The 461373-nt window shown below is 73.2% G+C and carries 343 protein-coding genes, 5 tRNA genes and 7 pseudogenes (2 of these 355 running past the window's edge); 215 read left to right on the top strand and 140 right to left on the bottom strand.

Going from position 1 to position 461373, the window contains the following annotated elements; genetic code table 11:
* Together ACQYWQ_RS09950 and ACQYWQ_RS09945 are read left to right on the top strand one after the other, a co-directional pair.
* On the top strand, nt 1–3161 hold the 3' portion of the coding sequence (locus ACQYWQ_RS09950) for a CARDB domain-containing protein (protein WP_431033878.1). It extends 271 nt beyond the left edge of the window; 3161 of the gene's 3432 nt are visible here — the last part of the coding sequence; the start codon falls outside the window, past its left edge; the stop codon is at nt 3159–3161.
* A 207-nt stretch (nt 3162–3368) separates the two neighbouring features.
* Nucleotides 3369–4331, top strand: coding sequence for a hydrogen peroxide-inducible genes activator (locus tag ACQYWQ_RS09945; RefSeq protein ID WP_431033876.1), 963 nt, complete (start codon nt 3369–3371; stop codon nt 4329–4331).
* 49 nt (nt 4332–4380) lie between these two features.
* On the opposite strand, the gene ACQYWQ_RS09940 is transcribed toward ACQYWQ_RS09945, so the two are convergent.
* The 6 genes from ACQYWQ_RS09940 to ACQYWQ_RS09915 form a co-directional block, all read right to left on the bottom strand.
* Nucleotides 4381–5418: an SPFH domain-containing protein gene (locus ACQYWQ_RS09940; RefSeq protein WP_431033875.1), complete on the bottom strand. Its 1038-nt coding sequence runs from the start codon at nt 5416–5418 to the stop codon at nt 4381–4383.
* Between the two features lie 111 nt (nt 5419–5529).
* On the bottom strand, nt 5530–7980 hold the full coding sequence (locus ACQYWQ_RS09935; protein ID WP_431033873.1) for an FtsX-like permease family protein: 2451 nt from the start codon (nt 7978–7980) through the stop codon (nt 5530–5532).
* Entirely contained in the window at nt 7977–8663 is a 687-nt protein-coding gene (locus tag ACQYWQ_RS09930) for an ABC transporter ATP-binding protein (RefSeq protein ID WP_431033871.1), read from the bottom strand. Before ACQYWQ_RS09930 ends, ACQYWQ_RS09935 begins: the two co-directional genes overlap by 4 nt.
* Complete coding sequence (locus ACQYWQ_RS09925; RefSeq protein WP_431033869.1) at nt 8660–9184, bottom strand: PadR family transcriptional regulator; 525 nt, start codon at nt 9182–9184, stop codon at nt 8660–8662. The genes ACQYWQ_RS09930 and ACQYWQ_RS09925 overlap by 4 nt, the downstream gene beginning before the upstream one ends.
* 102 nt (nt 9185–9286) lie before the next feature.
* The gene (locus ACQYWQ_RS09920; RefSeq protein WP_431033867.1) at nt 9287–9580 is read right to left on the bottom strand and encodes a hypothetical protein; all 294 of its coding nucleotides are present in this window, start codon (nt 9578–9580) and stop codon (nt 9287–9289) included.
* A gap of 39 nt (nt 9581–9619) precedes the next feature.
* Nucleotides 9620–10576, bottom strand: a complete 957-nt coding sequence (locus ACQYWQ_RS09915) for an SPFH domain-containing protein (RefSeq protein ID WP_010277433.1) — start codon at nt 10574–10576, stop codon at nt 9620–9622.
* A gap of 421 nt (nt 10577–10997) precedes the next feature.
* On the opposite strand from ACQYWQ_RS09915, the gene ACQYWQ_RS09910 reads away from it, so the two are divergent.
* Entirely contained in the window at nt 10998–13295 is a 2298-nt protein-coding gene (locus ACQYWQ_RS09910) for a transglycosylase domain-containing protein (RefSeq protein ID WP_431033864.1), read from the top strand.
* 178 nt (nt 13296–13473) lie between these two features.
* Here the strand turns inward: ACQYWQ_RS09910 and ACQYWQ_RS09905 are convergent, their stop codons facing one another.
* From ACQYWQ_RS09905 to ACQYWQ_RS09885, 5 genes are all read right to left on the bottom strand, one after another.
* On the bottom strand, nt 13474–15489 hold the full coding sequence (locus ACQYWQ_RS09905) for a SpoIIE family protein phosphatase (protein ID WP_431033862.1): 2016 nt from the start codon (nt 15487–15489) through the stop codon (nt 13474–13476).
* 38 nt (nt 15490–15527) lie between these two features.
* Nucleotides 15528–16199, bottom strand: coding sequence for a class I SAM-dependent methyltransferase (locus ACQYWQ_RS09900; RefSeq protein ID WP_431033860.1), 672 nt, complete (start codon nt 16197–16199; stop codon nt 15528–15530).
* A gap of 146 nt (nt 16200–16345) precedes the next feature.
* Nucleotides 16346–17020, bottom strand: a complete 675-nt coding sequence (fomD, locus tag ACQYWQ_RS09895) for a cytidylyl-2-hydroxypropylphosphonate hydrolase (protein WP_431033859.1) — start codon at nt 17018–17020, stop codon at nt 16346–16348.
* A gap of 55 nt (nt 17021–17075) precedes the next feature.
* The gene (locus ACQYWQ_RS09890) at nt 17076–18521 is read right to left on the bottom strand and encodes a class II fumarate hydratase (RefSeq protein WP_431033857.1); all 1446 of its coding nucleotides are present in this window, start codon (nt 18519–18521) and stop codon (nt 17076–17078) included.
* Nucleotides 18522–18848: 327 nt separating this feature from the next.
* A complete protein-coding gene (locus ACQYWQ_RS09885) occupies nt 18849–20528 on the bottom strand; it encodes a fumarate hydratase (RefSeq protein ID WP_431033854.1) in 1680 nt (559 codons plus the stop codon).
* Between the two features lie 399 nt (nt 20529–20927).
* On the opposite strand from ACQYWQ_RS09885, the gene ACQYWQ_RS09880 reads away from it, so the two are divergent.
* The 7 genes from ACQYWQ_RS09880 (at nt 20928) to ACQYWQ_RS09850 (ending at nt 26965) form a co-directional block, all read left to right on the top strand.
* Nucleotides 20928–21608: a DUF1707 SHOCT-like domain-containing protein gene (locus ACQYWQ_RS09880; RefSeq protein ID WP_431033853.1), complete on the top strand. Its 681-nt coding sequence runs from the start codon at nt 20928–20930 to the stop codon at nt 21606–21608.
* 805 nt (nt 21609–22413) lie between these two features.
* Nucleotides 22414–22782, top strand: a complete 369-nt coding sequence (locus ACQYWQ_RS09875; RefSeq protein WP_431033851.1) for a WhiB family transcriptional regulator — start codon at nt 22414–22416, stop codon at nt 22780–22782.
* A gap of 384 nt (nt 22783–23166) precedes the next feature.
* Nucleotides 23167–23775 (top strand): molybdopterin-dependent oxidoreductase, encoded by a 609-nt coding sequence (locus tag ACQYWQ_RS09870; RefSeq protein WP_431033850.1) that lies wholly within the window; start codon nt 23167–23169, stop codon nt 23773–23775.
* A 1-nt stretch (nt 23776) separates the two neighbouring features.
* Nucleotides 23777–24625, top strand: coding sequence for an FAD-binding oxidoreductase (locus tag ACQYWQ_RS09865; RefSeq protein ID WP_431033848.1), 849 nt, complete (start codon nt 23777–23779; stop codon nt 24623–24625).
* Between the two features lie 30 nt (nt 24626–24655).
* Complete coding sequence (locus ACQYWQ_RS09860) at nt 24656–24922, top strand: DUF6510 family protein (RefSeq protein ID WP_431033847.1); 267 nt, start codon at nt 24656–24658, stop codon at nt 24920–24922.
* Nucleotides 24923–25043: 121 nt separating this feature from the next.
* Complete coding sequence (locus ACQYWQ_RS09855) at nt 25044–25646, top strand: winged helix-turn-helix domain-containing protein (protein WP_431033846.1); 603 nt, start codon at nt 25044–25046, stop codon at nt 25644–25646.
* Nucleotides 25643–26965, top strand: coding sequence for an MFS transporter (locus tag ACQYWQ_RS09850; RefSeq protein ID WP_431033845.1), 1323 nt, complete (start codon nt 25643–25645; stop codon nt 26963–26965). Before ACQYWQ_RS09855 ends, ACQYWQ_RS09850 begins: the two co-directional genes overlap by 4 nt.
* 162 nt (nt 26966–27127) lie before the next feature.
* Here ACQYWQ_RS09850 and glpX read toward each other — a convergent pair whose 3' ends face one another.
* A complete protein-coding gene (gene glpX, locus ACQYWQ_RS09845; RefSeq protein ID WP_431033843.1) occupies nt 27128–28171 on the bottom strand; it encodes a class II fructose-bisphosphatase in 1044 nt (347 codons plus the stop codon).
* A 241-nt stretch (nt 28172–28412) separates the two neighbouring features.
* Between glpX and ACQYWQ_RS09840 the strand changes: the two genes are divergently transcribed.
* Nucleotides 28413–28973: a DUF4245 domain-containing protein gene (locus ACQYWQ_RS09840; RefSeq protein ID WP_431033842.1), complete on the top strand. Its 561-nt coding sequence runs from the start codon at nt 28413–28415 to the stop codon at nt 28971–28973.
* 182 nt (nt 28974–29155) lie between these two features.
* On the opposite strand, the gene ACQYWQ_RS09835 is transcribed toward ACQYWQ_RS09840, so the two are convergent.
* The 5 genes from ACQYWQ_RS09835 to ACQYWQ_RS09815 all read right to left on the bottom strand — a co-directional run bounded on the left by ACQYWQ_RS09835 (nt 29156) and on the right by ACQYWQ_RS09815 (nt 33661).
* Nucleotides 29156–29749 (bottom strand): malonic semialdehyde reductase, encoded by a 594-nt coding sequence (locus ACQYWQ_RS09835; protein WP_431033841.1) that lies wholly within the window; start codon nt 29747–29749, stop codon nt 29156–29158.
* 206 nt (nt 29750–29955) lie between these two features.
* Nucleotides 29956–30420 (bottom strand): GNAT family N-acetyltransferase, encoded by a 465-nt coding sequence (locus ACQYWQ_RS09830; RefSeq protein WP_431033838.1) that lies wholly within the window; start codon nt 30418–30420, stop codon nt 29956–29958.
* A 176-nt stretch (nt 30421–30596) separates the two neighbouring features.
* Nucleotides 30597–30872, bottom strand: coding sequence for an exodeoxyribonuclease VII small subunit (locus ACQYWQ_RS09825; protein ID WP_431039131.1), 276 nt, complete (start codon nt 30870–30872; stop codon nt 30597–30599).
* A gap of 5 nt (nt 30873–30877) precedes the next feature.
* Entirely contained in the window at nt 30878–32110 is a 1233-nt protein-coding gene (gene xseA, locus ACQYWQ_RS09820; RefSeq protein ID WP_431033836.1) for an exodeoxyribonuclease VII large subunit, read from the bottom strand.
* 141 nt (nt 32111–32251) lie between these two features.
* Nucleotides 32252–33661 carry an APC family permease gene (locus tag ACQYWQ_RS09815; RefSeq protein ID WP_431033835.1) on the bottom strand — a complete coding sequence of 470 codons (1410 nt, stop codon included), beginning with the start codon at nt 33659–33661 and terminating at the stop codon, nt 32252–32254.
* A 126-nt stretch (nt 33662–33787) separates the two neighbouring features.
* Between ACQYWQ_RS09815 and ACQYWQ_RS09810 the strand changes: the two genes are divergently transcribed.
* Together ACQYWQ_RS09810 and ppgK are read left to right on the top strand one after the other, a co-directional pair.
* On the top strand, nt 33788–34840 hold the full coding sequence (locus ACQYWQ_RS09810) for a 4-hydroxy-3-methylbut-2-enyl diphosphate reductase (RefSeq protein WP_431033834.1): 1053 nt from the start codon (nt 33788–33790) through the stop codon (nt 34838–34840).
* Between the two features lie 156 nt (nt 34841–34996).
* Nucleotides 34997–35743, top strand: a complete 747-nt coding sequence (gene ppgK, locus ACQYWQ_RS09805; protein ID WP_431033832.1) for a polyphosphate--glucose phosphotransferase — start codon at nt 34997–34999, stop codon at nt 35741–35743.
* Between the two features lie 97 nt (nt 35744–35840).
* Here ppgK and ACQYWQ_RS09800 read toward each other — a convergent pair whose 3' ends face one another.
* Nucleotides 35841–36434 (bottom strand): DUF6542 domain-containing protein, encoded by a 594-nt coding sequence (locus tag ACQYWQ_RS09800; protein ID WP_431033830.1) that lies wholly within the window; start codon nt 36432–36434, stop codon nt 35841–35843.
* A gap of 247 nt (nt 36435–36681) precedes the next feature.
* On the opposite strand from ACQYWQ_RS09800, the gene ychF reads away from it, so the two are divergent.
* From ychF to ACQYWQ_RS09780, 4 genes are all read left to right on the top strand, one after another.
* Nucleotides 36682–37788 (top strand): redox-regulated ATPase YchF, encoded by a 1107-nt coding sequence (gene ychF, locus ACQYWQ_RS09795; RefSeq protein ID WP_431033828.1) that lies wholly within the window; start codon nt 36682–36684, stop codon nt 37786–37788.
* Nucleotides 37785–39086 (top strand): DNA methyltransferase, encoded by a 1302-nt coding sequence (locus ACQYWQ_RS09790; protein WP_431033827.1) that lies wholly within the window; start codon nt 37785–37787, stop codon nt 39084–39086. The genes ychF and ACQYWQ_RS09790 overlap by 4 nt, the downstream gene beginning before the upstream one ends.
* 2 nt (nt 39087–39088) lie before the next feature.
* A complete protein-coding gene (locus tag ACQYWQ_RS09785) occupies nt 39089–39970 on the top strand; it encodes a hypothetical protein (RefSeq protein WP_431033825.1) in 882 nt (293 codons plus the stop codon).
* A gap of 232 nt (nt 39971–40202) precedes the next feature.
* The gene (locus ACQYWQ_RS09780) at nt 40203–40403 is read left to right on the top strand and encodes a hypothetical protein (protein ID WP_431033823.1); all 201 of its coding nucleotides are present in this window, start codon (nt 40203–40205) and stop codon (nt 40401–40403) included.
* Nucleotides 40404–40653: 250 nt separating this feature from the next.
* Here the strand turns inward: ACQYWQ_RS09780 and ACQYWQ_RS09775 are convergent, their stop codons facing one another.
* The 3 genes from ACQYWQ_RS09775 to ACQYWQ_RS09765 all read right to left on the bottom strand — a co-directional run bounded on the left by ACQYWQ_RS09775 (nt 40654) and on the right by ACQYWQ_RS09765 (nt 44106).
* The gene (locus ACQYWQ_RS09775) at nt 40654–41808 is read right to left on the bottom strand and encodes a glycoside hydrolase family 88 protein (RefSeq protein ID WP_431033822.1); all 1155 of its coding nucleotides are present in this window, start codon (nt 41806–41808) and stop codon (nt 40654–40656) included.
* A 166-nt stretch (nt 41809–41974) separates the two neighbouring features.
* Complete coding sequence (locus tag ACQYWQ_RS09770) at nt 41975–43195, bottom strand: alginate lyase family protein (RefSeq protein WP_431033820.1); 1221 nt, start codon at nt 43193–43195, stop codon at nt 41975–41977.
* A 515-nt stretch (nt 43196–43710) separates the two neighbouring features.
* Nucleotides 43711–44106, bottom strand: coding sequence for a DUF5997 family protein (locus ACQYWQ_RS09765; protein ID WP_431033818.1), 396 nt, complete (start codon nt 44104–44106; stop codon nt 43711–43713).
* Nucleotides 44107–44166: 60 nt separating this feature from the next.
* On the opposite strand from ACQYWQ_RS09765, the gene ACQYWQ_RS09760 reads away from it, so the two are divergent.
* Nucleotides 44167–44964, top strand: a complete 798-nt coding sequence (locus ACQYWQ_RS09760) for a LysR family transcriptional regulator substrate-binding protein (protein WP_431033816.1) — start codon at nt 44167–44169, stop codon at nt 44962–44964.
* A 168-nt stretch (nt 44965–45132) separates the two neighbouring features.
* On the opposite strand, the gene ACQYWQ_RS09755 is transcribed toward ACQYWQ_RS09760, so the two are convergent.
* The 3 genes from ACQYWQ_RS09755 to ACQYWQ_RS09745 form a co-directional block, all read right to left on the bottom strand.
* Complete coding sequence (locus tag ACQYWQ_RS09755) at nt 45133–46176, bottom strand: WxL protein peptidoglycan domain-containing protein (protein ID WP_431033815.1); 1044 nt, start codon at nt 46174–46176, stop codon at nt 45133–45135.
* A gap of 132 nt (nt 46177–46308) precedes the next feature.
* The gene (locus ACQYWQ_RS09750; RefSeq protein WP_431033813.1) at nt 46309–48288 is read right to left on the bottom strand and encodes a fibronectin type III domain-containing protein; all 1980 of its coding nucleotides are present in this window, start codon (nt 48286–48288) and stop codon (nt 46309–46311) included.
* A gap of 280 nt (nt 48289–48568) precedes the next feature.
* Nucleotides 48569–49771, bottom strand: coding sequence for a HupE/UreJ family protein (locus ACQYWQ_RS09745; RefSeq protein WP_431033812.1), 1203 nt, complete (start codon nt 49769–49771; stop codon nt 48569–48571).
* 315 nt (nt 49772–50086) lie between these two features.
* On the opposite strand from ACQYWQ_RS09745, the gene ACQYWQ_RS09740 reads away from it, so the two are divergent.
* Nucleotides 50087–50770 (top strand): hypothetical protein, encoded by a 684-nt coding sequence (locus ACQYWQ_RS09740; protein WP_431033811.1) that lies wholly within the window; start codon nt 50087–50089, stop codon nt 50768–50770.
* Nucleotides 50771–50852: 82 nt separating this feature from the next.
* On the opposite strand, the gene ACQYWQ_RS09735 is transcribed toward ACQYWQ_RS09740, so the two are convergent.
* Nucleotides 50853–51431 carry a hypothetical protein gene (locus tag ACQYWQ_RS09735; protein ID WP_431033809.1) on the bottom strand — a complete coding sequence of 193 codons (579 nt, stop codon included), beginning with the start codon at nt 51429–51431 and terminating at the stop codon, nt 50853–50855.
* Between the two features lie 155 nt (nt 51432–51586).
* Here ACQYWQ_RS09735 and ACQYWQ_RS09730 point away from each other — a divergent pair, with 155 nt between their 5' ends.
* Nucleotides 51587–52192 carry a TetR/AcrR family transcriptional regulator gene (locus tag ACQYWQ_RS09730; protein WP_431033807.1) on the top strand — a complete coding sequence of 202 codons (606 nt, stop codon included), beginning with the start codon at nt 51587–51589 and terminating at the stop codon, nt 52190–52192.
* A gap of 354 nt (nt 52193–52546) precedes the next feature.
* Here the strand turns inward: ACQYWQ_RS09730 and ACQYWQ_RS09725 are convergent, their stop codons facing one another.
* Nucleotides 52547–52990, bottom strand: a complete 444-nt coding sequence (locus tag ACQYWQ_RS09725) for a MarR family winged helix-turn-helix transcriptional regulator (protein ID WP_431033804.1) — start codon at nt 52988–52990, stop codon at nt 52547–52549.
* Nucleotides 52991–53195: 205 nt separating this feature from the next.
* Between ACQYWQ_RS09725 and ACQYWQ_RS09720 the strand changes: the two genes are divergently transcribed.
* Together ACQYWQ_RS09720 and ACQYWQ_RS09715 are read left to right on the top strand one after the other, a co-directional pair.
* On the top strand, nt 53196–54686 hold the full coding sequence (locus ACQYWQ_RS09720) for an MATE family efflux transporter (protein ID WP_431033802.1): 1491 nt from the start codon (nt 53196–53198) through the stop codon (nt 54684–54686).
* 125 nt (nt 54687–54811) lie between these two features.
* The gene (locus ACQYWQ_RS09715; RefSeq protein ID WP_431033800.1) at nt 54812–56812 is read left to right on the top strand and encodes a serine hydrolase domain-containing protein; all 2001 of its coding nucleotides are present in this window, start codon (nt 54812–54814) and stop codon (nt 56810–56812) included.
* Nucleotides 56813–56881: 69 nt separating this feature from the next.
* On the opposite strand, the gene sbnB is transcribed toward ACQYWQ_RS09715, so the two are convergent.
* Nucleotides 56882–57889, bottom strand: a complete 1008-nt coding sequence (sbnB, locus tag ACQYWQ_RS09710) for a 2,3-diaminopropionate biosynthesis protein SbnB (RefSeq protein WP_431033799.1) — start codon at nt 57887–57889, stop codon at nt 56882–56884.
* Nucleotides 57890–58002: 113 nt separating this feature from the next.
* Nucleotides 58003–60354, bottom strand: a complete 2352-nt coding sequence (locus tag ACQYWQ_RS09705; RefSeq protein ID WP_431033798.1) for an MMPL family transporter — start codon at nt 60352–60354, stop codon at nt 58003–58005.
* A gap of 329 nt (nt 60355–60683) precedes the next feature.
* Between ACQYWQ_RS09705 and ACQYWQ_RS09700 the strand changes: the two genes are divergently transcribed.
* From ACQYWQ_RS09700 to ACQYWQ_RS09645, 12 genes and pseudogenes are all read left to right on the top strand, one after another.
* Nucleotides 60684–61658: an ATP-binding cassette domain-containing protein gene (locus tag ACQYWQ_RS09700; RefSeq protein WP_431033796.1), complete on the top strand. Its 975-nt coding sequence runs from the start codon at nt 60684–60686 to the stop codon at nt 61656–61658.
* Complete coding sequence (locus tag ACQYWQ_RS09695; protein ID WP_431033794.1) at nt 61655–62677, top strand: ABC transporter permease; 1023 nt, start codon at nt 61655–61657, stop codon at nt 62675–62677. Before ACQYWQ_RS09700 ends, ACQYWQ_RS09695 begins: the two co-directional genes overlap by 4 nt.
* Nucleotides 62678–62698: 21 nt before the next feature.
* A complete protein-coding gene (gene sbnA, locus ACQYWQ_RS09690) occupies nt 62699–63769 on the top strand; it encodes a 2,3-diaminopropionate biosynthesis protein SbnA (RefSeq protein WP_431033793.1) in 1071 nt (356 codons plus the stop codon).
* The gene (locus tag ACQYWQ_RS09685; protein WP_431033791.1) at nt 63766–71556 is read left to right on the top strand and encodes an amino acid adenylation domain-containing protein; all 7791 of its coding nucleotides are present in this window, start codon (nt 63766–63768) and stop codon (nt 71554–71556) included. Before sbnA ends, ACQYWQ_RS09685 begins: the two co-directional genes overlap by 4 nt.
* On the top strand, nt 71553–80300 hold the full coding sequence (locus ACQYWQ_RS09680; RefSeq protein ID WP_431033790.1) for an amino acid adenylation domain-containing protein: 8748 nt from the start codon (nt 71553–71555) through the stop codon (nt 80298–80300). The genes ACQYWQ_RS09685 and ACQYWQ_RS09680 overlap by 4 nt, the downstream gene beginning before the upstream one ends.
* A gap of 50 nt (nt 80301–80350) precedes the next feature.
* Nucleotides 80351–80560: an MbtH family protein gene (locus tag ACQYWQ_RS09675; RefSeq protein ID WP_431033788.1), complete on the top strand. Its 210-nt coding sequence runs from the start codon at nt 80351–80353 to the stop codon at nt 80558–80560.
* A gap of 108 nt (nt 80561–80668) precedes the next feature.
* A complete protein-coding gene (locus tag ACQYWQ_RS09670) occupies nt 80669–80926 on the top strand; it encodes an acyl carrier protein (protein ID WP_431033787.1) in 258 nt (85 codons plus the stop codon).
* The gene (locus ACQYWQ_RS09665) at nt 80923–82188 is read left to right on the top strand and encodes a beta-ketoacyl-[acyl-carrier-protein] synthase family protein (protein ID WP_431033786.1); all 1266 of its coding nucleotides are present in this window, start codon (nt 80923–80925) and stop codon (nt 82186–82188) included. The genes ACQYWQ_RS09670 and ACQYWQ_RS09665 overlap by 4 nt, the downstream gene beginning before the upstream one ends.
* On the top strand, nt 82185–83375 hold the full coding sequence (locus ACQYWQ_RS09660) for a beta-ketoacyl synthase N-terminal-like domain-containing protein (RefSeq protein ID WP_431033783.1): 1191 nt from the start codon (nt 82185–82187) through the stop codon (nt 83373–83375). The genes ACQYWQ_RS09665 and ACQYWQ_RS09660 overlap by 4 nt, the downstream gene beginning before the upstream one ends.
* A complete protein-coding gene (gene fabG / locus ACQYWQ_RS09655) occupies nt 83372–84166 on the top strand; it encodes a 3-oxoacyl-ACP reductase FabG (protein WP_431033782.1) in 795 nt (264 codons plus the stop codon). Before ACQYWQ_RS09660 ends, fabG begins: the two co-directional genes overlap by 4 nt.
* Nucleotides 84163–84987 (top strand): 4'-phosphopantetheinyl transferase family protein, encoded by an 825-nt coding sequence (locus tag ACQYWQ_RS09650; protein WP_431033780.1) that lies wholly within the window; start codon nt 84163–84165, stop codon nt 84985–84987. Before fabG ends, ACQYWQ_RS09650 begins: the two co-directional genes overlap by 4 nt.
* Nucleotides 84966–85910: pseudogene (locus ACQYWQ_RS09645) on the top strand (hydroxyacid dehydrogenase); the annotation flags it as partial. The gene ACQYWQ_RS09650 and the pseudogene ACQYWQ_RS09645, both read left to right, overlap by 22 nt.
* A 95-nt stretch (nt 85911–86005) precedes the next feature.
* Here ACQYWQ_RS09645 and ACQYWQ_RS09640 read toward each other — a convergent pair.
* Nucleotides 86006–87025, bottom strand: a complete 1020-nt coding sequence (locus ACQYWQ_RS09640; RefSeq protein WP_431033779.1) for a helix-turn-helix domain-containing protein — start codon at nt 87023–87025, stop codon at nt 86006–86008.
* A gap of 151 nt (nt 87026–87176) precedes the next feature.
* Between ACQYWQ_RS09640 and ACQYWQ_RS09635 the strand changes: the two genes are divergently transcribed.
* The 3 genes from ACQYWQ_RS09635 to ACQYWQ_RS09625 all read left to right on the top strand — a co-directional run bounded on the left by ACQYWQ_RS09635 (nt 87177) and on the right by ACQYWQ_RS09625 (nt 88145).
* Entirely contained in the window at nt 87177–87515 is a 339-nt protein-coding gene (locus ACQYWQ_RS09635; RefSeq protein ID WP_431033778.1) for a hypothetical protein, read from the top strand.
* 91 nt (nt 87516–87606) lie between these two features.
* Entirely contained in the window at nt 87607–87825 is a 219-nt protein-coding gene (locus tag ACQYWQ_RS09630; protein ID WP_431033777.1) for a hypothetical protein, read from the top strand.
* On the top strand, nt 87825–88145 hold the full coding sequence (locus tag ACQYWQ_RS09625) for a chorismate mutase (RefSeq protein WP_431033775.1): 321 nt from the start codon (nt 87825–87827) through the stop codon (nt 88143–88145). Before ACQYWQ_RS09630 ends, ACQYWQ_RS09625 begins: the two co-directional genes overlap by 1 nt.
* A 255-nt stretch (nt 88146–88400) precedes the next feature.
* On the opposite strand, the gene ACQYWQ_RS09620 is transcribed toward ACQYWQ_RS09625, so the two are convergent.
* Together ACQYWQ_RS09620 and ACQYWQ_RS09615 are read right to left on the bottom strand one after the other, a co-directional pair.
* Nucleotides 88401–89702 carry a M14 family zinc carboxypeptidase gene (locus ACQYWQ_RS09620; RefSeq protein WP_431039130.1) on the bottom strand — a complete coding sequence of 434 codons (1302 nt, stop codon included), beginning with the start codon at nt 89700–89702 and terminating at the stop codon, nt 88401–88403.
* Between the two features lie 9 nt (nt 89703–89711).
* A complete protein-coding gene (locus tag ACQYWQ_RS09615) occupies nt 89712–89852 on the bottom strand; it encodes a hypothetical protein (protein WP_431039413.1) in 141 nt (46 codons plus the stop codon).
* Nucleotides 89853–89921: 69 nt separating this feature from the next.
* Between ACQYWQ_RS09615 and ACQYWQ_RS09610 the strand changes: the two genes are divergently transcribed.
* Together ACQYWQ_RS09610 and ACQYWQ_RS09605 are read left to right on the top strand one after the other, a co-directional pair.
* Nucleotides 89922–91118: a HesA/MoeB/ThiF family protein gene (locus ACQYWQ_RS09610; RefSeq protein WP_431033773.1), complete on the top strand. Its 1197-nt coding sequence runs from the start codon at nt 89922–89924 to the stop codon at nt 91116–91118.
* A 41-nt stretch (nt 91119–91159) separates the two neighbouring features.
* Nucleotides 91160–92347: a hypothetical protein gene (locus ACQYWQ_RS09605; RefSeq protein ID WP_431039129.1), complete on the top strand. Its 1188-nt coding sequence runs from the start codon at nt 91160–91162 to the stop codon at nt 92345–92347.
* Between the two features lie 451 nt (nt 92348–92798).
* On the opposite strand, the gene ACQYWQ_RS09600 is transcribed toward ACQYWQ_RS09605, so the two are convergent.
* Nucleotides 92799–93596 (bottom strand): phosphatase, encoded by a 798-nt coding sequence (locus ACQYWQ_RS09600; RefSeq protein WP_431033771.1) that lies wholly within the window; start codon nt 93594–93596, stop codon nt 92799–92801.
* A gap of 469 nt (nt 93597–94065) precedes the next feature.
* Between ACQYWQ_RS09600 and ACQYWQ_RS09595 the strand changes: the two genes are divergently transcribed.
* Together ACQYWQ_RS09595 and ACQYWQ_RS09590 are read left to right on the top strand one after the other, a co-directional pair.
* Entirely contained in the window at nt 94066–95652 is a 1587-nt protein-coding gene (locus ACQYWQ_RS09595; RefSeq protein WP_431033770.1) for a GH39 family glycosyl hydrolase, read from the top strand.
* Nucleotides 95653–95911: 259 nt separating this feature from the next.
* Nucleotides 95912–97123 carry an ROK family transcriptional regulator gene (locus ACQYWQ_RS09590; protein WP_431033767.1) on the top strand — a complete coding sequence of 404 codons (1212 nt, stop codon included), beginning with the start codon at nt 95912–95914 and terminating at the stop codon, nt 97121–97123.
* A gap of 613 nt (nt 97124–97736) precedes the next feature.
* Here the strand turns inward: ACQYWQ_RS09590 and ACQYWQ_RS09585 are convergent.
* Entirely contained in the window at nt 97737–99053 is a 1317-nt protein-coding gene (locus tag ACQYWQ_RS09585; RefSeq protein ID WP_431033765.1) for an enolase C-terminal domain-like protein, read from the bottom strand.
* A 171-nt stretch (nt 99054–99224) separates the two neighbouring features.
* On the opposite strand from ACQYWQ_RS09585, the gene ACQYWQ_RS09580 reads away from it, so the two are divergent.
* The 4 genes from ACQYWQ_RS09580 (at nt 99225) to ACQYWQ_RS09565 (ending at nt 103500) form a co-directional block, all read left to right on the top strand.
* A complete protein-coding gene (locus tag ACQYWQ_RS09580) occupies nt 99225–100607 on the top strand; it encodes an ABC transporter substrate-binding protein (protein WP_431033764.1) in 1383 nt (460 codons plus the stop codon).
* The gene (locus tag ACQYWQ_RS09575) at nt 100607–101590 is read left to right on the top strand and encodes a carbohydrate ABC transporter permease (protein ID WP_431033763.1); all 984 of its coding nucleotides are present in this window, start codon (nt 100607–100609) and stop codon (nt 101588–101590) included. The genes ACQYWQ_RS09580 and ACQYWQ_RS09575 overlap by 1 nt, the downstream gene beginning before the upstream one ends.
* Nucleotides 101587–102489, top strand: coding sequence for a carbohydrate ABC transporter permease (locus tag ACQYWQ_RS09570; RefSeq protein WP_431033761.1), 903 nt, complete (start codon nt 101587–101589; stop codon nt 102487–102489). Before ACQYWQ_RS09575 ends, ACQYWQ_RS09570 begins: the two co-directional genes overlap by 4 nt.
* Before the next feature lie 117 nt (nt 102490–102606).
* On the top strand, nt 102607–103500 hold the full coding sequence (locus ACQYWQ_RS09565; RefSeq protein ID WP_431033760.1) for an NAD-dependent epimerase/dehydratase family protein: 894 nt from the start codon (nt 102607–102609) through the stop codon (nt 103498–103500).
* Between the two features lie 70 nt (nt 103501–103570).
* Here the strand turns inward: ACQYWQ_RS09565 and ACQYWQ_RS09560 are convergent, their stop codons facing one another.
* The gene (locus ACQYWQ_RS09560) at nt 103571–106774 is read right to left on the bottom strand and encodes a prealbumin-like fold domain-containing protein (RefSeq protein ID WP_431033758.1); all 3204 of its coding nucleotides are present in this window, start codon (nt 106772–106774) and stop codon (nt 103571–103573) included.
* Between the two features lie 156 nt (nt 106775–106930).
* Here ACQYWQ_RS09560 and speB point away from each other — a divergent pair, with 156 nt between their 5' ends.
* The 7 genes and pseudogenes from speB to ACQYWQ_RS09525 form a co-directional block, all read left to right on the top strand.
* Nucleotides 106931–107926, top strand: coding sequence for an agmatinase (gene speB, locus ACQYWQ_RS09555; protein WP_431033756.1), 996 nt, complete (start codon nt 106931–106933; stop codon nt 107924–107926).
* A 190-nt stretch (nt 107927–108116) separates the two neighbouring features.
* On the top strand, nt 108117–109793 hold the full coding sequence (locus ACQYWQ_RS09550) for a thiamine pyrophosphate-binding protein (RefSeq protein WP_431033755.1): 1677 nt from the start codon (nt 108117–108119) through the stop codon (nt 109791–109793).
* Between the two features lie 169 nt (nt 109794–109962).
* Nucleotides 109963–110715, top strand: a complete 753-nt coding sequence (locus tag ACQYWQ_RS09545; RefSeq protein ID WP_431033754.1) for a VOC family protein — start codon at nt 109963–109965, stop codon at nt 110713–110715.
* Between the two features lie 330 nt (nt 110716–111045).
* Nucleotides 111046–112455 (top strand): S53 family peptidase, encoded by a 1410-nt coding sequence (locus tag ACQYWQ_RS09540; protein WP_431033753.1) that lies wholly within the window; start codon nt 111046–111048, stop codon nt 112453–112455.
* 115 nt (nt 112456–112570) lie between these two features.
* Entirely contained in the window at nt 112571–116464 is a 3894-nt protein-coding gene (locus ACQYWQ_RS09535) for an ABC transporter ATP-binding protein (protein WP_431033751.1), read from the top strand.
* 67 nt (nt 116465–116531) lie between these two features.
* Entirely contained in the window at nt 116532–116696 is a 165-nt protein-coding gene (locus tag ACQYWQ_RS09530) for a hypothetical protein (RefSeq protein WP_431033749.1), read from the top strand.
* Nucleotides 116697–116799: 103 nt separating this feature from the next.
* Nucleotides 116800–117060, top strand: a pseudogene (locus ACQYWQ_RS09525) (helix-turn-helix domain-containing protein); the annotation flags it as partial.
* 102 nt (nt 117061–117162) lie between these two features.
* On the opposite strand, the gene ACQYWQ_RS09520 reads toward ACQYWQ_RS09525, so the two are convergent.
* On the bottom strand, nt 117163–117870 hold the full coding sequence (locus ACQYWQ_RS09520) for an MBL fold metallo-hydrolase (RefSeq protein ID WP_431033748.1): 708 nt from the start codon (nt 117868–117870) through the stop codon (nt 117163–117165).
* Between the two features lie 122 nt (nt 117871–117992).
* Between ACQYWQ_RS09520 and ACQYWQ_RS09515 the strand changes: the two genes are divergently transcribed.
* Entirely contained in the window at nt 117993–118520 is a 528-nt protein-coding gene (locus tag ACQYWQ_RS09515; RefSeq protein ID WP_431033746.1) for a TetR/AcrR family transcriptional regulator, read from the top strand.
* A 355-nt stretch (nt 118521–118875) separates the two neighbouring features.
* On the opposite strand, the gene ACQYWQ_RS09510 is transcribed toward ACQYWQ_RS09515, so the two are convergent.
* Nucleotides 118876–120480, bottom strand: coding sequence for a hypothetical protein (locus tag ACQYWQ_RS09510; RefSeq protein WP_431033745.1), 1605 nt, complete (start codon nt 120478–120480; stop codon nt 118876–118878).
* Nucleotides 120481–120710: 230 nt separating this feature from the next.
* Here ACQYWQ_RS09510 and ACQYWQ_RS09505 point away from each other — a divergent pair, with 230 nt between their 5' ends.
* Nucleotides 120711–122156 carry an aminopeptidase gene (locus ACQYWQ_RS09505; RefSeq protein ID WP_431039128.1) on the top strand — a complete coding sequence of 482 codons (1446 nt, stop codon included), beginning with the start codon at nt 120711–120713 and terminating at the stop codon, nt 122154–122156.
* Nucleotides 122157–122206: 50 nt separating this feature from the next.
* Here the strand turns inward: ACQYWQ_RS09505 and ACQYWQ_RS09500 are convergent, their stop codons facing one another.
* Together ACQYWQ_RS09500 and ACQYWQ_RS09495 are read right to left on the bottom strand one after the other, a co-directional pair.
* On the bottom strand, nt 122207–122896 hold the full coding sequence (locus ACQYWQ_RS09500; protein WP_431033744.1) for a hypothetical protein: 690 nt from the start codon (nt 122894–122896) through the stop codon (nt 122207–122209).
* 229 nt (nt 122897–123125) lie between these two features.
* A complete protein-coding gene (locus tag ACQYWQ_RS09495) occupies nt 123126–125009 on the bottom strand; it encodes a glycoside hydrolase family 3 protein (protein ID WP_431033742.1) in 1884 nt (627 codons plus the stop codon).
* 328 nt (nt 125010–125337) lie between these two features.
* On the opposite strand from ACQYWQ_RS09495, the gene ACQYWQ_RS09490 reads away from it, so the two are divergent.
* The gene (locus ACQYWQ_RS09490) at nt 125338–125880 is read left to right on the top strand and encodes a hypothetical protein (RefSeq protein ID WP_431033741.1); all 543 of its coding nucleotides are present in this window, start codon (nt 125338–125340) and stop codon (nt 125878–125880) included.
* 176 nt (nt 125881–126056) lie between these two features.
* On the opposite strand, the gene ACQYWQ_RS09485 is transcribed toward ACQYWQ_RS09490, so the two are convergent.
* Nucleotides 126057–126857 carry a sugar phosphate isomerase/epimerase family protein gene (locus ACQYWQ_RS09485; RefSeq protein ID WP_431033739.1) on the bottom strand — a complete coding sequence of 267 codons (801 nt, stop codon included), beginning with the start codon at nt 126855–126857 and terminating at the stop codon, nt 126057–126059.
* A 295-nt stretch (nt 126858–127152) separates the two neighbouring features.
* On the bottom strand, nt 127153–128202 hold the full coding sequence (locus ACQYWQ_RS09480) for a LacI family DNA-binding transcriptional regulator (RefSeq protein WP_431033738.1): 1050 nt from the start codon (nt 128200–128202) through the stop codon (nt 127153–127155).
* 142 nt (nt 128203–128344) lie between these two features.
* Here ACQYWQ_RS09480 and ACQYWQ_RS09475 point away from each other — a divergent pair, with 142 nt between their 5' ends.
* From ACQYWQ_RS09475 to ACQYWQ_RS09465, 3 genes are read left to right on the top strand one after another with little or no spacing between them, the layout of a single operon-like run.
* Nucleotides 128345–129496 (top strand): Gfo/Idh/MocA family protein, encoded by a 1152-nt coding sequence (locus ACQYWQ_RS09475; RefSeq protein WP_431033736.1) that lies wholly within the window; start codon nt 128345–128347, stop codon nt 129494–129496.
* Nucleotides 129493–130653, top strand: coding sequence for a dihydrodipicolinate synthase family protein (locus ACQYWQ_RS09470; RefSeq protein ID WP_431033734.1), 1161 nt, complete (start codon nt 129493–129495; stop codon nt 130651–130653). Before ACQYWQ_RS09475 ends, ACQYWQ_RS09470 begins: the two co-directional genes overlap by 4 nt.
* Before the next feature lie 5 nt (nt 130654–130658).
* The gene (locus ACQYWQ_RS09465; RefSeq protein WP_431039127.1) at nt 130659–131486 is read left to right on the top strand and encodes a sugar phosphate isomerase/epimerase family protein; all 828 of its coding nucleotides are present in this window, start codon (nt 130659–130661) and stop codon (nt 131484–131486) included.
* A gap of 277 nt (nt 131487–131763) precedes the next feature.
* On the opposite strand, the gene ACQYWQ_RS09460 is transcribed toward ACQYWQ_RS09465, so the two are convergent.
* Nucleotides 131764–132222: a hypothetical protein gene (locus tag ACQYWQ_RS09460; RefSeq protein WP_431033732.1), complete on the bottom strand. Its 459-nt coding sequence runs from the start codon at nt 132220–132222 to the stop codon at nt 131764–131766.
* Nucleotides 132223–132654: 432 nt separating this feature from the next.
* On the opposite strand from ACQYWQ_RS09460, the gene recD2 reads away from it, so the two are divergent.
* Together recD2 and ACQYWQ_RS09450 are read left to right on the top strand one after the other, a co-directional pair.
* The gene (gene recD2, locus ACQYWQ_RS09455; protein WP_431033731.1) at nt 132655–134967 is read left to right on the top strand and encodes an SF1B family DNA helicase RecD2; all 2313 of its coding nucleotides are present in this window, start codon (nt 132655–132657) and stop codon (nt 134965–134967) included.
* Nucleotides 134968–135308: 341 nt separating this feature from the next.
* Complete coding sequence (locus ACQYWQ_RS09450; protein WP_431033729.1) at nt 135309–136607, top strand: citrate synthase; 1299 nt, start codon at nt 135309–135311, stop codon at nt 136605–136607.
* A 563-nt stretch (nt 136608–137170) separates the two neighbouring features.
* On the opposite strand, the gene ACQYWQ_RS09445 is transcribed toward ACQYWQ_RS09450, so the two are convergent.
* From ACQYWQ_RS09445 to ACQYWQ_RS09425, 5 genes are all read right to left on the bottom strand, one after another.
* On the bottom strand, nt 137171–139492 hold the full coding sequence (locus ACQYWQ_RS09445; protein WP_431033727.1) for a heavy metal translocating P-type ATPase: 2322 nt from the start codon (nt 139490–139492) through the stop codon (nt 137171–137173).
* A gap of 151 nt (nt 139493–139643) precedes the next feature.
* Entirely contained in the window at nt 139644–139871 is a 228-nt protein-coding gene (locus tag ACQYWQ_RS09440; RefSeq protein ID WP_431033725.1) for a heavy-metal-associated domain-containing protein, read from the bottom strand.
* 129 nt (nt 139872–140000) lie between these two features.
* Nucleotides 140001–140939, bottom strand: coding sequence for a PrsW family intramembrane metalloprotease (locus ACQYWQ_RS09435; RefSeq protein ID WP_431033723.1), 939 nt, complete (start codon nt 140937–140939; stop codon nt 140001–140003).
* Between the two features lie 351 nt (nt 140940–141290).
* Entirely contained in the window at nt 141291–142190 is a 900-nt protein-coding gene (locus ACQYWQ_RS09430) for a helix-turn-helix domain-containing protein (protein WP_431033722.1), read from the bottom strand.
* A gap of 3 nt (nt 142191–142193) precedes the next feature.
* A complete protein-coding gene (locus tag ACQYWQ_RS09425) occupies nt 142194–143117 on the bottom strand; it encodes a sugar phosphate isomerase/epimerase family protein (RefSeq protein WP_431033720.1) in 924 nt (307 codons plus the stop codon).
* Between the two features lie 172 nt (nt 143118–143289).
* Between ACQYWQ_RS09425 and iolC the strand changes: the two genes are divergently transcribed.
* The 6 genes from iolC to ACQYWQ_RS09395 all read left to right on the top strand — a co-directional run bounded on the left by iolC (nt 143290) and on the right by ACQYWQ_RS09395 (nt 154207).
* Nucleotides 143290–144348: a 5-dehydro-2-deoxygluconokinase gene (iolC, locus tag ACQYWQ_RS09420; RefSeq protein ID WP_431033718.1), complete on the top strand. Its 1059-nt coding sequence runs from the start codon at nt 143290–143292 to the stop codon at nt 144346–144348.
* A gap of 116 nt (nt 144349–144464) precedes the next feature.
* A complete protein-coding gene (gene iolB / locus ACQYWQ_RS09415; RefSeq protein WP_431033716.1) occupies nt 144465–145430 on the top strand; it encodes a 5-deoxy-glucuronate isomerase in 966 nt (321 codons plus the stop codon).
* Entirely contained in the window at nt 145427–147550 is a 2124-nt protein-coding gene (gene iolD / locus ACQYWQ_RS09410; protein ID WP_431033714.1) for a 3D-(3,5/4)-trihydroxycyclohexane-1,2-dione acylhydrolase (decyclizing), read from the top strand. The genes iolB and iolD overlap by 4 nt, the downstream gene beginning before the upstream one ends.
* A 203-nt stretch (nt 147551–147753) precedes the next feature.
* Entirely contained in the window at nt 147754–149253 is a 1500-nt protein-coding gene (mmsA, locus tag ACQYWQ_RS09405) for a CoA-acylating methylmalonate-semialdehyde dehydrogenase (RefSeq protein ID WP_431033713.1), read from the top strand.
* A gap of 153 nt (nt 149254–149406) precedes the next feature.
* Nucleotides 149407–152361, top strand: coding sequence for an alpha/beta fold hydrolase (locus ACQYWQ_RS09400; protein WP_431039126.1), 2955 nt, complete (start codon nt 149407–149409; stop codon nt 152359–152361).
* 928 nt (nt 152362–153289) lie between these two features.
* The gene (locus ACQYWQ_RS09395; RefSeq protein WP_431033711.1) at nt 153290–154207 is read left to right on the top strand and encodes an ABC transporter permease; all 918 of its coding nucleotides are present in this window, start codon (nt 153290–153292) and stop codon (nt 154205–154207) included.
* Between the two features lie 1662 nt (nt 154208–155869).
* On the opposite strand, the gene ACQYWQ_RS09390 is transcribed toward ACQYWQ_RS09395, so the two are convergent.
* The 4 genes from ACQYWQ_RS09390 to ACQYWQ_RS09375 all read right to left on the bottom strand — a co-directional run bounded on the left by ACQYWQ_RS09390 (nt 155870) and on the right by ACQYWQ_RS09375 (nt 159295).
* Entirely contained in the window at nt 155870–156286 is a 417-nt protein-coding gene (locus tag ACQYWQ_RS09390) for an NUDIX hydrolase (RefSeq protein WP_431039125.1), read from the bottom strand.
* Between the two features lie 237 nt (nt 156287–156523).
* Nucleotides 156524–158032, bottom strand: a complete 1509-nt coding sequence (locus ACQYWQ_RS09385) for an NAD(P)/FAD-dependent oxidoreductase (protein WP_431033709.1) — start codon at nt 158030–158032, stop codon at nt 156524–156526.
* Between the two features lie 58 nt (nt 158033–158090).
* Nucleotides 158091–158663: a hypothetical protein gene (locus ACQYWQ_RS09380; RefSeq protein WP_431033708.1), complete on the bottom strand. Its 573-nt coding sequence runs from the start codon at nt 158661–158663 to the stop codon at nt 158091–158093.
* A gap of 167 nt (nt 158664–158830) precedes the next feature.
* A complete protein-coding gene (locus ACQYWQ_RS09375; protein WP_431033707.1) occupies nt 158831–159295 on the bottom strand; it encodes a hypothetical protein in 465 nt (154 codons plus the stop codon).
* 378 nt (nt 159296–159673) lie between these two features.
* On the opposite strand from ACQYWQ_RS09375, the gene ACQYWQ_RS09370 reads away from it, so the two are divergent.
* On the top strand, nt 159674–160477 hold the full coding sequence (locus ACQYWQ_RS09370; protein ID WP_431033705.1) for an SAM-dependent methyltransferase: 804 nt from the start codon (nt 159674–159676) through the stop codon (nt 160475–160477).
* A 102-nt stretch (nt 160478–160579) separates the two neighbouring features.
* Here ACQYWQ_RS09370 and ACQYWQ_RS09365 read toward each other — a convergent pair whose 3' ends face one another.
* Together ACQYWQ_RS09365 and ACQYWQ_RS09360 are read right to left on the bottom strand one after the other, a co-directional pair.
* Entirely contained in the window at nt 160580–160801 is a 222-nt protein-coding gene (locus tag ACQYWQ_RS09365) for a DUF397 domain-containing protein (protein ID WP_431033704.1), read from the bottom strand.
* The gene (locus ACQYWQ_RS09360; RefSeq protein ID WP_431039124.1) at nt 160798–161646 is read right to left on the bottom strand and encodes a helix-turn-helix domain-containing protein; all 849 of its coding nucleotides are present in this window, start codon (nt 161644–161646) and stop codon (nt 160798–160800) included. The genes ACQYWQ_RS09365 and ACQYWQ_RS09360 overlap by 4 nt, the downstream gene beginning before the upstream one ends.
* Before the next feature lie 1328 nt (nt 161647–162974).
* Between ACQYWQ_RS09360 and ACQYWQ_RS09355 the strand changes: the two are divergent.
* The 3 genes and pseudogenes from ACQYWQ_RS09355 to ACQYWQ_RS09345 all read left to right on the top strand — a co-directional run bounded on the left by ACQYWQ_RS09355 (nt 162975) and on the right by ACQYWQ_RS09345 (nt 169320).
* Nucleotides 162975–164224: pseudogene (locus tag ACQYWQ_RS09355) on the top strand (IS256 family transposase).
* 418 nt (nt 164225–164642) lie between these two features.
* Entirely contained in the window at nt 164643–168722 is a 4080-nt protein-coding gene (locus ACQYWQ_RS09350; RefSeq protein WP_431033703.1) for an RHS repeat domain-containing protein, read from the top strand.
* 139 nt (nt 168723–168861) lie between these two features.
* The gene (locus ACQYWQ_RS09345; protein WP_431033702.1) at nt 168862–169320 is read left to right on the top strand and encodes a hypothetical protein; all 459 of its coding nucleotides are present in this window, start codon (nt 168862–168864) and stop codon (nt 169318–169320) included.
* Nucleotides 169321–170145: 825 nt separating this feature from the next.
* Here the strand turns inward: ACQYWQ_RS09345 and ACQYWQ_RS09340 are convergent.
* The 7 genes and pseudogenes from ACQYWQ_RS09340 to ACQYWQ_RS09310 all read right to left on the bottom strand — a co-directional run bounded on the left by ACQYWQ_RS09340 (nt 170146) and on the right by ACQYWQ_RS09310 (nt 177500).
* On the bottom strand, nt 170146–170496 hold the full coding sequence (locus tag ACQYWQ_RS09340) for a protein-tyrosine phosphatase family protein (protein ID WP_431039123.1): 351 nt from the start codon (nt 170494–170496) through the stop codon (nt 170146–170148).
* Between the two features lie 100 nt (nt 170497–170596).
* Nucleotides 170597–171413, bottom strand: a pseudogene (locus ACQYWQ_RS09335) (IS5 family transposase).
* Between the two features lie 233 nt (nt 171414–171646).
* Complete coding sequence (locus tag ACQYWQ_RS09330; protein ID WP_431033701.1) at nt 171647–173143, bottom strand: amino acid permease; 1497 nt, start codon at nt 173141–173143, stop codon at nt 171647–171649.
* Nucleotides 173144–173407: 264 nt separating this feature from the next.
* The gene (locus tag ACQYWQ_RS09325; protein WP_431033699.1) at nt 173408–174754 is read right to left on the bottom strand and encodes a diaminopimelate decarboxylase; all 1347 of its coding nucleotides are present in this window, start codon (nt 174752–174754) and stop codon (nt 173408–173410) included.
* Nucleotides 174755–174979: 225 nt separating this feature from the next.
* Nucleotides 174980–176818, bottom strand: a complete 1839-nt coding sequence (locus ACQYWQ_RS09320; protein WP_431033698.1) for a helix-turn-helix domain-containing protein — start codon at nt 176816–176818, stop codon at nt 174980–174982.
* 71 nt (nt 176819–176889) lie between these two features.
* Nucleotides 176890–177238, bottom strand: a pseudogene (locus ACQYWQ_RS09315) (hypothetical protein).
* Nucleotides 177239–177254: 16 nt separating this feature from the next.
* A complete protein-coding gene (locus ACQYWQ_RS09310) occupies nt 177255–177500 on the bottom strand; it encodes a hypothetical protein (protein WP_431033696.1) in 246 nt (81 codons plus the stop codon).
* A 578-nt stretch (nt 177501–178078) separates the two neighbouring features.
* Here ACQYWQ_RS09310 and ACQYWQ_RS09305 point away from each other — a divergent pair.
* Nucleotides 178079–178756 carry a response regulator gene (locus ACQYWQ_RS09305; protein ID WP_431039122.1) on the top strand — a complete coding sequence of 226 codons (678 nt, stop codon included), beginning with the start codon at nt 178079–178081 and terminating at the stop codon, nt 178754–178756.
* A 135-nt stretch (nt 178757–178891) separates the two neighbouring features.
* Here ACQYWQ_RS09305 and ACQYWQ_RS09300 read toward each other — a convergent pair whose 3' ends face one another.
* Entirely contained in the window at nt 178892–179647 is a 756-nt protein-coding gene (locus ACQYWQ_RS09300; protein WP_431033694.1) for an SDR family NAD(P)-dependent oxidoreductase, read from the bottom strand.
* A gap of 102 nt (nt 179648–179749) precedes the next feature.
* Here ACQYWQ_RS09300 and ACQYWQ_RS09295 point away from each other — a divergent pair, with 102 nt between their 5' ends.
* Nucleotides 179750–180241 carry a winged helix-turn-helix transcriptional regulator gene (locus tag ACQYWQ_RS09295; RefSeq protein ID WP_431033693.1) on the top strand — a complete coding sequence of 164 codons (492 nt, stop codon included), beginning with the start codon at nt 179750–179752 and terminating at the stop codon, nt 180239–180241.
* Between the two features lie 248 nt (nt 180242–180489).
* Here the strand turns inward: ACQYWQ_RS09295 and ACQYWQ_RS09290 are convergent, their stop codons facing one another.
* Nucleotides 180490–182118 carry a GAF domain-containing protein gene (locus ACQYWQ_RS09290; protein WP_431039121.1) on the bottom strand — a complete coding sequence of 543 codons (1629 nt, stop codon included), beginning with the start codon at nt 182116–182118 and terminating at the stop codon, nt 180490–180492.
* A gap of 920 nt (nt 182119–183038) precedes the next feature.
* Here ACQYWQ_RS09290 and ctaD point away from each other — a divergent pair.
* Together ctaD and ACQYWQ_RS09280 are read left to right on the top strand one after the other, a co-directional pair.
* Complete coding sequence (gene ctaD, locus ACQYWQ_RS09285; RefSeq protein WP_431039120.1) at nt 183039–184784, top strand: aa3-type cytochrome oxidase subunit I; 1746 nt, start codon at nt 183039–183041, stop codon at nt 184782–184784.
* A complete protein-coding gene (locus tag ACQYWQ_RS09280; protein WP_431033691.1) occupies nt 184781–185476 on the top strand; it encodes a hypothetical protein in 696 nt (231 codons plus the stop codon). The genes ctaD and ACQYWQ_RS09280 overlap by 4 nt, the downstream gene beginning before the upstream one ends.
* Nucleotides 185477–185602: 126 nt before the next feature.
* On the opposite strand, the gene ACQYWQ_RS09275 is transcribed toward ACQYWQ_RS09280, so the two are convergent.
* Nucleotides 185603–186433, bottom strand: a complete 831-nt coding sequence (locus ACQYWQ_RS09275) for a winged helix-turn-helix transcriptional regulator (protein WP_431033690.1) — start codon at nt 186431–186433, stop codon at nt 185603–185605.
* 314 nt (nt 186434–186747) lie between these two features.
* On the opposite strand from ACQYWQ_RS09275, the gene ACQYWQ_RS09270 reads away from it, so the two are divergent.
* From ACQYWQ_RS09270 to ACQYWQ_RS09250, 5 genes are all read left to right on the top strand, one after another.
* Nucleotides 186748–188994, top strand: a complete 2247-nt coding sequence (locus ACQYWQ_RS09270) for an ABC transporter permease (protein WP_431033688.1) — start codon at nt 186748–186750, stop codon at nt 188992–188994.
* 315 nt (nt 188995–189309) lie between these two features.
* Nucleotides 189310–190092, top strand: coding sequence for a TetR/AcrR family transcriptional regulator (locus tag ACQYWQ_RS09265; protein WP_431033686.1), 783 nt, complete (start codon nt 189310–189312; stop codon nt 190090–190092).
* Nucleotides 190093–190174: 82 nt separating this feature from the next.
* The gene (locus ACQYWQ_RS09260) at nt 190175–190927 is read left to right on the top strand and encodes an RNA polymerase sigma factor (RefSeq protein WP_431033685.1); all 753 of its coding nucleotides are present in this window, start codon (nt 190175–190177) and stop codon (nt 190925–190927) included.
* On the top strand, nt 190924–192021 hold the full coding sequence (locus ACQYWQ_RS09255; RefSeq protein WP_431033684.1) for a CU044_5270 family protein: 1098 nt from the start codon (nt 190924–190926) through the stop codon (nt 192019–192021). The genes ACQYWQ_RS09260 and ACQYWQ_RS09255 overlap by 4 nt, the downstream gene beginning before the upstream one ends.
* Nucleotides 192022–192222: 201 nt before the next feature.
* Nucleotides 192223–192846 carry an HdeD family acid-resistance protein gene (locus tag ACQYWQ_RS09250; RefSeq protein ID WP_431033682.1) on the top strand — a complete coding sequence of 208 codons (624 nt, stop codon included), beginning with the start codon at nt 192223–192225 and terminating at the stop codon, nt 192844–192846.
* 223 nt (nt 192847–193069) lie between these two features.
* Here the strand turns inward: ACQYWQ_RS09250 and ACQYWQ_RS09245 are convergent.
* Both ACQYWQ_RS09245 and ACQYWQ_RS09240 read right to left on the bottom strand, forming a co-directional pair.
* Nucleotides 193070–194184 (bottom strand): annotated as a pseudogene (locus ACQYWQ_RS09245) (cobalamin B12-binding domain-containing protein).
* Nucleotides 194185–194459: 275 nt separating this feature from the next.
* Nucleotides 194460–195935 carry a PP2C family protein-serine/threonine phosphatase gene (locus ACQYWQ_RS09240; protein ID WP_431033680.1) on the bottom strand — a complete coding sequence of 492 codons (1476 nt, stop codon included), beginning with the start codon at nt 195933–195935 and terminating at the stop codon, nt 194460–194462.
* Between the two features lie 414 nt (nt 195936–196349).
* On the opposite strand from ACQYWQ_RS09240, the gene ACQYWQ_RS09235 reads away from it, so the two are divergent.
* Entirely contained in the window at nt 196350–196967 is a 618-nt protein-coding gene (locus ACQYWQ_RS09235) for an HAD-IA family hydrolase (protein WP_431033679.1), read from the top strand.
* 331 nt (nt 196968–197298) lie between these two features.
* Nucleotides 197299–198132, top strand: a complete 834-nt coding sequence (locus tag ACQYWQ_RS09230; RefSeq protein ID WP_431033677.1) for a tyrosine-protein phosphatase — start codon at nt 197299–197301, stop codon at nt 198130–198132.
* A 560-nt stretch (nt 198133–198692) separates the two neighbouring features.
* On the opposite strand, the gene ACQYWQ_RS09225 is transcribed toward ACQYWQ_RS09230, so the two are convergent.
* Nucleotides 198693–198768 (bottom strand) — tRNA-Arg (locus ACQYWQ_RS09225).
* A 312-nt stretch (nt 198769–199080) separates the two neighbouring features.
* Here ACQYWQ_RS09225 and ACQYWQ_RS09220 point away from each other — a divergent pair.
* Nucleotides 199081–200979: a dynamin family protein gene (locus ACQYWQ_RS09220; RefSeq protein WP_431033676.1), complete on the top strand. Its 1899-nt coding sequence runs from the start codon at nt 199081–199083 to the stop codon at nt 200977–200979.
* Nucleotides 200980–201308: 329 nt separating this feature from the next.
* Nucleotides 201309–203315 carry a GTPase gene (locus ACQYWQ_RS09215; RefSeq protein ID WP_431039119.1) on the top strand — a complete coding sequence of 669 codons (2007 nt, stop codon included), beginning with the start codon at nt 201309–201311 and terminating at the stop codon, nt 203313–203315.
* Between the two features lie 29 nt (nt 203316–203344).
* Here the strand turns inward: ACQYWQ_RS09215 and ACQYWQ_RS09210 are convergent, their stop codons facing one another.
* Entirely contained in the window at nt 203345–204283 is a 939-nt protein-coding gene (locus ACQYWQ_RS09210; protein WP_431033674.1) for a LysR substrate-binding domain-containing protein, read from the bottom strand.
* 167 nt (nt 204284–204450) lie between these two features.
* On the opposite strand from ACQYWQ_RS09210, the gene ACQYWQ_RS09205 reads away from it, so the two are divergent.
* The 3 genes from ACQYWQ_RS09205 (at nt 204451) to ACQYWQ_RS09195 (ending at nt 208120) form a co-directional block, all read left to right on the top strand.
* Nucleotides 204451–204813 (top strand): DoxX family protein, encoded by a 363-nt coding sequence (locus ACQYWQ_RS09205; protein ID WP_431033673.1) that lies wholly within the window; start codon nt 204451–204453, stop codon nt 204811–204813.
* 422 nt (nt 204814–205235) lie between these two features.
* The gene (locus ACQYWQ_RS09200; RefSeq protein WP_431033670.1) at nt 205236–206396 is read left to right on the top strand and encodes a single-stranded DNA-binding protein; all 1161 of its coding nucleotides are present in this window, start codon (nt 205236–205238) and stop codon (nt 206394–206396) included.
* Between the two features lie 314 nt (nt 206397–206710).
* Nucleotides 206711–208120, top strand: coding sequence for a Cys-Gln thioester bond-forming surface protein (locus ACQYWQ_RS09195; RefSeq protein ID WP_431033668.1), 1410 nt, complete (start codon nt 206711–206713; stop codon nt 208118–208120).
* A 535-nt stretch (nt 208121–208655) separates the two neighbouring features.
* Here ACQYWQ_RS09195 and ACQYWQ_RS09190 read toward each other — a convergent pair.
* On the bottom strand, nt 208656–209258 hold the full coding sequence (locus tag ACQYWQ_RS09190) for a hypothetical protein (protein WP_431033666.1): 603 nt from the start codon (nt 209256–209258) through the stop codon (nt 208656–208658).
* A gap of 394 nt (nt 209259–209652) precedes the next feature.
* On the opposite strand from ACQYWQ_RS09190, the gene ettA reads away from it, so the two are divergent.
* From ettA to ACQYWQ_RS09175, 3 genes are read left to right on the top strand one after another with little or no spacing between them, the layout of a single operon-like run.
* A complete protein-coding gene (gene ettA, locus ACQYWQ_RS09185; protein ID WP_431033664.1) occupies nt 209653–211317 on the top strand; it encodes an energy-dependent translational throttle protein EttA in 1665 nt (554 codons plus the stop codon).
* Between the two features lie 6 nt (nt 211318–211323).
* Nucleotides 211324–211773, top strand: a complete 450-nt coding sequence (locus ACQYWQ_RS09180; RefSeq protein WP_431033663.1) for an acyl-CoA thioesterase — start codon at nt 211324–211326, stop codon at nt 211771–211773.
* Between the two features lie 19 nt (nt 211774–211792).
* A complete protein-coding gene (locus ACQYWQ_RS09175) occupies nt 211793–212542 on the top strand; it encodes a hypothetical protein (RefSeq protein ID WP_431033661.1) in 750 nt (249 codons plus the stop codon).
* Here the strand turns inward: ACQYWQ_RS09175 and ACQYWQ_RS09170 are convergent.
* On the bottom strand, nt 212526–213278 hold the full coding sequence (locus ACQYWQ_RS09170; protein WP_431033660.1) for an ArsR/SmtB family transcription factor: 753 nt from the start codon (nt 213276–213278) through the stop codon (nt 212526–212528). The genes ACQYWQ_RS09175 and ACQYWQ_RS09170 overlap by 17 nt on opposite strands.
* A 65-nt stretch (nt 213279–213343) precedes the next feature.
* Between ACQYWQ_RS09170 and ACQYWQ_RS09165 the strand changes: the two genes are divergently transcribed.
* Complete coding sequence (locus tag ACQYWQ_RS09165; RefSeq protein ID WP_431033657.1) at nt 213344–213817, top strand: OsmC family protein; 474 nt, start codon at nt 213344–213346, stop codon at nt 213815–213817.
* Here the strand turns inward: ACQYWQ_RS09165 and ACQYWQ_RS09160 are convergent.
* Nucleotides 213801–214205: a globin gene (locus ACQYWQ_RS09160; protein WP_164287319.1), complete on the bottom strand. Its 405-nt coding sequence runs from the start codon at nt 214203–214205 to the stop codon at nt 213801–213803. The two genes, ACQYWQ_RS09165 and ACQYWQ_RS09160, sit on opposite strands and share 17 nt — an antisense overlap.
* A gap of 163 nt (nt 214206–214368) precedes the next feature.
* On the opposite strand from ACQYWQ_RS09160, the gene ACQYWQ_RS09155 reads away from it, so the two are divergent.
* Nucleotides 214369–215379, top strand: coding sequence for a methyltransferase domain-containing protein (locus ACQYWQ_RS09155; protein WP_431033656.1), 1011 nt, complete (start codon nt 214369–214371; stop codon nt 215377–215379).
* A gap of 90 nt (nt 215380–215469) precedes the next feature.
* On the opposite strand, the gene ACQYWQ_RS09150 is transcribed toward ACQYWQ_RS09155, so the two are convergent.
* The 13 genes from ACQYWQ_RS09150 to ACQYWQ_RS09090 form a co-directional block, all read right to left on the bottom strand.
* A complete protein-coding gene (locus ACQYWQ_RS09150; protein ID WP_431033654.1) occupies nt 215470–216783 on the bottom strand; it encodes an FHA domain-containing protein in 1314 nt (437 codons plus the stop codon).
* Between the two features lie 130 nt (nt 216784–216913).
* Nucleotides 216914–218236 carry a vWA domain-containing protein gene (locus ACQYWQ_RS09145; RefSeq protein WP_431033652.1) on the bottom strand — a complete coding sequence of 441 codons (1323 nt, stop codon included), beginning with the start codon at nt 218234–218236 and terminating at the stop codon, nt 216914–216916.
* Between the two features lie 179 nt (nt 218237–218415).
* Nucleotides 218416–219954, bottom strand: a complete 1539-nt coding sequence (locus tag ACQYWQ_RS09140) for a PP2C family protein-serine/threonine phosphatase (protein ID WP_431033650.1) — start codon at nt 219952–219954, stop codon at nt 218416–218418.
* 3 nt (nt 219955–219957) lie between these two features.
* Complete coding sequence (locus ACQYWQ_RS09135) at nt 219958–222738, bottom strand: tetratricopeptide repeat protein (protein WP_431033649.1); 2781 nt, start codon at nt 222736–222738, stop codon at nt 219958–219960.
* Between the two features lie 49 nt (nt 222739–222787).
* Entirely contained in the window at nt 222788–224110 is a 1323-nt protein-coding gene (locus ACQYWQ_RS09130) for a hypothetical protein (protein ID WP_431033647.1), read from the bottom strand.
* Nucleotides 224111–224248: 138 nt separating this feature from the next.
* On the bottom strand, nt 224249–225382 hold the full coding sequence (locus ACQYWQ_RS09125) for a glutamate ABC transporter substrate-binding protein (protein WP_431033646.1): 1134 nt from the start codon (nt 225380–225382) through the stop codon (nt 224249–224251).
* A gap of 62 nt (nt 225383–225444) precedes the next feature.
* The gene (locus ACQYWQ_RS09120) at nt 225445–226995 is read right to left on the bottom strand and encodes a hypothetical protein (RefSeq protein WP_431033644.1); all 1551 of its coding nucleotides are present in this window, start codon (nt 226993–226995) and stop codon (nt 225445–225447) included.
* Nucleotides 226996–227327: 332 nt separating this feature from the next.
* Nucleotides 227328–228386: an N-acetylglucosamine kinase gene (locus tag ACQYWQ_RS09115; protein WP_431033642.1), complete on the bottom strand. Its 1059-nt coding sequence runs from the start codon at nt 228384–228386 to the stop codon at nt 227328–227330.
* Nucleotides 228377–229663, bottom strand: a complete 1287-nt coding sequence (locus tag ACQYWQ_RS09110; protein WP_431033641.1) for a 6-phospho-beta-glucosidase — start codon at nt 229661–229663, stop codon at nt 228377–228379. Before ACQYWQ_RS09110 ends, ACQYWQ_RS09115 begins: the two co-directional genes overlap by 10 nt.
* Nucleotides 229664–229692: 29 nt before the next feature.
* Nucleotides 229693–230598: a carbohydrate ABC transporter permease gene (locus tag ACQYWQ_RS09105; protein WP_431033639.1), complete on the bottom strand. Its 906-nt coding sequence runs from the start codon at nt 230596–230598 to the stop codon at nt 229693–229695.
* 3 nt (nt 230599–230601) lie between these two features.
* Complete coding sequence (locus ACQYWQ_RS09100) at nt 230602–231609, bottom strand: carbohydrate ABC transporter permease (RefSeq protein ID WP_431033637.1); 1008 nt, start codon at nt 231607–231609, stop codon at nt 230602–230604.
* Nucleotides 231610–231620: 11 nt separating this feature from the next.
* Nucleotides 231621–232940 (bottom strand): extracellular solute-binding protein, encoded by a 1320-nt coding sequence (locus tag ACQYWQ_RS09095; RefSeq protein WP_431039118.1) that lies wholly within the window; start codon nt 232938–232940, stop codon nt 231621–231623.
* Nucleotides 232941–233372: 432 nt separating this feature from the next.
* Entirely contained in the window at nt 233373–234557 is a 1185-nt protein-coding gene (locus tag ACQYWQ_RS09090) for an ROK family transcriptional regulator (protein WP_431033635.1), read from the bottom strand.
* 206 nt (nt 234558–234763) lie between these two features.
* Here ACQYWQ_RS09090 and ACQYWQ_RS09085 point away from each other — a divergent pair, with 206 nt between their 5' ends.
* Nucleotides 234764–235177 carry an NUDIX hydrolase gene (locus ACQYWQ_RS09085; RefSeq protein ID WP_431033634.1) on the top strand — a complete coding sequence of 138 codons (414 nt, stop codon included), beginning with the start codon at nt 234764–234766 and terminating at the stop codon, nt 235175–235177.
* Between the two features lie 177 nt (nt 235178–235354).
* Here the strand turns inward: ACQYWQ_RS09085 and ACQYWQ_RS09080 are convergent, their stop codons facing one another.
* On the bottom strand, nt 235355–236119 hold the full coding sequence (locus tag ACQYWQ_RS09080) for a TetR/AcrR family transcriptional regulator (protein ID WP_431033633.1): 765 nt from the start codon (nt 236117–236119) through the stop codon (nt 235355–235357).
* Between the two features lie 216 nt (nt 236120–236335).
* Here ACQYWQ_RS09080 and ACQYWQ_RS09075 point away from each other — a divergent pair, with 216 nt between their 5' ends.
* Complete coding sequence (locus ACQYWQ_RS09075) at nt 236336–237886, top strand: MFS transporter (RefSeq protein WP_431033632.1); 1551 nt, start codon at nt 236336–236338, stop codon at nt 237884–237886.
* Nucleotides 237887–238213: 327 nt separating this feature from the next.
* On the opposite strand, the gene ACQYWQ_RS09070 is transcribed toward ACQYWQ_RS09075, so the two are convergent.
* Nucleotides 238214–239287 (bottom strand): mechanosensitive ion channel family protein, encoded by a 1074-nt coding sequence (locus tag ACQYWQ_RS09070; protein WP_431033631.1) that lies wholly within the window; start codon nt 239285–239287, stop codon nt 238214–238216.
* Nucleotides 239288–239514: 227 nt separating this feature from the next.
* Here ACQYWQ_RS09070 and ACQYWQ_RS09065 point away from each other — a divergent pair, with 227 nt between their 5' ends.
* Nucleotides 239515–240156, top strand: coding sequence for an HNH endonuclease (locus tag ACQYWQ_RS09065; RefSeq protein WP_431033629.1), 642 nt, complete (start codon nt 239515–239517; stop codon nt 240154–240156).
* Nucleotides 240157–240300: 144 nt separating this feature from the next.
* Here the strand turns inward: ACQYWQ_RS09065 and ACQYWQ_RS09060 are convergent, their stop codons facing one another.
* The gene (locus tag ACQYWQ_RS09060; protein WP_431033628.1) at nt 240301–241329 is read right to left on the bottom strand and encodes an LLM class flavin-dependent oxidoreductase; all 1029 of its coding nucleotides are present in this window, start codon (nt 241327–241329) and stop codon (nt 240301–240303) included.
* A gap of 99 nt (nt 241330–241428) precedes the next feature.
* Nucleotides 241429–243384: a serine/threonine-protein kinase gene (locus ACQYWQ_RS09055; protein ID WP_431033626.1), complete on the bottom strand. Its 1956-nt coding sequence runs from the start codon at nt 243382–243384 to the stop codon at nt 241429–241431.
* Nucleotides 243385–243709: 325 nt separating this feature from the next.
* Between ACQYWQ_RS09055 and ACQYWQ_RS09050 the strand changes: the two genes are divergently transcribed.
* From ACQYWQ_RS09050 to ACQYWQ_RS09015, 8 genes are all read left to right on the top strand, one after another.
* Nucleotides 243710–244243 carry an EF-hand domain-containing protein gene (locus ACQYWQ_RS09050; RefSeq protein ID WP_431033625.1) on the top strand — a complete coding sequence of 178 codons (534 nt, stop codon included), beginning with the start codon at nt 243710–243712 and terminating at the stop codon, nt 244241–244243.
* Between the two features lie 22 nt (nt 244244–244265).
* The gene (locus ACQYWQ_RS09045; protein ID WP_431033623.1) at nt 244266–245519 is read left to right on the top strand and encodes an isocitrate/isopropylmalate family dehydrogenase; all 1254 of its coding nucleotides are present in this window, start codon (nt 244266–244268) and stop codon (nt 245517–245519) included.
* On the top strand, nt 245516–246163 hold the full coding sequence (locus tag ACQYWQ_RS09040; RefSeq protein WP_431033620.1) for a cysteine hydrolase family protein: 648 nt from the start codon (nt 245516–245518) through the stop codon (nt 246161–246163). Before ACQYWQ_RS09045 ends, ACQYWQ_RS09040 begins: the two co-directional genes overlap by 4 nt.
* A complete protein-coding gene (locus ACQYWQ_RS09035; protein ID WP_431033619.1) occupies nt 246160–247122 on the top strand; it encodes an SAM-dependent methyltransferase in 963 nt (320 codons plus the stop codon). Before ACQYWQ_RS09040 ends, ACQYWQ_RS09035 begins: the two co-directional genes overlap by 4 nt.
* 233 nt (nt 247123–247355) lie before the next feature.
* Entirely contained in the window at nt 247356–247706 is a 351-nt protein-coding gene (locus ACQYWQ_RS09030) for a hypothetical protein (protein WP_431033618.1), read from the top strand.
* A gap of 36 nt (nt 247707–247742) precedes the next feature.
* Nucleotides 247743–249845 (top strand): 4-alpha-glucanotransferase, encoded by a 2103-nt coding sequence (gene malQ / locus ACQYWQ_RS09025; RefSeq protein ID WP_431033617.1) that lies wholly within the window; start codon nt 247743–247745, stop codon nt 249843–249845.
* Between the two features lie 153 nt (nt 249846–249998).
* Nucleotides 249999–250241: a hypothetical protein gene (locus ACQYWQ_RS09020; protein WP_431039117.1), complete on the top strand. Its 243-nt coding sequence runs from the start codon at nt 249999–250001 to the stop codon at nt 250239–250241.
* Between the two features lie 140 nt (nt 250242–250381).
* Entirely contained in the window at nt 250382–250789 is a 408-nt protein-coding gene (locus ACQYWQ_RS09015; protein WP_431033615.1) for a PPOX class F420-dependent oxidoreductase, read from the top strand.
* A 93-nt stretch (nt 250790–250882) separates the two neighbouring features.
* Here ACQYWQ_RS09015 and pssA read toward each other — a convergent pair whose 3' ends face one another.
* Both pssA and pepN (ACQYWQ_RS09005) read right to left on the bottom strand, forming a co-directional pair.
* Nucleotides 250883–251890, bottom strand: a complete 1008-nt coding sequence (pssA, locus tag ACQYWQ_RS09010) for a CDP-diacylglycerol--serine O-phosphatidyltransferase (RefSeq protein WP_431033614.1) — start codon at nt 251888–251890, stop codon at nt 250883–250885.
* A gap of 837 nt (nt 251891–252727) precedes the next feature.
* On the bottom strand, nt 252728–255301 hold the full coding sequence (gene pepN / locus ACQYWQ_RS09005) for an aminopeptidase N (RefSeq protein WP_431033613.1): 2574 nt from the start codon (nt 255299–255301) through the stop codon (nt 252728–252730).
* A gap of 529 nt (nt 255302–255830) precedes the next feature.
* Here pepN (ACQYWQ_RS09005) and ACQYWQ_RS09000 point away from each other — a divergent pair.
* On the top strand, nt 255831–257162 hold the full coding sequence (locus tag ACQYWQ_RS09000; protein ID WP_431033611.1) for an FAD-dependent monooxygenase: 1332 nt from the start codon (nt 255831–255833) through the stop codon (nt 257160–257162).
* Between the two features lie 124 nt (nt 257163–257286).
* On the opposite strand, the gene ACQYWQ_RS08995 is transcribed toward ACQYWQ_RS09000, so the two are convergent.
* Entirely contained in the window at nt 257287–258315 is a 1029-nt protein-coding gene (locus ACQYWQ_RS08995; RefSeq protein WP_431033609.1) for an aspartate-semialdehyde dehydrogenase, read from the bottom strand.
* Nucleotides 258316–258793: 478 nt separating this feature from the next.
* Between ACQYWQ_RS08995 and ACQYWQ_RS08990 the strand changes: the two genes are divergently transcribed.
* Nucleotides 258794–259264, top strand: a complete 471-nt coding sequence (locus tag ACQYWQ_RS08990; protein WP_431033607.1) for an NUDIX hydrolase — start codon at nt 258794–258796, stop codon at nt 259262–259264.
* A gap of 369 nt (nt 259265–259633) precedes the next feature.
* Entirely contained in the window at nt 259634–261433 is a 1800-nt protein-coding gene (locus tag ACQYWQ_RS08985; RefSeq protein WP_431033605.1) for a TIGR03767 family metallophosphoesterase, read from the top strand.
* 337 nt (nt 261434–261770) lie between these two features.
* Here the strand turns inward: ACQYWQ_RS08985 and ACQYWQ_RS08980 are convergent, their stop codons facing one another.
* On the bottom strand, nt 261771–262853 hold the full coding sequence (locus tag ACQYWQ_RS08980) for a hypothetical protein (RefSeq protein ID WP_431033604.1): 1083 nt from the start codon (nt 262851–262853) through the stop codon (nt 261771–261773).
* Between the two features lie 261 nt (nt 262854–263114).
* Nucleotides 263115–265685 (bottom strand): aminopeptidase N, encoded by a 2571-nt coding sequence (gene pepN / locus ACQYWQ_RS08975; RefSeq protein WP_431033602.1) that lies wholly within the window; start codon nt 265683–265685, stop codon nt 263115–263117.
* A gap of 293 nt (nt 265686–265978) precedes the next feature.
* Between pepN (ACQYWQ_RS08975) and ACQYWQ_RS08970 the strand changes: the two genes are divergently transcribed.
* The gene (locus ACQYWQ_RS08970; protein ID WP_431033601.1) at nt 265979–266626 is read left to right on the top strand and encodes a DsbA family protein; all 648 of its coding nucleotides are present in this window, start codon (nt 265979–265981) and stop codon (nt 266624–266626) included.
* A 164-nt stretch (nt 266627–266790) separates the two neighbouring features.
* Here ACQYWQ_RS08970 and ACQYWQ_RS08965 read toward each other — a convergent pair whose 3' ends face one another.
* The 3 genes from ACQYWQ_RS08965 to ACQYWQ_RS08955 all read right to left on the bottom strand — a co-directional run bounded on the left by ACQYWQ_RS08965 (nt 266791) and on the right by ACQYWQ_RS08955 (nt 269858).
* The gene (locus ACQYWQ_RS08965) at nt 266791–267012 is read right to left on the bottom strand and encodes a hypothetical protein (RefSeq protein WP_431033599.1); all 222 of its coding nucleotides are present in this window, start codon (nt 267010–267012) and stop codon (nt 266791–266793) included.
* 251 nt (nt 267013–267263) lie between these two features.
* The gene (locus ACQYWQ_RS08960; protein ID WP_431033597.1) at nt 267264–267905 is read right to left on the bottom strand and encodes a superoxide dismutase; all 642 of its coding nucleotides are present in this window, start codon (nt 267903–267905) and stop codon (nt 267264–267266) included.
* 267 nt (nt 267906–268172) lie between these two features.
* Nucleotides 268173–269858: an amino acid permease gene (locus tag ACQYWQ_RS08955; RefSeq protein ID WP_431033596.1), complete on the bottom strand. Its 1686-nt coding sequence runs from the start codon at nt 269856–269858 to the stop codon at nt 268173–268175.
* Nucleotides 269859–270301: 443 nt separating this feature from the next.
* On the opposite strand from ACQYWQ_RS08955, the gene ACQYWQ_RS08950 reads away from it, so the two are divergent.
* Both ACQYWQ_RS08950 and ACQYWQ_RS08945 read left to right on the top strand, forming a co-directional pair.
* Nucleotides 270302–270889, top strand: a complete 588-nt coding sequence (locus ACQYWQ_RS08950) for a biotin transporter BioY (protein WP_431033594.1) — start codon at nt 270302–270304, stop codon at nt 270887–270889.
* Between the two features lie 309 nt (nt 270890–271198).
* The gene (locus tag ACQYWQ_RS08945; RefSeq protein WP_431033592.1) at nt 271199–272152 is read left to right on the top strand and encodes a quinone oxidoreductase family protein; all 954 of its coding nucleotides are present in this window, start codon (nt 271199–271201) and stop codon (nt 272150–272152) included.
* Between the two features lie 71 nt (nt 272153–272223).
* Here the strand turns inward: ACQYWQ_RS08945 and ACQYWQ_RS08940 are convergent, their stop codons facing one another.
* Nucleotides 272224–273834, bottom strand: coding sequence for an amino acid permease (locus ACQYWQ_RS08940; protein ID WP_431033590.1), 1611 nt, complete (start codon nt 273832–273834; stop codon nt 272224–272226).
* A gap of 207 nt (nt 273835–274041) precedes the next feature.
* Here ACQYWQ_RS08940 and ACQYWQ_RS08935 point away from each other — a divergent pair, with 207 nt between their 5' ends.
* Together ACQYWQ_RS08935 and ACQYWQ_RS08930 are read left to right on the top strand one after the other, a co-directional pair.
* On the top strand, nt 274042–274533 hold the full coding sequence (locus tag ACQYWQ_RS08935; protein ID WP_431033588.1) for a ribose-5-phosphate isomerase: 492 nt from the start codon (nt 274042–274044) through the stop codon (nt 274531–274533).
* A gap of 2 nt (nt 274534–274535) precedes the next feature.
* Nucleotides 274536–275351 (top strand): Fpg/Nei family DNA glycosylase, encoded by an 816-nt coding sequence (locus ACQYWQ_RS08930; protein WP_431033587.1) that lies wholly within the window; start codon nt 274536–274538, stop codon nt 275349–275351.
* 387 nt (nt 275352–275738) lie between these two features.
* Here ACQYWQ_RS08930 and ACQYWQ_RS08925 read toward each other — a convergent pair whose 3' ends face one another.
* Nucleotides 275739–276971, bottom strand: a complete 1233-nt coding sequence (locus ACQYWQ_RS08925; RefSeq protein WP_431033584.1) for a GNAT family N-acetyltransferase — start codon at nt 276969–276971, stop codon at nt 275739–275741.
* A 241-nt stretch (nt 276972–277212) separates the two neighbouring features.
* Here ACQYWQ_RS08925 and ACQYWQ_RS08920 point away from each other — a divergent pair, with 241 nt between their 5' ends.
* Nucleotides 277213–278322: a PP2C family protein-serine/threonine phosphatase gene (locus tag ACQYWQ_RS08920; RefSeq protein ID WP_431033582.1), complete on the top strand. Its 1110-nt coding sequence runs from the start codon at nt 277213–277215 to the stop codon at nt 278320–278322.
* Between the two features lie 428 nt (nt 278323–278750).
* Here ACQYWQ_RS08920 and ACQYWQ_RS08915 read toward each other — a convergent pair whose 3' ends face one another.
* On the bottom strand, nt 278751–279962 hold the full coding sequence (locus ACQYWQ_RS08915) for a cation:proton antiporter (RefSeq protein WP_431033580.1): 1212 nt from the start codon (nt 279960–279962) through the stop codon (nt 278751–278753).
* A gap of 304 nt (nt 279963–280266) precedes the next feature.
* A complete protein-coding gene (locus tag ACQYWQ_RS08910) occupies nt 280267–281421 on the bottom strand; it encodes an acyltransferase family protein (RefSeq protein ID WP_431033578.1) in 1155 nt (384 codons plus the stop codon).
* A gap of 596 nt (nt 281422–282017) precedes the next feature.
* Between ACQYWQ_RS08910 and ACQYWQ_RS08905 the strand changes: the two genes are divergently transcribed.
* The 3 genes from ACQYWQ_RS08905 to ACQYWQ_RS08895 all read left to right on the top strand — a co-directional run bounded on the left by ACQYWQ_RS08905 (nt 282018) and on the right by ACQYWQ_RS08895 (nt 282924).
* A complete protein-coding gene (locus ACQYWQ_RS08905; RefSeq protein ID WP_009065301.1) occupies nt 282018–282212 on the top strand; it encodes a hypothetical protein in 195 nt (64 codons plus the stop codon).
* A gap of 70 nt (nt 282213–282282) precedes the next feature.
* Nucleotides 282283–282726 (top strand): cytidine deaminase, encoded by a 444-nt coding sequence (locus tag ACQYWQ_RS08900; RefSeq protein WP_431033576.1) that lies wholly within the window; start codon nt 282283–282285, stop codon nt 282724–282726.
* A 9-nt stretch (nt 282727–282735) separates the two neighbouring features.
* Nucleotides 282736–282924 (top strand): hypothetical protein, encoded by a 189-nt coding sequence (locus ACQYWQ_RS08895; protein ID WP_431033574.1) that lies wholly within the window; start codon nt 282736–282738, stop codon nt 282922–282924.
* Nucleotides 282925–283139: 215 nt separating this feature from the next.
* Here ACQYWQ_RS08895 and ACQYWQ_RS08890 read toward each other — a convergent pair.
* A tRNA-Gly gene (locus ACQYWQ_RS08890) sits at nt 283140–283213 on the bottom strand.
* A gap of 338 nt (nt 283214–283551) precedes the next feature.
* Between ACQYWQ_RS08890 and ACQYWQ_RS08885 the strand changes: the two genes are divergently transcribed.
* The 5 genes from ACQYWQ_RS08885 (at nt 283552) to clpX (ending at nt 288568) form a co-directional block, all read left to right on the top strand.
* Nucleotides 283552–283628 (top strand) — tRNA-Pro (locus ACQYWQ_RS08885).
* A gap of 221 nt (nt 283629–283849) precedes the next feature.
* Nucleotides 283850–285238, top strand: a complete 1389-nt coding sequence (tig, locus tag ACQYWQ_RS08880) for a trigger factor (RefSeq protein WP_431033572.1) — start codon at nt 283850–283852, stop codon at nt 285236–285238.
* A 476-nt stretch (nt 285239–285714) separates the two neighbouring features.
* Entirely contained in the window at nt 285715–286320 is a 606-nt protein-coding gene (locus tag ACQYWQ_RS08875; RefSeq protein ID WP_010271700.1) for an ATP-dependent Clp protease proteolytic subunit, read from the top strand.
* A gap of 95 nt (nt 286321–286415) precedes the next feature.
* Nucleotides 286416–287087, top strand: a complete 672-nt coding sequence (locus ACQYWQ_RS08870; protein ID WP_431033570.1) for an ATP-dependent Clp protease proteolytic subunit — start codon at nt 286416–286418, stop codon at nt 287085–287087.
* 194 nt (nt 287088–287281) lie between these two features.
* On the top strand, nt 287282–288568 hold the full coding sequence (gene clpX / locus ACQYWQ_RS08865) for an ATP-dependent Clp protease ATP-binding subunit ClpX (protein WP_431033568.1): 1287 nt from the start codon (nt 287282–287284) through the stop codon (nt 288566–288568).
* A 217-nt stretch (nt 288569–288785) separates the two neighbouring features.
* Here the strand turns inward: clpX and ACQYWQ_RS08860 are convergent, their stop codons facing one another.
* Entirely contained in the window at nt 288786–289853 is a 1068-nt protein-coding gene (locus tag ACQYWQ_RS08860; RefSeq protein WP_431033566.1) for a hypothetical protein, read from the bottom strand.
* Nucleotides 289854–290052: 199 nt separating this feature from the next.
* Here ACQYWQ_RS08860 and ACQYWQ_RS08855 point away from each other — a divergent pair, with 199 nt between their 5' ends.
* Nucleotides 290053–292674, top strand: coding sequence for a valine--tRNA ligase (locus ACQYWQ_RS08855; protein WP_431033564.1), 2622 nt, complete (start codon nt 290053–290055; stop codon nt 292672–292674).
* Nucleotides 292675–292772: 98 nt separating this feature from the next.
* Here the strand turns inward: ACQYWQ_RS08855 and ACQYWQ_RS08850 are convergent, their stop codons facing one another.
* Entirely contained in the window at nt 292773–293318 is a 546-nt protein-coding gene (locus ACQYWQ_RS08850; RefSeq protein ID WP_431033562.1) for a hypothetical protein, read from the bottom strand.
* A 103-nt stretch (nt 293319–293421) separates the two neighbouring features.
* On the bottom strand, nt 293422–294441 hold the full coding sequence (locus ACQYWQ_RS08845; protein ID WP_431033560.1) for a rod shape-determining protein: 1020 nt from the start codon (nt 294439–294441) through the stop codon (nt 293422–293424).
* A gap of 99 nt (nt 294442–294540) precedes the next feature.
* Here ACQYWQ_RS08845 and folC point away from each other — a divergent pair, with 99 nt between their 5' ends.
* From folC to ACQYWQ_RS08765, 16 genes are all read left to right on the top strand, one after another.
* Complete coding sequence (folC, locus tag ACQYWQ_RS08840; protein WP_431033558.1) at nt 294541–296061, top strand: bifunctional tetrahydrofolate synthase/dihydrofolate synthase; 1521 nt, start codon at nt 294541–294543, stop codon at nt 296059–296061.
* 3 nt (nt 296062–296064) lie between these two features.
* A complete protein-coding gene (locus ACQYWQ_RS08835) occupies nt 296065–296421 on the top strand; it encodes a DUF4233 domain-containing protein (RefSeq protein ID WP_431033556.1) in 357 nt (118 codons plus the stop codon).
* A 95-nt stretch (nt 296422–296516) separates the two neighbouring features.
* Nucleotides 296517–296930 carry a nucleoside-diphosphate kinase gene (gene ndk, locus ACQYWQ_RS08830; protein ID WP_431033554.1) on the top strand — a complete coding sequence of 138 codons (414 nt, stop codon included), beginning with the start codon at nt 296517–296519 and terminating at the stop codon, nt 296928–296930.
* Between the two features lie 392 nt (nt 296931–297322).
* On the top strand, nt 297323–298342 hold the full coding sequence (locus ACQYWQ_RS08825; protein WP_029397024.1) for a rod shape-determining protein: 1020 nt from the start codon (nt 297323–297325) through the stop codon (nt 298340–298342).
* A 280-nt stretch (nt 298343–298622) separates the two neighbouring features.
* Complete coding sequence (gene mreC, locus ACQYWQ_RS08820; RefSeq protein WP_431033552.1) at nt 298623–299603, top strand: rod shape-determining protein MreC; 981 nt, start codon at nt 298623–298625, stop codon at nt 299601–299603.
* Nucleotides 299604–299610: 7 nt separating this feature from the next.
* Nucleotides 299611–300306, top strand: a complete 696-nt coding sequence (gene mreD / locus ACQYWQ_RS08815; protein WP_431033550.1) for a rod shape-determining protein MreD — start codon at nt 299611–299613, stop codon at nt 300304–300306.
* A 274-nt stretch (nt 300307–300580) separates the two neighbouring features.
* Complete coding sequence (mrdA, locus tag ACQYWQ_RS08810) at nt 300581–302815, top strand: penicillin-binding protein 2 (RefSeq protein ID WP_431033548.1); 2235 nt, start codon at nt 300581–300583, stop codon at nt 302813–302815.
* Nucleotides 302815–304011: a rod shape-determining protein RodA gene (gene rodA, locus ACQYWQ_RS08805; RefSeq protein WP_431033546.1), complete on the top strand. Its 1197-nt coding sequence runs from the start codon at nt 302815–302817 to the stop codon at nt 304009–304011. Before mrdA ends, rodA begins: the two co-directional genes overlap by 1 nt.
* 98 nt (nt 304012–304109) lie before the next feature.
* A complete protein-coding gene (locus ACQYWQ_RS08800; RefSeq protein ID WP_431033544.1) occupies nt 304110–305729 on the top strand; it encodes a CHAD domain-containing protein in 1620 nt (539 codons plus the stop codon).
* Nucleotides 305730–305992: 263 nt separating this feature from the next.
* The gene (locus tag ACQYWQ_RS08795; RefSeq protein WP_431039116.1) at nt 305993–307930 is read left to right on the top strand and encodes a TIGR03960 family B12-binding radical SAM protein; all 1938 of its coding nucleotides are present in this window, start codon (nt 305993–305995) and stop codon (nt 307928–307930) included.
* 135 nt (nt 307931–308065) lie between these two features.
* A complete protein-coding gene (locus tag ACQYWQ_RS08790) occupies nt 308066–308980 on the top strand; it encodes a TIGR03936 family radical SAM-associated protein (protein WP_431033542.1) in 915 nt (304 codons plus the stop codon).
* Between the two features lie 361 nt (nt 308981–309341).
* Nucleotides 309342–313484, top strand: a complete 4143-nt coding sequence (locus tag ACQYWQ_RS08785; RefSeq protein ID WP_431033540.1) for an Rne/Rng family ribonuclease — start codon at nt 309342–309344, stop codon at nt 313482–313484.
* A 396-nt stretch (nt 313485–313880) separates the two neighbouring features.
* Nucleotides 313881–314201, top strand: coding sequence for a 50S ribosomal protein L21 (rplU, locus tag ACQYWQ_RS08780; RefSeq protein WP_401572665.1), 321 nt, complete (start codon nt 313881–313883; stop codon nt 314199–314201).
* 14 nt (nt 314202–314215) lie between these two features.
* Entirely contained in the window at nt 314216–314470 is a 255-nt protein-coding gene (rpmA, locus tag ACQYWQ_RS08775) for a 50S ribosomal protein L27 (protein WP_007827117.1), read from the top strand.
* Between the two features lie 195 nt (nt 314471–314665).
* On the top strand, nt 314666–316111 hold the full coding sequence (obgE, locus tag ACQYWQ_RS08770) for a GTPase ObgE (RefSeq protein WP_431033537.1): 1446 nt from the start codon (nt 314666–314668) through the stop codon (nt 316109–316111).
* A gap of 237 nt (nt 316112–316348) precedes the next feature.
* Complete coding sequence (locus ACQYWQ_RS08765) at nt 316349–320110, top strand: bifunctional glycosyltransferase/CDP-glycerol:glycerophosphate glycerophosphotransferase (protein ID WP_431033535.1); 3762 nt, start codon at nt 316349–316351, stop codon at nt 320108–320110.
* A 78-nt stretch (nt 320111–320188) separates the two neighbouring features.
* On the opposite strand, the gene ACQYWQ_RS08760 is transcribed toward ACQYWQ_RS08765, so the two are convergent.
* Both ACQYWQ_RS08760 and ACQYWQ_RS08755 read right to left on the bottom strand, forming a co-directional pair.
* Nucleotides 320189–323779: a bifunctional glycosyltransferase/CDP-glycerol:glycerophosphate glycerophosphotransferase gene (locus ACQYWQ_RS08760; RefSeq protein ID WP_431033533.1), complete on the bottom strand. Its 3591-nt coding sequence runs from the start codon at nt 323777–323779 to the stop codon at nt 320189–320191.
* A 42-nt stretch (nt 323780–323821) separates the two neighbouring features.
* On the bottom strand, nt 323822–326833 hold the full coding sequence (locus tag ACQYWQ_RS08755; RefSeq protein ID WP_431033531.1) for a bifunctional glycosyltransferase/CDP-glycerol:glycerophosphate glycerophosphotransferase: 3012 nt from the start codon (nt 326831–326833) through the stop codon (nt 323822–323824).
* A 284-nt stretch (nt 326834–327117) separates the two neighbouring features.
* Here ACQYWQ_RS08755 and galE point away from each other — a divergent pair, with 284 nt between their 5' ends.
* Nucleotides 327118–328089 carry a UDP-glucose 4-epimerase GalE gene (galE, locus tag ACQYWQ_RS08750; protein WP_431033528.1) on the top strand — a complete coding sequence of 324 codons (972 nt, stop codon included), beginning with the start codon at nt 327118–327120 and terminating at the stop codon, nt 328087–328089.
* Between the two features lie 88 nt (nt 328090–328177).
* Here the strand turns inward: galE and ACQYWQ_RS08745 are convergent, their stop codons facing one another.
* Complete coding sequence (locus ACQYWQ_RS08745) at nt 328178–330307, bottom strand: hypothetical protein (protein WP_431033526.1); 2130 nt, start codon at nt 330305–330307, stop codon at nt 328178–328180.
* 666 nt (nt 330308–330973) lie between these two features.
* Between ACQYWQ_RS08745 and proB the strand changes: the two genes are divergently transcribed.
* The 25 genes from proB to ACQYWQ_RS08620 all read left to right on the top strand — a co-directional run bounded on the left by proB (nt 330974) and on the right by ACQYWQ_RS08620 (nt 356469).
* Complete coding sequence (proB, locus tag ACQYWQ_RS08740; RefSeq protein ID WP_431039115.1) at nt 330974–332083, top strand: glutamate 5-kinase; 1110 nt, start codon at nt 330974–330976, stop codon at nt 332081–332083.
* Nucleotides 332084–332316: 233 nt separating this feature from the next.
* Nucleotides 332317–332766, top strand: a complete 450-nt coding sequence (locus tag ACQYWQ_RS08735; RefSeq protein WP_431033524.1) for a hypothetical protein — start codon at nt 332317–332319, stop codon at nt 332764–332766.
* Nucleotides 332767–332905: 139 nt separating this feature from the next.
* A complete protein-coding gene (locus ACQYWQ_RS08730) occupies nt 332906–334189 on the top strand; it encodes a glutamate-5-semialdehyde dehydrogenase (RefSeq protein ID WP_431033522.1) in 1284 nt (427 codons plus the stop codon).
* Nucleotides 334190–334353: 164 nt separating this feature from the next.
* Nucleotides 334354–334914 carry a hypothetical protein gene (locus ACQYWQ_RS08725; RefSeq protein ID WP_431033520.1) on the top strand — a complete coding sequence of 187 codons (561 nt, stop codon included), beginning with the start codon at nt 334354–334356 and terminating at the stop codon, nt 334912–334914.
* Between the two features lie 105 nt (nt 334915–335019).
* Nucleotides 335020–336102: a hypothetical protein gene (locus ACQYWQ_RS08720; protein WP_431033518.1), complete on the top strand. Its 1083-nt coding sequence runs from the start codon at nt 335020–335022 to the stop codon at nt 336100–336102.
* 198 nt (nt 336103–336300) lie between these two features.
* Nucleotides 336301–336795 carry a hypothetical protein gene (locus ACQYWQ_RS08715; RefSeq protein ID WP_431033516.1) on the top strand — a complete coding sequence of 165 codons (495 nt, stop codon included), beginning with the start codon at nt 336301–336303 and terminating at the stop codon, nt 336793–336795.
* 185 nt (nt 336796–336980) lie between these two features.
* A complete protein-coding gene (locus tag ACQYWQ_RS08710) occupies nt 336981–337139 on the top strand; it encodes a hypothetical protein (protein ID WP_431033514.1) in 159 nt (52 codons plus the stop codon).
* A gap of 47 nt (nt 337140–337186) precedes the next feature.
* A complete protein-coding gene (gene nadD, locus ACQYWQ_RS08705) occupies nt 337187–337837 on the top strand; it encodes a nicotinate-nucleotide adenylyltransferase (RefSeq protein WP_431033512.1) in 651 nt (216 codons plus the stop codon).
* A gap of 15 nt (nt 337838–337852) precedes the next feature.
* On the top strand, nt 337853–339661 hold the full coding sequence (locus ACQYWQ_RS08700; RefSeq protein WP_431033510.1) for a LytR C-terminal domain-containing protein: 1809 nt from the start codon (nt 337853–337855) through the stop codon (nt 339659–339661).
* A 747-nt stretch (nt 339662–340408) separates the two neighbouring features.
* Nucleotides 340409–340876, top strand: coding sequence for a ribosome silencing factor (rsfS, locus tag ACQYWQ_RS08695; RefSeq protein ID WP_007827137.1), 468 nt, complete (start codon nt 340409–340411; stop codon nt 340874–340876).
* Nucleotides 340877–340878: 2 nt separating this feature from the next.
* Nucleotides 340879–341532: a histidine phosphatase family protein gene (locus tag ACQYWQ_RS08690; protein WP_431033508.1), complete on the top strand. Its 654-nt coding sequence runs from the start codon at nt 340879–340881 to the stop codon at nt 341530–341532.
* A gap of 546 nt (nt 341533–342078) precedes the next feature.
* Nucleotides 342079–342151: transfer RNA gene (locus tag ACQYWQ_RS08685), tRNA-Ala, on the top strand.
* Nucleotides 342152–342439: 288 nt separating this feature from the next.
* Nucleotides 342440–342673, top strand: a complete 234-nt coding sequence (locus ACQYWQ_RS08680; RefSeq protein ID WP_009065228.1) for a hypothetical protein — start codon at nt 342440–342442, stop codon at nt 342671–342673.
* Nucleotides 342674–342856: 183 nt separating this feature from the next.
* Nucleotides 342857–342929, top strand: a tRNA-Ala gene (locus ACQYWQ_RS08675).
* 370 nt (nt 342930–343299) lie between these two features.
* Nucleotides 343300–346200, top strand: a complete 2901-nt coding sequence (leuS, locus tag ACQYWQ_RS08670) for a leucine--tRNA ligase (protein WP_431033505.1) — start codon at nt 343300–343302, stop codon at nt 346198–346200.
* Between the two features lie 221 nt (nt 346201–346421).
* On the top strand, nt 346422–347171 hold the full coding sequence (locus ACQYWQ_RS08665; protein WP_431033503.1) for a hypothetical protein: 750 nt from the start codon (nt 346422–346424) through the stop codon (nt 347169–347171).
* A gap of 147 nt (nt 347172–347318) precedes the next feature.
* On the top strand, nt 347319–348164 hold the full coding sequence (locus tag ACQYWQ_RS08660; RefSeq protein WP_431033500.1) for a DegV family protein: 846 nt from the start codon (nt 347319–347321) through the stop codon (nt 348162–348164).
* Between the two features lie 178 nt (nt 348165–348342).
* The gene (locus ACQYWQ_RS08655; RefSeq protein WP_431033497.1) at nt 348343–349263 is read left to right on the top strand and encodes a helix-hairpin-helix domain-containing protein; all 921 of its coding nucleotides are present in this window, start codon (nt 348343–348345) and stop codon (nt 349261–349263) included.
* Nucleotides 349264–349487: 224 nt separating this feature from the next.
* Complete coding sequence (locus tag ACQYWQ_RS08650; RefSeq protein ID WP_431039114.1) at nt 349488–351962, top strand: ComEC/Rec2 family competence protein; 2475 nt, start codon at nt 349488–349490, stop codon at nt 351960–351962.
* A 75-nt stretch (nt 351963–352037) separates the two neighbouring features.
* A complete protein-coding gene (locus ACQYWQ_RS08645; RefSeq protein ID WP_431033495.1) occupies nt 352038–352823 on the top strand; it encodes an SDR family oxidoreductase in 786 nt (261 codons plus the stop codon).
* 254 nt (nt 352824–353077) lie between these two features.
* Nucleotides 353078–353962 carry a YceI family protein gene (locus ACQYWQ_RS08640; RefSeq protein ID WP_431033493.1) on the top strand — a complete coding sequence of 295 codons (885 nt, stop codon included), beginning with the start codon at nt 353078–353080 and terminating at the stop codon, nt 353960–353962.
* Between the two features lie 40 nt (nt 353963–354002).
* Nucleotides 354003–354281: a hypothetical protein gene (locus ACQYWQ_RS08635; RefSeq protein ID WP_431033491.1), complete on the top strand. Its 279-nt coding sequence runs from the start codon at nt 354003–354005 to the stop codon at nt 354279–354281.
* Nucleotides 354282–354369: 88 nt separating this feature from the next.
* Nucleotides 354370–355353: a DNA polymerase III subunit delta gene (holA, locus tag ACQYWQ_RS08630; RefSeq protein WP_431033489.1), complete on the top strand. Its 984-nt coding sequence runs from the start codon at nt 354370–354372 to the stop codon at nt 355351–355353.
* Nucleotides 355354–355450: 97 nt separating this feature from the next.
* The gene (locus ACQYWQ_RS08625; RefSeq protein WP_431033487.1) at nt 355451–356251 is read left to right on the top strand and encodes a hypothetical protein; all 801 of its coding nucleotides are present in this window, start codon (nt 355451–355453) and stop codon (nt 356249–356251) included.
* On the top strand, nt 356248–356469 hold the full coding sequence (locus ACQYWQ_RS08620) for a hypothetical protein (RefSeq protein WP_431033485.1): 222 nt from the start codon (nt 356248–356250) through the stop codon (nt 356467–356469). Before ACQYWQ_RS08625 ends, ACQYWQ_RS08620 begins: the two co-directional genes overlap by 4 nt.
* A gap of 419 nt (nt 356470–356888) precedes the next feature.
* Here ACQYWQ_RS08620 and rpsT read toward each other — a convergent pair whose 3' ends face one another.
* Nucleotides 356889–357155, bottom strand: a complete 267-nt coding sequence (gene rpsT / locus ACQYWQ_RS08615) for a 30S ribosomal protein S20 (protein WP_431033483.1) — start codon at nt 357153–357155, stop codon at nt 356889–356891.
* Between the two features lie 257 nt (nt 357156–357412).
* On the opposite strand from rpsT, the gene lepA reads away from it, so the two are divergent.
* From lepA to hemW, 4 genes are all read left to right on the top strand, one after another.
* Entirely contained in the window at nt 357413–359278 is a 1866-nt protein-coding gene (gene lepA / locus ACQYWQ_RS08610; RefSeq protein WP_431033481.1) for a translation elongation factor 4, read from the top strand.
* 423 nt (nt 359279–359701) lie between these two features.
* Nucleotides 359702–361591 (top strand): AMP-dependent synthetase/ligase, encoded by a 1890-nt coding sequence (locus ACQYWQ_RS08605; RefSeq protein ID WP_431033478.1) that lies wholly within the window; start codon nt 359702–359704, stop codon nt 361589–361591.
* Between the two features lie 201 nt (nt 361592–361792).
* Nucleotides 361793–362011 carry a hypothetical protein gene (locus ACQYWQ_RS08600; RefSeq protein ID WP_431033476.1) on the top strand — a complete coding sequence of 73 codons (219 nt, stop codon included), beginning with the start codon at nt 361793–361795 and terminating at the stop codon, nt 362009–362011.
* Between the two features lie 62 nt (nt 362012–362073).
* A complete protein-coding gene (gene hemW, locus ACQYWQ_RS08595; protein ID WP_431033474.1) occupies nt 362074–363306 on the top strand; it encodes a radical SAM family heme chaperone HemW in 1233 nt (410 codons plus the stop codon).
* A 77-nt stretch (nt 363307–363383) separates the two neighbouring features.
* Here hemW and ACQYWQ_RS08590 read toward each other — a convergent pair whose 3' ends face one another.
* The 3 genes from ACQYWQ_RS08590 to ACQYWQ_RS08580 all read right to left on the bottom strand — a co-directional run bounded on the left by ACQYWQ_RS08590 (nt 363384) and on the right by ACQYWQ_RS08580 (nt 366080).
* Entirely contained in the window at nt 363384–363989 is a 606-nt protein-coding gene (locus ACQYWQ_RS08590; protein WP_431033471.1) for an HAD family hydrolase, read from the bottom strand.
* A 416-nt stretch (nt 363990–364405) separates the two neighbouring features.
* The gene (locus tag ACQYWQ_RS08585) at nt 364406–365230 is read right to left on the bottom strand and encodes a DUF3097 domain-containing protein (RefSeq protein ID WP_431033469.1); all 825 of its coding nucleotides are present in this window, start codon (nt 365228–365230) and stop codon (nt 364406–364408) included.
* A 106-nt stretch (nt 365231–365336) separates the two neighbouring features.
* Complete coding sequence (locus ACQYWQ_RS08580; protein ID WP_431033467.1) at nt 365337–366080, bottom strand: MBL fold metallo-hydrolase; 744 nt, start codon at nt 366078–366080, stop codon at nt 365337–365339.
* A gap of 439 nt (nt 366081–366519) precedes the next feature.
* Here ACQYWQ_RS08580 and hrcA point away from each other — a divergent pair, with 439 nt between their 5' ends.
* From hrcA to ACQYWQ_RS08555, 5 genes are all read left to right on the top strand, one after another.
* Nucleotides 366520–367536, top strand: coding sequence for a heat-inducible transcriptional repressor HrcA (hrcA, locus tag ACQYWQ_RS08575; RefSeq protein WP_431033465.1), 1017 nt, complete (start codon nt 366520–366522; stop codon nt 367534–367536).
* A complete protein-coding gene (gene dnaJ / locus ACQYWQ_RS08570; protein WP_431033463.1) occupies nt 367537–368682 on the top strand; it encodes a molecular chaperone DnaJ in 1146 nt (381 codons plus the stop codon). It begins immediately after the preceding gene.
* A gap of 164 nt (nt 368683–368846) precedes the next feature.
* Complete coding sequence (locus tag ACQYWQ_RS08565) at nt 368847–369908, top strand: nitronate monooxygenase (RefSeq protein ID WP_431033461.1); 1062 nt, start codon at nt 368847–368849, stop codon at nt 369906–369908.
* Nucleotides 369909–369991: 83 nt separating this feature from the next.
* Complete coding sequence (locus ACQYWQ_RS08560) at nt 369992–370747, top strand: 16S rRNA (uracil(1498)-N(3))-methyltransferase (protein WP_431033459.1); 756 nt, start codon at nt 369992–369994, stop codon at nt 370745–370747.
* 368 nt (nt 370748–371115) lie between these two features.
* Entirely contained in the window at nt 371116–371865 is a 750-nt protein-coding gene (locus ACQYWQ_RS08555; protein ID WP_431033457.1) for a class I SAM-dependent methyltransferase, read from the top strand.
* A gap of 31 nt (nt 371866–371896) precedes the next feature.
* Here ACQYWQ_RS08555 and ACQYWQ_RS08550 read toward each other — a convergent pair whose 3' ends face one another.
* Nucleotides 371897–372289, bottom strand: coding sequence for a pyridoxamine 5'-phosphate oxidase family protein (locus ACQYWQ_RS08550; RefSeq protein WP_431033455.1), 393 nt, complete (start codon nt 372287–372289; stop codon nt 371897–371899).
* Between the two features lie 185 nt (nt 372290–372474).
* On the opposite strand from ACQYWQ_RS08550, the gene ACQYWQ_RS08545 reads away from it, so the two are divergent.
* The 4 genes from ACQYWQ_RS08545 to ACQYWQ_RS08530 all read left to right on the top strand — a co-directional run bounded on the left by ACQYWQ_RS08545 (nt 372475) and on the right by ACQYWQ_RS08530 (nt 378387).
* The gene (locus ACQYWQ_RS08545) at nt 372475–375699 is read left to right on the top strand and encodes a S41 family peptidase (RefSeq protein WP_431033453.1); all 3225 of its coding nucleotides are present in this window, start codon (nt 372475–372477) and stop codon (nt 375697–375699) included.
* 287 nt (nt 375700–375986) lie between these two features.
* Nucleotides 375987–376343: a histidine triad nucleotide-binding protein gene (locus tag ACQYWQ_RS08540; protein ID WP_431033451.1), complete on the top strand. Its 357-nt coding sequence runs from the start codon at nt 375987–375989 to the stop codon at nt 376341–376343.
* Between the two features lie 9 nt (nt 376344–376352).
* Nucleotides 376353–377258, top strand: a complete 906-nt coding sequence (locus ACQYWQ_RS08535) for a ribonuclease Z (RefSeq protein WP_431033449.1) — start codon at nt 376353–376355, stop codon at nt 377256–377258.
* A 121-nt stretch (nt 377259–377379) separates the two neighbouring features.
* Nucleotides 377380–378387: an adenosine deaminase gene (locus ACQYWQ_RS08530; RefSeq protein WP_431033447.1), complete on the top strand. Its 1008-nt coding sequence runs from the start codon at nt 377380–377382 to the stop codon at nt 378385–378387.
* Between the two features lie 139 nt (nt 378388–378526).
* On the opposite strand, the gene ACQYWQ_RS08525 is transcribed toward ACQYWQ_RS08530, so the two are convergent.
* Nucleotides 378527–379840: an MFS transporter gene (locus ACQYWQ_RS08525; RefSeq protein WP_431033444.1), complete on the bottom strand. Its 1314-nt coding sequence runs from the start codon at nt 379838–379840 to the stop codon at nt 378527–378529.
* Between the two features lie 435 nt (nt 379841–380275).
* The gene (locus tag ACQYWQ_RS08520) at nt 380276–381577 is read right to left on the bottom strand and encodes a 6-phospho-beta-glucosidase (RefSeq protein WP_431033442.1); all 1302 of its coding nucleotides are present in this window, start codon (nt 381575–381577) and stop codon (nt 380276–380278) included.
* Between the two features lie 91 nt (nt 381578–381668).
* Here ACQYWQ_RS08520 and ACQYWQ_RS08515 point away from each other — a divergent pair, with 91 nt between their 5' ends.
* From ACQYWQ_RS08515 to ACQYWQ_RS08495, 5 genes are all read left to right on the top strand, one after another.
* Entirely contained in the window at nt 381669–382838 is a 1170-nt protein-coding gene (locus ACQYWQ_RS08515) for a carbohydrate kinase family protein (protein WP_431033440.1), read from the top strand.
* 358 nt (nt 382839–383196) lie between these two features.
* Nucleotides 383197–384273: a PhoH family protein gene (locus ACQYWQ_RS08510; RefSeq protein ID WP_431033438.1), complete on the top strand. Its 1077-nt coding sequence runs from the start codon at nt 383197–383199 to the stop codon at nt 384271–384273.
* Nucleotides 384274–384287: 14 nt separating this feature from the next.
* Nucleotides 384288–384785 carry an rRNA maturation RNase YbeY gene (gene ybeY, locus ACQYWQ_RS08505; RefSeq protein ID WP_431033436.1) on the top strand — a complete coding sequence of 166 codons (498 nt, stop codon included), beginning with the start codon at nt 384288–384290 and terminating at the stop codon, nt 384783–384785.
* Nucleotides 384786–384843: 58 nt separating this feature from the next.
* On the top strand, nt 384844–386166 hold the full coding sequence (locus ACQYWQ_RS08500) for a hemolysin family protein (RefSeq protein ID WP_431033434.1): 1323 nt from the start codon (nt 384844–384846) through the stop codon (nt 386164–386166).
* Nucleotides 386163–386519: an MmcQ/YjbR family DNA-binding protein gene (locus tag ACQYWQ_RS08495; protein WP_431033431.1), complete on the top strand. Its 357-nt coding sequence runs from the start codon at nt 386163–386165 to the stop codon at nt 386517–386519. The genes ACQYWQ_RS08500 and ACQYWQ_RS08495 overlap by 4 nt, the downstream gene beginning before the upstream one ends.
* An 88-nt stretch (nt 386520–386607) precedes the next feature.
* Here the strand turns inward: ACQYWQ_RS08495 and ACQYWQ_RS08490 are convergent, their stop codons facing one another.
* Nucleotides 386608–388137 carry an MFS transporter gene (locus tag ACQYWQ_RS08490; RefSeq protein ID WP_431033429.1) on the bottom strand — a complete coding sequence of 510 codons (1530 nt, stop codon included), beginning with the start codon at nt 388135–388137 and terminating at the stop codon, nt 386608–386610.
* 90 nt (nt 388138–388227) lie between these two features.
* Between ACQYWQ_RS08490 and ACQYWQ_RS08485 the strand changes: the two genes are divergently transcribed.
* The 3 genes from ACQYWQ_RS08485 to era all read left to right on the top strand — a co-directional run bounded on the left by ACQYWQ_RS08485 (nt 388228) and on the right by era (nt 390928).
* The gene (locus ACQYWQ_RS08485) at nt 388228–389109 is read left to right on the top strand and encodes a helix-turn-helix transcriptional regulator (RefSeq protein ID WP_431033427.1); all 882 of its coding nucleotides are present in this window, start codon (nt 388228–388230) and stop codon (nt 389107–389109) included.
* A gap of 270 nt (nt 389110–389379) precedes the next feature.
* Nucleotides 389380–389733, top strand: coding sequence for a cytidine deaminase (locus ACQYWQ_RS08480; RefSeq protein ID WP_431033424.1), 354 nt, complete (start codon nt 389380–389382; stop codon nt 389731–389733).
* 244 nt (nt 389734–389977) lie between these two features.
* The gene (gene era / locus ACQYWQ_RS08475) at nt 389978–390928 is read left to right on the top strand and encodes a GTPase Era (protein ID WP_431033422.1); all 951 of its coding nucleotides are present in this window, start codon (nt 389978–389980) and stop codon (nt 390926–390928) included.
* Between the two features lie 754 nt (nt 390929–391682).
* Here era and ACQYWQ_RS08470 read toward each other — a convergent pair.
* From ACQYWQ_RS08470 to ACQYWQ_RS08460, 3 genes are all read right to left on the bottom strand, one after another.
* A complete protein-coding gene (locus ACQYWQ_RS08470) occupies nt 391683–392600 on the bottom strand; it encodes a GNAT family N-acetyltransferase (RefSeq protein WP_431033420.1) in 918 nt (305 codons plus the stop codon).
* 208 nt (nt 392601–392808) lie between these two features.
* On the bottom strand, nt 392809–393084 hold the full coding sequence (locus ACQYWQ_RS08465; RefSeq protein WP_431033418.1) for a protealysin inhibitor emfourin: 276 nt from the start codon (nt 393082–393084) through the stop codon (nt 392809–392811).
* Between the two features lie 44 nt (nt 393085–393128).
* Entirely contained in the window at nt 393129–394178 is a 1050-nt protein-coding gene (locus ACQYWQ_RS08460) for a M4 family metallopeptidase (RefSeq protein WP_431033416.1), read from the bottom strand.
* Between the two features lie 551 nt (nt 394179–394729).
* Between ACQYWQ_RS08460 and leuA the strand changes: the two genes are divergently transcribed.
* The 5 genes from leuA to ACQYWQ_RS08435 all read left to right on the top strand — a co-directional run bounded on the left by leuA (nt 394730) and on the right by ACQYWQ_RS08435 (nt 402815).
* Complete coding sequence (gene leuA / locus ACQYWQ_RS08455) at nt 394730–396427, top strand: 2-isopropylmalate synthase (RefSeq protein ID WP_431039113.1); 1698 nt, start codon at nt 394730–394732, stop codon at nt 396425–396427.
* A gap of 532 nt (nt 396428–396959) precedes the next feature.
* On the top strand, nt 396960–397721 hold the full coding sequence (locus tag ACQYWQ_RS08450; protein ID WP_431033414.1) for a TerB family tellurite resistance protein: 762 nt from the start codon (nt 396960–396962) through the stop codon (nt 397719–397721).
* Between the two features lie 247 nt (nt 397722–397968).
* Entirely contained in the window at nt 397969–399870 is a 1902-nt protein-coding gene (locus ACQYWQ_RS08445; protein WP_431033412.1) for an FG-GAP-like repeat-containing protein, read from the top strand.
* Between the two features lie 181 nt (nt 399871–400051).
* Nucleotides 400052–401026 carry an SDR family oxidoreductase gene (locus ACQYWQ_RS08440; RefSeq protein WP_431033410.1) on the top strand — a complete coding sequence of 325 codons (975 nt, stop codon included), beginning with the start codon at nt 400052–400054 and terminating at the stop codon, nt 401024–401026.
* A gap of 166 nt (nt 401027–401192) precedes the next feature.
* Nucleotides 401193–402815 carry a phosphodiester glycosidase family protein gene (locus tag ACQYWQ_RS08435; protein ID WP_431033408.1) on the top strand — a complete coding sequence of 541 codons (1623 nt, stop codon included), beginning with the start codon at nt 401193–401195 and terminating at the stop codon, nt 402813–402815.
* Nucleotides 402816–403014: 199 nt separating this feature from the next.
* Here ACQYWQ_RS08435 and ACQYWQ_RS08430 read toward each other — a convergent pair.
* A pseudogene (locus ACQYWQ_RS08430) lies at nt 403015–403682 on the bottom strand (NUDIX domain-containing protein).
* 81 nt (nt 403683–403763) lie between these two features.
* Here ACQYWQ_RS08430 and ACQYWQ_RS08425 point away from each other — a divergent pair.
* Both ACQYWQ_RS08425 and ACQYWQ_RS08420 read left to right on the top strand, forming a co-directional pair.
* Nucleotides 403764–404522 (top strand): DeoR/GlpR family DNA-binding transcription regulator, encoded by a 759-nt coding sequence (locus ACQYWQ_RS08425; protein ID WP_431033406.1) that lies wholly within the window; start codon nt 403764–403766, stop codon nt 404520–404522.
* A 415-nt stretch (nt 404523–404937) separates the two neighbouring features.
* Nucleotides 404938–405552, top strand: a complete 615-nt coding sequence (locus ACQYWQ_RS08420) for a histidine phosphatase family protein (RefSeq protein WP_431033404.1) — start codon at nt 404938–404940, stop codon at nt 405550–405552.
* A gap of 9 nt (nt 405553–405561) precedes the next feature.
* Here ACQYWQ_RS08420 and ACQYWQ_RS08415 read toward each other — a convergent pair whose 3' ends face one another.
* Together ACQYWQ_RS08415 and ACQYWQ_RS08410 are read right to left on the bottom strand one after the other, a co-directional pair.
* Nucleotides 405562–405957, bottom strand: a complete 396-nt coding sequence (locus ACQYWQ_RS08415) for a hypothetical protein (protein ID WP_431033402.1) — start codon at nt 405955–405957, stop codon at nt 405562–405564.
* A gap of 99 nt (nt 405958–406056) precedes the next feature.
* Nucleotides 406057–406548 carry a DinB family protein gene (locus tag ACQYWQ_RS08410; RefSeq protein WP_431033400.1) on the bottom strand — a complete coding sequence of 164 codons (492 nt, stop codon included), beginning with the start codon at nt 406546–406548 and terminating at the stop codon, nt 406057–406059.
* Nucleotides 406549–406846: 298 nt separating this feature from the next.
* Here ACQYWQ_RS08410 and ACQYWQ_RS08405 point away from each other — a divergent pair, with 298 nt between their 5' ends.
* Both ACQYWQ_RS08405 and ACQYWQ_RS08400 read left to right on the top strand, forming a co-directional pair.
* Nucleotides 406847–407947, top strand: coding sequence for a hypothetical protein (locus tag ACQYWQ_RS08405; protein WP_431033398.1), 1101 nt, complete (start codon nt 406847–406849; stop codon nt 407945–407947).
* A 104-nt stretch (nt 407948–408051) separates the two neighbouring features.
* Nucleotides 408052–409596, top strand: coding sequence for a DUF4157 domain-containing protein (locus tag ACQYWQ_RS08400; protein WP_431033396.1), 1545 nt, complete (start codon nt 408052–408054; stop codon nt 409594–409596).
* A gap of 97 nt (nt 409597–409693) precedes the next feature.
* Here ACQYWQ_RS08400 and ACQYWQ_RS08395 read toward each other — a convergent pair whose 3' ends face one another.
* The 4 genes from ACQYWQ_RS08395 to ACQYWQ_RS08380 form a co-directional block, all read right to left on the bottom strand.
* Entirely contained in the window at nt 409694–410929 is a 1236-nt protein-coding gene (locus ACQYWQ_RS08395; RefSeq protein ID WP_431033394.1) for a M23 family metallopeptidase, read from the bottom strand.
* Nucleotides 410930–411429: 500 nt separating this feature from the next.
* Nucleotides 411430–412089 (bottom strand): NADPH-dependent F420 reductase, encoded by a 660-nt coding sequence (locus tag ACQYWQ_RS08390; protein ID WP_431039112.1) that lies wholly within the window; start codon nt 412087–412089, stop codon nt 411430–411432.
* A 78-nt stretch (nt 412090–412167) separates the two neighbouring features.
* Nucleotides 412168–413103, bottom strand: coding sequence for an SDR family oxidoreductase (locus tag ACQYWQ_RS08385; protein ID WP_431033392.1), 936 nt, complete (start codon nt 413101–413103; stop codon nt 412168–412170).
* A 91-nt stretch (nt 413104–413194) separates the two neighbouring features.
* The gene (locus ACQYWQ_RS08380; RefSeq protein WP_431033389.1) at nt 413195–413827 is read right to left on the bottom strand and encodes an NADPH-dependent F420 reductase; all 633 of its coding nucleotides are present in this window, start codon (nt 413825–413827) and stop codon (nt 413195–413197) included.
* Between the two features lie 269 nt (nt 413828–414096).
* Here ACQYWQ_RS08380 and ACQYWQ_RS08375 point away from each other — a divergent pair, with 269 nt between their 5' ends.
* Nucleotides 414097–415014, top strand: a complete 918-nt coding sequence (locus ACQYWQ_RS08375; protein ID WP_431033387.1) for a LysR family transcriptional regulator — start codon at nt 414097–414099, stop codon at nt 415012–415014.
* Nucleotides 415015–415181: 167 nt separating this feature from the next.
* Here the strand turns inward: ACQYWQ_RS08375 and ACQYWQ_RS08370 are convergent, their stop codons facing one another.
* From ACQYWQ_RS08370 to ACQYWQ_RS08355, 4 genes are all read right to left on the bottom strand, one after another.
* On the bottom strand, nt 415182–415694 hold the full coding sequence (locus ACQYWQ_RS08370; protein WP_431033385.1) for a hypothetical protein: 513 nt from the start codon (nt 415692–415694) through the stop codon (nt 415182–415184).
* Nucleotides 415695–415846: 152 nt separating this feature from the next.
* Nucleotides 415847–416965 (bottom strand): tyrosine-type recombinase/integrase, encoded by a 1119-nt coding sequence (locus ACQYWQ_RS08365; RefSeq protein WP_431033383.1) that lies wholly within the window; start codon nt 416963–416965, stop codon nt 415847–415849.
* 1471 nt (nt 416966–418436) lie between these two features.
* Complete coding sequence (locus tag ACQYWQ_RS08360; protein ID WP_431033381.1) at nt 418437–419591, bottom strand: tyrosine-type recombinase/integrase; 1155 nt, start codon at nt 419589–419591, stop codon at nt 418437–418439.
* A gap of 419 nt (nt 419592–420010) precedes the next feature.
* Nucleotides 420011–422764, bottom strand: a complete 2754-nt coding sequence (locus ACQYWQ_RS08355; protein WP_431033379.1) for an AAA family ATPase — start codon at nt 422762–422764, stop codon at nt 420011–420013.
* Between the two features lie 356 nt (nt 422765–423120).
* On the opposite strand from ACQYWQ_RS08355, the gene ACQYWQ_RS08350 reads away from it, so the two are divergent.
* From ACQYWQ_RS08350 to ACQYWQ_RS08340, 3 genes are all read left to right on the top strand, one after another.
* Nucleotides 423121–423774 carry a LuxR C-terminal-related transcriptional regulator gene (locus tag ACQYWQ_RS08350; protein WP_431039111.1) on the top strand — a complete coding sequence of 218 codons (654 nt, stop codon included), beginning with the start codon at nt 423121–423123 and terminating at the stop codon, nt 423772–423774.
* Between the two features lie 107 nt (nt 423775–423881).
* Entirely contained in the window at nt 423882–424556 is a 675-nt protein-coding gene (locus ACQYWQ_RS08345; protein ID WP_431033376.1) for a DUF4255 domain-containing protein, read from the top strand.
* Nucleotides 424553–426574 carry an ATP-binding protein gene (locus ACQYWQ_RS08340; protein ID WP_431033374.1) on the top strand — a complete coding sequence of 674 codons (2022 nt, stop codon included), beginning with the start codon at nt 424553–424555 and terminating at the stop codon, nt 426572–426574. The genes ACQYWQ_RS08345 and ACQYWQ_RS08340 overlap by 4 nt, the downstream gene beginning before the upstream one ends.
* A 165-nt stretch (nt 426575–426739) precedes the next feature.
* Here ACQYWQ_RS08340 and ACQYWQ_RS08335 read toward each other — a convergent pair whose 3' ends face one another.
* Nucleotides 426740–428182, bottom strand: coding sequence for a hydrolase (locus ACQYWQ_RS08335; RefSeq protein ID WP_431033372.1), 1443 nt, complete (start codon nt 428180–428182; stop codon nt 426740–426742).
* Nucleotides 428183–428256: 74 nt separating this feature from the next.
* Nucleotides 428257–429669 (bottom strand): hydrolase, encoded by a 1413-nt coding sequence (locus ACQYWQ_RS08330; protein WP_431033370.1) that lies wholly within the window; start codon nt 429667–429669, stop codon nt 428257–428259.
* Between the two features lie 291 nt (nt 429670–429960).
* Between ACQYWQ_RS08330 and ACQYWQ_RS08325 the strand changes: the two genes are divergently transcribed.
* From ACQYWQ_RS08325 to ACQYWQ_RS08270, 12 genes are all read left to right on the top strand, one after another.
* Complete coding sequence (locus ACQYWQ_RS08325) at nt 429961–431541, top strand: phage tail sheath family protein (protein WP_431033368.1); 1581 nt, start codon at nt 429961–429963, stop codon at nt 431539–431541.
* 87 nt (nt 431542–431628) lie between these two features.
* The gene (locus ACQYWQ_RS08320) at nt 431629–432072 is read left to right on the top strand and encodes a phage tail protein (RefSeq protein ID WP_431033366.1); all 444 of its coding nucleotides are present in this window, start codon (nt 431629–431631) and stop codon (nt 432070–432072) included.
* Nucleotides 432072–432563, top strand: coding sequence for a hypothetical protein (locus ACQYWQ_RS08315; RefSeq protein WP_431033364.1), 492 nt, complete (start codon nt 432072–432074; stop codon nt 432561–432563). The genes ACQYWQ_RS08320 and ACQYWQ_RS08315 overlap by 1 nt, the downstream gene beginning before the upstream one ends.
* A complete protein-coding gene (locus tag ACQYWQ_RS08310; RefSeq protein WP_239096479.1) occupies nt 432560–432715 on the top strand; it encodes a DUF6760 family protein in 156 nt (51 codons plus the stop codon). Before ACQYWQ_RS08315 ends, ACQYWQ_RS08310 begins: the two co-directional genes overlap by 4 nt.
* A gap of 2938 nt (nt 432716–435653) precedes the next feature.
* Nucleotides 435654–436163 carry an extensin gene (locus ACQYWQ_RS08305; RefSeq protein ID WP_431033362.1) on the top strand — a complete coding sequence of 170 codons (510 nt, stop codon included), beginning with the start codon at nt 435654–435656 and terminating at the stop codon, nt 436161–436163.
* A gap of 106 nt (nt 436164–436269) precedes the next feature.
* Nucleotides 436270–436695 (top strand): phage tail protein, encoded by a 426-nt coding sequence (locus ACQYWQ_RS08300; protein WP_431033359.1) that lies wholly within the window; start codon nt 436270–436272, stop codon nt 436693–436695.
* Between the two features lie 22 nt (nt 436696–436717).
* Entirely contained in the window at nt 436718–437437 is a 720-nt protein-coding gene (locus tag ACQYWQ_RS08295; RefSeq protein WP_431033357.1) for a LysM peptidoglycan-binding domain-containing protein, read from the top strand.
* Nucleotides 437437–439341, top strand: coding sequence for a VgrG-related protein (locus ACQYWQ_RS08290; protein ID WP_431033355.1), 1905 nt, complete (start codon nt 437437–437439; stop codon nt 439339–439341). Before ACQYWQ_RS08295 ends, ACQYWQ_RS08290 begins: the two co-directional genes overlap by 1 nt.
* Nucleotides 439342–439481: 140 nt before the next feature.
* Nucleotides 439482–439916 carry a GPW/gp25 family protein gene (locus tag ACQYWQ_RS08285; protein WP_431033353.1) on the top strand — a complete coding sequence of 145 codons (435 nt, stop codon included), beginning with the start codon at nt 439482–439484 and terminating at the stop codon, nt 439914–439916.
* Complete coding sequence (locus tag ACQYWQ_RS08280; protein ID WP_431033351.1) at nt 439916–441874, top strand: putative baseplate assembly protein; 1959 nt, start codon at nt 439916–439918, stop codon at nt 441872–441874. Before ACQYWQ_RS08285 ends, ACQYWQ_RS08280 begins: the two co-directional genes overlap by 1 nt.
* Nucleotides 441875–441902: 28 nt before the next feature.
* Complete coding sequence (locus ACQYWQ_RS08275) at nt 441903–442475, top strand: phage tail protein (RefSeq protein ID WP_431033349.1); 573 nt, start codon at nt 441903–441905, stop codon at nt 442473–442475.
* Nucleotides 442472–444037 carry an NADase-type glycan-binding domain-containing protein gene (locus ACQYWQ_RS08270; RefSeq protein ID WP_431033347.1) on the top strand — a complete coding sequence of 522 codons (1566 nt, stop codon included), beginning with the start codon at nt 442472–442474 and terminating at the stop codon, nt 444035–444037. Before ACQYWQ_RS08275 ends, ACQYWQ_RS08270 begins: the two co-directional genes overlap by 4 nt.
* A gap of 67 nt (nt 444038–444104) precedes the next feature.
* On the opposite strand, the gene ACQYWQ_RS08265 is transcribed toward ACQYWQ_RS08270, so the two are convergent.
* From ACQYWQ_RS08265 to ACQYWQ_RS08255, 3 genes are all read right to left on the bottom strand, one after another.
* The gene (locus ACQYWQ_RS08265; protein ID WP_431033345.1) at nt 444105–445346 is read right to left on the bottom strand and encodes an MFS transporter; all 1242 of its coding nucleotides are present in this window, start codon (nt 445344–445346) and stop codon (nt 444105–444107) included.
* Between the two features lie 120 nt (nt 445347–445466).
* The gene (locus ACQYWQ_RS08260) at nt 445467–446582 is read right to left on the bottom strand and encodes a DNA polymerase III subunit beta (protein WP_431033343.1); all 1116 of its coding nucleotides are present in this window, start codon (nt 446580–446582) and stop codon (nt 445467–445469) included.
* 102 nt (nt 446583–446684) lie between these two features.
* A complete protein-coding gene (locus ACQYWQ_RS08255) occupies nt 446685–447329 on the bottom strand; it encodes a TetR/AcrR family transcriptional regulator (protein ID WP_431039110.1) in 645 nt (214 codons plus the stop codon).
* A gap of 150 nt (nt 447330–447479) precedes the next feature.
* Here ACQYWQ_RS08255 and ACQYWQ_RS08250 point away from each other — a divergent pair, with 150 nt between their 5' ends.
* Together ACQYWQ_RS08250 and ACQYWQ_RS08245 are read left to right on the top strand one after the other, a co-directional pair.
* Nucleotides 447480–448166: an SDR family NAD(P)-dependent oxidoreductase gene (locus ACQYWQ_RS08250; protein ID WP_431033340.1), complete on the top strand. Its 687-nt coding sequence runs from the start codon at nt 447480–447482 to the stop codon at nt 448164–448166.
* Nucleotides 448167–448210: 44 nt separating this feature from the next.
* Nucleotides 448211–449122: a LysR family transcriptional regulator gene (locus ACQYWQ_RS08245; protein ID WP_431033338.1), complete on the top strand. Its 912-nt coding sequence runs from the start codon at nt 448211–448213 to the stop codon at nt 449120–449122.
* Between the two features lie 177 nt (nt 449123–449299).
* Here the strand turns inward: ACQYWQ_RS08245 and ACQYWQ_RS08240 are convergent, their stop codons facing one another.
* The 3 genes from ACQYWQ_RS08240 to ACQYWQ_RS08230 form a co-directional block, all read right to left on the bottom strand.
* Complete coding sequence (locus ACQYWQ_RS08240; RefSeq protein ID WP_431033336.1) at nt 449300–451273, bottom strand: caspase, EACC1-associated type; 1974 nt, start codon at nt 451271–451273, stop codon at nt 449300–449302.
* Nucleotides 451270–451713 (bottom strand): effector-associated constant component EACC1, encoded by a 444-nt coding sequence (locus ACQYWQ_RS08235; RefSeq protein WP_431033334.1) that lies wholly within the window; start codon nt 451711–451713, stop codon nt 451270–451272. The genes ACQYWQ_RS08240 and ACQYWQ_RS08235 overlap by 4 nt, the downstream gene beginning before the upstream one ends.
* A 184-nt stretch (nt 451714–451897) precedes the next feature.
* Nucleotides 451898–452809: an aldo/keto reductase gene (locus ACQYWQ_RS08230; RefSeq protein ID WP_431033331.1), complete on the bottom strand. Its 912-nt coding sequence runs from the start codon at nt 452807–452809 to the stop codon at nt 451898–451900.
* A gap of 116 nt (nt 452810–452925) precedes the next feature.
* Here ACQYWQ_RS08230 and ACQYWQ_RS08225 point away from each other — a divergent pair, with 116 nt between their 5' ends.
* From ACQYWQ_RS08225 to ACQYWQ_RS08210, 4 genes are all read left to right on the top strand, one after another.
* The gene (locus ACQYWQ_RS08225; protein ID WP_431033329.1) at nt 452926–453540 is read left to right on the top strand and encodes a TetR/AcrR family transcriptional regulator; all 615 of its coding nucleotides are present in this window, start codon (nt 452926–452928) and stop codon (nt 453538–453540) included.
* Nucleotides 453541–453553: 13 nt separating this feature from the next.
* Nucleotides 453554–454036 (top strand): hypothetical protein, encoded by a 483-nt coding sequence (locus ACQYWQ_RS08220; protein WP_431033327.1) that lies wholly within the window; start codon nt 453554–453556, stop codon nt 454034–454036.
* A complete protein-coding gene (gene recO / locus ACQYWQ_RS08215) occupies nt 453984–454733 on the top strand; it encodes a DNA repair protein RecO (protein ID WP_431033324.1) in 750 nt (249 codons plus the stop codon). The genes ACQYWQ_RS08220 and recO overlap by 53 nt, the downstream gene beginning before the upstream one ends.
* A gap of 66 nt (nt 454734–454799) precedes the next feature.
* On the top strand, nt 454800–455642 hold the full coding sequence (locus tag ACQYWQ_RS08210) for an isoprenyl transferase (protein WP_431033322.1): 843 nt from the start codon (nt 454800–454802) through the stop codon (nt 455640–455642).
* A gap of 217 nt (nt 455643–455859) precedes the next feature.
* Here ACQYWQ_RS08210 and ACQYWQ_RS08205 read toward each other — a convergent pair whose 3' ends face one another.
* From ACQYWQ_RS08205 to ACQYWQ_RS08185, 5 genes are all read right to left on the bottom strand, one after another.
* On the bottom strand, nt 455860–456633 hold the full coding sequence (locus tag ACQYWQ_RS08205; protein WP_431033320.1) for a VOC family protein: 774 nt from the start codon (nt 456631–456633) through the stop codon (nt 455860–455862).
* An 87-nt stretch (nt 456634–456720) separates the two neighbouring features.
* Nucleotides 456721–457146 carry a Fur family transcriptional regulator gene (locus ACQYWQ_RS08200; RefSeq protein ID WP_431033318.1) on the bottom strand — a complete coding sequence of 142 codons (426 nt, stop codon included), beginning with the start codon at nt 457144–457146 and terminating at the stop codon, nt 456721–456723.
* Nucleotides 457147–457157: 11 nt separating this feature from the next.
* Nucleotides 457158–458108, bottom strand: a complete 951-nt coding sequence (locus ACQYWQ_RS08195) for a metal ABC transporter permease (protein ID WP_431033316.1) — start codon at nt 458106–458108, stop codon at nt 457158–457160.
* A gap of 25 nt (nt 458109–458133) precedes the next feature.
* Nucleotides 458134–458994 carry a metal ABC transporter ATP-binding protein gene (locus ACQYWQ_RS08190; RefSeq protein ID WP_431033314.1) on the bottom strand — a complete coding sequence of 287 codons (861 nt, stop codon included), beginning with the start codon at nt 458992–458994 and terminating at the stop codon, nt 458134–458136.
* 151 nt (nt 458995–459145) lie between these two features.
* Nucleotides 459146–460123 carry a metal ABC transporter substrate-binding protein gene (locus ACQYWQ_RS08185; RefSeq protein WP_431033312.1) on the bottom strand — a complete coding sequence of 326 codons (978 nt, stop codon included), beginning with the start codon at nt 460121–460123 and terminating at the stop codon, nt 459146–459148.
* 244 nt (nt 460124–460367) lie between these two features.
* Here ACQYWQ_RS08185 and ACQYWQ_RS08180 point away from each other — a divergent pair, with 244 nt between their 5' ends.
* Nucleotides 460368–461373, top strand: the 5' portion of a protein-coding gene (locus ACQYWQ_RS08180; RefSeq protein ID WP_431033309.1) for a glycine--tRNA ligase. It continues 377 nt past the right edge of the window; only the first 1006 of its 1383 coding nucleotides appear in the window; its start codon is at nt 460368–460370; its stop codon lies off the right edge, out of view.

Here is a 461373-nt window from a genome sequence, read left to right as displayed (position 1 = left end):
TCGACGAAGTGACCCTGAAGCTCCCCACCACGTGGGAGGCGCGCGACGAGACGCTGACCATCCAGGGCAGCACGGACGGCGACACGTGGAGCACGCTGTCCGCGTCCGCGCGGCGCACCTTCACGCCGGACTCGGCGAACGCCGTCAGCGTCGGCTTCTCCGCCGCCGAGGTCCGGTACGTACGCGTGCAGGTGAGCGCCAACAGCGGCTGGCAGGCCGCGCAGCTCAGCGAGGTGGAGATCCGCGGCGAGAGCGACGACGGGGGCACGGAGCCCGGCGGTCCCGGCGACCCCGGTACGCCCGTCACCGGCACCAACCTCGCCAGGGGCAAGCCCGTCGAGGCCAACGGCCACGTCAACGACTTCGTCCCCGCGAACGCCAACGACGGTGACACGAAGACCTACTGGGAGTCCTCCGGCCTCCCCGGCCGCCTCACCGTGAAGCTCGGCGCCGACGCCGACCTCAGCGGCGTCGTCGTCAAGCTCAACCCCGACTCCGCCTGGGGCGCCCGCACGCAGGCGATCGAGGTGCAGGGCAGGGGCCAGGACGCGAGCGGCTTCTCGACGCTCAAGGCCCGCGCCGACTACGGCTTCAGCCCGGCGGGCAACCAGAACACCGTGACCATCCCCGTCACCGGTCGCGCCGCCGACGTACGGCTCGACATCGCCACCAACTCCGGGGCCCCCGGCGGCCAGATCGCCGAGGTCGAGGTCATCGGCACCGCCGCGCCCAACCCGGACCTCACCCTCACGGACCTGACCTGGACGCCCGCCACGCCGTCCGAGAAGGACGCCGTGACGGTCAGGACGACCGTCCGCAACGCCGGTACGGCCGCGTCCCCCGCCACCACCGTCGACGTGAGCGTCGACGGCACCGTGGCGGGCAGCGCCCCGGTCGGCGCGCTCGCCGCCGGTGCCGAGCAGTCCGTCTCTGTCGACGTCGGCACGCACCCGCAGGGCTCGTACACGGTCTCGGCCGTCGTCGACCCGGATGACACCGTCGTCGAGCAGGACGACAGCAACAACAGCCGCTCCGGTACGAGCAAGCTCGTCGTCTCGCAGAGCCCGGGCCCCGACCTCCAGGTCACCGGCATCGCGACCAACCCGGACAGCCCGGCGGCCGGCGCGAACGTCAGCTTCACCGTCGCCGTCAGGAACCGCGGCACGACCGGCGTCCCCGCCGGGACCGTCACGCGGCTCACCGCCGGTACGACGACGCTGAACGGCACGACCCCCGCCGTCCCCGCCGGGGAGACCGTGCAGGTCCCGATCTCCGGTACGTGGAAGGCCACCGACGGCGGCGCGACGCTCACCGCGACCGCCGACGCGACCGACACGGTCACCGAGACCGACGAGAACAACAACACCTTCGCCCGCTCGATCGTCGTGGGGCGCGGCGCCGCGGTCCCGTACACCGAGTACGAGGCCGAGGACGGCACGTACACGGGCACGCTCCTGACCACGGACGCGAAGCGCACCTTCGGCCACACCAACTTCGCCACGGAGTCGAGCGGCCGCGAGTCCGTCCGGCTCGACGCCACCGGTGAGTACGTGGAGTTCACCTCGACGGCGCCCACCAACTCGATCGTCGTGCGCAACTCCATCCCGGACGCGGCCAACGGCGGCGGACGGGACGCGACCCTGAGCCTGTACGCGGACGGCCAGTTCGTCCGCAAGCTCGACCTCAGCTCGAAGCACTCGTGGCTCTACGGCTCCACCGACGACCCCGAGGGCCTGACCAACACCCCGGGCGGTGACGCCCGCCGGCTCTTCGACGAGGCGAACGCGCTGCTCGCGCAGACGTACCCGGAGGGCACGACGTTCCGCCTCCAGCGCGACGCGGGGGACGACGCGAGCTTCTACATCGTCGACCTGATCGACCTGGAGCAGGTCGCGCCGCCCAAGCCCAAGCCCGCCGAGTGCACGTCGATCACCGAGTACGGTGCCGTGCCCAACGACGGCATCGACGACACCGACGCCATCCAGCGCGCCGTCATGGCCGACCAGAACGGGCAGATCGCCTGCGTCTGGATTCCGGCCGGGCAGTGGCGCCAGGAGCAGAAGATCCTCACCCCCGACCCGCAGCACCGGGGCCAGTACAACCAGGTCGGCATCAGCGACGTGAAGATCGTGGGCGCCGGGATGTGGCACTCGCAGCTCTACACGCTCACCGAGCCGCAGGACGCGGGCGGCATCAACCACCCGCACGAGGGCAACTTCGGCTTCGACATCGACGACAACACGCAGATCTCCGACCTCGCCATCTTCGGCTCCGGGCGCATCAGGGGCGGCGACGGCAACGACGAGGGCGGCGTCGGCATCAACGGCCGCCTCGGCAAGAACACGAAGATCTCCAACGTGTGGATCGAGCACGCCAACGTCGGCGTCTGGGTCGGCCGCGACTACTCCAACATCCCGGAGCTGTGGAACCCGGGCGACGGCCTGCAGTTCAGCGGGATGCGCATCCGCGACACGTACGCGGACGGCATCAACTTCACCAACGGCACGCACGATTCCAGCGTCTACAACTCGTCCTTCCGCAACACGGGCGACGACTCGCTCGCCGTCTGGGCGAGCAAGTACGTCAAGGACACCTCCACCGACGTCGGCGCCGACAACCACTTCCGCAACAACACGATCCAGCTGCCCTGGCGGGCCAACGGCATCGCGGTGTACGGCGGTCACGGGAACACCATCGAGAACAACGTGGTCTCCGACACGATGAACTACCCGGGCATCATGCTCGCCACCGACCACGACCCCATCCCGTTCAGCGGCGAGACACTCATCTCGGGCAACACGCTCCACCGCACGGGCGGGGCCTTCTGGAACGAGGACCAGGAGTTCGGCGCCATCACGCTCTTCGCCCAGGGCGCGAGCATCCCCGGCGTCACGATCAAGGACACGGACATCCTCGACTCGACGTACGACGGCATCCAGTTCAAGACGGGTGGCGGCACGTACAGCGGCGTGAAGATCTCCGACGTCCGCATCGACAAGTCGAACAACGGCTCCGGCATCCTCGCGATGAGCGGCGCCCGCGGCGACGCGACCCTCACGAACGTGACCATCAGCGGCTCGCGGGACGGCGACGTACTCGTCGAGCCGGGCTCCCAGTTCACGATCACGGGCGCTCCGGCGCGGGCGGCGGCCATGCGCTGACCCGCAGGCGCCGACGTCCCCGGCCCCGCCCGCTCCCTCCCCCGAGGGGGCGGGCGGGGCCCTTCGTGGTGATACGGGTCTCTTTTCACGTTTTCCGGCTGATCGGAGCGGCTCGTTAGGATCGGGGCACAGTGATCGGGCGAGCCGATCAATCACCGCAGCCAGCAGTACGGGTCCTTTTCCACGTGAGCCCTTCGTGAGTCCTTCGTGAGTACGGAACATGTCCTCGCCGCCGACAGCCGCGCGCGGCAGCCCACACTTGCCCAGCTCAGGGCCTTCGCCGCCGTCGCCGAGCACCTGCACTTCCGGCAGGCGGCCGCCGTGCTCGGCATGAGCCAGCCCGCGCTCTCCGGGGCCGTCTCCGCCCTGGAGGAGGTCCTCGGGGTCACGCTCGTCGAGCGGACCACGCGCAAGGTGCTGCTCTCGCCCGAGGGGGAACGGCTCGCCGCACGCGCCAGGGCGGTGCTCGCCGAGGTCGCCGGGCTCCTGGAGGAGGCCGAGACGCTGCGGGCGCCCTTCACGGGGACCCTGCGGCTCGGGGTGATCCCGACGGTGGCCCCGTACCTGCTTCCGGCCGTCCTCGACGTGTGCGCGCGGCGCTACCCGGACCTCGCGCTCGAAGTGCACGAGGAGCAGACCGCCACGCTCAGCGACGGGCTCGCGGCAGGGCGGCTCGACCTGCTGCTGCTCGCGCTGCCCCTGTCGACGCCCGGCTTCACCGAGATCCCCCTCTTCGACGAGGACTTCGTGCTCGTCACCCCGCTCGGGCACTGGCTCGGGGGACGTGAGGGGCTGCCCCGCGACGTACTCACCGAGCTGCCCCTCCTGCTCCTCGCCGAGGGGCACTGCCTGCGGGACCAGGCGCTCGACGTGTGCAGGGACGCGGGACGCGGGGACACGGCGGCCGTGACGACGACGGCCGCGGGGCTGTCGACGCTCGTGCAGCTCGTGGCGGGCGGGCTCGGCGTGACCCTGCTGCCGAGGACGGCCGTGCCCCTGGAGACAGGGCGGAATCCGCGCCTGGACACGGGGTACTTCGCGGAACCCGCGCCCTGCCGTCGGATCGGCCTCGTGCTGCGCGAGGGCTCCGCGAGGGCGGGACAGATGGCGGAGCTGGGGGAGGAACTGCGGCGGGCGTTCGCCCGCCTGCCCGTGCGCGCGGCGGCGTGAGGCGCGAGAAGGGCCGCGGTCCGCCGGGTCCGGGGGCCCTTCGACGGCGTCAGACCACCGGGCCGCTCGTCACGGGGATGTCCGGCCACGTCTCGCGTTCCAGGCGCCTGCGCTCCGCCCTCGTGCGGGCGGCGGCCTGCTGATCGGCCATGTCCCCGTCGAGAGCGGGGGCCGCGTGGACCGCACGGGAGCGGGCCGCCCGCGTGCGCGTGCGCTCCGTACGGGTGCGCTCCGCCCGCGTGCGCTCCGTGCCGGACGAGGACGCCGCGGGCGAGGGCCCCGCGTCCAGCGGGACGGAGTCGCCGCCGCTCGCGGGGACGCCCGCGCGGTCCGCGCCCTGCTGGAAGAAGCGCAGCAGCTCCACGGGGAACGGCATGACCAGCGTGCTGTTCTTCTCCGAGGCCACGTCCACCACCGTTTGCAGCAGCCTCAGCTGGAGCGCGCCCGGGGTGTCGGCCATCGTGCTCGCCGCCGAGGTGAGCTTGCGGGCCGCCTGCGCCTCGCCGTCGGCGGCGATGACCCGCGCGCGCCGCTCGCGTTCCGCCTCGGCCTGCTTCGACATGGACCGCATCATGTCCTGCGGCAACGCGATGTCCTTGATCTCGACGCGCTCGACCCGTACGCCCCAGGGGTCCTCGGTCGGCTGGTCCATCACGGTGCGCAGTTCCGCGTTGATGCGGTCCCGGTCCGAGAGGAGCGTGTCGAGGTCGGCGCGGCCGATGACGGAACGCAGCGAGGTCTGCGCGATCTGCGAGATCGCCGAGGGGTAGTCGTGCACGTTGACGAGGGCCTTGACCGGGTCGATGACGCGGAAGTAGACGACCGCGTCGACCGTGACGGTCACGTTGTCGTTGGTGATCGCGCCCTGCGGCGAGACACCGAGCACCTCGGTCTGGATGGAGACCCGCTCCATGTGGTCGCCGACCGGCCGGATGAGGCGCAGTCCCGGCTGTCTGAGGTGCGGCAGCAGGCGCCCGAAGCGGAAGACGACCCCGCGCTGGTACTGCTGCACGTTGCGCACGCTCAGCCCCAGCAGGATCACCAGGAGAAGCGCCACCACGACGACGGCGACGATGAGTGCGGTCATGAGAACCAACCCCAGGACACGAGACATGGGTGTGCCCGCTCCTCCCACGGTAGGCCCGTTCCGGTACGGGCGCGAACCACCGCGTGTACCGGAACGGACCACCGGTGCGCCCTACTCCGTGCGCAGCCCCGCAGCCCGCATCGTGCGGTGCAGCGCCGGGAGCGTCAGGAGCGTCACGAGGAGCATCGTCCCCGCCCCCGCCGCGACGAGCGGCAGGAAGACGAACCAGTCCACGACGTGCTTGTTGATGAGCCGCACCAGCGTCCAGCCCAGCGCGAGCCCGCCCGCCGTCGCGACGCACAGCCCGAGCACGACCGGGATCGCCGTCTGCCACAGCAGCGACCACGCGAGCGAGGAGCGCTTCGTGCCGAAGGCGGCGAGCGCGGCGAGCAGCCGCTTGCGCTCGCGCAGTTGCTCCAGGAGCGAGACGAGCAGCGAGGCGCCGATGAGGAGCGTCGTGAGGATCGCGCCCGCCGCGAGCCCGTGCCGCACGCTCGTGTACGTCGAGTCGCGCTGCGAGCTGGTGTACGTCCACATCCGCAGGGTCGGGTCGATGGCCATGACCGCGTTGCGCGCCTGGTCGGTCGCGTACGCGTCGGCGCGGTCGGTCTTGATCCTGAGGTTGGTCGAACCGCCGCCCTTGCCGAGCATGCGCGCGTCGATCGCGCCCGGGGTGATGAGCAGGCCGGAGCCTTCGTCGCCCTCGGGGGTGCGGATGCCCTTGACGTCGACGAGGCCGCGCGGGACCCGCCACAGCCGTTCGTGCCGCGTGTCGGGGGCGACGTCGATGTCCTGTCCGGGGCGGGCCACCTGCCGCGTCTCGGCGTTGGCCTGCCTGTCCCACTCCTCGCGGACGGTCTGACGGGCCCGGAAGACGTCCCCGTCCTCGCAGGAGGGGAGCTTCGCCTTCTCGCGCAGCGTCCGGCAGTCGCCGACCGTGATCCACACCGTGAGCGCGTTGCCGTCCTTGTCCAGCTTCCGCTGGGAGCGCGGCATCTGCGCGTAGCCGGTGATCTCCGCCGTCACGCGGCTCACGCCGGGGGCCTTCACCGCCGCCGCGCGCAGCCGCTGTGCGAGCTGCCAGTCGGTGAGGTTGCTGGAGACGCCGAGCGTCGCACGGGCCGGGTCCTGCCCGGTCACCTTGTCGAAGTCGTCGCCGACCGCGCTGACCATCATCTGGAGCGCGATCGCCCCCGCGACGGCCACCGTGATCCCGCCGACCGCGCGAGCCGCCGTACCGCCGCTGAGCTGGAGCCTGCGCACGGCGAGCTGCCACGACACGGAACCGCCGCGCAGCCGCCGTACGACGAACTCGACGAGCCACGGCAGCAGCGTCGCGAGCCCGATGAGCGCGAGCGAGGCACCGCCCGCGAGACGGTAGGGGTCGATGCTCTGCGCCGCACGCTCGGCGGGCGTCGCGCGCAGCCGCTCGTCGGACAGGAGCAGCGCGAGTCCCACGAGCGTGATGAGCAGCCGCCACCACACCCGGCGCCTGCGCGGCGCGGACTCCCGGAAGACGCCCAGCGGTTCGATGCTCACCGCGCGCAGCGAGAAGAGCGTCACGGCGACCGCGCACACGGGCACGGCGAGCACGACGAGCGCGGCGATCCCCGGCACGGGCGTGATGTCGCCGGGGAAGGCGCTGGTGCGCGTGATGCTCACGTACGGGGCGAACTGCCGCCCCACGAGGAGGAACACCACCCCCAGCACGATCCCGAGCACGGCGGCGGCGAGCGCCTCGCCGGCCGCGATCCTGCGCGTGCCGGCCGCGTCCGAGCCGACCAGGCGCAGCGCGGCGAGCCTGCGGTCGCGCCGCTCGCCGCCGAAGCGCACGGCGGTCCCGATGAAGAGCACGACGGGAATGAGCAGGACGACGCAGATCATGACGATCAGGGCGACGAGCAGCGGGTCCATCTCGTCGTGCAGATTGAGCCGCTTGCCCCAGCCGTTCCCGTACTGGAGGTCGCTGTGCGGCTTCGTCGCGAGGTCGCCCGGGTTCCCGTAGAAGTACAGCTCGCTCGGCTCGTCGATGCCGCTCCCGCCGATCGTCCCGACTTCCTTGTACGGGGCGAAGCGGGCCTTCAGCAGGGCGTCGCCCGAGCCGTGGAGCCGGTCGTGCAGCCGGGGCGAGACGAACATCTCGCCGGCCTTCGGGAAGCGGTCGAGCCCGGGCGGCGGGCTCGCCTCCTTGCCCTGCGCCGCGACCAGGAAGCCGCCGATCGTGACGTCCTGGTACTCGCTGGAGCCGTCCGAGATCAGGAAGGCGCGCGGCGACTTCTTCGCCGCGGCCGCCGAGAGCTTCGTCGGGCGGCGGTCGTCGAGGCGCTGGTCCTTGTTGGCCAGGAAGGTCGGCACCGAGGCGGCGACGAGGAGGAGCAGCACGCCGAGGCCGATGCCGACCGCCGTCAGCGTCGTGCGCGTCCAGCCCTCGCGGCCGCCCGAGAGGGCGAAGCGCACGCCGAGCCAGAGGTCGCGCGCCCAGGTCGCGAGGCGGCCCGTGGCGGTGGGCTCGGGCGGGGGAGCGGGGAGCGTGGGGGCGCTCGTCGTGGCGGGGCTGGTCATACGAGGCGCTCCATGTCCCGGGAGCGGCCGTCCCGTACGACGACCTCGCGGTCCGAGTACGCGGCGACGCGGGCCTCGTGCGTGACGAGGACGACGGCGGCGTTGGTGCCGCGCGCGGCCTCGGTGAGCAGTTCCATGACGCGCTCGCCGTTGAGCGAGTCGAGCGCCCCCGTCGGCTCGTCGGCGAAGACGACGCGCGGCCCGGTGACGAGCGCGCGGGCGACGGCGACGCGCTGCCCCTGCCCGCCCGAGACCTCGCCGGGCCGCTTCGCGGCGAGGTCCTCGACCTCCAGGCGCTCCATCCAGGCGTACGCGGCCTTCTCGGCCTCCTTGCGCCTGACGCCGTTGAGGCGCAGCGGCAGCGCCACGTTCTCGACGCAGCTCAGCTCGGGCACGAGCTGGCCGAACTGGAAGACGAAGCCGAAGTCGCTGCGGCGCAGGGCGCTGCGGCGGCTCTCGGGCAGCGCGCTCAGCTCGGTGCCGTGGTACTGGATCGTGCCCGCGTCGGGCGGCACGATGCCCGCGAGGCAGTGCAGGAGCGTGGACTTGCCGGAGCCCGAGGGGCCCATGATGGCGACGACCTCCCCCGCGTGGATGGAGAACTCGGCCCCGTCGAGCGCGTTCGTGGCGCCGTAGGACTTGCGCAGTCCCTCGGCGGAGAGCAGGGAGCCCGAGGGGATCATCCGTTCACTTCCTTGGCGAGCTTGCCGAGCCTGGCGGTCGCCAGTTCCAGCCAGCGCAGATCGGCTTCGAGGTGGAAAAGGGCGTGGTCGCAGATGAGCTGATCGGCGAAGTCGCCCTTCCGTTTGCGTTCGGTGAGCGAGCGCATCAGGCGCAGGTGCTCGGCGCGCTGCACGTCCATGACGTCGTGCGCGTCGCGCCCGGTGAGGAGCGCGAGGACGACCTTCGTGTACAGCGTCGACTGGAGGTACGGCTCGGGCTTCTCGGGTGTCGCGAGCCACTGGACGACGTCCGTGACACCGGCGTCGGTGATCGCGTACCGCTTGCGCTCGGGGCCCTCGCCCGCCTCTATCCCGTCGACCTCGACGAGGCCGTTCTTCAGGAGGCGGGACATGGTCGAGTAGACCTGCCCGTAGTGCAGCGGCTTGTCGTGCCCGAACTTCTCGTCGAAGGCGCGCTTGAGGTCGTACCCGTGGCGTGGCCCCGTTTCGAGGAGGCCGAGGAGTGTGTGACCGATGGACATGGCGAGGACTATACATGGCGGGTATACGCGGAGTGTATAGCCGTCCGGAGGAGAGGCCGGGCAGCCTGGGGCAGCCCGGCCCATGTCCCTGCTGACCTGCGGTTACGCCTCAGTCCTGCGCTCCGGCGTCCCGCCCTCGCCCCTGGGCGGGCGGCCGCGGCGGGGTATCGGGGCCGCCGATGACGGCAGGCGGCCAGCCTCGGCGAGTGCGCGGCGGAGGAGGTACTCGATCTGCGCGTTGCTGCTGCGCAGCTCGTCGGCCGCCCAGCGGGTGAGCGCGTCGTGCACCTTCGGGTCGAGGCGCAGGAGCACCTGTTTGCGGGCTCGCCGTGCCGCCCGCCGCGTACCCTCCCGCTCCCCGGAAGCGGACCCCTCGTCCGCCGCGCTGTCGTTCATCGCCGCCTCGCCCCTTGGCCGTGCTCGTCGAGCTGTGCGTCAGTAGAGGGTGCCCGCGTTCACGACCGGCTGAGTCGCCCGGTCCCCGCACAGCACGACGAGCAGGTTGCTCACCATCGCCGCCTTGCGCTCCTCGTCCAGCTCCACGATGTCCTGCTGCTGGATGCGGGCGAGCGCCTGCTCGACCATGCCGACCGCGCCCTCGACGATGAGGCGGCGCGCGTCCACGACCGCGCCCGCCTGCTGGCGCTGGAGCATCGCGGAGGCGATCTCGGGGGCGTACGCGAGGTGCGTGAAGCGGGACTCGACGATCTCGACGCCCGCCGCCTCGACGCGGGCGTGCAGTTCGAGCGCGAGCTTCTCGGTGATCTCCTCGGCGTTCCCGCGCAGCGAGAGGCCCTCGCCCTCGTGGGCGTCGTAGGGGTACTCGATGGCGATGTGCCGCACGGCGGCCTCGGTCTGCGTCGCGACGAACTCCAGGAAGTCGTCGACCTCGAAGCTCGCCTGCGCGGTGTCCTCGACGCGCCACACGACCACGGCCGCCAGCTCGATCGGGTTCCCGTAGGCGTCGTTGACCTTGAGGACGGCCGTCTCGTGGTTGCGCACCCGGGTGGAGATCTTCGTGCGGCTCGTGAGCGGGTTGACCCAGCGCAGTCCGTCGATGCGGATCGTGCCCCGGTAGCGGCCGAAGAGCTGGACCACGCGGGCCTCGCCGGGCGCCACCATGTTGAGCCCGGACATCGCGAAGATCGAGGCGATCGCGAGCAGGATGCCGACGACGATGAGTACCGCCTTGGCGCCGTTCGAGTCGACGGCGCTCGCGAGCACCGCGAGCGCGATGCCGATGACGAGGCCGAGCAGTCCGAGGAGCAGGGCGAGCCCGCCGCCGATGCTCTTCGCGGTGAACTCCGTCACGCGGGGCTTCGGCATCTCGGCGAGCTGGCCGGGCGCGAGTTCGTCCCCGTGCGGGGTCTCGGGCGTGGGGTGGGTGGACATGGTGGTTTCCCCGTTCTGGTGCGGATGGGACGGCAGCGACGGTCGTGCCTGCCGGGGCGCACCGTCCCTGACCTGGGACGGTGCGCCCGCGCACGGGGGCCTCGGGGGCTCCCGCACCGTCGCCGCTGTGCTGTCAAAGTGATATCAGATTACCCCGGGTGGCAACCATCCACACCTCCGCGGAGTCGGTTTCAGTACGGGACGGTGCTGATTGTCACGTCCGGAAAAGACAGGATCGGGAGCTGTTTGTCCAAGAGCGCGGTGTTAGCTTTCAGAGCTGATCGGGTGACGGCAGGAGCCGGCGCTGACCACGCCGCACACCACTGAGCCACTGAGCTGAGTCATCGAGTCACCGAGCACGAGCCACGCAGCACGTGTGGCCACCGAGCCACCGAGCCACTGAGAAGGAGCGGCCGTCGACATGGGGCGAGCGGACGAAAGGCGGGCACGTCGCGGGGGCGGCGACTCGCGCGGGCGTGTGCGCCGCCTGTTCACCTGGAAGAAGCTGCTCGGCACCTTCTTCGGCCTGTGCCTGCTCGGCATAGCCGGGTTCGTCGGCCTCTACCTGTACGTCGACGTCCCCGAAGGCAACCCCGACGCGACCCAGCAGTCGAACGTCTACAAGTTCAAGGACGGCACCGTCCTCGCCCGCACCGGCGAGCGCAACCGCGAGATCGTGAGCCTCGACCGCGTCCCGAAGGCCGTCCAGCACACCTTCGTCGCCGCTGAGAACAAGAGCTTCTACAAGGACAAGGGCGTCGACCTCAAGGGCACCGCGCGCGGCCTGCTCAACACCGTCACGGGCAAGGGCAAGCAGGGCGGCTCGACGATCACCCAGCAGTACGTGAAGAACTACTACCTCACCGCCGACCAGACCGTGAGCCGCAAGCTCAAGGAACTGGTGATCTCGCTCAAGGTCGACCAGAAGTACTCCAAGGACGACATCCTCGCCGGGTACATCAACACGAGCTACTACGGGCGCGGCGCCTACGGCATCCAGGCGGCGGCGCAGGCGTACTACGGCGTCGACGCCGAGGACCTGAACGTCGCCCAGGGCGCGTACCTCGCCGCGCTCCTCCAGGCGCCCAGCCAGTACGACTGGGCCGTCGCGACCCCCACGGGCAAGACCCTCGTCACGAAGCGCTGGAACTACGTGCTCGACAACATGGTCGACCAGCACTGGCTCGGCGCCTCCGCGCGCGCGAAGCTCACGTTCCCCGTGCCGCACAAGGAACAGCGCGACGCCGGGCTCACCGGGCAGAAGGGCTACCTCCAGAAGGAGGCCGAGAACGAGCTGATACGCACCGTCGCCAGGAACGAGGACCTCTCGCTCGACGACGCGCGGGCCAAGGTCGCCGCGGGCGGCTACACCGTCACGCTCACCGTCGACCCGAAGAAGCAGGCCCGCCTGGAGAAGTCGGTCAAGAACCAGCTGACGTCGAAGCTCGACCCCAAGAACCGCACCGTCGACGCGAACGTCCAGGCGGGCGCCGCCTCCGTCGACCCGAAGAACGGCAAGGTCCTCGCGCTCTACGGCGGCGCGGGCTGGCCCGACCACTACACCGACAACGCGACCCGCACCGACTACCAGGTCGCCTCCACGTTCAAGCCGCTCATCCTGGCCGCGGCCCTGGAGAACGGCGCGACGACGCAGGACGGCAAGCCCATCACGGCGTCGACGATCTACGACGGCACGAGCAAGCGCCCCGTGCGGGGCAGCGACGTCGCCTTCGCGCCGCCCAACGAGGACGGCGTCAGCTACGGGCCGATCAACGTCCAGACCGCGATGAACAAGTCCGTGAACTCCGTCTTCGCGCAGATGGGCGTCGACGTCGGCATGGACGAGGTCATGAAGACCGCGGGGAAGCTCGGCATGGACGTCACGCACGAGGAGGCCGTGCCCGCGCAGACCCTCGGCTCGATGGGCGCGAGCCCCCTCCAGATGGCCGGCGTGTACGCGACGCTCGACCACCACGGCCGCAAGGTCACCCCGCAGATCCTCAAGTCCGTCACGTACGGCGGCGGAGACGTCAAGCTGCCGAGCGCGATCGGCGACCAGGTCGTGAGCCGCCAGACCGCCGACTCGGTCACCTCGGTCCTCACCGGCGTCGTCGACGACGGCACCGGCAGCGCGGTGCGCAACAGCGTCCAGCCGGTCGCGGGCAAGACCGGTACGTCCGACGACAACAAGTCGGCGTGGTTCACCGGCTTCACCCCGGACCTCGTCACCTCGGTCGGCGTCTTCGGCGAGGCGGCCAAGCCGGGGACGACGGCCGACGGCACGAAGTACAAGAAGGGCGCGCAGGTCTCGCTGAGCGGCGCGGCCGGCGGTGGCCGCGTCAACGGCGGCGGCTTCCCCGCGCAGATCTGGGCCGACTACTCCTTCGCCGTCATGGGCGCGCCCGAGAAGTTCGACCTCGACACCGACATGGGCGCGGCCACGACCCCGACCGCCGACCCCACGCCCTCGGACACACCGACGCCCTCGGACACCCCGAGCCCGTCCACCTCGGCCACCGGGGAACCGAGCCCGGACCCGACCACCGAGTCCCCGAGCCCGGACCCGACGATCCCGGACCCCGACCCGACGGACACGGGCGGCGGCGACCTCCCCACGCACACGCCGGACCCCGGCGACCCGGGGCAGACCGACCCCTCCTTCCCGCCCCTGCCCGACCAGGGCCAGCAGGGCCAGCGGCCGGACGACACCGGCTTCTGAGCGCGGGAGTGCCCCCGGCCACGGACCAGATCCGGACCGGGGGCACCACCCGTACGCAAACCCGCCCCACGTCACCCCGCACGTACGCCTGCGCCCACGCCTGTCCGTACGCCTGCGCCTGTCCGTACGCCTGCGCCTGTCCGTACGCCTGCGCCTGTTCGTACGCCCGCACCTGCGTCTAGGCGTCCAGCTCGAACCACACGACCTTCCCGTTCCCCAGCCGCGTCGCGTCCCACCGCCGCGCGAGCCGCTTCACCAGGAAGAGCCCGCGTCCGCCCTCGTCCGTCGTCCGCGCGTTGCGCACCCTGGGCAGCTGCGGCACGTCGTCCCCGACCTCCACCCGCAGCACGTCCGTCCGCAGCAGCCGCAGCGTGACCGGCCGCGTCGCGTACCTGATCGCGTTCGTCACGACCTCGCTCACCAGGAGCTGCACCGTGTCGATGTGGCGCTCGAGCCCCCACCGCTCCAGCGCCTCGGTCGCCAGCCGCCGGGCGCGCGAGACGGCACGCGGCTCGGCGTCGAGGAACCAGAACGCGACGTCCTCCGGCGCGATCCCCTCGAAGCGCGCCGCGAGCAGCGCGATGTCGTCGTCGCGGTCGCTCGGCCCGAGCACGTCGAGCACCGAGTCGCACAGCGCCTCCAGCGGCGGCGCGTGGTCGGCGCCCGTGAGCCGCGCGGTCTCGACCAGCTTCTCGGTGAGCTGCTCGATCCCCGTCCACACGTCCCGCAGGCGCGACTCCACGAGCCCGTCCGTGTAGAGCAGCAGCGTCGCCCCCGACGGCGCGTCCAGCTCGACGGCCTCGAAGTCCACGCCGCCGACCCCGATCGGCGCCCCGGGCGGCACGCTCAGCACCTCGGCGCGCCCGTCCATGTGGAGCAGGAGGGGCGGCGGGTGCCCCGCGTTGGCGACCGTGATGCGGTGCGAGACGGGGTCGTAGACGACGTACACGCACGTCGCCATGCGGTCGCTGCCGAGCCGCTGCGCCTGCTCGTCGAGGTGGTGCAGGACCTCGGTCGGCGGCAGGTCGAGCCCGGCCAGGGTCTGTGCGGTGGTCCGCAGCTGGCCCATGATCGCCGCCGACGTCATCGAGTGGCCCATGACATCGCCCACGACGAGCGCGACGCGCGAGCCGGGCAGCGGGATCGCGTCGTACCAGTCCCCGCCGACGCGCGCGGTCTCCGCGGCGGGCAGATAGCGGCTCGCGAGCCGCACCCCGGTCGCGTTGGGCAGCGTCTCGGGGAGCATCATGCGCTGCAACTCGTCGGCGATGTACGCCTCGCGCCCGTACAGCACCGCCTTGTCGACGCCGAGCGCCGAGTGCGTCGCGAGCTGGGCCGCCACGAGGAGGTCGTCGGGCGCGAAGGGCACGCGCTCGGGGGCGCGCAGGAAGACCGCGGCGCCGATCACGCGGCGGCGCCCGCGCAGCGGGGCGAGGATCGCGCGCCGCCCGTCGACCCCTTCGAGCGGCGGTACGGCGTCGGCGCCGAGCAGCTCGGGCAGCGCGGCCCGCGCCGCCTTCGAGCCGCCGAAGAGCGGCCTGACCCCGCGCAGCACCTCGGCGAGCGCGCCGCCCGGCTCGACCTCGCACGTCTGCGCCCCGCGCACCGAGCCGTCCGGCAGCGGCGTCGCGGGCAGGAGCGCTCCCGAGAGCGTGTACTGCCCGGTGAGCATGTGCGGGTCGGGGATGCGGTCGGTGCGGCGCAGGCGCAGCACGAGCGGCCCCGTGGGGCGCTCGTCGCCGACGGGGAGCGGGTCGCGCAGGTAGACGAGGATCGCGTCGGCGAAGACGGGCACGCTCGCCCGGCACAGGCCCATGACGATCTCGTCGAGATCGATCCCGCGCGCGATGCGCCGGGTCGCCGCGCCCACGAAACGCAGCCGCTCGCCCTCGGCGCGTTCGCGCTCCTGTTCGCTCGGGTGCGCGGAGGTCTCCTCGTTGAAGGCGCGCGGTGCCGAGGTGCCGCCCGCGGGCGCGGGGACGGCCTCGGCGCGCGGCCGCGCGGGCTCGGCGGCGGTGGGAGCCCCGCTCCTGGAGTCCCGGGCGTGGCCACCGCCCTCGGCGCGCTCGCGCTCCTGGCCGGCCGGCGCCGCGTGCGCGGCGGGGACCTGCGGCACGGCCTGCCCCGCCGCGCCGGGCGCGGCGTGCAGCAGGCCGCCCGGCGGCTGCGAGTGGGGGGTGGGTTGCTCGGTCACGCGTGTCGAATCCGTCCGTCCGGCTGAGCGGCCCGCGCTCAGACGCGCCGGCAGTTCAGGAAGAGCTGGAACTCGGGAGGGGTGTCGGTGCTGGCGGGGGCGTACGAGTACGAGTCCTCGCCGGCGATCTCGAACCCGGCATCCCGCACGGTACGGCGCAACTCCTCGCGGAGGTAGCCCGATACCCGGATCTCGTGCCCGAGGAAGGGGATCGCCGCGTCGTCGAGATCGGCCTCGACCATCGAGAGCGCGAGCAGCCCGCCGGGCTTGAGAAGAGTGTGCAGCGAACGCAGGGCGTGCGGGATCTCCGGGCGCGGCAGCATCAGCAGCGTGAAGAAGCACGTGATGCCGTCGAAGTGGCCGAGCCCTTCGGGTCCTTCGGCGCGCAGCGAGGCGAGATCCCGGTGCAGGAACCGCGCCCCCGGCACGTGCGTCGTGGCCAGCTCGACCATCCCGGGCGACAGATCGACCCCGGTGACGTCGAACCCGGCCTCGACGAGACCCCTGGCGGTCGGCAGCCCCGTACCGCTGCCCACGTCCAGGACCCGCGCCCCCGCGGGCAGCTCCTTCGCGAGCCACTCACCGGCCGCGAGCTGGCCCTCCTTGTGCGGGAACGCCTCGTCGTAGCGCCGGCCGATCGCGTCGAAGGCCGCCGCCTGCCCCGTGCGGTCCGGTGTCCCGGCCCCGTATCCCTCGTACCCCACGCTCACGTACTGTCCGCCCCTCGTTGACTCTCCGTCAACCTCCGTGCACGCCACGGTGGTTGCGCCCCCACATCGGGCCGTCTCGCGGAGCTAGATCCTACGTTTGCCCCTCCGGGGGGCGGCAAGAGTCTCATGCGTCCGGCCTGGTGGCCTCATGCCGTCAGCTCGGCGGGAAGCCGGTCCCAGTCGGCGGGCAGCCGCGGCACGGGCCAGGAGGGTTCGGGGCGCCACTCGTCCCACGGCTCGCCGAACGGGGCGCCCCAGGACTCGATGAGCGCGACGGCCGCGCGCCCCGCCTCCCTCACCCCCGCGGCCGTCTCCGCGCTCATCAGCCCGTCCGCGCACGCCTGCGCGAACTCGTCCTCGTCCCGCCAGGACCAGGAGCGGTCCGGCTGGACGTCGATGTCGAGGAAATGATCCACGGAGTCCACGCCCGCCGGGTGGCGGCGCAGCGGCTGCTCCAGGTTCACGTACCAGCTCCTGAAGTTCCACTCCTCGTCCCACCACAGCCACACGGACCACGGTTCACCGGCACGAGCGAGCTTGAGCACGCCGTTCCCCCACCAGGGCTCACGCCCGGTGGTACGGGGGCGCGTGTACCGGCTCGCGAGGGGTTCGGCGTGCACCGGGGTCCCATCGGCGAAGACGGGCCGCACGCACTCCGTGCCCGGCGCCAGCCAGGCCACGAGCCGGTCCCCGGTGTCCTCGACGACCGTCATGGGGCGGCAGATGTGGATGCCCTCGTCGCCACGGGTCCCGTTGGCGCGGTAGCGCCAGAGGATGGGGGTCCCTGGGGACCAGCGGGGGGCGGCGGTTTCGTGGGGCATGCGCGGATTTTACGCCCGTGCCCCACGACCCCCCGCCCCCCGCCCTGCGGCAGGGTCACGGCCGCGTCATCCGCAGTACGTCGAGCGCCGCGTCCAGCTGCTCGACCGTCAGCTCGCCCCGCTCCACGTACCCGGACTCGATCACGACCTCGCGGATCGTCTTCCGCTCGGCGAGCGACTTCTTCGCGACCTTCGCCGCCTCCTCGTACCCGAGGTACTTGTTGAGCGGCGTCACGACGGACGGCGAGGACTCCGCGTACTCGCGCGCCCGCTCCACGTTCGCGGTGATCCCGTCGATCGTGCGGTCGGCGAGGAGCCGCGCGACGTTGGCGAGCAGCCGCACCGACTCCAGGAGGTTCTTCGCGATGACCGGGAGCATGACGTTCAGCTCGAAGTTCCCCGCGGCGCCCGCCGCGCCCACGGTCGCGTCGTTGCCGACGACCTGCACGGCGACCTGGAGCACGGCTTCGGGCAGGACCGGGTTGACCTTCCCCGGCATGATCGAGGAACCGGGCTGGAGGTCGGGCAGATTGATCTCCGCGAGGCCCGTACGCGGCCCCGAGGACATCCACCGCAGGTCGTTGGCGATCTTCGTGAGCGAGCCGGCGACCGTACGGAGCTGCCCGGACGTCTCGACGAGCCCGTCCCGCGCGCCCTGCGCCTCGAAGTGGTCGCGCGCCTCGGTGAGCGGAAGCCCGGTGACCCGGGCGACCTCGGCGATGACGGCGGCCGAGAAGCCGGGCGGCGTGTTGATCCCCGTACCGACCGCCGTACCGCCGAGCGGCAGTTCGGCGAGCCGGGGCAGCGAGGCGCGCAGCCGCTCGATCCCGTACCGCACCTGCGCCGCGTAGCCGCCGAACTCCTGGCCGAGCGTGACGGGCGTGGCGTCCATGAGGTGGGTGCGGCCCGACTTCACGACGGCGGCGAACTCCTCGCTCTTGCGGCTCAGGGCCGCGGCGAGGTGGTCGAGCGCGGGCACGAGGTCGTGCGTGACGGCGGCGGTCGCCGCGATGTGGATCGAGGAGGGGAAGACGTCGTTGGACGACTGCGAGGCGTTGACGTGGTCGTTCGGGTGCACGTCGGCGCCGAGGCGCTCGGTCGCGAGCGTGGCGATGACCTCGTTCGCATTCATGTTCGAAGAGGTGCCCGAGCCGGTCTGGAAGACGTCGACGGGGAAGTGCGCGTCCCACGCGCCGTCCGCCACTTCGTCGGCGGCCGCGCGGATCGCCTCGGCCCGCTCCGCGTCGAGCACCCCCAGCTCGGCGTTGACCTTGGCGGCGGCGGCCTTGATCTGCGCGAGGGCGCGGATGTGCGCGCGCTCCAGGTGCTGGCCCGAGATCGGGAAGTTCTCGACGGCGCGCTGGGTCTGGGCCCGGTACTTCGCGTGCGCGGGCACCTGGACCTCGCCCATCGAGTCGTGCTCGGTACGGAACTCGGGCGCGGCGGACTCGGGGTGCTCGGGGTGCTCGGGGGTCGCTGACCTCGCGGACCTTTCGGACATGGAACGGCGCTCCTCTCCATCGGGGACCCGCGCGGGGGTGGTGCGCGGGGGCTCTATGGAGGGAGCGGCGGGGCGGGGGCGGATATTCCGGGGGGCGGGGAACGGGGGGCGTTCGGTGGGGCGGGCGTAGGGCGGTGCGGGGCTGGGGCGGGTGTACGGCGGTGCGGTGCTGGGGGGCGGAGCGCAGTGCGGGGCCGGGGCGGGTGTTCGGGCGGTGCGGTGCTGGGCCGGGCGGGCGGTGCGGTGCTGGGCCGGGCGGGCGGTGCGAGGCCGGGGGCGGGCGGTAGGGGCCGGGGCGCCCCCGTGCCCGTACCGCCCGCCCTTCGCTCAGCCGAGGCCCGGGCCGCGGACCGGGATGCTCGTGAAGGTCGGCGCGGGGGCCGGCTCGGTGAAGAAGTCGTTGCCCTTGTCGTCGACGACGATGAAGGCGGGGAAGTCCTCGACCTCGATGCGCCAGACGGCCTCCATGCCCAGCTCCTCGTACTCGACGACCTCGACCTTCTTGATGCAGTCCTGCGCGAGGCGCGCGGCCGGGCCGCCGATGGAACCGAGGTAGAAGCCGCCGTGCGTGGCGCAGGCGTCGGTGACCTGCTGCGAGCGGTTGCCCTTGGCGAGCATGACCTTGGAGCCGCCCGCCGCCTGGAACTGCTCGACGTAGGAGTCCATGCGCCCTGCGGTCGTCGGGCCGAAGGAGCCGGAGGCGTAGCCCTCGGGGGTCTTGGCGGGGCCCGCGTAGTAGACCGGGTGGTCCTTGAGGTACTGCGGGATGCCCTCGCCCGCGTCCAGGCGCTCCTTGATCTTCGCGTGGGCGATGTCGCGCGCCACGACGAGCGGACCGTTCAGCGAGAGACGGGTCTTGACGGGGTACTTGGTCAGCTCGGCGAGGATGTCGTCCATCGGCTGGTTGAGGTCGACGCGTACGACCTCGTCGGTGCCCTCCCCGGACTCGGAGAGGTGCTCGTCGGTCGTGTCCGGCAGGAAGCGGGCCGGGTCGGTCTCCAGCTGCTCCAGGAAGACGCCCTCCGCGGTGATCTTCGCGACGGCCTGGCGGTCGGCGGAGCAGGAGACGGCGATGGCGACGGGGCAGGAGGCGCCGTGCCGGGGCAGGCGCACGACCCGTACGTCGTGGCAGAAGTACTTGCCGCCGAACTGCGCGCCGATGCCGATCTTCTGCGTCAGCTCGAAGACCTTCTCCTCCAGCTCCTTGTCCCGGAAGCCGTGCCCGAGCGGGGAGCCCTCCTCGGGCAGCTCGTCGAGGTAGTGCGCGGACGCGTACTTCGCGGTCTTGAGCGCGAACTCCGCGCTCGTACCGCCGACGACGATCGCGAGGTGGTACGGCGGGCAGGCGGCCGTGCCGAGGGAGCGGATCTTCTGCTCCAGGAACTTCATCATGGAGGACTCGTTGAGGACGGCCTTCGTCTCCTGGTAGAGGAAGGACTTGTTGGCGCTGCCGCCGCCCTTGGCCATGAAGAGGAACTTGTAGGCGCCGCCGTCGGTCGCGTACAGCTCGATCTGCGCGGGGAGGTTGGAGCCGGTGTTCTTCTCCTCCCACATGGTCAGCGGGGCCATCTGCGAGTACCGCAGGTTGAGCTTCGTGTAGGCGTCGTAGATGCCGTGCGCGAGGGCCTTCTCGTCCTCGCCCGAGGTGAGCACCTGCTGGCCCCGCTTGCCCATGACGATCGCGGTGCCGGTGTCCTGGCACATGGGCAGGACACCCGCGGCGGCGATGTTCGCGTTCTTGAGCAGGTCGAGGGCGACGAACTTGTCGTTCGAGCTGGCCTCGGGGTCGTCGACGATGCGGCGGAGCTGGGCGAGGTGGGCGGGGCGCAGGTAGTGCTGGATGTCGTGGATCGCCTCGGCAGCGAGCGTGCGCAGCGCCTCAGGATCGACCTTGAGGAAGGTCCGCCCGTCCGCCTGGAAGGTGGAAACCCCCTCCGAGGTCACCAGCCGGTACGGCGTGGTGTCCTCTCCGGTGGGCAGCAGATCGGTGTACGCGAACTCCGGCATCGTGACGCTTCCTCGTGTGGGTCCCCCGGACCGCGGACGGCCGGGGTCTGCCTGACTCGGCAGCGCCATTCAGGTTAGAACCTCGGGCGTGGGGGGCGGCTGTGAGGTAGGGCTCAGTAGCGGGGGAGGGGAGGGGAGGGGCGGGAGGGAGGTGGGACCGGGCCGCGAACGGGAGGCGGGCCGGGCTCGGGAGCGGGGGAGGGGCCGGGGGCGGGGGAGGGGCCGGGGGCCGGGGCGTCGGCGGGGTGGCGACGGGGGGAGGGGCCGGGAGCCGGGGAGGCCGGGGGCCGGGGAGAGGCCGGGGGCGACGGGGGGAGGAGGAGCGTCGCGCGTGGAAGGGCTGGAAAGGGGCTGTCGCGTGGGGTGTCGCGATCTATCGCGTTTCGGTACTCTGCGGCCGTGGACCTCGACAAGCGCCCCCAGACCGCCCAGCGCCCCACGACGACCGCCGGGGACGGTGCGGGAGGCGGTCCCGCCCTGCGTGCCTCGGACGCCGATCGCGACCACTACGCGGCGATCCTCCGCGAGGCGCTCGCTGAGGGCCGCCTGACCGCCGAGGAGCACGCGGAGCGGGTGGAGGCGGTCTACGCCTCGCGTACGCACGCGGCGCTCGAACCCCTCGTCGCCGACCTCCCGCACCCCGGCGCGACGATTCCGCAGGCCGCGCCCGCGCAGGCGCCGCCCCCGCAGGCCGGTCCGGAGGACAACCTGTACGCGGTCTTCTCGGAGGCCGTGCGCCGGGGCCAGTGGCGCCCGGCGGCCCGTATCCGCGCGTACGCGATCCTCGGGAGCGTCGAGATCGACCTGAGCCAGGCGATCTTCGAGCACCGGCACGTCACGATCCGCGCCTTCTCGGTCCTGGGCAGCGTCGAGATCCGCGTCCCGGAGAACGTGACGCTGGTGGGCGGCGGCAGCGGAGTACTCGGCGAGTTCAAGGTCGACGGCCTCCAGGCCGTCGACCCCGAGGCCCCGTCCGTCCACGTCGAGGGCTTCGCGGTCCTGGGCAGCGTGGAGGCGGTGCCGAAGCGGGGCAAGCTGATCCGGGAACTCTCACGACACTTGCGGAAGCGGTTGGGGTGAGGGGGCGGGGGCGTCGGGGGTGTCGGGGGGGGGGGATCGGGTGGTCGGGGGCGGGTGAAGGTGACGGGTCCATCGGGTGACGGAGGCGTCGGGTGGGGGTGACGGGGCCGTCGGGTGACCGGGGCGTCGGGTGAGGGTGAGGGTGGCGTCGGGTGGGGGTGACGGGGCCGTCGGGTGACGGGTGACGGGCCGTCGGGTGACGGGGGCGCGGGGCGCAGGGGCAGTGCGGGGGGGGGGGGGCTCTATGGGGCCGCGCCTCATGTCGGCCCCTCGCCTCAGGAGGGCTCCCGGCCTCATGTCGGCTCCGTTTCAGGACGGCCCTGTCTCAAGCGGGCCCTGTCTCAAGCGGGCCCTGTCTCAAGCGGGCCCTGCCTCATGTCGGCCCCGCCTCAAGACAGACCTGCCTCAAGACAGCCCCCGCCCTCCCAGGGGGGCGCCCCACAACAAGTCTTTCGCACCCGCGCGCCTCCACCACCCCCCTTTCGCCCTCTCCGCCCGAATCTGTGGACAACTTCCCGGAACTCGTCACGCTCCTCACCTGAACGAGTGAGACGTTTTCCGTTTCGACGCCGAAATCCACGGTTATCCACAGGCGAGACCACACGAAGAGTCACCTTCTGCGGAAGAGTGAGTACTCACTCACTCGCTGGGCACCCCCTCGCTCCGTGCCCCGTACGCCGCCCCACCCCCTCCCCTCCCGACGCCGTGCCCCCACGCAGTGCATAGGCGCGCGCACAGCGGGTAGAGCTTGCTCCATCGCTCGTCGCTCGCTCGCGAAGCCGTTAGCCGTCGTCAGGAGTAGACCGTGCTGTACTCGCCGCGTCAGTCCCTCCCGATCAGCGCCATCCCCCAGCAGCGGTCCCCCGAGCCGGAGCGCCAGCGCGATACGAGCACCCCACCCCGCGACAAGGACACCCCCTGGCACGCCGAGGCCGTCTGCCGCCGCGACGAGGCGGGCCTCTTCTTCGCCCCCTCCAAGGAGCCCACCGCCGCGCGCCTCTCCCGCGAGGACGCCGCCAAGCGCGTCTGCGCCGGTTGTCCGGTACGGGTCGAGTGCCGCGAGCACGCGCTGGTCCAGCCGGAACCGTACGGGGTCTGGGGCGGTCTCACGGCGGCCGAGCGCCGCGTCCTCCTCGCCCGCCGTCGACGCCGCCAGGTCGCGACCGCCCGCTGACGGCGGTACGTCCGGCACGGTACGTCCGCGCGGGACGCCCGGCACCGAACGCCCGGCACCGACCCGCCCGACGACAGCGCCCGCCGTCGGGCCCGTCCCGCGACCCTTCCCGCCGAGCGGCGACGCGGGCTGTCCGCTACGGGTCGAAGGCCGGGATGCGGTACCGACCCGGCCCGCGCCCGTACCGACCCGGAGCGGGTGATACGTCCGACCCCCCGACACGCCCGAACCGCCCCCGCCAAGTCCCGCCGCCGAGCCCCCGCCCCACCCTGCTGCCTCACCCCCGCGAGGCCCGCCCCGCGAGGCCCGCCCCCGACCGCCCCGCGAGGCCCGCCCCCCCCCGCCCCGAGTTGCGCCCCCCGCCACCCGTACGAGCCTGGAAGGGTGAACGCACTCTCCCCCGGCTTCCACGGAAAGCCCCGGCAGCTCACCGACCGGCTGCCCCCTGGCCAGTACCCGACGGAGATGTTCCCCGTCCTCTCCGCCGGGCCGACCCCGCGCCTGCGCACCGAGGCGTACACCTTCACGCTCACCTCCGAGACCGGCGAACAGCACACCTGGGACTGGGACGGTCTCCTCGCGCTGCCGCAGGAGGACGTGACCACCGACATCCACTGTGTGACGCGGTGGTCGAAGTTCGGTACGCGGTGGAGGGGCATCGGCCTCGACACCCTGCTCGAAGCGGCGGGCGGCGCGGGGCCGCGCGCCCGGTACGTCGTCGCCGCGTCGCACGGCGGCTACACGACGAACATCCCGCTCGCCGAGGTCACCGGCGGCCGCGCCTGGATCGTCCACGAGTACGACGGCTTCCCCGTCTCGCCCGAGCACGGCGGCCCGCTGCGGCTGCTCGTCCCGCGCCTGTACTTCTGGAAGTCCGCGAAGTGGCTCAAGGACATCCGCCTCACGGTCGAGGACGAGCCGGGGTTCTGGGAGAACGCCGGTTACCACAACCACGGCGACCCCTGGCGCGAAGAGCGCACCTGGAGCGACTGACATGCCGACTGACATGCCGACCGATCTTCCGACCGATCTTCCGACCGACCTCCCGACCGACCTGTCGGCCGGACCGCCGGGCGACCTGCCCACGGACGGGCCCGCCCCCTCGGCCGCCCGCCGCTCCGGCTCCCCGTACCAGCGCTGGGCCCGCGCGACCCTCGTCTCCCGCCACCACGAGACCGGCACCGCGCGCACCCTCGTGCTCCGCGCCCCGGGGTGGCCCGGCCATCTGCCGGGCCAGCACATCGACATCCGCCTCACCGCCGACGACGGCTACCGGGCCGCCCGCAGCTACTCGCTCGCCGCGCCCGGCAAGGGCGCGCACCTGGAGGTCGGCGTCCAGCCCGTCGACGGCGGCGAGGTCTCCCCGTACCTCGCGGACGAACTGCCGGTCGGCGCCGACGTCGAGGTACGGGGACCGCTCGGCGGCTGGTTCGTGTGGCGTCCCGAACGGGCCACGGCGCCTCTGCTTCTCCTCGCGGGCGGCTCGGGCGTCGTCCCGCTGATGGCGATGCTCCGCGGCCACCGCACTTCGGGGGCACGCGTCCCCGCGCGCCTCGTCTACTCCGTACGCGACCCCGCACAGGTCTGGTACGGGGCCGAACTCGCCGCGTTCGCCCCGCCCGTGTCCGTACGGCTCCTGCACACCAGGGTCGCGCCGCCCGGCGACCCGCGCCCCGCTGGGCGGCTCGCGAGCGCGGATCTCCCCGGCGCCGACGGCCCCTTCGCCCCCGGCGTCCCCGACGTCTTCGTCTGCGGCCCGACGGGCTTCGTCGAGTACGCGGCCGATCTGCTCCTGCTCGCCGGCCACCCCGCGGAGCGCATCCGCACCGAACGCTTCGGCTGAACACACGTACAAGAGGCGGGAGTTGACCCCATGAACAGCGAACACCTCGACGGCAACGCCCTTGCGGGACCCCTCTCCCCGATCCTCGCCGCCGACCCGACGACGGCCTGGCGCCACTGTCCGGACTGCGGGGTGCGGGGGCCGCTCGCGGGGCTGCGCGTGTACGGGCCGGAGCCGGGGCTCACCGCGCGCTGTCCCGGCTGCGAGGCGATTGCCCTGCGCGTCATGACCGAAGGGCCCTTCACGTGGCTCTCGCTCGGCGGCCCCGACGGCGCCTTCCGCTTCCGCACGGGGTGACGCTCCGCAACCTCCTTTGACGAAGCACTAGTTGCCGGGTGTCGCTTGCGAAGGGTCATGTGCAGAGACTTCTATGCAGAGAACTCTATGCAGAGAGGTCTCTGTAATCTACGCTGCCCGTATGGCCGACCCCGCGGAAACGCCCGCACCCACCAAGCCCACCCGCCGCATCGACGCCCGCAGCCTGCGCGGTCTCGCGCACCCCTTGCGGATGAGCCTGCTCGAAGCGCTCGGTCTCGACGGACCCGCCACCGCCACCGTGCTCGCCGCCCGCCTCGGCGAGAACACCGGCACCGTGAGCTGGCACCTGCGCCAGCTCGCCGAACACGGCTTCATCGAGGAGGAGACCGGGCGCGGAACGAAACGCGAGCGCTGGTGGCGGCAGGCCGAGGTCACGAACAACCTGCGCACGGCCGACTTTCGCGAGGACCCGGAGAGCCGGGGCGCGCTCTCCGTCTACCTGCATGAACTCACGCGGCAGTACTTCCAGCGCGTGTCCGCCTACGTGACCGAGGACTGGGGCGAGACCTGGCGAGCGGCGGGTACGGTCTCCGACTGGGCGGGAATGCGGATGACCCCGGCGCAACTCGCGGCACTGAACGCAGAGTTGATGGCCGTCATCGCGCGGCACACCCCGGCCGGGGACGTCGAGCCCGATCCGGAGGCCCTGCCGGTCGTCGTACAGCTCCAGTCCTTCCCCCGCGCGCCCAGGGACCCGCGGTGAGCGGCAGGGGGCCCGCAGGGGGCGGCAGGGGCCCCGCGGCGCGCGGCAGGGGCGGACTCCTGCGCAGGCACCGGGACTTCCGGCTGCTGTGGTGCGGCGAGACGGCGGGAAAGTTCGGCGCGTCCGTCACCAGCGTGTCCATGCCGCTCGTCGCCGTCGCGATCCTGCACGCGGGCCCCTTCGCCGTCGGTCTGCTCACCGCCGCTTCCTGGGCCCCCTGGCTGCTCATCGGGCTGCCGGTCGGTGCCTGGGTGGACCGGCTGCCGCGCCGCCCGGTCATGCTCATCGCGGCCGCCGTCTCGCTCGTGCTCTTCGCCGCCGTCCCGCTCGCCGCCCGGGCGGGCTGGCTGACTATCCAACTCCTGCTGGTCGTCGCGCTCTTGACGGGCGCGGCCGCGGTCTTCTTCCAGACCGCCTACACCGCCTACCTCCCCACCCTCCTCGCCCCCGACGACCGGGCCGAGGGCAACTCCAAGCTCCAGGGCAGCGCCTCCGCCGCACAGATCGCCGGACTCGGCACCGGCGGGCTGATCGCCCAACTCGCGGGCGCGGTCAACGGGATGTACGTGAACGCCACGACCTTCCTGGTCTCGCTGCTGTGTCTGCGGCGCATCCGGCACCGCGAGCCGCGCGCGACGGCGAGGACCGCCCGCACGACCTCGCTCGCCGGCGAAGTCGCCGACGGGCTGCGCCTGGTGGCCCACGATCCCTGGCTGCGCCCGCTCACGCTGTTCGGCGCCGCCTCCAACCTCGCCCTCATGGGCTACCAGTCGATCCAGGTCGTCTTCCTGGTCCGGGGAGTCGGCGTGGACCCCGGCGGGGTCGGGGGCCTCGTCGCGGCCACGAGCGTGGGTGGCGTCGCCGGGGCCTTCCTCGCCCGCCGGGCGGCCGACAGGATCGGCACGGCCCGTGCGCTCCTGCTCTTCGAACTGGGCTTCGCCGTACCGGCGTTGCTCATGCCGCTGGCCTTCGGCGGGGTCGGGCTCGTGCTCTTCGTCGCGGGCGGTTTCTGTGTCACTGCGGGGGTGGTGGCGGGCAACGTCGTCGCCTCGGGCTTCCGGCAGCGCTACTGCCCGCCGGAGCTGCGCGGCCGCCTCGCGGCGAGCGCGGCCTTCCTCGCGTACGGGACGATCCCGCTCGGCGCCCTGCTCGGCGGCACCCTCGGCAGCGTGCTCGGCCCGCGCGCGGCGCTCGCGGTCACGACCGCGGGTGTACCGCTCGCCGCGCTGATCCTGTACTTCTCGCCGATCGGCCGCACCCGCGACCTCCCGCTGAGCCGCCCCCGGGCGGAGGGGGAGCCCGCCCCGGCACGGGCCTAGCTCTCCAGACCCGCGGCCCGGGCCCGAGGCGGGCGGCCCGGGCCGCGAGGCGAGGGGCCCGGGCCCGAGGCGGGGGGCCCGGGTCCTCAGGCCGGTGGGGGGTGCGGGGTGCCCTGAGTCCCCGTACCCCCCACCGTCGTCCCGACTGCCCTCTACGGGGCGTCAGTTGGCCCGGTCGAAGTCCACGCTCGCGTACGCGCGCAGCTTCGAGAGCCGGTGCGTCGAGTCGATCTGCCGGATCGTGCCCGACTTCGAGCGCATCACGAGGGACTGCGTCGTCGCCGTCTCGGCGCGGTAGCGGACGCCGCGCAGGAGTTCGCCGTCCGTGATGCCGGTCGCGACGAAGAAGACGTTCTCGCCCGAGACGAGGTCGTCCGTGGACAGGACGCGGTCGAGGTCGTGGCCCGCGTCGACGGCGCGCTGCCGCTCGGCGTCGTCCTTCGGCCACAGCTTGCCCTGGATCACGCCGCCGAGGCACTTGATCGCGCAGGCGCTGATGATGCCCTCGGGGGTGCCGCCGATGCCCATGAGCAGGTCGACGCCCGTGCCCTCCCGTACCGCCATGACCGAACCGGCCACGTCGCCGTCCGAGATGAACTTGATCCGGGCGCCCGTCTCGCGGATCTCGCGCACGATGCCCTCGTGCCTCGGCCGGTCGAGCACGACGACGGTGACGTCCTCGGGCGTCGAGTTCTTCGCCTTGGCCACCCGGCGGATGTTCACCGCGACGGGCGCGTTGATGTCGACGAAGTCGGCGGCCTCGGGGCCCGTCACGAGCTTGTCCATGTAGAAGACGGCCGAGGGGTCGAACATCGTGCCCCGGTCGGCGGCGGCGAGCACGGCGATCGCGTTCGGCATGCCCTTCGCACACAGGGTCGTGCCGTCGATCGGGTCGACCGCGATATCGCACTCGGGCCCGGTCCCGTCGCCGATCCGCTCCCCGTTGAAGAGCATCGGCGCCTCGTCCTTCTCGCCCTCGCCGATCACCACGACACCGCTCATGGAGACCGTCGAGACCAGCGAACGCATCGCCCGCACGGCGGCACCGTCCGCGCCGTTCTTCTCGCCGCGCCCCACCCAGCGCCCGGCGGACATGGCCGCGGCCTCGGTGACCCGGACGAGTTCGAGTGCCAGGTTGCGGTCCGGGGCCTCCGGCGATACGTCGAGGGGGGCCGGCAGGTGGTGTTCGGGGTGCTCAGAGCTCATCGGGGCTGCACCTTCCTGATGCGAGCGGCGGTCCCGCGCGAGCGCCCGAGGGGACGGGGCGGTGGGCGGGGACCGGAATCGAGGGTTGCGATCAATTTTATCCGCCAGTACGACAAAATGAGCAGTGGGCCCCACGGATGAGCGTCCGGGTGCCACGCGCGAGGGCGGGTACGGGGCCGCCGCGCGTGCCCGCGCGGGGCCCGGCGCACGGGGACCCGGGCGGGTCTGGGACGATGGGCGCGTGGCAGGCAAGAGGGGCAAGCAGACGGTTCGGGACATGATCCTGTCGCTCGGCGTGATCGTCGCCATAGCGGCCGGTATCTGGATCTTCGTCCCGCACGACGATTCCAAGGACCCGGTCAAGCGGGTCGACTACCGCGTCGAGCTGGCGACGGCGCAGCGCGCGGCCTCCTACCCGGTGGCGGCACCCGAGGGCCTGCCGAAGACGTGGAAGCCGACCTCGGTCAGGTATCGCGCGCAGGACGGCGACGCCTGGCACCTCGGGTACCTCGACCCGCACGAGAAGTACGTGGCGGTCGAGCAGTCCACGAAGGACCCGGCCGAGTTCATCGAGAACGTGACGCAGGAGGCCCGCGAGTCGGGTGCGGCGACGCGTATCAACGGCCGCGACTGGCAGCCGTACAAGGGCGACCGCTACGACGCGCTCGTCCTCCGCGAGGGCAAGTCGACGACGGTCGTGACGGGGTCGGCCGGCCTCGCGCAGCTCAGGGCCTTCGCCGCCGCCCTGCGCACCCCCGACCCGGCCGCCGCGTCCGCGTCGCCGAGCCCGCGCGGCGCCTGAGTCGCGCCCCGCGCCCCGCATGCCCCGCATATCCCGTACGCCCCGCACACCCCGTCACGGCGCGTACGGCCGGCTGCGGCCCCCCGCGTGCGGAGGATCGCGGGCGCGCGCCCAGCGCAAAGCCCCGGGAACGCCCTTGTTCCCGGGGCTCGTCGTATTCCGCCCGTCGCCGGGCGCACCGCTCAGACGATGGTGACGACCTCGTCGAAGGCCAGACGCGGCAGGCGCGGGAACGGCGCGGCGTCGGGGCCCGGCTTGCCGATGTTGATGATCATCAGCGGGGTGTGGTCGTCGTCCAGGAACTCCTTCTGGACGCCGGGGAAGTCGAAGCCGGTCATCGGCCCCGCGGCGAGCCCGGCGGCGCGGATGCCGACGATGAAGTAACCGGCCTGGAGGGTCGCGTTGATCGGGGCGACCTGCTCGCGGACGGCGCGGGCCGAGAAGAAGGTCTCGGCGATGCCGGGGGCGTGCGGGACGAGCTTGGGCAGCTCGGCGTGGAACTCGTTGTCCGTCGACAGGATCGCGACGAGCGGCGCCGACGCGGTCTTCGCCTGGTTGCCCTCGGCCATGAGCGGCACGAGGCGCTCGCGGGCCTCGGGGGAGCGGACCAGGGTGATGCGCAGCGGCGACTGGTTGAACGCGGTGGGGCCGAACTTGACCAGGTCGTAGATGGCCTGGATCTGCTCGTCGGTCACCGGCTCGTCGGTGAAGGTGTTCGCCGTGCGGGCCTCGCGGAAGAGGAGGTCCTGGGTGGCTGCGTCGAGAACGAGCGACATGCGGTGGTACCTCGAAAAAGGGAAGGAGCCCCGGTGGGGCCTGAACGCCTCCCACGCTACGTCGCCCGACGTTGAAAGTTCAACCAAAACCGGAGCGACGTGATCCGCCTAACAGCGCCGGTCGCGCGCGGCGGCCGGGTCCGCCCGCCGGCGGGTCTCGCGCGCCCCCGTTCCGAGCGCCCCGTCTCGCGTGCCCCCCGTTCCGCTCAGTCCCTCCGGAAGACCTGCCGTGAGCCGCCCTCGGGCCCCGGTTCCGCCCCCTCGGCCGGGACGAAGCCGAGCCGCAGGTAGAAGGCGCGGGCGCCGCTCTCCTCGGCCCCCGGATGGTCGGCCCCGAAGGTCACGACCTCGACGCTCCCCGCCCCGAACCCGCGCAGCGCCTCCGCCATGAGCGCCCGCCCCACCCCCGCGCCCCGCGCGCGGGCGGCCACGACGAGCCAGTGCACGTGATGCGGCCCGCCCGCGTCCCCGGGCCCGAGCAGGATGCCGCCGAGCGGCCCGTCGGTGTCCTCCACGAGCAGCGCGGCCCCCTCGGCGATGTGGGAGCGCAGGGCCGCGTGGAACCCGGCTTCGCCGGTCATCGGCCCGAACCAGTGCTCGACCTCGGCGGCGAGCGCGAGGAAGGCGGGGACGTCGGCGGGCGTCGCGGGACGCGGGGACGAGGTGAGCACGAGCGGATTCTGCCGTAGCCGTGCCCGTAGCCGTAGCCGTAGCCGTAGCCGTAGCCGTGCCTGTGGTCCCGCCGCGTGCGCCCTGCCCGTAGCCGTGGTCCCGCCGCGTACGCCCTGCCCGGCCCGTACGCCCCGCCCCGTGGGCCTCGTACGCCCCCCTCCGTCCCTCCGCCCCCTCAGTCCTCCTCGTCCGTGTCCGTGTCCGCGTCCGCCCCCGCCGTCTCGCCGTCCCCCTCGTCCTCGCGCTCGGCGAGCGCCGCGTCGAGCCGGGCCCGCGCGCCCTCCAGCCACGTACGGCAGACGCGGGCCAGTTCCTCGCCGCGCTCCCACAGCGCGAGCGACTCCTCCAGCGTCGCGCCGCCCGATTCGAGCCGCCGCACGACGTCCACCAGCTCGGCCCGCGCCTCCTCGTACCCGAGCGCGGGGCCCTCGGCGGTCTTCGTCGCACCCATGTCGTTCACCCTTCCTCCTCGTCCGTGCGGCGCTCCGTGCGCCGTACCGTGAATGCGCCCTCGGCGACCCGCGCCCGCAGCTCCTCGTCCTCGGCCACCTCGTCGGGCGTGCGCACCACGGCGCCGTCCGCGCGCTGGAGCACCGCGTACCCGCGCCGCAGCGTCGCCGCCGGGGAGAGGGCGACGACGCGCGCGAGAGTGTGGGCGAGATCGGAGTCGGCCCGGTCGAGCAGATGGCCCACCGTGCGGCGCGCGCGGCCGATCTCGGCGCCGATCTCCTCGTCGCGCCCGGCCACGAGCCGGTACGGGTCGCGCAGCGCCGAGTGCGTGAGCGCCTGCTCCAGGCCGTGCGCCTCGCGGTCGACGAGCGCGCGGATCGCGTGCCGTGCCCGGTCGCGCGTCTGCCGCACCCGCTCCAGTTCCTCGCCGACATCGGGCACGACACGCTTGGCGGCGTCGGTCGGCGTCGACGCGCGCAGGTCGGCGACGAGGTCGAGGAGCGGCGTGTCCGGCTCGTGGCCGATGGCCGAGACGACGGGGGTGCGGCAGGCCGCGACCGTACGGATCAGCTCGGCGTCCGAGAAGGGCAGCAGGTCCTCCACGCTGCCGCCGCCGCGCGCGACCACGATGACGTCGACGTCGGCGATGGCGTCGAGTTCCCTGACGGCCCCGACGACCTGCGGGACCGCGTGGACCCCCTGGACCGCCACGTTCCTCACCTCGAAGAGGACGGCGGGCCAGCGGTTCCGCGCGTTCTCCAGGACGTCCCGCTCGGCCGCCGACGCCCGGCCCGTGACGAGGCCGACGCGGCGCGGCAGGAAGGGCAGGGGCCGCTTGCGGTCCGCGGCGAACAGTCCCTCCGCGGTCAGCTCCCTCTTGAGCCGTTCCAGCTTGACGAGCAGCTCACCGATGCCGACGGGACGGATCTCGGCGGCGCGCAGCGAGAGCGAGCCGCGCCCCTGGTACCACTCCGGCTTCGCCCGTACGACGATCCGCGAGCCCTCCGTGACGACATCGGCGACGGCGTCGAAGACGGGCCGGAAGCACGTGAGCGAGATCGAGACGTCGTGGGAGGAGTCGCGGAAGGTGAGGAAGACGACGCGGGCACCCGGGCGTCGCGAGATCTGCGTCAGCTGCCCCTCGACCCACACCTCACCCAGCCGCGAGACCCAGTCCCCGATGAGCCGCGAGACCTCCCGGACGGGAAGGGCGGATTCGGGCGTGGTCTGCACAGGCATGCCACGAGCCTAACGGCCGTCACTGACACGCCGAGCGATCAATCCAGCCCCTCCGGGGGCACCTCCCGGCCGAAGGCTGGGGGAGTTCGAGGAGCGGGGTCTGGGGCGGAGCCCCAGAACACCCGCGCCGGGGAAACCTCCCTACCGCGGCACCCGCCACTGCGTCACCAGCACCACCAGCCCGGCGGCCAGCCAGATCGCCCCCACCACCTGCGCCGAGTGCGTCGCCTCCACGATCACCGCCACCGTGATCGCCGCCCCCACCACCGGAATCAGCACGTGCCGCCACCAGTTCGGCCTCCCGCCGCCCCGCTGGACCGCGAACCAGCCGACCACGCTCGCGTGCAGCAGCGTGAAGGCGCTCAGGGCGCCCACGTTCACGACCGAGCTGAGGTCGTCCAGGCCCGTATCGCGATTCGCCGCCCACAGGGCAGCCGCGCACGTGATGACGGCGGAGACGAGCAGCGCCACTCGGGGGACGCCGTCCCACGTACGGGCCAGGACGCGCGGCAGACGCCGGTCGCGGCCCATCGCGAAGAGCAGCCTCCCCGCAGCGGCCTGCCCCGCGAGCGCGGCGAACGCCGCCCCGATCGCCTTGCTCACCGCGACGAGGTCGTGCAGCCAGCCCCCGACCCCGGCGTCCACCGCGTCGTAGAAGGCCGAGCCCTGCTCCTCCGGGTGCGAGGCGAGGTGCGCGGACGAGACCGGTTCGAGGAGCGCCACCAGGTACGTCTGGAGGATGAAGAGCACCCCCGCGAGCGCGAGGCAGAACAGCAGCGCCCGCGCCACCTTCGCCGAGCCGCCCGTCGTCTCCTCGGCGAACGTGGCGATCGCGTCGAAGCCGAGGTACGAGAGCACAGCGACCGACACCGCGCCGACGACCGCCGAGACCGCGAACGTGCTCGTGTCCCCCGTGAACGGCGACCACCAGTCCCGCGTCGCCCCGTCCCGTACGAGGATCACGAGTGCCGAGACGCAGAAGACGAGCAGCACCACGATCTCCATCGCGAGCACGGCGAAGCCGACCCGCGCCGCCGCCCGTACGCCCCACAGGTTGAGCGCCGTCGTGATGACGACGGCCGCCGCCGTCCACACCCAGCGCGAGACGTCGGGCACGAGCGAGTTCATCGCGATGCCAGAGAAGAGGTACGCGACGGCGGGGATGAGGAGGTAGTCGAGCATCACCATCCACCCCGCGACGAACCCCGCCTGCCGCCCGAGCCCGGCGCGCGCGTAGGCGAAGACGGACCCCGCGTGCGGCACGACCCGCACCATGAGGGAGTAGCTGTACGCCGTGAAGGCCATCGCGACCGTCGCGACGACGTAGACGAGCGCGACCGCGCCGTGCGACCTCGCGTCGAGCGTGCCGTAGATGCCGACCGGGGCCATCGGGGCGATGAAGAGGAGCCCGTACACGACGAGGTCGCGGAATCCCAGCTCACGGTGGAGGCGCCCCGAGCCCGCCACAGGGGGCGGCGCCCCCGGATCGACCACCGGGCTCGCCCCCTCGGACGGGTCCTGTCCCTCGTGCCTCGCGCGCTCGTCGCTCACCCGTGCTCCTCCTGCCTCGCCCGGCCGTCCACGTCACCTGCGTACGCCGCGGAGCGCACGCTCCGGTCGCGTACCCGCCAGTCTGTGCGAGGTGCGCCCCGTGGTCCCGCCCGACACGGCCGTACGATGGGCGGCATGACTGCTACGCCCAGCCCGACGCCCGACCGGACCCCCGGAACGCAGGCGGCGCCGCGCGCAGGCAAACGCGTGCTGCTCGCCGCTCCGCGCGGCTACTGCGCCGGCGTGGACCGTGCCGTGATCGCCGTGGAGAAGGCCCTGGAGCAGTACGGTGCCCCGGTCTACGTCCGCCACGAGATCGTCCACAACAAGTACGTCGTGAAGACCCTGGAGAAGAAGGGCGCGATCTTCGTCGAGCAGACCGACGAGGTCCCCGAGGGCTCCATCGTCATGTTCTCGGCGCACGGCGTCGCCCCGACCGTGCACGAGGAGGCCGCCGCGCGGAACCTCGCCACGATCGACGCGACCTGCCCGCTCGTCACCAAGGTGCACCGCGAGGCCGTGCGGTACGCGAACGAGGACTACGACATCCTCCTCATCGGCCACGAGGGGCACGAGGAGGTCATCGGCACCTCCGGCGAGGCCCCCGAGCACATCACGCTCGTCGACGGCCCCGACGACGTCGCCAACGTCGAGGTCCGCGACGAGAAGAAGGTCGTGTGGCTCTCGCAGACGACCCTCTCCGTCGACGAGACGATGGAGACCGTCGACGCGCTCAAGACCAAGTTCCCCGGGCTCGTCTCGCCGCCCAGCGACGACATCTGCTACGCGACGCAGAACCGCCAGACGGCCGTCAAGCAGATGGGTGCCGAGGCCGACCTCGTCATCGTCGTCGGCTCGAAGAACTCGTCGAACTCGGTCCGCCTCGTCGAGGTCGCCAAGGGCGCGGGCGCGCGCGACGCGCACCTCGTGGACGAGGCCGCCGAGATCGACGCCTCCTGGTTCGACGGCGTCGAGACGGTCGGCGTGACCTCCGGCGCCTCGGTCCCCGAGGTCCTCGTCGACGGCGTCCTCGCGCACCTCGCCGAGCGCGGGTACGCGGATGTCGAGATCGTCAAGGCCGCGGAGGAGTCGATCACCTTCTCGCTGCCGAAGGAGCTGCGCCGCGACCTGCGCGCGGAGGCCGCCGCACTGGCCGCCGGAGCGCGGACGGCGGGCTGAGCGCTCCGTCCGGGTCCGGGCGTATGTGTCCGGGCGTACGGGTCCGGGCGTACGGGTCCGGACCGAGGCCCCCGGGATTGACGTCCCGTCAACAGGACCCCCCGGCCGCCGCGTAACGCGGGTCAGGCGCGGGGGGTCCGTCGTACGGTGGTGCCCATGCAGATCTTCGGCGTGGACATCGGCGGCTCCGGCATCAAGGGCGCGCCCGTGGACCTGGACCTCGGCGACCTGGCGCAGCCGCGCCACAAGGTCCTCACCCCGCACCCGGCGACCCCCGAGGGCGTCGCGGAGAAGGTGAAGGAGGTCGTGGACCACTTCGGCTGGCAGGGCCCGGTCGGGGTCACCTTCCCCGGCGTGATCACGGACGGCACGGTGCGTACCGCGGCGAACGTGGACAAGAGCTGGATCGGCACGCACATCGAGGGCCTTCTCGGCGACCGCCTCGGCGCCGCCTGCCCGGTCACCGCGCTCAACGACGCGGACGCGGCGGGCCTCGCCGAGATGCGTTTCGGCGCGGGCAAGGGCCGCACGGGCACGGTCATCGTGCTGACCTTCGGCACCGGCATCGGCTCCGGGCTCTTCACGAACGGCGTGCTCGTGCCGAACACGGAGCTGGGACACCTGGAGCTGGACGGGCACGACGCCGAGAAGCGGGCCTCGTCGAAGGTCAAGGACGACCACGACATGAGCTACCCGCACTGGGCGAAGCGGGTCGAGAAGTACCTCGCCCACGTCGAGATGCTCTTCTCGCCCGAACTCCTCGTCATCGGCGGCGGGGTGAGCCGCAAGTCCGAGAAGTTCCTCCCGCACATTCACGGCATCCGCGCCGACCTGGTCCCCGCCCAGCTCCAGAACAACGCGGGGATCGTGGGAGCGGCGATGCGGGCGGCGGAACGGGGCTGACGGATGGCGGAACGGGGCTGACGGGCGGCGGTACGGGGCCGAGGGGCGGACGCCACGGAGCCGCCGGGCGGACGCTACGGGGCCGGCCGGGCGGCACCTACCTCGGCGTCCGCCCCTTCCCCCGTACCGCGGCGGCGCGCCTGCGCGCCATCCGCACCTTCCGCCACCCCACGAGGGCCACCGCCGCCGCCGTCCCCCCGTACAGCCACCCCGCGTGGAGCGCGAGCGCTGTCACGACACCCACCGCGTGCCCCGCGAGCCCGCCCTCGCTCTCGGCGAGCGGTGCGAGGCCCACGGCGAAGGCGATGGGCGCGGCGACGGGTGCCGCGAGGAGGTCGGCGGGCCGCACCCACAGCGCGGCGAGCACGCTCACGGGCAGGAAGAGCAGCCCGTACAGGAGCACGGACGAGCCGGCGGCGAGCGCGAGGCCGGAGGCGAGCAGCATCGCGGCAGCGGCGAAGAGCCCGGTACCGAGCCCGGTGAGCCGGGGCCCTGGCACGCGCGACGGGGTACGGGTCGCGCCCGAGGCCGTACGGGTCGCGCCCTGGCCCGTACGGGGACGGCGCTGCGGACGGGGACGGCCCGCGCCTCCCTGCGCGCCCTGCGGGGGCAGCGGGCGGCGGACGGGGCGGTCGGCGGGGGGACGGGGGGACGGCCTGTCGGGCGGCCTGCGCGTACTCGGTTGCTCCACCGCACCAACGTAGGCGCCGGGCCCCGTGCCCTCCGGTCCGGGACACGCGCTTTTGCCCAGGGCGCCCCTGCTGCCGTACGGTGCCGGGTCGGCCCCGTACCGCCTCCCTGTACCGTGAGAGGCGCACCGGCACCGGCCGGAGGGGCGGGCGGTCACGGTCACAGGGAGCGAAGCGCCACGACTCCGCGGTCCCCGCCGTACCCACCTTCGTACCCACCTTCGGATTCGCGAGCGGACTTAGAGAGTCATGAGCACAAGCATCGGTATCGTCGGCCTGCCCAACGTCGGCAAGTCCACCCTCTTCAACGCCCTGACGAAGAACGACGTGCTGGCGGCGAACTACCCCTTCGCCACGATCGAGCCGAACGTGGGCGTCGTGGGCGTGCCCGACCCGCGGCTGCCGAAGCTCGCGGAGCTGTTCGGCTCGTCCCGCATCCTCCCCGCGACGGTGGACTTCGTGGACATCGCGGGCATCGTGCGCGGCGCGAGCGAGGGCGAGGGCCTGGGCAACAAGTTCCTCGCGAACATCCGCGAGACCGACGCGATCTGCCAGGTGATCCGCGCCTTCAAGGACGACAACGTCGTGCACGTCGACGGCAAGGTCTCCCCGAAGGACGACATCGAGACGATCAACACCGAGCTGATCCTCGCCGACCTCCAGACGGTCGAGAAGGTCCTCCCGCGCCTCGCGAAGGAGGCCAGGATCAAGAAGGACGTGGCCCCCAAGCTCGCGGCGGTCGAGGAGGCGAAGGCCATCCTGGAGGCGGGCGACACGCTCTTCTCGAAGGGCGTCGCGCAGGGCACGGAGAAGGCGGCGCCCCTCCACGACCTGCACCTGCTCACCACCAAGCCCTTCCTCTACGTCTTCAACGTGGACGAGGACGAGCTGACGGACGACACCTTCAAGGCAGAGCAGCGCGCGCTCGTCGCCCCGGCCGAGGCGATCTTCCTCAACGCGAAGCTGGAGGCGGACCTCGCCGAACTCGACGACGAGGAGGCACTCGAACTCCTCCAGTCCGTCGGCCAGGACGAACCGGGCCTCGCGACCCTCGCCCGCGTCGGCTTCGAGACCCTGGGCCTCCAGACCTACCTGACCGCAGGCCCCAAGGAAACCCGCGCCTGGACCATCGACAAGGGCGCCACGGCCCCCCAGGCGGCCGGGGTCATCCACACCGACTTCGAACGCGGCTTCATCAAGGCCGAGATCATCTCCTTCGACGACCTCGTCGCCACCGGCTCCGTGGCCGAGGCCCGCGCGGCGGGCAAGGCCCGCATGGAGGGCAAGGACTACGTGATGCGCGACGGGGACGTGGTGGAGTTCCGCAGCGGACTCGCCTCCGGCGGCAAGAAGTGAGCACGCTCATGGTGCCCTCGTTCACCGAGGCCACTGAGCGTCATCTCCTCGGAGCCGCCGAAGGCGGGTCGAGGAACACCACGACTTTCGCCGACAACATGAAGCTCCCCGTGCACCGGTGGTTCCGCTACAGCGCGGGGTACTCCGCGGAGTGGGCCGGCAGCCTCATGCGGCACTGGGGCGTCGAGCGGGTACTCGACCCGTTCGGCGGCTCGGGTACGACGTGCCTCGCGGCGCAGGAGCAGAAAGTCGAGTCCACCGGCACCGAGGTGCACCCGATGGTCGCACGCATCGCACGGACGAAGCTCCTGTGGACGGAGGACCCTGACGAGCTGCGCGATCGGGTGGGCGATGTGCTGCGCGTCGCGGCGCTGGGTCGCGCGGTCGAGGTGCCGACAGCCCCTCTCATCGCCAAATGCTTCCCGGACACCGAGGCCCTGCACGACCTCCTCCGGATCAGAGACGCCGTGCTGGAGCAGGAGGGGCGTGACAACATCGCGGAACTTCTGTGGCTGGCCTTCGTGTCGATCATCCGGGCTTGCTCCCCGGCGGGTACCGCCCAGTGGCAGTACGTGCTGCCGAACAGGACCAAGAGCCGGGTGGCGGAGCCGAGGAGCGCCTTCGAGGCCGCTGGTGAGCTGTTCGCCTCCGACATGGAGATGCGTCGTTTCCTTGTGGGGGACGAGCCGGCGAGGACCACGGTCCTCCACACCGACGCCCGCACACTCCGTGATGTGGCCGACGAGTGGGCCGACGCCGTGATCACGTCGCCTCCGTACGCCAACAACTACGACTACGCCGACACCCTGCGCCTGGAGCAGATTCTGCTCGGTGAGATCGAGGGCTGGAAGGACCTGAGGCCGCTGCGCGAGGTGCTGCTGCGCTCGGCGACCCAGAACATGGGGCGCTGGAAGGCGGAGGAGGCGCTTGATTCGCCCTTGCTCTCCCCGATCATCGATGAGCTGCGGCCCGTGTACGACGAGCTGGCCGAGGTCCGCAAGGGGCGTGCGGGGAACAAGGCGTACAACGTCATGCTCGCCGGCTACTTCTACGACAACGCCCAGGTCTTCCGGGCCTTGCGGCAGAAGACCAAGCCCGGGGCGAAGGTCTGCTACGTCGTGGGGGACTCCGCGCCGTACGGCGTCCACGCCCCCGTCGAGAAGTGGCTCGGGAAGCTCGCGGTGGACTCGGGCTTCGCCTCGTGGTCCTTCTCGAAGGTGCGGGACCGCAACACCAAGTGGAAAAACCGGAAGCACAGTCACCCTCTGCACGAGGGCTACCTCTGGATCGAAGGCTGAGAATGGCGGATTCCCCGGCCCACGCTCTCGGGCAGATCGCCGGCTACATGATGGAGCAGGCGTTCTTCGAGATGATCCTCCCGGTCGCCAACGAGTTCGACCTGTTCGTCGATCGCCAAGGGCTCCGGCCCGCTCGCGGAAAGAGGAAGAAGGTCACCTGGGTCGACGACCACGACAACAAGCACGACCTGGACTTCGTGCTGGAGCGGGGCGGCTCGCCGGGCACGCTCGGGAGGCCGGCGGCTTTCATCGAGAGCGCGTGGCGGCGCTACACGAAGCACTCGGTCAACAAGGCCGGTGAGATCGCGAACGCGCTCGTCCCCCTGCGCCGGACCTTTCGCTTCGATCGGCCCTTCCTGGGCGCGCTGGTCGCCGGGGAGTGGACGCAGGGCGGCGTCACCCACATGGAGTCTCAGGGCATCAACGTCCTGCACCTGCCGGTGAAGACACTCGTCGACGCGTTCAAGACCGAGGGCATCGACTTCTGGTTCGAGGAGACCACCCCCGCCGCGCACATGGCCGCTCAGGTGGAGCGCTGGTCGTCCATCGGTCCGGCGGGCCAGGAGAACGTCATCAAGGCGCTTCGCGAAAACGCCGGGACGCAGTTCGACGCCTTTGCCACGCGCCTGCGGGACCACCTCTCCCGCAAGGTCCAGAGCGTGATGGTCCTGCCGCTTCACGGTGTCGCGCGAACTGCCGCGAGCGTCGCCGAGGCCCTGACGCTCCTGTCCGGGATGCGGACCGCCAAGCCCTCCCCTGAGGACCTTGAGCTGCTTCGTATCGAGATCCAGGTCCGGTACTCCAACACGGACCGCATCGAAGCATCCTTCAGCTCGCTCGCGGACGCGATCGTGTGGCTGGAGCAGAACTACCTCGGCCAGTAGCCAGACTGGCGCACTCGTCAACGTGCCTTCGCCGGCTTGTTCGTGGTGTCCACCACGTGGTCGAGTTCCGGTTCACCGTGTGGAGGTGGCACACCGTCACATCGCCGGTCCCAGCCGAGTTGGTCGATGGACGCGCGAGCCGCACGTGCGGGCCGGGTGGGGTCCGGCTCCTCGGTGAACTGGGCTGTGCCGCACTCCTGTTGGCAAAGGCGGGCCGTTTGACGCTCCCCGGGTGAGCGCTTGTCACCCGGGGACGCGGGTGCGACCGTACGGCCCCCGGGCGGCGCTGCCGCGCTGCCCGGGGGCCTCCGCCCGCACCCGCGTCCTCAACGCCGACACCTTCACCGCCGCCGCCCTCGCCGCCGTCCTCGTCGACCACGCCCTCCCCACCGCGGCCCGCGACGACCGGCGAAGGGAAGAAGCGCCAAACTGACGTAGCGTTCCGTGACCGGACTCGACGAGCTGCCGGTCGCGCGGCCCCCGCAGGTACGCGACATCGGCCACCCGGCACCTGGCCCGGTCCGGCCGGCTTCCGCGGCGCCGGCCGCACGCCTGCTGAAGGCCGCGGCAGCAGCCACCGGAAGAGACCGGCGACCCCCGAAGGGCGGACGTGGTCGGCCTGGCAGCTCCTGGCGCCTGCCCGCTCGCCTCGCCCACGTACCCCGCTCCCCTCCTCGTTGCGGTCACCTCGTCAGTGATGCCAGTTCCGTGCCTGCCAGGAGGAAGCCGCCCACCGCGAAGTCCGCTGTCGTGTCGTAGGTGACCGGCTGGCTGGAGTCCGGGCGGTCGCCCACGCGCTGGACGTAGCCGAGGGTGCCGTCAGGGTGGACGGCGGTGGAGACGAGGCCGTTCCAGGCGCGGGCTGCCATCGGGAGGTAGGCCGAACGGTCCACCAGACCGCTCGCCACGGCGTATGCCGTGCCGTAGGCGAAGAACGACGTGCCGCTCGACTCGGGGCCGGGGAAGTGGGCCGTGTCCGCGAGGTTCACGTTCCAGAAGCCGTCCGTGCGCTGGAGCGGGGCGAGCGCCGTGATCAGGCGGCGCAGGGTGTCGCGGTACTCGGCGGCGTCCGGGTGGTCGGCCGGGAGTGCTTTGAGCGTCTTGGCGTGTGCGGCGGCCACCCAGCCGTTGCCCCGCGACCACACGACGGGCTTGCCGGAGGGCGAGACGATGCGGCCGGGCAGGAAGTTCTTGTCCCGGTACCACAGGCCTGTGGCCGGAACGTAGAGGCCGGGACCGCCCTCCGCCGTCTTCGTGTGGTGGTAGAGGGCGTGCAGCTTGCGGTGGTAGGCCGCGTCGTCGCGCAGCACCCCGAGGCGCGCGAAGGGCGGCATCGCCATGTGCAGCGCGTCGTCCCACCACCAGTCGTCGTCCTTGCCGACCTGGTCCGTGTACGTCATGCGGTGCAGCGAGTCCTCGATGGCCTGGATCTTCGCCTGCTCGGGTTCCAGCGCGTACAGGTCCAGGTACGCCTGCCCGGCGTTGTGGTCGTCGGCGTGGCGGGTGCTCGTCCCGCCGTTGAGACCGTAGCCGTGCCGCTCCGCCCAGGCGCGCGCGTACGAGAGGTAGCGGGCGTCCTGGGTGAGGGAGTGCAGGGCGAGCAGGCCGGAGTAGAAGGTCGCGTTGGCCCACAGGTTGTCACCCGGGTCGGTGTGCGCGCCGATCCAGTGGTCGGCGACGCGGCGCAGGTCGTCCGTGATCTCTGCGCGGGACGGCAGCACCGGTGAGGGGGCGGCGGCCGGGCGGGCCTGTGCCGGGGCGGCGAAGGTGCCGAGTGCCGTCGCGGCGAGGGCGCCGGCCCCTGCCGAGGTGAGGAAACGTCGTCGGTCCATGCTCATGGGGGTCTCCCGTGCGGTCGGGGTGCGAGTGCCCTGCCGCGCCGGCCCGGGGGAGGAGGGAACCGGCGCGGCAGGGAGGGGGAGCGGGGGCGGGGTGGTGGGGCGCCTCGCCCGGTGGTTGTCGCCCGTCGCCTGGCGGGATGAGGGCCCGGCGCGAACGCCCGGCTCAGTTGGGGTTCTTGGCGTTGGTGAGGGTCTCCCAGGCCACGAAGAGGTTGTTGGAGCCGGCCGGGCGGTTCGCCTCGGTCAGCGCCTGCGTGTTGGCCATCGCCACGCCGTGCAGGGTGTTGAGCGTGTTGAAGCCGACCTCGGTGATCGGGCCGAGCCCGCGCTGGACGGAGCCACCGCACACGTTGCCGGGGACGGCCGCGCCGCGCTCGTACGTCGACTGGAAGCCGAGCGCCTGCCGCAGTCGCTCGCCGACCTGCGGGTACAGGTCCTGGCCCTGGATGCGGGAGGTTTCGAGGACGTGCGAGATCGAGGAGATGCCGTAGCCGGTGTGGGTGAAGTCGCGGCAGGTCTCCTGCGTCATGCCCTCGACGAAGTTGTCGGCGCCGAACCAGAAGTCGACGATCTTGTCCCGGGTGTCGAGGTGCTGGCTCGCGACGGTCTTCGGCAGCGCGCCGTCCGAGGCGAGGTAGACGAAGGCGGGGACGCGCTCCAGGTAGTGGCCGATCGCGCGGTCGTAGCTCGCGTGGTCGTCGAGGAAGACGGAGATGCTGACGGCCGCCTCCAGCATCGTCAGATCCCAGTTGCCCGTGCGGTTGGAGCCGTTGACGACCTGGGGGAGGTAGACGGTGCGGAGCATCGTCGCGAAGCGGCCGGAGTTCGCCCAGTCGCCGTGGACGGTCTTGATGATCTCGGCGGCCTTCGGCCACGAGGAGCCGGACCAGCCCGTCTGGAGGGGCGCGTTGTCGTTGGTGTGGTTCTTGATCGTCGCTGACCAGGCGTCCATGAGCTGGATGGACTTCTGCGCGTAGCGCTCGTCGCCGCTGATGTACCAGGCGAGGGCGTCGGTGTAGGCGGCGATCGCGTCCTCGCGCTCGTCGGTGCAGCCGTTGTTCGGGTTCGACACGGGGCCGCATTCGACGGTGGCGCGCGGCTTCGCGGTACGACTCAGGCTCGCGTAGTCGCTCGCCATCATCTGGTCGTAGGCGCTCTTCCAGGGCTGCGCGCCCGCTTTGACCTTGTCGCGGACGAAGGAGAGCTGGGCGGAGTCGAGGTTGACGCCGGGGTGGGTGAAGACGGCGGGGGACGCGGCGACGGCGGAAGCGGCGTCCGGAGCGGCCGCGGGGGCGGCCGCGGCGGGGGACAGGAGGCTGGCGGCGCTCAGCGCGCCGAGCGCTGCGGCGAGGCCGGCGAAGCGGGAGACGGCTCCGATGCGCATGGGGGTGCCTTTCGGGCTGCGCGATCCTCCGTGCATTCATATACATGAACGTTGGACCGGGTTGTGAACATCTCGGCTCCCGGAACGTAGGACCCGGGTCATGGACGCGTCAAGACTTGTACCGGCAGCGATCGCGACGGAAGTACGGGGCGGGGCGGCGCCTCGGGGAGTACGGGCAACTCCGCGCAGGTCGGCGGAGTGTGACGAGGCCTTGTCGCGGCCGTACCCGGTCGCGGTTCCCGTACGGGACCGGAAGGCGGCGCGGGAGGGGGGAAGGGGGAGCCGTTCAGGAGGTGGTGCACGGCGCCTCGGGGCCGGGCTGCTCCTTTTGCCGCGTCGGGCGCCTGCCCCGGGGGGGGGCTTCCTCCACCGCCCCTTGTCCGCGCGTCGGGCGGGGAGCTGAGGGAGCCCGGGGAACTCACCACCGCGTGTGGGCCTCTCGGCCGTGTACGGAACAGGCGAAGGGCCCGGCCTGCTGGGGCCGGGCCCTTCGGTGGTACGCGGAGCCGAGGGGGCTACGAAGCCTCGCGGGACGCGCGTTCCGCGTTGCGGGTCTTGATGCGGGTGGCTTCGGCGCGGGTTTCGGTGTGGGTGGCGCGTTCGCGGCGGAGCCAGTCGGGGCACTCCTGCTTGAGGGCCTCGATCTGCTCCGTGGTGAGGGGGTCCGTGATGCCGCCGCGGGCGAGGCCGGCGATCGAGATCTCCAGGCGGGCGGCGATCACCGGGCGGGGGTGCGGGCCGTTGCGGCGCAGGGTGCGCAGCCACTCGGGCGGGTCGGCCTGGAGTGCGTTCAGCTCGTCGCGTGAGACGGGGCCCTCCCGGAACTCGGCGGGGGTGGCTTCCAGGTACACACCCAGCTTCTTCGCCGCGGTCGCGGGCTTCATGGTCTGGGTGGTCTTGTGCGACGTCATGCCTCCAGCGTAACGACTGCCCGGCGCGTACGGAGCCACGGCCGCCGGTAGCCTGGGGGCGTGACTGGCTCGGACGCTTCCTCTTCGTTCACGCTCGCCTACGTTCCCGGCGTGACCCCCACGAAGTGGGTGCGGGTCTGGAACGAGCGGTTTCCCGGTGTTCCCCTGAGCCTGACGGCCGTCCCCGCGGGCGAGGCCGAGGGGCTGCTGCGCGCGCGGGGGGCCGACGCCGGGTTCCTCCGGCTGCCCGTGGACCGTACGGACATGAGCGCCATCCCGCTCTACACCGAGGCCACCGTCGTCGTGATCCCGAAGGACCACCTCGTCGCCGTCGCGGACGAGATCACGACCGCGGACCTCGCCGACGAGATCGTGCTGCACCCGCTCGACGACGTACTGGAGTGGGCGGAGCTGCCCGGGCGTCCCGCGCACGAGCGGCCCGCCACGACGGCGGACGCCGTGGAACTCGTGGCGGCGGGGATCGGCGTGCTCGTCGTGCCGCAGTCGCTGGCCCGCCTGCACCACCGCCGCGACCTCACCTACCGCACGGTGACGGACGCGCCCGTCTCGCGGGTGGCGCTCTCCTGGCCCGAGGACGCGACCACCGATCTCGTCGAGCACTTCATCGGCGTCGTCCGCGGCCGTACGGCGAACAGCAGCCGGGGCCCGAAGCCGGCCACCGCGGAGCGGCGGGCGGCGGGCGGGGGCGGCGGCGGCAAGGCCGCCGCCGGCGGCTCCCGTACGGGCAGGAGCGGTACGGCGAAGGGCAAGGGGGCCGCGAAAGGCGGGACCAGGGGCTCGGCGAAGGGCGGCCCGCGCACGGGCGCCAAGCGCGGGAAGCCGCGCAAGCGGACGTAGCCCGCGCAAGCGGACGAGGTGGCTCAAGCGGACGCGGTGCTCAGGCGGCCGCGGTGCTCAGGCGGCCGCGGTGCTCAGGCGGCCGCGGTGCTCAAGCGGACGTGGCGGCTCAGGCACGCGTCGCCCGGGCTGACCGGCGGGCCTGGCGGGCGAGTGGGCCCGTCCCCGTCAGGCCACCTTTTCTCCCCGCTCCCGCAGTTCCCTCTCCACCGCTTCCCTGAGGCGCTGGTCCGCCGTGCGCTTGCGGCGGCGGCGGAGGACGAAGGCGGCCGTGGCGCAGGCCACGACGAGCAGGAGGAGGACGAGGAGGGTCCAGGGGATGGCCGGGGCATGGGTCGTCGCCGTGGTCGGGGGGAGGGGTGCCGTCGAGCCGGAGGCGTCGGTGAGGAGCGGGGTCAGGGTCACCTTCGCCGTGAGGGCGAAGGACGGGGTCACTCCCGTCGCGGGGACCGTGACCTTCCAGCGTTCGCCGGGGAGGAGTTCGGGGGTGGGCTTCGGGGACGCCACGTGCGCGGTGAACCAGCCGAAGGGGCCGTGCAGTGCGATCGCCTGACGCGCCGCGAGGGTCGCGTTGCCCGTGTTGTGGATCGTGTAGGTGACCGTCGCGCCGCCCTTCGCGAAGGGGTCGGCCGTGCCGTCGTACGAGACGTGCGCGTCCTCGACGGCGAGCGCGGGCTTGAGGGCGCCGCTCACCCGGAGTTTCACCTTGATGCCCAGGCGGCGGTCCACGTTGATGCCCTCGGCGTCGTCCGGCTGCTTCAGCGAGGTGAGCAGGCCGCCCACGTAGTCGCCGGGGGTCGCCTCGCGCGGGACCGTCACGGTGAAGGGGATCTCGGCCTTCTTGCCGGGGCGGACGGTGATCTTCGCGGAGTCCGTACGGAGCCAGGCGCCGACGCCCACCGACTTCTTCCCCGCGGGGAGCAGGTCGAGCGTGCCCGTGTCCGTCGTGAAGCCGTCGGACGCGTACACCGTGAGCGTCAGCGGCTTCTTGCCGCGGTTCGCGACGACCATCGCGTCCTCGACGTGGCCGCCGGGGTTCACGCCGTAGCTGTAGCTGGAGCGGTCCGCGCCGTAGGAGTTGGGGGCCGTGCGGACCGTCCAGGTCACGTCCTCGCCCGCCGCGTGCGCGGGGGTCGACACCAGCGCGACGGCGAGGAGGAGGAAGGCGGTGAGGAGGAGGCGGAAGGGGGTGCTGCGCGTCGCGGTGTGCATGTCGGGTCCTGGGGAGGGGTGGAGGAGGAGGGGCGGGCGCCTGGCGGGCGCCCGCCCCGTGGGCGTACGGACTCGGCCGCGTACGTGCGGACTCGGCCGCCTGCGTACGGGCTCAGCCGGTCACGTACGGGCTCAGCTGCTCAGCGCCGTGATCGTCAGCGTCGCGCGGTACGAGCCCTTCGCGGCCGAACCCGGGATCTTGAGGTCCAGGTCGGCGCCGAGCTTGGCCTTGCCCTTGGCGTGGCCCTGCGCGGCGGAGCCGAGGCCGCGCGAGACGGACAGGCCCTTGCCGTTGGTGTCGAAGCCGGAGCCGATCGCGGCACCGGCCTTGGCGCCCGCGCCCTCCTGGAGCACCTTCGGCGTCCAGCCGAGGTTGGAGCCCGAGAAGGTCTTGTCCGCGTCCTTGAAGTCGCCGACGCTCGCGGAGACCGACCAGGGCGCCAGGGTGCGGCGGCTGTCGGTCACGGCGATGGGGTTGATCGTCCCCGCCGCCTCGAAGTGGTCGCCGTCCTTGTCCTTGGCCGTGCCGAGGTCGACGAGGCCGTTGTAGCCGTCGATCGTCCAGCCGAACTCACCGGGCGCCGCCTCGGGCACGTCGACCTGGAGGTCCTGGCCGCCGCCGTGGTGCGGGTGGACGGTGACCTTGTCGACGATCGAGCCGACCGGCTCGCCCTCGCTCGTGTTGGCGCAGGGGACCTGCTTCAGCTCGACGGCCGCGTTGGGCGCCGCGCACGTACCGCTGCGCAGGTTCTCGACGACGAGCTTGTCCTTGCGGACGCCGACCTTGACGTAGCTGCGCACGTGCTCCTGGTTCTGCACGGAGTTGTACCAGTAGCTGTCGGGGTTGAGCGGGTCGGCGCCGTTGCCCGCACCGCTCGTGCCGCTGTTGTCGGGCGCGGTGATGTCGTAGTACTTCGAGCCCGAGGCCGAGTTGGCGGTCACGTAGAGGACGCCGCCGGGGCCCGGGTAGACCTCGTTCTGGCCCGGCTGCTCCTCCGGGTCCGCCTTCTGACCGTTCTTGATCAGGTAGCTGCGGGAGTAGCTGTGGTCGTGGCCCTGGAGGACCAGGTCCACGCCGAGCTTCGAGAAGGCCGTCGGGAAGTCGGTCCTGCGGACCTTGTTGTCGCTGTCCTTGGCGTGCGAGGCGGGCGAGTAGATGGCGTGGTGGTAGACCAGCACCTTCCACTTCGCCTCGGAGCCGTGCTTGTTGATGATGTCGTTGACGTAGGAGAGGTGCGCCTCGTCACCGCCGCCGCCCTGCGAGGTGGCGTAGCTGTTGCTGTTCAGGTCGATGAACAGCGTGTCCTTGTAGACGTACCAGTAGTCGCCGCCCGAGGTGTCGGAGGACGGATTCCCGTTGGAGTAGTACGGGGCCGAGCGGTCCGTGTTCGGCGTGTACAGGTGCTGCTCGTACGCCTTGCCGCCGACGTCGTGGTTGCCGATCGTCGCCGCCCAGGGGTACTGGCGCAGCTTGTCGGGGGCGAGGAAGGCGTTCCACTGCGACTCGTTGTTCGCGCTCTCGACCTGGTCGCCGCCGGAGACGAGGAGTTCCGCGTCCGGGTTGGCGGCGAGGGACACGTTGACGGTGTCCTCCCAGCCGGCCTGGTCCTTGGCGGTGTCGCCCGACGAGCCGATCTGCGGGTCCCCGTAGAAGAGGAAGTCGTAGTCGCCCTCGAAGTCCTGCGTCTTGAAGGAGTACGTGGGCGACCACGAGCCCGCGCTGCCGACGCGGTACGAGTACGCGGTGTGCTCCTGGAGCCCGGTGAGCGTCGCGTGCCGGTTGAAACCGCCGCTCGTCGCGATGTTCGCGGAGCCGCTCGCGTCGAAGACGGCCGCGTCGGCGGGGAACTCGCCGTTCGCGAGCCGCGCGGTCGGGACGAGCTGCACCTGCTGGGCGCTGTCCGTGGTGGTGTACCAGGACACGGTGCGCTGGGTCTCGTTGGCGCCGACGCCCAGGATGATCCCGGTGGGCGAGGCGGCGTCGGCCGCGACGGCGGGCGAGGCGAGCGCGCCGCCGAGCGCCATCGACATGCCCAGGATCGCCGCGGCGGTCCCGGTGGCCACGCGACGCCGCGCAGGCCGGCGGGCCTGCGAGGAGGGTCTGGTGTTCATGGTGTCCGTTTCTCGTGTGGGACGAGTGAAGGTCAACAGCGTCTCGGGGGTGGGTAAATGGGACGCAAACGGAAGGGCGGATGCGGTTGAACCTCGTACAGCTGTACGGGGTGGTTTTTGGCCAGGGGGTGGCTCGGACGTGGCGTGAGGGGCCGTTCGGTCTGCCACGGTCCTGGGCTCGTACGGCCCGCGAGGCCCGTGGCCGGTACGGCTCGTACGGGCCGCAAGGTCCTGGCCGGTACGGCTCGTACGGGCCCCGCCCCCGGTCCCGACGCCCCGCTCAGCCTTCAAGGAGCCGCTGCACGCACCACACGAGGCCCATCGCGGCGACCCCCGCCGAGACCGCGCCCGTCACCCACAGCGCGGCGCGCGGGGCGCGGCGGCGGAGCAGGAGGAGCAGCGGGAAGACGACGGCGATGAGGCCGAGCTGGACCGCCTCGATGCCGACGTTGAAGACGAGCAGCGACCACAGGAGCGTCCACGACCACGCCTCGTGGATGCCGAGCGCGCCGGCGAAACCGAGGCCGTGCACGAGACCGAAGCAGAAGACGACGCCGAGCCGGGTCCAGCCCGTCCTGTCGAGGCCGAGCGGCCCGTCCCCGACGACCTCCTCGTCCCGTGCGGTCCCGCGCGCGAGGCGCCACAGCCAGCCCCCGGCGACGACCGCGATCGACAGCGCGATGACCGGCTCGACGACCCGCGCGGGCACGTCCACCGCGCCGAGCGCGGCGAGCAGGAACGTCACGGAGTGGGCGAGCGTGAAGCTCGTCGCCGCGAGGACGATCTCGCGCGGGCGGCGCGAGCCGACGATGAGCGCGAGCAGGAAGAGGATGTGGTCGATCCCGCCGAGCAGGTGCTCGGCGCCGAGCCTGAAGAACTCCCAGAACCTCTCGTACCAGGCCTGTTCGACGGAGAACGAGGGGTGCGCCGCGTCGAGCGCGGCGCTGCCCGAACGCCCGGCGACGTCGTAGGTCGCGATCGTCTTCGTGCCCTTGACGTAGCCCTCGGCGTCGGGGAAGAGCGTGCCGCGGACCGCGAGCGTGCCTTCGCGGTCCGCGCAGTCCCAGTCGAGCAGGAGGTGCGTGTACGGGACGCCTTCCTGGCGGTCCATCGTGAAGCCGCCGACGCGCGCGGGCGTGCACGCGTCGCCGCCCGACGTGACGGCGAAGCGCCCCGTGACGTAGGCGAGCGCGGTCTTCGCGTGCGCGTCGAGCGCCGCTGCCTGCTCCTTCGCGTCGCCGTCGTCGAAGGCGGCGGTGCCCGCGCGGAAGAGCGCGTCGTCACGGCCGGCGTCGGCGGCGGAGACGACGAACAGGTCGTATTCGAGGGCGAGATCGGTACGTATCCGGCCCTCCTCCTCGCCGCTGACGTGCAGGAAGACGGTGGAGCTGAAGCCGTGCGCGGACGCGGGGCGCGCGGTGGCGAGGAGGGCCAGCACCAGGACCGCGAACGCGGTGAGGGTGCGGCGGATGTGCGGGGACATGGGTCTCCTTCGGTGTCGTCACCGCACGTTTCAGGCCACGTGTGAACGGGTGCCGCCGCGACGGCGAACCTTGGAAGAACAACCGCCCGGGCGAGGCCGCCGGGGCTCCCGCGCGGGGTCCGGGGCGTACGAGGATGAGGGCGCCCCGGGGCGCGTACGGGTCGCGTACGGGGTGGACCGGGGCGAGCCCGGCGGGCGGGGGAGCCCGGCGCGGGTCCGGCGTGGGTCCGGTGCGCCGGGTGCGCCGGGGGAAGTCCGGCGTGGTCCGTGTGGTGCCCCGCCCCGTCTCGTACGTACCTCAGGAGGACGATCGCCGTGCGCCGCACGTCACTTCGCGCACCCCGGGCCGCCGCCGGGCTCGCGCTGCTCGCCGTACTGGCCGCCGGGTGCGGCTCGGGGGACGACTGGTCGGGCCCGCGTGCCGCGCCCACGCCGATGGGCGCGCTCGGCGCCGGGTTCGCGGGGCCCTCGCCCACGCCGACCCCCGAGGCGACCATCACGCCGGAGCCGGGCTCGTGGAAAGCCGTGCGCCCGCCGCGCGGCTACCGCGTCGTGCTGCTCACCGCGGGGGACGACAAGCCCACGAAGACGCTCGTGCGCGCGGTACGGGAGTGGGCGGAGGCGGAGCACGTGTCGCTGCGCACCGTACGGGCCGAGGGGGAGCCCGACCTGCTGCCCGCGATCGGGCGGGCGATGGACCTCGGTCCCGATCTCGTCCTCGCGGTCGGCAACACGCTCGTCGACCCGCTCGCCACCGTGACGCCCCACCACCTCGACCGCCGCTTCCTCGTCGTGGGCGCCGAGTTGGCGGAGCCCACCGAGAACGTGACGGCGGTCGACTGGAGCGGGGCCTCCTTCCGGGGCGAGGGGCTGGGGATGTCCTCGACGTACGACGCGGCCACGTTCACGCCCGCCCGCAGCGCCGCGGCCGTGCGGGCGGGCGTGGCGGCGGTGCTGCACGGGCTGACGGGGATCGTGGTGTGGCTGGACAAGTACTGAGCGGTCGGGGCGGGGCCGACGAGGGGCGGGACCCCGGCGGCGCGGGCGCGGCCGAGGGCCCGGGGTGTGCGCGGGGGGCCGGTCAGGCGCGGGTGGTGGGCCGCTTGATGCGCAGCGCCGAGACGAGGAAGAAGATGCCGCCGAGGAGGGCGTAGCCGGCGAGATTGCCGATCTCCGCGCCGTCCTTGCCCGCCATCGCGAAGAAGGAGGCGCCCGCGAGCGTGGAGATCGCGCCGCTCGCGATCATCGCCCACTGCCCGCCGATACGGCGCCGGAGCGCACCGACGACGAGCTGCACGAGGCCGGCGGTGACGGCCCACGCGCCCCACACCCGCAGAACCGCGGGAATCCCGGACGCCGCCCCGATCGCGAGGCCGATCGCGGTGAGCGTGCTCAGCGCGATGTTCGCGTACAGGCCCCGTACCGGGCCGTTCCCCGCCCGCGCCGAGCGGACGTCGACGACGGCGCACGCCACGTCGAACAGGGGATAGATCACGAGGAGCGTCGCGCTCAGCGGGCCCAGCGAGCTGCCGGCCGAGGCGAAGACGACGGCGGCCCACACGACGGCGAAGGCGAAGCGGACGAGGTAGAGCTTGCGGAGGGCGGCGGGGGCGGTGGCGGGAGCGGGGGCGGGGAGGGTGTGCGTGGCATGCGTGTTCATGGCGTGGGGTGCCTTTCGGGGCGGGGTGGCGGTCGGACCGGGTCGGGCGGATCGACGGTGAGGGAGAACGTTCGGTCTCTTTCTATCCAAGGGGGTCTGGCGCTGAGCTGTCAAGACCGAACGTTCTCCCTCACCCTTTTGGTACGCTCGACCGCATGAGCAGGGGCACAGTGAGCAGGCGGGACGGCGGCGGCACGGCGGGCGGTGCCTCGGAGGCGCGGGCCCGGCTGCTCGACACGGCGACGGGGATCTTCTACGCGGAAGGCATTCACTCGGTCGGTGTGGACCGGATCGTCGCGGAGGCCCGCGTGACCCGGGCGACGCTCTACCGGCATTTCGCGGGCAAGGAGGAACTCGTTCTCGCCTATCTCGCCGGGGCCGACCGGGGGATCAGGGCGCAGGTCGCCGCGGCGAGTGCCGGGGCGGGGAATCCTGTCGAGCGGGTACGGGCCGTCGCCGGGTCGATCGCGGAGAGCATCCGGATGCCGGGTTTCCGCGGGTGCGCCTTTCTCAACGCGGTGGCCGAGTACCCGGACCCCGCGCATCCCATCCACCAGGCGGTGCTGGCGCACCGGCGGTGGTTCCTGGACACCGTCACGGAGCTGCTGGCCGAGGCGGGGTGCCTGCCGGCCGACGAGGCGGGCCGGCACCTCGTGATGCTGCGCGACGGCGCCATGACCGCGGGGTGTCTCGGCGACCCGGAGCGCGTGACGGAGACGTTTCTCCGCGGCGTGGAAGGGCTTCTGCGCGGCGACCTGTGAGGGGTGTCCACGCGGCGGGGGGTCCTTGGCGGGCCGCCGCGTGAGGTGAGGGGCCTGCCGGCCCTGTACTCCACCGCTCTTCACGCCCCGCGCCTGTGGGCTCGCGCCCTGTGGGATCGCGCCCTGCCCTGCGTCTTGGCGCTCCGCCGCCTCTCGTCCCGTCCCCTCTCGTCCCGTCCCCTCTCGTCCCGTCCCCTCTCGTCCCGTCCCCTCTCGTCCCGTCCCCTCTCGTCCCGTCCCCTCGTGGCCTGCGTCTTCGCGTCTCGCGCCTTCGCGCCCCGGCCCCCGCGCCCCGGGCCCCTGTGCCCCGCGCCTTCAGGGCCTCCACTCCCGCCCGCCCCCGCCCCTCTCGCGTCAGCGTGACGGTGGGGGCAGGTGCTCCGTGATGGTCGTGAGGAGGGCGTGGAGGGTCTCGCGCTGCTCCTCGGTCAGGGGGGACAGGACGTCCTCGGCCACGGCGCGCATCGTGGTGTCGAAGCCCGCGATCTGCTCGGTCGCTTCCGGTGTCGCGTAGACGCGTTTGCTGCGCTCGTCGCCCGGTTCCGTACGGCGTTCCACGAGGCCCCGGCGTTCGAGGCCCTTGAGGAGGCTGGAGACGCTCGCCGCGCTCGTGCGGCTCGCCTCGGCGATGTCGCGCTGCATCGCGCCCGGGTGCTGGACCAGGTAGCCGAGGGTGAACGCCTGCTCGTGGCTCAGCTCGCGCTCCCTCATCCAGTCCTCGCCGCCCTTGCGCAGGGCCCAGACGATCCAGCGCATGAGGTCGAGGCTGCCCGTGGGGCCGATGTCCGGTGTCGCCATGACCAGAACCCTAACCGCGAGGATTCGGTTTGGGCTTTGACTGTTAATACTCTAACTGTTAGCTTCCTTGGTGAGGCGTCCGGTGCGTGGCGCCGTGTGCGCCGCAGGTGCCGCACCGCCCCGCGCACCTCTCCCGCGCCCTCCCTCCCGAGCAGCCCCGGCGTCCGCCGCCGCGCGCTCGAAGCTGCCCGAAAGGAGCACCGCCATGACCGCCACCCCCACGGAACCGCCCCCCGCAGAGGCGTTCCCTGCGGAACCGCCCCCCGCGGAAGCTTCCGCCCCGTCCGCGGACGACGCCGTGGGCACCAATCGCTGGTACCTCTCCCGCGCCCCTCTCCTGCGCGCCCTCGTCCACCTCTGCGTGCCGATGGCGGCGGGGACGGCCGTCAGCGCCGTCTACAACGTGATCAACTCCGGCTTCGTCGGCTCCCTGCACAGCACGGCGATGCTCGCCGCGATCACCTTCGGCACTCCGATGCTCGCCCTCGTGCTGGCCTTCGGCGGCGTCTTCGGCGTCGGCGGCGGCGCGCTCGTGTCGCGTCTGCTCGGGGCGGCCGAGCGGGAGCCCGCGAAGGCGGGCGAGATCAGGCACGTCTCCTCGTTCGCGGTGTGGGGCTCGGTGATCGCCGGGGCCGTGATCGGCGGCATCGGGCTCCTGCTCACCGGCCCGATCGTGTCGGTGCTCGGCGCGGACGGGGCCGCGGCGGGGCCGACGAGGCACTACGTCATCGTGATGCTGGCCTTCGTGCCGGTGCTCGCCGCCTCGCTGTGCCTGGAGAACCTCGTACGGGCCGAGGGCGCCGCGCGCCAGGCGATGACGGGGCTGATCCTCTCGACCGTCGGGAACCTGGTCTTCGACGTCCTCTTCATCCTCGTGCTCGACTGGAACGTGGCGGGGGCCGCCGCGGCCGTCGGGCTCGGCAACGCCGTGAGCCTCGCCTACTGGGCCTTCTGGCTCCACCGCAACAGCGAGCACATGAGTCTCTCGCCGCGCTGGTTCACGCTGCGTGCCACCGTGCTCAAGCCGGTCTTCGGCGTCGGCGGCGGACAGCTCCTCCAGGCCGGATTCATGGTCGTCACGAGCCTGCTGCTCAACAACTACGCAGCCCACTACGGCGACGGCCCGCTCGCGGCGATGGGGGTCGCCGTCCGTATCGCGCAGGTGCCCGAGTTCCTGCTCATGGGCGTGACGATCGGGGTGCTCCCGCTGCTCGCCTACGTGTACGGAAAGGGTGACCGCGCCCGCCTGAACGCCTCGCTGCGGGCCTCCGCCACGGCGGTCGGCGTCGTCGGGCTGCTCTTCTTCGCGGCGATCATCGGCTTCCGTGAGCAGGTGCTCAAAATCTTCTCCTCCGATGACTCGGTCCTCGCCTTCGGCACGACGGTGCTGCTCGCCCAGCTCGTCGGCATGATCGGCAACGGCTTCACCGGCCTGCTCACGACGCTCTTCCAGGCGGCGGGCCGTGCGCGCCCTTCCCTGGTGATGGCCTCGGCGCCCGGGGTGCTCTTCATCCCGACCGTGATCCTGGGCAACCACTGGTTCGGCCTGGACGGCGTGATCTGGTCCCTGACGGCGACGGAGGTGATCGTGCTCTTCATCGGCCTGGGCATGTGGCTCGCCTCGCGCGGCGCGATCGACAAGGGCCTGGCGGAGGGGAGCCCCGAGCGGGCGGAGGAGGTCCTGGAGGAGGTCTGAGGTACGGGGTCCCGGGCGGGCGCGCCACCGCGGGCCCGCCCCCCGGGCGGGGGTGTACTCAGGTGCACCCCAAGACGCCTTTCAGGGCCATGTGACCTGCGGGCGCAGCGGAGTTGACTTGCCGTATGACGAATCGACGCAGGTCCGGCCGCATCCTCGCCCTCCTCTCCGCTCCCCTTCTCGGCGCCCTCCTGGTGCTCGGCGGCGGCCCCGCGCAGGCGGCGGCCGGGCACGGGGCCCCCACGGAGGCCGGGGCGCGGAAGGCGGAAGCCCCCGCCGGGGCCGGGGTCCCCGCGAAGGCCGGAGCCCCCGCCGCGGGTGGCTCGCTCGCCGCCGACGTGGACACCCTCGTACGGGGCCAGCTCGCCGCGTACCGCATCCCGGGGGCCGCCGTCGTGATCGTCCAGGACGGGCGGCAGGTGTTCGCGAAGGGGTACGGCTACGCGGACGTCGCCGCGCGGACGCCCGTCGACCCGGAGCGCACCGGCTTCTTCCTCGCCTCGGACGCCAAGCTCCTCACCGCGATCGCCGTGCTCCAGCAGGTCGAGAAGGGGCGGCTCGACCTGGACACCGACGTCAACCGCTACCTGAAGTCCTTCACGATCGCCGACACGTACCCCGGACGCCCCGTCACCCTCCGCGCGTTACTCACGCACACCGCCGGGTTCGACCCCGACATCCTGGGCCAGGCGGTGACCGAGCCCGGCGCCGCACGCCCCCTCGGGGAGAGCCTCGCCGCCCACCAGCCCCGCCGCGTACGCCCGCCCGGCACTGTCGCCAGCTACGACAACTACGGCGTCGCCCTGGCCGGTTACCTCGTCGAGACCGTCACGGGAACGCCCTTCGCGCAGTACGTGGACCGCTCGGTCCTGCGCCCGCTCGGGATGCGGAGCACGAGTTTCGCGCAGCCGCACCCCGCCGCCCTGGACGCGCGCCTCGCGCACGGCTACCGGCCCGGCGGCGACGAGGGGCAGACCGGCGAGAACGGCCAGTACGGCTCCTGGAGCCCCACCGGCGCGGGCACCGTCGGCACCGCCGCCGACATGGGACGGCTGCTGCGCGCCCTGCTCGCCGACGACGGCCGCGTCCTCTCGCCCGCCTCCGTGCGCGCCCTGACGCACCGCCAGTTCGGCAACGACCCGCGCCTGCCCGGCCTCGGCTACCTCCTGGAGGAGCGCGAGCGCGGCGGGCAGCGGATGCTCGTCAAGGACGGCGATCTGCCCGGCTTCCACGGGAACCTCGCGCTGCTCCCCGAGCGCTCCGTGGGCGTGTACGTCGTCTACAACGGCGACGGCACGGACGGCAGCGCCGCCTGGGCCGGTCAGGAAGTGGCCGACCGCGTCGCCGACCACTTCGGCACGGCCCGTACGGTGCGGCAGTCCCGCTCCCACGCGGACGTCGGCCGCTACGCGGGCACGTACCGCTCCACGCGCACCAGTTCCCACGAGCTGACCCGCCTCACCGCGCTGACGGGCGCGGTCACCGTACGGGCGGGGGCGGGCGCCACGCTCGTCACGAGCGGGCCGCTGACCAGGGACCCGGACGCAGGCGAGCTGCGCTGGGTGCAGCTGAGCCCCGGGCTCTTCCAGGAGGAGGGCGGCCAGGACCGTATCGCCTTCAGGGACGGCAGGCTCCTCGTCGCGACGGACGCCTCGGTCGCCTACGAGCGCCTGTCCTGGTACGCGTCGCCCGCGCTGCACACCTGGGCGCTCGTCGCCGCCCTCGCGGTCCTCGTCCTCGCGGTGCTCGCCCTGCCGGTGGGCGCGCTGGTCAGGGGCGTGCGCGGGCGCTCCGCCGGGCGGCCGGCCGGGGCGCGTGTCGCCGGGGCGCTGCTGTGGACGACGGCCGCGCTGTGCACGGCGGCCGCGGCCTGCTTCCTCTTCCTGTCCACCGACTCCAACGCGCTCAACCGGGCCGTGATGGTGAATGACTCGCCGCTCCTGACCGCCGTGCCCCGGCTCCTGACGCTGGCACTCGCGGGTGCCTGCGCCACGGCGGTCTGCGCGGTGCTCGCCTGGCGCAAGGGCTGGTGGCGGCCCGTCGGCAGGATCGGCTACACCCTCGCCGCGCTCGCCGCGCCGGTCTTCGTCGGGGTGTGCGCCGTGTACCGGGTGCTCGGCTGGTAGGGGGCGTACGTGCGAGGGCCCGGACGGGATGCCGTCCGGGCCCTCACACGGTGTGCGGCGCCGCCGCCGTCACCAGCGGGTCGTCTCGCCGAAGAAGTCCGGGATCTCCACGGCCTCGCCCGCCGCGCGGGCCGCGCGCAGCACGTGCAGGCCGACCGCGAGGTCGAGCACGCCGAGCCCGAACGGCGAGAAGATCACCGGCTTGTCCCGCCCCGCGGCCACCTCGCCGTTGATGACCTGGGCGAGCGTGCCGGTCACGAAGTGGCGGTCGCCGTACTTCTGTTCCGCGAGGTGCGGCGACGTATTGGCCTTCAGGCAGTGGTCGACGTCGTCGAGCACGTTGTACGCGCCTTCGATCAGCTCGGGGCCGATGTCCCGCAGCGAGATGTTGAGGACCACCTGCCCGGGCGCGAAGGTGTCCGGGTCGGTGAGGTACGGCTCCGGCGCCGTGGTCGCGAGGACCACGACGTCGGCGCCGGAGAGCGCGGCGTCCAGGGCGGGACCGGTGGTGGCGGCGAGCCCCAGGGCGTCCGTGGCGTGGGCGGCGAGCGCGGCCGCGTACTCCTCGTTCCTGTCGTGCACGCACAGGGAGCCGATGTCCCAGCCGCGGGCCGTGAAGAACTCGACGATGTTGCGCGCGATGATCCCCGCGCCGACGACGGTCAGCTTTCCCGCCGTGCGCCCGCCGGTGAGCGTCTCGGCGGCGAGGACGGCGGACGCCGCGGTGCGGGCCGCGCTGATCTGCGAGGCCTCCAGGCACGCGAAGGGCTGCCCGGTCGTGTAGTCGTTGAGCAGCAGCGCGGCGGAGGCACGCGGGATGCCGCGCTCGATGTTGGCGGGGAAGCTGCTGATCCACTTGATCCCGGAGACGTCCGTGCCGCCGCCGATGTGGGCGGGGAGCGCGATGATGCGCGCGTCGGGCTTGTCGGGGAAGCGCAGGAAGTAGCTGTCGGGATTCACCGTGTCCCCGGCCTCGTGCGTGAGGTAGGTGTCGCGGACGAGGTCCACGATGGCCTGCCGGGAAGAGGCGATCACGGCGCGGGCGGTGGTGCCTCCGATGACGCTGAACTCGTGCATGGCGTGCGGTCCTTGGGGTCGTGAAGGGCGGAAGGGGTACGGGGAGGGGCAGGCGGTGCGCCGCGCCGCGCCCGGCCGGGTGGGGTGCGGGTCCCGGCCGGGTGGCGGCGCGGTCAGCGCCCGGCGCTGACGCGGTCCTCGGGCGCGGCGGTACGGGCGTGGGCACCCCGCCCCGTCGCACCGGCCCCCGTCGCACCGGCCCCCGTCGCACCGGCCCCCGTCGTGCTCGCCCCGGGGGCGGCGGGAGGTGCCGCCTGGGGGAGGGGGGTGCCCTGCGCCGGGAGCGGCGTGGCGGTCTCCTCGCCGTGGCCGAGCTGCGGCAGCCACCTCAGCCAGCGCGGCAGCCACCAGTTGGCGCGGCCGAGCAGCACCATCACGGAGGGCAGCAGCGCGGCCCGTACGAGCGTCGCGTCGAGCAGGACGGCGACGGCGAGGCCCACGCCGAGCTGCTTGAAGTCCTGCATGGACAGCGTCCCGAAGACCGCGAAGACGGCGACCATGATGAGCCCCGCGCTCGTGACGACGCCCGCGGTGGAGCGGATGCCGTGCGCGACGGCCGCGCGGTTGTCGAGACCGCGGCCGTGCGCCTCCTGGATACGCGAGACGACGAAGACGTGGTAGTCCATCGACAGGCCGAAGAGCACCACGAAGACGAAGAGCGGCATCCACGACTCGACCGCGCCGACGGCGGTCGTGCCCACGAGGCCGTCGCCCCAGCCCTTCTGGAAGACGGCGGTCATGACGCCGTAGGCGGCGCCCACGGAGAGCAGGTTGAGGACGATCGAGGTGAGCGCGATGACCAGGGAGCGGAAGCAGAGCAGCATCAGCAGGAAGCTGACGCCCATCACGAAGGCGAAGACGGGCACGATCGACGAGGTGAGCTGGTCGTTGTAGTCGGTCGAGAAGGCCAGGTCGCCGCCGACCGGTGCGGTCGCGCCGGGCGCCTTCGCGAGCGTCGCGGGCACGATGTCGTTCCGCAGCGTCTTGAGGGCGTCCACCGAGGCGGCGTCGCGGCCGTCACCGGCGAGCGGGGCGTTGATGACCGCGATGTTCGCGGCCTTGTGGACGGTCACGTCGATGGGCTTGCGCACCTCGCCCGAGGCCAGGGCGCGCTGCTCGAAGGCGGCGATCGCCGCGGTCGCCTCGGGGGAGGTGATGTCGTCGGTCGTGAAGACGACCTGCGCCGGGGCGGGGGCGCCGGGGAAGACCTTCTCGATGCGCTTCGCGGTCTGCGCCGTGACGTTGTCGGCGGGCAGCAGCTGGTCGGGGCCGAGCTTCTCGGTCTTGATGGAGAGCGCGGGCGAGGCGAGCAGGAGCATCGCGGCGATACCGACGACGGCGAAGAGCGCGGGGGCCTTGAGGACCGCGCCGAGCAGCCTGCCCGGCTTGTCGGAGGCCGTGCGCACGCGGGCCTTGCGGCGCAGCCCGGGGATGCGTCCCGCGCCCACGCGGTCGCCGAGCACCGACATGATGGCGGGAAGCACGGTCATCGAGCCGAGCACCGCGATGAGGACGACCTCGATGGTGGCGATGGCGAAGCCCTCGAAGACGGTGAGCCCGGAGAAGAACATCCCGGCCATCGCGACGGCGACGGTGAGCCCCGAGATGAGCACCGAGCGGCCCGAGGTCGCAGCGGCGACGCGCAGCGCCGTCTCCTTGTCCTGCCCGGCGGCCCGCTCCTCGCGCTCGCGCCGGATGTAGAAGAGGCAGTAGTCGACGCCGACGGCGAGGCCCATGAGCAGCAGCACCGAGTTGGTCATCCCGTCCACGGGGACGAGCTGGCTGGTCAGCGAGAGCAGGCCCATCGCGGCGACGCAGGCGGTCAGCGCGAGCACGAGCGGCAGCACGGCGGCGAGCAGCGCGCCGAAGACGACGAGCAGGATGCCGAGGGCGACGGGGACGGCGGTGAACTCGGCCCGGCTGAAGTCCTCGCCGAGCGAGTCGTTGATGCCCTTGAGGCCGCTCGCGGCGCCGTACTGGCCGTACGTGACGTCCGGGTGGCCCTTGCCGGCCTTGTCGAGCGCGTCGATGACGGGCTGGACGCGGTCGGCGGCGGTGTCCGGGTCGCCCTTGACGGCGAACTGGACGAGCGCGTCGTGCTTGTCCTCGCCGAGCGCGCCGGTCTTGTAGGGATCACCGATGTCCCGCGTGATGCCGGTGTCCCTGACCGCGGTGACCGCGTCGGCGACGGCCCCGCGGAAGGCGGCGCTGTCGGTGGTGAGCGTGTCGCTGTGGACCAGGACCATCTCGGGCGCCGGGGTCTTGATCCCCGCGTCGACGAGGACGCGCGCGGCGCGGCCCGATTCCCCCGTCCCGTAATCGGCCTCGGTCAGGCTTTTCTGACCGGCCATGTTCCCGAGCACCGTGAGCGCGATGACGGCAAGGAGCCATCCGAAAATCGCGGTTTTACGGTGCTGGGCGCTCCATACGCCTAGTGAAGCCGCCAGATTTCGTCGACGTGCCATTGCCTCTCCCGGTGGGAAGTACTTTCTGCATCTTCGGTCGGTGACACCTCGACGGTAAGGGCCGGAGGCGGCCAACGCGGCGCCCCGAGCTGTCAATTGAGTGCCGCTGCAAGGTCCTGCCACCGCCCCTCCAGGGCCACGTCACGGCCTCGCGGTTGCAGCATCCTGCACCGACAGCCTGCGGACATCGCGGGGGCGTCGATTCGGCCCGGGAGCGGGCTAAATTCCTTCAGCACCGGCCACCGTGGCGCAATACAGCGCCTTGCCGAAGCGAAGAATTCACCCACCGAAGATCCTCATCGAAAGCGAAGAAAAAGAAAGGGGGAACCGTGAAGTACTCCATAGAGGCCGAGGGACTGACGAAGAATTACGGCGAGCACAAGGCGCTCGACCACGTGAGCCTCTCCGTCGAGGCCGGCTCGGTGCTCGGCCTGCTCGGCCCCAACGGGGCGGGCAAGACCACCACGGTCCGCACCCTCGCCACGCTCCTCGAACCCGACGGCGGCAGCGCGCGCGTCGCGGGCTACGACATCGTGCGCCGGCGGCGGCAGGTACGGGCCCGTATCGGCCTCGCGGGGCAGTACGCGGCCGTCGACGAACTCCTCACGGGCCGCGAGAACCTGATCCTGCTCGGCAGGCTCCTGCGCCTGGGCCGGGCGGCCGCGACGGCGCGCGCCACCGAACTCCTCACCGACTTCGAGCTGGAGGGCGCCGCCGACAAGCAGGCCAAGGACTACTCGGGCGGGATGCGCCGCCGCCTCGACCTCGCCGTGAGCCTCATCGCCTCGCCCGAAGTCCTCTTCCTCGACGAGCCCACCACCGGCCTCGACCCCGCGAGCAGGGCGACGCTGTGGCGCATGGTCCGCACGCAGGTAGACCAGGGCGTCACCGTGCTGCTCACCACGCAGTACCTGGAGGAGGCCGACGTCCTCGCCGACCGCATCATGGTCGTCGACCGGGGCCGCGTCATCGCCGAGGGCACGTCGGACGAACTCAAGCGCAAGGTCGGCGGCGAACGCCTGGAGGTGAGCTTCGCCGACGACGACGCGCTCGACCGGGCGGGCCGCGTCCTCGCCCCGCTCGCCGTGACCGCGCCGCAACTGGACCAGCGGCAGCGCACCGTCCACGTGCAGCTCCCCGACGGCATGGGCGCGCTCGCCGCCGCCGCGAGCGCCCTGGACAGCGCCGGGGTCAGGGCCGAGGAGTTCGCCCTGCGCCGCCCCTCGCTCGACGACGTCTTCTTCCACCTGACCGGCGACTCCGCCGGCCGGCAGCCCGCGCGGACAGCGGAGGTCTCGCGATGAGTACCGCACTCGACCCGGCCAGGGCCGACCACACGGGCCCCGGCCCCGACGACACCCGCACCACCGACACCGACCCCACAGGCACCGACACCGACCCCACAGGCACCGACACCGACCCCACAGGCACCGGCACCGGCACCCAGAGCCCTGAGCCCGGCAGGAAAGGCTCCGCCCGCCCCGCCGCAGCGACCCAGGACCCCGCCCGCCCCGGCCGTGCGCGCGCCGCCCTCGGCCACATCGGGGACGTCGCCGCGCTCACCGGCCGGCACCTGCGCCACCTGCGCCGTACCCCCGAGAAGATCATCGGTGTCGCGCTCACGCCCGTCGCGATGGTCGTCATCCTCGGCTACCTCTTCGCGACGGTCGTCCAGATCAAGGACTCCGGCAACAGCTACCGCGAATACATCATGGCGGGCGTCTTCGCGCAGGTCGGGCTCTCCTGCATCGGCATCACCGCCATCGGTGTCGCCGGAGACCTCGGCAAGGGCCTCATGGACCGCTTCCGCTCGCTGCCGATGGGGCGCGCCACCGTCCTCGCCAGCCACACCCTCGCCGACCTCGGCGCCGCCGCGCTCAGCATGCTCCTGGTCGCCGTCACCGGGCTCGCCGTCGGCTGGCGCGTGCACGGCTCCTTCGGGGAGGTCCTGCTCGGCTTCGTCCTCCAGCTCGCCTTCGCCTACGCCATGCTCTGGCTCGGCGCGCTGCTCGGCATGATGATGCGCAACGCCGAGGCCATCAGCGGGGTCGCCGCCCTGATGCTCGTCCTCCTCTCGTTCCTGTCCAGCTCCTTCATGCCGCTCACCGGGCTCCCCGGCTGGCTGCGGACGCTCGCCGAGTGGAACCCCGTCAGCGCGGTGTCGGAGGCCTGCCGCCGGCTGTGGGGAAACACCGGAGCCGTCACCTCGGGGAGCTTCCCCGTCACCCACCCGGTGACCGTCTCGCTGATCAGCGTCGGGCTGGTCATCGCCGTTCTCGTACCGCTGAGCCTGCGCGCGTACCGCACGTCGGCCACCCGGTGACTGTGTGCTTCAGGGGGAAACATGCCAGTCATATCGGCACCACACGAATTCAACACCGAAGACCTGTACGTGGATCTGCGGGAGATGTACGGGTATCCCCTGCACCTCAAGTGCGAGGGCTTCAACTTCGCCGGGTCCATCAAGCTCAAGGCCGCGGCGAGCATGATCGAGGCGGCCGAGCGCAGCGGGACCCTCACCAGGGAATCGACGCTCGTGGAGTCCTCGTCGGGGAACCTCGGCGTCGCCCTCAGCGTGATCGCGGCGGCCAAGGGCTACCGCTTCGTCTGCGTCGTCGACGCCCGTACGAACCTCGCGACGCGCAAGGTCATCGAGTCGCTCGGCGGTGAGGTGCACACCATCACGCGCCCCGCCGCCGAGGGCGGATTCCTCGCCGCGCGCCTCGACCACGTACGGGACCTGCTGCGCCGCGACCCGCGCTGCGTCTGGCTCAACCAGCACGCCAACCCCGACAACTGGCGGGCGCACTACCGCACCACGGGGCCGCAGATCGAGAAGCAGTTCCCCGATCTGGAACTGCTCTTCATCGGTGCAGGCACGACCGGCACCCTCATGGGCTGCGCCCGCTACTTCAAGGAGCGGCCGCGCCCGGTCACGGTCGTCGCCGTGGACAGCGTCGGCTCCGTGACCTTCGGCGGGCCCGCGGGAGCGCGCATGATCCCCGGGCTCGGCACCGGGGTGCGCCCCGCGCTCCTGGACACCTCGTACATCGACGACGTCGTGCACGTGCCCGAGGCCGAGACGGTACGGGCCTGCCACACGCTGGCCCGCGGCGGATTCCTCTTCGGCGGCTCCACAGGGACGGTCGTCAGCGGCGCCCTGAGCTGGCTCGCCGAGCACCGCCCCGGCCGGAACACGACCGCCGTCGCCATCGCGCCCGACCTCGGCGAGCGCTACCTGGACACCGTCTACCAGTCGAGCTGGGTCAGGGACGTCTACGGCATCGGCACGGACGACGCCGCACCCGCGGCCCCGCAGGGAGCCCGCGGCGCGCACGGCCCGCACGGCCCGCACGCGCCCGCGCTCGACAGCCATGAACTCACCGGACTTCCCACGGGAGCAATGCAGTCATGAACGCCACAGCCACCGCGCGACTCCTGCCGCTCTCCGCCGCGCAGCGGGAGATGTGGTACGGCCAGCAGGCGGACCCGGGCAACCCCGTCTTCACGATGGGCGACTACCTGGACCTGCGCGGCCCGCTCGACACGGGCCGGTTCGTGGCCGCCTGGCAGCGCCTGCTCACGGAGGCGGGCGCGCTGCGCGCCCGTTTCACCGAACGCGACGGGGAACCGCGCCAGGAACTCCTGCCCGTGACGGACTTCCCCGTCGAGACCGTGGACCTCTCGCGCGAGCCCGCGCCGCGCGAGGCCGCCGAGGCGTTCATGCGCCAGGACCTGCTGACCCCGCCCGACCTGACCGAGGGCACGCTCCGCGCGGTGCTGCTGCGGCTCGGCCCCGGGCACGTGCTCTTCTCGCTGCGGGTCAACCACATCCTCGTCGACGGCTTCAGCCGCGTCCTGATCTACCGCAGGCTCGCCGAGCTGTACGCGGACCCGGAATCGGGCGAGCCCTTCCCCGCGCCGCACACGCTCACCGACGACGAGGCGGCGTACGTGCGCGGCGAACGGTACGCGAAGGAGCGTGACTTCTGGCGTACGCGCTTCCCCCGCGCCCCCGAGCCCGTGAGCCTGTCCGTGCGCCCGGCCGCCCACGCGCGCGCCTCGCTGCGTCGCGAGGCGGTGCTGCCCGCGCCGGTCGTCGCGCGGCTGCGCGCGCTCGCCTGGGACGCGCGCGTCACCTGGCAGACCCTGCTCATCGCGGCGACCGGCGCCTACGTGCGGCGTGTCGCAGGTGTCGAGCGCGCGCTGCTGACCCTCGCGGTCCCCGCGCGAGCCACGGCCGCCGCGCGCGCCGTGCCCGGGATGCGCGCGAACTTCGTGCCCCACCCGGTCCAGGTGGGACGGGGCCGTACCGTCGCCGCGTTCCTGCGCGACAGCGCGGGCGAGCTGCGCGCGACCCTGCGCCACCAGAACTACCGCGGCGACGACATCCGCCGCGACCTCGGCTTCACCGGGGACGCGGGACGCTCGCTCGGGCCCACCGTCAACGTCCTGGAGTCCGGCACCGACTACACCTTCGGCGCGTGCGCGGGACGGCTGCACAACCTGTCCACAGGGCCCGTCGACGACATGCAGATCATCTATCTCGACGCGGCGGACGGCGGCTACGCGGTACGGCTCGACGCCAACCCCGAGCGCTACACGGCCGAGGAGCTGGAACAGCACCAACTCCGCCTGTTCGCCTGGCTGGAAACCTTCGCCGAGGCGGGCCCCGACGCCGTCGTGGACCAGCTCGACGTGGTGCTCCCCGGCGAGTGGGAGCAGTGGCGCGAGGGCTGGGCCTCGGTGACCGTGGACGAGCCGTACGCGGGCGTGGTGGAGCGGGTGCGCGCGAGCGCGGTCGCGCGTCCGGGGGCCGTCGCGGTGCGCGACGGGTCCGGGGACGTGACGTACGGGGAGCTGGCGGGGCGCGCGGCGGCCGTGACGCGCCGCCTGGTGGCCGCGGGGGCCGGGCCGGGCTCGCTCGTGGCGGTCCTGTGCGAGCCGGGCGCGGTCCTGGTGACCGGGATTCTGGGGGTCCTGGGGGCAGGCGCCGCGTGGGTGCCGCTGGACCCCGGTGCCCCGGTGGGCAGGAGCGCGCGCGTGGTCGAGGACTGCGCGCCACGCGTGGTGTTCGTGGGCCCGGGCCTCGGCGCGGTGGCCGCGGAGGTGCTGGCGGCGGCAGGGCTCGACGCCGGGAACGGCCCCGTGGTGTTGGAGTGGGACGGCGAGAGGGATGGCGAGTGGGGTGAACTTGCTGGTGGGCCGGATGATGTGGCGTATGTGATCTTCACGTCGGGTTCGACGGGGCGTCCCAAGGGGGCGATGGTGCACCGGGGTGGGATGGTCAATCACCTGCTCGCGAAGGTGGAGGACCTGGACCTCGGCGAGGGGGACGTGGTGGTGCACAACGCGCCTGTGACGTTCGACATCAGTGTGTGGCAGATGCTGGCGCCGTTGATCGTGGGTGGGCGGCTGGTGGTGGTGGACCGGGCGAGTGCTGCCGATCCGCAGGAGTTGTTCGGCCTTGTGGCTCGTGAGGGTGTGACGGTCCTGGAAGTGGTGCCTTCGTTGCTCCGGGCCGCGGTTGATTCGTGGCAGGCGGGGCTTCCGCGGCCGGAGTTGGCGTCGCTTTCGTGTCTGGTGGTGACGGGGGAGGCGCTTCCCGCTGACTTGGCGCGCGAGTGGTTCGCGACTGTGGCGGGTGTTCCGCTGGTGAACGCGTACGGGCCCACGGAGTGCTCGGACGATGTGACGCACGCGGTGCTGCGTGCCGGGGATGTGGGGGGTGTGCGGGCGCCTGTGGGTTCGGCGGTGCGCAACACCCGTTTGTATGTGCTGGATTCGCGGTTGGGGATGGTTCCGCCGGGTTCGGTCGGTGAGTTGTATGTGGCGGGTGCGGGGGTGGGGCGCGGGTACGTGGGTGATCCGGCGCGTACGAGTGCGACGTTCGTCGCTGATCCGTTCGGGGAGCCCGGTGGGCGGATGTACCGGACGGGGGACCGGGTGCGTGAACGCGCGGATGGTCAGCTGGAGTTCCTGGAGCGCTTGGACCACCAGGTGAAGATCAGGGGTCACCGGGTCGAGCTGGGCGAGGTCGAGGCCGCGCTGCGCGGACTGCCCGGGGTGCGGGACGCCGCCGCGGCGGTGCACGAAGGACGCCTGACCGGCTACCTCGTGGGCGAGGTCGACGATCCCCGCGCCTGGCTGGCCGAGCGGCTGCCCGACTACATGATCCCGAGTGCCTTCCTCGTGCTCCCGGTGCTGCCGCTGACGGGGAACGGGAAGCTGGACCGCAAGGCGCTTCCCGTGCCCGACCCCGCCACGCGCGCGGGTTCAGGGGCGCAGGCCGCCCCGCCCCGTACGCCCGTCGAGCGGGCCCTCGCGGAGATCTTCGCCGAGGTCCTTCAGCTGCCCTCCGTCGGCGTCCATGAGAGCTTCTTCGCGCTGGGCGGGCATTCGCTGCTCGCCACCCGCGTCGCCTCCAGGGTCCGCGCCCGCCTCGGTTTCGAGGTGCAGGTCCGCACCCTCTTCCTCGCCCCGACCGTCGCCGCGCTCGCCGCCTACCTGGAGGACGACGCCGCGGCCGGGGACGTCCCCGTGCGCCCCGCACTCGTCGCCGCCGACGAGGAAGCCGCCGGGTCACCGCTCTCGCCCGCGCAGCAACGGCTGTGGTTCCTCAACCAGTTGGGCGACGGGGCAGCCGCCTACCACCTTCCCTTCGCGGTGCGGCTCAGCGGCGACCTGGACGTCGCCGCGCTGCGCGCGGCGCTCGACGACGTCCTGGCGCGGCACGAGAGCCTGCGGACCGTCTTCCCGGACGAGGGCGGCAGGCCCCGCCAGCGGATCGTGCCGCTCACGCGGGCACGTGTGGACCTGCCCGTCGTGCCCGTCACCGCGCCCGGCGGCGGGGAGCTGGACGAGGAGCTGGTCCGTGCCGCCGTCCGCCCCTTCGACCTGGCCACCGAACTGCCGTTGCGTGCCACGCTCTTCAGCCGCGGATCGCACGAGAACGTCCTGCTGCTCGTCCTGCACCACATCGCGTCCGACGGCTGGTCCGTGGCCCCGCTCGCCCGCGACCTGGCGCGCGCCTACGAGGCCCGCAAGGCGGGCGCCGCCCCCGCGTGGGAGCCGCTGCCGGTGCGGTACACCGACTACACGCGCTGGCAGGGCGAGCTGCTCGAAGCGGTCGGCGACGAACAACTGGCCTACTGGCGCGAGACTTTGGCCGGGCTGCCCGAGGAGATCGAGCTGCCGGCCGACAGGGCGCGCCCCGCCGTGCCGAGCCACCGGGGCGGGAGCGTCGTCTTCCGGATCGGGGCCGCCCCGCACGCGGCGGCGGCCGCGCTCGCGCGCACCGAGGGCGCCAGCACCTTCATGGTCCTGCAAGCAGCGCTCGCGACCCTGCTGTCCACCGTCGGCGCGGGCGAGGACATCCCGCTCGGCACCGCCGTGGCGGGGCGCACCGACCCCGCGCTCGACGACCTCGTCGGCTTCTTCGTCAACACCCTCGTGCTGCGTACGGACGTGTCGGGCAACCCGAGCTTCAGGGAACTCGTGGACCGCGTGCGCACGGCCGACCTCGCGGCGTACGCGCACCAGGACCTCCCCTTCGACGCCGTGGTCGACGCACTCGCGCCCAGCCGCTCGCTCGCCAGGCAGCCGCTCTTCCAGACCATGCTGGTGCTCCAGAACAACGCGAGCGCCGCGCTGGAGCTGTCGGGCGTCGACGTCGACGTGATCCCGGTGCGCACCCCCACCGCCAAGCTCGACCTCACCTTCGAGCTGACCGAGCGGCACCTGCCCGACGGCACTCCCGACGGCATCGAAGCGGTCCTGGAGTACAGCACCGACCTCTTCGACGCGGAGACCGCGCACTCCCTGGCCGAGCGCTACGCGCGGCTCGTCGCCGTGCTCTCCGGGGCGCCCGACGTACCGCTCGGCCGCGTCGACGCGCTGCTGCCCGCCGAGGCCGACCGCATCCTGAACGTGTGGGCGGGGCCGACGCGGGACGTCGAACCCGCCCCCGTGCACGAGCTGTTCGCGGCCAAGGCCGCCGCACAGCCCGGTCACCCCGCGCTCGTCTCCGGCACCCAGGAGGTGACGTACGCGGAGCTGGACGCGCGCGCGAACCGGCTCGCGCGCGAACTCGCCGCGCGCGGCACGGGCCCCGGGGACCTCGTGGCGCTGCTGCTGCCGCGCTCGCCCGAGATGGTCGTCGCGCTGCTCGCCGTGCTCAAGGCGGGCGCCGCCTACCTGCCCATCGACGCCGCCTACCCGCGCGAGCGCATCGCCTACATGCTGGAGGACGCCAGGCCCGCGCTCGCCCTCACGGCCGCCGCCGAGTCCGGGGCGCTCGACGGCACGGGCGTCCCCGTGCTGCGCCTGGACGAGCCCGCCGTACGGGCGGCGACGGCCGCGCGCGCGGACGGCCCGCTCGGCGACGCGGAGCGCACCGCGCCGCTCTCGGTGCGCGACCCCGCGTACGTCATCTACACCTCGGGCTCCACCGGGCGCCCCAAGGGCGTCGTCGTGGAGCACCGCACGGTCGCCGTCATGGTCGCCGACCAGGGGCCCCGCATGGGGATCGGGCCGGGCACGCGCTGGCTCCAGTTCGCCTCGTACAGCTTCGACGCGGCGACCTGGGAACTCGCCATCGGCCTGCTCTCGGGCGCGACGATGATCCTGTCGACGGCCGAGGAGCGCGGCCCGGGACTCCCGCTCGCCGACCTCGTCGAGCGGACCGGCACCACGATGGTGTGCCTGCCCCCGACGGTGCTCTCCGCGTGGCCGGCCGAGCGGCCGATGCCCGCGCGCGTCCAGCTCGTCGTGGCGGGCGAGGCGTGCTCGCCCGAGCTGGTGGAGCGCTTCTCGCGCGGCAGGGTCATGCGCAACGCGTACGGGCCCACCGAGGCCACCGTGTGCGCGAGCATCAGCGAACCGCTCTCCGGCGCCGTCCGCCCCGACATCGGCTTCCCGCTGCACAACACCCGCCTGTACGTGCTCGATGCGTGGCTGCGCCCGGTGCCGCAGGGCGTGACGGGTGAGCTGTACATCGGCGGCGCGCAGCTCGCCAGGGGCTACCTGCGGCGGCCCGCGCTCACCGCGAACCGCTTCGTCGCCGACCCGTACGCTCCCGGGCCGGGGGCACGCATGTACCGCTCGGGCGACCTCGTGCGCTGGAACCCGGACGGCAGCCTCGACTACGTCGGGCGCGTCGACGACCAGGTGAAGCTGCGCGGTTTCCGCATCGAGCCGGGCGAGATCGAGGGCGCGCTCCTCGCGCTCGAAGGGATCACGCAGGCCGCCGTGCTGGTGCGCGAGGACAGGCCGGGGGACAAGCGCCTCGTGGCGTACGTCGTCGGGGCGCCCGCCGAAGGGGCCTCGGCCGGGGCCGTACAGGGTGACGCCGCCGCCGTGCGCTCCGCGCTCGCCGCGCGCCTGCCCGCGCACATGGTGCCGCACGCCGTCGTCTTCCTGGACGCGCTGCCGCTCACGGGGAACGGCAAGCTCGACCGCCGTGCCCTGCCCGCTCCCGTGCCCGTCGCCGCCGCGGCGGGGCGCGCCCCCGCGAACGAGCGGGAGACCGCGCTGTGCGAGGCGTTCGCCGCCGTGCTCGGCCTGGAACAGGCGGGCGCCGACGCGAGCTTCTTCGACCTCGGCGGGGACAGCATCAGCTCCATCCAGCTCGTCAGCAGGGCCAGGGACGCCGGGCTCGCGATCACCGCGCAGGACGTCTTCACGCACCGCACCCCCGAAGCGCTCGCCCGCGCGGCGGTCACCACGGGGCGCCCCGAGACGGTCGGCGCGGGCGAGGGCACGGGCCCGGTGGCGGCGACGCCGATCACGGCGTGGTTCGACGCGATCGAAGGACCCACCGACGGCTTCCACCAGGCGGCCGTCGTGCGCACCCCCGCGGGGGCCACCCTCGACAGGCTCGCCGCCGCGCTCCAGAAGCTCGTCGACCACCACGACGTCCTGCGCTGGTCGGGCGAGGGCATCCGCGCGCGGGGCACGGTCCCCGCCCGCGGGCTGCTGCGCCGCGTCCCGGCCGGCGCGGGGGAGGACCCCGTGGCGCTGGTACGTGCCGAAGCCGCCCGCGCCCAGCGGGAACTGGCGCCGCGCGCGGGCCGGGTGCTGCGCGCGGTCTGGATCGACGAGGGGCCGGATCGCCCCGGCAGGCTGCTCCTGAGCCTCCACCACCTCGTCGTGGACGGTGTCTCCTGGCGCATCCTGCTCCCGGACCTGGTCCGCGCCTACGCGCACCCGGAGCAGCCGCTCGCCCCGGTGGGCACCTCCTTCCGGCAGTGGGCGCGCCTGCTCAACGAGGAGGCGGCGCGCGAGGAGTGCCGTGCCGAACTGCCGCTGTGGGAGGAGATCCTGTCCGGCGGGGACGTCCCGCTCGGGACCCGCGCCACCGACCCGCGCAGGGACACGGTGGCCACCGCGCACCGGCTGCGCGCGGAACTGCCCGCCGAGGAGACGGCCGCGCTGCTCACCACCGTGCCCGCCGCCTTCCACGCCGAGATCAACGACGTGCTGCTCACCGCGCTGACCCTGGCCGTCGCCGAGCGGCGGCACGCGCGGGGCCAGGCGGAGGACGTCCTCGTCGAGCTGGAGGGCCACGGGCGCGAGGCGCTCGTCCCCGGCGTCGACCTGTCGCGGACCGTGGGCTGGTTCACCAGCACGCACCCCGTACGGCTCGACGCCGGGCCCTGCCGCACGGCGGACATCGAGGAGGGCGGGCCCGCGCTCGGGCAGGCGCTCAAGCGGGTCAAGGAACAGCTGCGGCGCGTGCCGCGGCACGGCATCGGGCACGGCGTGCTGCGCAGGCTCGGCGGCGCGGACACGCTCGCCGCGTACCCGGCCCCGCAGCTCGGCTTCAACTACCTGGGCCGCATGGCGCTCCCCGAGCCCGCCGACTGGCAGCTCACGCCCGAGGCCCTTGACCTCGCGGCGGGCACCGACCCGGATATGCCGCTGCCGCACGCGCTCGGCGTCAACGCGCGGACCGAGGACCGTGCGGACGGGCCGCACCTGGTCGCGGAGTGGGCGTGGGCCGGGCTCGTGGTGCCCGACGCCGAAGCGGAGGCCGTCGCGCACGGCTGGTTCAGGGCCCTGCGCGCCCTGGCCCGGCACGCGGCACGGCCCGAAGCCGGGGGCTTCACGCCCTCGGACCTGGGACTCGTCGACGACCTGGACCAGGCCGAGATCGACGAGTTCGAGAACGAGTTCACGGATGACTGGGGGACCGAGGCATGAGGACGAGTACACCGGAGACCGGACAGAGAACGCAGGCGCCCGCGGGCGGCCACGGGCCGGACGGCGCGGGGCGCGGAACCGGCGACGCCGGGCGCGGGCCGGGCGGCGCGGGGCAGGGGCCGGGCGGCGCGGGGCGCGGGGCGCGCGAGGCCGGGGGCGGCCTCAGCGACGTACTGCCGCTGACCCCCCTCCAGGAGGGCCTGCTCTTCCACGCCGTCTACGACCGTGCCGAGGTGGACGTGTACGCCGTCCAGCTCGTCATCGACCTGGAGGGCCCGCTCGACAAGGCCGCGCTCAGGGCGGCGGCCGCCGGGCTCCTCGCCCGCCACCCCCACCTGCGCGCCGGGTTCCGCCACCGCAAGAACGGCACCCCGGTGCAGCTCGTCCCGCGCCGGGTCCCGCTGCCCTGGCGGGAGCTGACCGCTCACGGGGACCTCGACGAGCTGACCGACGAGGACCGCGTCGCGCCCTTCGACGTCGGCAGGCCCCCGCTCCTGCGCTTCACGCTGATCGACACCACGGCGGACACGCACGGGGCGCACGGGGCACCCGCGCACCGCCTGCTGCTCACGTGCCACCACATCCTGCTCGACGGCTGGTCCATGCCGATCCTGCTCAAGGAGCTGTTCGCCGCGTACACGGCGGGGGGCGACACCGGCGGCCTGCCCGCGGTGACCTCGTTCAAGAGCCACCTCGCGTGGCTCGCCGCGCAGGACACCGAGGCGGCGGCCGACGCCTTCGCCGAACTCCTCGCCGGTCTCGACGAGCCGACACGGCTCGTCGCCGCGCCGCCGGACCGCGCGCCCGTGCTCCCCGCCCAGCACCTCGCGCGGCTCGACGCGCGGGCCACCGCGCGGCTCACCGCGTGGGCCCGCGCCCGGGGTGTCACGCTCTCCAGCGTGCTCCAGGGCGTGTGGGCCGTGACCCTCGGCGCCCTGACCGGGCGCGACGACGTCGTGTTCGGCACCACGACGTCGGGGCGGCCGCCCGAGCTGCCCGGCGTCGAGTCCATGATCGGGCTCTTCATCAACACGCTCCCCGTACGGCTCGCCGCTCCCGCCGGGGCCACCCTCGCCGACGTCGTCACCGAGGCGCAGCGCCGGCACACCGCGCTGCTCCCGCACCAGCACGTGGGCCTCTCGCGCGTCCAGCGGGACGCCGGGCACGGCGAACTCTTCGACACCGTCCTGATCTTCGAGAACTACCCGCTCGACCCCGAGGCCCTGCGCGAGGCGGCGCCCGGCCTGACGGTCACGGGGATACGGGGCCGCGACGCCACCCACTACCCGCTCTCGCTCCTCGTACTGCCCGGCGAAGAACTCACGCTGCGCCTGGACTACGCGCCCGACCTGATCGGCGCCGAACGGGCCGCCGGTATCGCCGCTCGCGTGCTGCGGCTCCTTGCCACGCTCCCCGAGTGCGCCGAACGTCCCCTCGCACAGCTGGAGTTGCTGGGGGAGGCGGAGCGTGACGAGCTGCTCGGCACGTACAACGACACGGCTCGTACCTACCCGGAACCGCCCCTGCGCGAGCAGCTCGCCGCGCGCGCCGCCGAGCAGCCCGGGGCGCCGGCGCTGCGCTGCGGCACCGAGCGGCTGAGCTTCGCCGCGCTGCACGCGCGCGCCGACCGGCTCGCCCACGTGCTCGCCGAACGCGGCGCGCGCCCCGGCTCCCTCGTCGCGCTCGCGCTGCCCCGGTCGGCGGACCTCGTCGTCGCGACGCTCGCCGTCATCAAGACCGGCGCCGCCTACCTGCCGCTCGACCCCGCCTACCCGGCCGAGCGCATCGGCCACATGCTCGACGACGCGGCCCCCGCCCTCCTCCTGACCACGACGGAGGTGGCGGCGGCGCGGCCCACCGTGACCGCGTACCCGCACGTGTGCCTGGACACCGCGCACGCGCTTCTCGCCGGGCGGCCCGCCGGGCCCGTGCCCACCGGGGCCCCGCACCCGGCGGACGCCGCGTACACGATCTACACCTCGGGCTCCACGGGACGCCCCAAGGGCGTCGTCGTCCCGCAGGGCGCGCTCGTCAACCTGCTGCACGACATGGCGGAGCGCTTCCGCATCACGCCGGAGGACCGCTTCCTCTCGGTCACGACCTTCGGTTTCGACATCTCCAATCTGGAACTGCTCGTCCCGCTGCTCACCGGGGCCGAACTCGTGCTCGCCGAGCACGACACGGTGCGGGACCCGGCCGCGCTCGCCGCGCTCGTCACCGGCTCGGCGGCCACCGTCATGCAGGCGACGCCCACGCTGTGGCAGGCCCTCGTCGCCGAGCACCCCGGCAGCCTCGCCGGGCTGCGGGTCCTCATCGGCGGCGAGGCCGTCGGCGAGCCGCTCGCCGCGGCCCTGCGCGCCCACGCCGCCGAGGTCACCAACGTCTACGGCCCCACCGAGACCACCATCTGGTCCACCACGGCGCTCCTGGACGGGAGCCGCCCGGGGGTGCCGCCGATCGGCCGCCCGCTCGCCAACACCCGCGTGTACGTGCTCGACGACGCCCTGCGCCTCGTGCCGCGGGGCACGGCAGGGGAGCTGTACATCGCGGGCGACGGCGTGGCGCGCGGCTATCACGGCCGCCCCGGCCTCACCGCGACACGCTTCGTCGCCGATCCCTTCGGCCCCGCGGGCAGCAGGATGTACCGCACGGGGGACGTCGTGCGCTGGGGCGACGACGGGCAGATCGAGTACATCGGGCGCGCGGACCACCAGGTGAAGATCCGGGGCTTCCGGATCGAGCTGGGCGAGATCGAGTCCGCGCTCACCGCCCACCCCGAGGTGCGCGGCGCCGCCGTACTCGCGCGCGATGACCGGCCCGGCGGCCCGAGGCTCGTCGCGTACACGGCGGGCACGGCGTCGCCCGCCGCGCTCCGCGCGCACCTCGCGGCCTCCCTGCCCGCGCACATGGTGCCCGCCACGTACGTCGCGCTCGACGCGCTGCCGCTGACCGCCAACGGCAAGATCGACCGCAAGCTGCTCCCGGCGCCCGCGCCCGGGAGCCGCACGGGCGGGCGTGCCCCGCGCTCGCCGCGCGAACAGCTCATGTGCGAGGTGTACGGCGAGGTCCTGGGGCTGCCGGGACCCGCGGGCCCCGAGGACTCCTTCTTCGAGCTGGGCGGGCACTCGCTGCTCGCGAACCGGCTCACGGGCCGCATCAGGGCCGCCTTCGGCGTCGAACTCCCGGTGCGCGCCGTCTTCGCCGCGCCCACGCCCGCGCTGCTCGTGGCCTCGCTCACCGAAGCGGGCGAGGCGGGCGAGGCGGGCGGTGCGGGCGGCGCGGGCGGTGCGGGTGGTGCGAGGCGGGCCCCCGCCCCGGTCGAGCTGCCCGACGTCCTGCCGCTCTCGCCCGCGCAGCGGCGCCTGTGGTTCCTCGGCGAGCTGGAGAGCGGCAGCCCGGCGTACCACATCCCCGTCGCCGTCCGGCTGCGCGGACCGCTCGACACGGGCGCCCTTGAGGCGGCGGTGCGCGATGTCGTCGCACGCCACGAAGCGCTCCGTACCCGCTTCCCCGACACCGAGGGGCGCCCGCGCCAGGAGGTCGTGCCCGCCGAGGAGGTGCGCGTCGACCTGCCCGTGCGGCGGCTGGAGGACTTCGCCGCCACGGCGGGCCCCGTCCACGACGAGGCGCGCGCCCCCTTCGACCTGGCGCGCGAGATCCCCTTCCGTGCCCGCCTGTTCGCGCTCGGCGACGAGGAGCACATCCTGCTGCTCGTCGTCCACCACATCGCGGCGGACGGCTGGTCGGTCGGCGTCATGGGACGCGACCTGGCCCGCGCGTACGAGGCCCGTACGGCCGGCGCCGCGCCCGCCTGGGAGCCGCTGCCGCTGCGGTACGCGGACTACACGCTCTGGCAGCGCGCGCTGCTCGCCGAGGCCGGTGAAGGTCAACTTGCCTACTGGCGCGAGGCGTTGGCAGGACTGCCCGAGGAGGTCGAGCTGCCCGCCGACAGGCCGCGCCCCGCCCTGCCGAGCCACCGGGGCGAGAGCGTCGCCTTCCGCGTCGAGGGGCCGCTCCACGCGGCGGCGGCCGCCTTCGCGCGCGCCGAGGGCGCCAGCACCTTCATGGTGCTCCAGGCCGCGCTTGCCGCGCTGCTCTCGAAGCTGGGGGCGGGCGAGGACATCCCGCTCGGCACCCCGGTCGCGGGCCGCGCGGACCCCGTGCTCGACGACCTCGTCGGGCTCTTCGTCAACACCCTGGTGCTGCGTACGGACGTGTCGGGCGACCCGAGCTTCAGGGAACTCGTGGACCGCGTGCGCACGGCCGACCTCGCGGCGTACGCGCACCAGGACCTCCCCTTCGAGGCCGTGGTCGACGCGCTCGCGCCCAGCCGCTCGCTCGCCAGGCACCCCCTGTTCCAGACGATGCTGACCCTGCACAACACCCCGGAGTCCGCCGTACGGCTGCCGGGACTCGACGCGGAACCGCTGCTCATCGGCACGGGCACGGCGAAGGCCGACCTCTCCTTCGAACTCGTCGAGCGGTGGACCGACAGAGGCGCTCCCGACGGTATCGACGCGGTCCTGGAGTACAGCGCCGACCTCTTCGACGAGACGACGGCCCGCACGCTCACCGCGCGCCTGACCCACCTCCTGGAGACGCTGCTCGCGGCCCCCGACCGCTCGCTCGGCGCGACGGACGCCCTGCTCCCCGCCGAGTGGGAGGAACGGCGCCGCGGCTGGGAGTCGGTGGCGGTGGACGACCCGTACACGGGAGTCGTGGAGCTGGTGCGCACGTGCGCGGTCGCGCGCCCGGGGGCCGTCGCGGTGCGCGACGGCTCGGGCGACGTCACGTACGGGGAGCTGGCGGGCCACGCGTCCGCGGTGACGCGCCGCCTGGTGGCCGCGGGCGCGGGGCCGGGCTCCGTGGTGGCGGTCCTGTGCGAGCCGGGGGCCCCGCTGGTCGCCGGGATGCTGGGCGTGCTCGGGGCGGGGGCGGCGTGGGTGCCGCTCGACCCGGGTGCCCCGGTGGCACGCGGCGCGCGCGTCCTGGCGGACTGCGGGCCGCGGGTGGTCTACACGGGGCCCGGGCTGCGCGACAAGGCGTCCGAGGTCCTGGCGGCCGCCGGCCTCGATTCCGTGGTGTTGGAGTGGGACGGCGAGAGGGATGGCGAGTGGGGTGAACTTGCTGGTGGGCCGGATGATGTGGCGTATGTGATCTTCACGTCGGGTTCGACGGGGCGTCCCAAGGGGGCGATGGTGCACCGGGGTGGGATGGTCAATCACCTGCTCGCGAAGGTGGAGGACCTGGACCTCGGCGAGGGGGACGTGGTGGTGCACAACGCGCCTGTGACGTTCGACATCAGTGTGTGGCAGATGCTGGCGCCGTTGATCGTGGGTGGGCGGCTGGTGGTGGTGGACCGGGCGAGTGCTGCCGATCCGCAGGAGTTGTTCGGCCTTGTGGCTCGTGAGGGTGTGACGGTCCTGGAAGTGGTGCCTTCGTTGCTCCGGGCCGCGGTTGATTCGTGGCAGGCGGGGCTTCCGCGGCCGGAGTTGGCGTCGCTTTCGTGTCTGGTGGTGACGGGGGAGGCGCTTCCCGCTGACTTGGCGCGCGAGTGGTTCGCGACTGTGGCGGGTGTTCCGCTGGTGAACGCGTACGGGCCCACGGAGTGCTCGGACGATGTGACGCACGCGGTGCTGCGTGCCGGGGATGTGGGGGGTGTGCGGGCGCCTGTGGGTTCGGCGGTGCGCAACACCCGTTTGTATGTGCTGGATTCGCGGTTGGGGATGGTTCCGCCGGGTTCGGTCGGTGAGTTGTATGTGGCGGGTGCGGGGGTGGGGCACGGGTACGTGGGTGATCCGGCGCGTACGAGTGCGACGTTCGTCGCTGATCCGTTCGGGGAGCCCGGTGGGCGGATGTACCGGACGGGGGACCGGGTGCGTGAACGCGCGGATGGTCAGCTGGAGTTCCTGGAGCGCTTGGACCACCAGGTGAAGATCAGGGGTCACCGGGTCGAGCTGGGGGAAGTGGAGGCCGCGCTGCGCGGACTGCCGGGGGTGCGGGACGCCGCCGCGGCGGTGCACGCGGGCCGGCTCACGGGGTACCTCGTGGGTGAAGTCCACGACCCCCGCGCCTTGTTGGCGGAACGGCTCCCGGACTACATGATCCCGAGTGCCTTCCTCGTGCTCCCGGTGCTGCCGCTGACGGGGAACGGGAAGCTGGACCGCAAGGCGCTTCCCGTGCCCGACCCCGCCACGCGTGCGGGTTCAGGGGCGCAGGCCGCCCCGCCCCGTACGCCCGTCGAGCGGGCCCTCGCGGAGATCTTCGCGGAGGTCCTTCAGCTGCCCTCCGTCGGTGTCCATGAGAGCTTCTTCGCGCTGGGCGGCGACAGCATCCGCTCGATCGAGGTGGTGGCCAGGGCCCGGCGGGCCGGGCTGCGCCTCACGGCCGCCGACGTGTTCACGCACAAGACGGTCGCCGCGCTCGGGCAGGTGGCAGGGGGCGGCGATGAGGTGCGGACCGTCGGCACCGACGACGGCGTGGGCGCGCTGGAGCCGACCCCCGTCGTGCTGCGGCTGCTCGAAGAGGGCGGCGCTGTCGACGGGTTCAACCAGTCGGTCGTCCTGAGCACACCCCCCGGTCTCGACCAGGACCGGCTCACCGCCGCGCTCCGCAGGCTCGTCGACCACCACGACGCGCTGCGGCTGCGCCTGGAGGGCGAGGGCCCCGGGGACTGGCGGCTCGTGATCGCGGAGCCGACGGGGAGCCGGGCCGGGGAAGCGGGGCGCGGACAGGCGGTGCCGCTGCTCGCCCGTATCGACGCGACGCACCACGCCTACGCGGACCCCGCGCTGCTCCGGCAGGCGGTGGCGGCCCAGTCGCAGGCGGCCAGGGACCGGCTCGCGCCGCGCGAGGGCGTCGTCGCGCAGGCCGTCTGGATCGACCGGGGCCCCGAGGCACCCGGCAGGCTCGTCCTGATGCTGCACCACCTCGTCGTGGACGGCGTCTCCTGGCGCATCCTCCTGCCCGACCTGCTCTCCGCGTACGAGCACCCGGAGCGCGACCTCGCGCCCGTCGGCACCTCGCTGCGCCACTGGGCGGGCCTCCTGCGCGAGCAGGCCGCGCGCCGCGCGGGGGAACTCCCCGCCTGGCGGGCCCTGACCGGGCGGCGCGAACCGCTCCTCGGGAGCCGCGCGCTCGACCCGGCGAAGGACACCGCGGCGACCGCCGGGCACCTGCGCCTGAGCCTGCCCGCCGCGTACACGGCCCCGCTCCTCGCCCACGGCCCCGCCGCGTTCCGGGCGCGGATCAACGACGTGCTCCTGGCCGGTCTCGACAGGGCCGTCGCGACGTGGCGCGGGACGAGCCTGCTCGTGGAGGTCGAGACGCACGGCCGCGAACAACCGCACGCCGGTGTCGACCTCTCGCGCACCGTCGGCTGGTTCACCAGCACCCACCCCGTCCTCCTGCGCGCCGCGGCGCTCGGCCCCGACGAAGCGGTCAAGGAGATGCGCGAGCAGCTCGCCGCCCTCCCCGACCACGGCATCGGGTACGGCATCCTGCGCCACCTCGCCCCCGAGGGCGCGCGGCTGCCGGGCGTCAACCCGCAGCTCGGCTTCAACTACCTCGGCAGGTTCGCGGGGCAGGAGTCGTACGAGGGCGGCTGGACCACGGCCCCCGAGTCGCGCGACGCCTTCGCCGCGACCTCGCGGGGGATGCCGCTCGGGCACACGCTCGCCGTGGACGCCCTCGTCGAGGACGGCCCCGAAGGACCCGAACTCGTCGCCAACTGGACGTGGGCGGGCGAAGTCCTGGAGCGCGCGGACGCCGAACGGCTCGCGCACGGCTGGTTCGACGCGCTGCGCGCGCTCGCCGAGCGGGCCGCCCAGCTCACGGCGCTCCCCGGGGAGCACGCCGAAGGACGGCCCGCGCTGCTCGCCGAGGCATTCGAGACGGTGCTGCCGATCCGGCCGGGGGGAAGCCGCCCGCCGCTGTTCTTCCTGCACGGCGGTGTCGGGCTCAGCTGGCCCTACCTCGGACTGACCGAACACCTCGACGCGGAATTCCCCGTGTACGGGTTCCAGGCGGATGGAATCGTGACCGAAGCCCCGCTTCCGGGCTCCGTGGCGGAAATGGCGGAAGGTTATGTGAACAGAATTCTGGAAATCCAGCCCGAGGGGCCTTATTATATTCTCGGCTGGTCTTTCGGGGGGCTCCTCGCCCACGCGGTGGCCACGCGCCTGGAAGCGCTCGGACACCGGGTCGCGCTCCTCGCGAACCTGGACGGCTACCCCGTCGCCGAGCCCGGCGGCATCCCCGACGACCGGGCGCTGCTCGCCAAGATCCTGGAGTACTGCGGCTACGACGCCGAGGCGCTCGCGGACGGCGAACCCTCGCTCGGCGACGTCCTCAGGCTCTTCCGCAGGGACGCCAACCCGCTGGCGGGGCTGGACGAGGAACAGTTGGGCCGGCTCCTGCGGATCGTGCGCAACCACGCGGTGCTCAGCGCCGAGTTCGCCCCCGACCGCTTCGGCGGGGACGTCCTCTTCCTCTCCGCCGCGCACGGCAGGGACGCGCAGTCGCCCACGCCCGACGTGTGGGAGCCGCACATCGGCGGCACCCTCGTCCACCACACCATCGCATCGGACCACGACGGAATGATGCGGCCCGAACCGCAGCGGGAGATCGGCCGGATTCTCGCAGGCCACCTCGCACGGATCCGAACGCGCGAAACTCCCCGCACAGCACCGCCTAATTCCCGCACCGGGAAAATTCCGGCACCGGCGAATTCGCGGCACCACTGAATTCCGCACAGTCGCATTCTCTGCACCCCAGGCACGGAGGAAATCCGCACATGAAGAACAACCCCTTCGACGACGAGAACGGCACCTTCCTGGTCCTGGTCAACGACGAGGGACAGCACTGCGTCTGGCCCGAGTTCGCCGCCGTGCCCGAGGGCTGGCACACGGCCCTGCCGGCCGGCAGCCGTGCGGCGGCACTCGACCACGTCGAGCGCTCCTGGACCGACATGCGCCCCGCGTCGCTCATCGCGCGGGCGGCCTGAGCCTCCTGCCGGGCGGGCGGCCCGAGCCGCGCACGCGACGGCCGCCCGCCCCCCGCACCCACCCCGCGCACCCACCCGATGCGCAGCAAGCGAAAGGCAGTCACACCCATGACCGTCAACACGACCGTGGACATCCCCGCCGTCCGGGCCATCATCGTCGACGTCCTGGAGCTGGAGGACGAGGAACTGACCGGCACGAGCCTGTTCATCGAGGACCACGGGGCCGACTCCCTCGGCGCCATCGAGATCCTCTCGCGCGTCGAGAACGAACTGGGCGTCGTCATCGACCAGGACGACCTCGTCAAGCTCGTCCACCTGGACGCGGTGCTCGCCGTGCTCGCCGACACCGCACGGCGGCAGCCGTGAGCGCCGCCAGGACGCCGCGCGGACCGGCCCACGGGCCGCGCAGGGTCGTCCTCACCGGCTGCGGGACCCTCTCCAGCGTGGGCAACGGGGTCGCCGCCTTCACCGCGGCCCTGCGCGAGGGCCGCGTCGGGACCGGCGAGATCACCGCGTTCGACTCGACCGGGTTCCCCAGCCGCCGCGGCCACCAGGTGCGCGGCGTCGAGGAGTCGGCCTGGCTGCGCCGTACCCGTACGGAGACCACGGGCCGGGCGACCCGCTTCGCCGCCGTGGCGGCCCGGATGGCGCTGGAGGACGCCGGGCTCACCGAGGAGTGGCTGCGCGAGCGGCGCGGCGCCGTCGTCATCGGCACCACCGACGGCGAGACCGGCGAACTGGACCTGCTCACGCGGTCCGCGCTCTCGCTCGGCCTCGCCGCCTTCACCGGCTCCTCGCTCACCACCACGGCGACCGGGAGCCTCGCGCTCGGGATCGTCCGCGAACTCGGCCTCTCCGACGTCGAGGCGTCGACCATCGCGACGGCGTGCGCGGCGGGGAACTACGCCATCGGCAACGGCTTCGACGCCGTGCGCGACGGCACCGCCGACTGGGCGCTCGTCGGGGGCGCGGACGCGCTCAACCGCAAGACCTTCGCCGGGTTCTCGCGCCTCGGCCTCGTCGCCGCCGACGAGTGCAGGCCCTTCGACACCGGGCGCACCGGGCTGCTCACCGGCGAGGGAGCGGGACTGCTCCTCCTGGAGTCCGAGGAATCGGCGCGCGCACGCGGCGCGCACATCTACGCCGAAGTGCTCGGCTACGCGCTCAACTGCGACGCCGCGCACCCCACGGCGCCCGAGGAGGACAGCGTGGCCCGCTGCATGCGCCTCGCCCTGGCAAACGCCGCCGTCAAACCCGAAGAGGTCGACCTGATCTCCGCGCACGGCACAGGGACCGCCGTCAACGACGCGACCGAGGCGGCCGCCATCCGCCAGGTCTACGGCGACACCCCGCCGCGCACCGTCGGCATCAAGTCGATGATCGGGCACACGATGGGCGCGGCCAGCGCGCTCGGCGCCGTCGCCGCCGCGCTCGCGATCCGCCACGGCTTCGTCCCCCCGACCGCCAACCACCGCGAGACCGACCCGGACTGCCCGCTCGACGTCGTGCCCAACACGTCCGTCGCCGCGCCCGTCCGTGTGGTGCAGAACAACGGGCTCGCCTTCGGCGGCAACAACGCCGTCGTCGTCCTCGGCCTGCACGAGACCCGAGAGAGGGGCGCCGCATGAGCGCCGTCGTCATCACCGCCTGGTCGGCGGTCTCGCCCTACGGGACGGGAGGGGCGGCCCTCGCCGAGGGCCTGCGGACCCGTACCGCCGCCCCCGAGGGCGCGGTGCCCGCCGAGTGGACCGCCGAGTGGGCCGCGGGTCCCGCGCCGACCGCGCGTGTCGTCCCCGGCTTCGACGTGCGCGAAGCACTCGGCCGCCGGGGCACCCGCGGCCTCGACCGGCTGACCGGGCTCACCGCGCTGACCGTGCGCGACCTGCTCGCCGCGCACGACGGCGCGCCGGTCCCCGGGGGCGGCGAAGGGCCCGCGCCGGTCCCCGGGGGCGGCGATGCGCCCGCGCCCGGGGAACCGCCCGGCACCGGACTGGTCCTCGGCACGACGGCGGGGAGCGTGCAGGGGTTCATGGAGTTCACCAAAGCCTCGCTCGAAGGGCCCCGCCCCCTCGCCGTACCCGCGGCCAAAGTGCCCAACATGGCCATGAACAGGGCTGCTTCGGCGACCGCGATCCGGCAGGTGCTCAAGGGCCCCAACAGCACGGTCGCGGCCGGCAGGCTCTCCGCGCTCATCGCCCTCGACCACGGCCGCAGGCTGCTCGCCGACGGGCACGCGACGCGGGTCCTCGCCGGTTCCGCCGAGGAGTACTCGGCGACGCGCGCCCACCTCACGCACGCGGCGCACGGCACGGACGTCGTGCTCGGCGAGGGCTGCGTCATGGTCCTGCTCGAAAGGGCGGACCACGCGGCGGGTACACCACTCGCCGACGTCCTCGCGGTGCACCACCGCGTCGCCCCGCCGGGCGACTTCACCGCCACGCTCACCGCGACCGTCGCCACCGCGCTCGACGCCGCGGGAGTGACCGCGCGGGACGTGTGGGCCGCGCTGCCGGGCAACGCGCCCGGCGTCGCGGGGGAGCAGGAGGCGGACGTGCACCGCTCCCTCTTCGACGCCGGAGTACGCGAGCGCGCCGCGCCCGCCGCGCTGCTCGGCGAGACGGCGGCGGCGACCGGCGCCTTCCAGCTCGCCGCCCTGCTCGCCGAACCGGGGGAGCCCGGCCGGATCGCCCTGGCCACCACGACGGACCCGGACGGACGCGTGGGCTGCCTGGTGCTGCGCCTGCTCACCGACGGCACGGCACCGGGCGGGCACGAGGCCGCGGAGCCCGCGCGCCGAGAGGAGGCGGCCCGATGAGCACCACCGCACCCCGCACGGCCCCGACCCGCACGGCCACCCCGCTGGGGAGCGAGGCCCCGGCCAGGCCCGTCGCGCTGCTCAGCGGAGGCTCGCGCGGCATCGGGCGGGCGGTCGCCCTGCGGCTCGCCGACGAGGGGTACGACATCTCCTTCTGCTTCCGCGGCGAGGAACGCGCGGCCACCGAGGTGGAGAAGGAGCTGGCGGGACGCGGTGCCGCCGCCCTCGCGGTCCGCGTCGACGTCACGGACGCCGGGGCCGTACGCGGCTGGGTGCGCCGTACCGAGGAGGAGTTCGGGCCCGTCGCCGTGGCCGTCACCTCCGCCGGGATCACGCGCGACAAACCGCTCCTGATGATGGCCGACCACGAGTGGCACGACGTCGTCGCCACCAACCTCGACGGCGTCTACCACGTGTGCCGCAACGTCGTGTACCCCATGCTCAAGCGGCGCGCTGGCAGCATCGTCACGCTCGCCTCCGTCTCGGGACTGCACGGCAACGCGGGCCAGACGAACTACGCCGCGTCCAAGGCCGGGATCATCGCCTTCTCGCGCTCGCTCGCCAAGGAGGTGGGCCGCCGCGGCATCCGCGTCAACACGGTGGCCCCCGGCCTGGTCACCACCGACATGTCGGCGGCACTCGACGAGGAGACCCGCGCGGGCGTCGAGCGGCGCACCGCGCTCGGCCGGGCAGGACGCGCCCCCGAGGTCGCCGACGCCGTCGCCTACCTCGCCTCGCCCCGCGCCTCGTACATCACGGGCGCGGTCCTGCCGGTGGACGGTGGCCTGTGACGCACCCCGGTGAGCACGACGTGCCCGCACTGCGGTACGGGGACTGCCAGGTGTGGTGGGGCAGGGCCCGCGACGACGCCTGGGCGCGCGCCCTCCTCGCGCCGCGCGAACGCGTGCGTGCCGAGCGGCTGCGCAAGGCGGGCGCCCGCGCCCTCTACGTCGGCGCGCGCGCCCTGGCCAGGACCGTCGTCGCCCGCCACCTCGGCGTGCCCGTGCGCGAGGTGGACCTCGTCGCCGTGTGCAAGCACTGCGGCGGCCCGCACGGCAAGCCCCAGCCGCCCGCCCCGCTGCGGCTCTCGCTCTCGCACTCGGGCGACCGCGTACTCGTCGCGCTCGCCCACACCACCGAGATCGGCGCCGACGTCGAACGGATCGCCCCGCAGGCACCCGAGACGGTCGACAGGACCCTCGCGCCGCCCGAACGGGCCCTGCTCGCGGGGCTCCCCGCCGAGCTGCGCGCCGCGGGCTTCATCCGCTACTGGACGCGCAAGGAGGCCCTGCTCAAGGCGACGGGCGACGGACTGCTCGTCGCGCCCGACCTGCTGCACGTCAGCGCCCCCGACGAGCCCCCGCGCCTGCTGTCCTGGCAGGGCACCGAACAGCCCGCGCGGCCGCTGCTCCTGTACGACCTCGACGCCGGCCGGGAGCACAGGGCCGCGCTCGCCTCGCTCGGCGCCCCGCTGCGCCTCAGCCACCACGACGGCGGGGCACTCCTCGCCGCCCCGGGCCCGGCCCCCGCGCCCGCCTCCCCGACCCGTGTCCCTGTCCCCGTCACCGCTCCCGAAAGGCAGCAGGAACCATGCCCCAGCACATCGCACTGATCGCCGACGCCCTCAGCCCGGAGGCGAGGGCCGTCCTCACCAGGGACGGCGAGGTGGAGGTACGCCACGTCGACGGCACGGACAGGCCCGCGCTGCTCGCCGCGCTCGCCGACGCCGACGCCGTCCTCGTGCGCTCGGCGACGCGCATCGACGCCGAGGCCCTGGCCGCGGCGCCCCGGCTCAAGGCCATCGCGCGCGCCGGGGTCGGGCTCGACAACGTGGACGTCGCCGCCGCCACGGCCAGGGGGGTGCTCGTCGCGAACGCGCCCGCTTCGAACGTGGTCAGCGCGGCGGAACACGCCGTCGCCCTGCTCCTCGCGCTCGCCCGCGAGGTGCCGCGCGCGCACGCCTCGCTCAGGGAGGGGCGCTGGGACCGCGCCGGGCTCGGGGGCGTCGAGCTGGCGGGCAAGACGCTCGGCGTGCTCGGCATCGGGCGGATCGGCTCGCTCGTGGCCCGCCGCCTCGCCGCCTTCGACATGGAGGTCATCGCCCACGACCCGCACGTGGACCCCGCGCGGGCCGCGGCCACCGGCGCCCGCCTCACGAGCCTCGACGAACTGCTCGCGCGGTCCCAGTTCCTCACCGTGCACCTGCCGCTCACCGAGGCGACCAGGGGCCTGATCGGCACCGAGGCGCTCCGCAGGGTCCGCCCCGACCTGCGCCTCGTGAACGCGGCGCGCGGCGGGATCGTCGACGAGGACGCGCTGTACGCGGCGCTCACCGAGGGAAGGATCGCGGGCGCGGCGCTCGACGTGTACAGCGGCGAACCCTGCACCGATTCCCCGCTGTTCGCGTGCGACAACGTCGTCGCGACGCCGCACCTGGGCGCGAGCACCCCCGAGGCGCAACGGCGCGCGGGCACCCAGGCGGCCGAGTCGGTCCTCCTCGCCCTCGCGGGACTCCCGGTGCCCGACGCGGTGAACACGCCGCGCGAGGCCCCCGCACGAGCGGCCTGAACGGAATGCCCAGGGAGAAAGAGGTGCGCGGGGCGGGTGGCCCGGAGCCGGGGAGCGCGCGGTCAGTCCTCCGCGGGCTCCGGCGCCGTACGTACCGTGCCGGGGCCCAGCCAGCCGCGCTCCATCGCCAGCGCCCCCGCCTGGAAGCGGCTGCGGGCACCGAGCCGGGCGAGGAGTTCGGCCGTGATCCGGCGCCCCGTACGCACCGACACACCGAGCTTGCGGGCCACGACGTCGTCCGTGTGGCCGTCGAAGAGCAGGTCGAGGACGGCCTGTTCCTGCGGAGCGAGCCCTTCCGGGGCCGGCTCCCTGACCACGCCGATCGGCTGCGCCTGCTCCCAGATCTGCTGGAAGAGCGAGACCAGCGCGGTGACGATCCCCGCCCCCTGGAGGACCAGTACGCCGGTCTGGGCGGACTCGGGATCGATGGGCACGATCGCCGCCCTGCGGTCGTAGATGATCATGCGCAGCGGCAGTTGCGGCAGGACCCGCACCTCGCCGCCGAGGTCCTGGAGCCAGCGGGCGTAGTGGAGGGTCGGCGGGTCGTTGCGGATCGAGTCCAGGTAGACGTACCGCAGCGCGAGGCCGCGCGCGACCGCGTCCTGGTCGAGCGGCCGGGCGGCCTTCAGCGCCGAGACCGGCTGCGCGCCGCGCGGCGCGAAGACCTCGATGCTGCTCTCGGCCGTGTGCGCGAGACGCTCGATCTGCGAGTTGATGGCGTCCAGACCGGTGTAGCTGCGCACCGCGTCCGAACGGGTCGTCGGGTTGTTCTCGTACTCGCTGAGCATCTGCGTGATGGCGAGCCGCGAGGAGGCGACGGCCTGCTGGTGCCTGGCCAGCTCCTGCTCCTGCCGGTGGAGCAGCCCGGAGAGCCCGAACTCCGGGTTGACGAGGCGCACTTTGTCGGGGTCCTCGGAGGAGTTCCGTACGAGGGTGAGGGCGGCGAGCGCGTCGAGCGTGGCCTGTACGCGCGAGATGTCCCAGCCGAGTGCGGCGGCGATCTCCGAGACGCCTGCTTTCGGCAGTGTCAACAGCACGCGATAAACGGATTCAGCATCGGAATCAAGGCCGAGCTGTCCCATGCCGGCACTCCTCCCCCCAGAGGCGACTGACTGCCCCGACAACCGAAGTCGCAGGACGGGCCCGACTATTTCAGGACAGCCGGACCGCCTGCAAGCCTACTGGGGGGTAGGCGGATCTGTTCACAGGAAAGCAAGGGGAAGGCTCAAAACCATGTTCCTCGTGACGGCGACCCTGCCGACCGGGCCCGTACCCGGTGAAGAGGCCCTCGATCAGCTCGTCAGGCGGCTCGCCGTGCCCGAGGACCTCCTGGAGCACGTCCACGTGGCACCGCTGCCGGGCGGCGGCAGCCGCCTGACCCTCTTCCTGGGTCACGCGCAGAGCGCGGGCGCCGAGGAATCGGCGGTCCGCCTCGTGGCCCGCGCGCTGCCCCCCGCGGTCGGCGCGGCCGCGACCTGGACGCCGGCCACCGGGCTCAGGGCGGCGCTGGAACAGCTCGGACTCCGGTCCCCTGACAAGGAGTTGCCATCACAGGAGGCTGACACTCAGTGATGCTGACGGCTCGGATCGTGAGTGCCAAACTCATCACGTCAAGCAGAGAACGCCGCAATACAGCGGATTTGACGTAGGGGGACCACCCACCATGAACACGAGCATTCGTCACCGCAGAACCGCCGTCAGCACGCCCTTCGCGCGCCGCCTCGCCGTCGTGACCCTGGTCGTCCTGGGCGCGGCGGGTGTCGCGACGCCCGCCGCCCTCGCCGTGTCCGCCCGTGGGGGAGCGGACATCGTGAGCGTGAGCCCGGCCGACGATTCGGCCCAGCCGACGGTGAGCCCCGACGGCAACACCTGGGGCCCGTGATGAGTGTCCGCGAAGAGACCACCGTGCGCGAGGACGAGGAGACCACGGCGATGGTGATCGCCGGGCTCCGCGAGCGCATCGACCACGTCGACGCCGAGATCCGCGCGCTCATCGCCCGCCGCCGCTCGCTGTCGCGGCAGGTGCAGCGGGCCAGGATCGCCGGAGGCGGCAGGCGCACCGACTTCTCGCGCGAGATGCGGGTCACCTCGCCCTACACGGAGGCTTTCGGCCGCCAGGGCACGACGATCGCGCTCGCACTCCTGGAGATCGGCCGCGGCGCGGGAACCGGCCAGGGCCCCGGCCTCGACGAGGCCGCCTGAGCGGAGCGCCTTCCGGTACGGACCCACCCGGCCCGTACCCCCGCACGGGGCCGCGGGGGCACGGCCACGGGGCTGTGGGGTCACAGGGCCGCGGGGCCGCAGGGGCCGCGGGGACCACGAGGAACACAGGGATACGAGGTGTCGGGGCCCGGCTCGCAGCAGCCGCGTCCCGGCGCCTCGCACGCGTGACGAGGCCCGCACGGGCCGTCGTCCGGCGCCCGTCCGGCGCCCGTCCGTCGTCCGGCGCCCCGCCGTTCAGCGCCTGCCCGCTGCCCTCTCCTCCTCCAGCACCGCTTCCGCCGCCGCCAGCATCGTCGCCGCCTGGTGGCCTGCCTGGTCGCGCGGGGGGACCGGCCGCAGGCCCAGGTGCCTGGCGAAGTCCGCGCTCCACGTGGTCAGGAGGGCGCCGACGCGGGCGCTCAGGGCGGGGGCTCCGGGCGCCCCGGCCCGGGTGAGGAGGTGGTGCAGGAGTCCCGCCGCGCGCAGGGGCTGGCGGCGCGCCGCGATGCCGAGCGCGTCGACGTCGGCCACCGAGAGCGGCGGGCCATCGGCGAGCGACCGCCAGGAGGCGGCGACCAGTTCGTAGAGCCCTTCGCCCATCCACGTCAGGACGCGCAGGCGGGGGTCGCCTGCGGGCAGCAGGTGTCGTGCCTCGGTGACCAGGGCCGTGATCTCGCGCCCGCCGCTGAGGGTCAGTTCGCTCAACGCGCGCAGGGCGGCGCCCGGTTCGGGGTGCGGCGTCGCGTCGTCGGCCGCGCGGCTCGCCCACAGCGGCACCTCGATGATCGCGGTCGTACCGCCGTAAGCGGCCGGAGCGCACCACGTCGAGCGGCCGATCCCCGCCGAGCCCGCCGCGAGCCGGTGGCGCAGCGCGGCCGGGGGCAGGACGTGGACGGCGGGCGCCGGGTGCTCCCAGTGCAGGGCGTCGAAGGTCCCGTACTGGAGCGGGATGCCGTGGTGTGCCGCCGCGCGGGCGAACGGCTTCTCGACGCCGGGGAGCCCCGCGGTGAGCTGGAGGAAGGTGCCGCCCGCCTCGACGTTGTGCAGGGAGCATTGCAGGACGGGACGCAGCGAGGCGACGAGGTCGACGAGCACGTCGGTCTCGGGCAGGCGGTGCCCCTCGATCGGTGCCCACTCCGGTTGTTCGGCGGCGAGCGGGCGGTAGGAGGCCCGGAAGTAGTCGGCGACGGCGCGCGCGGCCGGCGCCGACGACGCGGCCCCGAACGCCTCGGCCGTACCGCTGAGAGCCGCCGCGTCCGGATCGAGGCAGAGGAGGAAGTCCCATGTCACGCGGGTGAGTTCGGCGGCAGGTGACGCGATCTCGCCGCGCAGGAGGTGGCGCGCGAGCGCGAGCGCCGTCGTCGGCCCCGTCGGCTCGTCCGCATGCGCCCCCGCCACGACGAGTACGTGCCGCGGTCCCCGTCCCACCGACAGCAGGAGCAGCGGCCGCCCCTCGCGCGAGGTACCGGCCCGCCGCAGGCGGCCGGCCCCCGCGTGCGCGGAGACCAGCCGCCGTGCCGCCACCGGGACCTCGGCGGCGGTGAGCAAGCGGTTCACCAACGGGGCTCAGCCTCCGCCGTTGCCGCCGGACTCGCCCGTGGTCTCCTTCTTGTCGAGCGGCCGGATCTGGATCTTCTTCGCCATGTCGTCTCCTTCCGATCGGTGGTGCCGCGGGTGCGGCAAGGTGCCCTTGTCATGTTTCGGCACCCCCGTCATCGTTGTCAACGGCGCTTTCAGGCAAGGAAGTTGTGACGGAAGGGGAGCAAGTTGCGGGTGATGCGACGGCCGCGGATCAAGCCGGAGCACCGGGCCTACCGGACGGTGGAGGGGAACGTCAGGATCGGCAGCGTCGTGCACGGCATCGGCTCCGAGGTCGCCGACCCGCAGGGGTGGGTGTGGACCCTCGTCGAGGCGATGGACGGCACACGGGACCGCGGTGAGATCGTCGCCGATGTGCTGCGCGCGCACCCCGGCGCGGACCTGGGCGAGGCGGATCTCCTGGCGGCCGTGGACGACCTCACGCAGGCCGGTTTCGTCGAGGACGCGGGCGCCCCCGAGCCCGTCGCGCTCTCGGCCGCCGAACGCGAGCGGTACGGGCGCGGCATGACGCTCCAGCGCTGGATGGACCTGACCCCCCGCGCCAGCCCCTGGGACCCGCAACTCGCCCTGCGCGCCTCGCGCGTGCTCCTCGTCGGGGTCGGCGGTACGGGGGGCGCGGCGGCCCGCGACCTCGTGGCATCGGGCGTGGGACACCTGCACTGCGTGGAACCCGACACCGTCGAGCTGTCCAACCTCAACCGGCAGACCCTCTTCGCCGAGGCCGATATCGGCCGGCCCAAGCTCGACGCCGCGCTGCGCACCCTGCGCGCCCTCAACGGGGACGTCGCACTCAGCGGCGAGCGCAGGGAGGTACGCGGCCCCGACGATCTCGCCGAGCTGCTCGCGGCCGCCCCGTACGACGCCCTCCTGCTCGCCGCCGACCGGCCCCCTGTCGTACGCCGCTGGGCCAATGAGGTGTGCCTCGCGACGGGCACGCCGTGGGCGGAGGCCGGATACCGGGGGCCGCTCGTGAGCGTCGCGTTGTTCCGGCCAGGTACGGGGGCGTGCTGGGTGTGCCTGCGGGACACCGAGGTCGAGCGGCGGGAGCTGAGCCTGCCGCCGGGCGAGGACGAGGAGATCGCGTCCCCGCGCATGGACTGGAACCCGGTCAACGCCGTGACGGCCCAGCTCTCGGGGAGCCTCCTCGCGCACGCGGGACTCGCCCTGCTCAGCGGCGTTCCGCACATCGAGCCCGGCTGCCGCTTCGGCTTCAACCTCATGCGCCCCGGCGACAACGTCCTCGCCCGTGCCCCCCGCCGCTCCGGCTGCCCGGCCTGCGGAAAGACTGCGGGGGAGGACACGGGGAAGACGACCGAGGGGGCCGCGACGGCGGGCGCGGGGGCGGGGGCGACGGGCGGGGAGCCGGGCCGGTGACGGCGGTGCGCGAGGAGGCGCCGGTGCCTCCCGACGCCCGGGTGCGCCTGCGCGACCTCGTCGTCAGGGAGGACCGCGAGGGCGAGTGGATCGTGGGCCGCATGGCGAGCCGTACCTTCGTCGCGATGCCCGCCGAGGGTGTCCGGGCCCTCGCGCTGCTGCGGGCGGGCACGCCCGTGGACGAGGCCGCGCGGGTGCTGCGCGAGGAGACCGGCGAGGACTTCGATGTGGCGGACTTCGTCACGGACCTCACCGCCCTCGGTTTCGTCGCGCGCGTCGGGAACCGCGAGCTGCCGGACGTCGCGGCCCCTCGCGCGAGCCTGCCCCGGCTGCGCCCCGCACACGTGCGCCTCGCGCTGCACCCCGCGCTCCCGCTCCTGGTCGCCGCCCTCGTCGCCGCGGCGCTCGTCGTCCTCGTACGGCGGCCCGAGCTGCTGCCCGGCTACCGCGACCTGCTGTGGACCCCGCGCGGCAGCCTCGTCCTGCTCACCGGGGCCGCCGCCGGGTGGACACTGCTCTACGCGCACGAGCTGGCCCACCTCGTCACGGCACGCGCGGCCGGGGTGCCCGGACACATCAGGCTCGGCACGCGCCTGCAATTCCTCGTCATGCAGACCGACATCAGCGGCATCGAACTCGCCCCGCGCCGCCACCGCCTGACCGCCTACCTCGCGGGCATCGCCCTCAACCTCTCCTGCGCGTCGGCGGCGCTCCTCGCCCTCGCCACGACCACGCCCGGCTCCGGGCCCCACCGCTTCCTGTCGGCCGCGCTGCTCATCGCGCTGCTGCCGCTCCCGTTCCAGCTCATGGTCTTCACGCGCACGGACGTGTACTTCGTCCTCCAGGACCTGACCGGCTGCCGGAACCTGTACGGGGACGGGCTCGCCCACGCCCGCCACCTCCTGCGGCGCCTGCGGCCCGGCGGGGAGCGGGCCCCGGGTCCGAGCGCGCGGCTGCCCGCGCGCGAGCGCCGTGCGGTCCGCGTCTACAGCGTGGTCCTCGTCCTCGGCACGGCGGTCTGCCTGTCCTTCCTGGCGGCCGTCACGCTCCCCGCCGACGTCACACTCCTCGCCCACGCGGTACGCGACCTGGGCCGGGGCGGCGACCCCGCACGGATCGCCGACGCGGTGCTCGTCCTGGTCATCCTGGGCGGGGTCAACGTGCTGTGGGCGGTGACCTGGTGGCGGGGCCACCGCGCCCGTGCCCGCGCCCGGGCGCCACGCCCCTGACCGGCCACCTCGCGGCGGGGGCACCGCGGCACCGGCGACGGCCGGGGGGCTTCGGCGATCCTCGGGACGGGTGGCGGGCACGGAACACCGCACGCCGTTCGCCCGACGCCCGACGTCGATGTCCGGCCCCCGATGTCCGGTGTCCGGCGCCCGAGCCGTCGGTTCGCCGGGGGCCGTCCCCTCCCGAAGGTGGCTGATCCCCCGGCACGTGGGGGCGCCCCGGACAAGGACGCGTGACCGCGCCGCCCGTGAGCCCCCGTGTGCGCCCCGCCCTTCCCGATGCGCCGTGCCGCGCGGGACTGCGGAGCCGTGGCCGGTGTCGTGGTGCCGTGGGGCGGGCGGCCGCAAGGCGTGGTGGTGGGTGGGGGCTTGAAGCCTGGGCGCCTGGTGCGGTGGGCCGGGCTCCGGCAGGTCGCGTTCCGGGGCTGCCCCCACCTCCCCCGGGTGGCCGTCAGCGGAGTGGGTCGGCGCCCGGCAGGCCTGCCGTGGCGAGGAGGTAGGCGGTCATCGGCTCGTAGAAGCGCGGGTCCACCACGTGGTCGTCCAGGGGGACGGTGACCTGCATCGTTCCTTCCAGCTCGCCGATGAAGAGCGCCGGGTCGTTGCAGTCCGCGTAGCCGATCGCGTCGATGCGGCGCTGGCCCGCGCGGCCCGCCCAGCCGTGGTCGGCGACGACGAGGTCGGGGAGCGCCTCGCCCTCGCGCTCCAGGCCGTCGAGTATCGCGTCCATCGGGGCGGGGGAGTGCGTGTGCCACAGGCTCGCCCCGGCCTCGTACACCGCGACGTCCGCGAACTGCACCACGCAGCCGTCGTCCGCGCGCAGACCGCCCGGGATGCGCACGATGTCGCAGCCCGCCTCGCGCAGCGCCTGCGCGGTACGGCGGTGCAGATCGAGCAGGGCGCCGGGGTGACCGGTCGCGACGAGGACGCGCTGCCCGGCATCGGCGGCCTCGCGCAGGCGGGCCGCCATGCGGTCCAGGCCCGCGAGGGTCAGCTCGGGGTCGATCGTGTCCTGGCCCTGGCGGTGCTCGGGATCGTCGTTCACGCCGCAGCGCTCCGCCATCACGGCGAGCACGTCCTGCTCGTCCGTCCAGCGGTCGCCCAGCTCCAGGCCCAGCCACCAGTTGCGCTTGCCGTTGGCGAGGTGGCGGTAGTGGGCGAGGTTGTTCTCGCGGGGTGTGGCGACGTCCCCGCTGATACGGGTCTCCACGAGGTGCTGGCGAAGGGCGGCGCGGCTCGGTATGGACATGAGGCCCATTGTGCCGTGACCTTGGACGCCTGGCCTGGGCCACGGAAATTCGACCCCTCCGGCCCGCACCTGTGAGCGTGCGAGGAACGGATTACCGGAACGAAGCCCCAGGTGCCCGCGCACCGAAGGGCCCCACCTCCGCCCTGTCCCGGCGACCCCGGCGTCTCGCGTCCGCCTCGGCCTCTGCGGGCCCGGCGTCCCGTATGCGTTCCTGCCCTCCGAGACCCCGGCCTCCCGTGTCCGCCCCACCGGGCCCGGCGTTCCCCCCCGGGCGGGCCTCCGCGGCCCGCCCCCGGCCTCCGCGCCCCTCCCGCCCCACGCCCCCCGCACCCGCCGTCACCGCCCCCCACGCCCCGCCTCCGCCTTCGCCCCCCGCCTTCGCCCCCGCGAGGCCTTGGCTTATGTCTATCATTTTGATTTAATGAGTCCCGCCAGGCCCTCACGCGGGCACCACGAGGGAAGGACCACCATGCCGGGCGACATCTCCGTCAGCGGACACGCGAGCGCCGCCGCGACTCCGCTGCCTCACTACTGGAGCCGTGTCGTCGGCGCGGGCCGCGCCAACGAGGGCCTGCGGGCCGACTGGCAGCGCCAGCTCGCCGAGGCCAAGCGCGAGGCCGGGTTCGAGTACATCCGCTTCCACGGGCTCTTCCACGACGACATGTTCGTCTACACGGAGCGCGAGGACGGCACCCCCGTCTACAACTTCCAGTACGTCGACGCGCTCTTCGACTTCCTCCTCGACCTCGGTGTCCGCCCCTTCGTCGAGTTCGGCTTCAGCCCCCGCGCCCTCGCCCGCGAGACCAACACCGTCTTCTGGTGGGGCGCCCACGGCGCGCCGCCCGTCGACCACGCCAAGTGGGGCGAGCTGATCAGCCGCATCACGAAGCACTGGATCACCCGCTACGGCATCGACGAGGTCCGCACCTGGTACTTCGAGGTGTGGAACGAGGCCAACCTGTGGGGCTTCTTCCACGGCACCCGCTCCGAGTACTTCGAGCTGTACAGGACGACGGCCCGCGCGGTGAAGGCCGTCGACGCGGAGCTGCGCGTCGGCGGGCCCGCGACCTCGAACTTCGTTCCCGACGCCCGCTTCGACAGCGAGAACGAGAACGTCGACGCGCGTGTCGTCGTGGGTGACGAGAACATCGACACGTACGACTGGCGCCCGGTCTGGTTCGACTCCTTCCTCGCCTACTGCGCCGAGGAGAACCTTCCCGTCGACTTCGTCTCGACCCACCCGTACCCCACGGACTGGGCGCTCGACGAGCACGGCCAGGGCCAGAAACTCACCCGCGGCAAGGACGCGACCCCCGTCGACCTCGCCCTCCTGCGCGACCTCGTCGCCAAGAGCGCGTACCCGGATGCCGAGATCCACCTCACCGAGTGGTCCTCGTCCTCCTCGCCGCGCGACCACACGCACGACACGCTCCCTGCCGCGACGTACGTGACCCGCTCGATCCTCCACTCGCTGGACACCGTGCACTCCCTCTCGTACTGGACGTTCACGGACGTCTTCGAGGAGGGCGGCGCGGGCGACGAGCTGTTCCACGGCGGCTTCGGCATGATCACGCTGCCCGGTATCCCCAAGCCGACCTTCCACGCCTACCGGATGCTCCACCGCCTCGGCGACGAGCTGATCGGCAGCGGCGAGGACCACGTCCTCACCCGCGAAGCCGCGAGCGGCCGCCTCACCGCGCTCGCGTACCACTACCCGGTGGAGGAACCGCGCTCGGTCCCCGCCTCCTTCGACAGCCGCGACCTCGCCGACGCCACGGAGGCGAAGGGCACACCGCGCACCCTCACCGTCCAGCTCGAAGGGGTCGCCCCCGGCACCCCCTTCCACATCGAGATCCTCGACACCGAACACGGCAACGCGCTCGGCGCCTGGCGCGCCCTCGGCTCCCCCGAGGCCCCGACCCGCGAGCAACTCGCCCACATCGACCGCCTCGCGCGCGCCACCGACGTGCGCACGGTGCGGGCCGGGGCGGACGGCGTGCTCAGGTACGAGGTCACGCTGGCCCCCTGGTCGCTGGCACTGGTCCAGCAGCTCTAGGGAGGCGCGCGCACAGTCCCCTCGCGGGACTCACAGACTGGCGCGGGGGTGGTGGTACGTAACGGGACGGCGGCACCGGCTCGTGACGCCACCCCCGCGCCGCGGCGTCTCCCGCCGGGCGGTGCTTATGTCAGGCACCGTCCGAGCCGGTAGCATTTCTTCAAATCGACGCACTGGAGGGGCGGGACACACCCCCTCAGGGTCCGGCGCCCGCGCCGCTCCCCTCCGGGGCCGGTAACCGTCCAGGAGAGACCCGAGCGTGACGACAAAAAGGGCGAGTGCCACGAAGACGTCGATCCGGCGCGGGACCAATCTGCCCCGCATGGGGGACTTCAACGAGTCCGTCGTGCTCGACGCGATCCGCCGCCACAAAGCGGGGCTGAGCCGCGTCGAACTCGCCGAGGCCACGGGCCTGTCGGCGCAGACCGTCTCCAACATCACGCGCCGCCTGCTCGATCAGGGGGTAGCCCGCGAGTCGGGCAAGCAGTCCACGGGCAGCGGCAAGCCGCGCACCCTGCTCCAGGTCACGCCGGGGGCGCGGTACGCGATCGGGGTCCACCTCGACCCGGCCGTCATCACGTACGTCCTGCTCGATCTCCTCGGCACGGTCGTCGCGCGGCGCAGCGAGCCGACGCCGCGCGGCGTGCACACGGAGGCGCTCCTCGCCGGGATGGCGGCCTCCGTCGGCGCGCTCGTCGAGGACTCGGGCGTGGACCAGGAGCGGGTGCTCGGGCTCGGCATCGCGGCGCCGGGGCCCGTCGACCCGGTCGCGGGGCTCGTCATCGACCCGCCCGAACTCCCGGGCTGGGGCAGCGTTCCGCTGCGCGAGCGACTGGAGGCCGACACCGGTTTCCCCGCGCTGCTCGACAAGGACGTGGTCGCCGCGGCCGTCGCGGAGCGCTGGTCGGGCGCGGCGACCGACAGCCGCAACTTCCTCTTCTTCTACCTCGGTACGGGCTCGGGCATGGGCCTCGTCGTCGACGACACCGTGCTGCGCGGCTCCTCGGGGAACGTCGGTGAGGTCGGCGGCCTGGGCGCGGCCTGCTCCAGCCGGGCGCTCGTCGAGGAGGCCATCGAACTGGGCGCGCTGGGCCATGAGTTCACGCCCACCGACCCGCAGGACGCGCAGCGCAGCCTGGAGCACCTGGCCCGGATCGCGGCGGACGGCGAGCCGCGCGCGGCCGGCATCATCGACCGCTGGGGCGTACGGATCGGCCGTGGCGTCACGGCCGCCGCGACCCTCCTCGACTCCGACACGATCGTCTTCGGCGGCCCCCTCTGGCCCCTCCTCGCCCCCCGCCTCCTTCCGCTCATCGAGCCGATGGTGGCCGAGTCGCCCTTTGTCAAGCCCGTCCACGCGACGACGGTGACGACGACGGCGATAGGGGAGGACGTGGCAGCGGTCGGCGCGGCCTGCCTGGTCCTGGACCGCACGCTCTCGGCCCAGCCGAGATCCCTGCTGCTGGCCTGAGGAGGCCGCCGGACGCGGGGTCGCGCGGCCGGCCGAAAGCCACCGCTCAGCGGGCGACCTGCCCGCTCGGGCGGCCGGTCGCCGCCCTGCCGGAGCACGGGGCCGGGGCGGGTCCCGCGATCTCCCGCAGGACCGGCGCCCGCCACCGTACGTACGCGGCACCGCCCCGGCCCCGGCGAAAACCCCCGACGCACCGGCCGGAGGGTCCCGTACCCGCGCCGGACCCAGCGGAAATCCGCACCCCCGCCACCGCCCGCGCGGGAAGCCCCGCCCCCAGGCCTGACCCGGAGGACGGCCCCTCCGCGACGCCTGGGCACCGTTCCCCGCCCGGCCCGAAGGCGCCCCCGTACACGCCGAGTCCCGACGGCAAACCGCCCCCGCCGGACCCGAAGGTCGCCCCCGCGCGCGTCGGGTCCCACCGGGAAACCATTCCCCCGTCGGCTCTCGTCGCCCTCCGGTTCGCCGCCCCCCCCGCGGTGCTCCGGTCCCGTCCGCTCGGCGCCCCGCGCCCCGTCCTGGGCCCGGCGGAAGCCCCGATGCGGAGGCCCGGAGTACGCCGGGGCCCGGCGGGAAACCGCCCCCGCCGGGCCCCGGTGGCCTCCGACGGCGCCCGTTAGGGCCGCTGCACGCTGCCGTCCGTGTTGCGGAGCAGGGCCCAGCGGTCGTGGCGCAGCGGCTCGGGGACCGGGTGCTTGCGGGCCGCCGTCTCGTCGAAGTCGACGCCCAGGCCCGGGCGGTCGGTGCCGTGGAAGCGGCCGCGCTCGGGGACGGGGGTGCCGGGGAAGACCTCGCGCGTCGCCTCCTTGAAGGTGGCCGCCTCCTGCACGCCGAAGGCGGGGGAGCTGAGGTCGAGGCCCAGGTTCGCCGCCATGCCGACCGGGCTCACGTCGCCGGGCCCGTGCGGAGCCGTCCGCGCGCCGAAGAGCTCGACGGCGGCGACGAGCTTGCGGGTCGGTGTGAGGCCGCCCAGGGTGGGGATGCGGATGCGGGCGAAGTCGATGACCTGACGCTGGAGCAGGGGCAGGTACATCATCACGTCGTGGTACAGCTCGCCGACCGCGAGCGGCACCGAGCCGGCCGCGCGGAGCTGGTCGAAGTGGGCCGCGTCCTCGGGCGCGAGCGCGTCCTCCAGGAAGAAGAGCCGCGCGTCCTCGACCTCGTGCACCAGCTCGCGGGCCTGGGACGGCGTCAGCCGCTCGTGCGCGTCGTGCAGCAACTCCACGCCCGTGCCGACCCGTTCGCGGATCTCGCGCAGCACGGGCGGTACGTGCCGCAGGTACGCGAGCGAGTCCCAGCTCCCGGCGCGCAGCTCGCGGCGGCGTGCCTCCGCGGCGTCGCGCGGCGCGGTCCCGTACGTGTCCGTGCCGGGCACCGAGACCTGCACGCGTACGTGCCGGTACCCGCGTTCGTGCGCGGCGAGCACCTTCTCGGCGATCTCGCCCGCGTTGTCCCCGTCCACGTGCGTATAGGCGTCGGCGGCCTCGCGCGCCCGCCCGCCGAGAAGCTGGTGCAGGGGGAGCCCCGCGACCTTCCCCTTGATGTCCCACAGCGCGACATCGACGCCCGCGAGCGCGTTCTGTCCGATCGAGCCGCCCCGCCAGTACCCGCTGTTGAAGAGGAGGCGGTGCAGGTCCTCGATGTCCGAGGGGTCGCGCCCGATGAGCATCGGCGCGTAGTAGTCGTCGACGACGGAGCGGATGGCGAGGGTGCGCTGCGGGTCGGAGGCGCAGCCGAGCCCGTACAGGCCCGGCTGGTTGGTCTCGACGCGCACGATGACGTACGGGCAGCCCTGCGGCGCGGTGAGGAAGGTGCGTACCGCCGTGATGCGCAGGTGCTCGGAGCCGTCGGCGGGCGCGCTCCAGGGAGCCGCGGCCAGGATCTCGGCGGAGGCGTCGGGCGAGGCGGAGTCGGAGTGGGCGGACGAAGCCATGAGAGCCCTCCGGGAAGGCTGTGTCGGTGCGGTGGCGGAAGGTTTTTCCGCGGTTTTTCCGTGCGGTTACGACTGTTGACACCGTACATCAAGTCGATTTAGATTCCAGGAGCTGCTTCGAGAGAAGCCGAAGGGGCTGAACGGACAGCTCTGAAGAAAGGCGCTGGGAACGTGAAAAGACTTCTCCCAGTCGCGCGCCGTACTTCCCTCCTTGCCACGGTCGCCGCGCTGAGCGTCCTGGCCACGGGGTGCGGTGCGAGCGGCGGCGGGACGGGTTCCAAGCAGGGCGAACTGTCGATGTGGACGTTCAAACAGTCCCACGTGGCCGCTTTCCAGGCGGCCGCGGAGAAGTTCACCGCTGAGACCGGGACCAAGGTGCACATTCAGGCGTACACGCCTGACGACGCCTTCTCGACCAAGATCCAGGCCGCGGCGCGGACCAACGACCTGCCCGATGTCATGGAGGTCCACGCCAAGGGCGAGGACTTCGGCCTCGGGGGCGCCGGGCTCATCGACGACCTCTCGGACGACATGGACAAGGAGTGGCTCGACCGCTTCATCCCGCAGGTCAGGGAGGACGGCACGATCACGGAGGCGGACTACGAGAACTCCCTCGCGGAGGGCTCGAAGACGCTCGGGGTCGAGGAGGGCGACCGCTACAGCGTCCCGATCACGGTCGGTACGCAGGGCATGGTCTACCTCAACAAGGACCGCGCCGCGCAGGCCGGCATCACCGAGGCCCCCGCCACCTGGGAGGACTTCATCGCCGACCTGGGCAAGCTGAAGAAGGAGTTCGGCGGCAAGGGCGGCCTCACGATCGGCCTCAAGTCCCCGTCCACCGCGCTGGAGTGGATCATGCAGCCGATGGCCTACGGGCTGCTCGGCAAGGAGCGCTTCCAGGAGCTGTTCGGCAAGGACCCGTCCAAGGGCTGGTCGAGCGCCGAGGGCCAGAAGGTCCTCGACACCTACATGCAGGTCCAGCCCTACTGGATGCCCGGCAGCCAGACGAAGACCATCGACGAGGCCGACCTCGCCTTCGCGCAGGGCAAGGCCAGCGTCGACGTCGGCGGTACGTACACCCTCGCCTTTCTCGCCGACAACGGCTACGACGTCGGCAACCTCATGACGTTCCCCGTGCCGCCCCCCGCCGCGGCGAAGACGCCCGACCTCCAGATGGCGCCCTTCTCGCTCACCGGCCTCGCGCTGACGAAGAAGACGCGGAACAAGGAGGAGGCCCTGGAGTGGATGAAGTTCCTCTCCAGGCCCGATATCGCCGCGCTCTTCGGCAAGAAGGCCAACGACGTCCCGCCGAACAAGTTCACCGACGCCCAGGCGAAGAAGCTCGGGCCCACGCTGAACTCGATGCAGGCGAGCTTCGGCACCGACCCCGACGGTTACAACCCCACCATCACCACGTACCGTCCCGCTATCTACGACGCCGGCAAGGTCGGCGCCGTCCTCGCTCAAATGACCCCGCTCAAGACGCTCTCGCCGAAGAGCACAGGGTCCCGGATGAGTTCAATGATGAAGTCCTACTGGGCGGAGCAGGGCTAATGGCCACTGACATCGACGCGGCCCCGGCGGCCGTGCCCCCTCAGCCGAGAATCCAGGCGCCGAAGAAGCCGCGCGCCCGGTTCAGGGAAAGGCGGAACGAAGCCGCCTGGGGATACCTCTTCGTCGCGCCGGCCGTGATCCTCTTCCTGATCATGGGTGCCTACACCGTGGTCTACGGATTCGGCCTGAGTTTCGCGCAGTGGAATGGCTTCTGGCCCGAGTGGCATTGGCGCGGGTTCAAGAACTACTCCGACCTGCTCGGTGGTTCCCCGACGTACTGGCCCATCGTGAAGAAGGCCGCCACCAATACGCTGTGGGTGGTCATCGGGGTCCCCGCCCTCACGGTGCTCATCGCCTTCCCGCTCGCCATCGTGCTCAATTCGGTGAAGCGCTTCCAGGGAATTCTGCGGTCCGTCTACTTCATTCCTTATGTCACGACCGGTATCGCCGTCTATTTCGCCTGGAACTACATTCTTGAGCCCGGAGGGGCGATCAACCTGCTCCTCAAGGCGGTCGGCCTCGGCAGCCTCCAGGAGCCGCAGGGCTGGCTCGGCAACCCGGACACCGCCCTCCCCACGATGATCGTCGTCATGGTGTGGTCGGCCGTCCCCGTCGCCATGCTGCTCTACCTGACCTCGCTCCAGTCCCTGGACTCCTCGCTCATCGAGGCCGCCCAGATCGACGGCGCGGGCTGGCTGCGCACCACGACCTCCGTGATCTGGCCGCTCATGAAGCCCATCACCGTCGTCGTGATCCTGCTCAACGTCCGCGACTCGCTCCAGGGCTTCCAGTCCTTCCTGATCATGACCAACGGCGGGCCCGGCGACTCCACGAGCGTCCTCGGCCTGGAGACGTACCGCCTCGCCTTCCTCAACGAGATGTCCCCGACCCTCGGCCTCGCCAGCGCCCTGGGCTGGCTCCTCTTCCTCGCGGCCCTCGTCGTCGCCTTCATCAACCAGCGCGCCATGAGGAGGATGGGATGAGCACCACGCTCAGCGCCCCCCGCGCCGCCGCGCCGGGCGCGGTCACCGGCAGGCGGACCACGAAGAAGGGCACGCCGGTCACGAAGGTCGTCGTGCGCACCGTCGTCGGGCTGCTCCTCGCCGCCTACGCGGCCGTGAGCCTCTACCCCTTCCTGTGGATGGTCTCCGCCGCCTTCAAGACCAACTCCGAGGTGCAGGAGGGCGGGCACCTCATCCCGCACCACCCGACCCTGCACACCCTGACCGACACGTGGAACCGGCTCGACTTCTTCGACTACTTCCTCAACAGCGTCAAGGTCACCGTGCTCACGACGGTGCTCGTCGTGGTCATCTACTCGGCCGCGTCCTACGCCTTCGCCACGCTGGACTTCCCGGGCAAGAAGTGGCTCTACCGCCTCTTCCTCGTGCTCCTCTTCGTGCCGGGCGTCGTGACCCTGCTGCCCGTCGTGCTCCTGGAGTCCAAGATGGACATCCTCGGCACGCACTGGGGCCTCATCCTCCCCGGCGTCAACGGCAGCGCCCCGCTCGCGATCCTCATGCTCACCAACAGCTTCAACGCGGTCCCCGGTGAGCTGCGCGAGGCGGCCCGCATGGACGGCGCGGGCGAACTGCGGATCTTCGCGCGCATCTACCTGCCGCTGACCCGCCCCGCGCTCATCACGATCGCGCTGCTCACCGCCATCCCGACGTGGAACGAGTACCAGCTCGCCAGGATCTCCCTCAACGATCCGGGCAAGTACACGCTGCCGATCGCGCTCCAGCAGCTCCAGTCGTCGAACGTCGTGCAGTACAACTCGCTCATGGCGGCGGCCCTGATCATGGTGATACCCGTGATCATCCTCTTCCTCTGCGCCCAGCGATACTTCGTCAACGGGCTCGTGGGGGCGGTCAAGGGGTAGCGCCCCGCCGGTTTCCCCCCGGGGAGACGCACGAGGCCCGGCGGTCAGCCCCGCCGGGCCTCGTGGTGCCCCCGCGCAGCCCCACCGCACCACCCCGCACAACTCAGGAGTACCAAGGTGACCCAAGAACACGAGGCCCCGCACGGCCGTACGGTGCTGGTGACCGGCGCCACCGGGGACATCGGCCGCGCCGTCGTCGCCGACCTGCTCGCCCACGGGTACCGCGTCGTCGGCGCCGATCTGCGCGCCCCCGGGGCGGAGACCGGCTGCGCGGCCTTCGTCGCGGGCGACCTCGCGGACGCGGCGACGGTGAGCGGGGTCTACGACGCGCTCGAAGCGACTGCCGGTGAGCACGGCGTCGCGGGCGTCGTCCACCTCGCCGCGTACCCGGCGCCCGGCATCGTCTCCGAGGACGAGACGTTGCGCAGCAACGTCCTCGCCGCGTACCTCGTCCTCCAGGAGGCGGGGCGGCGCGGCATCGGGCGCGTCGTCGCAGCCTCCAGCCTCTCGGCGGTCGGGCTCGCGTGGGCGGGCCGCGATCTGCACCCGGTGTACGTGCCGGTCGACGAGGAGCACCCCAACGTCACGGTCGACTCCTACGGCCTCTCGAAGGTCATGTCCGAGGAGGCCGCCGCCTTCACGACGCGCCGCTTCGGCACCGCGACCGTCATGCTCCGCTTCCCGTTCGTCGGCATGGGCGAGCGCCTGGAGAAGCGCCTCGCGGGCACGCACCAGGACCCGGGCCCCATGCGGCGCGAGCTGTGGGGCTGGCTCCACACCGAGGACGCCGCCGCCTCCGTACGGGCCGCGCTCACCGCGCCGCTCACCGGGCACCACGTCGTCAACGTCACGGCGCCCGACACCGAGGCCCTGGAGCCGAGCCGCGAACTGCTCGCCGCCTACCACCCCGACGCGGAGATCCGCGGCGATTTCGGCGGGCACGACTCGTTCTTCGCCACCCGCCGGATGCGCGAGGTCCTGGGCTTCACACCCCGGCACACCTGGCGCTGAGCCCAGGAAGCCGGGGCCCAGGAAGCCGGGGCCTACGAGGCCGGGGCCCCTCGTCGTGCCGTGACGCGGATCAGCCGCTACGGCGCCTCAGCCGCGCCCGCAGCGCGGCGTACGTCCCGACGAGGACGGCCGCCGTGCCGATCGCGGCGGCCCACAGCACCCCGTTGCCGGTGCTGGGGAGGGTGCCGCCGCGGTGCGGCCCAGGGGCCGGGGTGTGGCTGCTCGGCTCGGGGCTCGGGTGCGGCGTGGGGGTCGGGGTCGGGGTCGGCGTGGGGGTGGGGGACGGGGTCGGCTTCGGGGGCAGGTCGTGGTTCGTGATGCGGCACCGTACGTCGGCCTCGCGTCCGAGCCGTACCGTGCCGTCCGTCACGGGCACCGTCCTGCCTTCCGCGTCGCGGCAGTCCCACGCCGAGGCCACGTAGCGCCCCGGCCCCCCGGCCTCGCGCAGCCGGTATGTGCCGGGGACGACCTCGGCGCCGGTGATCTCCTCGTCGCCCGCGCGCCCGCTGAGCGTGCCCGTGGGCCCGGTGGCGCTCAGTACCCAGTCGCGCGGCACCGCCTCGCCGCCGTGCGCGTTGACGACCTGCTTCGTGAGCGTGAGGGAGGCCGAGCGGTAGGTGTTGGTGTACGTGCAGACGCCGCGCTGCCCGGAGGGGACGGCCAGCGTGCCGGTGGCGGGGACGTTGCCCGGCTGCTCCGGGCCGGGCCCGCACCGCAGGCTCGTGAGCGCGTATCCGGCGGGCCCGTCGGTCTCGGTCATGCGGTACGTCGTGCCGGGCCGTACGAGGACGGTCGCGCCGTCCTCGCTGCCGGTCACCGTGCGCGCGGGCAGGCCCTCGGGGCCGTCGGCCGGTGTGGCGGTGAGCTTCCAGTCGCCGGGCTCCGCCGTCCCGCCCCCGACCTTCTTGACCAGCTGGAGCGGGACCGCCTCGTTCGTCGCCGTGCACGTCGCGTGCAGGCCGAGCGAGACGTTGACGCCGCCGTTGATGCCGTCGTTGAAGCCGAGGTAGGGGGTGCCGCTCCTGCCCGTCGCCACGCAGTTCATCGAGCCGGTGGAGCGCGGGTTCGACTGGTAGTCCGTACGGTCGTCGACCTGCTTGTAGACGAGCAGTTCGGGGTCGTCGGACGTGAGCCGCTCGGCGAGCTGGTAGCGGGCGCCCGGGGTGACGGGCACGCGGGTCGCGGTCGGGGAGCCGCTCACGCCGTGCGGCCCGGGGAGGTCGCCCTCGCTCCCGTACGTGCGCAGGTCCCAGTTGCCGGTGGAGGGGCCGGGCGGCGGGACGACGTCCTTGGCGAGGGTGAGGGTCGTGTCGCACGTGACGTGGTTGGTGATCCGGTGGCGGTTCGGGCCGCCGTCGAGCGTGAGGGACGTGCTCGGGGCGGAGGGGTCGGGCAGCGGGGTGCCGTCGAAGTCGACGCCGGTCAGGGTGCAGTCGATGTCCTCGCCGAAGGTGACCCGCTCGCCGACGGTGGCGTGCCCGCCCTCCTCGTAACCCGTACGGGGCTGCGACCAGCCCCACGGCGAGCTGCCGGTGCCGACCGGGTCGCTGAGCGAGAGCGCGGCCTGGAGGTCGGAGGGCTGCTCGCCGTCGGGGTGGACCACGGGGGCCGTGCCGGTCGTCGTGACCGACCACTCCTTGTCGACCTGGAGGGTGGCCGGGACGCGGCTGTCGGGCGCCTTGTTGATGACCGTGCAGCTCAGCGAGGAGTTCTCGGGAATCGTGACGGTGAAGCCCGGGCCCGTGGGGGCGTCGGTCACGTCGACGGGTCTCTCGGCCACCTTGTCGTAGCAGGAGGCGTTCTTGCCGTCCTGCTGGACGAGGGAGTAGCCGGGCTGCCGGCTCTCGCCGACGTCGAAGGCGGCGGTCGCGGTGCCGCTCGTGTACGTGAGCGGGAAGTTCACCGCGCCCGTGCCGTCACCGGTCGTCGTCTGCGGCGAGACGGCGGAGGCGCCGGGTGTCGTCGCCGCGGCGGTGAAGGTCCAGCCCTCGGGGGCGTTGCTGAGCGAGCCGTCCGGGTTCTGGATCTGCTTGACGACGGAGAGCGAGGGGGTGCAGTTCTCCAGCGCGAGGCTGCGCAGGGCCGTGCCCACCGCGGCGAAGTCCTGCTCCTGGAAGTAGTCGGCGGTCGCGATGTTCGCGCCGTCGTACCTGGTCCGCCCGGAGAGCGAGGCGAGGTTGAGGCTCGCGTTCCCCTGCACGCCCCCGCCGACGCCGACCGCGAGCACGCGGGTGCCCTCGGCCTTGAGGGCGTTCGCGGAGAAGATCCCGTTCTCCAGCTCGCGGAAGCGGGTGAGCGTGCCGTTGCCGCCGGGGCCGCTCGGCGTCCCGTACCTGGTCGGCATGCCGTCCGTGAGGACGACGGCGAGGTCGTACTCCTCGGAGGCGAGCGCGGGGACGTAGAGGGCGCGGTCCCAGTTGGTGGCGCCCTCCGCCGTGGAGTTGTTCCAGCGCGCGTAGCCGTTCTTGAAGGCGGCGGCGTCGGCGGTGGTCGACACGGAGGCGAGCTGAGGGGCGTTGGGGCCGCCCCGGTCGGCGGGCGAGAAGCTGGAGAAGGTGAAGCGCGCCATGCTCGACGGGGTGCCCTGGAGGGCGTCGACGAAGGTGTCGGCGGCCGTCTTGAGCGCGGTGACGCTGCCGTCCATCGAGCCGGACAGGTCCATGACGAGCGCGACTCTGAGGCCGCACTTGCGGGGCAGCGGCGGGTTGGTCCGCGACTGCTGCCACGTACCCGCCGACGCCGACTGGTTGTTCGCGCCGCTGCTCACCATGAAGCCGTTGACGCCGTTGTCCGTCGAGCTGTACGTCGTGTTCGCGTACAGCGCCGGGGTCTGGAAGCGGTACGGGGCCGTGTTCGTGCCGCCGGTACGCAGCTCGGTGTTCGTGTACCAGCCGGAGGGCGCGGCGATCTGCCGCACCCACGGGCGGGCGCCCGCGTTGGCTCCGCCGGTGTGCGTGCCGGGGACGACGAAGGAGCAGTCCCCGTCCCCGTCCGATGTGCACTCCCCGATGAGGGTGCCGCCCGTCGCGGCGGAGTAGAGACCGAGCCGCACCCCGGCGAGCGGCGTGACGGACTGGTCGCCGTTGCGGTCGCCGCCGGTCTTGACGGTGACGACGGAGGTCGTGGCGGAGGGCGAGGGGACCGTGCGTGGCGCGGGCTTCGCCGCGGCGGGGGGTTCGGCGACCGCGTGCGCTCCCGCGCCGCCGACGAGGAGAGCGGGCAGGGCGAGGAGGGCGGCGAGGCGCGTGGCCCGGGTACGGGGCGGTGAGGACACGGCGGGACCCTTCGGTCGCGATTCACGCAGACGACATAACGTCGGATTGTCACACTGAAGCGGGCGAATGCCGCGGAAGGTGCCCGAGTGTGTCGTCGTCCCCCCGGTTACAGTCGAAGGCGCGTCCGCCGACCCCTGACCAGCGACGAGGCACCCATGACCGAGCAGCACGCGCACCCCGCGTCCCCCGCCGAGGCCCCCCGCGGCCCCGTCGACTCCTCCCGCGTCCCGCGCTACGCGGGCCCCGCGACCTTCGCGCGCCTGCCCCGCACCGACGAGGTCGCCCGCACCGACGTCGCCGTCGTCGGCGTCCCCTTCGACACGGGCGTCTCGTACCGCCCCGGCGCCCGCTTCGGCGGCAACGCGGTCCGCGAGGCCTCGCGCCTGCTGCGCCCGTACAACCCGGCGCAGGACGCCTCGCCCTTCGCGCTCGCGCAGGTCGCCGACGCGGGCGACATAGCGGTGAACCCCTTCGACATCAACGAGGCCGTCGAGACCGTGCGGCACGAGGCGGGCCGTCTCCTCGACTCCGGCGCGCGCCTCATGACCCTCGGCGGCGACCACACGATCGCGCTCCCGCTCCTGCGCGCCGTCGCCGAGCGCCACGGCCCCGTGGCCCTCCTCCACTTCGACGCGCACCTCGACACGTGGGACACCTACTTCGGCGCCGCCTACACGCACGGCACCCCCTTCCGCCGCGCCGTCGAGGAGGGCATCCTCGACACGTCCGCGCTCTCGCACGTCGGCACGCGCGGTCCCCTCTACGGCAAGCAGGACCTGACCGACGACGCCAAGATGGGCTTCGGCATCGTCACCGCCGCCGACGTCATGCGCCGCGGCGTCGACGAGGTGAGCGACCAGCTCAGGCAGCGCATCGGCGACCGCCCGCTCTACGTCTCGGTCGACATCGACGTACTCGACCCCGCGCACGCGCCCGGCACGGGCACCCCCGAGGCCGGCGGGCTCACCTCGCGCGAGCTTCTGGAGATCCTGCGCGGCCTCGCCGGCTGCCGCGTCGTCTCGGCCGACGTCGTCGAGGTCGCGCCCGCGTACGACCACGCCGAGATCACCGCCGTCGCGGCCTCGCACACCGCCTACGAACTGACCACCCTCATGACCCGCGGGATCGCGGCGGAGCGGGAAGCGGGCTGAGGCGGCGACCGGCGGTACGGGGGCGGGGCGGCCCGTGGCCGTACGGGGGTGCCCCCGGGCGCACGGCCGTGACCGCGCCCGTGCCCGTACGCGGGCCGCCCGCGCCCGCCCCGTACCGCCGCCCCGCCCCGTACCGCCGCCCCGCCCCACCCGGCCGCCGCCCCCGCACCCCCCACCGGAAGGACCCGCGTTGAGCCACGACCACGACATCGCACTGCGCCCCACCGAGGCCCAGACGCGCGCGGCGCTCGACCCGCCCGCCGGGCGGACCGGCGGGGACCTCGTCGTGGAGACCCTGCACGGGCTCGGCGCGACGACCGTCTTCGGCCTTCCGGGGCAGCACGCGCTCGCGCTCTTCGACGCGGTGCGCCGCTCGCCGCTCGCCTACGTCGGGCTCCGCGTCGAGAACAACGCGGCCTTCGCCGCCGACGGCTACGGGCGGATCACGGGCGAGGCGGCTCCCCTGCTGCTGTCCACCGGGCCCGGCGCGCTCACCTCGCTCTCCGCGCTCCAGGAGGCCGCCGCCTCCAGCTCGCCCGTCCTCGCGATCTGTTCGCAGATCCCGGCCGCGGGCCTCGGCGGCGGCCGCCACGGCTATCTCCACGAACTGCGCGACCAGCAGGCCTCGGTACGGGACCTCGTGAAGTCCGTGCACGTCGTGCGCGCCGCCTCGCAGATCCCCTCCGCGATCGCCGCGGCGTGGGAGTCGGCGCTGAGCGCCCCGCACGGCCCCGTATGGGTCGAGATCCCGCAGGACGTCCTCGCGGCGCCGACCCTGCTCCCCGAGGTCAACGCCCCCGACGCGCTGCCCGAACCCCTCGTGCCGCGCCCCGAGCTGACCGCGCTCGCGGCCGACTGGCTCGCGCACGCCGAGCGCCCGGCCGTGCTCGCGGGCGGCGGGGTCGTACGCGCCGACGCGGCGGGCAAACTCCGGGCGCTCGCCGAGCACTTGGACCTGCCGGTCGTGACGACGTACGGCGGCAAGGGAGCCTTCCCCTGGGAACACCCGCTGTCGGGGCAGTCCTGGATGGAGGACCGCCACACGACCGACTTCCTCGCGGACGCGGACGTACTCCTCGTCGTCGGTTCGGGCCTGGGTGAACTCTCCTCGCATTACCACTCGTTGGCGCCGCGCGGCCGGATCATCCAGATCGAGGCCGACCTCGGCAAGCTGGAGGCCAACCACCGCGCTCTCGGCATCCACGCGGACGCCCGCCTCGCCCTCCAGGCCCTCCTGGAAACGGCCCCGCCGCGCGAGGACCCGGGGGCGCGGGAGCGCGTGGCGGAACTCCTCGGCAAGGTGCGGGCCCGCCTGGACACCCAGGACCTGGCCTTGGAACGCGAGTTGCTCACCGTGATCCGCGCGGCCCTCCCCGACGCTTCGCCGAGCTTCTGGGACATGACCATCCTCGGCTACTGGGCCTGGGCGGGCTTCGACCCCCGCCGTCCCGGCACGATGCACACCGCGCAGGGCGCGGGCGGCCTCGGCTTCGCCTACCCGGCGGCGCTCGGCGCCGCGGTCGCCGACCCCACCCGCCCGGTCCTCGCGGTGACGGGCGACGGCGGCGCGATGTACTCGCTCGCGGAACTCGCGACGGCCCGGCAGCACCAACTGCCCGTCACCTGGCTCGTGGTGGACGACGGCGGCTACGGCATCCTGCGCGAGTACCTGACGGGCGCGTACGGCGAATCGGCGGGCACGGAGCTGGCCCGCCCGGACTTCGCCGCCCTGGCGGAGTCCTTCGGGGTCCACGCGGTGACGACCACGGCGGACCGCCTGGGCGCGGACCTGGCGGAGGCGCTGGGGAGCGGGGAGCCGCGGGTGGTGCTGCTGCGGGAGCGGGTGCGGATGTTCGGCGAGAGCTGAGGGACGGGGCGGGTCCGCCGGTACGGGCCGGGCGGTGCGGTACGGGCGGTGCGGTACGGGCCGGGCGGTGCACGGGACGGGACGGGGCGTGACGGGACGTGACGGGCGCGGTGCCGGACGCGCCGTAAAGCCGTGGGACCGCGGGGCCCGGACGCCTAGGCTGCCGGGCATGGCGCTTCGACTCGTACAGGTGAACCTCAAGGCCCGCGATGACGTGGCGCTCGGCCGCTTCTGGGCGGCGGCGCTCGGCTGGGAGACCGGCAGCGAGGGCCCGGGGATCACGAACCTCGAACCCGTGGGCTTCGACTGGCCCGCCCCTTCGGCCCTGTGCATCGACCTCGTCTCCGTACCGGACCCGGAGACGGTCGCTTACCGCGCCCACCTGGATCTCGCGACGAACTCGCCCGCGCACCAGGAGGAGCTGGTCGCCCGCCTGACGGAACTCGGCGCGAAGCGGGCGGACATCGGCCAGGGCGAGGTGCCGTGGACGGTGATGGAGGACCCCGAGGGCAACCTCTTCTGCGTCCTGGAACCCCGCGAGATCTACCGCGACACGGGGCCGATCGCCGCCGTCGTGGTGGACTGCGCCGACCCGCAGGCGATGACGGCGTTCTGGGGCGAGGCGGTGGGCTGGGAGGTCCGCGAGACGAGCGAGCACCTGGTCCGCCTCCGCGCCCCCGAAAACGTGGGCCCCTACCTGGAGTTCTTCCGTCGGCCGCCCGGCACGACCCCCCTCCGCCACCGCGTCCACCTCGACGTCCTCCCGCCCCGCGGCGACGACCAGCGGACCGAGATCAGCCGCCTCGAACGCCTCGGCGCCCGCACGGTGGACGTGGGCCAGGGCAAGGTCTCCTGGCAGCCGATGGCGGACGTGGAGGGCAACGAGTTCTGCGTCCTCTCCCCGGAGGCCGGGGCGGAGTGAGCGGTGGCGCGGGCCCCGTGCGGCTCCCGCGAGGGGAGCCGGGGCGGGCCCGCAGAGTGATCGGGAGCGCCGGGTGCCACCCCGCCACCCCGCCACCCGGCCGGGGCGCGACGGCCACCCGGGACCCGGGCCCAGGCCCCGGGCAGCCGGTTCCCGCTCCGCCACGCCGTCTCACCCCGGCGGAGTCCCCCGGGTGGCGCAATGCCCGGGGCCGGGGGAGTGTGATTCCGCGCTCCGGTTCCGCTCGGTGCCGTCCTCTCCGGGCGGTGCGGCCCGGCGCGCCCCCGTGACGGGGTTCGCCGGTTGCCGTACGTCAGGGAGGACCGCCCCGTGCCCCGTACGACCCGCAGCGCCGCCGCCCGTACGCACGCCCCCGCGCCCCCGCCCCGCCGTCCCCGCGCCCCCCTCCGGCTCGCCGCGGCCCTCCTCGCCCCGCTCCTCGCCCTCACCGGCTGCCAGACCGTCGCGGGGAGCGAGGCGGCGAAACGGGCCAGGGCCGCGATAGCCGCCACGCCCGAGCCGGGGGCCACCGCCCCCGCCGAGGCCCGCAAGGCGTGCGTGCGCGCGACCGGGAGCGGGTGCTACACCTTCACGCAGCTCAGGGCGCTCTACGGCACGAAGGCGCTCAACGACGGCGGCAACGACGGGGCAGGGACGACCGTCGCCGCGCTCGGCGTCGTCGGGGCCCCGCACCTCGCCGCCGACCTGCGCCACTTCAGCCGCGCGCTGGGGCTCCCCGCGCCCCACCTCAAGGTCGTACGGCACAAGCCCGCGAACGGCGCGAGGACCGCCCCCTTCGACGAGGACAACGCCGGGATGCTCGCCACCGCGCGCGAGGCCACGCTCGACATGGAGGCCCTGCACGCCGCTGCCCCGCGCGCCCGGCTCGTCTACCACCAGGTGGACCTGCCGGAGGTCGACGCGGACGGCGTGCTCGGCGCGCAGGCCGCCGACGCACTCGCCGCGGCGATGCGCACCGTACTGACCGAGCAGCGCCCCGACGTCCTCTCGCTCAGCTTCGTCATGAACGAGCGCGGCGACAGCGCGGAGCAGGTCGCAGGTCTCGCGCGCGAGCTGCGGCCCGTGTTCGCCGCCGCCGCACGCGCCGGGACGACCGTCGTCGCGGCGAGCGGCGACGACGGGGCCGCGCCCGGCGCGGCCCAGGCCGCCCAGCTCGGCGCCAAGGCCGCACGGGGCGTCGCCTGGCCCGCCTCCGATCCCTCCGTGACCGCCGTCGGGGGCACCCGCGTCACGCTCGACGAGGCGGGGCACCGCCGCAGCGAGGACACCGTGTGGAACGACAAGGGCGGCGCGCCCGGGGGCGGCACATCCGTGCTCATGCGCAGGCCGCGCTACCAGGACGGGGTACGGGACGTGACCGGGGACAGGCGCGGCGTCCCCGACGTCTCGCTCACCGCCTCCGCCGCCGGGTCCACCATGATCTGGTTCACGCACGCCGGGCGCGGCACCTGGGTCCCGATGCTCGGCACGAGCCTCGCGGCGCCCCTCTTCGGCGGCATCGTCGCGCTCGCCGCGCAGCGCGCGGGCCACGGCATCGGCGCGGTCAACCCCGCCCTGTACCGCCTGGGCGGCGAGGCCGGCATCCGCGACATCACGACCGGCGACAACGCCACCGAGGGCACGACCGGCTACCGGGCCGGGCGCGGCTACGACCTCGCGAGCGGCCTCGGCACGGTCGACGCCGAAAAGCTCGTCCCCGCACTCGCCGAGCCGGAATGAGCCCCGCACGCCCCCTCCACACGCCCCCCGCTACATTGCGCCACGTAACGCCGGGATGAAATCCGCAGCTCCGGGTGTTGGCGCCAGCGGCGAGACGGATCAACAGGAGGCATGAGTGGCGGCAGGAGCACAGGCCCGGAACCCCGAGCGGGAACCGGACGGGGAACGGGACCACGCGCGCGACCCCCGTACCGGCAGGGGCGCGGCGACACGTACCCCCGAGCCGGTGCGCCCAGGCCCCGCCCAGGAGGGCCCCGGCTGGGCGGGCCGCCTCGCGCGCTACGCCTGGCGCTACCGCAAGGACGTGATCCTCTCCCTCGGCGCCTCGCTCGCGGGAATGGCCGTCATGGCGCTCATCCCGCTGCTCACCAAGGTCATCATCGACGACGTGATCGGCGGCTCCCGCTCGATGGCCACGTGGGGCGGGCTGCTCCTCGGCGCCGCCGGGGCCGTCTACGTCACCGCGTACCTGCGCCGCTTCTACGGCGGCCGCCTCGCGCTCGACGTGCAGTTCGACCTGCGCCGCGACATGTACCGCACGCTGACCCGCCTCGACGGCCGCCGCCAGGACGAGCTGTCCACCGGGCAGGTCGTGGGCCGCGCCACGAGCGACCTCCAGCTGATCCAGGGCCTGCTGTTCATGCTGCCCATGACGATCGGGAACGTCCTCCTCTTCGTCATGTCGCTGATCATCATGGCGACACTCTCGATCCCGCTCACGCTCGTCGCCCTCGCCGTCGCCCCCGCGATCTACTTCATCGCCCGTCGCTCCCGCAGCCGCCTGCACCCCGCGACCTGGTACGCGCAGGCGCAGGCCGCCGCCGTCGCCGGGGTCGTGGACGGCGCGGTCTCCGGGGTCCGCGTCGTCAAGGGCTTCGGGCAGGAGGAGCAGGAGACCGGCAAGCTGCGCGAGGTCGGCCGCCGCCTCTTCGCCGGGCGGCTGCGCACGATCCGCCTCAACGCGAAGTACACGCCCGCGCTCCAGGCCGTGCCCGCGCTCGGGCAGGTCGCGATGCTCGCGCTCGGCGGCTGGCTCGCCGTACGCGGGCACATCACGCTCGGCACCTTCGTCGCCTTCTCCTCGTACCTCGCCCAGCTCGTCGGCCCCGTCCGGATGCTCGCCGTCGTCCTCACCGTCGGGCAGCAGGCCCGCGCGGGCGTCGAGCGCGTCCTCCAGCTCATCGACACCGAGCCGACGCTGACCGACGGCACGCGCGAGCTGTCCACCGACGCGCCCGCGACCGTCGAGTTCGACGACGTCCGCTTCGGGTACGACGACGAGCGGCCCGTCCTGGACGGCTTCTCGCTCACCGTCGCGGAGGGCGAGACGGTCGCCCTCGTCGGTTCCTCGGGCTCCGGCAAGTCGACGGTCTCGCTCCTGCTCCCGCGCTTCTACGACGTGAGCCACGGCGCCGTCCTCGTCGGCGGCCACGACGTGCGCGAGCTGCGCACCGCCTCGCTGCGCGCCGCGATCGGGCTCGTGCCCGAGGACTCGTTCCTCTTCTCCGACACGATCGCGTCGAACATCGCGTACGGGCACGCCGACGCGAGCCGCGAGCAGATCGAGACCGCCGCGCGCGCCGCGCAGGCCCACGGCTTCATCACGGACCTCCCGGACGGCTACGAGACCGTCGTCGGCGAACAGGGACTCACCCTTTCGGGCGGCCAGCGGCAGCGCGTCGCGCTCGCCCGCGCGATCCTCGCCGACCCCCGCCTCCTCGTGCTCGACGACGCCACATCGGCGATCGACGCGCGTGTCGAGCACGAGATCTTCGCCGCCCTGCGCGGCGTCATGGCGGGCCGTACGACCCTGCTCATCGCCCACCGCCGCTCCACGCTCGCCCTCGCCGACCGCATCGCCGTCCTGGACGGCGGGCGGATCGCGGCCTTCGGCACCTACGAGGAGCTGGAACGGGACTCGGCGCTCTTCCGCCGCCTCCTCACCGACCCCGACGCGCTGGGCGGCGTCTCACCCGGGCACGTGCTCCCCGCCGACCGGCCCGAGGACGAGTCCGTACGCGCCGAACTCGACGCCGAGTACGACGCCGAGCGCGGCATCACCCCGCAGCTGTGGACCGGCGACCGCACCCCGCGCGACACCGCGCTCGACGGGATGCCCGCGACGCCCGAACTCCTCGCGCAGGTCGAGGCGCTGCCCCCGGCGCAGGACATCCCCGACATCGACGAGGCACGCGCCGTCGCGCCCGAGGACGCCTACGGGCTGCGCCGCCTCCTGCGCGGCTTCGGCCGCCCGCTCGCGCTGAGCCTCCTCCTCGTCGCCGTCGACGCGGGCCTCGGCCTCGCGCTGCCCGTCCTCATCCGGCACGGCATCGACGACGGCGTCAACCGCATGGCGCTCGGCGCCGTGTGGCTCTCCGCGCTCCTCGGCCTCGGCGCCGTCCTGCTCCAGTGGGGCGCGCAGTTCGGCGAGAACCGCATGACCGGCCGCACCGGTGAGCGGATGCTCTACTCGCTGCGCCTGAAGATCTTCGCGCACCTCCAGCGGCTCGGTCTCGACTACTACGAGCGCGAGCTGACCGGCCGCATCATGACCCGCATGACGACGGACGTCGACGCCCTGTCGTCCTTCCTCCAGACCGGCCTGGTCACCGCCTTCGTCTCCGTCGTCACCTTCTTCGGGATCATGGCGGCTCTCCTCGTCATCGACGTCGAACTGGCCCTCCTCGTCTTCGCGACGCTCCCGGTCCTGATCGTCTCGACGTACTTCTTCCGCAAGCGCAGCGTGCGCGCCTACAAGCTCGCCCGCGAGCGGATCTCGACCGTCAACTCCGAGCTTCAGGAGATGGTCGCGGGGCTGCGCATCGTGCAGGCCTTCCGCCGCGAGGAGTCGGGGTACGCGAAGTTCTCGCGCGATGCGCGGGCCTACCGCGAGGCGCGGGTACGGGGCCAGTGGCTCATCTCCGTCTACTTCCCCTTCGTCCAGCTCCTCTCCACGGCGGCGACCGTCCTCGTCCTCGCCGTCGGCGCCCACCGCGTCGACGCAGGGACCCTCACGACCGGCGCGCTCGTCGCGTACCTCCTCTACATCGACCTCTTCTTCGCGCCCATCCAGCAGCTCTCGCAGGTCTTCGACGGCTACCAGCAGGCGAGCGTGTCGCTCGGCCGCGTGCAGGAACTCCTCGTCGAGCCCACCTCGACGCGCCAGTCCGCGCGCCCGCACCCGGTCGGGGAGCGGCTGCGGGGCGAGATCAGCTTCCGGGACGTCGACTTCGCGTACGGGGACGAGACGGCCCTCCACGGCGTGGACCTCACCATCCCGGCGGGCCAGACCGTCGCCTTCGTCGGCGAGACGGGCGCGGGCAAGTCGACGCTCGTCAAGCTCGTGGCGCGCTTCTACGACCCGACCTCGGGCCGCGTCACGGTCGACGGCACCGACCTGCGCGACCTCGACCTCGCCCAGTACCGGCACCGGCTCGGCGTGGTCCCGCAGGAGGCGTACCTCTTCGCCGGCACGATCCGCGAAGCCATCGCCTACGGGCGGCCCGAGGCGAGCGACGCCGAGGTCGAGGCGGCGGCCCGCGCGGTCGGCGCGCACGACATGATCGCGAGCCTGGACGGCGGCTACCTCCACGAGGTGGCCGAGCGCGGCCGCAACCTCTCGGCGGGCCAGCGGCAGCTGATCGCCCTGGCGCGCGCGGAACTCGTGGACCCGGACATCCTGCTCCTGGACGAGGCCACGGCCGCGCTCGACCTCGCGAGCGAGGCCCAGGTCACCCGCGCCACGGAACGCCTCGCGGGCCGCCGCACGACGCTGGTGGTCGCCCACCGCCTGACGACGGCCGCCCGCGCGGACCGCGTCGTGGTGATGGACCAGGGCCGCGTCGCCGAGGACGGCACCCACGCGGACCTGCTGGCCCTGAACGGCAAGTACGCGAGGCTGTGGCGGACGTTCCTGGGCGAGACGGTCCCGGCGACGGGGGACTCGGGGGCTTCGCGGGACGGCTTCGGGGACGGGGGGACGGAGACGGTGGGGGCGCGGGTGGTCTGATGTTCGGTTCATCCGCGAGGGTGACGGAAGCTGCGACGCGATATATGAACTTTCCTATGTTCGCCGTGTGCCTGACATCTGGGTGATCGAGATCGAACCGGAGGTCCGGCAGTGGCTGGAGCTTCTGTCCGATCGGCAGTACGTCGAAGTGGAACGGACGGCGGATTCGCTGACGGCCTATCCCACGACCTTGGGTGAGCCCTGCTCGCGCCACCTGGGCGGAGAAGTGTGAGGGCTGCGTTTCGGCCCGCTGGGTGAGGCGGGTCGACTCACCCAGTGGCTCGCGCCCGAGCGGCGGATCGTATGCCTCACGGTCTTCCGCGAGACGCGGCAGCGTGAGTCGTGGGAGGTGCGTCGGGCGCAACCGGTACGCCCTCGCGCGGGGGCAGGCGGTCTACGACCGGCGTACCGAACGGGGTCCCACACAAGTGGAGTCGGCTGGGCGAGCGGGCATGGCGCAGCCGCAGATCTCCGTCATTGAGGGTGGGGACTCCGTGCCGACCCTGTCTCTTCTCACACGGCTCGCGAAGGCGCTCGACGCCTCTTTGACGATCGCGCTGGACGGGGACGAGTCCTCGTTCGTCTTCAGGGCGCGTGACTCGGCATCCGCGACCGAGGGGGGCGCGGCGGTCGCCCGAGCCGGGCGGGGTGGGGCGCGGATCGTTCTCCGCCCCACCGACTCCCATGTTCCCCGGCCCTTATGCCTTCTCGATCCGCTCCACCAGCTCCGCCGGGCTCGCGTGCCAGGGGGTGCCGTGGCCCGGGAGGACCCAGGAGGCGGGGAGGGGGGCGAGGCGGGAGAGGGAGGCGTGGGCCTCGGCGGGGTCGTCGGTGAAGGGGGCGGGCTGAGGACCCTTGCGGCCGGTGAGGACGTGGCGGGTGGTGAGGGCGTCGCCGACGAAGACCGCGTCCGCGACGGGGACGTGGACGGCGACACTGCCGGGGGAGTGGCCCGGCATGCCGACGATCACGGGGCTGCCCGGGAGGTCGAGGACATCGCCGTCGTGGATCTCGGTGACCTCGGAGACGTACGTGGTGCGCAGGCCGTTCTTGCGGAGCGAGTAGCCGAGGAAACCGAGCGTCGCGCCGGGGCGCATCGGGCCCGCCGGGGTCTTCGGCTTCTCGCCGGTACGGGCGCGGTGGGCGTCCGCCTCGTGCACGTACACGGGGACGCCGTGCTCGGCCCGCAGCCGCTCGGCGAAACCGATGTGGTCGGAGTCGCCGTGCGTGAGGACGAGGCCCCGGATGTCCTCGGCGGTCTTGCCGAGCGCGCGCAGCTCCTCCTGGAGGTCGTTCCAGTGGCCGGGGAGTCCGGCGTCCACGAGTGTGATGCCTTCGGGGGTGTCGATGAGGTAGGAGGCGACGATGTCGTTGCCGAGGCGGTGGAGGTGCGGGGCGAGCTTCATGGGGTGCTCCCTGGCCGGTCGATGGCTAAGCGATTTAGCTTTCGTGGCTAACGTACATAGCTATGATGGCTACAGTCAATAGCCTTCGATGTCCCTTCGAAGCCGTTCCCGAGAGGTGGACCATGCCGACCCCCGAGAAGACCTCCTTCGCCGCCATCGTCGCCGCGGGCCGTGAACTCCTGGAATCGGAGGGCCCCCAGGGCCTCACGATGCAGAAGGTCGCGACCCGCGTCGGCGTCCGCGCCCCGTCCCTCTACAAGCACGTGGCCAACCGCGCGGCACTCCTGGACGCCGTGGCCGAGGCGACGGTCGAGGACCTGACCGACCGCATCACAGCCACCGACGGCACCCTCCCCGCCATCGCCCGCTGCTACCGCGACTTCTCGCTGGCCCACCCGGAAGGCTTCCGCCTCGTGATCCACTCGGTTCACGCCCCCCAGCCCGCCCTCGCCCGTGCCGCGCGGCCCCTCCTCGATGCGACCCGCGTCCTCGTGGGCCCCGAGGAGTCCCTGGACGCGGCCCGCTTCGTCACCGCCTGGCTCACGGGCTTCATCGGCATGGAACTGAGCGGTTCCTTCCGCCTGGGCGGCGACGTGGAGGGGGCGTTCGCGTACGGACTGGACGCGATGTACCGGGGGCTGGCGCGGTGAGCGGTGGAAGGGGCGGCCCACGGGGGGAGGGCCGACCCGGCCGGGCGACGCACGGGCCCGGCCCGGAGCCGCCGGAGCCGCCGGAGCCGAAAAGGGGACTGGCCGACGGCGGGCCGGCGCCCCTGTCCACGGCACGGGGCCGTGCGCCGCTGTCCACGGCACGGGGCCGTGCGCCGCTGTCCACGGCACGGGGCCGTGCGCCGCTGTCCACGGCACGGGGCCGTGCGCCGCTGTCCACGGCACGGGGCCGTGCGCCGCTGTCCACGGCACGGGGCCGTGCGCCGCTGTCCACGGCACGGGGCCGTGCGCCGCTGTCCACGGCACGGGGCCGTGCGCCCCTTTCCGCGGGAACTCCTCAGTCCCGTCCCGCGACCCACGCCCGCAGCCCCGTCCCCGGCAGCGGCATCGGTCGCCACCCGCGGGCGTAGGCCGGGGGGCCGGCGTCGGCGGCGGTGATGGCCGCGACCGGGATGCGGGAGGTGTGGGTGCGCAGGGTGGTGGGGGTGAGGTTCTTGTTGTTGCCCGCGAGGTTGCCCGAGGCGCAGCCCGCCGCGTAGGCGATCGGGGGGACCTGGGCGCCTGTGAGGAGGCACGGGGGCCGGATTCCGGCCTTGTTGAGGCGGGCCGCGACCGTTTCGTAGCGGTGGGTCGTGTGCCGGGCGCCCATGAGGGTGCGCCAGAAACCGGTGACCTGGCTCGCGCCGTACAGGGCGAGTACCGCGCACAGCGCCAGGACGTACGGGCGGCGGCCGCGCGCCACGTCGAGGGCTGTCGCCGCGAGGGGCAGGGCGAGGAGCGCGTACGTGGGGAGGAAGAAGCGCGGGGCCGAGTAACCGAGGGCCAGGAGGTACGGGAGGCTCAGCGCGACCGCGCAGGCGAGGGGAAGCCACATGACGGCCCCCCGCCCGCGCCGCGCCCGTACCGCGCACGCCAGCGCGAGCACCGGCAGGAGCAGCCACCACCACGTCAGCCACGGCTGGTACGGGTCGATGTCGCACGGACGGCACAGGAGCGGCCCGTTGACGCTGCGCCAGGCGTCGCCGCCCGCCCAGCGCAAACCCATCTCGCCCTGCACGTCGCTGGAGACCCGCAGGCGCGCGCCGATCCCGCCCCAGCGCCCGTACGCCTCCGCGATCCACGGCACCGCGCCCGCCACGAGCCCCCCGGCGAGCGCCGCCATCGGCGCGGGCCGCCGCAGCGGCCGGTGCGCGAGGCACGCGAGCCCGAGCGGCAGGGCGAGCCAGCACCCGTCGGGGAAGCGGAGCAGGGTCACCCCGGCGACCGCGAGGGCCACCCCGCACCAGGCCCACCGCGCCGAAGCGGTGAGCGGTCCCCGCAGGGCGAGGGCCCCGCCCCGTACCCCTGCGTCCCGCCCGGCCCCGCCCCGTACCCGTACCGCCGGGGCGCCACCCGGACCGCTCCGCCCGCCGCTCGCCCGCCCGCCGCCCCCTCGGCCGCTCGCCGCCGCGCCCCGCAGCAGCCATCCCGTCGCCGTCACCGTTCCCAGCGCCACCCACAGGTTCGGCATCGCCTGGGGCCCGTAGAGCAGCGCCGTCCACAGCGAGGCGAACAGCGCCGCCGCCAGGGCGCAGCGGGCCGTGCCCAGCAGGGGGCGCCACACCGCGAAGGCCGCGTACAGGGCGGCTGCCGACAGCAGCGCCAGCCAGAGGTGGACCGCGTGCGGGTCGTTCGTCAGCCAGGTCACGGGTGCCGTCAGGTAGCTCACGCCGCGCGAGCGCGGGGCGGAGAAGTAGGCGGCGGGGTGGCGGGGGTCGGTCTGCGACACGTAGACGGACTCGTCCCAGCCGAGGCCCAGCCAGGGGACGACGGCGGCCACTTGGACGAGACCGTACGCCAGGGACACGCACGCGAGCGCCGAGGCGCGGCGGCGCGCGGCGGCGCGCGCCGACGAGGCGGCGGCCGGGACGGTGGGGGCTGCGGGGGCGGCGGGGGTGGTCATCGCCGCCACCTTCACCCACGACGGTAATCGTACGAAACGCGACGCGCCGGGCATTTCGCGCCGCCTGTGCCCCGCCCTCGCCCGGCCGCGACCATCTGGCCGCCCGTCACCTCATCCGCTACGTTCCAGCACACGAGCCGACAACCCGTCACCCGGTACCCGGGCGCCCCGGTCATCCCCCGGAGCCCCCGCCCCTCCCGGACAAAAGGAGCCCCGTGCGCGCACAGACGCTGAGAGCCCTTCTCGCGAGCCTCGTGGCAGGCACCCTCACCGCCGGCATAGCAGGCACGGCCACGGCGGCACCCGGGCCCGCCGCCCCCGTGGCTTCCGTGGCCCCCGTGACCCCCCGGAGCGCGAGCCCCCTCGCCGCCCCCGACACCCGCGACATCAAGGAACGCCTGCTCTCGATCCCCGGCATGAGCCTGATCGAGGAGAAGCCCGTGGCCGGGTACCGGTACTTCGTGCTCGCCTACCGCCAGCCCGTCGACCACAGGCACCCCTCGCGCGGCAGCTTCACGCAGCGCCTCACCGTCCTGCACAAGGACACGAGCCGCCCCACCGTCATGTACACCAGCGGCTACGGCGTCTCGACGAGCGCGAGCCGCGCCGAGCCGACCCGCCTCGTCGACGGCAACCAGGTCTCCGTCGAGTACCGGTACTTCACCCCCTCGCGGCCACGGCCCGCCGACTGGTCCAAGCTCGACATCTGGCAGGCCGCGAGCGACCAGCACCGCATCTACCGGGCCCTCAAGAAGGTCTACGGGCAGAACTGGCTCGCCACCGGCGGCTCGAAGGGCGGCATGACCGCCACGTACTACGCGCGCTACTACCCGCACGACATGGACGGCGTCGTCGCCTACGTCGCCCCCAACGACGTCGACAACGCCGAGGACTCCGCCTACGACCGCTTCTTCGAGCGGGTCGGCACGAAGGAGTGCCGCGACGCGCTCGCCGCCGTCCAGCGCGAGGCCCTGATCCGCCGCGAGCCGCTGGAGAAGAAGTACGCGGACCAGGCGAAGGCCGAGGGCTGGTCCTTCGGCACCGTCGGCACGCTCGACAAGGCGTACGAGGCCGTCGTCCTCGATCTCGTGTGGGGCTTCTGGCAGTACTCGGGCGAGGCCGACTGCGCCGACGTGCCCGAGGCGCGGACGGTGAGCGACGAGGAGCTGTACACGTACGTCGACGAAATCTCCGGCTGGTCCTTCTACACCGACCAGGGCCTCGACCCGTACACGCCGTACTACTACCAGGCGGGTACGCAGCTCGGCGCCCCCACCCTCTCGCTCCCGCACCTCAAGGGCCTGAGCCGCTACGGCTACCAGCCGCCGCGCAACTTCGTGCCCCGCGAGATCCCGATGCGCTTCGACAGGCGCGCGATCCCCGACGTCGACAGCTGGGTGCGCCACCACGCACGGCACATGCTCTTCGTGTACGGCGAGAACGACCCCTGGGGCGCGGAGCGCTTCCGGGTCGGGCAGGGTTCCCTGGACGCGTACGTGATGACGGCGCCGGGCGCCAACCACGGCGCGAACATCGACGGCCTCGTCCCCGCCGAACGCGCACTCGCCACGCAGCGCGTGCTCGCCTGGGCGGGCGTCGACGCGGGCACCCGGGCGGCGGCCCCGCTCGCGCGGCTCGACAAGGCACCGGCGGAGGAGCCGAGGCTACGGCCGTAGGACGAAGCGGTACGGGGAGGGGCGCGCCCGGGCACCGGCGCCCCGCGCGCTCACGCGCCCCCGCCCCGTACCGGCACCCCGCACCCCACCGGCCGCTTCCCGCCCACCGTCACGTACAGCTCCGTCCCCTCCGGGCACCGCGCCCGCTCCCGCACCGTCGTGACGACCCGGTGTTCGGGCCGTTCCGCGCCGCGCGCCGCGCACGCCGTCTCGCGCACCTCGCCCTCGCCGATCGCCCGCACGCAGTCGCCGGCGACCGTGCGCGGGCCGCCCCCCTGCCCCGGGTCGCCCGGGTGCGGTGCCTCCAGGTTCCGCATGCAGGCGTAGCCGCGCGCCACCGAGCCGTCGCCGTCCTCGTCGAGACCGGGGTCGCCGCCGCTGAGCTGGAGGACGAAGTCCGTACGGCCCGGGCACAACGGGCCGTCGGCGCGGCGCTCCTCGTGCCGCGTCAGGACGCGCGCGACGGCGGACTCGCTGCGGCAGGACACCTCGCGGACGGTGGCCTTCCGGCCGTCCGCGCGCTCGCCGCCGCTGCACGTGCCCGGCTCCAGGAAGCGGTACGGGCTCGCGCTCACCTCGGCGGCGACGGGCTGCGGGGCGGGCGCGCCCGCGCACCCCGTGACCCCGGCGCCCACGAGCCCCGCGCCCGCGAGCAGCGCGAGCCACCGGCGCGCGCGGGTACGCGCCCGCTCCGGTACGCCGTCCCCCGAACTCGCCCGCGTCGTCCGCGTCGTGCGCATGGCCCACCCCCGTTCGCTGTGCTCAGCGTGAACCGCGCGGCGCCGCCCACGCCAGCGGACCCCGGCGCTTTGCGCTCGATGGGGTCACGAGGAATCGAGGCACGGCGTAGAGCGCGTACGCCGGGGGCGGTGCGCGGGGAGCGGACGCGGGACGGGCGCGCGCTCCCCTGCGCCGAAGCGGCTTCCGCCGGCGAAGCGCACGCACGTCAGGCCGTACGGGAGCGGTCCCTCACCCGTACGAGAGCCCCCGCCCCACCGGATACAGCGTCCGCTCCGGCGCGTCGGCCCGTGCCACGGGCACGGGGAGCCGCCCGAGCGGCCGCGCGCGCCCCGTCAGGACCCGCGCGGCCGCGCGGACCTCCACGTCGCTCCACCCGTACGCCGCGAGCAGCGCGCGCACGCCCTCGGGCAGGTGCGCGGCGTCGTACGGGTTGCGCAGCGCGACGGCGACGACGGGGACCCCCGTCGCGACGAGCGCGGCGAGCAGCGTGCGCTGCTCGGGGTCGGTGTCGAGGCCGTACGTGGCGACGACGACGGTGTGCGCGCGGCGCGCGGCGGCGACGGCCGCGTCACGCGTCGCGGCGTCGGGCGCGGGGCCCGTCGTACGGCGCGTGACGCGGAAGCCCTCCGCTTCGAGCGCGCGGGCGAGGACGCGCGTCGCGGGGCCGTCGCTGCCCGAGGCCGAGGCGGGGTCGACGCCGAGGACGAGGAGGTGGCCCGCGTCGGCGCGCAGCGGCAGCGTGCCGTCGTTGAGCACGAGGGTCGTGCCGCGCTCGGCGAGCCGGTCGGCGAGGGCGCGGTGCGCCGGTGTCCCGACGTTCCGCGCGACGGCCGCCTCGTCCACGTACGGCTTCGCGAGCAGCCCGCGCCGCCGCTTCAGCGCGAGGACGCGCAGGACCGAGGCGTCGACACGGGCCTCGGTCAGCTCGCCCGCGCGCAGCGCGGCGAGCACGGAGCGGTGCGCGAGGCCGAGGTCGGGCGGGTCGAGGAGGAGGTCGACGCCCGCGAGCAGCGCGAGGACCGGCACGCGGTCGTCGCCGTACTTCGCCCGTACGCCCTCCATGCGCAGCGAGTCGGTCGTGACGACGCCCTCGTAGCCGAGTCGAGCGCGCAGGACACCTGTGACGACGGGGTGCGAGAGCGTGGCGGGGTCGCCGGTCGGGTCGAGCGCGGGGAAGGCGAGGTGACCCGTCATCACGACATCCGTTCCGGCGGCGATCGCCGCGCGGAAGGGGGGTGCGTCGAGCGTGTCCCACTCCTCGCGCGTGTGCGAGATGACGGGGAAGCCGACGTGCGAGTCGGTCGCGGTGTCGCCGTGCCCGGGGAAGTGCTTGACGGCGGCGGAGATCCCGGCGTCGTCCTGGTAGCCGCGCACCTGCGCGGCGGCGAGGCGCGCGACGGCTTCGGGGTCGGCGCCGAAGGAACGCACCCCGATGACGGGGTTCGCCGGATTGACGTTGACGTCCGCGTCCGGCGCCCAGTCCTGCCGTACCCCGAGCGCCGCCAGCTCACGGCCCGCGAGCGCGGCCGCCTCGCGCGCCCCCGCGCTCGTGCCGCCCGCGCCGAGCGAGGCGGAGCCGAGGCCCATCGCGCCGGGCAACTGCGTGGCGGGCGGCCCGATCCGCTGCACGGCGCCGTGCTCCTGGTCGATCGAGACGAGCAGCGGCAGGGGCACGCGCAGCCCGAGCCCGGCGCGCTGCACCTCGTTCGAGAGCGCGGCGACCTGCCGGGGCGAGCGGATGTTGCCCGCCCAGCCGAAGTAGATGACGCCGCCGAGGTGGTAACGCGCGATCATCTCGGCGGCGGTCGCGACCCCGATGTCCTCGCGGTTCGCCTGCGCGTCGGCAGCCGATGGCGCGGTCGCCGAGTCCCCGTGGAAGCGCATCACGAAGAGCTGCCCGACCTTCTCCTCGGGGGTCATGCGCGAGAGGAGCCGCCGGTCGGCGAGAGGATCGGGCGGGTACGCGGCCGCCCCGGGGGTGCGGGGCCCGGCGGGGCCCTCGGCGGCCCGCGCCGTACCGGCCCCGAGCGCCCCCGCCGCCGTCCCGAACACCCCGGCGGCGAGCACGGCCCGCCGCCGGGGCCGCCCCCCACCCGTCGTCTCCTGCGCCATGCCGCCACTCCTGTCCTCGGGACCGGCGCGCACGGCCGGTCCGCAGGGGCGCCCGTCCGATGATCCGAAGAGCGCTGTGCTCAGTCGGGCATAGCGAGCGGCGGGGGAGGGGGGCAAGGCGCCGGGCGGGGGTGGGGCCGGACGGGGGAGGGGGCGTGCCCTGAGCGGGGGCAGGGAAGGGGCGTGCGGGCGTGCGGAGCGCGGGTCGGGGCCACCCGCGTACGGCCGGTCCGTGGGCCCGGGTCCGCGCCCGCATGACCGCGCCCCCGCCCGGACAACCTTCCCCTCTTCGTGCGGCTTCGCACAGTCGTGCGGGAGAGGGGCCGTCGTGGAGGCCGAGACCGTCATCGCCTTCGCCGCCACCGTCGTCGCGGTCGGCTCCCTGTGGGTGAGCTGGACCCAGACCGCCGCGACCCGCGAGCACAACCGTCTCTCGGTGCGGCCGGTGCTCCAGTTCCGGCGCTTCCGCGACAGCGGTCAGGACCACGCCGGGGTACGGCTCAGCAACGCTGGACTCGGACCCGCCGTCATCACGCGCCGCGAGGTGCGGATCGACGGCGAGGACTTCGGCGGCTGGAGTCCGCGCGCGGGGGCCCGGGTGTCGGAGCCGGCGGGACGCAAGCCCCTGCTCTACTCGCTCCACCCGGGCACCGTGCTGCTCGCCGGGGAGCGGGTCTTCCCCACCCGGCTCGTGCCTTTCGACCGGGAGGCCGACGCGGAGTACTGGCGGGTTGTCGACCAGCGCCTCGAAATGATCGTGCACTACGAGGCGGTGTACGGCGGCGAGGGCCTGAGGGCCCCACCTGCGCCCGAACGCCCCGTCCACGCACGGGGAGCCCCGGCCACCGCCCCCTCAGCCCCCGGCCCCTGAGCCCCCGGACCCCGAGCGCGCGGGCCCCCAGCCCCCGGACCCCGAGCGCGCGGGCGGCTGCGCGTGGCTGACTCCGGGCCCGGTACGGGGCCTGACCCCGGGCCCGGCACCGCGCCCGACCCCGGGCCCGGCACCGCGCCCGCTACCGCACCCGCCCCCTCCCCGCGCGCCCCGCCTCACGCCGCCTCGTTCAGCAGCCTCCGCAGGTACTCCGCGCCCGGTCCGAGCAGCGGGGCGAGGTCGGCGGCGTCCGCGTACCACCGCTTCTCGTACTCCCAGCACAGCCAGCCGTCCCAGCCCTCGCGGGTGAGCACGTCCACGACCTCGCCGAGCGGCAGCACCCCGGCGCCGAGCGGCAGCGGCGTCGTGTCCTCGCGCGAGGCGATGTCCTTGACCTGCACGTATCCGAGGTAGGGGGCGAGCGCGAGGTAGGACTCATCGGGCTGCTCGCCGCCGAGCCACGTGTGCATGGTGTCCCACAGGGCGCCGGTGGACTTGTGCCCCACCGTGCCGAGGACGCGGGTCGCCGCCGCGCCCGTGCGGTGCGAGTCGTGGGTCTCCAGGAGGATGCGGACGCCGCGCGCGGCCGCGTGCTCGGCGGCGAGCCCGAGCCGCCGCTCGGCGGTCGCGTCGGCCTCCACCTCGCCCTGCTCCGTACCCCCGCCGGGGAAGACGCGGACGTGGCCCGCGCCGAGGTCGTGGGCGAGGTCGATGAGCGCGCGCGTCTCGGTGAGGTACGGCTCGTCGTCGCCGGGCTCGGCGACCTTCACGTACCCGGCGACCCCCAGCACCTCGACCCCCGCGTCGGCGAACCGCTGCCGCGCGGCGGCGCGTTCGGGTGCCGTACTGGTCAGGTTGAGCGGCTCCTCGGGGTGGGCGCGCAGCTCCACGCCGTGGTAGCCGTGCGTGGCGGCGAGCCGTACGACCTCGGGGACGGGCAGCCCGGGGACACCGAGGGTGGAGAACGCCAGTTTCATGCCTATTGCTCCTTCGTCGCTTCTGCCGTGGCCCCGGCGGGCCGTCTGTCGCACAGCCTGACCGCAGGCGGCACGCCTATTCCCGCTGGCGCGCCGGGACCGAGGACCGAGGCGGCTCCGGTCACGGCCACGGGACTGCGGTACGGGGGCGGGGTGCGGGGCCGGGGTACGGGTGCGGGGCCGGGGTCGTGCTGCCGGTGCGGGGCTGCGGTGCGGGTGCGGGGCCGGGGTCGTGCTGCCGGTGCGGGGCTGCGGTGCGGGTGCGGGGCGGGCCGTTTCCGCTTCGTCCGCCCCGCTACCTCGCCGCTCCCGTCGACCCCCGCACCACCAGCTTCCCCGCCACCAGTTCCTCGCCCCCCTCGGGCGCCTCGTCCCGCCCCGTCGCGATCCGCCCGGCCCGTGCCCCCGTCTCGTGCAGCGGCAGCCGGACCGTCGTGAGCGCGGGCAGCGCGTCCGCGCTGAAGGGCAGGTCGTCGAAGCCCGCCACGGACACGTCGTCAGGCACCCGGAGGCCCCGCTCCCGCAGCGCCGCGCAGGCGCCCAGCGCCACGGTGTCGTTCGCCGCGACGATCGCGGTCAAGTCCGGTACGCGGCCGAGGAGTTCACCGACCGCGCGGAAGCCGGACGCTCTGTCGTACGCCCCGTGCACGGTCGCCCCCGGCACGTCGTCGACCCCCGCTTCGGCGAGCGCCGCCCGGTGGCCTTCGAGCCGGTGCCGGGTCGTCGTGCGCTCGGGCGGGCCCGCCACGCAGCCGATGCGGCGGTGGCCGAGCGCGAGGAGATGGGCGGTCAGCTCCCGTGCTCCCGCCCGGTTGTCGAAGGTCAGCGCGGTGACCCCGGGTCCGGCTTCGGGCAGCGGGGGCCGCCCCAGGAGGATCGCGCGTGTCCCTGCGGCGACGAGTTTGCGCAGCTTGTCCGCGACGGCCGCGCTGTGCGCCGCGTCCTCGACGGCGCCCCCCGTGAGCACGACGGCCGCCGCGCGCTGCCGCTGGAGCAGCGTCAGGTAGGTGAGTTCGCGCTCGGGGGCGCCGCCCGTCCCGCACACGACCGCGAGCCGTTCGCCGCCCGCGCGCCCCCCGGGCCCGCCGATCTGCGACTGCACCGCGCTCGCGATGATCCCGAAGAAGGGGTCGGCGATGTCGTTGACGAGCACCCCGACGAGGTCCGAGGTCGCGGCGGCGAGCGAACTCGCCGGGCCGTTCAGCACGTAGTCCAGCTCGTCCACGGCCCGCAGCACCCGCTCGCGGGTGCCCTCGGCCACCGGGTAGTTGCCGTTGAGCACCCGGGAGACGGTCGCGGGTGAAACCCCCGCACGGGAAGCCACATCCGAGAGCGTCACGGTCATCTCGTCCTCCGGGACCGGTCGGGCCGGCACGGAAGCCGGCGGGCGGGGGTCTTGTCGTCCCCGTTGCGCAGAGGCTAGCGTCTCCCCTCGTAGAAAGCGCTTACTGGGCGCGTCTGCCGACCCCCCGTGAGAAGGGACCCCCGTGGAACGCAAGACGGTGCACATCGCCATGAACGGTGTGACAGGGCGGATGGGCCACCGCCAGCACCTCGTTCGCTCGATCCTCGCGCTGCGCGAGCAGGGCGGACTCGACCTCGGCGACGGGACGGTCCTGTGGCCCGAACCCGTCCTCGTGGGCCGCCGCGAGCACGCCCTGCGCGCCCTCGCCGAGCAGCACGGCCTGACCCGCTGGTCGACCGACATCGACGCGGTACTCGCCGACCCCGCGATCGACATCTACTTCGACGCGCAGGTCACGTCCGCGCGCGAGGAGGCGCTCAAGAAGGCCATCGCGGCCGGCAAGCACATCTACACCGAGAAGCCCACGGCGACCGGGCTCGAAGGGGCGCTCGACCTCGCCCGCCGCGCCGACGCGGCCGGGATCAAGCACGGCGTCGTGCAGGACAAGCTCTTCCTCCCGGGCCTGCTCAAGCTCAAGCGCCTCATCGACGGGGGCTTCTTCGGCCGCGTCCTGTCCGTGCGGGGCGAGTTCGGGTACTGGGTCTTCGAGGGCGACTGGCAGGAGGCGCAGCGCCCCAGCTGGAACTACCGCACCGAGGACGGCGGCGGCATCGTCACGGACATGTTCCCGCACTGGGAGTACGTGCTGCACGAGCTGTTCGGCCGGGTGACGAGCGTCCAGGCGCTCACCGCGACGCACCTGCCGCAGCGCTGGGACGAGGAGGGCAAACCGTACGAGGCGACGGCCGACGACGCGGCGTACGGGATCTTCCAGCTCGAAGGCGGCGCGGTCGCGCAGATCAACTCCTCGTGGGCGGTACGCGTCAACCGCGACGAACTCGTCGAGTTCCAGGTCGACGGGACCGAGGGCTCGGCGGTCGCGGGGCTGCGCAAGTGCCGTGTCCAGCACCGCTCTTCGACCCCCAAGCCGGTCTGGAACCCGGACCTGCCCGCGACGGAGGTCTTCCGCGAGCAGTGGCAGGAGGTCCCGGACAACGGCGAGTTCGACAACGGCTTCAAGGCGCAGTGGGAGCTGTTCCTGCGCCACGTCTACGCGGACGCCCCCTACCACTGGGACCTCCTCGCGGGCGCGCGCGGCGTCCAGCTCGCCGAACTGGGCCTCAAGTCCTCGGCGGAAGGCCGCCGCTTCGACGTACCGGAGATCACGCTGTGAGTCTCCGTCTCCCCGCCCCCGACGGCTCGTTGTACGCGTACGAGCCCAAGTCCCGGCCCGCGCGCGAGGTTTCCCCCGGCGGCCCGCTCACCTCCCGTACCGTCTTCTCGGCCGCGCACGTCGTCGCCGACCCGTACGCGGACATCAGCGCCGACGACCCGGCGGCCGTCGACTGGGACGCGACGCTCGCCTTCCGCCGCCACCTGTGGGAGCAGGGGCTCGGCGTCGCCGAGGCGATGGACACGGCACAGCGCGGCATGGGTCTGGACTGGCCCAACGCGGCCGAGCTGATCCGCCGTTCGGCCGCCGAGGCGCGCGCGACCGGTGGCCGGATCGCCGCAGGGGCGGGTACCGACCAGCTCGCGGCGGGCACGCCCGCCCTCGCCGAGATCCGCGCGGCGTACGAGGAGCAGCTGGCGCTCGTCGAGGACGCGGGCGCGCAGGCGATCCTGATGGCCTCCCGCGCCCTCGCCGCCGCCGCGCGCGGCCCCGAGGACTACCTCGCGCTGTACGGGCACCTGCTCCGGCAGGCCCGCGAGCCGGTGATCCTGCACTGGCTCGGTCCCATGTTCGACCCGGCGCTCACGGGGTACTGGGGCTCGGCGGACCTCGACGCGGCGACCGAGACGTTCCTCCAGGTCATCGCGGCGCACCCGGACAAGGTCGACGGCATCAAGATCTCGCTGCTCGACGCGGAGCGCGAGATCGCCGTGCGCCGCCGCCTCCCGGCGGGCGTGCGCTGCTACACGGGTGACGACTTCCACTACCCGGAACTCATCGCGGGCGACGAACAGGGCTTCAGCCACGCCCTGCTGGGCATCTTCGACCCCCTCGCCCCGCTCGCCTCGCGCGCGGTCGGCGTCCTCGACACGGGCGACGTGCGCGGTTTCCGTGAAGTCCTGGACCCGACGGTGGAGTTGTCGCGCCACCTCTTCCGGAAGCCGACGCGCTTCTACAAGACGGGCGTCGTGTTCCTCGCCTGGCTCGCCGGCCACCAGGAGCACTTCGCGATGGTCGGCGGCCACCAGTCCTCGCGCTCCCTGCCGCACCTCGCGCGCGCCTACGCGCTCGCCGACGGGCTCGGCCTGTTCCCCGACCCCGAGCGCGCGGCCCAGCGGATGCGTGCCCTCCTCGACGTGTACGGAGTCCCCCGGTGACAGCGGTGAAGGCGCACGCGCGCTTCAGCATCAACCAGCAGACGGTGAAACAACTCTCCCTCCCCGAACTCGTCGAGGCATGCGGGGACGTGGGCGTGCGGAACGTCGGCCTGTGGCGTGAGCCCGTGCAGGCGTACGGGCTGGAGGCGAGCGCGGTGCTCATGCGCGACGCGGGCCTCACGGTCACGACGCTGTGCCGGGGCGGCTTTCTCACGGCGAGCGAACCGGCCGCGCGCCGGGCCGCGGTGGCGGACAACCGCAGGGCGATCGACGAGGCGGCGGCGCTCGGCACGCGGGTCCTGGTCCTGGTCTCGGGCGGACTCCCCGACGGCAGGGGGGACCTGGGTGCGGCCCGCGAACGCGTGGCGGACGCGCTCGCCGAACTCGCCCCGTACGCGGCGGAATCGGGCATCCGGCTCGCGATCGAGCCGCTGCACCCGATGTTCGCGTCCGACCGCTGCGTCGTCTCGACCCTGACGCAGGCCCTGGACCTCGCCGCACGCTTCCCCGCCGAGCAGGTCGGCGTCTGCGTCGACACGTACCACGTCTGGTGGGACGACCAGGCCCCCGCGGCTCTCGCCCGCGCGGGCGCGACAGGCCGCATCGCGGCCTTCCAGCTCGCCGACTGGATCACCCCCCTGCCCGCCGGGGTCCTCAACGGCAGGGGTCAGCTCGGCGACGGAGCGATCGACCTCCGGTGGTGGCGCGAACAAGCCGACGCGAGCGGCTACACGGCCCCGATCGAGGTGGAACTCTTCAACGACGCGCTGTGGTCGGGCGACGGCAGGAAGCTCCTGGCGACGACGGCGGAACGGTTCGCGCGGTACGTGTGAAGCGGGGCGCGGGGGCCGACGCCGGGGCGCGGACACCGGTCCCCGGGGCCCGGCGTCCGCGTCCCGGGGCCCGCGAAGTTTCTTTCAGAGGTCGTACAACCCTCGGCCCACCTGGCCTGTCATACGTGGTGTCGCCAGGCATGGGGGGGAAATCCGGGGGGGGATTCCCGAGGGGGGAAGCCTGTGCGACGGGGGGAAACCGGAAGGGCCCGACCGCTGAGGCGGACGGGCCCCTTCGCGTGGTGCCCGCGCGGCGTCCCGGCGGCGTGCCCGCCGCTCAGCTGCTGGAGGACGAGGCCGCGGCGGCGCGCTGACGTCGCTGGAGGGTGAGCACCACGACCCCGGTGAAGACCTGGACGGGCAGCGGCACATCGCGGAGGTCGGCCGTGAGGCCGCCGCGAAAACCGGTGTTCCTGAACTCGCCCAGGACCCGCCCGCCCGAGACGAGCTGCCGCTTCCCGCGCCAGAACGACGGCCGCCCCAGTTCGTACGTGCCGCCCTCCCCGGTGATGGTCCAGCGCCCGCCCGAGCGGTGCGCCTCGACGTGCACCGCGCCGCCCGCGAGCATCTCGAAGGAGCGCCCCCAGCCCCCCGACCTGAACGCGAAGGTCTCCCCGGCCATTTCGACCTCCCCGCCGTCACTCCAGATACGGGAGGACCACCGCGCGACGGGTATCCCGTCCACCAGCACCTCGTAGCCACGCCCGAAGGCACTCTCCGGCCTGATCTCCAGCATCCTGCGCTCCTTGACCGGCTCACGGACGGACGGCCGCCCGGACCCTGGACTCCCTGTACAGGCCCCATCCTGCCCGGAAAGACCTGCCCCATACAGCTGTTCCGCGCCCGGCCGCTCAAGGCGCCACGTACCGTACCCCCACCGCGCGTAGCCCCTCCCTCGTGGCCGTCTCCGCGCCCAAGCGGCCTCTCCCCGCCTGCTCCCGTGGTGCGGTGGGGGAGGGCGAAGCGCGTACCCGCCGGCCGATACGGGCGGTTCCGGACGGGTCACGCGTCTCGCGGACGAAGTCGAGGAGGCGCAGCCCGGTATGGCCGAAGAACTGCTCGGTCATGCCCGGGACCCGTGGTCCGACGAGGCCGTCACCGGCCCCCGACTCCACTTCCTCTTTCACCGGCCCGTCCCACCGTCACCCCGCAGCGATACCGTCCCCTCATGGCCCCCAGCACCCCCGCCGGCCAGCGCCCCGGCCCCGCCTCGCCGCTCGCCGTTCTCGAAGCCACCCTCGAACGCGTCACCTACGCCGACGACGAGAGCGGCTTCACCGTCGCCCGTGTCGACACGGGGCGCGGGGGCGGGGATCTGCTCACCGTTGTCGGGGCGCTGCTCGGGGCGCAGCCGGGGGAGGCGCTGCGGATGCGGGGGCGGTGGGGCTCGCACCCGAAGCACGGGAAGCAGTTCGTCGTCGAGAACTACACGACCGTGCTGCCCGCCACCATCCAGGGCATCAGGCGGTACCTCGGCTCGGGGCTCGTGAAGGGCATCGGGCCCGTCTTCGCCGACCGGATCACGCGGCACTTCGGGACGGACACGCTCGACGTCATCGAGAGCGAGCCGAAGCGCCTCATCGAGGTGCAGGGGCTCGGGCCCAAGCGCGTCGCGAAGATCATCGCGGCGTGGGAGGAGCAGAAGGCGATCAAGGAGGTCATGGTCTTCCTCCAGAGCGTGGAGGTGTCCACGTCGATCGCGGTGCGCATCTACAAGAAGTACGGGGACGACTCGATCGAGGTCGTGAAGGCGGAGCCGTACCGGCTCGCCGCCGACGTCTGGGGCATCGGCTTCCTCACCGCCGACCGCATCGCCCGCGCGGTCGGCATCCCCGAGGACAGCCCGGAGCGCGTCAAGGCGGGGCTCCAGTACGCGCTGTCGCAGGCGACGGACCAGGGCCACTGCTACCTCCCCGAGGAGCGCCTCATCAGCGACGCCGTGAAGCTGCTCGGCGTGGACACGGGGCTCGTGATCGAGTGCCTGGGGGAGCTGGCCGATGACCCGGAGGGGGTCGTGCGGGAGGGGCTCACGGACCCCGACGGGCAGCCGGTCACGGGCGTGTACCTCGTGCCCTTCCACCGCGCGGAACTCTCGCTCGCGGGGCAGGTGCGCCGCCTGCTCACGGCCCGCGAGGACCGGCTCCGGAGCTTCCAGGACGTGGACTGGGGCGCGGCCCTGGGGTGGCTCGCGCGAAGGACGGGGACCACGCTCGCCCCCGAGCAGGAGGCCGCCGTGCGGCTCGCGCTGACCCGCAAGGTCGCTGTCCTCACCGGGGGCCCCGGCTGCGGGAAGTCGTTCACGGTGCGGTCCGTGGTCGAACTCGCCCGCGCGCGCCGTGCGAAGGTCGTCCTGGCGGCGCCGACGGGCCGCGCGGCGAAGCGGCTCGCGGAGCTGACGGGTGCGGAGGCGTCCACGGTGCACCGCTTGCTGGAGCTGAAGCCGGGCGGGGACGCGGCGTACGACAGGGACCGGCCGCTCGACGCGGACCTCGTCGTGGTGGACGAGGCGTCGATGCTCGACCTGCTGCTCGCGAACAAGCTGGTCAAGGCGGTCGCGCCCGGCGCGCACCTGCTCCTCGTGGGCGACGTGGACCAGCTGCCGTCGGTCGGCGCGGGGGAGGTGCTGCGGGACCTGCTGAGCGAGGGCGGGCCCGTCCCGGCCGTACGCCTGACGCGGATCTTCCGGCAGGCGCAGGAGTCGGGCGTCGTGACGAACGCGCACCGCATCAACGAGGGTCAGCACCCGCTCACGCAGGGGCTGAAGGATTTCTTCCTGTTCGTCGAGGAGGACACGGAGGCGGCGGGGCGGCTGACGGTCGACGTCGTGGCGCGCCGCATCCCCGCGCGCTTCGGCCTCGACCCCCGTACGGACGTGCAGGTCCTCGCCCCGATGCACCGAGGACCTGCGGGCGCGGGCACGCTCAACGCGCTGCTCCAGCAGGCCCTGACGCCCCCGGGCCCGCGCACGGAGGAGAAGCGCTTCGGCGGCCGCGTCTTCCGCGTCGGCGACAAGGTCACGCAGATCCGCAACAACTACGAGAAGGGCGAGAACGGCGTCTTCAACGGCACGGTCGGCGTCGTGACGGGACTCGACACGGTGGAGCAGCGCCTGACGGTCCGTACGGACGAGGACGAGGACGTGACGTACGAGTTCGACGAGCTGGACGAACTCGCGCACGCCTACGCGATGACGATCCACCGCTCGCAGGGCAGCGAGTACCCGGCGGTCGTCGTCCCGGTCACGACGAGCGCGTGGACGATGCTCCAGCGCAACCTTCTGTATACGGCCGTCACGCGGGCGAAACGCCTCGTGGTCCTCGTCGGCTCCCGCCGCGCCCTCGGCCAGGCGGTCCGCACGGTCTCGGCGGGCCGCCGCCACACGGGTCTCGCGGGCCGCCTGCGCGCCCCGGACATCCCCGGGCCGCGCGGACAGGCAGCGGCGAGGACCGCCGAATCTCCCGCGCCTCACTCTTCCCGGTGAATTTCTTACGGAGCGCACCCCCGCCCACCGTACGTACCCGTGAAGCCCGGCAGGTCCTCACCCGATGACGTCACCCGGACACGTGTCGTACTCGCCGGTACCCCCGGTGTGTCTCCGGCGGATGACGTAGGGAAAAATGATCGATCAAAACGGTGGGAAAGGTCACCCTGCCCTTCCGGAACCGGGGGAGAGGCGGCAGGATGGCAAGGCTGTTCGACGGCACTCAGTGCCGCCAATAGGGCCAATGGTCGGCCCCGAGTGCACTTTCCTCGTCCAAATGGGGGAAGGTAGACACAGTCAGGGCACCTCGAAGAAGAGGCACTACGTCGGTGAGGGATGACGTGAGCGAGAAACGCGACAACGCGGTAGTACTGCGGTACGGCGATGGCGAGTACACCTACCCGGTGGTCGACAGCACCGTCGGCGACAACGGCTTCGACATCGGCAAGCTGCGCGCCCAGACCGGTCTGGTGACCCTGGACAGCGGCTACGGGAACACCGCCGCGTACAAGTCCGCCGTCACCTACCTCGACGGTGAGCAGGGGATTCTCCGCTATCGCGGGTACCCCATCGAGCAGCTGGCCGAGAGCAGCAGCTTCCTGGAGGTCGCGTACCTCCTCATCAACGGCGAGCTGCCCAAGGTCGACGAGCTGGCGACCTTCAAGAACGACGTCACGCAGCACACGCTGCTGCACGAGGACGTCAAGCGGTTCTTCGACGGCTTCCCGCGCGACGCCCACCCGATGGCCATGCTGTCCTCGGTCGTCAGCGCGCTGTCCACGTTCTACCAGGACAGCCACAACCCCTTCGACGAGGAGCAGCGGAACCTCTCCACGATCCGCCTCCTCGCCAAGCTTCCGACGATCGCCGCCTACGCGTACAAGAAGTCCGTGGGCCAGCCGTTCGTCTACCCGCGCAACGACCTCGGCTACGTCGAGAACTTCCTGCGCATGACCTTCTCGGTCCCCGCGCAGGACTACGAGCTGGACCCGGTCGTCGTCTCCGCGCTCGACAAGCTGCTCATCCTGCACGCCGACCACGAGCAGAACTGCTCGACCTCGACGGTCCGCCTCGTCGGCTCCTCGCAGGCCAACATGTTCGCCTCGATCTCGGCGGGCATCAACGCGCTGTGGGGCCCGCTGCACGGCGGCGCCAACCAGAGCGTCCTGGAGATGCTGGAAGGCATCCAGGCGAACGGCTCCGACGTCGACACCTTCATCCGCAAGGTGAAGAACAAGGAAGACGGCGTGAAGCTCATGGGCTTCGGGCACCGCGTCTACAAGAACTTCGACCCGCGGGCGAAGATCATCAAGGCGGCGGCGCACGACGTCCTCTCGGCGCTCGGCAAGAGCGACGAACTGCTCGACATCGCGCTCAAGCTCGAAGAGCACGCGCTCGCCGACGACTACTTCGTCGAGCGGAAGCTCTACCCGAACGTGGACTTCTACACCGGTCTGATCTACCGGGCGATGGGCTTCCCCACCGAGATGTTCACCGTCCTCTTCGCGCTCGGCCGGCTCCCCGGCTGGATCGCCCAGTGGACCGAGATGATCAAGGAGCCCGGCAGCCGCATCGGCCGCCCGCGCCAGATCTACACGGGCTACGTGAACCGCGACTTCGTCCCGGTCGAGGGCCGCTGACCCTCCCGTAGTCGTGATGCCAGGGCCCCGTCCGAAAGGGCGGGGCCCTGCTCAGCCCGAAAAAACTAGCCCGTCTGGGGGTCCCCCCGGCCGAAGGCTGGGGGAGGTTGAGGACACCGCGCGAAGCGCGGAAAGGCCCGCGCGGCCAGGCGCACCCCCTCCAGCCGCCCGCGCCAAGCGAAAGGCGCCCCCCCGCCAGTCCCCCCACGGGCTGACGGTCGGGGCGCCTTCCTGTGCCCCGGGATCGGATTCCCCCCACGGGATCCGGCCGGGCGTTCAGGTGGTGCCGCGGTCAACCGGGACGCGTACGCGCGGGAGGGCCGCTCAAGCTCCCCGGCCGCACGTCGTCCCGGTCCTCGCTTCAGGGAACATCCCCCAAGACGTTCCCTGCCGCCGGTCGACGCCCCCCAAGACGTCTCCCGGCATGGTGTGAGACCTCCGAACCAGGCACATGGTTACCCACGAAACGATGTGATCCGCGCCACAGCGCCCTGGCCTGCGCGTCCTGAACCGCGCTGAGCCCGGACGGAGTGTCCGGGCTCAGCGTAAGGGGCTTGCGGGGGCTATGTGAAGGTCTTGAGGCGAAGACTGTTCGTCACGACGAAGACCGAGGAGAAGGCCATCGCCGCACCCGCGATCATCGGGTTGAGGAGCCCGGCCGCGGCGAGCGGGATCGCCGCCACGTTGTACCCGAACGCCCAGAAGAGATTGCCCTTGATGATCCCGAGCGTGCGCCGCGAGAGCCTGATCGCGTCGCCGGCGACCCGCAGGTCGCCGCGCACGAGCGTGAGATCCCCCGCCTCGATGGCCGCGTCCGTCCCCGTACCCATCGCGAGCCCGAGATCGGCCGTCGCGAGCGCCGCGGCGTCGTTGACGCCGTCCCCGACCATCGCGACCGTGCGCCCCTCCTGCTGGAGCCTGCGCACCTCGGCCGCCTTGTCCTGCGGCAGGACACCGGCGACGACCTCGTCGATGCCGACCTCGCGGGCGACGGCCTCGGCGACCGCCCTGTTGTCCCCGGTGAGCAGGACGGGCCGCAGGCCCAGGCCGCGCAGCTCCCTCACCGCCTCGGCGCTCGACTCCTTCACCGCGTCCGCGACGGCGAGCAGTCCCCGTACCCGCCCGTCCCACGCGACGAGCACCGCCGTCGCCCCGTCCGCCTCGGCCGCCGCCTTCGCGCGCCCCAGCTCCTGCGGTACGGGGAGCCCGGCGAGCAGCGCGCCGCGGCCGACCCGTACCTCCAGGCCCTCGACCGTGCCCCGTACCCCCAGCCCCGCCTCGTTCGCGAAGGCGGTCACCTGCGGAAGCGTCCCGACGCGCTCGGCCGCGCCCTCGGCGAGCGCGCGGGCCACCGGGTGCTCCGAGGCGTGCTCGACCGCGCCCGCGAGCCGCAGGACGTCCTTCTCGTCCGTGCCCCCGGCGGCGAGGACGGTACGGAGCTTCATGCGGCCCGTCGTGACCGTGCCCGTCTTGTCGAGCACGACCGTGTCCACGCGCCGCGTCGACTCCAGGACCTCGGGGCCCTTGATGAGGATGCCGAGCTGGGCGCCCCTGCCCGTACCGACGAGGAGTGCCGTCGGGGTCGCGAGTCCGAGCGCGCACGGGCAGGCGATGATCAGGACGGCGACCGCCGCGGTGAACGCGGCCGTCACGTCGTCGCTCGCGAGCAGCCGGCCCACGAGCGTCCCGAGCGCGATGACCAGGACGACGGGCACGAAGATGCCGGAGACGCGGTCCGCGAGCCGCTGGACCTGCGCCTTGCCGTTCTGCGCGTCCTCCACGAGGCGCGCCATGCGCGCGAGCCGGGTGTCCGCGCCGACGCGCGTCGCCTCGACCACGAGCCGGCCCGAGACGTTGACCGTCGCCCCGGTGACGGTGTCGCCCGGGCCGACGTCCACGGGCACCGACTCGCCCGTGAGCATGGAGGCGTCCAGCGCCGAGGTCCCCTCCGCCACGGTGCCGTCCGTCGCGACCTTCTCGCCCGGCCGCACCACGAAGCGGTCCCCGACACGCAGCGAGCCGGCAGGGACCCGCACCTCGCGACCGTCCCGCAGGACGCCCACGTCCTTCGCGCCCAGTTCGAGCAGGGCCCGCAGGGCCGCCCCCGCGCTGCGCTTGGAGCGCGCCTCCAGGTAGCGCCCCAGGAGCAGGAAGCCGATGACGCCCGCGGCCACTTCCAGGTAGATCGTGGACGTGCCCTGATCCGGGTCCACCGTCAGGTCGAAGCCGTGCCGCATGTGCGGCATCCCCGCGTCGCCGAGGAAGAGCGCCCACAGCGACCAGCCGAAGGCGGCGAGCGTGCCGATCGAGACGAGCGTGTCCATCGTCGCGGCGCCGTGCCGCAGATTCGTCCACGTGGCGCGGTGGAAGGGCCAGCCGCCCCAGACCACGACGGGCGCGGCGAGCGTCAGCGAGAGCCACTGCCAGTTGTCGAACTGGAGCGCAGGGACCATCGCGAGCACGACGACGGGGAGCGCGAGGGCGGCGGAGACGAGGAGGCGGTGGCGGAGACCGGCGAGGCGGGAGTCCGCGGCGGGGTGCTCCCGGGGGTTCTCGCCGGGGGCGGCGCCGGGCTCGGGCTCCGGTTCCGGCTCGGGGGGCAGGATCGGTTCCGCCGTGTACCCGGTCCTCACGACCGTCGCGACGAGGTCGTCGACACCCACCCCTTCGGGGTAGCTGACCTTCGCCTTCTCGGTCGCGTAGTTGACGGAGGCGGTCACGCCCTCCATCCGGTTGAGCTTCTTCTCGATCCTGGCCGCGCAGGCGGCGCACGTCATCCCGCCCACGGCCAGCTCGATCTCGGCGGGCGCGGCGCCACCGGCGGCCCCGGGGCCGGTCCCGGTCGCTGTGCCCGCCTCCTGTTCGTCCTGGAGCGGCGTGCTCATGTCGGGGGCCTCCGTCATTCGTACGGGTACGGGGTAGGGGTATGTGCGTCCGCCCGGTCGCGGCGCGGGGCGACCCGCGCCGCGACCGGGCAGGCGCCCCGGGCGGTGCCGTGGTCGCGGGCGGTGCGAGGTCGTGGGCGGAGCCGGGGTCTCAGACGGTGCCGGTCAGCTCGTACCCCGCCTCGTCCACGGCGGCGCGGACGGCCGCCTCGTCGAGCGGGGCGGTCGAGACGACGGTGACCTCGCCGTTCGCCGCCGAGGCGCGGACCTCGGTGACCTCGGGAAGCTCGGTCAGCTCGGCGCTCACCGCGCCCTCGCAGTGACCGCAGGACATGCCGGTGACCTTGTACGTCGTGGTGACGGCGGTGTCGGTCGTCATGGCGTTCTCCTCTTCGTGGGCCGCGTTCCAGGGGGGGGGCGCGGGGACGGTGGGGGTCCTCCGGTACGCCGGGCGTACCGTGACGGGAGGGTCCCGAGGGATTCCCGGCAGGATGACCACTGTATACCCCTAGGGGGTATGATTCCAAGTGGGGTCGCGACGGGTCATCGCCCGCCCCCAGGTGAGCGCGAGGACCGTGATCAGGGCGAGCCCGGCGACCGTGAAGAGCGTGTAGTAGTGGCGCTGCTGGCTCGTCGCGCCGACCAGGAAGTCACGCGTCGACTCCGAGACCCGCACCGGCTTCCCCGTCACCTTCTCCGTGAGCCACAGCGCGATCCCGTGCATCGAGTCCCACAGCGCGTGCAGCGCCGAGACGCCGAGGTACGCGACGAGCACGGCGAGGCTCGGCCGGTACCTGCCGTCGGGCCTGCGGTGCGCGAGGAGCACCGCACCCGCGAGCGCGGTCCACAGGCCGTGCCCGAAGGGGGCGAGCACGGCGCGCAGGATCTCCGTCTGGAGCAGCGCGCGCAGGTCGATGCCGTGGAACGAGAGCGCGGCGTTGAACGCGTACCCCGAGGTCTCGAAGGCGGCGAAGCCGAAGCCGACGGCGCCCCCGAGCACCGCCCCCGCGCGGGCCCCGTACAGCCAGTGCGATTTCCGTACGAGCCAGGCGAGGAGCAGCAGCTTCACGGCCTCCTCGATGAGCCCGACCGCCGTGTACACGCGCACCGACGGGTGCAGCAGGAAGTACTCGGCGAGCGAGGAGCCGAGCACCCCGAGCACCCCGCCGGAGACGAAACAGCTCAGGAGCGGGTGCAGTCCTAGCCCCGCGCCGTGCCGCTCGTACGCCCACAGCGCGAAGGTCACGGGGATGAGGAAGCTGCCGAGCAGGATCAGCGTCGGCAGCAGCGTCGTGTTCTTCGTCAGGTACGTGACCCCGGCCGTCAGCGCCCACAGCACGGCCCCGATCCACAGCCAGTGGCGCCACAGCCCCGGCGTGATGCCCGTCTCCGGTCCCCCGGCGCCGACGGGAGCGGGGCCGGGCGGGGGCGTGGACGGGGTCGACACGGTGCGGGCTCCGGCGGGGTACGGGAGGGAAGCGGCCGTTCACCTTAAAACCGCCCCGACACCCGCGAAGCGGACGCCGCGCCGTGCCCCCCGCGACATGGCCCGGCCCGGACCGCCCCCCAGCGGCCCGGGCCCGGCGTGATCCTCCCCGGCGTTCCCCGGCCGGGGAGCGGATCGCTCGCGGGGCACGACGCTGTCATGCCGGCCGGGCGGCGGTCTTGGAAAAACCCGCACCGCGCTCCCGATGCGCCCCGCGCGCCCCCGGACCACGCAGCCCCGCCCGTAGGGACGGGACGCCGCGCGTACCCCCCCGTACGGAGCCGGTACAGGGCCCGCACGGAAGGCGCCCCGTCACAGCAGCAGACTCGTCACCGCCCCGCCCAGCCGGTCGCCGACGTGTTCCCCGCCACCCGTGTCCCCCGCGGCCACCGCGGCCCGCGCCGCCGTGAAGGCGCCGGGGGTCCGGCCCGTCATCGCCCGGAACTCGCCGCTCAGGTGGGCCTGGTCGTAGAAGCCGCACAGCGCCGCCGTCTCGGCCTGGCTCAGCCCCGACGTCAGCAGCCGCACCGCGCGCTGGAGGCGCACGATCCGCGCCGCCGCCTTCGGCGCGAGCCCGATCTGCTCGCGGAAACGGCTCTGCACCTGCCGCTCGCTCCACCCCACCTCCTCGGCGAGCCGCCGCACGGGCACCCGGCCCCCGCTCCGCTCCAGGAGCCGCCACGCGTACTCGACCCGCGGCGACCACGCGGGCCCCGCGTCGAGCCACGCCGAGAGCGCCCGGTCGAGCAGCGCGAACCGCGCCCGCCAGCCGGGCAGCTCCTCCAGCGCCTCGGCGAGCCGCAGCCACCGCTCACCCCCCGGCAGCGAGCCGGGGTCCGTGCAGCGCCGCGCCAGCGCGTGCTGCTCGACGCCGAGCAGCCGGAACGCCGCCCACGGCGTGACCAGGATCTCCATCCCCGCCGCTGCGCCCAGGTGCTCGCCCACGGCGGGCAGCGTCGTGAGCCCCCCGATCAGCGAGACGAGCGTCGTCGTCTCCTGCCCGGGCCCGCTGACCCGTACCGGCGTCCCGAAACCCAGCACCAGCGTCACCGCGCCCACCGGCACCTCCAGGCGCGGGCGCGGGACGGTCAGCCGGTAGCCGTGGTAGCGCAGGACGCCGGGGCGCAGACGCGGGTGCGGGAGCGCGGCCGCGCCGGAGCGCGGGGCGGCCGCCGCACCGGACCGCGCGCCCGCCGCCGCACCGGACCCCACCGCTCAGGCCCCGCAGGAGCGCAGGAAGGACCGCGTACGCGCGGCGACGGGGAGCGGGCGCTCCGGCGCGCACGGGTACATGTCCTGCTCGACGATCGCGAAGAGGTCCACGCCGAGACCCTGCGCCGCCGCGAGCACCGGTTCCAGCGCGGGAATCCCGGCCGGGGGCTCGCACATGACGCCGCGCGCGACCGCGGGGCCGAACGGCAGGTCCTCCGCGCGCACCGCGGCGAGCACGTCGGGGTCGACCTGCTTGAGGTGCAGGTAGCCGATGCGGTCCCCGTACGTCTCGACGAGCTTGACGCTGTCGCCGCCGCAGTACGCGTAGTGCCCCGTGTCCAGGCACAGCGAGACGAGGTCGGGGTCGGTCGCGTCGAGGAGCCGCGCGACATCCGCCTCGCCCGCGACGTGGGTGTCCGCGTGCGGGTGGACGACGACGCGGAGCCCGTACCGCTCCCGCACCTCGTGCGCGAGCCGCTCCGTCTGCCGCGCGAGGTCGTGCCACTGCGCCGCCGTCAGCTCCCTGTCCTCCAGGACCTCGCCCGTCTTGTCGTCGCGCCAGAAGGCCGGGATCACGACGAGGTGCCCCGCGCCGCTCGCCTGCGCGAGCGAGGCGACCCGCGCGACCTGCCGCCACGTGTCCTCCCACACGGCGGGCCCCCGGTGCAGCCCGGTGAAGACGGTGCCCGCCGAGACCTTGAGCCCGCGCCGCGCGGTCTCCTCGGCGAGCCGGAGCGGGTCGGTCGGCAGGTACCCGTACGGGCCCAGCTCGATCCACTCGTACCCGGCCCGCGCCACCTCGTCGAGAAAACGCCGCCAGGGCACCTGGAGCGGGTCGTCGGGAAACCAGACCCCCCAGGAGTCCGGCGCGGAACCGACGCGGATGCGGGAGAGCGGGGACACCGGGGGCTGCGGGACCGGGGGCATCACTCCACGATCAGGAAGGGGCGACGGGGTGTCAACCTGGCGGTGTCGGCCGAGCCGAAGGCGCCGCGGCACCGGCACGCCCGCGGGCGGGGCCGACGCGGGAGAAGGGGCCGTGTTGACAGAGGTGTGGGGGGCTTTCAGGCTGAGATCCCGTACCGCCCCGGAGGCCCGCATGGCCGCAGGACCGCACCCGTACGAGCCCGCCACCGACCGGCAGCACCCCCGCGAGCCCGCCACCGGCTCGCCGCACCCCCGCGAGCCCGCCACCGAGCCCTCAGCGCCCTTCGACGTCCTCACCATCGGCCGCACCGGCGTCGACCTCTATCCCCTCGAATCGGGCGTGCCGCTCGCGCGTGTGGAGCGGTTCGGGAGGTTCCTCGGCGGCTCGGCGACCAATGTCGCCGTCGCCGCGGCCAGGCTCGGGCTGCGGGCCGCCGTCATCACCCGTACCGGTGCCGACCCCTTCGGGACCTTCGTACGGGACGAACTGCGCGCCCTCGGCGTCTCCACCGCGTTCCTCGCCGAGGTCCCCGGGCTCCTCACCCCCGTCACCTTCTGCGCACTGCACCCGCCCGACGACTTCCCGCTCCTCTTCTACCGCCGCCCCAAGGCCCCCGACCTCGAAATCCGCGCCGGGGAGCTGGACCGGGCGGCGATCCGGGACGCGCGCGTCTTCTGGACGACGGGTACCGGGCTGTGCGCCGAGCCGAGCCGTACGGCGACGCTCGGGGCGCTCGCCGAGCGGCACGCGGCGGCACCCGGCGCGCTCACCGTCTTCGACCTCGACTGGCGGCCCATGTTCTGGGAGAGCCGCGCGGAGGCCCGCCCCGCCTACGCGCAGGCGCTGCGGCACGCGAGCGTCGCCGTCGGGAACCTGACGGAGTGCGAGGTCGCGACGGGCGCGAAGAGCCCGCGCGCGTGCGCGGACGCGCTCCTCGCCGCGGGCGTCACACTCGCGGTCGTCAAGCAGGGCCCGGCCGGGGTCCTCGCCGCGCACAGCGACGGCACGGTCGTCGAGGTCGCGCCGCTCCCCGTGAAGGTCGTCAACGGGCTCGGCGCGGGCGACGCCTTCGGCGGGGCGCTGTGCGAGGGGCTCCTCGCGGGCCGCCCGCTCGCCGAGACGATCCGCTTCGCGAACGCGGCGGGGGCGATCGTGGCGGGCCGCCTGGAGTGCTCCACAGCGATGCCCTTCCCGCACGAGGTACGGGCCGCGCTCGCGGCGGCGGGGTGACACCACGGCCGCACCGCTCACCGATGCGCGCCACGGGGTAGGGGAGCAGAGTGGGAGAAGCGGCGCACGCAGGGACGAAGGGACGGCCGATGCGGCGGGGAGAGGGAGCGAGCGGGATGGATGGCAGTGACAGCCGTACGGGGACACCCCGGCGTGCGGGCGGGAGCGCAGGCGTACCCGCGCCGCCCCCGCCGCGCCCCCTCCTGACGGCCCCGCACGTCCGCGCGGGCACGGCCGTCACGCCCCCTTACGCCCTCGACGTCTCGCCCGAGCGCACCCCGCTCCTGCGGCACACGGCGCTGCGCGTCATCGAGCTGCCGCCCGGGGCGCGGCACGTCCTGGTCACGGGTGAGTTCGAGTGGCTCGTCGTGCCGCTCGCCGGCGGCGGTACCGTCGCTGTGGACGGGGAGGAGTTCGCGCTGCGCGGGCGCTCCTCCGTCTTCGGCGCGGTGAGTGACTTCGCGTACCTCCCGAGGGACGCGCGCGCCGAGATCTCCTCCGGCGCGGGCTGCCGTTTCGCTTTGGCAGGAGCGACCTGCGGGCGCAGACTCCCCGCCCGCTACGGCCCCGCGCCGGAGGTCCCGGTCGAGCTGCGCGGCGCCGGGCGCGCCGGACGCCAGGTCAACAACCTCGCGCAGACCGGGGGCTTCGGCTGCGACAAGCTCATGGTCGTCGAGGTCCTGACCCCGGCGGGCAACTGGTCCTCGTACCCGCCGCACAAGCACGACGAGGCGGTCCCGGGGCGCGAGAGCGACCTGGAGGAGATCTACTACTTCGAGCTGTCGGACCCGCACGGGCCGGGCGAGGCGTACGGCCTCCAGCGCGTCAGCGCCTCGCGCGCGGGCGGCACGGAGGTCTTCGCCGAGGTGCGGCCGGGGGACGCCGTGCTCATCCCCGACGGCTGGCACGGCCCCTCGGTCGCGCCGCCCGAGCGCGACCTCTACTACCTCAACGTCATGGCGGGCCCGGCACGCGAGTGGCTGATCACGGATCACCCGGCGCACGAGGGCGTACGGGACACGTGGGCCGGGCTCGCGCAGGACCCGCGCCTGCCCCTGACCACAGCGGAGGAGCGCGCATGAACGACGAGCCCGAGGCGGCGTCCGCGAAGCCCGCGTCTGCGAAGCCCGCGCCTGCGAAGCCCGCGTCTGCGAAGCCCGCTCCTGCGAAGCCCGCTCCTGCGAAGCCCGCGCCTGCGAAGCCCGCGGCCGCCTCCGCCTCCGCCTCCGCGCCGCCCGCCCCCGAGGGGCCCGCGCCCGCCTCCTCGCTCGCCCCGCAGCCACCCCAGAAGACCCGCCGTCTCACCGTCGCCCAGGCCCTCCTCGTCTTCCTCAGCCGTCAGTACACCGAGCGCGACGGGGCGCGGCAGCGCTTCGTGCAGGGGCTGTGGGGCATCTTCGGGCACGGGAACGTGGCCGGGCTCGGGCAGGCGGTCGTCGAGTACGGGGCCGTGGACGGGCCGTACGCGATGCCCTTCCACCAGGGGCGCAACGAGCAGGCGATGGTGCACGCGGCGAGCGGCTTCGCGCGCCACAAGCGGCGCCTCGCGACGCACGCCGTCACGACCTCGATCGGCCCGGGCGCGACCAACCTCGTCACGGGCGCCGCGCTCGCGACCGTCAACCGGCTGCCCGTCCTCCTCCTCCCGGGCGACTACTTCGCGACGCACCCGGCCGACCCCGTGCTCCAGCAGCTCGAACACCCCGCGTCGGCCGACATCACGGTCAACGACGCGCTCCGCCCCGTGTCCCGCTACTTCGCGCGCGTCCACCGCCCCGAGGCCCTGATCCCCGCGGCCCTTGAGGCCCTGCGTGTCCTCACCGACCCGGCCGAGACCGGCGCGGTGACGCTCGCGCTGCCGCAGGACGTCCAGGCGGAGGCGTACGACTGGCCCGAGGAGTTCCTCGCCGAGCGCACATGGCACATCCGCAGGCCCCCGCCCGATCCGGCCGCGCTCGACGAGGCCGCCGCCGCGATCCGCGCCGCGCGCCGCCCGCTGCTCGTCGCGGGCGGCGGCGTCCGCTACAGCGCCGCGGAGGACGCGTTGCGCGCGCTCGCCGACGCGACAGGGATTCCCGTCGCTTCCACGCAGGCGGGCAAGGGCGCGCTGCGCCACGACCACCCCGCCGACGTCGGCGGCATCGGCCACACGGGCACGGCGACCGCCGACGAACTCGCCCGCGCCGCCGACCTCGTCCTCGGCGTCGGCACCCGCTGGAGCGACTTCACGACCGCGTCGGCGACGCTCTTCGAGGGCGGCGCGCGCACGGGCGGCGACGGGGTCCGCTTCGTCAACCTCAACATCACGTCGTTCGACAGCCACAAACAAGGCGCGATCCCGCTCGTCGCGGACGCGCGCGCGGGTCTCGAAGCGCTCACGGAGCGGCTCAAGGGCTGGCGCGTCGACGAGGCCGAGGTCGCGCAGTACACGCTCGACAAGGCGCTGTGGGAGGAGCGTGTCGAGGGCTACACGCAGCCCGAGGACGGCGTCGCCGACCTCGTGCGCCCCGATCAGGCGCAGGTCGTCGGCGCGCTGCAAGCCGTGGTCGGCGACGACGACGTGGTCATCAACGCGGCCGGTTCGCTCCCCGGTGACCTGCACAAACTGTGGCGCACGCGGGGCCCGCTCCAGTACCACGTCGAGTACGGCTACTCCTGCATGGGCTACGAGATCCCCGCCGCGCTCGGCGTGTGCCTCGCGCAGCCGGGGGTGCCCGTGTGGGCGCTCGTCGGCGACGGCACGTACCTCATGCTGCCCGGCGAACTCGTCACCGCCGTGCAGGAGAACCTGCCGCTCACGCTCGTGATCCTCCAGAACCACGGCTACGCCTCGATCGGCGGCCTCTCGCGCACGGTCGGCGCCGACGGCTTCGCGACCGCGTACCGCTACCGCACGGCGGACGGCGCCTACGCGGGCGCGCCGCTCCCCGTCGACCTCGCGGCGAACGCGGCGAGCCTCGGGTTGCGCGTACTGCGCGCGCGTACGGTCCGCGAGGTGCGCGAAGCGCTCGCCGAGGCGCGCGAGGCGGACCGCCCCACATGTGTCTACGTCGAGACCGAAACGACCGACACAGTGTCCGGCGCGCCCCCGGCGCAGGCGTGGTGGGATGTGCCCGTGGCCGAGACGACGACCCACCCGTCGACGGTACGGGCCCGCAAGGAGTACGAGCGGCACAGCGCGGAACGACGGCGGCACCTGTAGCGCCGCCGTACGGGGCCTGTAGCGGCGCCGTACGGGGCGGGTCCTGCGTGCGGCGGCGCGGGTTGGCCCGTACGGGGCGGGTCCGCGTACGGGGCGGGTCCGCGTACGGGGCGGGTCCGCGCGGGTGTGCGGGGGCCCCGGGACGGGGAGCGTCCCCCCGGGTACGGCCACGGATGACCGCGTACGCGCAGAAGGGTGACCGCATGAAGACCGTCCACCACTGGATAGCGGGGAAGACCGTCGAGGGCACCTCGGGCCGGAGCGGGCCCGTCACCGATCCCGCGACCGGGGCCGTCACCACGCGCGTCGACTTCGCCTCGGTCGCCGACGTGGACGCGGCCGTCGCCGCCGCGCGCGCCGCCTGGGCGACGTGGGGCACCTCCTCGCTCGCGCGGCGCACGGGCATCCTCTTCCGCTACCGCGCCCTGCTCGACGCGCACCGCGAGGAGATCGCGCGCCTCATCACCGCCGAGCACGGCAAGGTCCACGACGACGCGCTCGGCGAGGTCGCGCGCGGCCTGGAGATCGTCGACCTGGCCTGCGGCATCACGACCCAGCTCAAGGGCGAACTGTCCACGCAGGTGGCGAACCGCGTCGACGTCTCGGCGATCCGCCAGCCCCTCGGCGTCGTCGCGGGCATCACGCCGTTCAACTTCCCCGCGATGGTGCCGATGTGGATGTTCCCGCTCGCGATCGCGTGCGGCAACACCTTCGTCCTGAAGCCCTCCGAGAAGGACCCGTCGGCCGCCGTGCGTCTCGCGGAACTCTTCGCGGAGGCCGGGCTCCCCGAAGGCGTCCTGAACGTCGTCCACGGGGACAAGGTCGCTGTCGACCGCCTCCTCGCGCACCCGGACGTCGCGGCCGTCTCGTTCGTCGGCTCGACGCCGATCGCGCGCTCCATCCACGCGACGGCGAGCGCCAACGGCAAGCGGGTCCAGGCCCTCGGCGGCGCCAAGAACCACATGCTGGTCCTGCCCGACGCGGACCTCGACGCCGCCGCCGACGCAGCCGTCTCGGCCGCGTACGGCTCGGCGGGGGAGCGGTGCATGGCGGTCTCGGCCGTCGTCGCCGTCGGCGCGACCGGCGACGCGCTCGTGGAGCGCATCAAGGAACGCGCCGCGAAGATCGTCATCGGCCCCGGCGAGGACCCGGCGTCCGAGATGGGCCCGCTCATCACCAAGGCGCACCGCGACAAGGTCGCCTCGTACGTGAAGGGCGCGGCGGCGCAGGGCTGCGAAGTCGTCCTCGACGGCACGGACTTCACGGTGAAGGGCTACGAGGAGGGCCACTGGATCGGCCTCTCCCTGCTGGACCGCGTCCCCGTCGACGCCGACGCCTACCGCGACGAGATCTTCGGCCCGGTCCTGTGCGTGCTGCGCGCCGAGACGTACGAGGAGGGCCTGGCCCTCATCAACGCCTCCCCCTTCGGCAACGGCACGGCGATCTTCACCCGCGACGGGGGCGCGGCCCGCCGCTTCCAGCTCGAAGTCCAGGCGGGCATGGTCGGCGTCAACGTCCCGATCCCCGTCCCTGTCGGCTACCACTCCTTCGGCGGCTGGAAGGACTCGCTCTTCGGCGACCACCACATGTACGGCAACGACGGCGTCCACTTCTACACGCGCGGCAAGGTCGTGACGACACGGTGGCCCGATCCCTCGGAGGCGGCGGCGGGCGTGGACCTGGGGTTCCCGAGCAACGGGTGACGGCGGTCGGGACCCGGCGGCGGGCGTGGGTGCCGTCGGGTCCTGGCGGGCGTGGGTGCCTGGCGGGCGTGGGTGCCGCCGGGCCTGGCGGCCTCTGTGTGGAATCTTTCCCTCCGGGTACGGGAGGGCGTGCAGAAACGATCCTTCGACGGCGTGCCGTGCATCTCGTACGACGAGTCCCCCCGCCTGTGGATAACTTCCGCGGCCCGCCTTGCGGAAGCCCGTACGGTGTGGGTCATGGATCTCCGCACGTCATCGCGACGCACGTCACGGCGGTCCGGCGGCCTTCCGCGAGGACCCGGTGCCGGACCGCGGGCGGTGCGCGCCCCGTTCCGCATCGGCGCCGTCCTCGCGACGGTCCTGCTGCTCCTCGCGAGCGCCTCGCTGCCGGGCCTCGCGCCCCCGGCGGCCGCCGCGTCGGGCGGCGGCGCGCTCCGTGCGGGGAGCGAGGGCGTCCACCGTGCGGAGAGCGGCGGCGTCCACCGCATGGACGCCTTCCGGCGCATGCCGGACGGCACCCGCATCGACACGAGCTACTTCACGGCGGGCGACCCGCAGACGAAGCGCCCCGCCGTCCTCCTGGCCCACGGCTTCGGCGGCAGCAAGACCGAACTGCGCTCCCAGGCGGAGTCCTACGCCCGCCAGGGCTACGCCGTCCTCACCTGGTCCGCGCGCGGTTTCGGCCGCTCCGGCGGCGAGATCGGCCTCAACGACCCGGCGCACGAGGTCGAGGACGTCTCCCGGCTCGTCGACTGGCTCGCCGGCCGCCCCGAGGTCCTGCTCGACAAGAAGGGCGACCCGCGCGTCGGCGCGACGGGCGCCTCGTACGGCGGTGCGATCTCGCTGCTCGCCGCGGGACACGACCCCCGGATCGACGCGATCGCCCCGGAGATCACGTACTGGGACCTGGCTCAGGCCCTGTTCCCCGACGGCGTGTTCAAGAAGCTGTGGGCCGGGATCTTCTTCACCTCGGGCAGCGCCGACATCGGCTCACGCGTCGCCGGTGTCGGGGTCGGCTGCGGCCGCTTCACCCCCGAGCTGTGCGCGATGTACCGCCGCGTCGCCGAGCGCGGCGCCCCCGACGCGGCCGCGACGAAGCTGCTCCACGACCGCAGCCCCGCGGCCGTGGGCGACCGCGTCAAGGTCCCCGCCCTCGTGATCCAGGGCCAGTCGGACTCGCTCTTCCCGCTCGCGCAGGCCGACGAGACGGCCAAGCACATCCGTGCCAACGGCGCCCCCGTCGCCGTCGACTGGATCGCGGGCGGCCACGACGGCGGCGACATGGAGATCCCCCGCCTGACCCGCCGCATCACGACCTGGTTCGACCGCTACCTGAAGAAGGACCGCTCGGTGGACACCGGCCCGGCCTTCCGCATCTCGCGCACAGGCTCCGTGGGCGCCACCGACGACACCGCCCGCCTCACCGGCGCCGGCCTCTCCTCGTACCCGGGACTGACCGGCGGTGTCCCCGGCCGCACGGGCGCCTCCGGGCCCGCCGCGGCCCCGGGCAGCGGCGACTCCCGCGTCCGCTACACCGAGCACCGCTACGCCCTGCCGCGCGAGCGCCAGGTCTTCGCCAACCCGCCAGGCGGCTCGCCGCCCTCGCTCTCCGCCGTGCCGGGCCTCGGCGACGGACTCGCCCAGCTCGCCGAGCGTACGGGCCAGGGCTTCGCCGTCGACTTCCCGGGCCAGTTCGCCCGCTTCGACACCAAGCCGCTCGCGAAGGCCGTCCGCGTCACGGGCAGCCCGACCGTCCCGGTCGAGGTGCGCTCGTCGACGGGCACGGCGGTGCTCTTCGCGAAGGTCTACGACGTGAGCGCGGACGGCAAGAAGCAGGTGCTGCCCGCTCAACTGGTCAGTCCGGTACGGGTCACGGGCGCGCGCGAGGGCCGTACGGTCACCGTGACGCTCCCCGCCGTCGACCACCAGGTCGCCCAGGGCCACCGCCTCCGCCTCGTCCTCTCCGCGACCGACCTCGGCTACGCGTCCCCCGCGTCCCCGGCCACGTACTCCGTCACCCCTGCGGGAGCGCTGACGGTGCCGAGCCTCCCGCAGGCGGCGAGCGGCCCCGCGCCACTCCCCGTCTGGGTGTGGGCGCTCCCCGCGGCCGGGGCGATTCTCGCCCTGCTCCTCCTCCTGGTCCGCAGGCGCTCCGACACGCCCCCGCCACCCGACCCGGACCTCGCGGAGGTCCCGCTGCGGATCACGGGCCTGGGCAAGAAGTACGCGCGCGGGGCCGACCGCTGGGCGGTGCGGGACCTGTCGTTCACGGTGGGGCGCGGCCAGGTCCTCGGCCTGCTCGGCCCGAACGGGGCGGGGAAGACGACGACGTTGCGGATGCTGCTCGGCCTCGTGACCCCGGACGAGGGCGGCATCCGCGTCTTCGGCCACGCGATCCGCCCGGGCGCGCCCGTCCTGTCCCGGGTGGGCGCCTTCGTGGAGGGCCCGGGCTTCCTGCCCCACCTCAGCGGCCGCCGCAACCTGGACCTGTACTGGAAGGCGACGGGCCGCCCCGAGGCGGACGCCCACCGCGAAGAGGTCCTGGAGATCGCCGGCTTGGGCGAGGCCCTGGACCGCCCGGTGCGCACCTACTCCCAGGGAATGCGCCAACGGCTCGCCCTGGCACAGGCGATGCTCGGACTCCCCGACCTCCTCCTGCTCGACGAACCGACGAACGGCCTCGACCCGCCCCAGATCCGCGAGATGCGCGAGGTCATGATCGCGTACGCGGCCTCCGGCCGCACAGTCGTCGTCTCCAGCCACCTCCTCTCGGAGGTCGAACAGTCCTGCACCCACCTGGTGGTGATGGACCGGGGCCGCCTGGTCGCCGCAGGCCCTGTGGAGGAGATCACCGGCGGCACGGGCGCGGTGACGATCGGCCTGGCCCACCCGGTCCCCGACCCGCTCCTCGCGAAGGCGGCGGCACTCCCGGGAGTGGCGGACCTGACGAGCGACGACGACCGGACCCTCCTCCTCCACCTGAAGGAGGGCACCACGACGACGGACCTCCTCGCCCCCCTCCTCTCCCTGGGCCTCCCCATCACGACCCTGGCCCCCCAACGCCGCCTGGAGGACGCCTTCCTCCACCTGATCGGAGGCCCGTCATGACGCCCGCGCAGGCCACGGGCGCCGACCACCCGGGCCTCGGTGCCGAGCGCCAGGGCACGGGCGCGGTGCGCACCGGTAGCCCGGGCACGGAGGCACGCGTGCCCGCCCGCGGCGCGGGGGGCCGACCGGCAGTGGCAGCTGGCGCTGTCGCCGGGGAGGTGCCCAGCTCCTACGGGGGCGCGGCCCGCGGCTCCGGCCGGGGGCCAGCCCTCGCCCGCCGTGCGGGTGCGGCGCGACGGGCCGATGCGGGCGGGGCGGGCCCCGGGGTGCCGTGTGCGGGGGGCTGGTCGCACGGCGCTCTCCGCAAGGCCCAGGCGTTCGTCTCGCCCCGTGCTCTCCGCAAGGCCCTGGCGTTCGTCTCGCCCCGTGCTCTCCGCAAGGCCCTGGCGTTCGCCTCGCCCCGTGCTCTCCGCAAGGCTCTGGCGTTCGCCTCGTGCCGTGCTCTCCGCAGGGCTCTGGCGTTCGCCTCGTGCCGCGCTCTCCGCAGGGCTCTGGCGTTCGCCTCGTGCCGGGCGTCCGCTCGCCGTGCGGTCGGGGTTCCCGCGAGTGAGGCGACGGCGGGGCGGGGTTGGCGGCCGGGCCGTGGGGCGGGGAGCGCGCCGCGCCTAGGACGCGTGCGGGAGGTCCGCGCCCGCCCGGGTGCGATGCGTGCTGCGGACCGCGGTCTCGCCGCCCTCGCCTGCCGGGGTGCCGCCCGCTCAGCGGGAGCGGGCCGCCTGCCCGGTTCCCGCCCGTCCTCGGGCCTCGCGCCCGCCACCCGCCCGGGCCCCACGCCGTCCCGCCGCCTGCGCGCGGGTTCGGGCCCCGTCCCGCTTCGCAGCCGGCGCCCGCTCCCGCCCCTGGTCTCGCCCCCACACCCGCACGCGCTCCCACATCCGCATCCGCTCCCGACCTCGCTCCCCCTCCCGAGCCCGACCGGAGGTTCCGCATGACGCATCTCGGTGGTGGCTGGCCTCCGCCCCTGCCCGGTACGGGGGCCGATCCCGCGCCCGCCTCGCCCCGCGCGGACGGGTACCGGCCGGGACGGACCTTGCCCGTGCGCGTTGAGTTGCGACGGCAGCTGACGCGGCGGCGGACCGCGGTGATGGGGGCGGCGCTGTTCCTGTTGCCGTTCGTGCTCGCGGTGGCCTTCGCCGTCGGCGGGACGCCCGGCGGGGACAGGGCGGGCGGACAGCGCGGGACGCTCATGGACGTGGCGACGCGCTCGGGCGCGGACTTCGCGGCGGTGTGCCTCTTCGTCTCGGCGGGCTTCCTGCTCGTCGTCCCCGTGGCCCTGTTCTGCGGGGACACGGTGGCGGCCGAGGCGAACTGGTCGACGCTCCGCTACCTCCTCGCCGCGCCCGTCTCACGGAGCCGCCTCCTCGCGAGCAAACTCGCCGTCGCCCTGGCCTGTTCACTCGCCGCGATGGTCCTCCTGCCCCTCGTCGGGCTCCTCCTCGGCACCGCGCTCTACGGCTGGGGCCCACTCGAACTCCCCACCGGCGACTCCGTCTCCGCCGAGGCGGCCGTCCCGCGCCTCGCGCTCGCCGTCGCCTACCTCTTCGTGTCACAGCTCGTCACCGCCGCCCTCGCCTTCTGGCTCTCGACCCGCACGGACGCGCCCCTCGGCGCGGTCGGAGGCGCGGTCGGCCTCACGATCATCGGCAACGTCCTCGACGCCGTCACCGCCCTCGGTCACTGGCGCGACTTCCTCCCCGCGCACTGGCAATTCGCCTGGACCGACCTCCTCACGCCCGACCTCGCCTGGCAGGGCGCGGCGAAGGGAGCGGCGATCTCGGTGACCTACGCCCTGGTCCTCTTCGCCCTCGCCTTCCGGGGCTTCGCGCGGAAGGACGTCGTGTCATGAGGGGGATACCCGAGACGACGGACGCACGGCGGGCCCGGGCCCGGGCCACGGCGCGGCTCGCGCCACTGGCCCCGACACCTGCGCCCGTCCCGGCGGCCCGGGGGACGAGGCGGCGGAGGGGGCGGGCTCGGGCCTCGTGCTGCCGGGGTGCCGGGAGGTGTCGTCCCGGGAAGCGGGCTTCCCCTCGGTCCGGGGACATCGAGCGGGCACAGTCCCGCCTGAGGCCGCCGGGGAGAGCGGGCCGCCGTGGGAGAGGGAACGGGTTCCGTTCGCCCCGCGACAGGACGGCGGCTTCGGGACGCTTCCGGCCACTCGCACGGCGACGGTGGGTGTCTGGATCACGCGCAAGACCACGGAACACGAGACACACCCGTCGCCGGGGTTCTTCCTCACGTATGCGGCGAACGACCTCCGAGATCTCCCCGGCCAACTCGCCGCGACAGGGCGCCGGGCCCGCGCGCGGGGCACGCACGTCAACGATCGCGGCCGCGTCTCCACCGCCGTCCGCGAGCCGTCCCGGGCAGAGCGGTGAGTCCCCCACCGCCCGCCGCACGCTTCGTCCTGCCCCGGGGCACCCTCGACGTGTACACGACGCAAGCCGCCGTCCCCCTTCACCGCGCCCGACGGCGAAGGCTCTCATCGGCCTGGACACCCCCGGCTGCCGCTCCGCGCTCCTCCGCTCCGCCAGGCGGCCGGACCGACCCCTCCCGTACGTGGCCGCCTGGCCACGGCCCGCACCGGCACCGCCCGCCTCCCCACCACAGAGGCTCGCGCGCCCGGACCCCGGCCCGCCCGCGCTCAACGGCGTGGTGCCCGCGGAGATCCACACGCTGATGTGCCACGCCTGCACGGCACCCGTGGAGGCGGCCCACCCCGAGTCCGGCCTCCCCTTCTTCGGCGGCAACCTGTCGGCCCCTCACCTGATCAGGACCTGCCCCCCCCCTGCCCCGCGATCTCCGCATCCCGCATCAACGCCCCGGCCCTCCTCCCGGACGATCACCGTCGCCGTCGCGGCTGACCACGTCGGGTCCGGGCCCCGTGCTCCCGTGTCCCAGTCGGACGACAGGCGAAGCCGTCACCCACCAGCGGCAACAGGTCCCGCTGTCAGGCCCCGTCGGCTGGTGAGGCTCCTGCGGGGATGGCTGCGGCTGACGTGCGGACACCGTTGTCCCGGCTCGTTCGGCTTCTCGGCCTCGTACACAAGCGGAACGCAGCATCGCGCCCAGCCTTCGTCCGGTCCGTCACCCCGTCCGGTCCGTCACCCCGTCCGGTCCGTCACCCCCTCCCGCCCGTCACGTCGTGCGGTCCTTCAGCTCGGCCTGGAGCCGGTCGCTGAAGCGGGTGTGGCTCCACGGGCGTGTCGCCCGGGGTGCTTCGCGATTGGCGCGGCTCCCTCCCGCCACGGTGGCGCGTGGACGATCACGCCGTGTCTCGCGGACCTCCGCACCGGAGAGCCCCCGCACCTGATCCGCGGAGGCAGTGGCGCCTTCGGCGACCGCCGCGATCAGCGTGCCGCCCTGGTCCCCTTACGAGTCCTCGCGCGACTTCCCCCGGTCGCGGGTCTCGGGGGCCTTCCCGGCCCGTCACCCCCGCGCCGGCTCGCTCGACGACGCCCCACCCCGCCCCACCTCGCCGCGCGACGTCACGCCATGCCCCTGTCCCTCACCCCACCCCCCGTACGGAATCCGCGTCCGTCTCGCCCCGGATCAGTCGCCCGTGGAGGTCGGGCAGGCCCTCGGGCAGGTCGTCGGGGGCGCACCAGCGGGCCTCCAGGATCTCCAGGGGGTCGATGCGCAGGGTGCCGCCGGTGAGGCGGGCCTCGTAGGCGACTTCGATGCGGAGGCGGTAGCCGCTGCGGAGGCGGACGAGGGGGCCGGGGACGACGTCGAGGCCCGTCTCCTCCTTGACCTCGCGGACGACGGTCTGCCCGAACTCCTCGCCCTTCGCGGCGAATCCGCTCGGCAGCCCCCAGGGCCGCCGCGGCGACCACAGCCGGTGCCGCAGCAGGAGCACGCGTCCCTCGTCGTCACGTACGACCCCGGTGACACCGACGTTGTACTTGGCGTGCGCGCACCACAACAGCCGCCACTGAAAGGGCCGAAGCAGCCGCCACACACGGGCAATCAGCGCGTGGGGACGGATCATGCCCCCATTGTCACCCGCCCCCACCGAGCCGGGCCGCTCGCCCGCCCGCCCGGCCAGTTCACCCGGCCCCCGGCCCGTACGTACCTCGCCGGGGACCGGTCATCCGCCGCCGCTCGCTGCCCCGGCCGGTCACCCCGGCCTCACCCCCTCACCCAGCCCGCGCACCTCGCCTCACCCCGCCACGTGCTCCGCTCCCCGCCACCCCTCCACCACCAGCGGCGGCTCCAGCGGCGTCGCCCTCGGCGCGCGGAAGAGTGCCGGGAGGGCCACCCGGGGGTGGAAGAGACGGGCCGGCGGTGCGGTGAGGGAGAGCACCGAACGGTAGTGGCGCCCCGCGCCCGGGTCGCCGGGGACGATCGCGGCGACGCGGCGCAGGTAGCGGCCTGTGAGGCGGTCGAGCGCGTTCGGGCCGGGCCCCGTGGACTCCACACCGGGAATCGCGCGGTCGGCCCCCGCCGAGATCGCCCACGGCGTGGAGACCACACCGGCGAGCGCCCGCTGCACCGCACGCGTACTCGCCCCGCCCCGCCCGCCGCCGCGCAGAAACCCGCCACCTCGCACGAACCCGCCACCCCGTGCAGGCGATCCGCCACCTCGTGCAGCCGATCCGCCACCCCGTGCAGGCAATCCGCCGCCCCGCCCCAGCACTTCCCGCAACGCCACTGCCTGCTGCGCCGCCACCGTCATCCCCTGCCCGTAGATCGGGTTGAAGGCGCACAACGCGTCGCCGATCGCGAGGAATCCCGCCGGACGGTGTCCCGAACGCTCGTAATAGTGACGGATGTTGGCGGTACTGCGATTGCTGTGGACGTTGCCGACGGGTTCCATCGTGCTGAGCCAGTCGCGCAGGTACGGGTGCGGGTACTGGCGCGCGAAGTCCAGGAATCCCGCGGGGTCCGTGGGCGGCTCGCTGCCGCGCGGCCCCGACAGGCTCGCGACCCACAGGCCGCCCTCCACGCGCAACACCACGCCGGTGAGCGGCTGTTCGGCATCCGGGAGGAAGTACAGGCAGTGGTAACCGGGCTCCTCGGCACCGGGTCGTGGCCGGTAGAGCTGGGTCGCGTACCCCTGCCCCGTGTCGATCGTCTCCTCGTCGGGCGCGTCCGCGCCGATCTCGCGCAGCCACGACGGCATCCGCGAGGTACGCCCCGAGGCGTCCACGACGAGGTCGGCCCCGATCTCGTACGGGTCCTCGGCGGCCCCCCGCTTCCGTACACGCACCCCGCGCACTCGCGCGGCGTCCCCGACGAGCCCCGTCACCTCGGTCCCGGCGAGCAGGTCCACACCCCCTTCGGCGAGCACCCGTTCCCGTACCACCGCGTCGAGCAACCTCCGTGTACAGGACAGGAATCGGGTACTCGCCTCGAAGCGCTCGTACCAGCGCCCCGACTGGTGCTGCACGAGGTCGTACGGCATCCCGACCGGCAGCGCGCCGCGCGCGGACAGCTCGGCGAGGATGCCGGGCAGCAGCTTCTCCAGCGCCAACTGCCCGCCCTCCACGAAGACATGGGTGTGCCGCGCCTGCGGAATCCCGGGCCGCGGACCGCCCGCGCCCGCCTCGTCGAGCCGGTCGCGCTCCACGACGGTCACCCGCGCGTGCGCGCTCAGCACCCGCGCCGTGAGCATCCCCGCGAGGCTGCCGCCGACCACGACGGCATGGCGTTCACCGGTACCGGTCATGAGAATCCTCCCGTGGTGCGTCCGTCTCGTCCGTCTCGTCCCGCGACTCACGGTGAGTTTAACTGCCCTCTGCGTGACCGGAGTTGTTGTCGAGCAGGTGTCGCAGGGACGCGTCGGGGTGCGGCACGTCCGAGGGGTCGCCGTACTCGGGATCGACGGCGGGGACCTGCGGCAGCCGGTTCACGAGGCTCTCCAGCGCGGCGGGCAGTGAGGGTGTACGACGCGCGTGGCACTGCGCGAGCAGCCGGTGCCGCACGGCGGCCGACAGCGGTGGCGGCGCACCGCCGGCCCGGCCCCCGGCCGTCCCCGGCTTCGGCGTCCGCCGCCCCCGCGCCCGCCACCGCTCCGCGTCCCTGAACTCCCCGCGCGCACTGTGCAGCAGGAACAGCAGGAACGCGGCCGTCCTGTTCCCGCCCTCCGCCGCCCGCCGCCACCACCACCTCGCCGCCTCCTCGGCGCGCGTCAGGTGCAGCAACGCCCCGAAGACCAGGGCCCCGTGGGGATCGCCCCCGCCCTCGTCGACGGGCTCCGCGACGAGCCGCGCGAGACTCGCCGCAGCGGGCGGCGCGTCCACGACGAGCGCCACGGCCAGATCCAGATCCCGCGCCGCCTGCTCGTGCGGAGGCGGCACAGGCGGCAACCGCGGTGCGTGCGGCGGTGGTACGTGCGGCGGTGGTGCGTGTGGCGGTGGTGCGTGTGGCGTCGGTACGTCTGTCGGCGGCGACACGTGCGGCGTCTGTACGTGCGTCGGCGCCGGTACGTGCGGCAACCGCGGTGGATGCGGGGACGGTACGTGCCTCACTCGCCCTCTCCCGTGAACCCGCCCGCCTCCGCCGTCCCCGACAAGGCCTCCACGCGCCCCCGCGCGTACCGCGCCTGCGCCCCCACCGCCGCCTGCTCGATCCCCAGATAGTCCGCGATCTCCGCGTCACCGACCCCGAGTTCGTACCGCAGCACCACCAAGTCGTAAAGCCTCTCCGGAAGTTCCGCCAGCGCCGCACCCGGCATCTCGCTCACGGGCCGCACCCCCCGCTCCCTCGCGCACGCGTGCACCTCCGCCTTCAGCACCCGCCACGCGTACCGCGCCACCGAGTCCGAGCCCAGCGCCCGCGCCCAGTTCCCGCGCAGCCACCCGCACACCCGCGCCACGACCTCGTCCCTGTGCGCCGCGCCGACCTGCGTCTCCGCGTACCGCTCCCACAGCTTCACGTGCGAGTCCGCGAAGGCGTCGAAGGTCAGGTCGGGCCGGCGGGGCGCGATCAACGAAGGATCGAGCACGGCCCGTACGCCCCCGCCGGACCCCGTCGTCCCGGCACCCGCCCCCGCCCCCGCACCCGTATCCGTCCCGTTCGCCGCACCCCGACCCCCCTCGTCCCCCGCCCCTCGCTCGCACCGCACAGGCGCCGCTCCTTAAGCCCCGATCAGCCCGCATCGCCGGGAGCCACCGCACGCGTCCCCGCGCGACCCCCGGCAACCCCGCAACCTTGGCCCCCCCTTTGTCTCGCGCCCACCTCCCCTCCGTAACCCCTTCGTCTGCGAACGGACGACACCTCGGATTTCTGTTCGCACACCTGATCCAGGGTGTGTATGGCCCCGGGAATCCGGGGCAGACAAGCTCGCGAGGGAAGGGGCTGAGGGGCGATGGACGAGTACGCGGTGGATCTCGAACTGGACCGTGCGCACTCCGCCCGCATGTACGACTGGTTCCTCGGCGGCACGACCAACTTCCCCGCCGACCGCGAAGCCGCCGCCGCCGCCCTGACGGCCTACCCCGTCATCCTCACCACCGCTCGCGTCAACCGCGCCTTCATGCACCGCTCCGTCCGCCTCCTCGCCCGCGCCGGACTCGACCAGTTCCTCGACATCGGTACGGGCATCCCGACGAGCCCCAACCTCCACGAGGTCGCCCAGTCCGTCCGCCCCGCCGCGCGCGTCGTCTACGCCGACCACGACCCGATCGTCCTGGCCCACGCCCGCGCGCTCCTGCGCAGCAGCCCGCAGGGCCGTACGGCATACGTGCAGGCCGAGGCCCGCGACCCCGCCGCCCTCCTCGCCGCGCCCGACCTCCTCGCGACGCTCGACCTCTCCCGTCCCGTCGCCCTCTCGCTCAACGCCCTCCTCCACTTCGTCCCCGACGACGAGGAGGCGTACGGTCTCGTCGCCGCCCTCAGGTCGGCCCTGGCGCCCGGCAGCACACTCGCGATCAGCCACGTCACGCCGGAGTTCGACCCGGAGGGCATCGCCCGCCTCACCCAGGCGTACGCGTCCTCCGGCACCCCCGGCAAGGCCCGTACCCGCGAGGCGATCACCCGCTTCTTCGACGGCTGGGACCTCCTGGACCCCGGCCTCGTCCCGAGCCACGCGTGGCGCCCGGAGGGCCCGGACCCCACGACGGCCGCCGAGTCCGCGTGCTACGCGGCGGTGGCCCGCAAGCCCGCTCCCTGACACGGCTGTGGACAGCGGGACCGGGCGGCCCGGAAAAGGCGGCCCGGGGACGGCGGCGGAAACGACCGCCCGGGGACCCGTGTCGCCGATCGCGCCGCGAGGCTACGGCAGCAGGTCGGACTGTCCGGCCCGCACGGACCGCGTGAACAGCTCGTAGTCCTTGCCGCTGATCACGAGGACCTGGGCCTCGGGGTCACCGGCATCCGCCGAGTCGCGCAGGGCGACCACACCGTCGACGAAGGCGACTTCGAGACAGTTGTTCCCGCCGTCGCTCAGCTCGCTCTTGTGCCACTGGGCGGCGGAGACGTCGATCTTCCTGTTCATGCGCGGTCCTTGAGCAACTGCCGAATGAGCCGCCTGCTTCCGTCGGTGTCCAGGGCCTCGCTGCGCAAGTACTGGAAGGCGGCTTCGTAGCGACCGATGTTCGCCTCCTCCTCCAGGTAGAGCGTCGTCGTCATGCTCTCGACCAGAGCCACCGGGGACCCCGCGGGGAAGTGGAGGAGGCTGAACGCCCCATCGATCCCCGCGTGCGCCCCGTACGAGAAGGGGAGGACCTGAAGCCCCACGTGGGGGCGGTCCCCGGTCAGTTCGAGCAGGCGACCGAGCTGCTCGCGCATGACCCGCCTGTCGCCCACCTGCCGGTGCAGGGCCGCTTCGTCGAGGACGCACCAGAAGCCGAGAGGCTCCTTCGCACGCGAGATGCGCTCCTGCCGTGCCATGCGCAACGCGACGAAGTTGTCGATCTCGCGACGCGTGCTCCAGCTCCGGCTGCGCTCCACGACTGATCGTGCGTACTCCCGGGTTTGCAGGAGTCCCGGCACGACACACGTGTACCGCTCCTCCCGCACGGCCAGCTCCGAGAGATTCAGGTACTCCGCGAAACTGTCCCCCTCCTTCACGACCCCCGTGAACTGGTCCAGCAGGTTGCTGCGTTTGCCGGAGGAGGCGAGCGTCGCGAGTGCCCTGATCTTCGCCTTCTGCTCCTCGGGGACCGGCTCGTAGATCTCGAAGTATCCGGCCAACGAGACGATCGGCACGCGCTGTTTGCCGTTCTCGACGCGCGAGAGCGTCGGCGCCTGCATGCCGAGCTTCGCCGCGGCTTCCGCGAGTGTCATGCCCGCCGCGGCACGCAGGGACCTGAGTGACGCTCCCAGCCGTCGGCGATGCATGTTCGGCTTTGCCTCTGTCACGACCCCACCTCCGTCGCAGAGCGTACTAGCGGTCCGGAGAGCTGAAATATGCCAATTTTTTGTTCGGGTCGCATTTCGAAGAGAGCGAATTGCGGGCACTGTTGGCCCTCCGGAACGTGAAGACGTCCGATTCGCGTGTCCCGTGCCCAACCGGCATGCGGCGTAACGGGCTTGAAGGCCGCGCCCGGATGTCCGCGAGCGAGGTCCCGGCGGTGTACCAGGCGGCTTCGGCGCTGCCGGGTCGCAGGGCGAGGCGCGGACACGTGACGGCGCGGCGCGGGCGCGGGGGCGCGGCGGCTGTACGCGGGGACGGCGCCGCCGGGGGCGACAAGGGAGCGGGTCCGCCGCGGAAGGGTATGGGCCAACCCCGTTACGTCGTACATCTGTTGAGGTACGAGGTGCGGGAGATGCCCGAGGGGGTGGGCTGCGGTACGTCTCGGGGTGGTGAGGAGGCGGGGAAGGCGTCGTGAGGTGGGCGGCGGAGGCGGTGCGCACGACCGGCCACGTACACCAGGGGCCGCGTGCGGGTGGGGCGCGGGGGCGTCCGGAGGCGGGAGGGGGCCAGGTGGTGGCGGACGGGGGAAAACGTCCGCCGCACGTGCAGATGCTCGGTCGGGCCCCGGGACCGCGCCGCGATCACCACACGATCGTGGGAACGGACGACGTACGGCTTGACCCGCGGGACGGGACACCGGGGGCGGGGAACGCACGGGTCCCGGCCTCGGACCGTACGGGCGACGGGGGCCCGGCGGGGCCCGGCGGGGTGCTCGCCATCGTGCGGGGACGGCGCCGGGGTACCTCTTCCGGCCGCACGACGATTTGGCGGCGCGAGGCCCGGCGGGCATGATCTGGATGCCGCTACGGGAAGCGGCCGCGCGGAAGCGTGGCACCGACGCCCTCCCGTACGGGCGGGACCTGAGTCCCGTACGGGCAAGACGCGCTCCCGCGCGTCCACTTCGGGGCCGTACGGGGCGAAGGACTGCCCCCCCCGCGCACCGCTTGGACGAGCCCCCCCGCGTGCCTCCCGAGCGTGGCGTGGGACACGCGGCGACGGTCCGAGCAGGCCGTCTCCCGGTGTACCGCTTACCGCTATGCCGCGGACGGCGACCGGCTCCTCCACACCTCCAGCGACCACGGCCCGGCGACGTACGCGGACGCGAGCGGCCGGTGGCTGGATGACGGCACGGGACACAGCTGGCCCCGTGACGCCTCGCACTACACACCGGACTGCGCCCACGGCCCGGCGAGGGGGGCCGCAAGGTCTCCGAGTAGGCCCGCGTTGCAGCGCGGGTCGGGAAGGTACGCCCGTGCTCAGCGTAGTCACCGAGGACGGCTCCACCCAGTCCGGCTCCTTGATCGACGAGATCGTTCGGGAAGGCGCCCGCAGGATGCTGGCCGCCGCGCTGGAAGCGGAGGTCAACCAGTACATAGCCGAGTTGTCGGCCGGGACCGACGAGTACGGCCGGCGTCTCGTGGTCCGCAACGGCCGCCACAAGGCGGGGACCGTGGTTACCGCCGCCGGACCGGTCGAGGTCAAGGCCCCGCGGATCAACGACCGCCGCGTTGACGATGAGACCGGCGGGCGCAAGCGGTTCTCCTCGAAGATCCTTCCGTCGTGGTGCCGCAAGTCCCCGAAGATCTCCGAGGTCCTGCCACTGCTCTACCTGCACGGCCTGTCTTCCGGTGACTTCGTCCCGGCGCTGGAGCAGTTCCTCGGGGGCACGGCCGGTCTGTCGCCCGCGACCGTCACCAGGCTGACGAAGCAGTGGAGCGACGGCCGCGCCGCCTTCCAGGACCGGGACCTGTCCGACCGCGACTTCGTCTACGTCTGGGCGGACGGCGTGCACCCCAAGGTCCGCCTGGGCCAGGCCCACTCGTGCGTCCTGGTCCTGCTCGGGGTCCGGCTGGACGGCACGAAGGAGCTGATAGCCCTGGCCGAGGGCCTGCGCGAGTCCACCGCGTCGTGGGCCGACCTGCTGCGGGACTGCCGCCGCCGCGGCATGCGCGACCCCGATCTGGTCATCGGCGACGGTGTCAGGCCTGTGGCGAGCGCTCGCCGAGGTGTTCCCGGCAGCCAGGCCGCAAAGGTGCTGGGTTCACACATCCCGCAACGTCACCAACTGCCTGCCCAAGTCTGGGCAGCCCGGCGCGACGAAGGCGATGCGGGAAATTTACAACGCCGAGGACCGCACCCACGCCGAGAAGGCGATCGAGGCGTTCGCGAAGACCTACGGCGCCAAGTTCCCCAAGGGCCGTCGCGAAGATCACCGAGGACCGGGACGAACTGCTCGCGTTCTACGACTTCCCCGCCGAGCACTGGATCCACCTGCGGACCACCAACCCCATCGAGTCGACCATCTCCACGGTCAAGCTCCGCACCAAGGTCACACGAGGCGCGGGCAGCCAGACCGCGGCGCTCGCGAGGGTGTTCAGGCTGGTCGAATCCGCACAGGCGCGATGGCGCGCGATCACCGGAGCCCACCTGGTGTCCCTGGTCCGTGCCGGCGCACGATTCGAGAACGGCGTCCTGGTCGAGCGTGGGGAGCAGGTCGCATGAACGCCGACGACATCCTGCGACATCCTGCAGAACCCAGGCGAGCACGTCCGCTTCGCGGCCTACCTCGACGAGCCGCAGCAGGTCTCCGACGCGGACGAGGTCGACCTGGTCAGCCGCGTGCTCACTGATCCGGATAGGACGATGGCCCAGTCCGCTTCGTTGCGGCACCTGGATCGTCGAGCCGCCGGTCTCTACCCCGGTCCCGCTTACGAGGGGTGGGTGCAGGCGATGACCCGGGCCACGATCGACCGCCCCTTCCTGGTTCAGCGTCTGCGGGAGTGGTCACCGTTCCGCGCCATCACGCTGAGGCTGCCCTGGCAGTCGGACGACCTACTCACGTCCTCCAACTGGCTCCAGCTCGTGGCCGGATTCCCCGGGCGCGGAGTACGAGCCGTACCTGGACTGGTTCCACTCCTATGTGGTCACCCAGGTCTTGGAGAGCGACAACACCGGTGGCGCTCCGGTCAAGGAGACGGACTACAGCTACCTCGACGGGCTCGCGTGGGCGAAGGAGGAGGCCGACGAGTTCACGAAGGCCAAGTACCTCACCTACGGCGACCGCAAGGGCTACGGCCGCGTCCAGGTCCGTACCGGCGCCCCGGCCGAGGGCAAGCAGACCCTGACCGAGTACCGCTACTTCCGCGGCATCAAGGACGCCAAGGTCACCGACCACGAAGGCACCTCGGTCACCGACCACCCGGCCTTCGCCGGCATGACCCGTGAGGAAGCCACCTACAGCCAGGACGGCGGCACCCTCGAATCCACCACGAGCTACACCCCGTGGCACTCGGCGGCCACCTCCACCCACAAGCGTGACGGGCTGCCCACGCAGTACGCCTACGCGACCGGCGGCGCCACCGAGATCTCCCGCACCTCGCTGGGCGAGGACAAGTGGCGCACGACGCGCACCGAGCGGACCTTCGACGACAACGGCCAGCCGCTGACCGAGTCGGAGCTCGGCGACACCGCCAAGAGCGGCGACGAGGAGTGCACCACGACCTCGTACGCCAAGAACACGGACGCGAACATCCTGACCCTCGTCAAGGAGATCAGGACCACCGCGACGGCATGCGGCGAGTCCACCTCTCTGCCCGACGACCTCATATCCGTCGAACGGCACTACTACGACGGCGCCACCAGCCTCGACACCGCACCCACCAAGGGTGACGTGACGCGCCTGGACGAGCAGGACGACAAGGGCACCGGCTACCTCACCACAGCGACGCACACCTACGACCAGCACGGCCGTGAGCTGACCGAGACCGACGCGGACGGCAAGACCAGCAAGACCGCCTACACCCCGGCCACGATCGCCGCCCCGACCGAGGTCGTCGAGACGAACGCGCTCGGCCACGCCACCACGACCGAGTACGACCCCGCCCGAGGCCTGGCCACCGGCATCGTGGACCCCAACGGCAAGCGCGCCGACGCCGAGTACGACGGCCTCGGCCGCACCCTGCGCACCTGGACCCCGGCCTGGCCCAAGAGCGCCCACGCCACCCAGCCGGCCCAGGAATTCGCGTACACCGTCTCCGCCACGGCCGCGAACACGGTCGCGACCAAGTCGCTCCAGTACGACGGCTCCTATGTCACCACCTACGAGATCCTCGACGGTCTGCTCCGCAGCCGCGAGACCCAAGTTCCCGCGTACGGGACGAAGAACCGACTGATCACCGAGACGCTCTACGACACCCGCGGCAACGCGTACAAGACCTACGACTCCTACTACGCGGACGGTGTCCCCTCGGCCACGCTGACCACCACGTCGGACAACAAGGTCCGGTCCATGACGGAGAACCTGTACGACGGGCAGAACCGCGTCACCGACTCCATCTCGCGCAAGTACGGCGACGAGACCTGGCGCGCCCGCACCGAGTACGCCGGCGACCGCACAACGGTCATCCCGCCGGCGGGCGGCAAGGCGACCACGACGGTCACCGACGCGCTGGGGCGCACGAGTGAGCTGTACGAGTACACGAACGCGGCCCGTACGGCCTCGCAGAAGACCTCGTACACGTACGGCAAGTGGGACGAGCCGCTCAAGGTCACCGACCCGGCGGGCAACACCTGGACCCACACCTTCGACGCGCGCGGCCAGGAGATCCGCACCGACGACCCCGACAAGGGCACGACGACGACCGGCTACGACAAGCTCGGCCGCGCCACGACGGTCACCGACGCCCGCGGCGTCACACTGACCACCAGCTACGACGCCCTCGGCCGCGAGACATCGGTCAAGAAGGGCTCCACGACCCTGACCAGCCGCGTGTGGGACACAGTCGCCAAGGGCCAGCCCACCTCCAGCACCCGCTGGGTGGACGGCCAGGAGTACACGAGCGCGACGACCGCGTACAACGACGACTACCAGCCGACCGCCAGCACCGTCACCATCCCCGCCGCGGCGGGAGCGGTCGCGGGCACCTACGACTGGACGTTCGGGTACAACAAGTACACCGGTCAGCAGGAATGGGTGAAGCAGCCGGCCGTCGGCAACCTGCCCAGCGAACGTGTCACCAGCGTCTACGGGGAGGGCAACCTGCCCTTCAAGACGACGGCGGGTTCCCTCGTTCTGGTCAACGACACCACCCGCGACGCGTGGGCCCGCCCGACCCGGCTCGAATTCGGGCCACTGGGCAAGAAGCTGTACCGCACCCGGGTCTACGACGAGCAGACCGGCCGCCTCACCCGTCAGATCACCGACCGCGACCTCGCCCCGCAGCGCGTGGACGATTCCACCTGGACGTACGACGACGCGGGCAACATCACCTCGCTCACGACCGCGTCCGGGCAGGACACCGCTCGCACGGTCGACACGCAGTGCTACACCCAGGACGCCCTCGGCCAACTCACCGAGGCGTGGACGGCGGCGAAGGACTGCACCGCCAAGCCCTCCTCGACCACGGTCGGCGGCCCCGCCGCGTACTGGCAGAGCTTCACGTACGACGCAGTGGGCAACCGCACCGAGCAGACCGACCACCAGAGCGGAGCCACCACCACCTACACCCAGCCCGAGCCGGGCAAGGCCCTGCCGCACGCCGTCCAGACCGCCACCGTCAAGGGCGGCACGGACGACGGCCACAAGGACACCTTCGGCTACGACAAGGCGGGCAACACCACCACCCGCAACCTCGGCACCCGCTCACAGTCCCTCGTCTGGGACGACGAACAGCACCTGAAGTCCTTGACCGAGAACGGCAAGAACACCGACTACATCTACGACGCCGACGGCTCACGCCTGATCGCCCACCAAGCGGACGGCAGCACGACCCTGAGCCTGCCCGCAGGCAACGAACTCACCGTCACCGCGAGCGGCGCCAAGGACGCCACCCGCTACTACACCCACGACGGTGAGACCATCGCCGTGCGGACCGGCAAGGGCTTCAGCTACCTCATCAACGACCACCAGGGCACCGCGCTGACCGCCGTCACCGCCGGAACCCTCCTCATCACCCGCCGCAAACAACTCCCCTTCGGCCAGACCCGCTCCGAGGACTCCGAAACCATCCCCGGCACCCGCGGCTTCGTCGGCGGCACCGACGACCCCACAGGACTCGTCCACCTCGGCGCCCGCGAATACGACCCCACCCTCGGCCGCTTCCTCTCCGTCGACCCCGTCATCGACGAAACCGACCCGGCCCAGATGAACGCCTACTCCTACGCCCACAACAACCCCATCACCCAATCCGACCCCACCGGCCTGCGCCCCGACGGCCCCGCAGGCGGCGCCACCTACAACGACGACCGCTGGGCAGCCGACCGCGGCATGACCGCCGGCTACACCCAGAAGAACGGCAAGTGGGTCTGGAACCAGACCCCCAAAAAGGACAAGGAATCCCGGCAGAAGTACGCCGCCTACAAGGCCAGCCCCAGCACCTACAAGGTCTTCCACTACAACAAGAAGAAGGCGGACGCGGCGGCGGCCAGCGCAAAGAAGCGCGCCGACAAGAGAAAGGAGGATGCCAAGAGGAAGGCCGATGCGGAACGCCGTGAGAAGCATGGAATCCTCGGCAACATCGTGAGGGGCAACTGGGGAGATGCCTGGACGCAGACCAAATCAGGGCTCCACGACACCTTCGGCACCTGGCATGGCTGGAGGGATAGAGTCATACCCATTGCGGGCTTCACGGCCTGCGTCGTCGTTTCGGCAGGAGCTTGCATGGGAATCGGGGCTGTCGGAGTTCTCGCGACGTTTGGCGGAGACGGGCTCACTACGGACAAATGGGACTACGGCAAAGCAGGGAAGTCGCTTATTTGGGTCGCTGTGGGCGGGGGTGTCGCGCGAGGAGTTGCAGGCAGTTGGCGTGGCTCCGCTTTTGTGACCCGGAATCGCGTTGACAGGATCGTATTCGATTCAAGCCATCGCCCCCTGCACTACGGCTATACGAAAACGCTCGATGTGGGTCGCACGCAGGCGAACGTGAGTCTCAACATCGCGAACGCGGGTACCTTCTGTGGAGCGGGGGCCGCTAGCCCTGGTAACGCGGCCGGCTGGTGCTGACGGTAGTATTTTCTCCTGAGGTGAATGCATGAGCCGGGATCGTGATGTGGGAATGTCGAAAATGGACTCTCGAAAAATCCTTCGTAGGCGCTCCTGGCCTATCCTCTTCGGTAGCGGAATCATCGGGATAGGAATCCTGATGATTTTCGCGGTGCATGCTGTGGATAATCGAACCAGCTGGCAAGGAATTCCGGTGTACCTGCTATTCGTGGGCTTCGTCGGGAGAATTGCCAGCTCGAAGATCGAGTTGCGGCGTGGCGAGATCGTAGTGGTCAACCCGTTGCGAAGTCACTCGATTCCGGCAGCGGCAGTGCGGGCAGTGGAGGTGAGTGATGACGGAACGCTCGAAGTGCACTACGGCAAGGAGGAGCAGGTTGCCGCGTTTGCGTACGGTGGGTCAGTCATTGACCTACTGAAAAGGACCAGTGATGGAGCGGCACGGGAAATTCGTGAGTGGATACGAGCGAATCGTGCAGACGGCGATCGGTACTCTGTTTCAGTCCGCTGGACGCGCTGCCGCTTCCCCGACATGGCGGTCGTCGCCAGCGTGGTGACCGCGGCGGTCGGTGCGCTGGTCATGGTGCTGACCAGTAGCTGACGGTTTCGGTAGGCCTCGGTCATAAGTGAGGCACCGACCAGGTGGCAGGTGCTGGCCGGAGCGTTTACTCCGGCCAGCACGTTCGTCGGGATGGGGTCCGCTGATCGGCGCCAACGTTCCGAGGCTGCCGGGTGTCTACTTGGTTCGGCAGGGTGAGAGCGGCCCGCTGGTATACGCAGGCCTGGGCCGGGGAGCGCCAGGGCGAGGGCGTGCGCGGTCGCCTGCGGCGACACAGCAGTGGCAAAGCGCTGGCCTCCGGGCTCGGCGCCGCGCTGCATCACCCGGTCCTCGGCGCACCGGGCGAGGATCGCCTCTCCCAGCTCGGCGGCGGCGGCGAGGAGCACGGCTGCGTGCGCCGCGTGGTCGCTCGCGCGCAGCCCGGCGCGGAAAGCCGGGTGACGCCGCGCATCGTCGATGAATTCGGTTACTTCGGGCGGCAGTTGGCTGGTCTCGGCGGGCATCGGTATCTCCTCGGGCAGTGCGACTCTCCGCCTGGCTTTGTCCACGAGTGCGGGCCACGTCAGGTCCTTCGCCAAGATGCTCACCGAACGCCAAGGGCGACGACTCCCCGAATGGCTCGACGCCGTCGGCCGGGACGACCTGCCCAGCCTCCACACCCTCGCCGCAGGAATCGACCGCGACCGCGACGCCTTCATCGCCGGCCTCACTCTGCCCTGGAACTCAGGCGTGGTCGAGGCACGTCAACCGGATCATTATGTGGAATCTGAATTGTCAAGATCGTGGAGCTTTGCGCAGTTGCATCGTCCACTCGCGCTGCTCAGTGGTGTCGGGGACGGCGAGCCCGCGAGCGCGTTCGATCAGGTTTCAGGAGATGTCAGGTCCGATGCCGCCGAGAATGAGGAGTGCGGCGGCAAGGAGGGACGAGCGTCCGATGCCGGCCCGGCAGTGGGCGACGATATGCGCGCCTTCGCGGAGTTGTTCGACGAGCATGTCCAGGGTGGGAAGGACCGTGGCGAGCTCGGGGACCGTGCGGTCGGTGATGGGGACGGCCACGAACCGCAGCTCGGCCGCGGCAGCTGCCTGCGGCTCCTCGGCGAGGCCGGGGTCTTGGAGTTCGGGCCTGGTGAGTGCGCAGACCAAGATGTCGACGCCAGAGCGTCTCAGCGCAGTCATCTCGTCTTCGAAGCCAGTCGCCGCCACGGGGTCGGGCCACATGGTGCTCACCCGTCCGGGGCCGGGGAAGTCGATGGTGAACAGGTTTGGCCGCATGTCAGCAGTGCTTACGGTCGGTGGGGTCGGGTACTGAGACCGTGTCCTATGTGGTGAGTCGAGCGAGGCGTTTGTAGCAGCAGAGGGCGGCGGCGAGGCCGAGGAAGGCCACGTAGTTGCGGGGATGGCGTTCGTAGCGGTGGTTCAGTCCGCGGTAGCCGGTCAGCCAGGACATGGTCCGCTCGATGACCCATCTGCGGCGTCCCAAGCGTTCGCTGGACTCGACTCCCGTGCGGGCGATGCGTACGCCGATGTGCTTGCCCCATAACCATTTCCGCAGGTGAGGAACGTCGTAGGCTTTGTCCGCATGCAGGCGCTGAGGCTTGAAGTACCGGCCGCGGTGGGGGTCGTGTCTCGTTTGGTGACCCTCGACCATCGGCTTCAGCGCGAGGCTGTCGTGGGTGTTGGCCGCGGAGAGGCCGACGAGGAGGGGCAGTCCGTTCGCGTCCGACAGGACGTGCATCTTGGAGCCCGGCTTGCCCCGGTCAACGGGGCTCGGACCCGTGAGTTCGCCCCCTTTTTAGCCCTCACGTGGGCGGAGCCGAGCACGGCCCGGGACAGGTCGAGCAGGCCTGCGTCGTTCGGCCGGTGCAGGATCTCCTCGTGCAGTCGGCCCCACACGCCGGCTCTTGACCAGATCAGGAACCTCCGGTGGGCCGTCGACTTCGATATCCCGAAGCACGGCGGCAAGGCCCGCCCGGCGCATCCGCTGACCAGGACGTAGATGATCGCGGCGAACAGAGTCTCGTCAGGCGTGTCCTGAGTCCCGCCGCCCTGCGGCCGCACCTTTGACGGTGGGATCAGCGGCTCCGCGATCTCCCACAGCCCGTCCGGAAAATCCAACTCCACGTACCCCGCCCCATGACGAGTCCAACGAGCCAGCCCCACATAGGACACGGTCTAAGTACCAGGCGGTGAATTGGTCGGCCGCAGGGCCGAGGATGCGCCCGGGGTGTCGAGGGCTTGGCGCTTGTTTCGGAGCCGGACGTGGGCGTGGACGGTGGCGGTGACACCGTGAGATCGGCTCCCGGCCGGTCGGGCCGGGGAGCCCCCCGCCGAGCGGGGTTCTGGCGAGGGGGGCTCTCCGTGTGTTCGCTCAGCCTCCGGCCTCCTCGCGCTGACTCGGCATCCCCGCCGGAACGCGTTCCCGCGCCAGGGCGTTGACCCGGCCCCGTACCACGTACCAGCCGCCCCACAGGCCCAGGGCGATCAGGGGGGTGCAGGAGACCGTCCAGGTGCCGATGTCTCCGTCGCAGGCCATCAGGATGATGACCAGGAGGAGGAAGGCCAGGGTCAGGTAGGAGGTGAAGGGGGCGCCGGGGAGGTGGAAGCCGGGGTCGGCGGCGTGGCCGGTGCGGACGCGGCGACGGAGGGCGAGCTGGCAGAGCATGATCATGGCCCACGTGCCGATCATCGTGATCGCCGAGAAGTTCAGGACGATCGAGAAGGCGCGGTCGGGGACCAGGTAGTTGAGGACGATTCCGGCCAGGTAGCACGAGGCCGTGAGGAGGATGCCGCCGAAGGGGACGTGGCGGCGGTTCATCTTCGTCGTGAAGCGCGGGGCCGAGCCCGCGAGGCCCATCGAGCGCATCGTGCGGCCCGTCGAGTACAGGCCCGAGTTGCAGGACGACAGCGCCGCCGTCAGGACGACGAAGTTCATGATGCCGTCCGCGCCCGGGATGCCGACCTTGCTCATCAGCGTCACGAACGGCGACTCCGCGCCGCTGTACGCCGTCCACGGCAGCAGCAGGACGAGCAGCAGGACCGAGCACACGTAGAAGACCACGATCCGCCAGGAGACGGAGTTGATCGCCTTCGGGATGACCTTGCGCGGATCGTGCGTCTCTCCCGCCGTGATGCCGACCATCTCGATCGCCGCGTACGAGAAGACGACGCCCTGCGTGATGACGATCGCCGCGACGAAGCCGTGCGGCAGCATCCCGCCGTGGTCCGTGATGAGCTGCGGGCCCCCGGCCTGGCCCTGGATCGGGTGGCGGCTCGCGAGCAGCCAGCAGCCGATCGCGAGGAACGCGATGATCGCGGCGACCTTGATCACGGCGAACCAGAACTCGAACTCCCCGAACCACCGCACCGAGATCATGTTCGCGCCCAGGACGACAAGGAGCGCCACCAGCGCGAGCGTCCACTGCGGGATGTCGCGGAACGCGCTCCAGTAGTGCAGGTACACGGCCACCGCCGTGATTTCCGCGATGCCCGAGCAGATCCAGTGCAGGAAGTAGATCCAGCCCGCCAGGTACGCCGCCTTCTCGCCGCCGAGCAGCTCGCGCGAGTACGAGACGAACGAGCCCGAGCTGGGCCGGTGCATGACCAGCTCGCCCATCGCCCGCGCGATGAAGAACGCGAAGAGTCCCGTCACCGCGAAGACGATGACGAGCGAGGGGCCCGCCTTGTGCAGGCGCTCGCCCGCGCCGAGGAAGAGGCCCGTACCGATCGCGCCGCCCACGGCGATCATCTGCACCTGGCGGCGGCGCAGGCCGGGCGCGTAGCCCTCCTCGTGGACGACCGTCGTGGCGGAGGGCGGGGGCAGGGTCGCGCCGGGGGACGCGCTCCCTTGGGGACTGCCTTGCTGCATGTGGTTTCGCTCCGTACTGCCAAGAGGCACCGCCGAAGAGGCGTCGCCGCTCGCCTTCCCGCGCGGCGCGACGCCTCGTAGGGGGATGGCGTGACGGCGGCGGGGGGCGGGGGACAGCGGCGGGTGGGTGCCTGTCGTTCTCTGGGTGGGGGGCGGGTCCGGGGCGCGGGGGCGCGTACCGGACCCGCAGCACCCTACCGATTGGTAGGTGCGGAATACACTCGTATGGTATCGGTGCAGGTCAGTGACGTGTGAGGGGTGCGCTCAGCGCCGTGCGAGCGGCGGTTCGCCCACGCCCTTCAGGCCACCGGACTCCGCCGCGCCGCTCTCCGCGAGGACTTCCGCGAGGGACTGCCCCCTACGGATCGTGGCGAAGCGCGTACGCCCGTCCTCGTCGGTCCAGAAGCCGTGGACCGCCGGGCGCGGCAGGCTGTTGTACGCGAAGTGCGTCGAGAAGTAGTAGGCGCCCGTGTCCCACAGCGCGATCAGGTCGCCGGGGGACAGCTCGGGGAGGGTACGGCCGCGCGCCACCAGATCGCCCGCGAAGCAGCACGGGCCCGCCACGTCCTGGACCAGGCCCAGGGACTCCTTCGGCGTGCCGTCCGCCGCGAAGGCGGCGACGCGCAGCGGCCACGCGTCGGGGACGAAGACGGTACGGGTCGCGACCTGCGCGCCCGCGAGCGTCACCGCGATACGGCGGCCGCCCGACGTCTTCGTGTACTCGACGAGCGCGGCCACGAAACCCTGCTTCGCGAGCAGCGAGCGCCCGAACTCCGTGACGATCGTGTAGCGCCCGTCGAAGAGCCCCGGCACGGTCGCGCGCAGCAGCTTCGCGTAGTTCGCGAAACGCGGGGTGATCTCCTCGCCCCCGAAGTTGACGGGGAGGCCGCCACCGATGTCGATCGTGTCGACCTGCTGCCCGCCCACCTCGCGATTGATGCGCTCGGCCAGCTCGTACACGATCCGTACCGACTCCGCCATCAGCTCAAGGGCCACGCCCTGCGAGCCCGTGTGCGTGTGCAGGCGCGTGAGCCAGGGGCGCTCCACGTACTGCCGCACGAGCCAGTCCTCCGCGCCCGGGTCGCGCAGCGCCACGCCGAACTTCGACGTCGCCGTGGCCGTCGACATGGCCCCGATCGAGCCCGTACCGACCTGCGGGTTGACGCGCACGCCGAGCGGCGCGTCCGTGGGGCCCTCGGCGACGAGCGCGTCGATACGGGCCAGCTCCTGCGGATTGTCCGCGTTCACCGCGATGCCGTGCGCGAGCGCGTCGCGCAGCTCGGCGACCGTCTTGGCGGGCGAGTCGAAGACCGTACGGGACGCGGGGACACCGGCGGCGCGGGCGAGTTCCAGCTCGCCGGGGCTCGCGACCTCGCAGCCCACGCCCTCCTCGTTCAGCACTTCGAGCACCGGCACGAGCGAGGCGGCCTTCACGGCGAACGTGTGCAGGACGGGCGCGGGCCCCGCGAAGGCGGCGCGCAGCTCACGTACCGCCTCGCGCACCCCCGTCACGTCGACGAAACCCGCGACCGGGGCATCGGGGCCGACAAGCCCCCCGCGCGCGGCCTCGCGCAGCGCGGCGTGCCTGCGGGCCAGGGAGTCGTGTTCCATCGTCGGGTCTCCTCGCCGAGAGCCGGTCCGTCCAGCGGTCCGTCCAGTGGTACGGGCACCACTCTCGGGCACCCGCGCGCGCCCCGTCTGCGGCGAATCGGCCCACGTCGCGGTCCCCGCTCTCGTACGGGCGGACAAGAGGGGCGGGAGGAGGGCGCGAGGGGTTGTGCGGAAGTGAGAGGGAGCGGCCCCCGTTTCGTGCGGGAGGCCAAAGCGGGGCCCGGCTCAGCCGCGCCGCCAGGGCAGCAGGCCCGCCGCGCGCAGGCCCAGCTCCGCGAGCAGGCGCGTGTCGGGGTCGGCGAGGTCGATCGCGAAGAGGTCGTGCAGGCGGCGGAGGCGGTAGCGGAGGGTGTTGGGGTGGACGGCGAGGAGCTTCGCCGTCGCGGGGACGTCGCCGAAGCGGTCGAGATACGCGGCGAGGGTACGGGCGAGGTCCGTACGGTGCTCCTCGTCGTACGCGAGGAGCGCGCGGACCGGGGCGTCGGGCGGCGGGGCCAGCGCGGCGACCGCGTCCGTGACGCGGAGGGCGTCGAGCGCGGCACGCACGTCGTCCTCGGCGGCCACCTCGGGAAAGCCGGGCGCGGGGACGCCCGGCCCGTCCGCGCCGCCGTCGCCCGCCGGACCCGCGTCCGACGCCGGAGTCCCGCGCTCGGTCAGGACCCGCAGCACGAGGTGCGCGGCACGGCGGGACGCGGCGGCGTGGGCCAGGTCCTCGTGTACGGCGCCGATCGCGACGAGGGGCCGCGCGCCCGCGCCCCGTACCGCCGACGCCAGCTCCCTGCCGAGGCGCTTCGCCGTACGCGCCCGGTCCTCGGCGCCCAGCGGGAGCAGGACGTCGAGGCGGTGGCGGTCCTCCTCGCGCAGGGCGAGCCCCGCGGGATGGTGCGCGGTGGCCTGGAGCGCGGCGAGGTGGAGGGCGCGGGCCGGGTCGGACTGCCCGGTTCCCGGCAGGGCGAGGACGCTCAGGACGGCGCACGGGGTGTGCGGGGCGAGGCCGAGGGTCGCGGCGGCGGAGGGCACGTCGTCGGTGCCGTCGAGCAGGGCCCGTACCGCCTGCACGCGGCGCGTCGCGCCCGTACGGGTGCGCAGGCGGTGGTGGAGCAGGTGCGGGGCCGCCGTGCGCGCCGCCTCGCGCAGCGCCTGGCGCGCCCCCGCGCCGAGCGGCGCGCCGTCCGCCGCGACCCACAGCGAGCCGAGTACCTCCTCGCCCGCGCGCACCGCGATCGCGAGCCGCTCGGGGAAGCGCGCGTCGGCGGGGCGGTGCACGACGTCGTCGCTCGTCCAGAGCGTGCGCAGGAAGCCGCTCGCGCCCAGCTCGGCGAGGCGCCAGCGCGGGACCCGCTGGCCGAGGATCGTGAGGCGGCGCAGCGGGTCGGCGCCGTTCTCCGTACGGGAGTAGGCGAGGACGCGGGACTCGGGGTCCTCGATCGTGACGGCGCCGCCGACGAGCGCGGCGAAGGCGTTCGCGAGCGCGGGAAGGTCGCCCAGCGGTACCTCCGCGTGCGGGCCCTCCGCGCCGCCGGTCTGCGCGAGACCTGCCCGGAGCAGGGCGATCAGCTCGGTCCACTCGACCCAGGGGGCGCGCGTGAGGAGCGCGGTGGGGACGTGGCGGGCCACGTCGAGCAGGCGCGGGGCGGGGCCCGTGGCGCCGCGCCGCAGGACGAGCGCGGCGGCCCTCGTACGGGCGGCGGCCCTGAGCACGTCGGCGGCGGCGGGCGAGGAGGCGTCGACACCGATCGCGACGAGGACGTGGTCGCGCGCGGCGAAGGTCTCGCCGGGGTCGTAGACGCCGATGCCGCGTACGGGGACGGCGTGCCCGCCCGGCACGGTCACGACCTCGACGGCCTCCCCTGCCCCGGCCGCGAGGACGGTGGCGAGGGTGGGGGTGTCCTCGGCGCCCTCGGTGTCCTCCGGGGCGGTGGCGTCCCCGGGGGCGGCGATGTCCTCCGGGGCGGTGGCGGCCTCGGGCCCGGGGACGCTCTGCGGCGCGGGCGCGTCGAGGGGAGCGGCTCCGGGTCCTGGGGCGTGGCCGGGCGCGGGGGAGGGGTCGGGAAGGGGCGGCATCCGTTCATGGTCGCGCACGCGGGGCGCCGGGCGGGGGCGGATGTGGGGGGTCGCACACGGGTGCGCTCCGCTCAGGCGGCGTGGAACCCGCGTACGGCCTCGGTCGGCCCGAAGAGGTGCGCCCTGAACTCCGGCGGGTCCTCGGCGGGGACCCACCGCGCGAGGATCGTCACGCCGCCGGCCTGCCGGACGGGGGGCAACGGGCGAGGACGTCGGCATCGACCGCGGAGCGCGCGACGCGGCCCGCGCCGTCGTGCGTGACGTTCAGTCGCGCGCGATGCGGATCGCGTAGTCCTCGTTGAGGACCGGGTAGAAGAGCGGCTGCCCGAGCAGGCGCGGCGGCCGGGCCCGCATTCCGCTCGCACGCACCAGGTCCGGCTCGGCGGGGCCGGTGGGGCGCCGGAGGGTGGTGGTGCGCACGGCGGGGTCCCTGGTCCTACGCCGGGTCCATCCTCACCAGGTCCGCCTCCCGTACGAGGCGCCGCAGCTCCTCGACCTCCCAGCCGGTGAGGCGGGCGATGTCGGTCTCGGCCCGGACGGTGAGCGCGGGGTCCTCGCGGACGGCGCGCAGGGCGGCGACGCTCTCCACGACGAGGTCGTCGCGCGCGGCGGCGAGGGCTTGCTCCGCCTCCGCGTGGCGGTGGGCGGCGAGTTCGAGGCGAGCCATCGGATCGGTGGTCATGGGTGGGGGTCTGCCCGGGGGCGCGGGGTTCACGCGTGGCCGAAGCGGGGTGTTCCTCTCGTGGGGCTCCCCGGCCCGGTCGGCGTGCTCGCCTCACGCCCCCCGTGGCCGAACGGCTGGAGCGCGGACCAGTGAGGGGGCTCGTCCCGGAGCCGCTGGATGACGACGCGCGAGGCGGCCGGCCGTGCCGTGTTGGACGCCCCCAACGGGTCCTCCGGGGGCCGGGGATGACGGGCCTCGTCCGGAGCGGCCCGTTCGGGGCGCGAGGGGAGTTCATCAGGGCGGAGGGAGGGGGCACGAGGGCCGTTCGGCCCCGGGGGCGGGGCCGGACGGCGGGGGGTGCCCTTGCGATACTGGGGGTGTGCCGCTTGAGGGTGCGCGCCCCCCCCGGGGCGCGGGTGCCGGGGCGGCCGTCCCGTCTCGTACCGGAGTCTCGCCATGATCGCCGCACCCCCCTCCCGCGCCCCCCGGACCCGCTCGTGAACGCCGTGCCGCCGCCCCGCAGGCCCGGCACCGCGCCCGCCGCATCCACCGCGTCCACCGCGCCCGCCGCTTCCTCCGCTCCCGTCCGCGTCTTCCTGCTCGACGACCACGAGGTCGTGCGGCGGGGGCTGCGCGACCTCCTGGAGGCGGAGGCGGACATCGTCGTGGTCGGCGAGGCCGCCAACGCGCGGGAGGCGCTCGCGCGTGTGCCCGCGACGCGGCCCGACGTCGCCGTGCTCGACGTCCGGCTCGGCAGCGCGACGGGCGGGGATCACGAGGGCGTCGAGGTGTGCAGGGAACTGCGCGCCGAACTCCCCGAGCTGGCCTGCCTCATGCTCACGTCCTTCGACGACGACGAGGCGCTCTTCGACGCGATCATGGCGGGCGCGGCGGGGTACGTGCTCAAGCAGATCAACGGCTCCGACCTCATCCACGCGGTACGGACCGTCGCCACGGGGACCTCGCTCCTCGACCCGCGCATGACGAGCCGCGTCATGGCCCGTATCCGCGAGCCCAAGCCCGAGAAGCCCGAGCCGAGCCGCGCCCTGCCCGGCGAACTCGACCGGCTCTCGCCGCGCGAGCTGGAGATCCTGGACCTCATCGGCCTCGGCCTCACCAACCGGCAGATCGCCGAACGCCTCTACCTCGCCGAGAAGACGGTCAAGAACCGGGTCTCCTCGATCCTCGGAAAGCTCGGGGTCGGGCGGCGGATACAGGCGGCGATGATCGCGGAACGGCTGCGGGGGACGGACGCGGGGCGCCCGACGGGGTGACACCGGGGGACGGGGCGCGCGCCCGACGACCTCGCTACGCCGCACTCCCCGGTGACATTCAGCGGCTCCCGTGCCAGGAGGCCGCTCCTGTGCCAGGAGGCCGCTCCCGTCGCGGGGCCGCTCCCGTCGCGGGGTTCAGCGGCTCCCGCCCGATGCCAGTACCACCGCTCCCGTGATCCACCGTGCCTCGTCCGAGGCGAGGAAGGCCACGAGCGGGCCGTAGTCGTCCGGCGTACCGCTGCGGCCCAGGGGCGTGGCGGCGATCGCGCGGGCCTCAAGCTCCGAGCCGATGTACCCGGAGGCGCGAGTGCCCTCGGTGTCCGACGCGCCCGGCTGGACCGCGTTGACGCGGATGCCGCGCGGGCCCAGCTCCTTCGCCGCGATGATCGTGTACGCCTCCAGGGCGCTCTTCGTGGCGACGTAGAGAGAGGCGTACGGGGGGTGGCCGAGGGTGCCGCCCGTCGAGATGTTGACGACGGACGCCGCGGTGACGTCCTCCTGCCCGGCCAGCGTCTTCGTGGTCAGCATCGGGGCCAGCACGTTCGTCGTCGTCTCGCGGTGGAACTCCTCCTCGGTCAGCTCCGACAGCGGCCCGAAGGCGACGACCCCCGCGTTGTTCACGAGGATGTCGACCGGGCCGTACGCGGCGCGGGCCCGCGCGAACAGCTCCCGCACCTCCTCCTCGCCCTTCGCCACATCCGCCCGGACGGCGAGCGCCCTGCCGCCCTTCGCGGTGATCTCCGCGACGACCTTCGCCGCGCCCTCCGCGTCCGTCCGGTAATTGACCACGACAGCCGCGCCGCTCGCGGCGAGCGCCTTCGCGATCCCCGCGCCTATCCCCTTGGACGCGCCCGTCACGACGGCCGTACGTCCGGTGTTGTCGCTGCTCACAGTGGCTCCTCGTGCTCGGCCCCGGAGGTCGGGGCCCGTGGAAGTCACCGTAGGGAAGGTGGTTACCCGGCGGAAGGAGGTACTTTTTTGTAAGCTCCTGCCATGACGGAAACCCTGGCGGAAACCCCGGCGGAAGGCTCGACGAAGAACGTGGCGGACGGAGCGGCGGGGGGAGCGGCGCCGGGTGTCATGACGGAGGAGGCGCGGCGCGCGACCGCCGGCAGGCTTCTCGCCCACGACACCTTCGACCAGAAGTGCGCCTTCCGGCCGATCATGGACCGGACGACGAGCCGCTGGGCGACGCTGATCATCTCGGCGCTCGTCTCGGGGCCGCACCGCTTCGCCCGGCTGCACGCGCGCGTCGGCGGGATCAGTCAGAAGATGCTGTCGCAGAACCTCAAGGCACTCGTCAGGGCCGGGCTCGTGCACCGCGAGGTCGCTCCGACCAATCCGCCGCAAGTCACCTACACCCTCACGGAGTTGGGACTCGGCCTGGCCGGGCCGCTCACAGACCTCATCGGGTGGTACGGGGCGCACGGGGCCGAACTCCTCGCGGCGCAGGAGCGGTACGACGCGGAGCACGCCGAGGGCTGAGCGGGGGCTGACCGGCCCGGGTCGGGCGCGGGGCCGTGCCGCCCCGGGCGCGGGGAGGTCGGCCCGGGCGTGGGGGCGGGGGCGGACCGGCCCGGCGTGGGGACGGACCGGCTCGGGGCAGGGGGGCGGGCTCCGGCTCGGGGGCGGGCGCGACCGGCTCGGGCGTGGGGGTGGGGGACGGACCGGCTCGGGCGTGGGAGTGGGGGACGGACCGGCTCGGGTGTGGGGTGGGTCCCGGCCCGGGCGGCTCACGTCCCTGTCATCGGCGCCGTCCATGTGATCCGGGTCCCCCGGGTCCCCCGGGCGCCGTCGGGGCCCGCGTCGACGCGGAAGCTCCCCCTGCACTGCTCCGCGCGCGAACCCATGTTGAGCAGACCCCCGGTCGGCCGGGCCGAGCCGAGGCCCACGCCGTCGTCCGTCACCGTGAGGACGACGCGGTCGGCGCCGTCGGGGACGGACAGTTCGATGTCCACGTGGTGGGCGCGGGCATGCCGGGCGGTGTTGCTCAGCGCCTCCGCCGTGACCGCGAGCACGTGCTCGCGCAACTCCTCGGGCACCGTGCTGTCCACGGGCCCCGCTATGCGCAACGACGGCTGGAAGCCCAGGTGCTGGGCGGCGAGCTGCACCGTCTCGGCGAGGCGGCGGCGCAGTGCGGGGCCGCCCCGGTCGTCGTCGCTCGTACGGAGCTGATGGATCGTCGAGCGGATGATCTGGATCGTCGCGTCGAGGTCGTCGACCGCGCGCCCGACCCGTTCGGACGCTGTCGGATCGGCGATCGAGCGCGTCGCGCTCTGGAGCGTCATGCCGGTCGCGAAGAGACGCTGTATCGCGACGTCGTGCAGGTCGCGCGCGATGCGGTCGCGGTCCTGGAGCATGGCAAGCTCCTCCGACTCCTCACGCCTGCGCGCGAGTTCGAGCGCGATCGCCGCCTGGTCGGCGAAGCCGTCGATGAGCGCGGTCTCGGCGGCGGCGAAGCCCTGCCTGCCGGTACGGCGGCTCAGCCGCAGCGCCCCGCACACCGCGCCGTCCACGGGCAGCGGCACCGCGACGACCGGCCCGTGCTCCGCGCCGCCGAGCGGCCGGGCGCGCGCGTCGACCCGTACGTCCGTCGTCACGACGGGGGCCCGCTCCACGGCCGCGAGCCCCGAGAGCGAGCCCGTGACCGGGAGGACGGCGCCCCGTACGGTCTCGGCGCCCTCGCCGTGGGCGACCCGCACGGCCAGCTCGGTGCCGGACGTCCCGCTCGGGAGGAGCACGGCCGCCAGGTCGGCGTCCGCGACCTCCATCGCGCGGCGCGCGATGATCCGCAGCACCTCGTCCGTCCCCGTACCGGCGAGGAGTGCGCGGGTGATCTCGCCGAGGGCTTCGAGGCGATGCTCGCGACGGCGGCTCTCCTCGTAGAGGCGCGCGTTGTCGATCGCGACGCCCGCCGCGATCGAGAGCGTCGTGAGGACGGCCTCGTCGTCGGCGTCGAAGGAACCGCCGCCGCGCTTCTCGGTGAGGTAGATGTTCCCGAAGACCTCGTCGCGGATGCGGACGGGGGCGCCGAGGAAGGTCCGCATCGGCGGATGGTGCGCGGGAAAGCCGTAACTGTTCGGGTGCGCGGTGAGGTTGTCGAGGCGGAGCGGCGCGGGGTGGGTGATCAGCTCACCGAGGATGCCCTGCCCGCACGGCGCGGGGCCGATCCGCGCCTCGACCTCGGGGTCGAGACCCACGGTCACGAACTGCGAGAGCCCGGTGCCGTCGTCCCCGATGACGCCGAGCGCCCCGTAGCGCGCCTCGGTGAGCGTCACGGCCGCGTCGACGATGCTCCGCAGCACCTGCGGGAGGTCCAGGTCCCTGCCGAGGTCCATGACGGCGGTGAGAAGCGCGTGGATGCGGTCGGGGACGTTGAGGGTGGGCGCGGGAGACGCGGGAGACGCGGGAGACGCGGGAGACGCGGGAGAGGTGCGGGGTGGGCCTGTGGGGGAGGGGGTGCGGGGGAGACCGGTGGTGGCAGCGATGCCGGTCCCGGCGATGCGGGTGCCGTTCTTGGCGGTACGGGTGCCGTTTTCGGCGGTGCGGGGCAGGTCCCCGTGCGGGAACGGGCAGCGGCCGCCAGGGGCTGCCCCCTGGGCGCCCCCTGTGCTGACGGTGCTGATCTCGCGCGGCTCGCTCATGCTTCGTACGGTACGTGGCGCCCGCCGGGCCCTGGCCAGAGGCCGAGTGGCCCCTGCGGGACCCGTGGCCGGGCGGGGGCGACCCCGTAGCGCAGGGGCCGACCGGCCTTCGTACGGCTGGGCCGACCGGCCCCGTACCGCCCGCCGACAGGCCCCCGCACCCGCCGCCGGCCGGCCCCGCTGCCCTCGCCGACCGGCCCGGAAGGGAGCGCGCGGCCGGGCCCGCTCGGCCCTGCCCGGGGCCTCCTGCCACCGCTGATCATGTGGGGCGGCCGGAGGAGCACCGCACTCTCTCCCTGCGTGTGAGCCCTCCGGCCGTACCAGCTTCGCGGAAGGAAGGTCGCCGTCCGGTGGACGAGGCACACGACAGGCAGCAGCGGGACGCGCGGGAGCGGACCGAGGAACGGCGGGAGCCGACCGAGGAACGGCCGGAGCGGCCCGCCGCCGCCGGGCGCGCGGGGGTGGCACCACCGGGGGTGGAGGAGGCCGGGGCGGCTGGAGCGGGCGGGGCGGCTGGAGCGGCCGGGGTGACGGGGGCGGAGGTGCCCACGGGGGCCGGGGCTTCGCCGCGCACGCCGGGGGTGGCGGCTGTGGCGCGTACGCCGGTGGCGGTGGCGGTGGCTGTGGCGCCTACGCCGGTGGCGGTGGCTGTGGCGCGTACGCCGGTGGCGGCCTCGGCCCCCGCCCGTCCCAGCTGGGTGACCTGGCTGACCACGACCGATCACAAGCAGATCGGCACGCTCTATCTGGTCTCGGCCTTCGTGTTCTTCATCGTCGGCGGCGTGCTCGCCCTCGTGATGCGCGCCGAACTCGCCCGTCCCGGGATGCAGATCCTGTCGAACGAGCAGTTCAACCAGGCGTTCACGATGCACGGTTCGATCATGTTGTTGCTCTTCGCGATGCCGCTGTTCACCGGGTTCGCGAACTGGATCATGCCGCTCCAGATCGGCGCGCCGGATGTCGCCTTCCCGCGACTGAACATGCTCGCTTTCTGGCTCTTCTTGTGCGGTTCATTGATCGCGGCCGGTGGTTTCCTGACGCCTGGTGGCGCGGCCGACTTCGGCTGGTTCCTCTACGCGCCGCTCTCCGACGCCGTGCACTCGCCCGGTCTCGGCGCGGATCTGTGGATCATGGGTGTGGCGCTCTCGGGCTTCGGCTCGATCGCGGGCGCGGTCAACTTCATCACCACGATCGTGTGCATGCGCGCCCCCGGGCTGACGATGTTCCGGATGCCGATCTTCACGTGGAACGTGCTGCTCACGGCGCTGCTCGTGCTCATCGTCTTCCCGGTGCTCGCCGCCGCGCTCTTCGCGCTCGAATGCGACCGCAAGTTCGGCTCGCACGTCTTCGACGCGGCCAACGGCGGGGCGTTGCTGTGGCAGCACCTCTTCTGGTTCTTCGGCCACCCCGAGGTGTACATCCTGGCGCTGCCGTTCTTCGGGATCATTTCCGAAGTGATTCCGGTCTTCTCGCGCAAGCCGATGTTCGGTTACGTGGGCCTGATCGGTGCGACGATCGCCATCGCCGGTCTCTCGGTGACCGTGTGGGCGCACCACATGTACGTCACCGGCGGGGTGCTGCTGCCCTTCTTCTCGTTCATGACCTTCCTCATCGCGGTGCCGACGGGCGTCAAGTTCTTTAACTGGATAGGCACGATGTGGAAGGGATCGCTCTCCTTCGAAACGCCGATGCTGTGGGCGGTCGGCTTCCTCGTCACGTTCGTCTTCGGCGGGCTGACCGGCGTGATCCTGGCCGCGCCGCCGCTCGACTTCCACGTCTCGGACTCGTACTTCGTCGTCGCGCACTTCCACTACACGCTGTTCGGCACGGTGGTGTACGCGATGTTCGCCGGATTCCACTTCTGGTGGCCGAAGTTCACGGGCAGGATGCTCGACGAGCGGCTCGGGAAGCTGACCTTCTGGACACTGACGGCCGGCTTCCACGCCACCTTCCTCGTACAGCACTGGCTGGGCGCGGAAGGCATGCCGAGGCGGTACGCGGACTACCTGGCGGCCGATGGATTCACGGCCCTGAACACGGTGTCGACGATCGGTTCGTTCCTGCTCGGTCTCTCTTTCCTTCCGTTCTTCTACAACATCTGGAAGACCGCGAAGTACGGCAAGAAGGTCGACACGGACGACCCGTGGGGCTTCGGGCGCTCGCTGGAGTGGGCGACGTCCTGCCCGCCGCCGCGCCACAACTTCGTGAAGCTGCCCCGTATCCGCAGCGAGTCCCCGGCCTTCGACCTGCACCACCCGGACATCGCGGCGCTCGACCGGCGCGAGAACGCCCTGGCGGGGGCGGGCGCGGTAGGGACGGGAGCGGTGGAGACGGGTGCGGTGGAGACGGGCGCGGCGGGGGCGGGCGCGGAGGTGGTCCGGTGAGCGCCGTCGTACCCGCCCTGGCGCTCGGCGTCCTCACGGCATCGGGCTGCGTCTGGTACGTACCGGCCCTCGTCGACCTGCGGGCCGGAGCCGACCGCCCGGTCTCCCGGCGGCTCACCGCCCTGGCGTGCCTGGGGGGCTGGGGCACGGCCGGGCTGAGCGCGGTGCTGCTCCTGACCGGGATGCCCTTCGTCTTCGTGGTGACGGGCGCGGGGCTGCTCGGCAGCGCGGCGCTGCGGCTCGCTGCGTGGGTACGGAGCCGGGCGGAGGCCCGCGAGGACGCGGCCCGCTGGGCGGCGCTCGACGTGCACCCGGACGTACGGCACGCCCCGCACCGCCGCGTCGGCGCGCTCCTCGCCTGCGGCCTGACCCTCGCCGTGGCGGCGGCGACGGCCCTGACCTGGGCACGCGCGCGGGGAGCGATCGGCGCCGCGCCCCTCGTGGCGATCCCCCTGGCCCTGACGGCCTGCACCCTCGCGGTGGCACTTCTGACGGCGTCGCGACCGGGGAGCGGGGGACGCGGCGGAGAGGGCGCGGTGGGCGGAGCGAACGCGGTGGGCGGGGAAGGTGTGGCGGGCGGGGAAGGCGCGGTGGGCGCGAGGCGGGTCCGCGCCACCCGTACCGGCCGCGACGCCGCCGGGGGCCCGGCAGGCAGGACCTCAGAGACGGGGTCCCGGGCGCGGGGGCGCTAGGGACCCGGGGCTCGCGTGGGGGCGAGCCGGAGAAGGGGCCGGGCGAGTGGTGCGCGCGGTCCCTTCTCCATGTGTGCGGGGCCCTTTGTACGGGGCATTCCCGGCGGGGCCTGGGAAGGGGGCTGGTCACCCTCCGTTGTCCCGACGGCGGCCATCCCCTCGTCGCCGTGCGCGAAGGTCCGGGCACCGAGGCCGCCGAGGCCGCCGAGGGGACCGTGGAGGGAGCGGCCGAGAGAGGTGGGGGCGGTGGTCCACGCGGGGCGGGGCCTCCGCGTACGTACGGCGGCCGATGAACGCGTACGCGCAGAGGCGGCGCACGGACTCGGTGAGGACTTTCGCGCTGATGCCGCCGATCCGCTCGCGGAGCGCGGCGGGGCGGCGCGGGCCGGGCCTTCGCGCGGGGCCCACAGGACGACGGGGCCCCACGTGTGGGCGAGCAGGTCGAAGGCGAGGCGAGCGGGGCAGTCGGTGAGGCGGCAGTCGGTGGGGCGGGCGGTGCGGGGGCGGGGGGTGCGGCTGGGGTGTGGGGTGTGGGTGGTGGGTGGTGGGGCGTTGGGTGCTGGGCGGCGGGTGGCACGGGGCGCCGGTGTTTCCGCCGCTCCCAGGACAGACCCCACCCTCCCAAAGGGGAGGTGGGCCACCCGCTGCCACCAATTCTTCCCGCCCCGCAACACACCCCCCGACCACAACAGCGAATCTGTGGATAACTCCAGGAAAGTCGTCACGCCCCTCACTCCGAAGAGTGAGTAATTGTGCGTGAAGCTTTGCGGGTGGGTGAGTGCGCACCCACCGCACCCACTCCACCCTCCCCACCCTCCGCACCCATCCCACCCACACCGCTCCACCCACTTCCTCCACCCTCCACCCCCCTCCGAAGGACGCCACCCGCCCCGCCCCCTCGCCGCTGCGCCGGCGACTTTGCTGGCGCTTGGTGTCGACAGTGGCGCAACGTGCCATAAACTGAGGCGTGCCGGGTCCCACGTTCCCCTGTGGAGGTCTCCGTGGCAGGCCCCGTCGGCCTTCGCGCGGTTTCGCGGTTTTCGCGCGGGCTTCCTGCGGGCTCCGCCGCCGCTTGCCCGTACCCGCCTGTCCACCCGCGCCTCCCACCCTGTCTGCCCCTGCCCGTCCACCTCCGCCCATCCGTCCGCCCGTCCACCCCGCCCGTCCGTCCACCCCCGCCCGACCGCCCGCCCCCCGTCCACCCCCGCCCTGCTCACCACCCCGCGCCGACCCGCTCAGTCGCGCGCCGCCGGCACGCACTAGGAGAGTCCATGTCAGAGGTCGGCGCCACGCCGCGTCCGCCCAAGAAGGCGGCCCGGTACGGCTTCGTCTTCGCGTTCCCGTTCGTGATGGTGATGCTGCTCGTCGGCATCTACGTCTCGTCGATGCACGCGCCCGAGCCCCATGACCTCCCCGTCGCCGTCGTCGGCAGCGGGGCCCAGGCCGAACGGAGCGTCACCACCCTCGACGCGGCGGACGGCTCACCCGCCGACGCGCGCCTGCTCGGCTCGGTCGCCGAGGCGAAGCGGCAACTCCACGACCGTGAGATCGCGGGCGCCCTCGTTCTGCCCGATGACGGCGGCACCACCGCCCAGCTCTGGACCGCGCAGGCCGCCGGAGCCTCGCAGACGATGAGCGTCAGCCAGCTCCTCACCCCCGTGGCCGCCGCCGCGCACCTCTCCGTCGAGCCGCACGACGTCGCCCCGCTCCCGCAGGACGACCAGAGCGGCATGGGCGTGCTCTACATGTCGGTCGGGGCGATGCTCGCCGGGTACATGGCCGTCACCGTGGCCAGTTCCGGGATGCCGGGGCTCATGCGGCTCAGGAAGCTCGTGCCCGTGCTCGCCGGGTGGAGCGCGCTCATGAGCGTCGTCATCTGGACCCTCGCCGGACCGGTGATCGGGGCGGTGAGCGGGCACGCGCCCGAAGTTCTCGGCATCGCCTTCCTCGGGATCTTCACGGTGGGCCTCACGCAGGCGTTCCTCACCCGCCTCTTCGGGCCGCTCGCGGTGATCCCGGGCATCACGCTCTTCATGTTCCTGGGCGTCCCCGCCTCGAACCTCGCCCTCTCGATCCACACCATGCCCGGCTTCTTCGGCTTCCTGCACCACGTCCTGCCCCTCCCGGCCGTGGGCGAGGCACTGCGCGCGGTCGTCTACTTCGACGGTGACGGCGCCGGCGTCCACCTCCTCACGCTCGGCATCTGGGCGCTCGCCGCGCTCCTCCTCACGGCAGGCACCGACCTGCGCAGGCGACGCCAGGCGGAGAAGAAGGCGGCGGCCGCTACGGCGGTTCCGGCACCAGGCACAGGTACGGGCACAGGTACGGGCACAGGCACGGATAAAGGTCCGGATCGCACGGGCACGGGCACGGGCACGGGCACGACCACCGGTACGGGCACCGGCACGACCACCGATACGGGCGCCGAGGCGGCCGGTGCCCCGGGAGCCCCGGCTGCCGCCGCCCGCAAGGCCCCCCACCCCGCCGTTCAGTACGCCCTGCTCGGTGCCTTCCCCTTCCTCATGGTCGTCCTGATGGTCGGTCTCATGCTCAGCGGGATGCACAAGCCGCTGCCGCGCGACCTCCCCGTCGCCGTCGTCTCCAGCAGCGCGCAGGCCGCAGGGCAGTCCGCGCGCGGACTGGAGGAGTCCCTCGGACCGTCCTTCGACATCCGCGCCCTGACCAGCGTCGACGAGGCGAGGCGGCAGATCCACGACCGCGAGATAGCGGGCGCGTACGTGCTCGCCGCGCCCGGCGGGAAGGCGCAGATCCTCTCGGCCGGGGGCGCCGGTATGAGCCAGCAGCAGGTCGTGCGGCGCACCTTCGCGCAGATCGCCGCCCAGCAGGGCGTTCCGACCGAGAACGTCGATCTCGCGCCGCTGCCCGCGCACGACGGCATGGGCACGGTCACGCTTTACCTCGCCATCGGCTTCACGATGTCCGGCTTCATCGTCGTCACGGTCATGTCCGCCGCCGCGCGGGAACTCCTGCGGATACGGCGGCTGCTCCCCGTACTCGCGGGATGGGCCGTGCTCATGGCCACGGCGGTATGGCTGCTCGCGGGGCCCGTCATCGGGGCAGTGCACGGGCACGCGTGGCAGATCCTCGGCCTCGGCGCGGTCATGGTCTTCACGGTCTCGCTCGTCACGGCGGTCTTCGCGCGCTTCCTCGGGCCGCTCGCGGTGCTCCCCGTCGTGACGCTGATGATGTTCCTCGGCGTGCCCGCGTCGAACGGCGGCGTCGCCCTCCACATGGTCCCCGGCTTCTTCCAGGCCCTGCACGGAGTGCTGCCGCTGCCCGCCGTCGTCGAATCCCTGCGCGCGGTCCTCTACTTCGGGGCCGACGGCATCGGCGGCCACCTCGGCACGCTCGCGATCTGGGGCGGAGCGGCACTCGTCCTCAACGTCGTGCTCGACCTCTTCCAGCACCGCCGCACCCGCGACAAGGACCTGGAGGACCCGGCGTCCGTCGTCGCTGCCGGACCCGCCCCCGGCGCGAACGCCGAGGCGCTCCGGTGAACGCGCCGCCGCTGAGGGCCGCCCGGTGAGCGCCGGGTGAGACGGCGCAGGGGCGGTCCGGCTGAGACGGTGTACGGGCGGTACGGCGTACGCGCGCGGCACGGGCGGGTACGGCGTACGCGCGGCACGGGCGGTACGGCGTACGCGCGGCACGGGCGGTACGGCGTACGCGCGGCACGGGCGGTACGGCGTACGGGCCGCCCGCACGGCCAGGGGCCTCGCCGGCCCGGCTCGGAAGGCCGCCCCGTACGCCGGAAGCTAGGGTGTCCCCGTACCGAGGACGGGAACCCGCAGCACAGCGAAGGGGCCGCCATCATGGCCGAGAGCCCAGGGGCAGCAGGGCGTACGGGGCGAGCCGCCCCCGCCGAAGCCGTGCCCCCCGCCGAAGCCGTGCCCCCCGCCGAAGCCGCGCCCCGCGCCGAAGCCGCGCCCCGCGCCGAAGCCGCGCCCCGCGCCGAAGCCGCGCCCCGCCCCCTGGCCACCTCCGCCCCCGCCGTCCGCAAGCCCGGGCGGCCCTCGCTCTCCGAGGTGAAGCGGCGCGAGGTGCGGCTCGAAATCGCCCGAGCGGCCGTGCGCCTCTTCCACGACAAGGGCGTCGAGCAGACCTCCGCCGCCGATATCGCGGCGGAGGTCGGCATCTCGCTGCGCACCCTGTGGCGGTACGTGCCCTCCAAGGAGGAGGCCGTGTCCGTCCTCTTCACGCTCGCCGCCGAAGGACTCGCGAACCGCCTGCGCGAACTGCCGCCCGGCGAGCCGGTGAGCGCGCTGCTCCTCGGCGAGCCCTGGCAGGACCAGATGACGCCCGAGGTCGGGCGGCTCGTCCGCGAGGCGACGCGCCTGACCCGCGACGAACCCGCGCTCCGCAAGATCGCCCACCAGGCCGCCTTCACCTTCCAGTCCGGCATCGCCGCCGCCTTCGCCGCGCGCGCGGGCCGCGAGGAGGCGGGCCTGGAGGACAAGGTGCACGCCGCGACGCTCCTCGCGACCCTCGCGGTCGTCGAGCAGGAGGCGGCCTGGTGCGACCCGTCCGACGAGCCGCGCCGCCGCGAACTGCTCCGCAGGGGACTCCGCGCGGCCTCGGAGGGCCTGCCGCTCTGACGGCCCCGGGCTCCCGCCCACCGCCGCCCGGCACGTGGCGCACGTCACGGGAACCCGGCGCGGGGTGCGGAGAGAACCGGTTGTGAGGGACACAGAAGAGGCGGGTGCTCTGCGCCGTGGCGTACGGGCCGGAGACCGCCGGGCATTCACCGAGCTGTACGAGGACCACGCGCGCGCCGTCTACAACCACGCCCTGCGCCTCACCGGCGACTGGTCGGCGGCCGACGACGTGACGGCGGAGACCTTCCTGACGGCGTGGCGCACCCGCGAGCGCGTCGAGCCCGAAGGCGGCTCGCTCAGACCCTGGCTGCTCGTCATCGCGACGCACAAGGCCGAGAACAGCAACCGTTCCCTGCGCCGCAAGCTCGCCTTCCTCGCTCGCAGCGCGCCCCCGCCGCACGTCCCCGACTTCGCCCCCGAGACGGCGGGCCGTATCGACGACGCGCGCCGCCTCGCCGCCGTGCATGCCGTACTCCACCGGCTGCGGCGCAAGGAGCGGGAGGTGCTGACGCTGTGCGTGTGGTCGGGGCTCGACTACGCGGAGGCCGCCGAGGCGCTCGGCATCCCCGTCGGCACCGTACGGTCGCGCCTCTCGCGCGCGCGGGCACGGCTGCTGAAGCTGAGCGAGGCGGCGACGGCGGCGACGGCGGCGGGGGAGCCGGGCGACGAGGGCCCGGGGACGCCGGGAGCCGTACAGGCCGAAGCCGAAGGGCCCGTACGGAAAGCCGTGGGGAAACCCGTACGGAACGAGGAAACGGAACCCGGGCGCCGGACCGGAGAGGTACGGGGCAGGGCCGCGCTCGTGGCCCTGCCCGTGCGGGAGGAGAACCGATGACCGACACCCACCCGTCCAGGGCCGGAGCGGACCGGAGCGAGGCCGAGGACGTGGCCGGGCTCCTGCCGCCCCCGCCCGAGTGGGACCTCGCGCACGAGCGGAAGCTCCACCACAAGGAACGACTCATGCGACAGATCGACGACGACACGGCGCGCACGGCGGAGACCGGGACCCCCGCACGCCGGCGCGTCCTGCGCCCCGCCTTCGTGGCCCCCGCCGCCGCCCTCGCCCTCGCCGGCGCGCTCACCGCCGGGCTCACGCCCGGCGGCCCTGGCGCGGGCGGCGGTACGGGCACGAAGACGGCCCAGGCGGGCGGAAACACCCACGCGCGGCAGGCGAGCGCGCTGCTCGGCCGCATCTCGGACGCCGCGCTGGACGGCCGGACCCTGCACGTGCGCGACGACCAGTTCGTGTACGTCAAGACCGAGGAGCGGGGCGCGGACGAGACGAGCGGCAAGGCCGTGATGGGCCCGCCGGTCCTGACCGAGGTCTGGTCCTCGCAGGACCCGGGGCGGGTCCAGCGGCTCGGTGTCGTGCGCGAGAACGGCGGGCGCCCCGCCCACATCAACGCCTACCTCGGCGACGGCGAGAAGGGCGGCACGCCCGTGGGCATCGACCGGGCCACGTACAAGTGGCTGGCCGCGCTGCCCACAGACCCGGACGCCCTCCTGGAGTACCTCTACGCCAAGACCCCGAAGGACAAGGACCTGTCGCAGGACCAGGCCGTCTTCGAAGGCATCGGCTCCTTCGCCTCCGGGCTCCTCCCGCCGAAGACCGCCGCCGCGCTCTACCGCGCCGCCGCGCGCATCCCCGGCGTCGTCACGGCCCCCGACGCGCACGACGGCAAGGGCCGTACGGGGATCGGCATCGCCCGCGAGGACAAGAAGTACGCCGAGCGCTCGGAGTGGGTCTTCGACAAGGACCTCCACTTCCTCGGCTCCCGCACCTACCTGACCGAGGACACGGCCGTCGGCAGGAAGGGCACGCTGCTCGCGAGCACGGCGGTCCTGGCGCTGGGAGTGGCCGACAAGGAGGGCGTGCGCCCGGCCGAGGTGACGGAAGTGACGGGGGACGGGGGTACGGAGGAGAGCTGAGCGAGGGGCGGGCGGGAACCCTCCGGCCACGCACCGGCCCGCGCGGCACATCCGGTGGCGTCCCCGTCCCGCCCGCATCCGGTCGCCTCCGCGTCCTACCCGCGCCCCCGCGACGGTGTCCCGTCCCGTCCCGTCCCCGCAGCCCGTCCCGCCCGCGCCGCTCCGGTGGCGTCCCGTCCCGCCCGTGCCCACAGTGGGGACATGAGCCACGCCGAACCACCCCCGTATCCCGGCGCCATGCCACCGCCCCGGCCGGGGCCAGGGCGGGACGAACTGCCCGATCCCTTGCGGAGGCTCGCGCGGGCGGCCTGGTGGGTGGTGCTGCTCGCGGGGTTCGCCTCCGTCGTGCTCGGACTGCTCGTGCTGGTGTGGCCGGGGTCGTCGCTGCGGGTCGCCGGAGTGCTCTTCGGGGTGTATCTGCTGGTCAGCGGCGTGGTGCAGCTCGTGGCCGCGACAGGGACGCACACCGCGGCCGGGATGCGCGTGCTCGGCTTCGTGAGCGGGGCGCTCTCCGTACTGCTCGGGCTCTTCTGCTTCCGCGGCGTCACCCAGTCGGTGCTGCTGCTCGCCCTGTGGATCGGTATCGGGTGGCTCTTCCGTGGGCTCACCCAGGTGGTCGCCGCGCTCGCGGAGCCCGCGAGTCCCGCGCGCGGCTGGCAGCTCCTGCTGGGTGTCCTCGCCGCGCTCGCCGGGATCGTCCTCGTCGTCTCGCCCTTCGCCTCGGCGTGGGCCCTCCTCCTCGTCGCGGGCATCTGGCTGCTCGCTGTCGGCCTCACCGAGATCGGTACGGCACTGCGCCTGCGCCACCGGCTCCACCTGAGCTGATCTGGGGTCACACGCCGTTCCGCGCACCGTCCGCCGGCCGTTGCCCAGGCCGGTTCGGCGAGGAAGGGCCTCGCGGTGTTCGAGGCGGAGGCCGCCGGGTGGCCGAGCGGCCATCGGCTGCCCTCGGGAGGGCGGTACGGGTCGGCTCCGCGTCAGCGGCGCCCGCGTCCTGTACGGCGCCCGCGTCCCGTACGGCGCCCGAGTCCCGTGCGGCGTCGAGGCTTCATACGGCGCCGGCCTCCGCGTCCCGTACCGCCTCCGCCTCCGCGTCCCGTACCGCCTCCGCGTCCCGTACCGCCTCCGTACCCGCCGCCAGGAGCCCGAGCGCGCGCGGGAAGTCGTGCAGGCGCTCGGCGAGGACGGCGAGGGCGGGGAGCAGCGAGGCGGCGGGGACGTCGCGCGCGGCGAGGATCGACGCGGTCCAGGTCAGGAAGCCCGTGAAGAGGTCCGCATCGTCCACGTACAGCGCCGTCGCGAGATGCGCCACGACGTGGTCGATGTCCTCGGCCGTGTGCTCGCGCTGGAGCGCGGAGTAGGCGCGCGTCGGCGGGTAGCGGTCGAGCAGCCCGTGAAGACGGCCCGTACCAGCTCGTGACGCGCGCGCGTCACGAAGGTGTATTCCTGGTCGGCGAGGTGCGGCAGGTCGGCGCTTGCGACGTGGTCGCGCGGCGGGGGCGGCAGTGGGCCGCGGGCGAGGCGGTCGGCGGCGGCGCGCGCGTCGGGCGCCCAGGCGTCCGCGCCGAGAAGGCGCGCGTACCTGCCGTCGTGCCCGAAGGCGGCGCCGCCGACGAGTACGGGAACGCCGACGGCCTGGCACGCGGTCAGCGTCGCGTGCGCGGCGGGGAGCCGGGGCGCGAGCGAGCCCGAGAGCGCGACGGCGTCGGCGCCCGTACGGTGCAGGTGGCCGACGAGGTGCGGGGCGGGGACCTGCGCGCCGAGGTGGTCGACGTGCCAGCCGCGCAGGCGCAGCACCTCAGCGACGAGCCGCGCGGGCAGCCCGTGCCACTCGCCGTCGACGCACGCGACGACGATCCGCCCCGCGCCCGGCGCGGGCGCGACGGGCGGCGCCGAGTGCCGCAGCACGGCCACGCACTGCTCGTTGACGGCCGTCGCCGCGTGCTCCCGCGCGACGCTCAGCCGGTTCGCCGCCCACTCCGCGCCGACGCGCAGCTGGACCGCGCCGACGTCGAGCAGCACGCTCTCCGCGTCGAGCCCGTCCCCGTAGGCCTCCCGCACCACCGCCGCCGCCGCGTCCTCGTCGCCCGCGGCGACCGGGACCCACAGCCGCTCGGCCCACGTCCCGCTCCTCGGCGGTGCCGCCGTCACCGTGCTCGTCATCGACCTCTCCCCGGAACCAGGCGCACCCGGTGCGCGCTCCATGCGGTCCGTCCCTCCGCCCCGGTACGGGCGGCCTTCCCCGCCAAGTACACGCGGGTACCCGCCGTCGCGCGCGTCATGTGGGCCAAGCGGGGCCGGTCGGCACGCGTCATGGGCCCCGGCCGTCGGCGCACGCGCGTCGTGGGGGAGTGCGGGGCGTACGGGGCGTACGGGGCGCGGACCGTACGGGGCGTACGGGGCGTGGGGCCGTGCGGGGCGGCGGTACGGGGCCGGGGTTATGCCTCGTGGCCCGCCTCGCCGGGGTCCGTGCCGACGCCCCCCGGCCGCCGCGGCGCCGTGATCGCCACCACTGCCATGTCGTCGTGGCGGCCCGTGCCGACCCATTGCGCGGCGAGCATCCGTACCCGCTCCACGATCGCGCCCGCCGGCATCCCCGCGCACTCGCCCGCCGCCCTGCGCAGCCGCTCCTCGCCGAACAGCGTGTCGCCGAGCGGCCCGCCCTTCGCCTCCGTGATGCCGTCCGTGTAGAGCAGGCACGTCTCGCCGGGCGCGAGCCGCACCGTGTCCGTCGTCGCGCGCACCTCGGGGAGCACGCCGACGAGCGTGCCGTGCGTATCGGCCCGCTGGACCCCGCCGTCCACGCGCACGACGAGCGGCGGCGGATGCCCCGCGCTCGTGACGCGCAGCCGAACGCCGCCGTCCGGCTCGGCGCGCGCCGAAGCGAGCACGAGCGTCGCGAAACGTGTGTGGTGGGAGGTCAGGAGCGCGGCGTTGAGGAGCGCGAGGACACGCTGGTGGTCGGCGGCGAGCGGGAGCAGCGCGTGCAGCGTGTTGCGGATCTTGCCGGTGAGGATCGCGGCTTCGAGGCCCTTGCCGCACACGTCGCCGAGGACGACGAAGCACTCGCCGTCACCCCCTTCGGCCGCCGGGTGCACGTCGTAGAAGTCGCCGCCGACGCGCTCGCGCTCGGCCGCAGCGCGGTAGCCGCCCGCCAGGTCGATGCCATCGACGCGGTGCAGCGCGGGCGGGAGCAGCTCACGCGTCAGGACCTTGGTGAGCGCGGCCTGTTCCGCGTACAGGAGCGCGGCGGACACCGCTGTTCCTGCCCGCAGTGCGAAGAGCCGCGCGAGCGACTCCTCGTCCGCGCCGAAGGCCGGACCGCCCTCCTTGCGCAGGAGCACGAGCGCGCCCGCGGGGACGCCGTGCCCCGGCATCGGTGTCACGAGTACGGACGCCGGGGTGCCGAAGCCGTCCGGCAGGGCCCAGGACGGGAATCGCGCGGGGTCGAGCCAGCGCGAGGGCACGGGCGGGAAGCCTCGCAGCGCCTCGGCGAGCCCCGGCACCTCGGCCGGATCGGCGCGTACGGAACGGGTGCAGGGCTCCCCGCCCGCGACGCCGAGCACGAGCGCGAGGCTGCGGCCGCGCCACGGCGCCACGACGACGGCGGCGTCCGCGAGGTGCCGCGCGGCGAGCCGCGCGGTGATGGAGAGGGCGCGGTCCGCGTTGAGCGAGGCGAGGAGCTGGGTCGAGGCCTCGTCGAGCAGGGCGTTGCGGGTCAGCGCGGCGTGGAGCGCGGCGCGCAGCCGGTCCTCCTCGCCCGTGGGGGCGGGGGCGGGGGTTCGCGGGGTGGGTGTCCGTGGGGTGGGTGTCCGTGGGGTGGTGGGCGCTTGTGCGGTGGGTGTCCGTGGGGTGTTCGGGTGCGCGGTGTGGGGGTGCGCGGTGGACTCGGTGTGTTCGGCTGGTCGTGTCATGTGGGCGGGGCTCGCTCGGCGGGCCCCTCACCTCCTCCCGGCCTGCCGCCGCCACGCCCCTTCGGGAGGCGCACCGGCCCCACCACCGTACGCACAAGCTCCCACCGAGCCGAAACCCCGCCGGAAACCCTCGCGGAAACCGCACGCCTACGCGGCGGCGCCCGGGGTACACGGCGCTGCGGAACAGGGCGCGGCCCGGGGCCTGGGGAGACCCCGGGCCGCAGGGCCGCGCGGATGCCTCCGGCGGCGGCTGGGTACGTATGCCCGACGCGGGCCACGCACTGCGGGTGCGGGTGCGGGTGCGGGTGCGGGTGCGGGTGCGGGTGCGGGTGCCGGTGCCGGTGCCGGTGCCGGTGCCGGTGCCGGTACGGGTGCGGGCGCGGTGGGCGGACTGCGGACGCGAGGGGGCGCGCGATGGCGTACCGGGGCCTGATTCTCGACTTCGGCGGCGTACTGACGACACGGATGGCGCTGAACAGCGCGGCCTTCGAACGTGCGGAGGGACTCGCACCGGGTCAGTACGTGGCGGCGCTCGAACACCACCCGGAAGGCCGCGCCGTGTACGCGGCGCTGGAGGTGGGCGAGGCCCGCCAGGAGGACTGGAACCGCGTGATCGGCGGCATCCTGGGTCTGGACCCCACCGACCTCATGCGTCGCGCCCTCGCACACCTCGCGCCGGAACCGCACCTCGTGGCGGCGGCGCGCAGGGCCCGCGCGGCAGGCGTCAAGGTGGCGCTGCTCATCAACTCCTTCGGGCTCGACCCCTACGACCCGTACACGGACAAGGGGTTCGGCGCCGACTTCTTCGACGCGATGCTCCTCTCAGAGCGTGAGGGCGTTCGCAAACCCGATCCGCTCATCTACCGGCGGGCCCTCGACGCGCTCGAACTGACCGGCCCCGAGTGCGTCTTCGTCGACGACCACGCCCCCAATCTGGTCCCGGCCCAGCGCCTCGGCATCCACACGGTCCACCACACGACGGACCCTGCGGGGACGGCGGCCCGCCTGGACGAGCTGCTGGCAGGGGGCTGAACAGGCGGGGGCGTTGGCGGAGGCGCGGTGGCGGGGCGCGCTGATGGGGGCGCGCTGATGGGGGCGCACTGGCGGGGCGTGGGTCCGTGGGTCCCCTGCGCCCGAGTGCGGCGCCACTCTGCGTGGCTCGGCGCCCGGCCCGCGCCGCACTCCCCAACTCCCCACCCCGCTAAGGCAGTAGCCGCGTTCTCTTCGCCGGACGGTCACGTCGTGTCCACGCACGGGGGAGGGGGACGGCACACGATGGGCGGGCTCCACGTGCCAGCCGTCTCCCCTTCGTGCCAGCCGTCTCCCCTTCGTGCCAGCCGTTTCCCCACTGAGGAGTCTCCCCGTGCGTCTGCCCAGAATCGCCGTGTCGACGGTGACGGCCGCTCTGCTCTCGGCCGCCCCCGTCGTCGCCCTGGCCCCCACCGCCACGGCCGCCACCCGCCCGGCGCCGACCGCCGTCTCCACCGCCGCCGTCTCCTTCCCGCACGCCAAGAACTTCCGCGACATCGGCGGCTACGCGACAGCCGACGGCCACCACGTCCGTACGGGCCTCGTCTACCGTTCCGGCAAGCTGAGCGACCTCGACGCCGACGAACAGCGCACTCTCACGACCCTCGGCATCACCAGGGACATCGACCTGCGCAACGCCGTCGAGCGCTCCCAGGACCCCGACGCGCTGCCCGCAGGGATCACGTACCAGGTCGCCGACGTCGTCTCGCTCGCGTACGGCGTGAAGTTCCACGAGAACGCCGTCGCCACCCTCGCCCAGGCGCTCGCCGCCGGGCTCTTCAGCGGTTCGTCGGACCTCGGCCAGTCGATCGGCTACCCCTTCATGGTCAACTTCGTGGGCGCCGACCACGCCTTCCGCGACACGCTGCTGGCCGTCGCCCACGAGCCCGGCGCCGTCGTCTACCACTGCACGGCGGGCAAGGACCGCACCGGCTGGACCACTGCCGTCCTCCTCACGATCCTCGGCGTCCCGCGCGCCACCGTCGAAGCCGACTTCCTCGCCAGCAACACGTACACGGGGAACCCCGAGGCGGTCGAACTCTCCTGGCTGAACGCCGCGTTCGCCGAGGCGAACAAGATCTACGGCGACTTCGACAGCTATGTGCACGAGGGCCTCGGCCTCACCGACGCGGACATCGCGACGCTGAAGGCGAAGCTGCTGGTCTGAGCGAAGAAGACCTGGGGACGTGGTCCGGCGCGGTGCCTCGCGCGGGACCACGTCCATGCGCGCGGGCCCGGCCAGGCCCGGCCCGTTCTCGGCCCTGCACCCTGCGCCTGTCCCGGTGCCGGTGCCGGTGCCGGTGCGGGGCCGTGAGCGCCTGCGCGCCGACGTGCCCGCGCGGAGAGGAGGGTGCGGCCCGCGCTTCCCCGGCCGATCCCCGGCCGACGCGTCTCCCGCGTGGTCCCCGCCGGGAGGGTGGCCCGGCCACCTCGTGACGTCGTGACCTCGTGACACGTGGCCGACGCAAGGCCCGAAGCCGCGTTGACGACTTCGCGGTGGCATGTGGCACGCCGAGGCAGCCGGGCGGGCGCGGACAGGGGCACAACCGGGCGCGCGAACACCGCTTCACGGCATGTGCCGTGCTTCCGGGCAGGAGGCGTCCGGGTTCGGACGGTCGATTGCCGCCCCCGGCAGACGCCTTACGAACAGCCGGCCCCGAACCCCTCGTCCCACCGGGGCCCGTCCGGCCCGTCATCCACACACACGCCGGGGGAGGAACCCCCAGGTGGTGCCCCAGGCAGGACTCGAACCTGCGGCCAAGCGCTTAGAAGGCGCCTGCTCTATCCACTGAGCTACTGGGGCCGGTCGTGTGCGGCCGGTGGCCGGGAGCCCTGGTGCGGGCAGGGTGGTGACCTGGCCGGGGACAAGGATAGGGCTCCGGGGTCCGTGTCCCTGCTGCTTCGCCTGCGCGCCACGTTGTGTAGGTTCAGTGAAGCGGTCCCGATAATCGCAGGCAGGTGCGAATCACGCATCGTTTTGAGGCCCACCGGTGCCAGGGTGTTGTGCACTCGTTATCCCTCGGCCTCCCCGCTCCCTTCCACCGCCCGGGTTCCCTTGCCACGCAGAAGCAGCCAAACGCTTCAATATGTCGCCAAAACCGGGCATTCTGCGCATGTGGTGACCTTGGATGCACGGCCTCAGCTTCTCGACGCCCTTACCGACCTGCGCGACCGCGTCGCCGCCGTGCGCTGCCCCCTGCCACTGCCGGGCGCTCCACGCGCCCGCGCCAACAGGGACGAACTGCTCGCCCAGCTCGACGACTACCTCCTTCCCCGCCTCCGCACGCCGGAGGCCCCGCTCCTCGCCGTTGTCGGCGGCTCCACGGGCGCGGGCAAGTCGACGCTCGTCAACTCGCTCGTCGGCCGCCGGGTCAGCGAGGCCGGGGTCCTCCGCCCCACGACCCGCAACCCGGTGCTCGTCTGCCACCCCGACGATCACCACTGGTTCGCCGACCTCCGCGTCCTCCCCGAACTGACCCGTGTCTGGGTCCCCCGCCAGGACTCCGCCCGTCCCGCCGACCACTCCGGCTACGGCGGCTACGAGGAAGCCGAGGCCCCCTACGAGGACGAGTACGGCGCCTACGACGACGAGGGCTACGAAAACGGCGAGGAGAACCGGGGCCGCGTGCTCCGTATCGAGACCGCCGAGGCGCTGCCCCCGGGGCTCGCCCTGCTCGACGCCCCCGACATCGACTCCCTCGTCGTCCGCAACCGTCTTCTCGCCGCCGAACTCATCTGCGCGGCCGACATCTGGATCATGGTGACCACCGCGAGCCGGTACGCCGACGCCGTGCCCTGGCACCTCCTGCGCACCGCCAAGGAACAACAGGCCACGCTCCTGACCGTCCTCGACCGCGTGCCCCACCAGGTGCTCGGCGAGGTCTCGCAGCGGTACGGGGCGCTGCTGACCAAGGCCGGGCTCGGCCACGTCCCCCGCTTCACCGTGCCCGAACTGCCCGAATCCACCGGCGGGGGCGGACTCCTGCCCGCCACCGCCGTCGCCCCGCTGCGCGCCTGGCTCGCGCACCGTGCCGCCGACCCGTACGCACGGGCCCGCGCCGTCGGCCGCACGGCGCGCGGCGCACTCGGATCGCTGCGCCGCCGGATGCCCGAACTCGCCGCGGCGGTCTCCGCCCAGTACGCCGCCGCCCTCCGGCTCAGCACCGCCGTGGACGAGGCGCACTCCCTCGAACACGCCCGGCTCCACGAGCGGCTCCAGGACGGCGCCGTCCTCGCCGGGGACGCCCTCAAGCGCTGGCAGGCCCACCCGGTCGACTGCACCTCCGCCGAACTGCTCGACGCCCTCGTCGACAGCCTCGCCGCCCTCCTCCTCTGCGCGGTCACCGCCGCTGACGAGCACATCGACGCCCGCTGGCGCCGCGAACCCGCCGCCCACGCCCCCGAACTGCGCCCCACGTCCCCGGCCGGGACGGAACCGCTCGCCCACCGCATCGGCGTCGCGGTACGGCGCTGGCGGCGCGTTGTCGAGGAGTACGCGGAGGAGGAGGTGCGCGCCCTCGACCACACCACGGCCCCCGACCCCGAGTCCGTCACGGCGCTGCTCGTCACCGCGCTGCTCGGCGGCCGGCGTGGCGGTGTCGCTGGCGAGTCGCTCGCCGAACGGATCGGCGCCGAGGCCGCGGTACGCCTGCGCGACCGGGGCGGCGAACTGCTCGGCGAGTGCCTCGACCGCGTACTCGGTGCCGAACGTGAACGCCGCCTCGCCCCGCTCGACGCCCTCGGCATCGGCCACGAACCGCAGTCCGCGCTGATCGCCGCGCTCTCCGTCGTGGAGAAGCTGCGCGACGTACGGGTCCCAGTCGTCCCCCGGCCCGAGTCCGTCGCCGTGCCCGTCCCCGCCACCGCGTCGAGCACCGCCGCAACGGCCTCCCCCGACGCACCGCGCGGCGCCGAAGCCGCGGCCCGTGGCGCGGTGCTGTCGGCCGCCGTCGGCGCGGGCAGCGCCGAAGACCCCGTCCGAGCCGCCGAGACAGAAGGAGGGGCGAGCGCGTGAGCACCGCCGCCACCGAGCACCAGGACCACCCCGGCAGCACCACGGGCACCCCCGAGGACAAGGACGGCTACGCCCCCGTCCCGGCGCTCCAGGCTCCCGAGGCGGGCGCGGCCCACGAGGCCGCCGGCACCCAGGGGGCCCCAGGTGCCCCCGGAACGCGGGGCGCCGCCCACGGCGTGCCGGGCGCCGCCCACGGCGTGCCGGGCGCCGCCCACGGCGTGCCGGGCGACGCCCACGGCGTGCCGGGCGCCTCCGGCTGTGCGCCGGCCGTCTCCGGTACGCCGGGCGTCCTTCCGGGAGAGCCGGGCGCGCCAGGAGGCGCCGCGCGCGTGCCCGCGCCTGCCGACGGGTCCGCCCCCAGGACCGGCCCCCTCCCAGGGCACACGGAGCACACGCAGCAGGCGACACCTGCGGAACCCGCGGAACCCGCCACGGGAGACCCCGATACCCCTGGTGCCCACGAGGCCGGGGTGGCCACCGCAGAGGCGGAGACGGCCCCCTGCCCGCCCGCAGGAGACTGCGCGCCCGCTCCGGGGGCGTCCCGCACCGACGCCGGGGCGCCCGCCCGCCATCCCGGGACCACCGCCTTCGACGACGGGCTCATCGCGCGCCGCGCAGGTCCGGGCGGTACGTGCCCCGACCTCACGACGGGGGACGCCACCGGCGGCCGCGGCGGGGCCTCCGAGGTGCGGGCCTTTCGCGAGGGCCCACTGCGGGAACGACTCGACGCGCTGCGCGAACTCGTCGCCCTCTCCCGGGCCCGCCTGGACGAGGACACCCTCGCCGAGGCGGGGCGGGTGCTCGACGAGTCGGCCGCGCGCGGCCGACTCTCCGGCCGCCACACCGTCGTCGCGCTCGCCGGAGCCACAGGGAGCGGCAAGTCCACGCTGTTCAACACGCTCGCAGGCGCCAACATCTCCGACACCGGCGTCCGCCGGCCCACCACCTCCGCGCCCCTGGCGTGCAGCTGGACGGACGGCGCCGCCGGGCTCCTCGACCGGATCGGCGTCCCCGGGCGGCTGCGACGCCGTCCCGTACTGCCACCAGAGGGCGACGGGGAACTCAGCGGGCTCGTCCTCGTCGACCTGCCCGACCACGACTCCGCGGCGGCCGAGCACCGCGCCCAGGTCGACCGTGTCCTGGGTCTTGTCGATGCCGTGATCTGGGTCGTCGACCCGGAGAAGTACGCCGACGCGGTCCTCCACGAGCGCTACCTGCGCCCCCTCGCGGGGCACGCCGAGGTCACATTCGTCGTGCTCAACCAGGTCGACAGGCTCCCCGCCGAGGCCGCCGACCTCGTCCTCGACGACCTGCGGCGCCTGCTCGACGAGGACGGCATGCCCCTCGGCGAACACGGCGAACCCGGCGCCACGGTGCTCGCCCTCTCCGCCCTCAGCGGCGAAGGAGTCGGCGAACTGCGCGAAATGCTGGGTGAGTTCGTCGGCGAACGACGCGCCGCCGCACGTCGCCTCTCCGCGGACATCGACCTCGTCGCCGAACGCCTGCGCCCTCTCTACGCGGCCGGGCGCACCCCGGGCCTCAGCGAGGACGCCCGCGTCGCCTTCGCCGACCGGCTCGCCGAAGCGGTCGGTGCCACGGCAGCGGGCGAGGCGGCCGAACGCGCCTGGCGCCGCAACGCCAACCGCGCCTGTGGCACGCCGTGGCTGCGGCTGTGGCGCAGGTACGAGGAGCGCCGCGCCGCCGAGCAGACGCGCCCGGCGCCCGAGCCGCCGCGCGAGTCCGAACCGGTCGCGCGCCAACGTGTCGAACAGGCCGTGCGCACCGTGGGCGAGGAGGCCGCGCGTGGCCTTCCCGAACCGTGGGGCGTCGCGGTCCGTGAATCGGCGGTACGCGGCACGAAGGACCTGCCACGCGCGCTCGACACCCTCGCCGAACGCGCCGCGCGTCCCGGCGCGCGACCCCCGCGACCCGGCTGGTGGCCGGTCGCGGTCGCCACCCAGGTCCTCATGACGGCGCTTCAGGTCGTCGGTGCGTTGTGGCTGTTCGCCCAGGTGACGGGAGTGCTGGCGCCCGAGGTGACGATCGCCGTGCTGCTCACGGGCACCGGGATCGTGGGCGGCCCCGCGGTCGAGTGGGCCTGCCGGATTGCGGCCAGGGGACCCGCCCGCCGCTACGGGGCCGAGGCCGAGCGCGCCCTGCGCGAGGCGGCGGCAGGCTGCGGCAGGGCCCGCGTACTCGACCCCGTGGCCGCGGAGTTGCTGCGGTACGAGGAGGTGCGCGAGCAGTACGTACGGATGGCGGGGCCCGGGCCCGCGGTCGGCACGGGCACCCGCACGGTGCCGGAGAGCGTGCTGCGCGGCGGGGCGACCGTGTAGGAAGCGGTGCGAGGGTCGGGGAACGGTGTTCATCCGGCCTCCCCGGGGGGTCCGGCCGCCGCCTGGACACGGTAGGCGGCGGCCGCGAGGGCGACGAAGGACCGCACGAGCGGGTTGGTGTCACCCTCGTTCCACGCCACGAGTACCCGGCTCGGGGGCATCCCGGCGAGTGGCACGACTGTCAGGCCGGGCGGCAGGTCGTGGCCGAAGGAGCGCCTGCCACCCGGACCGGCGGTGGCAGACCGGCCGTGCCCCTCAGCGGCCAGTGGCATGAGCCCCACCGTCCCACTCCACAACACCGCGTGCAGGCACTCGCGCACGACGCGGACCACCGGCCCCTCTCCCGCCCCACCGCTCCAGTAGCCCTGCCACAGTGGATCGGTCCCCGGCGGGAATTGGAACCAGGGACGCTTCGCCAGATCGGCCCGCGTCAGCGACCCGGCACCGGCCAACGGGTCGTCCGCACGGAGTACGACCCCTACCGGATCGCTGCGCAACTCACGTACGGACACCCCTGTTTCGTCGAACGGGCCCCGTGTCAGCGCGACATCCACGCGGCCCGCGCGAAGCCCGCAGGTCGGATCGGTGAGATCCGTGTCCCTGACGCGTAGCTCGATCCCGGGATGGCGTGTGCGGAACGCCTCCGCGAGACGGCCCGCTCCCGGGTCGGCGCTGTCCCCCAGGATGCCCACGTCGAGCCGCGCCGTACCGGCCGCGGCGGCGACCCGCTCCCTGAGCCGGTCCGCGTGGTCGAGCAGCCCCCGCGCCTCCTCCAAGAGCACCCTCCCGACAGGAGTGAGCGTGGTTCCCGTGGGTGAGCGGAGGAGCAGCGGGGTGCCCACGTCGGCTTCCAGCTTCTTGACCGCACGACTCAGCGGTGGCTGGCTCATGTGCAGCCGGGCGGCGGCCCGGCCGAAGTGCGACTCCTCGGCGACGGTCACGAAATACCGCAAGGTGCGTAGCTCCATCCTGGGACGATACCGATCGGGTATGGCGGGTGCGGAAGAGGTCTTGGACGCGAGCGAGCCTGAGGCCGTGCAATCGGAGGCGAATGGCGGAGCGCGAGCGCCTTCGGGGCCTGGGCTTCGCGCGTGCGGGGTCGCTCCGCCCGGACCGACCTCAGCGGACAGGGATCATGCACATCGCTTACTGGATACTCGCCGGCCTGCTGGCTCTCTTCTACGTCTACGGGGGCGCCCCCAAGGTCGTGCGCACACGCGACCAGCTGCGCCCGATGATGGCGTGGGTGGACCGGGTACCGCTGCCTGTGCTCAGGGGGCTGGGCGTCGTCGAGCTGCTGGGCGCGGCCGGGCTGATCCTCCCGCCGCTCACCGGCATCGCGCCGTGGCTCGCGTTCGCGGCGGCCGCCGGCCTCGTGGTGCTCCAGGCCGGGGCGATCCCCGTGCACCTGACGGGCGGGGACAGACGGGTCGAACTCAATGCGGGGCTCCTTGTGGCTGCGGGGGCCACGGTCTGGTTGGCGACCGTGTGGCTGTGAGGCGCGTGGCCGTGGCGTGTGACTGCGCGATACGCGGCTCTGCGGTGTGCCCCCGCGAGAACGCGGGGGCACGGCGCGGTCGTGCGGACACGACCGACGACGGCGCGGGCGCGGGGGCAGGGGCAGTGAATGCCTGCTTGTGGCGCGGCCTGGTCGTGACAGTACGTGATAAATCTTCGCCGTGTCGATGTGCGAAAAATCCACTCATCCTTTCGAGTGAGAGGCGTGGGCGTTTTCCGAAGTGACCTGCGGAAACGCCCTCTTGGACTGCCATTTCGTCCGCCGACCGCCCTTCGGAGGGTGCGGACTGTCGGATCTCTCTGTCACTGTGTGTGCATGCCCGGCGCCGACGCGACCGGAGCGCACACGACAGGTGCGGCGTGCCCGAACGCGCCGCACGCAGACGACCCGAGGGGGACGAGATGAGCGACACGATGGTCACGGTGGTCGGGAACGTGGCGACCGAGCCGATGTTCCGCGAGACGCAGGGCGGGGCGGTGGCCCGCTTCCGCCTCGCGGCGACGGCCCGGCGCTGGCAACGGGAGGAGCAGCGCTGGGCCGACAGGTACACCAACTTCTTCACGGTGGTGACCTGGCGCCACCTCGCGGACAACGTCGCCTCCTCGGTGGCGATCGGTGACCCGCTCGTCGTGCACGGGCGGCTGCGGTTGCGGGACGAGATGTACGAGGGCCAGCGGCGGCTCACAGCGGAGATCGAAGCGTTCTCGGTCGGGCACGACCTGGCCCGGGGGACCTCGGCCTTCCGCCGGCCCCCGCGCGACGACGCCCGCTCGGGCGCGGCCGCCACGGCGGTCGCGCGGGAACGGCGGTACGGTCCCGCCTCCTGGGGGCCCACGGCGGACACGACCGCAGTGACGGACCTCGGCGGGGCGGCGACGCGGGGGCCTGCGCGAGTGGGGGACGTGGTGGACGAGATGTTCCTGAGGGCGGGGCCTGCCCCCGGTAAGGAGGCGGCGGCCGTGCCCGCACGCGGGGCGGACGGCGAAGGGACGAGGCAGGCGGCCCGGGCTCAGGGCTCTTCCCAGGACCCGGCTCAGGCCACGGCCCAGGACCGGGCTCCGGCCGCGAAGCGGCCTGTCCCGTGGATCACCACGCCTCCCGCACCCGACGAAGGGCCCGGCGTCAAAGCGGCCTCCCCGCGCCGGTCCGCGGAACCGGTGGGGGCTGCGCCGCCGCCCGCGACGTCGTCCTCGCCCGTGACACCCATGACAGCCGCAGCGCCCACGACGACCAAAGCGCCCACGACGACCAAAGCGCCCACGACGACCAAGGCGCCCACGACGACCAAGGCGCCCACGACGACCAAGGCGCCCACGACGACCAAAGCGGCCGCGCCGCCCACGGCCGACACGTCGTCGGCGTCGCGGGAGTTCGAGCCCTCCCCCGCACCCGCCCGTCCCCGCCGCACGGTGACCAAACGGAGGGTGCGCGGAGCGGTGGGAAAGACCGCGTCGGACGCGGCGGCCGGTGCGGAAGTCGGAGTGGAAGCGATGGCGGGGGTGGGCGAGGCGGTGCCCGTCGGTGTCTCGCTGGGGGACCTCGAAGCGGTGCCGCCCTTCTGAGAGGTGGAGCCAGGGGAAGCGTGGGCGGTGCGGGCGCCCATCAACTGACAGCACCTCATGTATCCCGTATTCCCGGCCACTTCGGTCAGCCAAGGAGGAACGGACACGGTGAGGATAACGATTGAGACGCAATGGGATTGTCGGATGGTGCTACAGGGAAGAGGCGTGCCTCCTCTCCCTAGGATTCCCGACAGGCCACGCGGGATTGTGACCCGCCGGGCTCATTGGGGCACTTGGCACCGACATTTCTGCTGGCAGGACCCCACCCCACGCGCGGCGCGAGGCCGCACGGGTCCTGCCCGGAGGGGAACTACATGTTTTTCGTACGTAGGCGGGGTGCCGCCCGCCTCGCCGCAGCGGCATTCGTCTCGGGACTCGTCGCCACCGGCGCGATCACCGGCGCGGGTGCGGCCGTGGCGGACGAGGCTTCCGGACACCAGGGAGGTGCGACCGCCACTCTCGGCGGGCTGAGCAAGAGCAGTGACGCGGCGGTGATTCACGAGAACGGCAAGGACCAGCGTGTCCAGGCCGGGCTCTTCACGATGGCCGTGGACCAGGGTGGGACGCTTCAGACCTACTGCATCGACATCCACCACCCGACCCAGGACGGCGCGAAGTACCAGGAGACGCCCTGGAGCGGCACCTCGCTGAACGCCAACCCGAACGCGGGCAAGATCCGCTGGATTCTGGAGAACTCCTACCCGCAGGTCAACGACCTCGCGGGCCTCGCGGCGAAGGCAGGCAGCGAGGGGCTCACCGAGCGGACGGCCGCGGCCGGGACGCAGGTGGCCATCTGGCGGTACTCGGACGGCGCGGATGTCGACGCGGTCAACCCCGCGGCGGAGAAGCTCGCCGACTACCTGGAGAAGGCCGCGCAGAACATCGCCGAGCCGAAGGCGTCGCTGGGCCTTGAGCCCGCGGCTGTCTCCGGCAAGGCGGGCGAGAAGCTCGGGCCCGTCACGGTCCACACCAACGCCGGTACGGCGCGGGTGGAGATCGGCGGGGACGCGGCGACGGCCGGAGTGAAGCCCGTGGACAAGGACGGCAAGGCCGTCGAGTCGGTCGGCGACGGTGCGCAGCTGTGGTTCGACGTTCCCGCCGGGGCGCAGCCTGGCACGGCCACGGTGAACCTCCAGGCGACGACCAACGTCCCTGTGGGGCGTGCCTTCGCCTCCGAGACGCGCAGCCAGACGCAGATCCTCGCCGGTTCCAGCGACTCGACCGTCGCCGCGACCGCGAGCGCCACGTGGGGCGAGAGCGGTCCCATACCCGCCGTCTCGGCGGAGAAGAACTGCGCCAAGGGTGGCGTGGACGTGACCGCGAGCAACCAGGGTGACAAGCCGTTCACCTTCGAGCTGGCCGGTCAGCAGCACACGGTGGAGGCGGGCAAGTCCGCCACGATCACTGTCCCGGTGAAGGAGGACCAGTCCTACGACCTCACGGTGAAGGGCCCGAACGGCTTCACCAAGGAGTTCAAGGGCGTCCTCGACTGCAAGGTCGCCTCGAACGGCGCGAGCCCGGCGGGCGGGCAGTCCCCGCTGCCGAGCGCCTCGCCGACGACCGCCGCGCAGGGCTCCGGCTCGGACTCGGGCTCGGGTGGCGACCTCGCCGCCACCGGTGGCTCCAGCGCGACCCCGGTGATCGCCGGTGTTGCCGTGGTCCTCGTGGTCCTCGGCGCGGGTACGGTCTTCTTCATCAAGCGCCGCAAGCCCGCCGGTCAGTGAGTGATCCGTCCGTGACGGAATAGCCGGTCCTCGCCAGGGCCACCGGGAGCCCGCAAGCCCCGGTGGCCTTGGGCGGGGCCGTTGACGGCGGAGGATCAGGCGGCAACCAGCCGCCCAGCCCAGTCCCTCGCTACGGCCGCTCGCCGACGAGCGCGGCGCCCCGGGGGCCCGTAGCGCCGACGCCCTGGGCCCCGTACCGCCGAGGGACCCGTACCCGCCGGGGGACCCGTACCCGCCGGGGGACCCGTACCCGCCGGGGGACCCCTACCCGCCGGGGGACCCCTACCCGCCGAGGCCCGCCGGCCCCGTACCGCCACGGGCAACGGCTGCGAGTCCAGGGACCCGCACGTCGTGCCCGAGGGCTCGCGCAACCCGTCCGGAAGATCCGGGCTCCGCCTGAAGCCTGCCCCGCTCCGCCCGAAGCCCGCCCGCTCCGCCCCTGCGGAGGGCTCCGTCGTGCTGCGGCCCTGCGCCTGCCTGCTCCTCCGCGCCGCCACAGGTGCGCCGTGTCACGCTCTCGCGCCCGGGCCGGGCGTCATTCCGCCGGGGCGTCCTGCGGCACTTCGAGGGCGGGCCAGCGCCGAAGGAGGTCGCCGCCTCCGTGATGGGAGGGGGTCTCCTTGCGGTACAGGTCTGCCATGAGCTGGCGGTTCGCGGCGATCCTTGTGGCGAGACCGTTCACGTCGGAGACAGTGAACTCTCTTTCCTGGAGGGCCCTTCGCTGCCGGCTCCGCATGCAGAAGAAGAGGGGCTCGTCCGTGTCGTCGTCCCCCCAGGGGCGGCCCACGTAGTCGTCTTCTCCAGACCAGCCGATCACCATCTCGTCGTGCCAGGTGCCGTGGATCACGACATTGCGGAGGTCTCCCAGTTCCCGCGCCTCGCGCAGGAGGGTCGCGAATTGCTGGTGGTCAGCGGCTGACCACCAACGGTGCTGGTGGTCCACGTGCGAGAGCATCATTTTGAAGGTGTTCCTCAGCCAGTCGCTGCCCTGGCCCTCGAAGAGCATCCAGACGTCATCCGAGCTGTCCGGCAGAAGACCGCCGATCATCTCCCTGAACGCCTCGTCCGTTTGCGCGCTCTCCGCGGCCACCCTGCCTATGGCCCGGTAGAGATCCGGATTGTTGGCGAATGTCCGCACACGTCCCCCAAGAACACGATGGGCGCGCGCCGTAGCGCGCGCACCGTAGCGATTCACGCGACCGTCTCAGCGTTTCAGATTCACGCGACCGTCTCAGCGTTTCAGGGGTGGCAGCGGGGTGCAATCACATTCCCGGAGGGCCCGGCACGGTGGCCGTCCTCACCACCCACAGTGACCCCGCCCTCACCCTCGCCTCTCGCGAACCCCCAGCTCACACCCCCCGTCGGGGAACGGGTTTCCGCCCGGGGGGCAGCGTGCGGCAAGATGGGTGTGTCTGCCCTCCGGCGGGGCCCCGGGGCTCGGGGGAGGGCGGAGTCCCCCTTGACGGGGCGTACGCCGAAGCGGCGGGCGCCCCAGGACGACTGTCAGAATCCAGACTGCCGGACGGTTTCTCTTGGCTGAGTACATCTACACCATGCGCAAGACGCGCAAGGCTCACGGCGACAAGGTGATCCTTGACGACGTGACGCTGAGCTTCCTGCCGGGCGCGAAGATCGGTGTTGTCGGGCCGAACGGCGCCGGTAAGTCGACCGTCCTGAAGATCATGGCGGGCCTTGAGCAGCCCTCCAACGGGGACGCCTTCATCTCGCCCGGCTACAGCGTCGGCATCCTTCTCCAGGAGCCTCCGCTCGACGAGTCGAAGACCGTCCTGGAGAACGTGCAGGACGGCGTCGCCGAGACCATCAAGAAGGTCCACCGCTTCAACGAGATCGCCGAGCTGATGGCGACCGACTACTCCGACGCGCTGCTCGAAGAGATGGGCAAGCTTCAGGAGGAGCTGGACCACGCCAACGCCTGGGACCTCGACGCCCAGCTGGAGCAGGCGATGGACGCCCTCGGCTGCCCGCCCGGCGACTGGCCCGTCGTCAACCTCTCGGGTGGCGAGAAGCGCCGCGTCGCGCTCTGCAAGCTGCTCCTCGAAGCCCCCGACCTGCTGCTCCTCGACGAGCCCACCAACCACCTGGACGCCGAGTCGGTGAACTGGCTGGAGCAGCACCTCGCCAAGTACGAGGGCACCGTCGTGGCCATCACCCACGACCGGTACTTCCTCGACAACGTCGCCGGCTGGATTCTGGAGCTGGACCGCGGCCGCGCCATCGGCTACGAGGGCAACTACTCCACGTACCTGGAGACGAAGCAGACCCGTCTCAAGGTCGAGGGCCAGAAGGACGCCAAGCGCGCCAAGCGCCTCAAGGAAGAACTGGAGTGGGTCCGCTCCAACGCCAAGGGGCGGCAGGCCAAGTCGAAGGCACGACTGGCCCGTTACGAGGAGATGGCGGCGGAGGCCGAGAAGACCAGGAAGCTGGACTTCGAGGAGATCCAGATCCCGCCGGGGCCGCGCCTGGGCAACGTCGTGATCGAGGTCGAGCACCTCAACAAGGCGTTCGGCGAGAAGGTCCTCATCGACGACCTCTCCTTCACGCTGCCGCGCAACGGCATCGTGGGCGTCATCGGCCCGAACGGCGCCGGCAAGACCACGCTCTTCAAGATGCTCCAGGGCTTCGAGGAGCCGGACTCGGGCAGGATCAAGGTCGGCGAGACGGTCAAGGTCTCCTACGTCGACCAGGGCCGCTCCAACATCGACCCGAAGAAGACGCTGTGGGAGGTCGTCTCGGACGGTCTCGACTACATCAACGTCGGCCAGGTCGAGATGCCCTCACGCGCCTACGTCTCCGCCTTCGGCTTCAAGGGCCCCGACCAGCAGAAGCCCGCCGGGGTCCTCTCCGGCGGTGAGCGCAACCGCCTCAACCTCGCGCTCACCCTCAAGCAGGGCGGGAACCTGCTCCTCCTCGACGAGCCCACCAACGACCTCGACGTCGAGACGCTCTCCTCGCTGGAGAACGCGCTCCTGGAGTTCCCCGGCTGCGCCGTGGTCGTCTCCCACGACCGCTGGTTCCTCGACCGCGTGGCGACGCACATCCTCGCCTACGAGGGTGAGTCCAAGTGGTTCTGGTTCGAGGGCAACTACGAGTCGTACGAGAAGAACAAGGTCGAGCGACTCGGCGCCGACGCGGCCCGCCCGCACCGCGCCACCTACAAGAAGCTGACCCGGGGCTGAGCGATCGTGGCGCGTCACCTCTACCACTGCCCGCTGCGCTGGGCCGACATGGACGCCTTCGGGCACGTCAACAACGTGGTCTTCCTCCGCTACCTGGAGGAGGCCCGTATCGACTTCATGTTCCGGCTCAAGCCCGAGGGCGACGGCCCGTCGTTCGCCGGCGGCTCCGTCGTGGCCCGGCACGAGATCGACTACCTGCGCCCGCTGGTGCACCGGCACGCCCCGGTCACCATCGAGTCGTGGGTGACGAACCTGCGCGCCGCGTCCCTCACCATCGCCTACGAGGTGAAGGACCCGGAGACCGCGGACGGCCCCGAGGTGGTGTACGCGCGCGCCTCGACCGTCGTCGTCCCGTACGACCTCCGGGCCGAGCGGCCGCGGCGCATCACCGCGTACGAGCGGGAGTACCTGGAGAAGTACCGCGACGACGCCGGGCCCGGCGGGCTGGTCGCGTGAGTGTGACGGGACGGCTCGCATGAGTGATACGTCGGTGCGGTGCGCCGACCCGGGGGAGGCCGCGGACCTCGCGGCCTTCCTCGGGCGGCTGCTCCACTACGACAAGGCCGCGGCCGTGCGGCTCCAGGCGGCCGCCGGGGCGCTCGCCGTCTTCGGCCGCCCGCCGTCCTTCGAGGTCCTCGCGATCCGTACGGTGCGGCTCGCGCCGCAGCCCACGGCGCGGACCTTCGACGTGACGGTCTCCGCGGGCGACCTCCTGGAGACCGTCGACGAGGCCACGGCGCGCTTCGCCGTGCCCGCGCCCGTCACCGGCCCGCCCTGGGCGGGGCTCCTGCCCCCGCGCGGCGGCTGGCACCGCGAGCCCGTCGCGCTCCTGCCGCAGGCGGTACGGGGCGCGGTCGCCCAGGCGGTGGCGGAGTTCCGTACCCGTATGGAACGCCTCGCCCCCGCCGGGCGGACCCGCGCCGAACTCGACCGCATCGGCCGCGAGGTCTGGTCGCGTACGGTCGGCGACACCTCACTGCCCGTACGCGCGGCCCACGCGGCCCAGGCGCTCGGCTTCCTGCGTCCGCCCGCACCGCCGCAGACGCGGGCGCAGGCCCCGGACGCCACGAGCCCGCGCCTGCCCCACGACGCCGATGACCCGGATGCCGCGCACTCGCTCGCGCTCTTCAGCTCGGGCGCCTGGCTGCGCCTGCGCACCCCCTACGGCTCCGTCGCCGTCCGGCGCGGCGGCCTCGGGATGCTCGGGATCAGCCCGCGCTCCTGAGCCCCCGTTCCTCGTCCACGTCGATGCCCCAGCGGTCCGCGAGCAGCGCCCGCCCCGCCGGGGTCACCGTCAGGCCACGGTCAGTACGGTGCCGTTCGACCCACCCGGCGGCGAGGAACCGCGCGCCGACGGCGGCGCCGAGCGCCCCGGCGAGGTGCGGGCGGCGCTCGGTCCAGTCGGCGCAGAGGCGGACCGTGGGCCTGCGTGCCGCACGCGCCGCGTCGACGTCCACACCGAGCCCCGCGAAGCCCTCGGCGCCTTCCGGGGTCAGCTCCTCGGGCCCCTCGCGCAGCCACCCCGCCGCATGCCACGCCTCGCTCAGCGCGACGCCGAAGCGCCCCGCGAGGTGGTCGTAGCAGAAGCGGGCGGCCGCGAGCCTGGCCGCCTGGCGGCTCGGCCGGTAGCCGCGCACGGGCGCCGCCCCCGTGAGCCCCCCGAGCGCTTCGAGCGCACGCGCCACCTCGGGCCCGGCGAGCCGGTAGTAGCGCCGCCGCCCCGACGCCGTGCACTCCAGGAGCCCCGCGGCGACCAGGACGGACAGGTGCTCGCTCGCGGTCGAAGCGCCGACCCCCGCGGCCCGCGCCAGCTCACCGGCCGGGCGCGCGGTGCCGTCCATCAGCAGATTGCAGAACACGGAACGCGCGGGCGCCGCGAGGGCCTGCGCGACCTGGCTGAAGTCCCGGTCGCGGCCCGGCGGTGCGGGGGAGTCCGGGGAGGCGGTCACGGAGCGGGGCATGCGTACGACGATAGTCCGGTCATTCTTCGGTACGTACCGAAACGACCTCGCCCTACGGTCGCCTCATGACGACCCGGCCCGCCCCTCATGCCTACCTCGCCCTCCTCCAGTGGCAGGGCTCCACCGCCGCAGGAATCCGCGGCTACTCGCGCACCCACACCGCCCTCGCGCCGCCCGCCGTCCAGCGCCTCGGCCTCAGCGCCGACCCCGCCTTCCGCGGCGACCCGGATCTCCTCAACCCCGAGCAGCTCCTTCTCACGGCCGCCTCCTCCTGCCAGTTGCTCTCGTTCCTCGGCGAGGCGGCGCGCGCGGGCGTGGAGGTCCTGGCGTACGAGGACGAGGCGAGCGCCCGGCTCGACACGGAGCGCGGGCGGCTCGAAGCGATCCGCCTCGCGGTGACCGTACGGGTCGCCCACGGCACCGCTCCCGACGCGGTGCGCGAACTCGCCGCGCGCGCCCACCGCGCGTGCTACGTCGCGAACAGCCTCGCCGTCCCCGTCGACGTCGTGACCGATGTCGAGGTCAGTCCGCGCGGTTGACCATCGAGGCGGCTGCGTACGTGAGGTAGGTCCACAGGGTGCGGTCCTGCTCCTCGGTCAGGCCGAGTTCGTCGACGGCGGCGCGCATGTGCGTCAGCCACGCGTCGTGCGCCGCGCGGTCCACGGCGAAGGGCGCGTGCCGCATCCGCAGACGGGGGTGGCCGCGGTTCTCGCTGTACGTGCGGGGGCCGCCCCAGTACTGCATGAGGAAGAGCGCGAGCCGTTCCTCGGCGGGGCCGAGGTCCTCCTCCGGGTACATCGGGCGCAGCAGCGGGTCCCCGGCCACGCCCTCGTAGAAGCGGTGCACCAGGCGCCGGAAGGTCTCCTCGCCGCCGACCTGCTCGTAGAAGGTCTGCTCCTGGACTGTGCCGTGCGGGATCTCGTTCACGTGTCCATCGTCTCAGACGCCCCGGCCGAGTACCCGGGTCGTAGGACCGCCGCCCGACACCCCCGCCCGACGCCCTCGCGGCCCCTCGGCCCGGCGCCGACCCGTCCGAAAGCATCCCGTACGCGTACTCGCTTCGCGCCCCCGCGCCCCCCACAGTGGACCCATGACCCCGCAGCCCGCCCAGCCCGCGAGGGCTCCCCGCACCGAGGAGGAGTGGCAGGATCTCGCCGGCCGCTCCCGCGAGGGCCTTCTGCGCCGCCTGTCCCGTGAGTGCGACCTGCTCGACGAGGACTCGCCCTGGTACGCGGCCTTCGCCTCCGTCCCGCGCCACTACTTCGTGCCGTACTACTACGTCCGCGCCCCTTCCGGCGGCTTCGAGCGCCTGTGGGGCGAGGACCCCGACCGCGAGCGCCGCGCGCGCTGGCTCACCGGCGCCTACGCGGACGTCCCGCTCGCGACCCGGCTGCGCGACGGCGAACTCGTCTCGTCGAGCAGCCAGCCCTCGCTCATGGCCCGCATGCTCACCGGGCTCGACGTCCGCCCGGGTGACCGGGTCCTCGAAGTGGGCGCGGGCACCGGGTGGAACGCCGGGCTGCTGTGCCACCGCCTCGGCGAGGACCTCGTCACGACGGTCGACCTCGATCCGGAGATCACCGAGTCGGCGCGCTCCCACCTGGCGCGGGCCGGGTTCAGGCCCGAGGTCGGCACGGGGGACGGGATGCGCGGCTGGCCCGCGCGGGCCCCGTACGACCGCGTGCTCGTCACGGCGGCGATCGGCACCGTGCCCCGCGCGCTGCTGCGGCAGTGCGCCCCCGGCGCGCTCCTCGTGGCGCCGCTCGCGACGGGCCTGCTGGCGCTGCGGGTGCGGGACGCCGAGCACGCCGAGGGGCGATTTCTCGCCACGCCCGCCTACTTCGTCCCGATGCGCGGGGCCGAGCGTGCGCCCGAACCGGCCCCGTACCTCGGCGGGCTGCCCTCCTGGGCCACGCGGGACGAGGACTTCCACTTCCTGCTCGCGCTCACCTCGGGCACCCTCGACCCGCACGAGGCGCTGGCCCTGTGGCGGCGCGAGCAACTGCCGGCGCGGGAGCGCTTCGGGGTCACGCTGAGGGGCGAGTACCTGTGGGCGTGGCTCGACGACCCGGACGGGCCGTACGCGTGGGCGCTGCCCTGACAGCCCGCCCCGACAGCACACGGGGGCCGCACGCGCGTGGCGTGCGGCCCCTCCGGGGTGCCCTCCGGGATGTTGCCCGCGGGGTGTCGCTCAGCCGCGGTGGATCGTGATCGTCGTCCACGCGCCGACGTGCACGCGGTCACCGTCCGAGAGCGGCTGGACCACGAAGGGCTGGATCGGCTCCTCGGAGCCGTTGACCGTCGTGCCGTTCGTGGAGTTCTGGTCCACGACCGCCCAGGTGCCGTCCTGCTGGCGCGTCAGCATGGCGTGCTGGTGCGAGACTCCGGGGTCCTCCGGGGGCACCGACAGGTCGATGTCGGGGGTGTTGCCCGTGGAGTGCCTGCGGCGGCCGATCGTGACCTGGCTCCCGGTCAGCTCGACGCGCTGCTCCGGCGAGTACGCGGGCAGGCTGAGCCCGGCCGCCTCGGGGCCGCTGCGCTGCATCATCGCGAGGAAGTACTCACGATCGGGACCGTACGTGGCGGTCCAGGTCCCCTGCGCGGGACCGGCGGGGCCGGGCGCGAAGGGGTCGCCGTGACCGCCGGGACGGGGACCGCCAGGACCGGGGACGCCGGGTCCGTTCGGGCCGGGTCCGTTCGGGCCGGGCCCGTTCGGAATCGACGTGTGGGGGATCGCGCTGTTCGGTCCCGGACCGTTCGCACCGGGGCCGTTGTGTCCGGGCCCGTTGTGTCCGGGCCCGTTCGGGCCGGGCCCGTTGTGTCCGGGCCCGTTCGGCGGGTACGGCGCCGGCGGGGCGATCGGCCAGTCGTCCACGCCCGGCTGTTGTTGCCGTTGTTGCTGCTGCTGCGGTGGCTGTTGTTGCTGCTGCGGCTGCTGCGTGGCGGCGGGGCCGGAGGCGTAGCCGCTCGTCTGGTGGTACGGGTCGGGGAAGCCGCCCTGCGCGGAGTGGGCACCGTGTTCCGCCGTACCCGGGCCACCGTGGCCCTCCCGGCCTCCGGGGTTCTGGCCGGGGAACTGCGGCGGTTCCTGCTCCCGCTGCCCCGGGTAACCGGGCTCGGGCCGCTGGATCATGTCCGGGACGATCGGCTCGGGGGGCCTGTTGATCCTGGAGGGACGCGACTCCTGGTACTCGTGCGTCTGGGGGCCGGGGAAGCCGCCTCCGGCGGGCTGCCCGGGGGATGCCGGGACGTACGTCGTCGCCGTACCGGTCAGGAAGTTCCAGCGGCAGTGCTCGCAGAACGGGCCACCGGACTCGCGTGGCGTACCGCACTGGGGGCAGCGCTCGGCCTCCGCCTGGGTCCCGCTGTGCGGGTATCCGTACGGGCTGGGCGCGGGGGGCGGGGAAGGCGGCGGCACAGGTCCGCCCGACCCGGCCATGCGATGGCCGCAGATCTCGCACCAGTCGTCGGAGCTCGACTGATGTCCGTTCGGGCAGGTCGGCATGTCGGCGCTTCCTCCTCTCCTTCTCTTCTCCGGCCTCCCGGCCGGTCACTGACAGCATCCGGCCCGGCGGGTCCGGAAGGGCGGGCCCACCGCCACACACATGCGTCGTGCGGCGGGCGGCGCGCGAGGGCTACTTCCTGACCCGCACGGTCTTGGTGGACCGTGTTTCGAGGGTCATCTCGTCCGCCTCCGTCACTTTCGCCTTCAGTCGCACAGTACCCGCAGGCGCGTCCACGACGTCCACCACCTTCGCGAGCAGCTTGGCCGTCGCCTCGTTCCCCGAGGCGTGCGCGAGTTGCACGGCCCGACCGAGCCGCGCCGTGGCGCGTTCCTGGTCACCGGACTTGCGGGCCTGGAGCCCCTCCCGTACCGCGCCCGCCAGTTCGGCCTGCCCCGTGTAGTGCGCGACCTGCGGATTCAGTTGCGTGGACGCCGCGATGTCGTCGGTCCACACGGCCCGTACGAGCCCCTGTCCGAGGCGCGTCACCGAGCCGTCGGGCTCGGGCACGACGAGTGACACGCGCGCGGCGAGCATCTCGTGGCCGAGCCCGGCGGGCGGGACACGTACACAGAAGTGGTAGTCGCGCGATTCGTCGCCCCAGGACCCGGTGGGGTAGTCCCCGGTGCGTGGCCCCGACTCGGTACGGCGCGCGGTGAGGTCCTCGACGCTGGGGGCGACCTGTTTGACGAAGACGGGCTCGGCACCCTGCGGGCTCCACAGGCGCAGTGCGACATCGGCGACCTCCTTGCCCATGACGTTCTCCATCATGCGCGTGAAGTCCTCGGTGAGCGCCTCGGGTTCCGCGACGATGTCGGCGCTGCCGAGGAGCGCCGAGGCGATCCCGGTCACCTCAGCCACCTCCCAGTCGGTGCCGACCCCGCGCGCGTCGCAGGTGAAGCGGCCCGCGCAGATACCGAGCGCGGCGCGCAGCTCCTCGGGCGTCTCGTGCTCGTTGCGCCCGTCGGTGAGCAGGATGCCGTGCCGGATCGTGACCGGCGCCTGGGCGAGCAGGCGCTCGGCGAGGCGCAGCCACGTGCCGACGGCGGTGCCGCCCGAGGCCGTGAGCCCGCGCAGCGCCTGCTTCGCCTCGGCGCGGGTGCGGTCGTCGGCGACCGCGAGGGTGCCCCCGCCCGGGTAGACCTCCTTGGCGACGTGCGTGCCCGCGATGACCGCGAAGCGTGTGCCGTCGCGGAGCGTGTCGAGGGCGGCCCCCGTGGCCTCCTTGGCGTGGTGGAGCTTGCTCGGCGGGTACTGCATCGAGCCGGAGCAGTCGACCATGAGCGCCACGGCGGCGTCCTGGCCCTGGCCCGTCGCGGTGAGCGCGCCCGTACCGCCGCCCGTCGACGTCACCGTGACGACGGCGTGCACCTCTCCCGAACCCTCCGGCAGATACGGGTTCTGGTAGACCTCGACCTCGAACCGGGGCCCCTCGGGCTTCGAGAAATTCGCCATGACGCCGTTCCCCCTTGTCGACTTCTCACATGTCCCTGTCGCGGTGCGTGGACCGCGGGTGCGTGGACCGCCGGTGTGCGGTCCGCCGGTGTGCGGTCCGCCGGTGTGCGGTCCGCCGGTGTGCGGTCCGCGGGTGTGCGGTCCGCCGGTGCGCCCGGGGCTCCGGGCGCACCCGGGCGTCACCGCGCCTCAAGCCGCACCGGTTCCCCCGGCGCCGGGTACGGGACGACCGCGACCGTGATGTTGTCGTGGCCGCCGCTGTCGAGCGCGTACCGCACGAGCGCGCGCGCCGCGTCGAGCGGGCGGCTTCCCGCGTCGGCGGGCAGCAGCGCGGCCATCGCCTCCGCGCTCTCCGCGTAATTCCACAGCCCGTCCGTGCACACCACCACGGTCCCCGGCGCCTCGGGCCGGAAGGCGGCCGTGTGCGGCTCCAGTTCGTAGGCGTCGGCGCCGAGCCAGCCCGTGATGGCGTGCGCGCGCTCGTCCGCGTACGCCTCCTCCTCGCTCAGGAGCCGCGCGGCGACCATCTGCGCCGCCCACGAGTCGTCCTCGGTGAGGCGGTACGGGGTCGCCGAGCGGTCGGCGGGCACCCAGTAGACGCGGCTGTCGCCGACCCAGCCGACGACGAGGAGTTCCTCGGTGACGATCGAGGCGACGAGCGTGCACGCCGGGGCGTTCTGCCCGGGCTCCTCGGGAGGCAGGACCGGCTCGTCGGCGAGCGCGTTGACCGCCTCTGCCGCCTGCTCGATCGCCTCGCGCATCGCCTGCTCGGGACGGGTGCCGCGCGGCAGCGAGGCCATGAGCGCGGCTTCGGCGGTCTGCGCGGCCGCGAGCGAGGCCGCGTCGGGGCGCGTCGCCGACGACACGCCGTCGCACACGACGGCGACGGCGGCCGTGGCCCCGTCGGGCAGCGCGGTCGCCGCGACGGCGAAGGCGTCCTCGTTGCGGTGGTGGCGCAGCCCCCGGTCGCTCACGGCGGCGAGCGTGCTCAACTCCCGCTCCATGTGGTCGCGCGGTCGCGGCTGCGCGTGCCCGCACCGCTCGCAGTACCCGTCCTCGTCGACCCGGCCGGCGCCGCACCGCGCGCACACCGGGCCCGGCTCGGGCGGCGGCGGGCTCAGGCGCGGATCGGGGGCGGCGTCGGGGGCGGTGGGACCGGCGGCCGCACCTGGCGCCGCGCCCGGCCCGGCGGCGGGCGCGGCGGCGGGCGCCGCCCCCGGCGCGGCTTCGGGCCGCGGTGGTACGGAGGCCGAGGCGGACTGCGCCGGTACGGGTGCCCCCGCGCCGGGTGGCGTGGCCGTGTCGCCCCGCGGTGCGGGGGGCGGGGCCGCCAGGGCATAGTCGCCGTCCGGGGGTTCGGGGTGCTCGGCGGGCCGGTCGCTCACGTGCCGGGGGCCGCCGCTCGCCCGTACCGCGGGCTCCTCGGAGGCGCGGACCTCCTCGGGGAGCCGCACGCCGTCGGGCAGCGTCGGCTCCTCCGCCCGCACGGACCCGTCGGAGACCGTCGCGGGCAGGTCCGAGGCGCGCAGGACCTGCGCGGGGCGGCCCGTGCCGTCCGTCTCGCCGGACTGCGGCCACTCGGGGGCGGGGGCCGGCGGGGCCGCCGGTGGCCCGGGCACCGCCGAGAGGTCGTAGCCGCAGCCCCCGCAGTACAGATCACTCTCGTCGAGTGGTTCCGCGCACCGGGGACAAGCCGCCAGCTGATGCGTCCGCGCCATCAATCACACCCACGTCCGGGGGCGGAGTCGGTTGGCCCGCTCCACCAGTTCGATCCGTTCCCCGCCGTCACCGGCGAGCCTGGCCAAGGTCCGGAAGGCGCGTTCCAGGCCGAACCGGAGCCCGCGCTCGTCGAGCGGGCAGCCGAGGAGGCCGCCCTCCTGCGGCCCTGCGCCGTGGCGACCCGAGAGTACCCAGTCGAGCGCCGCGCCCAGTACCTCGGCAGTGAGCGTCTGCGCCCGTACCGCGTCGACCGCGTCGCCCAGTTCACCGACGCGGGCCGCCGCCGCGCGCAGGTCCGTGACCGGCGTCTGCCCCGGGACCCGGCCCCGCAAGCGCGCCCGGGTCGCCGCGATCCCGGCGGCCGCGTGGTGCGCGGAGGACTCGGGCACCGTCTCCAGGGCCCGTACCGAGCCCTCGCGTTCGCCGGCGGCGAAGAGCACCCGCGCCAGGCCGAAGGCGGCGCTCACGTAGCCCGGGTCGGTCTGCCACACGAGCCGGTAGTACTCGACCGCGTTGTCGAGCTGGCCGAGCGCCTCGGCGCACAGCGCGAGCGCGAGCTTCGGCGCGGCCTCACCGGGGAAGGCGTCGTAGACCGCGTCGAAGGAGAGCGCGGCCCGGTCGAGTTCACCCGTCACGAGCGAGGCCAGCCCCCGGTACCAGACGACCCGCCAGTCCTCGGGGAACCTGCGCTCCAGGTCGTCGAGCGAGCGCCCCGCCGAGTCGGGCTGCCCCATCTCCAGACGCGCGCGCACCTCGCGCAGCCGCACCTCGGGCGAGTCCGCCGGAGCGTTGCGCAGAGCGCTGATCACCTCGCTGTGCACCGCGGTGTGCAGCCCGGCGAGGAAGCCCGCGCTCGGGTCGCCCGCGTCCACGCGCGGCACGGGCAGCGCGAGCGCCGCCTCGGGGACCCGCAGCGGGCGCAGCGCGGCGGCGGGGGAGGCGGGGGGAGCGGCGGGCGGCGCGGGGAGCGGGGTGCTTCCCGGCTGCCTCGGGAGTCCGGGGAGCGGGGTGGGTCCGGGCTGCGCGGGCAGGCCGGGCGGGGCGCCGAAGCCCGCGGGCGCGGCGGCGCCCGGGGCGCCCTGGGCGAGCGGCGCCGTACCCGCCCGCTCGCCCGCCTGCCCCGGAGCGGTCGTACGGGCCCGCCGCCCCCACCCCTTTCCGCCCGCGCCGCCCGTGTCCCGTACCCCGAGCGCCGAGACCGCCGCGCCCGCGGGCAGGAACAACTCCGTGTCGGGGACACGCAGTTCCGGGCCGAAATGGGTCGAGAGCGCCGGGTGCGGGCGGCCCGTGCGGCGGGCCACGATCTCCCGCAGCACCCCCGTGAGCTGCTCCGCCATCTCCTCGGCCGAGGCGAAGCGGCGGGCCGGGTCCGGGTCCGTCGCGCGCACGAGGAGCCGGTAGAAGGACTCGAACTCCTGGAAGACGGGGACCTGCGCGGGGTCGGGCAGGCTGTCCGCGTAGACCGTCGTGTAACCCTGGAAGTCGAAGGTGAGCACCGCGAGCGTACGCGCCACCGTGTACAGGTCGGAGGCCACCGAGGGGCCCACATCGGCGACCTCGGGTGCCTGGTAGCCGACCGTCCCGTAGATCGCCGACTCCTCGTCGTCGGCGCGGCGCACCGCGCCCATGTCGATGAGCTTGAGCTGATCCTCCGTCTGGATCGCGTTGTCGACCTTGAAGTCGCAGTACAGGAGCGAGCGGCTGTGCAGGTGGCCGAGGGCGTCGAGCGCCTCGATGCCGAAGGCGCAGGCCTGCTCGACGGGCAGCGGGTCGCGGCGGCCCTCGGGGGTGCGCCGCGAGTTGGCGATCTCCTTGAGGGACTTGCCGCCCACGTACTCCATGACGATGTAGCCGTCGAGCGAGCCGGTGCGCTGGTCGAGGTGCTCGACGAAGTTGTAGATGCGCACGATGTTGGCGTGCTCGATCTCGGCGAGGAAGCGCCGCTCCGAGATCGCCGCCTCCATCGCGTCCTGGTCGCCCGTGTCGAGCAGGCCCTTGAGGACGACCCAGCGGTCCGAGACGGCCCGGTCGATCGCGAGGTAGACCCAGCCGAGTCCGCCGTGCGCGAGACAGCCCACGACCTCGTACTGACCGTGGACCACGGTCCCCGGCCGCAGCTTCGGCACGAAGGAGTACGGGTGCCCGCACTTCGTGCAGAAGCCCTCGGTGCGCCCGGGCCGCTCCCCGCGGGCGCGCCCCACCGGGGCGCCGCAGTCGGCCCGCGAGCAGAACCGCTTGCGCTCGGGCACCTCGGCCCGCTCCAGGACCGCCGCGCGCGGATCGTGCCGGGGCACGGTCGGCACGCTCACGAGCCCGACGCCGAGCCGCCCGCGCGCCGAGCCCGAGGCCGCCGAGCCGGTACTGCGCGCGGAGACCTGCCGCGCCGTGCTGGAGCCCGAGAGCCGCCCCGAGACCGAGCGCCGCGAGGAGCGCGAGGAGCCGGAGGCCCTGGCGGAGGGCGCCGAGCCGTACGAGGCGGGCGATCCCGAGCCGTACGGGGCGAGCGCGCCCGAGCCGTACGTGACACCCGCGCCGTACGAGGCGCCGCCCCCGCCCGCGCCCGCGCCTGTCCCCGTCCCGCGTGCCGCGGGCGCGCCCGAGCCGTGCGTGGGCGCGGTGCCGCCGCGCCGCCCGCTCACCGTCATGCCGGTCGGTGGCGAGCCGAGCGCCCCGTCAGGGGCGACCACGGGCGCGAGCCCGCACGTGTCGCAGTACAGCTCGCCGCCGCCCACGTCCTCGTACCGGCCCTCGCAGCCCGGCCGCTGACACGCCTGCTCGTTCATCCGCTTCCCCCGTCACGCGCCACCGGGGCGGCGATCCGCTCCGTACGCCTCATTCCTGACCCCCGGCCAGCGTCTCCGCCACCGCATGCTGATAACGCAGCACCGCCTGCTCGGCGGCCCGCAGATCGCAGGGGGCACTCCACAGCATGCGGCGGGCGGCGTCGTACCGCTCCATGAGGAGAGTGTCCTCGGCGAGGCCGTGCCTGGCGACCTTCGCGCGGTACGCGTCGAGCCGCCCGCGCAACTCGGCGCGGATCGCGAGCGGCGCAGCGACTGCCGACAACTGTTCCCGCGCGCGCAGGAGTTCGTCCTCCGCGCGCGATTCGAGCGAGTCGAGCAGCGGGCTGAGCCGCGACCAGTGCCCGCGCCTCCTGTACTCGGCGGCGCGCGACAGCTCCTCCTGGAGCACGACGGGCGGGCCGCTCACCACGGGGACCTCGGACGCCGCTATTTTCGCGAGCACTTCGCCGCGCGCCGCGCGCGCCTCGGCGAGTGTGCGGTCCGCGCGCGAGAGCAGGTCGCTCAGCTCGCGAAGGCGCGCCTCCGCGTCCTGCCGCACCGCGAGCACGGCCTCGATCTCGCGGCGCACCTCGTCGAGCCCGCGCGCCTCGCGGTCGTAGCGCCGCGTGTCCGGCCGGCCCGCGCCGGGGGCCGCAGCGCCCGCCTGCGGCTGCCAGAACTCCAGCGGATCGCTGACGACTTGCTCGCGCAGCGCCCCGAGCACGCGCGCGATGCGTTCCAGGTCGTCCCCCGCCGGGTGCTCGCCCGGGCGCACGCCGACCGAGTGCGCGAGGGTGCGGGTGCGGTTCAGCTCGGCGGAGAGCAGGTCGATCCGCGCGGGCAGCGCCGACCACACCGCGTCGGCCGCTATCACGACGCCGAGCGAGTCCGCGTACAGCTCGTTCATCCGCTCGACCAGCTCCTCCAGGGAGCAGCGGTGGCTGAGCCGCGGCGCCTCGCCGGTCAGGCTCGCTGCCGGTCCGTTCCCTGCCGCGCCCGCCGCCCCCGGCACGGCGAGCGAACGGCCCTCCAGCAGCTCGGTCAGCTCCGCGAGGTCCTCGCGGCTCGGGTTGCGGCGCCTGGCGCGCAGCGCGCGGGCGGTGGCGAGGGCCTGCGTGTACGTGTCGAAGCAGGCCCACAGGAGCGAGATCGCCGCCTCCGTGGCCGCCCAGCGCTGCCGCGTCACACCCGTCAGCTCCGCGCCCTCCAACAGCCGCCGCCCCGCGTGGTCCTGGAGCGCGAGCAGCGAGGTCTCGACCGCCTCCCGCTCCGCGCCGCGCCGCGCGAGCGCACGGTCGACCGCCTCGCGGTCCATCACCGCGCCCGGCTCCTGCTCCCCCGACCAAGCGGACATCGCTCGCGCGCCGCCCATCGCACTCCTTTCCGCCCGGCCCCAGCCGGAGCCGCATCCGAGAACGCACCCCCCGGCCCCCGCCCGGTCCGCACGCCCGCCACCACGATCACACCTGCACCCTGCCCCTCAGGCCCCCGCATCCATGCGTGCTCCCCCTCACGGCGTCCCGAGATCGATCGTGACGTCCGCCTTCGGCGGCGCGACCTTGTCGGCGTCGCCGAACCACTTCGTGTACGTGGCCTGCCACTGGTTCTTGCGGAAGTCCTCCAGGACCTTGTTGACGCGGGCCACGAGTTCGGGCGAGTCCTGGCTCATCGCGATGCCGTAGTACTCCCAGGCGGGGCTGTCCCGGTCGTCGGGCTTGTTCTCGTCGGGCCCGCCCACCATGTCCAGGCTCGGGTCCTGCGCCAGCTGTCCCTCGCCGAGGGCCCCGTCGGTGACGAGCCCGTCGACGTCGCCCAGCTGCAACTGGACGAGGCAGTCGAGCTGGTTCGGCACCGAGACCAGCTCCTTGGCCTTGTCCTTGTAGGCGTTGAGTACCGTCTCCGCCGTCGAACCGTCCGCGCTGCACAGCCGCTTGCCCGTGAGCGAGTCGTCGAAGCCGCTGATGCCGGAGCCGCGCGGGACGATGATCCGCTGGGTGGTGCGGAAGTAGGGCGTGGAGAAGCTGACGTCCTTGAGGCGCTCGCACGTGATCGTCATGGTGCGCACCACCATGTCCACCTCGTGGTTCGCCACGGCCTGGACGCGCCGGTTGGTCGGGATGGCGCGCAGGACCACGGCGTTGGGATCGCCGAGGAGGTCCTTCGCTATCGCGTGCGCGAGGTCGATGTCGAAGCCCTCGATGTCGTTGTTGCCGTCGCCCTGCGGGTTGCGGAAGCCCCAGCGGTAGCTGTTCTGGTCCACGCCCACGACGAGCTTGCCCCGCGGGAGGTTCTTGTGCTTCTCGCGGGTCACGATCTCCTTGACGATCGCGTCGTCGTCCTTGTCGGACGCGCGCCGGTCGTACGCGTTCGGGCAGGAGCCGTCAGCGCTCCGGTACCCGGCCGCGCCGGCCGCCGGGGCAGGAGCGCCCGCGCCGCCCCGGGCCGGCGCGTCCTGTGCCCCGTCGCCGGTCCCGGGGAGGCACAGCACCCCGATCGTCGCGAGGACGCACGCGGCGGCCATCGTCGCGATCCCGCCCCAGCCCCGCAGCCCGGCCCGCCGCGGTGCGTGCCCCGGCGTGCTCCCGCGCTCCGCGGCGCCCCCCTGCGCGTCCGCCGTACGCGGCTGCCCCTCGTCGTTCCGCATGTCGCTTGTCCTCCCGCTCCGCAGCGGTCCGCGCCGGGCCCCTTCGGCCCCTTCGCCGGCCCTCACCGGTACTCCGAAAGACGCCTGCCGACACCGAGCAGAGCGCCGAGCGCCCCGAGCACGGCGAGGATTCCCGCGGCGAGGGCGATCCCGGCGAACGCGTCCACACCGGTACGCGCGGCCCGCTCGAAGTCCTGCTGTTCGGTGGCGATCGCCTTGGCGAGCGCGTCGTCCACCTCTTGGAAGAGACGCGAGGTCGGCTTCGCCACGTCCTTGTCGCCACCGAGCACCATCCCGCGCGCCTTCGCGTAGTCGCCGCCGTCGTCCGCGGTGCGTGCGGCGCTGTGCAGGGTGCGCCAGCCTCGTGCCGCCTCGCGCGCCTGCTCGACCGCCGAGCGCCCCGCGGGGCTGTCGGCGCGCCCGGCCGCCTCGGCGAGCAGGTTCCGGCGTGGCTTCTCGCCGCTCTCGCCGTCCAGGAGCCCGGCCTCCTGCTGGTACGCGTACTCGTAGGCGTCGATCTCCTCCTGCTCGTCGCCCTGCTGGATCTTCGTGACCTTCGCACCTCGGTTGACGAGCGTCAGGTTCTCGTCGCCGCGCGCCTTGAGCGCCGCGATACGGGCCTCGTTGAGGACGGTGAGCGAGGCGACGCCGCTGGACCGTGAGGTGGTGAGGTGCTGCCGGGCCACGGTGTGCCCGGTGACCATCCAGGCGAGCAGCACGAGCGCCGCCGTACTCGCCGCGACGAGGCCCTTGTTGAGCACGCGGTTGGTGCGCCGGTAGTCGCGGTACTGGGCGCCGCCCAGCGCGGCGAGGGCGAGCACGCCGAGGACGATCGCGAGCCAGGGGTACGGGGTCGCGGTCGCGTAGTCCTGCTCAAGGCGGTCGTTCTCCGCCTGCCAGAGCTGCTCGGCCTCGGGGAGCATCTTCTCCTGCATGAGGTCGCTCGCGTGCCGCAGCCAGGCGCCGCCGAGCGGGACGAGCTGACGGTTGTACGTCTGCGCGTTCTGTATCTGCGCCGTGTAGACGGGGAGCCGCGAGTTCAGCTCGGCGAGCGAGGCCGAGGAGGACTTGCTCAGGCCGCGGCGGCTCGTCGCCTCGGCGAGCATGGTCGAGGCGCGCTCGATGTCCGCGTCGTACCGCTTCCTGACGTCGGCGGGCACCTGACCGTGCCCGGAGAGGAAACCGGTGGAGGCGATCGTGTCGGCGTCGGCGAGGCTCTGGTAGATCGTGGCGGCCTCCGTGGTCAGCGGCTGACTGCCGGTCAGGACGTGGTCGGCGGCCGCCGCCCGCGACGAGACCTGCCAGGCGCTCGCGACCCCGAACGCGAGGAGCAGCAGCGCGACTGCGGCGCCGATGAGACGCAGCCGCCCCGGCTCGGTCCTGACTCCGTGGCGCAGCCGGTCGAGGCCCTCGGCGAGCGCGGTCCTGCGCGGTGGCGCCGTGACGCCGGGCGGTGCGGACGGGCCGGGCGGGGCCGTCGCGACAGGGCCGCCCTGGGGCGGCACAGGGGCGTACCCCGCCGCCTCGACGGCGCTCACCGCGCTCGCGCCCTCCGGGCCGGGCGCGCCCGCGCTCCCCGGCGGCGCCGCGCCGCCTTTTCGCCGTTGTGCCACGTCGACCTCCCCCGTCGGTCCTGTCGGTTGCCGGGCGCCAGTATGTCCCCCGGCGGCCCCGGGGGACACGGCCTTCCCCCGGTTCGCGTGCCGCTCGGCCCGGCGTTCACGGGCGAACCCGTGGAAAACGACCGGCGCACGCGCCCCCGCGCTCCGGGGTCGCCATGACCCCGTACCGTGGCGCGGCTCCGTACAGCCGTGCGCGCCACTCGCTCTGACATACGAACGGAGCCGCGCGCCCGGTTCCCTGCTCTTCCCGGTTCACCCGAACAAGTGAACGGCCGCCCCGCGTGTGCGGGACGGCCGTGTCAGGAGGGGGCCTCGGGGCGTGTTCAGGCCCCGGCGGGCGAGGAGGAGGCGACCGGTGTTGACGCCGCCCCCGGGCCCTCCGCGTAGTGCGCGCGCACCGAGCGGTGAGCGGTGGTCGGCACCGCGAGGTGGTCGAGGCCGAGGAGGGCGGCGCCGAGCACGGGACGCTCCTTGACCACGCGCGCGACCGCGTGCGGGGCACGCACGGCGAGCAGTTCCTCGACGCGCCCGTTGAGCTGCGGGTGGCGCGCGGCGAGTATGCCGCCGCCGAGCAGCACGGGGACCTCCTCGTCGAGCAGCCCGAGCTTGCCGAGCGAGACGGTCGCCATGACGACGACCTCCTCGGCCATGCGCTCCACGATCGCCGAGGCGACCGCGTCACCCGCCGCCGCCGTCGAGAAGAGCACCGGGTTCAGCTCGTGGCGCCGCCCGTAGGCGAGGCGCCCGCGGTGGAAGGCCTCAATGAGCGCGTACATCGAGTCGAGCCCGAAGTGCGCGGGCAGTTCCCGGGCGAGCGCGGTCGGCTCGCCGCGGCCGTCCTCGGCGCGCGCGGCGAACCACAGCGCCTCCTCGGCGAGGCCCCCGCCGCCGCCCCAGTCCCCGGATATCTTGCCGATCGCGGGGAAGCGTGCGGTGCGCCCGTCGGGGTGCATCCCCGCGCAGTTGACGCCCGCGCCGCACACCACGGCGACACCGCGCGGGTCGGCGTCCTCCAGGAGCCCGGCCCGCAGCACGGCGAAGGTGTCGTTGTACACGCTCGTGCTCGCGCTCCAGCCGCGCGCCTCGATCGCGGCGGCCAACTCGGCTTCCTCGACGGGAAGATCCGCGTTGGCCAGACACGCCGAGGTGTGCCGTGCCCCGCCGACGACGGGCAGCCCGGCGTCGGCGAAGGCGCGTTCCACGATCTCGTGGAGGATGTCGATCGCCGGTTCGATGCCGATCACGGGTGGCTGGAACCCGCCGCCGCGCGCGGCCCCGAGGACGGACCCGTCCTCGGCGACCACGGCGACGTCGGTCTTGCTGTTGCCCGCGTCGATCGCCAGGACGGCGGCCTGGCCCGGGCCGGATGTGCTCAGGCCCACGCCAGGTGCTCCCTGTTGTGCGCGATCAGCTCGTCCGTGAGCTTCTCCGCGTACTCGATCTGGCCGACCAGCGGGTGCGCGAGGAGCGCCTTGAAGACGGCGTCGCGGCTGCCGTGCAGCGCCGCTTCGAGCGCCAGGTTCTCGTACGCGGTGGTGTGCGCGATGAGCCCGGCGTACTGCGGGTCGAGCGCGGGCACGGGCAGCGGGGTCGCGCCGGTCGCGTCGATGCCCGCCTGCACCTCGATGACGGCGTCGTCGGGGAGGAAGGGGAGCGTGCCCTTGTTGAAGGTGTTGACGACCTGGTACGGCGAACCGCCCGTCGTCGTGCCGTCGGCGGAGCGGCCGAGGAGCCCCGCGGCCAGGTCGACGGCGGCCTCGGAGTAGAAGGCCCCGCCGCGCTTGGCGAGCAGCTCGGGCTTCACGTCGAGCTTCGGGTCCCCGTACATCTCCAGGAGCTGCTTCTCCATCGCGGCGACCTCGGAGGCGCGCGTCGGCTTGGTGCGCTGCTCCCGTACGACGGCGTCGTGCTGGTAGTAGTACCGCAGGTAGTACGAGGGGACGACGCCGAGGCGCGTGACGACCTCGCGCGGCATGTGCAGGTCCTCGGCGATCGCGTCGAGGTGCTCGGTGAGCAGCTTCGGCAGCACGTTCTCGCCCTCGGGGCCGCCGAGGCGGGCGCCGAGTTCCCACGTGAGGTGGTTGAGGCCGACGTGGTCGAGGTGGACCTCGGAGGGCGCCACCTCCAGGAACTTGGCGAACTTGCGCTGGAATCCGATCGCGACGTTGCACAGGCCGACCGCCTTGTGCCCGGCGGTGAGCAGGGCGCGCGTGACGATACCGACCGGGTTGGTGAAGTCGATGATCCACGCGTTCGGGTTGGTGCGGCGTACGCGCTCGGCGATGTCGAGCACGATCGGCACCGTACGGAGCGCCTTCGCGAGACCGCCGGCGCCGGTGGTCTCCTGGCCGACGCAGCCGCACTCCAGCGGCCAGGTCTCGTCCTGGTCGCGGGCCGCCTGGCCGCCCACGCGGAGCTGGAGGAGCACGGCGTCGGCGCCCTCGACACCCGCGTCGAGGTCCGAGGTGGTGACGATCCTGCCGGGGTGGCCCTGCTTGGCGAAGATGCGCCGGGCGAGGCCGCCGACGAGTTCCAGCCGGTCCGCCGCCGGGTCGACGAGGACGAGTTCCTCAATGGGCAGGGTGTCGCGCAGGCGGGCGAAGCCGTCGATGAGTTCGGGCGTGTAGGTCGATCCGCCGCCGACCACGGTGAGCTTCATGGTTCTCAAGCCTTTGCTCGGGGAGGGCCTCAGCCCTTGACCCCGGTGAGAGTGACGCCTTCGACGAAGGCTTTCTGTGCGAAGAAGAAGACGATGACCACGGGCGCCATGATGAGCAGCGTGGCCGCCATCGTCATGTTCCAGTTCACGGCGTGAGCGCTCTTGAACGATTCGAGTCCGTAGCTGAGCGTCCAGGCGCCGGGGTTCTGCGCCGCGTAGATCTGCGGGCCGAAGTAGTCGTTCCAGCAGTAGAAGAACTGGAAGAGCGCCACCGCGGCGATCCCGGGCTTGGCCATCGGGACGATGACCTTGAGGAGGGTCTTGAACTCGCCGCAGCCGTCGACCCGGGCCGACTCCATGTACTCCTTCGGGATCGTCAGCAGGAACTGACGGAGCAGGAAGATCGAGTACGCGTCGCCGAAGGCCATCGGGATGATGAGCGGCCACAGCGACCCCGAGAGGTGGAACTGCTGCGCCCACACGAGGTACATCGGGATCACGATGACCTGCGGGGGCAGCATCATCGTCGAGATCACCATGATCATCGCCGTCTTGCGGCCCCGGAAGCGGAACTTCGCGAGGGCGTAGGCGACGGGCACCGAGGAACACACGGTGAAGGCGGTGCCGACGACCGCGTAGATGATCGAGTTCTTCCACCAGGTCAGGAAGCCGTCGGTGTGGAAGACCTTCGAGTAGTTCTCCCAGTGCCAGGAGCTGGGCCACAGGTCGCCGCTCATCGCCTGGCTGTCGCTCATCACCGAGGTCAGGAACACGAAGACGAACGGCAGGATGAACAGGAGTGCCACGGCGATCGCGACCGTGTGCACGGCGACGAAGTGGAGGACCTTCTTGCGCCTGCCCGCGCGCGGGGCGCGAGCCGCCTCCGTGTCCCCGGCGGACGCCTGGACCGGCGCGTTCAAAGTGGTCGAGGTCATGGGTCAGTCCTCCGTCAGCAGGCCGGTGCTCTTGCGCATGAGCAGCAGGGTGACGGCCATAGCGATGGCGAAGAGCACGAGCGAGAGCACGCACGCGGCGCCGGTGTTGAAGTTCTGGAAGCCCATCGAGTAGACGAGCTGCGGGACCGTGATGGTCGAGTGGTCCGGATAACCGGGCTGGATGACCGAACCGGGACCGATATTGACGCCGGAGGCGAGCTTTCCGGCCACAAGTGCCTGCGTGTAGTACTGCATCGTCTGCACGACACCCGTGACCACCGCGAACATCACGATCGGCGTGATCGAGGGCCACGTCACGTAACGGAACTTGCTGAGCGCGTTCGCGCCGTCCAGCTCCGCCGCCTCGTACTGCTCCTTCGGCACGTCGAGCAACGCCGCCATGAAGATGACCATCAGATCGCCGATGCCCCACAGCGAGAGCATCACGAGCGAGGGCTTCGACCAGTGCGGGTCGTTGAACCACGTCGGCGCGTCGATGCCGAGGTGGCCGAGCAGCTCGTTGACCGGGCCCGTGGACGGGTTGAGCAGGAAGACGAAGGCGACCGTGGCCGCGACGGGCGGGGCGAGGTACGGCAGGTAGAAGATCGTACGGAAGATGCCGACCCCGGACTTGATCTTCGTGACGAGCAGCCCGATGCCGAGCCCGAAGACCACCCGCAGCGCCACCATGACCACGACGAGCCACAGGGTGTTCCACAGCGAGGGGCCGAAGAGCGGCATCTGCGTGAACACGTACTTCCAGTTCTTCAGCCCCACGAATGTCGGGGACTTGATCTGGTTGTAGTGCATGAACGAGAAGTAGACGGTCGCGATCAGCGGATAAGCGAAGAAGACCGAGAACCCGATGAGCCACGGGGAGAGGAATCCGACCGTACGCAGTCGCGCGCGGTTCTTCTTGCGGCGCAGGGGCGCGCTGTCGCGCGGAGTTCCCGCGGCGGGTGCGCCGTCCTTGCTGGTGCCGGCCCGTCCGGCCGGGAATGACAGTGCCATTGTTCGCTGCCTCAGTTCTCGGACTGGAGGTTGTCGGCGTCGATCTGGTGGTCCAGGTCCTCAAGCCCCTTCTTGAGGTTGTGGACCTTGCCCTCCTCGACCGAGTACGAGAAATCCTGGAGGGAGGTGATGTACTGCCCGCCGTTGTTGGAGGGCGGGATCGCCTGGCTGTCGGGGTTCTGGGCGATCTTGATGAACTGCTGGAAGGACGGGTCGGCGTCGAGCTTCGGCGACTTGAGCGCCGCGAAGGTCGAGGGCACGTTGTGGATCGCGTTGGCGAAGTCCACGACCTGCTCGGTGTCCGTCGTCAGGTACTTGACCAGTTCGAACGCCGCGTTCTGGTGCTTGCTGCTGTGCGCCACGCCCGCGACGGTCCCGGTCAGGTAGCCGCGCCCGTAGGTATCGGCCTGGTCGTCGGGTACGGGGAGCGGGGCGACGCCCCAGTCGAAGTCCGCCTTCGCCTCGTCGAGCATGAGGCCGCGCCACTCGCCGTCGAGGTGCATCGCGAGCTTCTGCGTGAGGAAACCGTTCTGCGCCGACATCTCGTCGCCGAAGGTGCCGCGCAAACGCTCCAGTTTCCCGTAGCCGCCCTGGGCCTGGGAGATCTCGTCCATCGCCTTGAAGAACGCGTACGTCTTCGGCTCCTCGGCGAGCTGGGCCTTGCCTTCCTTGTTGAAGTATTCAGGGCCCCACTGCGCGAACATCCGGTCAGGACTGTTCTGGTACAGGCGGAAATTGGGCATGAATCCGGCACGCTTGAGCGTCCCGTTGGAGTTCTTCTCGGTGAGCTTGGCGGCGTCCGCCTTCATCTCCGAGAGCGTGTGCGGCGGCCGGGAGATGCCCGCGGCCTTGAAGAGGTCCTTGTTGTAGTACATCCCGTACGCGTCGGCGAGCAGCGGCAGGGCGCACTGCGTCCCCTCGTACTGCGTGTAGTCGAGCAGCGTCTTCGGGAAGACCTTGTTCTTGTCGATGCCGTTCTTCTTCATGAACGGATCGAGATCGGCCCACATGCCGGACGAGCAGTACTGCCCCACGTTGTTCGTCGTGAAGGAGGTCACGACGTCGGGGGCCTTGGAACCACCGGCGCGCAGCGCCTGGTTGATCGTTTCGTCACTGACGTTGCCGGTCGCCTGCACGTGGATGTTCGGGTGCAGCTTCTCGAAGCGGGCGATCGAGTCGTTGATCGCCTTGACCTCGCCGGGCGCCGACCAGCCGTGCCAGAACTTGATCGTGACGGGCTTGGTCGGGTCGTCGTCCGCGCTCCCCGTGCTCGGGTTCGCGCAGCCGGTGAGGACGAGCGCGGCGCTCGCGAGCCCGGCGAGCGGGATCACGGCACGGCGCCGCGCCTTCGCGGCGGTCGTGGTCGTACGGGGGGCGGGGCCTGCGGAGGCCGTCCGTGCGGCCTTCGGCCGGGGGACGGGTATGCGCCAACGCGGCATGGCTGGCTTCCTTCGTGGGACGGGGATAGGGGGGAGGCGGGGGGTTCGTTCGACCGGCCCGGTGGGAGTGGGGGCGGGACGGTCTCGCGGGTGGTACGGGACCCGCCGGTGAGGCGGGGCGCCGCGGGTGCTGCTGTCGTGCGGGTGCTGCTGGTCGTGCGGGGTCTGTGCGGGTGCGGGTGCGTGTACGGGCGTGCGGGTGCGGGTGGATGGCCGGGGTCCGTCCGGGCTGGACGGGGAGTCTCCTCGGGCGGGCCCCGGCGGTCTGTGCGGGCTCTCGCCCGGGTGGTGCGGGCTCTCGCCCGGGTGGCGCGCGGACCGTCGTCAGCTGGTGTCGAAGACGGCGTCGCGGGCCTGTTCAAGGGCGATGTGCAGCGCGCCCACGAGGATCGGGTCGCCCTCCAGCTCGCTGATCCGCAGCAGCGGCCTGGGCAGCGCGAGCCCGGTCAGCTCGGCCTCGACGCGCGTGCGCAGCTCCTCGCCCCCGGCCTCGGCGACCTGCCCGGAGAGCACGACGAGTTCGGGATCGACGACCGCGACGACCGCGGCGATCCCGGTGGCGAGCCGCCGCGCGGTCTCGTCGAGCACGGCGGGCACGGTGAGCGCTTCGGCGAGCGGCGCGCCGCCCGCGAGGGCCCGTACCGCGGGAACGGACACGAGACTCTGGAGGCCGCCGCCCCCGTCGTCCCCGGCCGTCGCGCCCTCGCCGCCGCGCGCGAGCGGGGCACCGGGCAGCGGCATGTAGCCGATCTCGCCCGCGCCGCCCGTCGCGCCGCGAAGCAGCGTGCCGCCGAGCACGATCGCGGCACCCACGCCGCGGTCGACCCAGGCCAGTACGAAGTCGTCGTGGTCCTGCGCCGCGCCCTGGTACTGCTCGGCGAGCGCCGCGAGGTTGACGTCGTTCTCGATCCGCACCGGCGTGCCGATCTCCTCGGCCAGTTCGGCGAGGAGCGTGCGGGAGTGCCAGCCGGGCAGGTGCGGCGCGTAGCGCAGCTCCCCCGTGGCCGGATCGAGGGCGCCCGGTGTGCCGATCACGGTGTGGTGCAGGCGGTCGGCACCGAGCCCCGCCTCGGCGAGCGCGGCCTCGACGGCCTCGCGCACGAGCTGGGCCGTCCGGTTGCGTACGTCCTCGGCGACGGCCTCGGCCTCGACGCGTCCGCGCCCGACGACCCGGCCCCTTATATCGGCCACGAGGACGCTGATCCCGGTGTGCCCGACGCTGAGCGCCGCCACGTGCGCGGCGCTCGGCTCGACCTCGTACAGCAGCGCCTTGGGCCCGGGCCGCCCGCTCTCGCTCCCGCTGCTCCGTACGAGCCCGGCGCTTTCGAGCCGGGCGAGCAACTGCGAGGTCGTCGGCTTCGAGAGCCCGGTCAGCTCGCCGATCCGTGTCCGGGTGAGCGGCCCGTGCAGGACGAGCAGGTCGAGAGCGGCGCGATCGTTCATCGCGCGCAGGACGGCGGGGGTGCCTGGCGTCGCGGCAGGGATGCCGGGGGTGGTGCTGGAAGCCATCGCCTGCGACCCGCCCTTCGGGGGTTCCTGACCTCCCCAACGGCATTGTTAGGAAGGTTTCCTATCGGTGGCAGGAACCTAAAGGACGGGGGGACGGGAGTCAATAGCCGAGTTTCGGGAGGGGTGGGGGAGGGGAGGTGGGGTGCGAGGTGGGGAATGGGTGTGATGCGGTCCGAACGCGGACGAATCACGCAAAGGGGGGATGAATGACTCATTGGCCGGTCTCGGTGAAGGGCGTGACCCTCGACCCCGTGGGGCGCGTCCTCCTCCTGCGCAACGAGCGCGGGGAGTGGGAACTCCCGGGTGGCCGGCTGGACCCGGCGGACGCGGGCCCGGAGGCGGCGGTGGTGCGGGAGTTCGGGGAGGAGACCGGCTGGGGCGTGGAGCCGGTGGAGCTGCTGGACTCGTGGCTGTACGAGCCGCTGCCGGGGCGGCGCGTGCTGATCCTGACGTACGGCTGCCGCTTGCTGACGCCTCGGCAGGTTCCCGTACTCAGCGCGGAGCACCGGGAGTGGGGGCTGTTCCGGGAGGAGGAGGTGGCGGGGCTGCGGATGCCGGAGGGGTACAAGCGGTCGGTGGCGGGGTGGTACGGGAGGCGGGGGCCGGTTCGCGAGGAATGAGCCCGGCCGGGTCCGGCGGGGCCTGGCGGGACACGGTTGCGGGCGGGCATGGCGGGCGTGGCGGGCATGGCAGGGTGAGCGGGCTGGGCTGAGTGTGGTTGGGCCCGGCGGGCGCGCGCGGTGTGCCCGGTCGGTGTGCCTGGTCGTGTGTCCGGTCGGCGCGTCCGGTCCTTCCGCCTACGTCGACTCCTCCGCCGTCCCTTGGCCGAGGAGCCCGTCGACGAGCGCGCGCAGTCCCTGGCGGTACGTGTCCCGCGCCGCCACCGTGATCCACCGCTCGCCGAGTGCGGCGAGCCGGGGCACTTGGCTCGCGTCGAGGCGGTCGAAGGCGGGGGGCGCGGTGGACCTGCCGGGGCCTGGCGTGCCGGTATCCGGCGTGTCGGGGTCCGGCGTACCCGTATCCGGCGTGCCGGGGTCGGTCGCCGCGGGCTCGCGCGCGTCGCGGGAGCGGGCCCTGACGAGGATCTCGCCCACGGTGTAGTACCAGATGGCGCGGAAGATCTCGACGGTCCGCTCGGGCGCGCAGCCGTGATCGCCCGCCCCCGAGAGGATGCCCTCGACCATCCACAGGGCGGAGGAGTCGAGACGGCCGACGAAGCCGTCGACGGTCAGTACCTCGGCCGCCCACGGCCAGCCCGCCAGCGCGTCGTGCATCGCCGAGGCCGCCGCGACGACGCGCTCCCGCGGCTCGGCGGGCAGTTCGGGGCGGGGGAGTCGCTCGACGTAGTCGTTGAGGAGGAGGACCAGCAGGTCCTCCTTGTTCCGGATGTGGTGGTACAGCGTCGTCGCCCCGATCCCCAGTTCGGCGGCGAGCCGACGGATCGTCAGCCGCTCCCAGCCGTCCCTGTCGATGAGCAGCCTGGCCGCCGCGAGGATCTGCGCACGCGAGGTCACGGGGGGCCGTCCGGTACGGCCGTGCGGGGCGGGAGGTGTGGAGGGCATGTCCCCCATCATGCCGGGCCCTCGTCCGGGTCCGTCCGTCGCGTGGTGTCGGCGGGTGCCGGACCGCTGTGCGGCGGCGTGGCGCGGTCATCCCGGGTGTCGTCCCCGACGTGTCGTTCTCGCCCGTCGTCCGCACGGGCCCATTCCCTGCCGCCGGTCTTCGGTGTACTTTCGGAACGTGTTCCTAAAGTCGCTGCCACGGAAACGGAGCCGGTGATGAAAGACGTGAAGTGGGCTCACCCACAGGCGAGTTCGGGGGAGCGGCCGGGCCTCGTGCTGGCGGCGGTCGCTGTCGTGCAGTTCATGGTGTCGCTCGATCTGTCGGTCGTGAACGTCGGTCTGCCGGAGATCGCGAAGGGCCTCGGTTTCGGCGTCGCCGACCTGACATGGGTGATCCACGCCTACGCCCTCGCCTTCGGAGGGCTGCTGCTCCTCGGCGGCAAGGCGGCCGACCGCTACGGCCGCAAACGGGTCCTCGTGACCGGGCTGGCTCTCTTCGGCGCGGCTTCCTCGGCGGGGGGATTCGCCCAGGCGCCGGGGCAGTTGATCGCGGCGCGGGCGGCGCAGGGCATCGGAGCGGCGGCACTGGCGCCCGCCGCTCTGGCGCTCCTGACCTCGACGTTCCCGACGGGGAGGGCGCGCGTACGGGCCTTCGGCGTCTGGAGCGCGGTGAACGCGGCGGGCGGCGCGCTGGGGGTGCTCGCGGGGGGCCTGCTCACGCAGTACGCGGGGTGGCGCTGGGTCATGTTCCTCAACGTCCCGATGGCGGCGGTGGCGTTGGCACTGGCGTGGCGCGGGATCGCGAACGACCGGACGGGGGTGCGGGGCGGCGGTACGGATTCGCGGGGCGATGGCACGGGGGTGCGGCGTGGCGGTACGGGGGTGCGGGGCGCTCGCGCGAAGGTCCCCGGGGATCGTCCCGACGTGCTCGGCGCGGTCCTCGCCACGAGCGGCCTGTTCCTCCTGGTCCTCGGCGTCGTGCGCACCGACCGCAACGGCTGGGGCTCCCCCGTCACGCTGGCGACCCTGGCGCTGTCCGTACTCCTCCTGGCCGCGTTCCTCGTCGTCGAGCGCACCACGGCCCGCGAACCCCTCCTCCGTATCGGCCTGTTCGCGCATCGCTCGGTCGCGGGCGCGAACGTCTTCAACCTCCTCGTCGGCGCGGGAATGGCGACCGCCTTCTACTTCGTCTCGCTGTACGCGCAACGGGTCCTCGGCAACGGCGCCGCCGTCACGGGGCTGATGTTCCTGCCCTTCGCGCTCGGCGTGGTCGCCGGTTCGGTGCTGGCCGTCACGCTGGGGTACCGGTTCGCCGCGCGCACGATCCTGGTCTGCGGCAGCCTGCTCACGGCCCTCGGCCTCGGCTGGTTCGGCCTGATCAGCGCGGACGGCGGATTCCTCACGGACATCCTGGGACCCTCGCTCGTCGCGAGCGTCGGATTCGGCCTGTGTCTCGGCCCGGTCGTCTCCGTGGCGACGGCCGACGTCGCCCCGCACGAGGCCGGTACGGCGTCCGGGCTGCTCAACAGCTCCCGCCAGATCGGCGCCTCGCTCGGCCTCGCCGCCCTCAGTACGGCCGCCACCCACCGCACCGGCGCCTCCCTCGGCCCGCACCACCTCACCCAGGGCTACGCCTTCGCCCTCACCCTGAGCGCGGCCGTCCTGGCGGCGGCGACCCTGACAGCCCTGACCATCCCGCGCCGCACCCCGCCGAAGCCCCGGGCCGTCCCCGCACTTCCCGAGCGCGAAACGGCACCGGCCGACTGACACGGCCCTGCCGGACGACGCCCGGCAACGCGGACGGCTCCCATGCCGCGAGCGGCGGTACGGGGGACAACGAGAGGGGCGCCCCCGCGCGTGCGGGGCTCACCATCCGGAAAGCGGCACGGCACGAACTACGCCGGACCACGCCCGTGCCCGCGAGGCTCACGTCTCGGTCGCGGTGCAGGCCGACGGCGGCGGGCCACCCCCGCGCCTGCGGGGCTCACACTCCGTCGCCTCGCCTGCTGCTTCCCCGTCGCTTTGCTGCTTCTTGACCCGCCACCCGCTGCCCGACCCTTCCCCCCTCCCTTCCCCCTCTCCTCTCCTTCTCCTCTACTTCTGCAACGGCGTCTGCGGCGGCAGTGGGCTCGCGTTCAGTGACTGGGGTGACGTCGCCGACGCGTATGCCGACGGGGCCGCGACGCCCGCCTCCGGGTCGGCGCCCGCCGCCGGGGCCGAGGTCGGCATACCGCCCACGATGCTGATGCTCGCCTCGTCGAAAGCGTGCTTGATGCGCCAGCGCAGTTCGCGTTCGACCGCGACCGCCTGGCCCGGCATCGTACGGGCGGCGACGCGGACCACCATCGAGTCCAGGAGAACCGACTCCAGGCCGAGCGTCTCCACCGGGCCCCACAGCCGCTCGCTCCAGGGCTCCTCCTTGCTCATCGCCTCGGCCACGGCCGACAGCGTCGCCTTGACCTGGTCCAGGTCCTCGTTTGCCTTCACCGTCACGTCCACGCCCGCCGTCGCCCAGCCCTGGCTCAGGTTCCCGATCCGCTTCACCTCGCCGTTGCGGATGTACCAGATCTCGCCGTTGTCCCCGCGCAGCTTCGTCACGCGCAGGCCGACCTCGATCACCTCGCCGCTGGCCACCCCCGCGTCGATCGTGTCCCCGACCCCGTACTGGTCCTCAAGGATCATGAAGACGCCCGACAGGAAGTCCGTCACGAGGTTCCTCGCCCCGAAGCCGATGGCCACGCCCGCGACCCCCGCGGAAGCGAGCAGCGGCGCCAAGTTGATCTTGAAGGTGGACAGGACCATGAGGGCCGCCGTGCCCAGGATCAGGAACGAGGCGACGGAGCGGAGCACGGACCCTATGGCCTCCGAGCGCTGGCGCCGCCGCTCCGCGTTGACGAGCAGGCCGCCGAGCGCGGTGGTCGCCGCGTTCTCGCCCGTACGATTCATCCGGGCGATGAAGCGCGTGAGCGTTCGGCGTACGACTTGGCGCAGGACGAGCGCGATGACCACGATCATGATGATGCGCAGCCCCACGCCGAGCCAGTCGGACCAGTTCTCGCGCACCCAGCCCGCCGCGTCCGTGGCGCTTTCCTGGGCATCCTGGAAAGTGACCGGATCAGGGCTCGAACCGGCGGCCAAGAGGACGGGCGACACCACGGGGACCTCCATGTTCGGGGACGTTTCACCACACTAACGGGGCAGCGCGCAGGCTCCGGCGCTTGTGCGCCAGGAGGCCGCTCCGCCCCAGGCAGCGGCCCCGGGGCGGGGTCGGCTGTGGGCGAAAACACGTCGGGCCCGTTACCCGCTCATGGTGGCGCCGCCCCGGGGCGCGGGGTGAGACTGGAGCGGATCGTCCCGGCGCGAGCCACGCGCCGCCGGCGTACAAGGAGGCACACGTGCCGCACGTCCTCGTCCTCAACGCGTCGTACGAGCCCCTCGGCGTCGTACCGCTCCGCCGCGCGCTCGTCCTCGTCCTGGAGAACAAGGCCCAGTGCCTTGAGGAGACCGGCGCCTTCCTGCACAGCGCGAGCCGCACAGTGCCCGCACCCAGCGTGGTCCGGCTCAAACGCTTCGTCCGCGTCCCCTACCGGGGCCCCGTGCCGCTCACCCGCCGCGCCCTTTTCGCCCGCGACGGCGGAAAGTGTGCCTACTGCGGGTCCGTCGCCACGAGCGTCGACCACGTCGTGCCGCGCAGCAGGGGCGGCCGGCACGCCTGGGACAACGTCGTCGCCTCCTGCCGCCGCTGCAACCACACCAAGGCCGACCGCTACCTCGCCGACCTCGGCTGGCGCCTGCGCCACGCCCCCGCCCCGCCCACCGGGCTCGCCTGGCGGATCATCGGGACCGGGCACAAGGACCCGAGCTGGCTGCCCTACCTGCGGCCCTTCGGCGCCGACGACGCCCTCGCGCGGATCGAGGCGCTGGGCGGGCAGCAGGCGGGAGAGGCCGCTGAGGGCTGGGGCACGGTCGCGGGGCAGGGCCTCGGCTCCGGGGGCGCGCAACCCTTCGGCGAGGTGTCGTCGGCCGCCCCCGCGTAAGGCCGCACGCCCGGCGTAAGGCCGCGCGCCCGGCGTAAGGCCGCGCGCCCCCGCGTAGGCCCGCGCCCCCGCGTAGACCGTGCGCCCGGGTAAGCCGCGCGGCCCGTGTGCCGCTGTCCGGTGTGCCGCCGTCCCGTGCCCCGTTCAGGCCCCCGGCTTCCAGCCCAGCGCTGGTCCCAGGTGGTGCGCGAAGTCGCCGAGGATCTGCACGTAGTCCTCGTACGCGAAGTCGAAGGGCAGCGCGAAGGCGACCTCGTCCACCTCCTGGAAGCCCGCGTCCGCGTGCAGTCGCTCGGCGAGTTCCGCCGACGGGCCCACGAGGTCGGGCGCGAAGAGCAGCCCCGCAGGGCCCTGCGGCTTCGTCGTACGGGGCAGGCGCTCGCGCGCGTACGCCTCGTAGCGCTCCCGTTGCGCGGGCGTCGCCGAGTCGGTCGGTACGACGACGAGGCCCTGCGAGACGCGGGCGCGCGCGCCGTCCGGGTGGGCCGCGCGGAAGGCGCGGATCTGCGCGCGCTGGATCGCGGCGAAGGGGCTCACGCCGTCCTCAGGGGTGACGCCGTCGTCCCACTTCACGACGCTGCTGGTCAGCAGGTTCAGCCCCTGCTCACCGGCCCACCGCGCCGAGCGCAGGCTCCCGGCTCCGTACCAGAGGCGCTCGGCGAGTCCGGGCGACTGCGGCTGCACGAGGTCGGAGCGGGCCTCGAAGCCGGTCGTCGCGCCGCCCGTGGTGACCGCCTCGCCGCGTACGCACGCGAGCAGGCGTGAGACGCGCGCGTAGGAGAAGTCCTCGGCCTCCGCCGTATCCGGGTACAGGGCGCCCTTGACCTCCTCGTACCGCATCGGAGGACCGACGCTGAAGCCCGGGTTCAGGCGGCCGCCCGAGAGCACGTCGACCGTCGCCCAGTCCTCCGCGAGCCTGAGCGGGTTCTCCCAGCCGAGCGGGGTGACGGCGGTGCCGAGGTGGATGCGCGAGGTCCGCTGGCTCGCGGCCGCGAGCACGGCGACCGGCGAGGAGATGCCGTACTGGAGGTGGCGGTGGCGGACCCAGGCGGAGTCGAGGCCGAGGGATTCGCCGTGCGTGATGAGGTCGAGGGTCGACTCGTGACCCGCGCGGGGCGAGGCGGGGTCGAAGAGGCCGATCGTGAGGAAACCGAGCTTGCTGAGCCGGGGCATGGGCGGACTCCGGGGAGGGAGAAAGGAAGGGGGCGTGTGGTGTCACTCGGGGCGTGCGGTGTCCCGCGGCGATGTGCGGCACCGTTCCGGAACGCGCGGTCACTCCGGGAAGCGGAAGCCGTCGAGGGCCGCGTCGAAGGCCGGCCGGTACGTCTGCCACTTGGCGTTGGGGGCCGCCAGATACAGCTCGTACAGCGTGCCGTCCTTCGTCTTGAAGGCCAGTTCGGCGGCGCGTGCGCGGACGTCGCCGTCGGTGTACGTGTACTCCCAGTAGGCCGCGTCGTGGCCCCGGTACGTCGTGCGGGACATCTTCTCGCGCTGGTAGGCGGCCACGCCGTGCGAGGTCTGGGGCTCCTCGGTCTCCTGCCAGTGCTGGAGCGGGTCGCCCGTGTACGTGCTGACGTCCACGCGCAGGTTGGCGGCCATGCCCGGCTCGTACGCGAGGAACGCGCCCTCGCCCGAGGACCGCACCTCCCACCCCTTCGGCATCGGCACCGCGACCCGGCCCTTTCGGACCTGCGTGAGCACCGTGCCCTCCGGCACCGGCGGGACGTCCCGCTTCGCGGGGGACGCCGCGCCCGTGGCGGCGACCGGCTGCTTGGCGTCCGACGCGGACCCGGCGCCCCCGCCCTCCCACGGTTTCGCGACGACACCCGCTGTCACGACCCCCGCCACGACCACGGCGGCCAGCGGCCACCACAGGGCCCTGCGCCGGGGACGCCGCCCCGCTCCGCCGGGGTGGCCGGTGTGCGGCGGGAGGCCGCTGTGCGGCGGAGTCGCCTGGTACGGGAAGGTCGGGGCCTCGCCGGGGAAGGTGGCCGCGAGATTCGGTGAGGGGTAGCCGGGGTGACCGGCGGCGGCGGACTGGGCGACTGGTGGGGTGGAGGGGTTCGCGGCCGGTGCCACGGCGGGGGTCGCGGCCGGTGCGGTGGAGGGGTTCGCGGCCACTCCGCCCGTGCCGGGCCCCGCTCCTGCGCCCGGCCCCGCTCCTGCCGTCGGCCCCGGGCCCGTCGTCGGCCCGGTTCCTGTCGTGGGTCCGGTTCCTGTCGTGGGCCCGGTTCCTGTCGTGGGTCCCGCTCCCGCCACCGGCAGCGCCTCCACCGCCCCCGTCCCCGGGTACGGGCTGCCGCCCGACGGTGTCGCGTCGATCACCCGCGCCGTGACCTCGCCGCCGCGCGGTGGTTCCGGCCAGCCGCCGTCCTCGCGCTCGGCGCGCTCCAGGAGCCGTGCGGCCGTCGCCGCGTCCATCCGCCGCGAGGGGTCCTTGACGAGGAGCCCTTCGAGTACGGGCGCGAGCGGGCCCGCCTGACGGGGCGGCGGGTGGGCCGCCTCGAAGATCGCGTACGCCGTCTCGATCGGGGTGGCCCTGCCGAAGGGGTGCCGGCCCTCGACGGCCTGGTAGAGCGTCGCGCCGAGCGCCCACAGGTCGGCGGGCGGGCCCGGCACAGCGATGCCGGTGCGCAGCCGCTCGGGCGCGAGGTACTGCACGGAGCCGATGAGTTCGCCGGTACGCGTCAGCGAGGGCGTGCCGGGCTCGACGGCGATCCCGAAGTCGGTGAGCACGACGCGGCCGTCCTCGCCGAGGAGCACGTTGGCCGGCTTCACGTCGCGGTGCAGCACGCCCACCGCGTGCGCGGCGCGCAGCGCGGAGAGCATGGCCGAACCGATGCGCGCGGTCTCGGCGACGGACAGCGCCCCGTTGTCGCCGAGCACGTCGGCGAGGGTCCTGGACGGCACGTACTCCATGACGATGCACGGCAGTCCGCTGTCGTCCACGACGTCGTGGACCACGATGACGTGCGGGTGCGTGATCATCGCCGCGCTGCGCGCCTCGCGGCGCGTGCGCGCGTACATCCGCTGGAGTTCGTCCTCGGCGAGGTGCGGCGGCACATGGAGCTTCTTCAGCGCCACCCGGCGCCCGAGCAGCGTGTCCTCGGCGAGGTGGACGGTGCCCATGCCCCCGCTGCCGACCCGTTCGAGCAGCCGGTAGCGGCCACTGATGAGCCGGTCCGGTTCGGACACGTGCCTGCTCCCCTCGACCATCCGCTCAACCATCCCTGGACACACGGAAACAACAAGATAACTTGTACGAATTTCGGAGCGGCCCGCGGCGCTTGGCCCCCGCCTTCCCCACGGGACTCGCGCCGCCTCTCAGCTGGGGTTTCTCCGATCTGCACACCGGCGAGTGAACGGTTCGCAAAATACGGTCAGTTCACTCCATCAGGCTAAATCTCCGGGTATTTGTGTGAGTCCGTTGGGGTCGGGCAGTCATCCCCCGGGCCGGGCGACGTCCGGTCCGGGCCGGACGATGTCCGGCCGTACGAAGCGGGCCGCCGGAGTCGCCGGAGCGACCGGTCCCGCCGCACGAGAGTGAGAGAACATGCGTGCTGAGGCCACCCAGCGGGTCGCGCTCGTCTTCTCCCTGCTGGACGCCAACCACAGCGGCGTCCTGGAGGCCGAGGACTTCACGCTCATGGCCGACCGGGTCGTCGCCGCCGCGCCCGAGGCCGCCGCACCGGCCAAGGAGCGGCTGCGCGGAGCCTTCGCGCAGTACTGGACGACCCTGCGCACGACGCTCGACACCAACGGCGACGGAAAGATCGACTTCGAGGAGTACGCGGGCTGCGTGCTCTCGCCCGAGCGCTTCGACGCGACCGTCACCGAGTTCGCCGAGGCCCTGGCCGCGCTCGGCGACCCGGACGGGGACGGGCTCATCGACCGGCAGGACTTCCTCGCCCTCATGACCGCGATCGGCTTCGCTCCGGCCAACACCGAGGCGCTCTTCGAAGCCTTCGGGCCCACGACGGCCGATCAGCTCTCCGTCCCCGTCTGGGTCGAGGGCATCAAGGACTTCTACGCACCCGAGAAGGCCGACATCCCCGGCGACCGCCTGGTCGGCGGGGTCACTGTCTGAGCCGGGAGCCCGGACCACCGAAATGAACGACATGAGCGAGCAGACACCCGGACCCACGGCCGACACCGACCGCGCGCCCGCGCCCACCGCAGGTCCCGTCCCCACCGCAGGTTCCGCCGTCACCGCAGGTCCCGTCCCCACCGTCGGTCTCGCCGTCGGCCGGGGCACGGGCGAGGAGGTCGCCGCCGTCTTCACGCGCGTACTCGGCCACCTCGCCGCACGTCACGAACGGCCCGTCACCCTCGTCCGCTCCCCCCGCGTCTACCACTCCTACGTCTCGCTGCGCCCGCTCGCCATCGAGCCGGGCGGCCCGGGCGTCCCCGAGATCCGCCGCCTCAGCGCCGAGGACGCCGCCCACTACGAGGAGTGGCTGCGGACCCGCGCCGCCGAGGGCACCCGCGTCGTCTTCCGCACCGCCATCAACGCGCAGAGTCTGTATCTCGTACGCCAGCGGCTGCGCGCCGTGAAGGTCGACACGCTCGACGCCGACGGGGCCAGGCTGCTGCTCGTCCGCGACGAGGCCCAGGGCTTCTACACCGGCGGGAACACCCACACCCCGGGACACGTCTCCCGCACCACCGAGTTCAGCCGCGAGATCACCGAGCAGCTTCTCGGGTACGCGCTGCGCCGCGCCCGCGAGGAGTGGCCCGAGGGCCCGGCCCGCATCGTCATGGCGTACAAGTTCCACCTCCTCGACGGAGCGCTCGACGCCTGGGTACGGGACTTCGCCGCGCGCGAGGGCATCGACATCGGTGTCTTCCAGCCCGACACGGTCAACCGCAACCTCGTCGCGCACCGCCCCGAGGACCGCACCGTCCTCCTCGCGGGCAACGAGTGGGCCGACATCATGCACCTCGTCCTCCTCGACCGCTACGGAGCGGGCCGCCAGGAGGACCACTGCACCCGCAACGTGCACCTCGATCCGGACGTCGCCGGACTCGTCGAGTACCAGACGGTGCACGGCTCCGCCGACGACCTGGAGGGCCGGGACCTGCTCAACCCGGTCGCCACCCTGCGCGCCGCCGCCGCGATCGCGGAGCGGTACGTGGGCTGCGTGGGAGCCGAAGCGGCCACCGAAGCGGCGCTCGCCCGGCTCGGCGACGCCGGGGTCCGTACCCCCGACCAGGGCGGCAAGCACACGACGACCGGGGTCGTGGACGCCTTCATCGAGGAACTCGGGGCCGGCCTGCCCGCACCGGCGGAGACGTTCTTCGGACCGGCGGCCGTGCCCGTGCCCGCGCCCGCGCCGGGCCTCACCCCGAGGCTCGCGCGGTGAGCGGCCAAGAAGGCACAGCACTCGTCGTCGTCGACCTCCAGAACGACTTCTGCGAGGGTCCGCTCGCCGCGTCCCGCTTCCCCGGCGAGCCCGCCGCGCTCACCGCCGTCGTCCAGAACAGCGCACGGGCCGTCACCGCGGCCCGCGACGCGGGGGTCCCCGTCGTCTGGGTCCGCTTCCTCGGTGATCCCGCCCACCAGGGACCGGCCTGGCGCAGCCGCGACCGCGCCAGGGGACGGCCGCCCAAGTGCCTCGAAGGCTCCTGGGGCGCCGAACTCGCGGCCCCCCTCGAAGCCGCCCCGCACGAGGCCGACTTCACGAAACGGGCCTGCTTCGACGCCTTCCTCTGCGAAGGCTTCGAGGACCACCTGCGCCGCCTCGGCGCCGGCCACCTCGTCCTCGCGGGCGTCTTCACCGACATCTGCGTCGACAGCACCGCCCGCACCGCCTTCCAGAAGGGCTTCCACCTCACCCTGCTCGCCGACTGCACCACCGCCCTGCACACCCCCGACACCCAGATCCTCACCTTCATGCACCGCCTCTACGGCGCCCGCGTCGTCCCCCACGCGCGCACCGAGACGTGGTCACGGCACCCGGAGGCGCTCCCGGGGCCACAGGTACCGGTACCGGGAGGCTTGGCATGAGCGACGACGAAGGCGCGGGCGCCGTGGGCGAGGTCATGGGGGGCAAGGTCGTGAGCGGCGGGTCGGGGACGGGCGTGGGCGGGGTCGTGAGCGGCGGGGCCGAGACGGGCGTGGCCCGTACCGCGCTGCTCGTCGCCGCCGCGCGCGCCATCGAGACGTACCGCCCCGACGCCCTCGCCCGCGACCCCTACGCCGAGCACTTCGTCCGGGCCGCCCAGGGCTGCGCCGACTGGCCCCTGCACCCCGAGGACGTGCCCGGCGGCGAGGCCGACCCGGTGTGGGGACGGCTCGGCAGGTACTTCGCGCTCCGCACCCGCGTGCTCGACGACCACCTCGGGCACGCGGCGCACAGCGGCGAACGGCAGGTCGTGCTCCTCGGCGCCGGGCTCGACACCCGGGCCCTGCGGCTGCCCTGGCCGAAGGGGACGGTCGTGTACGAGATCGACCAGGCCCCCGTCCTCGCCTTCAAGCAGCGTGTGCTCGACACGCTGCCGCCCGTGCCCGGCGCCGCCGAACGCCGGGTCCTCGCCGCCGATGTCCGCGAGGACTGGACCGCGGCGCTCAAGGAGGCGGGCTTCGACCCCTCCCGGCGCACCGCCTGGCTCGCCGAGGGCCTTTTCCTCTACCTCCCCGCCGCGGTCGAGGCCCGGGTCCTCGCGGACCTGCACGCCCACAGCGCCCCGGGCAGCAGCCTCGCGTACGAGATAAAGCTCGGCCTCGAAACGGCGGCCGTCCGCGATTCCCCGGTCTACGCCCACACCCGGGACCGCCTCGGCATCGATCTCCTCGCCCTCTTCGAGACCGAGCCGCGCCCCGACTCGGCCGCCACCCTCGCCGCACGCGGCTGGCGCACCGAGACCCGCACCCCCTTCGACCACAGCCGGGCCCTGGGCCGCGGCCCGCTGCCGGAGAAGAACGACGCCCTGGCCGCGAACCGGTGGGTGTTCGCCCTGCGATGAGACCCGGAAGAGCCGGTAGCGCGCATCCCGCGCCGCAGGCCCGGCGCGGGAAATTCCAGCCCCTCGGGGGGCGGGAGCCGCAGAACCTCTCGCAGGAACGGCGCGCCACACTTTCCGCCCCGCACTTCCGCCCCCAAAATGTGACGCGCGCCACCTCCCGCCCCCAATCAAGGGTGCCCCCGCCTCCAGCGGGTAGGGCTGCGTCGACCACGCACCCCACCCGAGGAGCCCCCGTGGGAACACCGGCTCAACTGCTTCTGTCCGCTCTCTCCAAACGCCCGGACCTGCCGGCCTCTCCGGTCGACCGCCACCGCCTCGCTGACTTCCGGCGTCCGCGACCCGCACGGCCCGACCTGTCGGCAGCGTCCGATCCCGACGCCGGCCTTCCCGGCGCCGCCTCGCACGGCGCCCAGGAACTCCCGCTGACCAGCGAACCTCCGCTCACCGACACCGCCCCCCTCACGAGCGAGCCCCCGCTCGCCGAAGCGGTCCCCCTCACCAGCGAGCCCCCCTTCGCCGACCCGCACCCCGCCGAGACCCCCGCCGAGACCTACGCGCCCGGAAGGCCCTGCGTGGCCGTCTGACTCCGCCCGCGCGACCGAGAGAAAGCGGACCACGACATGGCACTCGCCCGGCTCGCCGCGCTCCACGGAGTGGCCACCTCCTACTCGCAGGGGCCAGGGCAGTCCGTCGACGTGCCCCGCTCCGCCGTCGTCGCCGCCCTCGCCGCCCTCGGCGTGGACGCCGCCACGCCCGCGTCGACGGCGGCGGCACTCGCGGCCGCCGAGGCCGAGCGCGAGCGCCGGGTGCTGCCGCCGACCGTCGTCGTATGGAGCCCGCCGGACGAGGCCGAAGGCCCCGTCGCCCCGCCCGAGGTCCTCGCGGCGCTCCCCGCGGGCACCCGCTGCGCGGCCCGTACCGAGGACGGCGGGGTCACGGAGTGGACGGCCGCGCCCGGCGAGGCCGTCCCCGCCCTCCCGCTCGGGGTGCACGGCCTCCAGGTGCTCACCCCGGACGGCCGCGCGGCGCAGGTCCACCTCGTCGTCGCACCCGACCGCGCCCCCGCCCCCACGGGCCGCGCGACCGGGCTGCTCGTCCAGCTCTACTCCCTCCTCTCCGCGCGCTCCTGGGGCATGGGCGACCTCGCCGACCTCGCGGCGCTCGCCGGCTGGGCCGCCCGTACCCACGACCTCGGCTTCGTCCAGGTCAACCCGCTCCACGCGGCCGTCCCCGGCGCCCCCACCGACCCCTCCCCGTACCGCCCCTCGTCGCGCCGCTTCCCCGACCCCGTGCACCTGCGCGTCGAGGACGTCCCCGAGTACGCCTACCTCGACGCCGCGGCCCGCGCCCGTACCGCGCCGCTCCTCGACGCCGCTGCCGGGCTGCGCCACGCCGTCCTGCGCGAGGACGCGCTCATCGACCGCGACGCCGTCTGGGCCCTCAAGCGGCCCGCGCTCGCCGAGGTCTGCGCCGTGCCGCTCGACCCGGGCCGCGCCGCCGCGCGCGAGGCCTACTACGCGGAACACGGCGACGCGCTCGACGACCACGCCACGTGGTGCGCCCTCGTCGAGACGTACGGGCCCGCACGCGTCGCCTGGCCGGACGGGCTCGACGACCCGCGCTCGGCCGCGACCGCCCGCGCGCGCGGCGAACTCGCCGACCGCGTCGCCTTCCACCGCCACCTCGCCTGGCTCACCGAGGAACAATTGCGCGCGGCCCAGCGCACCGCGCGCGAGGCGGGGATGCCCGTCGGTCTCGTGCACGACCTCGCCGTCGGCGTCCACCCCGAGGGCGCGGACGCCTGGGCGCAGCGCGATGTCTTCGCGGCCGGGATCTCCGTCGGCGCCCCGCCCGACGCCTTCAACGCGCGCGGCCAGGACTGGGGCCTGCCGCCCTGGCGCCCCGACCGCCTCGCCGCCTCCGGCTACGCCCCCTACCGCGCCCTGCTCCGCGCCCTCTTCGGCTACGCGGGAGCCGTCCGTATCGACCACGTCATGGGCCTCTTCCGGCTCTGGTGGGTCCCGGCGGGCGAGGAGCCGACGGGCGGTACGTACGTGCGCTACGACGCCGAGGCGATGCTCGCCGTGCTGTGCCTGGAGGCGCACCGGGCCGGTTCGCTCGTCATCGGCGAGGACCTCGGCACGGTCGAACCGGGCGTGCGCGAGACGCTCGCGCGGCGCGGGATCCTCGGTACCTCCGTGCTCTGGTTCGAACGCGACTGGGCGGATGGCGCCCGCCCGCTCGCCCCCGAGGAGTGGCGCCCCGGCGCGCTCGCCACCGCCACGACCCACGACCTCCCGCCGACCGCCGCGCGCATCACGGGCGACGACGTCGTCCTGCGCGAACGGCTCGGACTGCTCACCGGGCCGTACGAGGAGGAGCACGCGCGGGCCGAGGCCGAACTCCGCGAGTGGCTCGACCGCCTCACCGCGCTGCGGCTCCTGCCGGAGGGACCTGACGACGAGGAGGGCGTGATCCGGGCGGTGCACCGCTTCCTGCTCCGTACCCCCGCCGCGCTCACGGGCATCTGGCTCCCCGACACGGTCGGCGACCGCCGCCCGCAGAACCTGCCGGGGACCTGGACCGAGTACCCCAACTGGCGCCTCCCGCTCTCCGACGCGAAGGCGCGTCCGCTGAGCCTGGAGGAACTGACGGCCTCGGCACGGGTGGCGGACTTCTTCGCGGGACTGCGCGACGCGGTGGGGGAGCCGGGGGAGTGGTGAGGCCGCCTCTCCCGGAGTGAGGCACTCCCGCGCGCGTCGGGGAACGGGCGGCGCCCCGCTTCCGCGGCCTTGCGGAGGTACCACCCCATACGGCCCCCCGCCCGCGCGGCGCCGAAGCGGCCCGGCTAAGTTGGGAGCGTGGACAAGAAGCCCGTGGACAAGAAGAACTCCCTGCGCGCCGGCACCATCGCCGCCGGTACGACGCTGCTCATGCTGGCCATGACGTCCCCCGCTCTCGCGCTCACCCGCGACGACGGCGACGACCCCGGCTCAGGCCTCAGCGTGATCCAGACCCTCGGTCTGTTCGTCGGCATCCCGATCCTCGCCTTCCTGGTGATCGCCGGTCTCGTGATGGCCGGCAGCAAGAAGAGCGCGGGCGAGCAGCCCCGCGCCTGAGCCGCGCCGCTTCCCCGTCCTTCGCGCTTCCCGCCGGGCCGGACCGCCCCCCACCCCTGAGGTGAGGAGCGATCCGGCCTGCGGCATGCGCGGACGTCCTCCCATTCCCGCGCGCCGCTCGCGGGCATAGCATCCGGCGCATGGCCATCAAGCTGAGCGATTCCGCCCGCGCGCTGCTCGCGCGGCCTCTCTACGCCGTCCTCGCCACCACCGGGGCCGACGGCGCTCCCGCGACCTCCGTCGTCTGGTACGGCGTCGACGGGGACGACATCGTCGTCTCCTCGCAGGAGGGCCGCCTCAAGGTCCGCAACGCCGCCCTGCGTCCCGCCGTCAGCCTGTGCGTCTACGACCCCGAGGACCCGCAGCGTTACGTCGAGGTGCGGGGCACGGCGACCGTCTCCGAGGACGAGGGCCGCGCGCTGGCCGTCCGCCTCGCCGAGCGGTACGGAGGCCCCGGCGCGGGTGAGGACTTCCTCAAGCAGCCGCCGGAGGACATCCGCGTCGTCCTGCGCATCACCCCGGATCGCGTCACGGGCAACGCCCGCTGAGCGGCCGGTTCACCGGCCACGGGCCCTGCCGGCCCCGGACAGGGCGAAGGGCCCCGGAGCGGCGTGCTCCGGGGCCCCTCGCGTCCGTACGTGTCAGGCGAAGCGCCGGCCCGCCACCTTGCGCACGCCCGCCGTGACCGGCAGCGCCGCGGCGAGGGCGACCTGGAGGAAGCAGCCCGTCACGAGCAGCGTCTCGCCGCCCGGGCAGTCCAGCGCCCAGGCCACGAGGCAAGCGATGTTGACGGCTCCCCACCCGGCGGTGGCCACCGCGAGCCGACCCGTGGGCTTCGGGTACGCGACCCGGCTGACCATCAGGTAAGCGATCGCGAGCACCGCGAGCACGGTGACGACGAAGGAGAGCTGGAGCAGCACGACGGACAGCACGGTGAGCGCGGCGAAGGGAATCGGCATCCCCTCGAACATCCCGTCACGCATCGTCGTGATGGAGAAGCGCGCGAGCCGCATCACTCCGCCGAGCAGCACGGCGACGGCCGAGACCGTCGCGAGCCCGAGGTGGTTCTCACCACCTCCGACGAGGCCCCACACGAGGACGAAGTAGGCGGGCGCGAGGCCGAAGCTGATGAGGTCCGAGAGATTGTCCAGCTCCGGGCCCATCCCGGAGCCCCCGAAGCGGCGGGCGACGATCCCGTCGCACAGGTCGAAGAGCGCCCCGAGCAGGATGAACATCACCGCGGACGCGCCGCCCTGCCGGACCCCGTCGCCACTCGTCCCGTCGAGCAGGTGCGGGATGAGGACGGCGGTCGTGACGCAGTAGATCGCGGCGAAGCCGCACACCGCGTTGCCGAGCGTGAGCAGGTCCGCGAGGGAGAGCCGCAACCGGACCCCCTCCTCACCGCCGCCCACGGGCGTACCGGGCGGGGTCCCGGGCGAGGGGTCGGAGGGCGCCTCCGCGAGAGCGGTGCCCGTGCCCGCGGCGGGGCGGGCCGGGGAAGGGGAGGGAGCGGAGGCGCTGAGCGGGGTGCGGCCTGCCCCGGCGGCGGGGCGGTGGACCTGGCGGGGGAGGCGGGAGAGGCGGGCCGTACGCCGGCCCCTTCGCCAGGTCCTGGTGGTCGTCTCCGGTTCGGTGACGCTCAAGATCATGCTCCTTGGGGGAACTTGAAGGTGTTCCGGACCGGCGGACGCCACTGCGCCGCGCTGCTCCGGGAGCCGCGACGAGGCACGTCACCGAAGGGGGACGGACGCGCCCGAACCTTGACGGCTCGTCATCGCGAAGTGGCCACTGTAGCGAGCGGGGGCGCGCTCGGATGACTCCGGGCACCCCTCGACGCCTCCACAACCCCCCGAATCCTCCCGATAAGACGCTCACTGACGTGTCGTCAGTTTCCTTACGGGGTAAGGGATATGGCTTCGCGGCCACTCCCGGGGCAGAAATCCTCGCGCACGCCCCCAGCCCCCTGTCCCCGAGCACGGACCTGCCCCCTGGCCCGGGTGCGTCTCCGCGGGCGACCGGCCCCCGACGCGCAGCCGTCGGCCGACCCGCCCGGCCGGACCTCCACCGCGCCCCGGGCCCCGTGCCCCCGCAGGGGGTGAGCCCTCGCCCCGCGCTGCCGTCGGGGCGGCCGTCAGTGCCCGATCCGGCGCCGAGGGGCTTCCGCCCCCCACTCCGCGCGTGAGGCAGGTCTGCCGCCCGGCCCCGGACACCGTCTCCCGATCCCGATCCCGATCCCGGCCGCGATCGCTCCCGGTCCCGGCCCCGACGTCGGGCAGGTCGTGCGCCCTCGGCCCCGGCGGGCCTTCCCGCCCTGAGCCCAGGCGGGGGTCGGTCGGTCTCCCCCCGCCCCGGGCGGGACTCCCGCACCCGGAACCCGGCACGACTCCTGCCCTTCGCCACGGGCACGACCCCCACTCGGCCCCCGCGGTGCGGGCCACCCGCCCCCTGCGGAGGGGGAGGGGGGCCCGCACCGCGGGGGACTCGGCTCAGCGGCCCGCCGCCGCGTCCGCCGACTGGGCCTTCAGCGCGCGCTCGACGCCCGCGCGGGACTCCGTCACCAGGCGGCGCAGGGCGTCCGACGGCTGGGCCGAAGCGAGCCAGGCGTCCGTGGCCGCGAGGGTCTCCTCGCTCACCTGGAGCGCCGGGTAGAGGCCCACAGCGATCTGCTGCGCCATCTCGTGCGAGCGGCTGTTCCACGCCTCGCCCACGGTCGCGAAGTACTTCTCCGTGAACGGGGCGAGCAGCTCACGCTGGTCCGTCTGCACGAAGCCGAAGATCACGGCCTCCTGCACCGCGTTCGGCAGCGTGTCGGACTCGACGACCGAGGCCCACGCCTCCGCCTTCGCCTCCTCGGTCGGACGCGCGGCACGGGCCGTCGCCGCGTGCCGCTCGCCCGCCGCCGTACGGTCCTTGGCGAACTCGGCGTCGATCTCCTCGACGTCGTACCGTCCCACCGAGGCGAGCCGCTGCACGAAGGCCCAGCGCAGCTCGGCGTCCACGGCGAGACCCTCGATGCTCTGCGTGCCCTCCAGGAGGCCGACGAGGATGTCGAGCTGGTCCGGGGTGCGCGCGGTGTCGGCGAAGGCGCGGGCCCAGGCGAGCTGGTGGTCGCTGCCCGGGGCCGAGGCCCGCAGGTGCGCCAGCGTCGCGTCGGTCCAGCGGGTCAGCCCGCGGTCGCGCCAGGCCGGGTCCGCGTACTGGTCGATCGCGAGCTTCGCCTGCCGCTGGAGCGACTGCACGACGCCGATGTCGGACTCCTTGCCGACCCCGCGCAGCACCAGCTCCACGTAGTCGCGCGCCGCCATCTCGCCGTCACGCGTCATGTCCCAGGCGGCGGCCCAGCACAGGGCGCGCGGCAGCGATTCCTCGAAGTCCCCCAGGTGCTCGGTGACCACCTTCAGGGAGTCCTCGTCGAGCCGCACCTTGGCGTAGGACAGGTCGTCGTCGTTGAGGAGCACGACGGCCGGGCGCGGCTTGCCGACGAGCGCCTCGACGGGCGTCAGCTCCCCGTCCACGTCCAGCTCCACGCGGTCCGTGCGCACGAGCTTGCCGTCCGCGCCCAGCTCGTAGAGCCCGATCGCGATGCGGTGCGGGCGCAGCACGGCCTCGCCGCGCGCCCCGGCCGGCAGCGCGGGCGCCTCCTGCTTGACGGCGAAGGAGGTGATGCGGCCCTCGCTGTCGACGTCGATCACCGGGCGCAGCACGTTGATCCCGGCGGTCTGGAGCCACTTCTGCGCCCAGGTCGACAGGTCGCGCCCGGAGGTCTCCTCCAGGGCGCCGAGCAGGTCGCTGAGCCGCGTGTTGCCGAAGGCGTGCCGCTTGAAGTACGCCTGCACCCCGGCGAAGAACTCGTCCATCCCGACATAGGCGACGAGCTGCTTGAGGACGCTCGCGCCCTTCGCGTACGTGATCCCGTCGAAGTTGACGAGGACGTCGTCGAGGTCCTTGATCTCCGCCATGATCGGGTGCGTCGACGGCAGCTGGTCCTGCCGATACGCCCACGTCTTCTCGGTGTTGGCGAAGGTCGTCCAGGAGGCGGGCCAGCGCGTGCCGGGCGCGTACGCCTGGCAGGCGACCGAGGTGTAGGTGGCGAAGGACTCGTTGAGCCAGAGGTCGTTCCACCACTCCATCGTCACGAGGTCGCCGAACCACATGTGCGCCAGCTCGTGGAGGATGGTCTCGGCCCGCCGCTCGTAGGCGGCGTCCGTCACCTTGGAACGGAAGACGTACTGGTCGCGGATGGTCACCGCGCCCGCGTTCTCCATCGCGCCCGCGTTGAACTCGGGGACGAAGAGCTGGTCGTACTTCTCGAAGGGGTACGGGTAGTCGAATTTCTCCTGGAACCAGGAGAAGCCCTGCCGGGTGACCTCGAAGATGTGCTCCGCGTCCAGGTGCTCGGCGAGCGAGGGGCGGCAGTAGATGCCGAGCGGTACGCGCTGCTCGCCGTTGACGTACTCGCTGTGCACCGCGTGGTACGGGCCGGCGACGAGCGCGGTGATGTACGAGGAGATGCGCGGCGTCGGTGCGAAGGACCAGATGTTGTCCTTCGGCTCGGGCGTCGGCGAGTTCGAGATGACCGTCCAGCCCTCGGGGGCCGTCACGGTGAAGGTGAAAGCGGCCTTGAGGTCGGGCTGCTCGAAGTTGGCGAAGACGCGGCGCGCGTCAGGAACCTCGAACTGCGTGTACAGATAAGCCTGCTGGTCCACCGGGTCGACGAAACGGTGCAGGCCCTCACCGGTGTTGGTGTACGCGCAGTCCGCCACGATCCGCAGCTCGTTGCGCCCCTCGCGCAGACCGTTCAGCGCGATGCGGGAGTCCGCGAAGACCTCGGCGGGGTCCTGGGACTCGCCGTTGAGGACGACTTCGTGCACCGCGGGCGCGATGAGGTCGATGAACGTCGACGCGCCCGCCTCGGCCGCGTCGAAGCGCACGGTCGTCACGGAGCGGTACGTACCGCCCTCCTGCGCGCCGCTGAGGTCGAGGTCGATGTCGTAGGCGTCGACCGTCAGCAGCCGCGCCCGCTCCTGCGCCTCTTCGCGGGTCAGATTCGTGCCAGGCACGCTCGCTCCTCGTCCTGCTCGGTCCGGTGCGGGAGGGGGATGACCCGCCGCGCCGAATGTCGGTTTCGGTGTGTGATGGAGCCCATCCTTCCACGCGGGCAAGCCCTCGGGGGGTCCGGGAGGATCACGGATTCCCGCGCCGGACGCGAGGGGGCCACCGGCACTCGGGGACCGCTCGGGGTTTTCCCCGAGAGCGCCTGAGGGTTCTGTTCGAGCCCGCCCCTGATCCATCCCTGAGGCCGCTGTCGGGGATCTCCCCGAGAACCCTTGTCCCGTCCGCCCCTGCCCTCGGCGGCGCCCCGGAACCCTCGCCGGGCTGCCCTGATATTTCCCTGAGTTCGGGCCGAGAGGGCCAGAAACCCCTTTCTCCGCTCAGAACGGAACCTCTTGCCCCCTCCGGCCGTTCTGCACCCAGTGCCACCCGGGGTACTATCCGCGCGCCGCGGCCCCGTCCCGGGCCGCGACCGGGACCCGCGGGCCCGCCCGGCGCCCGGCGCCGAGGGCCCCGTACGAGAGGCGGTGCGCGCCCGTGCCCGTGGACCACGACGTCCTGGTGTCAGGGGCCGGGATCGGCGGCCTCACCCTCGCGCTCGCCCTGCACGCCGCCGGGATCAGGGCCGCCGTCGTCGAGGCCGCCGGTCTCCCGCTGCCCGCGGGCACCGGAGTGAGCCTGCCGCCCAGCGCCGTCGCCGAACTCACCGCGCTCGGCCTCGGGGAAAGCCTCGCCCACCACGCCGTCGCCCCCGCCGTCCTCTCCCACTACGACCGGCACGGCGGCCACCTGTGGAGCGAGCCGCGCGGCCTCGGTCTGGGGCACCCCGTGCCGCAGTACAGCATTCACCGCGCCGTCCTCCAGGACCTTCTTCTCCAGGCGGTACGGGCCAGGCTCGGCGCCGACGCCGTGCGCACTTCGACCGCCGTCGTCCGCTTCCACCAGAGCGAGAGCGAAGGCGTACGGGTCGCGCTGCGCGGCGGTGGACGGGTGCGCACCGAGACGGCACTCGCCCTGATAGGCGCCGACGGCTTGCGGTCCGCCGTGCGCGCCGGTCTCCACCCCGGCGAGGCGCCCCCTGCCTGGGGCGGCGTGTGGCTGTGGCGCGGCCTCGTCCCCTGGCAGCCCGTACTCGGCGGGCGCACCGTCGTGGTCGCCGGTGGCGGCGGGGTGCGGCTGCACGTCCACCCCGTCGCGTACCCGTACGACGACGGCGCGCAGCCCCCGTACGCGTACGATCCCGGAGCCCCGTACGGGAACGGCCCGCGCACGCCGTACCCGTACGAGAGCCTGCCGCGACGCGGTCAGGCGCTCCTGCACTGGACCGCGAGCGTGCGGCTCGACCCGGAGACGCTGCCCGGCGGTGCGGGGGCCGCCGACTGGAACCGCAGGGGACGGCTCGCCGAGGTGCTGCCGCACTACGCGGGCTGGCGCATCGGCGACCTCGACGTGCCCGCGCTGCTCGCCGCCACGCCCCGTATCCACGGCAGCCCGCTCGTGGGCCGCGCGCCGCTCACGCGCTGGGGCGAGGGCCGCGTGAGCCTCATCGGCGACGCCGCGCACCCGCTGGTGCCCGCCGCGCCCGACGGAACCGGGCTCGCGGTCCTCGACGCCGCGGTCCTCGCGCGCTGTCTCGCCCGGACGACCCCCGACCGCGTGGCCGGAATGCGCCTGTACGAGGGCCACCGCGCCGCCCGTGTCGCCGCGCTCGACGTCGCGCCGCCCCTGCCGTGCGACACCCTCCTCGACCTCGTCGCGGAGCGCGCACCGGACGGATTCGCGCAGCTCGGGGACGTCCTGACGGCGGAGGAGCTGAACCGCTGGACGGCGGCACACCGGGCCCTGGAGGCGGCTGCGGAGGCGTGGTGAGCGGGGCGGGCGGACGCGTACGGGGCGGCCCCGCGTGGTGCGGGACCGCCCCGTGGCGGCGCGTGCGCCGGGCGGTGGCAAGAACCTCCGCCCCTCAGCGCGGGGCGGTGGCGTGGCGGGAGCCTCAGCCCTTCAGCTCGGCGGCGACCAGTTCCGCGATCTGCACCGCGTTGAGCGCCGCGCCCTTGCGCAGGTTGTCGTTGGAGACGAAGAGCGCCAGGCCGTTGTCGACCGTCTCGTCGGCGCGGATGCGGCCCACGTACGAGGGGTCGTTTCCGGCCGCCTGGAGCGGGGTCGGGATGTCGGTCAGCTCGACACCCTCGGCGTCACGGAGCAGTTCCTCGGCGCGCGCGACGGACAGCGGGCGGGCGAAGCGGGCATTGATCTGGAGGGAGTGCCCGGAGAAGACCGGGACGCGGACGCATGTGCCCGAGACCTTCAGCTCGGGGATCTCCAGGATCTTCCGCGACTCGTTGCGCAGCTTCTGCTCCTCGTCGGTCTCGAAGGAACCGTCGTCGACGAGGTTGCCCGCGAGGGGGAGGACGTTGAAGGCGATGGGGCGCTTGTAGACGGCGGGTTCGGGGAAGTCCACCGCCGCGCCGTCGTGCGTCAGCCTGTCGGCCTCGGCCACGGTCTCCCGGGCCTGCCCGTGCAGCTCGGCGACGCCCGCGAGCCCCGAGCCCGACACGGCCTGGTACGTGGCGACGACGAGCGCTTCGAGACCGGCCTCGCGGTGCAGCGGCTTGAGGACGGGCATCGCGGCCATCGTCGTGCAGTTCGGGTTGGCGATGATGCCCTTGGGGCGGTCCGTGATCGCGTGCGGGTTCACCTCGGAGACGACGAGGGGCACCTCGGGGTCGCGGCGCCAGGCGGAGGAATTGTCGATCACGACCGGCCCTGCCGCGGCGACCTTCTCGGCGAGGGCCTTCGAGGTCGCGCCACCGGCGGAGAAGAGGACGATGTCGAGGCCCGTGTAGTCGGCCGTCGCCGCGTCCTCGACCGTGACGGGGCTGCCCTGCCAGTCGAGCGTGGAGCCCGCGGAGCGCGAGGAGGCGAAGAGCCGCAGCTCGGTGACCGGGAACTCCCGCTCGGCGAGAATCCTGCGCATGACCGTGCCGACCTGACCGGTGGCTCCGACGATTCCGACCCTCACGGGGGACTCCTTCACTGCTGCGGCCTTGGCTGGCCTGCGGACATACGACCATGATGCGACTGCCCGGGGCCGCTCTGTCCAATGCAATGTTCAGTACGTGGGACGCGCCACAAGGGTGTGGTGCGGCGGCGGCGCGAGGGCGTGAGGTGGGTCACGCGGGAGGGCGCGGGGCTGGCGCGGGAGCCGCGACGCGGGTCGCTGCGGGTGGGTTGTCGCGGGCGGGTTGTCGCGGGCGGGGTGGCCGTGGCGGGTGGCGGGTGGCGGGTGGCGGGGCGATCATCCGATGATTGCCCGGCCGATCCGCGGAGGGATGGTCGGATGATCGCCGTGCTGGTTCGCTGGGCGATCATCGGATCGTCGCCCGCCTGTTTTCGGGGCGATTGTCGGATGATCGCCGTGCCGAACTGCGGAGTGCCCACCGCCCCGTCGCTGCCCCGATCTCTGGGCCCGCTCCATGCGGAGCGGCTAACGTCGATGGATGCGCTGGGAATTGAGGGTGGCGTCCTACGCCGTGTGTGTCCGCGAGAACCGTGTGAACGCGAGCCCCGAGATCCTGCTCGCCCGTTGGGTCGCGGCGGACGGCCGTCGTCTGTGGACCCTGCCGGGCGGCGGAATGGAACCCGGCGAGGACCCGTACGACACGGTGATCCGCGAGGTCGCCGAGGAGACCGGTTACGAGGCCGAGCCCACCTCGCTCCTCGGCACCGACTCCATCCGCCGCGAGCACAGCCGCATGGGCACCCGCTCCGCCTTCCACGGCCTGCGTCTCGTCTACGAGGCGGCGATCACGGGCGGCAGCCTCCGCAACGAGGAGAACGGTTCCACCGACCTCGCTGCCTGGCACCCGGTCACCGAGGTCCCCGAACTCCCGCACGTCGAACTCGTCGAGGTGGGGATGCGGCTGTGGCGGGAACGGCCGGCGGTGGGGAGGGTGCCGCGGGAGGCGTGAGGAGCACGGGCCGGTACGGGTCGAGCCCCGTACGGGCCCCGGGCCGGTCGCGTGCGGGCCGGTCGGGTGCGGGCCCGTCGCGTACGGGCCGGTTGCGTACGGCCGGTCCGGTGCGGGTGGATCGCGTACGGGCCGGGCGGGCCGCGCGCCGCACCCGAGCGGCCGCCCCTACCCCCGTACATGAACCTCTCGTTGCCCGGGGAAGGCGGTCGTCCGGCGGGACGGGGACGGGCGGGCGTGCGGGGTGATCCCCGTAGCCCAAGCGGCGGCGAGCCGTGCGGCGGTGTTCACGTCGTGGCCACGCGCGCTGCCGAACCTCCCTGGTGAGGAGGGGGAACCGCTCCCTCCCGCCGCCCGGGAGGGACGCGCATGTCGCGTACACACCCCAGCAGCACCCCCCACAGCACCCCTGCTCCCCGCACCCCGGCCCCGCGTTCGGCCCCCGCCCGCCGCACCCTCCTCCTCGCCGCCTCCGCCGCCGGGCTCACCGCGGGGGCCGCCGGGCTCACGGGCGCGCTCGGCGCCTGGGGGAGCCCGCCCCGTACCCCCGCCCCCGTACCCGCCGCCGCACCCGTGCCCGCCGCCCGGCTCTCCTCGCGCCCCTCGCCGCCCGCGCCCCTCGCCCCGTACACCGAGGGCACCACCCTCGCCTCCGTCGCCACGCCGCGCGGCGGCCCGGGAGGTTACCGGCGGCTCGCCGAGGGCCCCGGCTGGAAACGGCTCGTGCGCGAGGACCTGGCCCCCGCGCACGCGGGACGGCAGGAGCGCAGGAAGACGCTCGCCGCACTCGTCCAGTTCACCGACCTGCACCTCGTCGACGTGCAGCACCCGCTGCGGTACGAATATCTGCGTGCCGCGACCGCGAGTGCCTGGCGTCCGCAGGAGGCGCTGTCCGTCGTCGGTGCGCTCGCGCTCGTCGAACGCGTCAACGGGCTGCGCGGCGCGCCCGCGACAGGGGCCCCGCTCGACCTCGTGATGACGACGGGCGACAACACCGACAACAACGCCGCCTGCGAACTCGACTGGTTCCTCGGCCTCATGAGCGGCGGCCCCGTGACCCCCGACACGGGCCTGCGCGGCCACTTCGAAGGGGTGCAGAGCGCGGGCATCGACCTCTACTGGCAGCCGGGGGAGCGGCGCGCCGACGCCGACAAGCGCCTCGGCTACCCGCACCTGCCCGGCTACCTCGCCGCCGCGACCCGCACCCTCCACAGCCCGGGGCTCGACCTCCCCTGGTACTCCACCGTCGGCAACCACGACTTCCTCCCCGGCGGCTGCTGGGCCCCGGGCGACGGCTGGGCGCGCGAGATCGCCACGGGCGACCGCAAGCTCATGAGCCTCCCGGCCGGAACAGGTGCCGGGTTCTGGCAGAAGGTCACCGCGGGGCAGGACCCCAAGGGCGCGCTCTTCCGCGCCCTCCTGCACGAGCAGCGCCGCCGCACCCGCCGCGTCACGCCTGACCCGCGCCGCGCCCCGGTCACCCCCGAGGAGTACCTGCGCGCCCACCTCGACCCCCGGCACACGGGCCCGGGACCGCACGGCCACGGCTACACCGAGAACTCCCTCGACCGCCGCATCCGCTACTACGCCTTCCCGATCGGCGACGACGTCCTGGGGATCAGCCTCGACACGACCGACCTCGGCGGCCACTACGAGGGCTCGCTCGACGAGACGCAGTTCCGGTGGCTGGAACGCACCCTCGCGCGCGCCGAGCAGCCGTACGTGCTCGTCTTCAGTCACCACACGAGCGCCACGATGCGCAACACCCGCCCCGACCCGGCCCGCCCCGGCGAACGCCGCAAGGACGGCGCGGCGGTACGCGAACTGCTCAGTCGCAGCCCCCGCGTCCTCGCGTGGATCAACGGACACAGCCACAAGAACGCGATCACCCCGCACCCCGGCTTCTGGGAGATCTCCACGGCGTCCCACATCGACCACCCCCAGCTCGCGCGCGTCATCGAGCTGACGGCCAACGGCGACGGCACGCTCTCCCTCTTCACGACCCTCGTCGAGTCCTCTGCCCCGGCCGCGACCGACTTCGCCGACCTCGGCCCCCGTGGCCTCGCGTCCCTCTACCGCGAACTCGCCCTCAACGCCCCCGGCGCCCGCACGACCCTCGCCGGACGCCCCTCCGACCGCAACACCGAACTCCTGCTCCCCACCCGCTGAGCCCCGTCCCCCGAACGGCCGTACACCTGGCGACGGGTGACGTCATCGCCTTGTCGACATATGTCCGGAAGTCGTCTCGTGCGGGTGTTCGAGATCCTCCGTCGGGAGGGGGAGAGGGGCCCCGGCGGCGACTCGGCCGCGGAGCGAGCGGCGCTCGGGGTGCGGGGCGGGCCTCGCGGCGGCAGACGGCCCGGCGCGGTGGCGGTACGGAGCGGGACGCTGCCGCGGTGCTGAGCGGGACGCCGCCGCGGTGCTGAGCGGGACGCCGCCGCGGTGTACGGGCCCCCGCGCCCCCGCGCGCACGGCTGACCCCGGGCGCCCGCGGCGCTCGCGTGCCTCAGCGCGGCAGGACCTCCACGTAGGCCGCTGGTTCGCGGTCCGCCGCGGTGAGCAGCGCCGTGCGCACGACGCAGGACTGCTGCTCGGCCGCGTCCCGCAGCTTGCGCGGCGTGAGGTGGAGGAGCGTGATGCCGAGCAGTTCCAGGCGCTCCCGCTTGCGCGCCGACTCCGTCCACGTCGCGTCCGGCTCGTGCGCCTCGCCGGGCCTGTGCACCCGCGTGTCCAGTTCGACCGCCACCGCCTGCTCCGGCCAGTAGGCGTCGACCGTGCCGAGCGAAGGGCCCTGCGGGAGGCGCAGTTCGACGTTCCACGCCGGGTCCGGCAGGCCGCTCTCCTCGACCATGCGGTACAGGCGTTCCTCGGCGACCCCCCGGTCCTCGCGCAACAGCGTCTCCATCGCGTCCAGTACGCACGGCCTGTTCATGAGCCCGCAGCGCCGCAGTTCGGCCAGGAGCGCCCCGGTGCCGCAGTACCCCTCACGGACGGCGCGGCCGAGGAGCCTGGTCACCGCGGCGGCGTCGCTCAGCTCGGCGACCGTGTCCGCCAGCGCCCTGGTCACCGGGGCGGTCGGCACGCCCGTCACCTGCTGCGGGACGGGCAGTTCGGCGCCGCGCACGATCCGTACGAACGCGGTCGAGCGCAGTCTGCGCGTGCGCGGCACGAGCACGTCGTAGCGCTCCGCCGCGGCGAGCGAGCCCACCGGGCCCTCCAGCGGGAAGCCGTGCAGGGCGAGCGCCGCCGGGCCCGTGACCATCGCGACCGTGCCGGGATCGCGGGACTCCTCGGACGTGGGCTGGGCCGGGACGCCCCGCGCGCGCCCGGCCGGGGGCCGCCGCGCGTAGCGCACCGCCGCGTGCAGCCGCTCCTCCGTCGTGGGCCGGCCGGAACGCAGCAGGAACACACCGGGCAGCAGGCGTTGCCAGCCCCCGCCCGGGGCGCAACGGGCCGTCAGGCGGGCGGTACTGATCCCCCGGGCGCGCAACTGCGCGGCATCGGCCACGAGGTGCGGCCCCGTGACGGGCAGCTCGCGTGCCGCGGGGACGGCTGAGGAAGCGGGGACGGCAGAGGAGAGATGAGTCATGCCGGGGGTCTTCCTCCTCCACCCCTCCGGCTAACCGCTGTAACGATTCCGTCGACGAAACCGGACAACTTCGTCCTAAAGTACGCGTGTTCGAGTGCCGAGACGGAGGCGGGGCCGAACGGGTGAGGGCCTTCCCGCCTGCGAGAACGGGCCGACGGCGCGTACGGGCCCCCGTCCCCTGCCCTGCGCGAGGGCGCCGGGCAGGGGACGCCGCGCCGGGGAGACCCCGCCCCCCTGCGCCGACGCCCCGGCCCCCCGGGCTCAGCCCGCCTTCACGTCGCACTCCTGCGCCCGCAGCGCTCGCGCGAGGTCGTCCCGCGACTCCGCCACGAGCCGCCGCGCCGCCTGCGAGACCTCCGGGTGCTGGAGCAGCCACGCGTCGGCCTGCTCCAGGGTCGCCGTGCTGTCCTGGAGCGAGGGGAAGAGCCCCCGCACGATGTCCATCCCGATCTGGATGGACCGCTCGCCCCACACCCGCGCGATCGCGGCGAAGTACTTCTCCGCGTACGGCGCGATGAGCGCCCGCTGGCTCGGCTGCTCGAAACCGGCGATGCTCGCCTCGACGAGCGCGTTGGACAGCTCGTCCGACTCCACGACCTGCGCCCACACCTGGGCCTTGACGGCCTCGGTGGGACGCGAGGCGAGCAGCCGGACCTGGTGGCGCTTGCCGGACGCGGTGTGGTCGCGGGCGAGTTCGGCCTCGATCTCCTTCTCGCCCGCGCGCCCGGCCACGACGAGCGGTTCGAGGAAGGTCCAGCGCAGCTCCTGGTCCACCTCAAGCCCGTCGACCGAGTCCGTACCGGCGAGCAGCCCCTCCACCAGGGCGACTTCCTCGGCGGACGTCGCGGTGGCGGCGAGGAAGCGGGCCCAGGTGAGCTGGTGCTGGCTGCCGGGCTCGGCGGCCCGCAGCTCCTTGAGCGCACCGGCGCCGAGCGCGGCGGCCGTCTCCTCGCGGCGCGCGGGCGCCACGTAGTGGACGAGGGTGGTACGGGCCCAGGCGTGCAGCATCTGGAGCACGCCGATGTCGCTCTCGCGGCCCGCGAAGCGCAGCACGGTCGCGATGAACTCGCGCCCGGGGAGCAGCCCGTCCCTGGTGAGCCCCCACAGCGCCGACCAGCACAGGGCGCGGGCGAGGGGGTCGGTGATGTCGCCGAGGTGCGCGCGCAGCGTGGCGAGCGAGGTCTCGTCGAAGTGGATCTTGCAGTACGTGAGGTCGTCGTCATTGACGAGGACCAGCTCGGGCGCCTCCTGCCCGGCCAGCTCGCCGATGACGGTACGGGGCCCGGCGACGTCGGCCTCGGCCCGCGCGTACCGCACGAGCGCGCCGTTCTCGCGCCGGTAGAGGCCGATCGCGACGCGGTGCGGCCGCAGCTCGGGGTGGGAAGCGGCGGCCTCCTGGCGCACGGCCAGCTCGGTGATCCTGCCCTCGCCGAGGCTCAGTTCGGGCGTGAGCGTGTTGACGCCCGCGGTCTGGAGCCAGGCGGCCGCCCAGCTCGTCATGTCGCGCCCGGAGGTCTCGGCGAGCGCCGAGAGCAGGTCGCCGAGCGTCGTGTTCCCGTAGGCGTGGCGCTTGAAGTAGCGGCGCGCGCCCTCCAGGAAGGCGTCCTGCCCCACGTAGGCGACGAGCTGCTTGAGGACGCTCGCGCCCTTCGCGTACGTGATGCCGTCGAAGTTGAGCTTCGCGTCCTGGAGGTCGCGGATGTCGGCGGTGATCGGGTGCGTCGAGGGGAGCTGGTCGGCCCGGTACGCCCACGCCTTGCGGTTGTTGGCGAAGGTGATCCAGCCGTTGCGGTGGCGGGTGGACTCGACCATAGAGAAGGCGCCCATGAAGTCGGCGAAGGACTCCTTGAGCCACAGGTCGTCCCACCACTTCATGGTGACGAGGTCGCCGAACCACATGTGCGCCATCTCGTGCAGGATGACGTTCGCGCGCCGCTCGTAGGAGGCCTCGGTCACCTTGCCCCGGTAGATGTACTCCTCGCGGAAGGTGACCATGCCCGGGTTCTCCATCGCGCCGAGGTTGTACTCGGGGACGAACGCCTGGTCGTACTTGCCGAAGGGGTAGGGGTAGTCGAAGTTCTCGTGGAAGAAGTCGAGTCCCTGCTTGGTGACGAGGAAGATGTCGTCCGCGTCGAAGTAGGGGGCGAGGCCCTTGCGGCACATGGCGCCGAGCGGGATCTCCAGCGTCCCGCCGTCGGGCAGCTCGCGCCGGTAGGAGTCCGTCACGTAGTGGTAGGGACCGGCGACGACACACGTGATGTACGTGGAGATCGGCTTGGTCTCGGCGAACTCCCACACGCCGGACGTCAGCTCGCCCGCGCCGTTGCTCCACACCCGCCAGTCCGCGGGGGCCTGGACGCGGAAGCGGTACGGCGCCTTGAGGTCGGGCTGCTCGAAGTTGGTGAAGACCCGGCGGGCGTCGGCGGGCTCGTACTGCGTGTAGAGGTAGACCTCGCCGTCCTCGGGGTCGACGAAGCGGTGCATCCCCTCGCCGGTGCGCGAGTACGCGCACCGCGCGTCGACGACCAGGGTGTTCTCGGCGGCGAGGCCGTCGAGCGCGATGCGGGTGCCGTCGAAGACCTCGGCGGGGTCGAGTGCGCGGCCGTTGAGCGTCACGGAGTCGACGGAGGGCGCGACGAGATCGGCGAAGCTGCTCGCGCCGGGCTCCGCGCACGTGAAGCGGAGCGTGGTCAGCGAGCGGAAGGTACGGGGGCCCGAAGCGGGCCCTTCGCCGACGGCGGAGCGCAGGTCCAGCTCCACCTCGTACGAGGTCACGGAGAGCAGCTCCGCCCTGGTACGGGCTTCCTCGCGGGTCAGGTTCTCTCCGGGCACCGGCACTCCTTCGTGACTGTGGGGCGTGGCTGGGTCGCGCACTGTCGCGCCTTCGGGGGCGCACTGCGGGGATACGCCAACGATCCTCGCACGCGGCCGTGGGGGAGGACATCAGGGAGTCCCCGGACAAACAACCCGGAGATTTTTCAGGGTCGAAAGGCCGTGACCCTGAGTTTTTCCCTGAGATCGCCCGGGGGAGGAATCGCGCGGCGCCGAGGCACGTTGCCAGCCGTTGAAGGAGACCGAACAATGTCCGGTGCCCGTGACCGCGGGACGGCACGACGAGGAGCGAGATGAGCGAGCAGCAGACGCAGGAACGGGTCACCGCCGACTTCTGGTTCGACCCGCTGTGCCCCTGGGCATGGATGACCTCGCGGTGGATGCTGGAGGTCGAGAAGGTCCGCCCGGTCGACGTGCGCTGGCACGTCATGAGCCTGGCGGTGCTCAATGAGCCGAAGCTCGACGAGCTGCCCGAGCAGTACAAGGAGATGATGGCCGGTCCCGCCTGGGGCCCGGTGCGCGTCGTCATCGCGACCCGCGAGCTGCACGGCGACGAGGCGGTCGGCAAGCTGTACACGGCGCTCGGCACCCGTTTCCACAACCGGGGCGAGGGCCCGACGCGCGAGGCCGTCCTCGGCGCCCTGGAAGAGGTGGGGCTGCCGGCCTCGCTCGCGGACTACGCGGAGAAGGACACGTACGACACCGAACTGCGCGCCTCGCACAAGGAGGGCATCGACCTCGTCGGGCAGGACGTCGGGACCCCGGTCATCGCGGTGCCCGGCGTGACGGGCGAGCGCGTCGCCTTCTTCGGGCCGGTCGTGACCCCGGCGCCCAAGGGCGAGGAGGCCGCCCGCCTGTGGGACGGCACCCTCGCCGTCGCCTCGGTCCCGGGTTTCTTCGAGCTCAAGCGCACCCGCACGCAGGGGCCGATCTTCGACTGACCCGGCCTCCGGCGCCCGCGCCAGGGTCCGCCCCGACCCGCCCGCGCGGGCGCCCCGCGAGCCGCCGCCGACGCGAGCCGCCGACCTCGCGAGCCGCCCCCGGCGAGGGGCCCGGGCCCGGGCACGGGTGCGACCGCCGACAAGGGCGTCCCGCGCCCGTACCGCTACTCCACCCCCTCCGGAATCCGCAGGTACTCCGGGTGGAAGCGGCGCGTATTGCCCGAAGAGCGCACCTTCCGGCAGGCGCCGGCCGCGCACATGATCAGATCGCCGACGTAGAGCGTGGCGCCCTTCTGCTCGCGGACCCACCGCCGCTGGTTCTCGGTCAGGGGGACGTGCCGCTCGGTGCCGCGGCAGAAGACGCAATACGTGTCCTTGGGCTGCATCCGCCCACGATGCGGTACGGGAACGAGCCGCGTAAGGGCGTACGGACGCCCCGGCCCGCAAGCCCCCGGGAAACCACCCGTGCGCCCCACAGCCCCCGCCCCGGACACCGCACGCGCCGCCCGGCCGGACGCGGGGAACCCCCGCGAGTCACGTCCTCGCGGGGGTTCTCCTCTCTGCCGGCCTGCCGCGTGAAGGGTGAGAAGACGATCACGAGCAGGACGTGCGGGGGCTCGCCGTGCGCGAGCGGGCCTCAGGGGGCAAGGACGAGAGAGTCCGTACGGGCCTTCGCCGCGCGGTAGCGGGCGGCGACGTCCTGCCAGTTGACGACCTGCCACATCGCCTCGATGAAGTCCACCTTCTGGTTCTTGTACTGAAGGTAGAAGGCGTGCTCCCAGGCGTCGAAGACGAGGACCGGCACCGAGCCCTGGCCCACGTTGCCCTGGTGGTCGTAGATCTGCTCGACGATGAGGCGACCGCTCACCGGCTCCCAGGCGAGCACGCCCCAGCCGGAGCCCTGCGTGGTCGCCGCGGCCTTGGTGAGCTGGGCCTTGAAGCCCGCGTAGGAGCCGAAGGACTCCTTGATGGCGTCCGCGAGGTCGCCGACGCCGTCGGCGGCGAGCGGTTCACCGCCGCCCTCGCCGGTCATGTTGTGCCAGTAGATGCTGTGCAGGATGTGCCCGGAGAGGTGGAACGCGAGGTTCTTCTCCAGCCCGTTGACGGCCCCCCAGGACTCCTTGTCCCGCGCCTCGGCGAGCTGCTCCAGGGTGTCGTTCGCGCCCTTGACGTAGGCCGCGTGGTGCTTGTCGTGGTGCAGCTCGATGATCTCCGGGCTGATCACCGGGGCCAGCGCGGAGTAGTCGTACGGCAGTTCCGGGAGTGTGTAGACGGCCATGCGGAGACGCCCTCCAAGACTTCTTGTTGCGCCGAGCTTATTGCGAATGACTTGCAAGTGCACGCTATCAGCGACAGTGGCGCGCTGGATCATGCGGGCCACGGCTCCCCGCGTGTCCCGGCGGCACCCGGCGTGTCCCGGCGGCACCCCGCGTGTCCCGGCGGGGCCCCGCGTGGCCCGGAGGCGCTCCCGTGTCCCGGCCCGTACGCACGAACGGGCCCCCGGCGACAACGCCGGAGGCCCGCAGGGGCAAGGGAAGACGGCCGGTCAGTCGGCGCCCGCGCCGGTTCCCTCCCGGTCACGCGACCCCGGCCCCGTCGGCAGGGGGACGGCGTCGCCTTCGCCCCGCACGCCGTGGCCGTCACTGCGGGCCGCGCCGCGCCCCTTCCCGTACCGCCCCTTCCCGTACCGCACCATCCCCACCGCGCTCAGCACCACGGCGAGACCGCCGGTGAAGTAGAGCTGCACGCGCGTGTCCGGCTCGCGCAGCATGAGCAGCAGCACGGCGACCATCGCCGCGAGCGCGACCCAGGTGAGCCAGGGGAAGCCCCACATGCGGACGAGGAGCCGTTCGGGGGCCTCGCGTTCGAGGCGGCGACGGGTGCGGAGCTGGGCGGCGGCGATGAAGCCCCACACGACGAGGACGGCGGCGCCGACCATGTTGAGCAGCCACGAGAAGACCGTGTCGGGCCACCAGTAACTCAGCAGCACCGCGAAGAAGCCGAAGGCCGACGAGGCGACGACGGCCGGGCGCGGAACGCCGCCGCGCGAGAGGCGGCGCAGGAGGCGGGGGCCCTGCCCGCGCGCCACGAGCGAGTAGGCCATGCGCGAGGAACCGTAGATGTTCGCGTTCATCGCGGAGAGCAGCGCGGCGAGGATGACGACGTTCATGACCTGCCCGGCGGCCGGGATGTCGAGGCTGTCGAGCACCGCCACGTACGGGCCCTTCGCGGCGACCTCGGGGTCGCGCCAGGAGACGAGCGTGACGATGACGGCCATCGAGCCGACGTAGAAGACGGCGATGCGCCACATCGCGGTGCGCACGGCCTTCGCGACCCCGCGCGCGGGGTGCGCGGACTCGGCCGCGGCGATCGTCACGGTCTCCAGGCCGCCGTACGCGAAGACCGAGGCGAGCAGTCCGGTCACGAGACCGTCGGCGCCGTGCGGGAAGAAGCCGCCCTCGCCCGTGAGATGCCGCGCCCCCGGCGCGTCACTGCCCGGCAGTACGCCGGCGATGGCGAGCACCGCGAGGACGAGGAAGGCGCCGATCGCGGCGACCTTGAGCGCCGAGAACCAGAACTCGAACTCACCGAAGTTCCCCACCGCGCTCAGGTTCGTGGCGCAGAACAGCGCCATGAAGAGCGCGACCCACAGCCAGTCGGGGGAGCCGGGGAACCAGCCCGTCATGATCGAGGCCGCGCCGATCGCCTCGGCGGCGACGCCGACGCAGAGCAGCATCCAGAACATCCACCCGGCGGTGAACCCCGCCCACGGGCCGATCGCGCGCTCGGCGTGGACGGAGAAGGAACCGGATGCGGGGTGCGCGGCGGACATCTCGCCGAGCATCCGCATCACGAGCATGACGAGCGCGCCGGAGAGCGCGTAGGCGAGGACGACGGAGGGCCCTGCCGAGGCGATGCCCGCTCCTGAACCGACGAAGAGCCCCGCGCCGATGACCCCGCCGAGCGCGATCATCGAGAGGTGGCGCTGCTTGAGGCCGTTGCCGAGGCCGTTGCCGATGCCGTTGCCGGGGCTGTCGCCGAGGCCGTCGCTGTCACCGGCGGGCGATGCCGGGGTGGGGGTGCCGCCGGGCGCGGACGGTGCCGTCCGCTCGGGCGACGCCGGTTTCCCTGCCGGGGGTGTCGACGTGCCGGTCGGCGGTGCCGGTGTCCCGGCGGGCGGCGCCGGTGTCCGGGCCGGTGTCCGGGCCGGTGGTGGGGTGCGCGGGGTCATGGGCACGATCCGTGAGGTGGGGGGACGGGGACGCGGGGGGATTCTCGCGCCGGGTCCGCTTTCTGGGACGTGACGTCCGACATGCGGACGGGCGGCTCACGCGGCGTGAAGCCGTACCCACCGAGCGGCTTTGGCGGAACTCCACAGCCGTACGCTCTCGGGGTGTCCGTGTGGTTCCCCTCGGCCTCCCTCGCCTCGCCGGAAGAGCGCGTTGTGAAGCGGGGCTTGCCTGGAAGGTGACGAGGCTCACGCCGAAGAGGCGGGGTAAAGGGTGTGAAGGGGGTCCTTTGTGAGATCCCCACCAAGTCTCTCCTCGCGGCTTTGTCCGCGACGGCCGGTGAACGCCCGTTGACTCCTCGGTACGGTCGCACTGCGCCCTTTCGGGCGCCGCCCGTGCCGTTCGGCCCCGTCCCCACGGAACACCCGAGAACCGGAGTTATGCGATGAGTTCTGTCTCTGCCGTCCACCGCCCGGGAGCGGTCCTCGCCGACCTGCTCCCCGCGAGCCGCACCCGGGACGCCGTGCTCGTGCTCGGCGGTGCCGCGCTCACCGGGCTCGCCGCCCAGATCGCGATCCCGGTGCCGGGCTCGCCGGTTCCCGTGACCGGCCAGACCTTCGCCGCGCTCCTCGTCGGCACGGCGCTCGGCGCCCGCCGCGGCTTCCTGGCGCTCGCTCTCTACGCGGTGGCCGGTGTCGTCGGGATGCCGTGGTTCGCCGAGGGGCAGTCGGGGGCCGCGATGGCCTCCTTCGGCTACATCCCCGGCATGATGCTCGCTGCCCTCGTCGTCGGCACGCTCGCCCGGCGCGGCGCGGACCGTTCCCCGCTCCGCACGGCGGGCGCGATGCTCCTCGGCAACGTGATCATCTACGCGACCGGCGTCCCCTACCTCGCGTACTCCGCGCACCTCGACGCGAGCGCGGCCATCGCGGCGGGGCTCACCCCGTTCATCTTCGGTGACCTCCTCAAGACCGCCCTCGCCACCGGCGCCCTCCCCACCGCCTGGAAGCTGGTCGGCCGCAAGCAGGACTGACCCCACCCCGCCGTACACGAACGCCGCCCCGGCCGAACCCGCCGCGGGCGGCGTTCGCGTACGTGCCCCGCGCGGTGTGCGTGTATCTGCCCCGCACGGTGTGCGTGTACGTGCCCCGCACGGTGTGCGCGCGTGTGGCGGGCGCGGAGTCCGCGTACCTGTCCCGCGCGGTGTGCGCGTACGTGCCCCGCGCGGCGCCCGCGTACGTCCACGGTGGTGTGCGCGCGGGAATGAGCGGCCCGCGCACGGGGTTGACTTTGGATTAGACGTTCCAAAGTGAGTGCAGGTCCCGATCCGCGAGGAGTCCGTATGCGTGTTGTTGGTTTCACCGAGCCGGGCGGTCCCGACGTGCTGAGCGTGGCCGAGCTGCCCGAGCCGGAGCCGGGCCCCGGCGAGATCCGGGTGCGGGTGCACGGCGCCGCCGTCAACCCGGCGGACACGCTGCTGCGCTCCGAACCCGGCGCGATGGCCGTGACCGCGCGTCCCCACCTGCTCGGGATGGACCTCGCGGGCGTCGTCGACCGGACGGGGGCGGACGTGCCCTTCGCGGTCGGTGACCGGGTCATGTCGGTCGTCCTCCCCGTACGGCACGCGGGCGGCGCCTACGCCGAGTACGTCGTCGTCCCCGCCGAGTGGGCCGTCGCCGTCCCCGTCGGCATCGCGCTCCACGAGGCCGCGACCGTCCCGATGAACGCCCTCACCGCTCTCGCCGCCATCGAGACGATGGAGCTGAAGGAGGGTGACGTCGCGGGCGTCACGGGCGCCGCGGGGGCCTTCGGCGGTTGCCTCCTCCAGCTTGCCGCCGCACGCGGCATCCGCACCGTCGCCGACGCCGCGCCGAAGGACGAGGAGCTGGTACGGGGCCTGGGCGCGACGTGGACCGTGTCACGCGGCCCCGGGGTCGCCGCACGCATGCGCGAGGTGGTGCCGGGCGGTGTCGACGCCTTGCTGGACGGCGCGCTCCTCGGCGCGGACGTCCTGGACGCGGTGCGCGACGGCGGGAGTTACGCCGGGCTGCGCAAGCTCGGCGAGCCGGGCACGAAGCCGCTGCCGCCCGCTCCGCGCGGCATCTCGTACCGGGGCTTCGAGGTGCACGACTGGTTCGGCAGGACGGACCTGATGGCGGAGATCGCCGCCGCGCTCGGCGCCGGGCGGCTGAGCCCGCGTGTCGCGGAGATCGTGCCGCCCGAGCAGGCCCCCCGCGCGCACGCGGCCCTGGACGCGGGCGGGACGCGGGGCCGGTACGTGCTCGACTTCTCCTGATACGGCGTGGGGGCGGACCCGCGACCGGGCCCGCCCCCGCGAAGGCGTCCGTCAGCACACGGACGCGGTGTTCACTCCCGTACCGCCGCCGTGTCCCGTACCGCCTCAGCGGCCGTGCCCGCGCCCGGACCCGCACCGGGTCCCCGCGGCTTGCGCACCTGCTGGCGGATGAGCGCGACACCGACCACGAGCGCCGCGACGAGCAGCGAAAGCAGCATCTGGATGCGGCCGTCGTCGTCGAACAGCATGTAGACGACGACGAAGAGGATCATCGCGATGGTCAGCCACGTCAGATACGGGTAGAGCCACATGCGCACGACGAGCTTCTCGGGCTCCTCGCGCTGGATCTTCCGGCGCAGGCGCAGCTGGGAGAAGCAGATGACGAGCCACACGAAGAGCGCGACCGCGCCCGAGGAGTTGAGCAGGAACTCGAAGACGCTGTCGGGCCACTGGTAGTTGAACCACACCGCGACGAAGCCGAAGACGACCGAGCCGAGGATCGCCGCCTGCGGCACGCCCCGGCGGGTCGTGCGTGCGAACGCCTTCGGCGCGTCACCGCGCCCGCCGAGCGAGAAGGCCATGCGGGAAGCGGTGTAGAGACCGGAGTTGAGGCAGGAGAGCACGGCGGTCAGGACGATGATGTCCATGATCTGACCGGCGTGCGGGATGCCGATGGAGTCGAGCGCCGCCACGTAGGAACCGTCGTCCTGGATCGACTTGCTGTTCCAGGGGAGCAGTGTGAGAACGACGAAGATCGAGCCCAGATAGAAGATGGCGATGCGCCAGATGACGCTGTTGGTCGCCTTCGACACGGCCTTCTGCGGGTTCGAGGACTCACCGGCGGCCAGAGTGACGATCTCGCTGCCCATGAAGGAGAAGACGACGAGCAGCACGCCGGTGAGGATCGAGCCCGCCCCGTTGGGCAGGAATCCACCCGTATCGGTGAGGTGATCGAATCCCGACCCCGGATTGTCGGAACCGGGCAGAATGCCGAAGACGGCGAGCAGCCCGATGACCACGAAGGCGCCGATCGCCACGACCTTGATGCCCGCGAACCAGAACTCGAACTCCCCGTACGAGCCGACCGACACCAGGTTCGTCGCGGTGAGCACGAACATCACGATGAGCGCCCAGCCCCACTGGGGTATCGCCGGGACCCAGCCGTTGAGGATCACCGCACCGGCCGTGGCCTCGACGGCGAGCACCACGACCCAGAAGAACCAGTACAGCCAGCCGATCGAGAAACCCGCCCAGCGCCCGAGCGCCATGTCCGCGTACGCGGAGAAGGACCCCGACGAGGGCCGCGCGGCGGCCATCTCGCCGAGCATCCGCATGACCAGGACGACGAGCAGCCCGACGAGGGCGTACGAGACCAGGATGGCGGGACCCGCCGCGGCGATACCGGCACTCGACCCCACGAAGAGGCCCGCGCCGATCACGCCACCGATGGCGATCATCGACAGGTGACGGCCCTTGAGGCCCTGCTGGAGCCCCTCCGCGTTCTTCGCGGGACCGCCCTCGCTGTTGCCGCCGCCGCCCTTGCCCGGGTCGCTGTTGCCGCCGCCGTCGCCCCGCGGCGCGCCGGGGCCCTCGCCGCCGCCGGGGCCGCCGGGGCCACCGCCGTTCGCGCCCGGCCCCTGGGGGCCGTCCTTGTGTCCGGGCTCGCTGATCGACTGCGTCATGCGGTGAGTCCTTCGGTTCGCCTGAGCGTGAGGTCCCGGGAAGGGGACCACAAAGCGCGCGCTTAGTGGAACCCCCGCGTCCGGTTTGTTGTCAAGGACACGCTCAGTTGGCTTGATCACGGTCCGGGGCGATGCGGATACGGGGGGACGCGCGCCACCCGGACCCGGGAGCGGCTACCCCGTTCCCGACGTGCCACACTCCTCGGTATGCGCGTGTATCTCGGCTCCGACCATGCGGGCTACGAACTCAAGAACCACCTCGTCGAATGGCTCACCGAGCACGGCCACGAGCCGGTCGACTGCGGGCCCCACATCTACGACGCCCAGGACGATTACCCGCCGTTCTGCCTCCGCGCCGCCGAGCGCACCGCCGCCGACCCCGAGGCCCTCGGCGTCGTCATCGGCGGCAGCGGCAACGGCGAGCAGATCGCCGCGAACAAGGTCGAAGGCGTCCGCTGCGCCCTCGCCTGGAGCGTCGAGACGGCGAAACTCGGCCGCGAGCACAACAACGCCAACGTCGTCTCGGTCGGCGCCCGGATGCACTCGACCGACGAGGCCACCTCCTTCGTCGAGGTCTTCCTCAGCACCCCGTACTCCGGGGAGGCGCGCCACACCCGGCGCATCGAGATGCTCACGGCGTACGAGAAGAGCGGTGTCCTGCCGCCCGTCCCGGCCCACCACCCGCAGCCCGAAGCCTGACCGTGCCCGAAGGTCACACCCTGCACCGGCTCGCCGCCGACCACGATCAGCGGTTCGGCGGCCGGCCGGTGCGGGTCGTCTCTCCGCAGGGCAAGTTCGCCGCCTCGGCCGCGCTGCTCGACGGCGCCGTGCTCGACACGGCCGAGGCGCACGGCAAACACCTCTTCCTCGGCTTCGGGCCGCTCGGCTGGGTCCACATCCACCTCGGCCTCTTCGGCAAGGTCGCCCAGGGTCCCGGCGACGCGCCCCCGCCCACCGACACGATCCGGCTGCGCCTCACCGGACCCGGCGGCTGGTCCGACCTGCGCGGCCCCACCGCCTGCGCCCTGATCGACGACGAGGCGAAGGCCGCCGTGCACGCCCGCCTCGGCCCCGACCCGCTGCGCGAGGCCGACGACGGCGAGGCCGCCTGGACCCGCATCGCCCGGAGCCGCACGACGATCGCCGCGCTGCTCATGGACCAGAAGATCGTCGCGGGCGTCGGCAACGTCTACCGCGCCGAAGTCCTCTTCCGCCACGGCATCGACCCTTCACGGCCGGGCCGCTCCCTCACCCGCGCCGAGTGGACCGCGATATGGTCCGACCTCAGAATGCTCATGCGTGAGGGTGTTCGCCTCGGCCGCATCGACACGGTCCGCCCGGAACACACCCCCGAGGCCATGAACCGCCCGCCCCGCCGCGACGACCACGGCGGCGAGGTCTACGTCTACCGCCGCGCCCACCAGCCCTGCCTGATCTGCGACACGGAGATCAGGACGCGGGAACTGGCGGGCCGCAACCTCTTCTGGTGCCCGCGCTGCCAGGGCCCCGCGGCTTAGGGCCGGAAGCGGAGCGCGCGGGGCGCGGGGCAGCCGGGGACACGCGGGGCGCGGGCGCGGGGCGGCCTGCCGGGGGCACGTGGGGCACGTGGGGCACGTGGGGCACGTGGGGCACGTGGGGCACGTGGGGCACGTGGGGCACGTGGGGCACGTGGGGCACGTGGGGCACGTGGGGCACGTGGGGCACGCGGGGCACGCGGGGCACGCGGGGCACGCGGGGCACGCGGGGCGGTCGGCCGGCGCGCACGGGGCGCGGGGGCGTGGGGCCGGGCGGGAGAGTGGGGCCCGGGACGTGGGGTCGGGCGTGGGGTCGGCGATGCGTGGCTGGGGATGCGCGGCGGCGGGGGGCCTTCGCCGGTCCGGGCCGAGCCCTCTTCCGTACGAGGCTCAGAATCCGTGCGCAAGGAAGGGTGCCACCTGGCTCCCGAAGCCGAGCGACACCGGAGCCAGCGCACCCGCCCTCAGTTCACGCACTCGCCCGGCCGCGGCGAACTCCGCGAGCGACGTACCGCCGAGGTACGCGCCGCCCAGCTCCCGCACCGACAGCGCGAGATCCGCCACGTCCTCGGTACGCGCGCAGGTGGCGCCCTCCGGTCCGCCCCGCAGCCGCCAGCGCCCCGCGTTCCACGGGCAGAAGTCGTCCCGCACCTCTACGACGACGTCCACAGGGACCTGGTACGTACGGGCCGCGAGCGCGGCGCCCACGTCGACGAGCCGCACGTACAGCTCCTCGCGCAGCGTCGGCCGACAGCGCCGCACGTCCGTGACGAGCGCCTGCCACGGCGCGTCGAGCGGTGTCCGGCTCAGCTCCACCGTCTCCACCAGGTCGAGCGAGAGCACGTGCCGCAACAGCGCCGCGTACGCCGCGGGATCGAGCGCCTCCAGGCTCCGCACCCGCACCTCGCCGTGCGGAGTCCCCGCCGCGTCCCACACCGGCTTGACGTGAAAACGCGTGAAGCCCACCACGTCGCCGTCACGCTCCGCGAGCACGACGCGCAACGGTGAGAAGCCCTCACGGTTCGCCTCGGGATCGAGGACCCCGAGCCGTTCCCAGCCCGGTTGCCGCGCGAAGAGGCCAGGACGCCCCGGCACGAGCGCCGCGTACACCGCCTCGCACGCCGGCAGCGACTCCAGGAGACCTGCCCGCCGCACGCGGACGCGCTCGGTTCCCTCTGGTGCGACCACTCGCACCCGGTGCGCGTCGATGCGCGCCCGCACCATGCGCGTCGCGGCCTCGTACCCGAAACGGCCGTAGATCGGCGCCTCGGACGCGGTGAGTACCGAGAGCGGTTCGCCGAGGGCGCGTATCTCGTCGAGCTGGCCGCGCATCATCGCGGTGAGCACGCCCCGCCTGCGGTGGGTATCCGCGACGCTCACCATCGTCACGCCGTTCGCCGGGACCGACGCGCCGCCCGGCACCGTCATCCGGAACGTGAACCCGCCCGCCGAGCCGACCAGCTCCTCACCGTCCCAGGCGGCGAACGAGCGGTCGAACTCCACGAGTTCGTCCCAGAGCGCGCGCTCCTCCTTCGCCTCGTGCAGCCCACCGAAAGCGAGGGTCAGATTGTCGTACCACTGCGGATAATGGGCCTTGTCGAGCTTGCGTACCTCGGTCGTCACAGGGCCTCCTTACCAAGGTTGCCCGCGCGTCGCGAAGGCATTTCCGCGGAGGCATCCCCGTGGTGCGCGGTGTGCGCCCGCTGTGCGCTCCCCGCGCCCGATCATCTGTGCGGAAACTGTGCGGTGTGCGCTACCTGGACAAAGCGGACCCCTCGGTGCGCGAAGGTATCGCCGCTCGGTAGGGTCCCGAGCAATGACAGGCGAACGCGTTGCGGCGCAGACCCCCGCGGCACGGTGGCGAATGCGGTACCACCGGGCCCGCATCGCCGTGCGCCGGGCCGGGGTCGACTACTTCCGGGGCGACGGCTCGGACTGGATCGCCCTTGTCGGGCTGCTCCTGTGCGTGCCGCTCATCGGCTGGCTCACGGTGGTCGCCCCCGTCTGGTGCGATCCCGCGATGCTCGCGGTGCCCATCACGATCGGCGGCCTCGTCCTGCGCCCGGCGAGCCTGCTCGGTCTCTACGCCGGTTCGGCAGCGGCCCTCATCGTGGAATCGGTGGTCCTCGGCCCGTACACCGACGGCCCCGCGCGGGTCACCCCTGGCTCGATACTCGTCGTCGCGGGCTGCGGCTTCATCGGCCTGCTCGTCGCCCAGTTCCGCAGCCGGGTCGGCGTGCCGTGGCGGCGCGGCGGCACCATGCTCTTCGACCTGCGTGAACGCATCCGGGTCCAGAGCAAACTGCCGGGCCTGCCGCGTGGCTGGCACCGGGAGATGTCCCTGCGACCGGCGGGCGGCCAGTTCTTCTCGGGCGACTTCGTCGTCGCCTCGCGCACGAAGCAGGGCCGCATCCTCGAAGTCGTCCTCACCGACGTCTCTGGCAAAGGCATGGACGCCGCCTCACGCGCGCTGCTCCTGTCCGGCGCCTTCGGCGGCCTCCTCGGCTCGCTGCCCCCGGCGGACTTCCTGCCCGCGGCCAACGGTTACCTGCTGCGCCAGGACTGGGACGAGGGTTTCGCCACGTCGATCCACCTGGTCCTCGACCTGGAGACCGGCGAGTACGAGGTCTACTCGGCGGGTCACCCACCGGCCGTCCAGCTCCACGCCGGGACGGGCCGCTGGGAGCAGATGACGGCCGAGGGCCCCCTCCTGGGCGTCTACGGCGGCGCCGAATTCGACCCGGCCAAAGGCTGCCTGAACCCCGGCGACGTCCTCATGCTCTTCACCGACGGCCTCGTCGAGACCGCCGAACGCGAGATCTCCGAGGGCATCGACCGCCTCACCGGCGAGGCCGACCGCTATGTACCCGGCGGCTTCCTGGGCGCGTCCTGGCACCTCATCGAGGCGGTGGCCAAGGACGTGAACGACGACCGGGCACTGGTCCTGATCTGCCGGGACCAGGTGGCGGGGTAGGGGGAGGGGCGGGGCGGGGGTGGGGAGGGCCGGGGGAGGGGAACCTCATTCACGCAGTGCACGCGGGCAGCCCCCACCCTCCCTAGGGGGGCGCCCCTGCAACAAGTCTTCCGCACCCCGCCCCACCCACCGCACCAATTCCGCGAATCTGTGGATAACTTCGCGGAAGTCACGAAACCGCTCACTCTTCCGAGTGAGCGGTGTTCTCGCGATTTCGCAGCCGTCGCCGATGTGTGCCACTCTCGTGCTCACCGACGGGCAGGCCACTGGCCAAGCCCGGACGGCAGGTCCGTACGGAAATCGTCTCTCACCGTACGAGGGCTCTACTGCCTCACGGGTAAGCCTCAACCCCGGAAGGCAGCAACCTTACTCACCACCCGTACGTGCGCGGAGCAGCCCCGAGGCCGGCCGCCCCCCGCGCCGCGTACTCACCCCGCGTCGCCCGCCTTGACCAGAGAGACGGGCTCGGCCGGCGACACGGGTTCGGACTCCTCGGAGTCCCTGTCGGTCGCCGGCAGCAGCCGCGCGAGCCAGTGCGCGCGGCCTGCTGCCAGCGGGCCGAGGACGGCGAGCAGCAGTACGTAACCGGCGATGAACGGCGAGAGCCGCTCGTCCAGGCCGGCGCCCGCCGCCATCGTGGCGAGGATCAGCGCGAACTCGCCGCGGGCGAGGAGCGTGGTCGCGATGTTCGCGGCCGGGCCCCTGCCGAAGCGGTACATCCGGCCTGCGAGCAGTCCCGCGAGGACGTTCATGGTGAAGGTGAGCAGGACCGCGAGCAGGACCGGCCACAGCACGCTCGGCAGGTCGCCCGGATTGATGGAGAGGCCGAAGGCGAAGAAGAAAATGGCTCCGAAGGCATCCCGCAGCGGGTGCACGAGGGTGCGGATACGGGCTCCTGACGCCGTGCTGCCGAGCATCAGGCCGACCATGAACGCCCCGATCGCGTCCGCCACCCCGAACCACTCCGAAACCCCGGCGACGAACACCGCCATGCCGAGAAAGGAGATGACGAGGAGCTCATCGTCCCGCGTGTGCATGAGCCGGCCCACGAGCTTCGTGCCGAAGCGTGCCGCCAGGGCGAGCAGCAGCAGGAAGCCGAACGCCTTCGCCCCGTCGAGCACCGCAGCGGCGAGCGAGTCGGCGCCGGACAGGATCGGCTGGAGCGCGGCGAGGTAGAGCGCCAGAAAGATGTCCTCGACAACGATGATGCCGAGGATCGGGCGCGTCTCGGGATTGCCGAGACGCCCTGTGTCCACGAGCACCTTCGTCACGATCGCCGAGGACGAGATACCGAGCACCCCGGCGAGGACCAGAGCCTCGGAGGTGCCCCAACCGAGGGCGAATCCGAAGCCGAGGCCGGCGCCGACGTTCAGGGCGAGATACGTGGCCCCGGCGAGCGCCATGCGCCGCCCGCCCGCCTTGAGGTCGTCGAGATGGAATTCGAGCCCCAGGTAGAAGAGCAGCAGTACCAGACCGAGGGCGCTCAGCATCTCCAGGTCGTGCGGGTCCGAGACCAGCACGACCCCCGGGGTGTGCGGGCCGAGCAGAATCCCGGCCAGGATGAACAGGGGGATGGTGGGGAGTCCGATGCGCCCGCCCGCGCGGGCGAGCACGGCGGCGGCGAGAAAAGCACCGCCCATCGCTATGAGGGTCTCCGCGTGTCCGATGAGCCCAACCTCCGCATCAAGTCAAGTAATGGTCAAGTGAAAGTCAAAAGTTACCTTACCAAAGGGTTGAAAGGGGAAGAGTTGTCTGATTGAAGTGTGTTTGCTGTGACGGGAGTTGCGGCATCCCGAGCGTTTGTGTGAGGTCGACGGGGCGGTCGGGGACTCCGCGTACCGACCCCGCCTCCCGGTCTCGCGCCCAGGTCCGTGCTCAAGCCCGTGCCCACGCCCGCGTCAGGCCCGCGCCCACGCCCGCGTCAGGCCCGCGTCAGGCCCGCGCTCAGGTCCTGGGTGTGCCGCCGAAGGCCCAGCCGAGGCGCGGCTCCAGCGCCCAGCGGAAGGCGCGACGTACGGGGGGCGTGCACAGCAGGGTCACCGCGAGTCCGGCTCCCGCGCTGAAGAGGAGGGTGCCGGGGGCGGAGTGCGCGAAGGCGCCGCCGTACCAGCCGCCCCAGTCCGCCGCCTTGATGAGGAAGCCGTGCAGCAGGTAGCCGCCGAGCGTGCCCGCGCCCAGTCGCGTGAACCAGGTCGTGCGGCGCGGTACGAGGGCGAGGAACGCGGCCGTCAGGACGAGCGAGGCGGCGAGCAGGGTGAAGGTCATGAGCGGGCCGCTCCACCAGGGCGCCCCCAGGTCCTGTGCGCTCTCGCGGTGGTAGAGCCACGCGTACGGCATGCGCGGGGCGAGCCACCAGGCGACGCCGAAGCCCGTGAGCAGTACGGGCGCAGCGACGATCTTCGGCCACTTGTGGGCGAGGAGTGTGAAGTGGTGCGGGTGCAGCAGCAGGCCGAGCACGAAGTACGGGAGGAACTGGAGCACGCGCTGAAGATCCAGGTCAGCGCCGATGTCCGGGGAGACGGAGCCGAGGGTGGCGAGGGCGAGGGCGAGCGGGAGCGGCCATCGGACGAGGCGCCACAGTGGGGTCGTAAGGCGCCATACGAAGAGTGCGACGAGAAACCAGTTGAGCCACCACGGGTCGAGAACGCTCCACGTCGGCACGGGATCAGGTCCCGCGAGACGGGCGAAGAGCGTGTACGCGTACTGGAAGATCACGTAGGGCACGGCGACCCCGGTGATCAGTTTCCGTACCTGCGGGGCTCCGAGCGTGAAAGTCCGTGAGAAGTAGCCGGAGATGATGATGAACGCCGGCATGTGGAAGGCGTAGACGGTGAGGTAGAGCGCGCGCAGGGGGCGGCTCGACGCGAGGAGGGGTTCCCAGGAATGGGCGAGCGCGACGAGGACGATGGCGAGGTATTTCGCGTTGTCGAAGAACGGGTCGCGGACTTTTCCGCGCCCCGCGCCGACGGGCTCCGCGGTGGGGCGCGCTTCCTTCGCCGGGCCGGGGCCCGCAGGGGACTCGGGGGGTAGCGGGTGGCGCGCCGCCGGGTCTGCCGGTACCGCGCTGAGCTGCCCGGATTCCGCGGGGTCGTGGTGCATGGGTACCTCGGTGCCGCCCGGGCCCGGCCGATCTTGTGATCGATGCGAGATGGCGACTGATCGACTTCGTTCGTTTCTCGGCTCATCTGTTGTTGATGTCTTCGTCTACCCGACTTTCCGCCCGCCCGGGGTGAACGCCACGCGACTCCCGTCACACCCCCACGGACCAGCGGTATTCCGCACGCTTTCCCCGCGACTTCTCCCGCGCGTGCGCGGGCGCGGCGTTCTCTCGGCGCGGGCCCTGCCCAGGGTGGGGCGGGGCCCGCGGCGGCCGGAAAAACCCCGCCGTTCCGGCGGGCCGCGTTCCGCTTTTTCCCGGGCTTTACCGCCCATTCCTCACCGGCGCGCGACCGGCGTACGGGGCGCCCTGCGCGCTGCCCGTAATCCCGCGCGCCCCCCTTCTGCCCCACGCACCTCAGAAGGCGTTCGGCGCCCCAGCTATGGCCGGAACGCCTGGGCCGGTGGACCCCCGTTGGCCGACGTTGCGTCACCCGCCGCATAGGACTGCCCTGTTGGTGGCACGATGGTTCTGGCGGGGGCGTGCGGCCAGTGCACCTCCCGGGCCGGGAGCAGACCGACCGAGGGTGTGATCAGTTATGGCCATTTCGCTGTCAGTGGTGGTGCTGTTGGCGGTCATCCTGGTGGTGCTGCTCCGCGGCGGCTCCATCAAGGCCGGTCCCGCCATCGTCGCGGTGCTCTTCGGCTTCTTCCTCGCCTCCAGCGGCATGGCGCCCTCGATCCAGCGCTTCCTCGACTCGATAGCGCAGACGATCAACCAGATCAGCTTCTGAGGCGGCCGCTGGAGAGGGCCGCGGAAAATCCGTGGCCCGGGCGCGCGATACCGCTCTAGCGTCGGCGGTCATGCACCTTGATCAAGAACTCGTGGACGCCGCCGTCGCGTTGATGGAACGGCGGTGGCCGGCGCGGGAGCCCGGTGGGGCCGCGGCCGTGCGGCTCGCGGACGGCGGGGTCCTAACGAGTGTCGGGCTCGACAATCTGCACGGCTCGGTCGCCCTGTGCCAGGAGACGGGCGCCTTCATCCAGGCGTACACGCTGGACCGGGCCGTCGTCGCCTCCGTGTGCGTGTGCCGTGACGAGGAGCGCGGGCGCGTGCTGATCCTCCCGCCCTGCGGGATCTGCCAGGAGCGGCTGGCGCTGTGGGGGCCGGGCGTCGAGGTGGCGGTCCCGCGCGCGGACGATCCGACCGGGTGGGAGCCGAGGACGCTGGCCGAGGTGAACCCGTACTACTGGGGTCGCCAGTTCGCAGACGGCGAGTGGCCCGGTACCGGCCTGCACACGAGCTGAGGGCGAAGGGTGAGCCGGCGTCGCTACGTCGCACGCGGGGTCCCGAGGGGTTACCGGATCTGGGACAACCGCAGGAAGAAGTGGTGGGGCGAGCACTACGAGGTGTGCCCGGACGAACTGCTCGCCGAGCTGAACGGGTCCGGGGACCAAGCGCGCCTTGCCGCCCTCCTGAAGCGGTACCGCGCCACGAAACGGTGAACCCGCCTCCCGCGCCCTTCACCGCTCCGTGCTCCCTCCCCGCCCCGCGCCCCTCACCGTCCCCGCCCCACCGCTCCGTGCTCCCTCCCCGTCCCGCGCACGCCCGCGGCTGCCTGCCCCCCGGAGCGCGGCCGCCCGCCTCCTACGCCCGTACCCCGCACACACCACAGGGCCGCCCCGGAAGCGAACTCCCGGACCGGCCCTGCGGTCCCACCTGGAGCGGGCGACGGGAATCGAACCCGCGTAGCCAGTTTGGAAGACTGGGGCTCTACCATTGAGCTACGCCCGCATCACGTGCGGTGACGACTTCCGCCGCACGGCACGGGCAGCATCGTAGCGGTTCACCGGGGGCGGGCGCACACCCCTTCCCCTCCGCGCGTCCACGACTCCGCGCACACCCCTCCCCTCCGCGCGTCCGCGCCCCCTTCCCCTCACCGGGTCCGCGACCCCGCGCACCCGCCCTCGCACGTTCCGCCTCCCGCGCGTCCGCCGCCGTGCTCGCTCACCGTCCGGGGAACCCGCGCGCTTCCTGTGCCGCCCCCGCCCCGCACGTCACCCCATGTCCCGTCCCGCGCGCCGCTCGTGAGCCACGCGGGCGCGAGCCATGTACCCTACGATCCGCACCAGCGGGGTGTGGCGCAGCTTGGTAGCGCGTCCGCTTTGGGAGCGGAAGGCCGTCGGTTCGAATCCGGCCACCCCGACCAGTATCAAGATCGCATTGCAGGTCTCCTCACGCGCACGGTTACTATGCAAACTGCGTGCCCGTGTGTCCGCGTTTCCGGTGAACGTGCCCAGAGCCTCGAAGGCCCTGGAGCGTCGTGCCCATCGAAGAACGTGCCGGATGCCCCCGGGCCCTCATCGTCCGGTCCGCACGAACGGTGTGGCCGCGCGACACCCAGAAGTCAGCCACCAAGGAGACCTAACCGTGAAGAGCGCCGTGGAGACCCTGAACCCGACCCGGGTTCGGCTCACTGTCGAGGTGCCCTTCGAGGAGCTCAAGTCCAGCCTCGACGCGGCGTACAAGAAGATCAACCAGCAGGTCACGGTGAAGGGCTTCCGCAAGGGCAAGATCCCGGCCCGCGTCATCGACCAGCGCTTCGGCCGTGGCGCCGTGCTGGAGGAGGCCGTCAACGACGCGCTCCCGAAGTTCTACACCGAGGCCGTCAACGAGGGTGAGCTGAACGTCCTCGGCCAGCCCGAGGTGGACATCAAGGAGCTGAAGGACGGCGAGCTGCTCTCCTTCACCGCCGAGGTGGACATCCGCCCCGAGCTGGAGATCCCGGACTACACCGGCATCGAGGTCGAGGTCGACCCGATCGAGGTCAGCGAAGAGGACGTCGACAAGGCCGTCGAGGAGCTGCGCGAGCGCTTCGCGTCGACCTCCGCCGTCGAGCGTGCCGCCGAGGACGGCGACGTCGTCACGATCGACCTTGAGGCCAAGGTCGAGGGCGAGGTCCTGGAGGACGGCATCGCCAACGAGGTCTCGTACACGATCGGTTCGGGCGAGCTGCTCGACGGCATCGACGAGGCCGTCAAGGGCCTTCAGGCCGGCGGCGAGGCCACCTTCACCTCCGAGCTGAAGGGAGGCTCCGCGGCGGGCAAGCAGGCCGAGGTCGCCGTCAAGGTCGCCAAGGTCGAGGCCCGCGAGCTTCCCGAGCTGAACGACGACTTCGCCCAGATGGCGAGCGAGTTCGACACCCTTGAGGAGCTGCGCGCCGACAGCCGCAAGCGCCTGGAGAACATGAAGCAGTACGACCAGGCCACGCAGGCCCAGGAGCGCGTGCTCGACAAGCTCCTGGAGCTGGTCGAGGTCCCGATCCCCGAGAAGCTGCTCGCGGACGAGATCGAGACCCGCACCCACAACCTGGAGCACCACCAGCTCCCGCAGATGGGTCTGGACATCGACAAGTACCTGGAGATCCAGGGCAAGACCGCCGAGGAGTTCAAGACCGAGACCGAGGAGCAGGCGGTCAAGGGCATCAAGACGCAGTTCGTCCTCGACGAGCTGGTCTCCCGCGAGAAGCTGAACGTCTCGCAGGAGGAGCTGACCGAGCACCTGCTGCGCCGCGCCGCCTCCTCCGGCATGAGCCCCGACCAGTTCGCCCAGGCGGTCGTCGAGGGCGGCCAGGTCCCGATGCTCGTGGGCGAGGTCGCCCGCGGCAAGGCCCTCGCGACGGTCGTCGAGGCCGCCACGGTCAAGGACACCAACGGTCAGCTCGTCGACCTCAGCGACGACGAGGAGGAGGAGGAGACGGCCACCGAGGTCGTCGAGTCCGCCGAGGACACCTCCGAGCCCGAGGCCGAGTCCAAGTAAGCACCCGTACGCACGTGAGGGGCCCCAGGATCGCACCGATCCCGGGGCCCCTCACGCGTCCACCCGAAAGCGCGCCTCGGCCCGGGCAGTGCCTCGGCCCGGGCAGTGCCTCGGCCCGGGCAGTGCCTCGGCCCGGGCAGTGCCTCGGCCCGGGCAACGCCTCGGCCCGGGCAACGCCTCGGAGCGGGGTAGGCCCCGGCCCGGACGAATCAGCCCGTCCGGCGCTTGAGGACGAGGCGGGCCGCCAGGCCGGGCCGATCTCCGCCCCGCCGCCGGAACCTGCGCTCACAGCGAACAGTTCCGAATGCGGGATGGCCTGCGCCGACCCGCGCGTTAGGGTCCTTGAATACGAGGGCAGGGGAGTCCCCGAAGCCCCGTCGAGCACGGCGGGCGGCCGGGGTCCCAGGCTCCAGCAGAAGACGTAAGACGGCCCGGTGCCGTCGTCAAGACGAGCAGGTGGATACGTGACGAATCTGATGCCCTCCGCCGCCGGCGAAGCCTTCAGTGGTGGTGGTCTCGGCGACCAGGTCTACAGCCGACTGCTCGGCGAGCGGATCATCTTCCTCGGCCAGCAGGTGGACGACGACATCGCCAACAAGATCACCGCACAGATGCTCCTCCTGGCGGCCGACCCGTCGAAGGACATCTACCTCTACATCAACAGCCCCGGCGGCTCGGTGACCGCGGGCATGGCGATCTACGACACCATGCAGTACATCCCCAACGACGTGATCACGATCGGGATGGGCATGGCCGCCTCGATGGGCCAGTTCCTCCTCACCGGCGGTACGCCCGGCAAGCGATTCGCCCTGCCGAACACCGACATCCTCATGCACCAGGGCTCCGCCGGTATCGGCGGTACGGCCTCGGACATCAAGATCCAGGCCGAGTACCTGCTGCGGACGAAGAACCGGATGGCCGAGATCACCGCCCGGCACTCCGGCCAGACGATCGAGAAGATCATCAGGGACGGCGACCGCGACCGCTGGTTCACCGCCGAGGAGGCCAAGGACTACGGCCTCATCGACGAGATCATCACGGTGGCCTCCGGCGTCCCGGGCGGCGGCGGCACCGGGGCCTGATCCCGGTCCCGCCGGTTCCGGGGCCCCCGGTCCCACCGGGAGCCGCCCCGGTCCGTGCCTCTCCTGACGAGACCTCCCGCCCGAAACGCCACAGGATGGTGAACACCGACATGAACAACTTCCCCGGCAGCGGCCTCTACACGGGCCCCCAGGTCGACAACCGCTACATCGTCCCGCGCTTCGTCGAGCGCACCTCGCAGGGCGTGCGCGAGTACGACCCGTACGCGAAGCTCTTCGAGGAGCGCGTGATCTTCCTCGGCGTGCAGATCGACGACGCCTCGGCCAACGACGTCATGGCGCAGCTCCTGTGCCTGGAGTCGATGGACCCCGACCGGGACATCTCCATCTACATCAACAGCCCCGGCGGCTCGATGACCGCGCTCACCGCGATCTACGACACGATGCAGTTCGTGAAGCCGGACATCCAGACCGTGTGCATGGGCCAGGCCGCGTCGGCCGCCGCCGTGCTCCTCGCCGCCGGTGCCCCCGGCAAGCGGATGGCACTGCCCAACGCCCGTGTCCTGATCCACCAGCCCTCCAGCCAGACCGGCCGTGAGCAGCTCTCCGACCTGGAGATCGCGGCCAAGGAGATCATGCGTATGCGTACGCAGCTGGAGGACATGCTCGCCAAGCACTCGACGACGCCGATCGAGAAGATCCGCGACGACATCGAGCGCGACAAGATCCTCACGGCCGAGGACGCCCTCGCCTACGGGCTTGTCGACCAGATCACCACCCCGCGTAAGGTGGTGGGTTCCGCCGCCTGAGCGTGGTGGGTTCCGCCGCCTGCGCGGTGGTTTCAGCGGGATTCCCGAGTACCGGGCCCCCTCCCGGTTCGGTCACAGTCCGTGTGATCCGTGCCGAGGGGGGCCCGGACCGGGCTCCCGGCAAGGTACCGTCGAGTTGAGGGACCAGGAGTCTGCGCGTCGCGCGCGTCTCCCAGGCGAAGGGGAAGCACCTCGTGGCACGCATCGGTGACGGCGGCGACCTGCTCAAGTGCTCGTTCTGCGGGAAGAGCCAGAAGCAGGTAAAGAAGCTCATCGCAGGTCCCGGTGTGTACATCTGCGACGAGTGCATCGACCTCTGCAACGAGATCATCGAGGAGGAACTCGCCGAGACGAGCGAGGTGCGCTGGGAGGAACTGCCCAAGCCCCGCGAGATCTACGAGTTCCTTGAGGGGTACGTCGTCGGCCAGGAGCCGGCGAAGAAGGCCCTCTCGGTCGCGGTCTACAACCACTACAAGCGCGTCCAGGCCGGTGAGAACGGCGGGCCCACGGGCCGGGACGACGCGATCGAACTGGCCAAGTCCAACATCCTGTTGCTCGGCCCCACCGGCTCCGGCAAGACCCACCTCGCCCAGACGCTCGCCCGGATGCTCAACGTCCCGTTCGCCATCGCGGACGCGACCGCGCTCACCGAGGCCGGGTACGTCGGCGAGGACGTCGAGAACATCCTCCTCAAGCTCATCCAGGCGGCCGACTACGACGTCAAGAAGGCCGAGACCGGGATCATCTACATCGACGAGATCGACAAGGTCGCCCGCAAGAGCGAGAACCCGTCGATCACCCGCGATGTGAGCGGCGAGGGCGTGCAGCAGGCCCTCCTGAAGATCCTGGAGGGCACCACGGCCTCCGTGCCCCCGCAGGGCGGACGCAAGCACCCGCACCAGGAGTTCATCCAGATCGACACGACGAACGTCCTGTTCATCGTGGGCGGTGCCTTCTCCGGTCTGGAGCGCATCATCGAGGCCCGCGCGGGTGCCAAGGGCATCGGCTTCGGCGCCACGATCCGCTCCAAGCGCGAGATCGAGTCGAGCGACCACCTGCGCGAGGTCATGCCCGAGGACCTCGTGAAGTTCGGGATGATCCCCGAGTTCATCGGCCGCCTGCCCGTCGTCACCTCGGTGCACAGCCTCGACCGCGAAGCGCTCCTGCGCATCCTCGTCGAGCCGCGCCACGCGCTCGTCAAGCAGTACCAGCGCCTCTTCGAACTCGACGGCGTGGAGCTGGAGTTCGAGCACGAAGCGCTGGAGGCCATCGCCGACCAGGCGATCCTGCGGCAGACCGGGGCGCGCGGCCTGCGCGCCATCATGGAGGAGGTCCTCCAGCCGGTCATGTACGAGGTGCCCTCGCGTCAGGACGTCGGCCGCGTCGTCATCACCGCCGACGTCGTCCGCTCCAACGTCAACCCGACCCTCATCCCGCGCGAGGCGCGCGGCCGGGGCACGGGCGAGCAGAAGTCGGCCTGAGGCCGAGGCCGGGCCACACATCTCCACAGCCCGGTCCACAACGCCTTCACGCCTTCACGGCCCGGGCCACAACGCCTTCACGGCCTCACGGCCCGGGCCACACGCCTTCACGGACGCCCGCGTTCACTGACCGCGCGGCGACACGGTACGGCACGGCACACGTACGGGGAGGGGGCGGCGTCCGCGCGACGCCGCCCCCTCCCCGTACCGCCTCCCGCTACTTCTCGACGCGTACCTCCGCGCGGAGCTTCGCCGTCAGCTCGGCGGCCTTCGGCAGGCTCGGCGCCTCCTCCAGCATCACGTCGCCGAGGTTGCTCGGCATCGCGACGGCCATCGTCGAGTGATCGGCCCAGGCGCACACGGCGATCTTCATCTTCTCGGGGACGCCGTTCTGCCCGCCGCCCTCCATCTCGCCCGTCGCCTGCTGGCACTTGAAGATCGCGCCGTCACCGCCCGCCGGCTTGTACACCTTGGGCGTGCCGATGAACTGGGGCCCGCTCTTGTCGTCCTTCTTCGAGCGCTCGGTGAGCACCTTGAAGAGCGCGTCGACCGCCTTCTCCGGGTTCTTCAGCTTCCCGTAGCCGCCCGCGTAGCTGAGCAGGTCGATGTCCTTGAGGTCGGCCATCGTCTGCGCCGTGGACGGGTCGGCGCTCTGGTAGTCGGCGCTCAGGACCGCCTCCACCTCCGCGTCGACGCCGTACTTCTTCATCTCGGCGACGTCCTTCTGCGAGAAGTCGTCCTTGCCGGCGCCGTCCTTGCTCTTCTGGTACTTGTCGAGCACCGTCTGCGGGGCGGTGAGCTTGTGCGGCCCGTCGTCGGGGAGCCCCGCATCGCCGTCCGATGTGCCGAAGACGAAGTACGCGCCCACGGCGAGCGCCACGACGACCACGGCCCCGCCGATGATCAGCCCGTTCCGCTTGCCGTTGCCCCCGCCCGCGGGACCGCCGCCGTTGGGCCCGCCGGCCTGCGGGGGACCGGGAAAGCCGTAGCCCTGCTGCGGGACCTGCTGACCGTAGGGACCCGGCTGCTGGCCGTAGGGCCCCGGCTGCTGCTGGCCGTACGGGCCCGGCTGCTGCTGTCCGTACGGCCCCTGCGGGGCGCCACCGCCCTGCGCGTACGGGTTCGGCGTCTCCTGGCCGCCGCCCTGCTGCGGCGCCCCGTAAGGCCCGGGCTGCGGCGCCCCGTACGGGCCCTGCTGCGGATTGCCGTACGGATTCGGGCCGTTGCCCCCCGGGGGCTGCTGCGGTTGTGAGCCCCCGTAGGGGCCCGGCTGCTGCTCGCTCATGCTGGGCTTCCCTCTCGCTGTGCACTGCGGACGTCGGATGTCGGGCTGTCGCGTACGTGACAGCCCTTGCCGCAGCCATCCTGTCCGAAAGCCACGCGTCTGTGGCGGGCGGGGACCGCACTGTTACCAAGCCGGAGCGTGCGGAGGCGCACGGGAAACCGGGTACGGGGCAGTTGCTCCGCCGCTCTAAACTGGAGGTGTGACCGAGAACTCTCAAGCGACTCCAGCGCCCGCCTCCGACCTGCCGACCCAGTACACGCCGGCCGACGTAGAGGGGCCGCTGTACGAGCGCTGGGTAGAACGCGGCTACTTCGAGGCCGACGCGAAGAGCGAGAAGCCCCCGTACACCATCGTCATCCCGCCGCCCAACGTCACAGGCTCCCTCCACCTGGGGCACGCCTTCGAGCACACGCTCATCGACGCCCTCACCCGCCGCAAGCGCATGCAGGGCTACGAGACGCTGTGGCAGCCCGGCATGGACCACGCCGGTATCGCCACCCAGAACAAGGTCGAGCAGCAGCTCGCCGGTGAGGGCAAGTCCCGCCAGGACCTGGGCCGCGAAGCCTTCGTCCAGCGCGTGTGGCAGTGGAAGGAGGAGTTCGGCGGGAAGATCCTCGGCCAGATGCGCCGCCTCGGCGACGGCGTCGACTGGTCCCGCGAGCGCTTCACGATGGACGAGGGCCTCTCGCAGGCCGTCCAGACCATCTTCAAGAAGCTCTACGACGACGAGCTGATCTACCGCGCCGAGCGCATCATCAACTGGTGCCCGCGCTGCCTCACCGCGATCTCCGACATCGAGGTCGAGTACCAGGACGACGACGGCGAGCTGGTCTCGATGCGGTACGGGGACGGGGACGAGTCCATCGTCGTCGCCACGACCCGCGCCGAGACGATGCTCGGCGACACGGCCGTCGCCGTCCACCCCGACGACGAGCGGTACAAGCACCTCGTCGGCAAGCTCATCAAGCTGCCGCTGACCGACCGCTCCATCCCCGTCGTCGCCGACGCGCACGTCGACCCCGAGTTCGGCACGGGTGCCGTCAAGGTCACCCCCGCGCACGACCCGAACGACTTCGAGATCGGCCGCCGCCACGAGCTGCCGACCCTCACCGTCATGAACGAGCGCGCGATCATCACCGTCCCCGGCCCCTTCGAGGGCCTGGACCGCTTCGAGGCCCGCTCCGCGATCGTCGCCGCGCTGCGCGAGGAAGGCCGGATCGTCGCCGAGAAGCGCCCGTACGTCCACTCCGTCGGGCACTGCTCGCGCTGCGCCACCGCCGTCGAGCCGCGCCTGTCGATGCAGTGGTGGGTCAAGGTCGGCCCGCTCGCCGAGGCCGCGAGCGGCGCGGTCCGCGACGGGCGCGTCACGATCCACCCGCAGGAGATGGAGAAGCGGTACTTCGACTGGGTCGACAACCTCCACGACTGGTGCATCTCGCGACAGCTGTGGTGGGGGCACCGCATCCCCGTCTGGTACGGGCCCGAGGGCGAGACCGTCTGCGTCGGCCCCGGCGAGGAGCCGCCGAGCGGCGAGGGCTGGCACCAGGAGACCGACGTCCTCGACACCTGGTTCTCCTCGGCCCTGTGGCCCTTCTCGACCCTCGGCTGGCCCGAACAGACCGAGAGCGTCGCGAAGTTCTACCCGAACTCCACCCTCGTCACCGGCTACGACATCCTCTTCTTCTGGGTCGTCCGGATGATGATGTTCGGCCTCTACGCGATGGACGGCACACCGCCGTTCTCCGAGATCGTCCTGCACGGCATGGTCCGTGACCAGAACGGCAAGAAGATGTCCAAGTCCTTCGGCAACGCGGTCGACCCGCTCGACTGGATGGACAAGTACGGCTCCGACGCGCTCCGCTTCACGCTCGCGCGCGGCGCCAACCCCGGCGTCGACGTGCCGATCGGCGAGGAGTGGGTCCAGGGCTCCCGCAACTTCACCAACAAGCTGTGGAACGCGACCCGCTTCGCGCTCATGAACGGCGCCACCGTCGAGGGCGCACTCCCGCCCGCCGAACGGCTCTCCGCGACCGACCGGTGGATTCTCTCCCGGCTCGGCGAGGTCACCGCGCAGGCCGACGCGCTCTACGACGACTACCAGTTCGCCAAGCTCTCCGACCTCCTCTTCCACTTCGCGTGGGACGAGGTCTTCGACTGGTACGTGGAGCTGTCGAAGTCCGTCTTCCAGGCGGGCGGGCAGCCGGCCGATGACGCGCGGCGCGTGCTCGGCGAGGTCCTCGACGTCACGCTGCGCCTCCTCCACCCGGTCGTCCCCTTCGTCACCGAGACGCTGTGGACGACGCTCACCGGGCGCGAGTCGCTCGTGATCGCCGACTGGCCCAAGGACTCCGGATTCCGCGACGCCGCGGCCGAGACGGAGATCGCCACGCTCCAGCGGGTCATCACCGAGGTCCGCCGCTTCCGCGGCGACCAGGGCCTCCAGCCGGGCCAGCGGGTCCCCGCGCGGCTCCAGCTGGACGGTACGGCGCTCGCCGCGCACGAGCCGGCGATCCGCCAGCTCCTCCGCCTCCAGCCCGAGGGCGAGACCTTCACCGCCACGGCGACGCTGCCCATCGAGGGCGCGCAGGTCGCGCTCGACCTCTCGGGGACGATCGACGTCGCCGCGGAGCGGAAGCGGCTGACGAAGGACCTCGCCGCCGCCGAGAAGGAGAAGGCGCAGGCCGAGGGGAAGCTCGGGAACGAAGCCTTCCTCGGGAAGGCACCGGAGCCGGTCGTGGAGAAGATCCGCGGGCGGCTGCGCAAGGCCGAGGAGGACATCGTGCGGCTGACGGGGCAGCTGGAGAAGCTGCCGCAGGGCTGAGGCCCGCCCGGCCGGATGTGCGGAGGCCCGGCACCCGCGTGCGGTACGCGGGTGCCGGGCCTGTGTGTACGGGGCGGGGCGGCCGGTTCGTGGCGGTGTCAGTCGTGCGTGGCGCGGCCCTCCAGACCCAGCCTCCGCAGCTCCGCGCCCGCCAGCGCCTCCAGCGTGGCCGGGTCGGCGTCGCGCCAGCCCTCGGCCAGGCGGCCGGGCGTCGCGCCCGTCAGCGTGGCCGTGCGGCCCACGTCGTCCAGGGGACGCATCAGGGCGCGCAGAGCGAGGAGTTCACGGCCGTCCTCGCTCGCGGCGAGGGCGTGGGCCGCGCTCGCGCGGCGGTGCCAGCGCATCCGGCGCGGCACCCACCAGCCGATGGCGGGCACACTCGCGAGGAGGAAGACCACGAGGCCGGCCCCCGAGACGAGGAGCGGCCACCGGGCCGGATCGACGAGGGACAGCACGTCCTGCGCCGGTTTCGGCAGCAGGCGCCACCACGAGGCGGGGCCTGCCGCAGCGAGCCGCGCGGCGATGCCGTCGGCGAGTTGATGGAGGACCGCGGCCCCGAAGGCCCATGTGGTGACCCACGCGAGGAGTGCCAGGTCACCGGCGAGCTGACGGGCCGCCCGGCCCGGATTCTGCGCATACCACATAGGCGCATTGCACTATTTATCGGCTCGTTACACCGGTGACCGCGCCGAAGGCGAGCGGAGCCGTACCCCGTGTGGCGGACCGCAGGGGCGCACGGTCCCCGGCTCACCCCTCCTGGAGCACGTCCCGCAAGGTGTCGAAGTGGTCCACGCACTCCCCGCAGCCCCGCGCCACGCACTCCAGGGGCTCCTCGGCGACGAAGACCGGGATGCCGGTCGCCGAGGACATCCGCAGATCGAGGCCGGGAAGCAGCGCGCCACCGCCCGTCAGCACGATCCCGTGCTCCATGAGATCGCCCGCCAGTTCCGGCGGGCACTCCTCCAGCGTCTCGCGCAGCGCCCGGATCATCGCCGCCACCGGCTCGTCGAGCGCCCGGCGGATCTCGGGGGCCGTCAGCTCGACCCGGCGCGGCAGCCCCGCGATCTTCTCGCGGCCCCGCACCTCGTACGTCCGCTCCTCCAGCCCGGGATCCTCCGGCACGGGCCAGGCGGAGCCGATCGCGATCTTGACGTCCTCGGCGGTGCGCTCGCCGATGAGCAGGCCGTGCTTCTTGCGGACGTAGTCGGTCACCGCGGTGTCCAGGACGTGCCCGCCGATCCGCAGCGAACGCGCCGTGACGAGGCCGCCGAGCGAGAGGACGGCGACCTCCGTCGTACCGCCGCCGATGTCGACGACCATCGAGCCGCGCGGGTCGCCGACCGGCAGGCCCGCGCCGATCGCCGCCGCCATCGGCTCCTCGATCACGTACACGCTCCGCGCCCCCGCCGAGTGCGCGGCCCGCACGAGCGCCCTGCGCTCGACGGGCGTGACGCCGCTCGGGACGCACACGACGAGCCTGATCCGTGTCGAACGGCGCGGCGCCGCCTTGCGGATGAAGTGCCTGATCATCTCCTCGGTCGCGTCGAAGTCGCTGATGACGCCCGACTCCAGGGGCCGTACCGCGGTGATCGTGCCGGGGGAGCGGCCCAGCGTCTCCTTCGCCTCGGTGCCCACGGCGACGGTCGTGCCCTTGCGGCCCTGGCGCACCGCGACGACCGAGGGTTCGTTCAGCACGATGCCCTTGCCCCGCACGTACAGAAGGGTGTTCGCGGTGCCGAGATCAATGCCTATGTCCATGATCGCCAAGTGTGCCTGATTATCCGGCAATACGGGCGTGCGGGGTCCCCGCGGTCTCCTGGCGAGGCTGCCGCCCGGGTCGCCGGTGGTGCTCCGTAGACTGGCGGCGTGAGTGAGCAGCCCCCGCACGACGACCGTACCGACGGCGACGACGAGCACTTCGACCGGATCATCGACGCCGAGACCGACAGGGACCCGGACCTCGCGGTGATCGAGGCCGGCAGCCGTACCCTGCGCGCCCAGGCAGGGCCGCCGCAGGCCGATGTGCCCGCGCGGCCCGCGGACCCGGAGGTGGACAGGGCGCTGCGCGAGGTGGAGACGGAGCTGTCCACGCGCTGGGGCGAGACCAAGCTCGAACCCTCGGTGAGCCGGATCGCCGCGCTCATGGACGTGCTCGGCGAACCGCAGCGCTCGTACCCGTCCATCCACATCACCGGGACCAACGGCAAGACGTCGACGGCCCGCATGATCGAAGCCCTGCTCACCGCCTTCGACCTGCGCACCGGGCGGTACACCTCGCCGCACGTGCAGTCGATCACGGAGCGCATCTCGCTCGACGGCGCCCCGATCAGCGCCGAGCGCTTCATCGAGACGTACCGCGACCTCAAGCCGTACATCGAGATGGTCGACGCGCGCCAGGAGTACCGGCTCTCCTTCTTCGAGGTGCTGACCGGCATGGCCTACGCGGCCTTCGCCGACGCGCCCGCGGACGTCGCCGTCGTCGAGGTCGGCATGGGCGGCAGCTGGGACGCGACGAACGTCATCGACGCGGACGTCGCCGTCATCACCCCCATCTCCCTCGACCACACCGACCGCCTCGGCAACACGCCCGGCGAGATCGCCGTGGAGAAGTCGGGGATCATCAAGCAGGACGCGACCGTCGTGCTCGCCCAGCAGCCCGTGGACGCGGCGCAGGTCGTCCTCAAGAAGGCCGTCGAGCAGAACGCGACGGTCGCCCGCGAGGGCATGGAGTTCGGGGTCGCCTCGCGCCAGGTCGCCGTCGGCGGCCAGCTCCTGACACTGCGCGGGCTCGGCGGCGCGTACGAGGAGATCTTCCTCCCGCTGCACGGCGCCCACCAGGCGCACAACGCGGCCGTCGCGCTCGCCGCCGTCGAGGCCTTCTTCGGTGTCGGCTCGCAGCGGCCCGAGCCGCTCTCGGCCGAGGTCGTGCGCGCCGCCTTCGCGACCGTCTCCTCGCCGGGCCGCCTGGAGACCGTACGGAAGTCGCCGACCGTCGTCGTCGACGCCGCGCACAACCCCGCGGGCGCGCGGGTCACCGCCGAGGCGATCGGCGAGGCCTTCGACTTCTCGCGACTCATCGGTGTCATCGGGGTGAGCGAGGGCAAGGACGCGCGCGGGCTCCTCGAAGCGTTCGAGCCGCTCATGGCCGAGGTCGTGATCACGCAGAACACGAGCCACCGCGCGATGGACGCGGACGCGCTCGCCGCGCTCGCCGTCGAGGTCTTCGGCGAGGACCGCGTCCAGGTCGAGCCGCGGCTGCCCGAGGCCCTGGAGGCGGCGGTGACGCTCGCCGAGGAGGAGGGCGAGTTCGCCGGGGGCGGCGTGCTCGTGACCGGTTCCGTCATCACGGTCGGCGAGGCCCGGCTGCTTCTGGGAAGGAAGGGCTGAGTCGTGCGGACCCTGTGCGCTTCGACGCTCATCGGCGAGTTCTTCATCATCGGCTTCGCCGGGCTCGTCGCGATGAAGATGGACGACCTCGGGCAGGGCACGGTGTGGGGGGTGTGCGGGGTCGCGATGCTCCTGTGCGTGCTGCTGTGCGGGGTCGTCACACGTCCCGCGGGGATCGCGCTCGGGTGGGTGCTTCAGGTGGCCCTCTTCGTGTCCGGGCTCGTGGTGCCCGTCATGTTCATTCTGGGCGCGGCCTTCGGGGGGCTGTGGTGGGCTTCCGTTCATTACGGACGGAAGATCGACGAGGCGAAGGCGCGGTTCGCGGAACTGGACCGTAAGGCGGCCACTCCGGCCGGGTGAGCCGAATTTTTATCGGCTGGGCCTGCGTGTCGGCTTTCGGTCGTGCCCGTATACCCTTCGGGGACCACCGTCCTACCCGCAAGGAGAATCCCCGCATGTCCCAGCGCACGCTCGTTCTGCTCAAGCCCGACGCCGTTCGTCGCGGGCTGGTGGGGGAGGTCATCGGCCGGATCGAGCGCAAGGCGGGCTGGAGCATCACCGCGCTCGAACTGCGTGAGCTGGACCGCGAAACGCTGGAGACCCACTACGCGGAGCACGTGGGCAAGCCCTTCTACGAGCCGCTCGTCACGTTCATGCTCTCCGGGCCCGTCGTCGCGCTCGTCGTCGAGGGCGAGCGGGTCATCGAGGGCGTCCGTACGCTCGCCGGGCCGACCGACCCGATCGCCGCCGCGCCCGGCTCGATCCGCGGGGACTTCGGCACCATCGTGCGCGAGAACCTCATCCACGCCTCCGACTCCGAGGACTCCGCCGAACGCGAGCTGAAGATCTTCTTCCCCGGCCGCTTCTGACCCGGCCGCGCATCCGCTTCGGTACCCCCTTCGGCGTCCGGCTTCCGCTTCCGGGTATCGAAAGTCCAAAATATGCCGCGCCCGTTGTCGGGGCATTCCCGCGACCGCGTCGTGAAGGCGATCGGAAATTCCGGTCGCCTTCTGGCATATGCGCCCACGATTGGGGGAACCCGTGCCCCATATGGCACGTCTCCACAGGCGAGGCGTGTGCCCATCGGCGCAGAATCCCGTTCGGAGCGCGTACCCTCGCGCCGAGCCCTGTCGGGCGCGACTACGATGGAAGCCGCTCCTCAGCACAGCATCCACCGCGAGCAAAAGCACCCACCGCGCCGTTCCTGAAAAGCCGTCAACGCTCCACTTGGGAAGGCCAGACGATCCTCATGGGGAACTCAATGTCGTTCATCGGCCGTGATATGGCTGTCGACCTCGGGACCGCCAACACGCTGGTGTACGTGAGGGGCCGAGGGATCGTTCTCAACGAGCCGTCCGTCGTCGCGATCAACACCAATACGGGCGGAATCCTCGCCGTCGGTGCGGAAGCGAAGAAGATGATCGGCCGCACCCCGGGGAACATCGTCGCGGTCCGGCCGCTCAAGGACGGTGTGATCGCCGACTTCGAGATCACCGAGCGGATGCTCCGCTACTTCATCGTCAAGATCCACAAGCGCCGCTACCTCGCCCGCCCCCGCATCGTCGTCTGCGTGCCCTCCGGTATCACCGGGGTCGAGCGCCGCGCGGTGATCGAGGCGGCGACCCAGGCCGGGGCGCGGCAGGTGCACATCATCGAGGAGCCGATGGCCGCGGCGATCGGAGCCGGGCTCCCGGTGCACGAGGCGACGGGGAACATGGTCGTCGACATCGGCGGCGGCACCACCGAGGTCGCCGTCATCTCGCTCGGCGGGATCGTCACCGCGCAGTCCATCCGCGTCGCCGGCGACGAGCTGGACAACGCGATCATTCAGCACATCAAGAAGGAGTACAGCCTCCTCCTCGGCGAGCGCACCGCCGAGCAGATCAAGATCACCATCGGTTCGGCGTACGACCTGGAGAACGACGAGCACACCGAGATCCGCGGCCGCGACCTCGTCTCCGGGCTCCCGAAGACCGTCGTGATCTCGGCGGGCGAGGTGCGCAAGGCCATCGAGGAGCCGGTCAACGCGATCGTCGACGCGGTCAAGACGACGCTCGACAAGTGCCCGCCCGAGCTGTCGGGTGACGTCATGGACCGCGGCATCGTTCTCACCGGGGGCGGCGCCCTGCTGCGCGGCCTCGACGAGCGGCTGCGCCGCGAGACCGGGATGCCGATCCACATCGCCGAGGACCCGCTCGACTCCGTGGCGCTCGGCTCCGGCAAGTGCGTCGAGGAGTTCGAGGCGCTCCAGCAGGTGCTGGACGCGCAGCCGCGCCGCTAGCCAGCCACCCCCGCGGGACGCCGTGTCCCGCGGGCCCGCCCCGCCGAAGGCCCGTAGCGGCCCGGCGCGGGGCTCCGCCGGAACGGCCCGTACCGCTTCCGGCGCAGGACCCCCGCCGGGGACCAGCGCCCCGGCCGAGCACGACACGCCGGGACCAGCGCCCCGGCCAGTACGACCGGCACGATCGGCGGGCCTCCGGGTGCGGTCCGCCGTACGGCGGACCCGCGTGCGGGAGCCGTCGAGACACGGAATTCCGACGAGGAAGGCACGGCCGCCGCACGTGAGGGACACACGAGAGAGCCGGCTGCTCCTGGTGCTGCTGATCGTCATCGCGTTCGCACTGATCACGATCGACATCCGCGGTGGCGAGGACTCTCCGGTGGACGGCGCCCGGCAGGCCGCCTCCGCCGTCTTCGGACCGGTCGAGAAAGGCGTCTCCGGCGCCGTCGACCCGGTCGGCAACGCGATCGGCGCGGTCCGCGACTCGGGCACGCGCCACAACCGCATCAGTGCCCTGGAACGCGAGAACGCCGAGCTGAAGCAGCGCCTCGGCAGCGACTCGCGCAACCGGAGCAGAGTCCGTCAGCTCGACACCATGCTCCAGCGGGCGGGCGCCGGGCAGTACGGCATCAAGGCGGCCGAGGTCATCGGTATAGGAGCGGCCCAGGGCTTCTCCTGGACCGTGACCATCGACGCGGGCACGCGCGACGGCATCAAGCGCGACATGACCGTGCTCAACGGCGAGGGCCTCGTCGGGCGCGTCACCACGGTCGGCCCGTCGAGCGCGACCGTGCTGCTCGCCAACGACCCCGACTTCACCGTCGGTACGCGCCTGGAGAGCAGCGACGAACTCGGCTTCGCCTCCGGGCGCGGGGACCGGCCGCTCGCGGTGCAGATGCTCAACGGCAAGGCCAAGGTGAAGAAGGGCGACCGGCTCGTCACCTTCGGCTCGCAGGCCGACAAGCCCTTCGTGCCCGGTGTCCCCGTCGGCCGCGTCGTCCGCGTCGACCCCTCCGGCGGCGACCTCACCCGCACCGTGTACGTCGAGCCCTTCGTCGGCTTCACGAAGCTCGACCTCGTCGGCATCGTCGTCCAGGCCCCGCGCAAGGACCCGCGCGACGCGGTCCTGCCCGCGAAGCCCAAGCCCCAGCCCACCCCCACCGTCACCGTCACGGCCACACCCCCCGGCACCACCCCGTCGGGCGCTCCCTCCGGCGCGCCCACGGGCGCCGCGGGGGCCGGCGACGGCGACCAGGAGTAGCGGTCACATGCGCCTCAACCGGATTCTGCTCTCCACCGCCCTGGTGGTCGTCGCCCTCATGATCCAGGTCAGCGTGCTGGCCCGGCTCCAGCTCCCTGGCGCCGTGCCCGACCTGCTGCTCCTCACCGTGCTCGGCCTCGCCCTCGTCTACGGGCACCTCGCGGGCGCCTTCATCGGCTTCGGCGCCGGCCTGCTCGCCGACCTCGCGCCACCCGCCGACCACGCGGCGGGCAGGTACGCGCTCGTGCTGTGCCTCGTCGGCTACGTCGCCGGGCTCTTCCGGCCCGAGCACGGCCGGATGCGGTCCGTCTTCGTGCCGCTCACCGTCGTCATCGGCGCGGCCGTCGGCTCGACGCTCCTCTACGCGGGCGTCGGCGCCCTCGTCGGGGACACCGCGGCCCGCCACGTGGGCCTCGCGGGGCTCCTGACGACAGCGACGATCTACGACCTCGTCCTCGCTCCCTTCGTCGTGCCCTTCGTCATGTGGCTCGCCCGCCGCTCCGAGAACGACCCGCTCGGCGAGAGCGCGGGCGGGGGCGGCAAGGCGCGCGGCGCGGACGTCGCGGCGGGCTGGCTCGCCTCGGGCACGGGGCTGAGCATCGGTGGCGGCGGTCGCGGCGGCCTGCGCGGGCGGATGGGCAAGGCCCGGATGGCCCGCGCGACCCGCAACAGCGGCCGCATCAAGGGGGTGAAGCGGCTGTGAGCACCCCGCGCGGAGCGGCCGCCCCGGCCCGCACGCCTCGTCAGGCCCGTACGCACCAGCAGCCCCGCACGCCTCGTCAGACCAGTACGCACCAGCAGTCCGGTACGCCTCGTCAGGCCCGTACGTCCGCGAACGCCCGTACGTCCGCGAACGCCCGTACGTCCGCGAACGCCCCTACGTCCGTGACCGCCCGTACCGCCGCGGCGACCCCTGCCGCCGCCTCCGCCCTCCCGCCCGTCCTCCGTACATTCCGCCCCTGAGGGGGAGGCGTCGCATGTCGAACATTCCAGAGACCGGGCGTACCCCGCGGGTGCGCATCCGGCTCGTCATTCTCCAGATCCTGGTGATGTCGCTGCTGCTCACGCTCGGCGGGCGGCTGTGGTACCTCCAGATCCGCAACGGCGACGAGTACAAGGCGGAGGCCACGGGGAACCACGTGCAGCAGGTCGTCGACCCCGCCGTGCGCGGCGCGATCCTCGACGCGCGCGGTGTCCCGCTCGCCGACAACGAGACCCGCCTCGTCGTCTCGGCATCCCGTACCGAGCTGATGAAGACGCGGGACGACGGGAAGACCATCCTCACCAAGCTCGCGGGCGTCCTCGGCATGAAGCCGAAGGAGGTCATGGACAAGGTGCGGCTGTGCGACGCGAAGACCCCGCAGCCCTGCTGGAACGGTTCCCCGTACCAGCCCATCCCGATCACCGACGAGGCGAGCCCCAAGCAGGCCCTCCAGATCAGGGAGCGCTCCGAGGACTTCCCCGGCATCACGGCGGAGCCCACCGCCGTCCGCCGCTACACCGCGCCGGGCGGGGCGCAGACCTCGCAGGTGCTCGGGTACCTCTCGCCCGTCACGGACGAGGAGATCAAGTCGGCCGAGAAGACCGACTCGCCCTACCTGCGCTCCGACATGGTCGGCCGCAACGGCCTGGAGCGGCAGTACGACAAGCAGCTGCGCGGCAAGGCGGGCGTGACCCGCTACGAGGTGGACAACCTCGGCCGGGTCATCGGCAAGGCCGAGTCCGACCGCGCGGAGCCCGGCGCGAACGTCGTCACGAGCATAGACGCGCGGGTGCAGGCCATCGCCGAGTACGAGCTGAACGAGGCGATGAAGGCGGCGCGCAAGGAGTACGACAAGAACACGCACCGCAACTACAAGGCCGACTCGGGCGCCGTCGCCGTCCTGGAGGCGAAGACGGGCCGCGTCGTCGCGATGGCCTCACTGCCCGACTACGACCCCAACGCCTGGGTCGGCGGCATCAGCGCCAAGGACTACACCAAGCTCACCAGCAAGAAGTCGAACTACCCGCTGCTCAACCGGGCCATCCAGGGACAGGCGGCGCCGGGCTCGATCTTCAAGGTCGTCTCCACGACCGCCTCGGTGCGCGCCGGGTACCCCTTCAACGGGCACTACGACTGCTCCAGCTCGTACTCCATCGGCAACCAGGTCTTCCAGAACTTCGAGTCCGAGAACTACGGGCCCATCAGCCTCGGCCGTGCCCTGGAGGTCTCCTGCGACACCGTCTTCTACGGCATCGCGCACAACGAGTGGAAGAAGGACGGCGGCACCAAGCCGAAGAAGAACCCCAACGACTGGTTCTACAAGACCGCCCACCAGTTCGGCCTCGGCAAGGAGACCGGCATCGACCTGCCCAACGAGGTCAGCGGCCGCGTTCCCGACCGCAAGTGGAAGCAGGACTACTGGAAGGCCAACAAGGCCGCCTGGTGCAAGTCCGGCAAGAAGAGCGGCGACTACGCCGAGCGCATCGCGTACGAGAACTGCCGCGAGGGCAACCAGATGCGCGCCGGTGACAGCGTCAACTACTCGATCGGCCAGGGCGACACCCTCGTCACACCGATCCAGATGGCGAGCATCTACGCCGCGATCTCCAACGGCGGCACGCTCCACGAGCCGAGCATCGGCAAGGCCGTCGTGAGCGCGGACGGCAAGCACGTCGAGGAGATCAAGCCGAAGGTCAACGCCAAGCTCCCGATCGACGCCAAGCTCCACAAGGAGATCGACGGAGCCCTCGCGGGCGTCGCCACGCAGGGCACCGCCGCCTGGCGCTTCCAGGGCTGGCCGCAGAAGGACATCCCCATGCACGCCAAGACCGGCACCGCCGAGGTCTACGGCAAGCAGACGACCTCGTGGTTCGCGACGTACACCAAGGACTACGCGATCGTCATGACGATCTCCCAGGGCGGCACGGGCTCAGGGGCCTCGGGGCCCGCCGTGCGCAAGATCTACGACGCGCTCTACGGCGTGGACAGCTCCGGGCGGATCAACAAGAAGAAGGCGCTGCTCTCCCAGCCGGAGAAGGCGCTGCCGAAGATCGAGAAGGACGGGTCGATCGACTCGCCCACGCTCAAGAAGAAGTTCGCGCCCTACACGCTGGAGGCCCCGCCCTCCACGGCGCCGCTCCTCCCGCAGGACGGCGGCGGGACGCAGGACGGCGGCGGCGTCGCGAACGCGGGCACCCCCGTCACGACGACCACAGGGAGGCGCGACTGATGGCCGCGGGACCTTCGCTCACCGTCGCGGGTTACGGCCCCGAGCGCTCCTCCTGGACCCGGCTGCTGGCCAAGGGCTCCCTCGCCCGGCGGCTCGACTGGCCGATGCTCCTGAGCGCGCTCGCCCTCTCGGTGCTCAGCTGCGCGCTCGTCTACTCGGCGACGCGCGGGCGCACCGAACTCGTCGGCGACGACCCGTACGCGTTCCTCGTCAAGCACGTGATCAACATCGGTATCGGGCTCGGCCTCATGATCGGCACGGTGTGGCTCGGGCACCGCACGCTGCGCACCGCCGTGCCGATCCTCTACGGGCTCTCCGTCTTCCTCGTGCTCCTCGTGCTCACGCCGCTCGGCGTGACCGTCAACGGGGCGCACGCCTGGCTCATGATCGCGGGCTTCTCGCTCCAGCCCGCCGAGTTCGTCAAGATCACGATCATCCTGGGCATGGCGATGCTCCTCGCCGCGCGCGTCGACGCGGGCGACCGGGACCACCCCGATCACAAGACGGTGCTCCAGTCGCTCGGTCTGGCCGTGCTTCCGGTCATCATCGTGCTGCTCATGCCCGACCTCGGCTCGGTCATGGTCATGGTGATGATCGTGCTCGGTGTGCTGCTCTCCTCGGGCGCCTCCAACCGCTGGGTGCTCGGCCTCATCGGGGCGGGCACGGCGGGCGCCGTGGCGATCTGGCAGCTCGGCATCCTGGACGAGTACCAGATCAACCGCTTCGCCGCCTTCGCCAACCCGAACCTCGACCCGGCGGGCGTCGGCTACAACACCAACCAGGCGCGCATCGCGATCGGCTCGGGCGGCCTCACGGGGACCGGGCTCTTCCACGGCACCCAGACGACCGGGCAGTTCGTGCCCGAGCAGCAGACCGACTTCGTCTTCACCGTCGCGGGCGAGGAACTCGGCTTCGCGGGGGCCGGGCTCATCATCGTGCTGCTCGGCATCGTCCTGTGGCGCGCCTGCCGCATCGCGCGCGACACGACCGAGCTGTACGGGACGATCGTCGCGGGCGGCATCATCGCCTGGTTCGCCTTCCAGGCCTTCGAGAACATCGGCATGACCCTCGGCATCATGCCGGTCGCCGGGCTGCCGCTGCCGTTCGTCAGTTACGGGGGCACGTCGATGTTCGCCGTGTGGATCGCGGTCGGGCTGCTCCAGTCGATCAAGGTGCAGAAGCCGCTGTCGGCCTGAGCCGCCAGGACGGCCCGCTCGTGGCCTGATCCGTACGGTGGCCGGTTTCCGGTGACGCGGGCCCGTTCGGGCCCGCGTTTTCCGGTTACGTTCCTTGTATGGCGACCGCGACGCACGAGACGGAACGCAAGTACGCCCTCGACGCCCTCGATCCCGATACACCGCTCCCCGACCTCGACGGCGTGCCGGGAGTGGACGGCGGGAGAACAGTGAACGGCGTTCAGAATCTTGATGCCGTCTACTACGACACCGCCGACCTGCGCCTCGCGAGCAGCCGCGCGACCCTGCGCCGCCGCACGGGCGGCGAGGACGCGGGCTGGCACCTCAAGCTCCCCGTGCGCGGGGACACGCGCGAGGAACTGCGGCTGCCGCTGGATTCCGCCGGGGCCGCCGGGGCGGGAACGCCCGGCGGGGACGGCGCGGGCGCGGTGCCGGAGGAGTTCGTACGGGTGCTGGCCGCGCGGACCAGGGGCGCGGCGCTCGTCCCCGTCGTACGGCTGCGCACCCGGCGTACGACGCGCTTGCTGCGCGACGCCGATGGCCGCGCGCTCGTGGAGATCGCGGACGACGCGGTACACGCGGAGCGGCTCGACGCGCAGGGGAGCGCGGCGGGAAGCACGCAGAGGAGTAGGAGTACGGCGGGAAGCACGCAGAGGAGTACGGAGGGGAGTACGGCGAGGACGCGGGCGGCGTGGCGGGAGGCGGAGGCGGAACTCACGGGGGCGGGGACGCCCGCGGTGCTCGACGGCGTGGAACGGCGGCTGCGCGCCGCGGGCATCCGCCGGGCCACCGGCCCTTCCAAGCTCGTCCGCGCCCTCACCGAGACCGGCACCCCGCCGCCCCCGCTCGCCCCCGGCGCGGACAGGGACACGGCAGGGGGCCACCTCCTGCGCTACCTCAGCGCCCAGTACCTCGCCTTCCTCGACCGCGAGGCCGCGGTGCGCCGCGACCGTCCCGACGCCGTGCACAAGGCGCGCGTCGCCCTGCGCCGTACGCGCGGCGCGCTGCGCAGCCACCGCGCGCTCCTCGACCGGGCCCGCGTGGACGCGCTGCGGGCCGAACTCAGGTGGCTCGCGGGCGAACTCGGCGCCGACCGCGACCGCGAGGTCCTGGAGGAACGCCTGCGCGGGCTCCTCGCCGACGTCGAGGCACCGCTGCTGCTCGGCCCTGCCGAGGCGCGGCTCACCACGTGGGCGGTCCGCGCGGGCGAAGCGAGCCGCGCCGCGGCGCTCGCCGCGCTGGACAGCCCCCGCACGCGCGCCCTCATCGACGAGTGGGCAGCGCTGCTCGCCGCACCGCCCCTGACGCCCGCCGCGGCGAAGCCGGCGCCGCACCACTTCCGCAAGGCGGTCGGGAAGGAACACCGCAGGGCCGACAAGCTCCTCGCGCGGGCGCTCGCGCTCCCTCACGGCACCGCGCGCGACGAGGCGCTGCACGAGGCGCGCAAGAAGACGAAGCGCTGGCGGTACGCGGCGGAGTCGGCCAAGCCGGTGCTCGGCAAGCCCGCGCGCCGCCTCACGCGCGAGGCCAAGGCCCTGGCCTCGCTCCTCGGCGACCACCACGACGGCGTCGTCGCCCGCGCCGAACTCCTGCGCTTCGCCGCGCGCGCCGAGGCGGCGGGCGAGCCGGGGTTCACGTGGGGGCTGCTGTACGGGAGGGAGGAGGGGCGGGCGCGCGCGTACGAGGGGGAGGTGGCGAGGCTGAGGGGTGAGGGGTGAGGGGTGAGGGGTGAAGAGGTCGCGGGGTGAGGGGGCGCGAGGCGAAGGGGCGCGGGGTGAGGGGGGTCTCAGGGTTTTCCCCTAAGGGTCGGGTGGGCCCCCGACGGGCCCAACGGGTGGGGTGGTGGGGCGGTTCCCGGGGGTGTCCACCCGTAAGAGTGAGCCGCCGCTCGGGCGCGGTGGTGCGGCCGGGGCGGTTACGCTGAGAGTTCGTGATCCCTCACCGGATCGTGCCCAGCTCCCGACGTCACAAGGTCAGCGAGATGCCCGTCGAGTCCGCACCCTCGGTCTTCCCCCAGCTCGAAGCCCTGCTTCCGCACGTGCAGAAGCCCATCCAGTACGTCGGCGGTGAGCTGAACTCCACGGTGAAGCCGTGGGAGGAGTGCGATGTGCGCTGGGCGCTCATGTACCCCGACGCGTACGAGGTGGGGCTGCCCAACCAGGGCGTCATGATTCTCTACGAGGTCCTCAACGAGCGCGAAGGCGTCCTCGCCGAGCGCACGTACAGCGTGTGGCCCGACCTGGAGAAGCTCATGCGGGAGCACGAGGTCCCGCAGTTCACCGTCGACAGCCACCGCCCCGTCGGCGCCTTCGACCTCTTCGGCCTCAGCTTCTCGACCGAGCTGGGCTACACCAACATGCTCGCCGCGCTCGACCTCGCGGGCATCCCGCTGGAGGCCGCGGACCGCACCGAGGCGCACCCGCTCGTCGTCGCCGGCGGCCACGCCGCCTTCAACCCCGAGCCCGTCGCGGACTTCATCGACTGCGCCGTCATCGGCGACGGCGAGCAGGCCGTCTTGGAGATCACCGACGTCGTACGGGCCTGGAAGGCCGAGGGCATGCCCGGCGGCCGCGACGAGGTGCTGCTGCGCCTCGCGAAGACCGGCGGCGTCTACGTACCGCGCTTCTACGACGTCGAGTACCTCCCCGACGGCCGCATCGCCCGTACCGTCCCCAACCGCTCCGGCGTGCCGTGGCGTGTCTCCAAGCACACCGTCATGGACCTCGACGAGTGGCCCTACCCGAAGCAGCCGCTCGTTCCGCTCGCCGAGACCGTCCACGAGCGCATGTCCGTCGAGATCTTCCGCGGCTGCACGCGCGGCTGCCGCTTCTGCCAGGCCGGGATGATCACCCGCCCCGTGCGCGAGCGCTCCATCACCGGCATCGGGGACATGGTCGAGAAGGGCCTGCGCGCGACCGGCTTCGAGGAGGTCGGCCTCCTCTCGCTCTCCTCCGCCGACCACTCCGAGATCGGCGACGTCGCCAAGGGCCTCGCCGACCGCTACGAGGACGAGAAGATCGGCCTCTCGCTCCCCTCGACCCGCGTGGACGCCTTCAACGTCGACCTCGCCAACGAGCTGACCCGCAACGGGCGCCGCTCGGGCCTCACCTTCGCCCCCGAGGGCGGCAGCGAGCGAATGCGCAAGGTCATCAACAAGATGGTCAGCGAGGAGGACCTGATCCGCACGGTCTCCACCGCCTACGGCAACGGCTGGCGGCAGGTGAAGCTCTACTTCATGTGCGGGCTCCCCACCGAGACCGATGAGGACGTCCTCCAGATCGCCGACATGGCGACCCGCGTCATCGCCGAGGGCCGCGCGGCATCGGGGCGCAACGACATCCGCGCGACCGTCTCCATCGGCGGCTTCGTGCCCAAGCCCCACACCCCCTTCCAGTGGGCCCCGCAGCTCTCGCCCGAGGACACCGACGCGCGCCTCGCGAAGCTCCGCGACAAGATCCGCGGCGACAAGAAGTACGGGCGCTCGATCGGCTTCCGCTACCACGACGGCAAGCCCGGCATCGTCGAGGGCCTTCTCTCGCGCGGCGACCGCCGCGTGGGCGCGGTCATCCGTGCCGTGTACGAGGACGGCGGGCGCTTCGACGGCTGGCGCGAGTACTTCTCGTACGACCGCTGGATGGCCTGCGCCGAGAAGACCCTGCCCGCCTTCGGCGTCGACGTGGACTGGTACACGACGCGCGAGCGCTCCTACGAGGAGGTCCTGCCCTGGGACCACCTGGACTCGGGGCTCGACAAGGACTGGCTGTGGGAGGACTGGCAGGACGCCCTCGACGAGACCGAGGTCGAGGACTGCCGCTGGACCCCGTGCTTCGACTGCGGCGTGTGCCCCTCGATGCAGACCGAGATCCAGATCGGCCCGACGGGCCGCAAGCTGCTGCCGTTGTCGGTGGCGGGGCAGTAGCCCGGCCCTTGCCGGGGCGGGCCTCGCGGGACTCCGCCCCGGGCCGGGCCCCGCTCCTCGAACTCCCCCACCTTCGGCCGGGGGGACCCCAGAGGGGCGGGAACACGGTGCGGCTGGAACCTGCCGCGTTCCCGCATGGACGACCATGCGGGAACCCTCGCCCGCCGCTGCACGTACTCTAGAGACAAGGACGACCACACTCCCGAAGGACTGACTCCCCTGGGCAAGCGACAGCCCGAAGGCCCCCCTCCGGCGCCGGTCACGCAGCGCATCCGGCTGCGGTACACCAAGCGCGGGCGCCTCCGGTTCACCAGTCACCGCGATTTCCAGCGCGCCTTCGAGCGCGCGCTGCGTCGCGCCGAGGTACCGATGGCCTACTCCGCGGGCTTCACACCGCACCCGCGAGTGTCGTACGCCAATGCCGCACCCACCGGCACCGGCAGCGAGGCCGAGTACCTGGAGATCGGCCTCGCCGCGTCCCGCGACCCGGAACGCCTGCGCCAACTGCTCGACGAGTCGCTGCCCACCGGGCTCGACATCGTCGACGCGGTCGAGGCCCGTACCCCGCACCTCACCGAGCGCCTCCAGGCCAGCGTGTGGGACCTGCGGCTCGACCAGGTCGCCCCCGAGACGGCCGCGCTCGCCGCCGAGAAGTTCATGGCGCGGAGCACGGTCGAGGTGGAGCGCCTGACGAAGAACGGCGTCCGCACCTTCGACGCCCGCGCCGCCGTCGTCCGTCTCGGCCTCGCGGAACAGCGGGCCGACGAGCCGACGGAGCGCCCCTGTGCGATACTGCGCCTGGTTGTACGGCACCTGACACCCGCCGTGCGTCCTGACGACGTCCTGTCCGGCCTCCGAGCCGTGGCCGAACTGGCGCCGCCGGTCCCCGCAGCGGTGACCAGGCTGGCGCAGGGGCCGCTCGATGAGGAGTCCGGCACGGTCACCGACCCGCTCGCGCCCGACCGCGAGGCGGCACCGCCAGCCACGGCAGCCACCGTGAGCGCCGGCTCCGCCACCGCGACGACGCCCGCCGAGGAAGGCACCGCGTAGGGAGTGTCCCGCCCACCCCGGCGGGCCCGCAGCACCTGGCACGGCACTGCCCCAGCCCCTGGCTGGGAGGAGCCTCCACACCTGCGGGCCGCACCCAGGGAGGGGCGGGAAACCTCCTGACCGGTCGTCGCACCGCACCGCCCTCGTACCCGGAATCCACCGGGCCCGGGCGGGGCACCCGACCACAAGACTTTCGCCAGGCCGCCGCACCCGCGGCCGGAACCGGCGAGACAGACACGAACAAGCTCCTGAGCGGCGCCCGCGCCCTCCGGTCCGGCGGCCCCCGCGCATCCTGCGCGAGCCGCCCGTGCCACCGGTAAACGGCGCGGCGCCCGGGAGCACGACGGGAGACACCCCCGCAATGCTTGAGCCGAAGGAACCCGGCACTTCCGGGAACACCGACGACACCCCCTCCTCGCCCGGCGACACGCTGCCGCCGCGCCGCAGGCGCCGCGCCGCCTCGCGCCCCGCGGGCCCGCCCGCCGGGCAGAGCGCCCCCGAGGCCGCCGAGCAGGCCGCTCCGGCCATACCGGCGAAGGCGCAGGAGACGGAGACCACCACCCGTACGAGCGAAGCCGAGGCCGAGCCCACCGCGCCGCGCCGCCGCCGGGCCACCCGCCGCGCCTCCGCGCCCGCCGGGGCGCCGCAGAGCGCCGCGCAGGCCGAGGAGACACCGGGCGCGCCCGAGCCCGCCGAGGTCGCGGCGGCCGTCGCGAGCCCGGCCGACGAGGCCGCCGAGCCGGCCGCGCCGCGCCGCCGCCGCGCCACCCGCCGCGCCTCCGCCCCTGCCGGGGCCCCGCAGGCCGCGAGCGCCGACGAGGAGCAGCCGGCCGCCGCGCGGGCGGAGAAGCCCGCCCGGTCCGAGAAGGCCGCCCAGGCCGAGAAGCCCGCGCGCGCCGAGAAGGCCGCACCGGCCGCGAAGGACGCGCCCGCCGCCTCCTCCGCCGATGCCGACGAGGACGACGGCGACGTGCGCCGCCGCGCGCGGCGCAAGCCCGCCCGCAGCCGTGCCACCTTCACCGAGCCGCAGATCCAGCCGCGCCAGTCCGCGAAGAGCGGCGCGAAGGGCGAGCAGCGCGCCGAGGAGACCCGCGGCGGCCGCAAGCCCGCCGTGCCCGTCTTCCGCGCCCCGGTCTTCACGGAGCCGACCTTCCAGTTCCAGACCCCCGAGCGCGCCGCCGCCGAGGCCGCCGCCTCCGGCGACGAGGAGGACAGCGCCCCCGCGGCGGCCGCGCCCGCCTCCGCCCCCGCCCGCTCCGACGAGGGCGGCGAGTCCGGGCGGCGCAAGCGGCGCCGCCGCGAGGAGCGCGAGCAGCCCCGTACCGCCGAGGCGCCCGCGCCCCGGGCCGAGGCCGCCCCCGAGCCCGAGCCCGCCGATGACGCCGCCGAGTCCGCGGAATCCGCGGCCTCCGCGGAGGAGAACGAGCGCCAGTACGGCGACGAGAGCGAGCGGCCCTCGCGCCGCCGCCGCCGAGGCGGCCGTCGCCGCAGGCGCGGCGAGAGCGCCGAGCAGGACCAGCGCGAGGACCGCGAGGACGAGGAGGAGGGCGAGGAGCCCGAGTCCGAGGAGGCCGCTGCCCCCGCCGCCGCGCAGGCTCCCGCCGAGAAGAGCGCCGAGAAGAGCGCCGAGAAGAGCGCGGACAAGAGCGCCGACGAGGAGCGCGAGGAGCCCGCAGGTTCCGCCGCCCGGGACGAGGACGAGGGCTCGGGGTCCTCCTCCAGCCGTCGCCGTCGTCGTCGCCGCCGTCGCGCGTCCGACGCCTCGGGCGAGGCCGAGGCGACGCCCGCCGCCGACGACCCCGAGCGCACCGTGGTCAAGATCCGCGAGCCGAAGGAACGGCGCAAGGAGAGCGACCACAGCGACGAGGTGCAGTCCATCAAGGGCTCCACGCGACTGGAGGCGAAGAAGCAGCGCCGCCGCGAGGGCCGCGAGCAGGGCCGCCGCCGGGTGCCGATCATCACCGAGGCCGAGTTCCTCGCGCGCCGCGAGGCCGTCGAGCGGGTCATGGTCGTCCGCGAGCAGGGCGAGCGCACCCAGATCGGCGTCCTGGAGGACGACGTCCTCGTCGAGCACTACGTCAACAAGGCCGAGTCGACCTCCTACGTCGGCAACGTCTACCTCGGCAAGGTGCAGAACGTGCTGCCCTCGATGGAGGCCGCGTTCATCGACATCGGCAAGGGCCGCAACGCGGTCCTCTACGCCGGTGAGGTCAACTTCGAGGCGCTCGGCTACCACGGCCCGCGCCGCATCGAGACCGCGCTCAAGTCGGGTCAGTCCGTCCTCGTGCAGGTCACCAAGGACCCGATCGGCCACAAGGGCGCCCGCCTCACCAGCCAGGTCTCGCTGCCCGGGCGCTACCTGGTCTACGTGCCCGAGGGCTCGATGACCGGCATCAGCCGCAAGCTCCCCGACACCGAGCGCGCGCGCCTGAAGACCATCCTCAAGAAGATCGTCCCCGAGGACGCGGGCGTCATCGTGCGCACGGCCGCCGAGGGCGCGAGCGAGGACGAGCTGCGGCGCGACGTCGAGCGGCTCCAGTCGCAGTGGGAGGACATCAGGAAGAAGGCGAAGACGGGCAACGCGCCGACGCTGCTCTACGGCGAGCCCGACATGACCGTCCGGGTCGTCCGCGACATCTTCAACGAGGACTTCACGAAGGTCGTCGTGAGCGGCGACCGGGCCTGGGAGACCATCCACGGCTACGTCTCGCACGTCGCCCCCGACCTCGTCGGGCGCCTGTCGCGGTGGACGTCCGAGGTCGACGTCTTCGCCACGTACCGCATCGACGAGCAGCTCGCCAAGGCGCTCGACCGCAAGGTGTGGCTGCCCTCCGGCGGCTCCCTCGTGATCGACAAGACCGAGGCGATGATCGTCGTCGACGTCAACACGGGGAAGTTCACGGGGCAGGGCGGCAACCTCGAAGAGACCGTCACCAGGAACAACCTGGAGGCGGCCGAGGAGATCGTGCGCCAGCTGCGGCTGCGCGACCTCGGCGGGATCGTCGTCATCGACTTCATCGACATGGTCCTGGAGTCCAACCGCGACCTCGTCCTGCGGCGCCTCCTGGAGTGCCTGGGCCGTGACCGCACCAAGCACCAGGTCGCCGAGGTCACCTCGCTCGGCCTCGTGCAGATGACCCGCAAGCGCGTCGGGCAGGGGCTCCTGGAGTCCTTCTCCGAGACCTGCGTCCACTGCAACGGGCGCGGCGTCATCGTCCACCTCGACCAGGCCACGACCCAGGGCGGCGGCGGTGGCGGCAAGCGCAAGAAGAAGGGCAAGGGCGGCGAGCACGCCGAGCACGACCACGTCGAGCACGAGCTGACGTACGAGTACGTGAGCGCCGAGCGGGCCGAGGAGGCGAAGGCCCAGGAAGAGCCGGCCACCGAGGTCGTCACCGGGCCCGCCGCGCTCCCCGAGCCCGTCTTCACGCCCGACGAGGACCTGTACAGCAGCGCCGCCGAGGCCGAGGCGGCGGCCGCCGGGTACGGCGGTCGCCGGGAGCGCAGCCGCCGCCGTGCCTCGCGACGGGCCTCCGCGCCCGCCGGGGCGCCGCGCGGCTCGCGTGTCACCGACACGGACACCGTCGGGGCCTACGACCCCGAGGAGCTGAAGTCCGACGAGGCCGACGCCCCCGCCGAGGTCGCCGCCCCCGCCGAGGTCGCCGCGCCGGCCCCCGACGCGGTCGCCGATGCCGCCGTGGAGCCGCTGGCCGACGCGGTCGTCGAGCCGGTCGTCGAGCCCGAGGCCGTCGAGGTCGTGACGGCGGCGACGCTGCCCGCTTCGGCCGTCGCCGACACCGTCCCCGCCGAGGAGGCCCCCCGGGGCCGCGGGCGGCGCAGGGCGACGCGCAAGGCGAGTGCTCCGGCGGGTTCGCCGAAGGCCGCCGAGCCGGTCGAGGTCGTCGTGCCCGTCGCCGAGGTCTCCGCGCCCGAGCCCGTCGCCGAGATCGCCGCCGAGCCCGAGCCGGCCGAGGTGGTCCCCGAGGCGGCGCCCCCGGCGCGGGCCAGGCGCAGGGTCGTCCGCGAGGTGGCCGCACCGGCGACCTCGGCGGCGGACGAGGGTGCGGTGCTCGTGGTCCCCGCGGCCGAGGCACCGCAGACCCCTGCGGAGGCTCCCGCCGAGGAGGCCGCGCCCGCGAAGAAGGCGGTCAGGAAGACGGCGGCGAAGAAGACGACCGCTGCCAAGAAGACGACCGCCGCCGCCAAGAAGGCCCCGGCCAAGAAGGCCGCGACCAAGAAGGCGACCGCTAAGAAGGCCGCCGAGGCTCCCGCGGAGGTCCCCGAGGCCACCGAGGCCCCGGCTGCCGTCGAGGCTCCCGCCGAGGAGGCCGCGCCCGCGAAGAAGGCGGTCAGGAAGACGGCGGCGAAGAAGACGACCGCTGCCAAGAAGACGACCGCCGCCGCCAAGAAGGCCCCGGCCAAGAAGACGGCCGCCAAGAAGGCGCCCGCGAAGAAGACGACGGCGCGGAAGGCGGCGGAGTCCTCGGAGGGGGCCGAGTCCTGAGCGGACGGCTGTGAGAGGCCGCCCCCGCCCCGCCGGGGCGGGGGCGGCCTCTTCCGTGGGGCACCGTGGAGTGGGAGCGGCCCGTGGAGTACGGGGCGGACGGCGCCTTCCCCGGGGCGCCGCGCCTTCCCTCGGGCGGGCAGGAGCCTGCCAGGAGTCGGTCAGGGCCTGCCAGGGGCCGGTTTGACCCCCTGTGCGGGGGCCCCGTAGTCTTGGCCCTTGGCGTCTCTGGCGCCACCTTCTGAGCACCCCACCTCCGGGCGGGCGGCGTCCTCGCCGTCATGAGCCCCGGGGAGGCCGCTCATCCCTCCTTCGGTGGACCGGGGTTCCCCCCTGTCTCCGGCGGGCGGCTGGCATCAGGAGGTCCCGTTTTCGAGCACAGAGAGTGAGATCCGCGTGTACGCCATCGTGCGCAGCGGTGGTCGCCAGCACAAGGTTGCTGTCGGCGACATCGTTGAGGTTGACAAGATTTCCACTGCCAAGGTGGGCGACACGGTCGAGCTCTCGACCCTGCTGCTCGTCGACGGCGAGGCCGTCACCAGCGACCCGTGGGTGCTGGCCGGTATCAAGGTCGTGGCCGAGGTCGTCGACCACCACAAGGGCCAGAAGATCGACATTCTGCGCTACAAGAACAAGACCGGCTACCGCCGTCGTCAGGGCCACCGCCAGCAGTACACGGCGGTCAAGGTCACTGAGATCCCCACGGCTGCGAAGTAAGGGACTGAGGAGACATGGCACACAAGAAGGGCGCGTCGTCCACCCGGAACGGCCGCGATTCCAATGCTCAGCGGCTCGGCGTGAAGCGCTTCGGCGGTCAGGTCGTCAACGCCGGTGAGATCATCGTCCGCCAGCGCGGCACCCACTTCCACCCGGGCGCCGGTGTCGGCCGCGGCAAGGACGACACCCTCTTCGCGCTCGACGCGGGTGCGGTCCAGTTCGGCACGAGCCGTGGCCGCAACGTCGTGAACATCGTCCCGGTCGCCTGATCAGTCACTACCTGATCAGTCGCATCGGCGGCGCGTGACCTCACGCGTGGTTTTTCGCGAGGGCGGACTCCCTCCCACCGACAGCACCGGCGGGAAGTGAGTCCGCCTTTCGCGCGTTACGCACCTTTGGCGCGCGATCCCGCACCCTTGACACAACTCGTAGCACTTTTCACCCGCAGTACTGGAGGCACACCCATGACCACCTTCGTGGACCGCGTCGAACTGCACGTCGCCGCGGGTAACGGAGGCCACGGCTGCGCCTCCGTGCACCGGGAGAAGTTCAAGCCGCTCGGCGGCCCGGACGGCGGCAACGGCGGTCGCGGCGGCGACGTCATCCTCGTCGTGGAGCAGTCCGTGACGACGCTCCTCGACTACCACCACAGCCCGCACCGCAAGGCCACCAACGGCAAGCCGGGCGAGGGCGGCAACCGCTCGGGCAAGGACGGCCAGGACCTCGTACTCCCCGTCCCCGACGGCACCGTCGTGCTCGACAGGGCGGGCAATGTCCTCGCCGACCTCGTCGGGCAGGGCACGAGCTTCGTCGCCGCCTCGGGCGGCCGCGGCGGCCTCGGCAACGCGGCGCTCTCCTCGGCCCGCCGCAAGGCGCCCGGCTTCGCGCTGCTCGGCGAGCCCGGCGACGCCGAGGACCTCCTCCTGGAGCTGAAGACCGTCGCGGACGTCGCGCTCGTCGGCTACCCGAGCGCGGGCAAGTCCTCGCTCATCTCGGTGCTCTCGGCCGCGCGCCCGAAGATCGCCGACTACCCCTTCACGACGCTCGTCCCCAACCTCGGCGTCGTCACGGCGGGCGAGACGGTCTACACCGTCGCCGACGTGCCCGGGCTCATCCCCGGCGCGAGCCAGGGCAAGGGCCTCGGCCTGGAGTTCCTGCGGCACGTCGAGCGCTGCTCCGTGCTCGTGCACGTACTCGACACGGCGACGCTCGAATCGGACCGCGACCCGGTCTCCGACCTCGACGTCATCGAGGAGGAGCTTCAGCAGTACGGGGGCCTCAACAAGCGGCCCCGCATCGTCGTCCTCAACAAGATCGACGTGCCCGACGGCAAGGACCTCGCCGAGATGGTCCGCCCCGACCTGGAGGCGCGCGGCTACCAGGTCTTCGAGGTCTCGGCCGTCGCGCACACCGGACTGCGCGAGCTGAGCTTCGCGCTCGGTGACCTCGTCGCGCGCTACCGCGCGTCGAAGCCGAAGGAGGAGGCGACGCGTGTCGTCATCCGCCCGAAGGCCGTCGACGACGCCGGGTTCACGGTGACCCTGGAGGACAACGGCATCTACCGCGTACGGGGCGAGAAGCCCGAGCGCTGGGTGCGGCAGACCGACTTCAACAACGACGAGGCCGTCGGCTACCTCGCGGACAGGCTCAACCGGCTCGGCGTCGAGGAAGCGCTCATGAAGGCCGGGGCGCGCGCCGGTGACGGCGTCGCGATCGGGCCCGAGGAGAACGCCGTCGTGTTCGACTGGGAGCCGACGATGCTCGCCGGCGCCGAGATGCTCGGCCGCCGCGGCGAGGACCACCGGCTCGACCCGCTGCGGCCCGCGGTGCAGCGGCGCAGGGACCGGCAGGCCGAGCGCGACGAGGCGCAGCAGCAGTTCGACGGCTTCGACCCCTTCGGGGAACTCTGAGCCACGGCGCGGCCGTGTGAGGCCCGCGCCCCCGGGCGCGGCCTCCGGGCCCGCACCCGGGGGCCGGACCGGCGGGGCCCCGTACACCGGAGGGTGCGCGCGGGCCCCGTCGGCGGATGCGGGTACCCCTTCCCGGCGGAATCCGTAAAACGAAGGAGGGGCCGACGGTGCGATAAAAGCACTCGAAAAGGGGATCTCTCCGCGCGAAAGGGGCGTTCCGCTGGGAGCGTGGGGCGCATGTCTCCCGTCCCGCCCCGCCTGAGCGTCATCGTCCCCGTCTACGACGTCGAGACCTACCTCCCCGCCTGCCTCGACTCACTCGCCGCGCAGACGCTGCGCGAGATCGAGGTGATCGTGGTCGACGACGGCTCGCCCGACGGCTCGGCCCTCATCGCCGAGGAGTACGCCCGGCGCGACGGGCGCTTCCGCCTCGTCCAGCAGGAGAACCAGGGGCTCGGCGCGGCACGCAACACGGGGATCGACGCGGCCCACCCCGCGAGCGAGTTCCTCGCCTTCGTCGACAGCGACGACATGGTCCCCGCCGACGCCTACCGGCTCATGCTCGCGAGCCTCGACGCGAGCGGCTCCGACTTCGCGACCGGCAACGTACGCCACATCAACTCCCGGCGCGTGTGGCAGTCGCCCATGCACCGCTTCCTCGGCGCGGGCGCCGAGCAGCGCACGCACGTGACCCGCAAGCGGAAGCTCCTCACCGACCGCATCGCCTGCAACAAGGTCTTCCGCAAGGACTTCTGGAACCGCCACGGGCTGCGCTTCCCCGTCGGCGTCCTCTACGAGGACACCCCCGTCATCGTCCCCGCGCAGTTCCTCGCCGAGGCCGTCGACATCGTCTCCGAGCCCGTCTACTACTGGCGCATGCGCGAGGGCGAGGCAGGCCCGTCCATCACCCAGCGCCGCACCGAGCCGAAGGCGGTACGGGACAGGGCGGCCGCCGTCACGCAGGTGAGCCGCTTCCTCGCCGGACGCCCCGAACCCGAGGCCGCCCCACTGCGCGCCGCCTTCGACCGCAACGTCCTCATGAGCGACCTGTGGGCCTTCCTCAAGGTCCTCCCCGAGGGCGACGCCGCATACCGCGCCGCCTTCGTCCGCGCCGCCAACGCCTTCCTCGACTGCGTCGACCCGCGAACCGTCCACCGGCTGCCCACCCAGGCCCGCATCAAATGGCTCCTCGTGCGCAAGCACGAGACCGAGGCGCTGCTCGGCATCCTCGCCGAGGAACGCGAGGGCGGACGAGGCCGCGTCCACGGGCGGCTGCGCAAGTACGTCTCGTACGCGACCGCCCCCGCCACGGGCGGCCCGCTGCCCCGGCGCGTTCACCGCATCGACCGCGACCTGCACCTGTTCGCCACCCTCAAGGAGCTGTCCTGGGAGAACGGCGGGCTGCGGCTCACCGGGCATGCCTGGATCGACAGGATCGACCAGCCGGGGCCGTTCAGCGCCGTCAAGGCCCTCGCCCTCGCCGAGGAGGGCACCGGGCGCAAGCTCGTGCTGCCCACCCGCAACGTCCGCCAGCCCGAGGCGACCGCGCTCTCGGGCCGCAAGCAGCACAACTACGACTGGTCCGGCTTCAGCCACCTCATCGACCCCGCCCGGCTGCGCCCCGCGGGCGGCTGGCGCGAGAGCGTGTGGAAGGTCGGGATCGTCACCGCGAGCGGCGGGCTCGTACGGCGGCGCGGACTCGCGGCGAAGGGCCCCGACTCGCCGGGCAACCCGCCGTACCAGTGGCTCGACGAGGACTACAGGCTCCTCCCGTACAGCGAGCGGGGAGTGCTGCGGCTGCGCGTCGAACGCGTCCACGCCCTCGTCACCGGCCACCGCGCGCTCGGGGACGACGCGGTCGAGATCGCCGGCACGCTGCGCCGCCCGATGGGCGAGGGCGACCGGCTCGTCCTGCGCCTCACCAACCGCAGGACCGGCGAGATCCACGACCACGGCGCCGAGGTGCGGCCCGGCGGCGCGCACACGGACTTCACGGTCCGGGTGCCGCTCGACGCGGTCGGGCTGCTCCCGGGGACCGGCGCCGCCGAGACCGGCGAGACCGCCGAGGCGGGCCAGGAACGCGAGGACGCCCGCGCGGCGGCCGACGCGAGCAGGGGCACCGCCACCGCGGACGCCGACCTGCGGCCCGTACCCGCGCGGGAGAACGGGAAGCCCGACGCTCCCGCGGGCACCCCCGGCCCCGCCGCCGCCTCCGCCCTCCTCGCCGCCCGCAGGACCTGGAGCACCAGCCTCGTCGTGATCCCGGCGAAGGGCCCGCGCCGCCACTACTCGACCGTCGTGCGCGACGGCCTCGACGACCTCCAGGTCAGGCTGCCCGCGCGCCTCGCGCCCGGCGCGGAGAACTATGAGGTCGCGCTCCTGAGCGGCAACAACGGCTACCTCAAGATCGTCGGGCGCGCCCTCCAGGCCCGCCTCACCGACGTGACGTGGCAGGACGACGCGTACACCCTGCGCGGCAGCGCGCCGCTCGACCTCGAAGGCGCCGCGTTCGTCGTCACGGCGCGCGACCGCTTCGAGGAGCACACCGGTGAGGTGCGCGCGCTCCCCGGCGGGCGCTTCCAGGCGCGCTTCACGCCCTCGCGCATGTCCGGTTTCCGCGGGCAGCTCCCGCTCGCGAGCGGCCGGTGGAACCTCTTCCTGCGCGTCCCCGGACACCCGCTGGACGTGCCCTTCACGATCGACAGGCTCGCCGTGCCGGCCTTCCCCGTGGAGGGAGCGGCCGACGGGCGCACGTTCGCCCTCCAGGCCCGCTGGCACGACTTCCCGCAGCTCAACTGCCCCTCAGGACTGCGCACGGAGGAGCGCGGCGTCTACCACCAGGCCCGCCTGCGCAGGGACGTCTACGAGGCGGGGCGCGCCAGACCGCTGCGCGACGCCGTCCTCTTCATCAGCTACAACGGCAAGCAGTACTCCGACAGCCCCCGCGCCGTCCACGAGGAGCTGGTCCGCCGCGGCAGCGACCTCGAACAGCTCTGGCTCGTCCGCGACGACCAGGCGGCGCTGCCACCCACCGCGCGCAAGGTGCGGCTGTGGAGCGAGGAGTGGTACGACGCCCTCGCCCGCGCCCGGTACATCGTGACCAACGCGCACCTGCCGCACTGGATCGAGCGCCGCCCCGGACAGGTCATCGTGCAGACCTGGCACGGCACGATGCTCAAGAAGATCGGCCTCGACATCGAGGCACCCGCCTTCAACCCGGAGTACCACGAACAACTCCGCGCCGAGTCGAAGAACTGGTCGCTCCTCGTCTCCGCGAACCGCTTCAGCACCCCGATCCTCACACGCGCGATGGGCTTCGACGGCGAGATCCTGGAGACCGGCTACCCCCGCAACGACGTGCTCTACGCACCCGACCACCCCGAGCGCGCCAAGGAGATCCGCGAATCCCTGGGACTGCCGCCCGGCAAACGCGTCGTCCTCTACGCCCCCACCTGGCGCGACGACGACGCCCACAGCCAGGGCCGCTTCCGCTTCGACCTCAAGCTCGACACCGAGCGCGCCCGCGAAGAACTCGGCCATGACCACGTCCTCCTGGTGCGCCGCCACTCCAACACCGTGGACGGTGTGGCGGGCGCGGGCGACGGCTTCGTCTTCGACGTCTCGGAGTACCCGGACATCGCCGACCTCTACCTCGCCGCCGACGTCCTCGTCACCGACTACTCCTCCGTGATGTTCGACTACGCGCACCTGCGCCGCCCGATGGTCTTCTTCACCTACGACCTGGAGCACTACCGCGACACCCTGCGCGGCTTCTACTTCGACTTCGAGCGCAACGCCCCGGGACCCCTCGTCCGCACGACGGAGGAACTCCTCTCCGCCCTGCGCAACATCGACCGCGTCGTCGCCGACTACAGCGAGCGCTACCAGCTCTTCCACGAGGAATTCTGCGACCTCGACGACGGCAACGCCTCGGCCCGCGTCGTGGACCGGATGCTGGCGGAGGGGACCGCGGGGAGGGCAGGGGCGGAAGGGGCCTGACGCCGCACGGGAACGGCGCGGGGCCCCGGAACCGATGGATTCCGGGGCCCCGCGCCGTGGTCAGGGCTTCGCCCGCGCTCAGCTCTCGTGGCGCAGTTCCTCGCCCCTGCGCAGCAGCCGGTCGATGACCCTGCCCGTCGCCTGCCCGTCGTCGAGTCCGCAGAAGCGCTCGTGGAAGCCGCGGTAGCGCTCCGCGTACGTCGCGCGCACGGTGTCGATGTCGCGGATCGCGCTGATCAGCTCGGCCGAGTCCTGGATCAGCGGACCCGGTGCCTCGCGCTCGAAGTCGAAGTAGAAGCCGCGCAGGACATCGCGGTAGTGCTCCAGGTCGTACGTGAAGAAGAGCATCGGCCGCTGGAGGTTCGCGTAGTCGAACATCACCGAGGAGTAGTCGGTGACGAGGATGTCGGCGACGAGGTAGAGGTCGGCGATGTCCGGGTAGTCCGAGACGTCGAAGACGAAGCCGTTGCCCGCCCCGCTCACGCTGTCCACCACGTTCGAGTGGCGGCGCACCAGGAGGACGTGGTCATGGCCGAGCCTGCGCTCGGCGTCCTCCAGGTCCAGCTGGAGATCGAGACGGAACTGCCCCCTGCTGTGGGCCTGGTTGTCCCTCCAGGTCGGCGCGTACAGGACGACCTTCTTGCCCTCGGGCAGCCCGAGCGCGCGCCGCACCTCGGCCGCGCGCTTCTCCTTGTCCGGGGCATGGAGGTAGTCGTTGCGGGGGTAGCCGGTCTCCAGGATCTCGCCGTCGAAGCCCATCGCGCGTGTGAGGATCGGGGTGCTGAAGCGGTTCGCGGAGACGAGGAGCGACCAGTTCTTCGACTCGGAGCGGAGTTGTTCGTGGTACTCCGGGTTGAAGGCGGGTGCCTCGATGTCGAGGCCGATCTTCTTGAGCATCGTGCCGTGCCAGGTCTGCACGATGACCTGTCCGGGGCGGCGCTCGATCCAGTGCGGCAGGTGCGCGTTGGTCACGATGTACCGGGCGCGGGCGAGGGCCTCGTACCACTCCTTGCTCCACATACGGAGCGGACGCACCGTGCCGGGCAGCTCCACCTGGTTGTCCCGCACGACCCACAGCTGTTCGAGGTCGCTGCCGCGGCGGACCAGCTCCTCGTGGATCGCCCGGGGGCTGTCGGAGTACTGGCGTCCGTTGAAGCTGATGAAGACGACCTGGTCGCGCAGGGGGAGGGAGCGGCCGGCTTCGTAGGCGTTCTTCAGGAGACGGGCCTGGTGGTACGGTCCCTGCTCGCTGACATCCAGGTCCGAGAGGCAGTTGAGCTGCGGGAAGTTGTACCAGCGGGCCTGGAACTCGAAGGTGTCGCCGCCCACCGTGCCCACGACGGGGAACCGTTCCACGGCGAGCCGGTCGATGACGAACGGGATGTCGAGCGGGCGCCCGGGAATCCGCAGGAGGAAGTTCCAGCGTCCCGTGCGGAGCGGCAGGTTCTTGTGCGGCCCGGACATCCGGCCGGGGCTGAACGAGGCGACGAACGTGCCGTCCGGCAGGATGCGCAGTTCGCCCTGCTTCTGGTCGCTGCGGCTGCGCGCGGAGACGAAGAAGGAGGCCTCGTCGAGGGGGACCGGAGCCGAGCCGTGCAGGACGAAGCGCTCCCCGGTCCACTCGACCTTGGTGAGGCGTGCCTGGAGCGGCCGGCCGGTGAACTTGAGATAGCCGTTGTTGCCCGGCTGGCAGGCGACCTCGTAGTCCTCGGCGCCGGGGGCGAGCGCGCGGGACAGCGCGAACTGCGCGTCGGGGAGCCCCGCCGCCACGACGGTGGACAGGTTGCGCGCGGTGCCGTCGGGAGCGGTCACGATGAGCGCGGTGCTCCAGTTGCGCCGCGCGGCGAGCGTCGTGGCGTCCGGCTCCTCGGCGCGCGGGTACTCGGGCAGCAGCGCGATGTCCGCGAGCGGGACGAGGACGTCGAAGTGCGTGTCGGCCCCGGCCTGGGGGCGCACCGTGACCGGGTACTCGATGATCTCGCCCGTGCCCCGGTTGGTGACCTGGAGCGCGACGCGCTCACCCGCTCCGACCGGCACCCGTATCTCGCCGCTGACCGCGATCGAGCCGTTCACCTCGCGGTACCCCGTGACGAGCGCGCGGACACGTTCGATGCGCAGCCGCAGGGCGCCCTTCTCGGCGAAGGGAAGGAGCCGGTGGTCGCGGTCGAGCCACTGGTGGGGGGGAGCGCCGGGGCTGTCGGGGCCCTTCGCGCTGATGGCCCGTTTACGCAGCAGACCGCCGGAGGTCATGGCCATCCCGACGCGCCAGACGCCTTCTTCCCAGGTGTCGCCCTTGCACAGGCGTCGCGGGTCGATCTCGACTTCCCAGCCGGACCAGTCGTAGTTGACGTCGCTGGTCTTCGACGCGGCGGTCGCCTCGGGGGTGTGGACGTTGGGCGTCGGGATCAGCAGCGGGCGGCGGCTGCCGACCTTCTGGATCGCGAGGACCTTCACCGCGCTGTGCTTGCCGGGCTGGCTGACCCGCTGGATCGCGGCCTGCCCCGCGAGCCGCAGGCGCCCGCCCTGCCAGGACACCTCACGCAAGGACGTCCACAGCTTGAGGTCCTGGTCCAGCCGCAGGGCCTTCTTGGGGAGGACCTCGCCGATTCCCTTGACGGAGGGGAAGCTCGCGTATTTGCGCAGCAGCCCTTCGACCTCGCCCCGGTCACCCCGGCGTTCGGCCTCCAGCAGGGCCACGAGTTCCGCGAGGGCGTGCTTGCGGACCAGGAGCCACTTCAGCCGCGGCTGGGACTGCATACCGAGGACGATGTCGGGATCGATGCCGTTGAGGAAACGGTTCACACCACGGATGAACTCCGCGCGGAACTCCTCGTCCGCTTCGGGCAGAACGGTCAGGAAGAGCCGGAGGTCACTGGTGAGAACCGAACGGTCGTAGGCGAGTTTCAGGTCCTTCGCCTCGGGTTCCGGGCGTGCCGCCAGGAACTTGCTGACGCTCTCGACCGCGGCGATCCGGTCGCGCAGCCCCCGCACCTCCGTGCGGCGCTGGGTGATCGAGGGGGCACCTTCGCCGTCCCGGAGCCGCCAGTGGTACGTCGGCTCGCCGATCACGTCGACCGCCTCGGCGAGGAAATGCGCGGGCACCATCACCGGCGTGTCCTCGTACAGCACTCCTTCGGGGAACTCCAGGGAGTGCTTCTCCCAGAACGCCCGCCGGAACACCTTGTTCCACGCCGTCCGGTCGCCCAACAACGACTGGTTCTCGTTCACATGCGTCCGCTTGGCCGCCCCGTCCCGCAGGAAACGGTGCATCGGAGACTGCCACACCCGCGTCGAGTTGATGTGCAGCACGTTCCCCGAGACGAAGTCGGAGCCGCTCTCCTCCAGGCTCGTCACCATGAGCCGGTACGCGTCCGGCGGCACCGTGTCGTCGCTGTCGACGAAGGTGAGGAACTCGCTCGCCGGGTGCAGGTGCTCGACGCCCGTGTTGCGGGCCGCGCCGAGACCGGCGTTCTCCTTGCGCACCAGCCTGAAGCGCGAGTCCGCCGCCGCGTACTCGGCGCATATCCGTGCCGAGTCGTCGGGCGAACCGTCGTCGACCATGATCACTTCGAGGTCGCGGAAGGTCTGCGCGCGCAGTGAGTCCAGACAGGCCGGGAGATACGCCTCCACGTCATAGACGGGGACGATGACGCTCAGGCGCGGAGCCATGCGGGAGGAGTCCATTCTTCAGGGCGTGAGGTGGTGAGGTGTTCAGGCCGTCTCGGCGCCGGGCGGCTCGGGAGAGGTGACGGGCTCACCGGCGCCGGAGAGGGGAGGGAGCGGGAGGCCACCGGGCGCGGGGCGGTCGTCCAGCCGGTTCTCGTCCGAGCCGTGACCGGCCCGGTTCACGGGGACCGGCTGCCGCGGGATGCTCATGCCGTGGGCCTGCTGCGGGAACAGCTCGGAGTACGCGGCGAGCGCCTCGTCCACGGGCGCGGCCGCCGCCCTCTCGTGGGGCGCGCGCGTGGGCGGGGGACCGAAGAAGGAATCGGCGTCGAGCGGGGCGGAAACGGGGAAGGGCTCGGGCGCGGACGTGGCCCAGGCGGGGACCGAGCCCCCGGGCACGCTCTCGTCGGCGTCGGCGTCGGCGTCGGCGTCGGCGTCCGCGTCGAAATCGGTGTCGACATCGGCGTCGGTCTCGGTGTCGACATCGGTGTGGGTCTCGGCAGCGGCAGCGAAACCGGCGTCGTCGGCGTCCGGCTCGTCGTCCAGGTCCTCTTCCTCGCGCTGCTCCTCGCGGAGTTCGGCGGAGGGGAACTCCGCGACGCGAGCGGGCTCCGGCGAGGCCACGGACTCCACCCAGGACGCGGGCTCCACGACGTACTCCGGCTCCGGTACCGACACGGTCTCCGGTACGGACTCGGTCCGCGCCGTGCCTTCGGTCCGCGCCGTGAAGCCGGGCTCCACCACGGGCGCGGGTCCGGCCGCGTACACCGCCTCGGCCGCGTACGGCCGTTCCGCCCTCTCCGTCCTCCCGGTCCTCCCCGCCGGCGAAGGGATGCGGACGGTGCCCGCGAGTTCCGCGGGGGACGGTACGTGCGGGCGTTCGGCGAGCGGGGTCACGGGTATCTCGCGGTCGTCGCCGAGGAAGACCTTCCGTACGACGCGCTCGGCCGCCCGGCCGTCGTCGAAGTCGCAGAAGCGCGCGCGGAAGGCGGCGCGCCGCCGGTCGGCCTCCGCGCCGCGCCAGGCCCCGCCGCCGAGTACGTCGATCAGCTCGTCCTGCGTGCGCGCGAGCGCGCCCGGTGCCTCGGACAGGAGGTCGAAGTAGACCCCGCGGACCGTCGAGTAGATCTCCCAGTCATCGGCGAAGATCACGATGGGCCGGTCCAGCACCGCGTAGTCGAACATCGCCGACGAGTAGTCGGTGATGAGCGCGTCCGCCGCCAGGTACAGGCTCTCGACCCGGGGATGCGCGGACACGTCGATGATCCGCCCCGTCGCGCGCAACTCCTCGACCTGCGGCGAGGGCTTGTAGAAGTAGTGGCCGCGCACCAGGAGGACCGTGTCGGGCCCCAGCTCGGAGGCGACGCGCGCGAGGTCGAGACGGGGCCGGAAGCTCTTCTCGTAGTCGCGGTGGGTCGGCATGTAGAGCAGCGCCGTGGTGCCCTCGGCGAGGCCGAGTTCGACGCGGGCGGCCAGCACGTCCGCGGCGCTCGCGTTGACGAGGGCGTCGTTGCGCGGGTAGCCGGTCTCCAGCGTCTCGTAGCGGCTGGGGTACACGCGTTCCCAGACCCGCGTGGAGTGGGCGTTCGACGAGAGGCTGTAGTCCCAGCGGTCGCAGCGCCGCAGCAGGTCGTCGAAGTCCATGCTCGTGGAGACCGGGTACTCGCGCTGGTCGAGGCCCATCTTCTTGAGCGGGGTGCCGTGGTGCGTCTGGAGGTGGACCTGCCCCGGGCGCTTGACGAGGCGGTCCGAGAAGTTGACGTTGTTCACCAGGTACTTGGCGCGCGCGGCGACCGTCCAGAAGTCCCGCGAACCGAGCGGTACGGCCCGTACCCCGCGCGGGACGCTGTCCATCCTGTCCGGGCGCACGGCCCACACGCGGCGGATGTGCGGGGCCAGCCGGGCGAGTTCGGCGTCGATCGCCGCGGGGTTGCAGGAGACCGAACGGCTCCAGTACGCGGAGAAGAGCGCGAGGTTCTCGTCGAGGTCGGTGTGCTGCTGCGAGCGGTAGAAGAGGCCCATCGCGCGCTTCTTGGAGCCGCTGACGGCCTTCCGCGCCTTGGTCCTGACGACCTGGCGGGTGCGGACCGCGGTGGCGGAGCCGCTCATGAGGGCGTACGCGTCGCGCTCCAGCATCGCGAACTTGTAGCCGTCGCGCCCGGGCGGCCGCTCGAAGCCGGCCGGGACCCGGCGGCGGTAGTCCTGTGCCGCGCGGTGGAAGAACTCCGCCTTCGCCTCCTCGGGCAGCCGCCCGGGCCGCTCCAGGATGGTGAGGTAGTGGTCGATCATCTTGCGGAACAACGGCCCGCGCCAGCGGTCGAGTTCGGGGCGGCTGTCCAGGTAGGCGAAGACGCGGTCGTACTGCTCGAAGGCGTCGAAGTGCTTGCGGCTGACGGTGCTCAGGATGTTGCCGCCCTCGCGCCGCTGGCGGTAGTGGACGCACACCCGGTCGAGCACGGCGAGCGAGTCAGCGGCGGCCAGGGCGCAGTACGTCCAGGGGGCGTCCTCGTAGTAGCCCGCGGGAAAGAGGAGTCCCGCGCGTTCCACGAACTCCCTGCGGTACGCCTTGTTCCAGGCCACCTGGAGGAGGTTGAGCAGCTCCGGGCGCTCGGTCAGGGGGAAGGAGGCGGGGCCGTCCTCGTGCAGGTGCCGGGCGAGCGAGTTGCGTACGAGGCGCCCGTCCCAGTAGGAGCGCGCGTAGTCGTAGACGAGGATGTCGGGCGAGGCCGCCGCCGCCAGCCGGTCAGTCATCGCGCGCAGGCTGCCGGGCAGCAGGACGTCGTCGCTGTCGAGGAAGAGGACGTAGTCGCCGCGCGCGCGGGCCAGACCCTCGTTGCGCGCCTTGCCGAGGCCGACGTTCTCGGGCAGGTGCACCGCCCGTACGCGCGCGTCGTTCGCCGCGTACTGGTCGAGGATCTCACCGCACACGTCGGGTGAGCAGTCGTCGATCGCGATCACTTCGAAGTCGCCGAAGTCCTGTCCGAGGACGGAGTCCAGGCACTCACCGAGGTATGCCTGCACCTTGTAGACCGGTACGACGATCGAGAAACGCGGCATCTCTGAAGACCTGCTCCACGGACCTGAAGGACGGGGGACTCGCGCGACCCTGTGAGCCGGCCGAGCGCTGCGACAGTTTATGTGATTCTTTTGAAGTTTCCTGAGAGAAGGTAGTGCTATTGGCTTGGGTGGTGTTGTCGCGTTTCGCTCTTTATCTGATCGCAAATGCGGACAGATGGGCGGAAGGTGATTCACCGCGCGGCTTCCCCTCGGGGTGATTCGAGTCACGCCGAGGCTGTGCGACGCTGCTGCGACGCTGCTGTGAGCGAGGGAGAGGTGCCGGGATGACGTGGCTGGTGACGGGTGGGGCCGGGTACATCGGGGCGCACGTGGTGCGGGTGCTCGTCGAGGCGGGGGTGCCCGTCGTGGTGCTCGACGACCTGTCCACGGGGGAGCCCGCGCGGCTGCCCGAAGGGGTACCGCTGGAGACCGGGAGCGTGCTGGACCGGGCGAGGCTCGACGCGGTGCTCTCCGGGTACGGGGTGACCGGGGTGCTGCACATCGCGGGCAAGAAGCAGGTCGCCGAGTCCGTCGAGCTGCCGCTGCACTACTACCACGAGAACGTCGAGGGGCTCCGCGTCCTCATGGAGGCCATGCGCGCCGCGGGCGTCGACCGGCTCGTCTTCTCCTCCTCCGCCTCCGTGTACGGCGTGCCCGAGCCCGAACTGGTCACCGAGGACACCCCCTGCCTGCCGATCTCCCCGTACGGAGAGACGAAGCTCGTCGGCGAGTGGCTGCTGCGGGACGCCTCGGTCGCGTACGGGCTGCGCACCATCGCCCTGCGCTACTTCAACGTCGTCGGCGCGGGGCTGCCCGAACTCGCCGACAAGGGCGCGGCGAACCTCGTCCCGCTCATCTTCGAGCGCCTCGACGCGGACCGCCCGCCGCTCGTCTTCGGCGACGACTACGACACCCCGGACGGCACCTGCGTGCGCGACTACGTCCACGTGCAGGACATCGCCGAGGCCCACCTCGCCGCCGCGCGCCGCCTCGACGAAGCCGCCGAGGGGACCGCGCTGCGGCTCAACATCGGTCGCGGAGAGGGCAGTTCCGTACGGGAGATGATCGAGCGCGTGCTCAAGACGACCGGCCGCACCGACCTCGTCCCCGAGGTCGTCCCGCGCCGCCCCGGCGACGCGGCCCGCTGCGTGGCCTCCGCCGAAGCGATCCGCGCGGAGCTGGGCTGGAGCGCGCGCCACGGACTCGACGAGATGATCGAGTCGGCCTGGCAGGGCTGGCGCCACCTCCACGCCTGAGCCCGGCCCGGGCCCGTACGGACGAGAACGGCGGCCCCTCCCCGTGGCGCGGGGGAGAGGCCGCCGTCGGCGTGTCAGGCAGGGGCCGTCAGTCCCCCGTCGGCTCCAGCGAGTCCGCCTCGGCGGGAGCCAGGGCGTCCGCGGCGAACTCCCGCTCCTCCTCGCCCTCGGCCCGCGCCGCACGCGTCGCCGCCACGCGGTCCGACTGGGTGGGCACCAGCGTCGTCGCCCCCTCGCGGGCCTGCTGGCGCGCCTCGCGCTCCAGCGCCTTGGCCGACAGCGCCTCGACGGCCCGCGCGAAACGGGACTGGGCGCTCGGCTCGTCGGGCCCGAGCAGGTGCAGCTTCAGCTCCTCGCGCGCCCGCGCGAACTCGTCCCGCGCGGGGTTGCGCACCGCCGCGAGCAGGTCCGGAATCCGCGCCGCGTCGGGGGTGAGGATCGTCGCCGCCCGTACGGTCGGGAAATCGGCCCGGAACTGCGCCTCGCTGATCCCCGCCGTGTTCGCCACCGCGTACGGCTTGCCGCTCGCGAGGTAGTCGGAGACGACGCTGGAGACATCGCTGATGAGCAGGTCCGCCTGGTTGAAGCAGGAGTAGAGGACGGGGCGCGCGTCCGTGATGATCTGGTGGGCGTCCTCGGGCAGCGAGGCCCAGTAGGCGTCCTCCCAGCGGCGCGTCGCCTCGGCGACGGCCTTGTCGCGGCCGCCGGACGGCGTGCCCTGGACGAGCATGCGTTCCATCTCGTCCGAGCCCGTGCGGTAGTCGGCCGCGGTGAGCCGGTCCAGCTCGGCGGCGAGCCGCTCCAGCTCGGGGGAGCCCTTCGGGTCCTTGACCGCCGGGCGTCCGCCGTTCGCCGCGCGGATCAGCTCCTGGATACGGGCGTTCGCCGCGCCCGCGCGCGGGTCGACCGAGCCCGTCATCGGGTGCGGCTTGTAGAGGAGCCGTACCTTCGGGTCGGCGAGCAGCTGCCGGACGATGTTCTCGCCCGCCTCGATGATCGAGGTGTTGCCCGGCTGCCCGTCCCAGCCCTCCCACGTCGGCGCGTAGAGCACGGTCGTGACGGGCCTGGCGGGGGACGCCGTGTCGATGCCCTTGAGCTGCGGGCGGCCGATCTCGACGATGTCCCTGTCGTCGACGCCGACGTCCGCGAGGGCGTACCGCTCGCGCGCCGCGGGCCCGGCGACCCACACCTCGTCGTACGCCTTCGCGTACGGGTTGCAGCTGGAGAGCTTGTCGCTCTCGCCGTGGTTGACGAAGGCGTGCTTGATGCCGGGCATCCGCAGCACCTGCGAGGTCTTGCCCGAGTTCGACGGGTGGATGAGCGACTTCAGCGTCGACTGCTCGATCCGCATGAGGTGCGCGACCTTCGGCAGGCACAGGATCGGCAGGTCCGTCGCGGCGATCTTCTGCACCATGAACCGCTCGCGCAGGATGATCACGGGACGTCCGGGCAGCTCGGCGAGCGGCTCCAGCCACATGTTCGCCTGGTACGCGGAGGAGGCGCCGCCCGAGAAGTACATCCCGGTCGTCGGGCGGTAGGCGGCGAGCCACGTGTCGAGCCAGGCGAGGGCCCGCTCCTCGTTGAGCGCGCGGCGCCGGGGCAGCAGGTGCACGGCGAGCAGGACGATCCCGGCGCACGAGAGGACGAGCGAGACCGCGATCCCCGCGAGCGCCCAGCCGGTCTCGTCGGCGGCGACGGTGGCGAGCAGGCCCACGGTCGCGGGGAGCCCGAAGCCGAGCAGCCGGTGCCCGGGCCTGCGCAGGAGCAGCGCGGGCGGAGCGGGCGTGAGCCGCAGACCGCTCGTGTCGATGTTGCGGGTCACGAAGGGGAGCGTGCGGGTCCTGCGGACGAGGATCGCGCCGCCCTGCGAGACGAAGTGCAGCCCGTACACGCCGAGGAGTCCCAGGAGCAGCGCCGTCCAGGCGCCCTCGTGCGCGGCCCCCGCGGTGCGGACGACCCCCACGACGAGCAGGAGGTCGCGCAGCACCTGGCGGAGCGTGGCGTCCACCCGCAACCGTCCGAGCTGCGCGAGCGTCTGCTTCAGCCAGCGGTGCAGTACGAGTTCTGTCACCAGGCCCACGGCGGAGGCGCCGACGAGCAGCCAGGGCAGCGCCAGAGCGGCCCCCACCGCCGACGCCACGAAGCTCGCGGCGAGAACGGCGGCGGACAGCAGTCTGCCGAGGGCCTGACTGCGAAGAGCGAGAGAGGTGGGGGGCACTACTCAGACTCCAAGGACTCGGATCGGGGAAGAGGACACGTACACATCCGGAAGCAGGGTCACAGGGGGGCGTGACAAGGGACCCGCGGCGGCGCGGACCGTCGGGTACAACGGTATGGCGACGCTTTGGGTAGCGGGTGCGGGCGGCGGACCGGGAACACTTGGGGGAAGTTCCGCTGTCGCCGTCCGGCCCTCCTGCCCGTCCGGTATTCGATCATGCTCGTGAAATCAGCGAACCCGCCGGTCAGAAGGACGACTCCACTCCACCCTTCCACGTCCTGCCCGGCTTTCCCGAGGGCATTGTTGAGAAGAGTGTGAGAAGAATACGACGGTTGCCTGTGATCGCTCGCACGCGGTGTCCGATACCTCACACCCGAGCGCGGGACCGACCCCCGCTTCAGCGCGGGACCGACCCCCGCTTCAGCGCGGGACCGACCCCCGCTTGAGCGCGGGACCGACCCCGCAATACCCCTGAAGGGCTCGGAAACGCCCGGAAACGGTCCGGAAGGCCCTGGAAACGTCCGCCAGACGAAACGCGGAGGTGCCCGCCCCGCCCGCGCGGTTAGATTGCCGCGACACGAGGAAACACCGGAACGGCGGGTCCGCCGGGCCGGGGAGCCAGCGGGCAGGGAAGTGGGACAGCGCGTGACAGCGGCAAGGCAGCGGGTGGCCGAGGCCCGCAGGATCGTGGTCAAGGTCGGCTCCTCCTCGCTCACCACGGCCTCGGGCGGACTCGACGCGGACCGCGTGGACGCCCTCGTGGACGCCCTCGCCGGCGCGCGCCGCCCAGGGAAGAGGGACCTCGTCCTCGTCTCCTCGGGCGCCATCGCCGCCGGGCTCGCCCCGCTCGGCCTCACCCGCCGCCCCCGCGACCTGCCCAGGCAGCAGGCCGCGGCGAGCGTCGGACAGGGCCTCCTCGTCGCCCGCTACACCGCCTCCTTCGCGCGGTACGGGGTCCGGGTCGGCCAGGTCCTCCTCACCACCGCGGACACGAGCCGCCGCTCCCACTACCGCAACGCCTACCGCACGCTCGACGAACTCCTCGCGATGGGCGCGCTGCCCGTCATCAACGAGAACGACACGGTCGCCACCGACGAGATCCGCTTCGGCGACAACGACCGTCTCGCCGCGCTCGTCGCCCACCTCGTCCACGCCGACCTCCTCGTCCTCCTCTCCGACGTCGACGGGCTCTACGACGGAGACCCCGCGGCCCCCGGCACCTCGCTCGTCCCCGAGGTACGGGACGCCACCGAACTCCAGGGCATCGAGATCGGCAGCGCCGGCCGCGCCGGAGTCGGCACCGGAGGCATGGTCACCAAGGTCGAGGCCGCGGCGATCGCCGCGGCCGCGGGCGTCCCCGTCGTCCTCACCTCGGCGAGCCGCGCCGCCGAGGCCCTCGCGGGCCGCGCCACCGGCACGTACTTCCACCCCACCGGCCGCCGCTACGCCGACCGGCTCCTGTGGCTCCAGCACGCCTCGACCCCGCAGGGCGCGCTCGCGCTCGACGCCGGGGCCGTACGCGCCGTGGTCGGCGCGAACGCCTCCCTGCTGCCCGCGGGGATCACCGGCGCGACGGGGCGCTTCAGCGCGGGCGACCCGGTCGAACTCCGCGACCCCGACGGCAGGCCCGTGGCACGCGGACTCGTCAACTACGACGCCGAGGAACTGCCCAGGCTCCTCGGGCGTTCGACCCGCGAACTCGCCAAGGAACTCGGCCCGGAGTACGAGCGCGAGGTCGTCCACCGCGACGACCTCGTCCTGCTGCGCCGCCCCTGAGACCCGTCCCCCCTCCCTCGCACCACCCTCCGAACGCGTTCCCGAGCGCACGCCCACGGCCGAAAGCGCTCACCCCGGGGGTCGCGCTTGGGCAAAACCCCTTCGCACGGAGGCCGGGACTGCTCCACTTTGAGGGGGCGGCCCCCGCGGCAGGCGGGGGCCCGCGGTCCGGCGGGACGGAGGCCGTGGTGGTACGAGCACAGCCAGGGGCACGGCCCCGGACGCTCAGCAGCGTGCGGAACGTGGAAGTGCGGCGCAGGGAGCAGCGCGAGCAGGAGGAACGCCGCCGCGAGCCCGAACAGGTCACCCCGGCGCCCCCGCACGCGCGCCTGTGGCACGTGACCCTCTCGGTCTCGGGCGAACGCACCCCGCTCCCCGATGTGCGCAGGGCACTCGAACAGCTCGCCCACGACCACCCCTTCCTCCTCACCAGCCGCTACGCGGCCGACCACGCCGAGATCCGCTACTGGGAAGAGGCCCGCGACCTGCACGACGCGGCCGCGCTCGCCCTGCGCCTGTGGGGCGAACACCGCCATACGGCCCACCTCCCGCCGTGGGAGATCGTCGGCCTGGAGGTCATCGACCGCGAGACCTACCACCACCGGGTGGCGGAGAACGCGGGCCCGCTCCCCGCGGCGCCGGTGGGGGTGCACCCGTTCCGGGGGCGGGACGAGGGATCGTAGGGACAGTTTTCAGCCAAACAGGAACCCCCGCTCCCGCAGCCGCTCCGGCGACCGGGGAACCGGCCGGAGGCGGAGCCCCGCGACGTCCACCGGGTGAAACGCCCACCGTCGACTCCCGCCCCCGGTCTACGCTCGGCGCATGACCCAGCTCTCCCCGTACGACACGATGACCCCCGTAGCCCAGACGACCTACCGGGCCCGCGCAGCGGCAACAGAGCTGGCCCCCCTGACCCGCGCGGTCAAGGACGACGTCCTCCTCGCCATCGCCGACGCGATCGAGGTCCGTTCCGCCGAGATCATCGAGGCCAACGCCCGCGACATCGCCCGCGCCGAGGAGGCCGGCACGCCCGAGGCCACGGTCGACCGTCTCCGCCTCACCCCCGAGCGGGTCCGCGCCATCGCCGCCGACGTCCGCGGCGTCGTCGCGCTGCCCGACCCGGTCGGCGAGGTCGTCCGCGGCTCGACCCTCCCCAACGGCCTCGACCTGCGGCAGATCCGCGTCCCGCTCGGCGTCGTCGGCATCATCTACGAGGCCCGCCCCAACGTCACGGTCGACGCCGCCGCACTGTGCCTGAAGTCGGGCAACGCGGTGCTGCTGCGCGGCTCGTCATCGGCGATCGAGTCGAACACGGCGCTCGTCCGCGTCGTGCGCGACGCGCTCGGCGGCGCGGGCCTGCCCGCCGACGCCGTGCAGCTCGTACCGGGCGAGGGCCACGAACCGGTGCGCGAGCTGATGCGGGCGCGCGGCCAGGTCGACGTGCTCATCCCGCGCGGGGGCGCGGGCCTGATCCGTACCGTCGTCGAGAACAGCACGGTGCCCGTCATCGAGACGGGCACGGGCAACTGCCACGTGTACGTGGACGCGCAGGCGGACGTCGACATGGCCGTCGAGATCCTCATCAACTCCAAGGCGAGCCGCCCGAGCGTGTGCAACGCGGCGGAGACGCTCCTCGTGCACCAGGACATCGCCCCCGCCTTCCTCCCCAAGGCCCTCGCCGCGCTCGCCGAGGCCGGGGTCACGGTCCACGGCGACGAGCGAATCCTGGCCCACGCGGACGGCAGCGGGGCCACCGTCGTCCCCGCGACGCCCGAGGACTGGGAGACCGAGTACCTCTCCTACGACATCGCCGCCTGCGTCGTCGACGACCTGGACCGCGCCGTCGCGCACATCCGGCTGTGGTCGTCGGGCCACACCGAGGCGATCGTGACGACCTCGCAGGCCGCCGCGCGCCGCTTCACCCAACTGGTCGACTCGACGACGGTCGCCGTCAACGCCTCGACCCGTTTCACGGACGGCAGCCAGTTCGGCTTCGGCGCCGAGATCGGTATCTCGACCCAGAAGCTCCACGCCCGCGGCCCGATGGGCCTGCCCGAACTGACCTCCACGAAGTACGTGGTCACGGGCGACGGCCACGTCCGCTGAACGCGCGGCCGGCCCCGGGGCCCATCCCGCCCCGGGGCCGGTCGGCACCCCGACCGGCCCCCTTTCGGGGGCCGGTCGCACCATCACCTCACCCGATTTCCGTACCGCCCGCGTAATTTTCCTACCGTCTGCCCAAAACGCCCGCACAGGTCTACTCTGATCCTGTGCCGGAGGACGTGGGGGGCGCGCCGTTCGCGGACGGCTGGGAGCCCGACGACGACCACGACCACGGACGCGCGGACGAGGAGTTCGCCGCCGTGGTCTTCGACGAGGACTTCGTACGGGGCGCCCGTATCCACGAGCCCTCCGCCGTCGAACGACTGCTCGCGGCCGCCGAGGCGCGTGCCGAGGCGGAGGCGAGCGGACGCGGCGGGCGGCGCCTGGGCGAGGAACGCGGAGACCCTTCCGAGGCGTACGACCCCCTGAAGGACTGGGGCGGCGGCGAGGAGTACGACGAGTACCGCGACACCCGCGTCGGCGACCACCGCGGCCGCATCCGCTGGCACCGCCCCGTCGCCTGGATGCTCGCCCTCGTCCTCGGCGTCGGCATGGTCGCCCTCGCCCTCTCCGCCCTCTACCGCGGCGGCCCGGGCCCGGGCGACGATCCCCTCGCCCCGCCCCCCGCTTCGGCGGGCAGCGAGCAGGGCGCGAGCGCGGCCGAACCGCCCACCGCCTCCCCGGACTACTCCCGCCCCGTCGTCCAGGCCACGCCGCGTACCCCGTGAGCCCGCCCCGCGCCGTCCGGCCCCCGTGCGCGAGCAGGCCCCGCGCCGCGGCGCGCAGACGTACCACCACGTTTGCCGCCTCGCGCCACGACCTAGGCTGAAGGTATGGCAGCGGCAGCTGAACCACCCGAAGGCATACCTCCCGAAGGCGGCGGCCCGGACAGGGACGAGGAGTACAAGTCCGTCGTGTTCGACGAATCCTTCGTCAACGCTGCCCGCCTCCAGGAACTCTCCGCCGACGAACGCCTCCGGAGCGAGCACACCCCCGCCGTCCGCAGCCGCCCCAGGCGCGGCCTCAACCGGCAGTTGCTCGTCATGGCCGTCGTCATCGTCCTCGCCTTCGCCACCGCCGTCGTGATGGGCGTCCGCACCGGCGAGGTCACCGCCTCGTCGGCCGCCGCGCGCCGCACCGAGGCGCTCCGCACGACCGTCATCCCGCTCGCTCCGCCCGGCACCGTCGAAGGCGCGCGCACCGCCGCCGACGTCTACGCGGCGAGCCCCGCCGCCGCCTTCCGCACCGGGGCAGCGGGCATCTCCGTGCCCAAGGGCGCGACCGCGACGCAGCACTACACGCAGGGCCAGGTCATCGAGGCGCTCCGGATCGCCTCCGACTACCTCGTCAGCTCCTCGCTCGACCCGCGCGTCCTCACCGGCGGCTCCACCACCGCGGTCCGCCAGCTCGTCGACGAGGGCCAGTGGCGTCAGTTCGACGCGAGCATGAACAGCCCCCGCCCGGACGGCAGGCACGCCGCCACCGGCTGGGTCGTCCGCTTCGACCCGCACGAGGTGAGCCTGGCCGACCCGCGCCACCCCGCGCGCGTCAACGGCACGCTGCGCGTCGAGGAACGCGGCGGCACCCTGGAGGTCACCTCCGACCACGTCTTCGCCTACGCGCTCCGCGCCCCGCGGACCGGCTCCCTCGTCTCCCTCCTCAGCGTCCGCCGCGAACTCCACTTCCGCATCGACCCCGCCGACCTGCGCGGCCACCGCGCCGAGCTGCTCACATCGACCGTCCAGGCGGGCCCCCTCGACTGCGCCACCGAGTCCGCCGACCGCCTCCACCCCCTCCTCGCCGGGGCCCGCGCGAGCGGCGGCGGGCCCGCGCAGGGCACCGACCCGTACGCGCCCGACGCCTCGACGACCCTGTGCGGCACGCTCGCCGCACACGCGCCCCCGACGAAGGCCTGAGCCCAAGGCCTGAGCCCCCGGTCCCCGCGTCCGCCCACCGCCCGTACACCCCCCGTACGGCGGCGGGCCCTTCCTGCCCGTACGGTCTCGGGCCGGTCAAGGAGGTCATGGGAGAGGAAAACGGGGTGGGGCGCGCACGGGCGGCGCAGGGAGAGCGTCTAGCGTGGGGCCGCCGCGGCACACGAAGGAGTCACCCCCATGACGTACACCCCTCACGGAATCCGCCACGAGCCGCTGCTCGCGGTGATCTCGGACCAGCCGGGCCCGGGAAACTTCCTGCGCACCGTCCTCGTCGTCATGGTGCTCGGGGCGATCCTCCTCGCCTGGTTCCTGCTGCGCGGCTACCGGCAGGGGAACACGGCGCAGGACGCGCGGGCGGAGGCCCCGGCGGCGGACCGGGTCCCCGCGAGCCGGTCAGCGACCGCGGATACGGGCGATGCGGGTCGTACGGGCGGTGGGAACCGTACGGGCGATGCGGGTCGTGCGGGCGATGCGGGCCGTGCGGACGGTGGGGGAGAGGCAGGCGGGAAGGGCGAGGCAGGCGGGAAGGGCGAGGCAGGCGGGAAGGGCGGAGCGACCCCCGACGCCGACAAGGCCCGTACCGCCGACGCGCCCCGTACCGCCGACAAGGCCCGTACCGCGGAAGCGCCCCGTACCGCCGACGAGGGCGGGCGGCCCGCGACCGAGGGCTGATCCCGGTGCGGTGAGGCGCGGTGCGGTGAGGCGCGGCGTGGGGAGCGTCGGGGCTGACGAGGACTCGGCATTCGGCGGACGCCTCGTAGCCCGCGGAACTGAGTCGGCGTGAGCGCCCGGGAGCGGCCCGCATACGATGGGCGCGAACTTATCCCCCTCTCACCTCGCGATTGGTCCTGCCGACGATGAGCCTCTCCAGCACCGCGATCCAGCTGCTCCCCCTCGCCGAGGGCGAGCACGGCGGCAACCACGAAAGCCTCAGCCCCTTCCTGACCGGCGGCGGCGCGCTCTTCGCGCTCCTCCTCCTGCTGTGGATCACCACGCGCTTCAACCGCGACCGCTGAACGCCCGCGGAGGGGGCCGCCCGGCCGGGACAGTAGGCTCTGCACGCATGGGAGAGCAGGACATGCCCACTGGCCCGGTCAGCAGCCCGGCGAGCGGCTCCATCAGTACGCGACAGCGCCGTCTCGGCGTCATGGGCGGCACGTTCGACCCGATTCACCACGGGCACCTCGTGGCGGCGAGCGAGGTCGCGATGCAGTTCGACCTCGACGAGGTCGTCTTCGTGCCCACGGGACAGCCCTGGCAGAAGAGCGAGAAGCAGGTCAGCCCCGCCGAGGACCGCTACCTCATGACGGTCATCGCCACGGCCGAGAACCCGCAGTTCTCGGTCAGCCGGATCGACATCGACCGCGGCGGGCCCACGTACACGAATGACACACTGCGGGATCTGCGCACGCTCAACCCCGGCACCGAACTCTTCTTCATCACCGGGGCCGACGCGCTCGGCCAGATCCTCACGTGGCGCGACGCCGAGGAACTCTTCTCGCTCGCGCACTTCATCGGCGTCACCCGCCCGGGGCACCAGCTCACGGACGCGGGGCTGCCGGAGGGCGGAGTCTCCCTCGTGGAGGTCCCGGCGCTCGCGATCTCGTCGACGGACTGCCGGGCGAGGGTGGCGCGGGGAGCGCCGGTCTGGTACCTGGTTCCGGACGGCGTGGTGCGTTACATCGACAAGCGACAGCTGTACCGCGGCGCGTAGCCGAGAGGGGCACCGGTGAACGACCGAGACAACCCGTACCCGCCGTACGAGGGAGACCCTTACGGCAACGGGCAGAGCGGCCAGGGCTCCGGTCCGTACGAACTCGTCGGCTACGACGCGTACGGCCGCCCCGTCTACCAGCAGGCCCAGCAGGCTCCGCCGTCGCCCCCGCAGACGGGGCAGCAGCCGGTGGTCCCGCCCGCGCAGGGCGGGGGCTACGGCTACGACGCCTACGGCACGTACGGCGGGCGGCAGCAGGGGCAGCAGGGGCAGCAGGGCGGCTACGACCAGGGTTACGGGAACACCGGCTACGACAGCCAGGGCTACGACAACTCCGGTTACGCGCAGCAGGGTTACGAGAACCAGGCGGCCCCGCAGGCGCCCGAGGCGTACGGGCGGCAGCAGGTGCCGGACACGCGGGTCGGCGAGCCGAAGGCGTGGATACCGCAGCAGCAGCCCGCGACGCCCGAGGGCCCGCCGAGCGGCGAACTCCCGCGTACGGACGCCCCCCCGCCGCGCGCCACCGCCCCAGGCTCCGCCTCCACGGAGGACCCGCGCGACTACCGCACGGAGATGTTCTCCTTCATCGAGGAGCCCACCGAGCAGTCCGAAGACGTCATCGACTGGCTGAAGTTCAGCGAGAGCCGCAGCGAGCGCCGCGAGGAGGCGCGCCGCAGGGGGCGCAGCCGGGTCATCGCGCTCGTCGTGGTCCTCGCGCTCGTCGTCGCCGGCGGGGTCGGCTACCTCTGGTACGCGGGCAAGCTCCCCGGTTCCTCGGGCTCGGGCTCCGGCGCTGCCGACGCGAGCGGCCCGCAGAACCGCGACGTGATCGTGGTCCACCTGCGCAACACGAAGAAGGACGGCGCCTCGTCGACGATGCTGCTCGTGGACAACACGACGGCCAAGCACGGTTACGCGGTCCTGCTGCCCAAGGACCTCGCGCTCACCGACGAGGACGGCAATGACACGACGCTCGGGAAATCGGTCTCGGACGACGGCTCCAGCGGCACGAGCGACGCCCTCGACGGGCTGCTCGGCACGGAGATCCAGGGTTCCTGGCGGCTCGACACGCCGTACCTGAGCAACCTCGTCGACCTGGTGGGCACCATCGAGGTCGACACGGACGCGGCCGTGCCCGACCCGAAGAAGAAGGGCGGGGACCCGCTCGTCCACAAGGGCCAGGCGCAGAGCCTGAGCGGCGAGATGGCCGTCGCCTACGCCACGTACCAGGCGAAGGGCGAGCCGGAGACCGCGCAGCTGAAGCGCTTCGCCGATGTCATGCGCGGCGTCCTGCGGAAGATCTCCAGCGACCAGCAGTCGGCGACGCTCACGATCCAGTCGCTCGCGCAGATCCTCGACCCGCCGCTCACCGACAAGGACCTCGGTGCCTTCCTCGCCAAGCTCTCGGACCTCGCCAAGGGCGGCGACTACACGAGCACGGTCCTTCCCGTCGGCCAGGACGGCACGCTCAGCGAGGCCACGAACCAGAAGATCGTCAAGGACGTGCTCGGCGGTACGGGCAAGACCGGCGGGGGCGCCTCCGAGGACGACACCCGCGTGGCCGTGCGCAACGCCACAGGCAAGAAGGACCTCGCGCAGAAGGCCCGCGTCAGCCTCGTCAACGGCGGCTACACCTTCGTCGACGGCAGCAGCACGGACGCCGTCGCCACCTCGCGCGTCACGTACGCCGAGGAGAAGGACAAGGGCAAGGCCGTGGAGATCGCCCGCACGCTGGGCCTCAAGGACTCCGTGGTCACGAAGGGCAAGGTCAGCGGGAACGCGCCGGTGTCGGTGGTGCTTGGGGAGGACTACACGGGGAAGTGAGGAGCGCGGCCGGGCGGGGGCGTCGGCGGTGCGAGGGCGTCGGCGGTGCGGGGGCGTCGGCGGTGCGGCGGTGCGGGGCTCGGCGGCTTGGCGGTGCGGGGCCCGGCGGCCGGCGCGGCGGTGCGGGGCCGGGCGGCTCGGCGGTGCGGGGCTCGGCGGCGGGCGCGGGGGGGCTTGGCGGTGTGGGGCCCGGCGGCCGGCTCGGCGGTGCGGTGCTGGGCGGCTCGGCAGGGCTTGGCGGTGCGGTGCTGGCGGCTCGGCGGTGCGGTGCTGGCGGCTCGGCGGTGCGGGGCTCGGTGGCGGTGTGGAGCTGGGCGGCGGGCGCGGTGGTGCGGGCCCGGCGGTGTGGGGGCCCGGTGGGGTCGCGGCGCCGGTTTGGGTGGGGCGGTGGGCTCGGTTGGCGGGGCGGTTCCCGGGAGATGTACGGGGCTGCCTCGGCCAGCCAGTGGGGGCGTGCGGGCTCGTGGCCAGTGGGGGGTGCGGGTTCGTGGCTTGCGGCGCGGGTGAGCCCGGCCCGGGGGCTCGCGCGGGCGGGCCGGCGGGCTCGGGCCGGGAAGGTGCGGACGTGCCTCGGTCTGTGTGGGTGGGGCGCGGTGGGGGCGTTCGGTCTCCGGTCCGTGTCCGCTCGCGTACGGGCTGTTCCGTCGTCCGGCCGTATCGCGGGGCCACCGGGAAAACCACCGGGAGGTGGGGGCGGGCGGCGTGAGACCCTGGAGGTTGTATGCCCGCCTACCCGAAAGCTGTGCAGTGACCGCCACGGACCGCTCCATCGAGCTGATCAAGGCCGCCTCCCAGGCCGCCGCCGACAAGCTCGCCCACGACATCATCGCGTACGACGTCAGCGATGTGCTGTCGATCACGGACGCCTTCCTGCTGGCCTCCGCCCCCAACGACCGCCAGGTCAAGTCGATCGTCGACGCGATCGAGGAGCGGCTGGCCAAGGACCTCGGTGCCAAGCCCGTCCGCCGCGAGGGGGACCGCGACGCCCGCTGGATTCTGCTCGACTACGTCGACATCGTCGTCCACGTGCAGCACTCCGAGGAGCGCGTCTACTACGCGCTGGAGCGGCTGTGGAAGGACTGCCCCGAGATCGACCTCCCCGAGGACGCCAAGGCGACCAAGGGCAAGGGTGCCGAGTACGCCGCCCAGCTCGCGGCCGCCCCCGAGGAGCCGGAGTTCGCGGACTTCGACCGCATCGGCATCGAAGGGGAGTAGCGGTGACGATTCCGGCCGCGCCGCGCGGGCGCCGCGTCATCCTGTGGCGCCACGGCCAGACCGCCTGGAACCTGGAACGCCGCTTCCAGGGCGACACCGATGTGCCGCTCACCGAGACGGGCCGCGCCCAGGCCAAGCACGCGGCCCGCCTGCTCGCCTCGCTCCGGCCGGACGCGCTCCTCGCGTCCGACCTCGGCCGTGCCGCCGACACCGCCGGTGAACTCGCGGCGCTGACCGGTCTGGAGATCACCTTCGACCGGGGGCTGCGCGAGACGTACGCGGGCAACTGGCAGGGCCTCACGCACGAGGAGATCCTCGAACGCCACGGGGACGAGTACACGGCGTGGAAGCGCGGCGAGCCCGTGCGCCGGGGCGGCGGCGAGCTGGAGACGGAGGTGGCGGACCGCGCGGCCCCCGTCGTCCTCGCCCACGCAGCGAAGCTCCCCGAGGACGGCACCCTCGTCGTCACGAGCCACGGCGGCACCATCCGCACCACGATCGGGCGCCTCCTGGGCCTCGACCCCTATCAGTGGGAGGGGCTCGGGGGACTGTCCAACTGCCGCTGGTCGATCCTGGGCGAGGGGGCCCGGGGGTGGCGGCTGCTCGAACACAACGCGGGGACGCTGGCTGAGCCGGTGCTGGGGGACGAGGTGTGAGGGAGGGGTGTGGGGGAGGGGGCGAGGGGCGGCGCCCGGGCGCACCGGGACAGCCCCCACCCTCCCTGGGGGGCGACCCCACATCCATCCTCTCGCGGCTCGCAACCCCCACCGCGCCATCCGCCGAAATCTGTGGATAACTCCGGCGAAGTCGCGACGCGACTCACTCCCCAGGGTGATGAGCGTCCGCGCACGTCCGCTACGGGGAGAATTTCGCACCCGTACGGGGGACGGCGCACGGTCGGGTTCCTACGAGCGTCCCCTCGCACCCCGGTGCGGATCGCTGGCGCCCAGCCCGTACGTGGATCGCTCGTACCCGGCCCGTGCGCGGATCGCTTACCCCCAGCCCGTGCCCGGATCGCTCGCGGGCGGCGACGTATCGCCGCTCCTCCTGCGGCGGCCGGGGACGCCCGCCGGGCCCCGCTGATCGTGACCGGCCGTTCGTCCTCCGGGTCCCGGCCGGTGGCGACGGGAGCGGATTTCACTTTCCGGCTGGTCACAGGCTAAAGTTCTTCTTGTTCGGCCCGCAGCGCGGGAAGAGCACGCGGGGCTATAGCTCAGTTGGTAGAGCGCTTGCATGGCATGCAAGAGGTCAGGAGTTCGATTCTCCTTAGCTCCACAGAATGAAGGTCCCACCTCCGGGTGGGGCCTTTCGTGTTCCCCGGGCGCGTATCGCGTCCCGTTCCCGTCCCTCCTCCGCCACCAGCGGCGGACCGTGTCCGTACCGGTATTTCCGCAGCACTGACCCCACGGGGCAGCCCGTGGCAGAATCGGACGCCGGGCAGGGGAGACGGGCCTCACGGGAGGGAGCGCGGAATGCCTGTGCACGTCTGCGGGGAGCCCTCTCGCTCTCCCGGATGCACTCCGTGTGCTGCCGCCCCCGGCGGCGAAAGGCGGAGGTGACCGCTTGGGCGCGCACAGGAGGACGTGCGACTGGTGCGGCAGCGGGACACCCATCGTCCGCGACATGGAGCCGGTCAGCAGCCGCTACCAGTACTGGTGCGAGGAGTGCGCCCGGGCGCTGATCATCACCGGCGACCCGATCGAGACGTACCGCGAGCTGGAGGGCGAGCCGATCTACGGCCGGCTCCTCGACGAGCACTGCACGCTCAAGCGCTTCTACTCCTTCGCCTCCGCCTGACTCGGTGATTCCCGGCCGAACCACCCCCGAAAAGCGGGCGGAAACGGGCGATTCGCCCCCACGGGCAATGGATTTGGTGGACGGCCGGGGGACCCGCTAAAGTTCTCGATGTCGCCAGGGAAACGGCCCGGCCGGACCGGTGACACCGGCTGTGAAACCCCTCTCGGGGGTGTGGAAGAGCGCGGGGCTATAGCTCAGTTGGTAGAGCGCTTGCATGGCATGCAAGAGGTCAGGAGTTCGATTCTCCTTAGCTCCACAACGATTGATCGAGCGGGCCATCCGATACGGGTGGTCCGCTCGGTGTTTGTGCGCGAGACCGCCCCGCGCCCCGCGCCCGCCGCCTCCGGCACTCCCGCCGCCCCGGCACGCTCGCGCCGCACCCGTTCCTCCCCCCCGCCGTCCACCGTCCGGGCATCCCGTGCGGGCGTCGGAGGCTCTGCGGTACCCTGACGCCATGCGTGCCGTACGCCTTCTGCTTAGCGAGCCGCGCTGATCAGTCCCCGCCACTCTGGCTCCCGGTAAGTACCCACCGGGCTTTGTGGCCGGAATCGGCGCGGCGTCCCCTCCTGTGCGAGGGGATTTTTCGTTTCCGGGAGCAGATGCGATCGATGGAGTCTTGAGAACCGATGAGTCAGACGAACCCCTCCGCAGCCGGGCCCGCCGGCGCCGCCGAGACGGCCGCGCCGCACCGCTACACGGCGGCCCTCGCCGCCGACATCGAGGCACGCTGGCAGGACTTCTGGGACGCCCACGGCACGTACGAGGCACCCAACCCCACGGGTGACCTGGCCGGTTCCCCCGAGCTGGCCGCCCGCCCCAAGAAGTACGTCATGGACATGTTCCCGTACCCCTCGGGCGCCGGACTGCACGTGGGCCACCCGCTGGGCTACATCGCCACCGACGTCTTCGCCCGCTACCAGCGGATGACCGGGCACAACGTCCTGCACACCCTGGGCTTCGACGCCTTCGGGCTGCCCGCCGAGCAGTACGCGGTGCAGACGGGGACCCACCCCCGTATCTCCACCGAGGCCAACATGGCCAACATGCGCCAGCAGCTGCGCAGGCTGGGCCTCGGTCACGACAAGCGCCGCTCCGTGGCCACGATCGATCCCGAGTTCTACCGCTGGACGCAGTGGATCTTCGTCAAGATCTTCAACTCGTGGTACGACACCGAGGCCGGCAAGGCGCGCCCGATCGAGGAGCTGGTCGAGCAGTTCGCCGCCGGGACCCGCCCCACGCCCGACGGCCGCCCCTGGGCGGAGCTGAGCGCCACCGAGCGCGCCGACCTGCTGAGCGAGTACCGCCTCGCCTACGCCTCCGAGGCGCCGGTCAACTGGGCGCCGGGCCTGGGCACCGTCCTGGCGAACGAGGAGGTCACCGCCGACGGCCGCTCCGAGCGCGGCAACTTCCCCGTGTTCAAGGCGAAGCTGCGGCAGTGGAACATGCGCATCACCGCCTACGCGGACCGCCTCATCGACGACCTGGACGGGCTGGACTGGCCCGAGGCGATCAAGCTCCAGCAGCGCAACTGGATCGGCCGTTCCGAAGGCGCCCGCGTCGACTTCCCCGTGACGACGGCCACGGGCGAGGCGCGTGACATCACCGTCTTCACCACCCGGCAGGACACCCTCTTCGGCGCCACCTACATGGTGCTCGCCCCCGAGCACGAGCTGGTCGACGCGATCACCGCGGCGAGCTGGCCCGAAGGCACCCGCGAGGCATGGACCGGCGGGCACGCGACCCCCGCCGAAGCCGTCGCCGCCTACCGTGCCCAGGCCGCGGCCAAGTCGGACGTCGAGCGCCAGGCCGATGCCAAGGAGAAGACCGGCGTCTTCACCGGCACCTTCGCGACCAACCCTGTCTCGGGCGAGCGCGTCCCCGTCTTCATCGCCGACTACGTGCTGATGGGCTACGGCACCGGCGCGATCATGGCCGTACCCGCCCACGACAGCCGTGACTTCGCCTTCGCCCGCGCCTTCGAGCTGCCCCTGCGCTGTGTCGTCGCGCCCACGGACGGTCGCGGCGAGGACCCCGCCACGTGGGACGACGCCTTCTCCTCGTACGAGGCGAAGCTCGTCAACTCCGCGAACGAGCAGATCAGCCTGGACGGTCTCGGCGTCACCGAGGCCAAGGCGCGGATCACCCCGTGGCTGACCGCGCGCGGACTCGGCGAGAGCACCATCAACTACCGGCTGCGCGACTGGCTGTTCAGCCGGCAGCGGTACTGGGGCGAGCCCTTCCCGATCGTCTACGACGAGGACGGCGTCGCGCACTCGCTGCCCGAGTCGATGCTGCCCCTCGAACTGCCCGAGATCGAGGACTACTCGCCGCGCACCTTCGACCCCGACGACGCCACCGCGCAGCCCGAGACCCCGCTCTCGCGCAACGAGGACTGGGTCAACGTCACCCTCGATCTGGGCGACGGGCCCCGCACGTACCGCCGCGAGACCAACACCATGCCCAACTGGGCAGGTTCGTGCTGGTACGAGATGCGCTACCTCGACCCGCGCAACGAGCAGCGGTTCGTCGACCCGGAGATCGAGCAGTACTGGATGGGCCCGCGCGAGGGCATGCCCACCGGCGGCGTCGACCTCTACGTCGGCGGCGCCGAGCACGCCGTACTGCACCTGCTGTACGCGCGCTTCTGGTCCAAGGTGCTCTTCGACCTGGGCTATGTCTCCTCCGCCGAGCCGTTCCACAAGCTCTACAACCAGGGCATGATCCAGGCCTTCGTCTACCGCGACAGCCGGGGCATCGCCGTGCCCGCCGCCGAGGTGGAGGAGCGCGAGGGCGCGTACTACTACCAGGGCGAGAAGGTCTCGCGCCTGCTCGGCAAGATGGGCAAGTCGCTCAAGAACGCGGTGACGCCCGACGAGATCTGCGCCGAGTACGGGGCCGACACCCTGCGCCTGTACGAGATGGCGATGGGACCGCTGGACGTCTCGCGTCCCTGGGACACCCGCGCGGTCGTCGGCCAGTTCCGCCTGCTCCAGCGGCTGTGGCGCAACGTCGTGGACGAGGCGAGCGGTGCCCTGACGGTCACCGAGGACGCCCCGGACGAGGTCACGCTGCGTGCCCTGCACAAGGCGATCGACGGCACACGCCACGACCTGGAGGCGATGCGGTTCAACACGGCGATCGCGAAGATCACCGAGCTGAACAACCACCTGACGAAGGCGGGCGGCCCGCTCTCGCGCACGGTCGCCGAGGCGCTGGTGCTGATGGTCGCGCCGCTCGCGCCGCACATCGCCGAGGAGCTGTGGCGGCGCCTCGGGCACGAGGACAGCGTCGTCCACCAGCCCTTCCCCGTCGCCGACCCGGCCTATGTCGTGGACGAGACCGTCACGTGCGTCGTCCAGATCAAGGGCAAGGTCAAGGCGCGCCTGGAGGTCTCCCCGGAGATCACCGACGGCGACCTGGAGAAGGCCGCGCTCACCGACGAGCGCGTCGTGGCGGCCCTGGGGGGCGCCGATGTACGCAAGGTCATCGTGCGGGCCCCGAAGCTGGTCAACATCGTGACGGCCTGAGGGGGGACCGCCCCCGGAGGTGTGAGCCACGAGGGCGCGAAGGACACCGGCGGCACGGTGCGTGAACACGTTCATGCACACAGCGTGCGCGATGCTCACGCACCGTGTCTATAGGGGTTTTCCCCTAGGGGGTGGATCAGGGTCCGCGAAGGAACCCCTGATCCACCCTCCGCCGTCTACCGTGGAGACGTACCGCGTGACCGCCGGTGGAAGGGGCCTCGATGTCAACCGTGCTCATCGTCCTCGCGTTGATCTTCGTGCTGTTCGTCGTCACCGGCGCCTACGTGGTCGTCAAGGTGGCGGGCGCGGCGAAACGCGGCGTGGACCGTACGGTGAATCAGGCCCGCAGGGCGGTCGAGGACTCCACGCTCAAGGCGCGCTCCTACACTCGCCCGGGCCCGCACGGGGAGATCGCGGGGCTCCGGCTCTCCCTGCGGACCTCGATGCGGGCGACACAGGAATCCCTCGCCGCGCGGGCGGGCGCCGACAGCGGACTCACCGAGTCCCTCGACCTCTTCCGGCGCCTGAGTGTGCACGGGCACGCGCTGGACGACGAACTGCGGCGTCTGGAGAACGACCCCGACCGTGCCGCCCTCGCCGCCGAACTGCCGGCGCTCCGCGACCGCACCCAGAAGATCGTGGGAGCGGCGAACGGTCTGCGCCACGCACTCAGGGACCGCGCGCACCACGACGCGGACGACGAGCTGGACGCCCTGAGCCGGCAGATCGACATGGAGACCGGGGCCCTGCGCCACTGGGCCCCCGCCGATACCCCCGAGGCGGACGCCCCGCAGCCCTGGCCGCCCGCCCCGGCGGCTCCCGACGCCGATACGGTCGCGCAGCGCTGGGACGACGGTCCCGCTCCGGCCCCGGGACAGGCGCCACCACCTCCGCTCGACCGGGCGCGGCCCGCTCCGCACCCCTGGGAGCGGCTCCTCAAGAAGCCGCACGAGCAGCCCCGCCCGGAATGACGGGCCGGCGGCGCCGATCGGCCCGCCGTCCGGCGCCCGCCCTGCCCCGTCCCTTCCCGCATTCCCCCTGCTCCGGCGGGGGCTCCGGCTGGGGCTCCGGCGGGGGCGGGCTGCCGGGTGCCGTGCGGGCCAGGTAACCTCCGAGCCATGTCACGCCATGTCGCGATCGTCACTGATTCCACGGCCTACCTGCCGCCCGGGACGAGCGCGCGACACGGCATCACCTCCGTACCCCTGACCGTCGTGCTCGACGGCGGCGCGTACGAGGAGGGCGCGGAGATCTCGCCGGGAGCCCTCACCCAGGCCCTGCGCAAGCACCGCCCCGTGACGACGTCGCGGCCCAGTTCCGAGGCCTTCGCGCGCACCTACCGCAGGCTCGCGGACGAGGGTGCGGGCGCGATCGTGTCGCTGCACCTGTCCGCTGAGCTTTCCGGTACGTACGACGCGGCGGTCCTTGCCGGGCGGGGCGCTCCGGTGCCCGTGCACGTCGTCGACACCAGCGCGGTCGCTATGGCGCTCGGTTTCTGTGCGCTCAGTGCGGCCGAGCACGCCGAAGCGGGCGGCACGGCGGAGGAGATCGTGGCGGCGGCGGAGAAGCGGGCCTCGGGTACGACCGCGTACTTCTGTCTCGACACCCTCGATCACCTGCGGCGCGGCGGCCGGATCGGCACCGCGCAGGCGCTCCTCGGCTCCGCGCTCGCGGTCAAGCCGCTGCTCCAGCTCACCGGTGGCCGCATCGAGCCGCTGGAGAAGGTCCGCACCACGGCCAAGGCCGTCGCCCGCCTGGAGGAACTCGTGGCGGAGCGGGCGGGTGCGGGGAGGGTCGATATCGCCGTGCACCACCTGGACGCCGCCGACCGCGCCGACGCCCTCGCCGAGCGGCTGCGGGCGCGGGTGCCGGGGACGGAATCGCTGTACGTGAGCGAGGTGGGCGCGGTGATCGGCGCGCATACGGGACCGGGGCTGCTGGGGGTCGTGGTTTCTCCGCGCTGAGCGGGGGCGCGGGGGGCGCGGCAGCGGCAGTTTTCCACAGGGCAGTAGCTCTCGGGCCGGGCTCTGCCCCCACTCTCGTCACTCTCTTGAGTGAGAGGAATATCGGGTTTCGCCGAGTTATCCACAGATGTGGCCTGCGGGGCGAGTGGTGTCGTAAGCGGCGATTACGTTCGGTGACATGGAACGACGCACAGACATCGACGCGGCGCTCGCTCTGGGGGCGACAGGGCCGACGTACGCGGGGCGCGGGATGGCGCCGTGGGCCCGGCATGCGGGGAAGGCGGCGCCGCGTGGGGCGCCGGGCGCCGATACTCCTGCCGTCGCCTCGCCGTTCAGGCGTGGGCTGGGCATGGTCGCCGATCGCCTCCCGTTGTGGCTGCGGTCGCGCCTCGCGCTCGAACGGCGGGGCGTGCTGGCCCTGGCGGTCGTGCTGCTCGGTCTGCTCGGTTTCGCGGGGCAGTACTGGTGGTCCACGCGCCCGCAGCCGGTCGCCGTGCCCGCCGCCGAGCACGCGGCGTCGGCCGAGGCGGTGCCGGGAGAGGGGGCACGGGTGCGAGGCGGGCCCGTCCCCTCGGGCGCGGCTGCGGAGGGGGGTGGCGGTGCGGAGGGCGCGGGCCCCGCTCCCGGTGCGGATCGGGGCACGCTCGTGGTGGACGTGGGCGGGGAGGTACGAGATCCCGGGGTGCGGAGGCTGGCGCCGGGGTCGCGCGTGGAGGACGCGCTGCGGGCCGCGGGAGGGGTACGGAAGGGGGCGGACCTCCAAGGGCTCAACCGCGCGCGTCCCCTGGCCGACGGCGAGCTGGTCTGGGTCGGCTCCCCGCCTCCCGGGGGCATCGACGCCGCCGTCGGTACGGGGACGGTGCCGGGCCAGGCGCCGGCCTCACCCGGCGCGGGCACGTCTGCGGGGACTCCCGTCTCGCTCAACGCGGCTTCGCTGGATCAGCTCGACGCACTCCCCGGGGTCGGCCCCGTGCTGGCCCAGCGCATCCTCGATCACCGTGCCGCGCACGGCGGCTTCGGCTCGGTGGAGGAACTGCGCGAGGTCAGCGGCATCGGCGAGCGGCGATTCGCCGAACTGCGGGAGTACGTACGGCTGTGAACAGGGTGGGGGAATGCGAGCGGCGCGCGCAGGGCGCGGGGAAGGCCGTCGCGGGAGAGGCGACGCGGATCGGGGGAGGGAGGGGTGCGAGCGCGTCCAGGTCCGGACCGTCGGAGTCCGGCGTGGCGAAGTCCGGCGGGGCCGGGTCCGGCGGGGTCGGGTCCGGCGAGGCGCAGTCCGGTCTGGAGTCCTCCCGGCGCGCGGACGTGGACCGGGGCAGGGCCGTGGATCTGCGACTCGTGCTGCCCGCCGTGGGGGCCTGGGGCGCTGCTGCCCTCGTGCTCGGGCTGTCGGCCCGGGCCGGGATCTGGATCGCGGTGCTGTGCGGCGTGGGAGGCGGGGGACTGCTGCTGGCAGGGAGGAAGGCGGGACGGACGGAAGAGGGCGGTACCGGGCGGCGCTGGACGGTGGCGGCGGTGCTCGTGTGCGTGGCGGCGGGCGCGGCATCCGGCGCCGTGGCGAGAGCCGGTGTCGAGCGGGGGCCCGTGCCGGGGCTGGCGCGGGCGGGTGCGGTGACGGAGGCGGTCGTCGAGGTGACGGAGGTGCCGCGTGTGCGGCCCGCGTCGGTGCGGGGAGGCAGGGAACTGCCCGGAGAGCTGTTGTGGGAAGGGGAGGTGCGGGAGGTCGAGGTGCGGGACGGGCGCCTGGTCCGGCTGCGGACGCCCGTTCTCGTGGTGGTGGACGGCGTCATGGAACCGGGAAGGGAGAAGGCCGCCCGCCACTGGGCGCGATTGCTTCCGACGACACGGGTGCGGGCCCGCTTCCGGTGGAGTTCTCCGTGGGCGGAGGGACAGCGGGCGGCCGCGGTGGCGCGGGTGCACGGGGCGGCGGGCCCCGCCGTGGTGGGGCGGCCCTCCGCGATGGAACGCCTCGCGGGGGAGCTGCGGGAGGGTTTGCGCGAGGCGGTGGCACCGCTGCACCCGGACGCGCGGGCCCTGTTGCCCGGGCTCGTCGTGGGCGATACGTCCGGGCTGACACCCGAACTCGAACGGGCCTTCCGGGCGACCGACTTGACGCACCTCCTCGCCGTCAGCGGGGGAAACTTCGCGGTGCTCCTCGCGCTGCTCCTCGGACCGCAGGGGCGGGCAGCGCTGGCGGAGCGGGGCGGGCTCGCGCCCCGGCTGGGTCTGTCGCTGCGGGGGACGGCGGTGGCCGGGGGTGTCCTGTGCGCCGGGTTCGTGGTCGTGTGCGGGGCCGAGCCGAGTGTGGTGCGGGCGGCGGGGTGCGGGACGGTGGCCCTGGTGGCGCTCGCGACGGGACGGCGCAGGTCGATGGTGCCCGCGCTCGCCGCCGTGGTCCTCGCGCTCGTGGTGTGGGAGCCGTGGCTGGCGCGCAGCTACGGCTTCGTCCTCTCGGTCCTCGCGACGGGCGCACTGCTGACGGTGGCGCCGTCCTGGAGCGCCGCGCTGCGGCGGCGCGGGGTCCCACCGCGGCTCGCCGAGGGACTCGCGGCGGCCGCGGCCGCGCAGGCGGTGTGCGCTCCCGTGGTGGTGCTGCTCGCGGAGCGGGTGAGCCTGGTCGCCGTGCCGTGCAATCTGCTGGCCGGGCCGCTCGTCGCCCCGGCGACGGTGCTGGGTTTCGGTGCGCTGGTGCTCGCGCCGCTGGGGCAGGCTCCCGCCCAGGCGCTCGCCTGGTGCGCGGGGTGGCCGGTGCAGTGGGTCGCGGGCGTCGCGCGGGCGGGTGCCGCGCTGCCGGGTGCGGGGATCGCGTGGCCGGGCGGCTGGGCGGGGGCTGCGCTGCTCGCGGGGGCGGTGCTGGTGCTCGTCCTGCTCGGCAGGCTGGTGCTGCGCTCGCGGTGGCTGCTCTGCGGGTGCGCGCTGCTTCTTGTGCTCGCCGTGGTGCGGCCCGCGCCGGTGACGCGCGTCCTGGGGGCCTGGCCGCCGACGGGGTGGCGGTTCGTCATGTGCGACGTGGGGCAGGGGGACGCGAGCGTCCTCGCCGCCGGGGCCGGTACCGCCGTGGTGGTCGACGCGGGGCCCGATCCGGAGCGGGTGGCCGGGTGCCTCGACCGGCTCGGGGTGCGGCGGGTGCCGCTCGTGCTGCTGACGCACTTCCACGCCGATCACGTGGCGGGGCTGGAAGGGGTCCTGCGGGGCCGGGCGGTGGGGGCCGTGCAGACGACGGCGCTCGCGGAACCGGCGGGGCAGGCCGCGGCGGTGCGGCGTACGGCGGCGGCGCGAGGGGTGCCGGTGCTCACCGCGGCGGCCGGCGAGCGGCGCGCCGTCGGCGGGGTGAGCTGGGAGGTGGTGTGGCCGCCCCCGGGTGGCGGCCCGGTCGGTGACGACGGGCCCAATGACGCGAGTCTCGTGCTGGTGGTGCGCACGGGCGGGGTGCGGTTGTTGCTCGCCGGGGACGTGGAGCCCGCCGTGCAGCGCGCGTTGTTGCGGCGACCTGGCGGGGCGCCACGCGTCGATGTGCTCAAGGTGCCGCACCACGGTTCGGCCTATCAGGAGGGGGAGTGGCTGCGGCGGGTCGCGCCGCGGGTCGCGCTGGTCTCGGTCGGCGCCGACAACGGGTACGGGCACCCGGCCCCTCGTACGCTCGACGCGCTGCGCGCCACCGGGGCGCTCGTCGAACGGACCGATGAGCGCGGGGACCTGGCGGTGACCGGCGGGCCGGTGGCGGGGCGAGGCGGGGCGCGGGACGAGGACGGCGCGAGAGAGGGGGCGGTGCGGCTGGGGGTGGCCGGGGAGCGGTGAGGGCGGGGGCGGGTGGCCGGGTAAGGCGGAGGGAAAAGGGTGGAAGACGGGGGCGGGGGAGCCGAGCATGAGGGGATGACGGCGACTGGAGAAGGACGAGGTGTGTCCGGCGCGCGGCCTGTCGCGCTGGTGACCGGCGTGGGGCGCACGGTCGGGATCGGTGCTGGCGTGGTGCGTCAGCTGGCGGTCTCGGGGTGGGACATCGCGTTCACGCACTGGGACGCGTACGACGCGCGGATGGAGTGGGGTGAGGAGGAAGGGGCGAGCGAGGCGATCCGGGCCGAGCTGGCGGAGCGAGGTGCCGCGTGCGTGGCCATCGAGGCGGATCTCGCGGACGCGGGGACACCGGAACGGGTCTTCGCGGAGGTGGAGAGCCGGTGGGGCGGGGTCTCGGCGCTGGTGCTGTGCCACTGCGAGTCGGTGGACTCGGGGCTGCTCGACACGACGGTGGAGAGCTTCGACCGGCACTTCGCGGTGAACGCGCGGGGAAGCTGGCTGATGGTGAGGGAGTTCGGGCGGCGGTTCAGCGGTGCGTACGGCAGCGGGCGCATCGTGGCGCTCACGAGCGACCACACGGCGGGCAATCTGCCGTACGGGGCGAGCAAGGGGGCACTGGACCGGATCACGCTCGCCGCGGCACGGGAGCTGGCCCACCTCGGCATCACGGCGAACGTGATCAATCCGGGGCCTGTCGACACCGGCTGGATGCCGGAGGCCGTACGGGAGCAGGTGCGCGCCGCCACGCCGCTCGGGCGGCTCGGCACCCCGTACGACACGGCGCAGCTCGTGGATTTCCTGTGCTCGCCGCAGGGGCAGTGGATCAACGGGCAGTTGCTGCGGAGCGACGGTGGGCTCGCCTAGCGGTGGGGCGGGGTCTGCCTCGTGTAAGAGGGCAGGAGCCGGGTCTGGCAGCGGGGTGGCGTTTACCTCGCGTAACGGAAGTGAGCTGGGCGGACGGTAATCGGAATGTCAAATTCAGGTCAAACGGGGGAGCTTGGGGAGTCTCCGGCATTCCTGCGATGTGGGCTCGTGTTGCCTCGAAAGCCTCAGCGATGGTCGAATGTTTACGCCTGAGGGCTCACAATCGATCACGAAACAGCAGGGGTGTCCGGTAGATGTTCGGCCTGGGGACGAAGAACCGTGCGAGTGGTGGGCGGGGGAGATCGGCGCTCGCGGAGGCGGTTCTCCCGGACGGGGCCGGGCTGTTCAGCTGCCGGGTACTCGATCCGGTGGGTGAGCCGCTCGCCGGAGCGGAGTGCTCGCTCAGCGATGAGCGAGGGCGGAAGGTCGCCACGGCGGAGGCCGATCCCTTCGGTTCCTTCATGGCCTCGGTCCCCCAGGGCGAGTACCGGCTCGCGGTCGGGAGCGAGGGGTACACCCCGCACCGGGGCGATGTCGTCGTACGGGACGGGGAGCACACCGACCTCGGGGCGCTCACCCTCCAGGTGGCGCCGCCGCCCGCGCTGCCGGGCCCCGGCGACTGGGAGATCGATCCGACGCACTCGTCGATCGCCTTCACCGCACGGCACATCGGGCTCGCCCGGGTGCACGGGAGGTTCAACACCTTCGCCGGGGTCGTACGGATCGGCGAGCGGGTCGAGGACTTCGCGATGCACGTGCTGATCGACGCGGCCTCGATCGACACGAACGTGCGGATGCGCGACGACCACCTGCGCTCGGCGGACTTCCTGGACGTGGAGACGTACCCGACGCTGGAGTTCTACAGCGAGCGGTTCGTGCACCGGGGCGGGGGCCGCTGGGGCGTCACAGGGGCGCTGTCACTCCACGGGGTGACGCGTACCGTCACGCTCGACGTCGACTACCTCGGTCAGGGCAACGGCATGGAGGGGGAGCAGCGGGCGGCGTGCCGGGCGACGACCGAGCTGCACCGCGACGACTACACCGTGAGCTGGCAGACCATGCTCGCGCGCGGCATCGCCGTCGTCGGCCCGAGCATCACCATCGAGCTGGACGTCCAGGTCGTACCCAAGCAGGGCTGAGGGCCCGGCGAGGGGGCCCGTGGTCGGGACGGTTCCGCGTATGCGGCAGGATCTCCGCGTGACCGACGAGAACGACCTGAACGTGGCGCACGTGCTCGTGCTGCCCGACCGCGACGCCGCCGAGGAGGCGGCCGAGGAACTGGCCCGCCGCTACGAGCTGGGGGCCGAGCCGGAGATCGTGCGCGAGGCCCTGGCGGGCGAGGACGACGCCGAGGACGCGCAGTGGCTCATCGTGCTCTCCGACGAGGCCGGGGAGTTCAGCGCGCGCGAACTGGACGAGTTCGCGAGCGAGTGGGACGGCTGGCACGAGACGCCGTGAGGGAGGGCCGGGGGCGCCGTGACAGCGGGCCGGGGGCCGTGGAGCGGTCCGGGGCCGCTGTCGGTGGCGCGTGGGATGCTTGGCGGTGATGGCCAGGAAAAACGCTGACGATGACCCGCTCGCTCCGCTGACGCTCGCCGTGGGGCAGGAGGAGCTGCTGGTCGACCGCGCGGTGCGGCAGGTGGTGCTCGCCGCGCGGGCGGCCGACTCCGACACCGACGTGCGCGAACTCACGCCCGACCAGCTCCAGCCGGGCGGGCTCGCCGAGCTGACGAGCCCCTCGCTCTTCGCCGAGCGCAAGGTCCTCGTCGTACGGAACGCGCAGGACCTCTCCGCCGACGCGGTCAAGGAGGTCAAGGGCTACCTGCCCGCTCCCGTCGACGAGGTCACCCTTGTGCTGTGCCACGCGGGCGGGGCCAAGGGCAAGGGGCTGCTCGACGCGGCGCGCAAGGCCGGGGCACGGGAGGTGGCCTGCCCGAAGATGACGAAGCCGGCCGACCGGCTCGCCTTCGTGCGGAACGAGTTCCGCACGGCGGGGCGTTCGGCGACCCCCGAGGCGGGCCAGCTGCTCGTGGACGCGATCGGCAGCGACCTGCGCGAGCTGGCCGCGGCGGTCTCGCAGCTCACCGCGGACGTCGAGGGCACGATCGACGAGGCGATCGTCGGGCGGTACTACACGGGCCGTGCGGAGACATCGAGTTTCACGGTCGCCGACCGGGCCGTGGAGGGCCGCGCGGCAGAGGCGCTGGAGGCGCTGCGCTGGTCGCTGTCCACGGGCGTCGCGCCCGTCATGATCACGAGCGCGCTCGCGCAGGGCGTACGGGCCATCGGCAAGCTCTCGTCGGCGCGCGGCGGGCGTCCCGCCGACCTGGCCCGCGAGCTGGGTATGCCGCCGTGGAAGATCGACCGGGTGCGGCAGCAGATGCGCGGCTGGACCCCGGACGGCGTCTCGCTCGCGCTGCGCGCCGTCGCCGAGGCCGACGCCGGGGTGAAGGGCGGCGGCGACGACCCGGAGTACGCCCTGGAGAAAGCCGTCGTCGCGATCGCCCGCGCGGCCCGCTCGCGCCGCTGAGCCCGTACGGCGCAGGGCCCGTGTGCGGGCGCCGGGGCGGGCCGCTCCCGGCCGTCCGGCCGCCGACGGCCGCCTCCCGGCCCCGTACAGTCCCCGCATGACGAGGACCACCCCGCCGCGCCCGCTCGACATCGAGGCGGTGTTCCCCGAACTGCGGGCCCACCGCGGCACGACGACGCGTCTGCACCCTCGACCGGGACGCCCCGGCGTACGCGACAGCTCGGTCGGCGGTCCCCTGCGGTGGCCGCGGGAGGAGCCGTGGCCGGTGTGCCCCGAAGCGCACGGGCCCCGGCGCGGACGCAGGCCCGCCGACATCCACCGTGCCCGGCGGGTCTTGGCCGGGGCGTGGTCCCGCGACCCCGCGCACGGCCCGACGGACGAGGAGCGGAGGCTGCTCGGCGCGTTGCGCGAGGAACACCGTGCCGAGAGCGCGCCCGTACCGCTCGTCGGGCTCGCGCAGCTCTACCGGCGGGACGTACCCGATCTGCTGCCCGGGCCAGGGGGCCGTGATCTGCTCCAGGTCCTGTGGTGCCCTTTCGACGCGCACGGTGCGAGCGGCTACGAGCCGTTCCTGGACGTGCGGTGGCGGTACTCGGCCGGGACCGGGGACGCGGACGTACGCACCGACCCGCCGCCGACGCCGCAGGTGGTGGGCCACGACGGGTACGTGCCCGAGCCGTGCGTGCCGCACCCGGAGCAGGTCACGACCTATCCCTTCGCCGGTTCGCTCCCCGCGGAGTTGCGCGCACGGCTCGACGCCTGGGACGAGGAGAACGACGCGGCGGACGAGGAGGACGACGGGCCCCGGCGCCCGCCTACCCGTACGACCTCTCCATCCCGCCCGGCTGGCGCGCCGGCGGCTTCGCCTCCTGGCACACCACGGACCCGTACCCGATGAACTGCGCGCGCTGCTGTACGCCCCTGCGGCTCCTGCTGACCGTCGACACGACGGAGTGGGACGGCGGGAGCGGCAGCTGGCGGCCGGTGGAGGAGCCGGAGGCGTGGGGGCACGCGCTCGCGGCGCCGACGCAGGTCGTCGTGGGGCGCTGGGGCGAGCTGAACCTGTTCGCCTGCCCGGCCGATCCCGCGCACCCGCACGCCTGGAGCATCCAGTAGACACGGCGGGCGGACGGGCTCGCGCTTCATGCGCGCAGCGACACACCGGCCGTCCCCCGCGCTGGTGCGACGCCCGGCCGCCCGCGCTCCCGTACGGTCCGGCCTCCGGCCGCGCGCTCCCGCACGGCCGCGTGCCCGCGTTCCCCGTTCACCGGAGGGGCCTCGTTCGCCGGAGGGGCCTCGTTCGCCGGAGGAGCCCCACATGCCGAGAACCCCGCCCCGTCCCGGAGGACGTGGCGGGGTTCTCGGTCGAGTCCTGTGAGCCTTCGGCGGCGGTGAGCCGTCGCGATCCCGCACCCGCGTGGCGAACGCTAGGCCGCATACGGGATCTGTCGGGACGGGACGGGGAGCGGTAGAGAGGGCCCGCTGGGTCCCCGCCGTCCCGGGGACGACGGCGTGTGCCGGAAGGCGAAGGGGGCTCAGCCCTGGAGGGAAGCGGCCTTCGAAGCGAGCGCCGACTTCTTGTTGGCGGCCTGGTTCTTGTGGATGACGCCGGAGGAGACGGCCTTGTCGAGCTTGCGCGTGGCGACACGCGTCAGCTCCTGGGCCTTCTCGACGTCACCCGCGGCAGCGGCCTCGCGGGCCTTGCGGATCGCGGTCTTGAGCGAGGACTTGACGGCCTTGTTGCGCAGGCGCGCCTTCTCGTTCGTCTTGTTCCGCTTGATCTGGGACTTGATGTTCGCCACGAAAGAGCCTTTTCAGCTGCAAGCGCGCGGCCGGAACCGCGCGAATGTTTCGGTTGAGTGCGCGTGTCCCCGAAGCTGAGAGGGCTGGGAGACACACAGTGCACCAGGCTAGCAGCCGCCCCCTGAGCGGCCCAAACCGCCCGTCGCCCGTCGCGCATGGGACGATGGGTCCCTACATATCCGACCGACTGCCCGAAGCCCGAGCCAGAGGCGGCCGGCCGCTCCCGTGCCGGACGCCTCAAGAATCAGGACCCCGCGTGCCCGCGACCCCTCTCCATGTGCCCGAGCCGAGCCGTACCGACCCGGCGCTGATCAGGAATTTCTGCATCATCGCGCACATCGACCACGGCAAGTCCACGCTCGCCGACCGGATGCTCCAGCTGACCGGGGTGGTGGAGCAGCGGCAGATGCGCGCCCAGTACCTCGACCGCATGGACATCGAGCGGGAGCGCGGCATCACGATCAAGTCGCAGGCCGTGCGGCTGCCCTGGGCCCCCACCGAGGGCGAGGGCCAGGGCAGCACCCACATCCTCAACATGATCGACACCCCCGGCCACGTCGACTTCACCTACGAGGTCTCGCGCTCGCTCGCCGCGTGCGAGGGCACGATCCTCCTCGTCGACGCGGCGCAGGGCATCGAGGCGCAGACCCTCGCCAACCTCTACCTGGCGATGGAGAACGACCTCACGATCATCCCGGTCCTCAACAAGATCGACCTCCCGGCCGCGCAGCCCGAGAAGTTCTCCGAGGAGCTGGCCAACCTCATCGGGTGCCAGCCGGAGGACGTGCTCAAGGTCTCCGCGAAGACCGGCGTGGGTGTCGAGGCGCTGCTCGACCAGGTCGTCGCGCAGATCCCGGCCCCAGTCGGGGTCGCGGACGCCCCGGCCCGCGCGATGATCTTCGACTCGGTGTACGACTCGTACCGCGGTGTCGTCACGTACGTACGTGTCGTGGACGGCCAGCTCAACAAGCGCGAGCGCATCCGCATGATGTCGACCGGGGCGACCCACGAACTGCTCGAAATCGGTACGAATTCGCCCGAGATGCTCTCCGCCGACGGTCTCGGTGTCGGCGAGGTCGGGTACCTGATCACGGGCGTGAAGGACGTGCGGCAGTCCAAGGTCGGTGACACGATCACCAGCCAGTCCAAGGGCGCCGAGGAGGCGCTCGGGGGCTACAAGGACCCGAAGCCGATGGTCTTCTCGGGCCTCTACCCGCTCGACGGCTCGGACTATCCCGAGCTGCGTGACGCGCTCGACAAGCTCCAGCTCAACGACGCCGCGCTCGTCTACGAGCCCGAGACCTCCGCCGCGCTCGGCTTCGGCTTCCGTGTCGGCTTCCTCGGCCTGCTCCACCTCGATGTCATCCGTGAGCGTCTTGAGCGTGAGTTCGGTCTCGACCTGATCGCGACCGCGCCCAACGTGGTCTATCGCGTGATCATGGAGGACGGCACCGAGCACATCGTCACCAACCCGAGCGAGTTCCCCGAGGGGAAGATCGACGAGGTCTACGAGCCGGTCGTGCGGGCCACGATCCTCGCGCCGAGCGAGTTCATCGGCTCGATCATGGAGCTGTGCCAGGGCCGGCGCGGCGTCCTGCTCGGGATGGACTACCTCTCCGAGGACCGCGTCGAGATCCGCTACACGCTGCCGCTCGCGGAGATCGTCTTCGACTTCTTCGACCAGCTCAAGTCCAAGACGCGCGGCTACGCCTCGCTCGACTACGAGCCCACGGGCGAGCAGACCGCGCAGCTCGTCAAGGTCGACATCCTGCTGCACGGCGACAAGGTGGACGCCTTCTCGGCGATCACGCACCGCGACGCCGCGTACGCCTATGGCGTGCGGCTCGTCGCCAAGCTCAGGGAACTCATCCCGCGCCAGGCCTTCGAGGTCCCCGTCCAGGCCGCGATCGGCTCCCGGGTCATCGCCCGCGAGACGATCCGGGCGATCCGCAAGGACGTCCTCGCCAAGTGCTACGGCGGTGACATCTCCCGCAAGAGGAAGCTCCTGGAGAAGCAGAAGGAGGGGAAGAAGCGCATGAAGATGGTGGGGTCCGTGGAGGTTCCGCAGGAAGCCTTCATCGCCGTCCTCTCCAGCGACGAGCCGAGCGGCAAGAAGAAGTAGCCGCGAACGCCCGCCCTCCGGCGGGACGGTCTCCGGACCGGTTCCGGCCCCGACGGGCCCCGTACGCCTTGTGGCGCGGGGCCCGTCGTCGTACGGGGGTGTCCCCTGCGGGTGCGGGGCCGGCCGGTTCCGTACGGGGGCGCGCTCGCCCGGCGCGTACCGGAAGCCTGGCGCGGGGCGCCGCGTACCGGAAGCCCCTGCCAGGCGCCCTCTACCGGAAGCGGGGCCGGGACGGAAGAGGCGGGAGGGACGGATGTCGTGAACAGAGCGGGTGTCAGGCCCTTACGCGCAGGCGAGGCTCGTTCTACTCTGATCACCATCCATTAGTTACTCGCCAGTTAAACAACGCGCAGAAAACGCTCAGCACACGTCTCGAACCATTCACTACCAGTCGCACGCAGAGTCGCGGGCCCGGAGGATGTCGTGAGCGACACACAGACCATGATCGAGAACCGACCGCCCTCCGTGGCGCACCTCTTCCTGGAGCGCGTCGCAGCGACCCCGGACGCGGAGGCGTACCGCTACCCGGTGCCGCCCGCCTCCGGTGAGGGGCCCTCGGACTGGGCCTCGCTGAGCTGGGCGCAGGCCGCCGAGGGCGTCGAGCGGATCGCGGCGGGGCTCATCGCGCTCGGCATCGAGCCCGAGCAGCGCGTCGCGCTCGCGGCCGCGACCCGTGTCGAATGGATTCTCATCGACCTCGGCATCATGTGCGCGGGCGCCGCGACGACGACCGTGTACCCCTCGACGAACACGAAGGAGTCGGCGTTCATCCTCGCCGACTCCGACAGCCGTGTGGTCTTCGCCGAGGACGCGACGCAGCTCGCGAAGGTACGCGAGAACCGCGCCGAGCTTCCCGCGCTGCACCACGTCGTCGTCCTCGACGAGGAGGGTGTCACGGCGGACGCCGAGGACCCCGACGGCTGGCTGCTGACCCTCGCCGAGCTGGAGGAGCGGGGCAAGGAGCACCTCGCCGCGCATCCCGGCGCGATCAAGGAGCGCATCGAGGCGATCACGAAGGACCAGCTCGCGACGCTGATCTACACCTCGGGTACGACGGGCCGTCCCAAGGGCGTACGCCTGCCGCACGAGGCGTGGTCGTACATGGCCAAAGCGATCAAGGCGACGGGGATGGTCCTCGAAGAGGACGTCCAGTACCTGTGGCTGCCGCTCGCGCACGTCTTCGGCAAGGTCCTCACCTCCGGGCACATCGAGGTCGGGCACGTCACCGCCGTCGACGGCCGCGTGGACCAGATCATCGTGAACCTGCCCGTGGTCAGGCCCACCTACATGGCCGCCGTGCCCCGCATCTTCGAGAAGGTCTACAACGGGGTCGCGGCGAAGGCGCGCGAGGGCGGCGAGGCGAAGTACAAGATCTTCCAGTGGGCCGCCGGGATCGCCCGCGAGTACGCGAAGACCTCGCAGGACAACTTCCGCCGCACGGGGACCGCGACCGTTCCCCTCGGCCTGCGCACGAAGCACGCCCTCGCCGACAAGCTCGTCTACGGCAAGATCCGCGAGGCGATGGGCGGCAGGCTGCGTGCCGCGATCTCCGGTTCCGCCGCGCTCGCCCCCGAGATCGGCTTCTTCTTCGCGGGAGCCGGGGTGCACATCCTGGAGGGCTACGGGCTCACCGAGTCGAGCGCGGCCTCCTTCGTGAACCCGGGCGAGGCGTACCGCACGGGAACGGTCGGCAAGCCGCTGCCCGGTACCGAGGTGCGGATCGCCGAGGACGGCGAGATCCTGCTGCGCGGCCCCGGCATCATGGCCGGTTACCACGGGCTGCCCGAGAAGACCGCCGAGGTCCTGGAACCGGACGGCTGGTTCCACACGGGTGACATCGGAGAGCTGTCCGTGGACGGCTACCTGCGGATCACCGACCGCAAGAAGGACATCATCAAGACGTCCGGGGGCAAGTACATCGCCCCGGCCGAGGTCGAGGGCCAGTTCAAGGCCATCTGTCCCTACGTCTCGAACATCCTCGTCCACGGCGGCGACCGGAACTTCTGCTCCGCGCTCATCTCGCTCGACGAGGAGGCGCTGCTCGGCTGGGCGAAGGAGAACGGGCTCGACGGCAAGCCGTACGAGGAGATCGTGGCCGACCCGAAGACCGTGGAGATGGTGGACGGGTACGTGCGGGAGCTGAACGAGGGGCTTCAGCGCTGGGAGACCCTGAAGAAGTTCCGGCTGCTGCCGAGGGACCTCGACATCGAGCACGGCGAGCTGACGCCGAGCCTCAAGATCAAGCGTCCTGTGGTCGAGCGGGAGTACGGGTATTTGCTGGACGAGATGTACGCCGGCTCTCGCGAGGCGTGACGAGAGGGGGTGCCCTCTCCGTGGAGGGCACCCCTGGGCGGGGCGGGTCCCTGGGCGGGGTGAATCCCTGGGCGGTCGGGTCCCCTGGGCGGGGCGGGCCTCGGGAATTCGGGGGTGGTCTCGGGGGGCCTCTGGGGCCGGGGCGCGCGGAGTCGCTGCGGCGCGCGTGCGTGGCGAAACGATTCGCTGCATCCTCGTCCTATGAACTCCTCCTCCGCGCCCGTCGTCGTCCATCCCCCTGGAAGCGATGGGGGGCGGCGGGTGCAGGTCGACGGGGAGGTGCTCGGCGTGGCGTACGGGATGAGCGATCTCGTGGAGTTCCTGCGGCGCGCCGGGCTGGAGGATGCCGACCAGGCAATCGCCGCCGACGAGGGGTTCGTCGAGTGGCGCGGGGAGGGGCCCGGGGAGTGGATCGCCTAGCGGGAGGACACCCTCCGGAGGCTCACGCTCGGTGATGGGGCGGGGCCTGGGACAATGGGTCCATGCCTTCCGCACTTCCCGACGGTGAGCCCGTGCCCGAGAACGGGGCGCTTCCGGCGCAGGCCCTGGACGGGGCCGCCGGGCGCCCGCTCGGCTTCTACCTGCACGTCCCCTACTGCGCCAGCCGCTGCGGGTACTGCGACTTCAACACATACACGGCGACCGAGCTGCGCGGTACGGGCGGGGTGCTCGCCTCGCGCGACAACTACGCGGACACGCTCGCGCAGGAGATCCGCCTCGCGCGCGAGGTCCTCGGCGAGGACCCGCGTCCGGCCCGTACGGTCTTCTTCGGCGGCGGTACGCCCACGCTGCTTCCCGCCGCCGACCTCGTACGGATGCTCGCCGCCGTACGGGACGAGTTCGGCCTCGCGCCCGACGCCGAGGTGACGACCGAGGCGAACCCGGAGTCCGTCGACCCGGCGTACCTCGAAACCCTCCGTGAGGGCGGTTTCAACCGGATCTCCTTCGGGATGCAGAGCGCCAAGCCGCACGTCCTGCGCGTCCTCGACCGCAACCACACCCCCGGCCGCCCCGAAGCCTGCGTCGCCGAAGCGCGCGCGGCCGGGTTCGAGCACGTCAATCTCGACCTCATCTATGGCACCCCCGGCGAGAGCGACGCGGACTGGCGCGCCTCGCTCGAAGCGGCGATCGGCGCGGGGCCCGACCACGTCTCCGCGTACGCGCTCATCGTCGAGGAGGGGACCGGGCTCGCCCGGCGCATCCGGCGCGGCGAGATCCCGATGACCGACGACGACGAGCACGCCGACCGCTACCTCATCGCCGACGAACTCCTCGCGAAGGCCGGTTTCACCTGGTACGAGGTCTCCAACTGGGCGACGAGCGACCCCGCCCGCTGCCTGCACAACGAGCTGTACTGGCGCGGCGCCGACTGGTGGGGCGCGGGTCCCGGGGCCCACAGCCACGTCGGCGGCGTCCGCTGGTGGAACGTGAAGCACCCCGGCGCCTACGCCGCCGCGCTCGCCGAGGGCCGCTCGCCGGGCGCGGGCCGTGAACTCCTCAGCGCCGAGGACCGCCGCGTCGAGCGCGTCCTCCTGGAGCTGCGGCTGAGCGAGGGCTGTCCTCTCGACCTCCTCCGCCCGGCAGGGCGCGAAGCGGCGGCGCGTCACCTCGACGGCGGACTCCTCGATTCCGAGGCGTACGGGAAGGGGGCGGCCGTGCTCACGCTGCGGGGGCGGCTGCTCGCGGACGCGGTGGTGCGGGACCTCGTGGACTGAGCGATCCGCCGGTCGGTGTACGGGTGTGCGCTGACCGGTCGTCAGTATTTGGTGTACAAGTGTGCGCTGACCGGCCGTCAGTGTTCGGTGTACAAGTGTGCGCGTATGCGGGCGAGTGTCCCCGCGTTCTCGGTGAACAGGTGTGCACTCATTCCTGCCGCCTCCGCCGCGGCGATGTTCGGCGGCGCGTCGTCCACGAAGAGGCAGTCGCGCGGCCGTGCCCCCAACGCCTCGCACACGGCCGCGAAGGCGCGCGGGTCGGGTTTGGCGAGACCGGTCTCGTGCGAGTACGAGACGTGCTCGACCAGCGTGTCGAAGCCGTACCGCGCGGACTCGCGCTCGCGCGCCCCGACGAAGCTGTTGCTCAGGATGCCGAGACGGCAGCGGCCGCGCAGGCCCCGGACGAAGCCGATCAGTTCGGTGTTGGGGGTCCCGAGGTACTCCGCCCACAGCTCGGCCATGAAGGCGTCGCGTCCGGCGGCGTCGAGCCCGAGTCGCGCCGCGACCCGCTCCCGTACCTCCTCCTCGCCGATCCGTCCGACAGCGCCCGCCTCCCACACGTCCGCCATACGCGCCTCCATCGCCCCGGGCGCCAGCCCGAGCCGCTCCTCCCAGCGCGCCACCCACCCCGTCGCGGGTGTGTACTCCAGGACGCCACCGATGTCGAGCACGAGCGCTTTCACGCGAGTGTTCCTCCCTCCGGACGGGGCGACGGTCGGCCCCTTCGTGCGAGCAGGCTGGGGTCTGCCCCTGGGGGAAGGTCAACGGCGGGGGCCGAGGGCGCCGGAGCGAGCACGCGCCCGCGTGCCGCCTCGTTCGGATGGTGCGGGACCAAAGCCCCTGCCGAGACCGGGATCGGCTCCCCGTGCGGAATCCCGGCCTCCCGCATCGGACGAGCGAGCCCCGGCCCGGCCCGGAGCGCGCTGTCTCCTCCTCGTCGAGCCCTCCGACGAGGGTGACGAGGCCGACGACGGGGTCGAGCGGGACGGGGAGTTCGGGCAGGCCGTGCCGCTCGCCACGCTCGGGGACGTGGAGAGCGGGACAGACGAGTTCGGGACGCCGCCGCCCGTGCGACCGCACCGGCGGCCCTGAGGGGCGGTCAGGTCTGCTCGGGGGCCGTCACGAAGTCGATCAGTTCCTCCACGCGGCCGAGCAGTTCCGGTGCGAGGTCCTTGTACGAGTGGACGCGGGACAGGATGTGCTGCCAGGCCGCGCCCGTGTTCTCCGGCCAGCCGAGGGCGCGGCAGACGCCTGTCTTCCAGTCCTGCCCGCGCGGGACGCGGGGCCAGGCCGCGATACCGACCGAGGACGGTTTCACCGCCTCCCAGACGTCGATGTACGGGTGTCCCACGACCAGCGCGTGCGGGCTCGCGACCTCCGCCGCGATCCGCGCCTCCTTCGAGCCCGGCACCAAGTGGTCGACCAGGACGCCGAGCCGCGCGTCGGGGCCCGGCGCGAACTCCTCGACGATCGCGGGGAGATCGTCGACACCCTCCAGGTACTCGACCACGACCCCCTCGATCCGCAGGTCGTCGCCCCACACCCGCTCCACCAGCTCCGCGTCGTGCCGCCCCTCCACGTAGATCCGCCCCGCCCGTGCCACGCGCGCCCGTGCGCCGGGGACGGCGAGGGAGCCCGAAGCGGTACGCGAGGGGGCCGCCGCAGTCGCCGCGGCGGGCCGTACGAGCGTGACGGCGCGGCCCTCCAGGAGGAAACCGCCCTCCGTGAGCGGGAAGACCCGTGTCTTGCCGAAACGGTCCTCCAGCGAGACGACGAGCCCCTGCGCCGACTTCTCCCAGCCGGTCACCGCGCCGCAGAAGCCGCTCGTCACCTCCTCCACGACGAGGTCCCGCTCCAGCGGCACCTGAGGGACGGTCCGCCGCTTCTTCCAGGGCGGGGTGAGGTCGGGGGAGTACGCGCGCATTCCTAGGACGATAGGAACGTACCGCCGTCCGGGCGACCACGACACGCCGTACGGGCCGGCCGCGCCCCGCACGACACGCCGACGCGGCCCCGCGCCCGCGGCCCGCTCACGAGACGCCGAACCGCCGCGCGAGCGCCGCGCGCTGACGCCGTACGAACGCCGCGTCCACGAGGCCGCCGTGCCCCGGCACGTACACCGCTTCCTCGCCGCCCAGCGCGAGCAGCCGGTCCAGGGCCCCGGGCCACCGTGCGGGGGCCGCGTCGGGCCCCGCCTGCGGCTCGCCCGATTCCTCCACGAGATCCCCGCAGAAGACCACCGTCCGCTCGCCCGGTACCACGAGCACGAGGTCATGGCCCGAGTGCCCGGCGCCGAGGTTCGCGAGCAGCACGCGCCGCCCGCCGCCCAGATCGAGCGGGTACGCGTCGCTCACCGCCAGATCCGGGGCCCGGAGCAGTGCGGTGGCCCGGCGCGCTTCCGCCGCGTCGAGCCCGTGCCGCACCGCGTCCTCGTACAGCTCCGCGCGGCCGGACTCCGTACCGAGAAGCGACTGCGCACCGGCCGCCGCGCAGGTCGTCACCGCGGGCCCCGACTCCGTGAAGGCGGGCGCGCCGAGCACGTGGTCGAAGTGCGGGTGCGTGAATGCGAGATGCGTCACGTGCCCGGTCCCGCCGATGAGGCGCCCGGCCGCCGCGCGCAGTGCCGCGCCCTGGGCGGTGCTCGCGCCAGGGTCCACGAGGAGTGCCGCGCCCTCACCCCGTACGAGCCCCGCCGAGCAGTCCCAGCCGGGCAGCCGCAGCCGCGCCACCCCCTGCGCCGGGTGCTCCCAGTCCGGCAGTTCGGTCAGGTTCATCGCGTTCCTCGCTCGTCGGTGGCAGCCCGCTGGCAGCTCGTCGGCAGCCTGGCGGCGGCTCAATGGCAGCCCGGTGCCACCCGGCGGCAGTCCGGTGCCACCCGGTGCCACCCGGTGCCACCCGGTGCCACCCGGTGGCAGTCCGCTGGCGGCTCATGCCGGTCCGGCGGTCATCGGTGGCAAGTCTCTGCCAGTCGCTGTCCGCTCCGCCACATCCCTGCCGTCCCCGCCGGCACCCTGCCCCGTTCCGTCCCGCTCACCCCGGTACGAGCCCCGCGCGCGCGTGGTCGGCTGCCGGTGAAGTGCCACAAAGCGCTGCCCGGCCTTGCCCGGGGCCCACCGTACGGCCGTACACTGGCCGGGGAAGTTCTGGCACTCAGACAGGGCGAGTGCCAGGCCCGGACCGGAGGTTCCGGCCGGGGGCCAGGGAGGTGGCGGCGTGCTCAGCGAACGCAGACTCGAAGTCCTGCGCGCCATCGTCCAGGACTACGTCGGCACCGAGGAGCCGGTCGGCTCCAAGGCGCTCACGGAGCGGCACAGGCTCGGCGTCTCGCCGGCCACCGTGCGCAACGACATGGCGGCCCTGGAGGACGAGGGATACATCGCCCAGCCGCACACCAGCGCGGGCCGTATCCCGACCGACAAGGGCTACCGCCTCTTCGTCGACAAGCTCGCCGACATCAAGCCGATGACCGCGCCCGAGCGCCGCGCCATCCAGAGTTTCCTGGACAGCGCGGTCGACCTCGACGACGTCGTGACCCGTACCGTACGGCTGCTCGCGCAGCTCACGCGGCAGGTCGCCGTCGTGCAGTACCCCTCGCTGACGCGCTCCACCGTGCGGCACGTCGAGCTGCTCTCGATGAGTCCCGCGCGCGTCATGCTCGTGCTGATCACCGACACGGGCCGGGTCGAGCAGCGGATGATCGACTGCCCGGCGCCCTTCGGCGAGACCTCCGTCGCCGATCTGCGGGCCCGGCTCAACAGCCGGATCTCGGGCCGTCGCTTCGCCGACGTGCCCCAGCTCGTCCAGGATCTGCCCGACTCCTTCGAGCAGGAGGACCGCGGCACGGTCGCCGTCGTCCTGTCCACGCTGCTCGAAACGGTCGTCGAGGAGACCGAGGAACGGCTCATGATCGGCGGTACGGCGAACCTCGCGCGGTACGGGCAGGACTTCCCCCTCATGATCCGTCCGGTGCTCGAAGCGCTGGAGGAGCAGGTGGTGCTCCTGCGGCTGCTCGGCGAGGTCAACGACCCGCGGATGGCCGTCCGGATCGGTCATGAGAACGCCTACGAGGGGCTCAACTCCACCTCGGTGGTGTCGGTCGGTTACGGTTCGGGCGGCGAGGCAGTCGCCAAGCTCGGCGTGGTCGGACCGACCCGCATGGACTACCCCGGAACGATGGGAGCGGTACGCGCAGTGGCTCGTTACGTCGGACAGATCCTGGCGGAGTCGTAAGTGGCCACGGACTACTACGCCGTACTCGGCGTGCGCCGCGACGCCTCCCCGGACGAGATCAAGAAGGCCTTTCGCCGGCTGGCCAGGGAACTCCACCCTGACGTCAACCCCGATCCGAAGACCCAGGAGCGGTTCAAGGAGATCAACGCCGCCTACGAGGTGCTCTCGGACCCGCAGAAGAAGCAGGTCTACGACCTCGGCGGCGACCCGCTCTCGCAGTCGGCCGGCGCGGGCGCGGCCGGTGGCGGCTTCGGCGGCGCGGGCTTCGGGAACTTCTCGGACATCATGGACGCCTTCTTCGGTACGTCCCAGCAGCGCGGCCCGCGCTCGCGGACCCGCCGGGGCCAGGACGCCATGATCCGCCTGGAGATCGACCTCAACGAGGCGGCCTTCGGCACCACGAAGGAAATCCAGGTCGACACCGCGATCGTCTGCTCGACCTGCAACGGCGAGGGCGCGGCTCCGGGCACCTCGGCGCAGACCTGCGACATGTGTCGCGGGCGCGGTGAGGTCTCGCAGGTCACGCGGTCCTTCCTGGGCCAGGTCATGACCTCGCGGCCGTGCCCGCAGTGCCAGGGCTTCGGCACGATCGTGCCGAACCCGTGCCCCGAGTGCGCCGGTGACGGCCGCATCCGCTCGCGGCGCACGCTCACCGTGAAGATCCCCGCCGGGGTCGACAACGGCACGCGCATCCAGCTCGCGGGCGAGGGCGAGGTCGGCCCTGGCGGCGGTCCCGCCGGTGACCTCTACGTCGAGATCCACGAGACGGCCCACTCCGTCTTCCAGCGGCGCGGCGACGACCTGCACTGCACGGTGACGATCCCGATGACGGCCGCGGCGCTCGGCACGAAGGTGCCGCTCGACACGCTCGACGGGACCGAGGACGTCGATATCAGGCCGGGCACGCAGTCGGGCCAGTCCGTGCCGCTGCACGGGCGCGGGGTCACGCATCTGCGCGGGGGCGGGCGCGGTGACCTCATCGTGCACGTGGAAGTGCAGACGCCGGGGAAGCTCGACGCGGAGCAGGAGCGCCTGCTGCGGGAGCTGGCGAAGCTCAGGAACGAGGAGCGGCCCACGGGCCAGTTCCAGCCGGGGCAGCAGGGGCTCTTCTCGCGGCTCAAGGACGCGTTCAACGGGCGGAGCTGACGCGCTCGGCGGGGGCGGGGCAGCGGTGTGGCCGCCCCGGACCGGGGCGGGCCTTTCGGGGCTCCGCCCCGGACCCGCTCTCGGACCCCGCGGCTCCCGCGCCGCGGGGCTCGGCGACGGGGTCCAGCGAACGCGGCTGCCGCGGCTCGTGGGACCATTCCGGGATGTCCTCTGTGTTCGGCGAGTTGTTGCGCCATCCTGTCGTGCAGGCTCCGATGGCCGGGGGCGCCTCGTGTCCTGAGCTGGCGGCCGCTGTCTCCGACGCAGGGGGGCTCGGCTTTCTCGCCGGTGGGTACAAGAGCGCCCAGGCGGTACGGGACGAGGCGCGGCGGACCCGGGAGCTGACCGGGCGGCCCTTCGGGGTGAACCTCTTCCTGCCCCAGCCGGAGGCGCGGGCCGGAGCCGTCGACGCGTACGCGGACGGGCTCGCGGGGGAGAGCGCCCGGTACGGGGTCCCGCTCGGGGACCTTCCCGACGGCGCGCTCGACGACTTCTTCGACGCGAAGGTCGCCGTCCTGCTCGCGGAGCCCGTCGCCGTCGTCTCGTTCACCTTCGGCTGCCCCAGCCGCGACGTGCTCGACGCCTTCCAGCGTGTCGGCACGCTCACCGTCGTCACCGTGACCACGCCCGAGGAGGCGCGCGCCGCGCAGTGGGCGGGGGCCGACGCGCTGTGCGTGCAGGGTGTCGAGGCCGGGGGCCACCAGGGCACCCACCACGACGACCCCGCGGGCGACGGCTGCGGGCTCGGGCTGCTCAGCCTGCTCGAACAGGTCCGTCACACCGTGCCGTTGCCGTTCCTCGCGGCGGGCGGGCTCATGCGCGGGACGCAGATCGCGGCCGTGCTCGCGGCGGGGGCCGAGGCCGCTCAGCTCGGCACCGCCTTCCTGCCGTGCCCCGAGTCCGGCGCGCACCCCGTGCACAAGGCCGCGCTGACCAGTCCGCACTTCACGCGTACGACGCTCACACGGGCCTTCTCGGGGCGTCCCGCGCGCGGGCTCGTCAACCGTTTCGTACGGGCGCACTCGGCAGCGGCTCCGGCCGCCTACCCGCAGGTGCACCATCTCACCGCCGGGCTGCGGCGGGCAGCGGCGGGCGCCGGGGACGCGGACGGCATGGCACTCTGGGCCGGGCAGGGGCACCGCCTGGCCCGTACCCTCGCCGCCGGGCGCCTCGTCGAGACGCTGGCCGCCGAGACGCGCGCGGCGCTCACACCGTTGGCGCGCTGAGGGCGGTGTGCTGAGGGCGGCCTGCCGAGCGGCGGCCGCTGAAGCCCGTACGTACCTCATCCCGTATCGCCGAAAGGACCCGCATGACCGCCCCCGTTTTCCTCGCTCCCCGGCTCGCCGCAGAGGCCGTGCCCGGCGGGGTCTTCGTCCTGGACGGGCCCGAGGGGCGGCACGCGGTCTCGGTGAAGCGCTTGCGGGCCGGTGAGGAGGTCGTGCTCAGTGACGGTGCGGGGCGGTGGGCGCCGTGCGTCGTGACGGCGGCAGAGGGCAAGGACCGGCTGAGCGTCGAGGTGGGTGAGCTGCGCGAGGAGCCCGTGCCGAGTCCGCGGCTCGTCGTGGTCCAGGCGCTGCCCAAGGGGGACAGGGGGGAACTCGCCGTCGAGACGATGACCGAGACGGGCGTCGACGCGATCGTGCCGTGGCAGGCGGCGCGGTGTGTCACGCAGTGGCGCGGCGACCGGGGCGCGAAGTCCCTCGCCAAGTGGCGGGCGACCGCGCGCGAGGCGGGCAAGCAGTCCCGCCGCCCCCGCTTCCCCGAGGTCGCGGAGGCCGTCTCCACGAAGGAGGCCGCGGCCCTCCTCGCTCGCGCGGCGCTCGCCGTCGTCCTCCACGAGGACGCGGGGGCCGCGAGCACCCCGCTCGCCACGCTGCCGCTCCCGCCGAGCGGCGACATCGTCCTCGTCGTCGGCCCCGAGGGCGGCGTCGCCCCCGAGGAGATCGCGACCTTCACGGCGGCGGGCGCCCACGTCTGCCGCCTGGGCCCCTCGGTCCTCCGCACCTCGACGGCGGGCACGGCGGCGGTGGCGCTGCTTTCGGGGCGGACGGGGCGGTGGGGGTAGGGCCGGGGCGGCTCGCGGGGGCGGACGGGGGGGACGCGGTGGCGGGAGCAGAGCCGGGATCGGGCGGCCGGGGCAGGGGACAGCCCTGAGTTCCCGGCGCGCCCCGCACGGGTGGGGCACCGGGGCCGGGGCGTTGGACGGGACACGGGGCACCGGCCGGGGCGGGCCTCGGCCGGAGCGGGGCTGGGCCGGAGCGGGGCTGGGCGCCTGAGGCGCCGGTTTCCCGGTTTCCGGTTTCTGGTCTCCCGGTCTCCCGGTCTCCCGGTCTCCCGGCCTTGCGGTTCGGGGCGGTGGGCGGGTGACTTCGCTGAGGGAGGAACTTTCGGGCGGGCATGGTGTATTGGGGTGCGGGGGCCAAGCATGGGGGGATGATCCGCGCTTCTTCGCAGGGCCTTTCGTTCGATTCCGCCGCCGTCAGTTATGCCGCGCACCGTCCCTCCTATCCCTCCGCTCTCCTTGACGCCGTCGAGGAGCTTGCCGGGCTCTCGCTCGCCGGGGCGCGGGTGGCCGATGTCGGGGCCGGGACCGGGCTCGGGACGCGGGGGCTGGTGGAGCGGGGGGCGCGGGTGGTGGGCGTGGAGCCGGGCGAAGGGATGGCGGCTCAGTTCCGGGCCGGGTTGCCCGGGGTGCCGCTCGTGCGCGGGGACGGGAATGCCCTGCCTCTCGTTTCCTCCTCTCTCGACGTGGTCACCTACGCCCAGTCCTGGCACTGGACCGATCCGCGCCGCTCTGTTTCCGAGGCGTGGCGGGTGCTGCGGGCAGGGGGCGCGCTCGCGGTGTGGTGGAACGACTCGGACGGCTCCGTCCCGTGGGTCGCCGCGCAGGACCTCCGGCTGCGGCGGCTCTTCGGGGGCGGCGAGGGCGCGTACGACCCCGCGGCGCGCTTTCGGCGGCTTCCGGACGAACTGCCCTTCGTGCGGCGGCAGGTGCGGTGGAGCAGGGAGGTCTCGCTCGACGCGCACCTCGCCAACCTCGCCACGTACTCCGACTTCCTCGTCCTCGGCAGGGAGGGGACGGATCGCTTCCTCGCGAAGGAGAGGGAGATCCTGGCAGGGGTCTTTCCCGAAGGGGCCGTCCAGGAGGACTACGTCGTCAGCCTCGCCGTCGCCGTCCGGTGAGCGCCGCCGTCCGGTGAGCGCCGCCGCGCCCTCAGTCCGCCAGGGACGCCGGGACCCAGTCCCGTACCGCTATCTCCAGGAGCACCCGGCGCTCTCCGGGACGGGCCGGTATCGCCGGGTCCCAGCCGTACTTGGCGAGGAAGGACTCGCGTACCCGGGCAGGGAAACCGGCGCGGTGCAGGCGGGCGTCGCCCTCGGCGACCAGGGGTTCGGGGCCGTCCAGGGCGAGCGTGGCCCGCGGCCGGCGCTCCAGCAGGCGCACCAGGGTGCCGCCCGCGGCCGCGCCGATCCACCACACGCCTTCGAGGAAGACGAACCATGTGGCGCGCACGAGGGGCGGTCCGTCCGCGCGCGCGGCGCACAGCCACACGGTCCGCGCCACGCGCAGCCGTTCCTGAGCCGGGGTGTTCTCCGTCGTCGTCACGACATCAATCCCAACCCCTGCGAGGCCCGCACGGAAGCCTTCCGCGCAGATCTGTGGATAACTCCGTGTGATCAATAATTCCGCTCACTCGAACGAGTAACGGCTGTCGCGACTTCGGCCGAGTTGTCCACAGCTTGCCCGGCGGGCCCTGTCCACGCTCCCTGACCGTGCTTAGGGTGGCTCTTGTGACACAGCCTGCCTACCTACGGTTTCCGCACATTCATGGCGAGTTGATCGCCTTCACCGCCGAGGACGACGTCTGGATCGCCCCGCTCGACGGAGGGCGTGCCTGGCGCGTCAGCGCCGACAACGTTCCCGTTCAGCACCCGCGGATATCTCCCGACGGCGCCACGGTCGCCTGGACCTCCAAGCGCGAGGGTGCCCCCGAGGTCTTCGTCGCGCCCCTGGAGGGCGGCCCCGCCCGCCGCCTCACCTACTGGGGCAGCAACAAGACGGCCGTACGCGGCTGGACACCCGAGGGCGAGGTCGTGGCCATCACCACCCACGGTGAGGCCTCCATCCGCCGCTCCTGGGCGCACGCGCTCCCGCTCGACGGATCAGCCTCCCGCCGCCTCCCGTACGGACCCGTGGGCGGCCTCGCCTTCGAGCCCGGCGGCGAGCGCGTCCTGCTCGGCACGGCCACGAGCCGCGAGGCCGCGTGGTGGAAGCGCTACCGGGGCGGCACCGCGGGGAAGTTGTGGCTCGGCCCCGACACCGAGGGCGCCTGGCACCGCGTGCACGCCGACCTCGACGGGCAGATCGAGGACCCGCTCTGGGTGGGTGGACGCATCGCCTTCCTCTCCGACCACGAGGGCGTCGGCGCGCTCTACTCCTCGCTCCCCGACGGCAGCGAGCTGCGCCGCCACTCGCCGGTCGACGCCGACGGTTTCTACGCGCGCCATGCCGCTACCGACGGCACCCGCGTCGTGTGGTCGAGCGCGGGGCGGCTGTGGCTGCTCGACGACCTGGACGGCGCCGAACCGCGCCCGCTCGACATCGAACTCGGCGGCCAGCGCGTCGACCTCCAGCCCTTCGCCATCTCCGCGTCCCGCTGGCTGTCCGCCGCCCGCCCCGACCACACCGGACGCGGCAGCGCCGTCCTGGTGCGCGGCGCCGTGCACTGGGTGACGCACCGCGACGGGCCCGCCCGCGTCCTCGCGGGCGAGCAGGGGGTACGGGCCAGGCTGCCGCGTACCTTCCGGCTCGACGGCGAGGAGTGGGTCGCCTGGGTGACGGACGCCGAGGGCGAGGACGCCATCGAGTTCGCGCCCGCCACGGGGACGGCACCGGGCACGGCCCCGCGCCGTATCGCGCGCGGCAAGCTCGGCCGCGTCCTGTCCTTCACGGTCGCGCCCGACGGCGAGCGCCTCGGCGTCGCGAGCCACGACGGACGGGTGCTGCTCGTGGAGCGGTCGTCCGGCGAGGTGCGCGAGGTCGACCGCAGCGAGGACGGGGACGCGAGCGGGCTCGTCTTCTCGCCCGACTCCACGTGGCTCGCCTGGTCCCACCCGGGGCTGCCCCCGCTGCGCCAGCTCAAAATCGCGCACGTGTCGGACCTCGCCCCCGTCGAGGCGACCCCGCTGCGGTTCAAGGACTACAGCCCCGTGTTCACGCCGGACGGCAAGCACCTCGCGTTCCTCTCGGACCGGGCCTTCGACCCGCTGTACGACGCGCACAACTTCGATCTCGCCTTCATCGGCACGACCCGCCCGCACCTCATCACGCTCGCCGCGACGACCCCCTCGCCCTTCGGCCCGCAGCGGCACGGCAAGCCCTTCGAGGCACCGGACAAGGAGGGCACCCCGGAGGGCGGTGGCGAGGGCGGCGGCCCGCAGACCCGTATCGACGTGGACGGGCTCGCCGACCGGATCGTGCCCTTCCCCGTGGAAGCCGGCGAGTACTCCTCGCTCCAGGCCGCCAAGGACGGCGTGCTCTGGCTCAGCCACCCGGTCTCGGGCGTGCTCGGCACCTCGGGCGCGGGCCCCGACGACGAGGGCGCCAAGACGAGCCTGCTGCGCTGGGACTTCCCGCAGCAGCGCGTCGAGGAACTCTCGGGCGACGTCCACACGTACACGGTCACGGGCGACGGCAAGCGCGTCCTGCTCCGGGGCGGCGACAAGCTGCGCGTCGTGCCGAGCGACCGCCGCGCTCCGGGCGACGACGACCACGAGAACAACGTCACCGTCGATCTCGGGCGCATCCGTCAGGTCGTCGACCCCGCCGCCGAGTGGCGGCAGATGTACGACGAGACGGGCCGTCTCATGCGGGACAACTTCTGGCGTCCCGACATGAGCGGCATCGACTGGGGCGGCGTCCTCGACCGCTACCGCCCCGTCCTGGAGCGCGTCGCGACCCATGACGACCTCGTGGACCTGCTGTGGGAGGTCCAGGCGGAACTCGGCACCTCGCACGCGTACGTCACCCCGCACGGGCACACGCCCGGTGCCCTGCGCGCCGGGCTGCTCGGCGCGGACATCTCCCGGCACGAGGACGGGCAGTGGCGCATCGACCGCGTCCTGCCCTCCGAGACCTCCGACCCGCACGCCCGCTCCCCGCTCGCGGGTCCGGGTATCGCGGTACGGGCGGGGGACGCGCTCCTCGCGGTCGGCGGTCGCCCCGTGGACCCGCTGACCGGACCCGCGCCGCTCCTCGCGGGGACGGCGGGGCACGTCACCGAGCTGACCATCGGCCCCGCCGACGGCGGCGAGCCACGGCACGTCGTCGTGGAGCCGCTGCGCGACGAGGAGGCCCTGCGGTACCACGACTGGGTCGCCGACCGCCGCGCCTACGTGCACGAGAAGTCCGGCGGGCGGCTCGGCTACCTGCACGTGCCGGACATGATCGGCTCGGGCTGGGCCCAGCTCCACCGTGATCTGCGCGTCGAGATCGCCAAGGAAGGGCTCGTCGTCGACGTGCGCGAGAACCGGGGCGGGCACACCTCCCAGCTCGTCATCGAGAAGCTCGCCCGGCGCATCGTCGGCTGGGACGTGTCGCGCGGCATGCGCCCCACCAGCTACCCGGAGGCGGCCCCGCGCGGACCCGTCGTCGCGGTGGCCAACGAGTTCTCCGGCTCGGACGGCGACATCGTCAACGCGGCGATCCAGGCCCTGAAGATCGGGCCCGTCGTCGGGACGAGGACGTGGGGCGGGGTCATCGGCATCGACAACCGCTACGGGCTCGTGGACGGGACGTCCGTGACGCAGCCCAAGTACGCGTTCTGGTTCGAGACGGTCGGCTGGGGCGTCGAGAACCACGGGGTCGACCCGGACGTCGAGGTCGTCGTGGCGCCGCAGCAGTACGCGGCGGGGGAGGACCCGCAGCTCGACGAGGCCGTGCGCTTGGCGCTGGCCGGGCTGGAGGAGACACCGGCGAAGACCGCTCCTGCTCTCCCGGGGGGTGACGGGCAGTAGGTGACCCGGACCGGGGCGGGCCTCAAGGGGCTCCGCCCCGGGCCCCGGTTGTGTGCGGTGGGGCTCCGAGACCCTGGTTTCGGGGCTCCACCCCGAGCCCCGCCCCGGCCCCGCTCCTCAAGCGCCGAAGGGCTGGACCGGTGGGCCGGGCCGGTGGGCCGGGCCGGTGGGCTGGGCCGGTGGGCTCGGACGTCGGTGGGGCGGGCCGGGTCGGTCGGCCCGGTGGGGTTCCGCGTGGCCGTTACGATGCCTTCAGCATCGTCGTCCCTCCGAGAGGAGCCTCCTTCATGGCCGGTGAGCCGCAGGCGGATTGTCTGTTCTGCAAGATCGTGGCGGGGGAGGTGCCGGCGACCGTCGTACGGGAGGACGCGCACACCTTCGCGTTCCGCGACATAAACCCGCAGGCGCCCACGCATGTGCTCGTCGTGCCCAAGGCGCACTACCCCAACGCCGCCGCGCTCGCCGCCGATCCGGGGCTCAGTGCCGCCGTCCTCGCCGCGGCGGGTGAGGTCGCCACGCAGGAGAAGGTCGACGAGTCCGGGTACCGGATCGTGTTCAACACCGGTGCGGGCGCGGGGCAGACCGTCTTCCACGTGCACGCGCACGTCCTCGGGGGCCGTGGCCTCCAGTGGCCCCCCGGATAGGGCGGGGCGATGGCCGGGCGTGAGCTTGTCGTTCTCGGGACCGCGAGTCAGCTGCCCACCCGACGGCGCGGGCACAACGGTTATGTCCTGCGCTGGGACGGGGAGGCTTTCCTCTTCGACCCCGGTGAGGGCACGCAGCGGCAGATGACCCATGCCGGGATCTCCGCGACGGCCCTGCACCGCCTCTGCGTCACCCACTTCCACGGGGACCACTCGCTCGGCCTGGCCGGGGTGATCCAGCGGATCAACCTCGACCGGGTCCCGCACCCGGTGTACGCGCACTACCCGGCGAGCGGCGAGGAGTACTTCCGGCGGCTGCGGTACGCGACCGCGTACTACGAGAGCGTCGGGATCACGCCCGTCCCCGTGCACGAGGAGGGCGTGCTCGTCACGACCCCCGCCTACACCCTGGAGACGCGGCGGCTCAGCCATCCCGTCGAGTCCTTCGGCTACCGGCTCACCGAGCCCGACGGGGTGCGGATGCGGCCCGGGGCGCTCGCGGCGCGCGGTATCGAGGGGCCGGACGTGGGGCGGCTGCGGCGCGAGGGCGAGTTGCGCGGGGTACGGCTCGAAGAGGTCAGCGAGGTGCGGCGCGGGCAGCGCTTCGCCTTCGTCATGGACACCCGTATGTGCCGGGGCGCCCAGGAGCTGGCCGAGGGCTGCGACCTGCTCGTCGTCGAGTCCACCTTCGCCGACGAGGACGCCGCACTCGCCGAGGAGCACGGGCATCTCACCGCAGGACAGGCCGCCGCGCTCGCCCGCGACGCCGGGGTGCGCCACCTCGTCCTGACGCACTTCTCGCAGCGGTACGAGGACCCCGCCGTCTTCGGGCGGCAGGCCCGCGCCGCCGGTTACGAGGGCGGCCTCACCGTGGCCGAGGACTTCGACCGGGTCCCCGTACCGCCGCGCCGCTGAACCGGCGGGGGCCGGGGCCGGGGGACGGGGGCGGGGGACGGGGGCCACAGGCCCGTTGGGCTCCCGGCGGACGTGGTCCACGCCACGCCTCAGGTACCTGTGATTCCCGTAGAATTCTCGGATGCCCACTTCCGTACCCATCCCCAAGGCCGAGCTTCACCTTCACATCGAAGGGACCCTCGAACCGGAGCTTGCCTTCGCGCTCGCCGCTCGCAACGGGGTCACGCTCAGCCATGACGACACCCTCGCGCTGCGCAGCGCCTTCGCCTTCCAGGACCTCCAGTCCTTCCTGGACCTCTACTACGAGCTGATGGCGGTCCTGTGCACCGAGCGTGACTTCGAGGAGCTGGCGGACGCGTATCTGGAGCGGGCGGCCGCGCAGGGGGTGCGGCACGCGGAGATCTTCTTCGACCCGCAGGCCCACACCTCGCGCGGAGTGCCGTTCAGGACCGTCGTCGAGGGGCTCGGGCGGGCGCTCGACCGGTCGGTGGAGCGGCACGGGATCTCCACCCGGCTCATCATGTGCTTCCTGCGCGATCAGCCCGTCGCCTCCGCGCTCGCGACGCTCGCCGAGGCCGAGCCGTACCTCGACCGGATCACCGGGGTGGGCCTCGACTCGGCCGAGCTGGGCAACCCGCCCGGCCCCTTCCGCGAGGTCTACGAGCGGGCTGCCGCACTCGGTCTGCACCGGGTCGCGCACGCGGGTGAGGAGGGCGGTCCGGAGTACGTCACCGAGGCGCTCGACGCGCTCGGCGTGGAGCGCGTCGACCACGGGCGCCGTGTCCTGGAGGACCCCGCGCTCGTCGCGCGGCTCGTGCGCGAACAGATCCCGCTGACGCTGTGCCCGCTCTCGAACGTGCGGCTGCGCGGTATCGACACGATGGAGCGGCACCCGCTGCGGGACATGCTCGAAGCGGGCCTGAAGTGCACCGTCAACTCGGACGACCCCTCGTACTTCGGCGGCTACGCGCAGGACAACTTCGACGCGGTCCGCACCGCGCTCGGCCTCACCGATGACCAGGAGCGCGCCCTCGCCCGCAACTCCTTCGAGGCCGCTTTCCTGGACGACGACGAGGAACTGCGCGCGCGGTACCTGAGGGCGGTCGAGGAGCACCGCTTCCAGGGCTGAAGGCGAGGGGCCGCGGCGGGAGTACGGGGGCGCGGCGGGGCGCCGGAGTGTACGGGGCGCGGCGGGGCGGCTCTCGCGGGTACGTGCGGCCCGCTGCCGTCCGCTCCCCGGCTCCGCCACCCGCCTCCGCCCCCGCCGCTCAGCCCGCCACCCGCTCCGGGCCCGCCGCGCCGAAGTCCGCGCGGTCCGGGTCGGAGACCGCGACCGCGATCGAGGTGACCGTCTGCTCGGGGGCGCCGATCCGCGGGATCGTGCCCGAGGGCGCCCCGGCGCGGGCCGCGACGAGTGCCGCGCTCGCGCCGCCCCTGCGCCGTACCGCCCCCGGCACCAGCGGACGTCCGCCCGTGTGCAGCGCGACCGCCGTGAGCGGCACGGCGAGGAGCAGCAGCGTGGCGGCGAGCACGAGACCCATGCCGGTGAAGCCCGCCGACTCGACGAGCAGGCTCCCGGTGAGCGGGCCGCACGACACGCCGAGCGCCGACGCCGAGCCGACGAGCACCGCCCAGCGGCCGCGCGGGTCGAGCGAGGCGGCGAGGCCGATGAGGTAGGAGAGGACGACCGGGTAGCCGGTGTTCCACAGCACCTCGCCGCCCGCGAAACTCCCGAGCCCGTGCGCCGAAGCGCTCACCGCGATGCACGCGGCGATCACCACCGTGCCGAGCCCGATCGGCGCCGCGCGCCCCGCCCGCGCGCCGAGCGCCCCCGCGCCGAGCACCCCGAGGAGCCCGCCGCCGAGCGCGACGGCGAAGACCACGCCGACCGCGACCTCGCCGAGGCCCGCCTGCTCCGTGCCGATCCGCCCGCTCACGCCCCACAGCGCGTTTTGCGCGAGCGACCAGCCCGCGACCGAGAGCGCGAGCACGAGTCCTGAGCGGCGGTAGGGGAGCCGCCCCGCGGCCACGGGGACGGTGCTGTCAGCGGGGCACGCGTCGGCGAGCCCCCGCGTCGCAGGCCACACGAGCAGCGGCACCACGGCGAGCGCGAGCAGCGGGAGCCGGTGGCCCAGGCCGAAGTGGGGGAGCGTCAGGTAGAGCGCCCCCGCGGCGGCGGAGACCGAGAGCAGTCCGGCGGACGAGGCGCGGTGCGGGTCGCGCAGCGCCGCGATTCCCGAGGCGGCGACCGTCGTGGCCGTACCGGAGCCGAAGCCGCCGAGCACGACCCCGAGCACGACGAGCGGCAGTACACCGCTGAGCGCGGCGAGCCCGTAGCCGAGCGCCGCGAGGAGCAGTCCGGCACGCGCGACACGGCGTGCCCCGAAGCGTTCGACGCGCGAGGCGAGGGCGAAGCCCGCGCTCGCCGAGCCGAGCAGCAGCGCGCTGCCGACGAGCCCGGCGTGCGCAGGCGTGAGCCCGAGCCCGGAACCGATGCGCGAGACGACGGTGGGCAGGAGGTAGGAGGCGAGATAGCCGGCCGTGAAGAGAGCGACGAGGGGCCGGGCGGGGCGCGGAGGCACGGGCGGTTCCAGAGCGGGTGCGAAGCGATGGGGGAGGGGGCCGTCCGCCGTTTCGGGGCAGCGCGAAGCAGCCCGGAAGGGCGGTACGGGAGAAGGGGATCGCCACCGAACGCCGGGGCCTCCGGGCCGGCGGAAGGGCCGGTGCCGGGGCTGTGCGACGGGGCTGTGCGACGGGTGCGCGAGGCAATTTGTATCAAGCCGCTTCGTCGCCCGAAAGCCGAGTCGATGTGAACTGGGTCACTTAATGTTTGATGCGTGGCAGAGCGGGTAACCATGCCGATTCGTCGGCTGCGGACAGCCCGCGGAAGGGCTCGTCAACTCTTCTTCTAAGAACCCGAGTTGCCGTATGCGCCCGAAGTGCGCCGGGCCCGGGAGCCCTCGTGCGCTGCTCCGCTCCCACGTGCCCCGACGACCGGCGACACGCACCGCAGAGGCTCAGCCCTTCGCCGCGCGCTCCAGAATGCGTGCCGCCACCGCGGGCGAGTCCACCAGCGGGTGCAGGGCCAGCGCGCGCAGCGCCGCCGTGCGGTCCTTGAAGAGCGCCGCCTCGATCGTCGCGCGTTCGACCGCCTTGAGCTGGAGCATCAGCCCGAGTTCCGCCTCGCCGAGCGGGGCGCACGGCAGCGGGTGCGCGCCGCGCGCGTCCACCTCGCACACCGTCTCGATGATCGCGTCCGGCGGAAGCTGCGGCACCGTCGTCCCGTTCCGCACGTTCAGGATCAGCCGCGTGTCGCGCGCGTCGCCCGCGATCGCCCGCATGAGCGCGAGCGCCACCTGGTCGTAGCCGCCGCCCGCCAGGTCCTCCTCGTCGCGCTCCCAGCCGCCACTCGCCTCGCGGCTCTCCGCCATGTACGTCTCCTCGCGCTCCCTGAGCGTCGCCTCCCACAACGCGTACGCGCGCGAGGGCTCCCGCGCCGCCGCGGCGAAGAACGCCTCCTGCTGCTCGCGCAGGAACTCCCCGCGCGTCGTGCCCGCCGCGCGCACCGCCTCCAGGGCCTCGCGGCGGAAGTAGTAGTAATGCAGGTACTCGTTGGGCAGCGAACCGAGCGCGCGGAGCCAGTCGGCACCGAAGAGCCGCCCCTCCTCGAAGGACTCCAGGGCCGTACGGTCGGCGAGCAGCGCTTCGAGCAGATCCGTGCCGTCCGCCGCGCGCAGGGCGCGCAGCCACCCCAGGTGGTTGAGCCCGACATAGTCGTACGCGAGGGGACCCGGCGCGGCGCCCGCCGCCCGCGCCGCGCGCCGTACCAGACCCACGGGCGAGTCGCAGATCCCGATGACCCGCTCGCCGAGCACCCCCGCCATCGCCTCCGTCACCGTCCCCGCCGGGTTGGTGAAGTTGATGACCCACGCGTGCGGCGCCACGGCCCGTACCCGCTCCGCCAGCTCCACGGCGACCGGGACCGTGCGCAGCCCGTACAGGACCCCGCCCGCACCGACCGTCTCCTGACCCAGCACGCCCTCGGCGAGCGGCACCCGCTCGTCGGCGACACGCCCGGCGGTGCCGCCCACACGGATCGCGGAGAAGACGAAGTCGGCGCCGCGCAGGGCCTCGTCGATGTCCCCGACGGCACGCACGCGGGGCCCACCGCCCGGAAGCTGCTCCAGGACCGCGCGGATCACACCGAGGCGCACCGGGTCGCTGTCGTACAGCGTCAGCTCGTCGACCTCGCCGCCCGCCAGTGCCCCGTACACGAGCGGGACGCGGAAGCCGCCACCGCCCAGAATCGTCAGCCTCATGATCCGGAACGTACCCCACGGCGCGCGCCTCGCACCCCGCGCCCATCGGGCACACTGGCCGCAATCGCACCGACCAGGGGAGGCCCGCACCGTGAGCACCGATCCCTACGGAACCGGCCCCGCGTCCCCCCGCTCCGAACCACCCGAAGCCCTCCGCACCGAGCCCCCCGCGGCCCCCCGCCTCGACCCGCTCGCCACCGTCCGCGACCCCGCGGGACCCGCCTGCGACGTCTACCTCACAGGGACCGTCTTCCTCGACATCATCTTCACCGGGCTCGACTCCGCGCCCGTGCGCGGCACCGAGTCCTGGGCGCGCGGCATGGGCTCCAGCCCGGGCGGCGTCGCGAACATGGCCACCGCCCTCGCCCGGCTGGGCCTGCGCACCTCGCTCGCGGCCGCGTTCGGCGACGACCACTACGGCGAGTACTGCTGGGACACGCTCGCGCGGGGCGAGGGCATCGACCTGACGCCCTCGCGGCGCGTCGCGGGCTGGCACTCGCCCGTGACGGTCTCGATGGCGTACGAGGGCGAGCGCACGATGGTCTCGCACGGGCACGACGCGCCGATCCCCGCGCCCGCCCCCGAGAACGTGCCGCCCGCGCGCGCGGCCGTCGCCTCGCTCGCGCCTGGGCGGCCCGCGCCGTGGATCGCGCACGCGGCCGGGCGCGGCACGCGGGTCTTCGCGGATGTCGGCTGGGACGAGTCGGGCCGCTGGGACCTCGCGGCGCTCGGCGACCTCGGCCACTGCGAGGCCTTCCTGCCCAACGCCGAGGAGGCGATGCGCTACACGCGCACCACGTGCCCGCGCGCCGCCGCGCACGCGCTCGCCGAACACGTCCCGCTCGCCGTCGTCACGCTCGGCACGGAGGGCGCGTACGCGGTCGACGGGCGGACGGGCGAGAGCGCGGAGGTCCCCGCGATCCGCGTGCCCGCGCTCGACCCGACGGGAGCGGGGGACGTCTTCGTCGCCGGCTTCCTCACCGGCAGCCTCGCCGGGTGGCCCCTCGCCGACCGCCTCGCCTTCGCGGGCCTGACCGCCGCGCTCTCGGTGCAGGAGTTCGGCGGCTCGCTCTCGGCCCCCGGCTGGGCCGAGGTCGCCACGTGGTGGCGCCACGTCCAGGCCTACGACGACCAGGACCCCGCCGCGCTGCGCCGCTACGCCTTCCTGGACGCCCTCCTGCCCGGCACGGCCTCCTCGGCCCCGTGGCCCCGGCGCAGGGCGGTCCCGACGATCGGGTTCCGGGCGGGGGGAGAGGGCTGACGACCGGGTTCCCGGGCGGGGGAGAGGGCTGAGGGACGGGGCGAGGGCTGGGGGCGGGGCGCGAGAGCGGAGGGCGGGGACCCCCCCTCCGGCCCTCCGGCCCTCCGGCCCCGTGCAGGTCCCCCTCCGGCCCGTACGGGTCCTCCTCGCGTCGTACGGGTCCCCCTCGCGTCGTACGGGTCCGTCGTCTCACGCCGGACGGCCCCCGTGCCCCCGCGTCCGTCCCGGGAATGGTTTCGCGGTTCCGTGCGAAAAGCCCTGCGATCCGGCCGCTCGCGGGTCGTAGGCTTGGCCCCAAGAGGTTTTCGACCGGCGAGGACCTGACACAGGAGGTATGCGCAGGCCACAGTGCCGGCCCATGACTCAGACACCCACAGCCCACAGCCCGGAGCGCTCCACCGCTCGTATCACCGTCCCGGCGAAGCACCCTATGGTGACGGTCCTCGGCTCGGGCGATTCGCTGCTCCATGTCATCGAGAGCGCCTTTCCCGGCACCGACATCCACGTCCGGGGCAACGAGATCAGCGCTCAGGGACCCGCCGCCGACGTCGCCCTGCTCCAGCGCCTCTTCGACGAGATCCTCCTCGTGCTGCGCACCGGGCAGCCGATGACCGAGGACGCCGTCGAACGCACCATCGCGATGCTCCGCGCGAGCGGAACAGGCGAGCCAGGGGGTGAGGAGCACCCCGCCGAGGTCCTGACCCAGAACATCCTGTCCTCGCGCGGGCGCACCATCCGCCCCAAGACGCTCAACCAGAAGCGGTACGTCGACGCCATCGACAAGCACACGATCATCTTCGGCATCGGCCCCGCCGGTACCGGCAAGACGTACCTCGCGATGGCCAAGGCCGTGCAGGCCCTCCAGTCGAAGCAGGTCAGCCGCATCATCCTGACCCGCCCGGCCGTCGAGGCCGGCGAACGCCTCGGCTTCCTGCCCGGCACGCTCTACGAGAAGATCGACCCCTACCTGCGCCCCCTCTACGACGCCCTGCACGACATGCTCGACCCCGACTCCATCCCCCGCCTCATGGCGGCAGGAACGATCGAGGTCGCGCCGCTGGCCTACATGCGGGGAAGGACGCTGAACGAGGCGTTCATCATCCTCGACGAGGCGCAGAACACGAACCCCGAGCAGATGAAGATGTTCCTCACCCGTCTCGGCTTCGACTCCAAGATCGTCATCACGGGCGACGTCACGCAGGTCGACCTGCCCGGCGGGACGAAGAGCGGCCTGCGACAGGTGCAGGAGATCCTGGAGGGCGTGGACGAGGTGTCGTTCTCGCGGCTCAGCTCGCAGGACGTCGTCCGGCACAAACTCGTGGGCCGGATCGTTGACGCGTACGAGAAGTACGACCAGGCCCACGAGCGCGAGCAGGACCAGGGCCGCCGTCAGGGCGGTCGCGCGCGGGGCGGCCATGACGGAAACGGGAAGTAGACCGGACCAGCACCATGTCGATCGACGTCAACAACGAGTCCGGCACCGAGGCGGACGAGGAAGCCATCCTCGACATCGCCCGCTACGCCCTCGGCCGTATGCGCATCAACCCGCTCTCCGAACTCTCGGTGATCCTCGTGGACGGCCCCGCGATGGAACAGCTCCACGTGCAGTGGATGGACCTTCCGGGGCCCACCGATGTCATGTCCTTCCCGATGGACGAGCTGCGTCCCCCGGCGAAGGACGAGGAGGAGCCTCCGCCGGGGCTGCTCGGCGACATCGTGCTGTGCCCCGAGGTCGCCGAGCGGCAGGGCGCCGAGGCCCCCACGGAGCACTCGATGGACGAGGAGCTACAGCTCCTCACCGTCCACGGGGTGCTCCATCTGCTCGGCTACGACCACGAGGAGCCCGACGAGAAGGCCGAGATGTTCGGCCTCCAGCAGGCCATCGTGGACGGCTGGCGCGGCGAGCGCGGGCTCACCGGGCCCTCACCCGCGCCGACGGTGTCATGAACACCGGCCCCGGCCGTGTCATGAGCCGCCGAAAACCGGGCCGCCCCGGGGGCGCCGCGTGAGCTACCAGCTGATCAGCGGCGCCGTGGCGCTCGTCGTCGTGGCCTGGCTCGCCGCCTGCGCCGAGGCCGGGCTCGCGCGCGTCTCCAGCTTCCGCGCCGAGGAGGCCGTACGGTCCGGGCGACGCGGCAGCGCGCGCCTCGCACAGGTCGCCGCCGACCCGACCCGCTACCTCAACGTGGCCCTGCTCGTCCGGGTCGCCTGCGAGATGGCGGCCGCCGCGCTCGTCACGTACGCCTGCCTGAAGGCCTTCGACGAGACGTGGGCCGCGCTGCTCGTCGCCATCGCCGTGATGGTCCTCGTCAGCTACGTCGCCGTCGGCGTCTCGCCGCGCACGATCGGCCGTCAGCACCCGCTCAACACGGCGACGGCCGCGAGCTACGTGCTCGTACCGCTCGCCAAGGTCATGGGCCCCGTGCCCCCGCTGCTCATCCTCATCGGCAACGCGCTCACACCGGGCAAGGGCTTCCGGCGCGGGCCCTTCGCCTCCGAGGCGGAGCTGAGGGCACTCGTCGACCTCGCCGAGAAGGAGTCGCTCATCGAGGACGAGGAGCGCCGCATGGTGCACTCGGTCTTCGAGCTGGGCGACACCCTCGTGCGCGAGGTCATGGTGCCCCGTACCGACCTCGTGTCGATCGAGCGGTTCAAGACGATCCGGCAGGCGCTCACGCTCGCGCTGCGCTCGGGCTTCTCGCGCATCCCTGTCACGGGCGAGAGCGAGGACGACGTCGTCGGGATCGTCTACCTCAAGGACCTCGCCCGCAAGACGCACATCAGCCGCGACGCCGAGTCCGAGCTGGTCTCGACCGCGATGCGCCCCGCGACCTTCGTGCCCGACACGAAGAACGCGGGCGACCTGCTCCGCGAGATGCAGCAGGAGCGCAGTCACGTCGCCGTCGTCATCGACGAGTACGGCGGAACCGCGGGGATCGTCACGATCGAGGACATCCTGGAGGAGATCGTCGGCGAGATCACCGACGAGTACGACCGCGAACTGCCCCCCGTCGAGGACCTCGGCCGGGGCCGCCACCGCGTCACCGCGCGCCTCGGCACGGACGACCTCGGCGAGCTGTACGGCATCGAGGAGTTCGACGACGAGGACGTCGAGACGGTCGGCGGGCTCCTCGCCAAGGCACTCGGGCGCGTCCCCATCGCCGAGTCGTCCGCCGTCGTCGCCCTCCCCGACGGGCGCGAGCTGCGCCTGACGGCGGAATCATCGGCGGGGCGCCGCAACAAGATCGTCACGGTGCTCGTGGAGCCGGTGGGCGAGGGCGCGGAGTCCCGTACGGAAGACGCGCTGAGCAAGGAGAACGCGGGATGAAACCGGCGGCGCTGCGCGCCCTGTGCCTGTCCTTCAACGCGGCGGCCGAAGAGTTCCCCTTCGACCCGGAGATCTCGGTCTTCAAGGTCAACGGGAAGATCTTCGCCCTCACGGACCTCGGAACCGAGCCGCTCAAGGTCTCGCTCAAGTGCGAGCCCGAGGAGGCGGTGCGGCTGCGGGAGGCCCATCCGGACGTCGTCGTGCCCGGGTGGCACCTCAACAAACGGCACTGGAACACGGTGACGGTCGGGGAGCTGCCCGCGCGGCGGGTGCGCGAGATGGTGGAGGACTCCTACGACCTGGTGGTGGCGAAGCTGCCGAGGGCGGAGAGGCTCAGACTCGACCGGCCGTGAACCGGCTCCCGGTACGGGTACGGGACGGCTCCCGGTACGGGTACGGGGCGACGCCTTTCGCCGGGCGCCGCCCCGTACCCGTACCCGCTCAGGACCGCCGGGCCCGCAGCCCCACCGCGATCAGCGCCGCCGCTGCCAGGACGACGCACGCGTCGACCACGACCACGAGACGCACGCCGGACGACAGGCCGCCCGCCGCGGTCGTGGCGAGGACGCCGAGAAGCGGGATGCCGACGGTGAGGCCGACCTGCTGCGTACTCGTGACGAGGCCCGTCGCGAGACCCTGTTCCGCGTTCGGGACGCCGGAGGTCGCCGTCACCCCGTAGGAGACGATCACGCCGAGGTGCCCCGCGCTCGCCACGGCGACCGCGCCCGTCGCGAGCCACACCGACGCGGCCCCCGGGCCGAGCCCGAGGAGGGCCAGCGTCGTCAGGCCCTGGAGGAGCAGCGAGCCGACGAGCACGCGCCGCGCGCCGAAACGGCTCACGGTCCGCCCGGCGACGAGACCCGCGAGGACCGAGAGCACGCCCTGCACCCCGAAGGCGAGCCCGGTGCGGAAGGCCGACAGGTGCTGGACCTCCTGGAACCACAGCGTGAGGACGAAGACGATCGTGCTCATCATCGAGAAGGTCACGAGCCCGCCGAGGTTGCCGAAGGCGACCGTGGGCCTGCGCAGCATCCGCAACGAGACGAGCGGGTGCGCGGTACGGGACTCGACGCGCACGAAGAGCGCGAGGAGCACGAGACCGAGCGGGAGCGCCACGAGGACGTCCGGGTGGCCGAAGCCGCGCTCGGCGGCCGTGGAGAGGGCGTAGATGAGCGCGAGCAGGCCCCCCGTGACGGTGAACGCGCCCGGGAGGTCGAGGCGCGTGCGGGCGGGGACGCGGGACTCGGAGAGCAGGCCGGGGGCGAGCGGCAGCACGAGGACGGCGAAGAGCGTGAGCAGACCCATCGTGGAGCGCCAGCCGAGCAGGTCCGTGAGCGTGCCGCCGCCGACCATGCCGAGCGTGAAGCCGAGCGAGAGCAGCGTGCCGCTGATGCCGAGCGCGCGGTCGCGGCGCGGGCCCTCGGGGAACGTCGTGGTCAGCAGCGCCATCCCGGTCGGCACGATCATCGCGGCGCCGAGGCCCTGGAGGGCACGGCCGGCGAGGAAGGATGCCGGGTTCCAGGCGAGCGTCGCGAGGAGCGAGGCGGCGCCGAAGAGCGCGAGGCCGCCGAGGAAGAGCCGCCGCCTCCCGTGGAGATCACCGAGCCGCCCGGACAGGAGCAGGAAGCCGCCGGAGGGGAGGGCGAAGGCGGTGACGGCCCACTGGAGGGCGCTGTCGCCCATGCCGAGATCGCGGCCGAGCACGGGCAGCGCGACGTTCAGGACCGAGAAGTCGAGCGCCACCATGAACTGCGCCGCGCACAGGACGAAGAGGACGAGGGCGTCGCGTGCGCCGAAGCGGGGGGCACCGGGGCGGGGCGTGCCGGGGTGGGGCGTGTCGGGGTGGGGCGTGCCGGGGTGGGGCGTGTCGGGGTGGGGCGTGTCGGGGTGGGGCGTGCCGGGCCTCGGCTCCTGGCGAGGCTCCGGGCTGGTCTTGGCCGGTGGGGGTGCGGCGGGGAGTTCCGTGGTCATGGCAAAGAGCTTCCGGCGCCGGGAACAACTCCGGGCAGCCCGTACTTATGCTGGTGCCCGCACCACCAGTCAGGGCCGGAGGGGGACCGGATGACCGACACGTTCACGCCACCGCGGACGACAACGAGTGCCACGAACGGGGCCAAGGAAGTCCGGCTCCGCGAGCTGCGCGCCTTCCTCACCACCCGCCGCGCCCGCGTGCGCCCCGAGGACGTCGGCCTGCCCGCGGGCGGCCGCCGCCGCACCCCGGGGCTGCGCCGCGAGGAGGTCGCCGTCCTCGCCGGGGTCGGGCCCTCCTGGTACCAGTGGCTCGAACAGGGCCGTGACATCTCCGTCTCACCGCAGGTGCTCGACGCCGTCGCCGGGGTCCTGCGCCTGTCGAGCGCCGAGCGCCGCCACCTCTACCGCCTCGCCGGGCTCAACCCGCCCGCTCTGGAGGTCGCCCCCGACGACCTCCACATGTGCGACGGGCTCGGGCGGCTCATCGAGCACTGGCTCCCGTACCCGGCGCACATCATGGACACGTACTGGAACCTCGTGATGGCCAACCGGGCCGCCACCGAGGTACTCGGGATGCACCCCGGGCTCCCCTACAACTGCCTCATCGCCTTCTTCACCGACCCGGTCTACCGCTCCCGCGCCGTCACCTGGGAGCAGGTCGCGCCGCGCGTCGTCGCCCAGTTCCGCGCGCTGTGCGCGGAGCGGCCGGGGGACCCCGGCTTCGCGTACGTCGTCGAGGAGGCACGGCGGGCGAGCGCCGAGTTCGACGAGCTGTGGAGCCGCGGGGACGTGTCCCCCAGTGGCCAGCTGCGCAAGGAACTGCACCACCCGCTCGTCGGGCCGCTCCACATGGAGGCCACGACGCTCCAGGTCCCGGCCCGCCCCGACCTGGTCATCGTGCTGCACCTGCCGGTGCCGGGGACGGGGACGAAGGCGGCGCTGGAACGGGTGCTCGCGGAGGCGGGCGACTGAGGGAACCGAGGCGGGAAGCTGGGGCTGGGGCTGGGGCTGGGGCTGGGGCTGGGGCTGGGGCCGGGGCGGCTGCGGATGCGGCCGTGGCGGTGGGGCGCGGCGGTGGGGCGCGGCGGTGGGGCGCGGCGGTGGGGGAGCTGAGGGGGCGCGGCCGCGGGGCTGGGAGGCGGCGGTGGTGGGGCCGGGAGGCCGCGGGGTGGGGGCGCTGAGGGGCCGCGGTGGTGGGGGCGCGGTCCCTCGTGCGGCGCGCGGCTCCGTATGCTCGGCGCCATGAGTGAGAGCAGCGCGCTGGACCCCGAGGACGCCAAGATCATCACACTCGCCCGTTCCGCGCGGGCCCGCAACCAGGTGCCGGAGGGCGCCGCGGTACGGGACGAGACGGGGCGTACGTACGTGGCGGGGGCCGTCGCCCTGCCGAGCCTCGCGCTGAGCGCGCTGCGCACGGCGGTCGCGATGGCGGTCGCGAGCGGCGCCGAGTCGCTGGAGGCCGCCGCCGTCGTGACGGCCGCCGAAGCCCTCCCCGCCGAGGACCTCGCGGCGGTCGCCGACCTCGGCGGCGCGGGCACGCCCGTCTTCCTGGCGGGCCCCGACGCGGTGGTCCGGGAACGGCTCGCCGCGGGCTGAGCGGGGCGGAGGCGCGGCGGCGGGCGCGGTCGCTACGGGGGCGGGCGCGGCCGACGCACGAGGACCGGGCGCGGTCGACGTGCCGGGCTGGGTGCGGTGGTCGTGCGGGCTGGGCGCGGGGGTCGTGCGGGCTGGGCGCGGTGGTCGTGCGGGGCGTGCGCGCGCCGGGAGCCGCGGTGGTGAGGGGGCCGGGCGGGCCTTCGTGCGGTGGCCCGGTTCGGCGGCGCTCGGCGGATCGGGGAGAATGGCCCGTATGAGCGAACCCTCCACCGCCCCCGCCGCCCCGCACCGCGCGGGTTTCGCGTGCTTCGTCGGCCGTCCCAACGCGGGGAAGTCGACCCTGACCAACGCACTGGTGGGGCAGAAGGTCGCCATCACCTCGAACCGCCCGCAGACCACCCGGCACACCGTCCGCGGCATCGTGCACCGCCCCGACGCGCAGCTGATCCTGGTGGACACCCCCGGGCTGCACAAGCCGCGCACGCTCCTCGGCGAGCGTCTCAACGACGTCGTGCGGGCCACGTGGGCCGAGGTCGACGTGATCGGTTTCTGCCTCCCCGCCGACCAGAAGATCGGCCCCGGTGACCGCTTCATCGCCAAGGAACTCGCCGGGATCAAGCGGACCCCGAAGGTCGCGATCGTCACGAAGACCGACCTCGTCGACAGCAAGCGGCTCGCCGAGCAGCTCATGGCGATCGACGCGCTCGGCCGCGAGCTGGGCTTCGAGTGGGCGGAGATCGTGCCCGTGTCCGCCGTCGAGGGCAAGCAGGTCTCGCTCCTCGCCGACCTCCTCGTCCCGCTCCTCCCCGAGAGCCCCCAGCTCTACCCGGAGGGCGACCTCACCGACGAGCCCGAGCAGGTCATGGTCGCCGAGCTGATCCGCGAAGCGGCGCTCGAAGGCGTACGGGACGAGCTGCCGCACTCGATCGCGGTCGTCGTCGAGGAGATGAACCCCCGCGAGGGCCGCCCCGCCGACAAGCCGCTCCTGGACATCCACGCGAACCTCTTCATCGAGCGCTCCAGCCAGAAGGGGATTGTCATCGGCCCCAAGGGCCAGCGCCTCAAGGACGTCGGCACGAAGTCGCGCCGCCAGATCGAGGCCCTCCTCGGCACGCCGGTCTTCCTGGACCTCCACGTGAAGATCGCGAAGGACTGGCAGCGGGACCCGAAGCAGTTGAGGCGGCTGGGGTTCTAGCGGGCTTGTCGGGTGGGGTGGTGCGGGGGTGGTCGGCCGGGGGGCGGGGGCTCGGGGCTCGGGGCTCGGGGCTCGGTTGGGGTGGTGGGGTGGGCGGGCTGTCCTCGTGGCGGGCGTCAGCACAGACCCCACCCTCCCAAAGGGGAGGTGGGCCACCCGCTGCCATCAATTCTTCCGGACGCCCCACCCCGCCCCCGACCATCCCGCCGAATCTGTGGATAACTTCGCGGAACCCAGAAAACCGCTCACTCGAAAGAGTGGGTAATTGTGCGTGAAGCCTTGCGGGTGGGTCGGTGCTCACTCACCCACCAGGCGAGGGCGGTTCCCGGACTGACTGTCGTGCCGTTGCCGTTGCCGTTGCCGTTGCCGTGGGCGGAGGCCGATCCGGCGGAGTGCTCCCTGGCGTGGCCGTGGCGGACGCGGTCCCTGTCGCCGGCCAGGTGAGGACGGCGGATTCAGGCGGGGTGGTGGTGGCCGGGATGTGCTGGTGGAGCTTGTCGGCCAAGCCGATCATCTGCGACGGGAGGCCGTCCAGGAGCTGACTGTGCCCGGGTGGCCCGCGCGGCCGCGTCGGCGGAGGGCCGGGACGACGAAGGCGGCGCAGGCCGGGCCTCGTCCGCCATGACCCGTCGCCCGCGAGATGTCGTCGAGCCCGGTCGGTCGCAGCACCCCGCTTGCCCAGCGCCTCCATCCCGCGCGTCCATCCCGCGCGTCCCCGGGGTTCCGCCCGCGCGCCTGTGGGATTCGCCCGCCGTCAGGTGCCGCGTACGGGGCCCGGCTCGACCGCCTCCAGCAGGGTCGCCAGCCGCCGGAAGCCCACCGCCTCGTAGATGCGGGCCACCTTCTCGTCCGCCGCCGTGAGGAACATCGTGCGCAGGCGGCGGTCGCGTGCCTCGGCGATCAGGGTGCGCAGGACGGCGGAGGCGTGTCCGCGGCGGCGGGCCTCGGGGAGGGTGGCCACGGCGATGACCTCGGCGAGGTCGTCGAGGGTGTTGAACTGGGCGGTGGCGACCGGCCCTTCGGGCGTCTCCGCGAGAGCGAGGGCGCGCGTGCCCGCGTGGATGCGGCGGGCCGCCTCGGCTGCCTCGCGACGCAGGTCGCCCGAGGCGAGGAGTTCGGCGACGGAGCCACGGCCCTCGGGGCCCCGGTCCGTGCCGGGGTACGCGAAGCCGACGTGCGCGACGGCGATCGCGTGCTCGATGCGCCAGTCGTTCGGCGCGAGGAGCTGGGCACCGGCGGGCGGTACGGGAACGGACGCCGCCTCCGCCCGCGCGGAGTCACCCAACCCGGCTCCCGGTTCACCCGGGCCCGGCCCGGTCTCGCAGGGGTCGATGAGCAGCACCGGGTGCTCGCGCACGACCAGCCCCGCCTCCTCGCACGCGGACCGCAGCGCCGGGGCGGTCTCCGCGAGCCACTCCAGGCCGCGCGGCGCCTGCCGTTGGCGCTGGACGCGCAGCAGGTCCCGTACCTCCGCCGCCGTGAAGGCGCGGTCCCGCTCCGCCGGGTGCGGGCGCGCGGGAAAGGGGCCCTGATAGGGCTGGAGGTGCAGCACGAAGGGCCCGTACCGCTCACGTACGCGGCAGAAATCGCGCGCGACCGTCTCGTGGAACCACTCGACGCGCGCCACGACCGATGCGGTGGCGGCGGTGAGCCGTACGGGTGCGGAAGCCATGAGGACATTCAAGCCCCCGCCAAGCCTCCGCCGGGCCCTGGGCCCCAACCTCCGGGCCCCAACCTCCGCGCCCAACCTCCGGGCCCCAACCTCCGGGCCCCGACCCCGCGCCCCAACCCCGGGCCCCGACCCCGCGCCCCAACCCCGCGCCCCAACCCCGGGCACCGGGCCCCGCTTCGGCCCCCTCCCGCGCGGCCTCCTCAGGCCCTCACGCCCCTTCCTTGAGTACCCGCCGGAACAACTCCCGCTGTGCCTCGCCCAGCCGGGGGTCGGCCGCGTGGACCGTGCGGCCGTCGACGGTGAGCGTGTAGTGGAAGCCGTCCGGGACGCCGCCCTGGGGTTCGGCGGCACCTTCGCGCAGGGCCTGTTCGGCGAGTGAGCGCCACCGGGGCGCGTCCGCGGCGCCCTGCGGGCTCTCGGTGTCGATCACCCCCGTACGCCGTCCGCCCGCGAAGCCGCCCGTCCGTGTCACCTCGATACGCATACCCGTGGGCCTACCCCGTCCGCCGTGTCGAGCACCGTCCCGGTTCATGACAGGGGGACACCCACCTCCGACCACGCCTTCGTGATCGCCTCCTTCTCGTCCGCGCCGTCCGCGGCCGCGCTGGTCAGCGAAGCGAACTCGGCGAAATCGGCCGTCGACGACAGCTCGCCGCCCGTGAGCACGTCGAACCAGATGCGCCCGGCCCGCTCCCACGCGTACCCGCCGAGCGAGGTCGCGAGGAGGTAGAAGGCGCGGTTGGGGATGCCGGAGTTGATGTGGACGCCGCCGTTGTCCTCGCGCGTGTCCACGTAGTCGTCCATCGACGCGGGCTGCGGGTCCTTGCCGAGCACGTCGTCGTCGTACGCGGTGCCGGGGGCCTTCATCGAGCGCAGCGCGGTGCCCTCGACGTCGGGGGCGAGGAGTTCGTCGCCGATGAGCCAGTCCGCGTCCTCGGCGCGCTGCTGCTTCGCGTACTGCTTGACGAGGGAGCCGAAGACGTCCGACACCGACTCGTTGAGCGCGCCCGCCTGGTCCCGGTACTCCAGGTTCGCCGTGTGCTGGGTGACGCCGTGCGTCAACTCGTGGCCGATGACGTCCACCGGGAGCGTGAAGTCGAGGAAGATCTCGCCGTCCCCGTCGCCGAAGACCATCTGCTTGCCGTCCCAGAAGGCGTTGTTGTACTCGCGGTCGTAGTGGACGCTCGCGTGGAGCGGCAGCCCGCGGCCGTCGATGGAGTCGCGCCCGAAGACCTTGCGGTAGAGGTCGAAGGTCGCGCCGAGGCCCGCGTACGCGCGGTTGACGCTCGCGTCGCGCGTCGGCTCCTCGCCCTCGGCACGCACCTTGTGGCCCGGGAGACGGATGCCGTGACGGGCGTCATAGATGGTGCGGTCCGGGGTCTCGGAGGCGGTGGGGCCCCCGGCGGGCGCGGCGCGCGTGAAGGCGAGCGCGGTCTCCCGGCGCTGGAGGCGGCGGCCCGCGTCCTCGTCGAGCGTGCGGCGCGCGGCCGCGTGGCCGCCGCGTGCGAGGTGGTCGAGCAGGTGCGGGGGGACGATCGTGCAGAAGGCGTGGTGCGGGAGGTGCAGGTGAGTGTTCATGCGCTCACGGTTACCCTGCACATGCGTACTGTCACGAATCGCGGGGAAGTTTCGTACGAACGAGGGACAGATCACGTGTGGAGGTTTAGATCGCCCGGGCCCGACGGCCGATACTGGGACCGACGGAGCCGGACAACGGGGTCATGCCTCCTCCCGCATGGTGATGCGCCCTCGTATGCCTCCCCGTGCGCGCCCGCCGCACTCGCGTACCGGTGGGCCGCTCGCGTCCCGCATGGTGATACGGAGTCTCGCGCCGTGCGGGACTCGGCTAAGGTGCGGAGCATCATGCGTTTCGGGCTGCTTCTTCTTAGCTGCCGCGGCGAGGGTCTGTAGTCGTAGGCCGACCCCCTCCCCGCGGAGTGAGGTGTTGCGGTTTTCCGCCCCGTCGGCCACCTCAGCCTCAGCGGACCTCAGAGGAGCCCCCGCACATGACCACCAGCGAGCCCACCGCCGCCGCACACAGGATTCCCGCGCAGGAGACCTCCGCGCCCGGGACTGCTTCCGGGCGGCAGCCGCTCGGCAACACCTCCCACCTCCAGGCCCCCTCCGGGATGCCCTTCCACCGCTACGGCCGCTACGAGCAGGTGGACATCCCCGACCGCACGTGGCCCGAGAAGCGGATCACGAAGGCGCCCCGCTGGCTCTCCACCGACCTGCGCGACGGCAACCAGGCCCTGATCGACCCCATGTCGCCCGCCCGCAAGCGCGAGATGTTCGACCTGCTCGTACGCATGGGCTACAAGGAGATCGAGGTCGGTTTCCCGTCATCGGGGCAGACCGACTTCGACTTCGTGCGCTCCATCATCGAGGACCCCGAGGCGATCCCCGAGGACGTCACGATCTCCGTGCTGACGCAGGCCCGCGAGGAGCTGATCGAGCGGACCGTCGAATCCCTCGTCGGCGCCCGCCGCGCCAACGTCCACCTGTACAACGCGACCGCGCCCGTCTTCCGCGAGGTCGTCTTCCGGGGCAGCAAGGACGACATCAAGAAGATCGCCGTCGACGGCACCCGGCACGTCATCGCGTACGCGGAGAAGCTGCTGGGCCCCGAGACGGTCTTCGGCTACCAGTACTCGCCGGAGATCTTCACGGACACCGAGCTGGACTTCGCGCTGGAGGTCTGCGAGGCGGTCATGGAGGTCTGGCAGCCGGGCCCCGGCCGCGAGATCATCCTCAACCTGCCCGCCACCGTGGAGCGTTCGGCCCCCTCGACCTACGCCGACCGCTTCGAGTGGATGTCGCGCAACCTGTCGCACCGCGAGCACGTCTCGCTCTCCGCGCACCCCCACAACGACCGCGGCACCGCCGTCGCCGCCGCCGAACTCGCCGTCATGGCGGGCGCCGACCGCGTCGAGGGCTGCCTGTTCGGGCAGGGCGAGCGCACCGGGAACGTGGACCTGGTGACGCTCGGCATGAACCTCTTCTCGCAGGGCGTCGACCCGCAGATCGACTTCTCGGACATCGACGAGATCCGCCGCACCGCCGAGTACTGCAACCAGATGGAGGTGCACCCGCGCCACCCCTACGCGGGCGACCTCGTCTACACCGCCTTCTCCGGCTCCCACCAGGACGCCATCAAGAAGGGGTTCGAGGCCCTGGAGCAGCGCGCCGCGCGCGAGGGCAAGCAGCTGGGCGACGTCGAGTGGGCCGTCCCCTACCTGCCCATCGACCCCAAGGACGTGGGCCGCTCCTACGAGGCCGTGATCCGCGTCAACTCGCAGTCCGGCAAGGGCGGCGTCGCGTACGTCCTCAAGAACGACCACAAGCTGGACCTGCCGCGCCGTATGCAGATCGAGTTCTCGCGCATCATCCAGGCGCGCACGGACGCCGAGGGCGGCGAGGTCACCCCGGCCGAGATCTGGAACGTCTTCCAGGACGAGTACCTGCCGAACTCCGCGAACCCGTGGGGCCGCGTGCAGGTACGCACCGGGCAGACCACCGCGCAGACCGAGAACGGCCTGGACAAGCTCACCGTGCAGGCCGTCGTGGACGGCGTCGACACCGAGCTGACCGGCAGCGGCAACGGCCCGATCTCCGCGTTCTTCGACGCCCTCCAGGGCGTCGGCATCGACGCGCGCCTGCTCGACTACCAGGAGCACACGCTGAGCGAGGGCGCGAGCGCCCAGGCCGCCTCGTACATCGAGTGCGCCGTCGGCGACCGCGTCCTGTGGGGCATCGGCATCGACGCCAACACGACGCGCGCCTCGCTCAAGGCGGTCGTCTCCGCCGTCAACCGCGCGGGCCGCTGAGGCACTTGCCCGTACGCGGGTGAGCCTCGCGCCCGTACGGGAGCGACGCCGGGCGGTACGGGGGCGACCTCCCCGTACCGCCGCGGCCCGCGCCGGGCCCGCCGTACGGCCGCCGACCGCGCCCGCCGTACGGCCGCCGACCGCGCCCGCCGTACGGCCGCCGACCGCGCCCGCCGTACGGCCGCCGACCGCGCCCGTACGACACGCCCGGACCCCGGCCGCCAACCCCCGCGGCCGTCAACCGCCGTCTCCCACGCCTCACCCCTCGCCCGGGAGTTCGCGGCATCAGGACCACGCAGGCCCCGCAGGGTTCACGCCCTGTCGGGGCCTGCGGTCACTCTCGGCCAGGTATCGACCGAGTAACGCCGGGGTACTGACGCCATCACGGCGATGTGGCTAACATCACGCCAAGGCGTCGGACACCCGGCGCCACCGTGCGGGGCACCCCAGTCCCCGTGCGCACAGCGGGTTCGCCCGCGGGCAGGACGAGCGCGGTGCGAGGACGCACGCGCGCCGAACAGGGAGGTGCGCCGTGGCACGAGCCGGAGGCAGGGGCGAGGACCGTCACCAGCGGTCGGGGACCGGACCACACCACACCCCGCCCGCCACGCGCGCCCGGTACGGCCCGCTGCGGCTGCGGACGCGCTGGAACGCCGAGAGCGACGGCGAGTTCTTCTGCCCCGACTGCGGCGGCGACCGCGCCTACGTGCGCAAGACCGGCACCAGGTACGTGGCCTTCCTCGGTGTCCCGCTCCTCCCGCGCGGCACCACGGGCCCCGTCGTCGAGTGCGGCGCCTGCGCCGCCGAGTACGGCGTCGAGGCGCTCGAACACCCCACGACGGCCCGCTTCGGCGCGCTCCTGCGCGACGCCGTGCACACCGTCGTCGTCGCCGTGCTCGCCGCGAGCGGCACCGCCTCGCGCTCCACGATGGACGCCGCCGTCGCGACCGTCCGCGCGGCCGGCTGGACCGACTGCGAGGACGACCAGCTCTACGCCCTCATGCGCGCGCTCGCCGAGGACCCGGGCTCCCCGGTCTGCCCCGACGACCCGGCCGAGGCCGAGACCGCCGCGCTCACGCTGGCCATAGAGCTGCACGAGTCCATCGACCCGCTCGCCCCCCACCTCGCCGTGCTCGGCCGCGCCTCGATCCTTCTCCAGGGCGCCCGCGTCGCCCTCGCGGACGGCCCCTACACCTCGGCCGAGCGCGAGGCGCTGAACGTCGTGGGCGCGGCGCTGCTCCTGGACACGGAGGAGGTCGGACGGCTCCTCGAGGAGGCCAGGACGCCGTCCTGAGGCGGGCCGGACGAGGGGAGGCGGGACTTTCCGGGGACTCCCGCGAGCCGCGGAGCGGGCATCTGCCGAAAAGGCGTCAATTCCCTTACACAAAAGGGGATATGCGGTCGGAGCGTGTGTGTGACGTGTCCTCCGTGGGTCTTGTGTGTGCTCTTTGTGTGAGCAAGCATGGCCGGTGTGACGGCTGAGTGGGGGGACACGCCGGACGCCGCCTGAGCGCCGTGAGGCTCCGCCCGGGCGTCCGCCGATGTTCCTCGACCCTGGGATAGTTCACGTGCGCATCACCACCAGACCCACGGCACTCACGGGTGCCGTCCTCGTCGGCGCTCTCGTCGCCGCCTCGCTCGCGGGGGTGCCGGCCGCCGCCACCACAGGCGGTCCCGCCGCGAAGGACTCGCTCTCCTTCACCGCCCGGCTCGTGCTGGGCGACACCCAACGGGCCTGCTCCGCCGTCCTGGTGGCCCCGCAGTGGCTCGCGACCTCGGCCCAGTGCTTCGCGGACGACCTGGCGCAGAGCCCCGGGCACGTGACCGCGGGGAAGCCCCGGTGGAAGACCACGGCGACCATCGGGCGCACCGATCTCACCACGACGACCGGACAGGTCCGCGAGGTCGTCGAGCTGGTCCCCAGGACCGACCGCGACCTCGTCATGGCCCGCCTGGACACCCCGACGACGGGCATCACCCCCGTCCCGCCGGCGCTCACCCCGCCCGCGCCCGGGGAGAGGCTCACCACGGCGGGCTACGGCCGCACCCGCGAGGAGTGGGCGCCGCTTGCCCTGCACACGGCCTCCGGGGTCACCACGTCGGTCGACGGCGCGGACCTCGTCACCGAGGGAGCGAGCGCGTCGGACGCGGTCTGCGCCGGTGACGCGGGCGGCCCCGTACTGCGGGAGGTGGACGGGACCTTGCGCCTCGTCGCCGTCAACAGCCGCTCCTGGCAGGGGGGTTGCTACGGAATGGACGAGGCCGGGACCCGCACGGGCGCCGTCTCCACGCGCCTGGACGACATCACCGCCTGGGTCCAGCAGGTCGCCTCCCTGCCCCAGCAGGGCCTGCCGGTCGGGGGCGACTTCGACGGGGACGGCAAGGACGACGCCGCCGTGCTGTACGACTACGGTCTCGACGGCTCCACCGGCAAGCGCCGCGTCGCGCTGTGGCTCCACAGCGGCGACGGCGGGCGTCTGTCCGCCCCGCGGGTCGTCTGGCAGAGCGAGGAGTCCAGCTGGACCTGGAGCCACGTCAAGCTCGTCCCCGGTGACTTCGACGGCGACGGCAAGGACGACATCGGCGTCCTCTACGACAACGGCAGGAACGCCGACGGCACGTACAAGAGCGCGCTGTGGACCTTCACGAGCACGGGCGAGGGCTTCGCGGAGCCGCAGCGCGTGTGGCAGAGCACGGGCAGCTGGAACTGGGCGGCGAGCCTGCCCGTCGCTGGCGACTTCGACGGTGACGGCAAGGCCGACGTCGGGGTGCTGTACGACTACGGGAAGAACGCGACGACCGGCCTCCAGGAGACGGGGCTCTGGGACTTCCGGAGCACCGGTTCCGGCTTCGCGGCCCCGAAGAAGGTGTGGACGAGTGCCACGAGCTGGACGTGGAGCCACATCAAGACGGCGGCCGGTGACTTCGACGGCGACGGCAAGGACGACATCGGCGTCCTCTACGACAACGGCAAGGACGCCGACGGGGCGTTCAGGACCGCGTGGTGGACCTTCGCGGGCACGCGCGACGGACTGGCCGCCCCGCAGCGGGTCTGGCAGAGCACGAGCAGCTGGAACTGGGCGCTGAGCAGGCCGGTGGCGGGCGACTTCGACGGCGACGGCAAGACCGACGTCGGGGTGCTGTACGACAACGGGAAGAACGCGACGAGCGGCCTGGCCGAGACGGCCCTGTGGACCTTCGCGAGCACGGGTTCCGGCTTCGCGGCCCCGAAGAAGGTGTGGACGAGCGCCACGAGCTGGACGTGGAGCCGGGCCCTTCCCTTCGGCGGCGACTTCGACGGCGACGGCAAGGACGATGTCGGCGCGCTCTACGACAACGGGCTCGGCACGGACGGGCGCCGGACCTACGGCCTGTGGCGCTTCACCAGTACGGGTACGGGCGTGAGCGCGCCGGTCCGCGACTGGTTCAGCCCGCTGTCCTGACCCGGCGGGGCGGCCCCGAGCGCCGGGAGCGGTCCGCCGTCCGGGCGCCGGGAGCGGTCCGCCGCCCGAGCGCCGGGAGCGCGTCCTTCGTGACCCTCCCGGTCGCTCGGGGCTGCCCTCGCCGGGGACACGTGCGCGTTCCGGGAAAAGGTGACAGGTTCTGGCGGGATGGGCGTCCACGATGGACGGCATGGACCACATCACGCGGGAGCAGCAGCAGTCGGCGGCGGCGGGGCAGGGGCCCCTCACCGGCAGGATCGCCCTCGTCGCGGGGGCGACACGGGGCCTCGGCAGGGCGATCGCGCTCGCACTCGGCGAGGCGGGGGCGACCGTCTACGTGACGGGCCGTACGACCCGTACGCACACGAGCGAGGTCGGACGGCCCCAGGAGACGATCGAGGAGACCGGCGAGCTGGTGACGGCCGCGGGGGGCACGGGGATCGCCGTGCCGACCGATCACCTCGACGAGGAGCAGGCCCGCGCGCTCTTCGCGCGGATCGGGGCGGACCACGGGCGGCTCGACATCCTCGTCAACGACCTCTGGGGTGGTGAACACCTCGTCGCCGAGCACGTGTTCGGCAAGAAGAGCTGGGAGACGCCGCTTTCCGACGGGCTGCGCATGATCGACCTCGGCATCCGCTCGCACGTCATCACCGCGGGCCTCGCGCTCCCGCTCCTGATCCGCTCGGAAGGCCCGCTGCACATCGAAGTGACCGACGGGACGGCGGAGTTCAACAAGCGTTTCCGGGACAACCTCTACTTCGATCTCGCCAAGACCACCCCGCACCGCATCGCCTTCGCGCTCTCCGAGGAGCTGGCACCCTTCAACGGCACGGCGCTCAGCGTGAGTCCCGGCTTCCTGCGCTCGGAGCAGATGCTCGCCTTCTTCGGTGTCACGGAGGCGAACTGGCGCGAAGCCGTCGCCAAGGACCCCCACTTCGCGATCGCCGAGTCGCCCCAATACCTCGCCCGCGGCCTCGCTGCCCTGGCCGCCGATCCCCAGCGCGCCCGCTGGTCCGGAGCGTCGGCGTCGAGCGCCGCACTCGCGAGCGCCTACGACGTGACGGACGTGGACGGCAGCCGCCCCGACTCCTTCGCGTACTTCAGGGACGTGGTGTTCGGTGGCGCGAAGGGGGTGCCGGAGGACTACCGGTGAGGGGAGTGGTCGGTTGATGGTCAACTCGTCTTCGCCGTGGGGACCTTGTGCGCCTCGTACCGGGCGCGGCAGGGTGGCGGCGCGCGGGGCGCCCGGCGCGCCCGGTGCGTTCGTCGTGCCCGGCGTGCCCGGCGTGCTTGGCGCTTCACGACGCGGAGGAGACGACATGACCGGCAGGCTCTTCGGCAAGGGCGCGGGTACGGCCGCCGCGCTCGCCTCGCTCACGCTCGTGGGCGCGCTCGCGGCGCCCGCGGGTGCCGTTCCGCACCGTCCGGCGCCCGCCCCCGGGCTCCGCGTCGGCGCCCCCGGGCTCACCGAGACCCGTACGACGACGGCGCTCGCGCCCGGCGTGACGCTGACCCGGATCGTGCGCGGCGCCGACGCGCCCGCCAGGGAGTGGACGGCCGAGGTGTCGGTTCCCGGTGGCGCGGGTTCACCGGACCCTGACGCCCCGCCCGCCGCGCTGCGCGACCGCGCGAGTGCCGAGGAGCTGGCCGCACGCCTGCGGGCGGACGGCTTCGGCGCGCGCGTGGAGGAGGTCGTGGCGGCGCGCGCGGCCGACTTCGCGGGCGGCACGCTCGGCTGGCGGGTCCGCGTGGGCCGTTACGGGGCCGAGGGCGAGGCGACGGCGGCGCGGGCCGCGCTCGCCGCCGCCGGGTACACGGCCTCGGCCTGGTACACCGGCTGGGACGGGGACGCTCAGGACCGGGGGCCGTGGCGGATCGACGTGCTCACGATCGACCCGAAGCGGTTCCGGGGCGCGGTGTCCGCCACGTACGGGCCCGACCTGGAGCGGCGCGAGACGACGAGCGAGCTGGCGCGCGCCGCCGGGGCGAAGGCCGCGGTCAACGCGGGCTTCTTCGTCCTCGACCCGCAGGCGGGTGCGCCCGGGGACCCGGCGGGCGTCGGGGTGTACGGCGGCAAGGTGCTGAGCGAGGCGACGAACGGGCGCCCGGCGCTGGTGGTACGGGGCGCGCGGGCCGAGGTCGGGCGCTTCACGTGGCGCGGCAGGCTCACGGCGCGTGAGGGCACGGCGCCGCTCGACGGGATCAACCGCGTACCGGGCCTGATCCGCAACTGCGGCGGCACGCGGGACGACCTGCCGGTCTCCGTGCCCCGGCACGACACGACGTGCACGGACCCCGACGAACTCGTCGTGTTCACGGAGGAGTTCGGGGCCAGTACGCCGAAGGGCCCGGGCGTGGAGGCGGTGCTCGACCGGGCGGGGCGGGTCACCGGGGTGCGGTCGCCGCGCGGCGGGGCGCTGCCACCCGGTGGCTCCTCGGTGCAGGCGACGGGTGCGGAGGCGGCGCGGCTCACGGCGTGGGCGCGGCCCGGGCGGGTCCTCCGCGTCACGGGCGGTCTGCGGGACGCGCACGGGCGCGCGGTCACGCCGTCGGCCCGTACGAGCATCGTCAACGGCGGCCCCGAACTCGTCCGCGACGGCCGCGTCCACGTCACGCCCGCCACCGACGGCATGGTCCAGCCCGGTAACCCCGGCTTCTTCTACGGCTGGGTGCTCAAGCGCAACCCGCGCACCTTCGCGGGCACCGACGCGGCCGGGCGCACGGTCCTCGTCACCGCGGACGGTCGCAGCACCGCCTCGCTCGGCCTCAGCATCGAGGAGACCGCGCGGGTCGCCCACTCCCTGGGCCTGCGCGAGGCCCTGAACCTCGACGGCGGTGGCTCGACGACGATGGCGATCGACGGCACGATGATCAACCAGCCGTCGGACGCGACGGGGGAGCGCCCGGTGGGCGACGCGCTGGTGGTCGTACCGGAGGGGTGACCCGGTTGCCGCGGGCCCGGCTCGGGTGAGTCCCGGGCGGCGCGGGGCCGCGGTCCGGGCGGCGCGGGGCCGCGGTGCGGGTGGCGTGGGGGCCTCGGCCCGGGCGGCGTGGGGCCGCGGTGCGGGTGGTGCGGGGCCTCGGTGCGGGTGGTCCGGGGCCTCGCCCGGGTGGTGCGGGGTGCTGTCCGCTCGGGGGTCCTCAGCGCGACAGCACCCCTTCCAGCGCCGCCCGCTGCAACAGCATCACCGTCTTGGCGTCCGTGATGCGGCCGTCGCGGGTCATGGACAGGGCCTCGCCGCTGGGGAGTTCCAGGACTTCGATGTCCTCTCCCTCGTCCGCCACGCCGCCGCCGCGGGTCACGCGGTCCGCCGGGGTGTAGGGGGTCGCGTAGAAGTGGAGGCGTTCGGTGACCGAACCGGGGCTCATGTACGCGGCGCAGACGGGGGTCAGCGGGCCGAGGCGGACGCCCAGCTCCTCCTCCGCCTCCCTGCGGACGGCCGCTTCGGGGGCGTCCGCGTCGAGGAGGCCGGCCGCCGCCTCGACCAGCATGCCGTCAGGGTGGCCGTTCACGTACGCCGGGTAGCGGAACTGGCGCGTCAGCAGGACGCGTTGGCGCCCCGCGTCGTACGGGAGAACGACCGCGCCGTCCCCCTGTCGTACGTCTCGCGTTCCAGCGTCTGCCGGCGGCCGTCCCCGCGGCGGTACGCGAATCTCGTACGGCGCAGGACGTGCCACCCTTGCGAGGTCAGCTCGACGTTCTCGACCACGACGTCCGGGTTGCGGTCGAGATCGCGTCCCGCCCGGTCGAGGCCGGTGCGGCCGCGGTGATCGGGGATCTCGACGCCGGGGCGGCGGCGGTCTGTCACGGTGGGCTCCTGGGGGTACGCGGGCGGGCCGACGGACGGTAGACTACCCGCAAGAACGTGCAAGAACGGGAGGGAATGTTCATGCTTGCTGCTGAACGCCGCGATCACCTCCTCGGTCTGCTGACGAACGAAGGCAAGATCATCGCCAAGGACGTCGCAGCGGACCTGGGTATCTCCGAGGACAGCGTCCGCCGCGACCTCCGCGACCTGGCCGCCGAGGGCCTGTGCCAGCGGGTGTACGGGGGTGCCCTCCCCGTCTCGCCCGCCGTCGCCGGGTACACCGCGCGCCAGGCCGTCGCACCGGACGGCAAGCGGAAGGTCGCCGCGCTCGCAGCGAAGCTCATCCGCCCCGGCGGCGCGGTCATCCTCGACGGCGGCACGACCGCGCTCGCGCTCGCCCGCGCCCTCCCGCACGAACTCCCCTGCACGGTCATCACGCACAGCCCCACGATCGCCGCCGCGCTCCTCGACCACCCGCGCGCCGAACTCTTCCTCCTCGGCGGCCGCCTCTTCAAGCACTCCGCCGTCACGTGCGGCGCCGCCGCCGTCGAGGCCGCGCAGAACGTCTCGGCCGACCTGTGCCTCCTCGGCGTCACCGGGGTCCACCCCGAGGTCGGCCTCACGACGGGCGACGCCGACGAGGCCGCCATGAAACGCGCTCTCGCCTCGCGCGCCGCAGAGACCTACATCCTCGCCTCCTCCGAGAAGATCGGCACGGCCTCCCGCTTCCGCGTCCTGCCCTGGCAGAAGATCACCGGCCTCATCACGGACGCCGAGGCGGACGACCCGGTCCTCGCCCAACTCGTGGGCCTGGGCGTGGAGATCCTCCGGGCGGGGTGAGGTCCCGCCCGGGAACGGCGGCGCCGACGGCCGTACGGGCGTGGGGGCTTCGGGTCGTACGAGCGCGGGCGCGCTCCCGGCCCGTACGTGTACGGGCCCGCCTCTCAGCGCCGTACGGGCACGAGCGCCCAGGCGCTCCGAGGGGCGCCCGCCACCCCGCGCGCGAGCCCGGTCGCCACTCTCCGCGGCGCGAGCGACGGCACGGTCCCCTCGCACAGCGGCCTGCCCGTGTCGGCGCGCGTACCGCACCGCGTACCGCCGCCCCCGGCGCCACCACTCCTCGGGGGCGTCGGCATCGCCGTGCGCGCGGAGCGCCGGGATCTCTTCCGGCCCGGTCGTGGTGCGCGTACCGCGGAACCGCCGTACGGGACGCGCGCGTCCCTCGCCGCGTCCCGATCATGTCCTGGAGGCCCCCTTGCCCGCGACCCGCTTCGTCCACCTCGTCCGCCACGCCGAACCCGCGCCCGACGGCGGCGGGCTCACCGCGCGCGGGCGCAGGCAGGCCGAACTCCTCGGGGAGCGGCTGGGGCGGCTGCCCCTCGCCTCGCTGCACCACGGTCCGCTTCCGCGCGCCGCAGAGACCGCGCGGATTCTCGGGGAGCGCGCCGGGGTGCGGCCCCAAGTCGCGGAAACGGCGGGCGACTACGTGCCGCACCTGCCGCACCGGGGCGAACTCCCGCCCGCCCTGGCCGACTTCTACCTCGGCTTCCTCGCGGACACGACGCCCGATGAGGCCGAGGCAGGGCGCGAACTCGCCGCCCGCGCGGCTGACGTGTACGCCGGTCCCGCGGAGGGTGACACGATTCGGCATGACGTCGTCGTGACCCACAACTTCCTCATCGCCTGGCTCGTCCGCGAAGCGCTCCACGCCCCGCGCTGGCGCTGGCTCGGCATCAACCACTCGCACGCCTCGCTCACCACCATCCGGCACACCCCGGGCCGCGCCCCCTGCCTCCACGTCCAGAACGACATGAGCCACCTCACGCCGGAGCTGCGCTGGACGGACGCTCCGCCGGAGGAGTACGTGTGAGGGGGGAGGCTACGGGTTCTCGCGGGGCTGTTCGTCCGTGGGGCCGGGCGCCTGCGGGGCCGCCTCGGGCGGGGGGTTGCGGCGGCGCAGGACGGAGAGGAGCATCGCCGTGCCGCCGAGGACCGCGCCGAGCGCGCCGCCTGCGGCGGAGACGACCGCCGCCGTGTCGGGGCCGTCATCCTCCGCGGGCACCACCACGACGAGCAGGGGTTGGCGGTCCTCGGCGCGTCCCACGCTCGTGGCCTCGCCCCTGGGTGCTCCCACGCAGCCGCCATGACAACCCGGGCCCGAGCGCAGCGCGTTGACGGCGAGTGCGACGACGACCAGCCCGGCGGCGAACAGTGCGAGACCCCCGTACAGCCACACCGTGCGCCGCCTGCCCCGCTTCGCCCACGCTCCAGGCATCCCGCCCGCCCCCTCCATCGAATCCGGCTGCCACCGTAACCCTCGGGGGCGTGGGTGAAGTTGGGGAGAGGAGGTGCTGCGGTGGCGCGCGGGCGGCTCTCAGCGGGGGCCCAAGCCCGTGCGGCCGTCCAGGAGTTCGCGTACGACGTCCAAGTGGCCCACGTGGCGTGCCGTTTCCTCGATCAGGTGGAGCACGATGCCGCGCACGTCGCCGAACTCCTCGCCGAGCGGGCCGGGATGGTGGCCGAGCGGGGCCGCGTCGAGCGAGGTGCGGGCGAGTACGGCGTCGGAGCGGCGGCACTGGTCCGCGTAGAAGGCGAAGACGATGTCGGGGGCTCGCGGAGTCGTCAACGGGGCCGGGTCGTCAGGCCATTCGAGGGGAACGGCGGTGCCGGTGACCACCTCCTGGAACCAGTGCCGTTCCGCGTACCCCAGGTGCTCCACGAGCCCGAGCGGCGTCCAGCCGGAGGGCAGCACCGGTGTGGTGAGCGCCTCCGTGCCGAGCCCGTCGACGACGGCGAGCACGGCGGCGCGCTGAGCCGCGAGAAACGTGGAAAGGGCCTTCTTCTCAGGGGTGTTCGTCTCCATCATGGAGGGAGACTGCCACGTGGCGCCGACAGCGGAGCGGCCCAACCCGTGCCGCTACGCGTGCAGTTGGTGTGCGCCCGTGCCCGTGCCCGCGCCCTCCGCCGACGACGCCCCCGCCCGGCCGCCGACGCCCCCGCCCGCTCCCTGCGCCACGACGCGCGCGTCAGGACACGCGCGACCTCGCCCAACTGGCCCCGCTCATCGCACCCGAGACCGTCTCCACCGGGCCGCGTGCCGTCCGGCGCCCCGCGTGCGCGATACTCGCTCCCGTTCGTACCGGCGCGCGAGCAGGGAGCCAGGAATGACCCGTACGACCCCGCCCCGGCCGGTCGACGTCACGGCGATCTTCCCGGAGCTGGCCCCCTTCGCCCGTACCGCCTACCGGCTCCACCCCCGCAACGGGGCGCCCACGGCACACGACAGCTCCGTCGGCGGGCCTCTCCTGTGGCCCGCCGAGGAACCCTGGCCGAGCTGCGCCGGACCGCACGAGTGGGACAAGCCGAAGCCCGTGCGCGGGGACCATGCCGAGTCGCTGGAGGGGGTGCGCACCACGCGCCGCCTCCTGCGCGAGGAGGCGAGCCGCCCGGGGCCCCGGGCCGAGCGCCTGCGCCCCGAGGAGCGGGAGGCCCTGCGGCAGGCCAACGCGCGGGTGCCGTGGCCCGCGAATCCCGTACCGATGCTGCCGGTCGCCCAGCTGTGGGCCCGCGACGTCCCGCTGCCGGGCCTCTTCGCCGGGACCGACGTGCTCCAGGTGCTGTGGTGCCCCTTCGACCACGACGAGGACGGCAAGCCCTACCCGCGCGTGACCCTGCGCCGGCGTACCGCCGCGGACGTCACCGACGTACTCGCCGAGCCGCCCCGCCCCGCTTCCGTGCAGTACTCCGGCTATGTCCCCGAGCCCTGCCTCCTCGCGCCCGAGCGCGTCACCGAGTACCCCAACCTCATGGAACTCGCGCTCCTCGAACCCGGGTTGGCCGAGGAGATCGAGGGCGAGAGCCGGTGGGAGGCCGCCGGTGTCCGCCTGGACGCGCTCGTCGCGGAGCACCCGGACCTGGACCCCGACGACGCCGAGAGGTACGAGGACCTGTACCGCTGCGCCCTCTCCCTCGCCCCCGGCTGGAAGGCCGGCGGCTGGTCCACGTGGGGCCGCACCGACCCCGTCGACCGCCCCTGCCCCGCCTGCGGCACCCCCGCCGAACCCCTGCTCACCCTCGCCAGCACGGAGGCGTACGGGGACAGCGGCACCTGGATTCCCTACGAGGACCGTGACCTTGTCCGGTGGGGCCACGGCGACGTCGAGTCCGGCAACCAGGCCGCCCTCACCCTCGGCGACTGCGACACACTCCAGCTCCACGCCTGCCCCGCCGACCCCGCGCATCCCTTCGTCGACCTCGTGCAGTGATGCCCCGGCGGCCCCCGGGGGCTGCCCCCGCGCACCTGGTGTGCGGGGGTGCGCGGCGGTAGGAAGGGGAGCGTCGGCTGCCTCGTACGGGAAGACCTTGCCTCATGCACGCTCAGGAGAAGTCCGAGGACTCCGCACGCACCGCCGCCGGGCGCCGGGCGCGGCCCGTGCGTCCCGCGGGGCCGCTCGACCACCTCGCGGGGGCCGGGAACGCGGCCGTCGTGCAGACCCTGCGCGCCGCGGGGCACCCGTGGGCGGTGCAGCGGGCCGAGGAGGACGAGCACCGGCACGGGCCCGGGTGCGCGCACCCGCAGGCCGTGCGGCGCTCCGCCGTGCACGACGTGCTGCGGGCCGCGGGACGGCCACTCGAATCGGGCGTGCGGGCCGATATGGAGGCGCGGCTCGGGGCCGACTTCTCCGACGTACGGCTGCACAGCGACGCCGCGGCGCGGGCCTCGGCCGCCGAGGTCGGTGCGCGGGCGTACACGAGCGGCAGCCACGTCGTGCTCGGGGACGGGGGCGGGGACAGGCACACCCTCGCGCACGAGCTGACCCACGTCATCCAGCAGCGCACCGGGCCCGTCGCCGGGACCGACAACGGGGCCGGGCTCAAGGTCTCGGACCCCTCGGACCGCTTCGAGCGGGAGGCCGAGGCGAACGCCGTACGGGCCCTGGCGGGCTCCGGCGGGCACGCGGGCGCCGGTGAGCGCGCGGGCGGCGCCGGGCATGCGGGCGCCGGTGAGCGCGCGGACGTGCAGCGGGCCGAGGAGCGGCCGGTCGCGGGCGGCGCGCCCGTGGTGCAGCGCGCGTACGACCCCGACGACCCGGACAACGTGCAGAACCAGCTCCACCTCAAGCACTGGCAGGGCAAGGCGGAGCCCGGCCTGGTCGCGGGCGCGCAGCGGGTCGAGGACGGCGTCACGTACAAGAACGAGGACATCCTCGACCGCATCGGCAAGAAGCTCCTGGAGGAACTGGACGGGAAGGACCCCGCCGCCCCGCGGCTGAAGCTCTACCGGTCCGTGACACCCGCCGAGGCCGCGCAACTGCGCGGGCACTGGGGCGCGGGGCAGCACGCGAAGGACGAGAGCTACATCCGCCGGGGACCCGCGGGGCGCGCCGCCGAGGAGAAGCCCCAGCACCACAAGGGACCCACCATCGGCAACCACCTCGGGGACATCGAGCAGGCGGAGGACTACTACCAGGCGAAGAAGGGGAACGACATCATGCTGTGCTTCACCCTCAAGCCCGGAGCACACGAACTCCTCTTCAAGGACGACTACCTGGCCGTCGCCCCCAACAAGAAACTGGATGTCTTCCAGGGGGTCCCCGAGCTGGGCGGGAAGCATCGCCCCGCCTCCGAGCACGAGGGCACGCGCGAGGGCTTCATCGGCCTGAAGGCGGAGGAGCGGGAACAGCGGGCGGTGGCAGGGGCCAAGGCGCGGGCGCCGCGCAAGAAGCAGTCGGCCACGTACGAGCCGCAGGGCGGGGACTTCAGCGTCTCGCTCGCGGGCAGGGCCAAGCAGACGAGCCCGAGCCGCCTGCTCTTCCAGCTCTTCGTCGCCGACGTCACGGTGGAGAAGAGCAAGGACCCGCGCCAGTTCCCGGTGGGGATGTCCTTCCTGGAGCCGCTGCCCGGCCGGGGCTGAGCCACCGCGCCCGGGGGCAGAGCCGTCGCGCCCGGGGGTTGAGCCACCGCGCCCCGAGGCTGAGCCACCGCGGCCGGGGGCGGTGCGCGCGGCGCGCTCAGCCGCCCGCCCCCAGCCACGGCATCGGGTCGTTGTAGTAGCCGTCCCTGATCACCTCGAAGTGCAGGTGCGGTCCCGTCGAGAGGCCCGTCGAGCCGACATCGCCCAGGAGCGCGCCCGTCGTCACGTGCTGCCCGGTGGTCACGTGCATCGCGGAGAGGTGGCTGTACGTCGTCTGCACGTGCGCGCCGCTGATCGTGCCGTGGTCGACGACCACCCGGTTCCCGTACGCCTTCGTCAGCGCGGCGAAGACCACCGTGCCCTCGCGCGCCGCCGTCACCGGGGTGCCCTGCGCCGCGGGGAAGTCGACGCCCGTGTGGAGCTTCGTCACGTGCGTGAGGGGGTGCTCGCGGGTGCCGTAGGGGGAGCTGACGGAGTGGGTCGCCGAGGGCCACGCGAGGACGGCGGAGGTGGGGGCGGTGCCCTGGCCGGGGGTCGCGCCGCCCTTGTCGAAGGACGTGTAGCGCTTGGCGAGCTTGTCGATCTTCTTCACGTACGCGGTCGCCTTCGCGGGGACCTTCCCCGCGTGCGCGACCTCCGCCGTGTTCGTCGTGTAGGCGGCGAGCGTCAGGTCGACGAGGTCGCCGTTGACCGTGCCGCTCGTGCGCGCCTTCGTCACCTCGTCGGCGAGCGCGCAGTCCTGGCGGCCGAGCGCCATGATCGCGTCGGCGGGGTCCTTCGGCGAGGAAGTCCCGTTGCCGTCCGCGTCCTTGCCCCACTCCTTCCAGGCCGCAGCGTCGAAACCCGCGATGCCCGCGGGCCCGGTCAGCGCCGCGCTGTCCGTGTTCCAGCCCGAGTACGCGTCGATCTGCGCCGCCAGCAGGGAGGGCCGCAGCACCGTGCACGTCCCCGCGGCCTCCTTGAGCCACGGCACGAACGAGTCGTCGACGAGGGCCGCGCCGTGGGCCTCGTCCGCGGGCGGGCGCGCGGGGCCCTCGTCCTCCGCGCCCGAGCCGGGGAGCTTGCCCGCCACGGTGAGGAAGACGACGGAGCCGACGAGGACGGTGAGGCCGGGGAGGGCGAGGAGGGTGAAGGGTCCGGGGGCGCGGCGCTTCTTCTTCGCGGCGGGGCCGGGGGCGCGGCGCTTCTTCGTCGCGGCGGGGCCGGGAGTCGCGGGGGTGGGGGCGTTCATCCCGGGTGGTGGGGGTGGGGGTGGGGGTGCGGGGGTGCTCTCGGGTGCGCGCGCGGGCGCGGAGGTGGGCGTGGGCCCGGGGTCGGGGGTCGGCTCGTTCACCGGTCGGGACTTCCTGGAAGAGGGCCACTCGCGCCGAGGGAACACGGCTGCCCGCCGGACGCTATGGGAGGGGGAACGGTGCGTCAGGAGCCGGGGAGGCAGGGGTACGTGTACGGGAGGGCAGGGCGGGACGTACGCGCGGGCTCGTGTACCACGGGGCGGACCCTCGTCCGTGCGGCCTGTGGACAACTTCGGGGTTCGCGTGCGTCGACTCACTCGCGGGGGTGAGACGTTGTGCGGGTTTCGCCGAGTTGTCCACAGATTCGGCGCGGGGGCGGGGTGGGGCTCCTTCTGCGTACCGGAACAGCTCGTCGCAGCAGTTCACGGCATGCTTAACCTGTGGGTGTAAGGGCTGACTCACTGGCACGTTGGCAGTCCGCGACCTGGCCCAGCGACGTCGAACCTGACTCCGCGCGCGTGCGAAATATGCCCCCACCCGGTATCTCCCGGGCGGGGGCATGGCACGGCCGGACCACATCACGGTCCGCGATCGTCGACGGTTACCGCGTTGCGGTGGCCAGTGCCGCGCGGATGGCGTCCTCGCCGACCGGCTGGCCCTTCTCGTTCGAGTACGGCCCGTACGGTGTTCCCCACACCGGCGTGCCCGTCGCCTGCCGCCAACTGTCGGCCAGCGTTCCCGCGTCTACCACGCTGTAGCCGATGGAGTCGATGAATTCGGTCACCGCCGCCTTCGCCGAGGCGGAGTCTCCGGCGATCGGCAGGCAGGAGCGGTCGGCCGCCCCTGCCGGGCGGGCGAGTGACATCAGGTGCTTGAAGAAGATGTTGTTGAACGCCTTTACGAGCAGGGCGTCGGGCACGTACCGCAGGAGCAGCTCGCTTGAGGTGAGGGATTTGCTGTCGAGCTCGGGGATGTGCCCGTCACGCTCGGGGCCGTAGTTGCAGGTGTCGATGACCGTCTTCCCGGCCAGTGGCGCGGCGGGCACGTGGGGGAAGGCGCTGACCGGCACTGTGACCACGACAATGTCACCGGCCGCCGCGGCCTCTTCGCTCGTCGCGGCGGACGCCCGCGGCCCCAGTTCCGCGGCCGTGTCCACGAGCGTTTCGGGACCGCGCGAGTTGCTGAGCACCACCTGGTGCCCGGCCCCTACAGCGAGTCGCGCGAGGGTCCTGCCGATGCTTCCACTCCCGATGAATCCCACAGTCGTCATAATCTCAACGTCCTTCAGAAGAGTCGAACTTGCCGGTTGCCGGGCTCGCTACGATCCGGGTCCCAGCCGTCAGTCGGCGGGGAAATAGTGGCCGTTGTCCATATCGGCGAGCAGGCCGGGCTGGGCGGGTTCCCAGCCGAGGGTCCGGCGGGTGATGAGGTTGGACGCTGGGTAGCTCTGCGTGACGATATTCGTGAGGAACCCGAAGTACCCTGGCGTCATCAGGGCATCGTTGGGAATGCTCACGGCGGGCAGGCCCAGACGGCTGGCGATGCCCTCGGCGATCTCGCGGAACGCGATGGCCCCGTCCCCAACCGCGTGCCAGTATCTGCCAGCTGACCCCTTCTCCAGCGCCAGGCGGAACAAGGTGGCGGCATCGCGGATGTGCACGGCGTTCCACAGGTTCGCGCCGTCGCCGGGGTAGCCGACGAACCCCTTCTGCTTCGCGAGCGCGATCAGCGTGGGGAGGAAGCCTGCACGATCGGTGGTGCCGTGCGCGATGTTGGCGATCCGCACGACCGAAGACCGCACCCCCTGCTCGGCGAGGTCGACAACGGCCCTTTCCACGACGTTGCGGATCCGCAGAGTGCCTTTGTGCTCCTCGCCGGCGGGGAGGGCCGGGTCCTCCTCGGTGACCGGCCGCTCCAGGTTCCCGGGCGAGCCGATGCTTCCCGCCGTGACCAGCGGCTTTCCGGTTCCCGCCAGTGCCTCGCCGTAGGCGAGCATGATCGGGACCTCCGCAGCGGCCACGGCGTCCATCCCGCCGGAGGGAAGCAGATCCTGCCTGTGCGCGACGTGGATGACGCCGTCGGAGTCCGAGGCTGCCTCCTTGAGCCCGTCGAGATCCTGGACGTCGCCGCGACGCACCTTCGCGCCGAGCGCGGACAGGGCCGCCGCGGAAGCGTCCGACCGGGCCAGGCCGGTGACCTCGTGCCCGGCGGCGATGAGCTCGGGAATGATATACGAACCGGAATGGCCGGTCCCTCCAGCGACGAATACGCGCATCTATCTGTCCTTGTGAGGTAGGTGCAGGGTCTTTTCGTGCCGCGAGTGAACTGGCGTGACGCGGCACGAAAAGTAGGGGTAAGGGGTGTGCTCAGCCGAGAAGGGCGATGCCTAGGGAGAAATTGGCGTGCTTGACGGAGTGGTTCATGAGGCCCAGCTCCAGCAGGCCGACGTTCTCCAGTGCCCGCGCCATGGACAGTTCCCCGGTGTCCCAGGGGCGCAGCCCCAGGCTCTCGACGAACGCCGACACGCGTGCCTTCGCCTGTGCGTCGTCGCCGGCGATGAACACGTCCAGAGGGCGATCCTCGGCTGGGCCGACCGCCAAAACGTGGGAGAACACAGTGTTGAACGCCTTGACAACATGCGCGTCGCCGGGAGCCGTCTTGGCGATCTCCTGTGCGCCGGAACTGTCGTCGGGGACGACGAAGCCCTGCAGGTCGGGGGCTACGGGGTTAGTGAGGTCGACGATGACCTTGCCGCGCAGTGTGTCCCCGTACTCCCTCACCACCGCCGCCGCGCCGGCGTACGGCACGGCGAGGACAACGATGTCCCCGGCCGGGGCGGTGCCGGCCGTCCCGACCGTGGCGCCGCCGAGCGCAGCGGCCAATTCCTTGGCCTTGGCCGGGTCGCGGCCGATGATCTCGACTGCGTTGCCTCCGGCGAGCGCCCGGGCGGCCAGGGCGCGGGCTACGTTCCCCAGGCCGATAATGCTGATGCTGCTCATGGAGTTCCTGCTTTCTGGAGCTGGATAGAACGCCATGCCCACCCCGTCGTTGTTAACGGTTGTGTCGTCGACGCCGTCGAATGACGCGATGGGGGGGCGTTAAATTCCGGATGTACTCATTCTGGGCCTGGGTCCTCCGATGTCGAATTCTTGTGCCGAATTCGCTCGGACCATTAGGTACCTATTCAGGTTGCCATTGGCCTGAGTGGGTGTCCAAGACTTCTTTTAGGCATGGTGATACCTTGGAGGCATCACCGGCTGGAGGCGCCATGGATCTGGACCTGCGCAAACTGCGTTACTTCGTCGCTGTGGCCGACCAGTTGCACTTCGGCCGCGCCGCCGATGAGCTGCACATCGCGCAGCCCGTGCTCAGCCGGCAGATCCGTGCGCTTGAGCAGGATCTCGGCGCCTCGCTGTTCAGCAGGGATCGCCACGGCGTGGAGCTGACAGATGCGGGCCGGCAACTGCTGGCCGACGCCGGTCCGCTGCTCGCCTCAACCCGTGCGGTCCGCCGCCGGGTGTCCGCGGCCGCCGGCGGCAAGCGGCGGCTGGTGGTCGGTTTCCGGGCCGGCGTTGCCGTTACCCCGGCGGCCCGTGCGTTCGAAGACCGGCACCCGGACGTGGTCGTGGACGTGCAGCGGATCGAGGGGGTCGACCAGGCTGCGATGCTACTCGAAGGCCGTATCGATGTCGGCTACGTGCGGCTGCCCATCGACGAGGCCGGCCTGCGCGTCACCCCGCTGTATACCGAGCCTCGGGTAGCGGTACTGCCCGCCGGACACCGGTTTGCTGGCAAGGAGGAGGTCACCGAGGCCGACCTGGCCGGCGAACCGCTGATCTGGCTCGGTGACCGGAGCACGCAGCCCACCAAGCGCCCGTTCCCCAATGCCGGGTACCGGGTGCGCGGGGTGGACGAGACGCTCGAGCATGTCGCGGCCGGACGGGGCATCTCGTTCCTGGCCCGTTCGGCGTCCGTGTTCTACTCGCATCCGGACGTCGTCTATGTGCCCATCCCGGATCTGGTGCCCGACCAGGTGTGCCTCGCGGTGGCGGCGTCTCACACCTCGCCGGTAGTAGATGACTTCGTCACTGCGGCTCGGTCGACGGCCGAGATCACGGCAGAATGTGGGAACTACGAGATGTGGCAGCGTGGAGGCGACGTCGTCTCAAGGTCAAGGCACGCTTGAGTAGTTCGACTGTCCCCCGTTCATCAGGCGCTGGGGAGTACCGGTGAGGCCTCTCCGGAGCGTTGGAGGGGCCTCACCTGGTCATACGGTCAGATCCGTACCGACTCCGTCCGCCAGGTTCGAGGCTGCCGGCGGTGCGGGTCAGAGGTCGGTCGGCTGCAGGCTTCTCAAGGGCCCGGCGGCTTGCGGGCAGTTGCGGCTGTTCGGGTTGGTTCTGGAGCATCTGCGGCGATCAGCCGGCTGTTCTCGATCATCAGCCGCTGGTTGACGTTGCGGAGTGCCTGCATGGCGGTCTCTGCTTGGCGGCTGGCTGCGAGTGCGGCGTCTCGTTGCTCGCGCAGTTCCTCCATCTCCGTGTCGCGCAGCGAGCGGGCGTCCAGGCCGTCGCGGAGGCGGGCGCCCAGTTCGTGGGCGCGTAGCGTGCGCAGCTCGTTCTGGACTTCGTGAAGGGTCCGTTGCAGGGCGGCGTTCTGTTCCAGGAGCATGCGGTTCTCGACTTCGAGGGCCGCCTCTTTGCGGGCGGTCGCTGCTGCCGCCGCCCGCGGCCCGTCTTGGGCGAGCTGGGCGCGGACCGTCTCAGCTTCCGCTTTGAGGTCGCGGTGGCGTTGAAGGTACTGCGGGTTGACGGCGGCCCGCCGGGTGATCTCCGCGTCGGAGAGGGCCTGGCGGCTCTTGCGCATCGCGGCCAGGACGTTAAGGACTCGCTGTCGGCACTGTTCGCTGTCGGCACGGCGCCGCTGAACGGCAGCCGCCCTGCCGGCATCGAGGATCTCGACTCGACCGGCGGGGAAAGTTGCCTGGCCTGGCTGCTTGAGCGGGGCGGTCGGGCGTGTCATCCGGTCGTCGTTTCGGTGAGGATCGGGTCGACGGTTGGTTGGTCTAGGCTCTGCCGTCCGGCCAGGACCGCCGCCACGGGGATGACGGTGAGGAACCGGTCCCGGGTGTGGAGCCAGGACTCCACGGTGGTGCGTTCCTCGGGGGTGAGGGAGCCGATGTCGGCTTCGCATTTGCCGACGAGTTCGTCGATCTGCTGGATCTCTTGGCGCAGCAGCTCCAGGTTAGCCGCGCTCAGGGGGCCCGCGGTGAGCACGCTGCCGTAGGCGCTTTCCAACGCGGCGAGCTGCTCGGCCTTCCCGGCGCGTAGTTGGCGCAGTTCGGGCAGGTGGGTGAAGTCGGTGGTGTAGAAGGTGCAGGAGAAGCAGCGGTTGTATACCGGGCAGCCGTGTCCGTCGGCGCGGACGTTGTTCATTTCGTGGCAGCGTCCCGCGGGGACGGGCACCGAGCCGACGCCTGCGCGGATCCGGTCGGCCATATCGTCGTCGGGGGTGCGGGTGCGGAGCCGGCCTCCGGTGAGGTCGAACTGGTACTTGGCGGCGATGGCGCGCACGGCCTCTACCCGCCGGGGATGCGAGGGCCGGTAGTAGACCTGGGTGGTGGAGGGGTCCTGGTGGGCCATGAGGACTTGCAGGATGTCGAGCGGGACGCCGGCGTCGGCGCGCAGCTGCGCGTAGGTGTGCCGGAAGGCGTAGGGGAACACCCGCGCTGGGTCGAAGGGCTTGCCGTGCTCGTCGGTCACCGCGAACTGGGCGAGCCAGGTCTGAAGCCAGTAGCCGATCGTGCTGTTGTCGTACGGACGCTCACCGAGCGCGTTGGCACGCGAGCGGCGAGGGGTGGGGAAGAGCACCATGCGGGTGGAGCGGGGCTGGCCGTCTTCATGGAACAGGTGCGGGGATTCGCGTCGTAGGTGCTCCTGCTGGCGGGTGATGACCTCGGCGTCGCTGGGATGGAGCGGGAGTTTGTGCCGCCGGCGGACCTTCTGCATCCAGTACACGAGGAACGGGTAGGACCGGCGGCGCACCGTACCGTCCGGGTCCTCCACGTCGATGTCGTGCCACTGAAGGCAGTCGAACTCCAGGTGGCGGACCTCCCAGGGCCGCCGCCCCACGCGCATGGCCAGCTCGACGCAGTTGCGCGAGTCCCGGCCGGCAGCAGGGCGAGCCGGCGCTCGTCCATGAGCTGGAGGAAGACCTGCTCGGGCAACGCGTCTTGAGAGCGGCCCTCCAGCTCGCTGGCCGTGTCATCCTTCTCTGGATAGGGCGGCACGTCCATCTCCAGCAGATGGACGCCCGCGGCATGATTGTCCGCGAGCCAGGCTCGGCCGTGTTCGAGGACCTCACGCAGCGTCTTCACCAGCTCGTAGTGCCGCACCGGGGTGACCAGCAACGGTCCAGCGCTGCGGCGGGAGGGCAGGAGGCGTTCGGCGACGATCTGCCGGACCGGGTCGTCGTCGTTGAGAAGCTGGTAGTCGCTGGTGTCGCGGGCTCGGTGCGTCATCCAGCGCAGATAGGCGAGCATGCCGTCGCGGCCGACGTCGCCCGGCCGTCGGCCCTCGCCGGGCAGGGTGCGAAGGAACATCGCGAACCACCGGGCGGCGAAGCCGACGAGCGTCAGCCGTGCCGGGGAGGCGCCGCCGGCGGCGAGGTGAAGGAGGTACTGCTGGGCGAGGTGCGTGACCCAGGGGGCGTGGACGTCCCGCAGATCGACGCTTCCGCCCTTGTAGCGGGGGTTGAGGATGTGCAGTCGGACCAGGGCCCGGGTGTGCTCGGTGGCCGGGTCGGCCTCCAGGAGCGGCAGGGTTCGCTGCCACAGCCGCAGGTACGTCGTCTTCGCGCCCTTGGCCGGCAGTTCCACGGCGGCCAGGTCATCGACTGCGTTGTCGCACAGCCAGCGCACCGCCGACTTGACCTGGCCGGGGTTGATCCGGCCGCCCTGATGCAGCTGGGCCTCGTACCCACACAGCACCTGCTGCACGACCGCCGGCGCAAGATCGACGAGCGGGACCACGTCGATGGACGTGTAGACCGCTGCTGCCGTCAGCGCCCACGCCTCGCGGTCTGGCCTCCCCGCGGTGGACCACTGCTTCTGGTGGGGCAGGCACAGCCGGCTCCGCCGCACTACGGCCATGCGCGGGCACACGCGGACCAGGCACTTCCCGAAGCCCGGACGAGGAGCGCGACCCCGGGCGAGGTAATCCTCGACGGTCAGCCGGAGCATCCGGCGCTCGGAGGCGCAGCTCTTGCACAGGCCGTGAACTTCGGCGGCACGGTCGCAGCCCACCCGGCACCGGTGCTCGGCGTAGATGCGGCGGGCGAGCGGCACGGACGCGCTCGCACACCAGTTGTCGATGTCGCTGGGGGCGCCGGCCTCCCGCCAGTCGGACGCGCAGCGGTGGCACAGCCACGGCCAGCTCGTAGCCGGCCGGTCGCACCGGGTGTGCCGGCAGCGGCGCAGCGAGTGCCAGTCGGCGCCCAGAGGGAAGCGCAGCTGGAGCGGGGAGCGGTCGAGGCCGTGCCGGGCCAGGTAGTCCCAGTCCGGTTCCGACCCGCCCACGGGGACTGTGGCGGGCAGAGATGCGGAAGTCTTCATGCTGGTCCGAAGATCTTGTCGTTCACAGCACGGGCGGCGTGGGCGACCCGGGCGTCGGAGGGATTGCGGTAGACGTTCTGGCTGGCCACATCGCGGTGGCCGAGCAGGCTCTGGAGGACGTCACGCGCGACGTCGAGGTCGGCTGCGGTCTCGCCGAAGGTATGCCGCAGCATGTGCGGATGGATGTGCCGAATGCCCGCGTCCCGGGCAAGATCCGACACAAGATCCTGCACCCGCCGTGCGCCGAGGACCTGCCCGCCCGGCTCTCCCGTGGGACCCGGGAACGACACAAAGGCCCAAGAGGCCTTACCCCCACCGGTGATGGTGAGGCGTTCGCGCATCCAGTCGGCGTAGAGCATCACCACAGGCTCAGGCACGGGAACAACCACGGTGCCGCGGTTCTTGTTCGCCGCCCCGCGCGGATGACCGTCCCGCTTCTCCAGGTGCAGGTGGGGACCCAGGCTGTAGGGACAGCCCGGGACGGTACTGCCGACCGGGACGAGGTGAATGTCCTCGCGCAGCAGGCCGACGAGCTGGCCGACGCGCAGCGCGCACGCCCCGAGCAGAGCGACCATGCAGCGGTCGCGGGCGGTCCTCGTGGCACGTAGGAGGGCGGCGAACTCCTCGTGGCTGGCGGCCGGTGCCCGGCCGGAAGCATGACTCGGCCGTGGATCGACGCGGATACGCGGCTCAAGTACCAGTCTTCCTAACGTCGGGTGCGGAGCGGTGACGAACAGGGCGTCGACCGCATGCGCGCTGATCCGGCGGAGGTCGGCCAAGTGCTGGTAGAAGCCGTGGATTGCCGCCAGGGCGGGGGCGAGTGTGGAGTCCTGTGGCGGCCGCCCCCGGCTGCGACCGCTCGTCAGCCGGGGCGTGGTCCGTAGCTTCATCAGGTAGCGCGGGAATTCGACGGCCGCGTGCTCCCGCGACAGACCTTGTTCGTTGCACCAGATGTGGAACCGCTTGAGGTGACCTGCGTACGTCTTCGTGGTCGATTCCGCGCGGGTCCTGCCGAAGCGAAGGTGGCAGAGGAAACCGTCCATGTCCTCAACGACCCGCAAGGTGGGTCCGGCGAGAACCGTCCAGTAGGCCAGCGTGTCAGTTACCTCGACCCGCAGGATCTCGGCGGTCGGCCTGTCCGCAGCGAACACAAGCGGAATGTAGCAGCTCAATCACGCAACGACATAACTGCTGTTGGAACTGAGCGCCAGTGCACCAATGGGCTCATGGATGATTCGACTCACTGGACCGCCTGTCCACGAACGGTACGAGTCAGTCGAGGCGTCAGGACGCTTCGCAGAAGGGTGGCGGGTTTGGGAGACTTGTATAGGGGTCGCCCCCCGGGTGGGAGGGGGCTGTTCGCACCTACGCGAGCTGGACGGTGGTCGCGCCGACGAGTTGCCCTCCGGCGGGAGGGGCCGAGCCGAGCGGGGTCCCGCCCCCCTCACCCCGCGCCGCTCACCCCGCGCCGCTCACCCCGCGCCGCTCACCCCGCGCCGCTCACCCCGCGCCGCTCACCCCGCGCCGCTCACCCCGCGCCGCTCACCCCGCGCCGCTCACCCCGCGCCGCTCACCTCACCCCCCGCCCCAGCACCCGCCCCAGCTCCCCCCGCCTCCGTATCCCCAACTTCCGGTACGCGTGCGTCAGATGTGTCTCCACCGTGCGCAGCGCGACATGCAGCTCCGCCGCGATCTCGGCGTTCGTGCGGCCCTCCGAGGCGAGGCGGGCGATGTGGTGTTCGCGGCTGCTGAGGAGCGTGCCCGAGGTGCCCGCGGGGGTCTTCGTGCCGAGGGCCGTTTCGGCCTCGGCGCGCAGCCGGACCGCGCCCGCCTGCTCCGCGCGGGCCGCCGCCTCGCGCAGGGCGGGGAGGCCGGGGGCGCCCAGCGCCCGGCCGCGGGCGATGAGCGCCTCGATCAGCTCCGTCTCCGCGGGCGAATCGCGCAGCAACTCCACCGCCTCGCCCAGAAGTTCCACGTTCCCCGTCACAAGTCCCAGGACCCGCAGGGCCCGGCCCACCGGGCGCGGCGTGCCCCACACCCGCGCGAGCCGCAGCTCCGCCTCGGCGAGCGCCCGCGCCTCGTCCCGCTCGCCGAGCGCGAGCGTGCACAGCGCCGCGGCCGAGCGCCACGGCGTCACGACGGGCGAGATCACCGAGCGGCTCGCCTGCCGCCGCCCGCACTCCAGGAAGTCGTGGAGCGCGGCCGTCGTCTCGCCGCTCGCCGCGCGCAGCAGCCCGCGCGCGTACAGGAAACGGTTCAACTCCCAGGAATCCCGGGCATCGCGCAGGTCGAAACCCTCGGCGAAGTGCCGTGCCTCGCGCGTACGGCCCGTCTCGACGAGCGCGATGAGCGCGTGTGCGTCCCCGTTCGCCGGGCCCGGCTGCCGCAGCGCCGCCGAGCGGGCCCGCGAGGCCGCGAGCACCCAGTCCCAGGCGCCGCGCGCGGCCGCGATGTCGGTGCGGATGTTGTGCAGCGCGTGGTGCATCGGGTGCAGTACGGAGAAGGTACGGCCGAGGAGCGCGCGGTCCACGAGCCTTTCCGCCTCGTCGAGTTCGTCCGCCCACTGCGCGACGGCGGCGAGCGTGCCGAGCAGGAAGGGCTCGGCGAGCGGTTCGGCGGGCTCGGCGAGCAGCGCGCGGACGCGCCGTACCGCGTCCCGCGCTGAGCACACCCCGGCCGTCACCTCGTGGCGGAGCAGGAGCGCGCGCCCCGCGGGGCCGACAGCCGCAGGGCACCGCTCCGCCTCCTTGCCCAGCCACTCGTACATCTCGCGGCGCAACTCCAGGTCCCGGTCGGAGAGCTGTACGAGCGCGACGCGGGCCGCACGCGCGGGCGCCGAGTCCGGTTCCTCCTCGGCGGCGCCGCGCAGCACCTGCGCGCCCGCGCGGGTCTCGCCGCGCCCGAAGAGCGCGGTGCCGAGCGCGATGGCCGCGTGCACGCGCTCGTGCGCGGGGGCGGGCAGGCGCACGGCCTCGGCGAGCCGCGGGATGCCGTCGGCCGCCGCGTCGAAGCAGTACTCCAGGGAGCCGAGTTCGGTGAGCAGGCGGCGGCGCAGCGTGTCGGGGAGCGGTTCGTACAGGGCGCGGCGCAAGAAGGCCGCGGCGTCTTCGAGGCGCGCCCCGTCGAGCGCCGCGCTCGCCGCGTCCCCCAGGACCCGCGAGGCCCACGGCGCGCCGACCGTGCCCGCGTGCAGGAGCCGCCTGGCCACCGGTTCCGCACGTGCGCCGCGCCGCAGCAGCGCCTCGGCGGCCTGCCGGTGCGCGAGCTGGCGGCGCGCGACCGTCCACCCGGCGAGCACCGCGTCCCGCAGCAGCGGGTGCGCCCAGCGGACCGCGCCCGGCCCGCCGGTGAGCAGCCCGAGACGTGTCGTGGCGGTGACCCAGCCCCCTGTCCTCGGCACCTCGGCGCCCGCCGCGCCCGCGAGGACCTCCGTGCCCGTCCCCGCGCCGGGCTCCGTCTCCTCCAGCGCGGCGAGCGTCCGCGCCACGCGCCCCGTCGCGTGGCCCGCGTTCTCCAGCCACCACGCCACGGCGGCCGCGTACGCGCCCGGGTAGAGCGCCGCGCTCGCGTCGGGCACGCGCTCGGCGGGCAGGCCGGCGAGGTCGTCGATGAGCGCGTGCAGGAGCAGCGGGTTGCGCGCCCCGGCCCGTACGACCTCGGCGGCCCACGCCGCGCCCGCGCCGGGACGCGCCGCGCGCACGAGCGCCTCGGCGGCCTCCTGGCCGAGCGGCGCGAGGGTGTGCGTGCGGACGAGGTCGGGCGGGAGCCGGTGGGTGAGCCCGGCGGGACGCAACTCGACGTCGTACTGGCTGCGTTCGGTGACCACGACGAGTACGGGCAGCGTGTCGATGCGCTCGGCGGCGCGCACCAGCCAGCGGCGTGATGCCCCGTCGGCGTGGTGCACGTCGTCCACCGTCACGAGCACGGGACCGCGCTCGGCGTGGCCGCGCAGGGCCTCCCAGCAGCGGTCCGCCTCGGCCTGCGCGTCCGCCCCGTAGAACGGCGGCCGCCCCCCGGGGCCGCGCCCGAGGAACTGCCGTACGGTCCCGAGCGCTTCGCCGTCCTTGTCCGGGGCGCACCGCGCGCGCAGCACCCGCATGCCGCGCGCCGCCGCGTCCGCGGCGACCGCGTCGAGCAGCGCGGTGCGGCCCGTGCCGGTCGCGCCGCGCAGGAGGACGAGGCGGCCCCGGCCCGCGCGGGCTCTGGCGGTCTCGGCGGCGAGGAGGGCGAGGGCGTCCTCGCGCTCGACGAGCGCGGCGGTCGGCTCGGGCCAGGCGGCGCCGAGCGGAACTGCCGGGGAGGCGGAGGGGTCCGCGCAGGTCATGGCTGCCTCCTGAGGGGTGCCCGGTGGGGGACCGCTCGGGGGAGCGGCGGTGCGGGGGCGGCGGCGGGTGTCGCGGTCTCCGTGGGCGTCGTGGTGAAAGGGGGTGTGGTGACGGTGTGTGGTGACGTAGTGTCGGGCCGGGTGAGGGAGGCGGGGCCGACGGGCACTCCGCCGCCGCCGGCGCGGGGCCCGAAGTGGCTTGCGCCGTACGGGAGACCGTGGGGCCCGCGCGGCCTTCTCGTGGTACGGATCGTGGTGGCCCACGATTGCGTGGGGCGGGTGCGGCTCGTGAGGATGGTGGTGACCACGACGTCCTCCGGCTGCCGCCGGGGGCTGCACCACCGATACGGGGAAACCTGTTGATACAGAGATCCGGTACGCCGGCGCACGACGTACGGGAGCGGATCGCCGTGACCGTGACGGCGCCCGACCCGCTCACCCGAGAAGGCGCCGTCAGCCAGCTGCGGCGTGAACCCGAGATAGAACTCCGCGAGGAACCAGGCCCTGGGGCCGTGGCGCTGCTCATTGAGGAAGGGCTCGACGAGGACGCGTTCGCGCGCCTGCGCCGCGCCGTGCGCAGCGAGGGCTCGCGCGCGGTGCTCGTCGTGGGGGCCGTGCGCGAGAGCGAACTCCTCGACCTCATCGAATGCGGCGTGCGCGCCGTCGTCTGGCGCCGCGAGGCGACCGGGTCCCGCCTCGTGCAGGCGGTACGGGTCGCTGCGCGCGGCGAGGGAGAACTCCCGGCCGACCTGCTCGGCCGCCTCATCAGCCAGGTCGGGACGCTGCACAGGGGAAACGGTGTGGCGGGCGGTACGACGCTGGGGCTGGCGCCGCGCGAGGCGGACGTGCTGCGCCTGGTCGCCGAGGGTCTCGACACCGGCGAGATCGCCGGGAAGCTCTCCTACTCCGAGCGCACCGTGAAGAACGTGATGCACGGTCTTACCACTCGGCTCCACCTGCGGAACCGCGCACATGCCGTGGCGTATGCCTTACGGCAGGGCTATATCTGACCGAAAAGACGGCAATGCCTTCCGCGAGAGTGGAAATTCGACCGAACCGGTAACGTATCAGGCGGCTCGTTCCGCCCGATGAGGAGAACGACGAGGGGCGCGGTGCGGTGATCCACGAGGTCGACGAGGTCGTCAAACGCCTCCTGGGCGGCGGAGCGCTGGCCGGCACGGGGATCGACATCTCCTTCGAGGCCCCCAGCCGGGACTGGGCGGCACGGCGTACGGGGCCCTCGGTGAACGTCTACCTGTACGACATTCGCGAGGACGTGAACCGGCGTCAGCGCGGGCAGCTGCCCGTGCGGGACGCCCGTGACATCGTCGTACGACGCAGGCAACCCCCGCGCTGGTTCCGTCTCTCCTACCTCGTGACCGCATGGACCCGCACTCCGCAGGACGAGCACCGCCTGCTCTCGGCCGTGCTCGCGACGCTCCTGCCGCACGAGATCCTGCCCGCGGCGAGCCTGCCGCCCGCGCTCGCCGCGCTCGGCCTCTCGGTGCCGCTCGGCGTCGCGAGCGCGCAGACCGAGGCGCGGTCCTTCGCCGAGATCTGGTCCGCGCTCGACGGCGAGCTGAAGCCCTCGCTCGACCTCGCGCTCACGATCCCGTTCCCCGCCCACCCCGAGTACGACGCGGGTCCGCCGGTCACCGAGGGCGCCGAGGTGCGCGTACGGGGCATCGGGGAGCCCTCGCTCACGAGCGAGCGGGCGCACTCGCCGCGGCAGATCGAGGCGGCGCGGGGGGCACGGGGCGCGCGTGGCGGGGCCGCCGAGGAGGAGCGGTGACCGCGTCCGCCGAAGTCTGCGCCCCGTTGACGCGGGGTGCGGGCCTGCCCGCCCGGCTCGAAGCCCTCCGGCGGCGCGTCGCCGCGCTCGTCGGCGCCCGGGCCGCCGGTGATCCCACGGCGGACGACCCGCTGCGGGGGCTCTACATCTCGCCCGACACCGTGGCACGGCTCCTCGACGGACGGCGGCACGGGGACGGCGACCCCGTACCCGTACCGCGGGACCCCGCTCCCGTACCGCCGCCCCCCGACCCCGCCGTCTCCGGTGGCGGTGACCGTTTCGCCGCGCTCGCCGCGCGCTGCGGCCTCACGCCCGTCGAGCAAGCGATCCTGCTCCTCGCCCTCGCGCCGGACGTCGACCGCTCCTTCGAGACGCTGTACGGGTACCTCAACGACGACGTGAGCCGGCGCCGCGCGACCACCGGGCTCGCCATCGACCTGTGCGGCCTCTCCGCCGCGGACCCCGGCGCCCGCGCCCGCTTCCACGCCTCCGCCCCGCTCCTGCGCCTCGGCCTGCTCCGCGTCGACGAGCCGGAGGCCCCCTTCCTCGGCCGCGTCCTGCGCGTACCCGACCGCCTGACCGCGCACCTCCTCGGCGACGACACGCCCGACCCCGTGCTCGCCGGGCTGCTCGGCCCCGTACCCGAGGCGCCCCCGGACCCGCTCACCGCGCGGCTCGCCGCGCTCCTCACCAGGCCGCTGCCCCCGCTCACGCACCTGCGCGAGCGGCGCGAGGGCGACGGGCTCGCCTGCGCGGGCGCCGCGCTCGCGGCGGCCGGGCGCGCGGCCCTGCACTGCGCGCCGCCCGATGACGGCAACGCGCTCCCCGCGCAGGCGCTGCTCCTGGAGGCCCGGCTGCGCGACGCGGTGCTCGTCGTCTCGCCGCTCCCGCCGCGCGCGGCCCCGCTCGTCCGCGCGCTCGCGGCCGGGGACGTGCCGCTCGTCCTCGCCGGGCAGACCGCCTTCGACCCCGAGTGGGGCGCCGCCGTGCTCCTGGACGCGCCGCCCGCGCACGCGCGTGCCGCCGAGCAGTGGGCCCGCGCGCTCGGTACGGAGCCGGACTTCGACCTCGCGGCGACCGTCGCCCCGTACCGGCTCCCCGGCGCCCGCGTGCGCCGCGCCGCCGCCTCCGCGCGCGAACTCGCCGCGTTCGACGGCACCCCGCTCACCGCGGCGCACCTGCGCCGTGCCGCGCGCCACCACACCTCGTCCGGGCTCGAACAGCACGCGCGCCGCATCGTCCCCGACGTCGGCTGGGACGACCTCGTCCTGCCCCCGGAACCCCTCTCGCACCTGCGGGAACTCGCCCTGCGCTGCCGCCACCGCGAGCAGGTGCTCGGGGACTGGCGGCTCAGCGCGGGCGGCGGCAGGGGGCGCGGCGTGCTCGCGCTCTTCGCGGGCGAGTCGGGGACGGGCAAGACGCTCTCCGCCGAAGTCCTCGCCCATGACCTCGGGCTCGACCTCTACGTCGTCCAGCTCTCCTCGGTCGTCGACAAGTACGTGGGCGAGACGGAGAAGAACCTGGAACGGATCTTCGCCGAGGCCGACCGCACCGACGCCGTGCTCCTCTTCGACGAGGCCGACGCCGTCTTCGGCAAGCGCTCCGAGGTCAAGAGCAGCCACGACAAGTACGCCAACATGGAGAGCGCCTACCTCCTGCAACGCCTCGAAGCCTTCGACGGCATCGCGGTCCTCACCACCAACCTCCGCGCCAACATCGACGACGCCTTCACGCGCCGCCTCGACCTCCTCGTCGACTTCCCCTTCCCCGGCGAGGAACAACGCCGCGCGCTGTGGCGGCACAGCCTCACGCACGTCCCGCACGCCCCTGACCTCGATCCTGCGGACTGCGCACGGGACTTCGAGCTGGCGGGCGGCGCGATCCGCAGCGCGGTCGTGACGGCCGCGTACGCGGCGGCCGCGCGGGGCGACGGGGTGACGGCGGCGGACCTGCGGGCGGGGGCGGTCCGGGAGTACCGCAAGGCGGGACGGATCGTGATGGAGGACGTGGGGTGGTGAGGGGCGCGCCCCCCGGAGGGCCCACCGGGTGAGCCACTCCGGAGGGCCCACCGGGTGAGCCACCCCGGAGAGCCCGCCCCCGGAAAGCCCGTCCCAGGAAAGCCCGCTCCCGGAGAGCCGCCCCTCCGGCCGGGCGCGCGCCCTCGGACCGCCCGCCGCGCCCGCTCAGTCGCGGGGCAGCAACGCGAGCCCGTCGAGCGGGTTGCCGTTCGAGGTGATGCCGATGAAGAGGTACGCGGGGCGCGGCTTCGCGCAGATGTAGTCGCCGAAGCTGCTCGTGGAGTGGAAGTGGGCGATGTGGCAGACCTCGCCCGTCCCCACGGTGACCTTGAGGCCGGTGAGCGTGGCCGGGTCCAGGCTGCCCTGCTCGACGTGGTCGCCGATGTAGATGTCCGTCCCGTCCGGGGTCACCTTCGTCGTCGGCCGCCACACGGGCTTGCCGCCCGGGTTGGTCACCATCGCGGCCGCACTGGTCCCGTTCATGCCGTACGAGGCGATGTTGACCGCCGTGAACGGCTCCCCGAACGTCTTCCCGTCGGCGTTGATCCCGGCGAAATCGTCCTCGCAGTTCGGCTTGGACCAGTGGTCCCGCCCGGTGCGGACGCGCAGGCACATGTGCTTCTTGTCCGGCTTCTCGGCGGCCAGCTTGCGCACCGCGGTGGCCGCGGTCTCGGCCGGGGGCCGCTTCGGCGCCGTGGACTCCCCGGGCTTGTCCCCGCCGCCCCCGTCCTTCTCCGAAGCGGACGGCTGGGGCTGTGCCGCGGGTGATTCTGCGGGTGTGGAGGGGGTGGGTGGGAGCGGGGGTTGTGGGGAGGGGCTGGGTGCGAGGGGGGAGCCGGCTTGTTCCATTTGTTCTTCGGCCCGTGTGGTGACGTGGGGTTGGTGTCCGAACCAGAGCATGGCGAAGGTGATGGCGAGGGCGAGGAGGATGCCGAGGCAGGTGGCGAGCCAGCGGGGGAGGAAGCCGCGTTGGATGTAGGTGCCGTCGATGGTTTGCGGGGGGACTCCGGGGCGTTGGAGGTTGACCTTGTAGGGGTGTTGTTCCTTGGAGCCGAACCAGATGATTCGTTTGGGGCGGAGGGTGAGGTCGATGAAGTGGGCGCGGCCGGGGTTGATTTGTGTGTTGCCGGGGCGGAGTTCGTAGGAGAGGCGGTCGCCGGTGTCTTCGCCGGTCATCGAGGTGGTGAGTTCGGTGTTGCCGAGGTTGTCGACTGCCAGGCGTGGTCTGCCGCGCAGGCGTCCCGTGACGGTCACGGGCACGAGTTCGGCGCGCATTTCGGTGAAGGGGAGGATCGTGAGGTTGCCCTCGGGGACGGTGACCGCGTCGGGGTGTTCCGTGGGTGAGATGCGTACGGCGTAGGGGTTGGGGCCGGCCGTGGCGTCGGGGGTGCGTGGGGGTGAGAAGGTCAGTTCGACCGTGCCTGTCGTGCCCGGGTAGAGCCGCAGGACCGCGGGTTCGATCACCGTCCAGGGGGCCGGGTCCCCGACGGGCTCGAAGCGGTATTCGTCGACGACGTCCCCGGTGTTGCGCACGCGCAGCCGCACCTGGGTGCTGCTGCCGGGCTCGACGGTCGCCGACGCTGGTTCGAGGGAGGTCCACAGGCTCACCCGGGCAGGCTAGGGGCCGTGTGCGGGCGCGTCAGGGGGCGACGGGGCACACTCCGGTGCGCGAAAGGGTCACGTCACACGTACTTGATGTACAGGAACATCCCGTCGATCGCCTTCCTGTTGTCGTTGGTCCCGATGAAGAGCGTTTCCGGACGGGCCTTGTCGCAGACGAGTTCCCCGAGGCTGTTCGTGAGGTGGAAGTGCGCCACGTGGCAGATCTGGAACTTCCCGACCGAGATGTTGAGCCCGATCATGAACGGCGGGTAGTCGCCGTCCGCGCCGATGTAGATGTCCTGGTTGTCCCGCACCGGAGTCCACGGCAGCCACTTCGGCGTCCCCGAGGCATCGGTGACGTGCGCCTGCGCCGAGACGCCGTCCACGCTCGAAGCGGCGATGTTCATGCCGGTGATCGGCGGTCCCGTCCGGTCGTAGGCGCCGAGCGTGTTCTCGCAGGCGGGCTTGCTCCACTGGCCCCCCTCGTACCGCAGCCGGTAGCAGATGTGCGGCGCGTCGGGGTCCTCCCTGACCTTCCGGTGCAGCGCCGTCGCCGCTGTCTCGACCGGCGGCTTCCTCTCCTCCGGCTTCTTCTCGCCGCCGCCACCGTTGTCCTGCGGGGACTGCGAGGGCTGGGGCTGTGCGGCGGGTGATTCTGCGGGTGTGGAGGGGGTGGGTGGGAGCGGGGGTTGTGGGGAGGGGCTGGGTGCGAGGGGGGAGCCGGCTTGTTCCATTTGTTCTTCGGCCCGTGTGGTGACGTGGGGTTGGTGTCCGAACCAGAGCATGGCGAAGGTGATGGCGAGGGCGAGGAGGATGCCGAGGCAGGTGGCGAGCCAGCGGGGGAGGAAGCCGCGTTGGATGTAGGTGCCGTCGATGGTTTGCGGGGGGACTCCGGCGCGTTGGAGGTTGACCTTGTAGGGGTGTTGTTCCTTGGAGCCGAACCAGATGATTCGTTTGGGGCGGAGGGTGAGGTCGATGAAGTGGGCGCGGCCGGGGTTGATTTGTGTGTTGCCGGGGCGGAGTTCGTAGGAGAGGCGGTCGCCGGTGTCCTCGCCGGTCATCGAGGTGGTGAGTTCGGTGTTGCCGAGGTTGTCGACTGCCAGGCGTGGTCTGCCGCGTAGGCGTCCCGTGACGGTCACGGGCACGAGTTCGGCGCGCATTTCGGTGAAGGGGAGGATCGTGAGGTTGCCCTCGGGGACGGTGACCGCGTCGGGGTGTTCCGTGGGTGAGATGCGTACGGCGTAGGGGTTGGGGCCGGCTGTGGCGTCGGGGGTGCGTGGGGGTGAGAAGGTCAGTTCGACCGTGCCTGTCGTGCCCGGGTAGAGCCGCAGGACCGCGGGTTCGATCACCGTCCAGGGGGCCGGGTCCCCGACGGGCTCGAAGCGGTATTCGTCGACGACGTCCCCGGTGTTGCGCACGCGCAGCCGCACCTGGGTGCTGCTGCCGGGCTCGACGGTCGCCGACGCTGGTTCGAGGGAGGTCCACAAGCTCACCCGGGCAGGCTAGTTGCCACGTAGGAGCACGTCAGGGGACGTCCGGGCACACCCGGCTGCGCGAAGAGACCCGGCTCGACGGCGGTGGAGGCCGCACGCCCCTTCGGTGGTACGGGTACGAACGCGCCGCCCGCACCCGCCCTCCACTCGCCCTCCACCCGCCCCCCACTCGCCCCGTGCCTCAGGGGGCACGAGGAGTGCCCCGTACACGGCACCCGCGGACGTTTCGACCGGCTCGCCGCGCGCGTGAGGGTGACAGACGAGCACCATGTACCCCGAGGAGAGCAGAGCATGCCGTCGTACCTGTCGCCCGGCGTCTACGTCGAGGAGGTGGCCAGCGGATCGCGCCCGATCGAGGGAGTGGGCACCTCGGTGGCGGCCTTCGTCGGACTCGCGCCGACCGGGCCGCTCAACGAGCCGACCCTCGTCACCAACTGGACCCAGTACACGGCGGTCTTCGGTGAGTTCACCGAGGACTACTACCTCGCGCACTCCGTCTACGGCTTCTTCAACAACGGCGGTTCGGCCGCCTACGTCGTACGGGTCGGGGGCGCCCCCGGCGGCGCCGCGGCCCCGGACGAGCCCGCGAGCGGCGCCACCAAGTCCCGTACCCCGGCGGCCCTGACCGCCGGGGAGCCGCGCCGGCTCGGCACCTTCTCCGTCGCGGCGAGCGGCGAGACCCCGGCCGCGCGGCTCAGCGTCGAGGTCTCCGACCCCGAGGGCGAGGGCCCCGCCGAGCGCTTCACGCTCACCGTCAAGGACGGCGAGAAGGCCGTCGAGTCCTTCGACGTGAGCGCCAAGAAGGGCAACCGCGCCTACGTCGTGACGCAGGTCAAGGAGAACTCCCGCTACATCACGGTCACCGAGGCCGCCCCGGCGACCCAGCTCGCGCGCCCCGAGAACCAGTCGCTCGCCCTCCCCGCCGCGCCGCCCGCCGCCGCGCCCGCCGTGCGCGAGGAGACCGCGGGCCCCGCCCAGTACCTCGGCGACAGCAGCGACCGCACCGGGTTCGGCGGCCTGGAGGCCGTCGACGAGATCTCGATGGTCGCCGTGCCCGACCTCATGGCCGCCTACCAGCGCGGCGCGCTCGACCTGGAGGCCGTCAAGGCCGTCCAGCTCGGCCTCATCGCGCACTGCGAGCTGATGGGCGACCGCGTCGCCATCATCGACCCGCCGCCCGGGCTCAACGCCCAGCAGATCCGCGTCTGGCGGCAGGAGACGGCCGGGTACGACTCCAAGTACGCGGCGCTGTACTACCCCTGGATCAAGTCCTTCGACCCCGCGAGCGGCCAGTCGCGCCTGGTCCCGCCGAGCGGTCACATCGCGGGCGTGTGGGCCCGCAACGACTCCGAACGCGGCGTGCACAAGGCGCCCGCCAACGAGGTCGTGCGCGGCGCTGTCGACCTGGAACTCCAGATCACGCGCGGTGAGCAGGACCTCCTCAACCCCATCGGCGTCAACTGCATCCGCGCCTTCCCGGGCCGGGGCATCCGCGTCTGGGGCGCGCGCACCCTCGCCTCGGACCCGGCCTGGCGCTACCTCAACATCCGCAGGTACTTCAACTACCTGGAGGAGTCCATCCTCATCGGCACCCAGTGGGTGGTCTTCGAGCCCAACGACCACCAGCTGTGGGCCCGTATCCGGCGCAACGTCTCGGCGTTCCTCGTCAACGAGTGGCGTTCCGGCGCCCTCTTCGGCGCGAAGCCCGAGGACGCCTACTACGTCAAGTGCGACGAGGAGACGAACCCGCCGGAGTCCGTCGACGTCGGCCGCGTGATCTGCGAGATCGGCATCGCGCCCGTCAAGCCCGCCGAGTTCGTCGTCTTCCGCCTCGCCCAGTTCTCCAGCGGCAGCGGCGAGCTGGAGGAGTAGGCCGCACGCTTTCCCCGAGGGCCCCCGCGACCGGGGGCCCTCCCGCAGTTCCCCTGGCAGTACCACCGCAGCGCGAAGGACGAGTACATGAGTCTCCAGCCGGGCGATGCCCTCACATCGCACAATTTCGGCCTCCAGATCGACGGCGTCATGGTCGAGTACCTGGCCGAGGTCAGCGGCCTGAGCCTGGAACAGGACGTCATCGAGTACCAGCAGGTCTCGGCGCAGGGCGTCCCCGTCGTCAAGAAGATGCCGGGCGTCCAGAAGGCCGGCACCGCGACGGTCGTGCGCGGCATGACGCAGTCCAAGGCGTTCAACGACTGGATCAACCAGTCCGTGCGCGGCGAGATGAGCAGCGCCCGCAAGAACGCCACGATCATGGTGATGGACTACCAGAACAACCCGGTCAAGCGGTACAACATGCGCAACGCCTGGTGCAGCAAGATCGACACCAGCACCGTCAAGGCGGGCGAGGCCAGCGCCCTCCAGGAGACCGTGACGATCACCTTCGAAGAACTGGTCATCGAGTAATGCGGCGCACTGCTGCCAGGGCGGCGGGCGGCGGGCCCGTCCCGCCGCCCGCCGCGGCGGCGGAGGCGGCCTCGCCCGGCACGGCGCCCGTGGCCCCGGCCCCGGCTCCCGCGCCCCGCCGCCTCCAGACGGAGTTTCCCTTCGAGCTGCCGCGCGGGTACGTGGACGAGGCGGGCGCGCTGCACCGCGAGGGCGTCATGCGGCTCGCGACGGCCCGCGACGAACTCGTCCCGCTGCGGGACGTACGGGTCCAGGAGAACCCCGCGTACCTGTCGGTCGTGCTCCTCGGCAGGGTCATCACCCGCCTCGGCACGCTGCCGCTCGTGCACGACGGGGTCGTGGAGAACATGTTCGCCTCCGACCTCGCCTTCCTCCAGGACTTCTACCGGCAGATCAACGCGGAGGGCCACACGCGCGCGGCGGTCGAGTGCCCGCACTGCGCCGAGCCCTTCGAGATCGACCTCGGCGGGAGCCGCCTGGGGGAATCGTGACGTACGCGAGCGACCGGCTGCACGAGGAGATCGCGTACGTCGCCTACCACTTCCACTGGGGCCAGGACGAGATCCTCGACCTCGAACACCACGACCGCCGCCGCTACGCCGACCACATCGCACGACTGGTGGCGCGGGGATCGGGGGGCTGAACGCATGGGGATTTTCGAGCGGCTGCGGCGCGGGGGCCGGGGCGCAGCCGACGCCGTCCCCGGGGCGGGGACGCGGGCGTCGGGCGCCGAGGACGCGGGCGGGGCTTCCGGTAGCGGGGACGCGGGACCGGACGGGGCCTCAGGTACGGGGGACGCGGGCGCGGTGACGCGGCCCGCCGCCGTGGCGTGGCGTGCGCTGCCACCGCTGCGACGTGCCCTCGGGGACGCTCCGGCCGGGGTCGCCGACGCGGGGTTCGCCGGGCGGCTCGCGACGTGGCGGAGCCCCGCGCTGGGGGCGGGGCGCGGGCCGGGGGTGCTGGACACCTCGCAGGACGCGCTGCCGCTCTTCTCGGTGCGGGCGCCGAGGGCCCGCGACGCGGGTACGGGGGCCGGCGGGCCTGCGGGCCCCGGCCTCGCGGAACCGCCCGCGGAGACGCCCGCGCCGCAGGTCCCGGTGCAGCGGGCGGCGTTGCCGATGATCCCGGGCGAGGAAGCGTTCGTGGCGGCGGGGGCGGGAAGCCCGGAGGGGAGCCCTGTTCCGGCCGCCGGACCTGCGCCGGGCAGGGCACCTGTTCCGGCCCAGGCACCTGTTCCGGCCGTGCCCTCTGCTTCGGCCACGACCTCTGTTCCGGCCGCTGCTCCTGCGCCTGCCACCGCTCCTGTGCCCGTCGCCGCTTCGGCTCCGCGGCCGGTGGCAGGGCGCGCCGGTGCGGTGCCGGTACGGGGTGCCGGTGCGCGGGCCGCGGGGCGTTCCGTGGTGCGGCCCGTCGCTGCGGCCGCGCCCGCGTCCACGTCGGCTTCCGTGCCGGGCGGGAACGCGGCGGCCTCGGTGCCGGTGCCGGTGCCGGTGCCGGTGGCGCGGCGGGCGGCCCCTGCGCCGCGCCCGGGGCGGCTCACTTCGGCGGCGGCTCCGGTGCGACGGAGGGCGCTTCCCGTACGGGCCACGGCGTCGGCCGAGGGCCCCGGGGAAACGCGGAGGGCCGACGACCGGAAGGCGGACGACGTTCCCCCGGAGACGGCGAGCGCCCCGGCCCCGGCGAAGGCGGCGCGGCAGAGCGGAACCACCGAGGGCGCGGGCGAGACGGTGACGGCTCCCGTCGCACAGGCACAGGCACAGGCGGTACGAGGGCGGGGGGCGCCCGGGGCTCGGCCCGTGGCCCCCGTCCCGGCGGTACCGAGGGCCGCCGGGGCCCCGGCGGCTGCGGGACCTTCCGTGCAGAGGTCGCCCGCGCGACCCGCGCGTGACGCCGTCGCGCCCGCGCCGGTACGGGAGCGGGGTGCGGCGCACCCTGTGCGGGAGCCCCATGTGCCCGCGCCCGTACGGGAGTCGGGCGGGCCCGATGCGGTACGGGAGCCGGAGGCGCGCGGCCCTGTGCGCGAGCCGCGTGCCGTGGTGTCCGGTCCGGAGCGGGAGCCGGGCGCGGGTGTGTCCGGTCCCGTGGGGGAGCCGGACGCCTCCGCGCCCGTACGGCCCTCCGGGCCCTCACGTCCGGTGCGGGGAGCGGCCGTTCCCACGTCGGGCGGGGCCGGGCGGCCCGCACCCGGCCCCGCGCCGGTCCAGCGCGCGACAGCGACGACGAGGGAAGCGGGCTCGCCCGCCGCAGGTCCCCGTGCGGGAGGACTGCCGGTCTCGCGCCCCGGCGCCGTTCCGCGCGGGCGACCGGGACTCGGGGCACCGCTCAGCACCCCGCAGGGGGAGCGGGAGCCGCGCCCCGCCGACGTCCCCGCCCCGTCCCCCGCGGCGGCGGCCCCCGTACCTCCGCACCCCGTGCGGCGAGCCACCGCGAGCGCGCCGGCGCGTCCCGGGCCCGCGCGTCCCGTGCTCGGGGCCCCGCTCCCCGCCCGCCCGGCGCAGACCAGGGAACCGGGCGCCGCCCCGTCCGCGCCCACGCCACCCCGGACACCGGCCCCGACGGCGCCGACCGGCTCGGCACGGCCTGTCCCAGCGGCGGCGACCCCGGCGGCGCGGGGGGAGACGGTACGGGCGGAGTCCGCGCCGCGCGAGGACCAGACCGCCCGTACGGAGGAGGCCCCCCGTACCGAGGCGGCCCGCCCCGCGCGCCCGGCCCGGCCCCCGGAGGCCGTGCGGCGTACGGAGTCCGCCGCCCCGCGCGGAGAGGGCGCACCGCACAAGGCAGCCGTCCCGCCTACGGAAGCCGCACCGCGCAAAGCAGCCGCGGCCGCCGCGCGAACGGCAGCCGTCCAGCGTCGCGAGGCCGCCCCGCGCGGGCAGGCCGTGCGGCGCGAAGAAGCCGCCCCGCGTGCGGAATCGACGCCGCGCAAGGAAGGGCCCGCGCGCAAGGAAGCGACCCCGCCCACGGAAGCGACCCCGCCTCCGGCAGTCGCTCCCCGCGCCGAGGCCGCCCCTCGCCCGCACGCGGCCCCCCGTGCGACGCCCGCGTCCGGTGCGGCCACCCCTCCCCGGGCGGTGGCCCCGCCCCGCGACGTGCCGTCACCCGGCCCAGCGGCCCCGCCCCGCGCGGAGGCCACGTCCGATGCCGCCACCGCGCCCCGTACCGCCACCGCGCCCCGTACCGCCACCGCCTCCCGTGCCGCCCGGCCGCCCGTCACGCCGTCCCCCGCGCCACGGACACCCGCACCCCACCCCGTCACGCCCCCCACCCCCGCCCCCGGCACCGCCACCCCCGGCCCGCGCACCCCCGTTCCCGCCCGCCCGCTGTCCGTCGCCCCGGCGTCCGCCGTACCTGTGGCCCCCGTGGTGGCCCGTCGCCTCCTCCCCGGGGCATCGCCCCGTACGACCCCCGCCGCCCCCGTCGCACCCCGCCCGGCCGTTCAGCGCGCTCCCGCGCACCAGCCGCCCTCGCCCTCGCCCTCGCCGGAGAGCACCCCTGCCCCCCAGACCTCCACGCGCCCGCACCCGCACCCCGGTGAGGTACCCGCGGCTCTCGCCGCCCCGCCCCGCCCCGCCGCCGTCCCGTTGCGCCGGACGCCCGCGGCCCGGGCCGCAGCCCCGCTGCCCGTCGCGCGCCCGGTGCGGCCGCTCCCCGTGCCGCCGCTCGCGGCCGAGTCCCCCGCCCCCTCGGTCCAGCGCACCCCCACGAGCACGCCGACCCCCGAGGCGCACGCGGCTCCCGCCCAGGCGCCGCCGCCCGCCGCCGCCCTCACCCCCGTCCCGCTCGCCATCCAGCGCGCGGCGGCCCACCTCCCCCCGAGCACCAGTACGAGCACCGGCGCCCGCACCCCCGCCCCGCCGCACCCCCCGGCCGTGCAACGCCGCACCGCGCCGCCCCCGCCGGAGCCCCGGCGTGCGGAGGCGGGGCGGACGGGCGAAGCGGCCCCCGGGGCGGCCTTCGACCCGCGCGCGCTCGATGACTTCCAGCTCGACGAGCTGACCCACCGCCTGACGGGCCGCATCACCCGCCTGCTCCGCACCGAACTCCGCCTCGACCGCGAGCGCGTCGGCAGACTCCGCGACCCGCGCCAATGACGGGCACCCGCCCCCGCGCGCCGCGCGCACGACCGCACCCGCCCCCGCGCGCCGCGCGCACGACCGCACCCGCCGATGACCCCGCTCCACCCCAGAAAGGCCCCCGATGTCACGCGAACTCGACCCGGGTTCCACCATCTTCTTCACCCTCACCATCGACGGCGAGAGCCTCGGGTACTTCAACGGGTGCGAGGGGCTTTCGTCGACCGTCGAGGTCGAGACGCGGCAGGAGGGCGGCAACAACGGCTTCGTCTGGCAGCTCCCCTCGCGCGTGACGTTCTCCACGATCCGGCTCACGCGGCCGCTCACGCCCGACACCACCAAGGTCGCGAAGTGGATCTCCTCCGTGACCACCGGCATCAAGCGGCCCACCGCGCAGATCGCCGCGCTGCGCGCCGACGGCTCCGAGGTGGCGCGCTGGGGGCTCATCGACGTGCTGCCCGTCAGCTGGCAGGGGCCCTCGCTCGACCCCGCCAGCCCCGGGGTCGCGACCGAGGTCCTGGAGATCACCCACCACGGCTTCACGGACTGAACGGACTGAGGGGACACACGTCATGGCTGCCAGCAGTGGCGCGGGGAAGAGTCTCGTCCGCGCCAGCCTCGCCATCCACGAGCCGCCCGTCGGCGACGGCACCTCGCCGGGCGCGCTCATGAAGACCTTCGACTTCGACTTCAACCCCACCGCGCTCCAGCTCCAGCGCCGCACCGTGTGGAAGGCCACGGCGACCGCCGCCGTGCGCGACGGGGCGACGCCCGAGTTCATGGGACCCGAGCCGCGCGAGATGAGCGTCGAGATCTTCCTCGACACGTCCGACGAGCCCGGTTCGAACTCCGTGCTGCGCAAGGTCGATTCGCTGCTCGACTGCTGCGAGGTGACGAGCAAGAGCATCGCCGCCAAGCGGCCGTCACCGCCCTGGGTCGTCTTCCAGTGGGGGTCGTTCTCGACGGCCAGGTTCCTCGCGTACGTCGCCGCCGTCGACGTCTCGTACTCGCTCTTCGGCACGACCGGGGTGCCCATCCGCGCCACCTGCCGGGTGAGCCTGCACGAGATACCCGGCTCGACCGAGGGCCAGAACCCCACCTCAGGGGCGCTCACCGCGCGCCGCGTGCACCGCGTCGTCGCGGGCGACTCGCTCCAGTCGCTCGCCTGGAACGAGTACGGGAACACCGCCGCCTGGCGCGCCATCGCCGAGGCCAACGACATCGACGACCCGTCCCGCCTGACCAGCGGCACCGAACTCGTCCTGCCCGCCGCCGAGGAAGTGCGCTCCTGATGACCCGTCCCGCCCACTCCGCAGTCCTCCACGTCACGATCGGCGGCGCCCCGCTGCCCCGCGACATCGCGCCGCTGCTCGTCGACGGCTGGGTCGACCAGGGCGTCGGCGTCCCCGCCGCGTTCCGGCTCACCTTCCGCGACCCGTACCACAAGGTCCTCGGCAAGCTCGGCGCCGACTTCGGCACGCCCGTCGTCATCGCGCCCGTCGCGGACGGCAAGGGCGCGTCGGAGCCGCTGCTCACGGGTGAAGTGACCGGCCTGGAGGCCGATTACGACGGCACCGGGTCCTTCACCGTCATCCGTGGCTACGACGCCGGGCACCGCCTGCTGCGTCAGCGGCGCGTCGCCGCGTACCGCAACCAGTCGGCGTCCGACATCGTGCGCAAGCTCGCCGGGCTCGACGGCGTACCCCTCGGCCGGATCGATGCGACGCGCACCGTCTACGAGTTCCTCAGCCAGGCCAACGTCACCGACTGGGACTTCCTCGCCCGCCTCGCCGACGAGAACGAGATGGTCATGTCCGTCGACGCGAAGGGCAAGCTCCAGTTCGTCACGCCCGACCCGGCCTCCGGCGCGCCGCCCGTCAGCACCCCGGGCGACAAGAGCCCGTACGTCCTCGAAGCCGGTACCGACATCCTGCGGCTGCGCACCTCCGTCACCGCCGCCGAACAGGTCGCCACCGTCGAGGCCCGCGGCTGGGACGTCACGACGAAGAAGGAACTCACCGCCACCGCGCCCGCCAGGAGCAACCCCGCCATCGGCATCGGGACGACACCCGGCGAGGCCGCGGGCCGCTTCAAGAGCGCCACGCTCCTGGACGCGCAGGTCCCCTACGACCGCCAGGCCGAGGTCAAGCACGCCGCCGACGCGCTCGCCGACGACGTCACCTCCTCCTTCGCCGAGCTGGAGGTCGTGGTACGCGGAACGCCCAAGCTGCGCCCGGGACTTCCCGTGGCACTCGCCGACGTGGGCGCCCCCTTCGAGGGCAAGTACACCGCGACATCGGTGCGGCACGTCTTCGGCGACGGCAAGCACTACGAGGCGTGGGTCACCGTCAGCGGCCGCCAGTGGCGCTCGCTCTACGGGCTCGCCTCGGGCGGGGGCGGCGGCGACCGGCAGGGGCTCGCGCTGCCGGGCGTCGTCAACGCGCTCGTCACCGACGTGCAGGACCCGCTCAAGCAGGGCCGCGTCAAGCTGCGCTTCCCGTGGCTCGACGACACGTACGTCAGCGACTGGACCCGCGTCACGCAGTGGGGCGGCGTACGCGGCGGCTCGGTCTTCCCGCTCGACGTCGGCGACGAGGTCCTCGTCGGCTTCGACAGGGGCGCGCTCGACCACCCGTACGTCCTCGGCGGCCTCTACAACGGCAAGGACAAACCCACCAAGGTGAACGACGTGCCGCTGCACGACGGGGCACGCGGGCAGTCCGCCAGGCACACCCTCTCCGACCGCACGGGGAACCGGCTCGACCTGCTCAGCCAGCGCACCGGGGGCAAGCAGGGCGTACGGCTCGCGAGCGGGGACGGCACACTCGTCGTCAACCTCGACCGCGCCGACACCGAGATCACCATCGACAGCAAGGGCACGGTCAGGATCAGGGGCAGCCGGTCCGTCTCCGTGGACGCGGGGACCGACCTCTCGCTCAGCGCGCGCCGCAGACTCAGCATCAAGAGCGGCGGGCCACTCGACATCCAGGGCAACGGGCTCGTGAGCCTCAAGGGCCTGGGAGCGGTGAACGTGGACGCCGCGGGCGCGCTGAGCCTCAAGGCCGCCGGCGCGGCGACACTCAGCGCGGCGGGCGCCGTCCAGGTCAACGCCGCCGCCAACGTGGGCATCAGGGCGGCGACCCTGCTCCTCCAGGGGATGGTCATGGTCAACAACAAGCCGTACCCGATCCCGTGAGCCCCCGGCCCCCTTCCCCGTACCCCGGGCCGTCTCCGTACGCCCGTCCCTCCCCGTACACCCCCAGCACCCCCAGTACCCCCCAGCACCCTCAGCACCCCCCGCATCCGACCGCGACGACGAGAGCAGGCGCGATCCTCATGGCTGAACAATTCGTCGGCTCCGGCTGGGCCTTCCCGCTGCGCATAGGGCCCACCGGCGGCATCGCGCTCGTCAGCGGCGAGCGCGAGGTCGAGGAGGCCATCCGGCTCGTCCTCGCCACCGCCCCCGGCGAGCGGCCCATGCGCCCCGAGTTCGGCTGCGCGATCCACGACCTCGTCTTCGCGCCCGTCAACGAGGCGACGGCAGGCCGTATCCAGCACGAGGTGTACGCGAGCCTCGACCGCTGGGAACCCCGCATCGAGGTCCACGAGGTCGACGTCACCGCCGGTGCCGAGCAGAACATCCTCTACATCGACGTGCGCTACTCGATCCGCGGCACCAACAACCCGCGCAGCCTCGTCTTCCCCTTCTACGTCATCCCCTCCCACGAGGAACCGGGCACGACCGGTGACACCCCCGAAAGCGACCGCTGATGGCACTGCCCTCGCCCCACCTCGACGACCGTCGTTTCCAGCAGTTCGTGGACGACGCCAAGCGCTACATCCAGCAGCGCGCCCCCGAGTGGACCGACCACAACGTCTCGGACCCGGGCGTGACCCTCGTCGAGACCGTGGCCCACATGGCCGACCAGGTCGTCTACCGGCTCAACCGCGTCCCCGAGAAGAACCACCTGGCCTTCCTCGACCTCGTCGGCATCACCCTCTTCCCGCCCGCCGCGGCGCGCACCGACGTCACCTTCCGGCTCTCGGCGCCGCAGGAGGACACCGTCCGCCTGCCCGAGGGCACGGAGGTCGCCACGCAGCGCACCGAGAGCGAGGAGGCCGTCGTCTTCGCGACCGAAAGGGACCTCGCCGTCGTGCCCTGCGCGCTCGGCCACCTCGTCACACAGCGCCGGGGCGCCTCCTTCAGCGACCGCACCACCGACCTCGCCGAGGAGAAGGACGTCCTCTGCTTCGCCGAGTCCCCGCGCCCCGGCGACGCGATGCTCTTCGGCCTCACCGCCGCGGTGCCGCACTGCGTCGTCGCGCTCGAACTCGACAGCCGCGTCGACGGCGTCGGCGTCGACCCCCGGCAGCCCCCGCTCGTGTGGGAGGCGTGGACCGAGGACGGCTGGCAGGAGTGCGAGGTCGACGAGGACGGCACCGGCGGCCTCAACAGGCCGGGGGACGTCGTGCTGCACGTCCCCGGCGGGCACGTCGTCTCGCGCTCGGGCGGACAGCCCGGCGGCTGGCTGCGCTGCCGCGTCACCGAACCCCTCGCGAACCAGCCCTTCTACACGACGTCCCCGACCGTGCGCTCCGCGGCCGCCTGCACCGTCGGCGGCACCGTGCCCGCCGTGCACGCCGACACCGTCACCGACGAAGCGCTCGGCGAGTCCACCGGGCTGCCGGGGCAGCGCCTGCGCCTCGCGCACGCGCCCGTCGTCGGCGACCACCCGCCGCTGCTGCTCCAGACCGCCGAACAGGACGGCTGGCAGGACTGGCACGTCGTCCCGCACTTCGCCGCATCGGGCCCCGACGACCGGCACATCACCGTCGACGCCACGACGGGCGAGGTCGCCTTCGGCCCCTCCGTACGCGAACCGGACGGGACCCTGCGCCAGTACGGGGCCGTCGCCCCCAAGGGCGCGGTCATCCGCGCCCGCCGCTACCGCATCGGCGGCGGGCGCGCGGGCAACGTGGCGCGCGGCGCCGTCCGCGTCCTGCGCACGTCGGTCCCCTACGTCTCCGAGGTCGTCAACCGCGAGGCCGCACGCGGCGGCGTCGACGGCGAGACCGTGCGGGAGGCGAAGGTCCGCGCGCCCATCACGCTGCGCGCGCAGGAACGCGCCGTGACCCTGCGGGACTACGAGGAACTCGCCCGCCGTGCCGCGCCGGAGACCGCGCGCATCACGTGCCTGGAGGGCGAGGAGAACGAGCACGGCGCCTACGCGGTACGGGTCCTCGTCGTCCCGCAGGCCGTGCCCGACCCGGGCGGGCGGCTCCGCTTCGAACAGCTCGTGCCCGGGGACGCGCTGCTCCGGCGCATCACGCGCCACCTCGATGAGCGGCGCCTCATCGGCACGCGCATCGCCGTCGGGCCCCCGTACTACCAGGGCGTGACGGTCGTCGCGACGGTGCACGCCTTCCGGGGCGTCGACACCGACCGCGTACGGCGCGAGGCGCACGACGCCCTGTACCGGCACATCGACCCGCTCACGGGCGGCGCGGACGCCAAGGGCTGGCCCTTCGGGCGGCCCGTGCAGGCGGGGGAGGTCTTCGCCGTGCTCCAGCGCGTGCCCGGCGTCGAACTCGTCGACGAAGTGACGCTCCACCCCGCCGACCCGCTCACGGGCAAGCGCGGGGAGGCCACCGACCGGATCGACCTGCGGGCACCGGCGCTCGTCTTCTCGTACGACCACCGGGTGCGTGTGATCGGGGGCAACGCGTGAGCGCGCGCCGCGAGGGGGAGGGGGAGCGGTGAGGGGTTCCATCGACGGGCTCGGCTCGTCCGCGCCGCTCGGCGTCATGCTGCCCGCGGTCTTCGCCGACGACGACCTCGCGCAACGCTTCGTCGCCGGGCTCGACGAAGTCCTCGCGCCGATCCTCAACGTCCTCGACTGCCTGCCCGCCTACTTCGACCCCGCGCTCGCGCCCGTCGACTTCACGCGCTGGCTCGCGGAGTGGGTCGGCGCCGAGACCGACGGCGACGCGCCCGAGAACGCGGAGGCGGAGGCGCGGCTGCGGGACGCCGTCGCCGCCGCCGCGCGCCTGCACCGGGTCAGGGGCACCCGGCACGGGCTCGCCGAGGCGGTACGGCTCGCCTTCGGGGCCGAACCGGAGATCAGTGAGAGCGGCGGCGCCGACTGGAGCGCCCGTCCGCTCGGCGCCTTCCCCGGCGAGCGCAGGCCCCACCTGCACGTGACCCTCCGTCTCGCGGACCCTCAGCCCACCGACACGCACCGCCTCAGCGCCCTCGTCGCGGCGGCCCGCCCCGCGCACATGCCGTACACGGTCAAGGTGACCACGGCCGAAAGGACTCCACGGACATGACGACGACCCAGAACTGCGCCGAGTGCGGAACGCGCGCGGAGCCAGGCCAGTCGTTCTGCGACGGCTGCGGGGCTGTGCTGCGGTGGAAGGACGCGGGTGCCCCCGGCGGGGGCGCGTCCGGGGGCGGTGCCCCCGGCGGGGGCGCGGACGCGGGTCCCGGCGCCGGGGTGTCCCGCTCGCGCGGGGTGCGCATCGAGCGGCCGCGCGCCCGGACGGCCGGGGGCGCGGGGACGACCGGTGGCGGCACGGGAGCAGGTGGCGGTACGGGGACGGAGGGCGGCGGCACGAGCGCGGGCGTGCCAGGGGCGGGGGCTCAGCCCCGTACCCCCACGGGGATGGTCGAGCAGGTCCCGTGGCCCTCGGGGCGGGAGGCGGCGGGGCGGGAGATCGGCGCCGAGGAACTGGCACCGTCCGGCGGAGCGACGGGCACGGGGATGTGGGCCCACGAGCACGAGCACGACCCGGAGCACGACCCCGAGCACGGGACCGGCGCCGGGACGGGGCCGGGGGCGGAAACCCACGAGGCCGCCGCCGGGACAGGCCCCGCGATCCGGGCCGTGGGCCCGGAGGCCCCGACCCCGCCCCACGCGCCGGTCCCCGACTCCGAGGCCCCGACCCCGTACACCCCGTTCGCCGCGACCCCGGCGCCCTCGGGCCCGGGACCCGAGACGCACGCCCGGGCCCGGGACCTCCTCGTCCCCGTCACCGACGAGGGGCACGAGACCCCCGCGACGCCCTCCGTCGCCCCCGTCCTGCCGGGCCGGCCCGTCGCCGACCGCCCCGCGGTCCGCGCCCCGGGCCCCGAGACAGGGGCCGTGGGCGGCCCCCCGTGCCCCTGGTGCGGCACCCCGAACCGCCCGGACCGGCACCACTGCGCCCGCTGCGCGATGCCGCTCGCGCGGCGCGACGAGGAGACCGAGGCCCGGCTGCCGTGGTGGCGCCGCCTCGTCGACGGCCGCAGGAACGCGGTCCCGTGGGCGGGCGAACGCCCGCGCCTGCGCCGCACCTTCGACCGCGTCCTGCGCTGGATCGTCGCCGTCGTCGTCATCGGGCTCGTCGTCTTCCTCGGCATGAAGGCGCCCGCGGGAGTGCAGGCGACCCGTGACCACTTCGCGAAGCGGACCCTCGTGACGCCGGACGACTTCGCCGCCTCGCGCTCCTTCCCCGCCCACAAGCCGGGGCTCGCCTTCGACGGGCTCAGCAACACGTGGTGGGGCCCCGGGGTCTCGGAGTCGGGCAAGGGGGAGTGGATCGAGGCCCGGTTCGACGAGCCGACCCGCCTCCTCGACCTGATCATCACGCCGGGCGTCTCCACGAAGTCCAACCGCATCCGCGAATCCGCCCTCCCGCACCGCGTCACCGCCACGATCACCACGAAGGACGGCAGGACCAAGACCCGCGAACTCGTCCTCGACCAGGGGCCGGGCGGCCAGCGCCGCGCCTTCGGCGTCGGCGAGGTGACGAAGGTCCGCTTCACGATCGACTCGGCGTACGGGGTCTCGGCGAAGAAGCAGGTCGCGATAGCGGAGATCGAGTTCTTCGGCCCGTCGGGCGACAACTGACGGATACGGGCGGGGGACGAGCCGCCGGGGGGGCGGGGCGCGGTGCGCCGCCGGGGGGCGGGGCGCCCTACCCCTCGGCGGCCACCGCCTCGTCCCGTACCCGGTCCCGGTCCCGCGCCCGTCCCCGCCGCAGCAGTACCGGCGTCGCCAGCATCAGCAGGCCCGCCAGGCCGAGCGCCGTGCGCGGGCCCGTCCACGTCGCGAGCAGGCCCCAGGCCGCGGTCAGGGCCGCGATGGCGGTGCTCGTGCTCACCGTCCAGGCGGCGAGCACGCGGGCCACGAGGTGCCGCAGGGTGAGGTCGATGCGGCGCGTCGCCAGGAGCGGGTTGAAGATGCCGCAGCACGTGATGAGGCCGCACTCGACGACCATGACGAGGGCGAGCCCCGCCGCCCCCGGGCCCACCAGCACGAGCCCCACGGGCCAGCACACCCGCAGCACCCCCGTCACGCGCAGCACCCTCCCCGCCCCGAACCGCCGCGCGAGCGGCCGGGCCAGCCGCGCCCCGAGCAGCCCGCCCAGACACGGCACGGCGAAGGCGAGCCCGTACTCCCACGGCGCGTAGCCCAGCCGCCCGAGCAGCAGCACGGCGAGCAGCGGTTCCGTCGCCATGACGAGGCCGTTGACGGCGAGGGTGTTGAGGAACAGCGGCCGCAGCGCGGGCTCCGCGAGCAAGTGCCGCCAGCCCGCCAGGATTTCGGCGGTACGGAGCACCTTCGCACCCCGCACGGGCTCCGGTTCCGTGCCGCCGATCGCCCGCAGCCCGAGCGCGGACAGGAGGTAGCTCACCGCGTCGGCGAGCACCGTCGTCACCGGGCCGAGCACGCCGATCGCCGCCCCGCCGAGCGGTGGCCCGAGCACCGTCGCGCTCCACGTCGTCGCCTCGAAACGGCTGTTGGCGAGGAGCAGCCCGTCCGGGGGCACGAGCCACTTCAGGTACGCGCCGCTCGCCGCACGGAACGAGATGTCCGCCGCCGCGGTCACGACCGACACGAGCAGCAACTGCCCGAAGGAGAGCACCCCGAACCCGTACGCGAGCGGCACGCTCAGGAGTGCCCCGCACCGTACGAGATCCGCGGCGACCATCACGGGCCGCTTGCGCCGGAACTCCACCCACGGACCGAGCGGCACCGCGAGCAGCGCACCGACCGCGCGCCCCGCGGCGGCGAGCAACGCGACCCGCCCGGGCCCCGCGTCGAGCACGAGCACGGCGAGCACGGGGAACGCCCCGAACCCGAACCCGGTCCCGTACGCGCTCACCGCGTACGCCCCCCACAGCCACCCGAACGACCTCCCCAGCCGATCCCTCACCCGCGCACCGCTCCTTCTCGACGCCCCGTCCGACCTGCGGCATCCAAGCGGCCGGGGGACGGGCGCGGCAAACAACCCGCGGGGGAGCGGAGGCAACGGGGGGTTGTGCGGGGCCGGGCCTCAGGTGTCCCGCAGGGCCACCAGCAGGTGGCGGTGCGTGTCCCGCGTGCCCTCACCCCCGCTCACGACCGCCCGCCCGCCCGGGCCCTGGAGCGCGACCCGGACGTGCGCGTGGTCCTGGAGCGCGGTGAGGGCGTCGATGAGGTACGCGGCGTTGAAGGCGACGGTCAGCGGCTCGGCGGGCACCGCCTCGGCTTCGAGCCGCTGGCTCGCGGTGTCGTCGGCCTCCGTACCGGCGCCGAGCAGCACCGAGCCGCCCGGGTCGAAGGAGAGCACGACCGGGCTCCCCGGGCCGGCGACGACGGTGACCCTGCGCAGTGCCTCCTCCAGCGGCGCCCGGGCGAGCACCGCGCGGGCGGGAGCGCCGAGCGCGAAGAGCTTGTGCGCTGCGGGCAGCCGCCCGGCGAGCGGGCGCAGCGAGGCGGCGAAGGCGCCGTCGTCGGTGGCGAGCGAGAAGGTCTCGCCGCACCCGAGCCGTACGCGCCCGTCCCCCGCCTGCTTGCCGAGCGCCCGGCACAACTCCCCGAGCCGTCGCGCGGGCACGGCGACCGGCCCCGCCCCGGCCCCCTCCCACGGCAGTGAGCGCTGCGCGTACCGGTACCTGTCGGTCGCGGCGAGCGTCAGCGCCTCTGCCGTGAAGCCGAGTTGGAGCGCCGTGAGCACCGGCACGGTCACGTCCCGCGCCGCGGCCGTCGCGACCTGCCCCACGGCAGCGGCCAGCTCCCCCGCCCCGACGGCCCCGAGGGGCGGCGCGGGCGAGGGAAGCGCCGGGTACTCGCCGGCCGGGAGGAGCGTGAGCCCGAACCGCGCCCCGCCCCCGCGCACGACGAGCCGCCCGCCCTCGACGGCGCACTCCACGGGCGCGTCCGGCAGCACCCGGCACACGTCGAGCAGCCGCGCCCCCGGCACCAGGACCCGCCCCGCGACGCCCACCAGGGCATCCGCCCCGGCCCGCGCGCACACCTCGTGGTCGAAGCCGGTGACCCGTACGCGCCCCTCGTCGCCTGCCTCCACGAGCACGCTCCCGAGCACCGGCGCCACCGGCCTCGCCGCCGTCCCGCGCACGGCCCAGCCCACGGCGTCGGCGAACGCCCGCCGCTCCACCTGGAATTCCACCCGGCCCCCTCGCTGTCGTCGTCGGGGGAACCGTAGGCGGAGGGTCTGACAACGGGGACACGAAGCGGCACGGGGCGGCCGCCGCGTGGCCGCCGCCCGGCGTCAGAACGGCGGCCAGGCGCGGAGCGAGGCGTCGACCAGCTCCTGGAGCTGCTCGCGCGGGACGCCGCTCGCGGCCTGCACGGCGAGGCCGTGGGCGAGGGTCGTGAGGTGACGGGCGAGGAGGGCGGGGTCGGTCGTCGCGGGCAGGTCGCCCTCCTCGGCCGCGCGCCGGAAGCGCTCACGCAGCCGCGTGTACGCGTCGCCGCGCCAGTCCACGAGAAGCTCGCGGACCGCCTCGCCCGAGCAGCTCACGGCCAGCGCGCCCTGGACGCCCAGGCAGCCCGGGGGCCGGGCGGGGAGGGTCGTCGTGCGGACGACGCCGTGGAGCACGGAGGTCGCGACGGCGTGCGCGGTCGGCTTCGTCATGGCGCGCGCGAAGTACCCGCCGGGGCCGTCGCTGTAGCGCTCCAGGACCTTGCGGAACAACTGCTCCTTGTTGCCGAAGGCCGCGTACATGCTCGTCGTGGAGATGCCCATCTCGCGCGTCAGGAGGGCTGTGCCCGCGCCCTCGTAGCCGTGCTCCCAGAAGACGAGCATGGCGCGTTCGAGCGCCTCGTCCGCGTCGAAGCCGCGCGGCCTGCCGAGGGGACCGCACTCCTTCGCCGCCCTCGGCTCCTCCTTCTTCACACCCGCACCCCGCTCCACGTCCGGATTCTCCGCGGCATGCGCCACAGCGGTCAGTCTACCGCTTCCGCAGTGACCGCTACAGAAGTGCTATCTTCGGCTTCCGGCGACTTCCGCAATGACCGTTGCGGAAGTCGATGAGCCTGCTTGTTCACCTGTGCGAGGACACGTATGACCATCACACTGATCACCGGGGCCAATAAGGGCATCGGCTTCGAGACCGCGCGTCAGCTCCTCGCGCGCGGCCACGTCGTCTACGTCGGCGCCCGCGACCCGGAGCGCGGCGAGAAGGCCGCGGCGGCGCTCGGCACGCGCTTCGTGCGGCTCGACGTGACCGACGACGCCTCGGTGGCCGCCGCCCTCGCGACCGTCGAGGCGGCCGAGGGGCGCCTCGACGTGCTCATCAACAACGCGGGCATCCTGGCGAACGAGACGATCGACGGGCCCTCGGCGCTGCGCGCCTTCGACGTCAACGCGGTCGGGATCGTCCGCGTCACCGAAGCGGCGCTCCCCCTCCTGCGCAGGTCCGGGAACCCCCTCGTCGTCAACGTGACGAGCAGCCTCGGCTCCTTCTGGGCGGTCAACAACCCGGAACGCGTCGAGTCGACGCTGGCGCTGCCCCTGTACGCGGCCTCCAAGGCGGCGGCCACGATGCTCACCGTCCAGTACGCCAAGGCGCACCCGGGCATCAAGTTCAACGCCGTCGAGCCGGGCGCGACGGCGACCGACATGACCGCGGCGATGGGTATCGGCAGGCCCGTCGAGGAGAGCGCGGCCGTCGTCGTGCCGCTCGCGACGCTCGGCGCGGACGGCCCGACGGGCACGTTCACCGACGAGAACGGGCCGCTGCCCTGGTAGCGCCCCTCCGCACAACCCAGGGTTGTCCCGGTAGGCTCCCGCGGATGGATCTCGATGGGGTGCGCACCTTCGTGGCCGTCGTCGACCGGGGGCGGTTCAGGGACGCGGCGGCCGTGCTCGGGGTGACCCAGCAGGCCGTGTCCAAGCGGGTCGCTGCGCTGGAGGGCCGGCTCGGGGTGCGGCTCTTCGCGCGCACCGCGCGGGGCGCCTCGCTGACGCCCGACGGGGCGGCGTTCCTCCCGTACGCACGTGAGCTGCTGCGCGCCGAGACGCGCGCGCTCGACGCCGTACGGGCCGGGCGCCGCCCCCTGCGCGTCGACGTGATCGGGCGCAGGCTCGGCACCGCCGCGCTGCTGCACGCCTTCTCGCTCGCGCACCCCGGGATCGGGCTCGACGTCGTGACGCTGGAGGACGCCGTGCCCGCGCTGCGCGAGGGGAGCGTCGACGCGAGCTTGCGCGCCGTGCCCGTCCCGCTCGCCGGGCTCGCCCACGTCCGCGTCCACGACGAGCCGCTGGAACTCGTGACGGGCCCCGGGCACCCGCTCGCCGCCGCCCCCTGGGCGAGCCCCGCGATGCTCGCCGGCCACCGGCTGTGGATTCCCGGCATCGTGCCCGGCACCGAGTGGGCCACGTACTACGCCGACCTGGCCGCCGCCTTCGGCCTCACGATCGTCCGGTCGGGGCCCGGCGCCGAACCCCTCCTCGACACCCTCGCCCACGAGCCCGCGCTCGCGACCCTCGTCGGCGCGGGCACCCGCCTCCACTGGCCCCCCGGCCTCGGCCTCCGACGCATCCCCCTCACCGCCCCGGCCCCCGTCTACCCCCATACCCTCCTCTGGCGCCGCGCCACGCCCCACCCCGCACTCGCCACGCTGCGCGAGTGGCTGGCGGCACGGCGGGCGGAGGAGGAGCGGGCGCGGGCCGCGGGCGAGACGTGGGCGCCGGGGTGGGCGTAGGGACGGGCCGAGGCGGTACGTACGAGCGGAGGCGCCCGCATCACCTCGGCCGAGACCCAGGCCGAGACCCAGGCCGAGACCCAGGCCGAGACCGAGACCCGGGCCCAGGCCAGGCCAGGGACCGGGGCCGGGGCGCAGGGGCCGCCTCCGGGGCGGGTCACGGTGTCCGCGTCGGTGTCAGACCTCGACCGCGAGCCCGTACACGCGTGTCACCTGCTGCTGGCTGCCGTTGTCGTCCGAGAGCAAATAGAGCGGGCGGCTGCCCCGGTGCGGGCCGCTGGTCCAGGGCTCGCCCAGGGCCATGCCCTCGACGTTGTCGACGAGCGCGTTGCCCACCTTGCCCGCCGGGCGGGCGACCTGGCCGGGGCCGCCCGAGGGGCACGCGGCGAGGTCGAAGAGGACCGAGCCGCGCACGAAGGACTCCGAGGGCAGCCGGAAGAGGGACTTCCTGCCCGTCACGTCGCCCGCCCCGCGCAGATCGATCCGCACGACCTTGATCGCGTTGCCGAGCCCCGCCGTGTACTGCCGCTCCAGGGCGAGCAGGCGGTGCTCGTCGACGGCCGCGAGGTCCACGAGGCTCAGCCCGTCGCTCGCCATGTACGCGTACTGCCGGTCCGGCGTGTACGTGCCGCCCGGCGTGCCCCGGTAGCGCTGGATGCGCAGCAGTCCGCGCCCGCGCGTGTCGCCGTCCGAGGCGAGCGGCGCCTCCCAGCCCGCGTACAGGTAGCGGCCGTCGGGCGAGAGCGTGAGCGATTCGATGCTGCGGCCCATCTGGGCGCTGCCCTCGGGCCAGTAGCGCAGCGGCTTCGGGATCGGGAAGTCCTCGCCGATCTGCCGTCCTGTCGCGATGTCGAAGCGGCGGATCGAGGGATCGGCCTCGGAGGAGATGAGCATGGTCCTGCCGCCCTTCTCGATCGCGAGGCCCTCGGCGTCGTACCAGGAGGGGAAGGCGCCGCCGTCCGCCCTGGTCAGCGTGCGCGCGCCGCGCACCTCGACGTCGAGCGCGTCCGCCGCGCCGAGCCGGAGCGTGAAATAGCGTCCCGGCTCGTTGTCCGCGACGGCGATCGCCGTGTCGGCGCCCTCGGTCCCGCGCAGGCCGAGTGCCGAAAGCCCCTGCACGGGCTCGTAGTTGTCCTGTTTCTTGTCGAGCGCGTCGGAGTGGTCGAGGAGGCTCGCCCCCGCGGAGCAGCGGCCCTGCGGCGCCGCGGGGAAGAGCCGGTCCCAGCCCTCGGCGACGAGCGGGCGCAGCCCGAAGCCCGCGAGGAGCCCCACGGCGAGCGCGGCCGCCGCGCACCCGAGCAGGCGGCGGCGCGCGGGCCCGGGCGCGGCGGGCGGGGGCGGCGAGAGCGCGGGCAGGACGGCCCTGTTGCGGACGAAGGGCAGGTCGCCCACGCCGTTCGACGACTGGTCCTGCGGCTCCTGCGGCACCTCGGGGCGCAGCGAGGCGATCCGGGCCCGTACGGCGAGGAAGACGTCGTGCAGCGAGAGCAGCCCCGGGCCGTCGGGCACCCCGGCGCGCAGCACGTCGACGAGCGCCCCGGTGAAGACCGTGGGGCGTTTGGGGTCGGGGGCGTGCGCCGGGCGGTCGCGGGCCGCCGACGTCATCACGTACGCGCCCTCGACGCCCTTCAGCGTGCGCACCGCGGCCGCGCTGCCCTGGCCGCCGGGGTCCGAGGGGGTCATCTCGGTGACGACCTGGCCGCTGAAGCAGCAGTCGATGAGCAGGACCCTGCGCCTGGCCGCGCCCTGGTCGCGGATCGCGCGGCGCACGTCGGCGGAGCGCACGCAGGTCTCGGGGCGGTCCTCCTCGGAGTGCGGGAGGGTCAGGTGCAGTTGGCGTTCGTGCCGGTCGACGAGGCCGTGGCCCGCGTAGTACACGAGGAGCGTGTCCTCGGCGCGCTCGGCGGCCTCGCGGACGGGGCCGGTGAGCGCGGCGGCGTCGCGAGGGTTGCCGACGACCACGACGCGGTCGTCGGCGATGCCCCAGATCTCCGGGTCGGTGAGCGCGGCGCGCAGCCCGGCGAGGTTGTGGCGGACACTGCGCAGCGGGTCGAGGTGCGTGTAGTCGTCGACGCCGATGAGGACGCACACGGAGCGGGCCGGGTCGATGCGGTCGCCGGGAGCGGCGGGCCCGCCCGCCTCCTGGCTCACGACCGCTCCCGCGAGGGCTCGGCGGGGGGTTCTCCGGCGGGCGGCTCCCCGGCGGGCGGCTCCCCGCTGGGCGGCTCCCCGGCGGACCGTTCCTCGGCCGGGTCCGCTTCGGGGAGTCCCAGCGCCTGGCGCAGTGCGGCGACCTGGTCCGCGTCCGGGCCGATGACGACGATCCGCGGGCGGGCCTCGCGCCGCGACTGCCGCCACGCGTCGACGGACAGCAGCAGCTGCGGGAAGGCGAGTCCGGTCGAGATCAGCGCGAGCACCGCCTCCAGGCCCGGGCCCATCCGGCCCGGCTCCGCCCCGCGTACGGGCGTGAACCGCGCCCCGCCGCGCAGCGCCCGGTCCGCGCGCAACCAGTCGTACAGCGCGCGCAGTTCCTCCTCGCCCGCGCCGTCGCCGCCCGCCCCGCCCGCCGTCTCGAACCTGAACTCGCCCACACGTCCCCCGTGTCCGCCGCGTCCGTCGTGTCCCCGTGCGCCGTCGTGTGCCTTCGTGACGCGCAGGGAAACGATAGGTGCTGGGCGGCCCGGGATGAACTCCCCGCGCGCGCACGGTACTTCGTGGACACCGGCGAGGGCCGTACGGCGCGCACGCCGCGTACGGCCCTCGCCGCTCCGCCGCTCAGCCGATCCGTACGTCCGAACTCCGCGACCGAACCGCGTCGAGCGCCCTCAGCGCCGCCGCGTCGAGCACGAGGGAACCCGCCGCCGTGTTCTCCTCCAGGTGCGCGACGCTCGCGGTGCCGGGGATGAGCAGCGTGTCCGGGTAGTGGTGCAGGAGCCAGGCGAGACCGACCTGCGCGACCGTGGCGCCGAGGCCGTCCGCGATCCGTACCGCGACCGCCTCGTCGGAGACCTTCGGAAGGCCGGGGAAGGCGCCGCCGAGCGGGAAGTACGGGACCCACGCGATGCCTTCGGCCGCGCACACCCCGAGGACGTCCTCGTCGTCCCTGCCGACCAGGCTGTAGGCGTTCTGCACGCACACGATCCCCGCGGGCAGCGCCTGCCGCAGGACCCCGGCCGTCACGCTGCTCATGCCGAGCGCGCCGATCTTGCCCTCGTCGCGCAGCGCGGTCATGACCGCGAGCTGGTCGTCGAGCGGCACGATCTGCTCGCCCTCGGCGCGCAGTCCTGGGCCCGTGTCGGCGCGGCGCAGGTTGACGACGTCGATGCGCTCGCGGCCGAGCGTGCGCAGGTTGTCCTCCACGCTCGCGCGCAGCTCCTCGGGGCGCTGCGCGAGACGGAGCGGGAGCGGCCCGTCGGGATCGGGGGCGGCGCCGACCTTGCTCACGACCACGACGTCGCCGGAGTCGCCGAACGCCTCGCGGATCACCTCGTTGACGAAGCCGAAGCCGTAGAACTGCGCGGTGTCGACGTGGTTCACGCCCAGCTCGCGGGCGCGGCGCAGCAGGGCGACGGCGGCGGGGCGGTCGGCGCGGAGCCGTTCGAGCTGCATCGCGCCGTAGCCGACCCTGGCGACGGTGCGGGTGCCGAGCGGGGCGGTGCCGCCGGGGGTGGGGGAGTGCGGGGTCATGGGGGGGTCCTCCTGCGGGTGGGTGCGGAGACGGCGGACGTGGGACCATGAAGTGAAGCGGAGGTTCCTCCGCTCTCCCGACCGACCGTAGCACTCTTACCGGAGGTGCCTCCGCTTTGGCCGCCGTCCCCTCGTCCCGCGCCGCCGCGCCCGGAGCCGCCCCCGGCACCCCCCGTGCCCCGCGCGCCGACGCCCTCCGCAACCGCGAGAAGCTCGTCGCCGCGGCGCGCGACGCCTACGCCGTCGCCAGCGAGGGCGGCCCCGAGGCGAGCCTCGAAGGCATCGCCAAGGCCGCGGGCGTCGGCATCGGCACGCTGTACCGGAACTTCCCCGACCGCGAGGCGCTCGTCGAGGCGGTGTACGCGGCCGAACTCGACGCGATCGTCGCCGCGGCCGCGGAACTCGTCGCGAGCGAGCCGCCCGAGCGGGCGCTGCGGGCCTGGTGCGGGCGGTACGGGGACTTCGTCGCCGCCAAGCGCGGCATGGCCGGCGCGCTGCGTTCCGCCTTCGACGCGGGCAGGCTCACCCCCTCCACGACCCGCGCCCGGGTCACCGAGGCGGTCGGCATCCTCGTCGAAGCGGGCGCGAGGGCGGGCGTCCTGCGCGCGGACGTCCGCCCGGACGACGTGACGGCCCTCCTCCTGGGCGTCTTCCTCTCGGCCGGCCCCCACGGCGAACAGACCCCGCGCCTGCTCGACCTCCTGGTCGACGCGCTCCGCCCGCGCGAGTAGCTACGGTCGGGGCATGAGGCGCTGGGGGAGTGCGCGGGGCTGGTGCCTCGCGGTGTACGCGGTGGGCTTCGCCGAGGGGACGGCGTCGCACGTGGCGGATCTGGTACGGGGCGGACCCGGCGCGTACGACGACTTCCCGTACGCGCCGGTCCGCGCCCTGTTCCTGGCCCTCGTCGTCCTGGACCCGCTCGTCCTGCTCCTGCTGTTGCGGGCCCCGGTGGCAGGGGTGGCGGCAGGGGGCCTGGTCATGACGCTGGACCTCGCGGCCAACCTGACGGCGAACGCGGGCGACATCGCGGCGGCACCGGCGCGCACCCTGCCGGGAATGGCTCCGCTGCTGCTCTTCGGGGCCTTCGTCCTCGCGACCGCGTACCCCCTCGCGCGAGCCCACCGGCCCGGGGCTCCGCGGAGGCGGCGGAGGCGTGTGCGCGACAATGGGTCTCATGAGCCTGTTCCGCGACGACGGAGTCGTCCTCCGCACCCAGAAGCTCGGTGAAGCGGACCGGATCATCACGCTCCTCACGCGCGGGCAGGGCCGGGTGCGGGCCGTGGCGCGCGGGGTGCGGCGCACGAAGTCGAAGTTCGGGGCGCGCCTGGAGCCGTTCTCGCACGTCGACGTGCAGTTCTTCGCGCGCGGCAGCGAGCTGGTCGGACGCGGCCTGCCGCTGTGCACGCAGAGCGAGACGATCGCCCCGTACGGCCGCCACATCGTCACCGACTACGGCCGCTACACCGCGGGCACCGCGATGCTGGAGACCGCCGAGCGCTTCACGGCGAACGAGGGCGAGCCCGCTGTGCAGCAGTACCTGCTCCTCGTCGGCGGCCTCCGCACCCTCGCCGAGGGCAGCCACGCCCCCTCCCTCGTCATGGACGCCTTCCTGCTCCGCTCCCTCGCCGTCAACGGCTACGCCCCGAGCTTCGCCGACTGCGCCCGCTGCGGACTGCCAGGACCCAACCGTTTCTTCTCCGTCTCCTCGGGGGGAGCGGTCTGCGGCGACTGCCGGGTGCCCGGTAGCGTCGTACCCTCCTCGGAGACCCTGATCCTGCTCGGCGCGCTGCTGACCGGGGACTGGGCCACCGCCGATGCCTGTGAGGCACGGCACGCGAGGGAGGGCAGCGGACTCGTCTCCGCCTACCTCTCCTGGCACCTGGAGCGCGGGCTGCGCTCGCTGCGCTACGTCGAGAAGCAGTAATGGCCGCAGGACGGCAGCAGCGGCCCGCACGGCACCACCGTCGTTCAAGATGCGGAGAGAGCACACATGGCAGTACGCGGGATTCTCGGACGCCAGCGCCGCGAGTACCGGACCCCCGATCCGCACCCCTCCGGCGCGGTCCCGCCGAAGCTCCCCTCCGAGCTGATCCCCGGGCACGTCGCGGTCGTCATGGACGGCAACGGCCGCTGGGCGAAGGAGCGCGGACTGCCCCGTACGGAGGGCCACAAGGTCGGCGAGTCGGTCGTCATGGACACCTTGAAGGGCTGTCTGGAACTCGGCGTCAAGAACATCTCGCTCTACGCCTTCTCCACCGAGAACTGGAAGCGCTCGCCCGACGAGGTCCGCTTCCTCATGAACTTCAACCGTGAGGTCATCGCGCGCCGCCGCGACGAGATGGACGAACTCGGCATCCGCATCCGCTGGGTCGGCCGGATGCCGAAGCTGTGGAAGTCGGTCGTCCACGAGTTGCAGATCGCCCAGGAGCAGACCAAGGACAACGACGCCCTCACGCTCTACTTCTGCGTGAACTACGGCGGCCGCGCCGAGATCGCCGACGCCGCGCGCCGCCTCGCCGAGGACATCGCCGCCGGGCGCCTGGACCCGTCCAAGGTGAGCGAGAAGACCTTCCAGAACTACCTCTACTACCCGGACATGCCGGACGTGGATCTCTTCCTGCGCCCCAGCGGGGAGCAGCGCACCTCGAACTTCCTGCTCTGGCAGTCGAGTTACGCGGAGATGGTCTACCAGGACGTGCTGTGGCCCGACTTCGACCGCCGCGACCTGTGGCGCGCCTGCGTCGCGTACGCCAAGCGCGACCGCCGCTTCGGCGGCGCGGTCCCCAACGAACAGCTCCTCGCGATGGAAGCGGGCATGCGCGGTCGCGCGTAGGCGCGAGGGGGGCCGCCCGCGCGGTACGGAGGCGGGGCGCGGGGCGCCCTTGGCGGGGCGGCGACGGCGTGTGGGGCCACCCTTGGCGGGGCGGCGACGGCGTGTGGGGCCGCCCTTGGCGGGGCGGCGACGGCGTGCGGGGCCGCCCTTCGCGGGGCGGTGCTCCGTGCCCCGTACGCCCCGCGCCCGTCAGCCCGCTGTCACCCCCAGCCCGCTGTCACCCCCGTACGAGACCGAACACCGTGCCGTCCGGCGCCCGCAGTGCCGCGCGGCCCGCGCGGGCCGCCGGGGCGTCCTCGACGAGGAGCGTCGCGCCGCCCGCGAGCGCGGCGGCCACCGCGCGGTCGAGGTCGCCCGCGAGGAAGTCCGGCTGCCAGCGCGGGCGGGGCCGCTTGGCGCCCTTGCGCAGCGGGGACACGGAGAGCAGCGGGCGGGTGCCGCGCAGCAGGAGCGTCGCGTCGGGCGGGGACGGGTGGGCCTTCGCGCCGAGGACGCGGGTGTGGAAGGCGAGCGCGTCGGCGGGGTCGGGGGTGTGCAGGCGGTAGCGGACCGCCTCGGTGACGTGGGCGCCGGGGCCGGGCTCCCACAGCGTGATGCCGAGGCCCTGCCGGTCGGCGGCGAGGACGCCCCTGCCGCCTTCGAGCGGCAGCGGGCCCACGGCGACCGTGCCGCACAGCGCGCGCACCCGCTCGGCGGCCGCGCGCACATCGGGCACGGTCAGGCACGGGGACCACACGCCGGGGCCGGTGCCCGTGTAGGCGCGGCCCACCACGAGGACCTGGGCGCCGTGCGCGTCGAGCCCCCGCCACAGGCCCCCTGGACCACCGCCCGGCTCGAAGCGGAGACCGAGGACCTTCGCGTAGAAGGCGCGGGCCCGCTCGGGGGCGGGCGACTGGAGGGCGGCCCACCCCGCGCCGGAGCGTACGGGCGCGGTGGCCCGGGCGGGGCGCGGGAGCGCGCTCGTCAAAGGGGTGGCGACGCTGTCTGTCACGGGGACCTCCGGGGTGACCGGACACATGTGGTCCCCCGCCTACCCCCCGCCGGGCGTCTCAATCATGTGAATCGCCCGACAGGCGGGCTAACGGCCGGTTTTCTCCCCCGTGCAGCAGTCCCCGCAGGTCCCGAAGACCTCCACCGTGTGGGCGACCTCCACGAAGCCGTGCTGGGCCGCGACCGTCGCCGCCCACTCCTCGACCGCGGCGCCCTCGACCTCGACGGCCTTGCCGCAGCTGCGGCACACGAGGTGGTGGTGGTGCTCCTCCGTGGCGCACCTGCGGTAGACGGCCTCGCCCTCCGCGTTGCGCAGGACGTCGACCTCACCCGCGTCGGCGAGGGACTGGAGCGTGCGGTAGACGGTGGTGAGCCCGACAGAGTCGCCCCTGTGCTTGAGCATGTCGTGCAGATCCTGCGCGCTGCGGAATTCCTCGACCTCGGACAGGGCCGAGGCCACGGCGGCGCGTTGCCGGGTCGAACGCCCCCGTACCGGGGGTCCAGCGGTGGTCACCGGTTGCCTCCTCACGTCTGCTGGCTGGTCATTGTGCCAGGTGCGGGTGTCCCGGGACCGCCGCCGACGCCCGCCACGGGTTCCGCCGCCCGCACGTCCGCGCCCGGTTCCAGGGGGCGGGCGACGGGATCGGCAACCGCTTTCGCCCGGGCCTTGCGGCGCGCGAGCGGGGTCGCGAGGAGCGAGAGCACGACGAAGACGGCGATCGCGAGGAGCACGATCGTGCCGCCCGGCGGAAGGTCCTGGTAGTACGAGAGCGTCGTGCCGCCGAGCGTCGTGACGACACCGATCGCGACCGCGCCCGCGAAGGTGAGGGCGAAGCTGCGCGTGAGCTGCTGGGCCGCGGCGACCGGGATCACCATGAGCGCGCTCACCAGGAGCAGCCCCACGATCCGCATCGCGACGGTGACGGTCGCGGCCGCCGTGACGGCGACGAGCAGGTTGAGCAGCCGTACGGGCAGCCCGGTCACGCGCGCGTACTCCTCGTCCTGGCTCACGGCGAAGAGGTGCCGCCGCAGCCCGACGGTGACGAGCACGACGAAGGCGGCGAGCACGCACACCGCGACGATGTCGCCCGGCGAGACGGTCGAGAGCGAACCGAACAGGTACGAGGTGAGGTTGGCGTTCGAACCGGCCGGGGCGAGGTTCGTGAGGACGACGCCGCCCGCCATGCCCCCGTAGAAGAGCATCGCGAGCGCGACGTCGCCGCGCGTGCGCCCGTACCAGCGGATGAGTTCCATCACGATCGCGCCGCCGACCGAGACGGCGGCGGCCGTCCACAGCGGCGAGGCCGAGAGCAGGAAGCCGAGGCCGACGCCGGTGAGGGCCACGTGCCCGATGCCGTCGCCCATGAGGGCCTGGCGGCGCTGCACGAGGTAGATGCCGATGGCGGGCGCGGTGATGCCGACGAGCACGGCCGCGAGCAGCGCGCGCTGCATGATGACGGACTGGAGCATGTCCATGAGTTCGCTGTGCCTTCCTCGCCGCTCAGCCGAGCAGCCCGCTGCGGACCGGTTCGGCCGGGCCGCAGTGCCGGTGGACGTGGTCGTGGCCGGGCTGGGGGTACCCCCCGCTCGAACGGAGTGGAGAGCTCGGGGAAGTGCTGTCCCCCGTGCCCGGCGGCGGGCCGTCGTGGCGCACGCAGCCGTCGCGCAGGACGACCGCGCGGTCGATGAGCGGTTCGAGCGGGCCCAGTTCGTGGAGCACCAGGAGCACGGTCGTGCCGCGCTCGACCTGCGCCGCGAGCGTACGGGCCAGGACCTGCTGGCTCTCCAGGTCCACGCCCGCCATCGGCTCGTCCATGAGGAGCAGTTCGGGCTCGGAGGCGAGCGCGCGGGCGATCAGCACACGCTGGTGCTGGCCCCCGGAGAGCGCCTCGACGGGGTCCTTGGCGCGGTCCGCCATCCCCACCTCTTCGAGCGCCGCGCGTATCGCCGCGCGGTCGGCGCGCCCCAGGAAGCCGAGCTTCGCGCGCGAGAGGCGGCCCGATGCGACGACCTCGGAGACGGTCGCCGGGACGCCTCCCGCCGCGGTCGTGCGCTGCGGTACGTACCCGACGCGGGCCCAGTCGCGGAAGCGCTTGAGCGGCGTCCCGAACAGCTCGACGCCGCCCGCTGTGACGGGGACCTGCCCGATCGCGACCCGCACGGCCGTCGACTTGCCCGAGCCGTTGGCGCCGAGCAGCGTGACGACCTCGCCGCGCCGCACCCGCACGTCGATCCCGTGCAGGACGGGGCGCGGCCCGAGCCGCGCGGAGACCTCGCGCAGCGCGAGCACGGTCTCCCCGCCGTCGGGCTCCCTGTCGTCGTCCGCGTCGTCGTCCGCGCCTGCGCGGGGTTCGGGAATCATGGGCGCGCCTCCTGGGCGAAGTCGAGAGTGCGGGGGTGGGGCGGAGCGAGGTTACGGGGCGTGGCGGGCCGGGGAGCGGGTGGGGCGGCCGCGGCGGGCGCGCGGGGCGCCCCTACCGCGCGGGAGGGGCGCCCGGGCCCGTACGGGCCGCTCAGGGGCCCTCGGCGCCCAGCGCCTTCCTGAGCGCCGTGAGGTTGGCGTGCATGACCTCGATGTAGTCGTCGCCGCGCGACGTGTCGGTGATGCCCTCCAGCGGGTCGAGCACATCGGTCCTGAGGCCCGAGTCGCCCGCGACGGTCCTGGCGGTGCGGTCGGAGACGAGCGTCTCGTAGAAGACGGTCGTGACGTGGTCGGCCTTCGCGATCTCGCGCAGGTCCTTCATCCGGGCGAGGCTCGGCTCGCTCTCGGGGTTGAGGCCCGTGATGGCCTCCTCGGTGAGGCCGTAGCGCTCGGCGAGGTAGCCGAAGGCGGCGTGGGTCGTGAGGAAGACCTTCGTCTTCGTGTTCTTCAGGCCCTCGCGGTAGTCGGTGTCGAGCGCGTCGAGCTTGCCGACGAGGGTCCGCGTGTTCTTCGCGTACGCGGCCGCGTGGCCGGGGTCGGCCTTCTCCAGCTCCTTGCCGACGCCCTTCGCGAGCTGCGCGTAGCGGACCGGGTCGAGCCAGACGTGGGGGTCCTCGCCCGCCTCGCCGCCGTGGTCGTGGTCGTGCTCCTCGGCGTGCCCGCCGACCTCCGTGCCGTGCTTCTCCAGCGTCGTGAGCTGGGCCACGTCGAGCTTGTGCCGTACGTTCGACTGCGCGGCGACGTCGTCCACGGAGGGCTGGAGGCCCTTGAGGTAGAGGAGGACGCCGGATTCCTCGACCTTGACGGTCTGCTTGGCGCTGATCTCCAGGTCGTGCGGCTCCTGCCCCGGCTTCGTGAGGGTGTCCACGCTCACATGGCTCCCGCCGATCTCCTCGGCGAGGTACGTGAGCGGGTAGAACGCGGACGTGATCCTGAGCTTCCCGTCATCGCCCGTACCGGAGGCGGTGGAGGAACAGGCGGCGAGGGCGCCGACACCGACGAGGGCGGCGAGAGGGGCCGCGGCGGTGCGCAGGGATATGCGGGGGCGGCGACGGGAGCTGGACTTCATGACAGTCATTTTCAACAAAATTGGAAACGATTGTCAATTACGGGCATCGTGGGCATCCGGGCGCGCTCCGTGACCGGCCCGCCGACACCCCCGCCGACGCCCCCGCGCGCCGGGCCTGAACCCCCAGTGAGGGAACCGATTTGATCCGGGGCACGGGGCCGCCGGTAACCTGAGGTATTCGCTGGGCAGTGGCGGGGTCGCCGGGCCCAGAAGACCGCTTCGTCGTCGTAATGAAGAGAGCACCGTGGCCGCCGACAAGATCGACACCATCGTCAGCCTGAGCAAGCGCCGTGGCTTCGTCTACCCCAGCAGTGAGATCTACGGCGGCCAGCGCGCCGCCTGGGACTACGGGCCCCTGGGTGTCGAGCTGAAGGAGAACATCAAGCGCAACTGGTGGCGTTACATGGTCACCTCGCGCGACGACGTGGTGGGCCTCGACTCCTCCGTCATCCTCGCGACCGAGGTCTGGGTGGCCTCGGGCCACGTCGCGACCTTCAGCGACCCGCTCACCGAGTGCACCTCCTGCCACAAGCGCTTCCGCGCGGACCACCTGGAGGAGGCGTACGAGGCGAAGCACGGCCACCTCCCGCAGGGCGGCCTCGCCGACCTCAACTGCCCCAACTGCGGCAACAAGGGCACCTTCACCGAGCCCAAGCAGTTCTCCGGTCTCCTGGAGACGCACCTCGGCCCGACCCAGGACACCGGCTCGGTCGCGTACCTGCGCCCCGAGACCGCCCAGGGCATCTTCACCAACTTCGGCCAGGTCCAGCAGACCTCGCGTCGCAAGCCGCCCTTCGGCATCGCGCAGATGGGCAAGTCCTTCCGCAACGAGATCACGCCCGGCAACTTCATCTTCCGCACCCGCGAGTTCGAGCAGATGGAGATGGAGTTCTTCGTCAAGCCGGGCGAGGACGAGAAGTGGCAGGAGTACTGGATGGAGCAGCGCTGGAACTGGTACACCGGCCTCGGCCTGCGCGAGGACAACATGCGGTGGTACGAGCACCCGAAGGAGAAGCTCTCCCACTACTCCAAGCGCACTGCGGACATCGAGTACCGCTTCCAGTTCGGCGGCTCCGAGTGGGGTGAGCTGGAGGGCGTCGCGAACCGCACCGACTACGACCTCTCCGCGCACGCCAAGGCGAGCGGCCAGGACCTCTCCTACCTCGACCAGGAGGCCGGCGAGCGCTGGACGCCGTACGTCATCGAGCCCGCGGCCGGTGTCGGCCGCACGATGCTCGCCTTCATGCTCG

The organism is Streptomyces sp. P6-2-1, assembly GCF_050613165.1.
In the GTDB taxonomy this organism is placed as follows: Bacteria; Actinomycetota; Actinomycetes; order Streptomycetales; family Streptomycetaceae; genus Streptomyces.
The sequence above is the reverse complement of the archived record's forward strand: the minus strand, read 5'-3'. Positions and strand labels throughout refer to the sequence as shown.

Bases quoted from the DNA above. Each gene is read 5' to 3' on its own strand.
- ACQYWQ_RS09725 (WP_431033804.1), bottom strand. From the start codon at position 52,990: ATGGCGACACCGGACATCGGCCCCACGGGCAGCCTCGACCTCATGCGC.
- ACQYWQ_RS08795 (WP_431039116.1), top strand. From the start codon at position 305,993: ATGCCCGTCGAGTCCGCACCCTCGGTCTTCCCCCAGCTCGAAGCCCTG.
- ACQYWQ_RS09675 (WP_431033788.1), top strand. From the start codon at position 80,351: ATGAAGAACAACCCCTTCGACGACGAGAACGGCACCTTCCTGGTCCTG.
- ACQYWQ_RS08950 (WP_431033594.1), top strand. From the start codon at position 270,302: ATGAGTTCTGTCTCTGCCGTCCACCGCCCGGGAGCGGTCCTCGCCGAC.
- leuS (WP_431033505.1), top strand. From the start codon at position 343,300: ATGAGTCAGACGAACCCCTCCGCAGCCGGGCCCGCCGGCGCCGCCGAG.
- sbnA (WP_431033793.1), top strand. From the start codon at position 62,699: ATGCCAGTCATATCGGCACCACACGAATTCAACACCGAAGACCTGTAC.
- ACQYWQ_RS09785 (WP_431033825.1), top strand. From the start codon at position 39,089: ATGGCGGATTCCCCGGCCCACGCTCTCGGGCAGATCGCCGGCTACATG.
- ACQYWQ_RS08915 (WP_431033580.1), bottom strand. From the start codon at position 279,962: ATGGGCGGTGCTTTTCTCGCCGCCGCCGTGCTCGCCCGCGCGGGCGGG.
- ACQYWQ_RS08355 (WP_431033379.1), bottom strand. From the start codon at position 422,764: ATGACCTGCGCGGACCCCTCCGCCTCCCCGGCAGTTCCGCTCGGCGCC.
- ACQYWQ_RS09735 (WP_431033809.1), bottom strand. From the start codon at position 51,431: ATGAACACGCATGCCACGCACACCCTCCCCGCCCCCGCTCCCGCCACC.
- ACQYWQ_RS09860 (WP_431033847.1), top strand. From the start codon at position 24,656: ATGAACAGCGAACACCTCGACGGCAACGCCCTTGCGGGACCCCTCTCC.
- ACQYWQ_RS09075 (WP_431033632.1), top strand. From the start codon at position 236,336: ATGAAAGACGTGAAGTGGGCTCACCCACAGGCGAGTTCGGGGGAGCGG.
- ACQYWQ_RS08380 (WP_431033389.1), bottom strand. From the start codon at position 413,827: ATGAGCAGCATCAGCATTATCGGCCTGGGGAACGTAGCCCGCGCCCTG.
- ACQYWQ_RS08920 (WP_431033582.1), top strand. From the start codon at position 277,213: ATGCGGTACCACCGGGCCCGCATCGCCGTGCGCCGGGCCGGGGTCGAC.
- ACQYWQ_RS09920 (WP_431033867.1), bottom strand. From the start codon at position 9,580: ATGAACGACAGCGCGGCGGACGAGGGGTCCGCTTCCGGGGAGCGGGAG.
- ACQYWQ_RS09825 (WP_431039131.1), bottom strand. From the start codon at position 30,872: ATGGGTGCGACGAAGACCGCCGAGGGCCCCGCGCTCGGGTACGAGGAG.
- ACQYWQ_RS08465 (WP_431033418.1), bottom strand. From the start codon at position 393,084: ATGCGTATCGAGGTGACACGGACGGGCGGCTTCGCGGGCGGACGGCGT.
- ACQYWQ_RS08290 (WP_431033355.1), top strand. From the start codon at position 437,437: ATGACCCGTCCCGCCCACTCCGCAGTCCTCCACGTCACGATCGGCGGC.
- ACQYWQ_RS08370 (WP_431033385.1), bottom strand. From the start codon at position 415,694: ATGCGCAAGAGCCGCCAGGCCCTCTCCGACGCGGAGATCACCCGGCGG.
- ACQYWQ_RS09890 (WP_431033857.1), bottom strand. From the start codon at position 18,521: ATGTCCGAAAGGTCCGCGAGGTCAGCGACCCCCGAGCACCCCGAGCAC.
- ACQYWQ_RS09090 (WP_431033635.1), bottom strand. From the start codon at position 234,557: ATGGCTTCCAGCACCACCCCCGGCATCCCTGCCGCGACGCCAGGCACC.
- ACQYWQ_RS08285 (WP_431033353.1), top strand. From the start codon at position 439,482: ATGGCTGAACAATTCGTCGGCTCCGGCTGGGCCTTCCCGCTGCGCATA.
- ACQYWQ_RS08470 (WP_431033420.1), bottom strand. From the start codon at position 392,600: ATGGCTTCCGCACCCGTACGGCTCACCGCCGCCACCGCATCGGTCGTG.
- ACQYWQ_RS09480 (WP_431033738.1), bottom strand. From the start codon at position 128,202: ATGACCGTGACGCTCTCGGATGTGGCTTCCCGTGCGGGGGTTTCACCC.
- ACQYWQ_RS08270 (WP_431033347.1), top strand. From the start codon at position 442,472: ATGACGACGACCCAGAACTGCGCCGAGTGCGGAACGCGCGCGGAGCCA.
- ACQYWQ_RS09210 (WP_431033674.1), bottom strand. From the start codon at position 204,283: ATGGAGCTACGCACCTTGCGGTATTTCGTGACCGTCGCCGAGGAGTCG.
- era (WP_431033422.1), top strand. From the start codon at position 389,978: ATGGCCCGTATGAGCGAACCCTCCACCGCCCCCGCCGCCCCGCACCGC.
- ACQYWQ_RS08245 (WP_431033338.1), top strand. From the start codon at position 448,211: ATGGATCTCGATGGGGTGCGCACCTTCGTGGCCGTCGTCGACCGGGGG.
- ACQYWQ_RS08580 (WP_431033467.1), bottom strand. From the start codon at position 366,080: ATGAACCTGACCGAACTGCCGGACTGGGAGCACCCGGCGCAGGGGGTG.
- ACQYWQ_RS09270 (WP_431033688.1), top strand. From the start codon at position 186,748: ATGTCAGAGGTCGGCGCCACGCCGCGTCCGCCCAAGAAGGCGGCCCGG.
- ACQYWQ_RS09395 (WP_431033711.1), top strand. From the start codon at position 153,290: ATGACGCATCTCGGTGGTGGCTGGCCTCCGCCCCTGCCCGGTACGGGG.
- ACQYWQ_RS09680 (WP_431033790.1), top strand. From the start codon at position 71,553: ATGAGGACGAGTACACCGGAGACCGGACAGAGAACGCAGGCGCCCGCG.
- ACQYWQ_RS08485 (WP_431033427.1), top strand. From the start codon at position 388,228: ATGACCGACACGTTCACGCCACCGCGGACGACAACGAGTGCCACGAAC.
- ACQYWQ_RS09570 (WP_431033761.1), top strand. From the start codon at position 101,587: ATGAGCACCACGCTCAGCGCCCCCCGCGCCGCCGCGCCGGGCGCGGTC.
- ACQYWQ_RS08510 (WP_431033438.1), top strand. From the start codon at position 383,197: ATGACTCAGACACCCACAGCCCACAGCCCGGAGCGCTCCACCGCTCGT.
- ACQYWQ_RS09440 (WP_431033725.1), bottom strand. From the start codon at position 139,871: ATGACGACCGACACCGCCGTCACCACGACGTACAAGGTCACCGGCATG.
- ACQYWQ_RS09910 (WP_431033864.1), top strand. From the start codon at position 10,998: ATGGGGCGAGCGGACGAAAGGCGGGCACGTCGCGGGGGCGGCGACTCG.
- leuA (WP_431039113.1), top strand. From the start codon at position 394,730: ATGCCCTTCCACCGCTACGGCCGCTACGAGCAGGTGGACATCCCCGAC.
- ACQYWQ_RS08655 (WP_431033497.1), top strand. From the start codon at position 348,343: ATGGAACGACGCACAGACATCGACGCGGCGCTCGCTCTGGGGGCGACA.
- ACQYWQ_RS09765 (WP_431033818.1), bottom strand. From the start codon at position 44,106: ATGACGTCGCACAAGACCACCCAGACCATGAAGCCCGCGACCGCGGCG.
- ACQYWQ_RS08960 (WP_431033597.1), bottom strand. From the start codon at position 267,905: ATGGCCGTCTACACACTCCCGGAACTGCCGTACGACTACTCCGCGCTG.
- ACQYWQ_RS09485 (WP_431033739.1), bottom strand. From the start codon at position 126,857: ATGAAACTGGCGTTCTCCACCCTCGGTGTCCCCGGGCTGCCCGTCCCC.
- ACQYWQ_RS09585 (WP_431033765.1), bottom strand. From the start codon at position 99,053: ATGGCTTCGTCCGCCCACTCCGACTCCGCCTCGCCCGACGCCTCCGCC.
- ACQYWQ_RS08230 (WP_431033331.1), bottom strand. From the start codon at position 452,809: ATGACCCCGCACTCCCCCACCCCCGGCGGCACCGCCCCGCTCGGCACC.
- ACQYWQ_RS09200 (WP_431033670.1), top strand. From the start codon at position 205,236: ATGAGCGACACGATGGTCACGGTGGTCGGGAACGTGGCGACCGAGCCG.
- ACQYWQ_RS08375 (WP_431033387.1), top strand. From the start codon at position 414,097: ATGGATCTGGACCTGCGCAAACTGCGTTACTTCGTCGCTGTGGCCGAC.
- hemW (WP_431033474.1), top strand. From the start codon at position 362,074: ATGCCTTCCGCACTTCCCGACGGTGAGCCCGTGCCCGAGAACGGGGCG.
- ACQYWQ_RS09205 (WP_431033673.1), top strand. From the start codon at position 204,451: ATGCACATCGCTTACTGGATACTCGCCGGCCTGCTGGCTCTCTTCTAC.
- ACQYWQ_RS08410 (WP_431033400.1), bottom strand. From the start codon at position 406,548: ATGATGGAGACGAACACCCCTGAGAAGAAGGCCCTTTCCACGTTTCTC.
- ACQYWQ_RS09425 (WP_431033720.1), bottom strand. From the start codon at position 143,117: ATGCCCCCGGTCCCGCAGCCCCCGGTGTCCCCGCTCTCCCGCATCCGC.
- recD2 (WP_431033731.1), top strand. From the start codon at position 132,655: ATGGCCCCCAGCACCCCCGCCGGCCAGCGCCCCGGCCCCGCCTCGCCG.
- ACQYWQ_RS09170 (WP_431033660.1), bottom strand. From the start codon at position 213,278: ATGCCCCGCTCCGTGACCGCCTCCCCGGACTCCCCCGCACCGCCGGGC.
- ACQYWQ_RS08955 (WP_431033596.1), bottom strand. From the start codon at position 269,858: ATGACCCCGCGCACCCCACCACCGGCCCGGACACCGGCCCGGACACCG.
- ACQYWQ_RS08190 (WP_431033314.1), bottom strand. From the start codon at position 458,994: ATGATTCCCGAACCCCGCGCAGGCGCGGACGACGACGCGGACGACGAC.
- ACQYWQ_RS08440 (WP_431033410.1), top strand. From the start codon at position 400,052: ATGGACGGCATGGACCACATCACGCGGGAGCAGCAGCAGTCGGCGGCG.
- ACQYWQ_RS09695 (WP_431033794.1), top strand. From the start codon at position 61,655: ATGAGTACCGCACTCGACCCGGCCAGGGCCGACCACACGGGCCCCGGC.
- ACQYWQ_RS09060 (WP_431033628.1), bottom strand. From the start codon at position 241,329: ATGCCCCGGCTCAGCAAGCTCGGTTTCCTCACGATCGGCCTCTTCGAC.
- ACQYWQ_RS09515 (WP_431033746.1), top strand. From the start codon at position 117,993: ATGCCGACCCCCGAGAAGACCTCCTTCGCCGCCATCGTCGCCGCGGGC.
- ACQYWQ_RS09130 (WP_431033647.1), bottom strand. From the start codon at position 224,110: ATGGGCGGCGCGCGAGCGATGTCCGCTTGGTCGGGGGAGCAGGAGCCG.
- ACQYWQ_RS08800 (WP_431033544.1), top strand. From the start codon at position 304,110: ATGGCGACCGCGACGCACGAGACGGAACGCAAGTACGCCCTCGACGCC.
- ACQYWQ_RS09320 (WP_431033698.1), bottom strand. From the start codon at position 176,818: ATGCCGCCCCTTCCCGACCCCTCCCCCGCGCCCGGCCACGCCCCAGGA.
- ACQYWQ_RS08985 (WP_431033605.1), top strand. From the start codon at position 259,634: ATGTCGCGTACACACCCCAGCAGCACCCCCCACAGCACCCCTGCTCCC.
- ACQYWQ_RS09100 (WP_431033637.1), bottom strand. From the start codon at position 231,609: ATGGCACTGTCATTCCCGGCCGGACGGGCCGGCACCAGCAAGGACGGC.
- ACQYWQ_RS09835 (WP_431033841.1), bottom strand. From the start codon at position 29,749: ATGTCGCTCGTTCTCGACGCAGCCACCCAGGACCTCCTCTTCCGCGAG.
- ACQYWQ_RS09145 (WP_431033652.1), bottom strand. From the start codon at position 218,236: ATGGCGAATTTCTCGAAGCCCGAGGGGCCCCGGTTCGAGGTCGAGGTC.
- ACQYWQ_RS09110 (WP_431033641.1), bottom strand. From the start codon at position 229,663: ATGAAGCTCACCGTGGTCGGCGGCGGATCGACCTACACGCCCGAACTC.
- ACQYWQ_RS08940 (WP_431033590.1), bottom strand. From the start codon at position 273,834: ATGACGCAGTCGATCAGCGAGCCCGGACACAAGGACGGCCCCCAGGGG.
- ACQYWQ_RS08480 (WP_431033424.1), top strand. From the start codon at position 389,380: ATGAGTGAGAGCAGCGCGCTGGACCCCGAGGACGCCAAGATCATCACA.
- ACQYWQ_RS08365 (WP_431033383.1), bottom strand. From the start codon at position 416,965: ATGCGCGTGGGGCGGCGGCCCTGGGAGGTCCGCCACCTGGAGTTCGAC.
- ACQYWQ_RS09575 (WP_431033763.1), top strand. From the start codon at position 100,607: ATGGCCACTGACATCGACGCGGCCCCGGCGGCCGTGCCCCCTCAGCCG.
- ACQYWQ_RS08585 (WP_431033469.1), bottom strand. From the start codon at position 365,230: ATGCGCGCGTACTCCCCCGACCTCACCCCGCCCTGGAAGAAGCGGCGG.
- ACQYWQ_RS09660 (WP_431033783.1), top strand. From the start codon at position 82,185: ATGAGCGCCGTCGTCATCACCGCCTGGTCGGCGGTCTCGCCCTACGGG.
- nadD (WP_431033512.1), top strand. From the start codon at position 337,187: ATGGGAGAGCAGGACATGCCCACTGGCCCGGTCAGCAGCCCGGCGAGC.
- fomD (WP_431033859.1), bottom strand. From the start codon at position 17,020: ATGCCCCACGAAACCGCCGCCCCCCGCTGGTCCCCAGGGACCCCCATC.
- ACQYWQ_RS08425 (WP_431033406.1), top strand. From the start codon at position 403,764: ATGCTTGCTGCTGAACGCCGCGATCACCTCCTCGGTCTGCTGACGAAC.
- ACQYWQ_RS09610 (WP_431033773.1), top strand. From the start codon at position 89,922: ATGCGACGGCCGCGGATCAAGCCGGAGCACCGGGCCTACCGGACGGTG.
- ACQYWQ_RS09275 (WP_431033690.1), bottom strand. From the start codon at position 186,433: ATGGCACGTTGCGCCACTGTCGACACCAAGCGCCAGCAAAGTCGCCGG.
- ybeY (WP_431033436.1), top strand. From the start codon at position 384,288: ATGTCGATCGACGTCAACAACGAGTCCGGCACCGAGGCGGACGAGGAA.
- ACQYWQ_RS09885 (WP_431033854.1), bottom strand. From the start codon at position 20,528: ATGCCGGAGTTCGCGTACACCGATCTGCTGCCCACCGGAGAGGACACC.
- ACQYWQ_RS09140 (WP_431033650.1), bottom strand. From the start codon at position 219,954: ATGGCGCGGACGCATCAGCTGGCGGCTTGTCCCCGGTGCGCGGAACCA.
- ACQYWQ_RS09855 (WP_431033846.1), top strand. From the start codon at position 25,044: ATGGCCGACCCCGCGGAAACGCCCGCACCCACCAAGCCCACCCGCCGC.
- ACQYWQ_RS09460 (WP_431033732.1), bottom strand. From the start codon at position 132,222: ATGCTGGAGATCAGGCCGGAGAGTGCCTTCGGGCGTGGCTACGAGGTG.
- ACQYWQ_RS09925 (WP_431033869.1), bottom strand. From the start codon at position 9,184: ATGTCCATCGGTCACACACTCCTCGGCCTCCTCGAAACGGGGCCACGC.
- ACQYWQ_RS09255 (WP_431033684.1), top strand. From the start codon at position 190,924: ATGACCGACACCCACCCGTCCAGGGCCGGAGCGGACCGGAGCGAGGCC.
- ACQYWQ_RS09445 (WP_431033727.1), bottom strand. From the start codon at position 139,492: ATGAGCACGCCGCTCCAGGACGAACAGGAGGCGGGCACAGCGACCGGG.
- ACQYWQ_RS08760 (WP_431033533.1), bottom strand. From the start codon at position 323,779: ATGGCTCCGCGCCTGAGCGTCATCGTCCCCGTCTATGACGTGGAGGCG.
- ACQYWQ_RS08600 (WP_431033476.1), top strand. From the start codon at position 361,793: ATGAACTCCTCCTCCGCGCCCGTCGTCGTCCATCCCCCTGGAAGCGAT.
- fabG (WP_431033782.1), top strand. From the start codon at position 83,372: ATGAGCACCACCGCACCCCGCACGGCCCCGACCCGCACGGCCACCCCG.
- iolD (WP_431033714.1), top strand. From the start codon at position 145,427: ATGAACGACGAGCCCGAGGCGGCGTCCGCGAAGCCCGCGTCTGCGAAG.
- rpmA (WP_007827117.1), top strand. From the start codon at position 314,216: ATGGCACACAAGAAGGGCGCGTCGTCCACCCGGAACGGCCGCGATTCC.
- pssA (WP_431033614.1), bottom strand. From the start codon at position 251,890: ATGATCTTGAGCGTCACCGAACCGGAGACGACCACCAGGACCTGGCGA.
- ACQYWQ_RS08980 (WP_431033604.1), bottom strand. From the start codon at position 262,853: ATGACTCATCTCTCCTCTGCCGTCCCCGCTTCCTCAGCCGTCCCCGCG.
- ACQYWQ_RS09310 (WP_431033696.1), bottom strand. From the start codon at position 177,500: ATGACCACCGATCCGATGGCTCGCCTCGAACTCGCCGCCCACCGCCAC.
- ACQYWQ_RS09500 (WP_431033744.1), bottom strand. From the start codon at position 122,896: ATGCGCACGACGCGGACGACGCGGGCGAGTTCGGGGGACGGCGTACCG.
- ACQYWQ_RS09730 (WP_431033807.1), top strand. From the start codon at position 51,587: ATGAGCAGGGGCACAGTGAGCAGGCGGGACGGCGGCGGCACGGCGGGC.
- ACQYWQ_RS09370 (WP_431033705.1), top strand. From the start codon at position 159,674: ATGGACGAGTACGCGGTGGATCTCGAACTGGACCGTGCGCACTCCGCC.
- recO (WP_431033324.1), top strand. From the start codon at position 453,984: ATGAGCCTGTTCCGCGACGACGGAGTCGTCCTCCGCACCCAGAAGCTC.
- ACQYWQ_RS09640 (WP_431033779.1), bottom strand. From the start codon at position 87,025: ATGGGACAGCTCGGCCTTGATTCCGATGCTGAATCCGTTTATCGCGTG.
- ACQYWQ_RS09345 (WP_431033702.1), top strand. From the start codon at position 168,862: ATGATTTTCGCGGTGCATGCTGTGGATAATCGAACCAGCTGGCAAGGA.
- ACQYWQ_RS09250 (WP_431033682.1), top strand. From the start codon at position 192,223: ATGAGCCACGCCGAACCACCCCCGTATCCCGGCGCCATGCCACCGCCC.
- ACQYWQ_RS08850 (WP_431033562.1), bottom strand. From the start codon at position 293,318: ATGTGGTATGCGCAGAATCCGGGCCGGGCGGCCCGTCAGCTCGCCGGT.
- ACQYWQ_RS08635 (WP_431033491.1), top strand. From the start codon at position 354,003: ATGCGGCAGGATCTCCGCGTGACCGACGAGAACGACCTGAACGTGGCG.
- ACQYWQ_RS08785 (WP_431033540.1), top strand. From the start codon at position 309,342: ATGCTTGAGCCGAAGGAACCCGGCACTTCCGGGAACACCGACGACACC.
- ACQYWQ_RS09055 (WP_431033626.1), bottom strand. From the start codon at position 243,384: ATGGTTGAGCGGATGGTCGAGGGGAGCAGGCACGTGTCCGAACCGGAC.
- ACQYWQ_RS09685 (WP_431033791.1), top strand. From the start codon at position 63,766: ATGAACGCCACAGCCACCGCGCGACTCCTGCCGCTCTCCGCCGCGCAG.
- obgE (WP_431033537.1), top strand. From the start codon at position 314,666: ATGACCACCTTCGTGGACCGCGTCGAACTGCACGTCGCCGCGGGTAAC.
- ACQYWQ_RS09050 (WP_431033625.1), top strand. From the start codon at position 243,710: ATGCGTGCTGAGGCCACCCAGCGGGTCGCGCTCGTCTTCTCCCTGCTG.
- ACQYWQ_RS09520 (WP_431033748.1), bottom strand. From the start codon at position 117,870: ATGAAGCTCGCCCCGCACCTCCACCGCCTCGGCAACGACATCGTCGCC.
- ACQYWQ_RS09745 (WP_431033812.1), bottom strand. From the start codon at position 49,771: ATGTCCCCGCACATCCGCCGCACCCTCACCGCGTTCGCGGTCCTGGTG.
- ACQYWQ_RS09930 (WP_431033871.1), bottom strand. From the start codon at position 8,663: ATGATCCCCTCGGGCTCCCTGCTCTCCGCCGAGGGACTGCGCAAGTCC.
- ACQYWQ_RS09150 (WP_431033654.1), bottom strand. From the start codon at position 216,783: ATGCCGACCTGCCCGAACGGACATCAGTCGAGCTCCGACGACTGGTGC.
- ychF (WP_431033828.1), top strand. From the start codon at position 36,682: ATGAGCACAAGCATCGGTATCGTCGGCCTGCCCAACGTCGGCAAGTCC.
- ACQYWQ_RS09155 (WP_431033656.1), top strand. From the start codon at position 214,369: ATGACCCCGCAGCCCGCCCAGCCCGCGAGGGCTCCCCGCACCGAGGAG.
- ACQYWQ_RS09265 (WP_431033686.1), top strand. From the start codon at position 189,310: ATGGCCGAGAGCCCAGGGGCAGCAGGGCGTACGGGGCGAGCCGCCCCC.
- ACQYWQ_RS09595 (WP_431033770.1), top strand. From the start codon at position 94,066: ATGCCGGGCGACATCTCCGTCAGCGGACACGCGAGCGCCGCCGCGACT.
- iolC (WP_431033718.1), top strand. From the start codon at position 143,290: ATGGCCGCAGGACCGCACCCGTACGAGCCCGCCACCGACCGGCAGCAC.
- glpX (WP_431033843.1), bottom strand. From the start codon at position 28,171: ATGAGCTCTGAGCACCCCGAACACCACCTGCCGGCCCCCCTCGACGTA.
- galE (WP_431033528.1), top strand. From the start codon at position 327,118: ATGACGTGGCTGGTGACGGGTGGGGCCGGGTACATCGGGGCGCACGTG.
- ACQYWQ_RS08540 (WP_431033451.1), top strand. From the start codon at position 375,987: ATGGCCGGTGAGCCGCAGGCGGATTGTCTGTTCTGCAAGATCGTGGCG.
- ACQYWQ_RS08520 (WP_431033442.1), bottom strand. From the start codon at position 381,577: ATGAGGCTGACGATTCTGGGCGGTGGCGGCTTCCGCGTCCCGCTCGTG.
- ACQYWQ_RS09635 (WP_431033778.1), top strand. From the start codon at position 87,177: ATGTTCCTCGTGACGGCGACCCTGCCGACCGGGCCCGTACCCGGTGAA.
- ACQYWQ_RS08905 (WP_009065301.1), top strand. From the start codon at position 282,018: ATGGCCATTTCGCTGTCAGTGGTGGTGCTGTTGGCGGTCATCCTGGTG.
- mreD (WP_431033550.1), top strand. From the start codon at position 299,611: ATGCGCCTCAACCGGATTCTGCTCTCCACCGCCCTGGTGGTCGTCGCC.
- iolB (WP_431033716.1), top strand. From the start codon at position 144,465: ATGGATGGCAGTGACAGCCGTACGGGGACACCCCGGCGTGCGGGCGGG.
- ACQYWQ_RS08315 (WP_431033364.1), top strand. From the start codon at position 432,072: ATGCGGCGCACTGCTGCCAGGGCGGCGGGCGGCGGGCCCGTCCCGCCG.
- ACQYWQ_RS08560 (WP_431033459.1), top strand. From the start codon at position 369,992: ATGACCGCCCCCGTTTTCCTCGCTCCCCGGCTCGCCGCAGAGGCCGTG.
- ACQYWQ_RS09360 (WP_431039124.1), bottom strand. From the start codon at position 161,646: ATGCATCGCCGACGGCTGGGAGCGTCACTCAGGTCCCTGCGTGCCGCG.
- ACQYWQ_RS09365 (WP_431033704.1), bottom strand. From the start codon at position 160,801: ATGAACAGGAAGATCGACGTCTCCGCCGCCCAGTGGCACAAGAGCGAG.
- ACQYWQ_RS08715 (WP_431033516.1), top strand. From the start codon at position 336,301: ATGACGTACACCCCTCACGGAATCCGCCACGAGCCGCTGCTCGCGGTG.
- ACQYWQ_RS08790 (WP_431033542.1), top strand. From the start codon at position 308,066: ATGGACGACCATGCGGGAACCCTCGCCCGCCGCTGCACGTACTCTAGA.
- ACQYWQ_RS08220 (WP_431033327.1), top strand. From the start codon at position 453,554: ATGAGGCGCTGGGGGAGTGCGCGGGGCTGGTGCCTCGCGGTGTACGCG.
- ACQYWQ_RS09545 (WP_431033754.1), top strand. From the start codon at position 109,963: ATGGCGCTTCGACTCGTACAGGTGAACCTCAAGGCCCGCGATGACGTG.
- ACQYWQ_RS08970 (WP_431033601.1), top strand. From the start codon at position 265,979: ATGAGCGAGCAGCAGACGCAGGAACGGGTCACCGCCGACTTCTGGTTC.
- rodA (WP_431033546.1), top strand. From the start codon at position 302,815: ATGGCCGCGGGACCTTCGCTCACCGTCGCGGGTTACGGCCCCGAGCGC.
- ACQYWQ_RS08710 (WP_431033514.1), top strand. From the start codon at position 336,981: ATGAGCCTCTCCAGCACCGCGATCCAGCTGCTCCCCCTCGCCGAGGGC.
- ndk (WP_431033554.1), top strand. From the start codon at position 296,517: ATGTCCCAGCGCACGCTCGTTCTGCTCAAGCCCGACGCCGTTCGTCGC.
- ACQYWQ_RS08620 (WP_431033485.1), top strand. From the start codon at position 356,248: ATGAACTGCGCGCGCTGCTGTACGCCCCTGCGGCTCCTGCTGACCGTC.
- ACQYWQ_RS08965 (WP_431033599.1), bottom strand. From the start codon at position 267,012: ATGCAGCCCAAGGACACGTATTGCGTCTTCTGCCGCGGCACCGAGCGG.
- ACQYWQ_RS09715 (WP_431033800.1), top strand. From the start codon at position 54,812: ATGACGAATCGACGCAGGTCCGGCCGCATCCTCGCCCTCCTCTCCGCT.
- mrdA (WP_431033548.1), top strand. From the start codon at position 300,581: ATGTCGAACATTCCAGAGACCGGGCGTACCCCGCGGGTGCGCATCCGG.
- ACQYWQ_RS09720 (WP_431033802.1), top strand. From the start codon at position 53,196: ATGACCGCCACCCCCACGGAACCGCCCCCCGCAGAGGCGTTCCCTGCG.
- ACQYWQ_RS08860 (WP_431033566.1), bottom strand. From the start codon at position 289,853: ATGAGCGAGCAGCAGCCGGGCCCCTACGGGGGCTCACAACCGCAGCAG.
- ACQYWQ_RS08990 (WP_431033607.1), top strand. From the start codon at position 258,794: ATGCGCTGGGAATTGAGGGTGGCGTCCTACGCCGTGTGTGTCCGCGAG.
- ACQYWQ_RS08555 (WP_431033457.1), top strand. From the start codon at position 371,116: ATGATCCGCGCTTCTTCGCAGGGCCTTTCGTTCGATTCCGCCGCCGTC.
- ACQYWQ_RS08875 (WP_010271700.1), top strand. From the start codon at position 285,715: ATGCCCTCCGCCGCCGGCGAAGCCTTCAGTGGTGGTGGTCTCGGCGAC.
- ACQYWQ_RS09940 (WP_431033875.1), bottom strand. From the start codon at position 5,418: ATGACCGCACTCATCGTCGCCGTCGTCGTGGTGGCGCTTCTCCTGGTG.
- ACQYWQ_RS09165 (WP_431033657.1), top strand. From the start codon at position 213,344: ATGACGACCCGGCCCGCCCCTCATGCCTACCTCGCCCTCCTCCAGTGG.
- ACQYWQ_RS09070 (WP_431033631.1), bottom strand. From the start codon at position 239,287: ATGGAGGTCCCCGTGGTGTCGCCCGTCCTCTTGGCCGCCGGTTCGAGC.
- ACQYWQ_RS08665 (WP_431033503.1), top strand. From the start codon at position 346,422: ATGTCAACCGTGCTCATCGTCCTCGCGTTGATCTTCGTGCTGTTCGTC.
- ACQYWQ_RS08300 (WP_431033359.1), top strand. From the start codon at position 436,270: ATGTCACGCGAACTCGACCCGGGTTCCACCATCTTCTTCACCCTCACC.
- ACQYWQ_RS09625 (WP_431033775.1), top strand. From the start codon at position 87,825: ATGAGTGTCCGCGAAGAGACCACCGTGCGCGAGGACGAGGAGACCACG.
- ACQYWQ_RS09935 (WP_431033873.1), bottom strand. From the start codon at position 7,980: ATGACCAGCCCCGCCACGACGAGCGCCCCCACGCTCCCCGCTCCCCCG.
- ACQYWQ_RS09235 (WP_431033679.1), top strand. From the start codon at position 196,350: ATGGCGTACCGGGGCCTGATTCTCGACTTCGGCGGCGTACTGACGACA.
- ACQYWQ_RS08295 (WP_431033357.1), top strand. From the start codon at position 436,718: ATGGCTGCCAGCAGTGGCGCGGGGAAGAGTCTCGTCCGCGCCAGCCTC.
- ACQYWQ_RS09775 (WP_431033822.1), bottom strand. From the start codon at position 41,808: ATGAGCATGGACCGACGACGTTTCCTCACCTCGGCAGGGGCCGGCGCC.
- ACQYWQ_RS09085 (WP_431033634.1), top strand. From the start codon at position 234,764: ATGACTCATTGGCCGGTCTCGGTGAAGGGCGTGACCCTCGACCCCGTG.
- holA (WP_431033489.1), top strand. From the start codon at position 354,370: ATGGCCAGGAAAAACGCTGACGATGACCCGCTCGCTCCGCTGACGCTC.
- ACQYWQ_RS09750 (WP_431033813.1), bottom strand. From the start codon at position 48,288: ATGAACACCAGACCCTCCTCGCAGGCCCGCCGGCCTGCGCGGCGTCGC.
- ACQYWQ_RS09810 (WP_431033834.1), top strand. From the start codon at position 33,788: ATGGGCGGCATGACTGCTACGCCCAGCCCGACGCCCGACCGGACCCCC.
- ACQYWQ_RS08640 (WP_431033493.1), top strand. From the start codon at position 353,078: ATGTTCGGCCTGGGGACGAAGAACCGTGCGAGTGGTGGGCGGGGGAGA.
- ACQYWQ_RS08720 (WP_431033518.1), top strand. From the start codon at position 335,020: ATGGCAGCGGCAGCTGAACCACCCGAAGGCATACCTCCCGAAGGCGGC.
- ACQYWQ_RS08645 (WP_431033495.1), top strand. From the start codon at position 352,038: ATGACGGCGACTGGAGAAGGACGAGGTGTGTCCGGCGCGCGGCCTGTC.
- ACQYWQ_RS08460 (WP_431033416.1), bottom strand. From the start codon at position 394,178: ATGAACACTCACCTGCACCTCCCGCACCACGCCTTCTGCACGATCGTC.
- ACQYWQ_RS09670 (WP_431033787.1), top strand. From the start codon at position 80,669: ATGACCGTCAACACGACCGTGGACATCCCCGCCGTCCGGGCCATCATC.
- ACQYWQ_RS08445 (WP_431033412.1), top strand. From the start codon at position 397,969: ATGTTCCTCGACCCTGGGATAGTTCACGTGCGCATCACCACCAGACCC.
- ACQYWQ_RS09510 (WP_431033745.1), bottom strand. From the start codon at position 120,480: ATGACCACCCCCGCCGCCCCCGCAGCCCCCACCGTCCCGGCCGCCGCC.
- ACQYWQ_RS09295 (WP_431033693.1), top strand. From the start codon at position 179,750: ATGACGGAAACCCTGGCGGAAACCCCGGCGGAAGGCTCGACGAAGAAC.
- ACQYWQ_RS09135 (WP_431033649.1), bottom strand. From the start codon at position 222,738: ATGAACGAGCAGGCGTGTCAGCGGCCGGGCTGCGAGGGCCGGTACGAG.
- ACQYWQ_RS08405 (WP_431033398.1), top strand. From the start codon at position 406,847: ATGACCCGTACGACCCCGCCCCGGCCGGTCGACGTCACGGCGATCTTC.
- ACQYWQ_RS08945 (WP_431033592.1), top strand. From the start codon at position 271,199: ATGCGTGTTGTTGGTTTCACCGAGCCGGGCGGTCCCGACGTGCTGAGC.
- xseA (WP_431033836.1), bottom strand. From the start codon at position 32,110: ATGCCTGTGCAGACCACGCCCGAATCCGCCCTTCCCGTCCGGGAGGTC.
- ACQYWQ_RS08730 (WP_431033522.1), top strand. From the start codon at position 332,906: ATGACCCAGCTCTCCCCGTACGACACGATGACCCCCGTAGCCCAGACG.
- ACQYWQ_RS09755 (WP_431033815.1), bottom strand. From the start codon at position 46,176: ATGCACACCGCGACGCGCAGCACCCCCTTCCGCCTCCTCCTCACCGCC.
- ACQYWQ_RS08385 (WP_431033392.1), bottom strand. From the start codon at position 413,103: ATGCGCGTATTCGTCGCTGGAGGGACCGGCCATTCCGGTTCGTATATC.
- ACQYWQ_RS08935 (WP_431033588.1), top strand. From the start codon at position 274,042: ATGCGCGTGTATCTCGGCTCCGACCATGCGGGCTACGAACTCAAGAAC.
- ACQYWQ_RS08625 (WP_431033487.1), top strand. From the start codon at position 355,451: ATGACGAGGACCACCCCGCCGCGCCCGCTCGACATCGAGGCGGTGTTC.
- ACQYWQ_RS09080 (WP_431033633.1), bottom strand. From the start codon at position 236,119: ATGCCCTCCACACCTCCCGCCCCGCACGGCCGTACCGGACGGCCCCCC.
- ACQYWQ_RS08660 (WP_431033500.1), top strand. From the start codon at position 347,319: ATGTCACGCCATGTCGCGATCGTCACTGATTCCACGGCCTACCTGCCG.
- ACQYWQ_RS08210 (WP_431033322.1), top strand. From the start codon at position 454,800: ATGGCAGTACGCGGGATTCTCGGACGCCAGCGCCGCGAGTACCGGACC.
- ACQYWQ_RS08325 (WP_431033368.1), top strand. From the start codon at position 429,961: ATGCCGTCGTACCTGTCGCCCGGCGTCTACGTCGAGGAGGTGGCCAGC.
- ACQYWQ_RS08765 (WP_431033535.1), top strand. From the start codon at position 316,349: ATGTCTCCCGTCCCGCCCCGCCTGAGCGTCATCGTCCCCGTCTACGAC.
- ACQYWQ_RS09175 (WP_431033661.1), top strand. From the start codon at position 211,793: ATGAGTGATACGTCGGTGCGGTGCGCCGACCCGGGGGAGGCCGCGGAC.
- ACQYWQ_RS08910 (WP_431033578.1), bottom strand. From the start codon at position 281,421: ATGCACCACGACCCCGCGGAATCCGGGCAGCTCAGCGCGGTACCGGCA.
- ACQYWQ_RS09340 (WP_431039123.1), bottom strand. From the start codon at position 170,496: ATGTGGCCCGACCCCGTGGCGGCGACTGGCTTCGAAGACGAGATGACT.
- ACQYWQ_RS09035 (WP_431033619.1), top strand. From the start codon at position 246,160: ATGAGCGACGACGAAGGCGCGGGCGCCGTGGGCGAGGTCATGGGGGGC.
- ACQYWQ_RS09915 (WP_010277433.1), bottom strand. From the start codon at position 10,576: ATGTCCACCCACCCCACGCCCGAGACCCCGCACGGGGACGAACTCGCG.
- ACQYWQ_RS09105 (WP_431033639.1), bottom strand. From the start codon at position 230,598: ATGACCTCGACCACTTTGAACGCGCCGGTCCAGGCGTCCGCCGGGGAC.
- ACQYWQ_RS09045 (WP_431033623.1), top strand. From the start codon at position 244,266: ATGAACGACATGAGCGAGCAGACACCCGGACCCACGGCCGACACCGAC.
- ACQYWQ_RS09015 (WP_431033615.1), top strand. From the start codon at position 250,382: ATGGCCATCAAGCTGAGCGATTCCGCCCGCGCGCTGCTCGCGCGGCCT.
- ACQYWQ_RS09125 (WP_431033646.1), bottom strand. From the start codon at position 225,382: ATGCGGAACGACGAGGGGCAGCCGCGTACGGCGGACGCGCAGGGGGGC.
- ACQYWQ_RS09600 (WP_431033771.1), bottom strand. From the start codon at position 93,596: ATGTCCATACCGAGCCGCGCCGCCCTTCGCCAGCACCTCGTGGAGACC.
- malQ (WP_431033617.1), top strand. From the start codon at position 247,743: ATGGCACTCGCCCGGCTCGCCGCGCTCCACGGAGTGGCCACCTCCTAC.
- speB (WP_431033756.1), top strand. From the start codon at position 106,931: ATGACCGAGCAGCACGCGCACCCCGCGTCCCCCGCCGAGGCCCCCCGC.
- ACQYWQ_RS08400 (WP_431033396.1), top strand. From the start codon at position 408,052: ATGCACGCTCAGGAGAAGTCCGAGGACTCCGCACGCACCGCCGCCGGG.
- ACQYWQ_RS09705 (WP_431033798.1), bottom strand. From the start codon at position 60,354: ATGGCACGTCGACGAAATCTGGCGGCTTCACTAGGCGTATGGAGCGCC.
- ACQYWQ_RS08320 (WP_431033366.1), top strand. From the start codon at position 431,629: ATGAGTCTCCAGCCGGGCGATGCCCTCACATCGCACAATTTCGGCCTC.
- ACQYWQ_RS09770 (WP_431033820.1), bottom strand. From the start codon at position 43,195: ATGCGCATCGGAGCCGTCTCCCGCTTCGCCGGCCTCGCCGCAGCGCTC.
- ACQYWQ_RS08415 (WP_431033402.1), bottom strand. From the start codon at position 405,957: ATGCCTGGAGCGTGGGCGAAGCGGGGCAGGCGGCGCACGGTGTGGCTG.
- ACQYWQ_RS08435 (WP_431033408.1), top strand. From the start codon at position 401,193: ATGACCGGCAGGCTCTTCGGCAAGGGCGCGGGTACGGCCGCCGCGCTC.
- ACQYWQ_RS08195 (WP_431033316.1), bottom strand. From the start codon at position 458,108: ATGGACATGCTCCAGTCCGTCATCATGCAGCGCGCGCTGCTCGCGGCC.
- ACQYWQ_RS08900 (WP_431033576.1), top strand. From the start codon at position 282,283: ATGCACCTTGATCAAGAACTCGTGGACGCCGCCGTCGCGTTGATGGAA.
- ACQYWQ_RS09630 (WP_431033777.1), top strand. From the start codon at position 87,607: ATGAACACGAGCATTCGTCACCGCAGAACCGCCGTCAGCACGCCCTTC.
- ACQYWQ_RS08755 (WP_431033531.1), bottom strand. From the start codon at position 326,833: ATGCCGCGTTTCTCGATCGTCGTACCGGTCTACAAGGTGCAGGCATAC.
- ACQYWQ_RS08870 (WP_431033570.1), top strand. From the start codon at position 286,416: ATGGTGAACACCGACATGAACAACTTCCCCGGCAGCGGCCTCTACACG.
- sbnB (WP_431033799.1), bottom strand. From the start codon at position 57,889: ATGCACGAGTTCAGCGTCATCGGAGGCACCACCGCCCGCGCCGTGATC.
- ACQYWQ_RS08185 (WP_431033312.1), bottom strand. From the start codon at position 460,123: ATGAAGTCCAGCTCCCGTCGCCGCCCCCGCATATCCCTGCGCACCGCC.
- ACQYWQ_RS08535 (WP_431033449.1), top strand. From the start codon at position 376,353: ATGGCCGGGCGTGAGCTTGTCGTTCTCGGGACCGCGAGTCAGCTGCCC.
- ACQYWQ_RS08250 (WP_431033340.1), top strand. From the start codon at position 447,480: ATGACCATCACACTGATCACCGGGGCCAATAAGGGCATCGGCTTCGAG.
- mmsA (WP_431033713.1), top strand. From the start codon at position 147,754: ATGAAGACCGTCCACCACTGGATAGCGGGGAAGACCGTCGAGGGCACC.
- ACQYWQ_RS09240 (WP_431033680.1), bottom strand. From the start codon at position 195,935: ATGACACGACCAGCCGAACACACCGAGTCCACCGCGCACCCCCACACC.
- ACQYWQ_RS08495 (WP_431033431.1), top strand. From the start codon at position 386,163: ATGAAACCGGCGGCGCTGCGCGCCCTGTGCCTGTCCTTCAACGCGGCG.
- ppgK (WP_431033832.1), top strand. From the start codon at position 34,997: ATGCAGATCTTCGGCGTGGACATCGGCGGCTCCGGCATCAAGGGCGCG.
- ACQYWQ_RS08530 (WP_431033447.1), top strand. From the start codon at position 377,380: ATGCCCACTTCCGTACCCATCCCCAAGGCCGAGCTTCACCTTCACATC.
- ACQYWQ_RS08825 (WP_029397024.1), top strand. From the start codon at position 297,323: ATGTCGTTCATCGGCCGTGATATGGCTGTCGACCTCGGGACCGCCAAC.
- ACQYWQ_RS08565 (WP_431033461.1), top strand. From the start codon at position 368,847: ATGTCCTCTGTGTTCGGCGAGTTGTTGCGCCATCCTGTCGTGCAGGCT.
- ACQYWQ_RS09495 (WP_431033742.1), bottom strand. From the start codon at position 125,009: ATGGCGCAGGAGACGACGGGTGGGGGGCGGCCCCGGCGGCGGGCCGTG.
- ACQYWQ_RS09195 (WP_431033668.1), top strand. From the start codon at position 206,711: ATGTTTTTCGTACGTAGGCGGGGTGCCGCCCGCCTCGCCGCAGCGGCA.
- ACQYWQ_RS08490 (WP_431033429.1), bottom strand. From the start codon at position 388,137: ATGACCACGGAACTCCCCGCCGCACCCCCACCGGCCAAGACCAGCCCG.
- ACQYWQ_RS09325 (WP_431033699.1), bottom strand. From the start codon at position 174,754: ATGGAACACGACTCCCTGGCCCGCAGGCACGCCGCGCTGCGCGAGGCC.
- ACQYWQ_RS09865 (WP_431033848.1), top strand. From the start codon at position 23,777: ATGCCGACTGACATGCCGACCGATCTTCCGACCGATCTTCCGACCGAC.
- ACQYWQ_RS08280 (WP_431033351.1), top strand. From the start codon at position 439,916: ATGGCACTGCCCTCGCCCCACCTCGACGACCGTCGTTTCCAGCAGTTC.
- ACQYWQ_RS09330 (WP_431033701.1), bottom strand. From the start codon at position 173,143: ATGCAGCAAGGCAGTCCCCAAGGGAGCGCGTCCCCCGGCGCGACCCTG.
- ACQYWQ_RS09385 (WP_431033709.1), bottom strand. From the start codon at position 158,032: ATGACCGGTACCGGTGAACGCCATGCCGTCGTGGTCGGCGGCAGCCTC.